Below are 446,630 nucleotides of genomic sequence, written 5' to 3'. Positions count from 1 at the left end.
TGATCGTGCCGTTCAGCGAGAGACGGGTCGAGACCGGATACTGCGAAAGCTGCGCCAGAATCTCTTTCATCGGACGGTTCAGGTCAACGCGAACCGCTTCACCCTCACCCGCTTTGCGCAGCTCTTCCGGAATGTATTTGCCCGGGTTGTTTTCCAGTTTTTCGATCCACACGCCTTCGCGGTTGATCTTGGCCTTGATGTTTCGATCCGCAGAGCAGGACACGCCCATCCCGACCGGACAGGAGGCACCGTGACGCGGCAGACGGATCACGCGCACGTCGTGGGCAAAGTATTTGCCGCCAAACTGCGCGCCGAGGCCCAGATTGCGCGCCTCTTCCAGCAGTTCCTGCTCAAGCTGCACGTCGCGGAACGCCTGGCCGTGCTCGTTACCTTCGGTAGGCAGGCCGTCGTAGTATTTGGTTGAGGCCAGCTTGACGGTTTTCAGCGTGCTTTCCGCCGACGTACCGCCAATCACAAACGCGATATGGTACGGCGGGCACGCCGCGGTGCCGAGGGTGCGCATCTTTTCAACCAGGTAATTCTTCAGCTTGCCCGGGGTGAGCAGCGCCTTGGTTTCCTGGTAGAGATAGGTTTTGTTGGCTGAACCGCCGCCTTTGGCGATGCAGAGGAATTTGTACTCGTCACCATCCACGCTGTAGAGATCGATCTGTGCTGGCAGGTTGGTGCCGGTGTTGACCTCTTTATACATATCCAGCGCCGCGTTTTGGGAATAGCGCAGGTTATCTTCGGTGTACGTGTTGTAGACGCCGTGCGCTAGGGCCGCTTCGTCACCGCCGCCGGTCCAGACGCGCTGGCCTTTTTTACCGACGATGATCGCCGTGCCGGTGTCCTGACAGGTAGGCAGAATACCTTTCGCGGCGATGTCTGAGTTACGCAGGAACTGCAGGGCAACGTATTTATCGTTTTCGCTGGCCTGCGGGTCGCTCAGGATATCGGCAACCTGCTGCTGGTGCGCAGGACGCAGCATAAACGAGGCGTCGTGGAAAGCGTGCTGCGCCAGCAGCGTTAGCGCCTGAGGATCGACCTTGAGGATCTCTTGTCCTTCAAACTCAGAGACGGAGACGTGATCGCGGGTTAACAGGTAATACTCGGTCCGATCCTTACTGAGGGGGAAAGGATCCTGATAATGGAAGGGTTTATTCGACATTGGTCTCTCACTTACTGCTTCGGTCTGTTTATTCAGGGCAGATGTTCCGCTGCCCGGCTTAAAAGCGAGTCAGCTTATCCTACACAATTTTTTAACAAAAACTGAGACTAGTACGACTTTTTACATCCACAGGTTACTTCCATGAGGTTTATTGCTTTAATACCCGGAGTTAATTCCACAATTGAATCAGGGCTTGATAATGCAAAAACTCATTAACTCAGTGCAAAACTACGCCTGGGGAAGTAAAACTGCGTTAACGGATCTCTACGGTATCGCGAACCCGAACAACCTGCCGATGGCAGAACTGTGGATGGGGGCACACCCGAAGAGCAGCTCAAAAATTGAAGACGCCAGCGGCCAGGTACGCAGCCTGCGTGACGTGATTGATGCCGATAAAGCCGCGCTGCTGGGCGACAAGGTGGCTCAGCGCTTTGGGGAACTGCCGTTCCTGTTCAAGGTGCTGTGCGCCGACCAGCCGCTCTCCATTCAGGTTCACCCGAACAAGAAAGCCTCTGAAATCGGTTTTGCGAAAGAGAACGCGGCGGGTATTCCGTTGGACGCCGCCGAGCGTAACTACAAAGATCCTAACCACAAGCCGGAGCTGGTGTTCGCGCTGACGCCGTTCCTGGCGATGAACGCGTTCCGCGAGTTTTCAGAGATCGTCTCCCTGCTGCAACCGGTCGCGGGTGCCCACAAGGCTATCGCCCACTTCCTTAAAAACCCGAACGCGGACGCGCTGAGCCAGCTGTTTGCCAGCCTGCTGAATATGCAGGGTGAAGAGAAATCTCACGCGCTGGCGGTACTGAAAGCGGCTCTGGGCAGCCAGCAGGGTGAACCGTGGGAGACTATCCGTCTGATCTCCGAATTCTACCCGGACGACAGCGGCCTGTTCTCCCCTCTGCTGCTGAACGTGGTGAAGCTGAACCCGGGCGAAGCGATGTTCCTGTTTGCCGAAACCCCGCACGCCTACCTGCAGGGCGTGGCGCTGGAGGTAATGGCCAACTCAGATAACGTGCTGCGCGCGGGCCTGACGCCGAAATACATCGATATTCCTGAGCTGGTTGCCAACGTGAAGTTTGTGGCGAAACCTGCCGCGGAGCTGCTGACTCAGCCGGTGAAAAACGGCGCAGAGCTGGACTTCCCGATTCCGGTTGAAGATTTTGCTTTCTCCCTGCACGACCTGAGCCAGGCCGAAACCGCCATCGCGCAGGAAAGCGCGGCGATTCTGTTCTGCGCCGAGGGCGAAGCGACGCTGCGCAAAGGCGAACAGCGTCTGGTGCTTAAGCCCGGTGAGTCAGCATTCGTTGCAGCCAATGAGTCTCCGGTCAGCGTAAGCGGCACCGGTCGTCTGGCGCGCGTTTTCAATAAGCTTTAAGCACTTACTGAATTTTTTAACAACTCTTGCTAAGCTAGTTGCAGGCTTAATATCTCCAGGCGGTTTTTACCGCCTGGTTTCATTTTAGGGATAGTCGCAATGAAAAAATCGGTCGTAGCGGTTGGAGTGATTGTAGCGTTAGGCGTGGTCTGGACGGGTGCCTCCTGGTTTACCGGGAAACAGCTGGAAGGCCGTCTGGCTGAGATGGTGGCGCAGGCTAACGGAGAGATTAAGCGCAGCGCGCCGGAGGCGGGCCTTGAGCTGAGCTACCAGAATTATCATCGTGGCGTGTTTACCAGCCGTATGCAGCTGGTGGTGAAGCCGATTGCCGGTGCTGAAAACGGCTGGCTGAAACCGGGCCAGAGCGTGGTGCTGGATGAGGTGGTGAGCCACGGTCCGCTGCCGCTGGCGCAGCTGAAGTCCTTTAACCTGATCCCGTCGATGGCGTCCGTTCATACCGTGCTGGTGAATAACGACGTCACCAAACCGCTGTTTGACCTGGCGAAGAATGAATCGCCTTTCGACATTAATACCCGAATTAGCTATGCCGGTGACACGAGTTCCAATATTGCCCTGAAAGCGCTGAACTACGAGAAAGAGAATGAGAAAGTCGCCTTCAGCGGCGGTCACTTCAAACTTGACGCTGACCGCGACGGAAACGTGTTCTCCCTGACGGGTGAAGCGGAAAGCGGCCTGGTCAATGCCGTGAACGAATATAACCAAAAGGTTCAGCTCACCTTCAACAACCTGAAAGCCGACGGCAACAGCCGAATGACCGATTTCCAGGAGCGTATCGGCGATCAAAAACTGTCTCTCGACAAGGTTGCCATTGCGGTTGAAGGAAAAGAGATGGCCGTGCTGGAAGGCATGGACGTCAACGGCAAATCAGACGTTTCCAAAGACGGTAAGAGCATCAACACCCAGTTGGATTACACCCTGAAGAGCCTGAAGGTGCAGAATCAGGATCTGGGCACCGGCAAACTGTCGCTGAAGATCGGCAATATCGACGGCCAGGCGTGGCACGAGTTTAGCCAGAAATACAGCAAAGAGAGCCAGGCGCTGCTGACCGATGCCGCACTCCAGCAGAACCCTGAGGTGTATCAGCAGCAGGCGATGGCGGTACTGTTCAACAACCTGCCTGTCCTGCTGAAAGGCGAGCCGGTGATCACCGTTGCGCCGCTGAGCTGGAAAAACAGCAAAGGCGAAACCAGCTTTAACCTGTCGCTGTTCCTGAAAGATCCGGCAACCGCAACGGGTGAACCGCAGACGCTGGCGCAGGAAGTGGATCGCAGCGTTAAGTCGCTCGACAGCAAGCTGACCATCCCGATGGATATGGCGACCGAGTTTATGACCCAGATTGCGAAGCTGGAAGGCTACGGCGATGAAGACGCCGGCAAGCTGGCGAGCCAGCAGGTGAAAGGTCTGGCGGCCATGGGTCAGATGTTCCGCATCACCAAAGTGGAAAACAACACGATCTCCACCAGCCTGCAGTACGGCAACGGCCAGGTAACGCTCAACGGCGACAAGATGCCGCTGGAAGAGTTCGTCGGCATGTTTGGTATGCCGACTCTGGGGATGCCGGAACCGGCTGAACCGGCAGCGCCAGCCGAACCGGCGGCACCGCAGCAGTAAACAGCAAAACCCCTCACATGAGGGGTTTTTTATTGCCCGCTAACTTTTCCATCCCGTCAGGAAATCCAGCAGAAGCGCGTTCACTTTCTCTGGCTGCTCCTCCTGCGGCAGATGGCCGCACTCATCAATCCCCTGCGCCCGCAGGTTCTCCGCCATTTCGGCCCAGACGCTTTCCATATCGAAAAGCTTGCCGACCGCATGAAAATCATTACCCCACAGCGACATTACCGGGCAGGTGATTTTCACCTCAGCGTCAGCCATATCCTGCGCCACATCCTCTGCGTTGGCGCGATAGTCAGCCATTGCGCCACGCACGGCACCCGGCGCCTGATACGCCCGAACATAGGTATCAAACGCCTCACCGCTGATGGTAGACGGATCGTAGGTCCAGTCCGAGAAAAAGTGGCGCAGCCAGATATGCTCCCGACCCGCAATCAGCGCTTCCGGCAGGTCTGGTACAAGATGAAACAGAAAGAACCAGTATGCACGCGCAATCGACGCATTCAGATCGCGCGCCACAATGCGCGTTGGCACGTTATCCATCACCACCAGTCGATCCACCAGTTCAGGGTAATCTTTTGCAAACCGCGTCGCGACGCGCGCGCCGCGATCGTGCCCCACCAGTACCACTTTCTGTAAACCCAGCACACGCATCAGCTCCCTGATGTCCCGCGCCATGTTGCGTTTATCATAGCCAGAAGCAGGTTTATCCGTTTCGCCATACCCGCGTAAATCTGGCGCAATCACGCGATAGTGCCGGGACAATACAGGTATCTGGTAGCGCCAGGCATAGTTTGTTTCAGGGAAACCATGCAGGAGAATAACCGGTGCGCCTTCACCCTCTTCGACCACATACTGACGGATACCGTTTGCCGTTACAGTGTAACTTTGCATGTTCGTGACCTCACATTATTTCAGCAGAGGCACGTTGGCCGCACGTTGATAAGGACCGTAATTTACCGGGTTCCAGCTAAAGCCCTGCTGCCCGGCGGTAATATGCCCGATACCGGGGAAAGGCAAATGCGCTGCGGCCATCCACTCACCGTCTTTCGCCAGCGCGTTAAATTCCTTCGCCCGGGATGAGATGGCTTTTTTCGGATCGACATCAAAGCGAATAGACACCTCAGGGTGCGGGAACTGGACGGCAGGCGCATGAATCAAATCCCCAATGAAGTTGATAGCCGTCCCCTGCGACGCAAAGCGATAAACGGTACTGCCAGGCGTATGACCAGTGGCATAGGTCGTCTGGACTTCCGGGATCGGCGAAGCTGGCGGGACGAAGGTTTTAAGATGCCCGGTGGCTTTATACGCAGACAGAGCATTCCTGGCGATAGCGAAATACTCCTTCGCGTTAGCCGGCGCGCTCGCTTCTTTTGCAGGGTCAAGCCAGTAGTCGGCCTCCCCCTGCGGTACGTAGACGGTGGCATTGGGGAACAGCGCCTTACCGTCTGCATCGCTCAGGCCGCACACGTGGTCAAGATGCAGGTGGGTCAGGAAAATGGTATCGACCCGATCGGGACGATACCCTGATGCGTTTATATTGCTGACCAGCTGGCCGGCCGTTTCCGACATGCAGTTGCCTCCTCCGCTGTCAATCATCACTAGGTGTTTACCGGTATTCACCAGGAAGGCGTTGAAGGCAGTAGGCATGCGTTCGGCATCAATTTTGTGTTGAGCCAGCAGTTCGCGAACCTTGTCGCCTGAGAGCCCGTGTAGCAAGGCAGGCGAAAGATCGTTATAGCCGTCGAAAAGCGCCGTCACCTCATATTCCCCGACCGCCAGACGATAATACCCCGGGACCTGCTGTTTCACCTGCGCAGGGGCATCTGCCCATGATGAGCTTGCAAAGAGCAGGCCGCTGAACGCCAGAACCGTTTTCAACTTTTTCATCTTCACTCCAGACTGATATTTTTTCAGGTTGTGAAGAGACTATGGCAGCGTAACGATTAATAATGTAGACATGTACTTTGATAGGTCAGCATAACGAAAAGCGATACAATGAAGCTGGAAGACGTTGAAGTGTTTGTCGAAGCCGTCAAGGCGGGTAGCCTGGCGGGCGCCGCGCGTCGGCTCTCTGTGAGCGCCATGGCGGCATCACGGTCTCTTAATAATCTTGAGGCGGAACTGGGGGTCAGGCTGGTGCACCGCACCACGCGTTCCCTCTCACCCACCAGCGATGGGGACGTTTTTTTACCCCATGCGCAGGCGCTGCTGGAAGATAAAAATAATGCGCTGGCCGATCTGTTTCCCGAGGGGACGCATCTTACCGGACGCCTGCGCATTACCGCCTCAGCAGGGTTTGGCCGTAAGATCGTTGCTCCTATGCTGACCCGGTTTATGCAGCAACATCCCGCCCTGCAGGTTGATTTACTCGCCACCGACGAACAGGTGGATATTGTCGGAAAAGGCATAGACGTGGCGTTACGCATTGCTCCGCTGCGAGACAACCGATTAGTTGCCCATCGCCTGTGTCACAACCCACGGGATCTCTGCGCCAGCGCGGCGTATCTTGCCGCAAATGGCTATCCAAAATCGTTTAACGATCTGGCGGCACACAGCTGTCTGACCACGTCAGATACCGTCCACTGGTCATTCGAACAGGGCGAACAGCGCTACAGGCAAAAGGTCTCGGGCCGATTCTCCGCGAACTCTGTTGAGGCCATTTTCGAAGCCTGCCTGGGAGGGTTGGGCATCGCCAATTTATCTCGCTGGTACGTAGAACCGGCCTTCAGAGAGGGTAAACTCGAGCGGATCGTCCTGGAGGATGTCCGGCCGGAATCGCTGGCCGTTTGGGCGGTTTATCCGACCTCCAGGCTGATCCCGGCAAAAGTACGAAAATTTGTGGAGGCACTGGAAGCCGAACTGTTGCTCAATCCGCTAACGCAACTCACCTGATACTATTTTACCGGCACCAGGCGCGCCGCCACAATCTGGTGCCCGGCCTGCACATCCGTATTTTCGATACGCTGCATGATTCTGTCCGCCAGGGTGTAACCCATCTCCCGCGCGGGGGTAGTGGCCCAGACGATCGGCAGATCGTCCAGCGCGTTTTCACCGACGTCGGCGAACGCCCCCAGCGCCACCTGGTGGCCGAAGAAGGTTTCCACCCCGCCCTCGCCGCTCTGACGCCCGGCGCGGATCAGGCCAAACCAGGCGCCCATGGCAATCACATCGTTGTAGCAAATCACGGCGCTGATCGTCGGACTGCTGCGCAGCAGCGCGCCTATCGCTTCCGCCGCTTTCTTCTGACTGGATTCACACTCCACGACCCATTCGCTGTGGAACGGCAGGCCGTATTTAATCAGCGTCGCGCAGTAGCCGCCGACCCGCTCGGCGCGGGTCAGGGACGAGCTTTTCCCACCGAGCCACGCAATGCGCTGGTGTCCGCGACGAATAAGATGCTCGGTCAGCATTTGCGCGGCCTGCATGTTATCCGGGCGCAGCGTATCGGCCTCGTCGAGGTAGCTGGCGCGCGAAGCAAACACCAGCGGCACGCCTTTTTCGGCGGCGCGCTCGCACAGCTCGCTGCCCACGCCCGACGCTCCGGCGACGATTACCCCGTCAACACCCTGATTCAGCAGCATATCGAGCCGGGAAAGAAGCTGATCGGCCTCGCGACCGCCGTGCAGAAGAAAGACCATCCGCCCCTGCGCTTCAAGCGCTTCGGTTAACCCGGCGGTCAGCTCCGCATAGAAAGGTGACGTCAGGTCGCGAACAATCAGGCCAATCACTCCGCTTTGCCCGCCGCGCAGCGCCGACGCCTGACGGTTACGCACAAAACCCAGCTGCTCAACCGCCTCGTTAACCCGCTGACCGGTCGCAGGAGAGATGCGCCCTTTTCCGCTTAGCACCAGAGAAACGGTGCTGACGGAAACGCCCGCCGCCAGCGCGACATCGTTGATGGTGATTTTTTTCGCTACAGCCATGTGTTGGCGTGACTCCCTGAAATGAGATCGGTAAAACGTTTTATCAATACGTTATCTTTATACTACCAGTCAAAGCCTGAGAATGTGATTTAGCGCGCACTAAACTTTGATAAAACGTTTTATCTTCTCGCAGCATTGAAGCAGGCAAACTGATTTTAACAATAAAGGAGTCGTTTTATGACGGCGAAAGCAGCACAAAAAATATCGCTGTGGGAATTTTTCCAGCAACTGGGTAAAACCTTTATGCTGCCCGTGGCACTCCTCTCGTTCTGCGGGATCATGCTCGGGATCGGCAGCTCGCTGAGCAGTAAAGACGTCATCACGCTGATCCCGTTCCTCGGTACCCCGGTGCTGCAGGCGATCTTCATCTGGATGAGTAAAGTCGGCTCCTTTGCGTTTAGCTTCCTGCCCGTGATGTTCTGTATTGCTATCCCGCTGGGCCTGGCGCGCGAAAATAAAGGCGTCGCGGCGTTTGCCGGGTTTGTGGGTTACGCCGTGATGAACCTGGCGGTTAACTTCTGGCTGACCGCGAAAGGCATTCTGCCGACCACCGACGCCGCCGTGCTGAAAGCCAACAACATTCAGAGCGTGATCGGCATCCAGTCTATTGATACCGGGATCCTCGGGGCAGTGATCGCGGGTGTGATTATCTGGATGCTGCACGAGCGCTTCCACAATATCCGGCTGCCGGATGCCCTGGCCTTCTTCGGCGGTACCCGCTTCGTGCCGATTGTTACCCTGGTGGTGATGGGCCTGTTTGGTCTGATCATTCCGCTGATCTGGCCGGTCTTCGCGATGGGCATCAACGGCATCGGCCGCATCATCAACGGCGCGGGAGATTTCGGTCCGATGATCTTCGGCACCGGCGAGCGTCTGCTCCTGCCGTTTGGCCTGCAGCATATCCTGGTGGCCCTGATTCGCTTCACCGAAGCGGGCGGTACGATGGAGGTATGCGGTCACGACGTGAGCGGCGCGCTGACCATCTTCCAGGCGCAGCTGAGCTGTCCGACCACCCACGGCTTCTCGGAAAGCGCCACCCGCTTCCTGTCTCAGGGTAAAATGCCTGCCTTCCTCGGCGGCCTGCCAGGTGCCGCGCTGGCGATGTACCACTGCGCGCGCCCGGAAAACCGTCATAAAATTAAAGGCCTGCTCATTTCCGGCGTGATCGCCTGCGTCGTGGGCGGAACCACCGAGCCAATCGAATTCCTGTTCCTGTTCGTCGCACCGGTGCTGTACCTCATCCACGCGGTGCTGACCGGTCTGGGCTTTACCGTGATGGCGGTGCTGGGCGTGACCATCGGCAACACCGACGGCAACGTGATCGACTTCGTGGTGTTCGGGATCCTGCACGGCCTGTCCACCAAGTGGTACCTGGTGTCGGTCGTGGCGGCTATCTGGTTTGCGGTTTACTACGGCATCTTCCGCTTCGCCATCACCCGCTTTAACCTGAAAACGCCTGGCCGCGATACCGATACGGCGAGCAGCGTTGAACAGGCGGTTGCCGGGACCGTGGGCAAATCCGGCTACAACACACCGGCCATTCTGGCGGCGCTGGGCGGTGCGGATAACATCACCTCGCTCGATAACTGCATCACCCGCCTGCGTCTGTCGGTGGCGGATATGTCAAAAGTGGATACCAACGCCCTGAAAGCCAACCGGGCCATCGGCGTGGTACAGTTAAATCAGCACAATTTGCAGGTGGTTATCGGCCCGCAGGTCCAGTCGGTGAAGGATGAGCTGGCAACCCTGATGCGAACAGTTGAAGCCTGATGCCTCAGCCCCCTCTCATGAGGGGGTTTTACTTTAAGGACTCACGTCATGTTTGATTTTTCTACCGTCGTGGATCGACACGGCACCTGGTGTACGCAGTGGGACTACGTCGCCGACCGCTTTGGCGCGGCCGATCTGCTGCCCTTCACCATCTCGGATATGGATTTCGCCACCGCGCCCAGCATTACCGACGCGCTGCATCAGCGCATTAATCACGGCGTGCTGGGCTACAGCCGCTGGAAGAACGAGGAGTTTCTCGCCGCCGTCGCGCACTGGTTCCAGCAGCGCTTTAACAGCACGATTGATACGGAAACCGTCGTTTATGGTCCTTCCGTTATCTACATGGTGTCAGAGCTGATTCGTCTCTGGTCACACCCAGGCGACGGCGTAGTGGTTCACACCCCGGCATACGACGCGTTTTACAAAGCTATTGAAGGGAATGCGCGTCATGTGGTGCCCGTGGAGATGGAAAAGCACGCCGCAGGCTGGCAGGGAAATATGGCTGCGCTGGAAGCGGCCCTGGCAAAACCTGAAAACAAAATTTTGCTGCTGTGCAGCCCGCAAAACCCAACCGGCAAGGTCTGGACGAGGGACGAGCTGACGCAGATGGCTGAACTGTGCGCACGCAATGACGTGGCGGTTATCAGCGATGAAATTCATATGGACATGGTGTGGGGAGAGCATCGTCACACGCCGTGGAGCGCGGTGGCGCGCGGCAAATGGGCGCTTCTCACCTCCGGCTCGAAAAGCTTTAATATTCCGGCGCTGACGGGCGCTTACGGCCTTATTGGTGATGAGGAGAGCCGTAACGGTTATCTCAGCGCACTAAAAGGCCGGGACGGGCTCTCTTCTCCTTCCGTGCTGGCGCTAACGGCGCATATCGCCGCCTATCAGCAGGGAGGGCCGTGGCTGGATGCCCTGCGGGGATATCTGGAAGAGAATCTGTTGTATATCGCGCAGGAAGTAAACCGCGCCTTTCCGAAACTGAACTGGCAGCCGCCCGAAGCGACCTACCTGGCCTGGATTGACCTGCGCCCGCTGAACATTGACGATCGGGCGCTGCAAAAAGTGCTAATCGAGCAGCAAAAAGTCGCCATCATGCCGGGATATACCTACGGCAAAGAGGGAAACGGCTTTGTTCGCCTGAACGCCGGCTGTCCACGCAGCAAGCTGGAACAAGGGGTGCAACGCCTCATTGCCGGGATTAACACGCTCCTGTAATCAATTTGCGCAACGGAATATTCCCTTGCGCAAATAGCTTTTTACCCCGTTTTGTTTTTATAATATGGCGCACTTTAACCAGAAAAGAGTGCGACCATGATTGATACACGCCTGCCTTTAACTGATATTCATCGTCACCTTGACGGTAACATTCGTGCCCAAACCATCCTCGATCTTGGCCGCCAGTTCAATTTAACGCTTCCTGCGCAGACGCTTGAGTCGCTGATCCCTCACGTACAGGTGACCTCCAATGAACCGGACCTGGTCAGCTTCCTGAGCAAACTCGACTGGGGCGTGAAGATGCTGGCCTCGCTGGATGCCTGCCGCCGCGTGGCGTTTGAAAACATTGAAGATGCGGCCCGTAACGGCCTGCATTACGTCGAGCTGCGCTTCTCGCCGGGCTATATGGCGATGACCCACAACCTGCCCGTTGCAGGCGTGGTGGAAGCCGTGATTGAAGGCGTCCGCGAAGGATGTAAAACCTTCGACGTTCAGGCCCGTCTGATTGGCATTATGAGCCGTACGTTCGGCGAAGCCGCCTGCCTGCAGGAGCTGGAAGCGCTGCTGGCCCATCGCGATGCCATCACCGCCGTCGATCTCGCCGGTGACGAGCTGGGCTTCCCGGGCAGTCTGTTCCTCTCCCACTTCAACCGCGCGCGCGATGCCGGCTGGCACATTACCGTGCATGCGGGTGAAGCGGCTGGCCCGGAAAGCATCTGGCAGGCCATCCGAGAGCTGGGCGCCGAGCGTATTGGTCACGGCGTGAAGGCGGTAGAAGATCGCGCCCTGATGGATTTCCTGGCGGAGCAGCGCATCGGGATTGAGTCATGCCTGACGTCTAACATTCAGACCAGCACCGTCGCAACGCTGGCGCATCATCCGCTGAAAACGTTCCTTGAACACGGCGTGCTGGCCTCGCTGAACACGGACGATCCGGCAGTACAGGGCGTGGATATCATCCACGAGTACAACATCGCCGCACCGCAGGCGGGGCTGAGCCGCGAGCAGATCCGTCAGGCGCAGATCAACGGGCTGGAGATCGCTTTCCTGACGCCTGAAGAGAAGCAGGCGCTTAAAGATAAAGTGGCTCGCGGTTGAGCATTTGCCGGGTGACGGCTACGCCTTACCCGGCCTACAAAAATATTTAAAATTATGCCAGACAGAGCGTGGCGCGATGTTTGGCAGATTCAATACCCAGCTCAATCAGCTCCATAATCTGAATCGCCTGGCTGGCCGGAACAGGATTTTCGCCCGTGCCGCTCAGCGCATCGCGGATGCCCGCGTAATAGGCCGGATAGTTGCCCGGGATCGTCAGCAAGGTCTCCTCTACCAGTTCCTCACCTTCCACCCGCGTTACCACGCCGTCGCGCATATCATAGCCCCAGTCTTCCTGCGGCAAACGTTCACCGCTTTTCAGCCGGTCCTCCTGCGGATCGAGGCCAAACTTCACGTAGCTCCCGCGCGTACCGTGAATAATGTAGCGGGCCGATTCCGCGGCCGCGACCATCGTGCCGTGCAGCACAACCCGCCGCTGCGGGTAGCTGAGCACCGCGTGGAAGTAATCGGTCGTCTGCGCTCCGGGCCGGAGCTGGGCCAGATCGACCGTCATGCTCACCGGCAGACCAAAAAGATTGACCGCCTGATCCAGCAGATGCGGGGCTAAATCGTACCAGATGCCGCTGCCTGGACCAGCCTGCTCGCGCCAGCGGTTTCGTACCTGCGGACGGAAGCGGTCAAAGTGCGATTCAAAGAAGAGGATCTCCCCTAGCGTGCCTTCACTGAGAAGCCTTTTTACCGTCAGAAAGTCGCTGTCCCAGCGGCGGTTATGAAACACCGACAGCAGCCTGCCGAGACTCTTTGCCAGCGCATCCAGCTCGCGAGCCTGAGACAGCGTGACGGTAAAGGGCTTATCGACCACCACGTGTTTACCGGCCTCCAGCGCGGCCTTTGCCAGCGGAAAGTGGGTGTCGTTCGGGGTGGGGATAACGATTAAATCGATATTCGGATCGTTGAAAAGGTGTTTTGGCTCAGAGACAACCGGCACGGAAGGCCAGTCGGCATGGACTTTAGCGGCATCGCTGCTGGATACCGCAGCCAGGGTCATCCCCGGCATTCCGGCTATCAGAGGCGCATGAAACGTTTTGCTTGCATACCCGTAGCCGATAAGCCCAACGCGGATATTATCACTCATAGTGCCGTCCTCTTTTATGACGTTCTTATTTCACACTGGCTAGCCTGGCATTACCACAGATTAATAATGTGCCATATGACTTAAAATAGCAGGTTGTACGGGTTGTTTTTGTTACATAGTATTAACCCACTGATTTTGTTTAAGGGAACCGTTCCCAAAGCGCTTGCCGTCGGGGAAACGTCGCTGTAACATTTGCGACCTGTATTTATGGATAAAGTACAACTACGAATCATGACGTCAATTATTAATCGAATCATTGAATTAGCGGGATGGATTGTTCTTGGGGTTTCGGTCATTTTGCTGGGTGTTGCCAGCCATATCGATAACTACCAGCCGCCGGAGCCTGTCACAGTCGCCCAACCTAAGTAACCGGTTACTGCAATAAAGAGTGACATAATATGTCAGTTACTTATTGCCAGCCCTGGTGAACACGGTTAACCTTCTCTTCCAGGCATCGTCTGATGCCTGAATTTCAGCAAAGAAAACTCCTAATTTCGTCGCGTTACCTGAGTGGGCTGTTTACGTCTTTATTAATCCGTTTATTATTCGAACGAATTACCTTAACTGGTATTACTCACTTTTATATGGAAACTTATTAATATGACAGTTCAGGACTATTTATTAAAATTTCGCAAGATCAATTCGCTTGAGAGCCTGGAAAAACTGTTTGACCATCTGAACTACACCCTGTCGGATAATCAGGACATCATTAATATGTATCGCGCCGCTGACCATCGCCGTGCGGAGCTGGTTTCCGGAGGTCGTTTGTTCAACGTGGGTGAAGTGCCTAAGTCCGTATGGCGTTACGTTTTATAAGAAAGTAGCCATCCGCGCGAAATGTTATATACTCTCCGCCCTGCAAACTGGCTGTACAACATTTCGCGCAGATTATGGGAGAGTTCATGACCGCAACGCCTGGAGAACGCATTGGAGGCTGGTTAATCGCCCCACTGGCATGGCTGCTGGTTGCCTTATTAAGCGCATCGCTTGCGCTGCTGCTGTATACCACCGCACTGATTACCCCTCACGCCATCCAGACACTGATGTCGCAAAGCGTGCTGAATATTGCGATGTGGTTTGTGTCGTTCGTTTTCGCAATTGGAATGTGGTACTACACCCTGTGGTTGACCATCGCTTTCTTTAAGCGCCGCAAAAGTGTACCTAAACACTACATTATCTGGCTGCTGATTTCGGTTCTGCTGGCGGTGAAAGCCTTTGCTTTTTCGCCCGTATCAGACGCTCTGGCCGTTCGTCAGCTGCTTTTCCCGTTACTGGCCGCCGCGCTGCTGGTCCCCTATTTCAAGCGTTCGACGCGGGTAAAAAACACCTTCGTGAACCCGTAATAACCTTACAGATAACCTGTTGTCGCCTGCGTGAGTTTGTCCGATAATAGGCGGCTTTTTTATTTCAGGCTAAATAATGACCGATTACTTACTGCTCTTTGTCGGCACCGTGCTGGTTAACAACTTCGTTCTGGTGAAGTTCCTTGGCCTGTGCCCGTTTATGGGCGTGTCCAAAAAGCTGGAAACGGCGATGGGCATGGGGCTGGCGACAACCTTCGTCATGACGATGGCGTCCATCTGCGCGTGGTTGATTGATACCTGGATCCTCATCCCGCTGGGGTTAATCTATCTTCGTACGCTGGCTTTTATTCTGGTCATTGCGGTTGTTGTGCAATTTACTGAAATGGTGGTGCGTAAAACCAGCCCGGCCCTCTATCGCCTGCTGGGTATCTTCCTGCCGCTGATCACCACCAACTGTGCCGTTCTCGGCGTTGCGCTGCTGAACATCAACCTTGGCCATAACTTCATGCAGTCGGCGCTGTACGGTTTTTCCGCCGCCGTCGGTTTCTCATTTGTTATGGTCCTCTTCGCGTCGATTCGCGAGCGTCTGGCGGCAGCGGATATCCCTGCTCCCTTCCGCGGTAACGCGATTGCGCTGGTGACCGCGGGTTTAATGTCTCTGGCCTTTATGGGCTTTAGTGGTCTGGTGAAGTTGTAATGAATGCTATCTGGATTGCCATCGCCTCTATCAGCGTCCTGGGGTTGGTGTTTGGCCTTATCCTGGGTTACGCCTCCCGCCGTTTCGCGGTAGAGGACGATCCTGTTGTTGAAAAAATTGATGAGCTTTTGCCGCAAAGCCAGTGCGGGCAGTGCGGCTACCCGGGCTGCCGTCCCTACGCTGAAGCGGTAGGCATTCAGGGTGAAAAAATTAACCGCTGCGCCCCCGGCGGCGAAGCGGTGATGCTGAAAATTGCGGCCCTGCTTAACGTCGATCCACAGCCCGTTGATGGCGATGCGGAGGTGCAGGAGCCGGTTCGCGCCCTCGCCGTGATCGACGAGGCAAACTGCATCGGCTGTACCAAATGTATTCAGGCCTGCCCGGTTGACGCCATTGTTGGCGCCACCCGCGCCATGCACACCGTCGTGGCGGATCTGTGCACCGGCTGTAACCTCTGCGTGGCCCCCTGCCCGACGCAATGTATTGAGCTGCGCCCGGTTGAAACGACTACCGAAAGCTGGAAGTGGGATCTTCAAACCATTCCGGTTCGCATCATTCCTGTGGAACAACATGCTTAAGTTATTTTCTGCTTTCAGAAAAGATAAGATTTGGGACTTTGACGGCGGTATCCATCCGCCGGAGATGAAAACCCAGTCCAACGGCACGCCGCTGCGTCAAATTCCGCTGGCGACGCGTTACGTCATGCCGCTCAAACAGCATATTGGCGCTGAGGGCGAGCTGTGCGTGAAAGAAGGCGATACGGTTCTTCGCGGTCAGCCGCTGACCTTTGGCCGTGGACGCATGCTGCCGATACACGCCCCTACCTCCGGTAAAGTGGTGGCGATTGCCCCTCATACGGTGGCTCATCCGTCCGCGCTGTCGGAGCTGAGCGTGATCATTGAAGCCGACGGCGAAGACCGCTGGATTGAACGTGACGGCTGGAGCGATTACCGCAGCCAGAGCCGCGAAGCGCTTATCGAGCGTATTCATCAGTTCGGCGTCGCCGGGCTGGGCGGCGCGGGCTTCCCGACCGGCGTCAAGCTGCGCGGCGGTGGCGATAACATCCAGACGTTGATTATCAACGCCGCCGAGTGCGAGCCCTATATCACCGCCGACGATCGTCTGATGCAGGATTGCGCCGCTCAGGTGGTGGAAGGCATCCGCATCCTGGCGCACATTCTTAAGCCGCGGGAAGTGCTGATTGGTATCGAAGACAATAAACCGCAGGCCATCTCGATGCTGCGCGCCGTGCTGGCGGGCAGTCACGATATTAGCCTGCGCGTTATCCCGACCAAGTACCCTTCTGGCGGCGCAAAACAGCTGACGCAAATTCTCACCGGCAAGCAGGTGCCGCACGGCGGACGCTCTTCGGATATCGGCGTGCTGATGCAAAACGTCGGCACCGCCTATGCGGTGAAACGCGCGGTGATTGACGGCGAGCCGTTGACCGAACGCGTGGTGACGCTGACCGGCGAGTCGGTTTCCCGTCCGGGCAACGTCTGGGCGCGTCTGGGTACGCCGGTGCGCCATCTGCTGGAACAGGCTGAATTTTGCCCGACCAGCGACCAGATGGTGATCATGGGCGGCCCGCTGATGGGCTTTACGCTGCCGTGGCTGGACGTTCCGGTAGTGAAAATCACGAACTGTCTGCTCGCCCCTTCCCCAACCGAAATGGGTGAAGAACAGGAAGAGAAAGGCTGCATCCGCTGCAGCGCCTGCGCCGATGCCTGCCCGGCGGATCTGCTCCCGCAGCAGCTGTACTGGTACAGCAAAGGCCAGCTGCACGACAAGGCAAAATCCCATAACCTGGCCGACTGCATTGAATGCGGCGCCTGCGCCTGGGTCTGCCCAAGCAACATTCCGCTGGTGCAATACTTCCGTCAGGAGAAGGCCGAGATTTATGCCATTTCCATGGAAGAAAAACGCGCCGCGGAAGCCAAGGCACGTTTCGAAGCGCGTCAGGCGCGACTGGAGCGCGAAAAAATCGCCCGTCAGGAACGCCATAAGCAGGCCGCCGTTCAGCCTGCCGGGAAAGATCAGGATGCGATTAACGCCGCACTGGCGCGCGTTCGTGAGAAAAAAGCCGATGCCGCCCAGACGGTAGTGATCCAGGCCGGGGAAAAACCGGATAACAGCGAAGCGATTGCCGCTCGCGAAGCGCGAAAGGCTGCGGCTCGCGCGCGTCAGGCGGAAAAAGCGCAAACGGTTCAGGCAGATACTGAGATCGACCCGCGTAAAGCGGCCGTTGAAGCGGCGATTGCGCGCGCCAAAGCCCGCAAATCGGGTGAGCAAAGCGTGGTCATCGAGCAGGATGCGGTCGATCCGCGCAAAGCCGCCGTTGAAGCAGCGATTGCCCGGGCCAAAGCCCGTAAGGCTGCGCAGCAGGCGCCAGAGGCAGTATCAGAAGCAGAAGCACCACCGGTCGACCCGCGTAAAGCCGCCGTAGAAGCGGCAATTGCACGGGCTAAAGCCCGTAAGGCTGCGCAGCAGGCACCAACGGTAGTATCAGAAGCAGAAGCACCACAGGTCGACCCGCGTAAAGCCGCCGTAGAAGCAGCGATTGCCCGCGCCAAAGCCCGTAAGGCAGCGCAGCAGGAAGAGCAGCCGCAGGCCGCCAACGATGACCCGCGCAAGGCCGCCGTCGCCGCCGCCATTGCGCGCGTTCAGGCGAAGAAAGCCGCACAGCAAGCCGTAAACGAGGATTAAATGGTTTTCAGAATCGCAAGTTCCCCCTACACCCACAACCAGCGTCAGACATCACGCATTATGATGCTGGTCTGCCTGGCCGCGCTGCCGGGCATTGCCGTTCAGTGCTGGTTTTTCGGCTGGGGAACCCTGTTCCAGATAGCCCTGGGCTGCGCCAGCGCCGTCGCGGCGGAAGCACTCGTCCTGAAGCTGCGTAAGATGGCGGTGTCACGCATTCTGGCTGACAACTCCGCGCTGCTGACCGGCCTGCTGCTCGCCATCAGTATTCCGCCGTTTGCCCCGTGGTGGATGGTCGTGCTCGGTACCGTGTTTGCCGTGATCATTGCCAAACAGCTGTACGGCGGGCTCGGCCATAACCCGTTTAACCCGGCGATGATTGGCTACGTGGTGCTGCTGATCTCCTTCCCGGTGCAGATGACCAGCTGGCTGCCGCCGCACGAGATTGCGGCCACGGTTCCGGGCTTTATGGATGCCCTGCACGTTATCTTTACCGGCCATACGGCGCCGGGCGCTGACATGAACGCGCTGCGCATGGGCGTGGACGGCATCAGCCAAGCGACGCCTCTCGATACCTTTAAAACGTCCCTGCATGCCGGGCACAGCGTTGAGCAGATTATGAAATCCGCGATTTACAGCGGCATGCTGGCGGGTGCAGGCTGGCAGTGGGTCAACCTGGCGTATCTGCTGGGCGGCCTGTTCCTGCTGCAGCAGAAAGCCATTCGCTGGCATATTCCGGTCAGCTTCCTCGTGACGCTGGCGGTTTGCGCCACGCTGGGATGGGTATTCTCTCCTGAATCACTCGCCAGCCCGCAGATGCACCTGCTCTCCGGGGCGACCATGCTGGGTGCCTTCTTTATCCTGACGGACCCGGTTACGGCGTCAACGACTAACCGCGGCCGCCTGATCTTCGGCGCGCTGGCAGGCCTGCTGGTATGGCTGATCCGCAGCTTTGGCGGTTACCCGGACGGCGTCGCGTTTGCCGTCCTGCTCGCCAACATTACCGTTCCGCTCATCGACTATTACACGCGTCCGCGCGTGTACGGCCATCGCTAAGGGTTTCGCCATGTTAAAAACGATGCAAAAACACGGCGTCACGCTGGCTGTCTTCGCCGCGGTCCTGACCGGGCTGACGGCCCTGGTTAACTCGTTAACCAAAACGACCATCGAAGAGCAGGCTTCAAAGCAGCAAAAGGCGCTGTTCGATCAGGTGATCCCATCAGATTTCTACGATAATGACCTGCAAAAGAGCTGCTTTGTGGTAGACGCGCCGCAGCTTGGGAAAGGCTCTCACCGCCTCTTTATTGCCCGCAAAGGGGATAAACCGGTAGGCGCGGTGATGGAAGCGACGGCGCCCGACGGCTATTCCGGCGCCATTCAACTGCTCGTCGGCAGCGATTTCTCCGGCACAATACTGGGTACCCGCGTGACGCAGCATCATGAAACGCCGGGCCTGGGCGATAAAATTGAAACCCGTCTGAGCGACTGGATTTTGCACTTCGCCAGTAAAGTTATCCATGGCGAAGGGGATACCGCGTTTGCGGTGAAGAAAGATGGCGGCGAGTTCGACCAGTTCACCGGCGCGACCATCACGCCGCGCGCCGTGGTGAACGCCGTAAAACGAGCCGGGCTGTATGCCGAAACGCTGCCCGCGCAAATCAACAATCTTCCGGCCTGTAGGGAGTAATCATGAGCCAGGTTAAAGAGGTTATTGTCCAGGGGTTGTGGAAGAACAACTCCGCGCTGGTCCAGCTTCTGGGGATGTGCCCACTGCTGGCGGTAACGTCCACCGCCACCAACGCGCTCGGTCTGGGTCTGGCAACCACGCTGGTGCTGACCCTGACCAACCTCTCCATCTCCGCCCTGCGCCGCTGGACGCCGTCGGAAATTCGTATTCCGATTTACGTCATGATCATTGCGTCTGTTGTTAGCGTCGTACAAATGCTCATCAACGCTTACGCATTCGGCCTGTACCAGTCGCTTGGGATCTTTATTCCCCTTATCGTCACCAACTGTATCGTCGTTGGCCGTGCGGAAGCGTTCGCGGTGAAAAACAGTCCCGCCATGTCGGCGCTGGATGGTTTTTCCATTGGAATGGGCGCCACCTGCGCCATGTTCGTGCTGGGCTCGCTGCGCGAGATCCTCGGTAACGGTACGCTGTTTGACGGCGCAGATGCGCTGCTGGGCGGCTGGGCCAAAGCGCTGCGCGTTGAAGTGTTCCACACCGATACGCCATTCCTGCTGGCAATGCTGCCCCCTGGCGCGTTTATTGGCCTTGGCATGATGCTGGCGATAAAATACCTGATTGATGAGAAACGTAAGCGCCGCGCGGCTGAGCGTAGCGTTCTGGAAGGGACACCCGAGAAGGCTTCATGAATAAAGAAAAGCGCATTGCGATCCTGACCCGTCTGCGGGACGAGAACCCGCATCCGACGACGGAGCTGAACTTTACCTCCCCGTTTGAGCTGCTGATCGCGGTGTTGCTCTCTGCGCAGGCGACCGATGTGAGCGTCAATAAAGCCACTGCCCTGCTTTATCCGGTCGCCAATACGCCAAAAGCCATGCTGGAGCTGGGCGTGGAAGGCGTGAAGTCCTATATCAAAACCATCGGCCTGTTTAACAGCAAAGCCGAGAACGTCATTAAGACCTGCCGGATCCTGCTGGAACAGCACGGGGGCGAAGTACCGGAAGATCGCGCCGCGCTGGAAGCCTTACCGGGCGTGGGGCGTAAGACTGCGAACGTGGTGCTCAACACCGCGTTTGGCTGGCCGACCATCGCCGTGGATACGCATATTTTCCGCGTGTCTAACCGGACTAACTTCGCGCCGGGGAAAAATGTTGAGCAGGTCGAAGAGAAGCTGTTAAAGGTGGTTCCGGCCGAATTTAAGGTTGATTGCCATCACTGGCTGATTCTGCACGGTCGCTATACCTGTATTGCCCGTAAGCCTCGCTGCGGCTCCTGCATTATTGAAGATCTCTGCGAATACAAAGAAAAAGTGTATCCCTGATCGTCACAACCCTTACCAAAAGAAGGGCTACCAGGCACCCTTCTTTTGGCCGTTATTTGTCCGTCTTTCGTTCCCCCTGACCTGTCACTTGTTCGGTTGTTTAACGCTCAAACAGGTTAATACTTTTTTCATAGCCAAAAATTTCTATACATCTGTGATCGCGATCACCCTGATAACTTCATGTTGAATTTTTGTTGTCAAAACCCGCCTAAACCCTTTGTCTGACAAGATACTCTCCTTCCATTGCCGAAGATAAGACCAGCTATTTTTCAGAATATGGGCTATATCACTGCGATAAGCGGCAAATAGCAGAACATATCGCCAAAGGCCGGTTGAAGTGGGTTATTGCCAGTCGAAAAAACTACCTTTAATCATCGTATGAAATTTAACGCTGAATAACATTTATATGAACCGACGATTATACCACTTCAGATATATGTAACAGATTATTACAAATGTATTGCCAGATGGGGCAGGATAGTGAACATTACCCGCCGTTTCTCCTCCCAATATAACTATAAGGCGTATGGACGACGGCCATCACGCTATGAACACCCCCGTTAATATGGGATGTAAAAAAAGAGGTATATGTGTCTACTGCAAACAATAAACCAACAGATGAAAGCGTAAGTCTTAACGCTTTTAAACAGCCTAAAGCGTTCTATCTCATCTTCTCTATCGAGTTATGGGAGCGTTTTGGTTATTACGGCCTGCAAGGGATCATGGCGGTTTACCTGGTAAAACAGCTGGGTATGTCCGAAGCCGATTCCATCACGCTGTTCTCTTCCTTTAGTGCTCTGGTGTACGGTCTGGTCGCAATTGGCGGCTGGCTGGGTGATAAAGTCCTCGGGACTAAACGTGTCATCATGCTGGGCGCCATTGTCCTGGCGATTGGCTATGGTCTGGTTGCATGGTCAGGGCACGATGCCGCTGTCGTGTATATGGGTATGGCGACGATTGCCGTCGGTAACGGTCTGTTCAAAGCAAACCCGTCCTCCCTGCTCTCTACCTGCTACAGCAAAGACGATCCGCGTCTGGACGGTGCATTTACCATGTACTACATGTCCATCAACATCGGTTCGTTCTTCTCGATGCTGGCAACCCCATGGCTCGCAGCTAAGTTCGGCTGGAGCGTGGCGTTCGCGCTGAGCTTCGTGGGTATGCTGATCACCGTGGTGAACTTCCTGTTCTGCCGCAGCTGGGTTAAAGACTACGGTTCAAAACCTGACTTCGAGCCTGTTCATATGGGCAAACTGCTGGCCACCATCGTGGGCGTTGTTGTCCTCGCGGCAATTGCCACCTGGCTGTTGCACAACCAGGGTATCGCCCGTGCCGTTCTGGGCGTGGTTGCGCTGGGTATCGTGGTTATCTTTGCGAAAGAAGCGTTCGCCATGCAGGGTGCTGCCCGTCGCAAGATGATTGTGGCGTTCATTCTGATGCTGGAAGCGATTATCTTCTTCGTGCTGTACAGCCAGATGCCAACCTCACTGAACTTCTTCGCCATTCGTAACGTTGAGCACTCAATTCTGGGCATCGCGTTCGAACCGGAACAGTATCAGGCGCTGAACCCGTTCTGGATCATGATTGGTAGCCCGATTCTGGCCGCTATCTATAACAAGATGGGCGACCGTCTGCCGATGCCGCACAAGTTTGCGATCGGTATGGTGCTGTGCTCCGGCGCGTTCCTGGTGCTGCCGCTGGGTACCAAATTTGCCACCGACGCGGGTATCGTGTCCGTTAACTGGCTGATCCTGAGCTACGCGCTGCAGTCTATCGGTGAGCTGATGATCTCCGGTCTGGGTCTGGCGATGGTTGCACAGCTGGTGCCGCAGCGTCTGATGGGCTTCATTATGGGTAGCTGGTTCCTGACCACTGCCGGTGCGGCAATCATTGCGGGTAAAATTGCGAACCTGATGGCTGTGCCTGAAAACGTCACTGACCCACTGGTCTCCCTTAACGTCTACGGCACCGTGTTCATGCAGATTGGTATCGCGACTGCGGTTATTGCAGTTCTGATGCTGCTGACCGCGCCGAAACTGAATCGTATGACTCAGGACGACGACAAGACGGCTGAAGCGACCAAAACCGCTACCGCGTAAGATTATTGAGAAACGACGAGCCGCTAATGCATATTAGCGGCTTTTTTTTTGTCCGTTGGCGCACTAACATAGCTGAAACCTCAGCAAAAAGGAGTTACCGATGAAACTGTTCTACAAACCGGGCGCGTGCTCTCTTGCTTCCCATATCACCCTGCGCGAGAGCGGCAAAGATTTCACGCTGGATGGCGTTGATCTGATGAAAAAGCGTCTGGAAAATGGCGATGATTTTCTTGCCATTAACCCCAAGGGACAAGTTCCGGCTCTCTTGCTGGATGACGGTACTCTGCTGACCGAAGGCGTCGCGATTATGCAGTTCCTGGCCGATAGCGTACCCGATCGTCAGCTGCTGGCACCGGTCAGTACCATTTCTCGCTATAAGACGCTGGAATGGCTGAACTACATTGCGACCGAACTGCACAAAGGATTTACGCCGTTGTTCCGCCCGGATACGCCAGAGGAGTTCAAGCCGACCCTGCGTGCGCTTCTTGAGAAAAAGCTGCAGTACGTTAACGAATCGCTGAAAGACGAACAGTGGATTTGTGGTTCGCGCTTCACGATTGCCGATGCGTATCTGTTTACTGTGCTGCGCTGGGCGCGCGCGGTTAAGTTGAACCTGGAAGGGTTAGACCATATTGCATCGTATATGAAACGCGTGGCAGAGCGTCCTGCAGTAGCTGCGGCGCTGAAAGCGGAAGGGTTGAACTAACCGAGCGGCCTGTGTTGCCGGGTGGCGCTGACGCTCACCCGGCCTACACGTTTTGGCCGGTTATAACCGGGTTGCGCTGAAATAGTGCTCCGGCTTCGCGATACGATCCTGTGCCGCAACCACCTGCAGTTCATATTCCTGCATCTCTTTCGTCGCAATCATGATTTCGTACACCGCCGCGGTAACGTGCTCCAGCGCGTCGCGCATCGTCGCCCCCTGCAGTAATTTCACCAGCAGCAGACCGCTGGTGACATCCCCGACCCCAACCGGCTGGCGCAGGCCGAAATCCACCAGCGGACGGCTGATATGCCAGGCGTCATCTTTCGTCACCAGAAGCATCTCAAAATGGTCCTGACTCAGCCCTGCGCGCGCAAGGTGTTTTACCAGCACAACTTCAGGCCCCTGAGCGATCAGCTCACGAGACGCGCTTACCGCCTCTTCAACGCTGTTAACCGGATGCTCGCAGAGAATTTCGAGTTCGACCAGGTTTGGCGCAATGATATCGCTGGCGGGCAGCGCGTGGCGGACGTGAAACTCTGCAACGCCAGGCGCCACGATGCAGCCTTTCTCCGGGTGGCCCATAACGGGGTCGCAGAAGTATTTTGCCGCCGGGTTTGCGGCTTTCACCTGGCGTACGATGCCGAGGATATGCTCCCCCTGCTCCGCTGAGCCGAGGTAGCCGCTCAGCACGGCGTCACAGCGTTTAAGCTGGTCGATATCGGCAATCCCCTGCACAACCTCGCTGAGGTGCGAAGGCGGCATTACGCAGCCGGTCCATTTGCCGTATTGCGTGTGATTAGAGAACTGTACGGTATTAAGGGGCCAGACGTTGACGCCGAGGCGACGCATCGGGAATTCCGCGGCGCTATTGCCAGCGTGTCCAAAAACAACGTGGGACTGAATGGCGAGGATGTTCTTCATTTTTTTCTTACCAAACCCTGAAAAAACAAAAGGGGCGTGGTTTCCCACGCCCCTGGAGACTGTTAATTATTTCCAGCAGACAAGGCAGTAGTTTTTCTTACCGCGACGCAGCAGCGTGTAGCGGCCATACAGACGGTCACCGTCAACGAAGGTGTATTCCGGGTCGGCCTGTTTCTCACCGTTGATGGTGATAGCGTTAGACGCGATGGTTTTACGCGCCTGACCGCGCGAAGGCTGGAGCTCAGAGTCCACCAGCGCCTGCATGAGGTCAGCCCCTTTTTCCATCTCAACCATCGGCACGCCGTCCTGCGCCAGCTGTTCGAAGTCCGCTTCGCTCAGATCGCTCAGGGTACCGTTGAACAGGCTTGCGGTAATGCGTTTTGCCGCGGCCAGACCTTCTTCACCGTGAACCAGTTTGGTCACTTCGTCCGCCAGCACGTACTGCGCGCGCGGCGCTTTACCGCTGTTCTTGTCTTCTTCTTCCAGAGCATTGATCTCTGCGATATCCATGAAGGTGAAGAACTTCAGGAAGCGATAAACATCGGCATCCGCCGTGTTGATCCAGAACTGGTAGAACTTGTACGGGCTGGTTTTCTTCGGATCGAGCCATACTGCGCCGCCCTCAGTCTTACCGAATTTGGTGCCGTCGGCTTTGGTGATCAGCGGAACGGTCAGACCGAAGACCTGGTTCTGGTGCAGACGACGGGTCAGGTCGATACCGGAGGTGATGTTACCCCACTGATCGGAACCGCCAATCTGCAGGGAAACGCCGTGCAGCTTGTTCAGGCAGGCAAAGTCATAACCCTGCAGCAGGTTGTAGGAGAACTCGGTAAAGGAGATACCCTGGTCGTCACGGTTCAGACGCTGCTTAACGGCCTCTTTGTTAATCATCTGGTTAACAGAGAAGTGCTTGCCGATGTCGCGCAGGAAGGTCAGCACGTTCATGCTGCCAAACCAGTCGTAGTTGTTCGCGGCAATGGCAGAGTTATCACCACAGTTGAAGTCGAGGAACGGTGCAACCTGTTTGCGGATCTTATCCACCCACTCCTGCACGGTATCTTCGGTGTTCAGTTTACGCTCAGCGGCTTTAAAGCTTGGGTCACCAATCAGGCCGGTCGCGCCGCCCACCAGCGCAACAGGCTTGTGGCCCGCCATCTGGAAGCGTTTCAGGCATAACAATGGAACAAGATGCCCCAAATGCAAGCTGTCAGCGGTGGGATCGAAGCCGCAATAGAGCGCGATCGGGCCTTGCGCCAGTCGCTCTGCTAACGCTTCCTCGTCCGTCACCTGGGCCACGAGACCCCGCTCTTGCAATTGTTTAATCAAGTTACTGCTTGCCATCAAATTCTCCATGTATAAACGACTGCACCTTTGCCGGTACACGACTTTTCGCCTGATGCGAAAGGACCATAGAATAAAGCGCAAGCGCGGTGTGCGCTAGCGCTTAAATCAACAAATTTCGGGGATTATGGTGCCAGTCTGTCGATTTTCCAGCCGCCATTCTCGCGCTGGTATAAAAAGCGGTCATGCAGGCGATGTTCGCCCCCCTGCCAGAACTCCATCTGCTCAATCGGGATGCGGAACCCGCCCCAGAAGCTTGGCAGAGGAATTTCCCCCTGCTGGAACTTCTGCTTCAGCTCCAGGAATTTACTTTCCAGCACGCCGCGAGCAGAAATTCGACTGGACTGTTTGGATACCCAGGCGCCAATCTGGCTGTCACGCGGGCGGCTGTGGAAATACTTCACCACTTCCAGCGTCGAGAGACGTTCCGCCTTGCCGGTGACCATTACCTGACGCTCCAGCATGTGCCAGGGGAACAGCAGGCTGATACGCGGATTGTTTTCTAAATGGTGCGCCTTGCGGCTGCCGAGGTTGGTATAGAACACCAGCCCTTTCTCGTCATAATGCTTGAGCAATACGATGCGCTGATACGGTTGACCGTTTTCATCCACCGTTGCGACGACCATGGCCGTGGGGTCGGCGAGTTTCGCTTCGCAGGCCTGTTTCAGCCAGCGTTCAAAAAGCACGAGGGGTTCAGCGGGAAGATCCTGGCGACGCAGGCCGCCTTTAGTGTATTCACGGCGCAGATGCGCAATTTGCTGCAGTTCGTCGTTATCTGACATGGCGTTAGCTGACATTGAGAGTGGGTGGCGCTATTGTGCGCCGCCCCTGTAAAAATCTCAACGCTTCGGATTTTCGAGCTGGCAATTGTTCAGCACAATGCGGTCGCGTTTGTAGACCGTGGCGCTGTCGCCTTTCGACCAGAAGACGTAGATACCGTCGGAATAACGCGCGCCGGAGGCTGACATCCCCTGCTTCAGCGTCAGCAATTTATTGTCATAAACAAAACTGGCTTCCTGGCGTGGATTGTTCAGCTTTACGGTCAGCGGTTTTTCGTCACAGCGATACTCCAGCGTATCGGTCTGCATGCGCTCAAGGAGCTGGTTGTAGACGCTGCATCCTGACAGCAACAAAGGAGCGGCAATAAGAAGAAGTTTTTTCATGGGCGTATTCCGAAGACTTTCCTGGTCCTGGAGGGCATGGCTGCCCTCCTGTTTCGTTCCATTCTAACGACGACGCGCCGCGCTGAATTTCAGTTAACTCTGATTATGACGAGGATTTGCCGGGAAAATCGCCCCGAGGACGCTCGCCTCACGCGCGCCGGTTACCGACGGCAAGTTGCCCGGCAGTCCCGCAATGGTGCGCCAGGCAAGCCAGGCGAAGGCCAGCGCCTCCATATCATCCCCGCTGATGCCGGCCTCATCGGTCGTGGTCACTTCGGTACCCGGCAGTAGCCCCGCAAGACGCGCCATCACCAGCGGGTTGCGGCTTCCTCCGCCGCACACCAGCAGGCGTTCACATCCGCCGCTGAGCAGAACCTGTTCGGAGATCGACACGGCCGTCAGCTCGGCAAGCGTCGCCTGGACATCCTGCGGCGCGAGCGCCGGGAATGGTGCCAGCTGACGCTCAAGCCAGCCCAGGTTGAAGTATTCACGCCCCGTGCTCTTAGGGGCTGGCAGGGCAAAATATGGATCGCTCAGCATCGACTGCAGCAGCGGAATAATCACTTTCCCCCCGCTCGCCCACTCAGCGTTTTTATCATACGGTTGTCCGCACTGCCGCCAGATCCAGGCATCCATTAACATATTGCCCGGGCCGGTATCATAGCCGCGTACGGGCTGCCCCGGGATGAGCATCGACAGGTTGGCAATCCCACCAATGTTGAGCACCATACGCCGTTCTGAAGGGTGCGCCAGTAACGCCTGATGGAACGCGGGTACCAGCGGCGCGCCCTGCCCGCCAAGGGCGATATCGCGACGACGGAAATCGCCAACCACCGTCACGCCCGTCTTCGCCACAATTTGGTTGTTATCGCCGATTTGCAGGGTATGCGGGGCATCTCCGCCTGGCTCATGCCAGACCGTTTGTCCGTGACACCCGATGGCCACCACGTCCTGCGGGCGAAGATGTTCTTTTTGCATCAAAGCCTGCACCGCATCCGCAAACAGCGCCCCCAGGCGAACATCAAGCTGTCCAAGCTGGGAGAGGGTAAGCTGCTGCCCCTGACAGATACTCAGAATATCCTCTTTCAGTGAAATGGGGATTGGCCAGGTCAGGCTCGCCTGCTGCGCCACCATGTTTTCGTCAATGGCGGCCAGTACGACATCTACCCCATCCAGACTGGTGCCTGACATCACACCAATGTAGCGACCCGATTTCATGCGCTTTCCTTACGTTGCGTGGGCTAAGGATACCCACTCAACCATAAACGGCGCCGCTTTGCCATCCGGCGATAATATTTTTTAACAATGTCAGACGGGTAGCACAGGCAGATCCTGTTTATGTCTCGTTAAGTCAAATTCAAGTACAATTTTCTTATTGTTAGTGCAAAGATATGAACTATGGCTCCTTATGCCATATAATTTAGCCATAACGGATGCCCCCAATTGGGCGTTTTTGGTGAACAGGAGATTCAAATGATTTTACGTGTACTGGGCGTTTCGCTGATTGGTTTAACTCTGGCTGGCTGTGTGAATGACAGTTCACTTTCTGGCGACGTTTACAGCGCTTCTGAAGCGAAACAGGTTCAGAACGTGACTTACGGTACCGTTGTTAACGCACGTCCTGTACAGATCCAGGGTGGTGATGAAAGCAACGTAATGGGTGCAATCGGCGGTGCCGTTCTGGGTGGTTTCCTCGGTAATACCGTCGGTGGCGGTACAGGTCGCTCGCTGGCAACAGCCGCAGGCGCCGTTGCGGGTGGCGTAGCCGGCCAGGGCGTTCAGGGTGCGATGAACAAAACCCAGGGCGTAGAGCTGGAAATTCGTAAAGACGACGGCAGCACGATCATGGTTGTACAGAAACAAGGCAGCACTCGCTTCTCTGCAGGCCAGCGCGTTGTTCTGGCAAGCAACGGAAGTCAGGTGACCGTTTCTCCACGTTAATTAAAAATGGATGTGGTCATTAGGCCACATCCATTTACAATATATATCACTTCCAAAAATATATTTACAAAATATATTCATCACGCCTATTATTTACCACGTCATATATTGTTTCTGCGCAAAGTATTTAGCGCGCTAATTTATTAAACTCTTCGCAATCTTCTTACCTTCATTCATTATAAAGTCGTTAAAAACGTATATGCTTGCGAATCGTCGTTCTTTAAAGAGTCGTTATATCGCGTTCTGCCTTGGTTGCATTGTTGTCATCGGGATATTACAAACTCTGTTTTTAAAACTCGTTGAATGGGTTCCCTCCTTTTCACCGCTGCTATTCCCTACGCTTACCATTTTTCTGCTGGTGTTCCACCTGTTTATTGCCTGTTTCATGGCGATGAAATACTGGTGCGACAGAAAACGGTTGTATCTGGTGGCATTCGCCTTCGCCTTTGCGGGCTCCGCACTGCTGATGGTCGGAACGCTGTCCAGCTTTCCCGCCTGGCTGGACCTCTACCAGTTTAACGTCGTGAACTACAACGATGCGATGATCTACTATATGTTCCGCCATCTAATAATGGCGGTGCTCATCATCGTTGCGGCAATACTTTATACCATGCGCAATTCTCCCCTTTCACGATTAGCACATATCGCGATTGTGAGCGGCGAATTTCTCTTTACGGTCTGTGCGGTGGGATTGGCCTGGTTCTATTCCAGTCATTCACAACTCTTATCAATTGACCTGGTTGATAATGAAACGCGTCAGTTTATGGTTCTCTGGAGCCAGTTTATTAATATTTCATTAATTGCTCTGTGGGTAGTGACATTAGCAACTCTGATGTTTATTACGCGCGTACGCAATTTATTCTGGGTGGGCGGTAATTTTTTGTGCGTCTGCTATATCGTCACGCTCTCAATGCTGTTGATGGGGGGACATGCCGAAGGTATCTCCTGGTATCGCGCCCGCTTATTTGAAACGGCCGCCACGCTGCTGATTATTTTTGTTCTGCTCTACGATGTCTTCAGGCTGTATCGCGACTCGCACGTAAAATACCAGCAGTCTTACCAGAACTCGATTCGCGACCCGCTCACGCGCCTGTATAACCGCAGTTATTTTTATGAATCATTAAAGCAGGCGCTGGATATCGCCAAACCCAGCCGTCCGGTTTCCGTCATCGTCAGCGATCTCGATCGCTTCAAGCGTATCAACGACACGTACGGACATCTTCAGGGCGACAAGGTCCTGCAGTTTGTTGCTAATCTGCTGATGGATTCCGTGCGCCCCCAGGACATCGCGGCCCGTATCGGTGGTGAGGAGTTTGTTCTGATGCTGGCCAACACCTCATCAGACGCGGCGTACCAGGTGGCGGAACGCATTCGGTTAAATCTGAGCAGCTTCGATAACGCCAGCAGCGGCGGTCAACTACCTGAGCCAATCACCATCAGCATGGGGGTGTTTACGGCGACGTCAGCCGCAGTAGCCGCAGAAACGTGCGTGGAAAATGCCGACAAAGCGATGTATGAAGCGAAGGAGACCGGCCGTAACCGCGTGGTGGTCTTTAAATAAAAAAAAGGCCTTGCTGCTGCAAGGCCTGGTTGTTTGTCAGTCGCGCGACTGCAGTTCATGGATGTTTTGCTCGAGGCGCCCAATGAGGCTGATGAGCATTTCCAGCTCCGCCGGTGAAACGCCTGACAGGATCTCACCGCGCGTCTTCGTAATCACGGCTTCCATTTCCGTGATGATAGGCGCCGCTTTCTCGGTGAGTTTAATCCGCTTGGCGCGACGATCGCTGGCGCAGGTTTGCCGCGAGATCAACCCCTTCTCTTCCAGCTGGTCAAGCGTGCGCACCAGCGACGGCTGCTCAATGCCTATCGCTTTTGCCAGTTGAATTTGCGACTGATCGGGCGGCAGCTGGTGAATGTTGTGCAGCGTGACCCAATGCGTCTGTGTGAGTTCCAGAGGTTTCAGGCGATGGTCAATCAGAGCACGCCAGACGCGTACCAACCTTGCCAGATCAGAACCTAATGGCGATTCCAATTTCATCTCCTTATAATTAGCTTGCTAAGTTATTATACTGATTTTAGAATAGTGTGCAGCATTTGTATTGCCAAAACAAATGCAATACTGCATTCATCCAACTTAAAAGTATGACTTACACTGAATTGTGATGCTTCATCATACTAAGACAAGCCGACGCGGCATTCTGTTCACTGCAAAGGATTTCTGCCCGTGACGTTTTTTCATCGCTCAGAGGGTTTACCCCTTCAGGATCTGATCTTCGGTGCGTCAGTCTATTTTCCTCCCCTGTTTAAGGCCGTTCTGGTCGGCTTTATGCTCTGGCTCATCGCGCATCGCCTGCTCCGCGACTGGATGTACTCCGGCGAAATCTGGCATCCCATGCTGATGGATCTTTCCCTGTTTGCCCTTTCCGTATGCCTGGGCCTTGCCGTTTTGACTGTGTGGTGAATATGTCCCTTAAAACGCTAAAGTACTTTTCCACCCTGCTTGTCCTTGCCCTTGCGCTGGTGGCGGGCTGGTGGATGTGGAATTTTTATATGCAATCGCCCTGGACGCGTGACGGCAAAGTTCGCGCTGAGCAGGTCAGCATTACCCCTCAGGTGTCGGGAAGTATTACGGCGCTGTTGGTTAAGGATAACCAGTTCGTCAAAAAGGGAGACATTTTATTCCGCATCGACGACACCCCGTACCACATTGCGATTCTGAACGCCCAGGCGCAGCTGGCTAAAGCCCAGTCGGATCTGGCAAAGGCTAACAACGAGGCCAACCGCCGCCGCCACCTGTCGCAAAACTACATCTCAGCGGAAGATTTAGACACCGCCAACATCACCGTAAAGGCCATGCAGGCGAGCGTCAACGTAGCCGAAGCCACGCTGAAGCAGGCCCAGTGGGAGTTGACCCAAACGGTGATTACCGCGCCGGTTGACGGGTGGGTAACCAACCTTTCCGCTCGCGTGGGGAATTATGCCACCACGGGACAACCCGTTTTTGCCCTCGTCGACAGCCACTCCTTCTACGTGGTGGGCTATTTTGAAGAGACCAAGCTTCGCCATATTCGCGAGGGATCGCCTGCCGCCATTACGCTTTACAGCGGCTCGCAGAAGTTACAGGGTCACGTATCCAGCATTGGCCGCGCCATTTACGATCAAAGCGTCGAAACGGATTCCGGTCTGGTGCCGGACATAAAGCCGAACGTCCCCTGGGTGCGTCTGGCCCAGCGCGTTCCGGTTCGCGTGGAGTTTGACCGTTTACCGCAGGACATTACCCTTGTGTCCGGCACCACCTGCACTGTCTCCATCGGCAACCGGTGATGAAGCTGCAGAGTCTCTCCTGGCAAAACACGCCGTGGATGAAAGCGACGCGTCCCCAGTGGCGCTACGCGCTGCGTAACGGCATTGCCATGTGTCTTGCGCTGACTGTGGCTTATTACCTGAACCTGGATGAACCCTACTGGGCGATGACGTCTGCGGCGGTGGTCAGTTTTCCGACGGTCGGCGGAGTGATCAGTAAAAGTCTTGGCCGCATCGCAGGCAGCCTGCTGGGCGCCACCGCGGCGCTAATTATCGCCGGCCATACGCTGAACGATCCGTGGCTGTTCCTGCTGAGCATGGCCGCATGGCTGGGGTGCTGTACCTGGGCCTGCGCCCATTTTACAAATAACGTCGCCTACGCATTCCAGCTGGCGGGCTATACCGCCGCCATCATCGCCTTTCCGGTGGTTAACGTGCTCGACACCACCGAGCTGTGGGATATTGCCCAGGCGCGCGTTTGTGAAGTGATTGTCGGGATCCTCAGCGGTGGCTTCATGATGATGATCCTCCCCAGCACATCCGACGGCACCGCGCTCATCAACGCGCTGAAAACCATGCATACCCGGTTACTGGAACACGCGAGCCTGCTGTGGCAACCGGATACCAGCGACAATATCCGCCTCGCGCATGAAAAGGTTATCGGACAGATCCTGACGATGAATCTGTTGCGCATTCAGGCGTTCTGGAGCCACTACCGCTTTCGCCGCCAGAACACACTTCTTAACTATCTGCTGCACCAGCAGCTGCGCATGACCAGCGCCATCTCCAGCCTTCGCCGGATGCTGCTCAACTGGCCAACGCCGCCTGAAAACACCCGTGCCGTGATTGAAACGCTGCTCGCGGCCCTTGCGCGCCCGGATGCGGACATTTACACCGTAGCGCGGATTATCGCTCCGCTCGCCCCGGCTGATGAGTACGACTACCGCCATCGCGCCTTCTGGCAGCGCCTGAATTACTTCTGCCGTCTGTACCTGCGCAGCAGCCGCTGGATTACGGCCATCGAAAACGCGACCCCATTGACGGAGTTCAACGTCCCCGGCAGCCCGGCACTCGCGCGCCATACCGACTATCTGGAAGCGCTGTGGAGCGGTTTTCGCACCTTCTGTGCGCTGATGCTGGTGGGGGCGTGGAGTATTACCACGCAGTGGGAGTCCGGTACGGCGGCCCTGACGCTTGCCGCCATCAGCTGCGTGCTTTACTCCGTCGCGGCCTCGCCGTTCAACTCGCTTACGCTCCTGCTGCGCACGCTGGTGCTGCTGTCGCTGTTCAGCTTTGTGGTGAAGTTTGGCCTGATGGTGCAGATAAGCGATCTGTGGCAGTTCCTGCTGTTCCTGTTTCCCCTGTTGACCACCATGCAGCTTCTGAAGCTGCAAATGCCTAAGCTGGCGGGCCTCTGGGGACAGCTGATTGTCTTTATGGGCTCGTTTATCTCCGTGACGAATCCCCCGGTTTATGATTACGCCGATTTTCTCAATGACAACCTGGCGAAGATCCTGGGTGTGGGGCTAGCGTGGCTGGCTTTTGCGGTGTTACGTCCCGGCTCCGATGCACGCAAGAGCCGCAGGCATATTCGGGAGTTACGCAGAGGTTTTGTCGACCAGCTCAGCCGTAAACCGCATCTGGGTGAAAACGAGTATGAATCGCTGGTCTATCATCACGTCAGCCAGCTGAATAACAGCCAGGACGCGCTGTCCCGACGCTGGCTGCTGCGCTGGGGCGTGGTGCTGTTGAACTGCTCGCACGTGGTCTGGCAGCTTCGCGCGTGGGAAACGCGCTCCGATCCACTGTCGCAGGTTCGTGATGTTTGCATCTCCCTGCTGCGCGATGTAATGAGCGAGCGCGGTGTCCAGCAGCGGCCACTCGAAGCCACGCTGAATGAACTGCAGCGGATCTGCGATACGCTGGCACAGCATCATCTGCCCGCAGCCCGTGATTTGGCCTCGATAATCTGGCGCCTGCACTGCTCGCTGTCGCAGCTGGAACAGGCACCGCCACCGGGAACGATTGGGGATCAGATCACGCCGCACGCATAGCGTGCCCCGCCGCCGCCAAGCGGTTTAGGCCGATCGGACATATTGTCGCCGCCGACATGGATCATCAGCGCTCTGCCTTTCACCTCATCCAGCTTTTTCAGTCGCGGTGCGACGACGGGGTCTGTGGCTTTACCGTCGTTATTCACCACCAGCACTGGCAGATCGCCTAAATGCCCCATTCCATCCGGGCCTTCATGCTTGCCGGAATGCTGAGGATCGAGGTGCCCTCCTGCCGCTTCCGCCGCAGACGGTTTACCTTCTTTTAAAGCGGGCTGACAGCTGCCTTTGGCATGAACATGGAAACCATGTTCACCGGGAGGGAGGGCTTTGAGGTTGGGGGCAAACTCCAGTCCTTTATCGGTTTCGGTGATTTTCACCGTTCCGATGGACTGACCCACACCCTGTGGGGTGACGAGATTCATTTCAACTTCGTCGCTGGCTGCCTGCGCCCCTGCGCAAACAACCAGCGTGACCAGTGCCAGAGCAAAACGCTTCATATGACCTCCGCGGGTTATTTTTTGCCCCTTAAGTGTATACCAGGGGCAAAGATTTCACCGGAAAGTCACCTTCAGGCGGTTTATGGTACGTCGTAACCCAGCGCGGCCTTACGGATGCGGAACCACTGCTGACGGGTCATCTGCAGCTCTTCAGCGGCCAGCGCAGAACGCACGCGTTCTATTTTGCCGGAGCCAATAATAGGCAGAGGTTTTGACGGTAGGCGCAGGATCCATGCGTAAACCACCTGTTCGATGCTCTCCGCGTTCAGTTCGCGGGCGATGGTTTCAAGCTCGTTGCGCAGCGGCTGGAACTCATCATCATTAAACAAACGTCCGCCCCCCAGGCAGGACCACGCCATCGGGCGAATGCGCAGCTGCTGCAGCTGATCGAGCGTGCCATCCAGCAGCAGCGGCTGGTGTACCGGGGAGATCTCAACCTGGTTGGTGGCCAGAGTAAACGGCAGACGAGACTGAAGCAGCGCAAACTGTGCTGGGGTAAAGTTAGAAACGCCGAAGTGACGCACTTTCCCACTCTGATGCAGGTTCAGGAAGGCTTCCGCTACCTCATCAGCATCCATCAGCGGGTCTGGGCGGTGGATTAACAGCAGGTCGATACGATCGGTCGCCAGATTGACCAGCGACTGCTCGGCGCTCTTGATGATATGTGCGCTGTCGGTGATGTAATGACCGAGGGCGTGTTCAGGTTTTGCCGTGGTGGCAATCCCACACTTCGTGACGATCTCCATGCGATCGCGCAGGGCTGGAACCAGCTTAAGCGCCTCGCCGAACGTGGCCTCGCACTGGTAGCCACCGTAAATATCCGCATGATCGACTGTGGTGATGCCTAAATCAAGGTGCTCTTCAATAAAGCTCGCCAGCTGGAGGGGGGACATATTCCAGTCCATCAGGCGCCAGTAGCCCATAACAAAACGGGAGAATTCTGGCCCCTGCGGGGCAAGGGTAATTCGCTGAACCATAACATTTTCCTCAAGGACGTAATGTCATGAGTATACGCAATTACCGTTTTAAAAAAGTGAAGGTTGCTGGGGTTCTTCGGTTTCACCCGCTTTGTTTGCGCGTATTTTGCGCAGAAGACGCTGTCGGCAGAGGCGTAACACCTCCTGCTTTTGCGTGTCGCTAAAGTTTTGCCAGTTAAAACGCTCATCGCGGGTACGCATGCACCCGCGGCAATATCCGCGTTCATCGACCTGACAAATACCCCGGCACGGGCTCTGGATGGGGAAAAACTCCAGCTGCTCTGCCACACTCACCTCCCGAAAGCTCCTCTCACCTACAGTGAAGACGTTAATCGCACCACGTGCAAGGCCTATATCACAGATTTGTGGCATTAAGGTTTCACTAATCTTCCCTCTCTATACTCGGCCCATCATGACAATAACGGGTTTACCGATCGATGTGGTTAATCAAAAAGTTACAATGTAACGATATTAAATTTACTCTGAGCTGTGCACTCTTTTTTACGCTAATCAACGGGCTGTTTATCCAGCGCAGCTGGGCCATTATTGCCCCTTCGCACCTGCACGACATCCTCTTTGCCGCGTCCGTACCGCTGGTGCTGTTTTGCGGCTGGGTGATTGTCTTTAGCCTGCTGAATATCCCCTATATCCGTAAGCCGCTGCTGATTGTATTGACGATCGGATGCGCTGCGGCAACCTACTTTATGTACACCTATGGCGCGGTGATCGATCAGAACATGATAGTGAACGTGTTCGAAACCAACTCTCAGGAAGCGACAGCCCTGGTGACGCCGCAGATGATTCTGTGGATTGTTATTGCTGGCCTTGTGCCTTCCGTGGTGCTGGCTCTGACCCGCATTCGTGCCGGTAAATGGTGGTACGCGCTGCTGACGCGCGTTGCCGCGATGCTCGGTGCTCTGCTGGTGATTATCCTGATTGCCGCGCTGTTTTATAAAGATTACGCATCGCTGTTCCGCAATAACAAAAGCATCGTCAAAATGGTCACCCCGGCGAACTATGTCAGCGCCGTGGTGAAGTACAGCAAGATGCGCTGGTTTGCCGGCGATCAAACGCTGGTGCGCATTGGTGAAGATGCCCATAAAGGGCCACTGATTACCGGTCAACAGAAGAAAACCGTTCTGGTGCTTGTCGTCGGCGAAGCCTCGCGCGCGGCAAACTACTCCCTGAACGGTTACGGGCGCGAAACCAACCCGGAACTGAAAAAGCAGGACGTGATTAACTTCCCGCAGGCCTCCTCGTGTGGTACCGAAACCGCGGTTTCCGTTCCCTGCATGTTCTCCGGCATGACGCGCAGCAAATACGATGCCGACCTGGCTCACCATCAGGAAGGTCTGCTCGATGTGCTGAAGCATGCGGGTATCAACCTGCTGTGGCGCGACAACGACGGCGGCTGTAAAGGTGCCTGCGATCGCGTGCCACATACCGATATGACGCAGTGGCAGCTGGATCAGTTCTGCAAAGACAAATCCTGTATTGACGATGTGAACTTCTACCGTCTGGATAACGTGCTGGATGGCGTGAAGCAAGATACGGTGCTGGTTATCCACCTGATGGGGAGCCACGGTCCGGCATACTATCGCCGTTACCCGGACAACTTCCGTAAATTCACCCCAACCTGCGACACCAATGAAATTCAGGATTGCGATCATCAGGCGCTGATCAATACCTATGACAACACCATCCTCTATACCGACAGCATGGTCAGCAAAACCATTGATGCGCTGAAAGCGCGCCAGTCTAGCATGAACAGCGCGCTGATTTATCTCTCAGATCACGGTGAATCGCTGGGCGAAAGCGGTATTTATCTGCACGGTACGCCTTATATGCTGGCGCCGGAGCAGCAAACGCATATTCCGTTTATGTTCTGGCTGTCACCGGATTACGCGAAAAACTTTGGCATCAACGAACAGTGTTTGCGTGACCATGCAGCAAAAAATGCGGTTTCCCAGGACAATTTATTCTCAACCGTATTGGGTATGATGGACGTGAAATCAACGGTTTATCAACCGCAGCTGGATATACTGAGCGCATGTCGTCAGTAAACTCGCTTGCATTAGACCGAACGGTCTATTAGAGTGCGGCCATGAGCAGAAATACTGAACACGATACCCGCGAACATTTACTGGCAACCGGCGAGCGACTTTGCATGCATCGCGGGTTTACCGGTATGGGGTTGAGCGAGCTATTAAAAACCGCTGAGGTTCCGAAGGGGTCGTTTTATCACTACTTCCGGTCCAAAGAGGCTTTTGGCGTAGCGATGCTGGAACGTCATTATGCTGGCTACCACCAGCGTCTGGCGACCCACTTTGCGTCGGGTGAAGGTAACTACCGGGATCGTGTTCTGAACTACTATCAGGAAACGCTGAACCAGTTCTGTCAGCAGGGCATTATTAGCGGATGCCTGACCGTTAAACTGTCTGCAGAAGTGTGCGATCTTTCTGAAGATATGCGCACGGCGATGGATAAAGGTGCCCGCGGCGTTATCGCCCTGCTGGCCAAGGCGCTGGAGAAAGGCCGCGATGAAAAAACGCTGGCCTTTTCCGGCGAACCGTTAACCCAGGCGCAGGTATTATATGCGCTCTGGCTAGGCGCTAACCTGCAGGCAAAAATTTCGCGCAATGCCGTGCCGCTGGAAAGCGCGCTGGCACATGTGAAAAACAGCATTACTGCGCCTGGCATTTAGCAGGCGTTTTTATTTACCCAACTACTAGTCGACTGGTCTACTCAGGAGTCTTTATGTCAGCTGAAAAATTATTTACCCCACTGAAAGTGGGTGCCGTCACTGCGCCAAACCGCGTGTTTATGGCTCCGCTTACCCGTCTGCGCAGCATTGAGCCGGGCGACATCCCAACCCCACTGATGGGTGAATACTATCGTCAGCGCGCAAGCTCTGGCCTGATCATCACGGAAGCCACGCAGATTTCCGCTCAGGCTAAAGGCTATGCGGGTGCGCCAGGTCTTCACAGCCCGGAACAGATCGCCGCATGGCAGAAAATCACCGCGGGCGTTCACGCTGAAGAGGGTCGCATTGCGGTCCAGCTGTGGCATACCGGTCGTATCTCCCACAGCAGCATTCAGCCTGGCGGCCAGGCTCCGGTCTCCGCTTCGGCCCTGAGCGCAAATACCCGTACGTCCCTGCGTGATGAAAACGGCAATGCGATCCGCGTGGATACCTCTATGCCGCGCGCGCTTGAGCTGGATGAAATTCCGGGTATCGTGAACGACTTCCGCCAGGCCGTGGCCAACGCCCGTGAAGCCGGTTTTGACCTGATTGAGCTGCACTCCGCGCATGGCTACCTGCTGCACCAGTTCCTGTCACCGTCGTCTAACCACCGCACCGACCAGTACGGCGGCAGCGTTGAAAACCGCGCTCGACTGGTGCTGGAAGTGGTTGACGCCGTATGCCAGGAGTGGAGCCCGGATCGTATCGGGATCCGCGTCTCTCCAATCGGTTCTTTCCAGAACGTCGACAACGGTCCGAACGAAGAAGCCGATGCCCTGTACCTGATCGAAGAACTGGCTAAACGCGGCATCGCCTATCTGCACATGTCCGAGCCGGACTGGGCTGGCGGTAAGCCTTACACGGACGCTTTCCGTCAGAAAGTGCGCGAGCGTTTCCACGGGGTGATCATCGGTGCGGGGGCTTATACCCCGGAGAAAGCCGAAGATCTGATCGGCAAAGGGCTGATCGATGCCGTCGCGTTTGGCCGCGACTATATCGCCAACCCGGATCTGGTTGCCCGTCTGCAGAAAAAAGCGGCCCTGAACCCGCAGCGCCCGGAAAGCTTCTACGGCGGCGGCGCGGAAGGCTACACCGACTACCCTTCTCTGTAATCTCGCCGTTGTTCATTGATAGCGGCGATACTTCGCCGCTATACTAAAACATCGTTTCTGTTCAAAAAGACAGTCTATTCCATTGGTTAATGAGGAAATTATGCGCCTACTTCACACCATGCTGCGCGTTGGCGACCTGCAACGTTCCATTGATTTCTACACTAACGTCCTGGGCATGAAGCTGCTGCGCACCAGCGAAAACCCGGAATACAAATACTCGCTGGCGTTTGTGGGTTACGGCCCGGAAACGGATGAAGCGGTGATCGAGCTGACCTACAACTGGGGCGTAGACAGCTATGAGCTGGGCACCGCCTACGGCCACATCGCGCTGGAAGTGGACAACGCGGCCGAAGCGTGTGAGCGCATTCGCAGCAACGGCGGTAACGTTACGCGCGAAGCGGGCCCGGTAAAAGGTGGCACCACCGTGATTGCGTTCGTGGAAGACCCGGACGGTTACAAAATCGAGCTGATTGAAGCCAAAGACGCGGGTCGCGGTCTGGGCAACTGATCCCTCAGGGCGCAACATGCGCCCGTAGTTTTACTGCATCACCCTGCAAAATTTGCCATAATGCGCTCTGCTTTTTTCCCCTGGTAAGAGACCCTGATGTCCGATAACGCTCAATTTAGCGGTCTGTGCGACCGTTTTCGTGGTTTTTATCCCGTTGTCATTGATGTAGAAACAGCCGGATTTAACGCTAAAACCGATGCGCTGCTCGAAATTGCCGCCATCACGCTGAAGATGGATGAACAGGGCTGGCTTACACCGGACACCACGCTGCATTTCCACGTTGAACCTTTCGAAGGGGCAAACTTACAGCCGGAAGCGCTGGCGTTTAACGGTATCGATCCGCATAACCCGCTGCGTGGTGCAGTCAGTGAATATGATGCGCTGCACGCCATTTTCAAAATGGTGCGTAAAGGCATGAAAGAGAGTAACTGCAGCCGCGCCATTATGGTGGCCCATAACGCCACCTTCGATCACAGCTTTACCATGGCCGCCGCCGAGCGCGCCGCGCTTAAACGCAACCCCTTCCATCCTTTTGTGACCTTCGACACCGCCGCGCTGAGCGGCCTGGCCCTGGGACAAACGGTGTTATCAAAAGCCTGCATCACGGCGGGTATACCTTTTGACGGTACGCAGGCGCATTCCGCTTTATACGACACGGAGCGCACCGCAGAGCTGTTCTGTGAGATCGTCAACCGCTGGAAGCGTCTGGGCGGCTGGCCGCTGCCGATGGGCGACAGCGAAGAATAAAAAAAAGCGACCTTATCAGGTCGCTTTTTTATTTGCGCAGAAAATTACTCTGCGTCCGGCTCTTCGGTTTTGTACTTCGCCGCCGTCTCTTTGATCAACTGCTGCAGTTCGCCGCGCTGATACATTTCAATCAGGATATCGCAGCCGCCAACCAGCTCACCGTCAACCCACAGCTGTGGGAAAGTCGGCCAGTTAGCGTACTTAGGCAGCTCAGCGCGGATGTCCGGATTCTGCAGGATATCAACGTAAGCAAAACGCTCACCACAGGCTGACAGCGCCTGAACCGCTTGTGCGGAGAAGCCGCAGCTTGGCAGCTTCGGAGAACCTTTCATATACAGCAGAATTGGGTTTTCAGCGATCTGGCGCTGGATTTTTTCAATAGTGGTGCTCATGTCTTGCTTCCTTTAACTTCTGTTACGGCATTCGTCTGACATTGTAGCGGTTCAGACTGGCATCGGAAAATAACATTTTTGTCACGTTTATACATTCTACCCCGAGTCACGAAAAGTTGCATTGCAAATGGTGTTTACCCCTGCGGCGGTCAGGGTTTTGCTTAGGGAGTGGGCAAATGTGCGACAGAACGATGAATTTTTTTGCACTTGCTAACGAAACACGATTGTAGATTGAAAAATGCTATTAACTTTCTGGGTTTTTATAGATTAGAATCGACGGGCTTTGTAAATCACACGCGGGTATTATTGATGACCTGCATTTATCAGGGGACTGCCCAGTGGCGCGGATAAATAAAATCTCGATCACGCTCTGTGCTTTACTGTTTACTTCACTCACTTTCACGCCAGTGGCAAACGCCTCTCAGCAGGCGCGGCATTCTGCTGTACAAAAAAACCATCTGGTGAAAGCCACAGAACGTAAGAAAAAAACCACCGCTAAGAACGACAAGAAAAAAACACCGGCTCAGACGAAACAGACCGCTTCCAGCAAGACGAAAACAAAACCTTCCCGCACTGCCCACTCCGCTAAAAGTAAAGCTTCGCAAACCGCTGCTAACCTCGTTACTGAAAAATGCATCACGCGTAAAGGCCACAAGGCGAAATGCACGAAGGTCACGAAAATAGCTGAAGTGCATAAAGTGCGTGTACAGAAAGCGCAAAAAACCGCGATGAACAAACTGATGGGCCAGATTGGCAAACCTTATCACTGGGGTGGCAGTTCGCCGCGTACCGGGTTTGACTGCAGCGGCCTCGTCTATTACGCCTATAAAGATCTTGTCAAATTCCGCATCCCTCGTACCGCCAATGAGATGTACCACCTGCGCGATGCCTCACCGGTTGACCGCGGTGAGCTGGAAAACGGCGATCTGGTGTTCTTCCGCACTCAGGGTCGCGGCACGGCTGACCACGTTGGCGTGTATGTCGGCAACGGGAAGTTCATCCAGTCTCCACGTAGCGGCCAGGATATTCAGATCACCTCTCTCAGTGAAGACTACTGGGTACGCCACTACGTCGGCGCGCGTCGCGTGATGACGCCGAAAACCATTCGCTAACCCCTGCCCTGCCACATCCGTGGCAGGGTAAGTTCCTCTTTTGCATACCCTTTCAATTTGCTATCCTGTCCATGTTGTCTGTGTGGTTATTGGCAACACAAAATACAATAAGGAGAGAAGCAATGTCGTTCGAATTACCTGCACTACCATATGCAAAAGACGCCCTGGCACCGCACATTTCTGCGGAAACCCTGGAATATCATTACGGCAAACATCACCAGACGTACGTCACCAACCTGAACAATCTGATCAAGGGCACCGATTTTGAAGGCAAAACGCTGGAAGAGATCGTCCGCAGCTCAGAGGGTGGCGTCTTTAACAACGCGGCTCAGGTGTGGAACCACACCTTCTACTGGCACTGCCTGGCGCCGAATGCCGGCGGTGAACCTGCCGGTGAACTGGCTACCGCTATCAACGCCGCATTTGGCAGCTTCGCGGATTTCAAAGCGAAATTTACCGATGCAGCCATCAAGAACTTCGGTTCTGGCTGGACGTGGCTGGTTAAAGAGGCGGATGGCAAACTGGCTATCGTGTCCACTTCAAACGCGGGTACCCCGCTGACTACCAGCGCTAAGCCGCTGATGACAGTGGACGTATGGGAACACGCTTACTACATTGACTACCGCAACGCGCGTCCGAACTACCTGGAGCACTTCTGGGCACTGGTTAACTGGGACTTTGTTGCGAAGAACTTCGCCGCGTAAGAGACACGCAGAAGGGTTCGCCCTTCTGCGTTTTTGGTTTATTCCGCAGCGCAGGCTGCTTCAGGCTGTTTACGACCCGACATCATCACCAGCAGCAGGCCGAGCGCGGCAATAATCGCCCCCATCACCGGCACAAAGCTGTATCCCAGACCACCTGAAATCACGGCCCCACCGGCCGCGGCGCCCAGGGCATTACCCAGGTTAAACGCACCGATATTCACGGAAGATGAAAGTCCCGGCGCCTCGTGCGCGACACGCATCACGCGCATCTGCAGCGGCGGCACCACGGCGAAAGTGGCGGCTCCCCAGACGACCATCGCAATCGCGGCCCCAAACTCATTGCGCGCCAGCCACGGAATGGCAACCATGATGACAATCAGCAGGGTTAAGAAGCCCTTAAGCGTCCCGCTCACGGAACGGTCGGCAAATTTCCCGCCGAGATAGTTACCGATCGAGAAGCCCACGCCAATCAGCACCAGCATCGCGGTCACAAAGAGAGGCGTTGCGTGGGTGATGTCATGCAGGACGGGAGAAATATAGGTGTAGAGGGTAAACATCGCCCCTGCCCCCAGCACGGTGGTGAGCAGCGCGGAGAGCACCTGCGGGCGCATCAGCACTGCCAGCTCTTTACGCACTTCCGGACGTTCTCCGGCGCTTCCTTTCGGCAGGGAGAAGAACAGCGCCACCATCGCAATCACGCCCAGTCCGGCCGTCGCCAGGAAGGACATTCGCCAGCCAATAACCTCGCCCAGCCAGGTTGCCGCAGGCACCCCGCCGATGTTGGCAATCGTTAGCCCCATAAACATGGTCGCCACGGCGCTCGCCTGCTTGTGTTTTGGCACCACGCTGGCTGCCACGACCGATCCCAGCCCGAAGAATGCGCCGTGATTAAGGCTGGTCAGAATACGCGATAGCATAAGGGTGGTGTAGTCCGGCGAAATGGCCGAAAGCACGTTGCCCAGGGTGAAAATCGCCATCAGGAAAATCAGCGCATTGCGGCGCGCGCGGTGCGAAAGCAGAAGCGTCATCAGCGGCGCCCCGACCATCACGCCGATAGCGTAGGCGCTAATTAACATCCCTGCCGCAGGGATAGAGACATCTACGCCCCGGGCAATAACAGGCAGTAACCCCATCGGGGAGAATTCAGTGGTGCCAATCCCAAAAGCGCCAATCGCCAGGGCCAGCAGGGGAAAATTGATTTTCATGCGTCAACTCCGGATGCCGTGTCATGTGGTGACACAGAACAAAGAAGCGGAAAGCATGACATCAATCACAAAAAATGAGAAGTTAACAAAATGGCAAAAGATTTTTGCCAGAGAAGTAACAATCCGGGGAGTCGGGAGGGAGAAGGCTCTCCCTCCGCGTAAATCAGTGCAGCGCAGCCGTCAGACCGGCCGCAACAATCAGAGCCAGCACAACAACGGTGGTGAACAGCGAAAACTTAAGATCGGAACTCATCAATTTTTCTCCTTTTAATCCCCACACGAAAAGTGAGCTTGCTCATTTTTGCACAGATTACGTCAAAAATCTTCCTGGATTTATACTGATAACCACTTTACCTCTTCCCCTTTTCATCAAGATAGGACAAAATTCCACGCTAAATTTATTAGCGTACCGGCCATTGACCCCCTCCTGACGTCCCGTGTCGTTTTCCCGGCGTGCCGCAATTCAACATTGCGAGATAAGGGTGAGAGAAGGCAAACGTTTACCTTCAAGTTTTTCAGGAGCTTAGGATATGGTCTGGAGTGACATTTAATGGCAACAATTAAAGACGTAGCAAAACGCGCAAACGTTTCCACTACAACCGTATCACATGTAATTAACAAAACCCGCTTTGTGGCGGAAGAGACGCGCAACGCCGTCTGGGCAGCGATCAAAGAGCTGCACTATTCGCCAAGTGCGGTTGCACGTAGCCTCAAGGTTAATCACACCAAGTCCATTGGATTGCTGGCAACCAGCAGTGAAGCGGCCTATTTTGCCGAGATCATTGAAGCGGTCGAAAAGAACTGCTTCCAGAAAGGCTATACCCTGATTCTGGGCAACGCGTGGAACAGCATTGAAAAACAGCGTGCCTACCTGTCGATGATGGCGCAAAAGCGCGTTGATGGCCTGCTGGTAATGTGCTCCGAGTATCCGGAGTCAGTGCTGTCGATGCTGGAAGAGTATCGCCATATTCCGATGGTGGTGATGGACTGGGGCGAAGCGCGCGCAGACTTCACCGATTCCGTTATCGATAACGCCTTTGAAGGCGGCTATATGGCCGGTCGTTATTTGATCGAACGCGGTCACCGCGAGATTGGCGTGATCCCCGGTCCGCTGGAGCGCAACACCGGCGCGGGCCGTCTGGCCGGTTTTATGAAAGCGATGGAAGAAGCGTTGATCAACGTGCCGGAAAACTGGATTGTGCAGGGCGACTTTGAGCCGGAATCGGGCTACCGCGCGATGCAGCAGATCGTCTCCCAGCCGCACCGTCCGACCGCCGTGTTCTGCGGAGGCGACATCATGGCCATGGGCGCGCTCTGCGCTGCCGACGAGCTGGGCCTGCGCGTACCGCAGGATATTTCCGTGATCGGGTATGACAACGTGCGTAACGCGCGCTTCTTCACCCCGGCGCTGACCACCATTCACCAGCCAAAAGACTCGCTGGGCGAAACGGCTTTTAACATGCTGATGGACAGAATCGTCAACAAGCGTGAAGAGTCGCAGTCCATTGAAGTTCACCCGCGTCTTATCGAACGCCGTTCCGTTGCGGATGGTCCGTTCCGCGACTACCGTCGTTAATCGCTTTACGGGGGCCAGCTACGCTGGCTCCCGTAACCATTCCCGGTTCAGCGTTTCGCTGTCTCCCAGATAATCCAGCAGCCAGGCCATCGCAGGCGAGACATCATTTTGCTGCCATGTGAGGCAGCAGGCCGCATCCGGGAACGGATTCTCCAGCGTCAGCTCAACCCACTCTCCGGTATCGATGCGCGGACGCGCGAAATGAACGGGCACCATCGCGACGCACAGCCCGGCGCTGAGGCACGTCGCCGACGATTCCCAGTCAGGGGCCACCACCCGCCGCTGGTTGTCGAGAAGCCAGGTGATACGCTTGGGCAATGAACGGGACGTATCCTCCAGCACCAGCGACGGCCAGTTGCGCAGCGTGTCATCGCTCAGCGGCCCTTCCATCGCCGCCAGCGGATGATCGCTTGCCACCACGCATTTCCAGCTCAGCATTCCCATATCGCGAAAAGCGTAACGTCCCCCGACCGGGATCGCCTGCGTGGCCCCAATCGCCATCTCTGCCCTGCCGTCCGCCAGCGCATCCCAGACGCCGTTAAACACCTCCTGCGAGACCCGCAACTCGACGTCAGAAAAATGACGGTAGAAATCGACGATCATCTGCCGGGTGCGCTCGGGTTTAACAATGTTATCCACCGCGATGGAAAGATGTCCCCGCCAGCCGTTAGCGATCTGCTGACACTGTTCGCGGGTGATCTGCATTTTTTTGATAACAGAACGCCCTTCTTTCAAAAACCACGCGCCTGCGGGCGTTAATTCCACATCACGATGCCGCCGTTCAAACAGCGGAACCGCCAGCCACTCCTCCAGCTGGCGCACCGTGTAGCTGATGGCCGAAGGGACGCGGTGCAGCTCCTGCGCCGCACCGCTAAAGCTGCCGTTACGCGCAACAGCATCGACCACTTCAAGAGAATAATCTGACCACATTTTCTGCCTGCAAAATTTTTGAATGCATCCGCCAAATATTAGCGTTTCACAAGCGGCTTTGCACTCCCTACACTCAGCGCCAATGTATACCTGCCTCCTCAGGAGAATAAAACAGTGCAACCCAGGAACGGTTTTTTAGTCTGGCTCGGCGGCTTGAGCGTGCTGGGCTTTTTGGCCACCGATATGTACCTGCCGGCGTTTGCCGCCATGCAGGAAGATTTACAAACGCCTGCTGCCGCCATCAGCGCCAGCCTGAGTTTATTCCTCGCCGGCTTTGCCTTCGCTCAGCTGCTCTGGGGACCGCTCTCGGATCGCTTTGGTCGTAAACCGGTACTGTTGCTGGGCCTGGCCATTTTTGCGGTAGGCTGCCTGGGAATGTTATGGGTACGCGATGCCACCTGGCTGCTGGTGCTGCGGTTTATTCAGGCCGTGGGCGTCTGTGCCGCGGCCGTGACCTGGCAGGCGCTGGTCACCGACTATTACCCGGCTAACCGCACAAACCGTATTTTCGCCACCATTATGCCGCTGGTGGGTCTCTCACCTGCCCTCGCTCCCCTGCTGGGCAGCTGGATCCTCGCGCATTTCGACTGGCAGGCCATTTTCGCCACGCTGTTTGCCATTACTCTGGTACTGATGCTGCCGGCGTTCGCCCTCAAGCCCGCGCATAAAAAAGAAGCGCATACTGACGCGAAGCCGATTACCTTTACTTCCCTGCTCAGCGCCAAAGCGTATCGCGGGAATGTCCTGATCTATGCCGCCTGCTCGGCAAGCTTCTTCGCGTGGCTGACCGGCTCGCCGTTTATTCTGCACGATATGGGCTATAGCCCGGCGGCCATTGGCCTGAGCTACGTTCCGCAGACCATCGCGTTCCTGGTGGGCGGGTACGGCTGTCGCGCGGCGCTGCAAAAATGGGAAGGCCAGCAGATGCTGCCGTGGCTGCTGGTGCTCTATGCGCTGAGCGTTATCGGGACCTGGGCCGTTGGCTTTATTCCGGGCGCGGGTCTGGCCGAAATATTGATTCCATTCTGCGTGATGGCCATCGCCAACGGGGCGATCTACCCTATCGTTGTAGCCCAGGCACTGCGTCCGTTCCCGCAGGCGACAGGCCGCGCGGCTGCGCTGCAGAACACCCTGCAGCTGGGGCTGTGCTTCCTGGCAAGCCTGGTGGTCTCCGCGCTGATTGCCACGCCGCTGCTGACGACAACCAGCGTGATGCTGGCTACCGTTGCGCTGGCCGTCATAGGCTATCGCATGCAGGCTTCCGCGCAGGGTGAGAGCACGCAGGTAGAAACCTCGCATGCCTAATCGCGCCAGAAACTATGTTAATTTTCAGTGATTAGGTTGCTAAGAATTTTCTGTTGAATCACCAAATTTTGAGGCCTATACTAAATTTGGTTCGATTAAATACGATAAATATTAAGTGTTAACGGGAGCCGGAGTGCTCCCGTTTTACCATGGAAGGCATTTCGGCAAGGGTTATCTCCCTTCCTCTGTTCTACGTCGGATATTAGCCTCGCGGTATTTACCGTGAGATTTCTCACAAACCAAAAAAAGCGTCTACGCTGTTTTAAGGTTCTGATCACAGTAGGGTGATGGAGAAGCTATGAGTTCATCGTGTATAGAAGAAGTCAGCGTTCCGGACGACAACTGGTCCCGGATCGTCAGTGAACTGTTAGGTCGAGCAGGCATCACTATCAATGGATCATCGCCATCCGATCCTCAGGTTAAACATCCCGACTTTTTTAAACGCGTGCTGCGAGAGGGATCGTTAGGCCTGGGAGAAAGCTATATGGACGGCTGGTGGGAGTGCGAACGTCTGGACACCTTTTTTGCCAGCGTGCTGCGTGCCGGTCTTGAAAATCAACTCCCTCGCAATCTGAAAGACACTTTGCGTGTCGCCTCAGCCCGACTGTTTAATCTGCAAAGTAAAAAACGCGCGTGGATCGTCGGCAAAGAACACTACGATCTGGGCAACGACCTGTTCAGCCGTATGCTGGACCCTTTCATGCAATACTCCTGCGCCTACTGGAAAGACGCGTCGACGCTTGAAGAGGCCCAGCAGGCCAAGCTGCGTCTGATCAGCGAAAAGCTGCAGCTACAGCCCGGCATGCGCGTGCTGGATATCGGCTGCGGCTGGGGCGGGCTGGCGTATTTTATGGCGAAACACTATGGCGTCAGCGTGGTCGGCGTGACGATCTCAGCGGAACAGCAAAAAATGGCGCGGGAGCGCTGTGAGGGTCTTGACGTGGATATCCGGCTGCAGGATTACCGTGACCTGAACGAGCAGTTTGACCGGATCGTCTCCGTCGGCATGTTCGAGCACGTAGGGCCGAAAAACTACGCTACCTATTTTGAGGTGGTGGATCGGAATCTGAAACCGGACGGCATCTTCCTGCTGCACACCATCGGCTCTAAGCGAACCGACAATAACGTCGACCCGTGGATCAACAAATACATCTTTCCGAATGGCTGTTTGCCTTCCGTCCGCCAGATTGCCAACGCCAGTGAACCCCATTTCGTGATGGAAGACTGGCATAACTTTGGCGCGGATTACGACACCACGTTGATGGCATGGCATGCGCGTTTTCAGGAGACCTGGCCTGAGATTGCGGACAACTATTCTGAACGATTCAGGCGGATGTTTAGCTATTATCTGAATGCCTGCGCGGGGGCGTTTCGCGCACGGGATATTCAGCTCTGGCAGGTGGTATTCAGCCGTGGGATTGAACACGGACTACGTGTCGCACGCTAAAAAAATAACCCCGGATGCCCGGGGTTATTTTTTATTCTTCTTCTGCGGCGGTCTTTATTATTGCCGCTTCTTTTGCTGCCAGCACGCGCTCAACCGTATCCACCACCGCCTGGGTTTGCGGATCGATTTCAATATTCACGCGGTGCCCCAGTTTTTTGGCACCCAGCGTGGTGCGCTGCAGCGTTTCAGGAATTAAATGCACGCAAAAACGCGTTGGCGTTACTTCACCCACCGTCAGGCTAATCCCATCGATGCCAATAAATCCTTTATAGAGGATGTATTTCATTAATGAAGGATCCTGCATTTTAAACCAGATTTGACGGTTATTTTCCGAGGTCACGATTTTTGCCACTTCGGCGGTGGTCATGATGTGCCCGGACATCAGGTGGCCGCCAATCTCATCGCTAAACTTCGCCGCCCGCTCAACGTTAACGGTATCACCTACCGCCAGTTCGCCCAGGTTGGTGATGCGCAGCGTCTCTTTCATTAAATCAAAGCTAATCTGGTTGCCGTTAATTTCGGTAACGGTCAGGCAGCAGCCGTTGTGAGCAATCGACGCGCCGGTTTCAATACCCTCAAGCATATATTCCGGCAGCTCAACAACATGAGTACGGAAATTAGGTTTTTCATCAATGGACACCACTTTGGCGGTGCCCTGCACAATACCAGTAAACATGCTTACAACTCCTGTTTTTTCCGGACGGTGGTGACACCGTTTAATCCCACCACAATAACAGTTGGAAAAAGAGGTTGCCAGCGGAGCGCATTTTCTGGCGATTTTTTCACTAGATAAATAGCTAAAGCCCGCTACAATAGCTGGCACCCCCCTGCATTTTCTTCTTGCTGCCCGTTTCGGCGGCTTTTTTAGTCTCTCAAATAACTACAAAATAAAGGTGTTCACGTGCAGAAGTACATGAATGAAGCGCGCCAGCTATTGGCACTGGCTATACCAGTGATCGTCGCGCAAGTGGCCCAGACCGCAATGGGATTTGTGGATACGGTAATGGCAGGTGGCTACAGCGCCACCGATATGGCGGCCGTGGCTATCGGCACGTCAATCTGGCTTCCGGCCATCCTGTTCGGCCACGGTCTGCTGCTCGCGCTCACGCCGGTTATCGCTCAGCTCAATGGCTCGGGTCGTCGCGAGCGCATTGCCCATCAGGTTCGTCAGGGTTTCTGGCTGGCAGGGTTTGTTTCCCTGCTGATCATGGTCGTGCTCTGGAACGCGGGCCACATCATTCGCGCTATGCATAACATTGACCCGGCACTGGCTGATAAAGCCGTGGGCTATCTGCGCGCCCTGCTCTGGGGTGCGCCCGGCTACCTCTTTTTCCAGGTGGCGCGTAACCAGTGTGAGGGCCTGGCGAAAACCAAGCCCGGGATGGTGATGGGCTTTATCGGCCTGCTGGTCAACATTCCGGTGAACTATGTCTTTATTTACGGTCATTTCGGGATGCCGGAGCTCGGCGGCGTCGGGTGCGGCGTGGCGACGGCAGCCGTTTACTGGGTGATGTTCTTCTCCATGATCGCCTTTGTAAAACGCGCCCGCTCCATGCGCGACATTCGTAACGAGAAAAGATTTAGCACGCCGGACTGGAACATCATGACGCGTCTGGTGCAGTTAGGGTTACCGATCGCCCTCGCCCTGTTCTTTGAGGTGACCCTGTTTGCCGTGGTTGCCCTGCTGGTCTCCCCGCTGGGCATTGTGAACGTGGCCGGGCACCAGATTGCGCTGAACTTCAGCTCCCTGATGTTCGTCCTACCGATGTCGCTGGCGGCGGCGGTGACGATTCGCGTCGGCTTCCGCCTGGGCCAGGGCTCAACGCTGGATGCGCAAACGGCCGCCCGGACCGGGCTGGGCGTCGGCGTCTGCATGGCTGTCTGTACGGCGCTCTTTACCGTTGCATTACGCGAGCAGATTGCCCTGCTCTATAACGACAACCCGGAAGTGGTCACGCTGGCATCGCACCTGATGCTGCTGGCCGCGATTTACCAGATCTCTGACTCCATCCAGGTGATTGGCAGCGGCGTGCTGCGTGGATATAAAGACACGCGCTCCATCTTCTTTATCACCTTCATCGCCTACTGGGTGCTGGGTCTGCCGTGTGGCTATATTCTGGCCCTGACGGACTTAGTGGTTGAGCGCATGGGGCCGGCAGGGTTCTGGATGGGCTTTATCATCGGCCTGACGTCGGCGGCGATTATGATGATGATGCGAATGCGCTTCCTGCAGCGCCAGCCATCAACGATCATTTTGCAACGCGCTGCCCGTTAAATACGCAGTAGCCGCCACCCGGCGGCTACTTTCTCTTCACTTTGCGCGGTAATACAGCAATCGCGTGAAATCAGAGAGAAAATTGCATTTTCCCTCTTGCCACCTCGGTGCTGTGCCGCTAATATTCGTCCCCGTTGTCACCGACAACACGTTGCGTTCATAGCTCAGTTGGTTAGAGCACCACCTTGACATGGTGGGGGTCGTTGGTTCGAGTCCAATTGAACGCACCATTCTGCGTCCGTAGCTCAGTTGGTTAGAGCACCACCTTGACATGGTGGGGGTCGGTGGTTCGAGTCCACTCGGACGCACCATTTCAGTCCTGAAATGGTGCAAATCCTCTTCTGATATCCTGAATTATCCTAATCCCTTATTTTCATCATTATTCTCCTGCTACGCTTTTCTTATGGAAAAAAACACAGGAAACGTGTTGATGAAGAAGATCGCGATTATCGGCTCCGGCCCCACAGGGATTTACACCTTTTATCACCTCCTCAAGAACAGCACGCCGCTCTCCGTTTCCGTTTTCGAACAATCCGAAGACGCTGGCGTGGGTATGCCCTATAACGACGACGATAATTCCCGGCTAATGCTGGCGAACATTGCGAGCATTGAAATCCCGCCCATTTTTATCACCTACCTCGACTGGCTCAAGGAACAGAGTGACGCCCATATTGCGCGCTTTAAGGTTGATAAAACCCGCCTGCATGACCGGCAGTTCCTGCCGCGGCTTCTGCTGGGTCAATATTTCCGCGACAGCTTTCTTTCCATCGTAAAAGAGGCAAAAAGGCTGGGATTCAACGTTGATGTCCATGAATCTGCGAAGGTCACAGACATCATTCCCGCGACAACCGGCGTTACGCTTTCCGTCAACGGCAGCGTCTTGCCTGAACAATTCGACCTTGCGGTTATCGCCACCGGCCACGTCTGGCCAGACGAGGACGAATCCACGCGCACGTTCTTCCCAAGCCCGTGGTCCGGTCTGATGGACGCCAGTATCCCTCCCTGCCGCGTCGGTATCATGGGGACATCGTTAAGCGGTCTCGACGCGGCCATGGCGGTGGTGATGCAGCACGGTGAATTTCGTGATGATAAATTCGTGCTGGATAAAGGCAGCGACGCGTTGAAGATTGTCCTGATGTCCCGAACGGGTATTCTGCCGGAAGCCGATTTTTACTGCCCTATTCCTTACGAACCGCTGTCGGTATTGACCGAAGGCGCGGCTGAAAGCGAGATTGCCCAAGGATCGGATGGCCTGCTCGACCGTATATTTACCCTGATGGTCAAAGAGCTTCAGCTGGCTGACCCGACGTGGTGTGAGAAAATATCCCTGCATAAGCAGAATGCGGACAGCATTCGTGAGGCCTGGTTTGAGGATCGTAAACGGCACGGCCCCTTTACCTGGGCAGAGGAGAATCTCAACGAGGTTGAGCGGAACAAACGCGAGCGGCGCACCGTAGCCTGGCGCTATACCGTGCTTCGGCTGCATGAGGTGGTTCAGGAGATTGTTCCCCACCTCAACGAACGGGACAGAGAGCGCTTTAAGCAAGGCCTCGCCCGCGTATTCATCGACAACTATGCGGCCATCCCTCCGCAGTCTATCCGCAGGCTGCTCGCGCTTCGCGAAGCCGGCATCATTAGCGTGGCGACGCTCGGCGACGATTACGCGCTGGATATTGGCAGCGATCGAACGGTAATCACTACACAAGAGACCGTTTACCGTTTCGACGTGTTTATTGATGCGCGCGGGCAGAAGCCGCTCAAAACGAAGGATCTGCCCTTTCCGACGCTGCGCAAACAGCTGGAAGCCACGGGCGAAGAGATACCGGACGTCGGTGAGGATTACACCTTAAATGCGCCTGACGCCGTTCGCGGGCGCATTGCCTTCGGCGCGATACCGTGGCTGATGCACGATCGTCCCTTCGTTCAGGGGCTGGCTGAGTGTGCAGAGATTGCGGAAGCAATGGCGAAGGCGGCGGAAAAACCCGCGTCTCGATCGCGGCGCAGATTACCGTATATCGAGAACTGACAGGGCTTCCATGCCCTGCTGTCGCGGATTACTCGAAGAAGACTTCCGGATTTTCAGACAGCGAAACGAAGGTTTTCGTCGCTTTATCCAGGGCAAGAATTTTGCCGCTTTCAATGTCGTACACCCAGCCGTGCAGTCGGATGGAGTTATTACGCAGGCCCACCGCGACGGACGGGTGGGTCTTAATGTTGCTCAGCTGCGCAAACACGTTCTCCTGCACCATCGCATTGACCTTATCGATCGGCTTATCCCAGGTTTTCTTCTCAACCACGGCTTTCGCCGCGTCTGAATAGCGCAGCCAGTGTGACACAGCAGGCATCGGCTCCAGGTTCGCGTTATCGGCAATCGCCTTCATCGCGCCACAGTTGGAGTGACCGCAAATCACGATATCCGTGACGCCCAGCGCCACCACGGCATATTCGATAGTGGCGGACACGCCGCCAGGCTCCGGCCCGAAAGGCGGTACGATGTTGCCAGCATTACGAATGACAAAGAGTTGTCCTGGCTCTTGCTGGGTGACCAGTTCCGGGACCAGACGGCTGTCGGAGCATGAGATGAACAGCGCTTTGGGATTCTGGCTGGACGCTAAACTGCGGAAGAGTTCTTTACGTTGCGGGAAAATCTCTTTTTGAAAGCTGAGAAAACCTTCAATGATATGTTGCATAGCAATGTCTCTTTTATCTGTTTTAGTTTAGGCATGATCGAGATCACACTCGTAAAGTTTACCCATCGTGGTTTACTTCAGACAAGCAATATATTTCTGGCCCGACCGCTGCACAATCTCGTCCGCACTGGCCTGGATGTTCTGCCCTTCAAACGCGCCGTAAAGACGTTCAAAGGTTTTGCCTTCGAGATGACTCACCACCGACGCCACGGTGCGGGCCGGCAGCGGAAGATAATTCGGATAGCTCCACATAAACGAGACGGCGTCTTTACCCGGCGTGACCTGCAGAATATCGCCCACCAGCAATACCCCGCCCCCCTCCTGCCAGTGCAGCACCGTTCCACCGGTAAAATGCCCTCCCAGACGCAGCAGGGTGACCGACGGGAAAATATCCAGCGCATCCCCCTCCCAGAAATGAATGGCCGGGCTGTCGCGCATGACCCACTCTTTGTCGCTGGCGTGCAGATACACCGGCGCATCAAACGCCGCAGCCCACTCCAGCATGGTGGTGTAATAGTGCGGATGTGAAATAGCAATCGCGCTGATGCCGCCGAGGGCGGTAACGAGCGCTTTGGTTGCGGGGTCGAGGTTGGCGATGCAGTCCCAGAGGATATTCCCGTGGGGCGTTTGCAGGAACAGCGCCCGCTGGTTTATCGCAAACGCGGGCACCGTTTTGATCCCAAACAGCCGCGGCTCCAGCTGCTGCCATTTATTGCTATGCGTGGCGGTGACGGTGTCGAGATCGGTCCATGCCTGGCCCGTGGCGGGCACGTACTGGCGTTCATCCTCGCAAATTGGGCATCTGTCCGGGCGGGCATCGTAGGCGGTTCCGCAGGTTTTACAGAGTGTAATCATGTGCTCTCCTCAGCGATAAAGCACTGAGTATGGCAGGGATTATCCTTATGTGCTGCGAGGTACATTGCTGGCTTTTTTTGCCCTATACTGTGCCAGTATCAAAAACTGAACAGAGCAGGTGCCACATGGAAATTGATCTCGATAACTTAGTCTTTAACGGTCTGGATGAAGCCGAAGAGCGTAATGCGGAACGTCTGGACGATGCAGACAAAAAAGCACAAGCGATTGTCGCCGACGACGACTGCGGCGACGCCTGCAAGATCTAATAAAAAAGCACCGGGAAGCCGGTGCTTTTTTATTTCACTCGTTACACGTCACGCACACCTCGTTCCAGTACGTTTCGCGCGTGCGGCGCAGTTCAGCGTGACGTTTTATCATGGAACCACTCCGGGTCAATGTTGGCGACGTCGACGCCATACAGGCTGGCGACAGGCAGTATTGACTCAAGAACACGTTGCGCGCTGTTCTCCGCATTCACTGGTCGGGTCGCAAAAAACCGCCGTAACGTGCTGATCCATTTTTTCATCGTCTTACCCTCTCTCGCCGTGTCTGATCTCAGTTAAGCACTCAAATGCCGCGCGGGGGAAATACCAAAATCCACTGTCGATGTGCAGGATTTGCAAATAGCCTCCCGTTCTTTTCACTCTTCATTAACACCTTGTTCACTAATGCTTTTTTGCTCATAGCAAAGAACGATTTCTTATTTGGCGATAGCTTTCGCTTATGGGAGCGTAGAGGGGTAAAACAAAAACAACGAGATGGCGAATGACTATGGCAGCAAACATGAAAGGGTTTACAAAACGGACACTGGTTCTGGGATTACTGGCGTCGGGCAGCCTGCTTTCAGCGCAGGCACAGGCCGATCAGCTGGCGGATATTAAGGCCGCAGGGGTGGTGAAAGTGGCCACGTTTGACGCCAACCCGCCGTTTGGCTCTATTGATGCCAAAACGCACGAGATCGTCGGTTATGACGTGGACTTCGCCAAAGCGCTGGCAAAATCGCTCGGCGTGAAGCTTGAACTGGTTGCCACCAATCCGGCTAACCGTATTCCGCTGCTGCAGTCCGGAAAAGCCGATCTGATCGTGGCGGATATCACTATCACCGCGGAACGCGCGCAGGTGATTGATTTCTCGACGCCTTACTTTGTCACCGGCCAGCAGTTCCTCGTGCCGGCTAAATCACCGGACAAGCTTGATGACTATAGCCGGGCGCGTATTGGCGCGGTCAAAGGAACGACGGGCGAGCAGGCGCTTCACCAGCGTTTCCCGCAGTCACGCGTGCTCTCTTATGACGATATTCCGCTGGCGCTGACGGCACTGCGCAACGGTAACGTACAGGCCATCACCCAGGACAGCACCATTCTGGCCGGTCTGCTGGCGCAGGCGCCGGATAAAGCGAACTTTAAAATCCTGCCCGACCTGCTCAGCAAAGAAGAGATTGGCGTTGGGGTGAAAAAAGGCGAAACGGCGCTGCTGAAGGCCGTTAACGACGAGCTGGTTAACCTCGAGAAGAACGGTCAGGCAGCAAAAATCTACGATGTCTGGTTTGGCCCAAACACGCCTTCCCCACAGCCTCGCGCCTTTAAAATAGAAGCCAGATAATTATGCTCTCAGGTTTATTTTCACACTCCGCGGCCGGTGCCGCGGATTTTTCACATCTGGAACAGGCCAGCGTCGAGTTTCGTCACGTGGACAAACGCTACGGTGACCATCAGGTTTTAAACGACATTAACCTCACCATCACGCCCGGTGAAGTGGTCGCCATCCTCGGCCCTTCAGGTTCCGGTAAATCCACCCTGATCCGTCTCATCAACCAGCTTGAAACCCTGAGCGGCGGAGAGATTCTGGTCGACAACAAGCCTACCGCAAAGCTCTCCGGTACCGGGCTGCGCCAGCTGCGCAGCCGCGTGGGGTTTGTGTTCCAGCAGTTCAATCTTTACGCCCACCTCACCGCCAGCCAGAACATCACCCTGGCGCTGGAGCAGGTTCACGGCTGGAAGCCGCAGCCTGCCCGGGAGCGCGCGCTGGCCCTGCTGGAGAAGGTCGGGATGCTGGAAAAAGCCCACCATTTCCCGGCAGAACTTTCCGGTGGACAGCAGCAGCGCGTCGCGATTGCCCGCGCCCTGGCCTCCTCACCGCAAATCATTCTGTTCGATGAACCCACCTCCGCGCTGGATCCGGAGATGATTGGTGAAGTGCTGTACGTGATGAAAGCCCTCGCCCACAGCGGGATCACGATGATCGTGGTGACCCACGAGATGCAGTTTGCCCGGGAAATTGCCGACCGGATTGTCTTTATCGACGGCGGGCAAATTCTGGAAACCGCGCCGCCGGCGCAGTTTTTCAGCCAGCCGTCGCATCCGCGCGCGCAGCGGTTCCTGCAGAAGGTGCTCAACCCGCTGCATCAGGAGCATCTGTAATGCCCGCGCTCGACTGGCAGGGGGTACTGACCGGACAGCCTCTGCAGTGGATACTCTCCGGATTCCTCACCACCCTGTGGATCACGCTTGCCGGGATGCTGCTGGCCAGCCTGCTCGCACTGTTTTTTATGCTCCTGCGCCTTTCCGGCGGACGCCCCGGGAACGCGGTCGTCAGCAGTTGGGTGTCGCTGTTTCGCAATACGCCGCTGCTGGTGCAACTGCTGTTCTGGTATTTTGCCGCCTGGAACGGGCTACCGCAGGCGTTCCGCGACGCGGTGAACGCGGATCACAGCTGGTCAATTCTGCCTGGTAACGTCTGGTGGTTTACGCCCGAATTTTTATGTTCTGCCTGGGGGTTGGGCGTCTTTACCTCGGCGTTTTTAATCGAAGAGGTGGAATCGGGCTTACGTTCCGTGCCTGCCGGACAGCGGGAGGCGGCGCTCGCGCAGGGATTCTCCGCGTGGCGTCTGTTTCGTTACATCCTTCTGCCGCAGGGGCTGGCCAACGCCTGGCAGCCCGTTGTGGGGCAGTATCTTAATCTGATGAAGCTCTCCTCGCTCGCCAGCGGGATTGGCTTCGCCGAGCTGACCTATCAGGTCAGGCAGATCGAGAGCTATAACGCGCACGCGCTGGAGGCGTTTACCCTCGGAACCGCGCTCTATCTGCTGACCGGCCTGGTCATGGGGATGGTGCTGGTTCGCATCGGACCTGACGCGAAACGTAAACGCCCAGGCGCCGCCGCCACTCGGAGTGAAAAACATGATTGCCGGACTTAACGTCATCACCGATAACCTCGACTATCTGCTGTGGGGACGCGCGGCAACGGGTGAACCGGGGGGAGTATTGCTGTCGTTAATGATGGCTGCCGGGGCCGCCGTTATCGCTCTGCCCGGAGGGATAGTGCTCGCATGTCTGGCCTGGCGCTTTACCGGGCTCGTGCGAAAGGTCCTCTTTTTATGGGCAGAGCTGATTCGCGGTATCCCGCTCATCTTCGTAATTTTCTGGATGTGGTATCTTCTGCCGCTTATGACCGGGGGCGATCTGCCGGGAGCGTTGACCGTCACGCTGGCCCTGGCCTGGTTTACCGCGGCAACCGTAATGCACTCGGTACTGGCCGGGCTTAACGCGCTACCGTCCGGGCAGTACGAGGCCGCACTGTCACAGGGATTCAGCACGCAGCAAACACTCCTGCGCGTGCTGCTGCCGCAGGCGCTGAGGAATATTCTGCCGTCGCTGGTGGGGATTTTTATCAGCCTGCTGAAGGATACGTCGCTGGCGTTTATCGTGAACGTACCGGAGCTGACCACGGTGGCGGGACAGGTCAACAACCGGGTGCAAATCTACCCGGCAGCCATTTTTATCTTTACGGGCGTGGTCTACTACCTGCTCTGCTGCTCGCTCGAACAGCTTGCGAAACGCTGGCGCATTACCCGGCCAGCGCTTTAACCACCGTTTCCATCGCTTCGGTTGTCAGTTCACTGCGTTTCACGCGCTGGTTCGCCAGCGCGGTACGCAGGACTCCGGCAATGACAATATGCTTTGGCTCCTGCCCTAAATCACGCATCTCAAGCACCACCTTTCCGACCACCCGGCACATCTCCTGGTACAACGCATCATCTTTGGTCACGTTACCCATCGTCATCACTCCATTGCCTGTTAAACGTTGAGCTTAAATGATTCTCCTGCCGGATACAAAAAAGAAGCCCGGCGAGAGACTCGCCGGGCTTCATCTGTAAAATCAGTAATTTAGTTGTTTACTGGGATGACCGCGCCTTTGTACCTGGTGCGGATCCAGTCCTGAATCTCTTTCGAGTGCAGCACGTTCACCAGCGCAACGATATCTTTCTTCTTCTCGTCGCCGCGATGCACGGTAATGATGTTGGCGTACGGGTTGTTTTCACCGCTCTCTACCGCAATCGGGTCGTGAACCGGATCCAGACCCGCGTCAATCGCGTAGTTGGCGTTAATCACCACCGCATCGCCTTCGTTGTTGTTGTACATCTGCGGCAGCAGAGACGCTTCCACGTTCGGCGTGAACTTCAGCTTTTTCGGGTTCTCAACGATGTCGCTGATGCGCGCGGTCACTTTATCGATGCCCGGCTTCAGCTTGATCACGCCCTCTTTCTCGAAGATGGAGAGAATACGCCCCTCTTCAGAAACCGCGTCACGCATGATGATCTTGCCACCTTCCGGCAGGTCTTTCAGCGACTTGTATTTTTTGGAGTAGATGCCGATTGGCTCAATGTGGATCGCGCCCGCACTGACAAAATCGTAGTCCTTATCGCCCGCATGATCCTTCAGCACGCTGTTCAGGTAAGGAATGTGCTGGAAATAGTTCGCGTCGATGTCATGACCCGCCAGCGCGGTGTTCGGCAGAATGTAGTCCTGGAACGGTTTGATCTCCAGGTCAATACCCTGCTTTGCCAGAATTGGCTTTGCCTGCTCCAGAATTTCGGCGTGCGGCGTGTTGGATGCGCCCACGGTCAGGGTGTCAGCCCAGGACGCGAAGCTCAGGGCGCTCAGGGTTGCGGCGGCGATCAGTGTCAGTGTTTTTTTCATGATGTGGTTCCTGTGTGTTATTAGAGATTATCTTTTATCTAACAGTGAAGTAATGACATCGCCGCAGAACTGGATAATGAAAACGATGATCAGTATGGTCACCGTTGCCACCAGCGTGACGTCACCATGGTTGCGCTGGAATCCTTCCAGATAAGCCAGATTTCCCAAACCGCCGGCGCCAATCACCCCCGCCATTGCGCTGTAGCTCACCAGCGCAATGAGCGTCACCGTAATACCCGATACCAGTGCGGGTGATGATTCCGGCAGTAAAACCCGAAACACTAACGTGCTCAGTCGTGCGCCCATCGAGCGCGTTGCTTCGATGACGCCTTTATCCACTTCACGCAGGGCGATTTCCACCAGGCGTGCGTAGAACGGTGCCGCGCCCACAATCAGCGCCGGCAGCGCCGCGTTGGCGCCAAGAATGGTGCCGACGACGGTCTTGGTGAACGGGATCAGCAGGACAATCAAAATGATGAACGGAATGGAGCGGAACACGTTCACCACAATCGAAATCACGCTGTAAACCGTGCGGTTGTGGAACAATCCGCCGCGCGCGGTTAAAAACAGCGCCAGCCCCAGCACGATGCCCAGCACAAAGGTCGCCACGCCGGACAGCGCGGTCATGTACAGCGTCTCCAGCGTCGCCGCCCAGAGCTGATCCCACTTCAGATGCGGAAAGAGATTCTCAGCCATGTTTAATCACCTCGCCTTCAATATCGCTGTGCTTCAGGTCGGCGAGGATATTGTTCAGTTGTTCATCGGATGCCACCACGTGCACCCAGAGCTGGCCAAACACGCCGTGGGCGGTTTGCGTCATTTTCCCGTGCAGGATGTTAAACGGCAGGCCGTAGCGCAGGGTCAGTTCACCCACAATCGGCTTATGGGTGCTGTGCCCGGTAAAGGTCAGCCTGATGACCGTGCCTTCCAGATCGTTTGCCAGTTCGGTATTGAAGGTTTCTTCCTCAGCGTACTGGCTTACCTGACGGACAAACTGCTGCGTAATCGGCTGCTGCGGATGGGTAAAGACGCTCAGCACGTCGCCCTCTTCCACGACTTTACCGTTCTCCATCACCGCCACGCGGTCGCAGATTTTGCGCACCACGTGCATCTCGTGGGTGATCAGCACGATGGTCAGCCTGAAGCGGCGGTTAATATCCAGCAGCAAATCGAGGATCTGGTCGGTGGTCTGCGGGTCGAGCGCGGACGTGGCTTCATCGCAGAGCAGCACGTCAGGGCTGTTAGCCAAAGCACGCGCAATGCCCACGCGCTGCTTTTGCCCGCCGCTCAGCTGGGACGGGTACGCATTCTCGCGCCCCTTCAGCCCTACCAACTCCACCAGTTCCGTGACGCGAGCGGTGACTTTTGCTTTAGGTACTCCGGCTATCTGCATGGAAAAAGCAATGTTTTCGCTTACCGTGCGCGACCACAGCAGGTTGAAGTGCTGGAACACCATGCTGATTTTCAGGCGCGCCTGGCGCAGCGCTTCGCCCTTTGCCGCAGAGATATCCTGCCCGTTAATGGTCACGCTTCCGGCGCTGGGTTTTTCCAGGCCGTTTAGCAGACGAATCAGCGTGCTTTTCCCGGCTCCGCTGTAGCCGATAATCCCGTAAATCTGTCCCTGCTCTATCGTCAAATTGACGTTATCAACGGCAGTCAGCGCGACCTTTCCGTTGTCAAAAACCTTCGAAATATTCCTGAGTACGATCATTCTTATTCTTTATCCGTTTCGCGCATGGCTGTTTAGCAGTATGGATGTCCAAACGATAGTAAACAGGCGTTATCAGCTTTTAAATGAACAAAAAAGAATGTGTTATAACTTTCGGCAATAAACAGCGGATTTACCGGGTGGGAAGCATTTAGACCAATTTCAGCAATGATTATCTGCCGGATGCATATCCGCTGGCGGACGGGCGCAAAAAACGGTCATTTTTGCAGCATTTCATCCCGATATAGCCTTCCTCACATCCAGACAACTTTACGTCTTGCTGTCCTGCCATCCAGAAATGGCATTTATATTCCTTTCTGTTCTAAACGGCAGTGAATGGTTCTTTATTGAGAAAATTTCACCGCCCTATCATCCCGTCATGACATCCAGAAAGGAAAACATCATGACGATTTATCACTCCGTCACCGAACTGATTGGTCGTACCCCGCTGATACAGCTGCATAAGCTTGATACCGGTCCCTGCTCGCTGTTCCTGAAGCTGGAAAACCAAAATCCGGGCGGGTCGATTAAGGATCGCGTTGCGCTGTCGATGATTAACGAAGCGGAGCGTACCGGCCAGCTGCAGCCGGGCGGCACGATTATTGAGGCGACGGCGGGGAATACCGGTCTCGGCCTGGCCCTGATTGCCGCCCAGAAAGGCTACTCGCTGATCCTGGTGGTGCCGGACAAAATGAGCCGCGAGAAGATTTTCCACCTGCGCGCGCTGGGTGCCCAGGTGGTGCTGACCCGCTCCGACGTCAACAAGGGCCATCCCGCCTATTACCAGGATTACGCCCAGCGCCTGGCCAACGAGCTGCCCGGCGCGTTTTACATCGACCAGTTCAATAACGAGGCCAACCCGCTGGCGCACCGCACCACCACGGCACCGGAACTGTACGAGCAGCTTGACGGCCAGATCGACGCCATCGTGGTGGGCGTCGGCTCAGGCGGTACGCTGGGCGGCCTGCAGGCGTGGTTCGCCGAGCACTCTCCGCACACGGAGTTTGTCCTGGCTGACCCGGCCGGTTCCGTTCTGGCCGACCAGGTGGAAACCGGACGCTATCACGACGCGGGCTCCTGGCTGGTTGAAGGTATTGGCGAAGACTTTATTCCGCCGCTGGCCCACATTGAAGGGGTGAATCGCGCCTGGCGCATCACCGACCGAGAGGCCTTCACCACCGCGCGCGACCTGCTGAAAACGGAAGGCATTCTGGCTGGCTCTTCCAGCGGCACGCTGCTGGCGGCCGCGCTGAAATATTGCCAGGCGCAGACCGCGCCGAAACGCGTGGTGACCTTCGCCTGCGACAGCGGCAATAAGTATCTCTCGAAGATGTTCAACGACGACTGGATGCGTCAGCAAGGGCTCATCACGCGCCCTCAGGCCGGCGATCTCTCTGACTACATCGCCCTGCGCCACGATGAAGGCGCCACCGTTACCGCCGCCCCGGACGACACGCTTTCCACCGTACTGGCACGCATGCGCCTGTATGACATCTCCCAGCTGCCGGTGCTGGAGAACGGCAAGGTGGTGGGTATTATCGACGAGTGGGATCTTCTGCGGCATATCGGCGGCGACGGCGATCGCTTCGCGCTTCCGGTGACGGCAGCCATGACGCGCCAGGTGGAGTTTCTTGATAAACACGCCCCGGAAAGCGCCCTGAACGCCATCTTCGACCGCGGTCTGGTGGCCGTGATTAATGACAACGACCGTTTTCTCGGTCTGATTACGCGCAGCGACGTTCTGACCGCCTGGCGCAACCGTCTTCAGCAATAAAGGAATCGATGATGAAAAACCTGGCTACCCTGAGCGTACACAGCGGCGAGTTCAACGACCAGCACGGCGCCGTCATGCCGCCGATTTACGCCACCTCGACGTTTGCGCAACCGTCACCCGGCGAGCATACCGGCTATGAATATTCCCGTAGCGGCAACCCTACACGCCATGCGCTGGAAACCGCCATCGCCGAACTGGAAGGCGGCACGCGCGGCTACGCCTTCGCCTCCGGTCTGGCGGCCATCTCCACGGTGCTCGAACTGCTGGACAAAGACAGCCATATTGTCGCCATTGATGACGTTTACGGCGGGACGTACCGCCTGATTGAAAACGTGCGCAAGCGCAGCACCGGCCTGCAGGTCAGCTGGGTTAAACCGGACGACTTAGCCGGTCTCGAGGCCGCCATTCGCCCGGATACCCGCATGGTGTGGGTCGAAACGCCAACCAATCCGCTGCTGAAGCTGGCGGATCTGGCGGCCATTGCGGCGATCGCCCGCCGTCATAACGTCATCAGCGTGGCGGATAATACCTTCGCGTCGCCGGTGATCCACCGTCCGCTGGAGTCGGGTTTCGATATCGTGGTGCACTCCGCCACCAAATACCTGAACGGCCACTCTGACGTGGTGGCCGGGCTGGCGATTGTCGGGGACAACAGGGAACTGGCGGATAAGCTGGGCTATCTGCAAAACGCGGTAGGCGGCGTACTGGATCCGTTCAGCAGCTTCCTGACGCTGCGCGGTATTCGCACGCTTGCGTTGAGGGTAGAAAAGCACAGCACCAACGCGCTGGCGATTGCGCAATGGCTGGATCAGCACCCTCTGGTCGAAAAAGTGTTCTATCCCGGCCTGGAATCGCATCCGCAATATCAGCTTGCCCGCACGCAGATGGCCCTGCCCGGTGGGATGATTTCCGTCGTGGTAAAAGGCGATGCGCAACGCGCCACCGAGGTGATTCGCAACCTGAAGCTGTTCACCCTCGCGGAAAGCCTCGGCGGTGTGGAAAGTCTGGTGAGCCAGCCTTATAGCATGACGCACGCCTCGATTCCGCTGGAGCAACGCCTGGCAAACGGCATTGTGCCGCAGCTTATCCGTCTGTCAGTCGGGATTGAAGATCCGAAAGACCTGATTGCCGATCTCAGCCAGGCGCTGCAAAAATAAGCAAAACGCGGCAGGTCAATCACCTGCCGTCATAAGTTGTCATCATGGCTTAACGCCTTGATAACAATATTATGTGAAACTGCACAGATTATTTCTGAAACACCGTTTCCATTTTCCTTTTATCTTAAAATCAGCGTATAATGCGCGCCTAATCCCTGGTGAATGGTTTCAGCGCTTGGAATACAAAAAACAACGTACAACTTCTCCTCTCCTTCGTTGGGCTGTCACTCAGGCACACTTTCTTCTGCACGCTCATTTGATGTCTCCTATCCTTAGTGCGTGTCATATACTCTTTTGCAACACAGGTTTGACTCCGCGGCGGTGCGCCCCCGGAGCGAGATTTCCATATCCTTCCCAACTTAAAGACTAAGACTGTCATGAAAAAGACGAAAATTGTTTGTACTATCGGCCCGAAAACCGAATCTGAAGAGATGCTGACCAAAATGCTGGACGCCGGCATGAACGTGATGCGTCTGAACTTCTCCCACGGTGATTACGCAGAACACGGTCAGCGTATCCAGAACTTGCGCAACGTGATGAGCAAGACCGGTAAAAAAGCTGCCATCCTGCTGGACACCAAAGGTCCAGAAATCCGTACCATCAAACTGGAAGGCGGTAACGACGTCTCTCTGAAAGCGGGCCAGACCTTCACCTTCACCACCGACAAATCCGTTGTCGGCAACAGCGAAATCGTTGCAGTGACCTATGAAGGCTTCACCAACGACCTGTCCGTCGGTAACACCGTGCTGGTAGACGATGGTCTGATCGGTATGGAAGTCACCGCTATCGAAGGCAACAAGGTTATCTGTAAGGTGCTGAACAACGGCGACCTGGGCGAAAACAAAGGCGTTAACCTGCCGGGCGTTTCTATCGCGCTGCCTGCGCTGGCTGAAAAAGACAAACAGGACCTGATCTTCGGTTGCGAACAAGGCGTTGACTTTGTTGCGGCCTCCTTCATCCGTAAGCGCTCAGACGTGGTTGAAATCCGCGAGCACCTGAAAGCGCACGGCGGCGAGAAGATCCAGATCATCTCCAAAATTGAAAACCAGGAAGGCCTGAACAACTTCGACGAAATCCTCGAAGCGTCTGACGGCATTATGGTTGCTCGTGGCGACCTGGGCGTTGAAATCCCGGTTGAAGAAGTGATCTTCGCGCAGAAGATGATGATCGAGAAATGTGTACGCGCGCGTAAAGTGGTTATCACCGCAACGCAGATGCTGGACTCCATGATCAAAAACCCGCGCCCAACCCGCGCTGAAGCAGGCGACGTGGCAAACGCCATCCTCGACGGTACTGATGCGGTTATGCTGTCCGGCGAATCCGCGAAGGGTAAATACCCGCTGGAAGCGGTGACCATCATGGCTACCATCTGCGAACGTACCGACCGCGTAATGAAAAGCCGTCTGGACTACAACAACGACAGCCGCAAGCTGCGCATCACCGAAGCGGTTTGCCGCGGTGCAGTAGAAACGGCTGAGAAACTGGAAGCCCCACTGATCGTGGTTGCCACCCAGGGCGGTAAATCAGCTCGCGCGGTGCGTAAATACTTCCCGGATGCAATTATCCTGGCGCTGACCACCAACGAAACCACGGCTCGTCAGCTGGTGCTGAGCAAAGGCGTGATCCCTCACCTGGTGAAAGAGATCGCGTCTACGGATGATTTCTACCGTCTGGGTAAAGAAGTAGCTCTGGAGCTGGTGGATCGCGGTCTGGCACAGAAAGGTGACGTTGTGGTCATGGTTTCTGGCGCACTGGTACCAAGCGGCACAACCAATACCGCATCTGTTCACGTGCTGTAATAATTCCTGAACCAATTAATTTGGATAAAAAGCGCCCTCCGGGCGCTTTTTTTATTCCTCGTATTAGCCAAAGTCATTCAAATTGCAAATCGGGTTTCTCTATTTAATTGCGATTTATCTAAGATGAATCCGATGATAAATGCCTTTTTTTCCTTAGATTTTTGCCCGAAAAGGGCTGATTCGATGCTTCTTTGAGCGAACGATCAAAAATAGGTGTATTCCCATCAAAAAAATATTCTCAACCCAAAAAACTTTGTGTAATACTTGTAACGCTACATGGAGATTAACTCAATCTAGAGGGTATTAATAATGAATCGTACTAAACTGGTACTGGGCGCGGTAATCCTGGGTTCTACTCTGCTGGCTGGTTGCTCCAGCAACGCTAAAATCGATCAGCTGTCTTCTGACGTTCAGACTCTGAACGCTAAAGTTGACCAGCTGAGCAACGACGTGAACGCAATGCGTTCCGACGTTCAGGCTGCTAAAGACGACGCAGCTCGCGCTAACCAGCGTCTGGACAACCAGGCTACTAAATACCGTAAGTAATAGTACCTGTTAATAAAATGGCGCACATTGTGCGCCATTTTTTTTGCCTGAGTCAAACGGCTACTGCGTCACCTTCTCCCCTTCATCTTCCGCTACCGCAGCAGACACCCGGCTGTTCTGCACCGACAATACGCTATTGCTGGCTGACGGACCGCTTCCCGACGACACGATAACCGGGATGCCCGCACGACGTGCCAGGGCTTTCTCAATCAGCGCCTTATCGCTTCCCGCCTGAGAAACAAAAGTCGCAAAGTCCGCGGAATGGGCAATTGGCGAGACCTGCGGATTTTCCCCCTCAACCTGCGCCAGCGGACGGTGGACCTCAATATAGCGTTTACCATCCGGCTCCACGGAGAACTTCACGGGTTCATTGATAATCTGTACCCGCGTGCCAACCCGCACCTGTTCGAACAGCGCTTTGATATCCGGGGCGTTCATCCGCATACAGCCGGAGCTGACCCGCAGGCCCACGCTGTCCGGCGCGCTGGTGCCGTGGATGAGATATTCCCCGTTGCCCACGCCTAAACGCAGTGCAAAGCGCCCCAGCGGGTTGTTTGGCCCGGCAGGTACCACCGGAGGCAATTTAATGCCCTGCTCCAGAGAGCGTGCTCTGATGCCCGGCGTGGGTGTCCAGGTGGGATTCGGGATCTTCTGGCTCACCCGCGTGGTCGTCACCGGCGTTTCCAGCCCCAGCTGTCCGATGCCGAGCGGGAAGACCTGAACGATATTTTCTCCCGGCGGGAAGTAGTAGAGCCGAAGCTCTGCGAGATTCACCACAATCCCCTCGCGCGGCGTGTCCGGCAGCAGCATTTGCGACGGAATGGTAATGACGGTTCCCGGCGCAGGGTTTACCGGCGCAATGGTATTGTTCGTTTCCAGAATCACCTGCGCCGCGGTATTAAACCGGCGGGCGATGGTCTGCAGCTTATTATCCCCTTCCTGTATCGTGTAGGTTTGATTTTGCACAATCAGGCGACTGCCTGCGGGCGGCAACGGATAGTCCATCGCGCGGGCCGAATTAAGTGCGCCGAGCGAACTGAGGAGTAATAGAGTTATGAGAGACGCGCGCTTCATGCTGAGATTCCTTATTCACTGGCAGGACGCCAGAAAGCTGAAAAACCGCGAGGCGGGAACCACCTCGCGAAACAGAATGAATGCTGTTCTGTAAGTCTAGCTAAGGATTGCAGCTTTGGCGCGAATCGCGCGAATCATCGCTTCCAGTCCCTGGGAGCGTGACGGGGTGAGGTGTTGGGTCAGGGCCATTTTTTCAAACCACGGGCGGACGTCAAACGCAACAATATCCTGCGCCGACATCCGGTGGTAAAGAATAAAGACGACCGCAATAAGCCCTTTTACAATGGCCGCATCGCTGTCGCCGTGCAGTGCTATCGTGCCGTCGTCAGACTGCTCCATCACAATCCACACCTGGCTCTGACAGCCCTGAATACTGTTTTCCGGGTTATGCGCCTCTTCACCGAGCGGCGGCAGACGCTGCCCCAGCTCGATGATATAAAGGTACTTCTCTTCCCAGTTTGCGCAACGCCCAAAGTTGCGCAGCAATTTGTCTCTGTCCGGCAGTTCTGCCATCTTTTGCCTCTCCGTTAGCCCAGCAGCTGGTGAATGCGCTTAAGCCCCGCCACCAGCCTGTCGACCTCTTCCGTTGTGTTGTACATCACCAGCGACGCGCGGCACATTGCCGGCACCTGGTAAAACGCCATCAGCGGCATGGCGCAGTGGTGCCCGGTACGGACCGCCACGCCGTAGTTATCGAGGAAACTGCCCACGTCATAGGCGTGATGTTTCCCGAGATTAAACGCGATCACCCCTTGCCGGTCGGCAGGCCCGTAGAGGGTCAGATCCGGCACGCTGGCAAGCTCGGCAAGCGCATAGTGCATCAGCAGCTGTTCGTACTCCTGAATGCTATCAAGGCCGATTGCGGAGACGTAGGAAACCGCCGCCCCCAGCCCGATAATCCCGCCGGTGTTGGGCGTACCCGCCTCAAAACGCCACGGCGCGCGCGCGTAGGTGGTGCCTTCCGTCAGGCTGACTGTGGCGATCATCGAGCCGCCCCCTTCCCATGGCGGCATCGCCTGCAGAATGTCTTCCTTCACGTAGAGCACGCCGATCCCGGTCGGCCCATAGAGCTTGTGGCCTGAGAAGACGTAGAAATCGCAGTCCAGCGCCTGAACGTCAACCGCGTGGTGCATTACCGCCTGGGCGCCGTCAATCAGCACCTTCGCGCCGGCCTGATGGGCTTTTTCGACAATCTCTGCCACCGGGTTTTCAGTCCCGAGCACGTTAGAGACCTGGGTGACCGCCACCAGCCGCGTTTTATCGTCTAGCAGTGCATCGAGCTGCTCGAGCTGCAGCGTCCCATCGGCGTTCAGCGGGATCACCCGCAGCTGCGCGCCAACGCGCTCGCAGAGCATCTGCCACGGCACGATATTGGCGTGGTGCTCCATCTGGGTGATGATGATGTTATCCCCCGTGTGGACCTGCGCGTTGCCCCAGCTGTTAGCGACAAGGTTGATTCCTTCGGTGGTTCCGCGCACGAAGACCAGCTCCTCGGGCGATTTTGCATTGAGGAAGGCGGCAATTTGCGTGCGCACGTTTTCCATCCGCTGGGTCGCTTCGGCGCTCAGCGTATGGATCCCCCGATGCACGGCGGCATAGCCGTGGCGATAGAACTCGGCTTCCGCGTCCACCACCTGATTCGGCTTCTGCGCGCTGGCCGCGCTGTCCAGATAGGCCAACGGAAGACCGTTCACTTCACGGGTCAGAACCGGGAAATCTGCCCGCACTTTCTCGACGGGAAAACTCATGCTTCGCCTCCAGGCAGACGCTGACCGATACGCGCCAGCACCTGCTGTTTCAACTGACCATCGTTCAGCGCTTCCGTCAGTTCGGCGGCAAACGCATAGATAATCATTTTCTGCGCCGCCTGCTGGTCGATACCGCGGGAACGCAGGTAGAACATCTGCTCGTCGTCGATCCGCCCGACCGTCGCACCGTGGCTGCACTTCACGTCGTCGGCGTAGATCTCCAGCTGCGGTTTGGTGTCCACCTCCGCCAGGCGCCCTAACAGCAGATTGTTGTTGGTCATCTGCCCGTCGGTTTTAATGGCGTGCTGCGCCACGTTAATCAGGCCGTTAAACACCGCGCGACCTCTGTCACTCACGATAGTTTTGTGCAGCTGGCGGCTGTTGCAGTAGCCCTTGTTGTGCTCCAGCCAGGTGCGCGTGTCGCACACCTCTGATTTAACCGGCATCGCCAGACTGTTGATGCGCAGCGTGGTGTTCTCACCGTTAAGCTGCGTGCTGGTGTTGTGGCGCAGCACAGACCCGCCGAGCAGGAAGCTGTGGCTGTACGCTGCGGCATCCTGACCCAGCACAATGTCGTTATGGGCAAAGTGGTGGCTCTGCGCATTCTCAAACGCCAGCTTAACGTGGTGAAGCTGGGCATTGGCCGCCACATTCATCGTCAAACGCGAGCCGGTAAAATGGCGCGTCTCGTTGAGGCTGACGTAATGTTCAATCACCGTGGCCTCAGCCCCCTCCGCCAGCTCAAGATGGTGGCGATAGTGCGCGGTGTTGATTTCGTCGCCGTCCAGCCCCTGGGTGATGTGCATCAGCAGCAGCGGCTTTGCCGGACGCTGGTTACGCTTCACGCCGATATGCGTCACGCTGCGGGCCAGGCTCTCGGTCAGGTGCAGGAAAACCTCAGGCTGAACCGGGGCGCTCAGGGGCTGGCGATCGTCGTTTATCACAATCTCAAATCCGCTCCCCTGAAGGGCGTCGCTCAGTTCCGGACGGAACTCACCGTCGACAAAAACCAGGCGCACGGCATCCACGTTTACGGCCAGCGCGTCACGCTGCGCCGGGGTGAGATCCGCCAGACGGGTCACAAACTCGGCGTTCAGCAGGCCATCAAGCGGGGTGTATTTCCAGTTCTCGTGCTTACGCGTCGGCAGGCCGAGACGCAGCATCTGCTGCAGATGCTGCTGCGCCTGCTCGGAGCGCGTGCCGCCCTGGGCTTCAAACAGCCGGTGCCACTGCTGGAGCGCATTACTGCTGTTCGGTAAGCCAGCCATAACCCTGCTCCTCCAGTTGTTTAACCAGCGTGAAATCTCCGGATTTCACAATACGCCCCTGGTAAAGCACATGGACGTAATCCGGCTTGATGTAGTCCAGAATGCGCTGGTAGTGGGTGACGATAATGAACGAACGCTTGCCGTCGCGCAGGGAGTTCACCCCGTCAGCGACAATCTTCAGGGCGTCGATGTCCAGACCAGAGTCGGTCTCATCCAGAATGCACAGTTCGGGCTCCAGAACGGCCATCTGCAGGATGTCGTTACGCTTTTTCTCGCCGCCGGAAAAACCGACGTTCACCGAGCGGGTGAGCAAATCTTCCGGCATTTTCAGCAGCTTGATTTTCTCTTCCATTAAATCCTGGAAGTCGAAGCGGTCGAGCGCCTCCAGGCCGCGATACTTGCGTACCGCATTCAGCGCCGTCTGCAGGAAGAACTGGTTGCTGACGCCCGGAATTTCGACCGGGTACTGGAAGGCCATAAAGATGCCCTCTCCCGCGCGGTCTTCCGGCGACATCTCCAGAAGATCTTTGCCGTTGAACTCGACCGAGCCGTGGGTCACCTCATAATCTTCGCGCCCCGCCAGCGTCGCGGAAAGCGTACTTTTCCCGGAACCGTTCGGCCCCATGATAGCGTGGACTTCCCCCGGCTTAACGTCAAAATTGAGGCCACGCAGGATGGCTTTGTCTTCTACGCTGACCTGTAAATCTTTAATGCTTAACATGTGCTTTCCTTTAACCGACGCTGTGTTCAAGACTAATGGCGAGGAGTTTCTGGGCTTCAACGGCAAATTCCAGCGGCAGTTCAGAGAACACGTCCTTACAGAAGCCGTTAACGATCATCGAGATGGCGTCTTCTTCGCTGATCCCCCGCTGCAGGCAGTAGAAGAGCTGATCTTCCCCAATGCGTGACGTCGTCGCCTCGTGCTCAAGCTGGGCCGTATTGTTACGGCACTCAACGTACGGGAAGGTGTGCGCCCCGCAGTCTGCGCCGATCAGCATCGAATCACACTGGGTAAAGTTTCGCGCATTGGTGGCCGTCGGCATGATTTTCACCAGCCCGCGATAGCTGTTCTGACTGTGCCCGGCGGAAATGCCTTTCGAGATAATGGTCGACCTGGTGTTTTTACCTATGTGGATCATCTTGGTGCCGGTGTCCGCCTGCTGATGGCCGCTGGTGAGCGCCACGGAGTAAAACTCACCGATGGAGTTATCCCCGCGCAGAATGCAGCTCGGGTATTTCCAGGTGATGGCCGAGCCGGTTTCAGACTGGGTCCACGACATCTTGCTGTTTTCGCCTTCGCACAGCGCGCGCTTGGTGACGAAGTTCAGGATACCGCCGGTATTGCCGTCGCCCGGGAACCAGTTTTGCACCGTGGAGTATTTCACCTCGGCGTCTTTATGAATAATGACCTCCACCACCGCCGCGTGCAGCTGGTAGCTGTCGCGAACCGGGGCGGAGCACCCTTCGATATAGCTGACGTAGCTGCCTTCATCCGCGACCAGAATCGTGCGTTCGAACTGGCCGGTTTTTTCGGCATTGATGCGGAAATAGGTGGAAAGCTCCATCGGACAGCGCACGCCTTTCGGTACATAGATAAAGGTACCGTCCGAGGCCACCGCCGCGTTAAGAGCCGCAAAGAAGTTATCGTTTGAAGGCACCACGGTCCCAATGTACTTTTTCACCAGTTCCGGATGATCGTGAATCGCTTCGCCGAAGGAGCAGAAAATGATCCCCTGCTCTGCCAGCTTCTCGCGGTAGGTGGTGGCCACCGAGACGGAGTCGAAAATGGCGTCTACCGCCACCTCTTTCCCTTCGCGAACGGGCACGCCAAGCTGGTTAAAGGCCTCTTCCACCTCTTTGCTGAGGAAGCTGTTTTCAGCGCCAGTTTGCTGCACCGCGCCGGGCTGCGAGGCGCAGGTATCGTCACAGCTGCCGCAGGAGGGCGCAGAATAGTAGCTGTAATCCTGATAGTTCAGCCTGTCGTAGTGCGCTTTCAGCCAGTGCGGCTCTTCCATCTCCAGCCAGGCGCGGAAGGCACTCAGGCGGAACTCCAGCATCCACTCGGGTTCGTTACGTTTCGCCGAGATCGCCCGCACGACATCTTCGTTAATGCCTTTCGCCAGCTCATCTGTCTGGAGCTGGGTGAAGAACCCCTCTTTATAGTTGAGGTGCCCACCGCTCCAGGTATTTACATCACTCGTTGCTTCAGTATTACGAGACATAGTACCGCCTATACCCCAAAGCTTTCGCCACAGCCGCATTCGTTCTGGGCTTTCGGGTTATGAAATTTGAATAACTGGTTTAAGCCTTCGCGGACGTAGTCCACTTCGGTGCCGTCAATAAACGGCATGGCCTGCAGCGCGACGTACAGCTTCGCGCCGTCAGTCTCGAACACCAGGTCATCTTTCTCGGGTTCGGTGACGGTGTCGAGCACGTAGCCGAAACCCGCGCAGCCGGTCTGTTTGACGCCTAAACGCACGCCGAGGATCTCGGGCTTTTTCGCCACCAGCTCGTGAATATGTGCTGCCGCCGCTGGCGTGAGCGTTAAGCCGCGCCAGGCGAAATCGGCAGGATTAAAGGTTTCTGAATGCAGTTCCATAGGTCCACCTCATCTGATAAGCCATCAGGGCATAACACCATGTTAGTGATAACGATTATCACTTCAACCCTCTGTCAGCAGGGGCATTCGGCTAAAGCGCCCTTTTTGCCTGGTTTTATTAAGCATAGACCCTGTGAGAGGATGCAGTCAGGATGGATGTATTTGTTCAATGCATTGATTAATAATGCATTTCGTCGCGGCATTCATAATGAAGAGAAGAAAAGTAAAATATGCATCGGAAATGCCTATTTTTGAGATAGATTTTGCACAGAAAATGCCAAAAACAAAAAAGGCCCTTAAGGCCTCTTAATACTCAATGATGAAATGCGACAGCAAATCCCTGTTCACGCCAGTGGTCGAGCTGTTCCTGCTGGCGAGGCGTGGGTGATTTCCCCGTCCAGACGAAGATTTTTTGCCCGGGGAACAGTTCAGGACGCGGCGAATCAATAGGTTCCGCCAGGACGTCAATGTGCCAGCCCTTCTGCGCCAGGCGCGCGGCTTCCAGCCACAGGTGGGTGCGGTCATCGCATTCCCAGCCAATCAACAGTGCGTCTTTACCGGCTTTCTTACGGGACTCCGCCAGGCTTGCAATCGCGAATTCAATCAGAACTCCATCTAACAGGCTCGCCATATGACGCACGGTATTTTGGTCCTGGTTCATGCGCTGACGGACGGGAGAAATAATATTGTCAATCAGCGCGTCTATCGCGTGATCGCGGCGGAACTCGCCAATTTTGGCACGCAGCTTTGCCGGGCTGGCGTAACGCAGAACGGTCATCATCTCTTCCTGGAATGAAACCCAGTTGCCCTGCGTCAAAACTTCTTTGTTTTCCAGCAAGGCTTTGACTTTTCCGACCGAGACGCCGCTTTTCATCAGGCGTTTGATCTCTTCGATACGCAGGATATCTTCATCGTCAAACTGACGATGGCCCCCTTCGCTGCGCTGCGGCTTCAACAATCCATAACGGCGCTGCCAGGCACGCAGCGTAACGGGGTTGATACCGCATCGTTCGGCCACTTCGCCGATACTGTAATAGGCCATTAACTCCCTCACGCTCAGAACTTCCATACCTAACTGCACCAACCTTATCAGATTGTACACACTATTTGTATAACTAAGACCGCATTTTGAACCGGTGAACGGGGTTCTTTTCCATCCACCTGTTAATACATTGTTGTATAAAATTTGCCGTTCGTACAGTTAACTCTGCCGGATTGTGTACAGCTTTATCAGAATTCGAACTTTTTCTCCGGCCACGCAATCGCGGGAATACCGCCGTGTCGCGGGCTGGCAAAAAGATGCCCCTGGAACTGGGATATTCCCGCTGACTCCAGCCACATCCACTCTTCAGCCTTCTCTACCCCCACCGCGCAGAACTGGATCTCAAGCGAGGCACAGCATTTGATAATCGCCTGGATAATGGCCTGTCGGGGACCACTTTTGTGCACGTTTGCGACCAGATCGCGATTAATCTTAATTCTGTCCGGCTGAAACTGAGCCAGCAGCTGCAACCCGGCAAATCCGGCACCAAAGTGATCGATCGTCACGCTGATGCCCGCGCTTTTTAACTGCCTGACCGAATCCGTGAATTCATCGAATCGGGAAATGGCTTCGCTCTCGGTAAACTCCACCACAATTTGCTCGGGTACAAACCCATTTGCTTCAATGGCGGTGAGCAGGAAATCCACGGCGTTGGGAATGTTGACCAGCGTCATCGGCAGCAGGTTAAGGGATAACGTCTGGTCCTGTAGCCCCAGCGCGCTGGCCATGGAGAGCGCAACCTGCTTGCTTTGTAAATCCGAGGCATACACGTCGTCACGCGGCAGACTGGCGAAGTAAACTCCCGGCGCGCCGCCGTCAGGCGTGCGGAGAAGCGCCTCCCAGGAGACGACCTGCTGCATAAACGGATCGACTATCGGCTGGAACGCGAAGCTGCAATCCGCCCCTTTCGCGACCACCTCGGGCTGTGCGGACAAGCGCGTCTCTTCGCGCACGAATTCCCAGGTATCCGCAGGGGGCAGTTCAAAATAGTTCGCTTTTTCCGTGGCCTCGACAAAGGTGCGGAAAAACTGCAGCGGGCGGTCGTTGTACGTCAGCTGATAGCGCGTCGTCCCCCTGTTGAGCACCTCTTGCAGCACCTCGTCCCTGTCGAAGTGGCGTAAATCAAAAAGCTCCATGCCCACGTTGCCAAAACGACGGACAGGTCCGTGATCGCGCATCAGCTCCACTACGTTGTGGTGGCGAGGGTCGTTGCAAATCTGCTCATAGATGGCAGAAACGTGTTCCACTGGCCCTTCAAGCAGCTGAAAAAAATGTGTGCCATTAAACAGCAGGATCCCCGTGATATTGGATTGCTGGTTTTTACTATTTGCAGCAGCAACCATGACTTCCAGCGCTTTCACTGGAACGTCCTCGCAGATATGACTGCGGTAAATGATGGTGGTGAGCATGCGATTCCTGGGGTTAGGGGTTTGGCCACAAAAGAGGTGGATAAGGTTCATTTATAGCACATTAATTGCCTGACAAATAATCTACATCTCAATCATTTACGGCAGTTAATATGGCCTTTTTTCTCAACTGTACAACTTACCAGCGGCCGCGCTTTTTGTACAATATATCCTGCATAGCTACCGCACCCCACTCAACACCTAACAAAATGAAAAATAAATAATTTATAAAATATATCGAAAAAAATTTAAAAAATTGTACATTTTCTATGTACAGATTTTGAAATTATGTATACCTTAAATGTAACGTTACTGATTACAAAATTTTACAGGAGCGAAACATGCAGCAGAAAGGTTACGTCGCAGATTCCGCAGCAGCAATCGCACAGTACTTCGATAAAGCCGTGCTTCCTACCCAGCAGGAGACGCTGGGCCAGGTGGTTGTTGAAATTCTCAGCGACGGGCGAAATCTGAATCGCAAATCGCTTTGTACCAAACTGCTCAGCCGCCTCGAAAAGGCCGATGGCCCGGAAGAGGAAGAGCATTACCACAAGCTGCTTGGTCTGCTCTTCGAACGGTAAGGATATGAAGAGCAGTAACGCAGACAAACTGATCGACACGCTTATCGGTGAAGCCGTTCTCTCTCTTTTGAAAGAGCGGGGACCGGTAACAACCGAAGGATTGCTTCAGCGTCTGCGGATCATGAAAGAACATGAAAAGGATCCCCGGCGGCGGGAGACACTTGCGGTGGTGATTGCCGAGATCGGCTCAAACAGCATCGCCTTTACACGTCGCAGAACCGCGCAAGGACGAACGAAAAGAGAGGGACCTCTCAACGATAACCGGGACAATGTTGTGCCGTTGTTTGGAAGTGGAAAACCGTCCGATCCAAAGAAAATACATTGACTGCAATTAACAGCTACGGTGAGAACAAATGAGACAAAATATTCAGCTTCAACCCGAATATCATTCTGCGTTTTTAGACAGTGCGCTGTCGGAATACTTCCGTCACGCAGGCGATCGTTTTGCTGAAGAGTCCGCTGTTTTTTCTACTGCAGTACGCTGTGTTCTGGCCTCCGAAGGTCATCTGTCCAATAAAGCGATTATCCTCTGGCTCATTCAGACGCTGGAAGCCACTCACGACGTGGTTCAGGCGGATGTGATTCGCAAGACGCTGGAAATTGTCGTGGGCTACACCATGGACGACCTGTAATTTCACGGCCATTCATCCTGCTTTCGTGTCATCGTCAAAACTGACGAATGTTCTGACGATGACACGCGCCTTCCCCGCTTAACACCCTGTTAAACCAGCAAAGCCAACCTGGCACGGTTCCTGCTTACCTCTGCTTACGGGACTGGGTTTTCCAGTCAACTTTGCTTCATTTCTTAACAGGTCTGTTATTGATGAAAAAGATCGCCAGCGTCTGCCCCTACTGCGGTGCAGGCTGTAAATTAAACCTTGTCGTTGAAAATAACCGTATCATCCGTGCCGAAGCCGCAGAAGGCGTCACAAACCAGGGCACCCTGTGTCTGAAAGGCTTTTACGGCTGGGACTTCCTCAACGATACCCGTCTGCTCACCCCGCGCCTGACCCAGCCGATGATCCGCTACCATAAAGGCGAGGCATTCACTCCCGTTACCTGGCAAGAGGCTATCCGCTACACCGCGCACAAACTCAGCAGCATTAAAGCGCAGCACGGGCCGCGGTCAATCATGACCACCGGATCCTCTCGCGGAACCGGCAATGAAACAAACTATGTGATGCAAAAATTTGCCCGCGCGGTGCTGAACACCAACAACGTGGACTGCTGTGCGCGCGTCTGTCACGGCCCTTCCGTGGCCGGTTTACAGGAGACGCTCGGCAACGGCGCGATGAGCAACTCAATCAACGATATTGAAAACTCAAAATGCCTGCTGGTGTTTGGCTATAACTGCGCGGACTCCCACCCCATCGTCGCCCGGCGCGTGCTGAAAGCGCGTGAAAACGGCGCAAAAATTATCGTCTGCGATCCGCGGCGCATTGAAACGGCGCGCATCGCCGACCAGCATCTGCAGCTGAAAAACGGCAGCAACATGGCGCTGGTAAACGCCTTTGGCTACGTGCTGCTGGAAGAGGAGCTCTACGACAAAAGCTACGTGGCGCGCTTTACCGAGGGGCTTGAGGCCTATCGCCAGACGGTGAAAGACTATGCGCCAGAGACGGTTGAGCATCTTACCGGCATTCCCGCCCGCGACGTTCGCCAGGCGATGCGCACCTTCGCGGCGGCCCCTTCCGCCACCGTGATGTGGGGGATGGGCGTGACCCAGTTTGGTCAGGCCGTGGATGTGGTCAAAGGGCTTTCCAGCCTGGCGCTGCTGACCGGCAACCTCGGCCGCCCTGCCGTCGGCGTCGGGCCGGTGCGCGGACAAAACAACGTTCAGGGCGCCTGCGATATGGGCGTTCTGCCGAATATGTTCCCGGGCTATCAGGATGTGACCGATCCGGCGGTCAGGCAGAAATTTGCCGATGCCTGGGAAATTGACGTCAATAAAATGGACGATCGGGTCGGAACGCGCATTACCGAGGTGCCCCATCTGGCGCTGGAAGGCAAGGTCAAGGCCTACTACATCATGGGGGAAGATCCGCTTCAGACCGAAGCCGATCTCGGTCTCGTTCGCAGCGGTTTTGAGGCGCTCGACTTTGTGGTGGTTCAGGACATCTTTATGACCAAAACGGCAGAAGTGGCGGACGTCCTGCTTCCTGCCACCTCCTGGGGTGAACACGGCGGCGTCTTTACCTGTGCCGATCGCGGGTTCCAGCGTTTTGGCAAAGCCATTGAGGCCAGCGGCAACGTGAAGCGCGACTGGGAAATCATCAGCCTGCTCGCCACCGAGATGGGCTACCCGATGCATTATGACGACAACCAGCAGGTCTGGGATGAAATGCGCGAGCTGTGCCCGCTCTTCTACGGCGTGACGTATGAAAAAATGGGCGAGATGGGCCACGTGCAGTGGCCGTGCCCGACGCTGGATCATCCGGGAACGCCGTACCTGTATAAAGATAATCAGTTCGACACCCCAACCGGTAAAGGGCAGCTCTTTGCCGCCCCGTGGCGCGCGCCGGCGGAAACTCCGGACGCGGATTTCCCGCTGGTGCTGTGTACGGTTCGTGAAGTGGGACACTACTCCTGCCGCTCGATGACCGGGAACTGCGCCGCGCTGCAAAGCCTGGCCGATGAGCCGGGCCGGGTGCAAATGAACCCAGCCGATGCGGAAAAGCTGGGCATCTCAGAGGGCCAGCTGGTCTGGGTGCGTTCGCGTCGCGGCAAAGTGATTACCCGCGCCAGCATTAGCGAGCGTATCAACCCCGGGGCGGTCTATATGACCTATCAATGGTGGATTGGCGCCTGCAACGAGCTGACCCAGGACAACCTCGACCCCATCTCCAAAACGCCGGAAACGAAGTACTGCGCGGTACAGCTGGAGGCGATTGAGGACCAGCGCTGGGCGGAGGATTTTGCGGCGTCGGCGTATCAGTCAATGAAGTCGCGGCTTATTAACGCGGTGAATGTCTGAAGACAATGCCGGGTGGCGTCACCGCCGCCCGATACTGAATTTCAGACACAAAAAAGGCCGCACTCGCGGCCCTTTTATTCTCATGTGCTCAATGGACGTGAACGCCCAACCGCCAGGCAAAGTAGATCTCTTCTTTCAGTTCATTCGAAGAGAGCGCCAGCAAATCTGTAAATTCCAGCTCAAGCTGTTTCAGCTTTTTCAGGTACTGCGCCGGAGACAGGTTGCTCTTATCGCGACGTAAATATTCAATTGCCAGCTGTGTTGGGGTTATTTCAGTATCCATGATGTCCTCGCTTATGTACAAAACCTGACCAGTATATCACAACGGACTGGCTAGTTTTTGACCAAAGGCAAAACATCTGAAAACTTTACACAACCGCCGTGGTCAGCCGCGACGAGCAGCACAGGCGATCCTGCTCATCGAGAATATCTATCTGCCACACCTGATGGCGGCTTCCGGCGTGCAGCGCGCGGCAAACACCGCGCACGCGCCCGCTGCGCACCGAGCGAATGTGGTTAGCATTCACCTCGAGTCCGACAACCTTCTGCTCCCCTTCGGTACAGAGATACCCCGCCACCGAGCCCAGCGTTTCGGCCAGCACGACGGAGGCCCCGCCGTGCAATAAGCCAAACGGTTGGTGGGTGCGACTATCGACCGGCATGGTGGCCTCAATCTCATCGTCGCCAATGCGGATGAACTGGATATCCAGCAGCCCCACCATATTCCCCTCGCCCATGGCGTTCAGCGCCTGCAGCGTGACGGCACGTTTCCAGATCATCCAATTATCTCCAGTAAAGCCTGCAATGGGTGACGCACACCGTTACCTTCTACCCGTTTTACCTGGCTGCGGCAGGAGTAGCCCGTCGCCAGACAGCGGTTTCGCGGCAAACGCTGCATCGCCTGATGCCAGGACAGCTCATAGATGCCGAGCGAGTTGGCGTGGTTTTTCACTTCGTGTCCGTAGGTTCCGGCCATCCCGCAGCAGCCTACGTTGACGCTCTCCAGCTTCGCACCGAAGCGGGCAAAAACGGACGCCCACTGCGCGGGGGCACCCGGCAGCGCGGTCACTTCCGTGCAGTGGCCGAACAGATACCACGGTTCACCGCTGACGTCCTGAACGGCCTTATCTGCCAGCGCCACCGGAAGCCACTCGTGCACCAGCATGACGTTAAAATCGCCGCGCTTATCGCCCAGCGTCTGCTTATATTCATCGCGATAGCAAAGCACCAGCGCCGGATCGACGCCGACCATCGGTATCCCGAGTTGCGCCACGCGGTTTAAGAAGTCAGACGTTTTCTGCGCGGTCTTCGCAAATCGCGTCAGGAAACCTTTAATGTGCTGCGCCTTGCCGTTGGGAGAGAACGGCAGAACCACCGGCTGGTAACCCACCTTCTCCGCCAGACGGACGAAATCGGCCACAACCTGCGCATCGTAGTAGCTGGTGAACGGATCCTGCACCACCAGCACCACATTCGCTTTTTGCTCCGGAGCGAGCGCCTCCAGCTGTTCGAGGGTCATGTTCGCCGAACGGTGGCCGACAAGCTGGCGCTGCAGAGACGGGACCGACAGCAGCGGGAGATCGACCATGCCGATGTGTTTTTCGGAGAGCTTGCGCACCAGCGGCTGGTTGATAAAGAAGTTGAAGGTCTTTGGCGCCCGCGCCATCAGCGGCGCGTAGCTTTCCACCGTCGCCACCAGATGGTCGCGCACCGGGCGGAGGTATCGGGTGTGGTAAAGCTGCAGGAAACGCGAGCGGAATTCCGGCACGTCGATTTTAATCGGGCACTGGGTAGAGCAGGCTTTACAGGCCAGACAGCCGGACATCGCCTCTTTCACCTCATGGGAGAAATCGTACTCGCCCTTGTTGGCATGCCAGCTGTTGCGGGTGCGCTCAATCAGCGAGCGCAGGCTGGCCCGTTTTTCCGGCAGCTCCTGCTCCAGCTTGAGCGGATCCACCCCGCGGTCGGCCAGCAGACGCAGCCACTCGCGCACCAGCGTCGCCCGCCCTTTCGGCGAGTGGATACGGTTGCTGGTGATTTTCATCGACGGGCACATCGGGCTTTTCACATCAAAGTTAAAGCACAGGCCATTGCCGTTGCACTCCATCGCGCCGCGCCAGGACGAGCGCACCGCAATCGGGATCTGCCTGTCGTAGGTGCCGCGCTTGACGGCATCCACCTGCAGCATTGGCGCGTCTACGCCTTCAGGCGGGCAGATTTTACCCGGGTTGAGGCGGTTGTGCGGGTCGAACGCCGCTTTCACCTTACGCAATTCCGCGTAGAGCTGTTCGCCAAAGAATGCCGGGCTGTATTCCGCGCGGAACCCTTTCCCGTGCTCTCCCCACAGCAGGCCGCCGTATTTGGCGGTTAAGGCCACCACGTCGTCGGAGATCTGCTTCATCAGGATCTCCTGCTGCGGGTCGCACATGTCCAGCGCCGGACGCACGTGCAGTACCCCGGCGTCGACGTGGCCGAACATGCCATAGCTCAGGCCGTGGCTGTCCAGCAGGGCGCGAAACTCCACGATGTAATCCGCCAGATGCTCGGGCGGCACGCAGGTATCTTCGGCAAAGGGAATGGGCTTCGCCGCCCCTTTCGCATTGCCGAGCAGGCCCACGGCTTTTTTACGCATCGCATAGATACGCTCGATCCCGGCCAGATCGTTACAGAGCTGCCAGCCGATGACGCCGCCTTCACCCTGCGCAATTAGCTCATCCAGCCGCTGGCAGAGCGTGGTGACCTGCCGTTCAATCAGCTCCGCGTCGTCGCCGGCAAATTCCACGATATTGAGACCGAGCATCTCTTTATCCGGCACGTCGGTAATGAGGTCGCTTACGGAGTGCCAGACAATATCTTCCCGGGCCAGATTGAGTACCTTAGAGTCGACGGTCTCCACCGACAGCGCCTGCGCTTGCACCATAAACGGCGCATTGCGCAGCGCGGAGTCGAAGGAGTCGTATTTGACGTTTACCAGGCGACGCACTTTCGGCAAGCGGGTGATATCCAGCCGCGCTTCGGTAATAAACGCCAGCGTCCCTTCGGAGCCGGTCAGCACGCGGGTTAAATCAAACTGGGTCAGGTCATCGTTAAGGACGTGACGCAGATCGTACCCGGTCAGGAAGCGGTTCAGCTTGGGGAATTTATCGAGAATAAGCTGGCGGTTGTCGCGACAGCGTTCCAGCACGGTGCGATAGATACGACCGCTGGCGGTGTTGTCTTTGCCCAGCGTTTCCGCCAGTTCAACCGGCATCGGCTGGGTATCGAGAATATCGCCGCCCAGCAGCACCGCACGCACGCCCAGCACGTGATCGGAGGTTTTACCGTAGACCAGCGAGCCCTGCCCGGAGGCATCCGTGTTAATCATCCCGCCAAGGGTCGCGCGGTTGCTGGTGGAGAGCTCAGGGGCAAAAAAGTAACCGTAAGGCTTGAGATACTGATTAAGCTGATCTTTGATGACGCCCGCTTCGACCCGCACCCACCCCTCCTCAGGGTTGATCTCAATGATGCGGTTCATATAGCGCGACATATCAACAATGATGCCCTGGTTCAGCGCCTGACCGTTGGTCCCGGTGCCGCCGCCGCGCGGCGTAAAGACCAGCGAGGCAAACCGCTCCTGCGTGGCGAGCCGGGCGATAAGCGCGACGTCGGCCGTTGAACGGGGGAAAACCACGGCATCGGGAAGAAGCTGGTAGATACTGTTATCGGTCGCCATCGTCAGCCTGTCGGCATAGTTCGTGGCGGTATCACCTGTAAAACCCTGTTGCTCCAGTGCTTGCAAAAAATTAAGCACCAGCTGAACGACGCCAGGTGCCTGAGAAATCTGTGGGATCATGACTGTCGACCCTAATTAGAGTTGTATGAAATCGTTTGCGTGTATCTTAAAAGTTTTATCACATTTTTTTCTTATAATCTCTGCTGAATTACAGGCAGAATTCGCCTGTTAAAAACCGCTGAGATCATTAATGATTAAAGAGACGCGGTTTTCCGTTCCCGCCAGTCGTACTGGCGTTCTTTTAAGGAAAGTTTCATTTATGGTCAATCTTCGCCAGCCCAGGGATGTTGCGCAAATTTTGCTGTCGGTGCTGTTTCTGGCCCTCATGATTATTGCGTGTCTGTGGATTGTTCAACCCTTTATTCTCGGCTTTGCGTGGGCCGCGACCGTAGTCGTTGCCACGTGGCCTTTGCTGCTGCGCTTGCAGAAGCTGCTGTTTGGCCGCCGCGGGCTCGCCGTACTGGTCATGACGCTCCTGCTGTTCCTGCTGTTTATTATTCCGATCGCCCTGCTGGTGAATAGCCTGGTGGATTCCAGTGGCCCGGTTATTCGCGCCATTAGCAGCGGTGACCTGACGCTGCCGGATCTCGCCTGGCTGAACAGCATTCCGGTGGTGGGCTCAAAACTCTACAGCGGCTGGCATAGCCTGCTGGAGATGGGCGGCAGCGCGCTGATGGCAAAAGTCCGCCCGTATATTGGCACCACTACCACCTGGTTTGTCGGTCAGGCGGCGCATATCGGCCGCTTTATGATGCACTGTACCCTGATGCTGCTCTTCAGCGCCCTGCTCTACTGGCGCGGCGAGCAGGTGGCTTTAGGCGTTCGTCACTTTGCCACCCGCCTGGCGGGCAAACGCGGTGACGCCGCGGTACTGCTGGCCGCACAGGCCGTGCGCGCGGTTGCGCTGGGGGTGGTGGTCACCGCGCTGGTGCAGGCGGTGCTGGGCGGGATCGGTCTGGCAATTTCCGGCGTACCGTACGCCACCGTGTTCACCGTTGTCATGCTGATGACCTGTCTTGCGCAACTGGGACCGTTGCTGGTGCTGGTCCCCAGCATTATCTGGCTCTACTGGACGGGCGATACCACGTGGGGAACGGTGCTGCTGGTCTGGAGCTGCGTGGTCGGCACCATGGATAACGTGATTCGTCCGATCCTCATCCGCATGGGCGCAGACCTGCCGCTGATCCTGATCCTCTCCGGGGTCATTGGCGGATTGATTGCCTTTGGCATGATTGGCCTGTTTATTGGCCCGGTGCTGCTCGCCGTCACCTGGCGTCTGTTCTCTGCCTGGGTGCATGAAATTCCGCCGCCGGGAACTGACCCGGACGTGATTTTGAGCGAACTGGAAGAGCTGGAAGAGAAGAACACGCATTAAGGTATGCTGCCGGGTGGCGTTAACGCCCACCCGGCCTACACTCTCCCGCATGATACTTAAACGCTGCTAAAGTATTTATTCGTTGCTCACTGGTCAGACCCGCCTTTTCAGCAGTAAGTCTACTAATAACCTCAAGAATTCTTTACGTCTCTTTAACTATTGAGACGAATCCGATCGACGCTAAATAACACAATGCCTACTATTAGCACACGGTTATAAATCAACACCTTGATTTATAAGCATGGAAATCCCCTGAGTGAAACAACGAATTGCTGTGTGTAGTCTTTGCCCATCTCCCACGATGGGCTTTTTTTTATCCTGACTACGCGCGTCTGACCTCACAGGTACTGAGCATCCGCCACTCAGCAGGCAGCACCCGCGTTTCTCCTGTCGCATTGACCGTCACCGCCTCGCGGATATCCGCCGACGATGCGCCAACCTGAAGCTCAAACTCGCCCGGCTCAACGATGCGTTTTCCGTCGCGACGGGTGAAGTTGAACATCTCAACCGGCAGCGTAAAGGTGAGCGTGGCGGTTTCGCCCGGTGAGAGCGTGACGCGCTGGAAGGCCTTCAGCTCCTGAAGCGGCCGCACCTGGGTGGCGACCTTATCCCTGACGTAAACCTGCACCACCTCGCTGCCGCTGCGCTCCCCGGTATTGGTGATATCGACACTGAGTATCACCTCTCCGTCGACCGGCACGCTGCTTTCGGCGACGCGGGCTGCACCCCAGCTAAACTGCGTCCAGCCGAGGCCGAAGCCAAACGGGTAACGCGAACCGAAATGGAACGCAAACGGCGTACCGCCGCTTTTGAGCTTGTGATTGTAGTAATACGGCATCGCGCCGGCGCTTTTCGGCACGCTCACCACCAGGCGACCCTGCGGCTCCGCACGTCCGGTTAACACGTCCGCAATCGCCCAGCCCCCTTCCTGCCCCGGCCCCCAGGCCATCATCAGCGCCGCGACCTTGTCTTCCAGACCCTGCAGGTTGTATGGACGCCCCCCGGTCATCACCACAATCACCGGTTTACCGGTGGCGACCAGCGCTTCCAGAAGCTGTTGCTGCACGCCCGGCAGGTTCAGGGAATCGGTATCGGAACCTTCCCCCACGGTACCGCTCTGGAACAGCCCGGCGAGATCGCCCACGCAGGCCACCACCACGTCACTCTCCTGCGCGGCGTTCACGGCCTCGGGGATTAGAGTGGTACTTTGCGATACCGGCGACTGCTGCATCGGTTTGCCGCCGCTGTCGCCCGGGAAGACCGGCGCGCCCGCCATCCGTTTTTCGATGATGTGGCACCCTTTGGCATAGCGGACGTTCGAAGCACCGAGATACTGCTCCAGCGCCGCGCGCGGGGTCGTGACCTGCGAGGTCTCTTCCACCATATCGCTGATGATCAAATGCACCGGGAAGCTGTAGCCGCTGAGTAACGCCAGCGGATCGTCTGCCGTCGGCCCCACTACCGCGACCCGAGGTTTGCCGCCTAGCGGTAAAATGCCGTTATTTTCCAGCAGCGTGAGCGATTTCGTCGCCACCTCCCGCGCGGCCCGGCGGGTGATAGCGTTTTGCAGGTCGATACCGTTTTCATCCGCGTACGGGTTTTCAAACAGGCCAAGGCGGAATTTTTCCGTCAGCGTACGCGCCACGACCTCATCGACCTTCGCCATAGAGATCAGCCCGCGCTCTACCGCTTCCGCCAGATGCCGCGCGCAGTCGTCTTTCGGCAGCTCAACGTCCAGCCCGGCGTTGAACGCCAGCGCGGCAGATTCGGCCGCGTCGTGGGAAATCCCGTGGTGCTGGTGCAGCAGGCTGACGCCGCCGTAATCCGCCACAATAACACCGTCGAACCCCCACTGCTCGCGCAGGACGGTGGTCAGCAGGAAGCTGTCGCTGTGCCCCGGCTGGTTATCAATATCGTGGTACGCGGGCATAACCGAACCGGCGTTTGCCAGCTTGACCGCCATTTCAAACGGCAGCAGGAAGGTGTCGTTCAGCTCGCTGAACCCCAGATGGACCGGCGCATGGTTGCGCGCTCCTTCGCTGAACGAGTGACCCACGTAATGTTTCAGGGTTGCCAGCAGGTCGCGCTTATCGCCCTGTAAACCCTTCACGTAGGCGGTCGCCATCACGCCCACCAGCCAGGGATCTTCCCCGAAGGTCTCTTCGGTTCGCCCCCAGCGCACGTCTCGGGACACGTCCAGCACCGGCGCAAGCCCCTGCTGGCAGCCTACGGAGCGCGCCTCTTTGCCGATCTGCTCTGCCGCCCTCTGCACCAGCTCCGGATCCCAGGTCGAACCGTAGTTCAATGACGACGGGAAGAGGGTGGCGTCTTTGCACAGCAGCCCCACCAGACACTCTTCATGGAACAGCGCCGGAATGCCAAGACGCGTCTCTTCCATCATCATGCGCTGCAGGCGATTCGCCGCGCGCACGCCGGTTTTCGCGTCAACGATGTGGGTGCCCAGCGGCCGCGTGATCTGCCCGACGCCCAGCTTAAGCCGTTCGCTGAGCGCAGCCTGCTCGCTCACGCCGGCGAATTCGTCACTCAGATCGCTGCGCTCGCGGTGGTTGCCGTTTTCATCGAGGATCAGCCAGTACGCGTGCATCTGGGCGAACTTCTCTTCCGGGGTCATGCGCGCCAGTAAGTCGGCGACGCGCTCGTGCACGGGACGTCCCGCGTCCTTATAGATAGTCGTCATGTTTTACTCCTGTAGTGCGGAAGGGGTTGCCGGGCTGAGCTGCCCCGCTTCGGGTCTGACTTCACGCTTGCTGGCCAACTCCCGGGCGATGGAATCCACCAGCCGGCTGTTTAGCTTGTAGATGGCAAGCAGCGCGACCATGCAGAGGAACAGCGCGCACGGGATAAGGGTGAAAAGCGCGTTGATGGTCGAGAGAACGCCTGGCGACTGGGTTGCCTGGCCCGGGGCGTAATCCACCATGCCAAGCACCCAGCCGACGACCGCCCCGCCCAGCGCCAGGCCAAACTTGATGGCAAACAGCGCGGTGGAGAAAACCAGCCCGTCCAGACGACGGCCGCTCCGGTGCTCTTCGTAGTCGACCACATCGGAGAACATGGTCCACTGCAGCGGCGTGGTAAGGTTTTGAATAAAGCTAAAGACAATGTTAAGGCCAAAGATTAGCCACACCTGTGAAGGAGGCAGGAAGAAAATCAGCGCGCCGAAGATAACGAAGGAGATAATCGTCCACTGGTAGGCGCGCACGCGGTCAAATTTCCCCAGCAGTCGTTCAGATAATAATGCGCCGCTTAAGGAGGCCACCATGCCGGAAACAATAAAGGCAAAAACCAGATCCGGACGCAGCAGCACATAGTTCACGTAATACATGGTGGCGGAACCGCGCGTCACCACCGCCGTTAACAGCAAAATATTAAACAGGAACACAATACGCCACTGGCTGTTACCGGCCAGCAGTTTTAAATCGGTGAGCATGGAGCCGGAGGTATCATTGCGCGGAGAATAACGCTCTCGGGTCATCAGGAAACAGCAGAAGAACAGCACAATGCCTAACAGCCCCATCAGGCTCATGGCATAGAAATAGCCTTTCTGCACGTTGCCCTGGCCTAACAGTGAGACCAGCGGCAGGGCAATAACCGTCACGATCAGCCCGCCGATAAACGACAGGCCAAAGCGCCACGACTGCAGAGAATGACGCTCGCGCGGATCCAGCGTCAGCGCGCCGGGCATGGCGCAGTAAGGCACGTTAATCGCGGAGTAAATCAGGCTTAAAATCGCGTAGGTCACGCAGGCATAAACGATTTTTCCCGTCGGCCCAACGTCCGGCACATAGAAGGTAATGAGGCAGCTCACCCCGAACGGAATGGCAAACCACAACAGCCAGGGACGGAAACGACCGTGGCGCGTCCGGGTGCGGTCAACCAGTGCGCCAATGCACGGATCGACAAACGCATCGACCACGCGCACCACTAAAAACATGGTGCCCATAATCGCGGCGGGTAGCCCAAATACGTCTGTATAAAAATAAGCGAGAAATAAGGTTGCCGTTTGCCAGACCAGCGCGCTGGCCATATCGCCTAAGCCATAACCTATTTTATCTTTGGTACGCAATACAGAGGAGAGTGTCATTGTTATTTGCCTTTTTATCAGGTTAAAACGTATTTCAACCAGTTGCGCATCTTCTTAAGGGAAATGCGCAGTAAGGCTCAAGTATTAGCAACGGTTTGCGCGCTAACAATTGTCTAAATTGACAGACAAATTATGATATTTGGTTTTTTACTTTATTTGTGATGGGGAGCAAATAAGAAATGAAATAAAAAAGGCGAGGAATAATATCCTCGCCTTTTCGGGTCAGCGTGGCGTTACTTGTTCAGTTCCGCCAGGCTCAGCCAGGTTTGCACCACGGTGTCCGGGTTCAGGGACAGGCTATCGATCCCCTCTTCCATCAGCCATGCGGCAAAGTCTTCATGGTCGGATGGACCCTGACCGCAGATCCCGACGTATTTACCCTGCTTCTTCGCCGCACGGATGGACATGGAGAGCAGCGCTTTCACCGCCTCGTTGCGCTCGTCGAACAGCTCGGAGACCACGCCGGAGTCGCGGTCCAGACCCAGCGTCAGCTGCGTCATGTCGTTCGAGCCGATAGAGAAGCCGTCGAAGTGCTCGAGGAACTGCTCGGCAAGCAGGGCGTTGGACGGGATTTCGCACATCATGATGATCTTCAGCCCGTTCTCGCCGCGCTTCAGACCCTGACGCGCCAGCTCGTCCACAACGGCTTTCGCCTGATCCACGGTACGCACGAACGGGATCATGATTTCGACGTTGGTCAGTCCCATGTCGTTGCGCACGCGTTTCACCGCTTCACACTCCAGCGCGAAGCAGTCGCGGAAGCTGTCGGACACGTAGCGTCCGGCCCCGCGGAAGCCCAGCATCGGGTTCTCTTCTTCCGGCTCGTAGCGCTCGCCGCCGACCAGGTTGGCGTACTCGTTAGACTTAAAGTCAGACAGACGCACGATCACGCGTTTTGGATAGAAGGCAGCGCCCAGCGTCGCGATCCCTTCTGTCAGACGGCCGACGTAGAACTCTTTCGGCGAGTCGTAGCCTTTCATCATCTCGCGGATTTCGTTCTGCAGCTTCGGATCCTGGTCGTCAAACTCCAGCAGCGCACGCGGGTGAACGCCGATCATACGGTTGATGATAAATTCCAGACGCGCCAGGCCAACGCCTTCGTTCGGCAGGCAGGCGAAGTCAAACGCGCGGTCCGGGTTGCCGACGTTCATCATGATCTTCAGCGGCAGGTCCGGCATGGTATCCACGCTTGAGCTCTTCACGCTGAAGTCGAGGATATCGGCGTAGACGTAGCCGGTATCACCTTCGGCACAGGAGACGGTCACGTTCTGCCCGTCCTTCATGCGCTCGGTGGCGTCACCGCAGCCGACAACCGCAGGAATACCCAGCTCGCGGGCAATGATCGCCGCGTGGCAGGTACGACCGCCGCGGTTGGTGACGATAGCCGCCGCTTTCTTCATGATCGGTTCCCAGTCCGGGTCGGTCATGTCGGTTACCAGCACGTCGCCGGGCTCAATACGGTTCATCTCGCTGATGTCGTGGATCACTTTGACCGGACCGGCACCGATGCGGTGACCGATGGCGCGGCCTTCCGCCACGATTTTACCCTGCGCGTGCAGCGTATAACGCTCCATCACCTGACCGCGCGAGCGGACGGTTTCCGGACGCGCCTGCACGATAAACAGCTTGCCGGTGTTACCGTCTTTCGCCCATTCGATGTCCATCGGACGACCGTAGTGTTTTTCGATCTGCACCGCCTGCTTCGCCAGTTCCTGCACTTCGGCGTCGGTCAGGGAGAAGCGGTCGCGCTGCTCCTGCGGTACATCTTCAATTTTAACCTGCTTGCCATGCTCCTGGGTCGGGGCATAGATCATGCGGATTTTTTTCGAGCCCATGGTGCGGCGCACCACCGCCGGACGGCCAGCGGCCAGCGTTGGCTTGTGGACATAGAATTCGTCAGGGTTTACCGCACCCTGCACCACCATCTCACCCAGACCCCACGCGGAGGTGATAAACACCACCTGGTCGAAGCCGGATTCGGTATCAATGGAGAACATCACGCCGGATGAGCCCACGTCCGAGCGCACCATGCGCTGCACGCCAGCGGAGAGCGCCACGCCGCGATGGTCATAGCCCTGGTGCACGCGATAGGAGATGGCGCGGTCGTTGAACAGGGAAGCAAACACGTGCTTCACCGCCACCAGCACCGCATCGTAACCCTGGACGTTCAGGAAGGTTTCCTGCTGCCCGGCAAACGAGGCGTCCGGCATATCTTCTGCGGTCGCAGAGGAACGTACGGCAAAGGAGGCCTGCGCGTCGTCAGCAGAGAGCTGGTCGTACGCGTCGTGAATGGCTTTTTCCAGTTCCGGCTGGAAAGGTGTGTCGATGATCCACTGGCGGATCTGCGCCCCGGCTTTGGCAAGCTCGGTGACGTCATCAATATCCGTTTTATCCAGCAGGTCGTAAATGCGCTGGTTAACACCGCTCTGGTCTAAAAACAGGTTAAAGGCATCGGCGGTGGTGGCAAACCCGTTCGGTACGGAGACACCCATACCTGACAGATTTGTAATCATTTCACCCAGGGAGGCATTTTTGCCCCCAACTCTGTCTACATCATTCATGCCGAGTTGGTTATACCAAAGCACCAGCGGTGACGAGCCATTGTTGGACATCGAAACAATCCTTTTGTGATATTTGATCGGAGTAAGTAACACCTGACTACGTATTTATACTGGCATATTTATTTCCGCTAAAAAAACGGTGAATCGTGTAAGCAATTTAAAATTTCAACTTTTCGGATACTTTCCCATCAACGATTAACCCGATGATTCCTCTATATTCAGCCAGAAACCCCAAAAATAAAGTCGCTATTTGAAAAATGAAATCCACTTTTCAGGAAAATCAAAAACAGCGTTTCATTCATAATTAGGATAAGTTCTTTGCTGTGTAATTTACTTTTTTAATTTATGCTTTCAGACAATTAGGTCTGATATTCAGGGTGAGTAAAATGGATAGTGCTGTCGATCGCCACGTTTTTTATATTTCTGATGGTACGGCGATCACCGCCGAGGTGCTGGGCCACGCGGTGATGTCGCAGTTTCCCGTCTCGATTAACAGCATCACGCTGCCGTTTGTTGAAAACGAGAGCCGCGCCAAAGCGGTGAAGGACCAGATTGACGCCATCTACCAGCAGACCGGCGTCCGCCCGCTGGTGTTCTACTCTATCGTGATCCCGGAGATTCGCTCCATCATTCTGCAAAGTGAAGGCTTCTGCCAGGATATCGTACAGGCGCTGGTGGCTCCGCTGCAGAGCGAGCTGAAGCTCGACCCGACCCCGATTGCCCACCGTACCCACGGGCTGAACCCCGGCAACCTGACCAAGTACGACGCGCGTATCGCCGCTATCGACTACACCCTCGCCCACGACGACGGTATTTCGCTGCGAAATCTCGACCAGGCGCAGGTGATCCTGCTTGGCGTGTCGCGCTGCGGTAAAACCCCGACCAGCCTCTATCTGGCGATGCAGTTTGGCATTCGCGCCGCAAACTACCCGTTTATCGCCGACGACATGGATAACCTGGTGCTGCCCGCCGCCCTTAAGCCGCTGCAGCACAAGCTGTTCGGCCTGACGATCAACCCGGAACGCCTTGCTGCCATCCGCGAGGAGCGCCGCGAGAACAGCCGCTACGCCTCCATGCGCCAGTGCCGGATGGAGGTCTCCGAAGTGGAAGCGCTGTACCGCAAAAACCAGATCCCGTGGCTGAACAGCACCAACTATTCGGTTGAAGAAATTGCCACCAAAATTCTCGACATCATGGGGCTTAATCGCCGCATGTACTAATATGCTAGTACATTAGCTCGGATTCAGGTATCATCATCTGCAACCACGGGGCGGTGTCGCCCCGAACTTGAAATCAGCAGGGATTGGTTTAAGGTGATGCCCATCACTTCCCGGTAGTCTGCCGATGAAGCAAAAATTTTCTGAGACATTCCATGAATAAAACCGATGAACTCCGCACTGCGCGCATTGACAGCCTGGTCACGCCGGCTGAACTGGCACAGCGGCATCCCGTTTCCGCCGCCGTCGCGGAACATGTGACGGCCTCCCGCCGCCGCATTGAAAAAATCCTGAACGGTGAAGACAAACGTCTTCTGGTAGTGATTGGGCCTTGCTCCATCCACGATCTGGATGCCGCGATGGATTATGCAAAACGACTTCAGGAACTGCGGGATAAGTACCAGCATCGCCTTGAGATCGTGATGCGCACCTACTTTGAAAAACCGCGTACCGTAGTCGGCTGGAAGGGGCTGATTTCGGATCCTGACCTGAACGGCAGCTATCGCGTGAATCACGGTATCGAGCTGGCGCGGAAGCTGCTTTTACAGGTCAACGAGCTGGGCGTTCCGACGGCGACCGAGTTTCTCGATATGGTGACCGGGCAGTTTATCGCCGATCTGATCAGCTGGGGCGCGATTGGCGCGCGCACCACCGAAAGCCAGATCCACCGTGAGATGGCCTCCGCCCTCTCATGCCCGGTCGGCTTCAAAAACGGGACCGATGGCAACACCCGTATCGCGGTTGATGCCATCCGCGCTGCCCGTGCCAGCCACATGTTCCTGTCGCCGGATAAGAGCGGTCATATGACCATCTACCAGACCAGCGGTAACCCTTACGGGCATATCATTATGCGCGGCGGAAAGAAGCCCAATTACCATGCCCAAGATATTGCGGCGGCCTGCGAAACGCTGGCCGAGTTCGACCTGCCGGAACATCTGGTGGTGGATTTCAGCCACGGCAACTGCCAGAAGCAGCATCGCCGCCAGCTGGACGTCTGCGATGAGATCTGCCAGCAGATCCGCAGCGGCTCGACCGCCGTTGCAGGGATTATGGCTGAGAGCTTTATCAAAGAAGGCACGCAGAAAATCGTTGCCGGACAGCAGATGGTTTACGGCCAGTCGATCACCGACCCGTGCCTGAGCTGGGAAGACAGCGAACTGCTGCTGGAGAAGCTGGCAGCTGCGGTAGATTCTCGCTTCTGATGTTATTGTCGGGTGGCGCTACGCTTACCCGACTTACGATTGTGCCCTTCTCCCTCTCCCTGTGGGAGAGGGTCGGGGTGAGGGCATCAGACCGCACCTCACCCCCAAATTTGATCCCCTCACCCTTTTTTCACAAAAACGCTTGCCGTCAATTTGCAGTTTATTGATAATGATTATCATTGTTACATTGATTGTTATTTATATACATTATGTCACGTACGGATAACAGCGCGGCAACGCCAGCAAAAACAGACACAGCACCAGCCCTTACCGAGCGTCGCATTGACAGCAAAACCCTCCTCGGCGATGAGGGACGGGTCATTATCGAGCATGACGGACAGCGCTATCTTCTGCGCCAGACCCATGCCGGAAAACTGATCCTCACAAAATAAACAACACCTAAAAATACGCCAGCCACCCAGGTGATACCCAGGCAGCCAGCGCTTTTCACTTCTTATGGAGAGTTGCTATGCCACACCTGCCTTCCGCATCTTTACGTCCGTCATTTCTGGCGCTGGCGATTGTTAGCGCCCTGCCGGGCATCGCGTTCGCCGCCACAGACGACATTACCGTCACCGCCACGGGCAACGCCCGCAGCGCCTTTGAAGCGCCCATGATGGTAAGCGTGATTGACGCCAGCGCGCCGGAGAAACAAACCGCCAGCTCGGCGGCCGATCTGCTGCGTAACGTCCCCGGTCTGACGCTGGACGGCACTGGGCGCACCAACGGGCAGGACGTCAACCTGCGCGGCTATGACCGCCGCGGCGTGCTGGTGCTGGTTGACGGCGTGCGCCAGGGAACCGATACCGGCCACCTGAACAGCACCTTCCTCGATCCCGCGCTAATCAAACGTATCGAGGTGGTCCGCGGCCCGTCGGCCCTGCTGTACGGCAGCGGCGCGCTGGGCGGCGTGATCTCTTATGACACCGCCGATGCCAACGATCTGCTCGAACCGGGTAAAAACAGCGGCTACCGCGTGTTTGGAACGGGCGCGACGGGCGATCGTAGCCTCGGGATGGGCGCCAGCGCCTATGGCCGCACCGATACGCTGGACGGTCTGGTCTCCTGGTCCAGCCGGGATCGCGGTGACATCCGCCAGAGCGACGGTGCTACCGCGCCTAACGACGAATCCATCAACAACATGCTGGCGAAAGGCAGCTGGAAAATCGACCCGGCCCAGACCCTGAGCGGCTCCCTGCGCTACTACAACAACGCCGCCCAGGAGCCAAAAAATCCGCAAACCACCGGGGCGGACAGCAGTAACCCGATGACCGACCGTTCCACCATCCAGCGCGATGCGCAGGTTGGCTACCACATTGCACCGGAAGGGTACGACTGGCTGGACGCCGACGCGAAGGTCTACTGGTCCGAAGCGCGCATTAATGCCCAGAACGTCGACGGCAGCGGTGAGTTTCGTAAGCAGACGACCAAAGGCGGCAAGGTGGAAAACCGCACCCGTCTGTTCAGCGACACCTTTGCAGCACACCTTCTGACCTACGGCGGGGAATACTATCGTCAGGAGCAGCATCCGGGCGGGGCAACCACCGGCTTCCCGGACGCGAAAATCGACTTCAGCTCCGGCTGGCTGCAGGATGAGATCACCCTGCGCGATCTGCCTGTTACCTTGCTGGGCGGCACGCGCTATGACAACTACCGCGGCAGCAGCGACGGCTACAACGATGTGGATGCCGACAAGTGGTCATCCCGCGCCGGGTTAACCGTCAGCCCAACCGACTGGCTGATGCTGTTTGGCTCTTACGCGCAGGCCTTCCGCGCGCCGACCATGGGCGAAATGTATAACGACGCCAAACACTTCTCCATTGGCCGCTTTTATACCAACTACTGGGTGCCAAACCCGAACCTGCGCCCGGAAACCAACGAAACGCAGGAGTTTGGTTTTGGCCTGCGCTTTGACGATCTGATGCTTGCCAACGATGCGCTGGAGTTTAAAGCCAGCTATTTCGATACCAAAGCCAAAGACTATATCTCCACCACCGTCGATTTTGCCGCCGCGACCACCATGTCGTACAACGTCCCGAATGCCAAAATCTGGGGTTGGGATATGATGGCAAAATATTCGGCCGATCTCTTCAGCCTCGATCTGGCCTATAACCGCACGCGCGGGAAAGACACTGATACGGGCGAGTACATCTCCAGCATTAATCCGGACACCGTCACCAGCAAGCTGGATATCCCGGTGGCGCAAAGCAGGTTCTCCGTCGGCTGGATCGGCACCTTTGCCGATCGCTCAACCCACGTCAGCAGCAGCTACAGCAAGCAGCCGGGCTATGCGGTCAACGACTTCTACGTCAGCTATAAAGGCCAGGAGCAGCTCAAGGGCGTGACCACCACGCTGGTGCTGGGCAACGCCTTTGACAAAGCGTACTGGTCACCTCAGGGCATTCCGCAGGACGGTCGTAACGGCAAGATTTTCGTAAGCTATCAGTGGTAATTCCCTTCGGGGCAACTATTCAGAAGGAAGAGACAATGAATCACTACACGCGCTGGCTTGAGCTAAAAGAAGCCAATCCGGGTAAGTACGCGCGCGACGTCGCGGGGTTAATGAACATCAGTGAAGCAGAGCTGACCTTTGCCCGCGTAGGTCACGACGCCTGGCGACTGCGCGGTGAAATCCGCGAGATCCTGGGCGCGCTGGAGGCGGTGGGCGAAACCAAATGTATCTGCCGCAACGAATACGCCGTACACGAGCAGGTCGGGAAATTTACCAACCAGCACCTGAACGGCCACGCCGGGCTGGTGCTGAACCCGCGCGCGCTGGATCTGCGCCTGTTCCTCAATCAGTGGGCGAGCGCGTTTCACATCAGTGAAGCCACCGCCCGCGGCGAGCGGCAGAGCATTCAGTTCTTCGACCACCAGGGCGATGCCCTGCTGAAGGTCTACGCCACGGATTATACCGACGTTTCAGCCTGGGGCGACGTGCTGACCCGCTTTATCTTTGCCGAGAATCCTCCGCTGGCGTTGAAGATGGCCGATGCCCCGGCTCATGCAGAAAACGCAAATGCTGCTCTCGTGGATAACGAGTGGCGCGCCATGACCGACGTTCATCAGTTCTTCAGCCTGCTCAAGCGCCATAACCTCAGCCGCCAGCAGGCGTTTCGCCTGGTGGGTGACGATCTGGCCTGCCGGGTAGAAAACACCGCGCTGGCGCAGCTCCTGGAGACGGCGCGTCGGGACGGTAACGAAATCATGGTCTTCGTTGGCAACCGCGGCTGCGTGCAGATCTTCACCGGCGCGGTGGAAAAGCTGGTGCCAATGAAAGGCTGGCTGAACGTCTTTAACCCAACCTTTACTCTGCATCTGCTTGAAGGATCCATTGCGGAAACGTGGGTCACGCGCAAGCCGACGGCTGACGGGCATGTCACCAGCCTGGAGCTGTTTGCCGCCGATGGAACGCAAATCGCACAGCTGTACGGCCAGCGTACGGAAGGCGAACCGGAGCAGAGCCAGTGGCGCAGCCAGATTGACGCCTTAACGGCGAAAGGGCTGGCCGCATGAAACGGTGGCTTGCCCTGCTCAGCGCCCTGCCCCTGCTGGCGTTTGCTGCGCCGCAGGAGAAAATCGTTACCCTCGGCGGCGACGTCACCGAGATTGTCTACGCCCTCGGCGCGGCGTCTTCCCTGGTGGCGCGCGACAGCACCAGCCAGTGGCCGCAGGCGGCGAATTCACTGCCTGACGTGGGCTATCTGCGCCAGCTCAATGCGGAAGGGATCTTGTCCATGCGCCCCACGCTGGTGCTGGCCAGCGCCCAGGCGCAGCCGTCTCTGGCGCTAAAGCAGGTTGAGCAAAGCCACGTCAGGGTGATCGCTGTTCCTGCCAGTAACGACCTGAACGTCATTGACGAAAAGGTGCGGATCGTCGCTGAAGCGACGCACCGCGAGGCCGAGGGGGAGGTCCTGCGCAGCACCCTGCGCCAGGCGCTGTCGGCGCTTCCCGCGTCGCCGCTCAATAAGCGGGTGCTGTTTATTCTCAACCACGGCGGGATGACCGCCATGGCCGCCGGACAACAGACCGGCGCGGATGCTGCCATTCGTGCGGCGGGACTGCAGAACGCGATGCAGGGGTTTACCCGCTATCAGCCGCTGTCTCAGGAAGGCACGATCGCCAGCCGACCCGATCTGGTGGTGATTTCTCAGGACGGTCTCAACGCCCTGGGCGGTGAAGCAAATCTGTGGACGCTGCCCGGCCTGGCGCAAACCCCGGCGGGACGGAACAAGCAGGTGCTGGCGATTGACGATATGGCGCTGCTGGGCTTCAGCGTGCGAACGCCGGAAGCCATCCAGCAGCTGCGTGCCAAAGCGGAGCAACTGCCCTGATGTCCCGGCGGATAGCCTTATCGTTATGGATGCTGACCGCGATCCTGACCGTCATGACCCTCGCAGCGACCGGGGTTGGGGCATTACGCCTGCCGATCAGCCTGCTGTGGAACGGCACCGACGAGGCGCTGCGTCAAATCTGGCTGACGATCCGCCTGCCTCGCGTGCTGCTGGCGCTGGCTATCGGCGGTTCACTGGCGCTGGCGGGCTGCGTGATGCAGGGGCTGTTTCGAAATCCGCTGGCGGACCCGGGACTGCTCGGCATCAGCAGCGGCGCGGCGCTCGCCGTTGCGCTGTGGGTGGTTCTTCCGCTCTCGCTGCCTGCACTGGTGATGCTGTATGCCCCGATGCTGGCGGCGTTTCTCGGCGCGCTGGCCGCCACCTTCGTGATTTTCCTGCTCAGCCGACAGCGTGATGCTTCCCTGTCGCGCCTGCTGCTGGTGGGAATTGCCATCAACGCCCTGTGCGGCGCGGCCGTCGGGGTGCTGTCATGGCTCAGCAATGATGCCCAGCTTCGCCAGCTTTCGCTCTGGGGAATGGGCAGCCTCGGCCAGGCGCAGTGGTCAACGCTGCTGGCCGTCGCGTCGCTGATGGTTCCCACCGCGCTCGCGATCTGGCGTCTGGCAGGCGCCCTCAACCTGCTGCAGCTGGGCGACGAAGAGGCACATTACCTCGGCGTGGAGGTTGCCGCCGTGCAGCGGATCCTGCTGTTGTGCAGCGCCCTGCTGGTGGCCGCCGCCGTTGCGGTCAGCGGCGTGATCGGCTTTGTCGGCCTGGTGGTGCCGCACCTGGTGCGCATGTGGCTGGGAGCCGACCACCGGGCCGTGCTCCCCGGCTCGGTGCTGGCCGGCGCGTTGCTTCTGCTGGTTGCCGATACGCTGGCGCGCAGCCTGGTCGCCCCGGCGGAAATGCCGGTCGGCTTACTGACCAGCCTTCTCGGCGCGCCGTGGTTTCTGTGGCTTATCTTTCGTCGCGGAGGTGCGCATGGCTGAACGCTATTGTGCTGAAAACCTTGTTTTTCGCGCCGGACAACGCACGCTGATTGACGACGTGTCGCTGACCTTATCTCAGGGCGAGCTGGTGGCGCTGATTGGCCCCAACGGCGCCGGGAAATCAACGCTGTTGCGGCTGCTGACCGGCTACCTTAAACCTGCGGGCGGACGATGCAGCCTGGCGGGCACACCGCTTGCGGCCTGGCAGCCGCACAGGCTCTCCAGCTACCGGGCGGTAATGCGCCAGAACACGCAGCTCGCATTTGACTGGCCGGTTGAGGCGGTCGTCGGTATGGGGCGAGCGCCCTGGACCCGCACGCCCGAGGCGTCGGTTATTGAGGAGGTCATGGACGTCACCGGCTGTTTACCGCTGGCGGGCAGGCAGTTTGCCGCGCTCTCCGGCGGCGAGCAGCAGCGCGTTCAGCTCGCCCGCGCGCTGGCTCAGCTCTGGTGCGACGGCGCGCCGCGCGGCTGGCTGTTTCTTGATGAACCGACGTCTGCACTCGATCTCTATCACCAGCAGCATCTGCTGCGCCTGCTGAAATCCCTGACCAGCCGGGGACATCTGCACGTGTGCGCGGTGCTGCACGACCTCAATTTAGCGGCGCTGTGGGCGGATCGCATCCTGCTGCTGCACGGCGGTAAAATCGTCTCCCAGGGGGAACCGGAAACCGTTTTGCAGGCCGATACGCTGGCGCGCTGGTACGGCGCGCAGGTTATCGTCGGCAGGCATCCGGCTCACGCCGCGCCGCAGGTGTTTCTTGCCCCCTGATTGGGCTGGTAAAAATCCTTCAGCGTTTCCAGCAGGGCATGCGCCGCTTTTGAGAGCTGCGTGTGCCCTGGATGGATCGCCCCGATGCACTTTTCAATCGGCGGGTTATCCAGCGGGATACAGACCGCGCCCAGCGCCGTCATCTGCGCCTCGCAGAGCGCCGGGACGGCACTACCGCCCAGCCCGCTCGCGACCATTCGCCCGACCGTCACCAGCTGATGACTCTCCAGCGCCACGTCCAGCTTTCTGCCGCTTCGCGCCAGCTCCTCCTCCATCATCAGACGTACCGCCGACGGGCGCTGCAGGGTGATGAAATCCAGCGTCAGCAGATCTTCCCATGACAGGCGCTTCTTGCCTGCCAGCGGGGAATCTTTCGGCACAATAGCAACAAACCTGTCGAGGCCCAGCGGGGTAAACAGCAGGTTGTGCGTTGGCGCGGGCTCAAAGGCGATGCCCATCTCGACCCGCCCTTCCCGCACCATCTCTATCACCTGCTCGTTAATGACATCATGCACGGTGACGTTGATCCCGGCGTGGCGATCGCGAAACGCTTTTAGCACCTCGGGCAGGACATTCGCGGCAAACGACGGCATGGCCGCGACCGAGATTTTACCGCGCTGCAGGGTAAAGCACTGGTGCATCGCCTCTTCGACGTTATCCCAGTCAGCAAGCAGCTGACGCGCCATCGGCAAAAACGTCTCTCCCTCCTGCGTCAGCGCGACCTTACGCGTGCTCCGCTGCAGCAGCGGCCCGCCGAGCGCATCCTCCAGCGCTTTAATCGTCAGGCTCAGGGCCGGCTGGGAAAGATTCAGCCGTTCGCTGGCGTGCGCGAAATTGAGAGTGTGAGCTACCGCTAAAAACGCGCGTAACTGTTTGACACTCATTCTCATTTTTTATCCTGTTAACTAATTGAAAAAATTTAGTTAACAGGAAATTAATAAAAAAACCAAATGAGTGGGTCACAAATTCAAAATTAACAAATGAGTCGCCGCCCCTAATGATACCGCCACGGTTAAGAGGAGGAATGAGGATGGCGGGACTGGATAAGCGCGTCGGCAGCTATGCGCAGGCGCTGGAAGGGCTGACGGACGGAATGACCTTGCTGGCGGGCGGCTTCGGCCTGTGCGGGATTCCGGAGAACCTGATTGCAGAGGTCAGACGCCGTCGGGTGAAAGATCTGACGGTGGTATCAAACAACTGCGGCGTGGACGGTTTCGGTCTCGGGATACTGCTCGAAACGCGGCAGGTTCGCAAAGTGGTGGCCTCTTACGTCGGCGAGAACGCTCTGTTCGAGCGGCAGGTGCTGAGCGGCGAACTGGAGATTGAACTCACGCCTCAGGGCACGCTGGCGGAAAAGGTGCGCGCGGGCGGCGCGGGTATTCCGGCATTTTACACGGCCACCGGCTACGGCACGCCAGTGGCTGTCGGCAAAGACGTGCGCCAGTTTGCGGGAAAGCACTACATCCTCGAGGAGGCGATTACCGGTGATTTCGCGCTCATTAAGGGCTGGAAAGCGGACTGGTACGGCAACGTTGTCTATCGCCATACCGCGCAAAATTTCAATCCGCTGATGGCAACGGCGGGCCGGATAACGGTCGTCGAGGTGGAAGAGATAGTTCCCCCGGGCGAGCTGCCCCCGTCAGCCATTCATACCCCGGGAATTTACGTCGACAGGCTGATTGTCGGCCAGTTTGAAAAACGCATTGAACAGCGCACCCTGCGCGCGGAAGGAGTCTGACGATGTTAACCCGTGAACAGATGGCCATGCGCGTCGCCCGCGAGCTGCGCGACGGGTATTACGTCAACCTGGGGATCGGCATCCCTACTCTGGTGGCGAACTACATTCCGGACGGGATGGACGTGATGCTTCAGTCCGAAAACGGGCTGCTGGGGATGGGGGCTTTTCCTGACGAGCGGAGCCTTGACGCCGACATGATCAACGCCGGTAAACAGACCGTGACCGCGCGCACCGGCGCGGCCATTTTCGACTCGGCCCAGTCGTTTGCCATGATCCGCGGGGGTCATGTGGATCTGACCGTGCTGGGCGCGTTTGAAGTGGACGTCGAGGGCAATATCGCCTCGTGGATGATCCCCGGAAAGATGGTGAAGGGCATGGGCGGCGCGATGGATCTCGTGGCCGGGGCGCAGAACATCATTGTGGTGATGACCCACGCGTCGAAAAGCGGTGAGTCAAAGCTGCTGCCGCGCTGCACGCTGCCGCTCACGGGCGCGGGCTGTATCCGTCGGGTCTTAACCGACCTCGCACTGCTGGAGATCGAGGACGGCGCGTTCATCCTGCGGGAATACGCCCCCGGCGTCAGTATCGACGAAATTGCGGCTAAGACGGCCGGGAAAATGATTGTGGCGGACGACGTTCGCGAGATGCGCTTCAACTGAGGACTCACGATGAAAAAGGTCATGATTGTCGGGGCAACGCGAACCCCCATTGGCAGTTTTCGCGGATCGCTCGCCCCCCTCTCTGCGGCTGATCTGGGTGCCGTCGCGGTACGTCGTCTGCTTGAAAAAAGCGGTCTTCCTGCTGAAGCGGTCGATGAGGTGATTTTCGGACAGGTGCTGACGGCGGGATGCGGGCAAAACCCGGCGCGCCAGACGGCCATCACCGCCGGATTACCCGTCAGCACGCCGGCGACAACGGTCAACCTGGTGTGCGGCGCGGGCCTAAAAGCGGTGCAGCTCGCCGCGCAGGCGATCCGCTGCGGCGACGCGGACGTGGCTATCGCTGGCGGTCAGGAGAGCATGAGCAACGCCCCCTATCTGCTGGACGGCGCGCGTTCAGGGCTGCGTTTTGGCCATACGGGCCTGCAGGACAGCATGATTACTGACGGCCTGTGGGACGCGTTCAACGATTACCACATGGGGATCACCGCTGAAAACGTCGCCCGGGAGAATGCCATTTCCCGCGAGCAGCAGGACGCCTTCGCCGCCCGGTCGCAGCACAAAGCGGCCTTTGCCATCGAAGCGGGTCGGTTTGACGCCGAGATAGCGCCGGTGACGGTAAAACAGGGCAAAAAACCGACGCTTATCGTCAGCCGTGACGAACAGCCCCGGCCTGGCACCACCGCTGAGCAGCTGGCGCAGCTGCGCCCCGCCTTTCTGCAGGCGGAAGGCACGGTTACGGCCGGAAATGCGTCAACACTCAACGACGGTGCCGCCGCGGTGCTGCTGATGAGCGGCGAAAAGGCGCGGGAGAGCGGTTTGCCAATCCTCGGTCGCATCGTGAGCTACGCCGTGACGGGCGTTGACCCGTCGGTGATGGGCATCGGACCGGTCAGCGCCTGCCGGACGGCGCTGGCGCGGGCGGGCTGGGCGCTCGATGACGTAGACCTTATTGAAGCCAATGAAGCCTTTGCCGCCCAGGCGCTGGCGGTGGGCAAGCAGCTCGGCTGGGATGAGCGTAGGGTGAACGTTAACGGCGGCGCTATCGCCCTGGGTCATCCGATTGGCGCCTCCGGCTGCCGCATCCTCGTGACGCTGCTGTACGAAATGCAGCGCCGTGAAGTCAAAAAAGGGCTCGTCACCCTGTGCGTGGGCGGCGGGCAAGGCATTGCTCTGACCGTCGAGCGTTAAGCATCTCGTTGATACCCGAATAATAATTAAAGTGAGGATTCGTAATGAGTGTGTTAATTGCCCTGGCGGCGCTGGCGCTGCTGATGCTGGCGGCCTATCGCGGATACAGCGTTATTTTGTTTGCGCCGATTGCGGCGCTCGGCGCCGTGCTGCTGACCGATCCGGGTGCCGTCGGCCCGACGTTTACCGGTCTGTTTATGGAAAAAATGGTCGGCTTCGTCAAGCTCTACTTCCCGGTATTCCTGCTGGGGGCCGTTTTCGGCAAGCTGATTGAGCTTTCCGGTTTCTCACGCTCCATCGTCGCCGCGGCGATTCAGATCCTCGGTCGTCGCCACGCTATTCCGGTGATCGTCCTGGTGTGCGCGCTGTTAACCTACGGCGGCGTGTCGCTGTTCGTGGTGGCGTTTGCGGTTTACCCTTTTGCCGCGGAGCTGTTCCGCCAGAGCGGCATCCCTAAGCGGCTGATCCCGGCCACCGTGGCGCTGGGGGCGTTTTCGTTTACCATGGACGCCCTGCCCGGCACGCCGCAGATCCAGAATATCATCCCCACCAGCTTCTTTGGCACGAACGCCTGGGCAGCGCCGTGGCTGGGGCTTATCGGCTCTCTGTTTATTATCATCTTTGGCCTGCTCTGGCTGGAACGCCAGCGTCGTAAGGCGTTCAATAACAACGAAGGCTACGGCACGGATCTGAAAAATGAACCCGAGACGCCGGATAACATTAACCTCCCGCATCCGCTGATTGCTATCTCCCCGCTGCTTGTCGTGGGCATACTGAACCTGCTGTTTACCCGCTGGATCCCCGGCTGGTACGGCACGACCCACGAGCTGACTCTGCCAGGCCTGGCGAAACCTATTGTGACCGAGGTGGGCAAGATCACCGCCATCTGGGCCGTCGAGGCGGCGCTGATCTCCGGTATCGTGCTGGTGCTGATTTTTGGCTTTCGCAATATCCGGGGGCGTCTGGCTGAAGGCAGCCGGACCGCGGTGAGCGGTGCCATTCTGGCGGCGATGAATACCGCCTCGGAATACGGTTTCGGCGCGGTTATCGCCGCCCTGCCCGGGTTCCTGGTGTTATCCAAAGCGCTGGCGGCCATCCCGAATCCGCTGCTGAATGAAGCCATCAGCGTGACGGTGCTTGCGGGGATCACCGGCTCGGCGTCCGGCGGGATGAGTATTGCCCTCGCCGCCATGTCCGACTCGTTTGTCGCCGCCGCCCACGCCGCCAATATCCCTCTTGAGGTGCTGCACCGCGTGGCCTCGATGGCGAGCGGCGGGATGGATACGCTGCCCCATAACGGCGCGGTGATTACCCTGCTGGCGATTACCGGCCTGAGCCATCGTCAGGCCTACGGCGGCATTTTCGCTATCACCCTCATTAAAAGTCTGGCAGTGCTTTTTGTCATTGCCGTGTTCTATCTGACCGGCATTGTGTAAGGAGAGAAAGATGAATCTGAACGGTAAGACCGCGCTGGTGACGGGCTCGACCAGCGGCATTGGACTTGGGATCGCCCGCGTGCTGGCGAAGGCCGGGGCGCAGCTGATCCTCAACGGTTTCGGCGACAGCGAATCAGCAAGAGAAGAGATTGCGCAGCTGGGCAAAAAGCCGGGCTATCACGATGCGGACCTGCGTGACGTGCTGCAAATTGAAGCCATGATGCGCTACGCCGAATCGCAGTTTGGCGGCGTGGACATTCTTGTCAACAACGCCGGGATACAGCATGTCGCCCCGGTTGATGCGTTTCCGGTGGAGAAATGGAACGACATTATCGCCATTAATCTCTCGTCGGTGTTTCACACCAGCCGGCTGGCGCTGCCCGCCATGCGCGAGAAAAACTGGGGGCGCATCATCAATATCGCCTCCGTTCACGGGCTGGTCGCGTCAAAAGAGAAGTCAGCCTACGTGGCCGCCAAGCATGGCGTAGTGGGCTTTACGAAATCGCTGGCGCTGGAAACCGCCCGCACCGGTATTACCGCCAACACCATCTGCCCCGGCTGGGTGCTGACGCCGCTGGTGCAACAGCAAATCGACCAGCGTATCGCTGAGGGCGTCCCGCCGGAGCAGGCTCGCGATAGGCTTCTGGCAGAGAAACAGCCTTCGGGCGAGTTTGTCACCCCGGAGCAGCTGGGTGAACTGGCGCTGTTTTTGTGCAGCGAGGGCGCCGTGAACGTTCGCGGCGCCGCGTGGAATATGGATGGCGGCTGGGTTGCGCAGTAATTTTTGCCGGGTAAGGCGACGCCGCCACCCGGCAAAATCTCTAACTTGAGCAGCTGACCTCCAGCCGCTTGCCCCAGTCAGGCGGGCGGCTGACGTAGTCATCATCCCGGTCGGCAAACGGCGTGCGCAGCGCCACATGCAGGCGGTGTAGCTCGTCGTATTCACCCTGCTCTGCCTGTTCAATCGCCCGCTGCGCCAGCCAGTTGCGCAACACCATCGCTGGATTCGTCGCGTTCATCTGCGTCTGGCGAGTGGCGTCATCCACCTGTTCCTGCCGCAGCCGCGCGCGGTACGATGCAAACCAGTCGTCAAACGCCTGTCTGTCAATAAACTCATCGCGCAGCGGCGAGGCGGCGCTGTGCTGCTCCGTCTGTCCTAGCATCCGGAAGGTGCGGGTATAATCGCTGCCCTCACGCGCCATGAGGGCAAACAGACCGTTGAGGATGTCGTTATCGCCCCTCTCCTGCGTCACCAGCCCCAGCTTGTTGCGCATCAGCGTGCCGTATTCTCGCTGCAATATGTCCTGATAGCTGTCGAGCGCATCATTAAGGGCATCTACGTCGATGAACGGCGACAGGGTTTGCGCAAGCCGCTGCAGGTTCCACAGGCCAACCGCGGGCTGATTGTCAAAGCTGTAGCGTCCCTGATAGTCGGAGTGGTTGCAGATATAGCCAGGCTGATAATCGTCCAGGAAACCAAACGGACCGTAATCAAAGGTCAGCCCGAGGATCGACATGTTGTCCGTATTCATGACGCCATGCGCAAAGCCCACCGTTTGCCAGCGGGCAATCAGGCTCGCGGTACGAGCAACCACATCCCTGAACCAGAGAACGTATTTATCCGCCTCGTCCTGCAAATGCGCCCAGTGGTGACGAATGGCAAAGTCAGCCAGCTGGCGCACCTTTTCCGGCTCGCGGCGATAGTAAAAGTGCTCAAAATGACCAAAGCGCAAATGGCTTTGCGCAATACGCATCAGCATCGCCCCTTTTTCCACCGTTTCGCGCGCTACCGGCGTATCGCTGGTGACAATCGACAGCGCGCGCGTAGTGGGAATCCCCAGGGCATGCATCGCTTCGGACGCCAGGCACTCGCGAATCGTTGAACGCAGTACCGCGCGTCCGTCGCCCATTCGCGACCAGGGAGTAAGGCCCGCGCCTTTCAGGTGCCAGTCAACCGTTCCCCCGTTAGGAAGCCGTTGTTCGCCGAGCAGGATCCCCCTGCCGTCGCCCAGCTGTCCCGCCCAGACGCCAAACTGATGTCCGCTATAAACCTGGGCCAGAGGCTGCATACCGGCGAGAAGCGTTTCACCGCCCCAGACGCCTGCGCCTTTTGAAGGCTGAAACAGCTCAGGCGGAATGGCCAGCTCTTCTGCCAGCAAATCGTTATGCCAGATAAGGCGTGAATTTTGTAACGGTGTTGGTTTGAGTGCGGTGTAAAAGCCAGGCAACTCGTCATGCCAGTGAGCAGTAAAAGACAGGGTCATAAGTCCTCCTGCTTTTAGTGTAGAGGGTTTACCCGGACTTAAACACGGGCGAAAGCAAGGGTTATCGCTGCTGAACCAGCGATGTAACGTGCTCCGCAGAGACGGCTGGCCAGAGTGCGCCCTGCATGGCGCCAAAATTGAAGGATAAAACGCGTTGCAACAGGCCGTGGTCGTCAATGCCCGAGACGATCACTGACTGGCAGTGCGGTGTGATTTGCCAGAGGATGGCGCGCATAAAAGGCTCAAAAGAGAGCTCCGGTGCGCGCTGCTGAATGAATCCTTTATCGAGGATAACCCGTTTAAATAATCCATCATAGACCGCTTTGAGCGAGGCGGCGCCTGCGCCAAAGTTTGCCAGCACCAACGGGAAATGGATTGCCATTCTCGCCAGCTGCAGATCGTCCTTGCCGTTATTTAAACCTGGATAATTCTCATTAACAGTAAACTCAAGAAACGGATAACGCTCAAGAATTGAAACAGCGTTTCCATTACTTAATAAAAATTCAACTATTGCAGGTGTAATATTGATCCATGCAATTAACTGATGCTGAATAAAAAACAGTTTACAGGTATCAAGCAATTGCAATTTTTCGTTAAACAGCACTAACTCTTCAGCTGCTGAAAGCCGAGGGATAACAAGCTCAGTGGGGATCCGCACATCGCTGCCGACGCCAGTAAAGTTAACCAGAACCTCTAAACCTTTAAGCTCCCCTGCGCTATTACGAGCGGGCAGAAGCAGCAGTTCAGACTGGTAAGCATTATCTAGCGTAATAATCATTGCACTCGCTCCACATTAAAGATGAGAGAGGACATCCTGGAGCAATTGCCGACACAATTCCACTGTCTTGATTTTAATAAGATTAATTTCATTAGTTCCGTATTTATTTTCAGATTTATCCCTGAATCTAAAATAATTTTATCCTGGTTGCCGAATAATAGCCAGTTTTAGATAAAACAGACACATGCAGGATTTGCTAATTTTAGATAAATTTAACTTTAAGCATCTTATTTGAGAAAAAACGGCATGATTTATTAGATACCATGCCGTCATAAGAGAAGTGTCTGACAAAGACTATATACGTCGAGCCTGCCAGAAATTTTTACGCCAGTAAACATTATCTAGAGAAGAGCGCATCACGCCGCGGCTTGTCGAGGCGTGAATGAACTGATTGTCTGTATCATATATCCCCACATGAAGACCGCTTTCACCCGATCCGGTTTTGAAGAAAACCAGGTCCCCGGGCAGAAGATCGTCTTTATCAATTTCAGTGCCAATTTCGGCCTGCTTGCGCGTTTCGCGCGGAAGCTGTAAATCAAACTTGTCGCGGAACGTCATCAGAACGAAGCCGGAGCAATCCACGCCGCCGCGGCTCATGCCGCCGTAGCGATAAGGCGTACCGCGCCAGTTGCTCAGCTGATCGTTAAGGCTGGCAATGACGGTGATCGAATCTGAAAGCCGTGGGTTAGGCGGCGGCGCACGATGGCTACTGCATCCCGCAAGAAAAAGTGTGGCCATCAGGAGAAACCAGAATCGCATTTTCAGACGAATCCTCTGCTTTTTTTGTTCTTTTCGTAATTTAGCGTGCAATTGTGCTAAGAGGCAAGAAACGGTTACTTCTGCCCGGTAGAAATCAGCATCTTATGTCCCTCAATATCCAGCCTGCGGAACGACATGTTGTACGCGCGGGCAAGATGGGGCGGCGTAAGCACCCGATCCCGCGCGCCGCTGGCGATCATCTTTCCCTGCGACAGCAGCCACACCCGGTGGGCATGACGCAGGGTGTGGTTGAGGTCATGACTGCTCATCACCACGGCGATACCTTTTCGTCTCAGGGTGCTTAACAGCGTATCCAGTGCCGCCTGCTGCGCCACGTCCAGACCGCTCATGGGTTCATCGAGAAGCAGCATTCGCCCGTGAGGATTACCTGCCGGGTGGATCTGAAGAATGACCGCCGCCAGACGTACCCGCTGCCACTCTCCGCCGGAAAGCTGGCTGGCATGCCGGGACAGTTTATCTTCCAGCCCCAGGGCCGCGGCAACGTCCGTCAGCAGTGCCGTCTGTTGTTTGTCGTGCAAATGCAGCATCAGATAGTGCCAGACCGGCATCGCAAAGGGCGGCACCTGCTGCTGCACGAGGTAACTGCGCCGATGCGCCAGCGAGACCGGTGACCAGTCGGCGAGCGTATGCTCCAGCAGCGTTATCTGCCCTTCTCCGTCGGTCATGCCTGCCATCCGTGCCAGCAGCGTGCTCTTCCCTGCTCCGTTTGGCCCGACAAGATGCAGAATTTCTCCCGCATTGATGGTACCGGTTATCGGCTCCAGACGTCCCCTCTCGGCAACGTCCGTGAGTTGCATCAGCAACGACATTATTTCGCCAGCGCCAGCTTGATCGATTCCATAACGATCGGATCCTCAGGGGTCATATCCGGCGAAAAACGCTGAACGACCTGGCCGTCGCGGCCAATCAGGAATTTTTCAAAATTCCACAGGATATCGTCCGGGTAAAGCGGCGCGCGGCCTTTGCTGGCCATGCGTTCATAAAAACCGCTTCCTTCCGGCGCAACGGCCTTCGGCGCGGCAGCGATCAGCTTCGCATACAGCGGATGGCGGTCTTCGCCGTTGACATCGATTTTGCTGAACATCGGGAACGTCACGCCATAGGTAGTGCTGCAGAAGGTTTTAATCTCCTCTTCGCTGCCCGGCTCCTGCCCCAGGAACTGATTGCACGGGAAGCCCAGCACGGTGAAACCGTCTTTCTCCCAGGCCTTCTGAATGTTTTCCAGCTGCTCGTACTGCGGCGTCAGGCCACATTTCGATGCCACGTTGACGATAAGCAGCACGTTGCCTTTGTAGCCTTCCAGCGTGGTGTTATCGCCATCAATGGTGGTCACTTCAGTATTCAGGATATCTGACTGCATAGCATTCCCTCAGGTTGTCTTACGGCTTGTTGATTTAACGTCCAGCTTTTAATAGTAGCCAGATAAACACCGGCGCGCCCAGCGTAGCGGTCACCACGCCAATCGGCAGCTCTGCGGCCGTCAGGGCAAGCCGGGCGATGATATCGGCCACCAGCAGCGTGACGGCCCCGGCAACCGCCGAGGCCGGAAGCAGGGTCCGATGGTCCGTGAGGCCACACAGGCGCAGCATGTGCGGAATAACCAGCCCGATGAAGCCGATCGCGCCCGCCAGAGCCACGCTGACGCCGACCAGCCAGCCAATGGCTATTACCAGCACATTACGCCAGAACCCAATCGGCATGCCGAGCTGGCGGGCAGAGGTTTCACCCAGCGCGAGCATATTCAGCGGCTGCGCCTGCAGGGTAGCCCACACGATAACCGGTACCAGCAGCACCATCAGCCAGCCCTGGTGCCAGTCAACGCCTCCAAAACCGCCCATCATCCAGTACATCAGCTGACGCAGGTCAAAGGATGTTGAGAAGTAGACCGCCCAGGTCATCAGCGCGCTGCAGATAATCCCCAGCGCCACGCCGGCAAGCAGCAGACGGCTGGTCGATAAGTGCCGTCTGGCGAAACGAAGAAGGATCGCGGTGATCAGCAGCGCGCCGAGGATAGCGCTCAGGCTAATACTCCATCCGGAGAGTTCACCTCCGCCGAGCATTACCGCCGCAATCAGGCCTACGCCTGCGCCGTTTGACACGCCGAGCAGCCCGGGCTCCGCCAGAGGGTTATCAAACAACGCCTGCATTATGGTACCGCACAGCGCCAGCGCGGCGCCGACCAAAACCACCGCGACGGTGCGCGGCATGCGAATTTGCCAGACGAAGAGCTGCCCGTCCGGCCCCCACCAGCTTTCAGGCCCGATCCATCTGTCGCCCGCGCAGAGGCTTACGCCTGCGGCGACAATGAGCAACAGCACCAGCAAAAACAGGCGACGCTTATCGGAACAGTGCTGGCGATGGGCATAATCAAGCATGTGTACGGTTTTAGTAGCGTGAGATGTAATTGATTTTACGGCGGGTTTGCCGGAGAGCGCAAAGAAAAAAGGCCGCGTGGGCGGCCTTTTTAGTTAGTTCATATTACTCTGCTTTGGGCGTTGCGTTTTCGACACGGCTTTTTAACTTCTGGCCGGGTCTGAAGGTCACCACGCGGCGGGCTGTAATGGGAATATCTTCCCCCGTCTTCGGGTTGCGGCCCGGACGTTGGTTTTTGTCTCGCAAATCAAAATTGCCAAAACCGGAGAGTTTTACCTGCTCACCATTTTCCAGAGCACGACGGATCTCTTCGAAAAACAGCTCTACCAGCTCTTTGGCATCCCGTTTGCTAAGCCCAAGCTTATCAAACAGATATTCTGACATTTCAGCTTTTGTAAGCGCCATAGGTTCAATCCCTCAATGATGCCTGGAATCGCTCTTTTAATGCCTCTACACATTTGGCGACGGTAGCGGCAATCTCCTCTTCTTCGAGTGTACGGCTGGTATCCTGAAGGATAAGGCTAATAGCAAGGCTCTTGAAACCTTCTGCTACGCCCTTGCCGCGGTACACGTCAAATAAGTTTACGCCAACTACCTGATTTACGCCAACTTTCTTACATTCGGCCAAAATATCTGCTGCAGGCACATTTTCCGCGACCACAACCGCGATATCACGGCGGTTTGCCGGGAAGCGGGAGACGTCCTGAGCCTGAGGAATAACGCGGTCAGCCACCGGGTTCCATTCCAGCTCGAACACGATGGTACGGCCGTTCAGGTCCAGCTTACGCTCCAGCTCAGGGTGAACAACCCCAATAAAACCAACGCGTTTGCCGTCTAAATAGATAGCTGCGCTCTGGCCAGGATGCAGGGCCGGGATAGCTTCTGCGCGGAATTCAATTTCAGATAATTTACCGGTCAGATCCAGAATCGCTTCCAGATCGCCCTTCATATCGTAGAAATCAACCGTGCCTTTTGCCAGGTCCCAGTGCTCTTCATAGCGGTTGCCGCTGATGGCGCCAGCCAGCATGAGATCCTGACGGATGCCTAAATTTGCCTGATTATCCGGTACAAAGCGCAAACCGCTTTCGAAAATTCGCACGCGGTTTTGCTGGCGATTCTGGTTATAAACGACAGTGCCCAGCAGGCCCGTCCACAGAGACAGACGCATCGCGGACATTTCGCTGGAGATTGGGCTTGGCAGGATCAGCGCCTCCTGACCCGGGTGGATCAGCTGCTGCAGCTTTGGATCAACGAAGCTGTAGGTGATCACTTCCTGGTAGCCTTTGTCGTTCAGCATGGTTTTCACACGCTTCAGAGACAGGTCGGCTTCACGGTGGGTGCCCATTACCAGACCCGCCTGGACAGGCTCGTCAGGGATGTTGTTGTAGCCGTAAACGCGGGCCACTTCTTCCACCAGATCTTCTTCAATTTCCATGTCGAAACGCCATGATGGCGCAACGGCTTTCCACTCGTCCTGCCCTTCGGTTACTTCACAGCCCAGACGTTTCAGGATGTCGGTTACCTGCGCATCGGCAACGTGGTGGCCAATCAGGCGATCCAGCTTGCTGCGGCGCAGGGTGATGGTCGCACGCTTCGGCAGCGTTGCTTCGTTGGTGACGTCGATAACCGGGCCCGCTTCACCGCCGCAGATGTCGATCAGCAGGCGGGTCGCACGTTCCATCGCTTTATACTGCAGAGCAGGGTCAACGCCGCGCTCGTAGCGGTGAGAGGCATCGGTATGCAGGCCGTGACGGCGTGCGCGACCGGTGATGGAGAGCGGGCTGAAGAACGCGCATTCCAGCAGGACGTTTTGCGTCTCGTCGTTGACGCCTGAGTGCTCGCCACCGAAGATACCGCCCATTGCCAGCGCTTTGCTGTGGTCCGCAATCACCAGGGTGTCGGCGTTCAGTTTGGCTTCGCTGCCGTCCAGCAGAACCAGGGTTTCGCCCTCTTTCGCCATGCGCACAACGATGCCGCCGTCGATACGGTCTTTATCGAACGCGTGCATTGGCTGGCCCAGCTCCAGCAGAACGTAGTTGGTCACGTCGACCACTGCGTCGATAGAGCGAATACCGCAGCGGCGCAGCTTCTCTTTCATCCACAGCGGAGTTGGCGCTTTCACGTTGATGCCTTTCACCACGCGACCGAGGTAGCGCGGGCAAGCATCCGCAGCGTCAACCTGAATAGGCAGCACGTCACTGATGGTCGCTTCAACCGGCGCGATTTCCGGCGCGTTCAGTTCGGTCTGGTTCAGCACGGCCACGTCGCGCGCCACGCCGATGATACCTAAGCAGTCGGCACGGTTTGGCGTGACGCTGATTTCAATGGTGTTGTCATCAAGCTTCAGGTATTCACGGATATCGGTGCCGATTGGCGCATCCAGCGGCAGCTCAATGATGCCGTTATGATCGTCGGAAATACCCAGCTCGGAGAAGGAGCACAGCATGCCTTCAGACGGCTCGCCGCGCAGCTTAGCCGCTTTAATTTTGAAATCGCCCGGCAGCACTGCGCCGACGGTCGCCACGGCCACCTTCAGGCCCTGACGGCAGTTTGGCGCACCGCAGACGATATCCAGCAGACGGTCACCGCCCACGTTTACTTTTGTTACGCGCAGTTTGTCAGCGTTAGGGTGCTGGCCGCACTCTACCACTTCGCCGACGACCACGCCGTTGAAGGCTCCGGAAACCGGCTCAACACCGTCCACTTCCAGACCCGCCATGGTGATCTGGTTAGAAAGCGCGTCGCTGTCCAGCGTGGTGTTCACCCACTCGCGTAACCACAGTTCACTGAATTTCATTGTTCTGTCCTGCCCTTATTTAAACTGTTTGAGGAAACGCAGATCGTTTTCGAAGAATGCACGTAAGTCGGTCACGCCGTAGCGCAGCATAGTCAGGCGCTCCATGCCCATGCCGAAGGCAAAGCCGGAGTAAACTTCCGGATCGATACCCACGTTGCGCAGCACGTTTGGATGCACCATGCCGCAGCCCAGCACTTCCAGCCATTTGCCGTTTTTACCCATCACGTCAACTTCCGCAGACGGTTCGGTAAACGGGAAGTAGGACGGGCGGAAACGAACCTGCAGATCTTCCTCAAAGAAGTTGTTCAGGAAATCGTGCAGCGTGCCCTTCAGGTTGGTGAAGCTGATGTTTTTATCAACAATCAGACCTTCCATCTGGTGGAACATTGGGGTGTGGGTCTGATCGTAGTCGTTACGATAGACGCGGCCCGGCGCGATAATACGGATTGGCGGCTCCAGCTCCTTCATGGTACGGATCTGAACGCCGGAGGTCTGAGTACGCAGCAGACGCGTAGCGTCGAACCAGAAAGTGTCGTGGTCAGCGCGTGCCGGATGATGGCCAGGAATGTTCAGGGCGTCGAAGTTATGGTAATCATCTTCGATTTCCGGGCCAGTCGCCACGGTAAAGCCGAGCTCACCGAAGAAACTTTCAATGCGATCGATGGTGCGGGTAACCGGATGCAGACCACCGTTTTCGATACGGCGACCCGGCAGAGAAACGTCGATCGTCTCTGCGGCCAGACGCGCATTCAGCACCGCGCTTTCCAGCTCGGCTTTGCGCGCGTTCAGCGCCTGCTGTACCTGCTCTTTGGCTTCGTTAATCACCGCACCCGCTGCCGGGCGTTCTTCTGCCGGCAGCTCACGCAGGGTTGTCATCTGAAGGGTCAGGTGCCCTTTCTTCCCAAGATATTCGACGCGGACATTGTCTAACGCGGCAACATCTGAGGCCTGATTAATGGCGGCTGTTGCACTGGCAACCAGCTCTGCGAGATGTGACATGATTTTCCTCATTATGTCGGTGCAGACACCGATTTGGTGGAGTTATTCTCTCAAATTCAGGCACAAAAAAAGCCTCCATCGGGAGGCTTATCTGGCGCTGTTTTTCGTTTCATCTTTCACGCGCTAGCCTCCTGAAATCAGGTGCTAAAGTAAAAGAAGAAGCGGAAAATAGCAGCATTCATGCTTGCGTTACCTTGTCTGGTAAAAACCGTTAAGACCTTATTGAAAAGCCTGGACGGATAAATGTCAATCTTCTGATGGTGTTAAATGAAAAGAGGGAGCAAAGCCCCCTCTTTCAACTGGCTTATGCCAGTGCTGCTTTCGCTTTTTCGACCAGAGCGGTGAACGCTACTTTGTCGAATACTGCGATGTCAGCCAGGATCTTACGGTCGATTTCAACAGAAGCTTTTTTCAGGCCGTTGATGAATTTGCTGTAAGAAATACCGTTCTGACGTGCTGCTGCGTTGATACGCGCAATCCACAGTTGACGGAACTGACGCTTACGCTGACGACGGTCACGGTAAGCGTACTGACCTGCTTTGATAACAGCCTGGAAGGCAACGCGGTAAACGCGTGAACGCGCACCGTAGTAGCCTTTAGCTTGTTTCAAAATTTTCTTGTGACGTGCACGTGCAATTACACCACGTTTTACGCGAGCCATATGTGCTCTCCTGTATCTATATTCTTAGTAAAAAAATTAAACGTTAACGGCTTATGCGTACGGCAGGCACGCGATAACCAGACCCAGATCGCCTTTAGAAACGAGGCCTTTTGGACGCAGGTGACGTTTACGCTTAGTAGATTTTTTGGTCAGAATATGACGCAGGTTTGCGTGCTTACGCTTAAATCCACCACCACCGGTTTTTTTGAAGCGCTTAGCAGCACCGCGTACGGTCTTAATTTTTGGCATCTTAATAACTTCCACTTCGCATTGTTAAATAAACGAAACATAGGCGAACAAAACCTATGAAACCCGAAGGCTCCACAGATTTTGCTGCTTGAAGGCCTTACTGTTTCTTCTTAGGAGCGAGCACCATGATCATCTGGCGGCCTTCGATCTTCGTAGGGAAGGATTCGACTACTGCCAGTTCACTCAGATCGTCACGGACGCGGTTAAGCACTTCCATACCAATCTGTTGGTGGGCCATCTCACGACCGCGGAAACGCAGTGTGATCTTGGCCTTATCGCCATCTTCCAGAAAGCGAATCAGGCTGCGGAGTTTTACCTGATAATCGCCATCGTCGGTACCAGGACGGAATTTGATTTCCTTAACCTGGATAACTTTTTGCTTCTTCTTCTGTTCCTTAGAAGACTTACTCTTTTCATAAAGGAACTTGCCGTAGTCCATGATACGACAAACTGGCGGTTCGGCGTTAGGGCTGATTTCAACTAAATCTACTCCAGCTTCTTCAGCTTTTTCGATCGCTTCTCTCAGACTCACAATCCCCAGTGGTTCACCTTCAAGATCTGTTAAGCGAACTTCCTGGGCGCGAATCTCGCCATTGATACGATTCGGACGTGCCGTTTGAACTCGTTTTCCGCCTTTAATACCTTATTCCTCCAGTTGTTGAAGACTGCGGCTGCGAATCTCTTGTTGCAGCTTCTCAATCACTTCACTTACGTCCAGGCTGCCCAGGTCTTTACCACGGCGGGTGCGAACGGCGACTTTGCCTGCTTCCACCTCTTTATCACCACAGACCAACATATACGGGACACGACGTAAAGTGTGCTCGCGGATTTTAAAGCCAATCTTCTCATTTCTCAAGTCTGCTTTTACGCGAATGCCCGCATTTTGTAGTTTCTGCGTCAATTCTTTAACGTAATCCGCCTGAGAATCGGTAATGTTCATCACCACGACCTGCACTGGCGCAAGCCAGGTTGGGAAGAAGCCAGCAAACTCTTCGGTCAGGATGCCGATGAAGCGCTCCAGAGAACCGAGAATTGCACGGTGAATCATTACCGGTACCTGACGCTCGTTGTCTTCGCCAACATAAGAGGCGCTTAAACGCTGCGGCAGGGAGAAGTCCAGCTGTACAGTACCGCACTGCCATGCGCGATCGAGGCAGTCATACAGGGTAAATTCAATTTTCGGACCGTAGAATGCGCCCTCGCCCAGCTGGTATTCGAACGGAATGCCGTTCTCTTCCAGCGCCACGGCGAGATCCGCTTCTGCGCGATCCCATGTCTCATCGCTACCGATACGTTTTTCCGGACGCGTTGAGAGTTTGACGACGATCTTCTCGAAGCCAAAGGTGCTGTACATATCGTAGACCATACGAATACAGGCGTTAACTTCGTCACGAACCTGATCTTCAGTACAGAAGATATGCGCATCATCCTGAGTAAAGCCACGAACACGCATCAGACCGTGCAGCGCACCTGATGGCTCGTTACGGTGGCAGCTACCGAACTCCGCCATACGCAGCGGCAGGTCACGGTAGGATTTCAGACCCTGGTTGAAGATCTGAACGTGGCCCGGGCAGTTCATTGGCTTGATGCAGTATTCACGGTTCTCAGACGAGGTGGTGAACATCGCATCTTTGTAGTTGTCCCAGTGGCCGGTTTTTTCCCACAGCACACGGTCCATCATGAACGGGCCTTTCACTTCCTGATACTGGTACTCTTTCAGCTTGGAGCGTACGAAAGTTTCCAGTTCACGGAAGATAGTCCAGCCGTCGTTATGCCAGAACACCATACCCGGCGCTTCTTCCTGCATGTGGTACAGGTCAAGCTGCTTACCGATTTTACGGTGGTCACGCTTCGCCGCCTCTTCCAGGCGCAGCAGGTATGCGTTCAGGGCTTTTTTATCAGCCCACGCGGTACCATAAATACGCTGCAACATCTTGTTGTTGCTGTCGCCACGCCAGTAGGCGCCCGCGATCTTCATCAGCTTAAAGTGATGACAGAAGCGCATGTTCGGCACGTGCGGTCCACGGCACATGTCGACGTATTCTTCGTGATGGTACAAGCCAGGCTTGTCATCATGCGAAATGTTTTCGTCAAGAATAGAGACTTTATAGCTCTCGCCGCGCTTCACGAAGGTTTCACGCGCTTCGTGCCAGCTGACTTTCTTCTTGATGACGTCATAGTTCGTTTCGGCGAGCTCGTGCATGCGTTTTTCGAGCGCGTCGATATCTTCCTGAGTCAGGGTGTGGTCAAGGTCAACGTCATAGTAGAAACCGTTGTCGATAACCGGACCGATCGCCATTTTGGTGTTTGGCCACAGCTGTTTGATGGCATGGCCTAACAGGTGCGCGCAGGAGTGACGAATGATCTCCAGACCTTCTTCGTCTTTCGCGGTGATGATTGCAAGCGTCGCATCGTTTTCGATCAGATCGGAAGCATCCACCAGCTCACCGTTAACGCGGCCAGCGATAGTCGCTTTCGCGAGACCAGGACCAATGTCCAGGGCTACATCCATTGGGCTAACAGCACGGTCGAAATGGCGTTGGCTGCCATCAGGAAGAGTAATTACAGGCATTTTATATCCTTATTTGCAGTGATGCCCCACACATAAGAGCATATACAAAGAAAATAATCGTGATTTGACAATAGATTACGACACCATCTGACCAACAATCGTCAAATTGGTTCGTCATCATTCACCAGCCGAATTCAGATTAATGTGGATTTACGGCAAGCGACGTAATGTTAACACTAACGGAAAGGAGATTGCACCCTCTGCGGCCAGATTGATGGGCTGGCGCTTTCGCACGAATTTGCAGGTTGCTTCTCCCCTGCGCTCGCATTTCGAAGATGCTGGGCTACTCTTGAACAGGTCTTTAAACCCAAAGGTGCATACCATGAACGTATCCAGCAGAACGGTTGTGATATTGAATGTCCTTTCCGCCACAGGTTTATTGTTGATTCTCGCCGAACGATTCCACTGGTTCTGAGGCGACCCCTGCGCTGGCATAACCTAATCGATCCCAAGAAGGGGCATATTTCGGCCCTGTTTGGTAGACTGTGGATATCAACAAACAAGGATTAGGTTATGCCAACAAAACGATTTGCCGTAAAACACTGGAAAATGGTGCTGGTGCTGATTGCCATCTGCGGCGCAATGCTGCTACTCCGTTGGGCGGCAATGATTTGGGGCTAGGGGCGAAGACAGGTCATCAGAAGGGACGTCAAAAAGCCACAGACAATAAACGGGCCGACCTTATCATCGGCCCGCTTTTATTACATTCTATAACCCAGTGAAACCGTGGTTCTGCGGTCGGTATGATCCGGCGCAGATTCTGGTGGTGAAGAGTTCCAGGTCACGTTGTAGGCCACTTTCAGACCAAAGTGTTCGTTAATAGCCACGTTCAGCGCCGTCTCAGAGTTAAGCGTCGTGTCGTCGGCACCAAATACAGAAACACCCTGGGTAAATTTGGTGTTGTCAGTCATCTGCCAGGCATAGGTACCGGAAGCGTAACCGAGGGGTTGGGTTTTGGTATCGCCATTGGTGTACTCGTCATAACGCACACCAGGACCGAATTCAAAACGGAGGCTGTGTACCGGACCGTTCAGGAACTGGCGACCATAACCGGCGGTGAACACATCGCGCTGGCGATAACCGTTGTAACGGTCAGTTAACCAGCTTGCCTGTCCAAACAGGTAGTCATAGTCGGTCATGTTGTAACGGCTACGTCCGCCTACCGCATATTTCTCGGAAGAACGTTCGTCATTAGCGGAAGTGTTGCTGGCATTACCCCACAGAGACCAGGCGGTGGTGTTGCCGTACCAGGTAAGCGTACTGTCCGCCGTCAGAGAAGAGCTTTTCGTGTTACCGGATTGTGCCAGGTACCCGGCGTTCAGGTTACCTTCAAACGGTTTTTTCGCGGTGGAAGGATCGTCCATGACAGTAAAAACGGTATCATCAGCGGTCGCGTTCATAGCCGCAAACACGCCACCCGCCAGCATCAGTGCAGCGGGCACTGTCTTTAAAAGCTTCATTTTATTAAGGAGTCCGTACAACAAAAAAAGAGACCACACGGTCCCGGAATCTTTCTTGAGGATCAATGACAAGGCGTCCAGAGAAAGGTAACAAATTATAAAAAGCCGCAAATAACATAGCAATGTTTTCTTATTTCATTTTTTGAATAAGAACGATCTCAAAAAGCGTTTTAGTTTATATATCCCCCGCCTCACTTTTTGTCAGTATTCATATTTAAAATCATACTGTTATTTACATTGCCTTCCTGACAAAAGGTGCCAGGCTAATAAGAGCCCATGCTAAAAGGAGGTAATGATGGTTTCTATTTATACTCTGACGCTCTCCCCTTCCCTGGATTCCGCCACCCTGACGCCGCAGATTTACCCGGAAGGTAAATTGCGCTGTAGCGCCCCGGTCTTTGAGCCCGGCGGCGGCGGGATCAACGTGGCGCGCGCCATTACACATCTCGGCGGCAAAGCCACGGCAATTTTTCCCGCAGGCGGTGCCACCGGTGAACACCTGGTCTCTCTGCTGGCTGATGAACAGGTGGCCGTTGAAACCGTTGAGGCCAAAGACTGGACGCGGCAAAACCTGCATGTCCACGTAGGATCCAGCGGCGAACAGTACCGTTTTGTCATGCCGGGCGCGAAACTCAGCGATGACGAGTTTCGTCAGCTTGAAGAGAAAGTGCTGACGATAGAGAGCGGCGCACTGCTGGTGATAAGCGGCAGCCTGCCGCCCGGCGTAAGCACGGAAAAATTAACGGCGCTGATTCAGGCCGCGCAGCATCGCGGCATCCGCTGCATTGTCGACAGCAGCGGCGAGGCCCTGCAGGCGGCGCTGGTGCCGGGCAATCTGGAGCTGGTCAAACCCAACCAGAAAGAGTTAAGCGCGCTGGTCAACCGTGAACTGACGCAGCCTGACGATGTGCGCACCGCCGCGCAGGAGCTGGTGCGCAGCGGCAAAGCGCGGCGCGTAGTCGTCTCCCTTGGCCCTCAGGGGGCGCTGGCAGTTGATGAATCATCGTCCGTTCAGGTTGTCCCACCGCCGATGAAGAGCCAGAGCACGGTTGGCGCGGGCGATAGCATGGTGGGCGCGATGACGCTAAAACTGGCGCAGGGTGCGTCTCTGCTCGAAATGACACGCTACGGCGTGGCGGCGGGTAGCGCCGCCACCATCAACCAGGGCACGCGTCTCTGTTCGCTTGCCGATACGCAAAAAATCGTCGATTACCTGTCCCGAAATTAACCCCTGTTCCCCTTCGTCTTTACGGAGGGGAATGTCCTCGCTGAGTCGCCAAACGCAAACTATCGACTATGCTAAGAAAACTTTCATGATAACAATGAGGTGAATTATGAGCAGTGGTGACATCACACGTTACGTCGTGACCATCAACCTTCATGAAGCATCGCTGACCGAGCTAAATGAGCTCAACAATGCTTTCACCCGGGCTAATTTTCTCCTCACCCTGACGGATGACGAGGGCAATATTCATGATTTAGGCACCCTGACATTTGGTCTGATCGGCGCCCTGAGCCAGGAAGAGGTTCATGCGCTGGCCGCCAGTCTGGTGGAGAGCGTGACCGATAAGCCTGCCGAGATTGACGTGGATACCTGGGAAAGCTGGCGGAAAAAAGAACAATAAGTGCGCTGTATGAATTTAAACCGCTCAGGTGTGCGTTAGTTCGTATTTTTTTACCGCAGTTATGCGCTAACTTTATGATCTGGCAGACAACATGGGAGAGACAACATGTGGCAGGCTATCAGTCATCTTTTACGTGAGCAGCTGGGTGAAGGTGAAATTGAACTGCGTAACGAACTGCCAGGCGGTGAAATCCACGCCGCGTGGCATTTACGCTACGCAGGGCGCGATCTTTTCGTTAAGTGCGATGAGCGAGAGCTGCTTCCGATATTTACCGCCGAAGCCGACCAGCTGGAGCTGTTGTCGCGCAGTAAAACGGTCACGGTCCCGCAGGTTCTGGCCGTGGGGAGCGACCGCGACTACAGCTTCCTGGTGATGGAGTATCTCCCCGCCCGGCCGCTGGATGCCCATAATGCGTTCATCCTCGGCCAACAGCTAGCGCGCCTGCATCAATGGAGCGACCAGCCGCAGTTTGGTCTCGACTTTGACAACGATCTCTCCACCACGCCACAGCCCAATGCCTGGCAGCGTCGCTGGTCGACATTTTTTGCCGAGCAGCGCATTGGCTGGCAGCTTGAGCTGGCCGCCGAAAAAGGGCTGGAATTTGGCAATATCGACGCCATCGTCGAGCACGTTCAACAGCGTCTGGCATCCCACCAGCCTCAGGCGTCGCTGCTTCACGGCGATTTGTGGTCCAATAACTGCGCGCTGGGTCCCAACGGCCCGTACATCTTTGACCCGGCCTGCTACTGGGGTGACAGAGAGTGCGATCTTGCCATGTTGCCGCTTCATCCTGAGCAGCCGCCGCAAATATACGACGGATACCAGTCTGTTTCCCCCCTGCCGCCCGGTTTCCTCGACCGCCAGCCGGTGTATCAGCTTTATACGCTGATGAACCGTGCCATTCTTTTTGGCGGAGAACACCTTGTTAACGCGCAGCGGGCACTCGAGCGTATGCTTGCCGCCTGAGAAGAGAAAGGGTGGCCTTGCCGCCACCCTTATCGCTTACAGAAAACCGAGCAGTGAGAAGAAGAAGTATCCCGCCACAATGATAATCACGGGAAGGATATAGAGCGGGAAAATTTGCAGGAAAATGGTGTGACGCGGCACAACGATGCGGGATTCAATCTGCTCACGACTCATTCCTTCCGGGCCCTTGGCCTGCTCCAGAATCAACTGATCCTCAACGCCTTCGCGTAAAAAGCGCGTCTGGCGACTCATTCTCGCACCAGAGGCCTGCAGTGCCAGCGCGACAAAGATCAGGGCATATATCACCCAAAAGCCGATATTCAGCTGTTGATGAAAATCCGGAGTGGGTGAGTTAAACCAGAAGACATTCAAAAATGGCGTATTAAAACGCATCATCTCAATCATGACATGAGCGAAATCAAGCATTACCGCATTGATACCCGGCTGTTTTTCGCTGTGATCGTACATAAATTTGAGTACAGAAATCAGCGTAGAAATGACGGCAGGAATAAAAATTACCCAGCCAGCAATACGTTTTAAGACCGCAATGCGTCCAGCTTGTTGATACGTCATCAGTTCCTCTTCATAAAGACGCGTTATTTGTGCCTAAGTCTACCTGCTGGTCATCAATTTCGCCCGCTCTTTAAAAGCAATATGCTAAATTGCAGATTGTGCTTAGCACGTATCATCTGTCGAACACCCTGGATAAGGAGACGTTGTGATGTCGACACCGCGCCAAATTCTTGCCGCAATTTTTGACATGGATGGATTACTGATCGATTCCGAACCGCTGTGGGATCGCGCCGAACTGGACGTTATGGCCAGCCTCGGCGTGGATATCAGCCGCCGTAATGAACTTCCCGATACCTTGGGCCTGCGCATCGATATGGTGGTGGATCTGTGGTTTGCCCAACAGCCGTGGGTAGGTCCCAGTCGCGATGAGGTGACCGCACGCATTATCAGCCGCGCCATTTCTCTGGTGGAAGAGAACAGGCCGCTGCTGCCCGGCGTACGTGAGGCCGTCGCGCTGTGTAAAGCCCAGGGGCTGAAGGTCGGACTGGCCTCGGCTTCACCGCTGCACATGCTGGAAAAAGTGCTCACGATGTTTGAACTGCGCGACAGTTTCGACGCGCTGGCGTCCGCTGAAAAATTGCCTTACAGCAAGCCGCACCCGCAGGTCTATCTGGACTGCGCCGCTAAGCTCGGCCTGGATCCCCTCAACTGCGTTGCGCTGGAAGATTCCGTTAACGGTATGGTGGCGTCGAAGGCTGCACGGATGCGCTCCATTGTGGTGCCCGCAGAAGAAGGCCGTCACGACCCCCGGTTTGCCCTTGCCGACGTGAAGCTTAACTCACTGGCAGAACTCAGGGCGCATCACCTGCAGGGCGGTTAACGCCCTTCTCTGGTTTGTGACAAACAGTTACACCGTCACCTCTTCCGCCTACTGTATAAAAACCCTATACTGTATGAATTGACAGTTTTGTGGGTTTTATCATGACGGCGGAAGGCCACCTGCTTTTTTCTATTGCGTGCGCGGTATTTGCCAAAAACGCTGAACTCACCCCCGTGCTGGCACAGGGGGACTGGTGGCATATTGTCCCTTCTGCCGTATTGACCTGCCTGCTGCCCGACATTGACCATCCCAAATCTTTCCTCGGACAACGCCTGAAGTGGGTATCGAAACCCATCGCCCGCGCGTTCGGCCACCGGGGTTTCACGCACAGCCTGCTGGCCGTGTTTGGCCTGCTGACGCTTTTCTATTTGAAGGTGCCCGAAAGCTGGATAGTCCCCGCCGATGCCATCCAGGGGATGGTGCTGGGCTATTTAAGCCATATTCTCGCCGATATGCTGACGCCTGCGGGCGTACCGCTGCTTTGGCCCTGCCGCTGGCGTTTCCGTTTTCCGATCCTCGCACCGCAGAAAGGCAACCAGCTTGAGCGCGTATTGTGCATGGCGCTGTTTGCTTACGCCGTCTGGATGCCGCAAACCTTGCCCGAAAACAGTGCAGTTCGCTGGTCATCCCAGATGATTAATTCGCTGCAATTTCAGTTCAATCGCTTTATTCATCACCAGATTGAACAGTAAACCGACAAAATTATCCCATTTGTCATAACCCATTCCATTTGGATATAAGCGCTACATCACACTTCTGCTAACCTTCCGCCAACAGGATCGGTAAAAACCGACCCAATAATAAATCAGGAGAACGGGGATGAATTTTCCACTCATCGCGAACGTCGTTGTGTTCGTTGTATTGCTATTGCTTCTTGCGCAGGCGCGCCACAAACAGTGGAGCCTGGCGAAAAAAGTGCTGGTTGGTCTGGCCATGGGTGTCGTATTTGGTCTGGCATTACAGGCAATTTATGGCTCCGATAATCCAGTTCTGAAAGATTCCATTCAGTGGTTCAACATCGTCGGTAACGGCTATGTTCAGCTGCTGCAGATGATCGTTATGCCGCTGGTGTTCGCCTCTATTCTGAGCGCCGTTGCTCGCCTGCATAACGCGACTCAGCTGGGAAAAATCAGCTTCCTGACCATTGGTACGCTGCTGTTCACCACGCTGATTGCCGCGCTGGTGGGTGTGCTGGTCACCAACCTGTTTGGCCTGACCGCAGAAGGCCTGGTTCAGGGTACCGCTGAAACGGCGCGTCTTACCGCGATTCAAACCAACTACGTTGGTAAAGTGGCTGACCTGACCGTGCCGCAGATGGTGCTCTCCTTCATTCCGAAGAACCCGTTTGCTGACCTGACCGGTGCGAGCCCAACCTCGATCATCAGCGTGGTTATTTTCGCCGCGTTCCTGGGCGTAGCGGCGCTGAAGCTGCTGAAAGACGACGCGCCTAAAGGCGAACGCGTGCTGACCGCGATCGACACCCTGCAAAGCTGGGTGATGAAGCTGGTGCGTCTGGTTATGCAGCTGACGCCTTACGGCGTGCTGGCACTGATGACCAAAGTGGTTGCCGGCTCTAACCTGCAGGACATCATCAAGCTGGGCAGCTTCGTTGTCGCCTCTTATCTGGGCCTGGGCATTATGTTCGTGGTGCACGGCATCCTGCTGGGCGTAAACGGCGTCAGCCCGCTGAAATACTTCCGTAAAGTCTGGCCGGTACTGACCTTTGCCTTCACCAGCCGTTCCAGCGCCGCGTCTATTCCGCTGAACGTTGAAGCGCAAACCCGTCGTCTGGGCGTGCCTGAATCCATCGCCAGCTTCTCTGCCTCCTTTGGTGCCACCATTGGTCAGAACGGCTGTGCGGGTCTGTACCCGGCGATGCTGGCGGTGATGGTTGCCCCTACCGTCGGGATTAACCCGCTGGATCCGGTCTGGATCGCCACGCTGGTCGGGATTGTTACCGTAAGCTCCGCAGGCGTTGCGGGCGTTGGCGGTGGCGCAACCTTCGCCGCGCTGATTGTGCTGCCCGCGCTGGGTCTGCCCGTGACGCTGGTCGCGCTGCTGATCTCCGTTGAGCCGCTGATCGACATGGGCCGTACCGCGCTGAACGTAAGCGGCTCCATGACCGCCGGTACGCTGACCAGCCAGTGGCTGAAGCAGACCGACAAAGCGATTCTGGAAAGTGAAGACGACGCCGAGCTGGCGCATCGTTAATCTCGGTAGAAATAAAAAAACCGCCTGATGGCGGTTTTTTTATGGCTGTTATTCTTCGACCTCTTCATCCTGGCGGATCTGCATCGCCCACCGCTGCGCTGACTCCGGCACCGTAAACGTGGGCGAGCGGCGGAAATGTTCGCCGATCAGCACGAAGGCCACGTATTTCCCCCGAAGTTGCCAGACATCGCGAAAACCCTCCACTTTCAGGGCGTGGTCTGGCGGCGCGGGCTCAACGCGGGGCACATAGCTAATAACCTGGCGGTTTTGTTGACGAAGAGGTTTCATAAGCGGCTGGTTCACTAAAGCAAATTCTTGAAGCAGGAAAATTCTATGATAGCCGATCCTGCTGCCTTCCGTCGCGCCCCAAGTGGGCCTGAAGGCTCCTTTCGTCAATGGCGGCATGTGAAAACTCTTAGTTCACGAGCCATCTCGCGACATTGTTCTATCCTTAATAGGGTTTTTAGCAATGGATAAAGGAGAAGCGTGCAATGTCGAACAAAGATAAAACACATCAATCACCGATTCATGGCACTGAAGAATCTCAACCGGGTATGGACTCTCTTGCCCCTGCTGACGGCTCTCATCGCCCCTCCCCTGGCCCCTCCGCACCGGGCGAACAGCCTACCGCACCGGGAAGCATGAAATCGCCGGACACGGGAAACGAGAAGCTGAAATCTCTTGAGCCGCACCGTAAAGGCGGCGAAGGCTTTGCGCTCACCACCAATCAGGGCGTGCGCATTGCTGACGATCAGAACTCCCTTCGCGCAGGCGCGCGCGGGCCAACCCTGCTGGAAGACTTTATCCTGCGGGAAAAAATCACCCATTTCGACCATGAGCGAATTCCGGAACGCATCGTCCACGCGCGAGGTTCCGCTGCGCACGGCTACTTCCAGCCCTACAAGAGTCTGAAAGACATCACCAAAGCGGATTTCCTCTCCGATCCGGATAAAATCACCCCGGTGTTTGTGCGCTTCTCCACCGTGCAGGGCGGCGCCGGTTCGGCAGATACGGTTCGGGATATCCGCGGCTTTGCCACCAAGTTTTATACCGAAGAGGGTATTTTCGATCTGGTGGGCAATAACACCCCGGTGTTCTTCATTCAGGACGCGCATAAATTTCCTGACTTTGTCCATGCGGTAAAACCGGAGCCCCACTGGGCCATACCGCAGGGACAAAGTGCGCACGACACCTTCTGGGACTACGTCTCACTGCAGCCTGAAACCTTACACAACGTGATGTGGGCGATGTCAGACCGCGGCATTCCGCGCAGCTATCGCACGATGGAAGGGTTTGGTATCCATACCTTCCGTCTGATCAATGCCGAGGGCAAAGCCACGTTTGTGCGCTTCCACTGGAAGCCGGTGGCGGGCAAAGCCTCGCTGGTGTGGGACGAGGCGCAGAAGCTGACCGGGCGCGACCCGGACTTCCATCGCCGCGAGCTGTGGGAGTCCATTGAAGCGGGCGATTTCCCGGAATACGAACTGGGCCTGCAGCTCATACCGGAAGAGGACGAATTTAAGTTCGATTTCGACCTGCTTGACCCGACGAAGCTGATTCCGGAAGAGCTGGTGCCGGTACAGCTGGTGGGCAAAATGGTGCTCAACCGCAACCCGGATAACTTCTTCGCCGAAAACGAGCAGGCCGCATTCCACCCCGGGCATATCGTGCCGGGGCTGGACTTCACCAACGATCCGCTCCTGCAGGGACGGTTGTTCTCGTACACCGATACGCAGATCAGCCGTCTTGGCGGGCCGAACTTCCACGAAATCCCGATTAACCGCCCAACCTGCCCGTACCACAACTTCCAGCGCGACGGGATGCACCGTCAGGATATTGATACCAACCCGGCGAACTATGAGCCGAACTCTATCAACGATAACTGGCCGCGCGAAACGCCGCCGGGGCCGAAACGCGGTGGATTCGAATCGTATCAGGAGCGTATCGACGGCAATAAAATCCGCGAGCGCAGCCCGTCGTTCGGCGAGTATTACGCCCACCCTCGCCTGTTCTGGAACAGCCAGACGCCGATTGAGCAGCAGCACATCATCGGCGGCTTCAGCTTTGAGCTGAGCAAAGTGGTGCGTACCTACATCCGCGAGCGTGTGGTCGATCAGCTGGCGCGCATTGATATTCAGCTCGCCCAGAGCGTTGCGGATAACCTGGGCATTACGCTGACCGATGAGCAGCGCAACATTGCCCCGCCGAAAGAGGTTAACGGCGTGAAGAAAGATCCGTCGCTGAGCCTGTATGCCGTGCCGGGTGGGTCAATTAAAGGCCGCGTGGTCGCCATCCTGCTGAACGACAAAACCCGCGCCAGCGACGTGCTGGGGATTATGCAGGCGCTGAAGACCCAGGGCGTGCATGCGAAACTGCTTTATTCCCGCATGGGGGAAGTGACCGCCGATGACGGCTCCGTGCTGCCGGTGGCGGCAACCTTTGCCGGGGCGCCATCGCTCACAGTCGATGCGGTAATTGTTCCGGGCGGAGATCTTGCCAGCCTGCTGACCAACGGCGACGCGGTGTATTATCTGCTCGAAGCCTATAAGCACCTGAAACCGATCGCGCTGTCCGGCGACGCGCGACGGTTTAAGGCGCAGCTGAAGGTAGCCGATCAGGGTGAGGACGGGATTGTCGAGGGCGATAACGTTGACGATGCCTTTATGACGAAGCTGTTTGATTTGCTCGCCGCGCACCGCGTCTGGTCGCGAAGCAGCAAGATTGACCAGATACCGGCGTAAAAAAAGCCGGGTGGCGCTTGCGCTTACCCGGCCTACATTCGATTGGTTTTGTAGGCCCGGTAAGGCAAAGCCGCCACCGGGCTTTATTTCAAAGATCCCCGAACGTCCCCAAACGATACCCTCGCTCGGCAATCGCGTATTTCAACGACGGCGACGTCAGGACATCCAGCTCCGCCAGGCGCGGCCAGCAGTAGGCGCTTTTATGCACGGTTTTATCGACAAAGGCAGGATGCGCCATGACCTCCAGCGACCGTTCCCCTCGCGCGGCGGAATCATCCAGCACCGTCAGGAACAGCGCGTCGCTGATCTCTTCTCCGTAAAATGCGCTGCTGAATCCCTCAGTGGTGGTGACAGCGCAGTCCGGCAATCCGCGCACCTCCCGATCCACGCGCATCGCGACGCCGTTGCGCTTTGCGAAATCAGCGACAATCGGGAAAATCGCCGGGATCATATGCACGTGGTGATGGCTATCGATGTGCGTCGGCGCCCTACCAAACACATCAACAAAGCGGTTGAACTGACTCTCCAGCTCGCGGGCAATCTCTTCGAGCGGCAGAGCACCCTGCTCCGCCAGTTCCCAAATCCATTTGCCCAGCTGGCCGTCGCGCGTCAGGCCCGGCATTGGAGAAAGCGGCATCCCGAGCGTCAATACAAAATGCATGCCGACGCCCAGCTCAGGCACCTCGCGGCTCAGCTGCGCCGCGTGTTCAACCGCCTCACCATTAACCAGCGCCGTGGTAGAGGTCACCACACCCCGGCGACAGGCTTCAATAATGCCGTAGTTCTGGCCTTTCGAGAGGCCAAAATCATCAGCATTAACGATCAGCAGGTTTTCCATTGTGCGTCCTCTTATTGCTGTTTGAACTTCAGCTTCTCGATCGTAGCGGCAAAGTTTGGCAACCATTTCTCATGCGCCAGGATCATCTCGCTGGCCAACTGTTCCGCGTCGCGGTCGGAATGCACCAGCGGGCTAAGGTTCAACGCCAGCAGCACGTCATTGAGCTCGCCGCTCAGCGCCGCGTTGCTTGCCGCCACTTCAAAGCCTTTGATGGTGTGGATCAGGCCCATGACCTTGTCATCGAAGTGGGTGATACGAGGATGCGGTTTAGCCCCCTCGCGCCCCAGGATGCAGGTCATTTCAACGGCCCAGTCAGCCGGAATATTGTCGATATGGCCATGATGCGGCACATTGACATAGTGCTCCGCCTGCTTGTCGTTGTAGATGGCGTTGATCACTTCGCACGCCGCATCGGAGTAGTAGGCCCCGCCGCGCTGCTCCAGCTCTTTCGGTTTGACGTTCAGGTTCGGATCTTTATACAAATCAAACAGCTGCTTCTCGACCTTCTGAACGATCTGCGCACGCGCGCCGCCCTTATAGTACTCTCCCATTTCGATGGCCAGCATCTCTTTCTGCTTGAAGTAGTAAAGCAAATACGAGCAAGGCAGCAGATTCAGCGAGCGGATCAACCCTTCGCTGAACGGCAGGTCAAAGATGTTTTTCACCGATGCCGCCGTCAGGCGACCGGAAGCCACGCCGTCCAGCAGTTCGGCAAACCGCGATTTACCGTTCACGATAACGTCTTTAATGAACACCATGTGATTCAGGCCGAACAGGTCGATGGAGAGGTCGTCGCTGTCGGTCAGCTCCAGCACGTCGCGGATGAACATCTTCATGCCGATCGGAATATTACAGACGCCGATAAAACGTTTGAAGTTCGTATGCCGATAGACCGCCTCGGTCACCATCCCGGCCGGGTTGGTGAAGTTAATCACCCACGCGTTCGGGCAGATCTCCTGCACGTCTTTGACGATGTCGAAAATCACCGGGATGGTACGCAGGCCTTTGAACAGACCGCCCGCGCCGTTGGTCTCCTGCCCGAGATAGCCGTGGCTCAGCGGGATACGTTCGTCCAGCTCGCGCGCCTTCAGCTGGCCCACGCGCAGCTGGGTGGTGACGAAATCCGCATCTTTCAGCGCCAGACGGCGATCGAGGGTTTTATGCACGGTCAGAGGCACGCCCGCTTTCTCCACCATGCGCTGGCACAGGTCGAAAATAATATTCAGCTTTTCCTGACCTTCCTCAACGTCAACCAGCCATAATTCGCTGACCGGTAATTCATGATAACGTTTCAGAAAACCTTCAAGTAATTCCGGGGTATAGCTGCTGCCGCCACCAATGGTTACGACTTTTAATTTCTTCTGCATAATATCTCCCTTAGCGTATCAGGTTAATCGCCTGCAAGGTATAGCGTACTCTTCCCGCTATTTGGGCAAGCCATTAAAGCAATATTTGTGGCGGGTAATCCGCCGAAAGTTAATTAATTACCGTTAAATTCTTCCGGTAACTGTTCGGTGTGAATGAAGTCAATTTTTTAAAGGTCTTAATAAACAGGCTTGGACTACTGTACCCTGACTCGTAAGCAATATCGGTAACAGAGTAGTTGGTAATTTCCAGCTGTTTCTTTGCAAAATTAATGCGGATTTCATTAATAATTTGCACGGGTGTTTTACGATAATAGCGCTGCGTCGCGCGGGTCAGATATTCCTGGGATTTCCCCGACAGTGACACCATATTTTCCAGCGCATTTTCGCTGAACTGGCCTTTATCATGCATCAGCTCAACGGTGCTGCGCAGCCACTGTGGAATATCATCCGTCACCTGCTGCTCCTCACGATGATGGCGCAGCCTGTTCATCACGTAGAAGGTCACCGTTTCAATAAACTCATCAAATTCATTGTCGCGGAAGTTAAGCGAGGCGATAACCGTTTCAATCCAGGTCATGAACTCGTTTTTGACCCGATAGACCTGGGAGGCCACAAAGCAGAACGGCACCAGCGGCAGATAGTGCTTCTCAAAGAAGCGTCTGCTGACGCCCACGTTCAGAATACGGGTGGCACCAAATTCGTAAAAGCTCTGGTGATAAGACCCCATCGGCAGGAAGACAAAATCCCCTCGCTCAAGCAGGACGCGCTTACCGTTGATCTCCTGGTAGTAGCGGCCGGTCAGAACAATCGTGAACTCGTAGTAGTCATGCTGGTGCAGACCGCTGGCGCTCTCCGTCTTGTTGTAGATAACCACGTGAAAATTTTTGCCATTAAACAGCTGCTGTTCAAGTGCGGTTTTAATTTCCATCGTGCTGACCTCCTGCTGCGAAATCCGACTCAGTGCATTTTCTCGTGAAGCTCGATGAGCTCCGCCACCAGCTCACGCGCCAGCATCGAGGTCATCAGGTGATCCTGCGCGTGGACCAGCACCAGGCTGACCTTCATCTTCCCTTCGCCCTGATCGCCTTCAATCAGCTTTGTCTGCACCAGGTGCGCTTCGTTCAGCGCCGTGCGGGACTGGTCCATCATGGTTTTCGCCGCGGCGAAATCCCCCTGCTTGGCCTGCTTCAGTGCGGCATAGGCCAGGCTGCGGGCCTGTCCGGAGTTGATGATAAGCCCCATCACCACTTCTTCGAGATCGTTCTCGACGGCTTCGTCTGCGACAATACTATCCAAATCTAACATGTTTAAGCTCCTTGTGGCTGGCGCGGGCTTCCCCGCGCCGGTCAATCTTAGAATTTCAGTGAGAGGGCAATATCCTCTTCGCTCTCTTCTTCATCAATAATGGTGGCGGCTTTGTTGGCAATCGCCACGAACGGCATGTACAGCAGGGTGGCAATCCCGAGGTTGAATATCGCCAGCAGGAAGGCTGCGACGCTGCCGTTGGTGTTGAAGAAGGCGCCCAGGCCCGCCGGCATGGTCCACGGTGCAATGTTGGTGACCGGTGGAATGATGCCCATGTAATACGCCGTCAGGGTGATCGCGGCCAGCAGCGGCTGAATCAGAATGAACGGAATGAACATTACCGGGTTCATGATGATTGGCAGACCGAACAGAATCGGTTCGTTAATCTGGAAAATGCCTGATGGCAGCGCCAGCTTCGCGACCTGACGGTAGTCAGCACGACGAGAGACAATAAAGACCGCGATGATCAGACCCAAGGTCGCCCCGGTACCGCCCAGGAAGATATAGGAGTCAAGCATCGGCTTCGCCCACACATGGAAGGTTTTACCCGCTGCCAGCGCCGCGTCAACGGAGCCGTACTGCTGGTAAAGCGCAACGTTTTCCAGTGCCCAGGGGGTCATAATCCCGCTGTCCAGCGCGGCCAGTGCCAGTGAACCATGCACGCCAAAGAACCACAGCAGAGAAGTGAAAATCACATACGCCCAACCGACCACGCCACCCATCGACGCCAGCGGCGTAGAGATAGAGTCCATGATGATCTGGTGGAAGTTAGTGCCCCAGTGGGAGAGCGCCCAGGCGATAATCCCCATGATGGAGAGAATAATGAAGCCTGGAATCAACGCGGAAAATGAACGAGAAACGGAAGCCGGTACGCTATCCGGCAGGCGGATAACCCAGTTGCGACGGATAATAAAGGTGAACATTTCTGCCACCACCAGGCCGATAACAATACCTGAGATGATGTTGGCCCCGCCCAGCCAGTTGGCGCCAACGGCATAGGCTTCACCCACGCTGTAAGGCGTTACGGTCATAAAGGCGGCGACGGATAATAACCCGGCAGCCAGCGGATCCACTTTACGCTCTTCTGCCAGTGCCATCCCAATAAAGAAAGGCGCCATCAGCGACATAATCCCTAACGTACCGTTATAGACGTTGCCGCCAATGGCTTTAAAACCATTAAGGGTTTCAATAGTGGATGCGTCTAACCGAATTCCTAATGAATAAAAGAAGGAACCTTCACCAAAGCTCAGAAAAACGTTGTTAATTAAAACGAACATGGCCCCAGCCAGCGTCAACGGCATTAATTTAATAAAGCCGTTTTTGATGGCATTAACGTGAGGCTGCTTTCCTATTTTAACAGCAAAAGGAAGGAGTACCTTTTCAAGTGAAGCGATGACTTTACTCATAGGAAAATACCCTTAAATGCCGTAACGCATGTTACGGCGTATTGTGTGTGAAATAACTCTTTGACGGGAAAAATAAAAATTAATTAGCAGCTTTTTTAATGGCTGCCACAGCAGCTTTAAGAACACCTAAACCATCAATTTTGCCGTAAAGCCCCGAATCGATCACTTCGACCGGTTTATTGGGTAACAGTCGTTGAATTTCGGGCAACATATAGGCAATTTGCGGCCCCAGTAAAACAACATCGGCTGTCTGGCCTTTTTCGCCCGCCAGCGTCTCTGGAAACGCTTCAATCACCACAGGGACTTCATACTTTTCAGCCTGCGCACGCATCTTTGACACCAGAAGCGACGTTGACATGCCCGCTGAGCAGAACAGGTAGATATGTTTCTTTTCCATCGTGATTTCCCTCTTATATAACTACCTGCCATCGCGTTATCACTCGACTCGCTGTCCCGGCAGACAGGTAGCTTGCGTACTGTTGTTTATCGTTGGAGTGAGTATACGCAATGGTACAGACAGGGGATAATTCTGGATAGACTCAAATTGTCTCTCATTGACCTGGCTTGTTGACTCCCTTCACATTTCGGGCAAATAATTCGCGCAAAGAAATAAGATTTTCTGATGCATAAAAAAACCGGCCCATGGGCCGGTTTGTTAACATCCTCAGGCAAGCAGGGTTACTGCGCCTTAGGTGCCTGCGGATCGGTGTCGTATTCAGCACAGGTCTGATAGCCGGAGTTGATCACATGACCGGTATCATCCAGGGCGACGAAGTAGGTTTCTGCCTTACCATCACGTTGACCCAGGATATAGGTCTGGCAGGTCCCTTTCGCATGAATCATGGTCACTTCAGAAGAAGGTTTACCGGCAATCGCAGCTACCTGCGAACGGGTCATGCCTTTTTTAACGTCTTTTACTACGGGCTGCGTAAACTGATCCTTGGTGCGATCGTAAGCCGTACACCCTGCCAGCATAGTCAGTACCGCCGCTGCGCTAAGAATTCCTGCTACGTTCTTGTTCATATTCCGTCCTCTTGTTTATCAGCGTGTTATCTAAGCATGGGATAAAAAGTACTATTGTTCAACTTTGTGGATTACGCCAGACGAATTTCGGAAAATTCTAATAAAACAACGATAACCTGCTAAATCGGCGCAAATTAGCGCACTCGAAACTGTGATCCTTGTCGTTTCTCGCCCAAAGGGTTAGTTTTAACAGCTAACACATTCTGTTTATGTACTGCATATGGAGGGCGTGATGGCTCTGCAACAAGAGATTATTCAGGCACTGGGCGCGAAGCCTACGGTAGATGCACATGAAGAGATCCGCCGCAGCGTGGATTTTTTAAAATCGTACTTAAAAAAGAACGCGTTCCTGAAATCCCTGGTGCTGGGCATCAGCGGCGGCCAGGACTCTACCCTGACCGGTAAACTCTGCCAGATGGCGATTTCAGAGCTTCGCGAAGAGACGGGCGATGAGAAACTGCAGTTTATCGCGGTGCGTCTTCCTTATGGCGTACAGGCGGACGAGCAGGATTGCCAGGATGCCATTGCCTTCATTCAGCCTGACCGCGTGCTGACCGTGAATATTAAGGGCTCGGTGCTGGCAAGCGAGCAGGCGCTTCGCGAAGCGGGCATTGAGCTGAGCGATTTTGTTCGCGGCAACGAGAAAGCCCGCGAGCGCATGAAAGCGCAGTACAGCATCGCCGGGATGACCAAAGGCGTTGTCGTCGGCACCGACCACGCGGCAGAAGCGATCACCGGTTTCTTCACCAAATATGGCGACGGCGGCACCGACATTAACCCTATCTTCCGTCTTAACAAGCGTCAGGGTAAGCAGCTGCTGGCCGCGCTGGGCTGTCCTGAGCATCTGTATAAGAAAGCGCCGACAGCGGACCTTGAAGACGATCGCCCTTCCCTGCCGGATGAAGCGGCCCTTGGCGTCACCTATGACAACATTGATGATTATCTGGAAGGCAAAAAGCTGGATGAAGGTACCGCGAAAATCATCGAAGGCTGGTATCTGAAAACCGAGCACAAGCGCCATACGCCAATTACGGTGTTTGACGACTTCTGGAAAAAATAAAGCAAAGCGGTAACCTGGTTACCGCTTTTAATGTTTGCGCCCTCTCCCGTGGGAGAGGGTTGGGGTGAGGGCATCAGGCCGCACGTCCTGGCCGGGTAAGGCGTAGCCGCCACCCGGCTCTTTTTTAACCACCACACTCCTGCTACACTGTATACCTGAACAGTATATGGAGCAGTATGTGAGCAGGCGTCAATCCGCCCCGCGTCTTGAGTTTGAAGCGGCGGCTATCTACGAATATCCCGAACACCTTCGCCCCTGGCTTGAGGCGCTGCCTAAACAGCCGGGCGTGTACATCTTTCACGGTGAAAGCGACACCCTGCCGCTCTATATCGGCAAGAGCGTTAACATTCGCAGCCGGGTGTTATCCCATCTGCGTACGCCGGACGAGGCCGCCATGCTGCGCCAGTCGCGACGCATTACCTGGTTCCAGACGGCGGGAGAAATGGGCGCGCTGCTGCTGGAGGCGCGGTTGATAAAAGAACAACAGCCGCTGTTCAATAAGCGCCTGCGCCGCAACCGTCAGCTCTGCTCGCTGCAGATAAACGATGGCAAGCCGCAGGTCGTCTACGCGCGCGACGTCGATTTTTCTCATGCCCCGAATCTCTATGGGCTGTTCGCCAATAAACGCGCCGCGCTCCAGGCGCTGCAGACGCTGGCGGACGATTTACAGCTTTGCTACAGCCTTTTAGGCCTGGAGGCAACTACCCGCGGACGCGCCTGTTTTCGATCCGCGCTGAAGCGCTGCGCCGGTGCCTGCTGCGGGAAAGAGAGCGTTGAGGCGCATCACGCCCGGCTTCTCACCGGTCTGGCGGCCATCAGCGTAAACTGCTGGCCCTGGGAAAGCGCCGTTGCGCTAAAAGAAGTGGGCGAGGCCATGACCCAGTATCACATCGTCAATAACTGGCTCTGGCTGGGCGCTGTCGACGACCTCAACGACGCGGCAACCCTGCTGCGCACGCCCGCCGGATTTGACCACGATGGCTACAAAATTCTCTGTAAACCGGTCCTGGCAGGAAAGTTTGAGATCATTGTGCTCAATGACCCGGCAGCCACGTGATTTCGCTGAACAATAAGGTACCCTGAGCCTCCAGCAGACGCAGCGTATGGGTACCCTCCTCCCAGCTGGCACCCTGATCGGCCGTCAGCAATTTATCGCCCAGCTGCCACGCCCCGCTTAGCACGAACACCACGCCCCCGCGTGAGCCAAAGGTGGTAAAGGTTCGGTCAGCAACGCGCACCTTCGCCCGGCAGCAGTCGCGCCGGGTCATGATATTAAAGTCCATCGCCATCCGCCCATCTGAAAGCAGCGCTTTCACCGGCAAATCGCCGGCAAAACTGTAGGGCTGATGATGCTTGAGGGTATGGGAGAACGCCTGACCCGCGTCCAGCGTCACCTCTCCCCCTTCCAGCAAGGTAATCACCCGGTCAACACCGGGAAACGAGGAGAATTCGCCGTTGCTGGCAATCGTCGCGATACTGGCGCGCCAGTGAAAATCGCGCGTTGCGGGAGGGAAGCAGCAAATCTCACGCGTTTCGCCAGCACCATTGCGCCAGAGGCTGACCGGCATCTTACGGATATCAAAGAACTCCATCACCACTCCTGAATGGCACAACCCGTGCCAGGGCAAGGATATCGCTATCGTTGCTGTCTTGTTTGTTATCGTTGGGTATTCACAGAAACAGTATCGGCAGCAGAGCGGGCAGGCCTTAGCGGAACGTTAATAAAAATTCTAACGCTATGACTCTGCAAACATTCTCTGAAGCGACTACAGGAGGATACCGCGCTGGCGGCGGCAGGCAAGAGGGCAGGAAAGAAAAACCGCCGGTCCTGTCCACAGCGGTTGCGCTTTTGTGGACAGGATCCCGGCGGTCTTAAGAGTGTGAACCGATTATTCGGTTGGTGCTGGCATTTTACCTTCCATCGCCGGACGTTCTGTCAGACGCTTCTCAAAATTCGCATTAAATTGTTTTTTCTGTTCCGGGGTCAGAATGTTGTAGATCTTGTTCTGGGTTTCCATGTGAGCCAGCATGCGGGCTTTGTGCTGCTCGGCCATTTTGTCGATCTGCGCTTCGGCTTTCGCCTTATCGAAGCTGTCGCTGGCGATGATGTCATGCATCGCACGGCGCTCTTCAAGCGGAGGACGTTTCATCTGGTCGCGTTCACCTTTTCTGATGTCGCGGATCTGCTGCTTCTGCGCATCCGTCAGGTTGAGATCCTTAAACATCATCATCTCGTTGTGCATACCCGGACCTTTATGATGCATCATCATTTTGCCTTCAGCAGGCGCGGCAGTCGTAGTGGTCGCAGTATCTGCGGCGAACGCCATGCTGGTAGCGCCCAGAGCCAGGGTAGAAGCAACAAACAGTGCAGTAAACTTACGCATAATTTATTTCCTTTCTTTCAGTTATTCTTCGGCGCTATGCCGTGTTGACGAGATTAACTTTACGGGGTTTATCGTCAATTAGTCAGAGCAACGGTAAAACAATGAAAGTGTAAAAAACAAATTTTCGCCAAATGTGGAGGAAATAAGGATAAAGCGTGGAGAGTTGCAACAAAAAATATTCAATTCGATGATTTTAAAGAGATTTAGCAAAAGTATAGCGAAGTGCAGATCAATAATAAAGCAATTCACCAGGAATATTCTGCAAAATAAGCGCAAGCGCTTTAATCGTTAAGAAAAGTTTTTTACCCCCCCTCCCGGATGATGAGAGGGGAGAGGTTCAGGATATTTTTTCCAGCATCAGCCCGGCCCGCAGGCCAAACGCGACGGTGGGGTTAGGGAACAAGACATACTCGGTGGTGTTCTGCACCTCGTAACGTTCCTCGCCATCCTCTGCCAGCAGCGCCCCTTTGCGGAACGGGGTGAAGTTCAGGGTGTGCGCGGCCATGTGGAGCTGGAAAGCATCGCTGTGGCGCGTGATCTGCTGTACGACCCGATACCGCTCAACGGGCTCATGCGCGTGCTCGGGAGCCGTTCCTCCCAGCAGCGCCCGAAGGGCGAGATGCGTAGGCGCAAAGCGGGTCAGATCGTTCTGGCCGAACGGTAGCGCTTTTCCCAGCTCCAGCGTGCAGGCCAGCGCAGCGAAACGTTCACAGGTGAAATGGGTAAAGGTTCCGCCCGGCGACTGATGAAATACCAGCGCCTCCAGCCCGGCGTCACCTAGCCAGCTCAGGAACGCTTCATCCCACGGCTGACTGCGCTGCGGCAGAACGCCGAAGCGTACGTGGTAAGACGCGCGGATTGCCGTGTGCAGATCCAGATGCCAGCGCGCCGGCCCCGCGGCGGCAAAAAACGCGGTCACGACGTTCTCCAGCCACTCTGCCCGCGCCGTTTCATCGCTCTGCGGAAACTGCGACCAGCGGCAGCCGAACATGCGGTTAATGTCGCTCACCAGATACCGTTTGTTTTGCGCCAGCGCAGGGGGATTGCCGAGCACCACCAGCACGCGGCACTTTAGTTCGATCTCATTGCGATACAGCGCACGCAGCAGCAGATCAACAATCTCAACGGGCGCGGTTTCATTCCCGTGGATACCCGTTGAAAGCAGCAGCGAGAGATCGCTTTTTACGGTCGGCGTCAGCTCAAGCACCCCGCGCCCCAGCCACCGCCAGCGAAATGAGGGGCCGTCCCCCTCTTTCTGTTCCGGCGTCTCATCGGCCAGGGTCAGCGCCAGTAAATTTTCCATATCCACTCCTTTAGCGCTGGAACGGGTAAACCGATCCCAGCTGCAGGATTGTCGATAACGCGTCCAGCGCCTCGCGTCCTTCACGCAGAAGCTGCGGGTCAACCAGATCCGCCTGCGTCAGACGATCGCGATAGTAGCGATCGACCCAGTCATTCAGCCGCGTAAAGAGCGTATCGTTCATCATGACCGCGGGGTTCACCGCCTGCATTTCGTCCTGAGTCAAGACCACGCGCAGACGTAAACAGGCTGGCCCGCCGCCGTTGGCCATGCTTTCGCGCAGGTCAAACACGCGCAGTTCGTCAATCGGGTTATCGGCCTTCACCAGCTCCGTCAGGTAGCGCCACACGCCTTTGTGATCCCGTGATTCCTGCGGCAGGACCAGCATCATGCTGCCATCGTCACGGCTCAGCAGCTGGCTGTTGAACAGATAGGTTTCTACCGCGTCCTGCACGCTCACCGCCTCCGTTGGCACCTGGATTGGCGTGAAGCCGCGCACGCGCTCATGCAGCGTGGCGAGCAGCTTCTCCTGATGGGCAAACGCCTGCTCGTGGCAGAACAGCACCTGGCGGTTAGAAACGGCAATCACGTCGTTATGGAACACGCCCTGGTCAATCACATGCGGGTTTTGCTGGGCAAAAACCACCTGGGAAGGATTGACCTGGTTCAGGCGAGCAACCGCCTGGCTGGCCGCCAGCGTCTGACGAGCAGGATAACGGGTTGGCGCGGCGTGGCCCCCCTCTTCTCGCCCGTAGATAAACAGCTGCAGGCCCGGGTCGCCATAGTCGCCTCCCAGGCGGTTATGGTTGGCCGCGCCTTCGTCGCCAAACATCGCCACCTGCGGCAGAGCCTGATGCACCTCAAAATGGGCGTCATGGTTGAAAATGGCGCGCAGCACGCGCTCGGTGGTTTCCGCTTCTGTGGCGCGGTGGAATTTATTGTTCAGGTTCGCCACCGCCAGATGAACTTTGCCATCCAGCGTGTCGGCTGACGGCGCGACGGTCGCGGCGTTTGCCACCCACATAGAGGAGGCGGAGCTTGCCGCGGAGAGCAGGTGCGGCGTCTGCGTACCCGCTTTTTCGACGACCTGCTCATCGGTACCGCTAAAGCCGAGCTGACGAAGGACAGCCACGTTCGGGCGTTCCTGCGGCGGGATCACCGCCTGCGGGAAACCGGCATCCGCCAGCGCCTTCATCTTCAGCAGCCCCTGCTTCGCCGCCAGCTTCGGGTTGGAGACCTGAAAACGGTGCTTCGTCGAGGCTTCATTACCAAAAGAGAGACCGGCATAGTGGTGCGTCAGCCCCACCAGCCCGTCAAAGTTAACCTCACGCGCTTTCATGACGATCCCCTCCGGTAAAATCCAGCCCCGGATTAAGCGTCTCCGGCAGCCTCAGCGCCGGGGTTTCCAGGCTCGCCATCGGCCACGCGCAGTAATCGGCGGCATACCACGCGCTGGCGCGATGGTTGCCCGACGCGCCTACACCACCGAACGGCGCGGTGCTCGCGGCCCCGGTAAGCGGTTTATTCCAGTTCACAATCCCGGCGCGCGCTTCCAGCAGCAGTTGTTCAAACTTCTCCCGATGCGGCGAAATCAGCCCGCTCGACAGGCCGTAGCGGGTGTTGTTCGCCATCGCAATGGCCGCATCGAAATCGTCGTAACGCCAGACGCACAGCAGCGGGCCAAAGACCTCTTCATCCGGCACGTTGCTTGCGCCGCTCATCTCTACAATGCCCGGCGTCAGCAGCGAGCTACCCGGCTGAACCTGCTTCGGCTCCAGCAGGGTTTTCGCGCCGCGCGCGACGTGGTCGTGCCAGGCCTTAAGCACGTTCAGCGCGGCCTGTTCGGAAATCAGCCCGCCGATAAACGGCTGCGGGTCGGCATCCCACGCGGCAGGCACCAGACGCGCGCTCACTTCAACCAGACGCTTCAGGAAGGCATCCCCCTGTGCGCCCCGCTTAACCAGCAGGCGGCGGGAGCAGGTACAGCGCTGTCCGGCGGTAATAAAGGCAGACTGAATCGTCAGGTGCACCGCAGCGTCGATATCATCAGGATCTTCCACAATCAGCGGGTTGTTGCCGCCCATCTCCAGCGCCAGGATTTTCTCCGGCTGCCCTGCCAGCTGGCGGTGCAGCTGATAGCCCGTACCGGCGCTGCCGGTAAACAGCAGACCGTCGATATCGCTCAGCGCGCTCAGCGCCTGACCGGTTTCCCGCCCGCCCTGAACCAGGTTCAGCACGCCCGGCGGCAGGCCGGCCTGTTCCCAGAGTTTGACCACCGCCTCGCCGGTGAATGGCGTGAGCTCGCTCGGTTTGAAGATAACGGTATTGCCCGCCAGCAGTGCAGGCACAATATGGCCATTCGGCAGGTGTCCCGGGAAGTTATACGGGCCAAACACTGCCAGCACGCCGTGCGGACGGTGACGCAGCGTGGCCGCGCCATCCGGCATGTCGGTGTGCTGTTCGCCGGTGCGGGTGTGGTACGCCTTCACCGAAATGGCGATTTTGTTGATCATCGCCGTCACTTCGGTTGTCGCTTCCCAGCGAGGTTTACTGGTTTCAGACGCGATGATGCGCGTCAGTTCGGCCTTGTTTGCCTCCAGCAGCCCGGCAAACTTTTCAACAATTTCCTGGCGCACGGCGAAAGGCTGTTTTGCCCACGCCGGAAAGGCGCGGCGCGCGGCCTGGCAGGCTTGTTCTACCTGCGCGGCGCTGGCGTCATGCCCCTTCCAGAGCACCTCTTTTCCAACCGGATTGGTCTTTACGCGCTCTTCGCCTTCGCCCGTGACCCAGTCACCGTTAATCCATAATGTCATGCTGTTTTCTCCTCAGGGCAGAGACGCACCAGGCGAACCGTATCGCCGGCGTTACATTTCAGGGCATCCAGTTCTGCAGCCGTCAGCACCAGACGTTCACATTTCGGGTTGGTACGCACCAGCATGGCGCGGAAGTTGGCGTAATTTTCATTCGACACCAGACAGGCGGGCCAGTCACCCGGCGCGGGCTGACCTTCAGAGACCTCAACCAGACGGCTCTTGCGGATCGCGCGCACGCGGTCGATATCGCACTCAAGCGTTGGGCCGCCGTCAAAGATGTCGACATAGTTCCGGTAGCGGAACCCCTCTTTCTCCAGCACCGCGCGGGCAGGCGCGGTCTGCGGATGGACTTCGCCAATCACCGCCTGCGCTTCCGGGCTGAGGAAATGGGTATAGATAGGATGCTTCGGCATCAGTTCGGCGATAAAGGCTTTCTGGCCGGTGCCGCAGAGATAGTCCGCCCGGCTGAACTCCATCGAGAAGAAGCGCTCGCCCAGGCTCTCCCAGAACGGCGAGTAGCCGGTGTCGTCGATCACGCCGCGCATCTCCGCGACCACTTTTTCGTTAAAGCGATCGCGGAAGGCGGCCATAAACATAAAGCGCGATTTGGAGAGCAGATAGCCGTTGCCCTCTTTGCGCCACGCCGGGTCGAGGAACAGCGTGCATAGCTCGCTGGCGCCCGTGTGGTCATTGCAGAGAAACAGCGTGGGCAGCGCGTTATAAACGTTCAGCTCTTTCGAGGCGTGAACCATGGTGCCGACGCGATAGTTGTACCACGGGTCGTTAAGCCCGACGGCCACTTCAATGGCGCAGATCCCGGCCACGGTCCCCGTGTCGGTGTCTTCCAGCACGAACACATACCCCTGTTCGCTTTTTGGCAACGTCCCCTGCCAGGTTTGCAGGGCGCGCTCAATGCGCGCCGACAGCGTTTTTTCATCGGCAGGAAGCGAGGTCAGCCCGCCTCCCGTCTTACCGGCAAGCTGCATGAGCCCGGCGAGATCGCCTCGCTCAACGGGACGGATGACCATCATGATGACACCCCGGATTTCACTTTTTCACACGCCAGCGCAAAACGGTCCAGACCGGTTTGCACCTCTTCCTCGCTGACGATCAGCGCGGGCGCAAAACGCACCACGTTGGCACCGGCAATCAGCACCATCACGCCCACTTTTGCCGCTTCCTGTGAAATAAGTTTAGCTTTTCCGGCAAACTCGGCGGTGAGCTCGCAGCCGATTAACAGCCCCAGACCGCGAATTTCTTTAAACAGCCCCGTTTTGCCGTTGATGGCATTCAGGCGCTCGACAAACCAGTCGTGACGCTGCTTAACGCCTTTCAGCACCTCAGGCGTGTTAATGATGTCGAGAACCTGCCCGGCAACGGCGGTGGCCAGCGGGTTGCCGCCGTAGGTGGTGCCGTGGGTGCCGACGGTCATTACGCTGGCGAATTTATCGGTGGTCAGCGTCGCGCCAATCGGGAAGCCGCCGCCCAGCGCTTTGGCGGTCGAAAGCACGTCCGGCGTCACGCCGTAGTGCATATAGGCATACAGCTCGCCGGTGCGGCCCACGCCGGTCTGCACTTCGTCGAAAATCAGGACCGCGTTGTGGCGATCGCACAGCTCGCGCAGCCCCTGCAGGAAGGCTTTTTGCGCCGGAAGCACGCCGCCCTCGCCCTGCATCGGCTCGACGATCACCGCGCAGGTGGTGTCGTTAATCAGCTCGCTGGCGGACTGCAGATCGTTATAGATACCGTGGCGAATATCCGGCGGCAGCGGGGCAAAATCCTGCGAGTAGGAAGGCTGGCCGCCCGCGCTGACGGTAAAGAGCGTGCGCCCGTGGAAGGCGTTTTTAAACGCCACGATGCCGCTCTTGTGGGTACCAAATTTATCGTGCGCATATTTGCGCGCCAGCTTCAGCGCCGCTTCGTTGGCTTCCGCCCCCGAGTTACAGAAAAAGACCTTTTCGGCAAACGTCGCGTCGATCAGTTTTTTGGCCAGGCGCAGCGCGGGCTCGTTGGTAAAGCCGTTGCCGGTATGCCAGAACTTCGCCGCCTGGTCATTCAGCGCCTGACGCAGCGCAGGGTGCGCATGCCCCAGCGCGTTGACCGCAATCCCACCTGCAAAGTCGATATACTCTTTACCCTGCTGATCCCACAGGCGCGAGCCTTCCCCACGAACCGGAATAAAAGCCGCCGGAGCGTAAACCGGCATCATCCATTCATCGAAATTTTCACGCGTAATTGACAGAGACATAGCGACCTCATCCGGTAAATAAAAAGTTATTTGAATGTTAAATAATTGAGTGTTTGCACTGTGAATGTAGATTGCAGCCTTCGTGCCAGCCAGCGATAAAATTGCATAAACGGGTTGAGGTAACACAATATCAATAAGTTACAATATGGAGTTATTCACTTTTAGTGCATAAAAAGTGAATATTTTTACGACAAGCGGCGCTTTGCCGCATGAAAATCAGAAAGAGTATGCACAGGCCAAATATAATTCTGGAATTGTGATCGCTCGCGAAATTTATCGGTCATTTACGCCCTGTTTGAGGGCGATGCGCGTCAGAATGGTGCAAATATTGCACCACCGGCATTATCTGTCGCAGTTATTGGCCGAACCCGGTAACAGTTGACGCAAATTCTGCTACCATCCATGCACTATTCACCTTGCACTGGCAGCGACTATGAAATTTGTCTCTTTTAATATCAACGGCCTGCGCGCCCGCCCTCATCAGCTTGAAGCTATCGTTGAACAACATCAGCCAGATGTGATCGGTCTGCAGGAGACCAAGGTTCACGACGACATGTTCCCCCTCGAAGAGGTGGCTAAGCTCGGCTACAACGTCTTCTATCATGGGCAGAAAGGCCATTACGGCGTTGCGCTGTTGACCAAAGAGACGCCAGTTTCAGTCCGCCGCGGGTTTCCCGGCGATGACGAAGAAGCACAGCGCCGCATCATCATGGCGGAACTGCCTTCCCCGCTGGGGAACATCACCGTGATTAATGGTTACTTTCCCCAGGGCGAGAGCCGCGACCATCCGACCAAATTCCCGGCTAAAGCCAAGTTTTATCAGGATCTGCAGGACTATCTGACCACCGAACTGAACAAAGACAATCCGGTGCTGATCATGGGTGATGTGAATATCAGCCCGACCGATCTGGATATTGGCATCGGTGAAGACAGCCGCAAACGCTGGCTGCGTACCGGCAAATGCTCCTTCCTGCCGGAAGAGCGCGAGTGGATGCAGCGCCTGCTGGACTGGGGGCTGGTGGATACCTTCCGTACCGCCAACCCGGACACGCAGGATCGCTTCTCGTGGTTTGACTACCGCTCAAAAGGCTTTGACGACAACCGCGGCCTGCGTATCGACCTGCTGCTCGCCAGTTCGCCGCTGGCAGAGCGCTGCATCGAAACCGGGATCGACTACGAGATCCGCAGCATGGAAAAACCCTCTGACCACGCGCCGGTGTGGGCTAAATTCAAGCTGTAATGACGCGTGAACATTCGAAAAATACTTTTCCTTTGCGCCCTTCTGGGCGCATTTATTCTGACGTTTGTCATACTTCCCCCAGGCACACTCTCCCTGGACGGGATTAAAACCCACCAGCAGGCACTCATCTCCCATGTTGACCACGCGCCGCTGCGAAGCGCGCTGATCTTTTTTGCCCTCTACGTGGCGGTCTCCGCCCTGTCGATCCCCGGTGCGGCTATCCTCACCCTGCTGCGCGGAGCGTTATTTCCCCTGTGGGAAGGCACCCTTCTGGTCTCGTTTGCCTCCACGCTCGGGGCGACGCTTGCGATGATCGCCAGCCGTTATCTGCTGCGCGAATGGGTCCAGCGGCGGTTTGCTCAGCAGATGAAAACGGTGAACGCCGGTATGGCGCATGACGGCGCGGGCTATCTTTTTGCCCTGCGCCTGATGCCGCTGTTCCCGTTTTTCCTGGTGAATTTGCTGATGGGGCTGACCCGCATTGGCGTATATCGCTACTGGTGGGTCAGCCAGGTCGCCATGCTGCCCGCGACGGTGGTCTTTCTGAACGCCGGACGCGAGCTGGGGAAAGTGGCGTCGCTGCGCGATATTTTGTCGCCGGGCATGCTAATCGCCTTTACACTACTGGGGTTATTGCCGCTGGCGACACGCCGGCTGTTTTCCCGTTATCTCCCGTCTGTTAAAAAGTGAGGCATTATGCGCCGTGTGCGTTTTTGCGCGTTCCTGACCGGTCTGCTGCTGGCAGCCCCCCTCTGTGCCGCCGAAAGCTGGCACGCTATCCAACAGCAGGCCAAAGGCCAGACCGTCTGGTTTAACGCCTGGGGCGGCGATCCGGCGGTCAACCGCTACCTTGAGTGGGTCAGCGGTGAGATGCAAACGCACTACGCCATTACCCTAAAAATTGTCCCGCTGGAGGACGCCGCCGATGCGGTAAAACGGATCCAGACGGAAGCCGCCGCGGGGCGTAAGGCCAACGGCTCGGTTGACCTGCTGTGGGTCAACGGCGAAAATTTCCGCACGTTAAAAGAGGCGAACCTGCTGCAAACCGGATGGGCGCAGACGTTGCCAAACTGGCGCTATGTCGATACCCGTAAACCCGTCATGGAAGATTTTGCGATTCCAACCGACGGGGCGGAATCCCCGTGGGGCGGCGCGCAGCTAACCTTTATCGCCCGCAAAGCCAGCATGCCGACGCCGCAGGTGGATCCGCAGGCGCTGCAGGCCTACGCGCAGCAGCACCCGGGTAAGATCAGCTATCCCCGCCCACCCGATTTTACCGGCACGGCATTTCTTGAGCAGCTGCTGCTGACGCTCACCGATCGCCCTGAGGCTTTACAAAAAGCGCCCGATGCAACGTTTGCTGAGGTTACGGCGCCGCTCTGGGCTTACCTCGATAAGCTGCACCCGCTGCTGTGGCGCGAAGGAAAAGATTTCCCTCCCTCGCCAGCCCGAATGGATGCCCTGCTTGCCAGCGGCAGTCTGAACCTGTCGCTGACCTTTAACCCGGCGCATGCGCAGCAGAAAGTGGCGAGCGGCGAACTGCCCGCCGACAGCTACAGCTTTGGTTTCCAGAGCGGGATGCTCGGCAACATCCATTTTGCGGCTATCCCGGCCAATGCCGGCGCGAGCGCGGGCGCAAAGGTGGTCGCTAATTTCCTGCTGTCACCGCAGGCACAAATCCGCAAGGCCGACCCTGCCATCTGGGGAGACCCGAGCGTCCTGGATGCGAAAACGCTGCCCGAAGAGGAAGCGAAACAGCTGCTGGCCCATACGCCTCAGGGGCTGCCGCAGGTGCTTGCAGAGCCGCAGTCCGCCTGGGTGAACGCGCTGGAGCAGGAATGGCTGCGTCGTTACGGCACCCGCTGAGCGGGCTTGTCTGGCTGGCGATGGCGGTGATTTATCTGCCGATCCTGCCCGCCGGCGTGATGCTGTTCGCACCGGCGCTTTCTGCGACAAACTGGCAGCGGCTGCTGAACGATCCGCAGCTACCGCAGGCGACCGTCGCCACGCTGGTCTCAACGCTCATCGCCACGCTGGGGGCGTTGCTGATTGCCCTTTTCTTCGTCTGCCTTTTGTGGCCAGGTCAACGCTGGCGGCGCCTCACGACCCGGCTGCCCTGGCTGCTGGCGATCCCCCATGTGGCGTTCGCCACCAGCGCGTTACTGCTGTTTGCCGAGGGCGGTCTGTTTTATCAGCTCTGTACCGTCTGTACGGCTCCGTTTGACCGCTACGGCGTCGGGCTGGGCCTGACGCTCGCGGTCAAAGAGAGCGCGTTCGTGCTGTGGGCCATTTACGCCGTACTGCCGGAACAACGGCTCGCGCAGCAGAAGATCGTCCTGCAGACCTTTGGCTACGGGCGTTATCAGACGCTCAGCTGGCTGATCCTCCCGGCGATCGCGCCTGTCCTCGGCGCGGTGATGCTGGCGGTGCTGGCATGGTCGCTCTCGGTCGTGGACGTGGCGATCGTTCTCGGGCCCGGCAACCCGCCCACCCTGGCCGTGCTGGCCTGGCAGTGGCTAAGCCAGGGCGACGCGCAGCAGCAGGCAAAAGGAATGCTGCTGTGCCTGTTTCTTCTTATGCTGCTGGCCGCGCTTGCCGCCCTCGGATACGGCCTCTGGAGGGTATGGCGTCGCACAATTCCGGACCTCGCGGGAACGCGCCGAAGGTCTCAGCGCGCCCTGCCTGAGCGGGCATTCAGCGGGTTACTGCCCGCGTGCGGCATCCTGTGCGCTGCGGTACTGCTGATGCTGGCGCAAGGGGGCGACGTGGGTTCCGTGGGGACCAGCCTCTCCTTCGGCCTGCTGTCGAGCCTGATCGCCCTCATCGTCATTTTTCTCTGGCTGGAATGGGGACCGCAGCGCGGCGCAGCGTGGGTGTGGTCACCGCTCGCCCTGCCGGCGCTGCCGCTCGTCACCGGGCAATACTTTATTGCATTGCGTCTGGGGCTCGACGGGCGCTATGCCGCCGTGCTCTGGAGCCATCTGCTGTGGGTGTTGCCGTGGATGCTGCTGGTTCTGCAGCCCGCCTGGCGGCGGATCGACCCCCGGCTTATCCTTACCGCCAGAACGCTCGGCTGGCGACGGGCAAAAATATTCTTACTGCTGAAATGCATCCTGCTGGTGCGCCCGGCGCTGCTGGCCTTTGCTATTGGTTTTTCCGTCAGCATGGCGCAATACATGCCGACGCTCTGGCTGGGCGCGGGGCGCTTCGCCACGCTGACCACCGAAACCGTCGCGCTCAGCAGCGGGGGCAGCATCCCTGTTCTCGCCAGCAGGGCGCTGGGATTACTGCTGGTCACGGGCACGGTGTTCGGTCTTGCCGCCCTGATATCCCGGCTCGCGGGCCGCTACCGTCAAGGATTACGTTAATGCTGAAGGTTAAAGGTCTCACCATCGAACCGCTTTTCCGCGAGGTCAATTTTTGCGTTCCTCGCGGGGAGATCGTTACCCTGATGGGGCCGTCCGGCAGCGGCAAATCGACCCTTTTTGCGTGGATGGTCGGCGCGCTGTCAGACGATTTCCAGGCGCGGGGCGAACTGTGGCTCGACGCGCGTCGCTGCGATAGCCTCCCTGTTGAAGCCCGCGGGCTGGGCATTCTCTTTCAGGATGCGCTGCTGTTTGAACAGTTCAGCGTCGGGCAAAATTTGCTGCTGGCCTTGCCTGAGCGGATCGTCGGGAGAGCGCGTCGGGAAGCGGTCGAGCAGGCGCTGGATTCCGCCGGGCTGTGCGGTCATTACGCCAGCGATCCGGCCACCCTCTCCGGCGGGGAGCGTGCCCGGGTCAGCCTGCTGCGGGCCCTGCTCGCAGAGCCGCAGGCGCTGCTGCTGGACGAACCGTTCAGCCGCCTCGATAAAACGCTGCGCACGACGTTTCGGACATGGGTTTTTGACGCCGTCCGCGCGCGCAATATCCCGGTGGTGCTGGTCACGCACGATGAGGACGATATTCCGCCCGGCGGCGAGCTGATTGAGATTTCTCGCTGGCAATAATGTGCTAACGCAATGTTTTCCGTTTCGGGAGAGACGACAATGCCCCCCTCTTTTACTGACGTCAGGTTATTCGATGAAACGTGTTTCTCAACTGACCGCGCTGGCCCTGCTCTGCGGCCTCGCATCCTTTTCCTCTCTGGCGGCTGATTTGGCCAACGCGATGACGCTCTCCCAGCTTCAGGCACAGCACGGCACGCCTGTCGACACCCGCCCCAGCGCGTTCTATAACGGCTGGCCGCAGACCCTCAGCGGCCCCTCCGGGCATGAACCCGCCGCACTCAACCTGGCTGCCGTCTGGCTGGGTGCAATGAGCGACGAACAGATTGCGAGCTGGGCAAAACAGCATCAGCTTACGCCCGCGACGGCCATCGCCCTGTACGGCGACGAGAACGATAACCTGGCGGTGAAATCGCGCCTGGAGAAAGCCGGATACCGCCACGTCTCGCTGCTCAGCGACGCTCTGAAGACGCCCGACCGCCTTCAGCGCCTGCCTCACTTTGAACAGCTGGTTTACCCGCAGTGGATCCACCGCCTCCAGCAGGGTAAACCCGTGACCGCCGCGCCGGCGGGTGACTGGAAAGTGATTGAAGCCGCCTGGGGCGCACCGAAGTTTTACCTGCTAAACCACATTCCCGGCGCGGGCTACATCGACACCAACGAGGTGGAAAGCGAGCCGCTGTGGAATAAAGTCTCCGACGACAAGCTGAAAGCGATGCTGGCGAAGCACGGGATCCGTCACGACACCACCGTCATTCTGTATGGCCGTGACGTTTACGCCGCCGCGCGCGTGGCGCAGATCATGCTGTATGCAGGCGTGAAGGATGTGCGTATTCTCGACGGCGGCTGGAAGGCGTGGTCCGATGCAGGCCTGCCGGTTGAACGCGGCACGCCCGCGAAAGTGAAGCCAGCCCTCGATTTTGGCGCGCCGATCCCCGGCCAGCCGCAGCTGATGGTTGATATGGAACAGGCGCGCGGGATGCTGCACCGTCAGGATGCCTCCCTGGTCAGCATTCGTTCCTGGCCGGAGTTCATCGGCGAAACCAGCGGCTACAGCTACATCAAGCCAAAAGGTGAAATTGCCGGTGCCCGCTGGGGTCATGCGGGCAGCGACGCGACCCATATGGAAGATTTCCATAACCCGGATGGCACCATGCGCAGCGCGGACGATATCGCCGCCCAGTGGAAGCGCTGGAATATTCTGCCGGAACAGCACGTCGCGTTTTACTGCGGCACCGGGTGGCGGGCGTCAGAAACCTTTATGTACGCCCGGGCGATGGGCTGGAAGAATGTCGCCGTCTATGACGGCGGCTGGTACGAATGGAGCAGTCATCCGCAGAACCCGGTCACCACCGGAGAGCGCGGGCCAGAGAGCGCTCTCTAAGGGCTGAGTGACTTCAGCGTCACATAGCCGCTCCAGACGCGCGTTGTGGTGGTCAGCCAGCACAGCGCGCCGAATACCCACGCGAACAGCGTAAAGTGCGCCGGGAAGAGGCAGCACAGCACGAACAGCGCGATGGTCTCCGTCCCTTCCGTTAACCCACCGATGTAATAAAACGACTTGTGCGCATAGCCGGGGTTGTCGATATCGTGCTTCGCGGCCAGCGCCGCAAACGCCAGAAAGCTGCTGCCGGTCCCGATAAACGCAAACAGCAGCCAGGCGGCCGCCAGCGCATTCTCAGCGGGTGCCGCGAGCGCAAAGCCAAACGGCACCAGGGCGTAGAACAGAAAATCGAGCGCGATGTCGAGAAATCCCCCCGCATCGGTCAGCCCTCTCCGGCGCGCCAGCGCGCCGTCCAGACCATCCAGCAGGCGGTTAAGCACGATGGCAGCCAGCGCAGCCGGATACCAGCCGAGGGCCAGAAACGGCAGCGCCAGCACGCCGATGGCAAACCCGGTCAGGGTTAATCCGTCGGGCGTGATGCCCGGCTTATCCAGCACGGAAACCAGACGATTCAGAGCGGGCTTAACCCGCGGGTGCAGGTGACGGTCAAGCATGGGGAGTCTCGCTAAACGTGGCGCACAGCCCCTGCGCCGGAATATCCAGCGCGGCATTAAAGCGGGCTGAGAGATTCTGAAACGCAATCAGCGCCGTCATCTCGGTAATGGCATCGTCCGTGAAGTGGCGTTTCAGCGCTGCTCTGACTACCTCATCCGCCTGGGGCGGCGTGGCGGTCATCGCCTCGGCGTAGGCCAGCGCCGCGCGCTCCTGCTCGGTGAACAAGGCGGAATCCTGCCAGTCGCTCACGGCCTGAACCTTATCCAGCGTGCCGCAGCGCTCGGCCAGACGCAGGCTATTGGCATCAATGCAGAAAGCGCAGTGACAGAGCTGGGATACCCGCGTCATGAGCAGCGAGCGCAGCGCGGGCGTCAGGCGCGCGCGACGACGCTCCAGAAAGCCGACAAACAGCGCCACCAGCCAGAACAGACGCGGCATTCGCCCCCACCAGCGGGTGGGATTCAGCTCCGCGCCAAAATGCTTTTTCTGCATGGCGGCTATCGGTTTTAGGCTGGCGGGAAGGGATTCGAGGGGGGCAACCCAGGCGGGGGACTCTTTCACCTGATTCTCCTGTTTACTGGACTCTGAGAAAGGGCACGATAATATGTCTTTTTTCGCTATCAATTATTGACGACCATGCTGAAAACACTCGATGTCGTTGCCGCCATCATCGAAAAAGACGGCAACATTTTACTGGCGCAGCGCCCTGTCCACGCCGACCAGCCGGGAATGTGGGAATTTGCAGGCGGTAAAGTCGAGGCCGGAGAAACCCAGCCAGAAGCGCTTATCCGCGAGCTGCGTGAAGAGTTGGGCATTGACGCCCTGCCGGGACAATACGTGGCAAGCCACCAGCGGGAAGTCTCCCAGCGGTTGATTAACCTGCATGCCTGGCACGTTCCTGCTTTCCGCGGCGATATCACGGCGCACTACCACAGCGCGCTGGCGTGGTGTACGCCGGAAGAGGCGTTTGGCTACCCCTTAGCCCCCGCGGATATTCCGCTGCTGGAAGCGTTTATTATTTTACGCGACGCCAGACCAGCGGGTTCGTGCTGATGGCGCGCTCGTCGCGCTGGCACTGCAGCAGAATGCCGTCCGCTTTCACAACGGCCCCTTCCGAGTAGTTCTGATTCTGATAGATACAGCACTGATTGCAGGGCTGCACCGTTTGATTCTGGCCGCTGGAGCTAAACACTTCCGGCGGCACATTCACTTCCACATCCGGACGAATGCGGTCAGCCTGAGCGCCAGCGGTAAACATCAAACATAACGCGGTCATCACATAACGGTTCATCGACTTGTCTTCCTGTTGTGTCCTGATATTGACTATAACGGTAAACCAGAGCCGAACCTTTAATTTATCTCTTCATCGCTTTTCGTTATGACGCCCGCCCTCTCATTAATTTCCCTTTCGTCATAAATTTCTGCTTGCCTCACAAAGCGGTACGGGTGGTATAGTCAAAAAAACAACACAAATCGCATAAGTAATACACATAAAATACGATAAGAGGTTCTTATATCTATGGATCAGACACGCTCTCTGGAAAGTTTCCTTGCCCATGTTCAGCAGCGCGACCCGCACCAAAGCGAGTTCGCTCAGGCCGTGCGTGAAGTTATGACCACCCTGTGGCCCTTCCTTGAACAAAACCCGCGTTATCGCCAGATGTCTCTGCTTGAACGCATGATCGAGCCAGAGCGCGTGATCCAGTTCCGCGTGACGTGGGTTGACGATCGCAACCAGGTACAGGTTAACCGCGCGTGGCGCGTTCAGTTTAACTCGGCGATTGGCCCGTTTAAGGGCGGCATGCGTTTTCATCCGTCCGTGAACCTGTCGATTCTGAAATTCCTCGGCTTCGAGCAGACCTTTAAAAACGCCCTCACCACGCTACCGATGGGCGGCGGGAAAGGCGGCAGCGATTTCGACCCGAAAGGCAAAAGCGAAGGGGAAGTGATGCGCTTCTGCCAGGCGCTGATGACCGAACTCTACCGCCACCTCGGCCCGGATACCGACGTTCCTGCCGGTGATATCGGCGTGGGCGGACGTGAAGTGGGCTTTATGGCCGGGATGATGAAAAAGCTCTCCAACAACAGCGCCTGCGTCTTTACCGGCAAGGGGCTGTCGTTTGGCGGGAGCCTGATCCGCCCGGAAGCGACAGGATACGGCCTGGTTTACTTCACCGAGGCGATGCTCAAGCGTCACGGTTTAGGCTTTGAAGGCATGCGCGTCGCGGTGTCCGGCTCCGGTAACGTGGCGCAGTACGCGATTGAGAAAGCGATGCAGCTTGGCGCTCGCGTGGTGACCGCCTCTGATTCCAGCGGCACGGTGGTGGATGAAGCGGGCTTCACGGCAGAGAAGCTGGCGCGCCTGTGTGAAATCAAAGCCAGCCGCGATGGCCGCGTGGCGGATTATGCCCGGGAGTTTGGCCTGACCTACCTGGAAGGGAAACAGCCGTGGGGCGTTCCGGTGGATATCGCCCTGCCGTGCGCCACGCAGAACGAGCTGGATGCGGACGCCGCGCGTACCCTGATTAGCAACGGCGTAAAAGCGGTGGCCGAAGGGGCAAATATGCCGACCACTATCGATGCGACGGACCTGTTCCTGGAAGCGGGCGTGCTGTTTGCGCCGGGCAAGGCTGCTAACGCGGGCGGCGTGGCGACCTCCGGCCTCGAGATGGCGCAAAACGCCGCACGTCTCGGCTGGAAGGCGGAGAAAGTGGATGCGCGCCTGCACCACATCATGCTGGATATTCACCATGCCTGCGTGGAGTACGGCGGCGAGGCGTCGCAAACCAACTACGTGCGCGGGGCGAATATCGCCGGGTTCGTGAAGGTGGCGGATGCGATGATTGGTCAGGGCGTGATTTAAGGTTTATCGCGTGCGGCCGGGTGCCCTCACCCCGGCCCTCTCCCACCGGGAGAGGGGAGAAAAACGTGTGTCAGGCCGCGCTCTTTTTCTTCTTGAACGGTTTCTTCGCGCCGCCACCGGGCGCAACCATGCCTCTGAACGTTTTCACCGGCGTGCTGCGCGCCTGATCGATCAGCTGATAAAGCGTCCCGACCAGCGGCTGCATAAAGTCCTGATAGCGGCACTGCTTCTCGCTGATCTGCGTCAGCACCGATTCCCAGTGCGCGGTCATGTCCGGCCTGGCGGCCAGCTCCGGCAGAGAGTGGATTAGCGCCCGGCCCGGCTCCGTTGAGTGGATATAGCGTCCCTTTTTCTCCAGGAAGCCGCGCTTAAAGAGCAGCTCGATGATCCCCGCTCGCGTCGCTTCCGTTCCCAGACCGTCGGTGGCGCGCAGGATCTTCTTCAGATCTTTATCCTGAACGAACCGGGCGATCCCGGTCATCGCCGACAGCAGCGTCGCATCGGTGAAATGGCGCGGAGGCTGGGTCTGACGTTCAACCACTTCGCCCTTCTCGCACAGCAGTTCGTCATCTTTGGCGACCACCGGCAGCGGCGTGCCGTCGTTCTCCTCATCACGCTCTTTGTTGCCGAGGAGCGTACGCCAGCCCGCTTCTGCGAGGAAACGCGCTTTGGCGACAAACTTACCTTTGGCAATCTCAAGCTCAATCACGCACTTGCGGAATACCGCGTCCGGGCAGAACTGCATCAGGTACTGACGGGCAATCAGGTGATAGACCTTCGCTTCGTTCTCGGTCAGGTTGACGATGCTGGCGCGGGCCGTCGGGATAATCGCGTGGTGGGCATCGACTTTTTTATCATCCCAGCAGCGGTTATGGGTGTCCGGGTTTACCGCAGGCTGCGGGAGCAGATCCGGCGCGTGCACGCCGATGGCGTTCATCACCGAGTGGCGACCGGCAAAGTGCTCTTCCGGCAGATAGCGGCTGTCCGAACGCGGGTAGGTGATGAGCTTATGGGTTTCGTAGAGCTTCTGGCAGATGTCCAGCACGTTCTGCGCGCTGAGGCCAAAGCGCTTCGCGGCCTCAATCTGCAGGGCCGACAGAGAGAACGGCAGCGGCGCGGGTTCTGATTCCCGTTTATCGTTATAGCTGGTGACGATAGCCGGCTGGCCGGTAATGCGGTTAACCACATGATCCGCCAGCGGACGGTGCAGCAAGCGCCCCTCTTCATCCTGGTAAGATTCGCAGGCATCGCTCGGCTGCCAGACGGCGGTAAAGCGCTCGTCCTTAGGCGTGACGATATGCGCTTTCACTTCAAAGAAATCTTTGGCGACGAAGTTCTCAATCTCTTCATCACGACGCACGACCAGCCCCAGCACCGGCGTCTGCACGCGCCCCACGGAGAGCACGCCCTGATAGCCCGCGTTGCGCCCAAGAATGGTGTAGGCGCGGGTCATGTTGATGCCGTACAGCCAGTCGGCGCGGGCGCGGGCTAATGCCGAGACGCACAGCGGAATAAACTCGCTGTTGGCGCGCAGGCGCGAAATCGCCCGCTCGACGGCCTGCGGATTGAGGTCGTTTATCAGGCAGCGCTGCACCTGCTGGCGCTTTTCCGGCGCCAGCTCAAGATAGTCCAGCACCTCATCCACCAGCAGCTGTCCTTCCCTGTCCGGGTCACCCGCGTGCACGATCTCAGCGGCGTCATGCAGGAAGCGCTTAATCACGTTGAGCTGTTTGGTGACGGAGGGACGGGGCTGCAGGCGCCATTTTTCCGGCACGATGGGCAGATCGTTTAAATTCCAGCGGGCGTAGCGGCTGTCATAGACATCCGGCTGCGCCTGCTCAAGCAGGTGACCGATACACCATGTGACCACCTGCCCGTTACCGCATTCGATAAAGCCGTCACCTTTGCGATGCGGTTTAGGCAGCACGTCGGCGATGGCGCGGGCCAGGCTCGGCTTTTCGGCAATAAACAACCGCATCGAATTAACGGATCTCAATCATCGGACGACCGCCGCGCGCGGTCACCAGCTCGCCGATTGCCGTCAGGGTGATGCCGAACTCGGCGGCCGTTGCCTGAACCTCGGCTTCCGATTCCGGCGTGACCGCCAGCAGCAGGCCGCCGGAGGTTTGCGGATCGCACAGCAGGTTGCGCCACTCCGCAGGCATTTCGCCCATCAGGTGACCGTAGCTGGCGAAGTTGCGCTGGGTACCGCCCGGCACCGCGCCCTGAGCAATATACTCCTCCACGCCCGGCAGCTTCGGCACGTCCTGATACCAGACCTGCGCCTGCACGCCCGCGCCCTGACACACTTCAGAGAGGTGCCCCAGCAGACCAAAACCGGTGACGTCGGTCATCGCCTTCACGCCGTCGATATTGGCAAACGCCGCACCGGCGAGGTTCATCTGGCACATGACTTCGGTTGCCAGACCTTTGTGCTCCGGTTTCAGCAGGGATTTTTTCTCGGCGGTGGTCAGCACGCCAATACCCAGCGGCTTGGTAAGGAACAATTTACAGCCCGCCTGCGCGGTGCTGTTGCGCTTTACGCGTTCGGTCGGCACTACGCCGGTGACGGCCAGGCCGAAGATCGGTTCGGGCGCATCAATAGAGTGACCGCCGGCCAGCGCAATCCCCGCCTGCTGGCAGGCAAAACGACCGCCATCAATCACTTCACGGGCCACTTCCGGCGGGATGGTGTTGATCGGCCAGCCCAGAATGGCAATCGCCATGATCGGCTTACCGCCCATCGCGAAGATATCGCTGATGGCGTTGGTGGCCGCAATGCGCCCGAAGTCGAACGGGTTGTCGACAATCGGCATAAAGAAGTCGGTAGTACTGATAATGCTGGTGCCGTTACCTAAGTCATAAACTGCAGCATCGTCACGCGTTTCGTTGCCGACAAGCAGGTTCGGGTCGACAAACTTCGCCTGTTCACTGTGCAGGATGGTCTCCAGCACTTTCGGCGAAATTTTACAACCGCAACCGGCTCCGTGGCTGTACTGCGTTAAACGAATGGTTTGCTCGCTCATGGACGTCTCCTGTCATCTCAATCGCGCTATGGTAGCGCTCATTCCATAAAGAGGTAAGTATGACTGTCTGAATTCTGCGGCAGATGCTCAGAATCCAGACAGTTCAGGTGCGTTATCAGAAATGGCTGACGAAAGGCGTGGTGTCCGGAATGCTGATGGTGCTGGAGGCTTTAAGCTGCGGGGTGCCGAGATAGAGGAAACCGACAATTTTGTCATGCTCACCGCAGCCAAAACCGTCACGGACCGCCGGGCTTTCGGTCAGCGCACCGGTACGCCAGATACCGTTAAAGCCCTGCGCGACGGCGGCCATTTGCATCGCCATCACCGCACAGCCTGCGGACATTTCCTGTTCCCAGATCGGCACCTTATGGTCAGCCTGGCATTTCGCCACGACGGCGATAATCATCGGGGCGCGGAACGGGGCATTGCGCGCCTTGTCGATACCTTTCTCATCCTGCCCGGCGGCAATCGCGCCCTGCTCCAGCAGCTGGCTGAAACGATCTCGGCCTTCGCCTTCAATCACAAAGAAGTGCCACGGCTGAAGCGTGCCGTGATCGGGGGCACGCATGCCGGCACGCAGAATATTCTCCAGCTGCTCGCCTGCCGGGGCAGGTTCGGCCAGACGGGAAGCGCTACGGCGGTTAACAAGCAGTTCGAGTGCGTCCATTGGTTAACTCCTTTCTTGAAATTTACTCACAAAATTAACACGACGGCAGATTTTGTTACAGCCTGGCAGGCGATTCCTGCTGACAAGTGGCGGTTGGGTCATTACGATAACCCAACATTACCGTCCAGTGGCGACGGAAACAGTCATTTTCTGGTTAGGGAGAATACATGCGAACCCTTTGGCGAATCATTGCCGGTTTCTTTAAATGGACGTGGCGACTGCTCAACTTCGTCCGCAACCTGGTGATGAACATCTTCTTCATCTTCCTGGTTCTGGTTTGCGCGGGCATCTGGATGCATATCAGCAACGCGAATCAGGCGCAGCATTCGACTCGCGGGGCCCTGTTACTCGATATCACCGGCGTTATCGTTGATAAACCGTCCGCCAGCAACCGTCTGGGGGCAATCAGCCGCCAGCTGTTTGGCGCGACGTCAGACCGTCTGCAGGAAAACTCCCTGTTCGATATCGTCGATACCATCCGCCAGGCGAAAGATGACCGCAACATTACCGGTATCGTGCTGGATCTGAAAGATTTTGCCGGAGGCGATCAGCCGTCGATGCAGTACATCGGTAAAGCGCTGCGCGAATTCCGCGACAGCGGCAAGCCGGTGATTGCCGTAGGCGACAGCTACAGCCAGGGGCAATATTATCTGGCGAGCTTCGCCAATAAGATCTGGCTCTCCCCACAGGGGACGGTGGATCTGCACGGTTTTGCCACCAACGGCCTGTACTATAAATCCCTGCTCGACAAGCTTAAGGTTACCACCCACGTCTTCCGCGTCGGCACGTACAAATCCGCCGTCGAGCCGTTTATCCGCGACGACATGTCTCCAGCCGCCCGTGAAGCGGACAGCCGCTGGATTGGCGAGCTGTGGCAGAACTATCTCGGCACCGTTGCCGCCAACCGCCAGATTACGCCTGAGCAGGCGTTCCCGGGCGCACAGGGCGTGCTGGATGGCCTGCGTAAGGTTGACGGTGATACCGCAAAATATGCGCTCGATAACAAACTGGTTGATGCCCTGGGCACCAGCGCCGAGATTGAAAAATCCCTTAGCAAACAGTTTGGCTGGAGCAAAGAGGACAAAAATTACAGCGCCATCAGCATGTATGATTACTCGACGAAAAAGCCTGATGACAGCGGTAACAGCGTCGCGGTGGTGTTTGCCAACGGCGCCATCATGGACGGCCAGGAGACTCCGGGGAACGTGGGCGGCGATACTACCGCGTCACAAATCCGCGATGCTCGCCTGGATCCGAAAGTGAAAGCGATCGTCCTGCGGGTGAACAGCCCTGGCGGCAGCGTCAGCGCCTCCGAGGTGATCCGCGCTGAACTGGCTGCGGCGCGTGCCGCCGGCAAGCCGGTCGTCGTATCCATGGGCGGAATGGCCGCCTCCGGGGGTTACTGGATCTCAACGCCAGCCAACTACATCGTGGCCAACCCAAGCACGCTGACCGGTTCGATTGGCATCTTCGGGGTGATCAACACCGTGGAAAACAGCCTGGATTCTCTGGGCGTGCATACCGATGGCGTGGCTACCTCTCCGCTGGCGGATGTGTCGGTGACCAAATCCCTGCCGCCAGAAGTCTCTGAGATGATGCAGCTCAGCATTGAGAACGGCTATAAGCGCTTTATCACCCTGGTAGCGGACTCGCGTAAAAAGACGCCTGAGCAGATCGACCAGATCGCGCAGGGCCACGTCTGGACCGGCCAGGATGCGAAGAGCAACGGTCTGGTGGACAGCCTGGGCGACTTCGATGACGCGGTGAAAAAAGCCGCCGAGCTGGCGAAGCTCAAGCAATGGCATATCGAGTATTACCAGGACGAGCCGTCGTTCTTCGATATGGTCATGGACAGCATGTCCGGGTCGGTACGTGCCATGCTGCCGGAGGCGATGCAGGCTTACCTGCCTGCGCCGGTCGCCACGGCAGCGAAAGCGATGAAGGCGGAAAGCGATAAGCTCGCGGCCTTTAACGATCCACAGAGTCGTTACGCGTTTTGCCTGACCTGCGCTAACGTCCGTTAAAAACCGTCCCCTCTTCCCGCGAAGAGGGGATTTTTTTCTTTTGAAGAACAAGAACTCACTACCATGCAGAAGAAATCGATTTATGTAGCCTACACTGGCGGTACCATCGGTATGCAGCGCTCTGAAAACGGCTATATCCCTGTCTCCGGCCACCTTCAGCGTCAGCTTGCGCTGATGCCGGAATTCCACCGTCCGGAAATGCCTGACTTCACCATCCACGAATACGAGCCGCTGATGGACTCCTCCGACATGACGCCGGAAGACTGGCAGCACATCGCGGATGACATTAAAGCCCATTACGACCAGTACGACGGCTTCGTGATCCTGCACGGCACCGACACCATGGCGTTTACCGCCTCGGCGCTCTCCTTCATGCTGGAGAACCTGAGCAAGCCGGTTATCGTCACCGGGTCGCAAATCCCCCTGGCGGAGCTGCGCTCGGACGGGCAGATCAACCTGCTGAACTCCCTGTACGTGGCGGCGAATTATCCGATCAACGAAGTGTCGCTATTCTTTAATAACCGTCTGTATCGCGGCAACCGCACCACAAAAGCCCATGCTGACGGTTTTGACGCCTTCGCCTCCCCTAACCTGCAGCCGCTGCTGGAGGCCGGAATTCATATCCGTCGTCTGGGCACGCCGCCTGCGCCGAACACCGCCGGCGAGCTGATCGTGCATCCGATCACTCCGCAACCGATTGGCGTGGTCACTATCTACCCGGGTATCTCTGCCGACGTAGTGCGTAACTTCCTCCGCCAGCCGGTGAAAGCGTTGATTCTGCGCTCCTATGGCGTAGGTAATGCCCCGCAGAACGGCGAATTCCTGAAAGAGCTCCAGGAAGCCAGCGAGCGCGGAATTGTGGTCGTGAACCTGACCCAGTGCATGTCCGGAAAGGTCAACATGGGCGGCTATGCCACCGGCAACGCGCTGGCTCATGCGGGAGTCATCAGCGGCTTCGATATGACCGTTGAGGCAACGCTGACTAAACTTCACTATTTACTGAGTCAGGATCTGGACATTCAGTCCATTCGCAGCGCGATGATGCAAAACCTGCGCGGCGAGCTGACCCCGGACGAATAAGGAGTGCTCATGAAGCAACGCGCCCTGCTACTGGTCGATTTGCAAAATGATTTCTGCGCGGGCGGTGCGCTGGCCGTCGCCGAAGGTGACAGCACCGTTGACGTGGCAAACACGCTAATTGACTGGTGCAAAGCCCGCGGCGAAGCGGTTGTCGCAAGCCAGGACTGGCACCCGGCGAACCACGGCAGCTTTGCCAGCCAGCACAACGTCGAGCCTTTCACTCAGGGTGAACTCGACGGGCTGGCGCAAACCTTCTGGCCGGATCACTGCGTACAGCAGACGGAAGGCGCGGAGCTGCATCCGCTCCTGAATCAGAAAGCCGTCGACGCGGTGTTCCATAAAGGTGAAAACCCGGCTATCGACAGCTATAGCGCGTTTTTTGATAACGGGCATCGCCAGAAAACGGCGCTGGACGCGTGGTTACGTCATCACGAAATCACGGAGCTGATCGTGCTGGGCCTGGCGACGGATTACTGTGTGAGGTTTACCGTGCTGGACGCGCTCCAGTTAGGTTATACCGTCAGCGTCATCACCGACGGCTGCCGCGGGGTAAACATTCATCCGCAGGACAGCGCTCAGGCGTTTATGGATATGGCTGCGGAAGGCGCAACGCTGTATACGCTCGAAGACTGGCTGGAAACGCAGGCGTAGTCTTTTACGCCCTCTCCCTGTGGGAGAGGGCATCAACCCGCACCGTTATTGCATTTTCATCGTCGCAATCGGCTTCGGCGTGATGCCGAAGTCTTCTTTCAGCTCGCGCTTGCTCTTCATCACCATCTGGCCTTTGGTGTCGATCGTCATGTGCTGCGCGTCGGTGTTATTGCGCGCCTGCCACAGCATCACCAGCTGTAAACTGTTCTCTTTTTGCTCCGGCGTCAGCGCGACGCCGTCGGGCCATTTTCCCAGTTCTACGGCGGTCACCAGACGCTGATAAATTTCCGGCGTCATGCCGCTAATCATGTCATCAATATTCACACTCGCGCCCTTTCAAAGGAATAATTTGCTGAATCGTTTTTTCAACCCTTAATCTGGTCACCGTTCTCATCATCGGTGAAGCTCATTGAGGCAGAGTTTACGCAGAAACGCTCGCCCGTAGGCTGTGGGCCATCCGGGAAGACGTGCCCAAGGTGCGCATCGCAGTTGCCGCAGCGAATTTCCGTGCGCACCATGCCGTGCGACGAGTCGGTCAGGTAGCGGATGGCCTCATCGCTCACCGGCTCGTAAAAACTCGGCCAGCCGCAGCCAGAATCAAATTTCGTTTGTGAATTGAACAACGGGGCATCACAGACCAGACAGTGGTAGACGCCGTCTCGCTTGTTGTGCAGTAAACGCCCGGTGAACGGCGGTTCCGTTCCGTGATTCTGCGTCACGTAAAACTGCATTTCTGTGAGGTTTTTTTTCAAATCGTCAGGGTTACGTTGGTTCGACATATGCTTACATCTCGCTGTAGAAACAGACATCTTTCAACCCGGATTCTAACAAAACATTAACACCCTTGCGTGCACTTTTGATCTAAACTTATGTGTCGCGAATAAGCGGTCAGGCAATTGTGATCATGTTCACATTTTTATCCTGCGAGGACTTTAAAATCCCGGCTCAGCCCCCATATGGGTGCAAGCTCAAAGGGAAAGTGAGGCGAGTCAGTCGCACAAACGTTAGTCACAGGATTGATTTGTCGCAATGATTGACACGATTCCGCTTGACGCTGCGTAAGGTTTTTGTAATTTTACAGGCAACCTTTTATTCACTAACAAATAGCTGGTGGAATATATGACTATCAAAGTAGGTATCAACGGTTTTGGCCGTATCGGCCGTATTGTTTTCCGTGCTGCTCAGAAACGTTCTGACATCGAAATCGTTGGTATCAACGATCTCCTGGACGCTGAATACATGGCGTACATGCTGAAGTACGACTCAACTCACGGTCGTTTCGACGGCACCGTTGAAGTGAAAGACGGCCACCTGGTTGTTAATGGCAAAACCATCCGCGTTACTGCTGAAAAAGATCCAGCTAACCTGAAATGGAACGAAATCGGTGTTGACGTTGTTGCTGAAGCAACCGGTATCTTCCTGACCGACGAAACTGCACGTAAACACATTACTGCGGGTGCGAAGAAAGTTGTTCTGACTGGTCCTTCCAAAGACAACACACCAATGTTCGTTCGTGGTGCAAACTTCGAAACTTACGCTGGCCAGGATATCGTGTCTAACGCATCCTGCACCACCAACTGCCTGGCACCGCTGGCTAAAGTTATCAACGACAACTTCGGCATCATCGAAGGTCTGATGACTACCGTTCACGCAACCACCGCTACTCAGAAAACCGTTGATGGCCCGTCTCACAAAGACTGGCGCGGCGGCCGTGGCGCGGCTCAGAACATCATCCCATCCTCTACCGGTGCTGCTAAAGCTGTAGGTAAAGTACTGCCAGAACTGAATGGCAAACTGACTGGTATGGCGTTCCGCGTTCCAACTCCTAACGTATCCGTTGTTGACCTGACCGTTCGTCTGGAAAAAGCTGCTTCTTATGAAGAAATTAAGAAAGCAATCAAAGCTGCTTCCGAAGGCGCAATGAAAGGCGTTCTGGGCTACACCGAAGACGACGTTGTTTCTACCGACTTCAACGGCGAAATCTGCACTTCCGTGTTCGATGCTAAAGCAGGTATCGCACTGAACGACAACTTCGTTAAACTGGTTTCCTGGTACGACAACGAAACTGGCTACTCTAACAAAGTACTGGACCTGATCGCTCACATCTCTAAATAAGTTGAGATGAGTGCTTGATCCAAAAAGGCGACTTCGGTCGCCTTTTTTTATTTATAAGACAGAGGATTGCTTAATGATTAATAAAATTTTTGCACTTCCGGTAGTCGAACAACTTACCCCTGTACTCTCCCGCCGTCAGATTGACGGTGCCGACGTTATCGTCGTTGACCATCCACGCGTTAAAGCGTCCGTGGCGCTGAACGGCGCGCACCTGCTCTCCTGGAAACCGGAAGGCGAAGCTGAAGGCTTATGGCTGAGCGATGCGACCTCCTTCAAAAAAGGGGCCGCAATTCGCGGCGGCGTGCCGATCTGCTGGCCGTGGTTTGGCCCGTCCGCACAGCCGGGTTTGCCGTCTCACGGTTTTGCCCGCAACCAGCAGTGGACTCTGAAAGCGCATAACGAAGATGACAACGGCGCAGCGCTGACCTTTGAGCTGCAGGCAAACGATGAAACCCGCGCCCTCTGGCCGCACGATTTCACCCTGTATGCCCGCTTCAAACTGGGTAAAATCTGTGAAATCGAACTGGAAGCTCACGGCGAGTTCGAAACCACCTCTGCCCTGCACACCTATTTCAACGTGGGTGATATCAGCGCCGTGAAGGTGAGCGGCCTTGGCGATACCTATATTGATAAAGTCGATAACGCGAAAGAAGGCAAACTGAGCGACGGCGTTCAGGCATTCCCTGACCGTACCGACCGCGTTTACCTGCACCCGGAAGCGTGCAGCGTGATCCACGACGGCGCCCTGAACCGCGGCATTGAAGTGGTTCATCATCATCACAGCGACGTGGTGGGCTGGAACCCGGGTCCGGCGCTGTCCGTCAGCATGGCCGACATGACGGATGATGGGTATAAAACGTTTGTCTGCGTGGAAACGGCTCGCGTGACCAACCCGCAGAAAGCGAGTGAAGAAAAACCGTCTCGTTTAGGGCAGACGATTCGCATTGTTAAGCGATAAATTCTCTGCACCACGCTAAAGCAAACGGGGCGCAAGCGCCCCGTTTTAATGCATCAATTGCACGATATTAGTGCGCAATCAGAACTTGTAGCTCACACCCACAGAGAAGATGCCTGCCCAGGACTTATCGACCATCGGGCTATCCTTCACTTCGTCGCTCAGACGCTCATAGCGGCCGGTACCGTACACGCTCCAGTCGCCAAGGAAGTTGTAGCTCGCGGTCAGCTCCAGATAAGGATCCCAGCCGTCATCTGCACTGTAGCTTTTCAGACCACTTCGGCGCGACTCGTTTTTAGAGACGCCGTAATAGTAGTCGTTGTAGTTCTCGCTGTTGTACTGCACACCGATACCCGGCGTCAGGGTGAGCCCGCCGTTGGTGTAGCGGTACAACCACGCCAGATCCCAGATAAAGCCGTTGCTGTTATCCAGCGTATCACCCGCCAGGGCCGTACGCAGGAAGCCATACTCGGTGTTATGTACATAGGAGAGCCCGGCCATCATGGTGCTTTTACGCTTGTCGAGCTGGCGAAGCGCATGGCTGTCGCTGTCACCCGGCTTGAAGTGCGTTGGATCGTAGTAGGCCATGATGGAGAGCTTATCGGCCTTATCGTTCCAGAGATAGTAACCGCCGCCGAGCCCGCGGAACCAGACGTTGTCGCCTTCATAGGTGATAACGGGAACAGGATAAACATCACGGTCATACTGTTTATACGGGCTGTTAATGACGCCAACACCCGCGCCAACCGTCCACTGACTTTCCGCCTGTGCGGTGTTCACTGCGGTCGCGGCAAAGATGCCTAATGCCAGAAGTTTGAGTTTGGTCACAATCCATTCTTTCCTGTAGTCAAATAATCAGCGGATGAAGTGTAACCGCCATTCCCGTACATCCCAAAATTTTTTGCCTGCTAATCAGTCTGATTAACCCGTTATTTTTAACTTTTCAGATGACAACCCGCTTTCATTTATATGACCACTGAATGAAAAACGTGCATTTGTCTTATAACGACAGTGGAAATTTTTGGATGAGTTATTGATATGTCATTGAAAGTAGATTTTCTGGGCATGCAAGTTTTGCAAATGCCATCTACGCTTTAATTTAAGAAGAGTTTTCCTGAACACCCTGCGGTTCTTAGCGTCTGACCTGGCACACAGGTTGCTGCTCTGGCAGTGAGGTGCGAGAGATTCTCTTCCGGGAGCCTCCACTACTCATACGAACGGCTCTTATCCTGTGCTAAAAAACGAAAGGACGGCATGCCATGAATATATTCGATCACTATCGCCAGCGCTATGAAGCTGCCAAGGACGAAGAGTTCACACTGCAGGAGTTTCTTACCATCTGTCGGCAAGATCGCAGTGCCTATGCCAATGCGGCAGAACGGCTATTGATGGCTATTGGTGAGCCAAACATGGTTGACACTGCCCTGGAGCCTCGGCTTTCCCGTCTTTTTTCAAATCGGGTGGTCGCCCGATACCCGGCGTTTGAAGAGTTCTATGGTATGGAAGATGCCATCGAACAGATTGTCTCCTATCTGAAGCATGCCGCTCAGGGTCTGGAAGAGAAGAAACAGATCCTCTATTTACTCGGCCCGGTGGGTGGCGGTAAATCCTCGCTGGCTGAACGCCTGAAGTCGCTGATGCAGCGCGTCCCTATCTATGTGCTGAGCGCCAACGGTGAACGCAGCCCGGTGAACGACCATCCGCTGTGCCTGTTCAATCCGCAGGAAGACGCGCAGATTCTGGATAAAGAGTATGGCATCCCGCGTCGCTATCTCGGGACCATCATGTCGCCGTGGGCGGCAAAACGCCTGCATGAGTTTGGTGGCGACATCACCAAATTCCGCGTGGTGAAGGTCTGGCCGTCTATCCTTGAGCAGATCGCCATCGCCAAAACAGAACCGGGTGATGAGAACAACCAGGATATCTCGGCTCTGGTAGGTAAAGTCGATATCCGTAAGCTGGAAAACTTCGCGCAAAACGATCCGGACGCCTACGGTTACTCAGGCGCGCTGTGCCGTGCGAACCAGGGGATTATGGAATTCGTCGAGATGTTTAAAGCACCGATTAAAGTGCTGCATCCTCTGCTGACGGCTACCCAGGAAGGCAACTACAACGGGACGGAAGGTATCTCCGCCCTGCCGTTTAACGGGATTATTCTCGCCCACTCGAACGAATCTGAATGGGTGACCTTCCGTAATAACAAAAACAATGAGGCCTTCCTTGACCGCGTGTACATCGTCAAGGTGCCTTATTGCCTGCGGATCTCCGAAGAGATCAAAATTTACGAGAAACTGCTTAACCACAGCGAGCTGGTGCACGCTCCTTGCGCACCGGGAACGCTGGAAACGCTGTCGCGCTTCTCCATCCTTTCGCGTCTGAAAGAGCCGGAAAACTCCAGCATCTATTCGAAAATGCGCGTCTATGACGGTGAAAGCCTGAAAGATACCGACCCGAAAGCGAAGTCGTATCAGGAGTACCGCGATTACGCTGGCGTCGACGAGGGGATGAACGGTCTGTCCACGCGTTTCGCGTTTAAGATCCTCTCCCGCGTCTTTAACTTCGACCATGCGGAAGTGGCGGCCAACCCGGTTCATCTGTTCTACGTGCTGGAGCAGCAAATCGAACGCGAGCAGTTCCCGCAGGAGCAGGCTGAACGCTACCTTGAGTTCCTCAAAGGTTACCTGATCCCGAAATACGCCGAGTTCATTGGCAAAGAGATCCAGACGGCCTACCTGGAATCCTATTCAGAATACGGGCAGAACATTTTCGACCGTTACGTCACCTATGCTGACTTCTGGATCCAGGATCAGGAGTACCGCGACCCGGATACCGGCCAGCTGTTTGACCGTGAATCCCTGAATGCGGAGCTGGAAAAAATCGAGAAGCCTGCCGGGATCAGCAACCCGAAAGACTTCCGTAACGAGATTGTGAACTTCGTCCTGCGCGCCAGAGCGCATAACAACGGGCGCAATCCGAACTGGACCAGCTACGAGAAGCTGCGCACGGTCATTGAGAAGAAAATGTTCTCCAATACCGAAGAGCTGCTGCCGGTGATCTCGTTTAACGCCAAAACCTCAACCGATGAGCAGAAAAAGCACGACGACTTTGTCGACCGTATGATGGAAAAAGGCTACACCCGCAAGCAGGTCCGCCTGCTCTGCGAATGGTATCTGCGCGTGCGTAAATCGTCTTAAAAACAAGTGCCCGGTGGCGGTTAGCGCTGACCGGGCCTACAAAATGCAAGTTGGCAAATGCAGTACGGGGGGTATATGACCTGGTTTATTGACCGGCGTCTTAACGGCAAAAACAAGAGCACGGTGAACCGCCAGCGCTTCTTGCGTCGTTATAAAGCGCAAATTAAACAGTCTATCTCCGAGGCCATCAACAAACGCTCGGTGACCGACGTCGACAGCGGCGAGTCTGTCTCCATCCCCACCGATGACATCAGCGAACCGATGTTTCATCAGGGGCGAGGCGGCCTGCGCCATCGCGTACACCCAGGTAATGACCACTTCGTTCAGAACGACAGAATTGAGCGTCCTCAGGGCGGCGGCGGTGGTTCAGGAAGCGGTCAGGGACAGGCCAGCCAGGACGGTGAAGGTCAGGACGAATTTGTCTTCCAGATTTCGAAAGACGAATATCTCGACCTGCTGTTTGAAGACCTGGCGCTGCCGAATCTAAAAAAGAATCAGCATCGTCAGCTTAATGAATATAAAACCCATCGCGCGGGCTATACCGCCAACGGCGTGCCCGCCAATATCAGCGTCGTGCGTTCGTTGCAGAATTCACTGGCGCGACGAACGGCCATGACGGCGGGCAAACGGCGCGAGCTGCGCGAGCTGGAGAGCAGCCTGAAGGTCGTGGAAAACACGGAACCGGCGCAACTGCTGGAAGAGGAGCGCCTGCGTAAAGAGATTGCGGAACTAAGAGCGAAGATCGAACGGGTACCGTTTATCGACACCTTCGACCTGCGCTACAAGAATTACGAAAAACGCCCCGAGCCCTCCAGCCAGGCGGTGATGTTCTGTCTAATGGACGTGTCCGGCTCGATGGACCAGGCCACGAAGGATATGGCGAAGCGTTTTTATATTCTGCTCTATCTGTTCCTGAGCAGAACCTATAAGAACGTGGAGGTGGTTTATATTCGTCACCATACTCAGGCGAAAGAAGTAGATGAACATGAGTTCTTCTACTCGCAGGAGACCGGCGGGACCATCGTATCAAGCGCTCTGAAGCTGATGGATGAAGTGGTCAAAGAGCGTTACGACCCGGCGCAGTGGAACATTTATGCCGCGCAGGCGTCCGATGGCGACAACTGGGCCGATGACTCACCGCTGTGTCACGAGATTCTGGCGAAGAAAATTCTGCCGGTGGTGCGTTACTACAGCTATATCGAAATTACCCGTCGCGCGCACCAGACCCTGTGGCGGGAGTATGAACATCTGCAAGCAATGTTCGATAATTTTGCCATGCAGCATATCCGTGACCAGGATGATATTTATCCGGTGTTCAGGGAGCTGTTCCACAAGCAATCTGCTACCAGCAACGCATAATCCAACAGCCAGCGAACGCGCTGGCTGTTTTCTTTCGACCCCGTTCATCCCGTGCTAATGTAGAACGCTGCATACTGGATTATCACCGGGAAAATCGTTATGACTGACGACGTTATTGGAACAGGCACCCACCAGCAGCTGATTACCTTACTCACCGAGCAGGGCGCGCGGTTTCGCGTCATGGAGCACGAGGCGGTCGGAAAATGTGAAGCGGTAAGTGAAATTCGCGGGACCGATCTGCGACAAGGCGCAAAGGCCCTCGTCTGCAAGGTGAAGGGAAACGGCGTAAAAAAACACGTTCTGGCTATCCTCGCCGCCGATCTGCAGGCCGACCTGAGCCAGCTTGCCCGCCATTTTGGCGGGCTGAAGGCCTCCCTCGCCAGCCCGGCTGAGGTCGATACCCTGACCGCCTGCGTTTTCGGCGCGATCCCACCCTTTAGCTTCCATCCTGATTTGGCGCTGGTTGCCGACCCGCTGCTGTTCGAGCGTTTTGACGAAATCGCCTTTAACGCCGGCCTGCTGGAGAAATCCGTGATTATGGATACCCAGGATTACCTGCGCATCGCCCGTCCTGAGCTGGTGACCTTCCACAAAGCGTAACCGTGATGGCTGACGACCTGTCAGCCTTTTCTTTCCAGAAACAGCACGGAGGCGATGAGAATAACGGCAATAGCGAAAAACGATGAGGAGATAATCAGCGTTTCCACAAACATGTGATCGTTCATGATGGCGACCCCTTTTGCGATATCTGCCTTCGTTTTAATCCGCGTAAATGACAAGGTTATGACAACGACAAAATCTTTTTAAAACTGTTCTCTGCCGCGTTTGCGCGTACAGTAAACAGCACAATTTTTCTGGCAAGGATTCCCTATGTTTGACCCTACTCTGCTCATTCTTCTGGCACTCGCCGCGCTCGGCTTTGTCAGCCATAACACCACCGTCGCCATCTCGATTCTGGTGCTGATTATTGTTCGCGTGACCCCGTTAAATACCTTCTTCCCATGGATAGAAAAACAAGGCCTCACCATCGGGATCATCATTTTAACCATCGGGGTAATGGCGCCCATCGCCAGCGGCACGCTTCCCGCCTCAACCCTGCTGCACTCGTTTGTAAACTGGAAATCGCTGGTGGCGATCGCGGTGGGGATTTTTGTTTCGTGGCTGGGCGGGCGCGGCGTTACGCTGATGAGCAGCCAGCCCTCGCTGGTGGCGGGTCTGCTGGTGGGCACCGTGCTGGGCGTGGCGCTCTTTCGCGGCGTTCCGGTGGGGCCGCTGATTGCGGCAGGCCTTGTCTCTCTGTTTATCGGGAAGTCGTAGTCAGGCTGGCCATATAACGCGCCGGCGTCTGGCCGAGTCCCTTCCTGAACATGGTGATAAACGCGGTGGTCGAGTCATAGCCGAGTGACTGTGCCACCTGCTGTACCGATTTCCCACCAATCAAATGCTGTAAGGCCACAATCAGCTGCAGCTGGTGGCGCCAGCGGCGAAAGCTTAAACCGGTCTCTTTCACCACCAGCCGCGCCAGGCTGCGTTCGCTCATGGCAAAGTGGCTCGCCCACTGCGTCAGCGTCTGCCAGGCGGCGGGCTCTTCCGCCATTTTCTCGCTCATCAGCCGAATTTTAGGATGGGGCGAGACGGGCAGCTGCAGATGCTCCTGACGCTGGAGCGGCAGCTCGTCAAACAGAACGTCCACCAGGCGCGACGTGGCCGCAAGAGAGAGCTGTTCACGCGATTTTTCCGCCAGGGATAAAATCAGTTCCCGCACCAGAGGGGGGATTTTCAGGGTGCAGCAGCGGTCGGGCAAGCTTGCCGCCCCCGGTTCAATGAACAAAAAGCAGAGCTGCGCCCCCGGGGTAGCCCTGTTGCTGTGCGGCATTTGGCCGGGGATCCAGACGGCGTACTGGGGCGGAACCATCAGCATGGCATTTTCCACTTCGCAGGTGATCGCGCCGCCGAGGGCCAGAATGAGCTGCCCCTTACGGTGATGATGTCGGGGAATATACTGTTCCTCCGCCACCACGCGGATGCGAAATGCGACGGCCGCATCGTGCTGGCTATCGGGATCATAGCCGTCCAGTCCCAGACCAATCATCAGTTTGTCCGATTTTAGCGATAAACTGTCATTTTAGCCTGATTTCAACCGCCTGGAAAATCGGTATTGTGTGCGCTCGCTTGAACGTATGAGAACATAATGACTACTGCTATTCGCACCTCAGGAAAACACGGCGCGCTGTTAATTGCAGGCATCCTGATGATTGCCACTACGCTTCGCGTCACCTTTACCGGCGCAGCCCCGCTGCTCGACACTATTCGTCTTGATTATGGCTTAAGCACGGCGCAAACCGGTCTGCTGACCACCCTGCCCCTGCTGGCTTTCGCCCTTGTCTCACCGCTTGCCGCAGGCGTTGCCCGACGTATCGGCATGGAGCGCAGCCTGTTTGTCGCCCTGCTGCTGATTTGCGCCGGAATTGCACTTCGCTCGCTGCCTTCCGCCGCGCTGCTTTTCATCGGAACGGCGGTCATCGGCTGCGGGATTGCGCTCGGTAACGTGCTGTTACCCGGATTAATTAAGCGTGACTTCCCGGGCCAGGTAGCCCGACTCACCGGAGCCTATTCCTTGACGATGGGCGTCTCGGCGGCCTTTGGCTCAGCGATGATTGTTCCCTTGGCGCAGGGTAGCGCGGGTTGGCATGGCGCGCTGCTGATGCTGATGGCGTTTCCGCTGGTCGCGCTGCTGCTATGGCTGCCGCAGTGGCGTCAGAAACACGTTGCGACGGTAACGGGCGCTGGCGCGCTGCATAACCGCGCCATCTGGCGCTCGGCCCTTGCCTGGCAGGTGACGCTCTTTTTGGGGATTAACTCGCTGATTTACTACGTCATCATCGGCTGGCTGCCGGCGATATTGCTCAGCCACGGCTACAGCGAAGCGCAGGCCGGCTCGGTGCACGGGCTGTTGCAGCTGGCCACGGCCGTGCCGGGGCTTGCCGTTCCTCTGGTACTCCACCGTCTGAAAGATCAGCGGGGGATCGCAGGTGCGGTGGCGCTGATGTGCGCGGTAAGCGCGGCGGGGCTATGGTTTATGCCTGACATGGCGGTGATGTGGACGCTTGTGTTTGGCTTTGGCTCCGGAGCAACGATGATCCTCGGCCTGACGTTCATCGGCCTGCGCGCCAGCTCTGCGCACCAGGCTGCGGCGCTGTCCGGCATGGCGCAGTCGATTGGCTATCTGCTCGCCGCCTGCGGCCCTCCGCTGATGGGGAAAATTCACGATAGCGCGGGAGACTGGCAAATCCCGCTTCTGGGCTGCGCCCTGGCCGCCGTGATAATGGCGCTCTGCGGCGTGCTTGCCGGGCGAGACCGGGAGATCGCGCCCCGTTAAACAGTGTGGCAGACCCTCGGGTCTGCCTTTTTTATCCGCGCGCCGCGCGCAGCATCGCCTGTACCAGCACGACCGGACGTCCTTCCAGCGCAGCACGCTCGTGCTGGAATAAGGTGATCACGAAGAACGGGTGCGTGACCAGTTCCGCGGCACGGATTTCACCCTGATCGTCCCAGCCCGTCACATGCATATCTCCGTTTTCGAGCGCCTGTGCAAACGCTGGAGACACGCCATAGTTACAGTGATATCCCTCTTCTATTTCCGGCTTGCCGTACGCTTTGGCAATCAATGTATTCCTGCGCAGTTCAATCGCATCGGTTTTTTCCACCAGCGAGCAGGTCAGCGGCGCAATCACCATGGTGCCTTCGGTATCCGTCTCAGCGTGTGCCGCATCAGCCCAGCCAAGCACGTTTCGGGCATACTCAATCAGCGCATGCTGGAACCCGCCGCAGGTGCCCAGGAACGGGATGCTGTTTTCACGGGCGTAGCGCGCGGCAATAAAAGCGGCCTCGGTGTTTTTGTAGGGGCTGGCAGGAACCAGCCAGATGGCATCGTAGCCCACCAGATCTTCAGAGCTTGTCAGCTCCGTGGTGGCAAGCCAGTCGTAATCGGCGGTGAGGTCAAGGACTGCGGCGGCGTCGTCAATGGCTAGCGGGATCGCCTGATGCGCAATAACACTGGGATTGTAATCGCCAACCAGCGCAATACGCAGCGTCGTTTTAACCGGGAGGTGTTCCATGAAAGGTTCCTTATGCCAGAGTATTATCAGATAACATAAGGAACCTCAGACTACCGATCTTCTGCAATTATCACAATACCTTAAATTGGGAGGGTGGAATTATGATTCAATGCAAACGCGTATACGAGCAGGCTGGCCCGGACGACGGCTATCGGGTGCTGGTGGACAAACTGTGGCCGCGCGGGGTTAAAAAAACGGACCTCGCGTATGATGAATGGTGTAAAGCACTCACGCCCTCGAATGAATTACGCAAGGCCTTTCATAGCGAAACCATTGATTTCGCCGCCTTCAGTAAGGCCTATAAGGAAGAGCTGGCGCAGCATGCTAACGAGGGAATGCGTCTGGCGACGCTGGCGAACAGGCAGACTGTCACCCTGCTCTTTGCAGCCAAAGACACGAAGCAAAATCACGCCCTGGTATTAGCCGACTGGCTGCGCCATCTCTGATCAGCCGATCGCCAGCTCGTCAAGCATTTGCGGCGCTTCATCGGGGGTGAGCGGCATCAGATGTTCGGCGCGGACAAAGGCAAAGCCGTGCTGATTGTCAAAGGCATAAACATCGCCAGTCACCAGCCAAAGCGCGCGATCGGCGGTAGCGGGTAATTGCGTCATCACGCCGTTGACCGGGTTAACGAAACGCAGGCCGGGCTGATACAGGCCAAACAGCTCAACAGATTTACCAATATTGCGACGGCCTGACGCCGTGCGGGCACCGATGATCATCGCCATGCTGCCCGGTTTTAGCTGAAACATACTTCTCTCGCGGAAACGAATGCCAGAAACTGGCTAAGATTAATCCTAAAGAAAAGTGTATCGCAGGCGGTATCCGTCTGTCACCTGGTGGATTGCGGACGATCGCGACGATAGAGCGTCCATTCATCGATCACTTCGCCGCCCGGTAATTTGCACTCGGTGCGAACGCCCTGCGGGCTTTGAACCGGGATTTGTTCCCCGCCTTTCTCCAGGCAGTAGACGGAGGCCGGGTTCGCCATACCAATAGCGTGCGGCGGTTTCGGCGCATCGGGTGGCGTGGGTTTTGCGGTGCAGGCGGCCAGGGGAAGCGCCAGCGCCAGAAGCAGAAATCTCATCTCATTGATCCTTTTGACGTCATTACACCCTAAGGGTAACGGGTCATCGCCGCGTTCTCCATGATTTCTCCATTTTAACTGCACTTTTCAGCATTATAGTGTGGCATGTTCTCGATATGACCAGAGAACATCATTCCGTAATCAAGATGTCTTTGCCCCGGTCTCAACAACGGGGCTTTTTTTCGCGCCTGCTCCCCGCTTCCTGCATATATTAAATTTTCTGTATTCATGTTTTACTATGCCTGAAGCCTAAAAACTCAGCATAACATGCAGATGCAGACGTCTTCTGCCTGGGAGTCATTCTACGTCATGTCGGATATTATCCTTGCCCGTGTTTCAGAAACCCTCGCCACTGAACAATCCCTTGAAGGTCTCGTTCGCCAGCTGCTGGAGATGCTGGAAATTGTCACCGACATGGAGTCGACCTACCTGACGAAGGTGGATATCGAGGCGCGGCTGCAGCACATCCTCTACGCCCGCAACAGCAAACAGATGACGATCCCGGAGGGGCTGAGCGTCCCATGGGATGAGACGCTGTGCAAACGCGCGCTGGATAGTGACACGATGTTCAGCAATGACGTGCCTGAACGTTGGCCCGAGTGTGAAGCCGCAAAAGCGCTCGGCATTACCACCTACATGAGTATTCCTGTCCATCTTGCCGATGGTTCACTTTACGGAACGCTCTGCGCCACCAGCACGGCCAGAAAGCCGCTGAGCGAGCGCGCTGAACAGGTGCTGAAGCTCTTCGCCGGGCTGATTGCCCAGTCCATTCAGAAAGAGTCGCTGGTGACCCAGCTTCGCGAAGCCAATGCGGCCCTCATCGCGCACTCCTATACGGATGCCCTTACCGGTTTACCTAACCGTCGCGCCATTTTTGAAGATCTGACCACGCTGTTTTCCCTGGCGCGGCACCTTAAGCGTAACACCGTCATCGCGTTCATCGATCTGGATGATTTCAAGCTGATTAACGATCGTTACGGCCACGAGGCTGGCGACCAGTTCCTGATAGAAGTGGGCAAGCGTTTGACCGAAGAGAAACAGCAGGACGATATTATCGGTCGTCTGGGCGGGGATGAATTTCTGGTGGCGTCGTTGAGCACATCCCACAGTGAAGGAGATAACGCGCAGGTCACGCTGCTTAAAACGCGCCTCAGCGCCTGTATTGCCGGTGAATACTGGCTGGGTAGCGTCAACCTCATTTACCCCGGAGCCAGCGTCGGCGTTATCGAAGTAGACCCTGGGGTAACCGATCCGGACAGCGCATTACGCGACGCGGATGTCGCGATGTATCAGGATAAGAAAGGAAAAAGCAAAACACGCTTTCTCACTATGGATTAACCCCGTACACTCTACGGCGTTACAAAAACCGAAACAGGTGATGATATGAGAATAGGGATCCTCTTCCCGGTCGTTATTTTTATAACGGCGGTGATTTTTTTAGCATGGTTTTTTGTCGGTGGTTACGCGGCGCCTGGGGCATAAATGAGAAAAACGACCCTCATTATGCTGATCGTAGCCATCGCGGCGTTTGCCGGCGCGCAGCTTGGCTGGTGGTAAACCCGCCACGTAAAAAAGGCCGCCATCTGGCAGCCTTTTTTAACGCTTTTAAGCCTTAGCTTTTGATTTTTCTGTAGATAAACAGAACAACCAGCGCACCGATGACCGCGACGGCAAAGCTGCCGAAGTTAAAGCCATCGACTTTGCCAAAACCGAACAGCGTACTGATCCAGCCGCCGACTACCGCGCCGATAATACCCAGTATTACGGTGACGATAAAACCACCGCCATCTTTGCCCGGCATAATCCACTTCGCCAGAATACCCGCAATAAGCCCAAAGATAATCCAGGATAAAATTCCCATAACTTTCCTCTCTGTATGGTTTTTGTCATTAAATCAACGACACAAAAAAGAATAGCACAGGATTTCAGAAAGGAAATTTGTGACAGGCATCACAATGAGAGAGTGCGCAATTATTCACCAACAAAAAGAGCCTGCCGCATAAACTGTGGGGTTGCATCTTTTGTTGAGAAAGATTATCTTTCTCAACACTGAATGGTTGAGCGTAACACTCAGGTATTCAGTACGACATTGCTCACATTGCTTCCAGTATTTTTTGCCCACTCCTGAGTGGGCTTTTTTTCTGTTCATACCCCAACAAACGCGTACCGGTTACGTCCTGCGCGTTTTGCCTGGTAGAGCGCCTGGTCAGCGGCAATAATGATATTCTGCTGGCTGCCCGCGATGTCGACCGCACGCGCGGTGGAAATCCCGACGCTTACCGTCACCCGTCGAAAGGGGCTAAAAGCATGCGCGATTTGCAGGGAAAACACGTTGCGAATGATCGTCTGCGCCAGTCGAAGCGCCTCCTGGATATCCGTATCAGGTAATATCATCGCAAACTCCTCTCCGCCGTAGCGCGCCACAATCTGATTATCACGGGTAAGGCTCTCCCTGAGACTGTTTCCCAGCAGCGCCAGACAACGGTCCCCTTCCGGATGGCCGTAGTTATCGTTGTATTTTTTGAAGTAGTCCACGTCCACAATCAGTATCGAAATCGCTGCGTCATGCGCGGCACACGTCGCGATTTCCGAGAGGATTTTTTCATCAAAAATGCGACGGTTGTAAAGCCCGGTTAGCGCATCCTCAGAGGCGATAATCTTCAGCGCCTTATTATCTCTGGTTTTTCTGGATAAGTCGGAATACAGGAAGTATGACGCGACAATAAGTATCGCAGTGAAAACGAAAATGAGCAGCGCCAGCTGAATAGCCTGCTTACGCCACGGAGCGAGGGCTTCATCAATGCTGACGGCCACGGTGGTGACCAGTCCGTAGCGTCTGTTTTTCTCATAAGCATAGATGCGCTCGATTTTATCAAACCGCGAGATGGAGCTGGCTATCCCCGTATTTTGTACCTTGAGATATTTCCTGAAGAGCGGTGAATCAGAAACAATCGTGCCAATATAGGTATTTTTAAAGGGATACCGGACCAGCAGCACGCCGGATTGTGTCGTTAAGCCAATGACGCCCAGGTGACCAATATTAATCTGCCCGTAAAGCGCGAGAAAATTCTCGATACCCAGCGTCACCACCACAACACCGTTAAATGTCCCGGTGTGGGTTTCAAGGCGACGACTAATGGTAATGACCCATTTGCCATTGGTTCTGCTTACCACGGGCTCACCAATAAAAATCTGCTGATTTTTATTTTCCTTGTGATAGATAAAAAATGACCTGTCCGATCCTTTGCGTGGGCCTGTAAAAGTTTCATGCAACGCGGTAAAGATATCGCCCTGAGCGTCGTAAACAACCACATTATTAATCTGGGTAAGAAGATTATCCTGATTATTTATCATCCGCTGAATATTGGTCGCCTGTTGCGGCGTCATGCCATAAATTTCGATTATGTCGGAAACGGTAGTAATTAACATTTCGCTTTGGCGCATGATCCCCTCGGTGTAGACATCAAGGGTATGGCTCAGGTTAGCAACGCTGGTATTAATTTGCTGAATTGACTGCTGTCTGGACGTGGCAATTTGGACGGCAAGCGACAGCGAGATGATCAATGAGACAATGATGACGGTAATGGTTGTTGTGTAAAAAGTATTTTTCACATGCACGAGCTTTTCCACCTTATCACGCCTGACATCCCTGGCTGACAACTCTTGTCACTGTAACAAAGCTCGGGATAAGAGGAAAATGAATTGCACTTAAGCATGCAACTGAAGCTCGTCTTTATTTCGTGTTACAAACTAACGGTCTCCCTGGGTTTAGATAAAATGACTTTAATAAAATCGATATAGGAGACGGGCTTACCAAAATAATATCCCTGTAACAGGGTTATCTCATTACGGTTGAGATACTCCAGTTGCTCTTTTGTTTCTACGCCTTCAGCAACAATGCGTAAAGAGAGTTTTTTCGCCAGGTCAATGACGCAGTCCAGCAGGATCGTTGAGTCCTTTTCCTCTGAAACCCGGTTCACAAAGCTTTTATCAATTTTAATATAATCAATGGCCAGCGCATTAAGGCATGACAGCCCGGAATAACCCGTACCAAAATCATCCAGGGCAATAACAAAGCCGGCGTTATGCAGCATGTTGAGGTTTTGCACGAGGTGGGGATTATCGATCAGCGGTTCACGCTCGGTCACCTCGAGAACCAGCTTGACCTCTTTACCCTGAAACCCCTTCCCGAAGACGCGGCAGTCACCGATAAATGAAGGCGCATTAATATGTCTGGCGCTGATGTTTACCCCGATATGAAACCCGTCCGGTAGCTTAGGCAAAAGCGGCTTAAGCTGGGCCACCACTTTTGCCATTAACCCTTTGGTCAGCGGTATAATCAACCCGCTACGTTCGGCAATCGGAATAAAAACATCCGGCGGGATAAAGCCTGACTTTGGATGCTTCCATCTTGCCAGGACCTCAACGCCATATAACCCGCCGGTATCGCCGTTCACGATCGGCTGGTAATAAGGCACGATCTCCCCCTGCAAAATGGCCTTACGTAAGTCGTCTTCAAATGAGGTACTTTTCCCCTTGTATCGGCGGATCAAAATACCCAACGCCACCGATAGCGCAAGAATAAGCAGTATCAGGCTCAATCCCTGTTGCAAAAGCCGCGTCAGGCTGAAAAAGGCAGGAGGTTGCCAGACGAGGCTGAAGGGAAATTGCGTTGATGCCGTAAGCGCCCCCGCCCAGGAGGCCACTTTCCAGCCCCTCACTGCACCGTTGCGAACAAGCATGCTTTCGCCGACAACCAGCCCCAGATCCATGCTGTTCGATGCGCTTGCAATGACGTCCTGTAAATGCGCATCACTGATGCTGACGATGACGCGCCCTCCCACGATGGGCATCTGAAAGACAAGCACCGGAATGCCGTTCACCAGTCGACTGCCCGGTAACAGCACCAATTTTTCGGCAGGTAACGTCTCAGGATGAATAATCAACACGCCATTCCCGGGAAGGGAAGTACAGATGATCTTACCCTGCTGCTCGATCATGATGGCGCGCAGATGCGGTTTTAGCGCTGCCTCTGTCCCCAGCGCCAGCTGTCCGCTACTGGTACACCCTTGGGCCGCAACGCGCTTCGCCGTGCTGGCCGCACTGACTGCTTCAGCCAGAATGTTTTCTATTTTTTGGGTGCTGGCCGTGGCGGTATGACTATTACTCAGCTTCTCCATCTGCCATAGCTGCCAGTTAATAATCAAAATGCCGCTCAGAAAAAGAAACAGAGCGCTAAGAATAGGGATCATCACGTTGCGCACGATGTTTTCCTTAATAGAAAAATCAAGCATGGGTGTTCTGGTTGAAGAGCCTGTGCTAACCCGGTATTGCTTATAACAATGAAAATAGCGTAGCTGAGAATTGTCTTAAAAAACTGATACTTTCGTATGACTTCACCTGCCGTCATTTACTCACATGACGTGACTATCAGGCTTGTTCCTTGCCCTGGCTGTGTTAAGATTTGTGAAATCAGGGAGCGGACTGGATAACTGGAAAATGAAAAAGCTCATTGCCGTTGCTATTGCTTCAACGCTTCTGGTTTTCCTGTCTCTTTATGCGGTCAATGTTGTAATCATCGGTCAGCAGAAGAGCAAACAGCGTGAAATATCCCGTACCCTTTTACATTATTCAGAAGACGTGTCCCAAAGCGTGGCGCTTGGTCTCAAAAGCATCACGACGCAGGGATGTGATAAAACCAGCCTCGATCGCTACAGACAAATTAAGCTTAATAATCTTTATTTTGCCGATATCGGCTATATTGAGAAGGGAAAAATTGTCTGTACCGCTTTTTGGGGAAAACTCGCGACGCCCGTTGCACTTCCTGCAGAACTGCATAAAACGCCGAGGGGCTTTCTCCTGGCCCAGTTTTCGAGAAAAGACTTTTTCACGGGCAATGCGGCAATTTATAATAATATTATTATCTTCACCTCCCGCTATGCTTACGATAAATTCACCCCGGTTACCGCAAGCTATTCGCTCAGTGCTACCACCAAAGACTTCGGCAGAGTCTTTTTTTCGGCCGCCACGGAGCTAAATCAGCAGAGCTGGCTGCATTCGACGTTGTTTACCCTGACTCTGACACAGTGCAGCACCTTCTGGGACCTGTGCGTCATCGTGAAGCATCACGACGCCGGGCTGGCCTCGTTGCCTCCGTTTATCTTTGCGCTTCTCGCAGTCATTCTCTGTTTTATCTGGATTGCGATAACGTTATTTATCTTCCGTATCTATGAAGACCGTTTTTCTCTGGAACGTACGCTGATAAAAGCCGTCATCACGAATACCATCAGCGTTAACTATCAGCCCATTATTCGCATTCACGATCAAAAAATCGTGGGCGTCGAAGTTCTGTCGAGATGGCGCGATCAAAAGCACGGGGACGTCTCTCCGGAGCTGTTTATCCCATTAATTAAGAAGATCGGTCTGTATAAAAAATATTACAGTAATATTATCGAAAAATCCCTTTCCGAAATTGCCCCTCTGGCGATAAAACACCAGCTGATAGTCTCAATAAACGTTGGGCACAAGGAAATTGAAGATGGACAGTTCATTACCATTTTGCGCCGTGCGTGTTTTGCCAATCACCTTCCCCTTTCCCTGATGAAGGTCGAACTCTCCGAAAAAGCCGTTTCCACGGCAGATATCCTCGAGGGATTCTGTCAGGAGCTGAAATCGCTCGGCGTAAAAATATCAATAGATGATTTTGGCGTGCAGAACTCGAACCTCGCCCGCCTTTCGCTGCTTGAATATGATGAAATCAAAATCGATAAGTCGCTGGTGGACGGCATCAGCGAGCATTATAAGCAAAACATTTTTGTAATCTTCAGCGATGCCCTTGCAAGATTGAATAAAACGCTTGTTTTCGAGGGCGTGGAAAATGAAATTCAATATCGCTTTATTGCAAGCAGATATCCCGATGCGCTGATTCAGGGATGGTATTTTTCAAAAGCACTCACCCGAAGCGAGCTGGCGAAGCGACTCACCGGGGTCGCACCGTAATCCGAAGCCTTGCGCGTCCGTTTTTTTCCAGTCGGGCATTTCTATTTTTTACGCAAAAACATATAGTCGTCACATTCAGACGGTAGATTACCCTGAAGCACACTCATATTTTGGTTAAAAACGTGAAATTATCCTTACTATTACCAGTGGTACTCTTTTGTCTGACCGTTATTTTCGCGCTGTTTATAGACGCCCCCGCGTCGCATATTCTGCGGAAAAAATGCATGTGGTCCGATAGCGTGATGCTAAGCTGTATCGCAAAGCATCAACATAACGGCTTTTGAAGCAGGCTATTCATTTCCCCACTGATTGAGGAAGTTCGCAATATCATCGATGCGACCCGCACGGATCCCGGCCTCAGCGGCCATCTCCTGCTGGGCTTCCTCGCTAATCTCCTCATTATTCGATAAACGGGTGAGCAGCAGCTGGAAATAATGTGCCAGCGCGTCGCGCTCTGAGTCAGCGACGGGCTCTGCGGCTTCCGTCGCGTACTCATCGGCAATGTCATAATATTTCAGTGGGATATCGTTGTTCATAACTGTCTCGTCGCTAATCTTTACGGGTAAAGCCATCAGTATATCGGACGCCTAATCTCAACCAAAGCATTGCTTCAGATGAGTAACGCAAGCAGCGCTGCGAGAGCGGGCGCGGCCTGGACATACAAAATTTTTCGGCTGGCGGTGGCTGCGCCAAAGAGCCCGGCGATCAATACGCAGGTCAGGAAGAAGATGGCCACCTGAATACCCTTTTCGCCGAGCCAGAGGCTCCAGAGCAGACCGGCAGCCAGAAAACCGTTATACAACCCTTGGTTTGCGGCCAGCACGCGGGTCTCGCGCGCAAAATCAGGACGCAGATTAAAGGCCTTGTGCCCTGTTTTCGTATCCCACAGGAACATTTCCAGCACAAGAATGTAGAGATGAATGAAAGCAACGACAGCGATAAGGACGGTGGCTAACATCGTGTTGTCTCCCGCAGGCAGAGGCAAAAAAAACGGGAACCCTCAGGCCCCCGCTCTTGTTTAATCCAGAATCTGGATTACATGTTCGCGATAATCGCGTCGCCAAACTCTGAACATTTCAGCAGCTTAGCGCCCTCCATCAGACGTTCGAAATCGTAAGTTACGGTTTTCGCGTTGATCGCGCCTTCCATACCTTTAACGATCAGGTCTGCGGCTTCAAACCATTCCATATGGCGCAGCATCATCTCTGCGGACAGGATGATAGAGCCTGGGTTCACTTTGTCCTGACCCGCGTATTTTGGTGCAGTACCGTGGGTCGCTTCGAACAGAGCGCACTCGTCACCGATGTTCGCGCCAGGGGCGATACCGATACCGCCAACCTGTGCTGCCAGGGCGTCAGAGATGTAGTCACCGTTCAGGTTCATACAGGCAATCACGTCGTATTCTGCAGGACGCAGCAGGATCTGCTGCAGGAACGCATCGGCGATCACATCTTTAATGATGATCTCTTTGCCGGTGTTCGGGTTCTTAATTTTCTGCCATGGGCCACCGTCGATCAGCTCACCGCCGAACTCTTCTTTCGCCAACTGGTAACCCCAGTCTTTGAACGCGCCTTCGGTGAACTTCATGATGTTGCCTTTGTGAACCAGGGTCACAGAGTCACGGTCGTTGGTGATCGCGTATTCGATAGCCGCACGCACCAGACGTTTAGTACCCTCTTCAGAGCATGGCTTGATGCCGATACCGCAATGCTCAGGGAAGCGAATTTTCTTCACGCCCATCTCTTCGCGCAGGAATTTAATCACTTTTTCTGCGTCAGCAGAGTCCGCTTTCCATTCGATACCCGCGTAGATGTCTTCTGAGTTTTCGCGGAAGATAACCATATCGGTCAGTTCAGGGTGCTTAACCGGGCTTGGGGTGCCCTGATAGTAACGAACCGGGCGCAGACACACGTACAGGTCCAGCTCCTGACGCAGTGCCACGTTCAGGGAACGGATACCGCCGCCAACTGGCGTCGTCAGTGGGCCTTTAATAGCAACGCGGTAGTCGCGGATCAGATCCAGCGTTTCTGCTGGCAGCCAGACGTCCTGGCCATAAACTTGAGTAGATTTCTCACCGGTGTAAATTTCCATCCAGGAAATTTTACGCTCGCCTTTGTAGGCTTTCTCAACAGCGGCATCAACCACTTTCAGCATCGCCGGGGTAACGTCTACACCGATACCGTCACCTTCGATGAACGGGATAATCGGATTGTGAGGAACGTTAATCTTGCCGTTTTGCAGGGTGATCTTTTTACCTTCCGCCGGAACAACTACTTTGCTTTCCATTAACCTCTCCTTCGAGCGCTTCTGGTTGTTACTGATCTTATGTTAATAAATTGTAATGAGCCCTTCGATAGTACCTGATTGTCCTGCGCCATGAAAGGTCTTCGTTATTAGGCTATAATGCGGCAATTGATAACGCCTGAAAATACCATGAAGAAAACTTCTTTTACAAAACACCGGGTTGAGCGATTCAGCTCGCGACAAGCCGCCAGAAGACCGCAGGAAACCCAGCCGAAGCGGGTTATTTTATTCAATAAACCCTACGATGTTTTGCCACAGTTTACCGATGAAGCCGGACGCAGCACGCTGAAGGATTATATCCCTGTTCAGGGCGTCTACGCGGCCGGGCGCCTGGACCGCGACAGCGAAGGCCTTCTGGTCTTAACCAACGACGGCGCGTTGCAGGCGAAGCTCACGCAGCCGGGCAAACGCACCGGCAAAATTTACTTCGTCCAGGTGGAAGGCGAGCCGGATGACGCGACGCTGGCAGCGCTACGCAGCGGCGTGACGTTGAACGACGGCCCAACCCTGCCGGCGGGTATTGAACGCGTGAATGAACCGGAGTGGCTGTGGCCGCGCAACCCGCCGATTCGCGAACGCAAATCCATTCCAACAAGCTGGCTCAAAATCACCCTTTATGAAGGCCGCAACCGCCAGGTTCGGCGCATGACCGCACACGTCGGCTTCCCTACCCTGCGTCTGATTCGCTACGCCATGGGCAGCTACACCCTGGAAACGCTGGCAAACGGCGAATGGCGCGACGTTACCCCTTAAGGAGTCACTATGTTTAAACCTCATGTCACGGTTGCCTGCGTGGTCCACGCCCGGGGTAAATTCCTTGTTGTCGAAGAGAGCATTAACGGCAAAGCGCTGTGGAACCAGCCTGCCGGACACCTTGAAGCCAATGAGACCCTGCTGCAGGCAGCGAAACGCGAGCTGTGGGAAGAGACCGGTATTCACGCTGAGCCTCAGCACCTCATCCGCATGCATCAGTGGATCGCACCTGACCACACGCCCTTCCTGCGCTTTTTATTCGCCGTTGAGCTTAGCGAAACGTGCGCCACAGAGCCGCAGGATGACGATATCGACCGCTGTCTGTGGGTCACTGCCGACGAGATCCTGAACGCGCCAAACCTGCGCTCGCCGCTGGTTGCGGAAAGCATTCGCTGCTGGCAGTCAGGCGCACGCCTGCCGCTGGATGTTATCGGCGCATTTAACTGGCCGTTTACAGAGGGTGCCAATGGTGGGGGGGCGTGATAGAATACGCCGCCTTGAAGTTCAATGTCGTGAGTATTCCATGTCAGATAACAGCCAGAAAAAAGTGATCGTCGGCATGTCCGGCGGTGTCGATTCCTCCGTTTCCGCCTACCTGTTACAGCAACAGGGCTATAAGGTGGAGGGCCTGTTCATGAAGAACTGGGAGGAAGATGATGGCGAGGAATACTGCACCGCCGCAGCGGATCTCGCCGACGCGCAGGCCGTATGCGATAAGCTCGGCATTGAGCTGCACACCGTTAACTTTGCCGCAGAATACTGGGATAACGTTTTTGAACTCTTCCTCGAAGAGTACAAAGCGGGCCGCACGCCGAACCCGGATATTCTGTGCAACAAAGAGATCAAATTTAAGGCCTTCCTGGAATTCGCCGCAGAAGATTTGGGCGCAGACTATATTGCGACCGGCCACTACGTGCGCCGTGCAGACGTGAATGGCAAAAGCCAGCTGCTGCGCGGTCTGGACGGCAACAAAGATCAAAGCTACTTCCTCTATACGCTGAGCCACGAGCAAATCGCCCAGAGCCTGTTCCCGGTCGGCGAGCTGGAAAAGCCGCAGGTGCGTAAAATCGCCGAAGAGCTGGACCTGATCACCGCAAAGAAAAAAGACTCTACCGGCATCTGCTTCATCGGCGAGCGCAAATTCCGCGATTTCCTCGGACGTTACCTGCCCGCACAGCCGGGTAAAATTGTCACCGTCGACGGGGAAGAGATTGGCCAGCACCAGGGGCTGATGTACCACACCTTAGGCCAGCGTAAAGGCCTGGGTATCGGCGGGACGAAAGAAGGTAGCGAAGATCCGTGGTACGTAGTCGACAAAGATGTCGAAAACAATATTCTGGTTGTTGCTCAGGGTCACGACCATCCGCGTCTGATGTCCGTTGGCCTGATCGCGCAACAGCTGCACTGGGTCGATCGTGAGCCGCTGAAAGGCACGCTGCGCTGCACGGTGAAAACACGCTACCGTCAGACCGATATTCCTTGCACCGTTACCGCGCTCGATGACGATCGCATTGACGTGCGCTTCGACGAGCCGGTTGCCGCCGTCACCCCAGGTCAGTCTGCTGTCTTCTACAGCGGTGAGATCTGCCTGGGCGGCGGGATCATTGAACAGCGCCTGCCGCTGCCTGCTGTTTAATACGATTGCACACATAAAGGAGACCGTGTGGCGAAGAACTATTATGACATCACCCTGGCGCTGGCGGGAATTTGCCAGTCAGCCCGTCTGGTGCAACAGCTCGCGCATCAGGGTCATTGCGACGCTGACGCCCTGCACGTTTCGCTGAACAGCGTTATCGATCTCAACCCCGGCTCGACCCTGGGCGTGTTCGGCGGCAGTGAAACCAATCTTCGTCTCGGTCTTGAAACTCTGCTGGGCGTGCTTAACGCCAGCAGCCGTCAGGGATTAAACGCGGAGCTGACCCGCTACACGTTAAGCCTGATGGTGCTGGAACGTAAGCTGAACGCCGCAAAAGGCGCAATGAATACGCTGGGCGATCGCATTGCCGGGCTGCAGCGTCAGCTCGACCATTTTGACCTGCAGTCGGAAACGCTGCTGAGCGCTATGGCCGGCATTTATGTTGACGTCATCAGCCCGCTGGGCCCGCGTATTCAGGTCACCGGATCCCCTGCCGTGCTGCAAAGTCCGCAGGTACAGGCAAAAGTGCGCGCGTCCCTGCTGGCAGGTATCCGCGCCGCCGTGCTGTGGCACCAGGTGGGCGGTGGCCGCCTGCAGTTAATGTTTTCTCGTAATCGCCTGACCACTCAGGCAAAACAAATTCTTGCTCATTGTTAACCTCCCGGAGTTGCGAATTATGGAATTATCCTCACTGACCGCCGTATCCCCTGTCGATGGACGCTACGGCGATAAAGTCAGCGCGCTGCGCGGGATCTTCAGCGAATATGGTTTGCTGAAGTTCCGTGTTCAGGTTGAAGTACGCTGGCTGCAAAAGCTGGCCGCCCAGGCAGCAATCAAGGAAGTTCCTGCTTTTGACGAAAAGGCAAACGATTACCTTGATAAAATCGTTGCTGAGTTTAGCGAACAAGACGCCGCGCGCATTAAAACCATCGAACGCACCACCAACCACGACGTGAAAGCGGTTGAGTACTTCCTGAAAGAGAAAGTGGAAAGCGTCCCTGCGCTGCACGCCGTGTCTGAGTTCATTCACTTCGCCTGTACCTCTGAAGACATCAACAACCTCTCTCACGCGCTGATGCTCTCCACCGCGCGTAAAGAGGTGGTGCTGCCTTACTGGCGTAAAATCATCGACGCGGTAAAAGCGCTGTCTGTGGAATACCGCGACATTCCGCTGCTCTCCCGTACCCACGGCCAGCCAGCCACCCCATCCACGATGGGTAAAGAGATGGCGAACGTCGCGTACCGCATGGAGCGCCAGTATCGTCAGCTGGAGCAGATTGAGATCCTCGGCAAAATCAACGGCGCGGTCGGTAACTATAACGCCCACATCGCCGCTTATCCGGAAGTGGACTGGCACCAGTTCAGCGAAGAGTTCGTGACCTCTCTGGGCATTCAGTGGAACCCGTACACCACGCAGATTGAGCCGCACGACTATATCGCCGAACTGTTTGACTGCATCGCCCGCTTCAACACCATCCTGATCGACTTCGATCGTGACGTGTGGGGCTACATCGCCCTGAACCACTTCAAGCAGAAAACCATCGCCGGTGAAATCGGCTCTTCCACCATGCCGCACAAGGTAAACCCAATCGACTTCGAAAACTCCGAAGGCAACCTGGGACTGGCGAACGCCGTGCTGCAGCATATGGCGAGCAAACTGCCGGTATCCCGCTGGCAGCGCGACCTGACCGACTCCACCGTACTGCGTAACCTGGGCGTGGGCATTGGCTACGCGCTAATCGCGTATCAGTCCACCCTGAAAGGCGTGAGCAAACTGGAAGTGAACCGTGACCGTCTGCTGGACGAGCTGGACCACAACTGGGAAGTGCTGGCGGAGCCAATCCAGACCGTGATGCGCCGTTACGGTATCGAAAAACCGTACGAGAAGCTGAAAGAGCTGACCCGCGGAAAACGCGTTGACGCCGAAGGCATGAAGCAGTTTATCGACGGTCTGGCGCTGCCGGAAGAAGAGAAAACGCGCCTGAAGGCGATGACCCCGGCGAACTACATTGGCCGCGCCATCACTATGGTCGACGAGCTGAAGTAACGCCCCTCTCCCCCTTTTCGCCCGAAAAGGGGGATGCTTTTCCCCGGTTTACTCAATGTTTATCCCCACAACAACATAATCAGCGTTAGACTGTTTGGTAGAAATTACATTCACTATGAAATCAGTAAGTTAATTATAAATCAGTGACTTACAAATGACTCTGTGTGGACTTTATCGGACAATATAGGTCGTTTTAAAGCCCCAAATCATGCCCCCGACTCTATTTTGCCCCCAAATTTGCCCCCAAAATTTACACTTTTGCGTCGCTCCTTCCAGTTTCACAATGTATCGCTTTACGCCTCTCTTACTCATCAGCATAATCGCCTCGAATCCGTTTGTAAGACTTAACCAGCGCGCGCTACTTTTTCTCCCTACCTTATACTTTCAGTCTGACATCCGACTGGAGGTTTCTATGTGTGGACGTTTTGCACAAGCCCAAACCCGTGAAGAATATCTGGCGTACCTGGCCGATGAAACCGCTCGCGACATTGCATACGACCCAGAGCCAATTGGACGTTACAATGTAGCTCCCGGAACCAAAGTCCTTCTGCTGAGCGAACGCGATGAGCAACTGCATCTCGATCCAGTTTTCTGGGGTTACGCGCCTGGGTGGTGGGATAAACCGCCACTGATTAACGCTCGAGTCGAAACGGCGGCCACAAGCCGAATGTTCAAACCACTCTGGCAGCATGGCAGGGCGATCTGTTTTGCGGATGGATGGTTCGAGTGGAAGAAAGAAGGAGACAAGAAACAGCCCTACTTCATCCATCGGGCCGATGGCCAGCCCATATTCATGGCCGCGATCGGCAGTACTCCGTTCGAACGAGGCGATGAAGCCGAAGGTTTTCTGATAGTGACGTCTGCAGCTGACAAAGGTCTGGTCGACATTCACGACCGCCGGCCACTGGTTCTGTCCCCGGAAGCGGCACGTGAATGGATGCGGCAGGATATAGGCGGGAAGGAAGCTGGAGAGATAGCAGCCGACGGTGCCGTGCTGGTCGACAAGTTTATCTGGCACGCCGTGACGCGCGCCTTGGGTAATGTGAAGAATCAGGGGCCGGAGCTAATCGAGCCAGCACGATAAAAGGTAAAAGATACCTGGCACGTCCGAAATGAGCGAGAAGCGGAAGTTCGCAGGTTATTACAACCGGATGTGTTCAGAATATGATTGGCGGTGAGCAGATCACCGCAACTACTTTTTAAAAAAATGACACCCCCCCAACAAGGCCAACAAAAAGAAGGCTGTCAGAATAATCTTTTAATTCATTAAGATATTCATCGTTGTTGCTTTTCATCTTCGCAATAGCTTCCTTGGCACTTTCAGCTTCAACCTCGAAAAAATGTTTTTTGTACCCTTTACGCTTGAGAAGATCTTTTGCTTCATCATTTACACTACTTTTGGTAAAGACTCTTGCGCCAGACTCGTTGTAATAAAAAACATATACGCTCACAGTAAACCTCCATGAATTGAACGGTTATTTTCTTTATTAACTTAGCACCGAACCCTGTATGGGTATAGTCATACAGGGTTCGGTGATTACACTGTTGCCGGCCCCTGGGCTTTTTTGACTACGGTTGTACGACACGAGCCATCAGTGCGTCAATCTGCGCCATTAACGCCCCATGGTGTAATCCTGCTGACCAGCTACACGTTGGTTAACACATTGTGATTCCAGCAATATCCGCTTGTGGCACTCAGGTGACCTAGATAATGGCGATCACTGATGCTCAACTGGACAGTAAGATGTTTTTGTCCAGTTGTACCTGCCTGTGCATTTATCTCAGTAATACCTGAATCAGCTGAACGAAGATATACACTGTTGCGGCCACTTGTATAGTCCGGAACCCCCATCTGAGATAGCGCCATTCATGACGTTCTCTGGCATCAGCTACTTCAATAGCAGGGTCAGAATATTTTCTTTTCCTAGCCCTGAATTCATCGATTACCCACAGGATGAGAATAAAGATGATGATAGTTTTCTGAAGGATAGGATTATCCACAAAGAGTGACTCCGGCCTGACCGCTGATGCAAGCAGAATAGATGAACAATCTGCACGTAGCCATCACTAAATGTAGGGGGAGTATTCGTTTTGTTCTGGTGGATTTTGCGGTGATTCTGTCCATGGCAGTTTGCTCCCCTGCTATCTGGCCGGCAGCGATGAGCGAGAAGCGGACAATGAAATTGTCCGCCAATTAATAACTTTCTGTTCATCCGGCTTATCAAAACAGCGATAGGGTCAGTGCCAGGTAATAAAAGTGGGTGTTCTGACACTTGAACTACTCAATGTCGCTATGATGATGACGTCATAACAGCGGTAATGCCATATAATCCAATACCATACGCAAGGTGAGTAATCAGGCTTAACAAACGCGCCACCCGTGGACGAGGTGTACGGGAGGCGGCGATACCAAAGCCAAGCGCGGGTTGCAAAATTAAGAACGGAGCAATCAAAGTTAACAAACCTGTCAACACCCCCGTGGAAAGAGAAGGCTCATGGAGCCAACCCCTTCCATTAAGCAAAAGCGGGATAAAAGCAAAAATTATCCCGGTCAAATAATGGAATATCCAGCCAGTAAGATTCTCCCCACGTATCTGTGACGCTGAAAGAATGGTGTGATGCCTGAATTTTCCTTGTGGAAGCCATAAAATCCAGCGGCCTACCAGCGCATAATTCAATGGTGGAATTTTTAAAATGAGCTTTTGACATAACGACCACAAATCCATGACCAGTGTTGCGCCAATACCCGTGATGACAGTTTTGAAAAAAATAATGATATCCAATACTTACTCCTTCTTTTAAATGACATAATAGTCAGTATGCAACTTAAAGTGAGGTTTAAGTCAACAATGAAAGAACTGGATATCAGGGAAATCGCTGACCTTACCGGAGTTACCCCATCAGCGTTGCGATATTACGAAAAGAAAAAACTAATCAAACCTGTTGGCCGTAATGGGCTAAGAAGGCAATACAATGAAAATGTTATCAATAAACTGCAATTAATCGCGCTTGGGCAGGCTGCGGGGTTTTCTCTTGATGAAATAGGCGCAATGTTTAGTGCAGAGAACAAACTCGCATTAGACAGCGTTCAGCTTCTTCAGCGAGCAGCGGAGATCGACGGCACTATCCGCAAACTCCAATTGTTAAGCCGGGGTCTTAAACATGTCGCATGTTGTACAAAGACTGAGCATTCCGAATGTGAAGAATTCAAAAAAATCGTATTCAGAGGGCTGCGACTCATCAGATAGATTATTTTAAAGCTCCTGGACATGTCCTACGTCCGCTTCTGGCACAAAGCGGACCAAGACATCAGGAATACTTATCGGACACTAAGCAGATCTGAATATCTCGTAGTATATCGAGGCGACAACATTTCTCGCTTCATTTGCCACTGTTGCTGAATGCCCTGCCCGGCAAAGTAGAGCGTTCCTTTCCCGTCTTTCGCGTTCAGGTGATCGAGCACTTCCATTAACCTTTCGCTATGAGCTCGCGGCGCGTTCTCATCGAACAAGTTAAGCTGGGCCACACCCTGGCTGAAAAAATCCCCCAGCATGATCCCAGCCTTTTGATAGCGATGACCATCCTTCCAGATTTTGTCCAGGCACTTTAACGCGGCGTTAATGATGTCGCGTGAATCCTGAGTGGGGGTAAGAAGCTTCATGGACGCACTGTTACCGTAATACGGCTCGTTTAGCGCAAAGGGAGAAGTTTTCACGAACGCAGAGATAAAGCGGCAGTACTGATGTTCACCCCGAAGTTTTTCAGCACCACGGGCGGCATAGCTGCAGATAGCCTGGCGCATCTGTTCGTAATCGGTAACGCGTTCACCGAACGACCTGCTGCAGACGATTTCCTGTTTCCCGGGCGCGAACTCTTCCAGATCGAGACATGGCTCGCCGCGCAGCTCCCTGACAGTTCGTTCAAGCACCACGTTGAAGTGCTTCCTGATAATCCACGTGCTCTGCTCCGAAAGGTCGAGGGCAGTTTTAATGCCCATTGCGTTCAGCTTCTTACTGATGCGCCTGCCAACGCCCCAGACATCCTCAACAGGCACGATAGCCAACAAACGACGCTGCCGATCGATATTGGACAAATCGACCACCCCTCCGGTCTGGCGCTGCCATTTCTTGGCGGCATGATTTGCCAGCTTAGCGAGTGTTTTTGTCTGTGCAATGCCAACCCCGACAGTCAGATGCGTACGCTTCAAAACTGTCGCGCGGATCTCTTTGCCGAAGTCAGTCAGGTCCCGGCAGTTCCTAACTCCCGTCAGGTCACAAAAAGCTTCATCGATACTGTAAATTTCGACGCGGGGGCTCATTTCCTCAAGCGTCGTCATTACCCGGTTCGACATATCAGCATACAGCTCATAGTTGCTGCTGAAGCAGACAACGCCAGCGCGCCGGAAAAGCTCCTTTTGCTTGAAGAACGGCTCTCCCATTGTAATTCCGGCGGCTTTGGCCTCAGCGCTGCGCGCGATTACGCAGCCATCGTTATTTGAGAGAACGACAACCGGCCGCCCTCGCAAGTCCGGCCTGAATACAGTCTCGCATGATGCGTAGAACGAATTCACATCACAGAGCGCAAACATACTCAGCTCGCCGATTTGACGATGAAAGTAACAACGCCGAAAACGTCCAGCGTATCTTCGCTGCCTACAACAATCGGACTGTAGGCGCTGTTCATAGGATTGAGCTGCACTGTCGGGCGCAGCTGCAGGCGTTTAACAGTAAATTCCCCTTCCACCGCGGCGATGACAATGTCACCGTGTTCAGCAGTCCGTGAGCTGTCCACCACCAGCAAATCACCGTCGCTGATCCCGGCTTCGATCATTGAATCACCCGCGGCTTTAACGAAGTATGTGGAACTCGGGTGAGCAACAAGTAACTCATTGAGATCAATACGCTGTTCAACGTAATCAGCCGCGGGGCTTGGGAAACCACACTGTACTAAGTCACTGAAAAGCGGAAGAGCGATAATTTCTCGCAGTTCTGTTGGCCTGATGAATTCCATTACACACACCTCAAATACTGTTTTTATATACAGTAGTTTCATTTATCAGGGTACGCAAGACGCCACTTTTCCAGCGACTGTTTAAAGCTTCACCGCTTCGCTCCTAAGCTTTTCTCACGCTTCGAATTATGGCTTTTGTAAATTTTTCGACAATGGCCCAGGATGAGCAGAATTAGGCCACCTTTTAAACAGCGTGTTCCGGCTCGTCATTAAGCGCAGTTCTGGCCGCATCAAGTTTTTTATTCCAGATGCTGTTAGCTGGCATTTCTACACGAACGCTGACGAACTGATCTGACGGGATATCAATAGGCTCTCCGTCATTGATCCCGTCACGTTCATTTCTGGCAAAAGCAGGTGCTGAAGGATGTGTGCGGTGGTAGGTTTTCACCAAGATAGAACCGTCAGCATTGACCTCATAATCCAGCCAGATTAGCGGCTGCTTGTTCCTGTCGGTAGGGATATCAAAACCGCCATCAATGCCACCCCAGGCGGCATCAGAATTCAGCCCACCACACCCTTCAATAAGATATTCCCCTGTGGTCAGACGGGTTACAGTGCAGCCCTCTGATTCGTCGTTAAGCTGGCATGAACCATCCCCGAATAACTGTACAATCGGGGAGGCGGCCTTCAACGTGCCATCAGATGCCCGAGTCGTGTTCCCTGTGTGGTAAATCTTCATCCAGCCAGTGTCGACGCCATCAGCCATTCCCATAAATTGAATGACTTTGCCGCTTAGGATTAGGGCGGCAAAGGATTGTTGCGCAGCTGGGGTGCCCCCACTCCCAATATTTCGGTCCGAGAACCTGATCCCCGAACCATAAATACCCGGTCCTCCTGACGTGGCAGGAGAGACGTTGCAGAAGCGAGTTCCCTGGCTTTTATCCCAGATGTCGCCAATTACTGGTAAATTTTTAGAACCCACACCAAATGACCCTGGTGCCAGCACATGACTATCACCCTCACCAGTATTTTTGGTTGCAGCATTTCCTAATTCCAGGTTTGTACGAGCGTCAACGGCATTCGTTGCCCCTGTCCCGCCCTGCGTAATCGGGGTCGCTCCATTGCTCCCTTTCTGAACCAGTTTACCGATGCCAGGGATTGTTATGGCGGTGCCGTTGATTGTAACGGTGATGCTCTGATTGGCTGAGGTTGTGGCGAAGGTCTCCCACGCGCCAATGTTCTCGTCATACTCTTTGATGAGCTGCGACATCGCCTGTGCCAGTCCGTCGACAGAGATATTGTCGGACACCAGGATTCCATACTTCTGACCGTTTAACGCTGGAGACGCAGCTGGTGTAACCGTCATGGATGTTGCACTGATCACGGATGAAATCTGGAACATCTGCACCGGGTTAGACATGACGATAATCGTCTGGCCGGCGCGAACCTGGCTGGCTGGTGCAGCCCAGTTCGTACCCGTCCCGGTGGCGGTGTTTCCGTTGATTGCAATGGTGCCAGTGTTATAAAGCATATTTTCTCCAGGCAATAAAAAACCCCGCCGGAGCGGGGTTGTATTCTAATGAGGTGGGTTATTTACAGGTAGTGCCAGTGAATGTATTTGCACCTACCCAGCGCCAGTTAAAGGGATAACCGGCCCGATACTGCGTCTGGTTATTTTGTTTACGAATACCGTAAATCTGAACGGTACTTTCCTGACCGCCAACGATGGCCGTGCCGCTGCAAATTGGTTCCTGTTTCTCGAGTACGCCAGCGCAGCCTGAAAGCATCACAGCGCCAGCCATACAGATAAGTTGCTTAATCATTTTGATGATATCCACAGGTATTCATGAACTTAGACAATACCAATATGAATGAGGTGGGTATAATTGATTAGATAGATCAATTATCTGTTATTGATCGCTCAAAACGATCAATCATAGGCAGCTGTATTTATCGCGGTTAATGAAATGCCAGTATTCGTTCCCCCTCCCGGGGAGCCTGTTCCGGTGGAGGTTCCCCCTGCGTTTATCCTTGTATTGGTCCCGTCAAACCTGCACGCCGAATAAGCATTGATCGTGTAGATGGTGGGAGGCTGGGTGGAGTTATTCACAACGATGGACTGCCCAAGCTGGGCAGGAGCAACAGCCCATGACCCGCTCAGCGTCTGGTCAATATTAATCCCGCCGCTTGCACCTGGCGTGCCCACTGTTTGCAGATCAGACAGCACCTTTGATTCGTTCGTCAGAACAAGCTTCCCGGAGGCATCCCAGATAGCAAATCCCCACGCAGGAAGTGTTTGCGGAAAAATTGCAAATACATATGCTGTCAGCGTAAAGCCCTGGTTATAGGGATTTACGCCACTAATGTAGACATTTCCTCCTATCCGATATGACATGACCGGAGTCGGCTGCGCAGTATCAGTCGTTTTTATGAAGACCATTGCCGGATAATCGACAGGAACCGAAAGATATTGCGCCACCTGCTGAGAACTGCCATTAGCAGAGGAATTGAAGGAGTATTTTCCGTAGAGGCAGAAAGGCGTTGATTGTGGCGTAACAAAGGGATTGCCGTTATCCATTAATATCATCGCGCCAAATTCGGCCATTATGCTTTCTCCATGAATACGACCACCTCACATTTTGAGGCCGGGTAATTACCCAGGCCTACAGAAGAGGCAGGGGTTACGGTTATTGTGCTGCCTGACGCGGTGATGCGCCTCCCTACGCTGTTACCTCCTTCATCAAGTGAGAGCACAAAGCCGACCTTCATTCCTGAGGGCACCGTAAAAGACCAGCTGCCGGAGTTTTGTCCGGCAGCAAGTTGTATACGCCCAACAACGGAAACTGGCTTTATACCGTAGTTGTTGGGTTTACCCGACGCATCCCAGGTTTGTATACCCCATGACATCAAAACACCCCTGTGAGTTTGCCAATTTGCACGCGGAGAACGCCATTCGAGTCCCTGATACTGTCAGTGACATTGGTGGATTTTCTTGCCCCCTGACCGTCGGTGCCGTAGTTTTCCCAACTTCCGCTCTTATCAAGTTTCCAGCCTGCAGAGCCCGCAACATAGTTATTTGACTGGATAAAGTTGCCAATTTTGGCATTGCTGATGGTTCCGTCGCCAATAACCGTATCCCTGATAATAGTTTGGCCATTCTGGATAACGAACGGCAGCGTAACCTCAGCACCGGCCTGGTGAGTCACCGCAAAACGGTCGGCCAGGAAGATAACCTGCGACTGCATCCCTGATGGCGTATTCTCCACCCCGATCCCCATGCCTGCGGCGTAATACTGTCCATTGCTCGTTACTCCAACCTTGATGTTGTACATCGCGCTGAGCTGGCCGTTTACGTTCGCAATAGCCTGCGCGTTCGTGGTTATCGCTGCCGTATTTCCGTTTATGGTCGCAGTGATGGCGTTAATCTGCGTTGCCGTGGCCTGCTGATAATTCGAAACCGTCTGACTCAGACTGTTGATAGACGCCGTATTGCCGTTGACGTTCGTCTGCAGGCTCAGCAATGCGCGTGCCGTTGCCTCCCTGTCTGTGACGATCACCTCATCAATGCGGTCCAGCTGCGCGCTGTTACCGGCTACCGATGCCGACAGAGTTTTACGCGTGGCCACCTGCGCAAGATTGGCCTGAATTATCGCAATTGCCGAGTTCTTCACGCCTCCCGTCATGCCGTCCATCGACACAGAAATCTCGTCTATCTTCACTTCGGCCTGCGCCAGCCCGTCAGCGTTCTCCTGGATGTTTTTAGCCTGCTGCTCCAGCTCGGAGGCATGATTTTTGATGTCATCCGTCATGCCAGCAATTTTTTCATTGCTGTCGACGGCATTCTCAACCACATCCTTCAGGAGACCTGTTTCTTCCATATCCTTGAGGATGGCATCAGTGATATCAGATACGTCCGTGCTTGACTGACCAAACACCCATTCGGTCCAATCACTCTGGTTACCTAAGCGATCAACGAGCCTTGCCCGGTACCAGAATGTTTTTCCGGCAAGCAGCCCCATTTGCTGGTAGGACGACGAGGGATAAGGCACGTCTGCCAGCAGTAACGGTGAATCGCCGTTTGCCGTGGCGCTGTAGTGGATTTCTGTCTTCTGCGTGTCCTGCGCCCCGGACGGAAATCCCCAGGAAATGCCGATCCCAAATACTAAAGGCTGCGTGGTGAGGTTCACTGGCATCGGTGGTTTTCCCACCTTGCCCGTAAGTTCTGTCTCTGCTGACGTTGCCCAGAGCGAGGCGATATCGAGCGCATTAACCGCACGGATTCGGACCACGTAGCGGCCAGCATAAATCTTGTCGACCTCAAAGCGCGTGTTGCCGGTGCGCGGAACATTAATCCAGTCGCCGTTGTTTTGACGCCACTGCGCCTCATAGGCAACGGCATTTTTGACGGTATCCCACGTAACAACCATCGTGGTGATACCTATCCCCTGTTCAACGCGGTAAACACTGGAGAGCGTGATATTTTCCGGCATTCCCTGACCGCGTGGCGGCACAACGCTGACGGGCCTGTCTTCAATCACCGCGCCGTCATCAACGCGCGGAAACTTGTTCGGATTGTAAGGCAGACCGTTAATGGTGACCGTGTTATCCGAATTAACCATAAGCCGCTTAACGCGGAACAGCTGAATAGCTAAATCAGGCTGGTCAAGCACCCAAGCTGATTCAGCATTTGGGGTAACGCTGTACGCTGTCTCAACGGTCACTGCGCGTCCGGAGACGCTTTTCACCTTCCTCCCTTCGGATTTGCCGGTGGGAAGGTTAACGATAAGTGTGTCCCCCGCTTTCGCAGTAGTAATACGGTCAAGCGTGACTTTCGTTCCGGAAGCTGCGGCTACGCGACCGCCGTTCTCGCGACCGGCCAGCGGGGCATTATTGAGGCCGATCACCTTGCCTATACGCGGGATGCGCCCTTCCATCCCTGTTTTAAACTCCACGCCATTGTCATCTCGGTTGGTTTCAATAGCGTAAAGCCCGTGCCGCTGCGCTTCCGATTCCCGCGTACACCCGATGCGGGACAGCTCTATGGTGTTAAAGCCGAACCGGTTAGAGACTTCCGGCACCCAGGCGCTGGCCTGATCGTCCTGATAGCCGTTGGCCGGATTGCTGTAGGTAACGATTGCTGACGAGTAGTTCGTCTTTTCCGATGTGCTGGAGAAGTTAAACGCGCCCACGATATTCGACTTGTTGAACACAAAATCGGGGTCCAGCTCGCGGGGCATATCGGCGTCAACGGACAGAAGATTGTTGGACCAGCTGATCATCCCCCGGAAGATGTTCGCCAAATCCATCAGCACGGTCCATGCATCGGTACGCTGGGAAATGTACAAATCGCAGAGATATCGCGCCTCTTTCCCACCTGCGCCGTCTGATACAGGCGCATCGCAATACTGTGCAATCTGGTACAAGGTCCATTTATCGACTAAATCTGCGGTGATACGTTTTCCCAGACCGTATCGTTTGTTCAGCACCAGATCGTAAAAAATCCAGGCGGGGTTGTTTGTCCAGGCCCACTTAAACGTTCCATCCCACGTTCCGCTGTAGGTGCGGGAAACAGGATCGTAGTTCGCCGGTACGCGGACGATAATCCCCTTCATTTCCACGGTGACGTTTGGTGTTCTGCCGTCAAACAGCTTCGAATCAAACTGGATGAACAGCAGCGACGTGTGCGGATAGCGCAGCTTGGCATCGACAATATCGGTCATTGATTCAATACGTGAAGTATCGGCATGCCGCCCATCATTGGTATTTTCCGTCAGGCGTCGGACGCGAATTTGCCAGCCTGATGTCGCTGCCGGCAGGTCAATTCGACAACTCCGCTCATACCCTGCATCTGCGATGCCATCCGCTGCATCCGTACCAAATTCAACGTAGGAGCCGCCATCGGTTGAAATATCGATAGCGAACTCAATCCGATAGCCATTCTTCCCGCCACTGTCGCGCAGTGCATAAACGCCGTTCGGGAATTTAAACCGCAAACGCACTGCCGACAGCTGGGTATTGTTAATGGATTTAACCCACGGCGTCCCGTATTTCAGCTCCGTTCCGACACTGATTTCATTCTCTACTGCCGGGAAGCCAGCAATATAATCCTGATCCACCGTGCCGCTGCGCCACTCCCACGTCACTCCAGGGAAGTTTTCGTTGCCAGCATCATCAAGCAGTGGCGTGCCATCGAGATAAATATCTTTTCCGGTAAAGTCTCCTGCTGCTTCCCCCTCGGTCAACGCCAGCAGAATTTTCATGTACGCTACGGAGGCGATTTCGGTACCGCGATTGCCGCCTTTATCACCGCCGCCACCGCCCCCTTTCGAACCCCTGATTACTGCCATATGCAAACTCCGGGCAAAAAAAATCCCGCCTGAGCGGGAGAATTAAACATGTTGCGAGATAAGCGTTATTGCTGTTCTTCTGCGTAGATGCCGCCGCTGATAAGAACACCGGCGACAAGACGCTTACCGTAGAGAAGATTGACGCCGTTCCCCGCTGCAGACTGGTTGATTGGGGAGCCAAACGAATAGCTTTTCCGGGTATCGCCGGAGTCCATCGTCATGCCCTGCGTACCGCTGGGCGTGAGCATCTGGACAACGCCCCCGAGCATCATCGCCGCCCCCATTTTGTAGAGAAACGGCGAGGCCACTGCGGCTGGCGTAAAGCTCAGCGCAAAGCCAACCGCTACCAGCACAGCGCCGAAGATGGTCTGGAACACCCCCGCCTTTTTACTGCCGATAATGACCGGCGCAATCCTGATGACGTCATGCACACCGCTCAGGCGCAGCTCTTCTGCAGTCACGTTGCGGGAGCCGTTAAACACGCTGTAGGTCACGCCGCGTCCTTCGCTCGTATCGAGCCAGCGCTCAAAGCCGGGGAGCATGATACAAAGCGCCCTGATAGCCTCCCGCACCGAGGAAACGGAAAGGCGGTGCTCACGTCCAAATAAAGTGCCGAGCTTGCCATAGAGCCGCACAAGCACGATTTTCTCAACTGTGTTCATCGCCATTCTGGTACCTCAGTGTCAACATTGTTCTCTCGCGCCACATGCCGCCGTAGGGAACGACTTCGCTCAGTTTTCCGTACATGTGGTGCAGCATTTTCCCGTCACCGAGATAGATGCCTGCATGGTTGATTTCTTCCGCTTTGTACTGCATCAGGATCACATCCCCCATCTGCAGCTCGTCGGCATGAGAATAAAACCCCGCTTCGGCATAGTGTTTTACATAAAGGTTTTCGCCGCGCGTCCACCAGTTGTCGTCACGGTGAAAATCAGGCAATTCGATGCCCCGTTCCTGCTGATACCAGTCCCGGATGAGCCCGTAGCAATCCCAGCTGCCGTGTATAAAAGGCCGCTTGAGGATCGGTGGTGTATCTGCCGGTGTTGTCACCGTGTACTCACCGCCTGGCCACGACATAATCACCCAGGGCAATCCGGAGTCATGGCACGACTTCAGATCGTCGGAAGAAGCGTGCGGCCCCGCATCCGGATGTGAATGAACGATGGCCAGCACCTCCCCCATATCCTCAGCATCGGCCCAGGCCTGCGCAGATATCATGAAGTGCTCAGAGGGATTTTCGTGTGAATTACTGCATGGGATGTACCGGCGCTGGCGCGTGGCGCGAATAATCAGGCCACAGCATTCATGGGGATAGGCTGTAGCAGCGTGTTTTTCAATGGCGGTAATAAGTCGCTGGCTCAGCATGGTTAAATCCTCGTAATCGCAATTGCCGGAAAACCGCCAAACGGTAGCTGCTCATCTTCCCCCCAGCGCAGCTTGCAGCCTGCGACCGTTCCGGGGCAAACATCGTCTGCTGGGTTATCAACCGGGTTGCCGAACTTGTCGAAATACTTCGTTCCGGTGTAACCGCAGTCCGCACCCCGATACTGTCCCTGCAGGCACCATGCGCAACGGCTGGTCATCTGTCTGGCCGGAACCTTCTGCCCGGTCACGTCAACAGGCGAGCTCAGCTTGAACTGGACGTCCGTTTCGTTATCTGCCGTTTTACTGTCGATGTAAAACACCTCCAGCTGCTCGGCAGTTGGATCGGCTTGTGAGTTCCCGTCTGGAAAATTACTGGCATCGAGGTAATGCGCATACGTTCGGTGGATGGTGACCTTTGCCTGCTTCATATCCTGAAAAAGGTGGCACAGCGCGGAGATCGAACCGTCCAGATTACCAACGGATAATTTTGGCGACACAGGTGTTCCGTCACCGTTGGCTTCAATATCCTCAATATGGCATGGCCAGAGATCGTATCTGATGCCCTGCCAGTAAATCGGCTTACCAGGTAGCTTCGATTCATCATCACCGGCAGCGAGAACTTCTTCTTCCGTGTACGCTACTGCGTGGTTGTGGAAATAGAGAACATCGGCACCGAAGGCGGTGCCGTCAACTTCGAACAGGGTGATCTGATTGCCGGGCTGTAGTTTTTGATCGTCAGCAGTTATGCCCATAGAAACCTCTCATACAGAAGAGTGAACCCCATAACAAAAAACCCCGCGAAGCGGGGTTAAGAGGACATAGTGAATATTACTTAACTTCGTCAGACCATTTGACTACGTCAAGTTTTACGCCATCGGTAACGTCTTTAAATTTATGGTCATAATAAACAAAATAGTACATTTGATAACCAGTGTATCCGCCATAACTATTTTTGGCGTTTATACCTACCGGCACTACAAATCCGAAATGACGTGTGCCAGCTGTATAGCCTTTCTTTGGCTCAAAGAAATGATATTTGGCTGAATCTGGATCTTTTAATCTGAGCTGAGTTATCTCTTTTATCTGATCCTGATAATCTTGTGGAAGAGGCTCATATACTGCAGCATCAACTTCTGATTTAGTCATTGGACTAACGCAGCCTGAAAGAAATACCGCGCACATTATCGCCATTATAAGTTTTATCATTGTTCCCTCATTAAATTGGCTCGGCCCTATATGCCGTCGCAAATGTGACTGTAATGGTCATACGTGCAAAATCAAGCGCTGTGACCTTCAGTTGCGATGCCCGGTAGAGCCCAAGTTCGCCCAACGGGTTGGTCCATTTAAATGCTTTGTCTTCGCCATGCTCGCGCAAAAATTTGAGCACAGGCTTCATATCCCCATTCATACCGGTGAACGTTAATGGCCATGACTGCGTCTCCGGGTTAATGCCGTCTCCGGTTACTGCCTCATAGCCATCACCGTATTGCACGCTGCTGGTTCGATACTTTATGTCTGCCGTTGGACCATTACGCGGAGACCAGGTAAACGTCTGCAATGCCATCAGGCCGTCCTCATTTTGGTGTCAATCATGCCTCCGTTGGCAAGTTCGCGATCAAGCGTTTCAATAACGAACTGCTTGAATATGGCTTTGGTTTCGCTGGTCAGAAGCTCCTGACTTTTTGAGGAAGGTTCCTGACTCGCGCCGCCCTGCTGAATGACCTGCAGCGGAATAGTTAAAGAAAAGTGGATGTTGCCCTGGCCTGCAGGCAGCTGCGAGTAGGTTTCACCGGATGGTTTCGGCATACCACCGCCGACCAGCCCCCCTTCTGCATAACCATTGCCGTATGTCAGCTGATTCAGGAAACTGAGCATACCAGGCTTCTTGACCACCGATTGCGGTACCACCCATTCGCCGCGGTGAACCACACCGGCGACGTCATGCTTTCCGCCGTCGCCGGTATAGCCCCCGTCAGCAAATCCGAACCAGCTGCTGATGCCCAGAGCTGATGCACCGGATTTGATGGCGTTCAGCATCAGCATCTTCGTGATCATCTTGCCAATATCGTCGATAACTGATACGGCCAGCGATTTGAAGTCCCCCTTTCCTTTTGACGCAACATTCCAGAGGGCAGTACCCATGCCATCCATCGCGTTTATGGCAATGTCGCGAACTTGAGCAAACTGATTTCCAGCGTCAAGGCTCCAGTCTGACAACCCCTTCTTCATGCCGTCATACCAGGAGCCCTCTACCTGTTTTTTCCGCTCCGCACCACTACGGACAATCTCTAACTGTTTCTGCTCTTCGTCCCTCAGCACCTCAGTTTGTTTCCGGTACAGTTCGGAACTGTGATCGGCAATCGTTTTATCCTGCTCTTCCCGCAGCTTTGCAAAGCGCTCCCGGACCTGCTGCTCGGCAACCATCTGGTTATACGCATCCGCGCCCATGGTCATCTGGGCGACACTGTTCGCATATTCCTGCTGCAGCTGCAGCGTTGAGCGGTAAAGCTCCTGGTTCTGCTCCTGAATCTGAAGGCCGAGTTTGCGCTGCTGGTTGGCTTTATCCAGGCTGGCGTTAATCTCCAACTGGTGACGCAGCTCCGTCTCCTGCGCCAGAATGCTGCGCTGGCCAGCCGTCAGGATGCGCTTCTCCTTGAGGTCCGCGATTTCCTGGTTGAACTGAGCCAGTTTCTTTTCCGACTGTGTCAGCGTCTCGGTTTGTTCGTTCTGCGAACGCAGCGCCGCCTCTTCCTGGCGAAGCTGATTCAGGCGCGTGGTCGCAGCATCATCGCTGTACGCCTTCTCGCGGGATTTTTTCTGCTCGGCATACATTTTGTCGATGCCGCGCATCGCCTGCGTGTATTCAGCCGTTCCTTTGGTGAAATTGGCATTAACAAGCGCAACGGCATCAGCCCGCTCTTTTTCACGCGATGTACCGGCTTTTAGCAGCCCGGAAAGCGTGTTTTCATCCTTCAACCGCTTCGAAATTTCTTCACGCTGCTTTTTCTGCGCCTGATACTGTTTTTCCGCCTCTTCACGTTGCTTGATTGCCGGGTCGGGAGTGGTATCGAGGTCAACACCTGCACCGGCAGCCATCGCCTGCGCGGTGGCTATATGCGCGTCCCCCATCGTTTTGAACGCATCTGCGACAAAATCTTTCAGCGATTTCCACGCGCTTTTCAGCCCGCCGACATTCGATTCCTGCTCCTTGAGTTTGGTATCAACGTCATTCATCGCCGCCTGCTGCAGCAGCGCCGTTGCTTCAGAGGTTTTCCCCTGGCGCTCGAGCGTGACTATCTGGTCAATCATGCTGCCGTTGAGCAAAATCCCCTGATCGGTCAGCTTTTGAAGCGCCTGCAGCGGATCGCCTTTCAGGCTCGACAGCAGTGATACGAGATCGTCGGAACTCTGCCCGATTTCCTCCATTCGCGTGCCGAGGCTGGCGACCTGCTCCAGCATATTGCCGCCGAATCCCGCCGAGACGGATGCCGTAACCGCCTTAACGGCGCGATCTGAATCACCGAGGCTGGAGGTCAGGTTCTGCAAATACATGACCGACATAACGGACTGCTGGCCGGATTTCTGTAACGCCTGCGTATACCCTTTAATGACCGCTTCGCTGTTGGAGTAGGCCGAGTAAATTGCAGTCACCGCACCGGCGACGGCAATAACGGCAAGTCCGACAGGACCGCCGACCATCGCCATTGCACCGCGCATCAGGCCCGCGCTGGCTGCAGCGGCTCGCTGGCCAAGAGATAACTCCTGGCTGGCCACGGCGAGCTGCCGCGTTGAGGTGGCCAGCTGCTGCTTCCCTGCAGACTCGGCGATATCAGCTGCCAGCACCGTTTTCGTCGCTTCTGCAAGACTGCCCTTCGCCTTCGCTTCAGCAAGATTCGCCTCCTGGATGGTTCTGGCGTTTTTAACGTGCTCGGCCTCATAGCTGACGGCCAGCCCGTACTGCTTGTTCACCTCGGCCTGTTTGGCAAAATGCTCATCGAGCGCAAAGGCGCGCTCGCGGTCGGCACGGGCGGCTTCGATGGTTTTTACCGCGATGTTCTGCTTCTCGATAGCTTCAGCACGCAACTGCCTGGCGTTCTCTATCGAGTCCTGAGCGGCGCTTATCTGCGCCTGGGTAAACTCAATCTGGGCCTGTCGCTGGGATTTCAGGCCCGTAATGCTGTTATCCAGCGCGGTGCTCATACCCTCGCTGAGGGCCGAAACCAGCGCCGTGGTGATAGAACTTCCGGCAACCGTGCTGCCAGCTGAAATGTTGGCCAGCAGACCGCGCATTTCATCCAGCCCGGTCAGCCGTTTGTCGACCGTTTTGCCAAGCTTGTTAAAGTCGGCGTCCAGCCCGGTAATCCCCTTGCCCAGCCCTTCAAACGACTGCCGGGTTTTCTGATTGTCCGTCTGGACTTTCCTGTTAAATTGCTGGGCGCTGCTGTCCGCCGTTCGCATAGCATCAGCAAACTGTGATTTAAAGCTGGCGGAGTTGAGATGCAGCGCGACAGCCAACGACGCAACGTCAGCAGCCATGTCCTAATATCCTGAAGCAGTCGGCGAACTGCTGGTCGCTTTCAGATTGCGCAGCAGTCACCGGAGGGGAGTTAACCGGCGCTGGCGTTTCGGCCTCCGTTTTCAGGAGATCGAAATAGGCCTGCCAGTGGGTCAGTATGTTCGCAGGAAGCTCAGCTATTTTGCGGGGGTCCTTCTCGCCCCATCGGTCCGCCAGCGTGAACAGCAGCCTGAGATGGGGCGAGTCGGTTAGTTTTTTGTGGCTTCCTCCAGCGTGCCGTAAGAATGGCGCTGAACGAGCGTAACCGCGTCGAGAAGATCGGCGTTCGAGTGCGCGGCCATCAGCTGGTCTGCAGTGGGCAGTTCGCTGGCTTTTGGCTTGCTGCCGTCTTCATTGACCAGCGCCGCCAGAAACAGGTTTACCCCCATCGCCGACAGCTCTCGCGACGGAAGCTTGGCCTGGCGTCCGGCTTCAACTTTGTCGTTATAGTCATCCAGCTCGGCGCTGGTCAGGCGGCGAAGATACACCTTCTGGCCGAGGAGCGTTTTTTCTACGGTGGTATTCAGTGGGTTGATAAGGGATTTGTAGTTCATGTTTTTTATCCTGTTTCATCAGTAAAAAGCCCCGCGACCGGCGCGGGGAAATAGAGGGTTACTCGCCGCCACCGGCTGGCTTCTCAACGGACCATTTAACGCTGTTCTGCTTGCCGTAGACCTCAACCTGCAGCACTTTGCCTTTCGGCGTGTCAACAGCCTGCAGGCTCCAGCCAGCCAGCACCAGTTCGACTTCTGAAATGCGCTTGTTGGGGAACTTCATGAAGAAGACCACCGTTTTTTTCGCATCTGCGTCGCTCAGCAGCGCTTCCTGCACGGTATCGGATGGATCGTCAATGAAGACTAACGTTTTATCTTCGCCCTCGCCCATGTCGGCCATGTATTTCGGCTCTGTGTCGATGAGGCGCGTCACTTCGAGGAAGGTGCCTTTTTTCCCCGTGGCCCCAATCCCCATCGCGCTCTGCAGAAGCGCGGCGGTGGTAATGGTTGCGCCCTTCTGACCGTAGCGAACCTCGGTACCCGCAGGGAGTACCGCGTACTCTGACGGGGATTTGATTTCTGGATCTGCCATTTACTCTCTCCTGATTGCTAACGCCCTTCGAGGCCCAGCCGGATTTCTGCGGCCAGCACTTTAAGGATTGTTTGAACGTTGTAGTCCATCGCCGGACGTATGAAGGGGGCGGCGACCTGTTTGACGGTACCGAACTCCTGCGCCAGCGCTTTCATGTGGTGAATTTTGCTGGGACCGACGCGCAGCGTAACGATGGTGTTATAGCGCGAGGTCTCTGCCACGTTGGTGCTGCGGATTTTGATGGAGTCGCGCATGTGCGGCCCGATGCTTTCCTCATCAAAACCGGCATGCTGCCGCATATCCTGCTCAACGACCGCAAGCGCGGCGCGTCCCGCATCGCGCAGGAGTTTCACCCCGACTTTTTTGTCGATGCTTTCCAGCAGACGGTCAAACTCCTTCCCGCTGGGGAACTTAATGTCTATCTGCATGGTGTCTACTCCAGAACGGTGAAGATGAAGTCGCGAACCAGCCGGTACTGGACGCGGTTGTTGGGAAGCGTGGTTTTCCCCTGCTGTATGCCTCCGCGCTCAACGTACTGAACGGGCTGACCTTCCAGTTGGCCATGAACAATGTCCTTCCATTCAGCCCATAGCGCCCTGTCGAACTGAAGCAGCGACGTGTACCGGTCGACAACATAAAGCGAAAGCTGTATCCGTACCTCGGACAGCCCTGTCCGCCTCAGCCCGTCACCGACCTGCGGGTCGGAAATACGCTGGAACGTCGCGCCTTCCTGCACCGTATCCGGAAGCAGCAGCGGGTAAGTATCCAGCTCGGTAATCCGCTCGACGGCGGATTTAATTGCTGACTCGATCATGGCGTGAATCCGCCTCTCCGGTGATGATTATCCGATCAGTCAGGCGCTCGACGTTGCGAACGGTATACACCCGGTCAGCCGTCGATACCTTCCAGTCCACGTCAACCTTGCGCGGGTACAGCGTGAAGAGGCACGTTTCGACGACCTGCTGCTGGTCCAGCGTCCGGACCTTCCGACCGGAGACCAGCTCCTTTTTGGACCAGGCCTTTCCGGCCATCACCTCTCGGGCCGGAAGCGTCTCGCCGAGCTCACCGCGTTCTGTTTCCACGTAGCTGAGTGTTATCCGGCAGTTCAGCTCGCCGGGGCGCAGGGGGTCGCTCATACGGTATGCTCCATTAGCGGGAACAGCAGGTACTCAACGCCCAAATCGGACGGCGAACCTTCTGCCGTGCCGGTGGGATTCAGATACCACTGCGAGACCATCATCTTCGCGGCCAGCTTGATATCTTCATCAATGATGTAACCCGTCTCACCTTCAGGCAGTGCGTCAAGCTGCGCCTGGTTCTCTACCAGCTTGCAGTAGTAGCTGCGCTCGATGCTGCGCTGAGCCGCGTCAATCAGACTGGTCAGCAGGCTGTCGTGCTCATCAAAATCCAGCTCGAGGCGTAGCTGGGTTTTGGCTTCAGCCAATGTCAGTATCATGCGCTTCATCGTCCTTATTCGGTTGAAGGGCGCGTTCTGCGTCTTTTGCCCAGACGGCGATATTTCGGTCCACCATGTCCTGAGCGACGGCGCTGTCAAAGCAGGCCACATCACCACGGCTGTAGCGGCTGAACGGACCAAGGAACGTCACCGCAACGCGCTCGTTTTGTACCGAAGCGACTTTTCCAGTCAGTTTTGACATACGTTCCTCTGGGGTTTCGTCCTGTTTCGCATCGCCTGCAGAATCGATGTTAGCGTCTGGCCCTGGCGCTGAACCGTCGCCATCTGGATCAGAATCGGTACCATCACCTTCATCACCGGCATCGCCTGCAGAACCGGTGTTAACGTCTGGTGCAGGTGCTGAAGTATCAGCTGAAGCTGCAGTCGTTACCGCTTGCTCGGCGTTGGCGTCGGTGGCGGTATCGTCTTTCTGAGTGTTTTTGGTTTTAGGAGCCATGATGTTCACCTGTAAAAAAGCCCGCACGGGGCGGGCTGTTAATCACGATTGTCGGAATATTACCAGGTAACGCCGGTACCCAGCGCCAGGCCTTCGATATGGCGGAAGCCGATATCATGCTCCATGATGACGCGGATCAGGGACTGGTTGCGCGCGAACGCGGAAACGGTGTTCCCGTCTGCATCGATGTAGGTCGCCTCGCGGGAGAAATCGACAACCATTGCGCCGTCTTCAGCAATCAGGACATCATTGAAGTCCGCAAAGTAAATCTCCGACTCCTTGCCGCCCGTACCCAGGTTCGCCGGAATAGCCGAGGTGCGCTCAATCGGATAGCCTTTCAGGTTACCCACTGCCATTTCTGGGTACACCTTGTTGCCGTTCCCGTCGCGCAGGCCAAACAGCTTCATGTAGGTACGGTTGGACATACCCCAGCCGCACTTCAGCATGTTGCTGTTACCGTCCATCGCCATGAGGATCAGCGCATCAAGGTAGGTATCGATGGTCTGCAGGTTCACTTCTTCGTCCGCTACCCATGGGAGCGTGCGGCTACCAGCTGTAGCTACCGCTTTCATCCCTTTCGGGGTGTCGTTGGTGCCGTCGTCACGGAGGAACGCCTTATCTTCTCGGGTGGAAATTCCGCTGATGATGTCGCCTAAAATCAGCTGTTCGACGTTGAAGCCGCCGCGACCAATCAGCTGGTTGGAAATCGGCACCATGGTGATCAGCGTTTTGGCGTTCAGTTTGACGTCGTCGAAGGTCGCTCCGCTCGCCTTCACATCCTTGCCTTCACCGACATAGCTTGCCGTTGAGCCGCTGGCCAGTCGCGGGATCGCCAGGTTACCGTTCGGCAGTGGAACAGTTCGCGCCCCGAGCTTACGCACAATGGTGCGGTCGCGCAGGAGCTCAATCACCTCGTTCTGCATGTTCTGCGGAACGAGCGCACCGCCTGAATTGGCTGCGGTCGTGATAGCCATCGACAGCCCCTGATCGTTCAGGTCTTCCGCAGCGAACAAAGCGGCCTGCTGCAGGTCGCCCTTACCCGCCGCGATGGCCATCACCATGCGGGTCATGCCAGCGCCTTTGTACTGAGCCGGTTCGGCTTTCACCTGCGCCGCCGGTGCGTTACGACCGTTCTGCGCAGCCTTCACCGGAATTGCCGTGGTGGCGGCGAGGCGTTCTGCCGCTTCCAGACGCTCAATGGACGCCGAAAGCTCATCAAACTGAGCCTGCAGGTCAGTGAATTGCTCCAGCTGCTCAGCGCTCAGCGTGCCGCCGTTCATTTCAATCTGTGCCAGGGCCTGAACCTGAGTGTTAATACCCGCACGCTGGCGACGCAGTTCTTCGATTTTGTTCATCGTTTTTCTCTCTTTTACGCATAAAAAAAAGCAGCCATCTGGCTGCTTACGGTGACGCTTCGCGTCGGGTTACATACGGGCCTGCTGATCCATGACAGCGGCACGTAACTGGATACTGGACTGCTGGGGCGATGGCTTGTATTTCGTGGCAATCGCGTTGATGGCTGACTGAGGATCGGACATCTCATCTGCCAGCCCTGCCGCGACGGCGTTCTGCCCGAAATACAGCGCGGCCTGGGTGCCGATAACGGCGTCAATATCCATGCCGCGATACTGCGCGACGGAGGACGTGAACGTCTGGTACGCGCCGTCGATCATCGCCTGTATCTGGGTCGTGGCCAGCTCCGTCAGCGGTTCATGCGGGGAGCCGTTGTTTTTGTTATCGCCGCGCGAGAACGTGGTAAATTTCAGCCCCACGATCTCCTCCCATTTCGACGCTTCCATATGCTCAAGGATGACCCCGATGGAGCCCACGCCGCTGGTTTCGCTGACGATGATTTTGCTGCAGGCCGACGCGATAAAGTACGCCGCAGAGAACGCGCTGAAGTTCACGATGGCCGTAATGGGTTTCACGCTGCGCGACTGGTAAATGTAGTCAGCCAGCTCCTTACAGCCCGATACCGCGCCACCGCCCGAGTTAATATCGAGCACGATTTCTTTAATGCCCGGGTCGTTCAGAAGGGAAGCCAGCTGGCCGCGAATACGCTCGTAGCTGTTCAGCTCCGTACACATATTCACGATCTGGCCACGCCGGGGGACGAGGATACCGTGGACAGGAATAACGCCCACGCCGCCGCCGCTTTGCTGCGGTTCATTCGTTTCCTGTGACTCATCCGGCCCCAGGGCCATTTCCAGCGGCGCCACATTCATGCCCTGCAGGCGGGGAACCAGGATTGACTTCACCGAGTCCATGATTTGCCGCGTGGCGTAGTGAGGCACCCCGAACACCTGGTCAGCCAGGTGCGGCAGGTTGATTAATTTCGACATTGTGTATACCTGTGAGAGCCTGATAATCAGGTTTTATGCAGTTCGCTGCAGGATTGCGCTGATTTCGCTTATCTGCGCGGGGGTGGCTTTATCCAGCCCGTGAACGGTGCTGGTATCGACCATGTTCAGCGGCGTCAGATACGTGTCGCCGCCCTCTACCGGAGCCATGTTCTCCATGCGCCGGATATCGTTTACCGACAGCCAGCCCCACTGGCGGCCCAGCGCGTAGGACTCGTAACGCGATTTCTGATCGCCGCGCAGCAGCGACGAGACGTTGAACTCGATGTAAAAGTCACGACGCTCGCTGGGTAACAACAAATCGCGCATCATCGCCGCTTCATGGCGCTTCAGCCAGGCCAGCAGCGTGTACATCACGTACTGAAGACCCTGGTGCTCGATGTTGTTGTTGGTCGATTTGTCGAGAAGCTGAATCATGTGCGGCGGGATTTTGTAAAGCCGACACACCTCGTTTACCGTCCACTGGCGCGACTGCAGCAGCTGCGCTTTTTCGTTGTCCTGCGACAGCTGCTTATAGCTCATGCCCTCCTGCAGCAGCGCCACGCTGAAGGCGTTTCGCACGCCGGAATAACGGTCTGTCCATTTGGCCAGAAGCTTGTCAATTGAAGCCTGGCTCTTGATGGCTCCCGCCTCTTTGGGACGCTCAATCACGCCGGACATCGTGGTGCCACGGGCGAACACCTGCGCGGCGTGCTGCTCAACCGCCATGCCCAGCCCGAGAACGTCCGCGTTCGTCTGAATCGGCGAGGTGCCGATGTACCCGTCTAGCGAAAAATACTTGATGTGATGCATCATGCGCATCGGCACCGTTTCACCCAGCTCGGGCAACTCGTAATACGGCATCCCGTCCGGCCCTTTCAGGACGATGACCTTTTTGGGGTTAATCGGTATCAGTTCAGCGATATCGCCGTTACCGTGCCGGTCAATCAGGGAATAGCTGTTCCCCTCAAGCCCCAGCACGCCCTGCTGCTGTTCGTAATACTCAAAGCTGGTGTCCTTTCTGTTTGGCTGCGAATGGATCACATCGTACAGAGGATGATCCGTTGCCCTGCGCCGTCCGCCTTTTTCGTCGCGCTGATAAAGCTCGCAGGGCAGCTGGGCGATGGATTCGGCAAGGAGCGTTACGCAGGCGCGTATGGCCCCAATCCCCATTGCCGTTTCCGGCGTAACCAGCATGCCCGATGAGCTCTTGCTGGCGCTGACGCTCCCGAGAACCGTTGTCCAGTTGCTCCCTCCCGGACGCGACCTGCCCCGGAAGAACTGAGGAATGAACATCAGTTACCCCCTGGAGAATCATTCGCTGGCGCAGCGGCTCTGGCTGCAAAATAGGATGCCAACAGGCAAAACACGCCTGCGGCAATAATGCCTGCAGGCGGGAACACCATCCACGCGCCAAACGAGATAAGCGCCGCGCCGAACAGGCCGATCATAAAGGTAATAATTGCCGTTAACATGCGACGTCTTCCTCATCATAAACGGATTGATTGCTGGCCCGACCGTTCAGCATTGCGCGGCCTATAGCCATAAACAGCGCTGTCGCGCCGTCGATTTTTGACTGCTTGTCGCCCTTCGTCGGTCGGACGATGTCGTCGCTTCCGGGGACATTTTTCCCGATAACGTTACTGATACACCATGACAGGACCGGGTTCCCGTCATGGTGGAAACGACCGCCAGCGAGCGCCGCTTCCAGCTCCTTCATCGGCGGCGACATGTTGGTGTAGTCCTGCCGGATAGAAATGGGCTCAAACCCGTGGTCCTGCAGCTCGTGGCTGAGTGCCGTGGCACCGCTGGGGTCGATGGGGATTTCGCTGACGCGGACCTTATCAATTTCTTGAAGGTCGATAATGCTGGCCAGGATTTCGCGATAATCCGCTTCTGCCCCATCTGTCGCTTCAAGCGCCCCCATTTCGACGAACTTCACATACCGGTCTGCAGTTTTGGCAATTTTCGGGTCCGTGCTCCGGACCGTGTCCTCCGGTACCCAGAATTTCGGCCTGATGCAGTAGTAGTGCTTCTTACCCTCAATTTCGCGGACGAAAACGCCAACACCGGCGTTAAGATCAAGACGCTGGGCAAGGTCCAGGCCGAGGTAATAATCCTCGCCTGCAAAGTCCTCGTAGCGCAGGGATTTATCGGCGGCAGCATGCCATTGCGTCATGTTGTAGAACGCGGCTTTACCGGATACCCAGATGTTCAGACGCTTCGTTTTAAAGGCGTTGACCTTGCGCGGAACCTGTTTAGCGACCTCCATCTCCGCCAGCAGATCGTCATACGATATCGACACGTCGAGGTTCGGGTTCGCTTTAATGAAGTTGATCGGGTCGGTCCAGTCATCCCCTTCATCGAGCTCATAAATCAGGCCGAACAGGCGGTCGTTAGGCACATGCCCGTTGAGCATCTCCTTGACCTGCTTATCCTTGTCGTAGCATGGGGATTCCAGCGACGTACCCGCCGTGGTAATGATGAGCGTCAGCGGCTGCGAACGTGCTCCCATGCCCAGCGTCATGGCTTCATACATGTGATCCGTGTCGTGCTCATGATATTCATCGATGATTGCGCAGTGCGGGCTGTCACCGTCGCCAGGCTTTCCGGCGATGGGCGCGAACAGCGAACCGTCCGGACGGGTCAGGCTGTCAACCCAGACCGAAATACTGAATTTTGAACGGAGCGATGGAAGGCGGTCTGCCATCTGCCTGGCCGGGGTGAAGACCTTTTTCGCCTGCGCCATCGTGGTGGCCCCACAGTAAACTTCCGCGCTGTTTTCACCGTCAGCGCAGAACATGTACGTGCCAATGCCTGCCGCGAAAAACGATTTCCCGTTTTTCCTGGCCACCCGGATATACGCTTCGCGAAATCGGCGCTTTTTGGTCTTTTTCGTGACCCAGCCGAAAATTGAGCTGAATGCAAACGCCTGCCAGGGTTCCAGCTTCAGTTTTTGACCGGCTAAGTCACCGCTGGAGTGCGGTAATAGCTGAACGAAACGGCACGCGCGTTCCGCCAGTTCACGGTCGAATCGGTAGGGGTAATCCTTATCGAGAGAAATTTTCAGATCATTAAAATGGCGCTGGCATGCCAGCTGGATGCTCTTGCAGGCGAGTATTTTCCCGTTCAGCACATCCCGCGCATACTGGTTCGCCATATTGACGCTCGGGTACGCGGCCATAATAAGTCCCTAAAAATTGGGACGATCGCCCCAATCAAAATTCGTCAAATTCGTTTTCGGCTTTACTCCCGGCGAGTGGCGGTCGTTTTACCATCCGGCTGTTTGGGTCAAGCTTCAGAACAACGCTCAGGCGGATTAACTGTGAGATATATTTGTCACGGGCCTTTACTGCCGCGCCCATTTTCTGCCCACCCGCAGCTGTCTCATCGCCGAGACCATCATTTTTGATTTCCTGGTTGGCATCGAACAGGAGCTGTACGGTGTTGCAGTACTCCATCAGCAGATAGCAGTCCTCCATTTCGAACGTGCCACGGTCGATAAGGATTCGGCATGTCCGACGCCAGGCATCGACAGCCATATCGCCGAGTAACTCATCCGGAGGGGTGACGGCACGAGTAACAGAACTAACCTGTGATCCAGTGTTTCCAGATTTCCTTCCCCCACCGGGTGATCGCATTCCTGTTCCCATACTTAACACCTGAAAAAATGCAGCAAAAAAAAGTTTTTATTTCACACGCGCAAAAAACTACCGGGAGCGGCAGTCCTTAAAAGCGAAAGGGGTTTGGGATTTTATCCCCCCCTCCCCATGCGCTGAGCGACCGAGTTTCACCTGAGACGTTCTCTTGCGGTCTTGGCTCTGTGGCATGGCCAGCATAATGCTTCCAGATTGAAATCATCATCCGTTCCGCCGTGAGCCTTAGCGAGGATATGGTCGACGGTACTCGCACGTCTTGCTATGCCAACGCGTCGGCACGCTTGGCAGATGTGTTTATCTCGCTGGAGAATACGTGCACGCCTGACTTCCCAGGGACGCCCGTATCCACGTTCGTGTCGGCTTTTGCCGTTCTGATAGTTGCGCCATCCTTCACCGGCATGCTGCTGCCGATGTTCATCGCAAAAGCCGCTTGAATCATTTGTCAGAGCAGCACAACCTTTGTGCCTGCATGGCCTTTTGATACGTGGGGGCATACCTAACGACCAACCTTATGTTTGAGTTTGTTCATATATAGCGATTCCAGAGAGACTCGCTTTCTCGTTGGTGGGGATAATTGCTGAGTTATCAGCAGTAAGGGGTAAGACATAATCACAAGTAGAAAGGAAGCAAAGGTTGCTGTCAGAACCTCATGAACAGCGAGAGCCTAGGCGGACGCCGCACCGTAGCAGGCCGAATTGCCGGAAAGGACCCAATATGATAATGAATATCATTTGCACAAAATCGAGCGCACAAGTATCCATTTGGACGTCCAAACGTTCAAGCCTCATCGATTGACTGACTAGATAGCGCCTCCCGCCCTAAATCATTTGCGGAGAGCATCGCCCTTTGCGTCATTCAGTGCCTGTTGCAGGTCAACAGTTGATGTTGCCTGAGCAGCTATCTCAGTCTGAAGGGATATGAACAGATCGCTTTCGCGTACAGGATATTTGCTTGGTTATCCTCGGTAAGGGATATTGCCATTACGATGGTCCTCACCATTGTGAGGACAATAAAAAACCGCCCGAAGGCGGCTAAATTTAAGGTTCTTCTCTTCGCTTTATGTCAGCTTCGATTTCCCTGTCGCTTCGATCTCTTTCACGCTGAGCTTCTTCAGGATCAAAATCAGGTAGCGATTCCCAACCATCATCAGAACCATCTTCATCTTCGAAGAACCAAAGTGGTATTTCAATTCGATCGCCAACTTCCCAATGCTTTTCATCCAAGACTTCTTTTGATGTCTCTTCGGGAACGTTGAAGTAGTATGAATAAACCATATCGCCAGAATTGCCAGTATCCTCTTGGATCAGATCTTCATCAATTCCCGACTCTTCCAGTTGTTCATCTGTAAGGTCCAAGAATTTAGCTAACTTAGACTGAGTCATGCGTTCTCTCCTGTGTAGTTGAGAGACTAGCTAAACACACCATAAATTACATGTAAACATCTGTTTTTACTGACCATGACGTCAATCCAACTTCAATATCTAAGCCCAAACCAAAGCTGTAGGTCTTTACGATATCGTTCATCCACGTCTTTACCTTTGTTGCGTTAAAAGCCCCGCTATTGCGAGGCTCTGGTTTCTTTCTGGCAGTTCGCCTGCCACGCTTTGTTATGCGCCAGGATGTCTTTCTTCGTCTGGCGGTCCATCACATCAAAATCGAGATCAGTCAGGTAGATTGTTTACCCTGTCACACCATCCCCTCTATCGTTACTGTACCCAGCATAACGAAACCGTTCACCAGCTCAGGTTGACGTCGTGACATCTTGCCCGTGAAGGTTTCACCTGTTTGGGTGGTTAGCGTGATTTGGTAGATGTCGGACATTGATAGCCTCTTTATCCGCTTCGCCCAATAAATTCAAAAAATTAGTCTGTTACGGTTAAATTATCTAATGATCTTGCCGATATCTCTGTTAATCCCACTTTAAAAGGAAAAACTGATGTTAGGACTTTATGGCGGAGCAACAGGTTTAGTTATCGAATTAGCAGTTAAGAAAGCTATTGAAGCCTTTAGTAAAAAATCAACTGATGTCGCGCAGACCACGGCGCAACTATCAGATGAAGCAAGAAAGGCAGAGCTTCAATCTTTAGTTTTCCAGTCTCAGGCAAAAGTCCAACAAGAGCTTGCTATCGCAAGAAGAATTCTCGCAGCTGAAGAAGTTGAAATCGAAGAGTTCTATGATGGTTCTGCCTCGGCAGAAATAGGCGCTAAAGCATCAACAGAGAAAGTTTCTTTTGGACTTAATGGCGAGGGACGGAAAATCACCAAGCGCATCATTAAATTCAAGGGCTTCAATAACCAGATTGAACACACATTACAGGAAATCGATAGTAGTACGGTTGAAATCTTGGACCCGCAGTAGCAATAAAAATTTGGTAATAATGCCCAACATTGCCATTACAATGAACATTACCAGGTAATGGCAATAAAAAACCGCCCGGAGGCGGCTATGTTCATGTTGACCAGATGACCTCAACTCCTGACTTAGCGAAAGACGCTAAATCAGCATTAACACGACACATAAATTCCTCATTATCTTTAGGCACTGATATGAATCCGCGTTGCTTGTCTGTCCACATTGTGTTGCCAATCTCCCTGACTTGAAACGTCAAGTTTCCGCTATGGTGGCAAATCATTCGCGCATAAATCTTAGTCATCAAAATCACCTCAGTATTTACCGATTTTTTTATCGACAAAAAGAAGGATAACTTTAATTTAAGCACTGCTGCCGGATGTAGTCCTGCAGGTAGTTAACCTGTTTGGTCACTGTTTCAATTCGTTCTCTGAGGGTGAAATAATCCCGTTCAGCGGAGTCAGTAAGTTGGGGGCCGGAAGCATCGCCCAGGCCGCCGGTGCTGGTCGCTCCGTTCGCGGGACAGTTTGCGTTGAGCTGCAGGCGCTTACGGCCAGCAATGACATCGCTATGCAGACGCTCAATGGTTTCTTTCGCATCGGACAATTCCTTCGTGTATTTGGCATCCAGTGCAGCGACATCACGCTGGCGGGACTGCATGTCTTTAATGGTGGCGTTCGCCAGGCTGAGCTGTTCAGTTGCTTTATCGCGCTGGTCTTTGAAGGTAATGGCGTTGTCGCGGTAGTGGTTAATCGCCAAGGCCATCGAAGCCAGAAGGCAGGTAACTACAGCGCAGATGATTGCTGTTAACCTAATCACTGGTCTATCCCCCAGCATGCTAGCGCGCTTTCCTGATCCCGTCGCTCAACCTGACCATAGCAGCCATTCTTCTGGCCTTTGGTCAGGCGGCAATCACGCCCACCGTCTTTAATCCACCAGCGGATAGATTCACAAGCCCCTTTCCGGTCACCAGCATTGATGCGCTTATAGAAAGTGGAAGGGAAACATTTTCCCGGTCCGATGTTATAGGGGCAAAAGGAAGCAATCCCAGCCTTCTGTGGAGCACTTAGGGGAACGTGAATATTACGTTCAACCCACGCAAGCGCCTTATCCCGTTCGATGGCGCTTACCTGGTCGCATTTCGCTTGAGTCAGCGTCATGCCCTGCACAACCGGTTTACCATCAACCATCGTGGCACCACGGCAAATCGTCCAGATGCCTCCACCGTCTTTGTATGCAGTGAGGCTATTCCCCTCTTTCTCATTCAGGAACTGATCGAGAATGACGGATGCCGGAGCACCAGCTAGTAACAGTCCCAGAACAGCAGCACTCAATTTTGCTCTGGTTCCCATCAGTCACCTTCCTTTTGTAATGCCTCAACGACCACGCTTGCCGCTGCGGGACGTTCGTGAAGAGATTTGTCACCAACGCCTTTCAGGTAGTCATTGACCATTTTTGTTCGCTTCTCATCCTCTTTACGCATGCGGTGTGCATCTACACGCCCGTTGATGTAGGAGGCAAGCGAGATAAGCAAACCAGCAGCACCAAAGAACATGAACACCAGATCCTGAGTGGTAAATCCAATGGCAGAAGCCAGAGCCGCCACCCACGCGAAGAACTGCGTGAAGATGTTCCCTGAATCGTTCATTTTCATCGTCTCTCACCTCGCTGTGTGCGGGTGCTGTGTGAGGGGAAATAAAAAAGGCCGCCCTAAGGCAGCCTTAAAAGACAACTCCCGCCAAATTGGCAGGGTTTCGATGATTAAGTTGTGTGACGAAGCAACTACTCTTAACAGGTTACGATAGTTTTTGCGTACGCGTTAGCTTTTTGCTATGTTTCATCCAGCCTATAGGGATAAAAATCAATAGGCAAAACTTATCAATGGGGTTGTTTTGTTAAAACAATCGTGCGGTAGCTATGCCTTAAGGAAACTGGGCGTCCATTTCGCGGACAAATGTATTTATGACTTTTAAGCTTATCAAACATACAATTAACGTTGTATGGATCTCAAATATAATTACTCCTTTATTATTTTCGCCAGAATGGTTTAAAAGGTATGAGTTATTAAGAGAAGAGGATCTTTCTAATTGTGCGACTACATTCGATGGAGATTCTATTACTACTGATTATGGTTGGGTGGAAATAAACTGCACACCTACTAAAGCAGTTTTTCAACTTACCAAGACAGGCTTAGAAAGCGCCTTAGCGGACTTAACCTCTTCTATTTTCTCTATGTTTCCACATGCAGAAACTCAAGCTGTGGGTATTAACACTCTCTTCGATTATCATTTTAGTGATGAGGAAAAATGGAATAAACTTGGAGATACATTAGTTCCTAAAACCCCTTGGATTGAAACTAACAACTCCAAAATATTACAGGAAAATCCAGAATATTATTATGGTATGAGGACTCTCATCGTAGCGATTCAAAACAAAAATAAAAGCGAAGATTCAATCTTTAATGAAACTATAAATGTCACCTACGCACCATACAGAAGCAGTAATCCTAAAACTCTAGGTTTGAACGTTCAATACAATCATGATTTGGTTGTAGAAGACCGTAAGGACGCAGTTGATTTTACTCAAACTTTGCCAGAAGCAATTCAACGGCATATCGCTGAAGCAGTTAAAAACGATATGGTAAGCCACGAACAAATGTTCAATCGGATTCTATCATGAGCACATTAACAGGTTTAAAGGATGTTCAAAACCCTAGCGATACAATTAATGTTACTAAAAAAGAAGGAAACATAGAAAAGATTGTAAAAAGCCTCAATATAAATAACGAACCTATACATAAAACTATACTTGGTAATTTTTCTCAAACGTTAGAAAAAGCTAAAATTGACAATAATTTTTCATCAAGTGGTTTTACCTACTCAACCAGCATTGCTGAAATAACAATTTCACAACCTAAATCCTCTGACAGAAAAAGAAACTCAGCGAGCAGTGATTTTTATAGAAAGTTAAAAGCCAGAGCGAAAGAAAAAATAACTTTTCTAGATAAAGCATTAGATGCTTACGGTGTAATAGACGAAATCACATCGTGTAAAAATCATAAGGAGCTTCATGCTCGAATTTACGACATTAGCTCTCATGAAATTATCGATGAAATAAGCTTTTCATCGGATGAATTTAGTAAAAGCGATCAAAAAAGATTAGTCGAGAGCGCAATTTTCTATTGGTATGTTGGGGTTGAAAGAACTTTGCTGGGTCAGGAGAAAAGAGTTTCCGAATTCAGACTTAGACGCGTCTTTGGTCATAACTCCCTGAAAAACATATAAAAAACATGGTGAATGTAGGTGTCCACGGTTCAACAGTTTGCATGTGAAACAGTTATTTTTGGAAAAGGGATAGGTGAATCTATAGCAGTTCGCCTTGGTTTAGAAGAATGGATGATAATTGACTCATGTTTGAATGATGATAATAAACCGGCCGCTCTGGATTATTTAATCTCCCGCAAGATTGATCCCAAACAAGTAAAATTAATAATTATTAGCCATTTTCACGACGATCATATAAAAGGCATCTACGATATTATCCAACAATGCCCAGAATCTAAAGTCGTTATAAGCGCAGCTTTAAATACCCAAGAGTTTCGAAGCTATATTGCGGCATTGAGTGCAAATGGCGAAGAGATGGCCAAAACAAAAGAGATAAATAAGGTAATGTCTCTTTTTCCAAATTTACATGATAATGATCGATTAGTACACGCCAAAAAGGATTGCACTCTCTACCGAAGTCGTGCCAGTGTACAAGTACACTCCCTATCACCAAGTGATGTCGATATTACCAATTCGAATCTAGATTTTGCTAACTCGACAAAAATTTCATCAAACTTTAGTGAAATTGCGACTTCCGCGAGGCTAGTTAATCCGAATCATTATTGTGTAGTAACTAGGGTTTTTTCCCCTACATCCAGCGATAATGAGATTCTATTGGGTGCTGATCTTGAAGTTAGTAAAAATTCTGGCTGGGATTCTGTTTGTAATGCAATTAGCAGACCTGAACCAAACTTAGCTGGCCTATTCAAATTACCTCATCATGGTTCTAAAACTGGTTATCACGAAGATACATGGAATAAATTAATTAAGAAAGGCCCAATCTCAGTTATGACGACCTACGATAAATCAGCACTTCCACGACAGGATATGATTGATCTCTATAAGTCTAAGTCGTCCGCATTATATTGCACATCAATGCCTAAATGTAACGATAATCAAGATAAAACATCTTCAAAAACTTCCGATGCGTTGAAAATCCTTACAAAAATGAAGAGTTCAGTATCTTTTTCCAACCGGAACAACAAATTTGGGATAGTTGCTATAAACAATTGTCTAACTCCAGCGCCAAATGTTGAAGTTAAATTTGCAGCTGTAGCTTTATAGGGGCTTACGCCCCTTTTTCATTAAGCAAACAATATACGCCTTCAATGAAGCCAAGAGCTTCTTGCAACTCCTTTCTGATGGTACCGTCAGAACATTTCCTTTTTTTCCCGAAAGTGCGAAGAGAAACGCCAAATACAAAATGAGCAATAATTAATTCGTACCTTTCCTTTTTAAAACTCTTTAAACGGCTAACACAACCATCAATCAAGATCCCTTCATCATCATCACATTGCAGGCGTGATTTCTTACCGTGCGGCAGTAGACCTTTAAAACCAGCAGCTATTGGTTGCCAGTCGACTCCACTGCTATCAGCTGCAGCCCATGCTCCCCAGCGGTCCATTACCTCGTACATATCACGCATTTTTGTCTCCAATATCCTCGATAATTATCATTCCGGTTTTGCCCCATATTTTTGATGTCCAGGCGTCCCAAATGTGGGAATCATCCTCAAACAAGGCGTCCAAAAGAGATTTTGTTAAGTTGTCCAGATCGGGCTTTTGCTGATGGGGTTGGCCGTCCATAGCTGTGCGCTTCTTCTTGCTCCAGCTCTTCGGCATTGGCAAAACGAAAGTGATATGAGCTCCATTCTCAGGCACCTGGATTCCATGAAGACGGACTTCATCGCAAAACAGGCGATAGCGCATCACCGGCGGCCGCTGTTTCCATTTATCGCGGCGAGTCATGCGGGGTTTTCCGACTGGGGTGATGATGTATTTAGGCACGCAGCGCCTCCTGTATGCGGGAGCCAATCCAGCGCATAACCGGTACCGCCATTGAATTTCCGATCGCTTTATAGCGCGGGCCATCAGCGGCCTGGCGGTAAGCCTGTTCTGCAGTTAGTTCTGGGCGGTGGTGGCGCAGGTAGGCGTATTCTTCAGCTGTGAGCTGCTTACGTTTTTGTGTGGGGATCAGGGTATGGTTATCTGGGAAGCCCTGCAGGCGTTCGCACTCGACAGGAGTCAGGCGGCGAACAGCCATATTTTGCATGATTGCAGGAGCCTGATTGCTCCCGCTATTGGCGCTGGTAAGCGTAGGTGCCTGTTCGCAGGCATAACCAATTCCATGGGCTTTTGCGCCCTGCCCGCCTTTGAATGCGTAAGTGACTGCGGGAGGAGACCCAGCATTTTGGTTTCCATGTACGCTGTTGCCGGCGCGAAGTGTTGGTGAAATTTCGCTGGAGGCATCGTGTCCACTATCCTTAGAGCTGAACGCGATAACCGCATTTTCCTGACCATGATTACGCCCCAGCGTATGGGCCATGTTTTTCAGTATGTCGGGGTCCTGAGTTCCGTGCACCGACATAACCGCCAAATCGGTTGCGTCTTTATGGTCCCGGGCTTTGCAGGTTGATCCCGTTCCATCATTCACGTATTCGCCAAACGCCCTCATGCGAAAAGCTCCTACGGGGATGTAATGTCCAGCTGCGGCCCCTTCCGGTCTCCCACCCGCGCCGCCAGTAAATGAATGAGCGGCAATAGTGCCAACTACTGCCTGAAGATGGCCGGCTTGTGCCTGATTGTCGTCTGCGCCACATGTTCCAACGCCTCGCGCAGTAAGGGCGGCAACGATTTCCGTCGTTTCTCTGCGCGGCGGAGAATTCCGGCGCAGGCCTTCGGACTCAAAAAGAATTTTTGCGGGATCGATATCCCCTCGAGCTGTTGCGACAACAAACACACGTCTGCGTCGTTGGGCCACTCCGAAAAATTGAGCGTCGAGCACTCGCCAGGCAATAGCTCTTTCTGGTCCCAGCACATAACCAGCGTTTGCCCATCGCTTCCCTGGTGATTCCAGCGCGCAGCTTTCGCCGGCAAGCCCTGCAAGAAAACATCCGAAAGCGTTATCTTTGCTGCTGAATACACCGGGGACGTTTTCCCAGACGACGATGACGGGAGGTTTTCCCTGTTCTCTGCGCTTTCCATCGATTGCATTAACCAGCTCCACAAAAGCCAAAGTTAACTGGCCGCGTTCGTCAGCCAGCCCATTACGTAAACCCGCAACGCTGAACGCCTGGCAAGGGGTTCCCCCCACCAGCAGATCGGGCGCTTCAATGTTTCCGGCACGAATTGCCGCGGCGATTTTTGTCATATCACCGAGATTGATGACGTCCTGCCAGCGGTACGCCAGAACAGCAGAGGGGAATTTTTCTATCTCAGCGAACCATGCTGGCTGCCAGCCCAGGCAGTGCCATGCGACGCTGGCGGCCTCGATGCCGCTGCACACTGAGCCATAACTGACAGGCTTATTCATCGGTAGGCTCTCCCAGCAAATAGAGAACCTGCACCAGCAGCTCAGCTTCTGTGCCGTGCTTCATTTCCCAAGCGCGGCGGCCAGCATGAATCGCAACAACATATCCGCCGTTGCGATGGTGCATATGGCACAGAGGAATTGATTTCCGATGGTCAGCGCGCTGGCTTGCGCCCTGCCCAGTTCGGATGTGGTGGATTTCCGCAGGCGTTTCGCACAGGCTCTGATTTCTGCACACGATGCAGCCCAGTGCGGCCACACACGAAAGATGGAGGCTATCTGCTTTCTTCATGCTGGACCACCAGCATAAGCAGAAACACCGCACATAGACGGGCGGTGAGAGTTGTTTAGGGTAATGCTCTGCGCCATTTTGATTCCTCAGGTTGGCGCAGTAATCAGTGGGTGTTCAGCCCGTTTGATTATTATAAATCAACACCTACTGCTTGAGAACCTTAAGTGCTTCTGGCAGGGAGTTCAAATTGATAATCCGATCTTCATCGTCCAGAATCTGGGCTGAAAGCCCGCCTCCTTCCCGGCGAATCAGTGTGCGCAATGCCTTGCTGGTAACCAGGTAGTCTGTTATTTCACCATCAGTAAGACATAAAACAAGCATTCCGTCTTTGGTGAGACCGGCAGCAAATTCATTCAATTTCATGGGCAATTCCCTAAAAATGGATTTCCCCTTGCGGGGCGGTCCTTTTCTCCCTGTGAACTGATTTCATTTAGGTTTCCGCTAACCAGATGTCTAATAGGTTAGAAAGATCAATTAACCATAATTGACCTGTCTAACCGATCTGCTTTCAAAACACAGTACTCAGGTCCGGCTTTTTAAATCACAGGCCGATCATCGGTATCTGTCACTCGATTCAGAAAGTACGTCACAACTCCCATTATGGTCGCATCATCAAGGGAATCACCCTCAATAGCCTCCCCATCCTGAGTTATTAATGCCCTCCCCTGAACTTTTGCGAAATCCAGACTACCGCAGAACGCAATTAAGATGGTGTCACCTTTCTTCGGCTCTCTGGCAATGTTTATTATCACGTATCCAGCTGATGTTTCGATGGTTCGGCAGTTGTCGTCATTACCGTAAAGGTTGGTAATAGTGAGAATCTGCTCAGCGAGGTCTAATGCTGGTGATTGATATCCCATGATAACCCCCTTAGCACTTAACTGTATATTTATACAGTATCACTAAAAAAATGAGGGTCAAGAATTTGGGTCAAAAAAACCCGCACGCGCGGGTAAGTGGTTAATAAAAAAGCACTAAACGCCATTCTCTAACTTAAGAGGAACCATACAAAATCATCTCTAACTAAAATTTTGCGTTAATGAACTACAACCAGGTGTGTTCGTGAATGTAATGCAGAAACTAGTACCGAAATGTTCTGTTATTACTACTCACATTCTTCCTTCATAGCCATCAATGTAAGCTTCAGAGATAGCGTCGCTCATGGCTTTACGCTGTTTAGCAGACCATGATTTATTATCGACATAACGAGTGCCCGCGAAAATTGTTTCACTCTGAATGGAGTTCAGAAATGACTCGCTACGAAAATTATCTGCACGCTTGTTAGCGTCCTCTACAGACATGCCTGATGAGCGGTCTTTTGCTCCCAGATCATGAAAAGTTTTAAAGAATGGCACCGCCATCTTAATACTGTCGGCTTTTATAACGCGTACATTCGGGTCAAACCCGTCATCTGCGGCATATACATACTGGCGTGCATGGCGTTCTGCACTTGTTTGAGGGGTGCATGCGCTGCTCATCAAGGATGATGTTAACAATGCACACACTAATACTCCGGTAGATTTATTCATGGAGATCTCCATTCCAGTAAAAAACATTCCCATCAGTAGCTTATCAGGATTTTTCACTCACAGTCATACCCCAAAATCTGTCATTGACACGGTCAAAACAGCGGCGTAGGATTCGAATCACTGTATATATACCCAGTTGTTTGTATGCAGTTTTATCTAACTTTTAATCGTCAAAGAGGAATTAACTATGAGTGGTAATGGTGGCGACAACGCACACAACAATGCGTTCAGTGGTGGCAAAAATCCTGGCATCGGTAACTCTGGTTCTGGCAGTAATTCCGGTACATCGGGGAATGGTGGGAATGGTGGCCGTACACAGAATATTAATGGATTTTCTGTGGATCCAAACAACAGTGCACAGGTGAATGCTGCTAACAGAGGTGATGCGGCTGGAGTATTTTCTGCCGGTGGTGCAATTGCTATCAGTTCCGGAGTAGGCAGTCATTCAGGTAATGGTTCTGGTGGTAATGGTGGTAACTCAGGTTCACAGTCTGGTAGTAATAACTCCCAGAATCAAAATGGAAATAACACTACGAGTGCTCCATCTACCTGGGATAGGACGGCAAAGTATTATGGCTCCAATGATACAGTTTCCCGAAAAGCGCTTAAGAACTTATATGAGCAAGCAGTGCGGGATGGAAGTATACCCAAAGCAGCCCGGGGTAATTTGCGCGAAAATGTCCAGAAGATGCTCGATGAAGATAATCAAATTGAAGCATTACAAAAAGCCAGCGAAATTATTGCTGACATGGGGGAAAAAGTTGGTAGTTTCTTGGGTCAAAAATACAAGGATGTGTCAAGGGAAATCGCGGGTAACATTAAAAACTTCCAAGGTAAAACAATTCGTAACTACAATGATGCAATGGCCTCTCTGAATAAGATTATTTCTAATCCGGGGATGAAAATTAATCAAGGTGATACAACTGCGATTGTTAACGCCTGGAAAAGCCTGAATGCGAGTGACATGGCAAACAAACTCGGCAATCTAAGCAAAGCATTTAAGACTGCAGATCTGGTGATCAAAGTCGAAAAAATCCGAGAGAAAAGCATCCAAGGCTATGAAACAGGAAACTGGGGTCCATTGATGCTTGAGGTTGAGTCCTGGGTTATTAGTGGTATTGCTGTCGGTGTAGCAATGGGAATCTTTGGCGCCCTGGCGTCTTTTGTTGCGATAACCGTCGGGCTACCAATTACTGCATTAACAATTGCAGGAATTATCGGTATTAGTTACCTGGCTTCATTCATTGACGATAAAATCGTTGATAAAATCAACAATGAAATAATCAGACCAGCTCATTGATCTAAAATGGGGCAGAGATGTTATCTGCCCCTTAACCATCACAGGTGCTTAATTTTTAATTTTAATACCAAGAAAACTGCATAAGCATAGCTGATGTAATAGCAGGTGAGGATATAACACAAATATAATACGCTAATGAAAAAAACAGTAAGAAGATAATCGTTCCCTGATAAAAACCTCAACAATCTTCCTGATTCAGTTAGCTCCACATTCGACACCAACAAATAACAAACAATTGCAATATAAAAAACGGTGAATAGTATAAAAGCCAAAATACCTTTTGTGAAAGAAAAATTGGTTTTTAAAGTTAATTTCCTCCGTGCAATCAAGAAAAACAAAACACCTAACAAAGGAGCGATTTTAACATAAAAACTCATAACACTACTTAATGCTGGGTTATTGGCTGAAATCAACTCAGGAACTTTACCAGATAACGCATATAAATAAGTTAGAGAATCGCTCCCTTGGTTGTTAGCATATGATAAAAAAATCACAATCAAAGGTATAACCCCGACAAGAAAAATATAATACATCCTTCTTACAGCAATATTTGTCATATTCATTGATTCATCTTGCTTCATATACATATCACCTACCCTGTGTTTGGAACTTGTCCCTCTGAGTTTAGTCAGTGGATTGAATAATGAAATAATTATATTGCAGATTTGCTTGACGATCCATTTTGTAGGTGTTGTTGACCTTTTTCATGCATAAGAGCAAATAATACAATTAGAACGTTAAGTTTTTTCCACAAGCTTACGCCAGTTATCTTCAAGCTCTCTTCGTGCCTCCCTCTCCCCTCCTGGAGGAAAAGAGAATCCAACTCGCCATTTTGAACAACCGTTAGAGCACCTAATTTCTGCGGACCCCCAATTCATTCCCCGGCTGCGAACCCTCAGTGCAGGAGACATGCCACATACAGGGCATTTTGGTAATTCAGTCATTCCCCAACCCCTGCAGCAGATGTTTGTAGCGGCGCAGCTCGCGAACGGCACCCTGAAGACGCTGCAGGTTCGCCAGCTTCGCTTTCGTGCGGCGGATTTCAGTCGAGATATAACGCGATGACGGAATAATCAGATCATCCGGACGGCTGGCGAAAGCCGGGATATCCCCAATAATTTCCTCCAGGGTTTTGCTTTCCGTAGCCGATGCGGCCTTGGCTTCCGATGCTACGGGCTCCTGCTGCTCTGACTGTATTACCGGTTCCCCCGCCAGGCTCCAGGTGATGTTTTTCCCGTCCACATGGCGCAGGACCAGACCGTCCTTGCACATGGCACCCAGCGATGCATTCAGGGCTCGCGAACCTTTACCCAGCTTTTCTGCGACCTGATTAGCGGTCATGGCTCCTTGGCCCTGCATTGCTGACAGCACCCTTTCCACCAGCGGCGATGGCTGCTTGAGTCGGATACGCTTCGGCTTATGCTCTTTCGCGGTACCCACCGACCATGATCCATCGAAGAAATCGCACAATCCCTCTTCCTTCTGCTCGCGAAGCATTTTCAGTGCCTCTACGGGCTCTATATCCAGGCGGGCTGCTACATCGAGGTAGGTTGCTTTACCCATTGCTTTCAGTGCGTCGATTACTGATTCCATAATTTTCTCCTCAAAATTTACTTAACAGGTCTCAGGTGGCTAACGTTTCCGCGATAGCTCTCCCAGTCAAAATTCACCCAAATGCCGTTATCCATGCGCAGGCGATCGATAACCCTTGCCCCCAGGGTCTCTACCAGCGCGTCGTAATTCAGGTTGGTCAGAACGCCAACCGGGCGCATTGCGGCCAGGCGGCGATCGATAATCTGGTTCAATAAAACTTTCTCGCCGCGGCTGTCGCGCTGAATGCCTACTTCGTCGAGCACCAGCAGATCCACTTTGCAGAGGTCATCCAGCAGCGCAGCTTCAGAACGCTCTTCGTCATAACAGGCCCTGGCGCGCAGGGTCAGGTCCGGCACGGTAACAATCAGAACCGTTCGCCCCTGTTTCAGCAGATAATTTCCGATCGCCGCTGAGAGGTGGTTTTTCCCCGTGCCGGGCTTTCCGGTGAAAACGAAGCTCGCAAAGCCGGTTCCAAAATTTTGCGCATAACTCTTTGCCATACTCAGGGCATGGCGCTGTCCATCGCCGTTCACCATGTAATTCGCGAAACTGCAGCTGCGGTGCAGGTTCTGGATCCCGGATCGCCCGAAAATTTTCTCTGCTCGTGCCTGCTGGTTGAGTTTGTCCACCTCAGCCGCACGTTTCTGCCCTTCCTCACGCTGCCAGGCCATCAGTTCTGCAGCGTTCTTGAATTTGGGTTCTACGCCTTGCGGAATTACGCGGCGAAGGCGATCGAGAATGGAACCTGCGTTTTGCATGCTTACCCCCTGAATCCTGGCGGAACGGTGTTATCTGGACGGGAGATCTGATTGATATCCCGTCCACCAGCCTGGTAATGCCCTGTGCCCGGTGCCGACAGGCGGATAATCAGGTCATCCCATTTTTCGCGGAGTTTGGCCGGGCATTTCACCTGGCGAACCCAAAACGTATCGCTCTGAACGCGCTTGAACATTTCACAAATTTGCTTGTGGCTACGGCCATCAAGGGTGCGCATCAGACGAACATCATTCGCCCAGACCGTCCAGTTCGGCTCTTTCGGACGAACGATCTCGCCGTCAAAGGTTGCGGCCTCCTCGTAGAGTTTCAGCACGCGTTTCCAAATCCATTGCGCACAGGTCAAATCTTCCTGGCTACCCCACTGGCGTTTAGCAGGACTACAAACCACTGCTTCTGGGTGACGATTTAAAAATTCTGCTTTTGAAATCTTCCCGTCGGACTGCGAAGCATCCGGACTAGAATTATTTTCTGGTTCTTTGACTGGTTCAGAAGAGTGACTGATTCTGGGTGAATATCCTTCACTATCCCCTGGTGAATGTTCTGCACCATCTGGTGAATTTCCTGCACCAGCCCCTGGTGAATTTGCTTCACCATCATGGTGAATCTCCTGCACTACCCTCACACTGGTATTTGCACCGCTCAGGGTTAGTCGGTAGAAATTGCTGCCATTGCCTTTCGGCCCCGATCTGGTCTCTTTTCGCATCAGTCCAGACTCGCAAAGCGCGGCAACATGATTCATGACGGAACGACGACTGATCTCACACTGATCAGCGATATGCTGATAGCTCGGCCAGCATTCGCCCTGGTCACTTGCGTTATCGGCCAGCTTAAGCAGGACCAGCTTACGAAGCGGGTTTCCTACCTTGACCTTCATCGCCTGAACCATCAGTTCCATGCTCATAGAACACCTCGATACAGCTGAACTAGACTACGTTTGAACAAGTAGAAACCAACTTCACTTTGACGCCGACCAGCTGCGCCAGCGCGTCGATTGCTTCCAGAGTCTCGCGGCGGATTACCGGTTGCGGTTTCCCAGTGAATACCGCGTTGGTGGCTTCGATACACTCTTTGTTAACCCTGGCAGCCCGGTAGAGCATGCAGTCTTTCTGCTCCAGTTCGTTATCAATGGCGGTGCGGATGGCATAGCTCAGGGCTTCGGCCTGTTTCAGGTAGTTAGGCGTATCGTTGCGGAATGCACGCTGGATAATCTGCTTGTTGTTGTGCAGTCGGCGCGCGTACTCGTCTGAGTCCGTCACGTTATCCAGTGGCTGAAGCAGATCGCCAAAGTGATGCGGGGTTATCAGCTGTGTAACCGTCTTCCAGCCCTTTTCCTGAGCCCAGGACTCCAGCTCACATGCTAGTTTTTTGATTTCCATCAGTCAGACTCCTTTGAATCTTTTGGGTTATCTTTGTGCTCATACAAAACTGAGTCGTACTTCAATGCACCACCCGTTATCTTTTCCAGTCGCGCGGCTCGTCGTTCAGGGACCAACTCCCCCCATTCACTGACAGAGGATCGAGCAATGTTGAGAGCTCTCGCCACATTGGCTTTTTTCCCAAAGTGTTTTATTACATCTTCGGTTTTCATTGGGTTCTCCTTGGTAAGTTTTCCTAACTTTATATGTTAAGGAAACGAGAGTCAATGCGCGTTAGGATTTCCGAACTATGAAAACGATCGGTCAGCGTATAAAAGAGCGACGCTCTGCCTTGAAATATACCCAGCGCAGCCTAGGTAAACAGGCTGGGGTTGCCCATGTCACAATCTCTCAGTGGGAACGTGATGAAACCTCACCGAGAGGCGATAACCTATTCAAACTAGCTGCAGCACTGAACGTAGAGCCGGGCTGGATTATTAAGGGTGATGAGGGGTATGAACCACCACCAGCCGAATCCTACAGATTGTTATCCCCACAGCAGCATCAGCTTCTAGAGCTCTTCGACAAGCTTCCTAATGCAGAGAAAGAACAACACATCATCAATTTGCGGGATAAGGTCAAGGACTATGATGAAACGTTCAATGACCTCATAAAAACCAAAAGCAAAGAAGAAATCCTGCAGATCCTCAAAAACCTCGACATCAAATAATTTTCACACTCATAGGCCGCTCCAACAGCGGCCTTTTTGCGTTTTCCGCCCCCTCCTGTTAGGTTTTGCTAAATTTATACTTGACGATTTGTTAGGTTTAAATAACAATCAGCGTTATCAAAACTTAACAGCAGTAATCAGTAAACGTTCCGCCTACCCGGCGATAAGGGTGATTAGCCAAGCAAAGCAGCAAACAGGGGTTCGAGATGGAAAAAGCATACGAAGAGTATTTCAACAGTCTGGCGGAGGGTGAAGAAGCACTGAGCTATTCCGAGTTCGTACAGGCAGTTTCTTGAATGTGGCGTAAGCCAAAGGCTTGAAGGCGGTTTTCTCAGGTTGCGCGCTAAAGCATAGCGGGGAGAACCTGGGGCGGAGAGCAAACCCCGCGATGCAGGACTTGAAATAACTGCACAGACCAATAAGCCGCATAGCAGCGTAACTGCCCTTTACATCTGCTCTGGCGAGGTGGCGCCGCCGAACCAGGGCAGATGAATCGTCCACAACATGTAAGCGCATTCCTCTTTTCACTGATGGGGATCGGTTTGTTAACTGGCGGAATGCGCTTCCAGTTGTGGGCAATCGAAATTGTAGATGGCTGTTAATAACCTTATAGGGGATTCATTATGACAGACTTTAATCGTCAACCATCGCGGCAACAGGCAGTCCGACTTAACTGGTTTGAAATAAAACTTCGAAAACTTTGTTATTTGCTTGCTCAAAAAGGCAACCCTGAACTCTGAAGGTTAATAGCGTCGATAAAACGCAATAACCTGACTGTCATTTAATTATACACGATTAAAAACCATGCCTTAAACGGCAGGGATTCTCTCAACCTAAAACAAGGTGTCTGAAATGAAATTAGAAGTAACAACCATTGAAATGGGTCTGGCAATAGTAAACAAAGAAATTGCGACATTTAATATTAACGGGATTATTTCAGGCGTGGTTCATTTGCCATCCTCTGGCCCTGTTACCGTTGTGCTTGATGGTGGCTATGTGTTGGGCGAGTTTCATTGTCCAGTATGCGCTGTTAAGCACATTAGCTTGCTGTCTGTGAAGTTCGCCGAAGCACAGAACGCCTGCGGTATGTCCTATTACGATCACAAACGCCAACTACTTAACTGATATGGATGACATCATTTGTCATTGCGCTGTTTGCTGCCGCGAATATAAAAAATCGGAAATGCACGAAAGGAAAACAAACATATATCCATTTAAGCGCACGATTTACTTATGTGAGCAATGCAATGAAAAAAGAGAGAGGCGTGACGCGTTAAAAACTGTAAAACGCGTTATTCGTAAACCATACCGCTAAACATCACCCCCCAAAAGATTTAAGAGGTAATTATGTCTATTGAATTAAAAACTTTCGGCGGTGCTTATTTCCCGAAGGATAAAGCATTAAAAAAACATTCGGATTTAAAACCGCTTGCCACAGCTGTTAATGCGGTCACAAAAACCATTGCTGAAGCCGTTATTTTCGGCAAGCTGGCAGCAGAACATCCAGAACACATTGATGATTTCTTCAAAGTAAAGATCTGGGAACACCGCGAAGGTTTACCGTGCCCTGAGCTTGATGTGTTCTCACCTGATTTTTTCGACACAGTGGCTATCTGGAATGTGAATGCAGGCGAACCAGCTGCGGCACCACAGCCTGAATCTGAAGAAAGGACGGAGTGGAAGAACAATAAGGTACAGGAAGAAATTAAAATCGTTGCGCAGCTCGACCAGGCATTCCGGGCAGCTTGTCTGGCACTGTTCGGCCCGGTCCCTGGAATCACTTCAGCGCAGTACGGCCAGATCGTCGATCTGAAGAATGATGATGAACCCAGCTTTGCCCGCGAGCTGGCCGAAGCACTATCCAAAGAAACACGATCGCTGGCCCTGGCACCGGAACGGCAGGAGCAATTACTCGCCTGGGTACGTGAGAACACAAAGGAATCTGCACAGTGGCCGGACATTAAAAAGCAGATCACTAAATGGATCGATACGCCGATTGATAAGCGACCTCAGCCTGCTAGCACTAACACCGAAGAAAACCGCACGGACACTGACTCCACTCTGGGCGGAGGAAACAAGACAGACCGTAGCCCGGATCTGGCACACAACCTGTCTACGCTGAAGATCGAGGTTGCTGTTGCGATTCTGGGCATGTACGACGAGATCGATATTTACGGGATCCCGAATAGATTATTTATTCCGGCGAAAGCCATGGCCGAAGCAGAACAGGACCCCCGCTTTACTGCATGGTGGAAAAAACTGCGCGGCACCCCCGGTATTCTGGATTATTCCCGGGCAGCCATCATCGCCTTGATTAAATCGGCTCCGGAAGAACTCTGGATAGATCCTGTCGCGCTGCGCGAGTACATCAATCGCGAGTTGGTTGAATTTGACCACGCGCACCCAGATCAGAAAACGGTTGATGCGGCTTGCCGCCCAAAATCCCGCGCCACCTCTGAGGTAAACGAAAATGATAAAGCCAAACCGCCTGTACTTGGCGAAACTCAGCCACCAGCAGTTTGCCCTGCCAAAGCTGCGCAGCTCGACAAAGAACTCAATGAGGCATTCGCTCAGAGCTCAGCGCCAGTGCAGGAGCCCACGGACCAGCCGAAAGTTGAGAACCTGGGCGGAGGCGTCTTTTCTGTCGATGCACTGATAAATACCGCCCCCTCAAATGAAGTCGAAAAACAGGAAGTGCCACCAGCGCTAAGTGTTCGCGAGATTGAAATCGCCCATGCATTACACGAGCTGATGTCCGGGCGCACAAACATCGGTGACCAGGATGATATCGAAAATCTCATCACCACCACAGGTAAAGACATCAAGCATATTTTCCCGTTGCTGATTGCAGATATCACCACGACTGAACTCTGTCTGTCGCCTGATTTCAGTGATGAAGAAGTACAGGACGTTGCTACTACGATTCTTGAGCAGTGGTCTGACGATATCAGCGTTCGTCAGAAAATAGCGCTTGATGCGATCGTGGAATACCGCCGCCCGGCACCACCAAAATCTGTCGTGCTCGATCCGCCGGCAGTTACTGCAAAGCCGGATGCCGAGCCCGAACCGGTGGCTGAAACAAACGCGCCGCTTTCATTGATTACCTACCAGCAACAGCTGACCATTGCAGCGTTGCAGGGGTTATGTTCCAACCCGGCATATTGCAATCAGTATGAGGAATTACCGGCTATGGCCGCCGGGCTTGCCCGCAGCGTGATCAACCATCAGGAAGGTCTCAGTGCGTCTGATTAACCGTAGCAAGGGAGACAGCATCGGCGGGCCAGCATGCGCCGCCGCGCTCAAATGCCATTTTGAGAAATATGGCGAGCATGGTCGCAGCGACAAACAGACGTTTTACACCATCAGGATCCAGGGGAGAAAAATTACGGTTGAGGTTGTAAACCGCCCACGTAGTTACGTGGCCACGGCAATGACCCGGGCCCGACATCTGCAATGTCTCCCAGGGCTTGGCCGGTGATTTTTGGCAATCAATATACTATCTGCCGCTACGGTATCGTGGCGGTGTCATGGAGTTAAGCATGGCGCAAATCATTTTTGATGAAGAGTGGATGGTGGCGGGAAGGCTGACTGAGAAAACGGGGCTGGATGACAGGCAAATAAAAGCTTATCGCCTCGGAAGCTGGATTGAAGGGGTTCATTTTAAGCGAGTACCCGCGGTACCCGGTGGAGAAAGCAAACGCGCTTTGGTCTGGTACAACTTTCCGCTGATTAATAGATTTATTCAGGAAGCATGATGAACTTTCCAACCGGCGTTGAACTTCATAACGGAAAAATCAGAATCACGTTTACCTATCGCGGCATTCGCTGCCGCGAAGTTCTCCGTGGCTGGGTGGTTAACAGCAGCAACATCAAGAAGGCGGGAAACCTTCGCGCCGTCATCGTGAGTGAGATCCAGTTCGGCCAGTTCGACTACGCGGCGCGGTTCCCTGAATCAAAGGCTCTTAAAAAATTCTCATCAATAAAGCGGATCACGACATTTAAAGAGCTGAGCGATTTTTTCATTGATACAAAGGCACTGGAGGTCTCGGGGGCTACGCTGCATTCACTCACATCTGCCGTTAACACACTGAAACGTGTTGTGGGAGAAAATACTCCCCTGGCTGATATTCAGCACGCCGATATTCTGAATTACCGCAAAGAGCTACTGACCGGCAGCGTATTAAACCCTTCAATGCCTAACCTGGTTAAAAAGGGACGCGCGCCCTCAACAGTCAATAAACAGATGGCGGTTTTATCAGAAATGCTGAAGCTTGCGAATCGAAGTCAGTTTATATTACACGCTCCTTATGAGGGCGTATCCCGGCTCAAGCTATCTAAGGCAGACCCCGATCCGCTTCTACTTCATGAGTACCAGGCACTGATTGCCGCCCTTCCCCGAAAACTGGCTTTGATCATCATTGTAGCCGTCCACACGGGAATGAGGCCCGGCGAGATTTGTGCCCTGGCGTGGGAGGATATCGATCTGAGAAAAGGTGAAATTCACGTATCAAGAAGCCTGACGAACAAGCGGGTGTTTGTGCCGCCGAAAACAGATGCTGGTATACGAACGATCACCCTGCTTAAGCCTGCACATGATGCGCTGCTGGAGCAGTTCGAAATCACAGGCAATAACCCAAGGCAGCAGATCATTTTCCATCACCGGGAAATCGGCAAAACAGAGCCACAAAATCTGCGGTTTGTGTTTTCCCCTGAAAAGAAATCTTCAGTGAATGAGAGCTTTTTTTCCAAAAACTCGATTTCGTATGGATGGAAACGGGGCACTAAACTTTCGGGAATACGTGAGAGAAATCCTTATCAGTCCCGACACACATACGCCTGCTGGACGCTTATGGCCGGTGCTAACCCTTCCTTTATCGCCAGCCAGATGGGCCATGAGGATGCGCGCATGGTGTATGAGGTTTATTCGAAGTGGATCGGCGATATGAACCAGGACCAGGTCAACATGCTGAACAACCAGATGCCGACAGCTGTGCCCCCAGGACGCCCCCAAGGTATTGGGAGTATTAAAAAAGTCATTTAATTTCATGACGCTGGTTTCAAACTCCATAATCAGCGTTAAACTATTCATACCAATTTTTTAGGGAGAAGAGATGATGCGCGTACTGGTTGTTGAGGATAACGCATTACTACGCCATCACCTGAAGGTTCAGCTTCAGGAGATGGGACATCAGGTGGACGATGCTGAAGATGCAAAAGAAGCCGATTATTATCTCAATGAACACCTGCCGGATATCGCCATTGTCGATTTAGGGTTGCCTGACGAAGACGGTCTGTCGCTAATTCGCCGCTGGCGCAGCCACGATGTCTCCCTGCCGGTTCTGGTTCTGACCGCCCGTGAAGGCTGGCAGGATAAGGTTGAAGTGCTCAGCGCGGGTGCAGACGATTACGTCACCAAGCCGTTTCATATTGAAGAGGTGGCGGCGCGCATGCAGGCGCTGTTACGCCGCAACAGCGGGCTGGCTTCACAGGTTATTTCCATCCCGCCTTTCCAGGTCGATCTCTCCCGCCGGGAATTAGCGATCAATGATGAAGTGATTAAGCTCACCGCCTTCGAATACACCATCATGGAAACGCTGATCCGTAACAATGGCAAAGTGGTGAGCAAAGATTCCTTAATGCTCCAGCTTTACCCTGATGCTGAACTGCGCGAGAGCCATACCATTGACGTGCTGATGGGGCGTTTGCGTAAGAAAATTCAGGCGCAGTATCCGCAGGATGTGATTACCACCGTCCGTGGCCAGGGCTACCTGTTCGAATTACGCTAAATGAGAGGGATTTTACGCCACATACTGCCCCTCTCGCTGCGGGTTCGTTTCTTACTGGCAACAGCCGCCGTCGTGCTGGTGCTGTCGCTCTCCTACGGCATGGTCGCCCTGGTGGGCTACAGCGTCAGCTTTGATAAAACCACCTTTCGGCTGCTGCGTGGCGAAAGCAATCTGTTTTATACCCTGGCGAAGTGGGAAAACAACCGAATCACCGTCGAAATGCCGGAAAACCTCAACCAGCAGAGTCCAACGCTGGCCCTGATTTATAACGAAAAGGGGAAATTACTGTGGGCGCAGCGTGATATTCCCTGGCTGGTCAAAAGCATTCGCCCGGAATGGCTCAAAACCAACGGATTTCACGAAATTGAAGCCGATCTCAACACCACCAGCTCGCTGATCCATGAAGATCGCTCCCTGCAGCAAAAGCTGAACGAGATCCGCGCCGACAACGCCGAGACGGAGATGACGCACTCCGTCGCGATCAACCTCTATCCAGCGACGCTGAATATGCCGCAGCTGACCATCGTGGTGATCGACACCATTCCGGTCGAGCTGAAGCGTTCTTATATGGTCTGGAGCTGGTTCATCTACGTTCTGGCTGCGAATCTCCTGCTGGTGATCCCACTGCTGTGGGTGGCGGCGTGGTGGAGCTTGCGCCCCATTGAATCACTGGCGAAAGAGGTTCGTGAGCTGGAAGAACATCATCGTGAGAAGCTAAACCCGGAAACCACCCGTGAGCTCACCAGCCTGGTGCGTAACCTCAACCGCCTGCTGAAAAGTGAACGTGAACGCTACGATAAATACCGTACCACCCTTACCGACCTGACCCACAGCCTGAAAACTCCGCTGGCCGTCATGCAAAGTACCCTGCGTTCAATGCGCAGTTCGAAGCTGAGCGTCGATGATGCCGAGCCGGTGATGCTGGAGCAGATCAGCCGTATTTCCCAGCAAATTGGCTATTACCTGCACCGCGCCAGCATGCGTTCCGGCAGCGCGCTTCTGAGCCGCGAGCTGCACCCGGTAGCCCCGCTTCTGGATAACCTCACGTCCGCCCTCAATAAGGTGTATCAGCGTAAAGGGGTGAACATCAGCCTCGATATCTCGCCAGAGATAAGCTTTGTGGGTGAAAAAAATGACTTCATGGAAGTGATGGGTAACCTGCTGGATAACGCCTGCAAATACTGTCTGGAGTTCGTGGAAGTGTCAGCGCGTCAGACGGAAACCGAACTGCATATTATCGTTGAGGATGATGGTCCGGGCATCCCGCGCAATAAGCGTGACGTGGTGTTCGATCGCGGTCAGCGCGCCGATACGCTACGTCCTGGCCAGGGCGTAGGATTGGCCGTCGCCCGTGAGATTGTCGACCAGTACGACGGGAAAATAGAAACCAGTGAAAGCCTGCTGGGCGGCGCCAGAATGGAGGTTATTTTTGGTCGCCAGCAGCCCACATTGAACGATAGTTAACCCGTTATGTGAAAAATGCGAGGATCTCGCAGCCGGGGGACTGAGCTTCCGTTATAATCCGAGTCAGTAAGAGCCTGCGGAATAAAAAAATTATGGATTATCACTTAACGCTTAACTGGCCCGAGTTTATTGAACGTTACTGGCAAAAACGCCCGGTGGTTCTGAAACGCGGATTCAGCAATTTTGTCGACCCTATCTCGCCTGACGAGCTGGCAGGTCTGGCCATGGAAAACGAAGTCGACAGCCGTCTGGTCAGCCACCAGGACGGGAAATGGCAGGTTAGCCACGGTCCTTTCGAAAGCTACGATCACCTCGGTGAAAACAACTGGTCGCTGCTGGTGCAGGCAGTCAACCACTGGCATGAGCCCACTGCCGCATTAATGCGTCCGTTCCGCGCCCTGCCCGACTGGCGCATGGACGATCTGATGATCTCTTTCTCCGTGCCGGGCGGCGGCGTAGGTCCACATCTTGACCAGTACGACGTGTTCATCATTCAGGGTACGGGCCGCCGCCGCTGGCGCGTGGGCGAAAAAGTGCCGATGAAGCAGCACTGCCCGCATCCTGACCTGCTTCAGGTTGACCCGTTTGAAGGAATTATCGACGAAGAGCTGGAGCCGGGCGATATTCTCTATATTCCGCCGGGATTCCCTCACGAAGGCTACTCCCTGGAAAACTCACTCAACTACTCCGTGGGGTTCCGCGCGCCGAGCGGCCGCGAGATGATCAGCGGATTTGCCGACTACGTTCTGCAGCGCGAGCTGGGCAGCTATCGTTACAGCGATCCTGATGTGCCTGCGCGCGAGCATCCGGCGGATATTCTGCCAGAAGAACTCGATAAGCTGCGCGGCATGATGCTGGATTTGATCAACGAGCCGGAACATTTCAAACAGTGGTTTGGTGAGTTTATCAGCCAGTCTCGTCATGAGCTGGACGTTGCGCCGCCGGAGCCGCCTTATCAGGCTGACGAGATTTACGATGCGCTCCAGCAGGGCGATAAGCTGGCGCGTCTGGGCGGATTGCGCGTGCTGCGCATTGGTGAGGAGGTGTTCGTCAACGGCGAGAAGCTGGACTCTCCGCACCGTCCGGCGCTGGAAGCCATTGCCAGCCATCTGGTGCTGACTGCCGACACCTTTGGCGATGCGCTGGAAGATCCTTCCTTCCTCGCGATGCTGGCCGCGCTGGTCAACAGCGGATACTGGTTCTTTGAGGACTGAGTCGTGATATTTGCCGGGTGGCGGCTTCGCCTTACCCGGCCTACATTCCTATCGTAGGCTCGGTAAGCGTAGCGCCACCGGGCTTTTTCTTACCGCTTCGCGGTCAACTCCGCTATCCGTACTATCACCTTCACCGCTTTTTCCATCCCTTCCAGCGTCACAAACTCATGCTTGCCATGGTAGTTGTAGCCACCGGTAAACAGGTTCGGGCACGGCAGCCCCATAAACGACAGCTGAGAACCGTCGGTGCCGCCGCGAATCGGCTTGAGCTGCGGTTCAATATCGCAGTCGCGCATCGCCTGCTGGGCAATATCGAGAATATGCGGATGCGCCATCACCTTCTCGCGCATGTTGTAATAGCTGTCTTCAATGATCAGCTCAATATAGCAATCTGGGTGTAATCCTTTACCGACCTTCTTCGCGATCTCCATCATCTTGCGCTTGCGCGCCTCAAAGGCTTTGCGGTCGAAATCGCGGATGATGTAGTGCATCTGCGCGCTGTCCACGGTGCCTTTGATGCTGGTCAGGTGATAGAAACCTTCATACCCTTCGGTCTGTTCAGGGCTCTCTTCCGCCGGGACTTCTGCATGAATTCTGGACGCCAGCGACAGCGCGTTCACCATAACACCTTTCGCCGAGCCAGGATGAACGTTGTTGCCGACAATTTTGATCGTGACGGACGCGGCATTGAAGTTTTCATACTCCAGTTCACCGACGCCACCGCCGTCGACGGTATAGGCCCACTGCGCGTTAAAGGCTTCCACGTCGAAATGCTTCGCGCCCTTGCCGACCTCTTCATCCGGCGTAAAGGCCACGCGGATGTCGCCGTGCGGAATATCTTTGCCCTTCAGCACCCCCAGCGCCGTCATGATTTCCGCGATCCCCGCTTTGTCATCCGCCCCCAGCAGGGTTTTCCCGTCGGTGGTGATCAGCGTCTGGCCCAGCAGCTGATGCAGCACCGGGAACATCACGGGCGAGAGCACTTCGTCGCCAATGCCCAGCGCAATGTCGCCGCCGCGGTAATTTTCCACAATCTGCGGGTTCACATTTTTACCGCTAAAATCAGGAGAGGTGTCGACATGGGAGATAAAGCCAATCGCCGGAATGTCACCCGGGACATTCGCCGGCAGCGTTCCCATCACAGTGCCTTTCTCGCTTAACGTGACGTTGACCAGCCCCATGGCGTCAAGCTGCTCTTTCAGCAGGTTTAATAACTTCCACTGACCTTCGGTGCTCGGCACCTGGCGAACACCCGGTTTAGATTGGGTATCCAGCGAAACGTACTGTAAAAAACGCTCAAGTAATTTATCCATGCAGTCACCCTCACTTTTTGTGACAACATTATCAATAAGCATCAAAACGCAAATATTGCGTCAGGTCACTTTTATCCCGCAAACGAGAATATTTTCCGTTTATATCGTTATGCGTTAGTAAATGTAGCTTATGAATCAGTGACAAGGATTGGCGATTACCGGGGATTGCCGTAGAATGTCCGCCCTCATTACGAGTCACCAAGGTGGTTACACACAAACCCCGCTTCAGTCTGCTGCCTGAGGCGTCTATATGGGACAGCGCAAAAATTGAATACACAATCCCGTTCACGTTCACCGCTGGTGCAACTGGAACGAATTCGTAAAAGTTTTGATGGTAAAGACGTTATTTCCGACCTCACTCTGACCATCAATGACGGTGAGTTTCTGACGCTGCTTGGCCCCTCGGGCTGCGGCAAAACAACCGTTCTGCGCCTTATCGCCGGGCTGGAAAGCGTCGATAACGGCCATATCCATCTTGAGAACCAGGACATCACCCGGGTTCCCGCCGAAGATCGCCACGTCAATACCGTCTTTCAGAGCTACGCCCTGTTCCCGCACATGACCGTGTTTGAAAACGTGGCGTTTGGCCTGCGGATGCAAAAAACGCCGGCGAACGAGATTGAACCGCGCGTCACCGACGCCCTGCGCATGGTGCAGCTTGAGACGTTTGCCCAGCGTAAACCCCATCAGCTTTCCGGCGGCCAGCAGCAGCGCGTGGCCATCGCCCGCGCCGTGGTCAACAAGCCGCGTCTGCTTCTGCTGGATGAATCCCTCTCCGCGCTGGATTACAAGCTACGCAAGCAGATGCAGAACGAGCTAAAAGCCCTGCAGCGCAAGCTCGGCATTACCTTTGTCTTCGTTACCCACGATCAGGAAGAGGCCCTGACCATGTCCGACCGCATCGTGGTGATGCGCGACGGCAAAATCGAGCAGGACGGCACGCCGCGCGAAATCTACGAAGAGCCGAAGAATCTGTTTGTCGCCAGCTTCATTGGCGAGATCAATATCTTCGACGCCACGGTGATTGAGCGTCTGGACGACCAGCGCGTGCGAGCCAGCGTCGAAGGGCGCGAGTGCAATATCACGGTCAATTTCCCCGTCGAAAAGGGACAAAAGCTCAACGTTCTGCTACGCCCGGAAGATCTGCGCGTCGATGAAATTCACGGCAATACCGAGGCCGAAGGGTTGATTGGCTATATCCGCGAGCGCAACTACAAAGGGATGACGCTGGAGTCCGTTGTCGAGCTTGAGAACGGCAAAATGGTGATGGTCAGCGAGTTCTTTAACGAAGACGACCCTGACTTCGACCACTCTCTCGACCAGAAAATGGTTATTAACTGGGTAGAAAGCTGGGAGGTTGTGCTGGCTGATGAAGAACACAAGTAAATTCCAGAATGTGGTGATCGCCACGATCGTCGGTTGGCTTGTGCTGTTTGTCTTTTTGCCCAACCTGATGATCGTTGCCACCAGCTTTCTGACCCGCGACGACGCTAGCTTCGTTTCGCTGGTCTTTACGCTGGACAACTACGCGCGCCTGCTCGATCCGCTCTATTTTGACGTGCTGCTGCACTCGCTCAACATGGCGCTGATTGCCACCCTTGCCTGTCTGGTGCTGGGGTATCCTTTCGCATGGTTCCTCGCGGGCCTGCCGCAAAAGGTGCGCCCCCTGCTGCTGTTTTTACTGATTGTTCCCTTCTGGACCAACTCGTTAATCCGCATCTACGGGCTGAAGATCTTCCTTAGCACTAAAGGCTATCTCAACGAGTTTCTGCTGTGGCTGGGAGTGATTGATACGCCGATCCGCATCATGTTTACCCCGAGCGCGGTGATTGTCGGCCTGGTCTATATCCTGCTGCCGTTTATGGTGATGCCGCTCTACTCCAGCATCGAGAAGCTGGATAAACCGCTGCTGGAGGCGGCAAAAGATCTGGGCGCTAATAAGATGCAGACCTTCATCCGCATTATTATCCCGCTGACCATGCCCGGCATTATCGCGGGCTGTCTGCTGGTAATGCTCCCGGCGATGGGTTTGTTCTACGTGTCGGATCTGATGGGCGGCGCGAAAAACCTGCTGATCGGTAACGTAATCAAGAGCCAGTTCCTGAACATCCGCGACTGGCCGTTCGGATCCGCGACGAGCATTACGCTGACGGTGGTCATGGGCCTGATGCTGCTGGTCTACTGGCGCGCTTCACGGCTGCTGAACAAGAAGGTGGAACTCGAATGATCGGTCGACTGCTTCGCGGCGGTTTTATGACCGCCATTTACGCTTACCTGTATATCCCGATCGTTATTTTGATCGTGAACTCGTTTAACAGCTCACGCTTCGGGATTAACTGGCAGGGCTTTACCACCAACTGGTACAGCCTGCTGATGAACAACGATAGCCTGCTGCAGGCCGCGCAGCACTCGCTGACGATGGCGATCTTCTCCGCCACCTTCGCGACGCTGATTGGCTCGCTCACCGCCGTGGCGCTCTACCGCTATCGCTTTCGCGGCAAACCGTTCGTCAGCGGCATGCTGTTTGTGGTGATGATGTCGCCGGACATCGTGATGGCCATTTCGCTGCTGGTGCTGTTTATGCTGCTGGGCGTACAGCTTGGCTTCTGGTCGCTGCTGTTCTCGCACATCACCTTCTGCCTGCCGTTTGTGGTGGTGACCGTTTTCGCGCGCCTGAAAGGGTTCGACGTGCGCATGCTGGAGGCGGCGAAAGATCTGGGTGCCAGCGAGATGATCATCCTGCGCAAAATCATCCTGCCTCTGGCGATGCCCGCCGTGGCGGCCGGATGGCTACTTAGCTTCACCCTGTCGATGGATGACGTGGTCGTGTCCTCCTTCGTCACCGGTCCGAGCTATGAAATTCTGCCGTTGAAGATCTATTCAATGGTGAAAGTCGGCGTCTCACCGGAGGTGAACGCGCTGGCGACCATTCTGCTGGTGTTTTCGCTGGTTCTGGTGATTGCCAGCCAGGTTATTGCTCGTGATAAAACAAAATCTCAGGGGACAATGAAATGAAAAAAATGCTCGCCGCTGCGGCGCTGGTGCTTGGCATGGGTGCCGCGCACGCTGATGACAGCAAAACGCTCTACTTCTACAACTGGACCGAGTACGTGCCGCCGGGCCTGCTGGAACAGTTCACAAAGGAAACGGGCATCAAGGTTATCTACTCGACCTACGAGTCGAATGAAACCATGTACGCCAAGCTGAAAACCTACAAAGACGGCGCGTACGATCTGGTCGTGCCTTCCACCTACTTTGTCGACAAAATGCGCAAAGAGGGCATGATCCAGAAGATCGACAAAACGAAGCTAACCAATTTTGCAAACCTCGATCCTGAGATGCTCAACAAGCCGTTCGACCCGAATAACGACTACTCCATTCCGTATATCTGGGGGGCAACCGCGATCGGCGTGAACAGCGAGGCCGTCGATCCAAAAACGGTGACAAGCTGGGCCGATCTCTGGAAACCAGAGTACAAGGGTAGCCTGCTGTTAACCGACGACGCGCGTGAAGTGTTCCAGGTCGCGCTGCGCAAGCTGGGCTACTCGGGCAACACGACGGATCCGAAAGAGATTGAAGCGGCGTATAACGAGCTGAAAAAGCTAATGCCTAACGTGGCGGCGTTCAACTCTGATAACCCGGCAAATCCGTATATGGAAGGCGAAGTGAACCTGGGGATGGTGTGGAACGGCTCCGCGTATGTCGCCCGCCAGGCCGGTACGCCGCTTGAGGTGGTCTGGCCGAAAGAAGGCGGGATCTTCTGGATGGACAGCCTTGCGATCCCCGCCAACGCGAAAAACGCTGAAGGGGCGCACAAGCTGATTAACTTCCTGCTGCGCCCGGACGTAGCGAAACAGGTTGCCGAGACGATTGGCTACCCGACGCCAAACCTCGCCGCACGCAAGCTGCTGAAGCCTGAGGTAGCTAACGATAAATCGCTCTATCCGGATGCCGAAACCATCAGCAAAGGTGAATGGCAGAACGATGTCGGTGACGCCAGCCGCCTCTACGAAGAGTATTACCAGAAATTAAAAGCGGGCCGGTAACGGTATCGCGTTCTTCCTCACGCCGCCCGTACGGCGTGAGGAGGATTAACTGACCGCATTCTCCCCTGCCCAGATTGTCGCCTTTCTCATCGCCTCAACCACATCCTCATCCGACAGACCCAGCGCCTGACGAACCCGGGTCGCCTCGTCCCACTGCTGCTGTTCATAGTATCGGCACAGGCTCACCATATCGGCTAACCGTCCCTCCTGGTGGCACAGGGCATTGCTCACGCTCTGCGGGACCGCAATTTGCTTCATCAACTCGGCCATCGGCAGCTCAAGGAGGGTATCGAGCAGAGAAAACAGGCCGCACATGAAGGCATTTTCAGCCAGCATCGGTTCGTTCATCGTCTCGGCGATCAGTTCGCAGAACTTGCCGCGCATCATGCTCAGCGGGTAAAGCTCGCTGACGGTGTCATTGCCCGCACTGGCGAGGACCACGACCGCAACAAACCGTCTCAGCTGGTTTTCCCCGAGGTATCTGAGGACTTCGCTCAGGGTTAACTTGCTGAAATTACAGGCACCGATATGTTTAAATGCGGTGTGCTTCATGTAGCGCATAATCTTATAGGACAGCGTGAGATCGGTTTTAATCAACGACTCGACGATCCGAAAATCGGGTTTATTGCGTCCGACCTCCATTTGCAGCCGAAAAATCGCCAGCTGATTTTGCGATAGCCGTTTATATTTAATGACCTCCGGACGGCAGAAAAAATAGCCCTGGAACAGCGAGAATCCCTCTTCCCTGTATTCGCTGAATTCCTCTTTAGTCTCAATTTTTTCAGCGAGATATTTAATATGCCCGGTTAAATGTTTACGCTCTTTCAGATACTGTTTAATTTGCGCTAAGGTATAATTCCTGACGTCAAACTTCAGTATTGAAATATAGGGTAAAAAAACATCCCATTCTGGCGCAAGCGTGAAATCATCAAGCGCAAACTGATAACCATCCGCACTCATCTCCCTGACAGCCTGCAACAGCTCCGCTCCCGGCACAGCATCTTCCAGGATCTCAATGACCACGCTTTCTTTATCCAGCGCTTCTCCACTGCGGTCTATGACCATTCGCGACGGGAAATTAATAAACGAAGTATGTGCCCCGGCGATGCGCTGGGACGGCACGCATAAAAACTGATCTGAGATCATCCTGGAGGTGGCATATTCTGCCGACACATCCGGAAAACGGTTTGTCATCCCATCTCTGAACAGCAGCTCGTAGGCCACCGTCTTCATCTCAGGGTTAAAAATGGGTTGTCGCGCAATAAATCCGTACATATCCCATCCTCCTCTACAACTTTATATTTATTAGCATCCTCTTTCTACACGACGATAACGAGCTTTATCGAGCACTATTTTGATTGAATGCACAAAATAAAAGCATCCACACTAATTAACTGGATTTACGAAACAAAATTTAAATTAAATATTCCTGACGATCTACAGAAAGAGGAGAAAATATCCGATAAGGAATATGTGCCTGCCCGACATGCACGATATTACGGGAGATGAGAATGAAAGACGCCATGGTCCGAAGAAAAAAAATAAGCGTCAAGACGTTGATGCTGTTGTCCATTTTCCTCACCGTAACGGTGGGCTTTACGGCAACGATCGGGTTTATGATGTGGCAGTGGATGGCGCAGCAGGAGGTTCTGGCCAAAAAACATATCCGCCAGATTGCCGAGGTGCAAGCGTTGCAGGTCAGCAAACAGCTGGATTCTGCCCTGACTGCCGCCCGGGACATGGGCAACAGCGCCCTGGCGCTGCGCGAGGCGGGCGTGACCGAACGCCAGAGCCTGAACCAGCTGCTCATCCACTACCTTTCGGCTCACCCACAGTTTCTCTCCATGTCGATGGCCTTTGAGTCTAACGCGTTCGACGATAAAGATGCCGTCTGGGCCGGTCAGAGCGGTGAAGATCCTGCCGGGCGCTACGCCCGCTACGTCGACCGGGACGCCACCGGCAAACCGGCATTACACCTGCTGACGGACATCGAAACGCCCGGCAGCGGCGATTATTATCTGCTGCCGAAACAACGCCATAAAGATGTGATCATCGAGCCCTATATCTATCCCTACAACGGCGTGGACGTGATGCTCACCTCGATTGCCGCCCCCATCATGCGCGACGGTCAGTTTCTGGGTTCGGTCACCTCTGACTTCTCCCTCGCCACGCTGCAATCGACGATCGGCGCGATTAAACCGTGGAACGGCACAGGCTACGCCCTGCTCCTCTCCGCAGCTAATAACGTGGTGTCCAGCCCGGACAAACGCGCGGCGGGCAAGCCTTACGCCGGTCAGATTGCCGGTCATGACGTCACCCGGGTAAACGATCCGCTGCTGAAGGAGGACGTGTTCATCACCTGGCAGGACATCGCCGTCGGTAACAGCCAGACGCCGTGGAAACTCGCCATTATCACGCCGGTCAGCGAAGTGATGGCCGAAGCGCGCGCATTTTTACTGAAAGCCATCATCATGATGGTGTTAAGCATCGTGGCGGTTAGCCTGGTCATGGCACAGATCTTCACCCGTAAAGTTGACCGTCCGGTTGGGGGCGAACCTTCGGAGGCCGCCGGGATCGCCCTGGCCGTTGCCCGGGGAGATCTGAACAACACCATCCCGGTTCGTTCCGGAGATACCCACAGCATTTTTTATGCCCTGCACACCATGCAGATGCAGCTCAAGCGCATCGTCGACAATATCAGCGAAGCCAGCCACTCCGTGCACGGCGGCACCAGCGAAATTTCGGCGGGCAACCTTGACCTCGCCTCGCGAACCGAGGAACAGGCGGCTGCGATTGTTGAAACGGCAGCCAGCATGGAAGAGATTTCGGTCACGGTGAAGAATAACGCCGACAACGCCCACAAGGCGACCACGCTGACCGATCGCGCCGCAAGCCTCGCCGGGCATGGCGAAACGCTGGTGAACGACGTGGTCGTGGTGATTGGGGAGATTGACGAGAGCGCGCGTAAGATCGGCGAGATTAACAGCATTGTCGATGGCATCGCCTTCCAGACTAATATCCTGGCGCTGAATGCTGCCGTTGAAGCGGCACGGGCTGGCGAACAGGGGCGCGGCTTCGCGGTCGTCGCAGGGGAAGTGCGCAATCTTGCCCAGCGAAGCGCTAACGCGGCAAAAGAGATCTCTCAGCTGATTGCCGAGTCCTCAGGGCGCGTGAGCAAAGGCGTTGAGCTGGTCAATGAAACGGGGGTGATGATGAAACAGGTGATTGAAGCGGTATCGCATGTGCATCTGGTCATCAACGATATCGTTCAGGCGCTGGATGAGCAAAATCGCGGGATTAGCCAGGTCAGCACCGCCGTTAACCAGATGGACAGCACGACCCAGCAGAATGCCTCTCTGGTTCAGCAGATCTCTGCGGCGGCGCTCTCGCTGGATGAGCAGGCTAAATCGCTCGAGAAGACGCTGGCGTTCTTCCATTCATAAATAAAAAGGCACCCGCTGGACGGGTGCCTTTTCACGCGATTGCCGTTACAGCCCTTTCAGCAGCTTGTCGACAAACTCCGGGACGACCGTGCTTGCCAGACCGTAGTGTTTCTCTTCAAACTCGCTGCCCACCTGGCTTGGCTCAAGATTGAGTTCTACCGTATGCGCGCCGTGCAGCCGCGCTTCGTGGACAAACCCCGCCGCCGGGTAAACATGGCCGGATGTGCCGATGGCGATAAATACGTCGGCCATCGCCAGCGCGCTGTAGATATCATCCATTCCCAGCGGCATTTCGCCGAACCAGACCACGTGCGGACGCAGGCGCGACGGGAACTGGCAGCAGTGGCACTTATCCTCAGGCAGCACGTCCTCTTGCCAGTCCAGCACCTGACCGCTCCAGGCGCAGCGAACCTTGAGCAGCTCGCCGTGCATGTGAATGATGTTCTTGTTACCGGCCCGCTCGTGCAGGTTGTCGATATTCTGCGTTACCAGCAGAAAACGATCGCCCAGCGCCTCTTCCAGCTTCGCCAGCGCCATATGCGCCGCATTCGGCGCAACGTCAGGCTGCTGAAGCTGACGTCGGCGGGCGTTGTAAAACGCCTGGACGAGATCCGGATCGCGGGCAAAGCCTTCCGGCGTGGCCACATCCTCCACGCGGTGCTCTTCCCACAGCCCGTCCGCCGCGCGGAAGGTTCGAATTCCTGACTCGGCGGAGATCCCCGCCCCGGTCAGCACCACCACTCTGGGTTTATCCATCGCTTCTGGCATCATTCTGTCTCTGAAAAAGATCCGCTGGCGCAAGCGCTCACGCAAGCGGCGTTTGTTTTTGCGAAAACGGCTGAGTCGACCCTGGCGACGCGACAGCATAGAAACCTCGTAAACTAATCGGTGAGATGAAGGAATGCGGCTCCGCGCATGCCTCCTGCATCCCCGTGTCGCGCGCGTTCGATACGCGGCACGCGGGCAACCGGCAATAAGTGTCGGGGCAAACGCCCGGACAACCGTTCCGTAATCGCGGTAAAGTTTGACAGCCCTCCCCCGATCACCAGCAGATCCGGGTCGACGATGGTGAGAATATTTCCCAGACACACCGCCAGCAGATCCAGATAGCGCTCGACGTGCTCACGCGCCTGCGCATCCCCTTGCTCCCACAGGGTAATGATTTGAGGGGCCTCAAGTTTCTGATGATAGAAGTGTTCGTAAAGCCATGCAAACCCGCGGCCGGAAAGGTAGTTCTCGATGCAGCCGTGCTGGCCGCAGCCGCAGCGGGTCAGCGGGAAATCACGCCCCACCACCTCGAGAGCATCCACCGGCAGGCGGATATGGCCAAACTCGCCGGTAATGTAGCTGCGACCGGTGATGGGCTTACCGTTGACGACGATCCCCCCGCCGACGCCGGTACCGAGGATCAGCCCCATCACCAGCGGATACTGACGGAACTCATCGTCCCAGGCTTCGGAGAGCGCAAAGCAGTTAGCATCATTGTCTAAACGCACGTCGCGTTCAAGGAGAGCAGAGAGATCGGCGCGCAGCGGTTTACCGCTGGCGGCAGGCACGTTGGCGGCATACAGCGTGCCGTCGTCGGTTTCGGGCATACCCGGAATGCCGATGCCGACGCTGCCTTTGACGCCAAAGCGTTCATCGGCCTGCGACACCAGCGCGGCAATCGCGGTTAAAAATTCGTCGTAGCTTTCGCGCGGCGTGGGAACGCGGGTTTCCCACTGCAGTTTGAGGTCTTTATCAAACGCGCCGAGCGCAATCTTGGTGCCGCCAATATCAAATCCGTAATACATAACGCATTCCTCCTTTAACCTGGCGGCCCGAAAGCCGCTAGATCATGACGTAATTACTGGCCACTTAATACCCTCGCCGGATCAATTCGGCTTGCGCGACGCGCCGGGTACCAGCTTGCCAGCAGACTCAGTAAAAGTGCTGTAACCAGCACATAAAAAACGTCCAGCCAGTGCAGTTCAGACGGCAGGAAGTCAATAAAGTAGATATCACCCGACAGGAACTGGTGGCCGATAAGCTTTTCGATCCCGTTGATAATCGGGGTCAGCTGCAGGGAAACCACCACGCCAATCACCACGCCGCACAGGCTGCCGAACAGCCCCGCCAGCAAACCGTACCAGACGAAGATGGCGCGAATAAGACCGTCTTTCGCCCCCAGCGTACGCAGCACGGCGATGTCGCCGCTCTTGTCCTTGACCGCCATCACCAGCGTCGAGACGATATTAAAGCACGCCACACCAATCACCAGCACCATCGCCAGATACATGATGGCGCGGATCATCTGGATATCACGGTACATATACCCGTAAGTGCCGATCCAGCTCTTGATGTAGACATAGTTATTGGTCACGCTGCCCGCGTCGCGTACCAGCTTATTGGCGTTAAAGACGTCGTTCACCTTAATGGCAATGCCCGTCACGCTGTCAGCCATGTCGAGATACTGGCGCGCATCCTCCATCGGCACCATCGCAAAACTATGGTCAAGCTGACCGCTCAGCTGAAGAATACCGGTGACGTGCAGGCGCACGCGCTTAGGCTGCTGCAGCTTGTGGTCGGCGCTGGCGTTCGGGATCATTATTGACACCCAGTCGCCCTGCTTCACCTTCAGGGCATCGGCCACGCCTTTACCCATGATGATCTGCTGCTCGCCAGCCTTAAAGTTGGCCCACGCGCCGTTCTGCACATAGTTTGGCAGCGCGCTGAGGCGCGCTTCCTGGACGGGGTTGACCCCTTTCACCTGTATGGCGCGCAGGTTGACCCCGCTCTCCACCAGCCCGGTAAAGTTAATATAGGGCGCGGCCGCGGCAATGCCCGGCACTTTTTCGACTTTGGCGAGCGCATCGCTCCAGTTCGTCCACGGCTGGTTAACCGGCTCGATCTCCCCGTGCGGCACCACCGCCAGAATGCGGTTATTCAGCTCGCGCTCAAAGCCGTTCATGGCGCTCAGGCCGACAATCAGCACCGCCACACCGAGCGCAATACCGATGGTCGAGATGACGGAGATCAGCGACACCATGCCGCCGCGACGGCGGCCGCGGCTAAAACGTAAACCGATGAGTAAGGATAACGGTGACGCCATTACTCTGCTCCCATCAGGGTCAGTTCCGCGTTCAGATGGCCGTCGCGCATCTCAAGCTGACGCCCCATGCGTTTTGCCAGCTGCAGATCGTGGGTTACGACCAGAAACGCGGTGCCCTGCGAGGCGTTCAGCTCGCCCAGAAGCTGGAAAATACTGTCCGCATTGCGGGCATCCAGGTTACCGGTAGGCTCATCCGCCAGCACCAGGCGCGGGTTGTTGACCAGCGCGCGGGCAATCGCCACGCGCTGGCGCTCGCCGCCGGAAAGCTCAGAGGGACGATGGTTACCGCGATGGCCCAGGCCTACCGCTTTCAGCATGTCGCTGGCGCGGGCGTTAATTTCTGCCGGTTTCTTTTTACCAATCAGCAGCGGCATCGCCACGTTTTCCAGCGCCGTGAAATCCGGCAGCAGGTGGTGGAACTGGTAGATAAAGCCCAGCTCGCGGTTGCGCAGCTCGGCCTTCGCCGCGGAGGACATTTTGCTCATCGGCTGGCCGGAGAAAATCACGTCGCCCTCGGTTGGCGTATCCAGCCCGCCCAGCAGATGCAGCAGCGTACTTTTGCCCGAGCCGGAGCTGCCAACAATCGCCATCATCTCGCCTTCGCCCACGCTAAAACTCACATTGTGCAGCACGTCGGTTTGCACAGTGCCTTCCTGATAGCGTTTGGACAGGTTGTCGCATTGCAACAGGATCTTATTCATAACGTAAAGCCTCAGCGGGTTGAGTGGCGGCAGCGCGCCAGGAAGGATAAAGCGTAGAAAGCAGCGCAATGGCCATCGCGGCCAGCGCAATACCGACCACCTGCAGCGGCTCGATAGCCACCGGCAGCGCCGCGCCGTCGAGCAGGGCGCCGATGATCGGCATTAAGTTATTAAGCTGGCTGGCAAGCAAGGCCCCCAGCACGGCGCCGAGCAGCGCGCCGATGATGCCTGCGCTGGCCCCCTGCACCATAAACACCGCCATGATCTGGCGCGGCGTGAGCCCCTGGGTTTGCAGAATGGCGACTTCGCCCTGCTTCTCCATCACCATCAGGCCCAGCGAGGTAATGATGTTAAATGCGGCCACGGCCACGATCAGGCTCAGCAGCAGCCCCATCATGTTTTTTTCCATCCGCACGGCCTGGAACAGTTCGCCTTTACGCTCGCGCCAGTCCTGCCATTTAGTGCCGTCCGGCAGTTTTTGCTGGCTGAGGGTATCGACCTTCAGCGGCGCATCGAGCCACAGGCGCCAGCCGGTAATATTCCCTGCCGGGTAGCGCATCAGGCGTGAAGCGTCCTGAATGTTCACCAGCATCTGGTAGCCATCGACTTCGCTGTTGGCGGCAAAGGTACCAATCACGTTGAACAGGCGCTGGCTTGGCAGGCGCCCCATCGGCGTAAACTGGCTGGCAGAAGGGACCATCACGCGCAGCTGATCGCCACGGTTGACGCCAAGCTGGCCGGCAAGCTGTTCACCCAGAATCACGTTGTATTTTCCGGCTTCCAGATCGGACTGCTTCACGTTAACCAGATACGGCGTCAGCGGATCGTTTTGCGCCGGGTCAATACCCAGCATCACGCCGACCGCCACGCTGCGGGCGCTTTGCAGCACCACGTCGCCGGTCGTCAACGGCGCTACGCGCGTGACGCCCTGTAACTTCGCCGCGCTTTCCGGCAGCTGTTGCGGGTTAACCGAACCGTTGGATGATGAAAGAACGGCCTGCGGCATCAGCCCCAGGATATTGTTTTGCAGCTCGCGTTCGAAGCCATTCATGACGGAAAGCACCGTCACCAGTGCCATCACGCCAAGCGTAATGCCAATAGTCGAAAGCCAGGAGACAAAGCGACCGAAGCGGTCCGCGGCGCGCCCACGCATGTAGCGTAAGCCTATGAAGAGTGCGACAGGTTGATACATGAAATCCGTCTGTTTGCTGATAGCAGACCCACGAGTATATAAGCGAATCCGTTAAGCGTAAATGACTGAAACAGTAAGCTTTGGTAATCATTTTTCCGAAAAATTCAGATAAATCAGGGTGCTATTGTATGAATACTCACCTCGCAACCTCCACCTTTTCCGAAAAACCTCCTGATACAGACTGTTACCCATTACATCCTGGTGTCGTTTTACAACAATTGCTCGTTCGTTTATGGCAATAAGGTAGTGGCGAACAATGAAGCAAAAAGCATTATGGATTAACCAGATAAAAGGGCTGTGTATCTGCCTGGTGGTTATCTATCATTCGGTTATCACGTTTTATCCGCATCTGATCGGGCTACAACACCCGCTCTCCGGCCTTCTCGCCAAATGCTGGGTCTATTTTAACCTCTATCTCGCACCGTTTCGTATGCCGGTCTTCTTCTTTATCTCCGGCTACCTGATCCGTCGTTATATTGACGAAGTGGACTGGCGAACCAGTCTCGATAAACGGATCTGGAGCATTGTCTGGGTCCTGGCGCTGTGGGGCGTCCTGCAATGGCAGGCGTTGACCCACCTGAACGCCTGGCTGGCGCCCGAGCGTGAGCTTGCCACCTCGTCGAACGCGGCCTACGCCGACTCGTTCTCAGGCTTTGTGCTGGGGATGATCACCGCCAGCACCAGTTTGTGGTATCTGTATGCTCTGGTGGTCTACTTCACGCTGTGTAAACTGCTGAGCCGCTGGAAGCTGTCGGTACTGGGACTGCTGGCGCTGGCAAGCATCGCGATTAACTTCCTGCCGCTGCCGTGGTGGGGAATGAACAGCGTGGTACGCAACATGATCTACTACAGCCTCGGGGCGTGGTATGGCGCAGAGCTGATGGCGTGGATGAAAAGCGTCAACCTGCGCCGCATCTGGCTGGCAACCGGGGCTTTCGCCGCCGTCTCCGTGGTGCTGTGGTTTGCTAACGTTCCGCTGCTGCTCTCATTGCTGTCGATTGTGCTGATCATGAAGCTGTTCTACAGCCTTGAGCAGCGCTATGCCGTTCACCCGAACAATCTGCTGAACGTGATTGGCTCAAATACCATTGCGATTTATACCACCCACCGCATCCTGATTGAGGCCTTTAGCCTGTTCCTGATTGGCGAAATGAATGCTGCCTCGTGGCCGGTCTGGGCAGAGCTCACCCTGGTGCTGGTCTATCCGTTTGCCAGCCTGTTTATCTGTACCCTTGCCGGGCTCGGGGTGCGTAAGATCTCCACCGCGCTTTTTGGGGACGTTTTCTTCTCTCCTCCGTCTACGCTGACCCTGTCACCTTCAACGCGTTAATGCCCTCTCCGCCCCCGTTTTGGGGGCGTTTAGCCCTGCCGTGCGGTTACGATTTGCTTATGTAAAACGATCGAGGATAATAAAGACATTGCGTATCAGTGATATGCCCCAATACTGTTGGTATATCCATAAGAGACTCTGACATAGCCATGCCTGAACACTATCGTTATTCCTTGCCTGTCAAAGCGGGCGACCAGCGCCAGCTGGGTGAACTCACGGGCGCGGCGTGCGCCACGCTGGTGGCGGAAATCGCCGAGCGTCATCCAGGCCCGGTGATTCTGGTTGCCCCGGATATGCAAAACGCCCTGCGCCTGCACGATGAAATTCGCCAGTTCACCGATAGCCTGGTGTTCAGCCTGGCCGACTGGGAGACGCTGCCGTATGACAGCTTCTCTCCGCATCAGGAGATCATCTCCTCGCGCCTGTCGACGCTCTATCAGCTGCCGACCATGCAGCGCGGCGTGCTGATTGTGCCGGTGAACACCCTGATGCAGCGCGTCTGTCCGCACAGCTATCTGCACGGTCACGCGCTGGTGATGAAAAAAGGCCAGCGCCTGTCCCGTGACGCCCTGCGCGCGCAGCTTGACGGTGCCGGCTATCGCCACGTCGACCAGGTGATGGAGCACGGGGAATACGCCACCCGCGGCGCGCTGCTCGACCTTTACCCGATGGGCAGCGACCAGCCGTATCGTCTGGATTTTTTTGATGATGAAATCGACAGCCTGCGCGTATTCGACGCCGACACGCAGCGCACGCTGGAAGAGGTGGAGTCCATCAATTTACTGCCCGCGCATGAGTTCCCCACGGACAAAACCGCTATTGAACTGTTCCGCAGCCAGTGGCGCGATAAGTTCGAGGTGAAGCGCGACGCGGAACATATTTATCAGCAGGTCAGTAAAGGCACGCTTCCTGCCGGGATCGAATACTGGCAGCCGCTGTTCTTCAACGAGCCGCTGCCTGCCCTGTTCAGCTACTTCCCGGCGAATACGCTGATTGTCAACACCGGGGATATCGACGCCAGCGCCAGCCGCTTTGAGAGCGAAACCCGCGCCCGCTTTGAAAACCGTGGCGTTGACCCAATGCGTCCACTGCTGCCGCCGGAAGCGCTGTGGCTGCGCACTGACGAGCTCAACGCCGAGCTGAAGCGCTGGCCGCGCATGCAGCTGAAAACCGATTCGCTTGCCGATAAGGCCGCCAATACCAACCTCGCCTTCCGGACGCTGCCGGACCTGGCCGTTCAGGCGCAGCAGAAATCCCCGCTGGATAATCTGCGCAAGTTCCTGGAGTCCTTCACCGGCCCGGTGGTGTTCTCCGTTGAGAGTGAAGGCCGCCGTGAAGCGTTAGGTGAACTGCTGGGACGCATTAAGGTGGCGCCGAAGCGCATCCTGCGCCTGAGCGAAGCGACCGGAAACGGTCGTTATCTGATGATTGGCGCCGCCGAGCACGGGTTCATCGACACGCTCAACAACCTGGCGCTGATTTGCGAAAGCGACCTGCTGGGTGAGCGCGTCGCGCGCCGCCGTCAGGACAGCCGTCGGACCATCAACCCGGACACGCTGATCCGTAACCTGGCCGAGCTGCACCCGGGCCAGCCGATTGTTCACCTGGAACACGGCGTTGGGCGCTATCAGGGGATGACCACGCTGGAAGCGGGCGGCATAAAAGGGGAATACCTGATGCTCACCTATGCTAACGACGCCAAACTGTATGTCCCGGTCTCCTCCCTGCATCTGATCAGCCGCTACGCGGGCGGCGCCGAAGAGAATGCGCCGCTGCACAAGCTGGGCGGCGACGCCTGGGCGCGCGCGCGCCAGAAGGCGGCGGAAAAAGTGCGCGACGTGGCGGCCGAGCTGCTGGATATCTACGCCCAGCGCGCGGCTAAACAGGGCTTCGCCTTTAAGCATGATAAAGAACAGTACCAGCTGTTCTGCGACAGCTTCCCGTTTGAAACCACGCCGGATCAGGCCCAGGCCATCAACGCCGTGCTGAGCGACATGTGCCACCCGCTGGCTATGGACCGCTTAGTCTGCGGCGACGTCGGCTTCGGTAAAACCGAAGTGGCGATGCGCGCCGCCTTCCTTGCGGTGGAAAACAACAAGCAGGTGGCGGTGCTGGTGCCGACCACCCTGCTCGCTCAGCAGCACTTCGACAACTTCCGCGACCGTTTCGCCAACTGGCCGGTACGTATCGAGATGCTCTCGCGTTTTCGCAGTACCAAAGAACAGACGCAGATCCTCGAACAGGCAAGCGAAGGCAAAATCGATATTCTGATCGGCACCCACAAGCTGCTGCAAAGCGATGTGAAGTGGAAAGATCTGGGGCTACTGATCGTCGACGAAGAGCACCGCTTCGGGGTGCGTCATAAAGAGCGCATCAAAGCGATGCGCGCCGACGTCGATATCCTGACCCTGACCGCAACGCCAATCCCGCGAACACTCAACATGGCGATGAGCGGCATGCGCGATCTGTCGATTATCGCCACGCCGCCGGCGCGCCGTCTGGCGGTGAAAACCTTCGTTCGCGAGTACGATAATCTGGTGGTACGGGAGGCTATTCTGCGTGAGGTGCTGCGTGGAGGTCAGGTCTACTATCTCTATAATGACGTGGAAAACATCCAGAAAGCGGCGGACAGGCTGGCGGAGCTGGTGCCGGAAGCGCGCATCGCTATCGGTCACGGGCAGATGCGCGAGCGCGAACTGGAACGGGTAATGAACGACTTCCACCACCAGCGCTTTAACGTGCTGGTGTGTACCACCATCATTGAAACCGGGATCGACATTCCGACGGCAAACACCATCATCATTGAGCGTGCGGATCACTTTGGCCTGGCGCAGCTTCACCAGCTGCGCGGCCGCGTCGGGCGTTCGCACCATCAGGCCTACGCCTGGCTGCTGACGCCGCATCCGAAAGCGATGACCACCGACGCGCAAAAGCGTCTGGAAGCCATCGCCTCGCTGGAAGACCTCGGCGCAGGCTTTGCGCTGGCCACGCACGACCTCGAGATCCGCGGTGCCGGCGAGCTGCTGGGTGAAGACCAGAGCGGCTCCATGGAAACCATCGGCTTCTCGCTCTATATGGAGCTGCTGGAAAACGCGGTTGATGCCCTGAAGGCCGGACGCGAGCCGTCGCTGGAAGATCTCACCAGCCAGCAGACCGAGGTCGAGCTGCGTATGCCTTCCCTGCTGCCGGACGATTTTATTCCGGACGTGAATACCCGACTGTCGTTCTACAAGCGCATAGCCAGCGCGAAGAAGGAGAACGAGCTGGAAGAGATTAAGGTGGAGCTGATTGACCGCTTTGGCCTGCTGCCCGATCCGGCGAGAAATTTGCTGGATATCGCGAGGCTGCGCCAGCAGGCGCAAAAGCTGGGGATCCGCAAGCTCGAAGGCAATGAAAAAGGCGGCGTGATTGAATTCGCCGAGAAGAATCACGTCAACCCGATGTGGCTGATCGGCCTGCTGCAAAAACAGCCGCAGCATTTCCGTCTGGATGGTCCAACCCGTCTGAAATTTACCCAGGAACTGACGGAGCGCAAAACCCGTATGGACTGGGTGCGTAACTTTATGCGCCAGCTGGAAGAGAACGCGATCGCCTGACCTCCATTCCCCTCTTAACTGAGGAATTTCATGTAGTTTATTAACCAGAAGCGATAAAAGTTGCTTCCGGAAAATGAATAGCTTACAGCGACACCCTGGTCCGGCTGTAAATCGCTGAGGCGTTTCCTGCAGGCCGGGGCGAGGCGCAGGGATGCGCCGAGAGGGCGGGCTTTACAGGGATGTTACCTCCGCCCGTCCCCGAAAAGCCGGAAGGAATAAGCCGAAGGTACCGCGTAGCGGCGATTTACCGCCGGGAGCCCGGGTCGCCAGGGTGGTGGCGACTGAGCCACCCTGGCACGTTCACAGGTCATGTCGTTACAGAGTACTAAGGAACATAAAGTGAACGGAATGACCACCAGAGTCGTATGTTCCCCCACACCCCAGCCCTCTCCCTCAAGGGAGAGGGGGTCGTCCGTGCAGGCATTATTTTATGGGGATCCCTTCCCCTGTTAGCCCGGCGCTACGGGGGGACAATTTACAAACTCTTTGCACTTCACCCGATCTTCCCGACACACCCATTCGCCATAATTATCATTAACGCTTTATAAAACAATAACCTTATCATTTGTATGGACTATGGTAATGATGACCTCTTCGCGTTTTACTCGCTGGATGACCCTGTTTGCGCTGGCAGCCACCGTCGCGGTTGCGCTTCCCGCTCGGGCAAACACCTGGCCCCTTCCCCCTCCCGGCAGCAATGTCGTGGGCGAAAACCGCTTTCATGTGGTTGAAAACAATGGTGGTTCGCTGGAAGCGATTGCCAAAAAATATAACGTCGGTTTTCTGGCCCTGCTGCAGGCGAACCCCGGCGTCGATCCGTACGTCCCGCGCGCGGGCAGCGTACTGACCATCCCGTTACAGACTATCCTGCCGGACGCCCCGCGCGAGGGGATGGTGATAAACCTGGCCGAACTGCGTCTGTACTATTATCCGCCGGGTAAAAATGAAGTCACCGTCTACCCTATCGGTATTGGTCAGCTGGGCGGCGACACCCTGACGCCGACGATGGTCACCACCGTCTCGGATAAACGCGCGAATCCAACCTGGACCCCGACGGCCAACATTCGTGCCCGCTATAAGGCCCAGGGGATCGATCTTCCTGCCGTGGTGCCGGCTGGTCCGGATAACCCGATGGGGCATCACGCGATACGCCTCGCGGCATACGGCGGCGTCTACCTGCTGCACGGAACGAATGCAGACTTTGGCATCGGCATGCGCGTCAGCTCCGGCTGTATTCGTCTGCGCGATGACGATATCAAAACGCTGTTTAACGTCGTTACGCCTGGAACCAAAGTGAATATTATCAATACGCCGATTAAGGTTTCAGAGGAGCCCGGCGGCGTGCGGCTGGTTGAGATTCATCAGCCGTTATCGAAAAACATTGGCGACGATCCGCAGACGCTGCCCATTAACCTGAATGCCGCGATGGTAAGCTTTAAAACGAATGCGAATACCAACAGCGTGGTGATGGAGCGAGCGATGGAAGCCCGGTCAGGCATGCCGACCGATGTCACCCGGCATCACGACGTCGACCAGCAGTCGATGTAAATCAGAAATAAAAAAACGCCCTGCTGAGCAGGGCGTTTTTTATTGCAGTGGCATAAATGAGGGTTTATGCCCGGCTTATTTGTAGATGACCGCAGTGCCGTGCAGGGTGTTAGGACCGGTCACAGAGGTGATGCGGTAAGATTTAGCACCCATCTCTTGCGCTTTTTGTGCCAGCTGATCTTCCAGTGAACCCAGGTTAGTACCGGCAGACGCGGAGATTGTCCCGACTTTATGCTGGTCAGCAGGGGTGGATTGCACTTGTACAGCAGCAAAGCTTGCGAAAGAGAGTGAACTCAGAACAGCAGCAGCGATGAGGGTTTTTACGTTTTTCATGATGTTTACCTTTAGCAGATGAATTTGGAGGTCGTTAATCATTTAGTTAACGATCGATAGGTAAATCATAAACGTGATCCAGGTCACGCGTCAACATAATTTTATAACGACCATTAACTTAATTTTAAAATTGTTATTTTTCATACATATATGATTAATTTATTTTTAAGCATTCTGCACTGGTGGTGGGTTGCGTTTATTTTTATAATGGTCATTCACCAAACCAACAGAGGACCAACGGCAAATGACAACCGATGTCACGAGTTGTGCGAAGAAAAGCCGTGGCCGACCAAAAGTGTTTGACAGGGATGCAGCGCTTGATAAGGCCATGACTCTCTTCTGGCAACATGGGTATGAAGCAACCTCGCTTTCCGATCTGGTAGAAGCCACCGGAGCCAAAGCGCCGACGCTGTATGCCGAATTTACCAATAAAGAGGGACTGTTCAGGGCGGTGCTGGACAGATACATTTCGCGTTTTGCGGCGAAACATGAAGCCCAGCTGTTCTGCGAAGAGAAAAGCGTTGAACAGGCGCTTCGCGACTATTTCACCGCCGTCGCGACCTGCTTTACCAGTAAAGAGACGCCTGCGGGCTGCTTTATGATTAACACTTCTGCCACCCTTGCGGCGTCCTCCAAAGAGATTGCCAATACGGTGAAATCGCGGCATGCGATGCAGGAGGAGACCCTCAGCGCCTTTCTGGCTCAGCGCCAGCAGCGCGGTGAACTCCCCGCGCAATGCAACCCTCAGCTGCTGGCACAATACCTGAGCTGTATTTTGCAGGGGATGTCGATCAGCGCCCGTGAAGGGGCCACGCTGGAAAAACTGCAGAATATTAGCGAAACCACGCTGCGGCTGTGGCCTGAGCTACTCAAAATCTAAAGCAAAAAAAAGCTCCTCAGCCTGAGCGCATGAGGAGCTAAATTCAGAGAACATCTTTTTTACACTTTGTTATTCAGAACCAGCTGGCCGTTTCCATCCAGTGGAATTTGCGTGCCCGGGTCTCTATCCATGCGGATTTTGCCCTGCTGATCGCCAATTTTGTACGTCACGTCATAGCCCAGCATTTTTTCCGACTTATCATAGACGGTTTTGCAGCGTTGCTGAGTCGTGGTGTAGGTATCATTATCCTGCATCGCGCCCTGCACCTGGTTACCGGCATAACCGCCACCCAGCGCGCCGACCACGGTCGCTACGTCTTTACCCCGGCCGCCGCCGAACTGGTGACCAATTACGCCACCCGCTACCGCACCCAGAACAGAACCGGCAATGCGGTTTTCATCCTGCACCGGACGACGGTGCGTCACGGAAACGTTGCGGCACTCCTGACGAGGGGTTTTTACGGTTTCTTTAATCGGTGTAGCAGAAACCACCTGTGCATACTGCGGGCCGCGATCTAATACGTTGAGACTGGCAACGGCAGCCACACCTAACGCAGCCGCGACGCCAATCCCTATACCCGCCAACATTGATTTATTCACGGGACTTCCTCCTTTGTTGCTATTGGTAACAATTTTGCAATGGAGGCACGGCTTCGCCAATAAGATAAAGGATCAAAAAAGGAGCGTTAAGAGGAGATATATTGTATTTAGGAGAACTCTTAAGCAGTCAAACTGTGATCTACAGCATGAAATGCTAAAAACTCCCTCCGGAGGGCCCGGAGGGAGTGAAAGATTAGTGCAGCTTCAGACGCGGACGGATCACGCGGTTGATTCTGCCCACCAGCATCATCAGCCCGGTTTTGAAGTAGCCGTGCAGCGCAATCTGGTGCATGCGGTACAGGGAGATATACACGAAGCGGGCAATGCGCCCTTCTACCATCATTGAGCCGCGCATCAGGTTGCCCATCAGGCTGCCGACGGTAGAGAAGTTTGACAGCGACACCAGTGAACCGTGGTCTTTGTAGACATAGGCTTTCATTGGCTTGCCTTTGTACTGCGCCAGAATGTTGTGCAGCACCAGGCTTGCCATCTGGTGAGCGGCCTGCGCGCGCGGCGGCACGAATCCGCCTTCAGGACGCGCACAGGAGGCGCAGTCACCGATAGCAAAGATTTCAGGGTCACGCGTGGTTTGCAGCGTTGGCTCGGTTACCAGCTGGTTAATGCGGTTGGTTTCCAGACCGCCGATCTCTTTCATAAAGTCAGGCGCTTTGATACCTGCCGCCCAGACCATCAGATCCGCTTTGATATACTCGCCGTCTTTGGTATGCAGGCCGCCTTCGTCGGCGCTGGTCACCATGGTCTGCGTCAGCACCCGCACGCCCAATTTGGTGAGCTCATTGTGCGCCGCACCGGAAATACGCGGAGGCAGCGCAGGCAGGATGCGTTCACCGGCTTCAACCAGCGTGACGTTCAGCGCTTCGTTAGTTAACCCTTTATAACCGTAGCTGTGCAGCTGTTTCACCGCATTGTGCAGCTCCGCTGACAGCTCAACGCCCGTCGCGCCGCCGCCGACAATAGCGATATTCACCTTACCGTTCGCACCCATATTGCTGGTGTACTTCAGGAACAGGTTCAGCATTTCCTGATGGAAACGACGCGCCTGGTGCGGGTTATCGAGGAAGATACAGTGCTCTTTCACCCCCGGCGTGTTGAAGTCGTTGGAGGTACTGCCCAGCGCCATGACCAGCGTGTCGTACGCCAGTTTACGCTCGGGAACCAGCAGATCCCCTTTATCATCGCGCAGCTCTGCCAGGGTGATGGTTTTGCTTTCACGGTTGATGTCCACCACCGAGCCCAGCTGGAACTGGAAATGATGGTTGCGCGCGTGCGCCAGATAGCTGAGCGCGTCCACGCCCTCATCCAGAGAACCGGTCGCCACTTCGTGCAGCAGCGGTTTCCACAGGTGGCTGTGGTTACGATCGACCAGCGTAATTTTGGCTTTTTTACCGCGACCCAGCTTCTTGCCCAGCTGTGTAGCCAGCTCCAGCCCGCCAGCACCACCGCCTACAATCACTATCTTTTTCAATGGCGTAGTCAACGTGACCCCCTCAAATTATTAACCAATTGTTAATTAAAAGTTATAAAAATAACCCTTAGTTAACAACAGGTTACAGCACTGAAACCATTCAGGTGCATTGAGAATACCACGTCAGGCGCATTGGTCATACCAAAATTGATATGCATCAAGTTTTGATGGCTTAAAAGTAGACAATTCTGGTCAAAAAGAAAGCCCGGTACGCTTTCGCGGCCGGGCTTTGATGCATGCGGGTAATTGATTAACCCAGCGTTTTAAACGCTTTGATACGCTGCAGATGCGGAGAGATGTTTTTGAACTTGTGGGTCTGTTCTTCGTCCCAGACGATCTCATAGTAATGATGCAGGAGCTCTGCTGCACGATGGCTGTTGAGCGCTTCATCATTACGCGAAAGGATCACCAGGCAGCGGTCGCGGTTTTTCTCACGGAAGTTGCTCACGCACTTGGTCGCAATATCGACATACTCTTCCGGGCGGTCAATTTTGCCTTCCATGTTCTCGTTCGGGAACAGATTAGGATTGAACACCACCTGGCGAATGTCGCACAGGAAGCCAATCCGCTCCGCCCAGTAGCCGCCCAGCCCCACGCCGCAAATCAACGGCCGATCGTCGACGTTGAGCTGCAACATCTTGTCCACCTCTTTGAGCAGATGCTGCATATCATGCTTCGGATGGCGCGTGCTGTAGCTGATCAACCGTACATCCGGATCGATAAACTGCAGCTGCAGCACCTTCTCATGATTACCAGGACTGTTTGAGTCAAAACCGTGTAAATAGATGATCATCGTCTTCTCACCACGCTACGCCTTCCGGGAGGGTTTACAGGCTGGCTTTATGTGCCTGCCAGCGCTCATTCAGGTCTTCAAGCCGGGCGTTGACCGTCTTCCAGCGCGCCGAATCCATCAGCTCCTGACGGCTAAATGAACCTTTATGATACAATTGTGTAACACGCTCTGCATTGATCGGCGACAGGTTATCCAGCACGCTAACGGCACCTTTACGATTATTGCAGACCAGGATCATATCGCAACCTGCATCCAGAGATGCCTGACCGCGTTCAGCGTAGCTGCCCATGATCGCGGCCCCTTCCATCGACAAATCGTCAGAGAAAATCACGCCGTTGAAGCCCAGTTCCTGGCGCAGAACGGTTTTCAGCCAGTGCGGAGAACCGCTGGCAGGACGCGGGTCGACGTCGCTGTAAATCACGTGCGCGGGCATAATGGCATCCAGCTTGTTATCGGTGATAAGCGACTGGAAAACCGACATATCTTTGGCGCGAATCTCCGCTTCCGGGCGAGGATCGCGCGGGGTCTCTTTGTGAGAATCCGCCGTCACCGCCCCGTGACCCGGGAAGTGTTTCCCGGTGGTTTTCATCCCGGCATCGTGCATGCCGTCGATGAACCGGGTCGCCATTGCCAGCGCAATACGCGGGTCTTCATGGTATGAGCGCTCGCCAATGGCAGCGCTGATATGCCCTACATCCAGCACCGGGGCAAAGCTGATGTCGATATCCATGGCAATCATTTCGCTGGCCATCAGCCAGCCGGCCTCCTGCGCCAGTTTTCCACCCTCTTCTGTGCCGAGCAGCGCGGCAAATGACTGGGCTGCCGGGAGACGGGTAAAACCGTCGCGAAAACGCTGCACGCGTCCGCCTTCCTGATCGACGGCCACCACCAGATGATTGCGCGATGCGGCGCGGATCTGACGCACCAGCTCACGCAGCTGCGCCGGATCGTGATAGTTGCGGGTAAACAGGATCAGTCCACCCACCAGCGGATGCGCCAGAATTTCACGCTCCTCCGCATCCAGCTCAAACCCTTCTACATCCAACATGACTGGACCCACATCCACCTCTCTTATCCTTTAGTTTGTAACTGACGCCAGGCATCGTCTGCCAGCGCAATAAATTGTTTCTCTCTGGACTGCCGATAGCGCATTTCAAACCAGCCAGCCATTAACATGACGACCCAGGGCCGCCAGCGTTTGACCTGACGCCTCAGCGCGTCGGGGTCAATATGTGCCATCCGGGCGTAGCCCCTGATGAGCATCTGCCGCGCGGCTTCACTCTCTGTCCAGACTGCCGCCAGCTCCAGCGCCACATCGCCATCTCCCGCATACTCCCAGTCGATAAGCCTGATGCCCGCTGGCGTATGAACAATATTCCCGGCATGAACATCCATATGCAACGGCGCGAGCCGAATCGGCTGCGGCTCGCCCGTTTTACGCAGCCGCTTGAGATGTGCCAGCCACACTGGAGTACGTCTGTCTGGCAGGGCTTGCTGCCAGTAATGTTCCAGTAGAGGGAATAACGTCGTTCGCCACCCCAGGCGTGGCTGCCGGTGCAGATGATACAGCATCGCCGCAAGCTCCGGCGTGTCCGGCAGCGCGCTTTTAACTTCACCTTCCAGATAGTCCACGGCGATCCAGCCCTGTCTGAAAAAACGAGGGGCAGGTACGAGATCCGCCGGAAGACGTCTCAGGGCACGAAACTGACGACGAAAATGAGAGGCAGGAGCAGAGGGGGCGTGATTTTGCCGCAAGACCAGACGTCGTTCGCCCTGCTCTATAATGCAACTCGCGCCGCCAAGCCCGGAATGGGCCTGCGGCGCGATAAGGCGGTACTGAGGAAAATAGCGCGTCAGAATCTCTTCACGCGTGCTGTCATTGTTGCGTAACCGCACCTTTACCTGACCAGATAATTTCGCCTGTCTGAACCAGCATCAGCTGCATCTGCAGGGCTGGGGTGTTCACGTTACCGGTGGCGTTAGAGTACAGCACATACTGTGCACCAACGTTACGGGCAATGCCGATCGCCTTGCTGCGGGTGCCGAGGCTATCCTGCGGCGACAGGCCCAGCTGCTGTTTGGCTACCGCGAGCTGCTGAGCCGAGACCAGCGTAAACTTACCGTTGTTAGCCAGAGCATTGCGCAGGGTTTCCGTCGCCTCACCCGCGTTCAGCGAACCGTTGGTACGGTTGTTGACGCTGTCGACCAGCAACACGCTGCCCGCCGTCACGCCCTGCGCCTGCAGCATTTTGCCTACCATCGGCTGCATTGCCCCGTTCCAGTCGTAATGGCGCACGCGCGGCGTGGGCTGTGACGTCTGGTCCGGATGCTCAATCGGGCCTGGCTGCGCCGGAATAGACGGTACAGACGGCACGGTTGGCTGCTGCTGCGTTGGCGGCGTCGGCTGTTCAGTACCCGGTTTAGCCTCTTCCACAGGCGCAGGCTGTTCAGTTCGGGTCACACACCCTGCGAGAAACAGAGCGAAAGCTGTCACGAGCGCATAGCGGCTCAAATTTTTAATCAAGGTTCACCCCTCAGAGATAAAGATAAAGTCTCACCTTATGCGCACCCAGATAGTTGGCGCTGCCATAGAGCGTTACCGACGACCTGGCCGGAATGGTGACGCTGCGCGGCGCCTCCAGCGGATGCATTTCAAGACCTCTTACGTCATACCAGAAAAAACGGTAGTGGACCGTCACTGGTTCATGTCTTTCATTAAAGAGCGTAGAGGAGGCAGATGAGTTGATTTCACTGATAGTCAACGCGGGCTGTTGCGCCGTGATGCCCGCAGCAAGCACGGAAGATTCCATGACCAGCGTCTGTTCATCATTCACGGGGATCGCCGGACGCGAGCTGCACCCCACAATCATCATCGCCATTACCAGCGCTGCAATACGCCCTTTCAGCATGTCAAAGACCTTTATGTGCCAGCATCGGCCCCAGAGGACGTCCACCCAGCAGATGCATGTGAATATGATAAACTTCCTGGCCACCATGGCGGTTGCAGTTCATGATCAGACGGTAACCGTCTTCTGCAATCCCTTCCTGTTCAGCGATTTTGGCAGCCACCGTCAGCATACGACCTAACGCCACTTCATGCTCGGTTTTTACGTCGTTTACAGTCGGAATCAGAATATTGGGAATGATAAGGATGTGCGTCGGAGCCTGAGGGGAAATGTCCCGGAAAGCCGTCACCAGTTCATCCTGATAGACGATATCTGACGGAATTTCGCGGCGGATAATTTTACTGAAAATCGTTTCTTCAGCCATGACCTTTTCCTTTTTTGTTTAATCTGGCGCAATGCGTCCGCTGTAAACACACTCCCGGAATCGGTGTGTGACACAATCCAAGAGTATGAGCGAGTTTCTCCTGTCCTTTCAACCTCCTCCCTCGATTTCTTTCCTGAATGTTCATCAGCTGACTGAAGAGTGACCGCTCTCGCGTCTCAGTGGCGTTTTTTAAGACACAAATAAAAAAGGCAGCCATTCGGCTGCCTTAGTCTCCCCAGGTCACAACTTAGTTGCTGCGGATGTACTCATCCATTTCGGTTTTCAGGTTATCGGATTTGGTACCGAAGATTGCCTGTACACCAGAACCTGCAACAACTACGCCCGCTGCGCCCAGTTTTTTCAGACCCGGCTGGTCTACTTTCGCGACGTCGGCAACGCTCACACGCAGACGAGTGATGCACGCGTCCAGGTTAGTGATGTTCTCTTTACCGCCGAACGCTGCGACCAGTGCCGGAGCCATTTCGCTGGTAGCGCCAGCTTTGCTGTCTTCTGTCGCATCTTCACGACCCGGAGTTTTCAGGTCTAGTGCTTTAATCAGCACGCGGAAGATAGTGTAGTAAACAACGGCATAGCACGCACCCACGATTGGGAACAGCCACAGTTTGCTGCTGTTGCCGGACAGAACGATGAAGTCGATCAGACCGTGAGAGAAGGACGTACCGTCACGCATACCCAGCAGGATACAGATTGGGAACGCCAGGCCCGCCAGAATCGCGTGGATAACGTACAGGATCGGCGCAACGAACATGAAGGAGAACTCGATCGGCTCGGTGATACCGGTCAGGAACGAGGTCAGCGCTGCGGAGATCATGATACCGCCCACTTTTGCACGGTTCTCTGGCTTAGCAGAGTGCCAGATAGCAATCGCCGCGGCTGGCAGACCGTACATTTTGAACAGGAAGCCACCAGACAGTTTACCTGCAGTTGGGTCGCCCGCCATATAACGTGGGATATCGCCGTGGAATACCTGGCCTGCTGCGTTGGTGAATTCACCAATCTGCATCTGGAATGGAACGTTCCAGATGTGGTGCAGACCGAATGGCACCAGGCAACGCTCGATGAAGCCGTAGATACCAAACGCCACAACCGGGTTCTGGTAAGCAGCCCACTGAGAGAAGGTCTGGATAGCAGAGCCGATTGGTGGCCAGATGAAGGACAGGATCACGCCAGTGAAAATCGCTGCCAGACCAGAGATGATCGGAACGAAACGCTTGCCCGCGAAGAAGCCCAGATACTCAGGCAGCTTGATGCGATAGAAGCGGTTAAACATATACGCTGCAATCGCACCGGAGATGATACCGCCCAGAACACCGGTGTCCGCCAGGTGTTTCGCGGCGATCTCTTCTGCCGGTAAATGCAGAACCAGCGGCGCAACCACAGCCATGGTTTTCACCATGATGCCGTAGGCAACCACTGCAGCCAGCGCAGAAACGCCGTCGTTATTGGTGAAGCCCAGAGCCACACCGATCGCGAAGATCAGTGGCATGTTAGCAAAGACAGAACCGCCTGCTTCGGCCATCACGTGGGACACTACGGCTGGCAGCCAGCTGAAGTTAGCAGAACCGACACCCAGCAGGATACCTGCGATAGGCAGTACGGATACTGGCAGCATCAGCGATTTACCGACCTTTTGCAGGTTAGCAAATGCATTCTTAAACATAATTGAGAGTGCTCCTGAGTATTTGTGCTTTTTTTACGCTTTCACGCATTGGCCCGGGGGGAGTACCGTGCCGTGGACAGGACATCTAAGCGCCCTTTATTTATTACACAGAGTAAAATAATTCCCTCTGAGTTTGTTTGACGGCTATCACGTTTCAGCTTAAGGCGGTCGAAAAACTTTCAGTTATTTACAAAAAGCATGTCCGGATGTGTCTAAATACACACTCACCGCCCCAAATGAGGCGGTGAACTTTACTCGTTTTACTTATTAATTACGAGCCTAAAAAAAACAGGTGTATCAGACAGATTGCAGGCGGGCGGGGTCGATATGGAACAGCGTGGAGAAGTTTTCCGTCGTCACGCGGGCCAGCTCATCGATGCTGACGCCCTTCAGTACGGCCATGTACTCAGCCACATCTCTCGTCATAGCGGGCTGGTTCTCTTTACCGCGATGCGGTACCGGTGCCAGGTACGGAGAATCCGTCTCCACCAGAATACGATCGAGCGGAACATAACGTGCAGCATCACGCAGCTGCTCAGCGTTACGGAACGTCACGATCCCCGAAAACGAGATATAAAACCCCAAATCAAGCAGCTTCCCCGCCGTTTCTCTGTCTTCTGTGAAACAGTGTAGTACGCCACCGCAATCCGTCACCTTTTCTTCCCGGAGGATAGCCAGGGTATCCGCGCGCGCATCGCGGGTGTGGACGATAACCGGCTTGTTCAGTTCCCGGCCAATGCGAATATGGTTGCGGAAGGACTCCTGCTGGCGCGGTTTGGTTTCCGGCGTGTAAAAATAGTCCAGCCCGGTCTCGCCCATCGCCACCACGCCCTCTTCGGCTGCCAGTCGGCGCAGATCCTCAACGTCGTACGCCTCGTCCTGATTCAACGGATGCACGCCGCAGGAGAACACCACGTTATCGCGAACGCCCACCAGCTCACGCATGGAGCAGTAGCCCGGCAGCGTGGTCGCCACCGCAAGACAGAATTTCACATCGCGGGCAGCGGCTTTTGCCAGCACGTCATCCACGTTTTTATGCAGGGATTGATAATCCAGGCCATCAAGATGGCAGTGTGAGTCGACTAAAAACATAATGTCTCTCTCAGAGATGGGAAACAGGCGGTGTGACGCCGGGTTGCAGGTAATGTTCGATACGCAGTAACTGGTCGGTCAGTAAAAGCTCGCGATTAAGACCCGTCACGGTTAAAAGCTGTTCACGGCTCTGGCAGATGTCATGGAGCATCGCGTGAAGAATCTTCACTGAGAGGCGGTTCGCCAGTGTATTCACCAGCGGCAACGCGTCCGGGTTGGTCAGAAGCGTAGCCCCCTGCTGGATTTTGAGCGCATCCAACAGCAAGGAGGCCAGCCAGTGCAGACGCTCAACGGCCCGATCGCTGTTAAGCGCAGGCAGTAAACTTAGCCAGTCCTGACTGTTCAGTGAGGCATCCAGGGCCCGGCAGAGCGTTTCTCGCTCTGACCAGACGTCAGGCTGCAGTAGTGCCAGCGCCGCTGCGGGCGCGCCGCTGCTCAGGCGCAAGGCGGACAGCGCACCCTCTGGTGACGTTGTCACCTCTCGTTCAAGCCAGCTCAGCGCCCACGATTCCTGAGGTACCGCCAGGTGATGAAGACGACAACGGCTGCGCAACGTCGCCAGTAATCGTCCCGGGTCACGGCATGAGAGGAAAAACCACGTTTTAACCGGCGGCTCTTCCAGGGTTTTAAGCAGGGCGTTAGCCGCCGCCTCGGTAAGCAAGGTGGCGTCTTTAAGCCAGACCACTTTAGCGCCGCCCAGTCGCGCGTGCTCATACAATTTTTCACTGACTTCACGCACGGCATCAATACCGAGCGCGCTTTTGCCCTTCTCAGGCTCAAGGGTGTAGTAGTCTGGATGCGTCCCCGCCTGCATGAGCTGGCAGCCACGGCATTTACCACAGCTCTTGTGCCCTTCCGGCTGCTGACACATCAGAAAACGGGTGATGGCATAAATCAGCGCATCATCACCCATCCCTGGCAATGCCTGAATCAGTAACGCATGATGCCCCCGACCCGCCTGATAGCTGCCGATCAGCTGTTCAAAGTGTGGGCGCAACCATGGATACCATTTCATGCCTGCTGCTCCTGCACCCACTGCGTAATGGTGTGTTGAATGTCGCTCGTGACGTCGTCCAGGGACTGCGTCGCATCAATGGTACAAATTGAGCTGTCCTGTGCGGCCAGCTCAAGATAGCGCGCGCGGGTGCGGTTAAAGAAATCAAACGACTCTTGTTCAATGCGGTCCAGCTCGCCGCGCGCGCGGGCACGCTTGAGGCCCACTTCCGGGGTCACATCCAGATAGAGCGTCAGGTCGGGGCGAAAATCACCCAATACGGCATTACGCAGCGTTGCGAGCATTGTCTGCTCGATGCCGCGTCCTCCGCCCTGATACGCCTGAGTCGACAGATCGTGACGGTCGCCGATCACCCACTTGCCCTCGGCCAGGGCGGGTTTGATCACCGTCTCAACCAGCTGAACGCGCGCCGCGTAGAACATCAGCACTTCGGCCTTGTCAGTGATAACTTCGTCGCCGACGGATTTGATATCCAGTACCAGGCTGCGCAGCTTTTCAGCCAGCTGCGTGCCGCCCGGCTCGCGGGTAAATACCATGTCCGCCACGCCAAGCGCTTTGAGCGTATCCACCACCACGTTGCGGGCAGTGGTTTTACCCGCCCCTTCGAGTCCCTCAATGACAATGTATTTACTGCGCATTTTTTTCCTTAAGTGCCTTCAGATAGTCCTGAACAGAGCGATTGTGGCTGGCAAGGTTGGTGTTAAAGGTATGCCCCCCTTTTCCATCAGCCACAAAATAGAGATACGGTGTTTTAGCCGGATGCGCGGCGGCTTTCAGCGACGCTTCGCTCGGCGTGGCAATCGGGCCTGGCGGCAAACCGCTTATCACGTAGGTATTATACGCCGTTGGCGTCTCCAGATCTTTTCTGGAAATCTTGCCCATATAGCTCTCTCCCATGCCGTAGATAACGGTAGGATCGGTTTGCAGGCGCATGCCGATGCGCAGACGGTTGATAAATACCGACGCCACCCGATCGCGCTCAGCAGCGACGGCAGTCTCTTTCTCGACGATCGAGGCCATGGTCACGAACTGGTTCGGATCGCTGTAAGGCAATCCTTCCATCCGCCCTTCCCAGGCGGCATCTACGGCGGCAACCATTTTTTTGTGCGCCCGCTTTAGGATAGCCACATCGGTCGTGCCTGCCGTGTACATCCAGGTGTCTGGCCAGAACCAGCCTTCCACCCATTCCGGATGTTCAAGCTTCAGCGCTTCTGCCACCGTCTGATAGCTATCGTCTTTTAAGGTATGTTTGATATACGGCGCGTCACGCAGCTGTTTGAGGTAATCGCTCAGGCGCATCCCTTCCACAAACCGCAGTGGGAACTGGGCTTCTTTACCGCTTTCCAGCAGCTGCAGCATCTCTCTGACGGTCATTCCCGGCGTAAAGCGATAGGTACCAGCTTTGAAATGTGACAGCTCAGGCTCCACGCGCAATAGCCACTGGAATACCCGTGGACGATTGATAATCTTGTCGCCATAGAGCTGTTCCCCAAGCGCCTGACGGCCGGTTCCCGCTTTCAGGGTAAAGATCGTTTCGTCTTTAACCAGGATCTTGCTGTTCGCCAGCTGGCGAACTTTCCATACGCCCGCTCCGCCGGCGACGCCCAGCGCAACGATGAGAATAAGGACAAAGCGCAACATTTTTTTCATGACTATCTGGTTTGCTCACATATCGGGGCTAAAAACTGAAACAGCTCGCGCGAAGACCAGCGTTGTTGACCATACGCACGGACGGGTACAACAGGCATCAGCGCATTGCAGATGATGACTTCATCGGCGGTCCGTAGCGCCGCTTCTCCTGCGCTAACTTCGACAACGCGAAAGCCAGAGCGTGCCAGCTGTTGCAGACAAAACTGACGCATTAACCCATTTACGCCAGCGTATTCCAGCGACGGAGTGAACACCTTTTCCCCCTGCCGCCAGAGTAAATTAGCCGCACAGCATTCCGTAATGAACCCTTCGCTGTCAAGAACCAGCGCCTCATCGGCGTCCGTCTGTTCAAGATGAGTACGAATGAGCACCTGCTCGAGGCGGTTGAGATGCTTAAGCCCGGCCAGCATCGGGTTTCGTCCCATTCGTACAGGGCTCAGCGTCAGCGTGACGCCGTCTTCTCGCCAGCGAGAATAATGCGCGGGATAAGCAGAAACGGAGAGGATACGCGTTGGGTTGAGGCACGATGCAGCGCTGTAACCCCGGCCACCACTGCCGCGGCTGATGATGACTTTGAGTACGCCGCTGTCCTTCCCGGTTCCCAGCTCGCACATTTCCTGACGCAGCGTGTCCCAGTGCGTAAAGGGGATCATGAGCTTTTCACAGCCATGCTGCAGGCGTCGAATGTGCGCCTCCAGCAAGCAGACATCGCCGTCCAGAATGCGCGCCGTCGTAAAGCAACCATCACCGAACTGTATCGCCCTGTCGCTGGCAGGCAGCGTGTCCTGCTCAAGGCCATTGATTAAAAACATGGTGGCTCCTTATGCGTGGGCAATTAGTCTGGCAGGATGTCATGCAGCCGACAAGAAGATTAGGCTTAATAAAAAAGGCCCGGCAAGCGGACCTTTTTAAATGCGACAGGGACGTCAGGATCAGATCTTTTTGAAGATCAGAGAACCGTTGGTACCACCGAAGCCGAAGGAGTTACACAGGGTGTACTCCATACCGCTAACCTGACGCGCTTCGTGAGGAACGAAGTCCAGATCGCAACCTTCATCCGGGTTATCCAGGTTGATGGTTGGCGGAACAGCCTGATCGCGCAGCGCAAGGATGGAGTAGATTGACTCTACCGCACCCGCCGCACCCAGCAGGTGACCGGTCATGGACTTGGTTGAGCTCACCATTACGCGGCTGGCAGATTCGCCGAAGATAGACTTAACCGCCTGAGCTTCAGCTTTATCGCCTGCAGGTGTAGAAGTACCGTGCGCGTTCACGTAGCCAATTTGTGCTGGGGTAATACCCGCATCACGAATCGCGTTTTCCATCGCCAGCGCAGCACCCGCGCCGTTCTCAGGAGGAGACGTCATGTGGTAAGCATCGCTGCTCATGCCGAAACCAACGATTTCAGCATAAATTTTCGCGCCGCGTTTTTTCGCGTGTTCGTATTCTTCCAGTACGATCATGCCCGCCCCGTCGCCCAGCACGAAGCCGTCACGATCTTTATCCCACGGACGGCTCGCCGCCTGCGGATTATCATTACGGGTAGACAGCGCACGCGCCGCACCGAAACCGCCGACACCCAGTGGGGTACTGGCTTTTTCAGCACCGCCCGCAACCATAGCATCTGCATCGCCGTACGCAATAATGCGCGCGGCCTGGCCGATGTTATGTACGCCAGACGTACAGGCAGTCGCGATTGAAATGCTTGGCCCACGCAGGCCGAACATGATGGTCAGGTGACCCGCCACCATGTTAACAATCGTGGACGGAACGAAGAACGGGCTGATCTTACGCGGGCCGCCATTCATCAGAGATGTATGGTTTTCCTCGATCAGACCAAGACCGCCAATCCCGGAGCCGATAGCGGCGCCGATACGGGTTGCGTTCTCTTCCGTAATTTCAAGACCAGAATCCTGCATGGCCTGAACGCCAGCGACAATTCCATATTGAATGAAGGCATCCATCTTGCGCTGTTCTTTGCGCGAGATGATATCTTCACAGTTAAAATCCTTTACTAAGCCAGCAAATTTTGTTGCATAGGCGCTAGTATCGAAATGGTCGATTAGGCTGATGCCGCTCTGACCGGCAAGGAGAGCTTTCCAGGTAGACTCTACGGTATTGCCGACAGGAGACAACATGCCAAGTCCGGTCACAACTACACGACGCTTAGACACGTTTGTCCTCCAGGGAGGGATAAAAAAAAGAGATTCGTGGGACTAAATAAAGATAAAACTCAGGCGGTCGAATGACCGCCTGGAGATGTTCACTTACGCCTGGTGACCGTTGATGTAATCAATGGCAGCCTGAACGGTGGTGATCTTCTCAGCTTCCTCGTCCGGAATCTCAGTATCAAACTCTTCTTCCAGAGCCATTACCAGCTCAACGGTGTCAAGAGAATCTGCGCCCAGGTCTTCAACGAAGGAAGCGGAGTTCACAACTTCTTCCTGCTTAACGCCCAGCTGTTCGCCGATAATTTTCTTAACGCGTTCTTCGATAGTGCTCATACTCTTAAATTTCCTATCAAAACTCGCTTTCGCGATGGTTTTCGTAGTGTATAAAATGTTGAAAAATTTGCAACTAAATCCCGGCAGTTCGTACCACGATTTTACGTTATTTTGAGGCCATTCGCCCTAATAACGCAAATATTTTTCATCGTGGTTAAACCATATACATCCCGCCGTTGACGTGGAGGGTCTCACCAGTGATGTAACCCGCTTCGTCAGAGGCTAAAAATGCAACCGCACTGGCGATTTCTTTAGGGTCGCCAAGACGACCCGCCGGAACTGCCGCCAGCGTACCCGCACGCTGCTCATCAGTCAGCGCACGCGTCATGTCCGTTTCAATAAAGCCCGGAGCAACAACGTTTACCGTAATACCGCGGGACGCAACTTCACGCGCCAGCGACTTACTGAAACCAATCAGACCTGCTTTCGCCGCAGCGTAGTTAGCCTGACCAGCATTTCCCATGGTACCAACCACAGAACCGACAGTGATAATACGACCATGACGCTTTTTCATCATAGCGCGCATTACCGCTTTTGACAGACGGAATACAGATGACAGGTTGGTTTCGATGATATCGTTCCACTCGTCGTCTTTCATTCGCATTAACAGGTTATCGCGAGTGATCCCGGCATTGTTTACCAGAATATCCACTTCACCAAACTCTGCGCGAATATTTTCCAGAACAGATTCAATAGATGCAGGTTCAGTCACATTCAGTACCAGACCTTTACCGTTTGCACCCAGATACTCGCTGATGGCCTGAGCGCCATTCTCGCTGGTTGCTGTACCAATCACCTTCGCGCCGCGCGCAACCAGTGTTTCAGCAATTGCACGCCCGATACCGCGGCTTGCGCCAGTGACCAGGGCGATTTTTCCTTCAAAACTCATGGTATTCCTCTTTTATTGCGAGAGTGCCGCTGACATCGCTTCCGGCTCGTTAATCGCCGAGGCTGTCAGGGTGTCAACAATACGTTTTGTCAGACCGGTGAGGACTTTACCTGGGCCGACTTCATACAGGTGCCCAACGCCCTGAGAGGCCATAAACTCAACGGTTTTGGTCCACTGTACCGGGCTGTAGAGCTGGCGAACCAGCGCGTCGCGGATAGCTTCCGGTGCGGTTTCGCATTTCACATCGACGTTGTTCACAACGGAAATCGTCGGTGTGTTAAACGTTATTTTTTCCAGCTCAACCGCCAGCTTCTCGGCGGCAGGCTTCATCAGAGCACAGTGAGACGGCACGCTGACCGGCAGTGGCAGCGCACGCTTAGCACCCGCTGCTTTACAGGCCGCACCCGCGCGTTCAACCGCTTCTTTATGACCGGCAATAACCACCTGGCCCGGCGAGTTGAAGTTTACCGGAGAGACAACCTGGCCTTCAGCAGATTCTTCACACGCTTTTGCAATTGCAGCATCATCCAGACCGATGATGGCAGACATGCCGCCCGTACCTTCCGGCACCGCTTCCTGCATGAATTTACCGCGCAGTTCCACCAGACGTACCGCGTCAGCAAACGCGATCACGCCGGCACACACTAGCGCAGAGTATTCACCCAGGCTATGACCCGCGAGCAGCGCTGGCGCTTTACCGCACTGCTGCTGCCAGACGCGCCACAGCGCAACGGACGCGGTCAGCAGCGCTGGCTGAGTCTGCCAGGTTTTGTTCAGTTCTTCGGCCGGACCCTGCTGGGTCAGCGCCCATAAATCATAACCCAGTGCATCAGAAGCTTCACGGAAAGTCTCTTCAATTACCGGATAGTGTGCTGCCATTTCAGACAACATCCCAACGGTTTGAGAGCCCTGGCCCGGGAACACAAAAGCAAATTGCGTCATTTTTTATTCCTTATACTAGAAACGAACCAGCGCGGAACCCCAGGTGAACCCGCCACCGAAGGCTTCAAGCAAGACCAGCTGGCCCCGTTTGATTCGTCCATCGCGTACCGCTTCATCAAATGCGCACGGTACCGACGCCGCAGAGGTGTTGCCGTGACGATCCAGCGTCACGACAACGTTATCCATCGACATGCCCAGCTTTTTCGCGGTCGCGCTGATGATACGCAGGTTCGCCTGATGCGGCACCAGCCAGTCGAGCGCGGTACGCTCAAGGTTATTCGCTTCCAGCGTTTCATCAACGATATGTGCAAGCTCGGTTACCGCCACCTTGAACACCTCGTTCCCTGCCATAGTCAGGTAAATCGAGTTGTCCGGATTAACGCGATCGGCGTTAGGCAGGGTCAACAGTTCGCCGTAGCTGCCATCAGCATGCAGATGCGTAGAGATGATACCCGGCTCTTCGGACTGCCCCAGCAGCACCGCGCCCGCACCATCACCAAAAATAATGATCGTTCCACGATCGGTTGGATCGCAGGTACGCGCCAGCACGTCAGCACCGATCACCAGCGCATATTTAACGGCACCGGATTTCACGTACTGATCGGCGACGCTCAGCGCATAGGTGAAGCCTGCGCACGCGGCAGCGACGTCAAACGCCGGACAGCCTTTAATACCGAGCATGTTCTGCACCTGGCATGCCGCGCTTGGGAAAGCATGTGTGGCAGACGTCGTGGCGACCACGATCAAACCAATCTGTTCTTTATCAATGCCCGCCATTTCGATAGCACGCTGTGCGGCTTCGTAACCCATGGTCGACACGGTTTCGTCTGGCGCGGCAATACGACGTTCACGGATACCTGTGCGCGTGACAATCCACTCGTCAGACGTATCTACCATTTTTTCCAGATCGGCGTTAGTACGCACTTGTTTTGGCAGGTAGCTGCCGGTACCTAAAATCTTCGTATACATGTACGCTCAGTCACTTTTAGCTAATACAGATTCCAGGCGAGCGGCAATCCGCTGAGGGACTTGTCGCTGCACCGCCTGCACTGCCTGTTCAATCGCGACAGCAAATGCTCGCTGATTGGCGGCGCCATGACTCTTAATCACGATGCCGCGCAATCCTAACAGACAGGCGCCATTATACTGGTCGGGGTTGAGGTGACTGAATCGCCGCGTCAGGCTCTTTTGTAACCAACGCTTCAATAAAATCAGCCACCAGGCGCTTTTTTTACCTTCTCCCTGAGATTTCAGCAGAGAAAGAAACATGCGTACGACCCCTTCCATGGTCTTCAACGTGACGTTCCCGGTGAAGCCATCGCACACCAGAACATCCGTTTTACCCGTCAACAACTCATTGGCTTCGAGATAACCAATATAGTTGATGGAGGGAACCTGTTTGAGCAATTCAGCCGCTTCGCGAATGCTGTCCAGGCCTTTGGTCTCTTCTTCACCAATGTTCAGTAACGCAACACGGGGAGTGTTGATTCCGACAACTTCTTCTGCCAGCACCGATCCCATCACGGCAAACTGAGCCAGCATAGTACTATCACAGTCGACGTTAGCGCCCAAATCGAGCACTACCGTCTTGCCCTTCTGCTGATGCGGTAACACCGTTACCAGCGCCGGACGCTCAATACCTTCAATAGGTTTGAGCAGCAATTTCGAGAGGCCCATCAGCGCGCCGGTATTCCCCGCGCTGACGCAAGCCTGAGCTCGCCCTTCTTTCACCAGCTCCAGCGCTATCCGCATAGAGCTGCCACGACTATTGCGAATGGCCTGCGAGGGTCGGGCATCACTGGCAATAACTGACTGCGCAGGGATAATCTGCAGACGCGAACGTTGTTCAAAGTCAGCTTTTGCGAGTAATGGCGTGATTGTGTCGGGATTGCCGACTAAAAGGAGTGTGAGTTGCGAATTAGAATTCAGTGCCTGCAATGCTGCAGGCACTGTCACGGAAGGGCCAAAATCCCCCCCCATGACATCTAACGCCAGGGTTAGACGTGTCAAGGTATCGTCGCAGCCTGGTTCGGTAAATTCCCCGTTTGCACGGGGAAATCCTCACTAAGCCTAATCACGCTTGCGCGTGATTACTTAGTGATAACCTTGCGGCCGCGGTAGAAACCGTCAGCGGTGATGTGGTGACGCAGGTGTTTCTCACCAGAAGTCTTGTCTACAGACAGGCTGGTAACTGCAGTCAGCGCGTCATGGGAACGACGCATGCCACGTTTGGAACGGGTTGGTTTATTCTGTTGTACGGCCATGGACCTTACTCCTCAATTACTTACGCTTTAAGCTGGCTAATACGGCAAATGGGTTTGGTTTTTGCGCTTCATCAGGCAGTTCCCCAAAGACCATGTCCGCCTCGGACACTTCACAGTGTTCAGAATCATGCACCGGAACCACTGGCAAGGTGAGGATGATTTCATCTTCAACCAGAGCCAGAAGATCGATTTCACCGAATTCGTTAACCTCAATCGGCTCATACGCTTCCGGGAGTGCTTCAGCCTGTTCGTCAGAACGAACCGGACTGAAACAATACGTTGTGTGAACATGCTGTACAAACGGTTTCCCGCAACGCTGACACTCGAGCGTTACCGTCACCTTTGCATCACCGGTTAAAACGGCGAGACGCTGGTTGTCGATAGCGAACGACATGGAGCATTCTACATCACTGTCCACACTGACTACGGATTCGGCAATACGCTCAGCCTGATCGGAAGTATAGATACCTTCGTAATCGAGGCGTTTTTGAGCCGTACGAACCGGATCAAGAGTCAGGGGTAATTTTACCTTTTGCATAGGGCGCGCATATTAACTTTGTAACGTCATAGAGTCAAAGAAAAAGGCAACCAGAGCTGCCTTTTGCCAATTATTCGCACACATTGCGGCCTGTAGTTTAAAATGGCTGGCATCGATACGCTATATCTGGTGATAAAAATATGCCAAATCTCGTCCTTGCTTCCACATCTCCCTACCGCCGAACGCTGCTGGAAAAGCTCGGGATCCCGTTTGAATGCGCCGCGCCAGAGGTGGATGAGACGCCACAGCCGGGCGAATCACCGCGTCATCTGGTGATGCGTCTTGCTAAAGAGAAAGCGCAGTCGCTGGCCGCACGTTACCCCGCACATTTGATTATAGGCTCAGACCAGGTTTGCGTGCTGGACGGCGAAATCACCGGCAAGCCCCATACGGAGGAGAACGCCTGTCAGCAGCTTCTGCGTGCGCGAGGCACTATCGTGACCTTTTATACCGGCCTGGCGCTCTATAACTCCGCCACCGGTCATCTGCAAACCGAATGCGAGCCGTTCGACGTACACTTCCGCCATCTCAGCGAGCAAGAGATCGTGGATTATGTGCGCCGGGAACGTCCGCTGAACTGTGCGGGAAGCTTTAAAAGTGAAGGATTGGGGATTGCGCTGTTCGACAAGCTGGACGGACGCGATCCCAACACGCTGGTGGGGTTACCGCTGATTGCCCTGTGTCAGATGTTAAGACGAGAAGAGTGTAATCCGCTGACCATATGACTGGAAGGTTGCGGCCTGATGCCCTCACCCCAGCCCTCTCCCACAGGGAGAGGGGGGAAGCAAAATCAGCCGCGCAGAACCTTAAGACAGCGTTTCAACTGCTCGTCCAGCGGCGCTTCAATACGGATGACTTCCCCCGTATTTGGATGGGTAAACTTCAGCGCTGCCGCATGCAGGAACAGACGCGACAGCCCCGTCCCCGCCAGCTGCTTATCAAACTCGCGGTCGCCATAGCGGTCATCAAAGGCAATTGGGTGCCCTGCAAACTGCGTATGCACGCGGATCTGATGGGTACGACCTGTCACCGGACTGCAGCGCACCAGCGTGGCAAACTCATAGCGCTCTTCAACTTTAAAGCGTGTCTCAGACGGTTTCCCTTCCTGGCTTACGCGGACAATACGTTCGCCGCTTTGCAGAATATTCTTCAGCAGCGGCGCCTGCACTACTTTTACATGGGACTGCCACTGACCGCGCACCAGCGCCAGGTAGTCTTTCTGCATCCCTTTTTCACGCAGCTGTTCATGCAGCGAACGCAGCGCAGAACGCTTTTTCGCCACCAGCAGTACGCCAGAGGTATCACGGTCAAGACGGTGCACCAGTTCAAGGAAGCGTGCTTCCGGGCGCAGGGCTCGCAGCCCTTCAATCACGCCGAAGCTCAGGCCGCTACCGCCATGAACAGCTGTTCCTGACGGTTTATTGAGCACCAGAATGTGGTCATCTTCGTACAGGATCACATCGCTCAGGGCCGCCACTTTCTGTAGCTTCGGTGAAACGGTCTCTTCTTCACGTTCCGCAACGCGCACCGGCGGAATACGCACTTCATCGCCCGCCTCGAGTTTGTACTCGGGCTTCACGCGTTTTTTGTTCACCCGCACTTCGCCCTTACGCAGGATGCGGTAAATCATGCTCTTTGGCACACCTTTCAACTGGGTGCGCAAAAAGTTATCGATACGTTGCCCCGCGTCATCTTCGGCGATGGCAACCATTTTTACGGCTGGAGTCTCTGTTTTCATGGTTGGCGATTCTAAATATCGTCAGCCATTAGCGCCACTCATTTTTCTATGCTTATATTTACTTTTATCCGGCCAGCTCCCCGTTTCGCGCAACCGATTTGGTGGTTATTAAACCAATCGCCATTCTGAAGTGAAGAAACTGTGAGTAACCGGGTGATAATTGGTAAAAGTCATCTTGCTATAACCCGGCGAGCAGTGGAATAATGAGGCTGTTTTCCGTGTTAAATCCTGGTTAAGTAAGGATGTTGACGGAATGACCAATTTTGTCTGACCGATCATCCACGCAGCAATGGCGTAAGACGTATTGATCTTTCAGGCAGTTAGCGGGCTGCGGGTTGCAGTACTTCCCGGTATAAGGATTGTTCTCTGGAGAGTTCTACCCAGGCAATTCCCCTGATAATTGCGCTGTGTTTCCGTATGAAATACAGGCAACCGACACTCTGCGCCTCTTAAGCGAGCGACAACCGTGAGGTTGGCGACGTGAACAGACACGAGGCCATCGGTTCATACCCCGGAAAGCGTCACCTTGCCCGCAGCTTTGTCGTCAATGTAAGAATAACGAGTAAGTTACGATGAAAAGAATGTTAATCAACGCAACTCAGCAAGAAGAGTTGCGTGTCGCCCTTGTGGATGGGCAGCGCCTGTACGATCTGGATATCGAAAGTCCTGGACACGAACAGAAAAAAGCGAACATTTACAAAGGTAAAATCACCCGCATTGAACCAAGCCTTGAAGCTGCATTTGTCGATTACGGTGCTGAGCGTCATGGTTTCCTCCCTCTGAAAGAAATCGCCCGCGAATATTTCCCCGCAAACTACAACGCCCATGGCCGCCCAAACATCAAAGATGTTCTGCGTGAAGGTCAGGAAGTTATCGTTCAGATTGATAAAGAAGAGCGTGGCAACAAAGGTGCCGCGCTGACCACCTTTATCAGCCTCGCAGGGAGCTATCTGGTTCTGATGCCTAACAACCCGCGTGCGGGTGGCATCTCTCGCCGTATCGAAGGTGATGACCGTACCGAGCTGAAAGAAGCGCTGGCAAGCCTCGAACTGCCTGACGGCATGGGGCTTATCGTGCGTACCGCAGGCGTTGGCAAATCAGCCGAAGCGCTGCAGTGGGACCTGAGCTTCCGTCTGAAGCACTGGGAAGCCATTCAGAAAGCAGCCGAAAGCCGCCCTGCTCCGTTCCTGATCCACCAGGAAAGCAACGTTATTGTGCGTGCCTTCCGTGATTACCTGCGTCAGGACATCGGTGAGATTCTGATCGATAATCCGAAAGTGCTTGAGCTGGCGCGCCAGCACATCGCCGCGCTGGGTCGTCCGGATTTCACCAGCAAAATTAAACTGTACACCGGCGAGATCCCGCTGTTCAGCCACTATCAGATCGAATCCCAGATTGAGTCCGCTTTCCAGCGTGAAGTGCGTCTGCCATCCGGCGGTTCTATCGTTATCGATACCACTGAAGCGCTGACCGCTATCGACATCAACTCCGCGCGTGCAACGCGCGGTGGCGATATCGAAGAGACCGCTTACAACACTAACCTCGAAGCCGCTGATGAAATCGCCCGCCAGCTCCGCCTGCGCGACCTGGGTGGTCTGATTGTTATCGACTTCATCGACATGACCCCTGTTCGCCACCAGCGTGCGGTTGAAAACCGTCTGCGCGAAGCGGTGCGTCAGGACAGGGCGCGTATCCAGATTAGCCATATCTCACGCTTTGGCCTGCTGGAGATGTCCCGTCAGCGTCTGAGCCCGTCTCTCGGCGAGTCCAGCCATCACGTTTGTCCGCGCTGCTCCGGCACCGGTACCGTGCGTGATAACGAATCGCTGTCCCTCTCCATTCTGCGTCTGATTGAAGAAGAAGCGCTAAAAGAGAACACCAAAGAGGTTCACGCCATTGTGCCGGTGCCAGTTGCCTCTTACCTGCTTAACGAAAAACGTGCAGCGGTAAGTGCGATTGAAGCGCGTCAGGGTGGCGTTCGCTGCATCATCGTGCCAAACGACCAGATGCAGACCCCACACTATCACGTGCTGCGCGTGCGTAAGGGCGAAGAGACGACCACCCTCAGCTACCTGCTGCCGAAGCTGCATGAAGAAGAGATGTCCCTGCCTTCCGATGAAGAGCCAGCCGAGCGCAAACTGCCAGAGCAGCCTGCGTTAGCGACCTTCATCATGCCTGAAGCACCACCGGAAGCAGCTCTGGAAAAACCTGCTGCCAAACCTGCAGCGCAGAAACCAGAAGCAGCGGTAGCGAAAGCCCAGCCGGCACAGCCGGGTCTGCTGAGCCGCTTCTTCGGCGCGCTGAAGAAGATGTTTGCTGAAGAAGAAGTTCAGCCAGAGCAGCCGAAAGAAGAGCCAAAAGCAGCCAAGCCAGAGCGTCAGCAGGACCGTCGCAAGCGTCAGAACAACCGCCGCGATCGTAACGACCGCAGCGATCGCAATGACCGCAGCGAGCGTCGTGACAACCGTGACAACCGCTCTGAGAATAACGAAGGCCGTGAGCAACGCGAAGACAACCGTCGCAACCGTCGCGAGAAACAGCAGCAGAATGTTGAAGATCGTGAAATTCGCCAGCAGGCGGGCGATGAGTCTGAGAAGAGCAAACAGCGTGACGACCAGCAGCCGCGCCGTGAACGCAACCGTCGCCGTAACGACGAGAAGCGTCAGGCACAGCAGGAAGTCAAAAACCTGAACCGCGAAGAGCCTGTTGAACAGCAGGACGGCGAGCAGGAAGAACGTACTCAGGTAATGCCACGTCGTAAGCAGCGCCAGCTTTCTCAGAAAGTTCGCTTCGCCTCTGAAGCAACCGAAGAGTCTGGCGCTATCGCGGTTGAAACCAGCGAGAGCACAACCAGCACGCAGCTGGCGAAAGTTGACCTGCCAGCGGTCGTTGAAAACAACGTTGAGCAGGATGATAACGGTGAAAACCGCGATAACGCCGGTATGCCGCGCCGTTCACGCCGTTCTCCACGTCATCTGCGCGTCAGCGGCCAGCGCCGTCGTCGCTATCGTGACGAGCGTTACCCGACTCAGTCGCCAATGCCGCTGACTATTGCCTGTGCTTCGCCAGAAATGGCGTCCGGCAAAGTCTGGATCCGTTACCCGGTTGCTCGTCCGGAGCAGGTTGTTGAAGAACAGCCTGTAACCGAAGAGGTAATTGCACCAGCAGCCGCGGTAGAAGCTGTCGTGACTGAAGCGGCAACCGTGGTTGAACCTGAGGTTGTTGAACCTGAGCTTGTTGAAGCTGAAGCCCCTCACGCAGTGGAAGTAGAAACCACCCATCCAGAAGTGATTGCCGCGCCGGTTGATGCCGCACCGCAGCTTATCGCCGAAGAAGATGCCGTGGTGGCTGAGGAAGTCGCTGAAGAGGCTGAACCTGTAGCCGCAGTGGAAAACACCGCCGAAACCCTGATTGAAACCACCGCTGAAGAAGTTGTTCAGGACGTTGAGATTCAGGTTGAACCGGTTGTCGAAGAAGCGAAAGCGCCTGAGGTGAAACCTGAGCCGGTTGTTTCTGCACCAGCCGCAGCCCACGTGGCGACAGCACCAATGACGCGCGCCCCGGCACCGGATTACGTGCCTGAAGCCCCGCGTCACAGTGACTGGGTACGCCCGGCATTCAGCTTCGACGGTAAAGGCGCTGCAGGCGGCCACAGTGCAACGCATCAGGCGACTGCACCGGCGACGCGTCCGCAGTCTGTCGAATAACGACGCTGAAAGTAAAAAGCCGACCTTCGGGTCGGCTTTTTTTATGGCTGCTGTACGGGCTTTCTCATTCCGGTCACCTCAGGCATGACCTGCCGCATCAACTCCAGAAAACGCCGCAAGCGTGCCGGATAATAGCGGGACCAGGGGTAAACAAGATGCACCGGTAACGCCGCTGGCTGCCAGTCTGGCAGCAAATGCACCAGCCGCCCTTCCCGAATATCATCCTGTACCGTCCAGCTGGATACCACCGCCACGCCAAGGCCGGTGAGCGCCGTATTGCGTGCGACATACAGACTATCGGTGCTGAGGCGCGGGGTAATCGCCACTCGCGCGGTGGCGGGTGATGCATCGTGAAAAAGCTCCACATGGCGCTGGTAGAAAGAGCTGATCGCTATCCAGGGAAACTGCTGCAAATCCTCCGGCGTGTTGACCGTCGGAAAACGGGCCAGCAGCGCCGGTGAAGCCACCACCGAGCGCGGCACTTCGGCCAGCAGCACGGACACGGTCGCCGGATCGACTTCCACGCCCACCCGAATCGCACAGTCCAGGTTGTCGCCGAGGAAGTCCGCCGACCGATCGTTGAGCATCCACTCAATCGAAAGCTGCGGATAGCGTTGCAAAAACTCGGTTACGGGTTTCAGAAGCTGGTCCTGACCAAACGCGTGGGGAGCGCGCACCCGCAGCACGCCTACCGGCTCATCTTCCGTCTGCCCCACCTCATCTTCCAGCGCCAGCCAGCTGTCAATCACCCGACGGGCGTGCTGATAGCAGCGCTCGCCGTCATCCGTCAGCCGCGTCGTGTGGGTGGTGCGCAAAATCAGGCGCACGCCCAGCATGGTCTCAAGCGACTGTAACCGTCTGCTTACCGTGGCCTGGGTAGTGGCCAGCTGCCGCGCCGCCGCTGAGAGGGAGCCCGCCTCAACGATACGAACAAACGTCCGCATTAACTCCACCCTGTCTATACGCTCAGCTCTTTTCATCGCATTTTCACTTATACGTTCAGCGTATAAGCGTTTTACCACCGGGCCCGCTACCGTCGCAAGGCGTACTGATAAAAAATAGCCTCACACGACGAATGAGGAACATCTTATGAACACAACAACCGCCGCCCATGCCGTGAGCCGCTGGGTAATCTTAATGCTGGCGATCGGTGCAGGTTTCAGCGTGGCATCTATCTATTATGCCCAGCCTCTGCTGCCGCTGATGGGCGCAGACCTTCATCTGAGTATCGAAGGAATGGGCCTGGTCCCGACGCTCACCCAGGCGGGATATGCCCTGGGGATCCTGTTCCTGCTGCCGCTAGGCGATCGCCACGACCGCAGGACGTTAATCCTGATAAAGAGTGCGGCGCTGGCGCTGTTTCTTCTCGGCTGTAGCCTGACCGGGCAGATCCACTCTCTGCTGCTGGTAAGCCTGCTCATCGGCATGGCCGCCACCATGGCACAGGATATCGTCCCTGCCGCAGCCATCCTTGCGCCGGAAGGTAAACAGGGGAAAACCGTGGGCACGGTAATGACCGGGCTGCTGATGGGTATCTTATTATCCAGAACCGTGAGCGGCGTGGTGGGCGAAGCGTTTGGCTGGCGCGTCATGTACCAGCTGGCGGCGGCGAGCATTGCGTTCATCGGGGTGATGATGTGGTTTGTGCTTCCCCGTTTTGCCATTCACTCCACGCTGAGCTACCCCGCGCTGATGCGCTCAATGGAACATCTCTGGCGTCGCTATCCGGCGCTGCGCCGTGCGGCGCTGGCTCAGGGTTTTCTGTCGATTGCCTTTAGCGCCTTCTGGTCTACGCTTGCGGTCATGCTGCTGGAACGCTATCACCTGGGGAGTGCCGTAGCGGGTGGTTTTGGTATTGCAGGTGCCGCCGGTGCGTTAGCTGCCCCGCTGGCAGGGGGTCTGGCAGATAAACTGGGCGCAGGAAAAGTCACGCAGCTTGGTGCCGTTCTTGTGACCGTATCATTCGCCCTGATGTTCCTGATGCCCGCGCTGGGCGTTCAAGGACAGCTGATTCTGATCGCCATCTCCGCCGTTGGGTTCGACCTGGGTCTGCAGTCCAGCCTGGTCGCTCACCAGAACCTGGTATATAGCCTTGAACCGCAGGCGCGGGGCCGTCTCAACGCCCTGCTCTTTACGGTGGTCTTTATCGGGATGGCGCTGGGTTCCGCGTTAGGCAGCAATATTTACTCGCTGGCCGGCTGGACGGGCGTGGTCGCGCTGGCGACGGTCTGTGGCGTCATTGCGCTGGCAATCCGTCTGATAGAAAGCGCACGAGTCACCTCCGCATCAGCAGAAGTTGCATAAAAAAAATGCCCAATCCAGACGGATTGGGCAGTAAAACATGCCCAGTTTCAAGACATGTTCCAAGAGGTCAAGATGTTATTTGTTCAGCTGGAACAGAGACATGCCCTGCATATCGCTAAACGCTTTATAAGACGCCTGCAGGGCCGCCTGCTGCATGGTGTAAGAGGAAATCGCTTCGTTCCAGTCAACATCAACCAGGTCACTCATCTGCTTGGTCTGACCCAGCGCGCGGTCATCGCCCAGCGTATCGAGTTTTTCCAGCTCGTTCATCTTGGTTCCCACATCCGCAACGACCGTCAGGATATTGTTCTGGGAGTTTTTGATGCCGATTTGCGCATTGGCAATCACCTGGCTTTGCGCCGTTGCGGCAGCCGGATCGTTCTCAATCGGTATCTTCAGCGAGGCAATAGCAGAGTCCAGAATTTTGAACATGTTGGTCTGGCCATATCCACCGCCCGGCAGCTGTTCCGCATTACTGGTAATGCTTTCGAAAATTTGCTGGCCGGTATGGCTAATGGTCATATTTCGCGCCGTATCAACCTGCTGCGAGATGGCCTCTGCGCCGCCGTTATAATCCCCGGTCACGGCATCAAACGGTGCGCTCTCGGTTTTGTATCCCGCGAAGATAAAGCGACCATTGCCATCCGTCGTGTTGGCCAGGTTCATCAGCTGATCGCGGATCCCCTGGATATCGGTCGCCAGAGAAAGACGGTCGTCATCGCTTAATGTGCCGTTCGACGCGTAAACTAACTTCTCGCGCACGCTTGAGATTGCGGTGTTGACCTGGGTTAACACGTTATCTTCCAGCGAGACCTTCTGCGTTGCAAAGGTACGCGCGAGCGCGAACTGGCTGTTTTGCGACTGAGACTGTGACAGCACGATGGCCTGCGACGCGGCGATAGGATCGTCCGAAGGACGATTGACGCGCTTGCCGGTGGACATCTGCTCACCGTAGCTCAGCCATCTGCTCTGGGAATCGGTGATCCCACGCATGTTCTGCTCGTACATCATCTGGGTGCTAATACGCATTGTTCACCTCAACCTTAACGAATGTTGATAATTGCATCGAAGAGCGTACTGGCAGTTTGTAGAACCTGGGCATTGGCCAGGTAATACTGCTGATAACGCTGCAAATTGCCATACTCTTCGTCGAGGTTTACCCCAGAGATGGTCTGCTGCTGCTTGATTAACTGCGTCTCCACGTTGGCTTTCGTCTGGCTGCTCACCTTCAGTGACGCCGTTGAGCTACCGACGGTACTGACCAGAGAGGCATACGCATCGTTGAAGGTTTTGTTTCCACCCACCACTTTGCCGTTTTGCAGATCGAGCAGTTTTTGGCCATTACGGTTATCACTCTCGCCGCCGTTCTGCACCGATGCCATCGCCAGCTTGGACTCGTCGCCGATCGCGAGTTCCATGTTCATGATGACGTTGGAAACAGGCTTCACGGTAAAGCTGTCTTTGGTGTTTGCCGTACCGCTCACGTTGACGTTAAGGCCATCAAAAGACAGATTGCCGCTGGCATCCGGGCTCATCGTAAAGCTGGTTTTGTCTGACGAGCGGGTGACCGTCCAGTCAGTGCCGTTAAACTGCAGCTTATAGTCTGTCGCCTGGACCTGTTTGCTGTCCGCCACAGACGCCGTAACAACGGCCGAACCGCCGTTCTTGCTGTTGGACAGAACCGCCGGAGAACCAAAGTTGAACAGCTTACCGCCCGCATCACCGTTCGCATCAAAACCGGCTTCATGCTGCGTGTTCATCGCGTCGGCAAAGGCCAGCGCCATCTGGTTCAGGCTGTTACGGGCTTTATCCAAATCTTCCGTGCGGAAGGTCAGTAAACCGCCTAAAGAACCGGTGGTGATAAATTTCTCCGGGATCTCAATATTGCCCGCCACGTCATCGACGTAGGCGATAGTGGTACGAGCCGGATCGGCGCTGGACTTCACGGCCGCCAGCTGGCTGGCTTTGCTGCCCTGTACCAGGCTGTAACCGTTACCGAGAGAGATATTAAACGTGCCGCTATCCTGCACGGAGACTTCCACGCCCACGATTTTGTTCAGTTCAGTCACGAGCTGATCGCGCTGGTCCAGAAGATCGTTAGGTGACGCGCCCGCGCCAACGCCGGTCAGACGGGAGATCTGATCGTTCAGATTCGCAATCTGTGCCGCGTAGTTGTTGATCTGAGACACGCTGCTTGAGATGGCGGTATTAACCTGCGCGTCCTGGTCACGGAGATACTGATCGTTGGTTTTAAACTGATTGACCAGACCACTCGCTTTACCCAGCACCGTCTGACGTGCAGCCGGGTCTTCCGCGTTGCTCACCAGGGTTTGCAGGCTTTTGAAGAAATCCTGCAGGGTGGTGGAGAGCGAGTTGGTGGTATCGGAGAGCACATCGTCAATTTTTGACATCTGCTGATAGCGCGTCGTCAGACCGCTGCTCTGCGTCTGCGCGGCGCGCAGCTGGTTGGTGATGAAGGCGTCATACTCACGCTGGACACCGGAGACATAAACCCCGTTACCCACCCAGCCACCGCCGGTCAGCGTGCTGTTAGATGCGCCCAGCACCGTGGTCTGGCGGGTGTAACCTGCCACGTTATAGCTTGAAATATTATTACTGACGGTATTGAGTGCCGACTGCGCGGCACTGAGGCCACTCATGGCGCTGTTAATCAAACTGGACATGGGGGTTCCTTTTATACGTTCAGACACGAGTCCTGATGAAGGTTATCGGCAACCTCCACCGGGACTTGAGAACTTTCAGAACAGATTTTCAATATCTGTGCTATAGGCTTTGCTGACCTTCTCGCCCATGGATTTCAGCTGCTGGATCATGCTGGTGAGCTTGCGTGCATAGTTCGGGTCAGTCGCGTAGCCCGCGTTTTGTAAGGCCTGAGCGCCCTGCTCCGCCGTCGCCGCCTGCGTAACGGCGGTATAACGCGGATTTCGGCTCAGCAGGCCAACGTAGTCGGACAATGCTTCCAGATAGGAGCTGTAGACGCGGAATTTTGCTTTGACCTTCACCGCCGCACCGTTCTCGTATTCGGTGGTCGTGATCTCCGTTGTTGGCCCCTTCCAGCTGGAGGTGGCCTTTACGCCGAAGATGTTGAAGCTCGGATCGCCGTTTTCCTTGCGGATCTGACGCTGACCCCAGCCCGACTCCAGCGCGGCCTGCGCCAGAATCAGGTGATGCGGCACGCCGCTCTGTTCGCTGGCGAGACGCGCGGGCAGAGAAAGCTGCGCCAGGAAGTCTTTGCTGTCACCGGAGAGCGGCTCATCGCCGCTGCCAGTGGCTTTTGGCATCGCTTTACGCACCATTTGCGTCAGAGCCTGGTTCTGATAACTGGTCACCGTTTCCAGGTCGAACTTCATCGGCACCTGCTGCGTCTGTTCCTGAGGCTGAATGCCCTGCGCGGCTTCGGTCTGTTTCACAATCATGTCAGCCAGACCGAGGCCTTTACCGGCGGTCATCTGCTGCGCAATCTGCTGGTCATACATGCTGGTGTAGAGACGCGTTGAATCACTGCTGAACATCCCGTCTTTCGGCAGGGTTTCGCGCATGCTTTTCAGCATCATCTGTACAAACATCCCTTCCACCTGGCGGGCGACCGGGCGGATGTTCGCCGCCGGGTCTTTGCCTGCTTTGGTTTTCAGTTCGTTGAGCGACTGGGCGTCCCAGGCTGCACTGGTCAACAGTTTGCTATCGGTCAGCATTAGATGATTTCCAGTTTGGCGCGCAGGCAGCCCGCGCTTTGCATGGATTGCAGGATGGACATCAGATCCATCGGCGTTGCGCCCAGGGCATTCAGGGCACGCACCACGCTATTCAGGTTGGCGCTGGAGCGAACGCTCTGCAGCGACCCGCCGCTCTGGCGCATATCAATCTGCGTTTGCGGTGTTACCACCGTCTGACCGCCGCCAAATGGCGTGTTCGGCTGGCTCACGTTCGCGGAGCGGTTAACCGTCACGGAGAGGTTACCCTGCGCCACGGCACAGCTGTCCAGCGACACTTCCCGGTTCATCACCACCGAGCCGGTACGGGAGTTGATGATCACTTTCGCATCCTGGACCGGAACGTTAACTTCCATATTCTGAATATCAGCCAGCATGCGCACCTGGTTGCTGCTGCCGGTGGAGGTGCGGATCTGCACGGTGCGCGCATCGAGTGCCGTTGCGTTACCGTAGCCGCGGCTGCGGTTGATGGTATCGGCAATTTGCTGCGCCATCGTGAAGTCTTCATTATTAAGCTGCAGGTTGATGGTGTTGCCCGCGCCAAACTGGGTCGGCAGTTCGCGCTCAATGATTGCACCGTTGGTGATACGTCCACCGTTCAGCTGGTTCACCTGCACGCTGCTTCCGCCTGCGGATGCCCCCGCACCGCCAACCAGGATGTTCCCCTGCGCCAGCGCATACACCTGGCTATCAACACCTTTCAGCGGGGTCATCAGCAGCGTACCGCCGCGCAGGCTTTTGGCGTTACCCATTGAGGAGACCACCACATCAATGGTCTGCCCCTGACGCGCAAACGCCGGGTAGGACGCGGTGACCATTACCGCGGCCACGTTTTTCAGCTGCATGTTGGTTCCCGCCGGCACGGTAATACCGAGTTGGGAAAGCATGTTGTTCAGGCTTTGGGTGGTGAACGGCGTCTGGGTCGTCTGGTCACCGGTACCATCCAGACCAACCACCAGGCCGTAGCCAATCAGGGAGTTTTCACGCACACCCTGAACGCTGGTGAGATCGCGAATACGGTCAGCCTGGGCAAATGTTGTCACCAGCGCGAGCGCCACGGCGAAGATCGATTTAAACATGGGTCACCTCGCTTACATCGGCGATAAATTAAGGAAGAAGCGCTGCAGCCAACCCATATTTTGGGCTTCATTGATATAGCCGTTACCGACGTACTCAATGCGCGCATCCGCCACCTGGGTAGACGGAACGGTGTTGGTGCCGCTGATGGTGCGAGGGTTAACCACGCCCGAGAAGCGAATGAATTCAGTGCCCTGGTTGATGGCGATCTGTTTTTCACCCACAACGTGCAAGTTGCCGTTAACCAGAACCTGGTCAACCGTGACCGTCAGCGTACCGCTGAAGGTGTTGCTGGCGTTCGCGCCACCTTTACCGTTAAAGGTATTGCCGCCAGAGGCCTCGACATCTGCTCGCGCGTTGCCGAACAGTCCCTGCAGGTAGCGCGGGACGGTATCGAAGCCAAAATTCGTTTTGCCATCGCGGCTGGCGTTCGCCGACGAGCTCTTGCTCGCGCTGACGTTTTCCTGCAGCACAATGGTCAATGTATCGCCGACGTTACGCGGGCGGCGATCTTCAAACAGCGGCTGATAGCCGTAATTAATCGGCTGCGCGGTCTGGAAAATGGAGCCGTTGACCACTGGCGCAGGGCCGGGAACGGGTTGGGCAGTCGTCGCACCCTGGACCAATGGTTTAGACGGGATCAAAGCACACCCGCTGAGGGTGACAGCCAGAACAGTCAGTATCGGATAACGAAACGCCGCGTTTTTTTGCATTGCCTTCATCTTCGAAAACAGGGAGCCGGTGCGGCGTTTACCGCACCGGGCTACACCTTAGAGTTGCGTCAGTTTCTGCAGCATCTGGTCGGTCGTCGACACTGCTTTACTGTTAATTTCATACGCGCGCTGGACCTGGATCATATTCACCAGCTCTTCCGCCACGTTCACGTTGGACGTTTCAACATACCCCTGGTACAGCAGACCCGCACCGTTCAGGCCCGGAGTGCTCTCATTCGGCGTACCGGAGGATTGCGTTTCGGTGTAGAGGTTCTCACCAATGCTTTCCAGACCGGTATCGTTCATGAAGGTGGTCAGGTTGAGCTGCCCAACCTGAACCGGCGCGGCCTGTCCCTGCTGGGTCACGCTGACCACACCGTCGCGTCCGATGGTGATGCTCAGGGCGTTCGCCGGGATGGTAATCGCAGGCTGAACCTGGAAACCGCCCGCCGTCACCAGCTGGCCGTTCTGATCGACCTGGAACGAACCGTCGCGGGTATAGGCAGAGGTCCCGTCAGGCAGCTGCACCTGGAAGAAGCCCTGGCCTTTGATTGCCACGTCCTTGCTGTTGTTGGTCTGAGACAGGTTGCCCTGGCTGTGCAGACGCTCGGTAGCCACCGGGCGAACGCCGGTACCAATCTGCAGGCCCGACGGCAGCGTCGTCTGTTCAGAAGACTGCGCGCCCGGCTGACGGATGGTTTGATAAAGCAAATCTTCGAAAACGGCACGCTGACGCTTGAAACCATTGGTGCTCACGTTTGCCAGGTTGTTGGCAATCACGTCCATATTGGTTTGCTGGGCGTCCAGGCCAGTTTTCGCGATCCATAAAGAACTGATCATAAGGAGTCCTGTTAACTCATAGCCAGAAGTTGGTTAGCTTTGCCCGCGTTTTCATCCACGCTGCTGATGATCTTCATCTGCATTTCGAAACGACGGGCGCTGGCAATCATGTCGCTCATGGCGGCTACCGGCTTGACGTTACTGCCTTCCAGAACGCCGGACATCACGCGGATGCTCGGATCGGCCTGTAATGTGGCACCACGCGTCGCCTGCGCCGCCTGGGTCAGACGAAACATGCCGTCGTCGCCGCGCTGCACCTCTTTGCCTTCCGCTTTAACCAGCTTCAGACGTCCGACGGGTGCAACGGTGTTGGCCGGATCGCCCGGGTTCAGCGCCGAAATGGTGCCGTCCGCGGCGATAGTCAGCTCAGAGCCTTCCGGCACGGTCAGCGGACCCGCTTCCCCCATCACCGGATGACCCTGAATCGTCAGCTGGCCCGTCGCGCTCACCTGGATATTGCCGTTACGGGTATAGCCTTCGCTGCCGTCGGCCGTTTGCACCGCCAGCCAGCCGTCCTGCTGCAGGGCAACGTCCAGCGGGCGCGAGGTGTAGTCCATCTGCCCTGGCGTCATATCGGCGCCAGGGGTTGATGCCGTCACCAGCGTACGGGTCGGCAGGGAAAGCCCTTCTACCGGTACCGCGCGCAGCGCATTAAGCTGAGCGCGAAAGCCCGGCGTAGAGGCGTTTGCCAGGTTGCTGGCGGTAACGGCCTGCTGATTGAGCGTCTGACTTGCCGCGCCCATCGCGGTATATATTGCGTGATCCATTGCGCTTTCCTGTTAGCCGCTTAACGCAGGTTAACCAGCGTGTTGAGGATCTGGTCCTGGGTTTTGATGGTCTGCGCGTTCGACTGATAGTTACGCTGCGCGACGATCATGTTCACCAGTTCTTTACTCATATCCACGTTGGAAGCCTCCAGCGCGCCGTTGGTCAGCTTGCCGAAGTTACCGGTGCCTGCGGTACCCAGCAGCGCCACGCCGGAGGACTGTGTGGCAGACCAGACGTTGTCGCCTTCCGATTTCAGGCCTTCGTTGTTGGCGAAGTTTGCCAGCACGATCTGCCCCAGAACCTGAGACTGTTCGTTAGAGTAGCTTCCCACCACGGTGCCATCGTCGTTGATCTGGTAGCTCACCAGGTCGCCAGGCTTGTAGCCGTTCTGATTGGTTGCCACAACGCTGTTTGCACCGGTGTTCTGCTGCATGGAGTTCTGGAAGCTCAGGGAGAAGGTCGCCGCCGTCGCACCGCTGACAGAACCCGTGGTGATGTTAATGGCCGGCGTGGCGTTTGGCGTTGCGCTCAGTACACCCGCAGCGTCGTAGTTGTAGACACCCGCCAGGTTACCGTTCGCATCAAAGTTCATCTGCGCCGCTTTTGCCGCTGTTGAACCCGCAACGCTGCCGTCCTGAGTGTAAAGATCCCATTTATTGTTGGCCGTCTTCACGTAGTAGACGTACATGTTGTGGGCGTTACCCTGGCTGTCGAATACGGTCACGGTCCCTTTTTTGTTGTAGGTGTCCGGGTTGGTCGCATCGAACGGGGCAGTTTGAACAGGATCGGTTGAGTTCAGGTTGATCTGCTGCGTCGCGGTGGTGGTTGATTTCGCCGCCATCAGGGTGTTCGGGATAGTAATCGCCTGAGGGTTCGCACCGGTCTGAACGGTTGGAGGCGTTCCGGCTGCCGGGTAGCCCGTCAGCTGCATGCCCTGCATGTTAACCAGCGTACGGTTTTCGTCCAGCTTGAACTGGCCGTTACGGCTGTAGAACACAGAACCGTTGGAATCGACCATACGGAAGAAGCCGTTCTGGCTGATCGCAACGTCCAGACCACGACCGGTGTTGGTGGTGGTGCCGTCGGTAAAGTCCTGAGTGATGCCCGCAACTTTCACGCCCAGGCCGACTTTGGAACCGGCAAACATGTCCGCAAATGAAGCAGAACCGGATTTAAAACCATAGGTCGCGGAGTTGGCGATGTTGTTGCCAATGACGTCCAGGTTGGTGGCCGCAGCATTCAGGCCGCTGACCGCTTGAGAAAAGGCCATGACTTACTCCTGATAAGTGTTAAGGCTTAGATAATCTGCCGAACTTCGTCGAGTGTGGTGGAACCAGAGGTTCCCAAATCCAGTTTGTTGCCGTCGCTTCCTTTAATCACGCCCTGGACCAGCGCGAACTGCAGCGGCTGCGCCACCAGCTGGGTTGTCCCGTTGCTGGCGCTGATCGCTACTTTGTAAGAACCGTTTGGTGCTTTAGTGCCGTCGGTCAGGCTGCCATCCCACGTAAAGGTGTGAACGCCCGCCTTCAGCTCGCCGATATCAATAGTGCGCACGACCGTGCCGTTGCTGTCGGTAATGGTGGCGGTAACTTTCTCCGCCGCCTGCTGCAACTCAACGCCAAACGGCGTGGTGGTCGTTGTGGTGTTGCCTTCGGTGGTGCTGGTGCCCGCCAGAATCGTGGTTCCAGGGATCATCACCCCGTGGCCAATCAGGCTTGCCGCCTGCAGAGACTGGGCGCTGTTAATCTGCCCGGAGACGGAGCCGAGGGTGGTGTTGAGTTTCTCAATGCCGCTAACGGTGCTGATCTGCGCAAGCTGCGTGGTCAGTTCGTTGTTCTGCATTGGGTTGGTGGGATCCTGGTTCTTAAGCTGCGCCACCAGCAGTGTCAGAAAGCTGCCCTGAAGATCGGAGGCATTGCTCCCGGTGAGGGAGTTAGAACCCGTCGTACTCTTCGTGTTATTAACACCCGAGTTCGTAGGATCATTCACATTTACGGCGATGGACATGCATGTCTCCTTTACTGGCCGAGAGTGAGCGTTTTGAGCATCATGCTCTTCACGGTATTAAGCACTTCAACGTTGGCCTGGTAGCTGCGAGAAGCCGACATGGAGTTCACCATCTCACCCACCACATCCACGTTTGGCATTTTCACGTATCCGCTGGCATCCGCGAGCGGGTTACCCGGCTCATACACCAGCCTGTCCGGCGCCTGGCTCTCTACCACATCAGACACCTTCACGCCGCCCGTCGCCGCGCCCGGCGCAGCATCGACCTGAAAGACAACCTGTTTGGCACGATAAGGCTGGCCGTCTGGTCCGGTTACGCTGTCGGCGTTCGCCAGGTTACTGGCAGCCACGTTCAGGCGTTTGGACTGCGCGGTTAACGCCGAACCGGCAATATCAAAAATATTCAACAAGGCCATCTATCAGTTCCCCCCCTGCAGGACGTTCATCATGCCTTTGATTTGTCCGCCGAGTACGGTTAAGCCCGTCTGGTATTTCAGACTGTTATCGGCAAACTGCGTACGCTCCCGGTCCATATCCACGGTGTTACCGTCGAGTGAGGGCTGATCGGGAATGCGGTAAAGTAAATCGGTCGCTGGCGCGGTCATCGCCTGAGCAGGAATATGGCGAGAGGATGTCATGGCAAGTGCAACACCCGTTCCTTCGGCACGTCCACGCTCCATCACCTTTTTGAGTTCACTGGAAAAATCAATATCGCGCGCCTGAAACCCTGGGGTATCGGCGTTAGCAATGTTGGCGGCTAAAATCTCCTGCCGCTGGGCGCGTAAATTGAGCGCTTCCTGCTGAAAACGTAACGCGGCGTCGAGTTTATCGAGCATGTCTCCTCCGCTGATGGCAAAATTTCAGTTCACAGCTTAAATCTCACCCGGTCTCTCCTATCGACGGAATAAGCGCAAAATGCGTCGCTATTTATTGCGTTGATGCAAAACCACTGCAGGTAGAATTCATTCAACTCTGGAAACGGTGGAACTTGCGATGCAAACGTTAAAACGTGGCCTGGTGGCAACTTTCTTGCTGTTTAGCCCTCTGGTGCAGGCTGAAGGCTTACAGGATCGGCTGACGGCTTTTTTTGCTGAAAAGCTGGCGGGCTTTAGCGATGAGGTTAACGTTACCGTGCGCACCCCACCGAATCTGTACCCGACCTGTGACCAACCGTCATTCAGCGTGACGGGAACCACCCGGCTGTGGGGAAATGTGAACGTGCTGGCACGCTGCGCGAACGAAAAACGCTATTTACAGGTTGCAGTTCAGGCGACGGGCAATTATGTTGTCGCCGCCGTACCCATTGCGCGCGGCAGCGTGCTGCAGACGAACAGCGTGACGTTAAAGCGCGGCCGTCTGGATCAGCTGCCTCCACGTACCATGCTGGAAATGAACCAGGCACAGGACGCCGTCAGCCTGCGTGATGTCGCCCCTGGCCAGCCGATACAGCTCTCCATGCTGCGTCAGTCGTGGCGGGTAAAAGCGGGTCAACAGGTGATGGTGGTGGCCAACGGAGATGGCTTTAGCATCAACAGTGAAGGGAAAGCGTTAAACAATGCCGCGGTGGCGCAAAACGCCCGCGTCAGAATGTCCTCAGGCCAGGTGGTGAGCGGAACCGTCGATTCTGATGGGAATATTCTGATTAACCTATAATCTTTTTAAAGATTTCGCGGCGCGTGCCGATAAATATTCCACTAATGATGATGTCAGGCGCAAACGCCGCGAACCCTCGATGAGGACAACACTATGAGCATTGATCGTACATCAGCCCTGAAGCCGGTAAGCGCTGTACAACCTCGCGAAACGAATGACGCTCCTGCGCAGAAAACGCGTCTGGAAAAACCGTCAACATCCAACAGCACCAGCGTGACCCTGAGCGACGCGCAGGCAAAACTGATGCAGCCAGGCAGCAACGATATCAATATGGAACGTGTTGAAGCGCTGAAAACGGCTATTCGTAACGGTGAGCTGAAAATGGACACCAGCAAGATTGCTGATGCCCTGATTCAGGAAGCACAGAGTTTCTTACAGAGTAACTAACCGTATGAGTCGACTGTCAGAAATACTGGATCAAATGACGGTTGTTCTTAACGACCTGAAAACGGTAATGGACGCTGAACAGCAGCATCTCTCTTCCGGTCACATCAACGGCAGCGCGCTGCAGCGTATTACTGAAGATAAGAGTTCGCTACTGGCGACGCTGGATTATCTGGAGCAGCAGCGCCGCGCTGAGCAGGATCCTAAGCGTAGCGCCAATGACGATATTATTGAGCGCTGGCAAACCATTACCGAAAAAACCCAGCACCTGCGCGACCTTAACCAGCACAACGGCTGGCTACTGGAAGGTCAGATTGAGCGTAATCAGCAGGCGCTTGAGGTATTGAAACCGCATAAAGAAACCGGACTGTACGGTGCGGATGGTCAAACAGCGACTGCGCGTATTGCGGGAGTTAAAAAGATTTCGATTTGACGCCTGGGCGACAAATCATGCAGCGGGGAGCACCATAAGGTGAACTCCCCTTTTGGCGTTTATGCCGTACGGCGGGCAAACTCTTTCACTTTGAACCCCAGCACCGCGAGCGTGGCAAAGTAAGCCACGACCCCGACGCCTACCACGGCCATCAGCCGCATCAGACGATAAGGCATAGTGCCGAGGGACCACTCCGGCATCACGTACATCATGCCGAGAAGCGCCGCCGACATCACCAGTACCGCAACGATCAGACGTACCAGGAAACTTCCCCACCCCGGCTGCGGCGTAAAGATATCCTGCTTGCGCAGCTGCCAGTACAGCAGCCCGGCATTCAGACAGGCCGCCAGACCAATAGACAGCGACAGGCCAGCATGCTTCAGCGGACCAATAAACGCCAGGTTCATCAGCTGGGTCATAATCAGCGTCACGATGGCAATTTTCACCGGCGTTTTGATGTCCTGACGCGAGTAGAACCCGGGCGCCAGCACCTTGACGACGATCAGCCCCATCAAGCCGACCGAGTAGGCAATCAGCGCGCGCTGGGTCATGGCGGCATCAAAGGCGGTGAATTTCCCGTACTGGAAGAGCGACACCGTCAGCGGTTTGGCCAGAATGCCCAGCGCCACCGCGCTTGGCAGGGCCAGCAGGAAGCAGAGACGTAAACCCCAGTCCATCAGGCGGCAATATTCATCATGGTTGCCGCTGGCAAAACTTTTCGACAGCGACGGCAGCAGGATGGTCCCCAGCGCCACGCCCAGCACCCCGGACGGGAACTCCATCAGACGGTCAGCGTAGTACATCCAGGAAACCGAGCCGGACACGAGGAAAGAGGCAAAAATGGTGTTGATGATAAGCGAGATCTGGCTGACGGAGACGCCGAGAATGGCGGGCCCCATCTGCCTGATCACGCGCATCGCCCCGGCATCTTTGAGATTGATGCGCGGCAGCACCAGCATGCCGATTTTTTTCAGATGCGGCAGCTGGTACGCCAGCTGCAGCACGCCGCCGACGGTAACCGCCCAGGCCAGCGCCAGCACCGGCGGGTTAAAGTGCGGCGCGGCGAACAGGGCAAAACCGATCATGCTGACGTTGAGAAACGTTGGCGCAAACGCCGGAACAGAGAAGCGGTTCCAGGTGTTCAGGATCGCCCCCACCAGCGAGGCCAGCGAGATGAGCAGAATATAGGGGAAAGTAATGCGCAGCAGCTGCGAGGTCAGCGCAAATTTGTCAGCCGTATCGGCAAAACCGGGCGCGGTCACCATAATCACCCAGGGCGCGGCCAGCATCCCGAGTACGGTCACCACAGCTAAAGCCAGCGTCAGCAATCCGGAGACATAAGAAACAAAGACGCGCGTCGCGTCTTCACCCTGCTTGCTTTTATATTCCGCCAGAATGGGCACGAATGCCTGGGAAAACGCCCCTTCAGCAAAAATACGACGCAGCAGGTTCGGCAATTTGAAGGCGACGAAAAAGGCGTCCGTGGCCATCCCTGCACCAAATACCCTTGCCACAATGGCGTCGCGTGCAAAACCCAGCACGCGGGAAAACATGGTCATCGAGCTGACGGCCGCCAGCGATTTTAATAAGTTCATTAACGTGAATTTCCAGAACCATACGGATTTCCAGGACGGGCAAGCGTAAGCGCCACCCGGCAAAGCCTACAAGCGGCGCTTAGTCTACCCGGATTTCAACGAATTACTATCCGCAGATGTTACAGCGAGTTATTCGCTCATGGCATCGCGCCAGAGCCTTTCCACAATGCGCTGCGCCAGAATGGCCTGCTCGCCGGACGTTTCAGGAACCGTCTGATTTTGCACGCAGGTGATAAAGTGACGGGCGCATCCTGCGAAACCGCGCTGCTCGAGGGTGCTCTGCCAGCCTGGCGCCGGGAGCGTCACCACGCCATTGCCCTTCTCTTCCCGCCACTCGCGCATGTCCGTAATGTCGTACAGCGCGCCGTCGGTCACCGCCTGCACGGATTCACGCTGGCTACCCGCCCGACGGTGCATGCTGGTGGTAATCTGAAGATGCTCAACGGAAAAGTGGTGTTCAGCGTAGACCATTTGCCCCTGATCGTTTGTCACGAGGGTGCCGCTTTTCAGCAGCGCTTCGCCGTTGCTCAGCCACAGCGCCGTATCCACAACGTGCAGATAATCATCCAGAAGGGTGAACCGCAGATCGTTTGGCCCAATGCTGTCGGTGCGGTGCTTATCCATTCGCAGCGAGGCAAGCGTGCCCGACTGCGCCTTAAGCTGCTGGTAAAGCGGCGCGAAGCGGCGGTTGAAGCCCACCATCAGCGTCAGTTTTTTGCGCGCCGCCAGTTCGATCAGACGTTCCGCGTCCGGAACATTTTCCGCCAGCGGTTTATCCACGCAGACGTGAACCCCCGCATTGAGCAGCTCGCTCACCACCTGATAGTGAGTTGCCGTTGAGGTATGCACAAAAACCGCATTACACTCGCGGGCCAGATCCTGCAGGGAGGCAGCGTACGGAATGCGCCAGGTTTCGCAGATACGTTCTGCCTTTTCTCGCGTGGGTGACCATGCCCCTTGCAGGGTCCAGTCCGTCGCCGCACCTAAAACAGGCAGCCAGGCTTTTTGCGCAATGCCGCCCAGCCCCACCACGCCTACGCGTAATTTTTTCACCGTCAGTCTCCCAGATGTGCCAGCAAGGCATCCAGACGCTGTTTCAGCCCGGCGACCTCTTCTTCCAGCGCTTCTACGCGCGCGACAAGAGTGTCAGTGCCTGCTGAGGATACCGCGTCGCTCTCCGCGGTAACGGTAGCGACATCGACGTCGCCGCTGAACAGGTGCATATAGCGGCTTTCACGTTTACCCGGCTCGCGCGCCAGACGCACCACGTATGGGCCGTCTTCGCGAGAAGCCAGCCCTTCCAGGGTCTGCTCAACTTCCTGCATATCGCTGAACTCATGCATGCGGGAAGCGCGCGTGCGCAGTTCCCCCGGCGTCTGCGCTCCGCGCAGCAACAGCGTGGTGATGACCGCCACTTCCGCACTGCTCAGCTTCAGGTCGCCAAATTCGGAGTTACAGAAGCGCTGTTCGTATTTGGTCACGCGGTTGCCGAAGCCGCTGACGGTGCGCAAATAGTGGCGTTTTACCAGCGCATCCAGCACGTCCTGAACCTCATGCTCGCTGAGGTTCATCACCGGCTCGCGGTTGGTTTTCTGGTTGCAGGCCATGGTCACGGCGTTGACGGAGAGCGGATACTGCTCCGGCGTGGTGACCTGTTTTTCGAGTAAGCACCCAATCACGCGCGCTTCTGTACCGTTTAGCTGATACTTCATCTTTTCTCCTTAACGACCTGCGGTCCAGTCCCGAGTGGTTAACGCCGTCAGAACGTGGTCGCGCCACTCTCCGTCTATCAGCAGATAGTCTTTGGCGTAACCCTCTTTCTCGAACCCTAAGCGCGCCAGCAAATTGCCGCTGCGCTGATTATGCGGCATATAGTTCGCCATGATGCGATGGATATGCTGCGTGCGTTGCATATAGCGGATCGCCACCGTTAACGCCTCGTACATCAGCCCCTGCCCCTGCCATTTCTGGCCGATGGAGTAGCCAAGGTAGCAGGCGTGAAACGACCCGCGCACCACGTTTGAAAAATTGGCGATCCCGATAATCTCTTTCTCTTCGGGATCCAGCAGCGCGAAATAAAACGCGCTGCCCTGCTTGTGAAATTCCGTAATCATGCTGAGGCGCGCCTGCCAGCCGGAAGGGTAACAATGGCTCTCATCCCGAACGGGTTCCCAGGGTTTTAAAAACTGGCGATTCTCGGCGTAATAATCCGCCAGACGCCAGGCATCACGCTCATGCACCAGACGAACGACCAGCCTGTCCGTTGTCAGACGCACTTTTGGCACATTACTGCGATAGCCAAACATCGATACCACTCCTTCCCGTCACTTCTGCTGACCCATTAGCTTTACTATACCTGCGCCTGCGCCGTCTGTGAAAACAGTGACATACCATTTTGCCCTCTTTTCATTATTTTCGATGAGAACTCTCTATCAAAGCACCCTTTTGATAAAAAAATATTGTCACGCCCAGGGGTGGGAAAAAACGCGGCGACACCGCAGAATGTTAGCGTGCTCACCTTCTTATTTTCCCTGGAGGGAAAATGTCCCGCGTATCACAGGCCAGGAGCCTGGGTAAATATTTCCTGCTCGTCGATAACATGCTGGTTGTGCTCGGCTTTTTTGTCGTTTTTCCGCTGATATCGATCCGCTTTGTCGATCAGATGGGCTGGGCGGCATTAATGGTTGGCATTGCCCTGGGGTTACGCCAGTTTGTCCAGCAGGGCCTGGGCGTCTTTGGCGGGGCCATTGCCGACCGCTTTGGCGCTAAACCGATGATCGTTACCGGTATGCTGCTGCGCGCGGCAGGTTTTGCCACGATGGCGGTCGCCCAGGAGCCCTGGCTGCTCTGGTTCTCCTGTTTCCTCTCCGGTATCGGCGGCACGCTGTTCGATCCGCCGCGCACCGCCCTGGTGGTGAAGCTTATTCGCCCTCAGCACCGCGGCCGTTTCTTCTCGATTCTGATGATGCAGGACAGTGCCGGGGCGGTTATCGGCGCCCTGCTGGGAAGCTGGCTGCTGCAGTATGATTTCCGACTGGTCTGCGCGGCTGGGGCGGTGCTCTTTATTCTGTGCGCGCTGTTTAATGGCCTGTTCCTGCCCGCCTGGAAACTGTCGACGGTCAAAGCGCCGGTCCGGGAAGGGCTTGGCCGCGTCCTGCGCGACAGGCGTTTTGTCACCTATGTGTTGACCCTGACGGGCTACTACATGCTGGCTGTGCAGGTCATGCTGATGCTGCCGATCATGGTTAACGACATTGCGGGCACGCCTGCTGCCGTTAAATGGATGTACGCCATCGAAGCCTGCCTGTCGTTAACGCTGCTTTATCCGATTGCCCGCTGGAGCGAACGGCATTTTCGTCTGGAGCATCGCCTGATGGCCGGGCTGCTCCTGATGACGCTGAGCATGATGCCGATCGGTCTGGTGAACTCTCTCCAGCAGCTGTTTACGCTGATTTGCACGTTCTATATTGGCTCAATCATCGCCGAGCCTGCCCGTGAAACGCTGAGCGCCTCGCTTGCGGATGCGCGTGCGCGCGGCAGCTATATGGGTTTCAGCCGGCTGGGGCTGGCGCTTGGCGGCGCATTAGGTTACGCCGGTGGCGGCTGGTTGTTTGATGCCGGCAAAGCGTTTAACCAGCCCGAACTTCCGTGGATGATGCTCGGCGCGGTGGGCTTTATGACGCTCCTTGCCCTGTGGTGGCAGTTCAGCCAGAAACGCAGCGCGAGCGGGATGCTCGAGCCTGGCGCGTAGCCTTTCCCTCGGGCGGGAGCTACTCCCGCCCCACTTCTCAGTTTTTTCTGCTGGTTTCTGCCAATTCACACTGACATACTGGCGCAACAGGACAGAAGCGCCGATTTTTCGTTGAGGAACACTATGAAGAAAATTGTCTTTGCCGCGGCATTAGTTGTCAGCGGCCTGCTGGTTGGCTGTAACCAGCTCACGCAATATACCGTCAGTGAACAGGAAATTAATCAGGCGCTGGAAAAACATAACAATTTCTCTAAAGACATTGGCGTGCCGGGTCTGGCAGACGCCCATATCGTCCTCACAAACCTGACCAGCCAGATCGGTCGTGAAGAGCCAAACAAAGTCACCCTTGCCGGTGATGCGGATCTCGATATGTCCTCCCTCTTTGGCAATCAGAAAGCCAACATCAAGCTCAAGCTGAAGGCACTCCCTGTTTTCAATAAAGAGAAAGGGGCAATTTTCCTGCAGGAGATGGAAGTCGTCGATGCGCAGGTGTCGCCGGACAAGATGGCACCGGTTCTGCAAACCCTGATGCCCTATCTCAACCAGTCGCTGCGAAATTACTTTAACCAGCAGCCCGCGTACGTCTTAAGCGAAGACAAAAGCAAGGGTGAAGCTCTGGCGAAAAAATATGCAAAAGGTATAGAGGTGAAACCGGGAGAAATTATCATTCCTTTCACCGATTAACCTGAAGGGCGCTGTGGCGCCCTTTTTTTTACGGAAAAGTGTGCAAACGAAAACGTTTCCGCTTATGATTTGTGTCCGGCAAAAACAGCCATCCTTATGACTGATTCCTGACAAGCCGGAGCTTCCATGACTGCACAACCCCAGGTTCTTAAAATCCGCCGCCCTGACGACTGGCATATCCATCTGCGTGATGGCGATATGCTGAAAACCGTCGTGCCTTATACCAGCGAAATTTATGGCCGCGCGATTGTCATGCCTAACCTGGTTCCACCAGTCACCACCGTCGATGCCGCGATTGCCTATCGCCAGCGCATCCTGGATGCCGTTCCTGCGGGACACGATTTTACCCCGCTGATGACCTGCTATCTTACCGACTCGCTGGATCCGAACGAAGTGGAGCGCGGGTTTAACGAAGGCGTATTTACGGCGGCGAAACTCTACCCGGCAAATGCCACCACCAACTCCAGCCACGGCGTCACCAGCATTGATGCCATCATGCCGGTTCTGGAACGTATGCAGAAACTGGGCATGCCGCTGCTGGTCCATGGTGAAGTCACGCATGCCGAGATTGACATCTTCGACCGTGAAGCCCGCTTTATCGAGACCGTGATGGAGCCTCTGCGCCAGCGCCTGCCCGCGCTTAAAGTGGTCTTTGAGCATATCACCACCAAAGACGCGGCAGAGTATGTGCGCGACGGCAACGATCTTATCGCCGCCACCATTACGCCACAGCACCTGATGTTTAACCGTAACCACATGCTGGTGGGCGGGGTGCGTCCTCACCTGTACTGTCTGCCTATTCTCAAGCGCAACATCCACCAGCAGGCGCTGCGCGAGCTGGTTGCCAGCGGGTTCTCCCGCGCGTTCCTCGGCACCGATTCCGCACCTCACGCCCGCCACCGCAAAGAGGCGAGCTGCGGCTGTGCAGGCTGCTTCAACGCCCCAACGGCACTGGCCAGCTACGCGACCGTCTTTGAAGAGATGAACGCGCTCGAACATTTTGAAGCGTTCTGCTCCCTTAACGGCCCGCGCTTCTACGGCCTGCCGGTCAACGACACCTTCATCGAACTGGAGCGTAAAGCGAGCCACGTTGAGGAGTCCATTGCGCTGACGGATGACACGCTGATCCCATTCCTGGCGGGCGAAACCGTTAACTGGACGGTAAAACGTTAAAAAATCAATGCCCCTTGTTGTCAAACCGATAATATACCTGTATAAATAAACAGTATATTACACAGGGGGCATTTATGCGTATTGAAGTCACCATAGCCAAAACAACTGTTCTACCTGCCGGCGCGCTTGATGCACTGGCAGGCGAATTATCCCGCCGTATTAACAACACCTTTCCCGACAACGCGGGTGCCGTAACGGTGCGTTACGCCGCGGCGAACAACCTCTCCGTCATTGGTGCTGCGAAAGAAGATAAAGATCGCATCAGCGAAATCCTGCAGGAAACGTGGGAAAGCGCAGACGACTGGTTTACCGCAGATTAACACTGCTCCCTCATTGTGTTTTTTTGCCGGGTCGCCCCGGCTTTTTTTTGTCTAAAAATCCTGCAAGTTCAAATTAATTCGGCATCTTCTTTAAAAATCGTGAACGAGATGGTGTTTTATTGTTCGAACAATCCTAAAAAGCAGAAAAATGTGTTGCCACCTGTTTATTTTTCCCGTTGGAACCCTTATTACTTGGTATACTGAAGATGCTTTCAGAAAAACATGCATTGAACCTCAAAGCCGTTGTCTTCTAACACGCATTAAGGGGGTTATAATGGAAAAGAATAGTGAAGTGATCCAGACCCATCCACTGGTTGGCTGGGATATCAGTACCGTAGATAGCTACGATGCGCTGATGCTGCGTTTGCACTACCAGACCCCGAATCAACTCAACCGTGAAGAAGCGGAAGTTGGACAGACGTTGTGGCTAACAACAGACGTCGCCCGTCAGTTTATTTCTATTTTAGAGGCAGGTATTGCAAAAATAGAATCTGGCGACTATCAGGAAAATGAGTATAAACGGCACTAAGCTTATGCCCACTTTTCTCTCTACAGGCACCCTCGCGGTGCCTTATTTATTTCTCCCTTGTCTAACCCCGCGTTGTTAATTACTCTGCTAACAAAACATCAGGTTACGAGATGCATATGAGATACGACTTAATCATTATTGGTAGCGGCTCCGTGGGTTCCGCTGCCGGTTATTACGCAACACAGGCAGGTCTGAAGGTCCTGATGATCGATGCCCACCTCCCTCCTCATTCGGAGGGTAGCCATCATGGCGATACCCGCCTCATCCGCCATGCGTATGGCGAAGGCGAGCGCTATGTCCCGCTGGTGCTTCGCGCCCAGACGCTGTGGGATGAACTGGCGAAACAGACCGAAGATCGCATTTTCGAACGTACCGGCGTCGTCAACCTGGGCCCGGCCCAGTCTGAATTTCTCGCAGGCGTCGAGCGCAGCGCGAAAGCCTTTAATCTGGACATTGAGAAGCTGGACGCGACGGGCATTACCGCACGCTGGCCTGAAATTACCGTCCCGGACGATTACATCGGCCTCTTTGAAGCCCACTCCGGCGTGCTGCATTGTGAAACGGCGATCAAAACCTGGATCGATCTTGCCGCGAAGGCCAGCTGTGCGCAGCTGTTTAATTGTCCAGTGGAGGCCATCACGCATGACGCTGATGGCGTCACGGTAACGACTCTTGACGGCGACTATTCAGCGTCCCGCCTGCTCGTCAGCGCAGGAACCTGGGTCACGCGCCTGCTGCCGGAACTGCCGATCCAGCCGGTGCGCAAGGTCTTCTCCTGGTTCCAGTCGGATGGCCGCTACAGCGCGCAGAATAAATTCCCGGCCTTCACCGGCGAATTGCCGAATGGCGATCAGTTCTACGGTTTCCCTTCCGAGAAAGACGCGCTGAAAATCGGTAAACACAACGGTGGCCAGGCTATCTCCACCCCTGAAGGGCGTAAGCCTTTCGGCGCCTTTCCGCAGGATGGTTCAGAAGCCTTCACGTTCCTGCGTACTATTCTTCCGGGCGTCGGCGGCTTGCTGTATGGCGCGGCCTGTACCTACGACAACACCCCGGATGAAGACTTTATCATTGATACGCTGCCGGGGCATGACAACGTCCTGCTGATTACCGGGCTGAGCGGCCACGGCTTTAAGTTTGCTTCCGTGCTGGGCGAGATCGCCGCACAGTTTGCCCAGGGCATCGCGCCGCAGTTTGATCTGACGCCCTTCTCACTCTCGCGTTTTAACGGATAATCCGCCACGAGCTCCGGAGGTTTCGGGGCTCGTTTCATTCACACTGCATTACGGGGCGTTATGCGCAGGATCGTTAACTTTCTGATGAATAATATTCGCGAGCATTTCATGCTCTACATCTTATTGTGGGCGCTGCTGGCCATTATTGACTTTGTTTACATTGTATTTTACTGAAAAGCCTTACTGACAATAATTGACGTTAATTTATCTTTATTGAAGCTCACCATTTCGCTTGCACGAAGAGATTGAATTAGCTTTAGCGATCATTTTCAAAATTGCTGAAATAAATAAAATAAAAATTAATAGACAATTATTTCAGTTGCAATATCCCGCCTTCCCGTTCATTTTTACTTTCCGGTTAATTTGAAAATGGACATTCTGATGCAATTGCGTAACTCCTCCCGGCGCTACGGAATAATATCCATAGGTTTGCACTGGATATTTGCTCTTGCCGTCTACGGTATGTTTGGACTTGGACTCTGGATGGTCACGCTCAGCTATTATGACGGCTGGTATCACCAGGCACCGGAGTTGCATAAAAGCATTGGCGTTCTCCTGATGATGGGGCTGGTTTTTCGCGTAATCTGGCGACATATTTCCCCGCCGCCCGCCGCGCCAAAAACTCACAGCAAATTTACCCGCGTCAGTGCAGTCGCCGCGCATATCGCGCTCTATGCGCTGCTCTTCGCCATTCTGATTAGCGGCTACCTTATCTCGACGGCGGACGGTAAGCCGATTAGCGTTTTTGGCCTGTTCGAGGTTCCGGCAACGCTTAGCGATGCTGGGACGCAGGCCGACACGGCGGGGGTTGTTCACCTCTGGCTTGCCTGGAGCGTGGTGATCCTCTCCGTGCTGCACGGGTTTGCCGCCCTCAAACACCATTTCATTGATAAAGACGATACGCTAAAGCGCATGCTTGGCCGCTCGTCAGTTGACTCTGGAGCATAAAATGAAAAAACACCTGCTGGGTATCGCCCTGGGTTCTCTGTTATTCACCGCCGGTTCCGCCGTGGCGGCGGATTATAAGATTGATAAAGAGGGCCAGCACGCTTTCGTCAATTTCCGTATTCAGCACCTGGGCTACAGCTGGCTGTACGGCACCTTTAAGGATTTTGACGGCACGTTCACTTTTGACGAGAAAAATCCCGCGGCCGATAAAGTCAATGTGACGATTAATACGAACAGCGTCGACACGAACCACGCAGAGCGCGATAAACACCTGCGCAGTGGGGAGTTCCTTAACGTCGCGAAATTCCCGCAGGCGACCTTCACTTCTACTGAGGTGAAGAAAGACGGTGATAAACTGAATATTACCGGCAACCTGACGCTTAACGGCGTAACAAAACCGGTCACGCTTGATGCTAAATTACTGGGTCAGGGTGACGATCCGTGGGGCGGTAAACGCGCAGGTTTTGAAGCGGCGGGTAAAATTCACCTGAAAGATTTTAATATCACAACGGATTTAGGTCCGGCGTCTCAGGACGTTGAGCTGATTATTTCCGTTGAAGGTGTACAGCAGAAATCATAATAGATTCGCCCGGCAGGCTTTCGCCGTGCCGGGCGTTATTATCATTCCGGGTCAGGGATACCCAGTTTGGTATTCAGACGGCCGCGTGATTTATTGAAAATCTTGTTGCCGTTTTCACGTCCTGCGCGACGGCGACGCTGCTCTTCTTCCGGCAGGATGCTCTCTTCGCTGCACAATTCGCTACAGCAGCCGTTAAACTTCTCGGCACAGGCCGGGCACTGAATAAACAGCAGATGGCACCCGTCGTTTTTGCAGTTGGTATGAGTATCGCACGGCGCGCCGCACTGGTGGCACTGGGAAATAACGTCTTCCGAGATACGCTCACCCATACGCTCGTCAAAAACAAAGTTTTTCCCGATAAAGCGCACCGGTAAACCCTGCTCGCGGGCGCGGCGGGCGTACTCGATAATGCCGCCTTCAATATGCCAGACCTTATTAAAGCCGTTGTGCTTCATCCACGCGCTGGCTTTCTCACAGCGGATACCGCCGGTGCAGTACATAACGATCTTTTTATCTTTATGTTCCTGCATCATCTCAACCGCTTTGGGCAGCTGCTCGCGGAAGGTGTCGGCCGGGATTTCCATCGCGTTCTCGAAATGTCCCACTTCGTACTCATAGTGGTTACGCATATCAATGAACACGGCATCCGGATCGTCCAGCATCGCATTCACTTCCGCGGCCTTCAGATATTCACCGACATCCGCCGGGTTAAACTCGGGATCGTCGATACCGTCCGCCACGATGCGCTCACGCACCTTCATGCGCAGCACCCAGAAGGATTTCCCGTCATCGTCCAGAGCAATGTTCAGGCGCAAGCCGTCGAGGGCCGGATCGAACTGATAAAGCACGTCGCGGAAGGCGCTGACTCTGCTTTCCGGTACGCTAATTTGCGCGTTAATGCCTTCACGGGCAAGGTAGACGCGGCCGAAGACGTTCAGGGCCGTGAACGCCTGATAAAGCGCATCGCGGGTCGCCTGCGGATCGTCGATCGTGAAGTATTTATAGAAAGAGATGGTTGTGCGCGGTTCGGTTTCAGCCAACATACGCGCTTTCAACATCTCATTCGACACGCGGTTGTGTAACACTGGCATGGTGTACAGTCCTGGAATCGTTAGAGAGAATTAAAAATCGGTCGGCATCATATAGCAAACAAAACCAATTTACATCCACACAATTTACGCTACATTTCACACACCCTGATTAATCAGGCTTAACAATTGCTGTATTCGTGCACGCTTCGAAAGCAGATATTTTGGCTATGTCTCAAAAAATGAGACACTAGCAAAACAGGACGTTTGAACACAGGAAAGACATGACCCAGTTACCAAAATTTACTGCCGCCCTTTTGCATCCCCGCTATTGGTTGACCTGGCTTGGCATCGGCTTTTTATGGCTTCTGGTACAGCTTCCCTACCCTGTTATTTTTCGGTTGGGTAAATTTCTGGGCCGTTTCGCACAGCTGTTTATGAAGCGTCGCGCCAGAATTGCGTACCGCAATCTTGAGCTCTGTTTTCCGCAGATGAGCGAGCCAGAGCGTCACGATATGGTCGCGAAGAATTTCGAATCCGTCGGGATGGGGCTTATGGAGACCGGCATGGCGTGGTTCTGGCCGGACAAACGCATGGCCCGCTGGAGCGAGGTGACGGGAACCGGCATAGAGCCTGTGCATACGCTTCAGGCCAACCAGACGGGCGTTTTGCTGATCGGCGTCCATTTCCTGACGCTGGAAATCGGGGCGCGCATGTTTGGCATGCAGGCGCCGGGCATTGGCGTTTATCGTCCTAACGATAACCCGGTCATCGATTTAATCCAGACCAACGGCCGCATGCGCTCCAACAAAAGCATGATCGACCGTAAGGATCTGAAGGGGATGATCCGCGCGCTGAAATCCGGCGAAGTGGTCTGGTATGCCCCCGACCACGATTATGGTCCACAGGCCAGCGTATTTGTTCCCTTCTTCGCCGTTGAAGAGGCCGCCACAACGACCGGTACCTGGATGCTGGCGCGGATGTCTAAAGCTGCCATCGTGCCTTTCGTCCCTCGCCGTAAGCCGGATGGTTCAGGCTACGAGCTGATGATGCTGGAGCCGGAGCTTGCGCCGCCGCTCGACGATGCGGAAACCACCGCACGCTGGATGAACAGCGTTGTGGAGAAGTGCATCATGCTGGCGCCCGAGCAGTACATGTGGCTGCACCGCCGCTTTAAAACGCGGCCACAAGGCACGCCGTCCCGCTATTAATCCTCATGCGGTCCTCAGGGCCGCATGCCGTTTTAGCTTTAAAAGCTCCTCGTCATTGCGGCAATCATAACCCCGGCGCATAATTAGCAGGCTTATTACTTTATGCTTCAGGTGCTCTGCACCTCATTATGCGGATAGTTATGTCACCCTCAGATGCCCCCATAAACTGGAAGCGTAACCTCGCGGTTGCGTGGCTTGGCTGTTTTCTTACCGGCGCGGCCTTTAGCCTGGTTATGCCCTTCCTGCCGCTCTACGTCGAACAGCTAGGCGTGACGGGCCACAGCGCGCTCAATATGTGGTCCGGTCTGGTATTCAGCATCACGTTTCTCTTTTCCGCGATGGCCTCGCCCTTCTGGGGCGGCCTTGCCGATCGCAAGGGGCGGAAAATTATGCTGCTGCGTTCGGCGCTGGGGATGGCCATTATCATGGCGCTGATGGGCGTGGCGCAGAACGTCTGGCAGTTTCTGATCCTGCGCGCGCTGCTGGGCCTGTTGGGTGGATTTATTCCCAACGCGAATGCCCTGATTGCCACGCAAATTCCCCGCCATAAAAGCGGCTGGGCGCTGGGCACGCTCTCAACCGGTGGCGTGAGCGGTGCTCTGCTTGGACCGCTGGCCGGGGGATTACTGGCGGATAACTACGGCCTGCGCCCGGTCTTCTTTATCACCGCCAGCGTGTTGTTCCTGTGCTTTATCGTCACCCTGCTCTGTATCCGGGAAAACTTCACGCCTGTCGCCAAAAAAGAGATTCTCCACGCCAGAGAGGTGCTGACCTCGCTCAAAAATCCCAGACTGGTGCTGAGCCTGTTCGTGACGACAATGATTATCCAGGTGGCTACCGGGTCGATTGCCCCTATTCTGACGCTGTACGTTCGCGACCTGGCGGGTAACGTCAGCAATATTGCGTTCATCAGCGGACTGATTGCCTCCGTACCCGGCGTGGCGGCGCTGCTGAGCGCCCCGAGACTGGGTAAACTGGGAGACCGGGTGGGTCCGGAGAAAATCCTGATCTCCGCGCTGGTGATCTCCGTCCTGCTGCTTATCCCGATGTCGATGGTGCAGGCTCCGTGGCAGCTGGGCTTACTTCGCTTTTTGCTGGGAGCCGCCGACGGCGCGTTGCTTCCCGCCGTACAGACCCTGCTGATTTACAACTCAACGAACCAGATTGCCGGGCGTATTTTCAGCTATAACCAGTCATTCCGCGATATCGGTAACGTCACCGGACCGCTGCTCGGAGCCGGGATCTCAGCCAGCTTCGGTTTTCGCGCCGTCTTTATCGTGACGGCGGGCGTCGTGTTGTTCAATGCCATTTATTCATGGTTCAGTTTATCCCGCGCGCTGCGGCCCGTGACGGAATAAGACGAACGCCTGACAGCTTATTTTCGCATTCATACTTGCAGAATCTTATATTCAGCTATTCTTTCCCTGAAACCTTCTGGAAAACAGGGAGACACCAATGACCATGTACGCCACGCTGGAAGAAGCTATTGATGCCGCTCGTGAAGAGTTCCTCGCCGACAACCCCGGCGTTGAAGAAGAAGATGCTGACGTGCAACAGCTTAATATCCAAAAATACGTTCTGCAGGATGGAGATATTATGTGGCAGGCCGAATTCTTTGCCGATGAAGGTGAAGAAGGGGAATGTTTGCCGATATTAAGTGGTGAAGGTGCGCAGGCCGTCTTTGATGGCGACTATGACGAAATCGAACTTCGGCAGGAATGGCTGGAAGAGAACACCCTGCACGAGTGGGATGAGGGTGAGTTTCAGCTTGAGCCGCCGCTGGATACGGAAGAAGGTCAAACCGCAGCCGATGAGTGGGACGAGCGTTAATTTACGCTATTCGTAAGGGCCGTGGCTGGCGTCGATCGGCAGCAACAGCGTGTCGAAAATCAGCGAGAACGGCAGATCGAGCACGGTCAGGTAGCGCCATGCGGAATCACGAAGATCCCATTTCACGCCCGGGTAATACTGATTTCCGTGGCCTTGCCCTGGAATGGTGCGACTGATGATACTGCCGCAGCCGCTGAGCAGGCATGCCACCATAACGACGATGATTATTCTCATCTTTAACCTCTAAAAAAATACCGGCGATTAAGCCGGTATTTTATCTGGCGGGTGGCGATTCGCTTACCCGTCCCTTCTTAACAACTTACTTCGCCTTCAGCGCGAGCGGGTTCAGCTTCACGTCCTTATAGTAATTCACCCACGAAGAGTATTTCTCCGGAGCGGACCACACGCGGTAGTGAAGACGCGCCATTGTCACCGGGTCGCTCAACAGCACCAGACGACGGTCGCGGTTGAGTTTTTCCGGGGTCTCGTTAAGCGCCTGCTCAACGTGACGATCGCGGGCAATCTCAAGCACCTGGCTGGCGCGGTGACGCGCCGTCGCCATTGCCGTTGCCAGGGCGTTGAATGACGGGTTAAACACGGCGTGCATGAAGCCGTCATCCAGCGAGCGACTGCGGTTCTGTTCCAGGTAACGATCGGTATCCACCAGCACCTGCGGCGGGGAATATTCTTCCGGGATCAGGAAGAGTTTCCAGCGTTTGGTTCGCAGCCCCACCGTTGAACGGCTGGAAATCACGGACACAAACGGCGACAGGATCAGCGAGAAGACAATCGGTGCCAGCCAGAACAGGAAGCGCAGATCCAGCCAGGCCATCCCGGCCGCCCACACCAGACCCAGCAGCAGCTGAGAGCCGTGTCGCATAAAGGCTTCTCCCCACGGCGTGGAGTCATCGTCACGCTGCGGCGAGTTCCAGACCACTTCCCAGCCCAGGAACGCACTGACCACAAACACGGTGTGGAACAGCATACGTACCGGCGCCAGCAGGACGGAGAACAGCACTTCCAGCAGCAGTGAAAGGGTTACGCGGAAGAAACCGCCGTACTCTTTCGAGCCTTTGCACCAGATCAGAATGATACTGAGCAGCTTAGGCAGGAACAGCAGCACCATGGTGGAAGCAAACAGCGCAATCGCCAGCTCCGGACGCCACTGCGGCCACACCGGGAACAGCTGCCGCGGTTGCAGGAAGTATTGCGGCTCCGTCAGGGCATGAACCACCTGTAAGGCAGTCGACAGCGCCAGGAACATAAACCACAGCGGTGCAGAGAGATAGGACATCACGCCGGTCAGGAATACCGCACGGTGAACCGGGTGCATCCCTTTTACCAGGAACAGGCGGAAGTTCATCAGGTTACCATGACACCAGCGGCGGTCACGCTTGAGCTCGTCCAGAAGGTTCGGCGGCAGCTCTTCGTACGATCCCGGCAGGTCGTAGGCAATCCAGACGCCCCAGCCAGCACGACGCATCAGCGCCGCTTCTACGAAGTCGTGCGACAGAATAGAACCGGCAAACGAACCCTCACCCGGCAGCGGCGCCAGCGCACAGTGCTCAATGAACGGCTTCACGCGGATAATGGCGTTGTGGCCCCAGTAGTGCGATTCACCCAACTGCCAGAAGTGCAGACCCGCCGTAAACAGCGGCCCGTAAACACGGGTGGCGAACTGCTGGCAGCGCGCATACAGCGTGTCCATACCGGACGCTTTTGGCGAAGACTGAATGATACCCGCGTTAGGGTTGGCTTCCATCAGGCGCACCAGACCGCTCAGGCAGTCTCCGCTCATGACGGAGTCAGCATCCAGCACCACCATGTAGCTGTACTGGTTACCCCAGCGACGGCAGAAGTCATCGATGTTACCGCTTTTACGCTTCACGCGACGACGGCGGCGGCGGTAGAAGATCTGGCCTTTGCCCTGCACTTCTGCAATCAGCTCCATCCACGCTTTTTGTTCCGCAACGCAGATATCCGGGTTGTAGCTGTCGCTCAGGATGTAAACGTCGAAATGCTCCGCGTTGCCGGTCGCCTTCACGGACTCCCAGGTCGCACGCAGGCCCGCAAATACGCGGTCAACGTCTTCGTTACAGATAGGCATAATCAGCGCGGTACGGTGCTCGGGATTGAGGGGTTCATCCCCGACCGTTGACGCTGAAATGCTGTATTTGTCACGCCCCATGAGCAGCTGCAGGAAGCCCATCAGCGCGGTCCAGAAACCGGCCGAGACCCAGCAGAAGAGGACCGCGAACAGCAGGAGAATGCCACTCTGCAGGATATACGGCAGCAGCTGCATGAAGGAGACCCAGAGATCCTGGCCCATCATGTCCGTCGGATTGATAAACGCCCAGCCCTGGTAAGGCAGGATAGTTTTCATGTACCAGGTTGCGACGACCGTCTGCGCAAGCGTCAGAAGCAGCAGGATATAGCGACGGATTGTCCCGACGGTACGCCATTTCTGTTCGGACGCCTGCTCTTCTTTCGTCAGGCGCGACAGATAGCGCGGCGTCACATCACGCCCGCGCAGGCGATCCCAGAAGCGACCCACCGGGTTGGTGCGCCATGGATCGGGGAACATAGAGGAACGCGTAGCCTTCGGCATCGCCTGAAGCTGATCGCGTCCTTCATCGTCTTTAATCAACTGCCCTTCCGCCAGCGAGTCCGGCCAGGCCTGCTCCAGACGCGCCTTGACTGACCCAAGCGGCGTATCATCATCACGGGAAAACGTATGATGTTCACCATCCAGCGCGGTGTGAACCGCGCGGATGTCGCTCTTTGGCAGTGCCGCTTTTTCGATATCCGTCAGCGGCATGGCATCAATATATTCAGATGTATTATTCATTGGCAGGTAGCTGATAGCTCCAGGTTTCACTCAGCGGCTGATCGTTACTGACCAGCGCAGCACGCATTTCAGTGGTCTGTTTCGGATCTTTCACTTTCACGCGCAGGGTCAGACGCCAGCCTTTGGTTACCGGGTTGTAACGCACGGTATTCTCAACGATTTCACCGTTATCACCGATGCTGGCCTGAGCGGCAACGGCGGTGTCCGGTGACAGTTTCTTCATATCCTGGCCTGTGAAGTCCACGACAAACGCCACGGTACCGTCAGGCTGACGGATAAGATTAGACTGCTTCACATCACCCGTTGAGCGGCGAGTCTGCATTACATACGCGTTATCCGGCGCATGCAGCTTATCTTCGTCGCGGCTGAAGGTAATGGTGTACTTGAAGTTCATCTCTTTACCGGCTTCCGGCAGCTGATCCGGCGTCCAGTAAGCGACGATGTTATCGTTGGTTTCGTCGTTGGTTGGAATTTCTACCAGCTCGACCTTACCTTTACCCCAGTCACCGTTTGGCGTGACCCAGGCGCTTGGACGCTGGTCATAGCGATCGTCCAAATCTTCAAAGCGGGAGAACTGACGACCACGCTGCAGCAGGCCAAAACCTTGCGGGTTTTCCATTGCGAAGCTGCTAACCGCCAGATGTTTCGGGTTATTCAGCGGACGCCAGATCCACTCACCGTTACCGGCATGAATAGACAGACCGTTGGAGTCATGCAGTTCCGGGCGGAAGTTGGTTGCCGGTGACGGCTGGTTCGGCCCGAACAGGAACATACTGGTCAACGGCGCAACGCCCAGCTTGCCCACTTTATCACGCAGGTAAACCTTGGACTGCACGTCAACTACCGTGTCACGACCCGGCATAATCACAAAGCGATAGGCACCGGTTGCACGCGGGGAATCCAGGAGTGCATAAATGGTCAGACGCTTATCCGTTGGTTTTGGACGTTCAATCCAGAACTCACGGAAACGTGGGAACTCTTCACCTGATGGCAGCGCGGTATCAATAGCCAGACCGCGCGCAGAAAGCCCGTACACCTGCCCCGCGCCAATGACGCGGAAATAGCTGGCTCCAAGCATGCTGACGATTTCGTCGTTTTTATCTTTGCTGTTGATTGGGTAAAGCACCTTAAAGCCTGCAAAGCCCAGGTCTTTCACCGTATCTTTGTCGTGTTGCACATTGCCAAAATTGAAGTAATCCGGGCTGTACTTGATCTTACGTACCGCGGTTGCCGTCACTTCATTGATGGCAACAGGCGTGTCGAAGTACATACCCTGATGATAAAATTCAAGCTTGAACGGGGTTTTAATATTGCTCCAGTACGCTTTGTCGTGATTGAACTGGATCTGCTGATAGTCCGCATACTTCATGTCGCGGAAAACGGAGGGCAAGTTACTTTTCGGCGCTTCGTAGCTCTTGCCTGCCATCGATTTTGCCTGTTTTGCGACATCGTCGATGTTAAAGGCCAGTGCCGATGAGGTATACAGTGATAACACCACTGCAGCACCCAACCAACGCATTTTCATCATCTGTGGTTTATGTTTCATAATAAGTAAGCACTTCCCCCTTTGTGTGCTTATATCGATCCGATCCATTTTAATGGAAACTCAGGCAATCCGACAACATTATCACTGCTTTGTTCAGCTGCTGGCTCAGGGAATAAGCAAATGAAAGAACCCGCTATTCACTTTGCGTGCTTATCCTGGAGACAGGGTGTCGGTCTTGGTGTAGGGTTGGCTTCGAATGTAACCATTATGAGTCTTAGGGATAAGACGAAAAGTCTGAGAATGCACAACGTTATATGAGCACAACACCAACAGAACGTGAATATTTCCTCGACTCGATCAGGGCCTGGCTGATGCTATTGGGGATCCCCTTTCACATTTCACTGATTTACTCCAGCCACACCTGGCATGTGAATAGCCAGATGCCCTCCTGGTGGCTGACGCTGTTTAATGACTTTATTCACGCCTTCCGTATGCAGGTGTTCTTCGTCATATCCGGCTATTTTTCTTACATGCTGTTTCTACGATACCCGCTCAAGCGCTGGTGGAAAGTGCGCGTAGAGCGCGTGGGGATCCCCATGCTGACCGCAATTCCACTGCTGACGCTGCCTCAGTTCATTATGTTGCAATACGTCAAAGGCAAAGCGGAGAACTGGCCGAACCTTACGCTGTATGAAAAGTACAATACGCTGGTCTGGGAGCTGGTGTCTCACCTGTGGTTCCTGCTGGTCCTGGTGGTGCTCACAACGGTGAGCCTGTTGATTTTCAGCCGCCTGCGCCACCGTCTGAGTACAAAAGCCGACACCTTCTTCGCCAACGTTACGATGGGCAAATTGTCAGTGCTCTTCTTGCTGTTGGGGATTGCCTATGCGGCCGTGCGCCGAACGCTGCTTATCGTCTACCCGCCGATTTTGAGCGACGGGTTATTTAATTTTGTGGTGATGCAGTCCCTGTTCTACATTCCGTTCTTTTTAATCGGCGCGCTGGCCTTTATTCATCCGAAGCTTAAATCGCTGTTTGTCACCCCGTCACCGTGGTGCGCGCTGGGGGCAAGCCTCGCGTTCGCGGCCTATCTGCTGAATCAGCGCTACGGCAGCGGCGATGCCTGGATGTATGAAACGGAAAGCGTGATCACTATGCTGCTTGGGCTGTGGATGGTGAACGTGGTATTCGCGCTGGGCCACCGCTTGCTGAACTTTAAGTCCAGTCGCGTGACCTACTTCGTTAATGCGTCACTGTTTATCTATCTGGTGCATCATCCGTTGACGCTTTTCTTCGGGGCTTACATCACACCGCACATCGCCTCCAACACGCTGGGTTTTTTTACCGGGCTGGTGTTTGTTGTAGGGGTAGCAATCGTACTCTACGAAATCCATCTGCGGATCCCGCTCCTGCGCTTCCTCTTTTCAGGAAAACCACAGGCAAAAGCCTCATAAATCACGCGGCGCATCCGATGCGCCGCGTTTGCATCAGCTCTCCAGTTCTTGTCTGCGCTGAGTCAGAAGCCGCTGATAAAGATGCGTGGTGTCGTCGTCGAAACAGACAAAAATCACCTTCTCTGGCAGCGGTTTTAACGACAAATAGCGGTAAACCGTTTCTACGGCAATCGTTGCGGCAGCGGCCTTAGGGTAACCATACACGCCTGTGCTGATGGCCGGAAACGCCATCGTTTTATAACCATTGTCGGCAGCCAGTCGCAGACAGTTCCGGTAAGCCTCTTCCAGAATACTCGCTTCGTGCTGATCCCCGCCATGCCAGACAGGCCCTACGGCGTGAATTACCGCTCTCGCAGGCAGATTGCCCGCCAGCGTAATCACCGCGTGACCGGGAGGACATTCGCCCTGCTGTTGGCGCACGGTTTTACAGGCTTCCAGCAGCTGCGGTCCGGCAGCCCGGTGGATAGCCCCGTCCACGCCGCCCCCTCCCATCAGGGATGGATTGGCCGCATTGACGATGACGTCGACGTGCACTGTCGTAATATCGCCATGAATAATTTCAATTTGCGGTTTCATAAAGCCCCTCTGCAACCCGCCATTTTCTTAAGTGTATCGCAGAGGAGACCGGGAGAAAAAACTATCAGAAAAAATCCTCTTTCACCGCAGGGCGCGAGAACGCGCACTAGCGATACTGGATTTCGACAACCGCGAGCGTTTTTTCAGGATTAAGGTATTTCATATTGAGCGTTGCCAGGTTTGAGTCGCTCACTTTCCCGTTAAGCGCCTCTGTATAGCTGACCATACGCGTTTGCATACGGTTATTATTTGGACATGACATTGCAATCTGTTGCTTCTGGGGGGCGACTTCACAGGGGTCTGCAACAATAGCACCGCGGAAATGAATGACGCCACCGTCAACAACCGTGGCCGAATAAGCCGGGATACTCAAAGCAGAAACGACCAGACCCAGACCTGCCACGAGTCGAGCAAAATAGTTGTTCATTATAGGTACTCCTCAAAGATAATCGTCCATGAGGGGTAAACGCGCTTCATTTATTAGGGCAAACGAAGTTTCACGTTACGGAACATAACGACCAGGTCCGTGATATCAGCATAGCTCAACGGTACAGACCCGCCATATTCTCAACATATTGATTTCATGAATGTTTAGAGCGAGCGTTCCGTTGGCGACCACTGTTGTGATAAATGTAGCGATTTACCGTCTGAAACGGTGACAACGATTTTCACCGTGTCTCCCGCGCTAATATTTAAACTCAGGCGCATTAAATCAATCGTCTGATTAGCGGGTATAAAAAGTGTGTTTTGCTGCCGGGAAGAACTTTGCCCCCCCTGCCCTTCTCGTAAAGAAACAATCTGAACCTGACAATCACACGACTGCGCCAGAGTGACCTGAGGAATAATGGTGGTCATATTTTCCTGCTGTGACGTTTTGAAGGTGATCTGGCTGGAAAGCGCGGCAAGGAGAATTAAAGTATTCATGATGAACTCCCGAAAAAAAACAGGGCATCAGCCCTGTTTTTTTGTAGCACAGATTTCAGTATCAGTACTGATGAGCTGTCGCGTGGTTACCAAAACCGATCTGGGTCACGTTGACAGTCGAGTTGGAAGCAGTCTGGTCTACGAGTGCACCGTTAAAGCCGCCGGACTGGCTAACGTTCATAACGGATTTTTTACTGTTCCACTGATCAAGTGTCGCACTGTTGCCAAAACCTTTCTGGGACAGGTTGATTTTACTATCATCAGAACCCTGACCAACGTCAGCGCCGTTACCGCCACCTTTCTGGCTAATATTCAGGACAGAATTTCTGGCGTCTGTCTGCAGAGCTACCGCTGAGTTACCGCCACCGTCCTGATAAATATTCAGGGTGGAATTTGGGCCACTGTATCCGCCATGACCATGTCCATGACCCCAGCCGCCCTGATTAATAGAACCCGCCATAGCACTACCAGAAACTACGATTGCTGCAAGCGCTGCCACTTTGAGAAATTTCATGGTAAACCCCCATCGGATTGATTAAAGTCGTCGCCAACGCGCTAATGTTGAATAACGTTAATCGCCATTTGCGACTGTTTCTGCACTACAACTGCGGTTTTCTGCGTACCGTACTGCGTAATATTTGCTCTATTACCCGACCCTTTCTGGATAATTTTCGCGCTATTACCGTATCCATCTTGCGTAATACCTGCATCATTCGCGTTACCGCTCTGATCGATCCAGGCAATATTGTAACCCCCTGATTGATCAACTCTCGCTCTGTTACCTACCCCATCCTGGGATACAATGGATAAGAGTCTTGAACCGTCCTGGCTAACCTCAGCGTTATTGAAAACGCCCCGTTGACCAATAATGGCTGCCTGATTTAGTGATGAAAGACTTAATTCGTTAACCGCAAAGTTATATTCAGAATTTGCCAAATCTGAATTCGCTGCGGTTACAAATCCAGGCGCACCCAGTAATGTAAACATCATAATTAACGATGCGTTTTTCATGTTGTCACCCTGGACCTGGCTATTTAATCGTGCCATAACCCTTTAACAATGTTACTTGTTAAAACGACTCGTATTGTGTTAACGCGTCGTTACGGTGAAGAGTATGTCCGCTGAAACATTTTAAATATCTCACCCACGCGGCTTATTTTTATTTATCGGCTCACCACAAAGTCGTAATTTACGTCAAAAATGACTTTAATCAGGCCAGCTTATATTTTTTATTAAAGGTGTATTACGAAAGGGTTGTACAACGACACGAAGGCTGTCCACGCGTCCTCCCGGGTTGTTTAAACGTAACGGCAGGAGAACATTTTTCTCAACGCGTGACACGAAGCCTCTTTTCTTAAGCCAGTCATTCACTCATTCGTAGGCTTAGAAATCATCTGAAACTCATACTTAATTATCGCTTTACAAAAATAAAAAATGATATTAAAAATCAATCCATTAGAAATATTTGTATGATTTTTAAAATCTGTGCACCTCTATTTATGTGTACAACTTTCTCATCAATTATTGCCATTCCAAACAACCGATTTTCACAAATTAATATTGATTTTTACATCTTGTTACATGTTTAACACTTGCTTTAAACTTCGTAAAAGCTAGATTGAAATTAGATGTAAGAAATTGGTTTATATTTACCTCCCTGTGGAGGTTATGGTCTGATTCTACACACAGCAGTGCAACATCTGTCAGTACTTCTGGTGTCCTCTTTTAAACAGGAGGACAGCTGCCAGGTGCCAAAAAAAAGTGGGGTTTCATCATGTATAATGAAGTCCATAGTTTACATGGTCATACATTACTGTTGATCACAAAACCTTCTTTGCAAGCGACAGCTTTATTACAACATTTAAAGCAATCATTATCACTGAACGGGAAATTGCATAATATTCAACGTTCTTTTGATGATATTGCACCTGGCAGCATCATTCTTTTCGATATGATGGAAGCTGATAAAAAGCTTATCCATTACTGGCAAGATATTTTAAGCAGGAAAAACAATAATATCCGCGTGCTATTGTTGAATACGCCTGATGAATATCCTTTCAGAGATATTGAAAGCTGGCCGCATATCAATGGCGTGTTCTACGTCACGGAAGAAGAAGACCGGGTGGTAGAGGGGCTGCAAGGTATATTGCGCGGAGAGTGTTATTTTTCGCAAAAGCTTGCCAGCTATCTCATCACGCATTCCGGAAATTATCGCTATAACAGCTCAGAGTCAGCCCTGCTCACGCACCGTGAGAAAGAGATCCTGAACAAGTTACGCATTGGTGCTTCAAATATTGAAATCGCCCGTTCGTTATTTATCAGCGAAAATACGGTAAAGACGCACCTTTATAATCTTTTCAAGAAGATAGCTGTGAAAAACCGAACTCAGGCTGTTTCGTGGGCAAACGATAACCTCAGGCGTTAATCACATGAAGCGCACGTTGAGTTGGATCGCCGCAGCGAGTTACCTGCTCGCTGCCGGGAATCTGAAGGCCGTCGAGGTCGAAGTTCCCGGATTGTTAACAGACCACACTGTCTCATCGGTCGGGCACACTTTTTACCGTGCCTTCAGTGACAAATGGGACAGTACTTACACGGGTAATATAACAATCAACGAGCGGCCCAGTGCACGATGGGGAAGTTGGATAACAATAACGGCTAATCAGAACGTTATTTATCAAACGTTTTTATTCCCGACCAAAATAGACTTCGATAAAAACGTCGTCTTAGCACTGGAACAATCAGAAGACGCTATTAATCGCCTGCAAATAGATAAAGCCCTATTAAGCACCAGCGATTTAGCAAAAGACGAGTTCTAGCGAACCGATATGCGGAGGCTGTCATGCGTATTGCATATGCAGTTGTTTCGATAATGCTGATAACACCCATCAGCTGGGCCGGAAACATGACGTTTCAGTTCCGTAACCCTAACTTTGGCGGTAACCCTAATAACGGCGCGTTCCTGCTGAACGAAGCCCAGGCGCAAAACTCCTATAAGGATCCGAGCTTAAAGGATTTTAGCATTGATACCCCGTCCGCACTGGACAACTTCACTCAGGCTATCCAGTCGCAGATTTTAGGTGGGTTACTGACCAACATTAATACCGGTAAACCCGGCCGGATGGTGACCAACGACTTTATCGTTGATATCGCCAACACGGACGGACAGCTTCAGTTGAACGTAACCGATCGAAAAACCGGAAGAATCTCCACCATTCAGGTTTCCGGTCTACAAAGTAATTCAACTGACTTTTAAACAATAGCTAAATAAGGACAACGATCATGCAGCGCTTCCTGATATTTGTTGCAGTGTGCTTATTGAGCGGTTGTTTAACTGCTCCACCTAAAGAAGCTGCAAAACCTACATTAATGCCTCGGGCCCAGAGTTATCGTGATTTAACGCATTTACCTGCTCCAACGGGGAAAATATTTGTCTCCGTATACAACATTCAGGATGAAACCGGGCAATTTAAACCTTACCCGGCAAGTAACTTCTCCACGGCCGTGCCGCAAAGCGCCACCGCGATGCTGGTTACCGCGCTCAAGGATTCGCACTGGTTTATTCCGCTGGAACGTCAGGGTCTCCAGAACCTGTTGAATGAACGGAAAATCATTCGCGCCGCACAGGAAAATGGTACCGTCGCGGCCAATAACCGAACGCCTCTGGAATCTCTGGCAGCAGCGAACGTGATGATTGAAGGATCGATTATTGGCTACGAAAGTAACGTTAAATCAGGTGGTGCGGGAGCACGTTACTTCGGTATCGGTGCGGATACCCAGTATCAGCTCGACCAAATCGCCGTTAACCTGCGTGTGGTTAACGTCAGTACAGGCGAAGTGCTCTCTTCAGTGAACACCAGCAAAACCATTCTGTCTTATGAAGTTCAGGCTGGGGTATTCCGCTTCATCGATTACCAGCGTTTGCTGGAAGGTGAAATCGGCTACACCTCTAACGAACCGGTCATGATGTGTCTGATGTCAGCCATTGAAACCGGCGTGATCTACTTAATTAACGACGGTATAGACCGCGGGCTGTGGGATCTGCAAAACAAAGCAGACGTGCAGAACCCGATTCTGGTGAAATACCGCGATATGTCAGTCCCTCCGGAATCCTGACAGGAAGCGCATAAAAAAGGCGAGATGATTATCTCGCCTTTTTTTTATTCGCTCACCGCCGTGATGTTTTGCGCTTTTTCCCGCCGCGACGCCAGCCATAGACCGCTGTTTTTCATGGCATAGCCAAACAGCAATCCCAGCGCCAGGGAGGGAACCACCAGCTTCCAGTCCCCCTGCCCTGCAAAGGTCGCACATGCCCCCATAAAGGTTCCCGGCACAAATGAAAGCAGCAGATGCCTGGCCTGGATGCACATTAAAAAGGCGACGACACCCGTCATGACGTATCCCAGGATTTCCAGATGCGGTGCCAGCGCGCTGCCCTTCACGATCACCAGCGCCCAGATAACACCGCTCATCAGCGTGCAGCCAGAGATAAAGAGCCCTTTGACGCCCCCCTGCGGACAGGCGAAATAGGCGGTACAGCCGAGGAACCCGGCCCAGCTGAGCAATCCGAGAGACACGGCAACCCATCCCCAGAGTCCGGAGAGAATACCTGTCGTTATTGCGATACAAAGTAATATGTTCATGGCGCGCATCTTAACAGAAGCGCACCATAGAAATGAGATCAGCAGCACATTACGTGCAAGTTGGAATGTTGAGTTGCAGAATTTATGTGATATGTATCACTCTTCGTTTTCTTCTTCCAGCTCATCCCACATTGCCGCGATAGCGTCGCGGGTCAGCGGGGCCAGCGTTCTCCAGAATGGCGAAGCGGCATGCGCTTCGACTTTACCCAGGAATGTCCCGACCCACGGCAGCAGGTACGTTTCGAACAAGGTTTCAATGGCGTCGTTCTCATCATCACCAGCGTTGTCTTCGATCCAGGACGCCGCCAGCAGCAGCGTACCGATATGATCGGCCGGCGTATCGCTCAGCGGCATACCGCGCGTGGAGAGGAACGCGCGGACTTCCGCTTCCGTTGCCCCTTCCTGCCAGGCTGAACGGTATGGCGAAACGCGGCACTCATCGCCGACGAACAGCGCATTGTAGTCCGTCGCAATCTGCTGCATGTCGCAGCTTTTTTGCAGACGTTCCAGTAAATCATCCTGTTCCAGCGGCCAGTTCTGCGCCAGTTTGCCTTCACGAATTAACGTAAAGAGCGGAACCAACAGCGGGTCTTGCGGCTGGCGATAATAGAGCGTACCCAGCACGCGGCAGAGGATGGAAAACTCGTTCATTTTTATGATTCCATTACACAATTAAAGATCGGCAAATTCGGCAATCGGCTCCATTCCGCGCGACTCGAGGAAATTGAGCATGCGGCGTGGGGTCACGTTCAGGATTTGCGCTTCCGGGAAGTTAACATCATTCAGCACTTTCAGGCACTCGCTGAAATCACCCAGCGTAAACGCGGTATGAGAATCTGATCCCAGCGCCACCATGCCACCCGCGTCACGCACGGCGGCCGCCACGTCGCGACAGTTGGCTTCGCTGCCCTTACGCGAGTGAATAAAGGAGGAGTTATTAATCTCCAGCGCCACGCGGTGCTTCGCTGCCGCCTGCGCGACAGCCTGAATATCAATCGGATACTTCGGGTTACCGGGATGGCTGATAATGTGCACATTGCCGCTGGCAATGGTGGCAATCATCGCCGCGGTGTTGGTGTCTTTATCCTGGGGAGGGAAAACCGGCTCATGGAAACCGGCGAGGATAAGGTCAAGAGACGTCAGCATCGGGCCGGTGCAGTCGATCTCACCGTCGGTATTTTTGATGTTCGCCTCAATGCCGCGCAGTATCCCAATACCGTCCACCAGGCGTGGCCAGATCCGCATATTCACAAAATGCCAGTAGTGCGGCGCATCCGCCATGTCCGGGCCATGATCGGTAATCGCGAACAGCTTGATGCCTTTAAGCTTCGCCTGGGCGATATAATCATGGAGGTTGCTATACGCGTGAGTGCTGGCGACGGTGTGCATATGCAGGTCAACGGGATACATCTCTCTCTCCTCTGCGGTTTTTCCAAAGGATAGCAGGTATCAGCGGCGAATATTAGCAAAAACCCGGCGAACGCCGGGTTTCTCTCAGTAGCCGCGCTGTCTGTCGACCTGTCCGGTGACCGCGTTACCCTTTTCCATTTCGCTGATGGTATGGGATATATACGCCACCGCTTCTGCCGGACGCGTCACGGCAGCCACGTGCGGGGTCATCGCGACGCGTGGATGCGACCACAGCGGACTTTCCGCGGGCAGCGGCTCACGGCTAAAGACATCCAGCATGGCGCCTTTGAGCTTTCCGCTTTCCAGCGCCTTCAGCAGATCGCCTTCCACGACATGGACCCCGCGCGCGAGGTTCATTAAATAGCTCTGCTCGGCTAACTGGTTCAGGAGAGTACTATTGATAATGCCCACCGTTTCGGCGGTATTCGGCAGCAGGTTAATAAGCACACGCGTGCCTTTCAGAAAGGCCGGAAGCTCATCCGTTCCGGCAAAACTCTCAACGCCCGGATAGTCCTTACGGCTGCGGCTCCAGCAACGTAGCGGGAAGCCCCACGAAGCGAGTGCTTCTGCCACTTTTGAGCCGAGCACACCCGCGCCGAGGATCCCAACGGTAAAATCTTCATGTCGATAATCCGGCAGCGGCTCCCAGTGGGATTGCTGTTTAAAGGCCTGATAATCGTCGAAGCGGCGGAACCAGTGCAGCACCTGGCTCACGGCATACTCCTGCATCTGCTGGCCCATTCCCGTATCTTCGAGACGGAACAACGGAATATTTTCAGGCAGCATTTCTGGGTGCGCTTTCAGTTTACTGAGGATCGAATCAACGCCCGCCCCGAGCGCGAAAACCGCCTTCAGTTTACGCCCCTGTAGCATCTCAACCGGCGGGTGCCAGACCAGCGCATAATCAGCATGTTCATTATCGCCACGCTTCCACTCGCGAACGCGTGCGCCGGGCAGCGCCGCCGAAAGTGCATCAATCCAGTAAGCGGTATCAAATGTAGGGTGATAGAAGAGAATATCCATGGTTATTCCTGCCTTTTATTGCGCTGTTTTGTTTTCATTTTCAAGTGGATTGCCAGCATAACAAATTTATCAGGAAACCGCGTTGCTGATAAAAGAGGCGCTTTGTGCACATTTAGGAGTCAGGTTGCTTGAAGTTTGTCTAAACGCGCTAAATTACTGAAAAAGTGAGTTGACGGCAGTTCGGCTTTTCCTTACATTAGCGCCCGTCCCGGCAACAACGGGATGACAATATGGTGAGGTGTCCGAGTGGCTGAAGGAGCACGCCTGGAAAGTGTGTATACGGCAACGTATCGGGGGTTCGAATCCCCCCCTCACCGCCATATTTAAGATGAGAGCTCGTACGAAAGTACGGGCTTTTTTCTTTTATATTCTCCAGAAAGGGGGGATGAGAACCCCCGACCGGGGTTCGACAACTGGCGACAGCCAGTTGGACAGACTGAGAGCGAAGCGAACAGGCTGCCCGTAGGGCTAGCGAAGCGAGTCAATCCCCCCCTCACCCTTCCCCTCTCCCCAGGGGAGAGGGAAGTATTACTCTTCCACCATCCGCGCATACTCTCCGGTCAGAAAATCCACCAGCGTCCTGACCGACGGCAGCAGGCCGCGCCGCGAAGGATAAACCGCGTGAATCACTTCCCGTCGGGGTTCCCACGCGTTGAGCACCCGTACCAGTTCCCCTGACGCCAGCTGGTCCTTGACCATCAAAATCGGCAGTTGCACCACGCCGATGCCGGCCATGGCAGCTTCACGTAGCGCCAGCATATCGGTGGTAATCAATCGGGGGTGATAATGGATCTCCGCTTTGGCACCTCCGGGACCTGACAGCGCCCATTTATGAATATGTTTCCCCTCGTTCATGCTTAACCCGGGCCAGGCGCTGAGTTCAGATGGCACAACGGGTTCGCCCAGGCGTTGAATTAAGGCCGGACCGGCGACCAGACAATGACCCCTGTCAGCCAGCACCCTTAATACCAGGTCGCTGTCATCAAACGGACGCGGGCGTACGCGGATAGCGATATCAACCCCCTCACCCACCAGGTCTACCCGCCGGTTGGTCGCCTCAAGCTGAAGACTGATCCCGGGGTAGCGCGCCATAAATCTGGCCAGCATCGGACCCACGTGGACATGCAACAGAGTTATCGGGCACGTAATTCTGACAACACCGCGCGGTTCAGCCTGCAGTGCCGCAACGGCTTCCTCCGCGGCCTCGGCCTCCACCATCATCGCTTTACAGTGCTGGTAGAAGGTCTGCCCGACCTCGGTCACCGTAAACTGTCGGGTTGTTCGGTGGATAAGCCGCACGCCAAGGCGTTCTTCCAGGTGCGCTATCCGGCGGCTTAGCCTGGACTTTGGCAGATCAAGCGCCCTTCCCGCCGCGGCAAAGCCACCGTAGTCCACCACCTTCACAAACCAGACGAAGTCATTGAGATCCTGCATAAATCCTCATCGTTCCATTTTCAGAACAGTGAATGCCATTTTCACTATCTACCGGGATATTAACTCTGAATATAAGCTAATTACATCAACAGAACATCAGGAGTTAATCATGAAAAACGTAACAGGCGTTTATACCGCTCCCCGCCAGCACTGGGTTGGCGATGGTTTCCCGGTCCGTTCAATGTTCTCTTATCAGACGCACGGCGAGCCGCTGAGCCCATTCCTGCTGCTGGACTACGCGGGCCCGTACACCTTTCCGGCAGATGGGGCGAAACGCGGCGTAGGCCAACACCCTCACCGGGGTTTTGAAACGGTCACCATCGTCTATTCCGGTGAAGTGGAGCATCGCGATTCTACGGGCAAAGGCGGCGTCATTGGCCCCGGCGACGTGCAGTGGATGACGGCAGGTGCAGGCATTTTGCACGAGGAGTTCCACTCCAGCGCGTTCTCGCAGAAAGGCGGAGAACTGAAAATGATGCAGCTTTGGGTCAACCTGCCGGCCAAAGACAAGATGGCGGCTCCGGGCTACCAGAGCATTACGAAGGATGCGATCCCGACCGTGACGCTACCGGACAACAGCGGTTCGCTGCGGGTCATTGCCGGTCGCTACGAGGCTGTAACCGGCCCGGCGCACACCTTCTCACCGCTCAACGTCTGGGACATTGCGCTGAACCAGGGAAGCCACCTGACGCTCAATCAGCCCGAAGGCTGGAGCACCGCGCTGGTCGTGCTTGAAGGCAACATCACGGTGAACGGCACAACGCAGGCGGGTGAAGCTCAGCTGGTCGTATTGAGCCAGGAAGGCGACAAACTGCACCTGGAGGCGAACAGCGATGCCAAAGTGCTGCTGATGGCCGGCGAGCCGCTGAATGAACCCATCGTGGGCTATGGCCCGTTTGTGATGAACAGTAAAAGCGAAATCAACGAAGCCATTCGTGATTTTAACTCCGGCCGCTTCGGCCGGATCTGAACGTAATAAAGGAAAAGATAATGTCTACACCTGCGAATTTTAATGGCACACGTCCGGTTATTGATGTGAACGATGCGGTGATGTTGCTTATCGATCACCAGAGCGGTCTGTTCCAGACCGTTGGGGATATGCCAATGCCGGAACTGCGCGCCCGTGCGGCTGCGCTGGCAAAAATCGCTACCCTGGCGAAGATCCCGGTGATCACCACCGCGTCCGTCCCACAGGGACCGAACGGACCGCTTATCCCGGAGATCCACGCCAACGCGCCGCATGCGCAGTATGTTGCCCGTAAAGGCGAGATCAACGCCTGGGATAACCCGGAGTTTGTGGCGGCGGTGAAAGCGACAGGGCGTAAGTCGTTGATTATCGCGGGCACAATCACCAGCGTCTGCATGGCTTTCCCGTCAATCAGCGCGGTGGCGGACGGCTATAAAGTGTTTGCGGTGATTGATGCCTCCGGTACCTACAGCAAAATGGCGCAGGAGATCACCCTGGCGCGCGTGGTGCAGGCCGGCGTGGTTCCGATGGATACGGCGGCGGTGGCCTCCGAGATCCAGCGAACCTGGAACCGTGAGGACGCGGCTGAGTGGGCTGAGGTGTATACCCACATCTTCCCGGCTTACCGGCTGTTGATCGAAAGCTACGGTAAAGCACAGGAAGTGGTTAAAAACAGCGAAGTGCTCGATTCACAGCGTTAATCCTCTGCTCCACGACGTAAAAACCGTGGAGCTGATTAATGCTTAACCGAACAGGCACTAAAGCTGAAAATCTGCTTGACCGTGTTAGCGCAACTCCCTATAGTAGCGCCCCGTTGCCCCCCAAGCGGTCAGGCAGCAAAACAATATGGTGAGGTGTCCGAGTGGCTGAAGGAGCACGCCTGGAAAGTGTGTATACGGCAACGTATCGGGGGTTCGAATCCCCCCCTCACCGCCATATTTAAGATGAGAGCTCGTACGAAAGTACGGGCTTTTTTCTTTTATATTCTCCGAAAAGGGGGGATGAGAACCCCCGACCGGGGTTCGACAACTGGCGGTAGCCAGTTGGACAGACTGAGAGCGCAGCGAACAGGCTGCCCGTAGGGCGAGCGAAGCGAGTCAATCCCCCCCGGTACGGACTCAGCCGCCTTAGCGACAAAAAAAGCCCGCACTAAAGTACGGGCCCGTCTCAAACCGCTACTCAGCTATTCAACTTTGCTGCCGGCTGCTTTCTTTCAAGCGATGAAACCTGTTCAGGCTGAACACCATCCTCATCCTTACGCCCATCAAGCCAGTAATCCGCATTTTTAATTCCCAGCCGAACCGGGTCAAACTGTGGATCCAGCCCCTGCGCATTCTGGATTTCATAATCCTTAAGGCTGGCAAACGCTTTTTTATGCAACAGAACAATGGCAATAATGTTGAGCCACGCCATCAGCCCTACCCCGATATCCCCCAGTCCCCATGCCAGATCCGCGGTGCGAACCGTGCCATATACCGTGGAGGCCATCAGACATAGCTTGAGCAGGAATGTCAGCCATGGACGGTGAATTTTACGGTTAATGAAGGCGATATTAGTTTCGGCAATATAGTAGTAGGCAATAATCGTCGTGAAGGCAAAGAAGAACAGCGCAATGGCAACAAAGTAATTACCAAAACCTGGCATCATACTTTCCATCGCCGTCTGCACATAGCCAGGACCCGCGGCCACGCCAGCAATCCCGGTATAAAGCGCTGCACCGTCGACGCCCTGGACGTTATACAGCCCGGTGATCAGCAGCATAAACCCGGTCGCGGAGCAGACAAACAGCGTGTCGATGTAGACCGAGAACGCCTGAACCAGCCCCTGCTTCACCGGATGGCTTACTGCCGCCGCAGAGGATGCATGCGGCCCGGTCCCCTGCGCGGCCTCGTTGGAATAGACGCCGCGCTTAACGCCCCACATGATGGCCTGACCCAGGATGGCACCGAAACCTGCTTCAAGGCCGAACGCACTTTTCCAGATCAGCAGAATAACCGAAGGGAGCTGGTTAATATTAATAGCGATAATCACGCAGGCGACAATAATATACCCCAGCGCCATAAATGGAACGACCATGCTGCTAAAGCTGGCGATCCTTTTCACACCGCCGAATATAATAAAACTTAACAGCACCGCAAGTAATGCCGCCGTAACGTTCGGACTCAGACCAAAAGCAATATCCAGGCTCGCTCCTATCGAGTTTGCCTGCACGCCCGGAAGTAATAATCCGCAGGAGAAAATAGTCACAATAGCAAATAACCATGCGTACCACTTAACGCCTAAACCTTTTTCAATATAAAAGGCAGGGCCGCCGCGATATTCACCGTTAATTTTTTCTTTATAAACTTGTCCCAGGGTGGATTCGACAAATGCGGAGCTGGCACCTAAAAAAGCGACTATCCACATCCAGAAAAGCGCGCCCGGACCGCCAAAGGTAATTGCCGTGGCCACACCGGCGATATTCCCTGTCCCCACGCGGCCTGCCAGCGTCATCGTCAGCGCCTGAAACGACGATACGCCTGCATCGGTAGGACGCCCCTGGAACATCAGGGTAATCATATGTTTGATATGCCGTAATTGCAGGAAGCGACTACGCAGCGAGAAATAGAGGCCGACACCCAGACATAAAAATATTAACGCAGGGCTCCAGATTACACCATTAATAGCACCAACCAGTTCGTTCATGTATGACCCTCAGCGTGATGTTTCAGGGAAAAAGCTCCCCTGTTGTGTTTCTTCTTAGAATTTTGTTCGAACAAGTACGAAACATAGATAACTCACCTGAAGACACCAACTTAATTTTTACTTCGTAGTAATGTTCTGTGACCACATTCACGTTTAATTTTTAACTAACAATTAGCGCGCTCATTATATTCACAGGTATTTTGTGGGTATTATCACTTCATATCACACTTCTGTAAAAAAGAATAAGAACACCCACCCACTTAATAATCGAAATTATTAATTCAGCAACCTGGTGTTTAAATAAGGAGAATTTCTGTGGAGTATAAACGACACTTCCCGGCATTACGCCGGGAAGACATTACAGGAAAGAGGCAAAGCGATAATGCTTTACCTTTAGTCGGAATAGACCTGCAGCGTGCGCTGACAGAGCGCTGAACGCACGCAGTCCTCTTTGGTGAAGCGTACCACCCCAATCATCTCATCTTCCTCAAAACGTGACATGGCGTCGCTCAGCCCGGATTTCACGCCGGATGGCAGGTCACACTGGGTAATATCGCCGTTAACGATAACCGTCACGTTCTCCCCGAGGCGCGTTAAAAACATCTTCATTTGCGCAGCGGTCACGTTCTGAGCCTCGTCAAGAATGACGACCGCATTTTCAAATGTACGTCCGCGCATATAGGCGAACGGCGCGATTTCCACCTTGCCAATCTCTGGTCGCAGGCAGTACTGCATAAAGGATGCACCCAGTCGCTTCACCAGCACGTCATAGACGGGCCTGAAGTACGGAGCAAACTTCTCCGAAATATCTCCGGGCAGGAAGCCGAGATCTTCATCAGCCTGCAGTACAGGACGGGTAACAATAATGCGCTCCACGTCCTTATGAATCAGCGCCTCCGCCGCTTTGGCTGCACTAATCCAGGTTTTCCCGCATCCGGCTTCACCGGTTGCAAAGATGAGCTGTTTACTCTCGATAGCATTCAGGTAGTGCGCCTGAGCCTCATTGCGCGCCACAATTGGAGAATTATCACGGCTGTCTCGGGCCATGCCAATTGCTTCTACGCCACTCATCTGCACAAGCGAGGTGACCGATTCTTCTTCACGCTGTTTATGGCTACGTGAATCCCGTCTCAGCACACGTTTTGCTTCGCGACGAGCTTTGATCACTGCTTTTTGTCTTCCCATGGATAGCACCTTGAGTTGTTGGTATTCATCACACGCGCCAGCTTCGGCACGATTATGCGCACGAACATCAGAGGGTTGGCTTCCTTGTAAGCCATTGCTTGCTTTATCGGATAACGATACGGAACAGCTACGCGCACCGTTCTGCACGTCGGTCGAATCAGATTCTTGAGGAAGGGGGGAGAATTTAGTGGTGAGGAAATCGCTGCCGGAGTCTGAGCCTCCGCGCCGGGTGCTGCGGTTGTTATGTTTACCTTGTCCAGTACAGGACGCAACCATTCGCGATCTCCATAGTGATTCAGCATCACTGCCGGGAACTACCGCTGTCTTATCTTAATTACATCAGGAGTTATCATAAATGCAACATTTATTTTACCTGAGTGCAACTTTTAAGACTGTCCCTACAGGTGAAATCAGTCTCATATAGAAATATTACAGAAATATAACAGGAGGATAGTCATATGAAAAAATAATGTCCCCGCGAACGGTTGCGGGGACAATTATCAGTCTTCAATAAGACCTTGAGCGAGGTACGCGTTCCGATCGCGCACGCCCGGCAGGGCAAAGAAATAGCCGCCGCCGATAGGCTTAATGTACTCTTCCAGCGCTTCGCCGTTGAGCCGCTTCTGCACGGTCAGGAAGCCTTTTTCCAGATCGTGCTGATAGCAGACGAACAGCAGGCCCATATCAAGCTGGCCGGAATTGGTCACGCCGAGCGAATAGCTGTATCCTCGACGCATCATCAGGCTGGACTGCGTCTCTTTGGTGCGCGGATTAGCCAGACGAATGTGGCTGTCCAGCGCGATGGTATCGCCATTGGGATCGCTGGCGTAGTCGGGCACGTCATGCTCGTTCTTCATGCCGAGCGGCGCGCCGCTTTGCTTATCGCGACCAAAGATCGTCTGCTGTTCTTTCAGCGGCGTGCGGTCCCAGAACTCCACGTGGAACTGGATAATCCGTACCGCCTGATAGCTGCCGCCCACCGCCCACGCCGGTTCGCCCTGATCCGCCGTCACCCATACCACGTCTTTCATCAACGCCGCATCGCTGCTGTCCGGGTTGGCCGTACCATCCTTAAAGCCCAGCAGGTTCACCGGCGTCTCTTTCCCTTTACTGCGGGCGGCGTGGTCCGAGATAAAACCTTCCCGCTTCCAGCGCACGCTCAGCAGATCCGGCGTGTGCTTGATGATATCGCGCAGGGCGTGGATCACCGTGTCCTGGGTATTGGCACAAATTTGCAGGAGCAGGTCGCCATGACACAGCGCCGCGTCCAGGGAGTCGTTCGGGAAACGCGTCATTTTCTGCAGCGCTTTCGGCTTCTGTTTTGCCAGCCCATAGCGGGCATCAAACAGCGACTCGCCGAGCGAAACGGTAATGGTCAGGTTATCCGGGGCGATAAACGGCCCCAGAATGCCGGAGTCCATTGGCGGCAGACGCGGGTTCGGCGTATCGGGTGCCGGTCCGCCCGCGGTGAGAAACGCGATGCGCGTCGTCAGCAGGCGGAACAGGCGCTCCAGATCGGCTTTATCGCTGGCCAGCGAATCAAAGGCCACCAGCATCATGGACGCCTGCTGCGGCGTCAGGATGCCCGACTGATGCTCGCCATAAAATGGCTGCGTCTCCATGCGGGCATTGGGTGACAGCGTGCCGGGCGCGCTTTGCGGTTTCGCCGCATGTGCAACAGGGCAGCCACCGGCCAGAGCAAGAGCGCCCCCCAGCGCCCCTACTCCTTTCAATAATCGACGACGTGAAGGCTCAACCACATCGTTCTCGCTATGCTTATTCATCGTGCTTAGTCCAGACCCAGTACGCCGCGCAGCAGAGAGAGATCTTCCGCCAGAGCGGTAATCGGGCCTTTCAGCGCGTTACGGTCGGCATCGGTCAGCTTGTCGTAGGTTACAAACCCGTCTTTAGTCCGGTACTTCGCCAGAATGGTGTCGACTTTTTTGAAGTTGGCATCCACTTTGGCCAGCAGTTCGCCGTTCTCTTTCTGCAGCTGAGGACGCAGCAGGTTAACAATTTTCTGCGCGCCGTCGACGTTGGCCTGGAAGTCCCACAGATCGGTATGGCTGTAGCGATCTTCTTCGCCGCTGATTTTGCTCGCGGCCACTTCTTCAATCAGGCCGGCCGCGCCGCCCACCACTTTTGACGGCGGGAAGGCCAGCTCGCTGATGCGCTTTTGCAGCTCCAGCACGTCGCCATTCAGCTGCTCGGCGTATTTTTCCATCCCTTTGGTAGAGTTGTCGCCAAACAGGGCTTTTTCCAGACGGTGGAAACCGGTGAATTTCGGATCGGCGGCTTTCTGCTCATAATCATCTTCGCGGGCATCAATGCTGCCATCAAGGTCAGAGAACAGTTCGGCAATCGGCTCGATGCGCTCGTAGTGCTGACGGGTTGGCGCATAGAGGGATTTCGCTTTTTCGATGTCACCGGCCTTCACCGCATCGGTAAAGGCTTTGGTTGCCGCCGCCAGGTCCGCCGTCTCTTTCGTGACATAGGCTTTATACGCCGTAATCGCGTCGCCCAGGCTCAGCACCGCAGCGCCTTTCGCCGCATCGGCCGTCGCTTCACCTTTGACGATCAGCTTCCCTTTAGGGTTGGTCAGCAGACCGCAGGTCATCTCATACTCGCCCGGCTGCAGGTTGGCGGTCATCTTCTGGCTGAAGCCAGGGGCGATGTTTTCGCGCTCCTCCACTACCAGAACGCCTTTCAGGATCTCCCACTCCAGCGCCTTCTGGCTGTGGTTCTGAATAATGAACTGGGTTTTGCCGCTGTTCACCGTGAGGGTCATCGGCTCACACTGCTTATCATTGACGGTGACTTTAACCTGAGGAACATCCGCGCCCCAGGCGGAGAATGCAGAAGCGAACAGCGCGGCAATGCCTGCGCATAACGCACTACGACGGAACTGAATTGCCATGACTCTTCCCTTTATAAGTATGTTGTAACTAAATCAAAGATTACGGCGCAACGCGCGACGCCTGCGTGCCGGTACGCGGCGGCATTGCGAACAGCACCAGCGCCGGAACCAGATAGATAAAGTACATCGCCACTTCGCTGACGCTCGGCGTTTCCTGATAGCCGAAGATACCTTCGAGCAGGGTGCCGGTCAGAGAATGGGTGGAGAGAACGTTGCTGAGGTCAAACGCCACGTCCTGGAAGTGGTTCCACAGGCCCGCTTCATGGAAGGCGCGAATCGCCCCTGCCGCCAGCCCTGCCGCCACCAGCAGAATAAACAGGCTGGTCCACTTGAAGAAGGCGCCCAGGTTCAGGCGGATACCGCCCCAGTAGAGCAGGAACCCGAGCACCACGGCCGTGGCGAGGCCCATCACGGCACCCAGCGGCGGCCAGATCCCCACATCCTGCTGAAACGCCGCCAGCAGGAAGAAAACAGACTCCAGGCCTTCACGCGCGACGGCGAAAAAGACCATCATAATGAGCGCCCAGCCGTGGTTATTGCCCTTTTGCAGCGCGTTATCCACCGCCTGCTCCAGCTGCACCTTCACGTTGCGCGAGACTTTACGCATCCAGAACACCATCCAGGTAAGGATCACCACCGCAATTACGGCGACGATCCCCTCAAACAGCTCCTGCTCTTTCTGCGGGAACTCCCCGGTGGTTTCGTTGATGAGGATACCGAGGCCCAGACAGAGCGCCGCGGCAAGGAATACCCCGACCCACATGACGCCAATCCAGCGTCCGCGCTGGGTTCGCTTCAGATAACTGGCGATGAGGCTCACGATGAGGGCAGCTTCGAGCCCTTCACGTAACATAATGAGAAATGGAACAAACATGCCGACACCTTAAATGTTTATCGCGGTCAACTGATGCAAAGAAAGGTAAATTCTTGTGATAGTGATTATCATTACGGCGAAAAGAAACACAAGCGAAATGTGTGGTGTTTTGATGACGAGTTGTAAACGCAAAGCCTGTTAATAGTTGCCGACGTTACCGTTAAGTTTATAAGTTATAATAAAATTGCCCATTTACGGTTAACCAGCGCTGTGGCTAAATATCCTTCTCAAAAACCAACTGAAAATAAACCATGTTTAAGATTGTCCATTTCCTGCTGGCGCTGGTGATTATTCTTGCGCTCGCCTGGCTGGTGAGTTTCGACCGCCGAAAAATTCGCATTCGTTATGTTTTACAGCTTATTGTCATTGAGATTGCCCTGGCGTTCTTTTTCCTGCACGCCGAAAGCGGGTTATTCCTGATTAAATACGTCTCGGGATTTTTTGAGTCACTGCTTAAATTTGCCGGTGAAGGGACCAATTTCGTCTTTGGCGGAATGGGGGAAAAAGGGCTGGCGTTCATTTTCCTCGGCGTGCTTTGCCCAATTATTTTTATTTCCGCGCTGATTGGTATTCTTCAGCACTGGCGGATCCTGCCGATTTTTATTCGGGTCATCGGCACGCTGCTGTCAAAACTGAACGGTATGGGCAAGCTGGAATCCTTTAACGCGGTGAGTTCGCTGATCCTCGGCCAGTCGGAAAACTTCATTGCCTACAAAGGCGTGCTGGGCGATCTCTCCTCTCGCCGTCTCTTCACCATGGCGGCCACGGCAATGTCGACGGTCTCCCTGTCGATTGTCGGCGCCTATATGACCATGCTCGACGCCAAATTTGTCGTCGCGGCGCTGATTCTGAACATGTTCAGCACCTTTATTATTCTCTCCGTTATCAACCCGGCGCGCCCGGAAGCGGAGCCGGATATCAAGCTGGAAAAACTGCATGAATCGCAGAGCTTCTTCGAAATGCTCGGCGAGTATATTCTGGCCGGTTTTAAGGTGGCGATGATTATTCTGGCCATGCTGATTGGCTTTATCGCGCTTATTAGCGCCGTTAACGCCCTCTTCTCCAGCGTATTTGGCATGAGCTTCCAGCAGATTTTGGGCTATGTGTTTTATCCGCTGGCATGGCTTATTGGTATTCCGCTGAGTGACGCCCTGAACGCGGGCAGTATTATGGCGACCAAGCTGGTGGCGAATGAATTTGTGGCGATGATTGAGCTGCAAAAAATCGCGCATCAGATGTCTCCTCGCGGGCTGGGCATCTTATCCGTCTTCCTGGTGTCCTTCGCGAACTTCGCGTCCATCGGCATTGTGGCGGGGGCGATTAAGGGCCTGAACGAGCAGCAGGGGAACGTGGTGTCGCGGTTTGGTCTGCGTCTGGTGTACGGCGCGACGCTGGTGAGCCTGCTGTCGGCGAGCTTTGCGGGGTTGGTGTTGTAAGTGTTTTTGCCCGGCGGCGCTTCGCTTGCACGGGCCTACGATACAGCAACGGCGGGATTTCCCGCCGTTTTTATTAGAACTGCACGCACACCGGCTGGTCGACGCGCATCACCGACTCCTGCGCGAAGCGTGATTTATAAATCCCGCGCAACGCTTCGATGTTCTTCTCGCTCAGCGCATCTTTACCGTGGATCAGCATTAATGCTTTGCTGGGTTCGCGCGCCACTTTCCCGTCGTTCCCCAGCCACTGCCCGCGCGCGTCAAACACCGTTAAGCCATCGCGGAAACGCGGCGTCACGTCCTGGTCAACAAACTGCTGCCACTCGTTGCTGGTGATCTGCGCCCCGGCAGGACGATTTAAGCCGAAATAGAGCGTGGTTTGCTGCATCTGGTTATCCGCTTTGCAGGTCTCTACCGCCGCCTGCTGCGATGGCGTCGTGCAGCCAGCGAGCATCAATAATGCTGCTGCCATTACCCCTGTTTTGATTGTCATGCTTCGCTATCCTCATTGTTATAAGCACATGGATATCACAGGAAATGACGGATTTTGGCAAGAAAAAAGCCGGGTGCGCTTGCGCTCACCCGGCCTGCATTGTGCAGCGAGAATAATTATTCCGCCTGGAGCTTAGACGGCGGCGCAGTGTGGTAATGCGCGTCGGCTTCAGCAAAGCGTTTCTGCATGGAGGCAGACGGGGCTTTACCCAGCAGGCTGAACACCACGATGCCGATGCTGCCGAAGATGAAGCCCGGAATGATTTCGTACAGGCCCAGCCATGCGAACTGTTTCCAGACGATAACGGTCACCGCACCAATGATCATCCCCGCCAGCGCGCCGTTACGGGTCATACGTGACCACATGACGGAGAACAGCACTACCGGACCAAACGCCGCACCGAAGCCCGCCCACGCGTAGCTCACGAGGCCCAGCACGCGGTTTTCCGGGTTGGCCGCCAGCGCGATGGCAATCAGCGCCACCAGCAGCACCATAAAGCGCCCTACCCACACCAGCTCTTTCTGGCTCGCGTTTTTACGCAGAAAGGCTTTGTAAAGGTCTTCGGTGATCGCACTGGAGCAGACCAGCAGCTGGCAGCTCAGGGTAGACATCACCGCCGCCAGGATTGCGGAGAGCAGAATACCGGCAATCCACGGGTTAAACAGAATTTGCGCCAGTTCAATGAACACGCGCTCGGCGTTCTGGTTGACCGCGCCCGCCTGCGCCGGGTTGTTGTTGAAGTACGCGATGCCGAAGAAGCCGACCGCACACGCGCCTGCCAGACACAGGATCATCCACGTCATACTGATGCGACGGGCATGAACGATGGTGTGGTGAGAATCCGCCGCCATAAAGCGCGCCAGGATATGCGGCTGACCGAAGTAGCCCAGGCCCCAGCCCATCAGGGAGACGATGGCTACGAAGTTCAGCCCTTTCAGCATGTCGACATTTTCGATGCTCTTCTGCTTGATCACTTCCAGCGATTCGCCAAAGCCGCCAACGGTGAAAATCACAATCACCGGGGTCAGGATCAGGGCGAAGATCATCAGGCTCGCCTGCACGGTGTCGGTCCAGCTTACCGCCAGGAACCCGCCCACGAAGGTATAGAGGATGGTCGCCGCCGCACCGGCCCACAGGGCGGTTTCGTAGCTCATGCCGAAGGTGCTTTCGAACAGACGCGCGCCGGCCACGATGCCGGAGGCGCAGTAGATGGTGAAGAACAGCAGGATAACTACCGCAGAGATAATGCGCAGGATGCGGCTGTTATCTTCAAAACGTCCGGTGAAGTAATCCGGCAGCGTCAGGGCGTTGTTGTTGGCCTCGGTATGCACGCGCAGACGGCCTGCCACCAGCTTCCAGTTGATCCACGCGCCGACGGTCAGGCCGATGGCGATCCAGCTTTCAGAGATACCGGAGATGAAAATCGCGCCGGGCAGCCCCATCAGCAGCCAGCCGCTCATGTCGGAGGCGCCCGCAGAGAGTGCGGTCACCATCGGGCCTAAACTGCGTCCGCCCAGAATGTAGTCGTCAAAGTTCTTTGTAGAACGCCACGCCAAAAACCCTATCAGGATCATGCCAAAAATATAAACGAGAAATGTCACCAGCATCGGTGTGCTAATAGCCATTCAAATTCTCCAAAATGTCGAGCGACAACCATCCGGGCTGCCTTGTTATATGATCACCGGAACGAGGTGAATGTATCTTGTGTTTCGGTTGGGCGCGCTATCCTGCCGTATGCGCCTTCCGCTGACAAACGATTTAACACTGCATTTACATCAATTTCATCCCCGGTTTGATACGAGTTTCCTATAGGTTGCACTCGCTCACGCTTTTACGGGTTGCACCTTTGAAAAGTGTTAACTACCGCATAAAACCAGGCTTCCCGCACAAAAGCCAGCGCGTTTTCCCAGCTAACCATTCGTTAACAATCCATTCATTTTCCGGGTTGCAAACCAGGTCACATTTAACACGGTTGCACAAAGTTGCAACATAGGGGATATTTCACGCTATCTACAGAACGCTATTACAGAACAACAGGAGCTTTGGCATGGGTATGACCACCATGGGGGTTAAGCTGGATGACGCAACCCGCGAACGGATTAAGACCGCAGCAACCCGCATTGACCGCACGCCGCACTGGTTAATCAAGCAGGCGATTTTTAACTATCTCGAAAGACTCGAGAGCGATGAGGGCCTGCCGGAACTGCCTGCCCTGCTGGCCGGCGCGGCGAATGAAAGCGAAGAAGCCCCGGCCGCTGGCGACGAGAACCATCAGCCGTTCCTTGAATTTGCCGAGCAGATCCTGCCGCAGTCCGTCAGCCGTGCCGCCATTACCGGCGCCTACCGCCGTGCCGAAACCGACGCCGTGCCGATGCTGCTGGAGCAGGCCCGCCTGCCGGAAGCCATTGCCGCACAGGCACACAGCCTGGCGTATCAGTTAGCCGACAAGCTGCGCAACCAGAAAACCGCCACCGGCCGCGCCGGGATGGTTCAGGGTCTGCTGCAGGAGTTTTCCCTCTCCTCTCAGGAAGGCGTGGCGCTGATGTGCCTCGCGGAAGCGCTGCTGCGTATTCCGGATAAAGCCACCCGCGACGCGCTGATCCGCGACAAGATCAGCAACGGCAACTGGCATTCCCACATTGGCCGTAGCCCGTCGCTGTTCGTCAACGCCGCCACCTGGGGCCTGCTGTTTACCGGCAAACTGGTTTCCACCCATAACGAAGCCAACCTCTCCCGCTCCCTGAACCGCATCATCGGCAAGAGCGGCGAGCCGCTGATCCGTAAAGGCGTGGACATGGCAATGCGCCTGATGGGCGAACAGTTCGTCACCGGGGAAACCATTGCCGAAGCGCTGGCGAACGCACGCAAGCTGGAAGATAAAGGTTTCCGCTACTCGTACGACATGCTGGGCGAAGCGGCCCTGACCGCCGCCGACGCGCAGGCCTATATGGTCTCTTACCAGCAGGCGATCCACGCCATCGGTAAAGCGTCCAACGGTCGCGGCATTTATGAAGGCCCGGGCATCTCTATCAAGCTTTCTGCCCTGCACCCGCGCTACAGCCGCGCGCAGTACGACCGTGTGATGGAAGAACTCTACCCGCGCCTGAAGTCCCTGACCCTGCTGGCGCGCCAGTATGATATCGGCATTAACATTGACGCCGAAGAGGCCGACCGTCTGGAGATCTCCCTCGATCTGCTGGAAAAACTGTGCTTCGAGCCGGAGCTGGCAGGCTGGAACGGCATCGGCTTCGTTATCCAGGCCTACCAGAAGCGCTGCCCGTTCGTCATTGATTACCTGATTGACCTGGCCAGCCGCAGCCGCCGTCGCCTGATGATCCGTCTGGTGAAAGGCGCCTACTGGGACAGCGAAATCAAACGCGCCCAGATGGAAGGGCTGGAAGGCTATCCGGTCTATACCCGCAAGGTATACACCGACGTCTCTTACCTCGCCTGTGCGAAAAAGCTGCTCGGCGTGCCGAACCTGATCTATCCGCAGTTCGCTACCCACAACGCCCACACCCTGGCGACGATCTACAGCCTGGCAGGGCAAAACTACTATCCAGGCCAGTACGAGTTCCAGTGCCTGCACGGCATGGGTGAACCGCTGTACGAGCAGGTCACCGGTAAAGTGGCGGACGGCAAGCTGAACCGCCCATGCCGAATCTATGCTCCGGTGGGAACGCACGAAACCCTGCTGGCGTACCTGGTGCGTCGTCTGCTGGAAAACGGCGCGAACACCTCCTTCGTTAACCGCATCGCCGACACCACGCTGCCGCTGGACGAGCTGGTGGCCGATCCGGTGCAGGCCGTTGAGAAGATGGCGGCGCAGGAAGGCCAGGTTGGCCTGCCGCATCCGAAGATTGCCCTGCCGCGCGAGCTGTACGGCAAAGGCCGCGTCAACTCGGCGGGTCTGGATCTCGCCAACGAACACCGTCTGGCGTCCCTCTCCTCTGCCCTGCTCAACAGCGCGCTGCAGAAGTGGCAGGCCAAACCGATGCTGGAGCAGCCCGTTGCAGACGGCGAAATGCAGCCGGTGATCAACCCGGCCGAGCCGAAGGATATCGTCGGCTACGCGCGTGAAGCGACCGAAGCGGAAGTGGATCAGGCGCTGGACAGCGCCGTTAACAACGCCCCTATCTGGTTTGCCACGCCGCCGCAGGAGCGCGCCGCGATTCTGGAGCGTGCGGCGGTGTTGATGGAAGATCAGATGCAGTCGCTCATCGGCATTCTGGTGCGCGAGGCGGGTAAAACCTTCAGCAACGCGATTGCCGAAGTGCGCGAGGCCGTCGACTTCCTGCACTACTACGCCGGTCAGGTGCGCGATGATTTCGATAACGAAACCCACCGTCCGCTCGGCCCGGTAGTCTGTATCAGCCCGTGGAACTTCCCGCTGGCGATCTTCACCGGCCAGATTGCCGCCGCCCTGGCCGCTGGCAACAGCGTGCTGGCAAAACCGGCAGAGCAGACCCCGCTGATTGCCGCGCAGGGCATTAACATTCTTCTGGAAGCCGGCGTGCCGGCGGGCGTGGTCCAGCTGCTGCCGGGCCGCGGTGAAACGGTCGGTGCCAAACTGACCTCCGACAACCGCGTGCGCGGCGTGATGTTTACCGGTTCGACCGAAGTGGCGTCGCTGCTGCAGCGCAATATTGCCACCCGTCTGGATGCGCAGGGCCGTCCTACGCCGCTCATCGCGGAAACCGGCGGGATGAATGCCATGATCGTTGACTCCTCCGCGCTCACCGAGCAGGTGGTGGTCGACGTGCTGGCCTCCGCGTTCGACAGCGCCGGTCAGCGCTGCTCCGCCCTGCGCGTGCTGTGCCTGCAGGACGACGTGGCGGACCACACGCTGAAGATGCTGCGCGGTGCGATGGCGGAATGCCGCATGGGCAACCCGGGCCGTCTCACCACCGACATCGGACCGGTGATCGACGCGGAAGCCAAAGCCAACATCGAAAACCACATTCAGACCATGCGCGCGAAAGGCCGTCCGGTATTCCAGGCGGTGCGCGAGAACAGCGAAGATGCCCGCGAATGGCGGACCGGCACCTTTGTGCCGCCAACGCTGATTGAGCTGGCAAGCTTCGACGAGCTGAAAAAAGAGGTCTTCGGCCCGGTGCTGCACGTGGTGCGCTACAACCGTAACAACCTGAACGAGCTGGTTGAGCAGATCAACGCCTCCGGCTATGGCCTGACGCTCGGCGTGCATACCCGTATCGACGAGACTATCGCGCAGGTCACCGGCAGCGCCAAAGTGGGCAACCTGTACGTCAACCGCAACATGGTCGGAGCGGTCGTGGGCGTGCAGCCGTTCGGCGGCGAAGGCCTTTCCGGCACCGGTCCGAAAGCGGGCGGTCCGCTCTACCTGTACCGTCTGCTGGCTAACCGTCCGGAGAACGCTCTGGGCGTCACCCTGGCACGCCAGGATGCGGAGTATCCGGTGGATGCGCAGCTGAAAACCGTACTGACCCAGCCGCTGGAGGCGCTGATCGCCTGGGCGGAAAAACGCCCTGAACTGCGTGCCGTTGCCCAGCAGTACGGCGAGCTGGCGCAGGCGGGCACGCAGCGTCTGCTGCCGGGTCCAACCGGCGAGCGCAACACCTGGACGCTGATGCCGCGCGAGCGCGTGCTGTGCGTGGCCGATAACGAGCAGGACGCGCTGGTGCAGCTGGCCGCCGCCATGGCAACCGGCTGTGAAGTGCTGTGGCCGGAAGATGCCCTGCATCGCGATCTCGCCAAACAGCTGCCGAAAGCGGTCTCGGCCCGCATTCGCTTCGCGAAAGCCGATAACCTGCTGACCCAGCCGTTTGATGCGGTGATTTATCACGGTGATTCCGACCAGCTGCGCGAACTGTGCGAGCAGATTGCGGCCCGCAGCGGCGCCATCGTTTCCGTGCAGGGCTTTGCGCGCGGGGAAACCAACCTGCTGCTGGAGCGTCTGTACGTTGAGCGCTCGCTCAGCGTCAACACCGCGGCAGCAGGCGGTAACGCCAGCCTGATGACAATAGGCTAACGCTGTGCTAATAAGGCTCCGGAGACGGAGCCTTATTTTATTGGGGAGTATATGAAACGATATCTTATCGCCAGTGCGGCACTGCTGCTGAGCGCCAGCGCGCTGGCCGACGAGTGCGACAAAGCGACCACCCAGCTTGAACTGAATACCTGTAGCGCGCAGCAGTACCAGGCTGCCGATAAAAAACTCAACCAGACCTATCAGGCCGCCGTTAAGCGTGCGGCAGCGCCCCAGCGAGACCTGCTGAAAAAAGCGCAGCAGGCGTGGATTACCCTGCGCGATGCGGACTGCGCTTTTATCGGTTCGGGGACAGAAGGCGGGAGCGTCCAGCCAATGATTGTTAACCAGTGCCTGGCGGAAAAAACCGTGGAGCGCGAAGCGTTTCTGGCCTCGCTGATGCAGTGTGAAGAGGGCGACTTAAGCTGCCCTCTCCCGCCGGGAAACTAGCGCAGGCGGATCCCTTCGATAATCATCCGCTGCACGTTTTCCAGGGTGCTGTGGAAAAACGCCTCGTCCTGGAGCGTTTTACCGGTCACCGCCTCAACCTGGGCCGCAAAGTCAGCGTAATGCTGGGTGGAGGCCCAAATCATAAAGATCAGATGATGCGGGTCGACCGGGGCCAGCTTTCCGCTGGCGACCCATCCGGCAATAATGGCCGACTTATCGTCCACCAGCTGTTTTAAATCTCCGGTTAACTCCGCCTGCAGCAGCGGCGCGCCCTGCAGCATCTCAAGACAAAACAGTCGCGACGCCTGCGGGTAATCGCGCGACACCTCCAGCTTCAGGCGAATATACTCTTTGATCGCCACCAGCGGGGCCAGCTCTGCGCGGAACGCTTTGAGAGGCGCCAGCCAGATATCGAGGATCTGCTGCATCACCGCCACATAGAGCGCCTCTTTCGACGGGTAATAGTAAAGCAGATTGGTTTTGGATACGCCGGACTGCTCCGCCACCTGCTCCAGGCGCGTGCCGTGAATACCAAACTGCGAAAAAGTCTCCAGCGCCGCGCTGAGGATCGCCTGCTTCTTGGCGCTCACCGCCTGCGAACGTTTACCTGGTGTTTTCACTGCGCCTTGTGTCATTCCCGCTCTCCTTATTCTGCGTTGCCCTCAGCATAGCAAAACCCCCGTCTCCCCACGACACCCTGCACTCCGATCGCGCATGAATGCCTGTTTTCTGTGCAATGTTTTTGACCAGTTAGTCCACATTTGGCCGCATCAATCCACCAACTTCTAATTAACACATTAATAACACAGCCATTTTCAAAACTGGCACTGCCTTTGCAAAAACACCGTTACACCTGCGACGTAATGAAGAGAGGTTCGTGATGAAAATTGGCGTATTTGTACCCATCGGCAACAACGGCTGGCTTATCTCGACCACTGCACCGCAATACATGCCGACCTTTGAGCTCAATAAAGCCATCGTGCAGAAAGCGGAACACTACCATTTCGACTTTGCGCTTTCGATGATCAAGCTGCGCGGCTTTGGCGGCAAAACCGAATTCTGGGACCACAACCTGGAGTCCTTTACCCTGATGGCCGGGCTGGCCGCGGTCACTTCGCGGATCCAAATCTACGCCACCGCCGCCACCCTCACCCTGCCCCCGGCAATCGTCGCGCGCATGGCCTCCACCATCGACTCGATCTCCGGCGGGCGCTTTGGCGTCAACCTGGTCACCGGCTGGCAAAAACCGGAGTACGAGCAGATGGGGCTCTGGCCGGGTGACGACTACTTCTCGCGTCGCTACGACTACCTGACCGAATACGTGCAGGTGCTGCGCGACCTGTGGGGGACCGGCAAAAGCGATTTCAAGGGCGATTTCTTCACCATGAACGACTGCCGCGTCAGCCCGCAGCCGTCGGTGCCGATGAAGGTGATTTGCGCCGGACAAAGCGACGCGGGGATGGAATTTTCCGCCAAATACGCCGACTTCAACTTCTGCTTCGGTAAAGGGGTGAATACGCCTGCCGCCTTCGCCCCGACCGCCGCGCGGATGAAAGAGGCCGCCGATAAAACCGGGCGCGACGTGGGCTCCTACGTGCTGTTTATGGTGATTGCCGACGAAACCGACGACGCCGCGCGCGCCAAATGGGAGCGCTATAAGGATGGTGCCGACGAGGAGGCCCTGAGCTGGCTGACCGAGCAGAGCCAGAAGGATACCCGCTCCGGGGCAGATACCAACGTTCGCCAGATGGCCGATCCGACCTCCGCCGTCAATATCAACATGGGCACCCTGGTCGGCTCGTACGCCAGCGTCGCCAGAATGCTGGACGAAGTGGCGGCCGTGCCCGGTGCGGAAGGCGTTCTGCTGACCTTCGACGATTTCCTCACCGGCGTGGAGACCTTCGGCGAGCGCATCCAGCCGCTGATGCAGTGCCGCGCCCACATCCCCGCCGTCACGAAGGAGGTGGCGTAATGACGACCCTTAACGCACGCCCGGAAGCTATTACCTTCGCGCCCCAGCAGAGCGCGCTGATCGTGGTGGACATGCAAAACGCCTACGCCAGCCAGGGCGGCTATCTGGATCTGGCGGGGTTCGACGTCTCCGCCACCCGGCCGGTGATTGAGAACATTAAAACCGCCGTCGCCGCCGCGCGCGCCGCGGGCATGCTCATCATCTGGTTCCAGAACGGCTGGGATGACCAGTACGTCGAGGCCGGCGGCCCCGGCTCGCCCAACTTCCACAAGTCGAACGCTCTGAAAACCATGCGTAAACGGCCCGAACTGCAGGGCAAGCTGCTGGCGAAAGGCGGCTGGGACTATCAGCTGGTGGATGAACTGGTACCGCAGGCGGGCGATATTGTCCTGCCCAAACCGCGCTACAGCGGCTTTTTCAACACGCCGCTCGATAGCCTGCTGCGCAGCCGGGGCATTCGCCATCTGATATTCACCGGGATCGCCACCAACGTCTGCGTGGAGTCGACCCTGCGCGACGGCTTTTTCCTCGAGTATTTTGGCGTGGTGCTGGAAGACGCGACCCACCAGGCCGGGCCGGAATTCGCCCAGAAGGCGGCCCTGTTCAATATCGAAACCTTTTTTGGCTGGGTCAGTAACGTCAATGATTTCTGCGACGCCCTGAATCCCCCGCTTGCCCGTATCGCCTGAGGAGACACCTGATGCCAAAATCCGTGATTATTCCGCCGGGCACCAGCACGCCGATTGCCCCTTTTGTCCCCGGCACACTCGCCGACGGCGTGGTGTATGTCTCCGGCACGCTGCCGTTTGATAAAGACAACAACGTGGTGTTTATCAACGACCCAAAGGCGCAAACCCGCCACGTGCTGGAGACGATCAAAACCGTGATCGAAACGGCGGGTGGCACGATGGAGGATGTGACCTTCAACAGCATCTTTATCACCGACTGGAAAAACTACGCCGCGATTAACGAGATTTACGCCGAGTTCTTCCCCGGCGATAAACCGGCGCGGTTCTGCATTCAGTGTGGGCTGGTGAAGCCAGAGGCGCTGGTTGAAATCGCCACCGTTGCGCACATCGCGAAGTGAGGCAGGTATGAAACTTTCCGTCTCGCCGCCCCCGTATGAAGGCGCGCCCGTGGTGGTCTTAATTTCCGGTCTCGGCGGCAGCGGCAGCTACTGGCTGCCCCAGCTGGCCGCGCTGGAGCCGGAGTATCAGGTGGTGTGCTATGACCAGCTCGGAACGGGCAATAACCCCGCCACCCTGCCGGAGGACTACAGCCTTGCGCAGATGGCGGACGAGCTGGCCCGGGCGCTGGCGGATGCCGGGATTGAACGCTACAGCGTCGTGGGGCACGCGCTGGGGGCGCTGGTTGGCCTGCAGCTGGCCCTCGACGGGCCCGACGCCCTCACCGCGCTGGTGTGCGTCAACGGCTGGTTGACCCTCAACGCCCACACCCGGCGCTGCTTTCAGGTCCGCGAGCGCCTGCTGCATTACGGCGGCGCACAGGCGTGGGTCGAGGCGCAGCCGCTGTTTCTCTATCCGGCGGACTGGATGGCCGCCCGCGCCCCCCGTCTTGAGGCCGAAGAAGCGCTGGCGCTGGCCCATTTCCAGGGCAAAACTAACCTGCTGCACAGGCTTAGCGCCCTGAAAAAGGCCGACTTCAGCCGCCATGCGGCGCGCATTCGCTGCCCGGTCCAGATCATCTGCTCCGCCGACGACATGCTGGTGCCCGCGGTCTGCTCGTCTGAACTGCAGGCGGCGATCCCGCACAGCCACGTCGCGGTGATGCGCCAGGGCGGGCATGCCTGCAACGTCACCGAGCCGGATACCTTCAACACCCTGCTGCTGAACGGGCTTGCCAGCCTGCTGCACAGCCCGGAACCCGCTTTATAAGGAGCTTTAATGAGCGAAGCCATTACCCCCGCCGCGCTGGAAACGCTGTTCACCGGCGCCCGCACCCATAACGGCTGGCAGAATATGCCCGTCAGCGACGAAACGCTGCGCGAAATCTACAACCTGATGAAATGGGGGCCAACGTCCGCCAACTGCTCCCCGGCGCGCATTGTGTTTGTGCGAAGCGCGGAGGGAAAAGAGAAGCTGCGTCCGGCGCTCTCCAGCGGCAACCTTGAGAAAACGCTCACGGCTCCGGTCACGGCAATTGTCGCCTGGGACGGTGAATTCTACGAGCGCCTGCCCGAGCTGTTCCCGCACGGCGATGCAAAGAGCTGGTTTACCGCAAGCCCCGCGCTGGCGGAAGAGACCGCCTTTCGCAACAGCTCGCTGCAGGCTGCCTACCTGATCTTCGCCTGTCGCGCGCTGGGGCTGGACACCGGCCCGATGTCGGGCTTTGACCGTCAAAAGGTCGACGAGGCCTTTTTCACCGGCACGACGCTTAAAAGCAATCTGCTGATCAACATTGGCTACGGCGACCCGGGCAAACTTTACGGGCGCCTGCCGCGCCTGGACTTCGACGATGCCTGCGGGCTGGCGTAAGGAGCGATGATGACAACACCGGATAAACAAACCTTTCGCGACGCCATGGCCTGCGTTGGCGCGGCGGTCAACATCATCACCACCGACGGCCCGGCGGGGATGGCAGGCTTCACCGCCAGCGCGGTGTGCAGCGTAACGGATTCACCGCCCACCCTGCTGGTGTGCCTGAACCGCGGCGCGTCCGTCTGGCCAACGTTTAGCGAAAACCGCACCCTTTGCGTGAATACCCTGAGCGCCGGACAGGAGCCTTTATCTAACCTGTTTGGCGGAAAAACGCCGATGGAGGAACGCTTTGCCGCCGCACGCTGGCAGACGGGCGACACGGGCTGTCCGCGCCTGGAAGATGCGCTGGCCTCGTTTGACTGCCGCATCAGCCAGGTAGTGAGCGTCGGCACCCACGACATTCTGTTTTGCGACATTATTTCGATTATTCGCCACCCCGCGCCGCAAGGGCTGGTGTGGTTTGACCGCGGCTATCACGCGCTTATGCGACCCGCCTGTTAACCCGCCTTAAGGAGACAGACCATGTTCGGATTTCCCCACTGGCAGTTGAAATCGACCTCCACAGAAGCAGGCGTGGTCGCGCCGGATGAACGTCTCCCGCTCGGGCAGACGATGGTGATGGGCGTCCAGCACGCGGTCGCCATGTTTGGCGCCACGGTGCTGATGCCGATGCTGATGGGACTCGATCCCAACCTGTCTATTCTGATGTCGGGTATCGGTACCCTGCTGTTCTTTTTCGTCACCGGCGGGCGCGTGCCCAGCTATCTCGGCTCCAGCGCCGCCTTTGTCGGAGTGGTCATCGCCACCACCGGGTTTAACGGCCAGGGGATCAACCCTAACCTGAGCGTGGCCCTCGGCGGCATCATCGCCTGTGGTCTGGTCTACACCCTGATTGGTCTGGTGGTGATGAAAATCGGCACGCGCTGGATCGAGCGAATGATGCCTCCCGTCGTGACGGGCGCCGTGGTGATGGCGATAGGCCTCAACCTCGCGCCAATTGCGGTCAGGAGCGTCTCCGCCTCGCCGTTTGAAAGCTGGATGGCGGTGATCACGGTTCTGTGCATCGGCCTGGTGGCGGTGTTCACGCGCGGCATGATTCAGCGGCTGCTGATTCTGGTCGGACTCATCGTGGCTTGCCTGGTCTACGCCCTGCTGGCCAACGTTTTCGGTCTGGGCAAGCCGGTTGACTTTACGCTGCTCCACCAGGCCGCCTGGTTCGGCCTGCCGAAGGTGACCTCGCCCACCTTTAACACCCAGGCGATGATGCTTATCGCACCGGTGGCGGTGATCCTGGTGGCGGAGAACTTAGGCCACCTGAAAGCGGTTGCGGGGATGACCGGGCGCAGCATGGATCCGTACATGGGCCGCGCGTTCGTCGGTGACGGTCTGGCGACCATGCTCTCCGGTTCCGTAGGCGGCAGCGGCGTCACCACCTATGCTGAAAACATCGGCGTGATGGCGGTGACCAAGGTCTACTCGACGCTGGTCTTCGTGGCGGCGGCGGTGATGGCGATGCTGCTCGGATTTTCGCCGAAATTCGGCGCGCTGATCCACACTATTCCGTCACCGGTCATCGGCGGAGCCTCAATCGTGGTGTTTGGGCTGATCGCCGTAGCCGGCGCGCGTATCTGGGTGCAGCATCGGGTCGATCTCAGCCAGAACGGCAACCTGATTATGGTGGCGGTCACGCTGGTGCTGGGCGCGGGCGATTTTGCCCTGACGCTGGGCGGGTTCACGATTGGTGGGATTGGCACGGCGACCTTCGGCGCGATCCTGCTTAACGCCCTGCTGAGCCGCCGGATGGCCGCCGCGCCGCAGGGCGCCGTCGTGCATCAGGATTCGTGAAATCACCATGTCGGGTGACGGCCAGGCCTTACCCGACATGTACATTCCTTCAGAACAACAGGTAGTAAAGCAATCACTCTTGCTCAAACAGCCGTTCGATAGATTTTGTAGGGAAGAACAAAGAATGGCTGTTTTCACCTGTCAGCGGGATAAAGCCCTGCTTCAGATAAAATCGTTTTGCCCGCTCGTTAAGGGCATCAACAAATATTCCGTGTACCCCCACAGCCTGTGAAGCCAGGTAGACAACGCGCATAGCATGCGCAACGAGCGTTGTTCCCCACTCGTTTCCCTGTAGTGTTTTATCTACAGCCAGACGTCCCAGCGTCACGCTGGGTACGTTGATATAAGGGATCCGGCGCTGCTGAGTCTTAGAAGGAAGCATCGCTCTTTCAAAACAGCTTCCCGATAACGTGTAATAACCCAGGACACGCGGACGATCGCGCTCTTTAAGCAGGTAGGCTCGTAAAATACGCCCATTGTGCTGACGCACCAGATGTTCAGCAAGGAAGGCATTTAGCGAGGGTTCGCCACAATCAAAATCCTCGAAGTCATAATCGGTTCCCTCTGATAACATTTCGATCGTGAGATTCTCCACGGCGCTTCACTCCATGTTTCGAAGCCGTTTTGCTGCTCGTTTCAGGCGTTCATTTGGCTCAGGCGGATTGTCGATGGCATCCATCACCGCATTCCATGATGCTTCGTTTAACACGAGACGACGGTGCTGCTCAATGACCTCTGCAGCACGCTCTGACGCACTGTTCACCATAAACTGGGTGATCGTTTGGTTCGTCATCGCCGCCGCTTCTTCAATCATTGTTTTGTCTTCGTCCGTTAAGCGAAGATCGATACGCTGTTTTTTAAGTGCTGGCATGGTTTACATCACCGTGTACGGTATTTATCCGTACACATCGTAAATAAGCCTGTCCATTTTTTCAATCTAAACCTTCTTTTGCAGTCAAATCCCTGACCTCACCCCGACGCTTTCTGACCTTTAACTCGCTTACCAGCACCCCGGCGACAATAAATGCCGCGCCCACCAGCGCCAGCAGCGGCAAACGCTCGCCGGCGAGTCGCCCGAAAATGCCTGCCCAGACCGGCTCACCGGTGTAGATCACCGTTGCCCGCGTCGGCGACACGCTGCGCTGCGCCCAGTTCATAGTGACCTGAATAATGGCGCTGAAGATACCCAGCCCCAGTGCGACCACCACCAGGCCGGTGGACATCGGCGGCACGGATTCCCCTGCCGGAACCATTGTCGCAAACGCCACCAGCGACGCCGTGGCGAGCTGCACCACCGTCACCCGTTTGACGTCGACCTTGCCCGCCCAGGCGCTAATCAGAATAATTTCCGCCGCAATGGCAATAGCCCCAATCAGGGTGATGATTTCGCCCGGCCCCAGCGCAAGCAGGTTGTTTTCCGGCCCGGCCAGTAAGATCAGGCCGATAAACGCCAGCACGATGCCAATACAGGACATTAGCCCCGGCAGCCGCCCCAGGCACAGCCACTGCAGTAGCGGCACCAGCGGCACATACATGGCGGTGATAAACGCGGATTTACTGCTGGAGATGGTCTGCAATCCCCACGTCTGCAGGCTGTAGCCCATCGCTATCGCCACCCCGATCGCCACGCCGGCCTTAAGTTCTTTCAGCGTCAGTCCCCGCAGCGTTTTAAGCGAAATTAGCCCCACGGCAAGTGCCGCCGTCGCAAAGCGCAGGCCAACAAAAAAGAACGGATCGCTGAGGGTCACCGCGTACTGAACGGCCAGAAACGTCCCGCCCCAGAACATGGTGATGAGAATGAGGATGGCTTCCTGCGGTTTAACGGAGAATTTGAAGCGTGAGACAGACATGCGGCACTCGCGGTTAAGATCAATTCTCTAGTGTGCGTTGCCTTTGGTTACAGTTCAATGTTGCAGAAATAAAAAAACCGCCGGGAGATCCCGGCGGCAGGGGTTCAACCCGGCGTGTTACTTACTGCTGCCGTGGCTGTTTTTACCTCCTTTCTTGCCAGCTTCAGATGCGCGTTGCGGGTCATTCTTGAAGTTGCCCCCGCTATGCTGGCCACCTTTACGGCCTGCTTCTGATGCTCTTTCACGGTCTTCTGCGAAATTACCTGAACCACCACGATGGTTTGCCATCTCTAACCTCCAGAATGTGAAACATTAGACATCATATCGCATTCAGTAAAAGAGGATTCTTTCACCTCGCGACACAAGGACAGAGCCTTTATCTGTGCCGCGTGAAACTAAGCTTAGTGGAATGCCGCTATCCGGCAAGCCGCAGGTAATATTCTGCAACATGAACTCAGCCTTTCGAGTGAGATGACGCGACGGCGATTCATAAACCTTTCTTATCATTTCAAAAATCCGCCGCCAAAAAGTTGTTTCATTTTGCTACAAAGACTTTTTGTAACCATATTGTTATAAATCAAAGAAATGGCGTTCATTTTTGCAGTCTGGCCGTGATGACATATCTTTAAATGAGCGCAGCGATCCGCTGTCAGAAAAAACAAACGAGGAGTGATGCAAAATGGCAAAAGTTCTGGTGCTCTATTATTCCATGTATGGACACATTGAAACCATGGCTCACGCGGTAGCAGAAGGTGCGAACAGGGTTGATGGCGTTGAGGTTGTGGTGAAACGCGTACCGGAAACCATGCAGGCGGAAGCCTTCCTGAAAGCCGGGGGGAAAACGCAAAACGCCCCGGTCGCCACCCCGCAGGAGCTGGCGGACTATGATGCCATTATCTTCGGCACACCGACCCGCTTCGGCAATATGTCAGGCCAGATGCGCACCTTCCTCGATCAAACCGGCGGACTTTGGGCATCCGGCGCGCTCTACGGGAAACTCGCAAGCGTATTCAGCTCAACCGGCACCGGCGGCGGTCAGGAGCAGACGATTACCTCAACCTGGACTACCCTTGCTCATCACGGGATGGTGATTGTGCCGATTGGCTACGGCGCCCAGGAGCTGTTTGACATTTCCCAGGTGCGTGGCGGTACGCCGTACGGCGCAACCACCATTGCCGGTGGGGATGGCTCACGTCAGCCAAGCAATGAAGAACTGTCTATCGCCCGCTATCAGGGTGAATACGTCGCGGGTCTGGCCAAAAAACTGAACGGCTAACACCCAACAGGAGGACAAGCATGCCAACTCAAGAATCCAAAGCTCACCACGTGGGCGAATGGGCAAGTTTACGCAACACCTCTCCGGAGATTGCCGAAGCTATCTTTGAAGTCGCGAAATACGATGAAAAGCTGGCCGAGCAGATTTGGGAGGAAGGTAACGATGAGGTGCTGGTGCGCGCCTTCGAAAAAACGGATAAAGACTCGCTCTTCTGGGGCGAGCAAACCATCGAACGTAAAAACGTCTAAGCGTTCCCCCCCGCCGCAGCGGGGGGTTCTCCTTTACTTCGCCGCGTTATTCATCACCGCATTGAATTTATCGACAGGACAGAAGCCGTTCGCATCCACCGGGCAGCCTTTCAGCTCCAGCGTCACGCGCTGCGCGGGGGACTTCAGCGATAGCACGCTGGCGTTACGCAGCTGCTCTGAACTCTGGTAGACATACTCAATTTTCATCAGCTCCTGATTGGCGTTTTTGTCATGCCAGCGCTGGAAGACAATCTTGCCGCCGATCGGGGTACGTTCCTGCTGGTCGTGCAGCTGATAGGGTTTGAAATCCAGGGCGGTGAGCAGGGAAGCAATGTTCGAATCATGCCCCACCAGCAGGGTGATCTTAGGCGCTTTCGCCTGCTCGGTGACCAGGGTTTTATCAATGTACTTCACCAGCGGCTTCGCCACGTTTTGCGCCACCTCGGTGGAGGTAAACAGCGAGTCCTGATAGCCGTTCTTCAGCTTAGACAGCACGCGCCACTGCTGGTCGGTTTTGATTTCGCCCCAGGCCACCTGGTCGGCCGGGAAGCCTTCGTAATACTGCAGCGTGAACGCATCCACCAGCGAGTTGCCCACCTTCAGCGGCCCGGATACGCCAGGCTCTTTTTCATAGTCGGCGCTAAAGGTATCTTTCGCGTCCGCCAGCGAGCAGACCTTTTTCTCTTTGCAGGACGGAGAATCGGCGTAGTTCGTCATTTGCTCCAGCAGCTTATAGCTTTCGGTAAGCTGCATTTTCTGCCGCTCGGACTCCATCGCCTTGAGCGCTTTTTCGCGGAATTCCGGCGAGTTATCGGTAATCACCGGATTAAAGGTCGGATCCATGGTGCCCATTTTTTCCTGATGGTGCACGGGAACGTCGCAGCCCGGGAACGCGCCGGTGATGAAGAACTGCGCGGTGGCGACGGTACGCTGCAGGCTGTTGGCGTAAGCATAAACGCTATCCGCCGCCGGGCATTCTCCCGTCTTCACCATCCCCTGCTGCGCCAGCCACTCGCGCATGTAATGGCCCATATAGACTTCCAGCACGCCGCCCTTGGTGGTGAGCTGACCGCCCGGCACCTCCCACTCCGGCCACTGCTTCGGCGTGGACTGCTCCAGCACGCTGCCGTTATTGGCGAGCGGCGCGCGCAGGTTGTGACGACTCATGATTAAAACTTGCTCCAGCTGATACCCTTCCGGCGTCTCTTGCGCCTGCACGCCAAACGTTGCTGAAATGGAACCGGCGACTGCCAGCGCGAGTAGTGCTTTTCTCATCCCTAATTCCTCACTCGTTTTAAAATGTCGCCTTCAGTGTGACAGATTGGTGACAATTTTCCGGGAAGCATTTCTCAAACTGATGATTAACGTGCTTACTGTGTGCACCAATAAGTTTTATAATAAAACCACACCCCACCGGAGAATTGACCGTGAAACGTACCCGCCTCGAAGAAAGCACCTGCCCCGTCGCCCGTTCGCTGGATATCATCGGCGACTGGTGGTCGCTGCTGATCGTGCGCGACGCGCTGCGCGGAATTAAACGCTTCGGCGAGTTCCAGAAAAGCCTTGGTATCGCCAAAAACATGCTGACCACGCGGCTAAAACTGCTGGTCGACGAAGGCATCCTCCGGCTTCAGCCCGCGTCCGACGGCAGCGCCTGGCAGGAGTATGTCCTGACCGAGAAGGGGCGCGCCCTGCAAACGGTGCTGGTTGCCCTCTCCCAGTGGGGGAATGAATTTTTGTTTGCTGAAAACGAATGCGGCACCGTTCTGGTCGATACCGAACAGCGCAAACCCCTGCGTAAACTGGCGCTTATCGCCGACGATGGCCGCGAACTGACGCCTGAAGAGATCGTGGCGAAACTCCCCTCCTGATAGTTCCCGACGGCAAAAGCACAAAATGCTCGCAAATATGGTTGCATTATAAAACCAAATAGCAGAGAGTTTATTCAGTTTCATCTTGAAACCAAATAACCCACTTTGCCTTGAGGTAACACACGATGACTACGCAAATCACCACCGCCCTGATTACGGGCGCCTCTTCCGGAATTGGTGCCGTTTATGCCGATCGCCTTGCCGCGCGCGGCGCTAACCTGGTGCTGGTCGCCCGTCGCGAAGATCTCCTGAAGACCCTTGCCGCCGACCTTCGCGCGCGCTACGGCGTGGCCGTCGATATTCTGGTGGCCGATCTTACCGATGAACAGGGGATCCGCGCCGTGGAAGAGGAGCTGCGCAGCAACACAGCCATTGATACGCTCATTAACAACGCGGGTACCGCCCAGATGGCGCCGTTCCTCGCAGGCGATGTGGCGCAGCATCAGGCCATTAACACCCTGAACACCACGGCGCTGATGCGTCTGACCTACGCCATCCTGCCGCGCCTGGCGCAGAACAATCGCGGCACGCTGATCAATATCGCCTCGGTGTTAGCGCTGCACGTCCGTGCCGGTAGCGCGCTCTACAGCGCCACCAAGGCGTGGGTTCTGAGCTTTACCCGTGGGTTACAGGAAGAATTTGCCGACAGCAGCGTGCGCATTCAGGCCGTGCTGCCCGCCGCCACGGCGACGGAAATCTGGAGCCATTCGGGCGTCACGGTGAACGATCTGCCGGAAGGATCGGTGATGACCACCGACGATATGGTGGATGCATCGCTGGCGGGTCTGGATCAGGGTGAACCGATCACCATCCCGCCGATGCATGACGCTGGCCTGTGGGATCGCTACGAAGCGGCGCGTCTTGAGCTGTTCAACAGCGCGCGCACCGGCATTCCGGCACCGCGCTACGCAAAACAGTAGCCTAACGCTCAAGCTGGTCGCCGTACTCGCTCATCCAGGCGGCCAGCGGGGAGAGTGCGTCCTGCAGGGTTAACCCCAGCGCGGTGATTTGATACTCCACACGCGGGGGGATCTCCGGGTAGACCGTCCGCGTCACCAGCCCGCGCTGCTCAAACAGGCGCAGCTGCTTCGTCAGCTCTTTCTGCGTGATGGGGGCAGCGGCCCGCAGCAGATCGCCAAAGCGTACGGGCGTGTTAAAGACAATCAGGCGGTAGAGAATAGGGATCGCCCATTTACCGGAAATCAGGTTAACAAACTGCGTCATCGGGCAGGTATACGCCTCAGATTTTTTTTCACAGCACACCTCCAGCATTTCTGCCATAGCACACCTCTTGCCTCTTTAGTATCCATTTGGTACCTGGTTTCCTTTCGATACTAACGTTTCTATAGTGCTTTCTCCAGAGACATTTCAGGAGAAGAACATGGGTCGTTTAACAGATAAATATACGCTGATTACCGGCGGCACCAGCGGCATCGGTCTTGCCACCGCGCAGGCGTTTATCGCCGAAGGCGCGCGCGTCGCCGTGACCGGACGCAACCCGGACACCCTCGCCGAAGCAGAACGTATTCTTGGCGATAAGGCCTGGGTGATCCCGACCGATGCGGGAGATATCGCCTCACAAAAAGCGCTGGCGGAAACCCTCGCCGCCCGCTGGCCACGCCTGGACGCGGTGTTTCTCAACGCCGGCGACGTAACGCACGCGCCGCTGGAAGCCTGGCAGGAGGAGGCGTGGGACCGCCTGATGGGCATCAACCTGAAGGGGCCGTTCTTTTTAATTCAGGCGCTGCTGCCGCTGCTGAATAACCCGTCGTCGGTGATCCTCTGCGGCTCGGTGAGCGCGCGTATCGGCCTGCCCACCAGCAGCGTGTATGCCGCGAGCAAGGCTGCCCTGCTGTCGCTGGCGCGCACGCTGTCGGCGGAGCTGCTGCCGCGCGGGATCCGCGTCAACGGCCTGAGCCCCGGTCCGGTGGAAACCCCGGCGTTTACCAAAACGGGCTTAAGCGAGGAGGCGCTTAACGCGATGATGGCGGAGATCATCAAGCTGGTGCCGCTCGGCAGAATGGGCTCGACGACGGAGCTGGCAAAAGCCGCGCTCTATCTGGCGTCCGACGAGTCGAGCTACACGGTGGGAACGGAGCTGCTGGTGGACGGCGGAATGGGGAGTTTGTAACTCAAAAGGCGCTGATGCCGGTGATAATGCCGACATACAGCGCCGCCCATGCGCAGGCGGAAAGCAGGCTGACGGCGTAGACCTTGACTGCATTCAGCCTGAGCATGCCCGCCGCCAGCGGCACGATGTAGCGCAACACCGCCAGAAAACGCGACGTAAACAGCACGATGACACCGTTCTTTTGCAACTGATGCTGTACCCGCAAGAACTTATCGGCATGCTTTGAGGTGAAACGCGTGACCAGCCGGGTGTGCCCCATCAGCTGGCCGATATGGTAGTTCAGCACCGAACCCGCCGTTGCCCCCAAAACTATGGCCAGCCACGCCAGTGCAGAATGCATGCTCGTCTGGCTAACGGTAATGCCCGCCAGCAGCATCACCGAGGCGGGCGGCAGCACGGAGGAGATCAGCACCGTCGATTTACTCAGCGCCATCACAAATAACAGCGCGAAAAGATGTGCCGGATACAGCGCAAAATGATTCAGCAGATTATCAAACCACGCCATTACCCTCTCCTTCGTTGATTATTTAATCCTCCATTAGAAATGAATTAACCTAAATAAACCCTCAACATTTTATTAATAAAAATCGTCTAAACCGTTCTTAAACATTATTTAATTTTCTGAGCGGTAAATTTAAATAAGCGTATTATTCCTATCGTTTTACAACGATCTCGTTATGGCGAGGCTCCTGTACAAATACACGTTATCGCTCTGGTAGGTTCGAGAGAACCGACACAGGGTAAAACAGGCACTGTCGAATCAAGGCTTTGTCAGTATAACTTCCCTCGCGGGATACGGTGTACAGTGCTGAACCCAGGACGTGGGGATCTCCTCTTCGACATGCCCTGTCTTGCTCGCCCCTGAGAGATGTTATTATTCAAAGGGAATTCACTATGTCTTACGCTATTCACAACCAGAATCTGGCATTCAATGACAGCGCCATTGCGCAATATATGAATACCGATTTTATTGTCCTCGATATTTCATTATGCGTGGCGCTGGCGCGCGAGCAATTCTTCGAAAAATTAAAAGACGACGATATTCCGTCTCATATTTTTATTGAAGACAATGGCCGCCTGGCGGGCATGATTGCCGTGCGTAAATTGCTGCAAACCGCCGATACGGTACAGCCGGTGAAATCGCTGATGATTTCGCAGTTTTTGCAGGTCAAACCGGAGGATGAACGTGCCGACGTTGCCGGACTGCTGGCACACGGCGGCGCGGATGTGGTGCCCGTGGTCACCCACGGCAAGCTCGTCGGCTGCCTGACCGAGCGCGAAATCGCCCATCTGCTGGAAGATGACGTCACCGAAGACGCCCAGCTTCAGGGGGCGACGCTGCCGCTGGAGAAGCCCTATCTGGACACCAGCCCGTATAGCCTGTGGAAGAAACGTTCCGTCTGGCTGCTGCTGCTGTTTGTCGCGGAGGCCTACACCAGCTCGGTGATCCAGCATTTTGAAGAGGCGCTGGAGTCCGCCATCGCGCTGGCGTTCTTTATTCCGCTGCTGATCGGCACGGGCGGCAACAGCGGGACGCAGATCACCTCCACCCTGGTGCGCGCCATGGCGCTGGGGGAAGTCCGCCTGCGCGACGTTGGCCGCGTGCTGCGTAAAGAGATGACCACCTCGCTGATGATTGCCGCCACGCTCGGTGTCGCCGGGTGCATTCGCGCCTGGATGATGGGGATTGGGCTGGAAATTACGCTTATCGTCAGCCTGACGCTGGTGTGCATTACGCTCTGGAGTGCGATTGTGTCGTCCGTGATCCCGATGGTGCTCAAGCGCTGCGGCATTGACCCGGCGGTCGTCTCCGCGCCGTTTATCGCGACGCTTATCGACGGCACCGGGCTGATTATCTACTTTAAGATCGCGCAATATACGCTGGGGCTGGAGTAACGCGGTCCGCCAGCTGGATCACCGCTCGCGAAAACACCTCAATCGCCAGGGCGACATCTTCAGCCATCACCGATTCCGCCGGATGGTGGCTGACGCCCCCTTTGCAGCGCACAAACAGCATGCCGACCGGCCAGCGTTCCGCGATGGCAATCGCATCGTGGCCCGCACCGCTGGGGAGCGATAGCGAGCGCCCCTGTACCGCTGTGACGGCCTCCTCCAGCACGTTTTGCAGGTGGATATCGCACGGCGTGGCGGCAATGCGGTAAAACTCCTCGGCGCTGAAGTCCAGACCGCGGCGCGATGCGATCGCCTGGGCATGTTCCAGCAGGTCGTTAAGCAACCGATCAAGCGGCGCATCCTGCGGACCGCGAATATCCAGCGAGAGCTGAACCTCGCCGGGGATTACGTTCACCGCCCCCGGCAGACAGCGCAGCTCGCCAACCGTCGCTACCAGGTTGCCGCCCTGCTGTCGGGTAGCGTTTTCAATGATAACCATCCACTCGGCGGCGGCGGCCAGCGCGTCCCTGCGGTGGAGCATCGGTACGGTTCCCGCGTGCCCGGCCTCGCCGGTAAAGCGGCAGTTCAGACGGCGCGCGCCGTTAATGGCTTCCACCACGCCAAGGGCGAGCGCCTCCTGCTCAAGGCATGGCCCCTGCTCAATATGCAGCTCCAGATAGGCGCTGAAATCCTCCTGACGGCGCGCGGCATGCAGCACGCGGGCAGGATCGAGCCCCACCAGGGTCATAGCCTGCGCCACGCTGATTCCGCTGGCGTCGGCTTTCTCCAGCCAGCCCTGCGGCCAGGTGCCGGTAATGCCCCGGCTGCCTAACAGCGTAATGCCGAAGCGGGTTCCCTCTTCGTCGCAAAAGCCGACAATCTCGATGGCCTGCGCCAGATGCACACCCTGCTGGTGCAGGCTGTCCACTACCTCAATGGCGGTGAGCACCCCAAGCATGCCGTCGTAGCGCCCGGCATTGCGCACGGTATCGAGATGCGAGCCGAGCAGCACCGCCTGCGTCCCTTCCTGCGCGCCCTCATAGCGTCCACAGATGTTGCCCACGCTGTCCTGCCAGACGGTCATTCCCGCCTGGCTCATCCACTGCCCCACCAGCTGGTTGGCCTGCAGATGCTGGGTGGAGAGATAGACCCTCGTCAGCGCATCCGGGGTTTCGCTGATGGCGGCCAGCGCGTCGGCGCGGGCCATCACCCGTTCTGCCGCCGGGCTCATTGCGGCGTCTCGCGGTGATAGTGGTCCCACGCGGCCTGCATGGCGGCCCCCTGCGTGGTGGAGAATTTCAGGTAGTTCAGCACCGACTCCAGCGCGCTCAGGGTGGTCATCACGCAGTCTTTGCGCGCGTTGTAGCCCATGGTGCCGATGCGCCACACTTTGCCGTGCAGCGGGCCAAACGAGGTGCCGATTTCAATCCCGAAATCCTCCAGCATCAGCTTACGCACCTGGTCGCCGTTGACGCCCTGCGGGATAACCACGCCCAGCACGTTGTTCATCTTGTGCTTCAGGTCGCCGAAGGTCTCCAGCCCCATCGCCTGAATGCCCTTCAGGAGCGCATCGCCGTGCAGCCTGTGGCGAGCGATGCCGTTATCCAGCCCTTCCTGCAGGATAAGACGCGCGCACTCGCGGGCGCCAAACAGCGCGGTGGTGGCTTCGGTGTGGTGGTTAAGACGTTCCGGCCCCCAGTAGTCCATTACCATGCCGAGATCGAAGTAGTTGGAGTAGATCATCTCCTCGTCGCCGTCGCGGTGGGCGTCGGTGCGTATGCCTTCCTCAACGCATTTGCGGCGGCGGATCGCCTCCTCCATGCGCGCGCTCAGGGTGATCGGCGAGGTGCCCGACGGGCCGCCGAGGCACTTCTGCATCCCGGCCGAGACGGCATCCAGCCCCCAGGCGTCGGTCTCCAGCGCGTTACCGCCGAGCGACGCGGTGGCGTCCGTGTAAAACAGCACGTCGTAGCGGCGGCAGATCGCACCCAGCTCCGCGAGCGGCTGCAGCATGGTGGTGGAGGTATCGCCCTGCACGGTCAGCAGCAGGCGCGGACGAATACGCTTAATCGCATCCTCGACCTGGTCCGGGGTAAACACCTCGCCCCACGGCACCTCGATGGTATGCACCTCCGCGCGGCAGCGGCGGGCAATTTCGCACAGCAGATGACCAAAGCGGCCAAAGACCGGCACCAGCACCTTATCTCCCGGGCGGATGGCGGAGACCAGAATGGCTTCAATTCCCGCGCGGGAGGTGCCGTCCACCAGCATCGTCCAGCGGTTCTCGGTGCGGAACACCCCGCGATAGAGCGCCATCACCTCGTTCATGTAGTGGGTCATGGCAGGATCGTACTGGCCGATCAGCTGGCTCGACATGGCGCGCAGCACGCGCGGGTCGGCGTTGATCGGGCCCGGCCCCATCAGCAGGCGCTGGGGCGGGTTGATTTGCGGAAAGCGTGCGATATCCATTTGTCAGTCCTTATCAGTTGAGGCCGCGCACGGAGGAGATGAACTGCTTCAGTTCCGTGGTCTGCGGGTTGGCGAACAGCGTTTTGCTGTCGCCCTGCTCCCAGACTTTCCCCTGGTGCATAAACACCACGCGGTCGCCCACTTCGCGGGCAAAATTCATTTCATGGGTAACCAGTATGAGCGTCATCCCCTCGGCCGCCAGCTGCTCCAGCACCTTGAGCACTTCGCCCACCAGCTCCGGGTCGAGCGCGGAGGTGATCTCGTCGCAGAGTAAAACTTTAGGCGACATCGCCAGCGCGCGGGCAATCGCCACGCGCTGCTGCTGGCCGCCGGAGAGGCTCGACGGGTAGTAATCCAGACGATCGCCTAAGCCCACTTTCTCCAGCATGCGCTGCGCCAGCTCGCGGCATTCGGCGGCGCTTTTCTTCAGCACCCGACGCGGGGCGAGCATCACGTTTTCCAGCGCCGTCATGTGTGGGAACAGGTTGAAGCTCTGAAACACCATCCCGACCGAGCGGCTGATTTCGCGCGCCTGAGAATCCCGGTCGGTAATGGTCATGCCGCCCAGCTTGATGCTGCCGTCCTGATAGCCTTCCAGGCCGTTGATGCAGCGCAGCAGCGTGCTTTTGCCCGATCCGCTGCGCCCGATAATGGAGATCACCTGGCCCATGTCGATATCCAGATCGACGCCCTTGAGCACGTGGTTATCGCCGTAGTACTTCTGCACCTGATTAATGGTGATGAGAGGCATTGAATTTCGTCTCCAGATAGCGGCTGTAGCGCGACAGCGGATAACACAGAATAAAGTAGCCGAGCGCCACCAGCGCAAAGACCTTAAACGGCTGATACGTCACGTTGGTCAGCATGGTCCCGGCCTTGGTCAGCTCAATAAAGCCGATGATCGACGCCAGCGCGGTGCCTTTGATCACCTGAACGGCAAAGCCGACCGTCGGGGCGATGCCGATGCGCAGCGCCTGCGGGGCGACAACGCGAAACAGGGTCTGGCCGAAGGTCAGCCCCAGACAGCGCGACGCTTCCCACTGCCCTTTCGGCAGGGCGCGAATGCTGCCGTTCCAGATATCGAGCAGAAACGCGCTGGTGTAGAAGGTGAGCGCCAGCGAGGCGGCGGTCCAAGGCGAAACGTCGATGCCGAACAGCGCCACGCCGAAGAAGGCCAGGAACAGCTGCATCAGCAGCGGCGTGCCCTGAAACAGCTCAATATAGCCGCGGATGATGCGCCTGACAGTGCGCCCGCCCGTGAGGCGCAGCAGCAGGAGCGGCAGCGTCACCGCCGCCCCGCCGACAAACGCCACCAGCGACAGCAGCACCGTCCAGCGTCCGGCCAGTAGCAGGTTGCGAATAATGTCCCAGTCGGTAAAGGTGGTCATCATGCCTGCACCCCCAGCCATTTGCGTCCCGCCGCCATCATCAGCTGGCGCAGGGTAATCGACAGCGCTAAGTAAATCCCGGTTGTCACCAGATAAACCTCAAAGCTCAGAAACGTTCTGGACTGGATCAGGTTGGCGGCGAAGGTCAGCTCTTCATACGAGACCTGCGACACCACCGACGAGCCGAGCATCACGATGATGCACTGGCTCACCAGCGCCGGGTAAATGCGCTGCAGCGCGGGCGGCAGCACCACGCGGATAAAGGTCTGCAGGCGGGTCAGCCCCAGCACGCGTCCGGCCTCCCACTGCCCTTTCGGCGTGACCTGAATGCCCGCGCGGATAATCTCTGTGCTGTAGGCGCCCAGGTTCACCACCATGGCCAGCAGCGCCGCTTCCCCGGCCGTCATATTCAGCCCGAGATTCGGCAGGCCGAAGACGATGAAAAACAGCTGCACCACAAACGGCGTGTTGCGGATAATTTCCACGTAGCCGCCCCAGATCCGGCTGAACCAGGTTTTGCGTCCGCTGCGGATCGCCGCCCCGAAAATCCCTATCGCCAGCCCGCCTACGGTGGCCATCACCGTCAGCTGAACGGTGACCCACAGCCCCGCCAGCAGCTCCGGCCAGTGCGGCCAGAGCGCGGAGAAATGAAGTTGCTCAGTCATCGGCTCAGGCGCCAAGGTTTGCCGGCAGCGGGGCCTTCAGCCATTGCTCGGACAGGCCGTTCAGCGTGCCGTCCTTGATGCCCTGCTCAATCAGCGCATCCACCTTTGCCTTCAGGGCCGGTTCGTTTTTCTTCAGGCCAATAAAGCACGGCGAATCTTTCAGCATAAAGCTCGGCACCGGGGCTTTATCCGCGTTCTGGCGCGAAATGGCCGCCACCACGAGGTTGCCAGTTGCCACGTACTGCACCTGTCCGGAGAGGTAGGCGGAGAGCGTGGTGTTGTTATCCTCGTAGCGCTTCACGTCCGCGTCTTTCGGCGCCAGGCCGGTCAGCACCATGTCCTCCACCGCCCCGCGCGTCACGCCGATGGTTTTTCCGCTCAGCGCGGCGGCATCTTTCAGCTCGGCGCCTTTCGGACCAAACACGCCGAGGAAGAACGGCGCGTAGGCGCGGCTAAAGTCGATCACCTTCTCGCGCTCCGGGTTTTTACCGAGGCTTGAAATGACCAGATCCACCTTATCGGTTTGCAGATACGGCACGCGGTTGGCGCTGGTCACCGGCACCAGCTGCAGCTTGAGCTTCATCTGTTTGGCCAGATAGCGCGCCATGTCGATGTCATAGCCCTGCGGCTGCAGGTCGGTCCCCACCGAGCCAAACGGCGGGAAGTCCTGCGGAACGGCAATGCGGATGGTGCCGCGCTTCTCGATATCCTGAAGCTGGTCAGCCTTTGCCGGCAGCTGTGTGAAGAGACATGCGGCCCCGGCCAGTGCAATCAACAATTTTTTCATGGTGCTTCCCCGTAACGTTAACATGAAACAAAAGATTCTTTGAATGTGATTTTGCAACTAATGTGCCAGATAGGGCGAAGCGGGAAATATTCTTGTAAAGCCTGATAAAACGGGGAAGGGTCGAAAAAACGAGCGTTTTCCCGACCCGCCACATGCACCATTTTAATGCAAAGCACCACCCTGATGCCCCATTATCGCTGTTCGAGTTCGTCCAGCTGCTGGTAGAGGGAGGCAATCTCGTGAATGCGCGGACGGCCTTTATCGAGAATCTCATGCAGGAAGGCGTTTGCCAGCAGGTTGATCAGGCTGTTGACCGAGGAGTAGCTGTCATAGGCCGAGACGCTGTCCAGCGGGGCGCAGAGCTGCCAGCTCGCCAGCGGAAACAGGCTGTGCGCCTGCGGCTCGCACATCAGCAGCACCGGAATACCGCTGCTCTGAAGCTGCTGCATCAGCGGGCGGATGATGCGCGGGCGGCGGCGAAAGGCCATCATGACCACCAGATCGTCCGGCGTTAAATCCACCAGCTCCTCGCCCAGGCTCTGCCCCGGCTGCGGCAGAACCAGCACCTGACCGCGCGCCTGCAGCAGCTGCTGGCGCAGGTGCAGCGCCGCCGGATAGGCGTTACGCATGCCGATAATGACGATGCGCCGCGCCTTCACCATGCAGGCCATGGCGTCGGCAAACTGCTGCGCGTCGAGGGCATTGACCCACTGGGTCAGGTTCGCCATCTCCTGCTTATAGTGGCGCGCCAGCAGCGTATTGCCCTGCACCGCGTCGCGGTTATCGGTGAGCGGCATCCCGCTCTGGCGCAGGGTGCGCAGCTCGTCGCGCATGTCCTTATATTTCTCATAGCCCAGACGCTTAAACAGACGGCTGACCGTGGCTTTCGACACCCCGCTCAGCTGCGCCAGCTCGGCACTGTTGTAGCTAATCAGGTCGTCAAAATGGTCGAAAATAAAGTCCGCCACCCGCTGCTCCTGCGGCGACAGCGACGGGTACTGTGCTTTCAGACGTTCATCCAGTTGTTCCATAGCGCCTCTGTAACTTTTGTTTCATCACATTGTACCTTTTATTATGCGTATTCATTATACGTGCCAGTTTACTGAAACTTTTCTTTCAGATCTGGAACAGCTTTTGCAGCACCTTGTGACTTTCAGGGTTACGAGGACGCTTTATGCAAAGTAATGTCTCCACGCACGGCATGGCCGTTGCGCCCCACCATCTTGCCAGCCAGAGCGCGCTGGCGGTACTGCGCGAAGGCGGCAGCGCGATAGAGGCGATGGTCGCCGCGGCGGCCACCGTTGCCGTGGTTTACCCGCACATGAACGGGCTGGGCGGCGATGGCTTCTGGCTTATCGTGCCGCCGGAAGGCGAACCTGTCGCCATTGATGCCAGCGGCGCGGCGGGATCGCGTGCAACGCTCGCCGCCTACGACGGGCTGGCGCATATTCCCCACCGCGGCCCCCGCGCGGCGCTGACCGTCGCCGGCACGGTGAGCGGCTGGGACGAGGCGCTGAAGGTCTCGCGCGAGATGACCGGCAAGGCGCTGCCGCTGGCCCGCCTGCTGGCCGACGCCATTGACTATGCGAAGAACGGCACGCCGGTCACGGCCTCGCAGGCCCATGCCACGGCCAGCAAATTCGACGAGCTGAAGCACATCCCCGGCTTCGCGGAAACCTGGCTGGTGGACGGCAAGCCGCCAGAGGTCGGGAGCCGCTTTTACCAGCCCGCCATGGCCACGACGTTGACGCGCCTGGCGGAGGACGGTCTGGACAGCTTTTACCGCGGCCCGCTGGCGGACGTGCTGGCGCAAGGCATGGAGACGCTGGGCCTGCCCGTGACGCTGGCCGATTTGCGCACGCACGTCGCCCGGCGCACCGCGCCGCTGAGGCTGCAGCATCAGCAGGGGGAGATTTTTAACCACGCCCCGCCGACGCAGGGGCTGGTCTCGCTGGCGATACTCGGCATCATCGACCGCCTGAATATGGCGGAGGCCGACGACGCCGACACCATTCACCGCATCGTTGAAGCCACCAAGCTGGCCTTTGGCCTGCGCGATGCCCACATCACCGACCCGCGCGAGCTGAAAACCGATATTCAGGGTCTGCTGGATCCCGCCGCCCTGCAGGCGTTTGCCGACAGGGTTGACGACGGACGCGCCGCGCCGTGGGGCACCGGAAAAGGCCCCGGCGATACGGTGTGGATGGGAGTGATGGACAGCAGCGGGCTTGCCGTGTCGTTTATCCAGAGTATCTATCACGAGTTCGGCAGCGGCGTGGTGCTGCCCGACACCGGCATCGTCTGGCAGAACCGGGGGGCATCGTTCAGCCTCGATCCCGATAGTCTTCTGGCCCTCGCGCCGGGCAAGCAGCCCTTCCATACCCTGAACCCGGCGGCGGCGCGTCTTAAGGACGGGCGCGTGATGGTCTACGGATCGATGGGCGGCGACGGCCAGCCGCAAACCCAGGCCGCGCTCTTTACCCGCTACGCGATTCAGGGCGTGCCACTGCAGGAGAGCATTTCCCGCCCGCGCTGGCTGCTGGGGCGCACCTGGGGACAAACCTCGGACACGTTAAAGCTGGAAGGACGCTTTACCGCTGAGACGGTCTCACGGCTTCAGGCGCTCGGACACGAGGTGGAAATCTTCCCTGACTTCAGCGAAGCGATGGGCCACGCGGGCGCGATTGTCCGCCACCCCAACGGGCTGTTCGAAGGGGCATTTGACCCGCGCAGCAACGGCGCGGCCGCCGGATTCTGAGGAGAAAACAATGACGACACAACAACCCGACTGGCAGGCGTATCTGGCGCAAATGGAGTCCGTGCTCGGCGTGACGCTGGACGATGCCCGCCGCGCCGAGCTGCAGGTGCAGTTCAGCCGCATTGCAAGCATGGCCGCCCCGCTGATGGCGCTGCCGCTCGACGACCGTCTGGAGATCGCTGGAGTGTACAAAGCATGAGGCTACACGAGATGAGTATCAGCGCGATCCAGCATGCGCTGGGCGCGGGCGAGCTGAGCGCTCGCGAGATTGCCCGCCAGACGCTGGAGGCGATTGCGCGCGTTAACCCGCAGATCGGCGCCTGGACCGCCGTGACGGAAGCACGCATGCTCGCCGAGGCCGAGAGCATCGATACCCTGCGCCGCGAAAAGCGCCCCCTGCCGCCGCTGGCGGGCGTACCCTACGCGGTAAAAAACCTGTTCGACGTTGCCGGCCACACCACCCTTGCCGGGGCAGAGCTGTTCAGCCAGCGCCCCGCCGCGGCCGCTGACAGCTTCGCGGTGCGCCAGCTGCGCAGCGCGGGCGGGCTGCTGACCGGGATGGTGAACATGGACGCCTACGCCTACGGCTTCACGACCGAAAACAGCCACTACGGCACGACGCGTAACCCGCACGATCTGGCGCGCATTGCGGGCGGCTCGTCCGGCGGCTCGGCCGCCGCCGTGGCCGCCGGGCTGGTGCATTTTTCGCTCGGCACCGACACCAACGGCTCGATTCGCGTTCCGGCCTCCCTGTGCGGCATCTACGGCCTGAAGCCCACGTTTGGCCGCCTGTCACGATCCGGCAGCCATCCGTTTGTCGCGAGCCTCGATCATATCGGCCCCTTTGCCCGCCGCGTGTGCGATCTGGCGTCCGTATACGATGCGCTGCAGGGCCGGGACAGCAGCGACGCTTTTCAGGCAGAGAGCTCGCGCGAGCAGACGCGCCCCCTGCTCGACCTCGGGCTCGACGGCCTGCGCTGCGCGGTGCTCGGCGGCTACTTCACCACCTGGTGCGACGCGGATGCCAGAGACGCCGTGGCGCGGGTGGCGAAGGCGCTCGACGTGCAGGATGAGCTGCAGTTCCCTGATGCCGAACTGGCGCGTTCCGCGGCGTTTATCATCAGCGCCTCCGAAGGGGGAAATCAGTACCTGCCTGCGCTTCGCCGCGAGCCCGATCGGTTTGAGCCGCACTCCCGGGAACGCCTGCTGGCAGGCGCAATGATCCCCTCCGCCTGGTACATTCAGGCCCAGCGGTTTCGCGCGCACGCCCGGCAGGCGTTTAAAACCCTGTTCGCGCAGGCCGATGTGCTGATCGCTCCGGCAACGCCGCGCAGCGCCACGCTCGCGGGTGAGCAGACCATGGAGATTAACGGTCAGCCGCTCCCCATTCGCGCCAGCATGGGGATGCTGACCCAGCCGATTTCATTTCTGGGCCTACCTGTGACCACCGTTCCGCTGCGCACCGCCCAGGGTGCGCCGATTGGCCTGCAGCTGATTGCCGCGCCGTTTAACGAGCAGGCCTGCCTGCGCGTAGCGCGCGTGCTGGAAGAGAGTGGGATCGCCGACGCGCGTCCGGCGGAGGTGGCCGCATGATGAATCACGATGACATTAACCTGCCGTGGGTGGTTGCCGAGGTGACCGCCGCGTTTTACCGCTATGAAGACGCGCTGGTGAGCAACAACGTTGCGGTGCTGGACGAGCTGTTCTGGCACGACAAAAACACGGTGCGTCTGGGGGCGGGTGAAAACCTGTATGGGATTGATGAAATCCGCGCATTTCGCGCGGCGCGCCCCGCCGCCGGGCTGCAGCGGACGCTGCGTCACACCGTGATTACCACCTTCGGGGAGGATTATGCCGTGTGCAGCACCGAGTTTACCCGCGAGGGCACGGATCGCATTGGCCGCCAGCAGCAGACGTGGGTGCGGTTTGCCTACGGGTGGCGGATCGTGGCGGCGCAGGTGAGTTTGATGGTGTAACGCTGAAAAACCCGCCCGGTGGCGCTGCGCTTACCGGGCCTGCGATGTCCCGTATGCCCTGTGGGTCCTGTAGGCCGGGTAAGGCGCAGCCGCCACCCGGCTAAACACGGCTCAGTTATTTCTGAAACGGATGCACATCCCGCCAGTGGTCGGCAATCTGCTGGCGGGTACAGACCCACACCCGCTCGTGCTGCTGCACGTAATCCAGGAAACGCTGCAGCGCGCGAAAACGCCCCGGCCGCCCCAGCAGGCGGCAGTGCATGCCGATGGACATCATCTTCGGCGCGCTTTCCCCTTCTTCGTACAGCACGTCAAAACTGTCCTTCAGGTAGGTATAGAACTGCTCGGCGGTGTTAAACCCCTGCGCGGTGGCGAAGCGCATGTCGTTCGCATCCAGCGTATAGGGCACGATCAGGTGCGGTTTACGGGAGCCGTCGCCGCAGGCCACTTCCGTCCAGAAGGGCAGATCGTCGCCGTAGTAGTCGCTGTCATAGTCGAAGCCGCCGTGCTCCACCACCAGCTGGCGGGTGTTGGGGCTGTCGCGCCCGGTGTACCAGCCCGTCGGCGGCTTGCCGAAAAGGTCGGTCAACACGTGCACCGCCTTGTGAAGGTGTTCGCGCTCCTGGCTGATATCCATGCTCTGGTAGTGGATCCAGCGCCAGCCGTGGCTCACCACGTCGTAATCCGCTGCCTTGATTGCCTCGACGATCTCAGGATGACGCGCCAGCGCCATCGCCACGCCGAAGACCGTCAGCGGCAGGCCGCGCTTTTGAAATTCACCGTGGATCCGCCAGAATCCGGCGCGGCTGCCGTATTCGTAGAGGGAGTCCATCGACATGTGTTTATCCGGGTAGCTGGCCGCGCCGATAATGTCCGACAGGAACTGCTCGGATCCGGCATCGCCGTGCAGAACGTGGTTCTCCGCCCCTTCCTCATAATTGAGCACAAACTGCACGGCGATGCGCGCCTGATTCGGCCACCGCGCGTGCGGCGGGTTGCCCGCGTAGCCGCGCAGATCCCGCGGGTAATTCTGTTCAAAAAGCCCCATTGCCACCCCCAAAAATTAAAATGGATTCAGTGCCTGAAACTGTCCGCTTAACGCTTTTTTCTCCGGGAAGGCCAGATCCCCGTGCTTGCTGGTCGACAGCCCCAGCGCCACAAGCGACTCCACCATCTTCACCGCCGCGCTGACGCCGTCGATGACCGGCACGCTCAGCTCGCGCGTCAGCTCCTGCGCCAGCTGAGCCATGCCGCCGCAGCCCAGCACGATGGCGCCGCAGCCGTCCTCTTTCAGCGCCTGTATACAGCGCGCACGCACTTTTTCCTGCGCCAGACCGCTGCCGTCTTCCAGCGCCAGCACCGGGAGATCGATAGCGTGCAGCGCCGCGCAGCGATCGTGAAAGCCATACTGGTGCAGCAGATGGCGGGCAATAATCAACGTGCGCGGCAGCGTGGTGACCACCGAAAAGCGCGTCGCCACCAGCGTCGCCATATGCATGGCGGCTTCCGCAATGCCTATAACCGGCCCCTGTGCCAGCTCGCGCGCCGCCAGCAGGCCCGGATCGCCAAAGCAGGCGATGACGTGACCGTCCACGCCCTGCTCTCTGCCGAGCTTAACCTGTTCGAGAACCCCCACGGCGGCGATGGCCTCATCAAAGTGGCCTTCTATAGACGGCACGCCCGCGCTCGGGCAGACCGCGAGGATCTCCGTTCCCGGCGCCGCCACCGCGCAGGCCGCCGCGCAGATGGTTTCCGTCATCGCGAGGCTGGTGTTGGGGTTGATCACTTGTATACAGACAGAGGACATTACGACTCCTTGTGGCCGGCAAACAGCCGGGCAAAATCAGGCAGACACTCGCCCGCCCGCTCGAAGCAGAGGCTGGCGACGATATGTTCAAAATGGTGCATTAAGGCATCGCTGAGCGGCTGGAGCGCCTTCTGGCGCAGCAGATCCACAAGCTGTTCGTGATCGTTGCAGCGGCACCCCTGACGCCACGGCGCGCCCCAGGTGGCAATCACCAATGACGAGCGCTGGCTCAGGCCGGTCACCATCTCCGTCAGCACCTGGTTGCCGGAGATGGCCTGCAGCTGAATGTGGAAATTGGCGGAGTGGCGAATTGCCGCCGGGCCGTCGTACGCCTCGTGCGCCTGCTGCTCCTGGCGAATGATGGCCTCCAGCGCGGCAAGGTGCGGCGGCTGGCAGCGGGCCAGCACGTCCGGCAGGTTAGCGACCTCCAGCAGGGCGCGGGTGCGGAAGATGTGTTGCGCCTCTTCCACCGTCGGGCTGGCGACGTGTGCACCACGCTTGGGCGTTAAGGTGACCATTTGCACAGCGGCGAGTCGTTGAAGCACCTTGCGGATGCCCGTGCGGCTTACGCCAAACACCTCGGCCAGCGCCTCTTCCGGCAGTTTGCTCCCCGGCAGAAGCTGATGTTCGACTATCGCGGTCATCAGCGCCTGAAAGATCGATTCATCTTTGTCATGCAGGTCTGGCGCGGTCTGCAGGGCGTTTATGTTATTCATTCACCACTCCGTCTTTTACTCTTCGTTATCGAATCGTATACATAAAAATAAAATATTGCATACAAGATTTATTATTTTGGCCTGGATCCTGCAACACCGTCTGCACTCCCGCTTAACGGGTTTTCATTCACAGGAGCAGGTTTCATGCCAAACAGTCAAAACGCGCAGCAGGGTACGGCCGCTGATTCCGGTGCGGTTTACAGCCCACGTCTTTGCAATGAGGATCTGGCACCGACGCGTGACCAGAACTGGAGCTGGTACAACATTTTTTCGTTCTGGATGTCGGACGTTCACAGCATGGGGGGTTATGTTGTCGCCGCGAGCTTCTTTACGCTCGGGCTGGCAAGCTGGCAGGTGCTGCTTTGCCTGCTGGTGGGGATTTGCATCGTGCAGCTGTGCGCCAACCTGGTGGCCAAACCGAGCCAGATGGCGGGCGTGCCCTATGCGGTGATCAGCCGTCAGGCGTTTGGCGTCTTCGGAGCCAATATTCCGGCGGTGATCCGCGGGCTGATTGCCTTCGCGTGGTACGGAATTCAGACCTATCTGGCCGCCAACGCCCTGATGCTGGTGGCGCTGAAGTTCTGGCCGTCGCTCTCTTCGCTTACCACAGGCGCGTTCCTGGGCCTGTCGCATCTCGGCTGGATCTGCTTTGCCATTATGTGGGTACTTCAGGCGATGGTTTTCTGGCACGGCATGAGCGCCATCAAGCGCTTTATTGATATCGCCGGTCCGGCGGTCTACGTGGTGATGCTGGCCCTCGCCGGATGGATTGTATACAAGACCGGTTTTGACGGGATCTCCTTCACCCTCGCCAGCAAATCCCTGAGCGCGGGCGAGCAGACCTGGCAGATGATCACCGCGACCGCGCTGGTGGTGTCTTACTTCTCCGGCCCGCTGCTCAACTTCGGCGACTTCTCCCGCTACGGCAAAAGCATGGGCGAGATCCGCCGCGGCAACCGCTGGGGGCTACCGTTTAACTTCCTGCTGTTCTCCATCGTCACCGTAGTCATTGTCTCCGGCACCCAGTCGCTGTTTGGCCGCATGATCACCGACCCGATCGAAACCGTCAGCCGCGTGGGCAACGATCTGGCCGTGGCGATTGGCCTGCTGACGATGATCACCGCTACCATCGGGATCAACATCGTCGCGAACTTCGTCTCCCCGGCGTTTGATTTCTCTAACTGCTCGCCGCAGAAGATCAGCTTCCGCACCGGGGGCATGATTGCCGCCGTCGGCTCGATCCTGCTTACCCCGTGGAACCTGTTCAACTCGCCGGAGCTTATCCACTACACCCTGGACGTGCTCGGGGCGTTTATCGGCCCGCTGTTCGGCATTTTGATTGCCGACTTCTACCTGATTAAGCGCGGCAAGGTGTCGGTTGACGATCTGTTCGACGACACTCCAAAGGGCAAATACTGGTACCGCAACGGTTTCAACCCGAAAGCGATTGGCGCGCTGATCCCGTCCGTTGCCGTGGGCCTGGTGATTAGCTTCATCCCGGCCCTGCATGAGGTGGCAAACTTCAGCTGGTTTATCGGCGTCTTCCTCGGCGGCGTCACCTACCGCTGGCTGGCGCGGGAAGAGCGCGAGACGGCGGGCGCGACGTCGTTCAGCTCCCGCGTGGCAACGCAAAAAGAGTAATCCCCTCCTCGGGCCGCAGCTTATCTGCTGCCCGTTCATTCTGGCACCGTTCTTGCTGCGCCTTATCACCCCGCTACGCATGCACTAAGGCAGGAACCATGATGGATTATCAGACAGCTATCCGCGGCGCTTTTTTTGATATTGCCCGGGTCTGCGACAGCGCAGACGCGATTGCCCAACACGCGCGCTATCTTGAGGACGGGGTGCTGTTTATACAGAACGGAAAAATTCTGGCGCAGATGCCGTGGCAGGAGGGCGAGCAGTATCTCGACCCCCACAAGGGCTACACCGACCTGCGCGGCAGGCTGCTGCTGCCCGGTTTTGTCGATACCCACGTCCATTATCCGCAAACGGAGATGATCGGGGCTTTTGGCGAGCAGCTGCTGGAGTGGCTGACCACCTACACCTTCCCGGTGGAGAGCCAGTTTTCCGATGAAACCTACGCGAAAGAGATCGCCGAATTTTTCATTAGCCAGCTGGTGAGCAACGGCACCACCACCGCGCTGGTGTTTTGTACGCTGCATCCGGAATCGGTCGAGGCGCTGTTTACCGAAGCCCTGCGCCTGAACATGCGCCTTATCGCCGGAAAGGTGATGATGGACAGACACACGCCGGACTACCTGAGCGAAGACGCGAAGCAGAGCTACCGGCAGACGCGGGCGCTGATCCAGCGCTGGCACCACCGGGGACGGCTGGGCTACGCTATTACCCCGCGCTTTGCGCCGACCTCATCCCCCGAGCTGCTCGCCGCGGTCAGCCTGCTCAGAGAGGAGTTCCCGGATACCTGGATGCAGACCCACCTGAGCGAAAACCCCAACGAAGTAGCCTGGGTGAGCGATCTCTGGCCGGAGCACGAGCGCTATCTGGACGTGTATCACCACTACGGCCTGACCGGCGAGCGCAGCGTGTTTGCCCACGCGATCCATCTGCACCACAGCGAGTGGCAGTGCCTGCACGACACCGGTTCGGCGGTGGCGTTCTGCCCCACCTCTAACCTGTTTCTCGGCAGCGGGCTGTTTCGCCTGCCCGCCTGCTGGCAGCACAGGGTGCGGATGGGCATCGGCACCGACGTCGGGGCGGGCACCACCTTCAGCATGCTGCGCACCCTGGGTGAGGCCTACAAGGTGGGCCAGCTCCAGAGCTACCGCCTTCGCGCCAGCGAGGCGTTTTATCACGCCACGCTGGGCGGCGCGCACGCCCTCCGGCTGGACGATAAGATTGGCAACTTCACGCCCGGCAAAGAGGCGGATTTCGTGGTGATCGACCCCGACGTGACGCCGCTGCAGCGCCTGCGCAATCGCCGCTGCCAGGATATCTACGAGCAGCTTTTTGTGCTGATGACCCTCGGCGACGAGCGCAACATCAGCGAGACCTGGGTCAACGGCGAGCGGGTGTGGTCAACTGCCCCGGTAGGTTGACCACCCGCCGGGCGCAATCACAAACGGCAGGTGGAAATGTTCGTCTGCCGTTTCTCCCGTCACAAAATCAATTTGCGCGCAGGGCCAGATCGTGTCGCGACCGGTTTCGCTAAACCACGCGCCGATCTCCGCCACCAGCCGATAGCGGCCCGCGGGCAGAGAGGGAACGAACGCGGCGATGCGCCCCTGGGCGTTGGTCACGCCCGTGGCCAGCGTGTTCCCTTCCTGTTGTAGATGAACCGTCACGCCCTCTGCGGGTTTGCCCGTTGAGATATCCAGAATATGGGTGCTAAGTGTGCTCATTCGCTAATGACTCCTTCCAGCCGTAGCAGCGTAATTTCCCGCAGCTGTTCCAGCGCGGCACGGACTTCCTGCGCGTCGTTGTTCTCCAGCCGCGCGTGCAGCGCCTGTAAAATCTCCTCGCCGCTGCGGCCCTTCGCGCGGATCAGAAAGACGCGTCCGAAGCGGGCCTCGTAGCGGGCATTGCCCTCGCGCAGCGCCCGGGCAAGGTCAGCATCGCGATCGTTCACCTCGCCCTGCTCCTGGCGCGACAGCGCCGCCTCCGCCTGTGAACCAGCGGGCTTTTCCCCGATGCGCGGATGGGCGTTCAGGGCTTGCGCCAGCGCCGCTTCATCCCAGTTTTGCGTCAGCGCGTTTGCCGTACTGAACAATTCGTCCCGGCTGGCGTAGGGTCGCCTCAGAGCCAGCGCATCGGCCCACTCGGGGAGCGCCACGCAGGGATGAATCAGCGCTAACGCCTTTTCGTGGGGAAGATGATTGAAGTCGTGCAGTGCGATCATAGTGTCTCCTTTATTGTCTTTCTCCGGGTTATTGCACAAACCACGCCACTCTGAACGCGGGCGTGAAACAGTCGATTCCGTATAGCTCAACTGGAAATTTTTGATTCAAAAAAAGGCACGTTCACCGTGTTTGCGCACCTTAGCAGTGCAAACGTCCCCCTCACAACGCCGTTTTCGCCTCTCTGCAGCCTGGTACGCAAATTGCTGAATGTCTTTACACCCTGCAAAAGGAGAGAAGCATGAGAGCAATCGTCATTGGTGCGGGTATTGGCGGCCTGAGCGCCGCCGTCGCGCTGAAGAAAGCGGGTATCGACTGTACCGTGTTTGAAGCCGTCAAAGAGATCAGGCCCGTCGGGGCGGCCATCTCCATCTGGCCGAACGGCGTGAAATGCATGCAGCACCTCGGCATGGGCGACATCATCGAGACGTACGGCGGTCCGATGCGTTTTATGGCCTACAAGGATTACCGGCGCGGCGACACCCTGACCCGCTTCAGCCTTGCCCCGCTGGTTGAGCGTACCGGCGGGCGTCCCTGCCCCGTCTCGCGCGCCGAGCTTCAGCGCGAAATGCTGGACTTCTGGGGGCGCGACAAGGTGCAGTTCGGCAAGCGCGTCGAACGCGTCCATGAAGACGACGCGGGCGTGAACGTGACCTTCACCGACGGCACCACGGCAGCCGGCGATTTTCTGATTGCCGCCGACGGCAGCCACTCCGCCGTGCGCCCGTACGTGCTGGGGTATACCCCGGAGCGCCGCTACGCCGGGTACGTGAACTGGAACGGGCTGGTGAAGATTGACGAAGAAATCGCCCCGGCGCACCAGTGGACAACCTTCGTTGGCGAAGGCAAACGCGTGTCGCTGATGCCCGTTTCCGGCGGACGCTTCTACTTCTTTTTTGACGTGCCGCTGCCCGCGGGCCTGGCGGAGGATCGCACCACCCTGCGCGCCGACCTTACGGGCTACTTCCGCGGCTGGGCGCCGCCGGTGCAGAAGCTTATCGCGGCGCTGGATCCTGAAACGACCAACCGCATTGAAATCCACGACATTGAGCCGTTCGACAGCCTGGTGCGCGGCAACGTCGCGCTGCTCGGCGATGCCGGACACAGCACCACGCCGGATATCGGCCAGGGCGGCTGTGCGGCGATGGAAGATGCCGTGGTGCTGGGAGAATGCCTGCGAGAAAACCACAACATCACGCTGGCGCTGCGGCAGTACGAGGCGCTGCGCTGCGACCGGGTGCGCGACCTGGTCCTGAAGGCCCGTAAGCGCTGCGACGTCACCCACGGGAAAGACATGGCGTTGACGCAGGCCTGGTATCAGGAGCTCAAAGAAGAGACCGGCGAGCGCATCATCAACGGTCTGTGCGAGACCATTCAGGGCGGCCCGTTGGGCTGAACGTAAGAGGGACAACGATGAAAAGAGAACCGACTCCACCCGCCCACTGCACGTTTGAGCCAGAGGACTGGCTGCGCCTCGCGAAATGCTGGCATCCGGTTGCGCGCGCCTGCGACGTTGGCCCGGCACCGGTTAAGGCGACCCTGCTGGATGAACAGCTGGTGATTTACCGGATTAACGACCAGGTCGTGGTCGCCCGTGACGTCTGCCCGCACCGCGGCGTGCCGCTGACGCTCGGCTTTCACGATGAGCATGGGATTATCTGCCCCTACCACGGCCTCCGCTTTGGGGAGGACGGGCGCTGCAACCGTATTCCGTCCAGCCCCGACCAGCCCGTTCCGGCGAAGCTGAACCTGATAAACTACGCCGTGGAAGAGCGCTTCGGCCTGATCTGGACCTGCCTGGCGTTTGACCCGGACAATCCTGTACCCCTGCCCACCATGCCGCACTGGGATGACGACGGATTTCAGCAGATCAACTGCCCGGCGTTTGAGGTGAACGGCTTTGCCGGGCGACAGGTGGAGGGGTTTCTGGACGTGGCGCACTTTGCCTGGATCCACACCGATACCTTTGCCGATCCCAGTAATCAGCTGGTTCCCACCTATCAGCCGCAGGAGACGCCGTTCGGTTTTGTTGCCGATTACTGGAGCTCCGTGAGCAACTATCCCGCCAGTTCACCCGTGCAGGCGCCAGAAGGGTTCCAGTGGCTGCGCCATTTTGAAATGCATCTGCCGTTTACCGCCACCCTGACGATTCATTTTCCGGGAGAATCGAGACTGGTCATTATGAACGCCGCATCGCCCGTCTCGTCACGTGTAACCCGCATGTTCGCGCCGATCGCGCGTAACTTTGACCTGCATATCCCGGTGGAAGATGTGCATGCCTTCAATCTGCGGATTTTTGAAGAGGATCGCCTGATGGTCGAAACCCAGCGCCCGGAAAGTCTGCCGCTGGATCTGACGCTGGAAGCCCATATTCCCGCCGATAAAAGCTCAATTGCCTACCGTCGGGGACTGAAGAAGATGGGCTTTGGCGAATTTTTCCTCGTATGACGGAGGCCGATATGCTGAGCGTAATTGTTGACGGGCTGTGGCGCGAGGGCGACAAAAGCCTCGCCGTCAGGCTGGTAGCTGAAGACGGTAACGCGCTGCCGGCGTGGCAGCCCGGCGCGCACATTGATGTGCACCTGCCCTGCGGCGCGGTGCGCCAGTATTCCCTGACCGGGGCATGCGGAGACGAGAGCTATCTTATCTGCGTGGGACGGGAAACCGCCTCGCGCGGCGGATCTCGCTACGTTCACGAGACGCTGCGACCCGGGCAGAAATTAGCGATTTCTGCTCCGCGCAATCTGTTTCCGCTGCATCAGGCTGATCGGGTGTTGCTGCTGGCGGCAGGCATTGGCATTACGCCGCTGTATGCAATGGCCCTGCAGCTGAAGGCGGCCGGAACGCCGTTTGAGCTGCACTATTACGTCAAACGCCGCGAAAGCGCGGCGTTTGCGCGCGAACTCTTCCGGTTCGGTGAGTGCCAGATTCATACCGCCAGCCCGCGTACGGCGCTGGCAGAACATCTTCCGGTGGCTGAGGCGGGGCTTCACGCCTGGATCTGCGGTCCGGCAGGGTTTATGGAAAAAGTGCGAGACGTGGCGACGGCCAGGGGATGGGATGATGGTCATCTTCACAGCGAGGCGTTTCAGCCCGCGGCCCCTGCCGCACGCGGTGACGCAGGCGAGATCTTTACGGTCAAACTCGCCTCGACCGGGGAGCGCTGGCCGGTGCCCGCGGATAAGACCATCGCTCAGGTATTACAGGAAAATGGCGTGGACGTGCCGCTTTCATGCGAAATGGGGATCTGCGGGGCGTGCCTGACGCCGGTGATTGACGGCGTGGTGGATCATCGGGATAGCGTGCAGTCGGAGGCGGAAAAAGGCGCGCCAAACCAGCAGGTGGCGCTGTGCTGTTCTCGAAGCCATTCCGGGGAACTGGTGATTGCGCTGTAAAACGAAAAAACCCTGCGATATTGCTATCGCAGGGTTTCGAATTTGGCGGAAGCGTAGAGATTCGAACTCTAGAACCCTTTCGGGTCGCCGGTTTTCAAGACCGGTGCCTTCAACCGCTCGGCCACGCTTCCAAAGTGAGGCGCACTATAAACATCTATTAGCGCCTTGTAAAGCAGGAATTTTTCTATTTTTACCCACCGGCGTTTGACTGCGCAAAAATCACCCATACGCTGCTCTCACGTCACTCACCTCGACCTTGTACATACCGTAACATAGCAACGCTCATCCTTTTAAATCGCTCTGGTATAGAATGCCTCAAAAATAGAAGGTCATTTGTTGTGTAATTGTTATAAATCTGAATTCCCGCAGATTTTAGACATTACTGCCATGCAGTGTTACGGGTTGATGATGAAAATCAAAAATACGCTTTGCTTACATATCCTGATGGCGACCCTGGCCATTTTGTTCCTTTGTGTTCACCCGCTGGTGACGAGCTTCAATCCGCCCCTCACCTTCCAGCCGCTGATAAAATCAATGGCGGGCACGCCTAAAGAACAAGCGGAAAAAATTGCAACTATTTCCCATGCCTTAGAAGGGAATGCTATTTTCTTCATTGGCGCGTCTGAGGTTGCCACCTCAGAAGATGAACATTACGCCGTATATAATTACTTTAATAAGCAATTGCACAAACCCGTCGTGGCGTATGGCGATGCGTTCGTCGATGATGAAACGCAATTTTTACTGTTCTCTCGTTTTAAAAATAGCCTTAACGCAAACAGTAAAGTTGTTTTGCTTCTGGCACCTGACAGCTTTTACTCAAAAGGGCTGCCACCGGCTATCTATGCCGATAATTTTCCCGGCTCTATTTTTAATCCGCTGATGAAGGATCCGCAGGCGCGCCCGCTGCTGGTTAATTATTTAAAGCATATTGATAGTAAAGAAATAAGCCATTTAACCTTTGGCCAAATGCGGGTCTTTGGCTGGCACCCCGATCTGATATGGGACGAACTGAGCTTCCAGTTTGCCAACGTCTGTACCATGATAAAAAACGACTGGCTGGCGCTGCTCAACGTCACACCCCAGGCGGTACAGCCGTGGCCTCCGCAGACAGCCGCCCACATTGCTCCCGACTGGGATAAAGAGCTGGCGAATGCGCGCGAGTTAAATAAAAAACGCCAGCAGAGCGCGGCCACGCTGTGGATGGACAAAACGATTTACGAGGAGGACGGTACGCGGCAACAGTGGGATGACACGCCCGTCGTGCCTGCGCAAATCGCCGCGTTCAGTAAAACCGTCCAGCTGTTGAAAGAACGTCACGTGCAGGTGATTGCTATCGTCGACCCGGTTAACCCCTGGGCGCTTTACAATACCGATACCTTCCGTCCGGTTGATAAGCAAATTAAAACCATTCTGGAAAAGAACCAGATCCCTTATTTAGATATGTACGCCATGCCTTATCAAAATGGCTGGAACTGGGATCGTTTGCACCCTTCCGAACTGGCCTGGGTTCCTATGATTCGCTTTATTGCACAGAGTTTTAAATAATGAAAATCGCGATCCGTCTTTTTTTCCTTTATCTCCTGCTGGCGATTACCATCGTCGCGTGGACCTCTGTCGATGACAGCATGAGTATGCAGCTGCATTTTGAATATCAAAAGTTCTGAGGCCGAATGATGTACAGCTCAGGAATGTTTTTTGTTTATTTATTTTCATCCGCGCTGGCGTTTGCGCTGGTCAATCGCGTATTACGCCATCGTCTGACCTGGTTATCTGCGCTATCGGTGCTGACGGCGCTGGGATGGGGATATATATTTCAGGGTGATTATATTGTCCCCGCCGCCGTTTTTTTCAGCTTTTATGTTTTTGCCACGCTAAAAGAGAAGGGATGGTTAAAAACGTGGCAGGCAATCGTTCTGACATTATTGCCGTTGCTGCTGGTGAAATTACACTTAAATAACCACTGGGGCATGATCGGTCTCTCTTTTATGACGTTCCGCGCGGTGGACGTGCTGCTCTATCGCAGTAAAAAAGAAGGGCAGAATTTCCTGCACTATTTCTGCTATCTGTTTATGCCCTTTATTATCCTTGCCGGCCCAATGTACCGCTGGCGGACATGGATGATTGACGTCAGCAAGCCCGTATTCACCCTTACCCGTGAACAGTTTTTAGTGGCGTTAGAGCAAATCATTACCGGCATTGTCCAGAAGTTCCTGTTTGCCATGCTGATTGATTCGCTTGTCGTGCAGCCATGGAGCCATAAGCCGTTTACGCTGACCGTGGGCGTGGTGATGTCGATTGCCTATAGCGCCTACCTGTACTTTGATTTTGCGGGCTACAGCAATATGGCCATCGGCGCAGGCCGCCTGTTTGGGCTCAACATCCCGGCAAACTTCAATATGCCGATTCTAGCAAAGAACCCGCAGGATTTCTGGCGCCGCTTCCACATCAGCCTGTCTGAATGGCTGCGCGATGTGGTCTTTATGCCTGTTTATATGAACCTGATGAAGTTTAATTTTTTCCGTCAGAACAAAACGCTGGCGCAAAATATCGGTATTTTTTGCACCCTGTTCTGCATGGGGGCATGGAATGGCCTGGAGCGCCATTACGTCATCAGCGGCGCGCTGTTTGGCGCGATTTCCGTCGCTCACAACATGCTGCTGTGGTCAGCCAAACGCAGCCCGGTGTTACATCGCGGCTTGCAGAATCCGGCCGTTGCGTTTTTAGGGCGAATTCTGACGCTGGCAAGCGCCGCGGGATCCCTTTACATCTTTAGTGGAATGTCACCTCTATGAAAAATCACTCCGACCTTCAGGAACTGCAGGATTTCTTACGTGCGGCATTATGCGATCCCGCCTCCCCGCAGCAGCTGGCCATCAGCGGCAGCGACGAAGCCTTAAGCTGGCTACAGCTTTCCGCTGCCGTGACGGACTGGGCGCAGCGCTATCAGCGCTGCCAGCCTGTTGCCGGTACGCCGGTCGTATTGTACGGACACCAGCAGGCCGAGTTCGCCGTGGCGATTTATAGCTGTTTGCTGCACAACATTCCGTACATCCCGGTGGACTGCATCTATCCGCAGGAGCGCCTTCGGGAGATCTGCCATCTGGCCAGCGCCCCTTACTATTACGACGTGGCGACCCGGCAGTTCATCACCACCGGGGAACCGGGCAAGGTACTGGAGGAGCAGGATCTGGCCTACATCATGTTTACTTCAGGCAGCACAGGTAAACCTAAAGGCGTGCAGATTGGGCGTGAAAGCGTATGGCACTTCATGAAATGGGTCAGCCAGGACTTTTCGCTGCCGGCAAAACCGGTCCTGATGAACCACGCGGTATTCAGCTTTGACCTCTCCCTGATACCGTTGCTGGCCAATCTGGCGATGGGCGGACATATCGTGCTGAACGCCAAAGAGGACATTCAGAAAGAGAACTGGCTGGAACGACTGAAAAGCAGCGCGGTCTCCGCCTGGGTTTCGACCCCCTCTTTTGCATACCAGCAGCTGCTTTCCCCGCAGTTCAACAGCGAGTATTTGCCAGCGCTGAGCGTCTTTATCTTCATTGGTGAAGTGTTAAATAAGGCGCTGGTTAAACAGCTCCGCCGCCGTTTCCCGCAGGCCAAAATCATTAACTCCTATGGCCCTACGGAAGCGACCATCGCGACGACCGTGGTTGAAATCACGGATGCGATCCTGAACAGCGACAGCGCCGTGCTGCCGGTGGGCGTCATGATGCCTGAGAGCAAAATGGAAATTTCCGCCGACGGCGAGCTGATTATCTGGGGTAAAAACGTCATGCGCGGCTATCTCGGCCTGCCGCAGGAGAACGCGGCGAAATTACTCCGTCGGGAAGATGAAGCGTTTCGCGGCTACCGGACCGGCGATCTTGGCTATGAAGCGGGGCTTATTTACTGCCAGGGCCGCAACGACAGCCAGGTCAAACTGAACGGTTACCGTATCGAAATCAACGAGATCGAGAACCGCCTGCTGGCCATGTCCGGCATCAACGAAGCGGTGGTCCTGCCGCTGATGAAATCCTGCGGCAGCGTGCTACGCATTGCCGCGTTCTGCGTGACGGATATGGCGCCGGACACCATCAAAACGTCGCTGTCGAAGGTGGTTCCGCACTATATGGTGCCTTCACAAATTATCGTAAAAGACGCTTTGCCGCTGAATCCTAACGGCAAAATTGACCGCAAGCTGCTGGACGCTTACGCCCGCACAAATTAATGACTCCAGGAAAAATTATGGAACAAGAAATTCTCGCCCTGTTCGAAAAAGTGTTATCCCGTAAGGTGGGCTTTCACGATGAACTGATTGAATCCGACATTCTCGACTCCATCCTGGCGGTCGATATGGTGCTGGAAGTGCAGGACGTTTACGGCTGCATGATCCCGCCGACAGACGTGGCGACGGTGCTGAAAACCCCGGCGGACCTGGCCCGCTATATTGAAGAAAACCGCTAAACGCCTCTGCTGTTAATCCTGTCCTGAAGGCTCTGGCGCATCGCGCCAGAGCCCAGACGCAAAATGAATATCCTTCACCGGAATTAAACCAACCGCTTTTGTGATTTCTCCTACACTTTAGGGGTCGTGTTGTTCTTAACAGAGGAGTCTGCGGTATGGCATTCGTAACCACGAAAGACGGCGTCAATATTTACTACAAAGACTGGGGCCCAAAAGAGGCTCAGCCTATTGTTTTCCACCACGGCTGGCCGCTAAGTGCCGATGACTGGGATAACCAGATGCTCTTCTTCCTCGCTGAAGGCTATCGCGTTATCGCTATCGATCGTCGCGGTCACGGGCGTTCGGACCAGGTGAGTGAAGGCCACGATATGGATCATTATGCGGCCGACGCGTCAGCCGTGGTTGAAAGCCTGGATCTGCGCAATGCCGTGCACGTTGGTCACTCCACCGGCGGCGGACAGGTCGCCCGCTATGTTGCGCAGTATGGGCAACCGCAGGGGCGCGTCGCCAAAGCGGTGCTCGTCAGCGCCGTGCCGCCGCTGATGGTCAAAACGGACGGTAACCCCGGCGGGACGCCCATCGAGGTTTTCGACGGCTTCCGCAAAGCGCTGGCGGCTAACCGCGCCCAGTTTTACCTCGACGTCGCCAGCGGTCCGTTCTACGGCTTTAATCGGGATGGCGCGGACGTTTCACAGGGGACGATCCAGAACTGGTGGCGTCAGGGAATGATCGGTAGCGCCAAGGCCCACTACGAGGGGATCAAGGCGTTTTCAGAGACCGACCAGACGGAAGATTTAAAGACCATCACGGTTCCCGTTCTGGTGATGCAGGGCGACGACGATCAGGTCGTGCCGTATAAGAATGCTGCCCTGCTGCAGGACAAGCTGCTGGCGAACAGCGTACTGAAAATTTACCCGGGCTTCCCGCACGGGATGCATACCACGCACGCGGAAACTATCAACGCGGACATTCTGGCCTTTATCCGCTCTTAAACGTCGCCTTTATTGCCGGGTGGCGCTGCGCTTACCCGGCCTACATTCCTGCATCCGCAACGATATCCCTAAATTGCACCGTTCAATGCATGAACGCCACCCGCGGGTGGCGTTGTTTATTCCGCTTAGCGATTATCCAGCTGGGCGCGAACGTTGTTCAGCCCGGTGGTGTTGATGCGGTATGGCTGCCCGTTCACGGATCGGATCAGCTTTTTGGTGCGGAGTTTTTTAAAGACGCTAAGCGTGCAGTCGCTCAGCACCAGCCCTTCACGGGTGTAGCACTCAACGGAAGTGACGCGGCCAGAGCTGTCGCGGACGTGGACAATTCGTCCACCTTTGGCGAGAACGTGTAAGGTACGTTGTTCCTGACGGGATAAATTCATACTGGAAAACCTGTGTAATCATCATGCGTAAAAACGAGCCCACACCCGCAGGTGCGCGCGTAAGGTTTAAGCGCAGCGATAACCAGTCCGTCCTGAAAAGGGCGGGAAACTGATTATCTGATGAAAACATTCTCCAGCATCAAAGCCTCGGTAAGAGATAGCAATATATTTACAGGGTGAATGATAACGCCTGTTTTTTACAGGGAAATGGCAGGGACTTAAAAGTGTGAGGCGGATCGGCAAATCCAAAAGGAAAACCCCAGGTTAACGAGTAACCTGGGGTTTATATCTGGCGGAAGCGCAGAGATTCGAACTCTGGAACCCTTTCGGGTCGCCGGTTTTCAAGACCGGTGCCTTCAACCGCTCGGCCACACTTCCTAAGTGAGGCGAACTATAAACACCTCACCGCGAGCTGTAAAGAGTGGCTGCACTCGTTCGCTGTAAAAATAGTCAAAACGTGTTTAATCGGTTGAACTGACGACACATCGACGATTTTATCAGCACAGACCTAGTGTTTTTTGATGTACATGTCTTTCGTGAAATAGTACCCCAGCTTATCCGGCGTAAATCCGCCTACCCACGGTTTTACCAGGTGCGTACGAACGTAGTGATAAACCGGAATGGCGGGTACATCACGCCCCAGCAGATCTTCCGCCTGCTGGTAGTACTTACCCCGCTCTTCCGCTGATTTGGCTTTCGCAGCATCGATCAGCGCCCGATCGTAGTCCGGATTGCTGTACTGGCTGGTGTTTTCACTGTCGCCGGTGCGGAAGTTGTTCAGGAAGGTCGCCGCATCGTCGTAATCGGCAATCCACGCGTACCGCACCGCGTCAAAGTTGTGGGTATGCATAGTATCCAGCATGGTTTTCCACTCCTGGTTTTGCAGCTTTGCATCCACGCCAAGGTTTTTCTTCCACATGGAGCTGGCCGCAATCGCGATGCGCTGGTGCGATTCAGAGGTGTTATAGAGCAGGTTGAAACTCAGAGGATGGCTGGCGTTATATCCGGCCTCGTTCAGCAGCTTTTTCGCCTCGGCGATGCGCTTGTCCAGAGGCCAGCTGGCGTAATCCGGGTTCTGCAGCTTAACGCCGCCGATATCCGGCTGGCTGATGAGCCACGCCGGGCGCTGCCCCTGCCCTAATACTTTCCCGGCAATGATGTCTTTATCCAGCGCCATGTTGAGCGCCTTACGCACGCGCGCATCGTTGAACGGCGGCCGGGTGGTATTGAATTCGTAGTAATAGGTCGCCAGCTGCGGAGAGACGTCCAGCTCGCTGCCCAGGGTTTTCTTGAGCTGGGCAAACTGGTTAATCGGCACCGTATACACGATATCAATTTCGCCCGCCTTATAGCGGTTCACGTCCGAGGCCTCGGACGTGATGGGCAGGTAGGTGACTTTGTTAATCACGGTATGCGCGTTATCCCAGTAGCGCGGGTTGCGCTCCGCCACGATGCGTTCGTTGACCACCCACTGCGACAGCTTATACGCCCCGCTGCTGACGAAATGCTCCGGTTTGGTCCACTTATCGCCGAATCGGCCAATCAGCACTTTATCCACCGGCACCAGCGACGGGTGCGCCAGCATCGCGAGGAAGGCCGCGTTTGGCTGCGTGAGCGTCACTTCCAGCGTGGTGTCGTTAATCGCTTTTACGCCCAGCGTATCGGGCGCTTTTTTCCCCTGAGCGATATCCGCACCATTTACGATGTGCATGTTGCCTGGATAGCTGGCATATGGTGAAGCGGTTTTAGGATCAACCAGACGCTGCCAGCTCCAGACCACATCTTCCGCGGTGATGGCAGTACCGTCGCTCCAGGTGATGCCCGGGCGCAGATGGAACGTCCAGACGGTGTTGTCCTTGTTCTCCCATTTTTCCGCCAGTCGGGGCTGAACTTCACCCGACGGGGAAACGCTGACCAGCCCGTCGAATAAATCACTGATAATATTGAATTCGACGTCGCTTTCGACTTTATGCGGGTCGAGCGAAGCGGGCTCATTACCGTTGTTCCTGACCAGTTCCTGCTTATCGGCCAGCTGCGTTCCTGCCGGCACGTTAGCCGCCCAGGTAGCCGTGCTGGCGCACAGGATCCCTGCGGTAAGTAAAGAGAGCGTAAAGCGCGTGCGTGTTTGTGGTTTCATTTCCTTCGCCTTATTGTCTGTTTTTGTGACGATCCGGAAATAACTCTTAGCGGCCTTATGGTAATAACGCAATAATTTTCAGTAACCTATAAGAGGTTGATCTGATTAATCGCGCCAAACCGCTGTTCATACTGGTGAAATGTATTTATGCAGAAGAAACAACCAGCTCCAGCGCTAACCTGCTGAGTAAAGATGGGTAAAACCACTTTGAGACTGGCGCCCCGTTTTCTATTCTTTCCGTTAATTACATCTGTCATAAGAGAGTGACTCATGGATCGTATAATTACTTCCTCACGCGACCGCACATCGCTACTCAGCACCCACAAGGTGCTGCGCAATACCTATTTCATGCTCAGCCTGACGCTGGCGTTTTCGGCGATCACCGCCACCGCCAGCACCCTGCTGATGCTGCCGTCTCCGGGGCTCATTCTGACGCTGGTGGGTATGTACGGTCTGATGTTCCTGACCTACAAAACCGCTGACAAACCGGTCGGTATTCTGTCGGCCTTTGCCTTCACCGGCTTCCTGGGCTACATCCTGGGACCGATGCTGAACGCGTATCTGTCTGCCGGTATGGGCGACCTTATCGGCATGGCGCTGGGCGGTACCGCGCTGGTATTCTTCTGCTGCTCGGCCTACGTGCTGACCACCCGTAAGGACATGTCCTTCCTCGGCGGTATGCTGATGGCGGGTATTGTTGTGGTGCTGGTGGGCATGGTGGCTAACATCTTCCTGCAGCTGCCTGCCCTGCACCTGGCGATCAGCGCCGTGTTTATTCTGATTTCTTCCGGCGCGATCCTGTTTGAAACCAGCAACATCATTCGCGGCGGTGAGACGAACTATATCCGCGCCACCGTGAGCCTGTACGTGTCGCTGTACAACATCTTCGTCAGCCTGTTGAGCATCCTGGGCTTCGCCAGCCGCGATTAAGTTACGGCGCTGTGAACCTGGCCCCGCTTATGCGGGGCTTTGTTTTTTGGTACACTGCCGCGGTTTTTGACTAACGCGTGAATGACTATGTTGAGTTTTGAAGGCAAAGAGATCGAGACCGATAACGAAGGTTATCTGAAAGAAAGTGCCCAGTGGAGCGAAGCGCTGGCGGAAGTGATTGCTGAAAAAGAGGCGATTACCCTCTCCCCCGAACACTGGGAAGTGGTGCGTTTTGTCCGCGAATTTTATCTGGAATTCAACACCTCTCCGGCGATCCGCATGCTGGTTAAAGCCATGGCCAATAAGTTCGGCGAAGAGAAAGGCAACAGCCGCTATCTGTATCGTCTGTTCCCGAAAGGCCCGGCAAAACAGGCCACCAAAATTGCCGGCCTGCCTAAGCCGGTGAAGTGTATTTAATAGCGAATACCGAAGTTTACGTATTCTCGCCCGGGTTGATGCGGTTCCGTTAAGACCTTATCAACCCGCGCGCTGCGCGGCCCGCCCGCTTTCAGCCACGCCACCAGCTTGTCGACCTGCTCCGCTTCGCCGCAGGCGACCACCTCAACGCTGCCGTCGTCCATATTTCGCGCGTATCCCGTTAGCCCAAGCTCAACCGCTTCGCGCTGGGTGCTGTAGCGGAACCCCACGCCCTGAACAACGCCGTGAACCCAGGCAATGGTGCAGACTTTTGACATTTTTCTTCTCCTTAACGTAGCGTTTTCGGCAAACAGCCATAGTGCTGCCGGAAACGGGCGGTGAAACGAGAGCTGGAAAGATACCCACATTGTAATGCGATTTCGCCAATTGGTAATCGGGTTGACTGGAGCTGTGACAAAGCAACGGCCATCCTCACCTCCTCCACGATCTGGCGAAAACTCTGCGACTCTTTACGTAAGCGTCTGCGCAGCGTCGGCACGCTTAAGGCCAGACGGCTGGCAACGTCCTGCGCGGTCCAGTCTCTGGCGGGCGACAGCATAATGAACTGCCGCACCTGCTCGGTCAGGTTACTGTTTCGCTCAACAAGCAGCGGACCCGCCACGCCATCGTGCAGCAGGGCCAGCAAAAGACCGAAAGCCTGATGCTTTTGTAGCGCCTCCGGTAAATCCTGACGCACGGCGTGCAGCAGGTTGCCCCACATAAACGCCAGCCCCTCGCTCAGCGGGGCGCAGAGCGAATGCAGCGTCGTGCGCGGCCAGGACTTCAGGTAATGCGCTTTAAACTCGGCGACAATCTCCGGGGACAACATCAGCAAATCCGAGTGAAACAGACCGTTTACAGGCTGATTGATTATCTCCATCGCCGTATTGGCCGGGATAATGATGAGCTCATCCCGTGTCGCTTCCAGACGGTTATCATCCTGAACTATCACCTTAGTGCCGTGAGTGATATGACAAATAGCCGGAAAAAAGAGCTTAACCTGGTGCAGGCGATGCATTTTGCTGGCAGTCACTTCACCCGCGGTAAGATGGTTATGTCGAAAATGAAACTCCTGCACTCTGCCATCCTTATCTGCTGTAGGTTGCTGTTAACTGAGCCTTTGCCAGAACGTGACTATTGAGCATAAAACCGACCAGCGCACCGCTGGCATTGTTGTCGACGGGCAGTTTATCCACGTTCAGGGCCCAGACGGTAATCTGATAGCGATGAGGCTTGTCCCCTTCGGGTGGACATGCGCCGCCGAATCCAGAATAGCCGAAATCATTACGCCCCTGCACAACGCCGGCAGGTAATTTCTCGCCGTTCGGGTTACCGGCATCCGCGGGCAGCGTCATTGTCTTCGCCGGGATATTGGCTACGGTCCAGTGCCACCAGCCGCTGCCGGTGGGCGCATCCGGGTCATATACCGTAACGGCAAAACTTTTCGTACCGGCGGGCGGTTTTTTCCACGCCAGCTGTGGAGAAATATTCCCACCGTGGCAGCCAAATCCTTCAAATACCTGCTGTTGCGCCAGCCGCTTTTCGCCGGAAATATCCCGGCTGGTGACGCCGAAAGGCGTTGTTGCTAAAACCTGAAAACTCATCGCCGCCAGAGCGGTTATTGCTATCACACTGCGCTTTTTCATGGGTGCTCCCTCTGCTGTACCGGAAGCCCCACTCTAAACCCAGCGGCAATATCGTAATGTGCCTAAGCGATTTGATTTTGTGCCGAAACGCTCAACGGCATCCGCAGATGATTGCGCCTTGCTGAATGTGGTAATCTACGCGCCATTTCCTGAAATCGACAGAACAGCAAATTATGAGTGTACGTTTAGTGTTAGCCAAAGGGCGCGAGAAATCATTACTGCGCCATCATCCCTGGGTCTTTTCCGGCGCGGTTGCCCGTATGGAAGGCAAAGCCAGCCTCGGTGAAACCATTGATATCGTTGACCATCAGGGGAAATGGTTAGCGCGCGGCGCCTACTCGCCAGCGTCCCAGATCCGTGCTCGCGTCTGGACGTTTGATAAAGATGAAACCATCGACATCGACTTCTTCGTTCGCCGCCTGCAGCAGGCGCAGCAGTGGCGCGACTGGCTGGCAAAACGTGACGGGCTGGACAGCTACCGCCTGATCGCCGGTGAGTCCGACGGCCTGCCGGGCGTGACCATCGATCGCTTCGGTGACTTCCTGGTACTGCAGCTCCTGAGCGCCGGAGCGGAATACCAGCGTGCCGCGCTGATCGGCGCGCTACAAACGCTGTTCCCGCAGTGTGCCATTTATGACCGCAGCGATGTGGCGGTGCGCAAAAAAGAAGGCATGGAGCTGACTCAGGGGCCCGTAACGGGCGAACTGCCACCGGCCCTGCTGCCGATTGAAGAGCACGGCATGAAGCTGCTGGTGGATATTCAGGGCGGGCACAAAACGGGTTACTACCTCGACCAGCGCGACAGCCGTCTGGCTACGCGTCAGTATGTTGCCGACAAACGCGTGCTGAACTGCTTCTCCTATACCGGCGGTTTTGCCGTTTCGGCGCTGATGGGCGGCTGTGCTCAGGTGGTCAGCGTGGACACCTCGCAGGAAGCGCTGGACGTGGCAAAACAGAACGTCGAGCTCAACAAGCTGGATTTGAGCAAAGCGGAGTTTGTCCGCGATGACGTCTTCAAGCTGCTGCGTAAATATCGCGATCAGGGCGAGAAGTTCGACGTCATCGTGATGGATCCGCCAAAGTTTGTGGAAAACAAAAGCCAGCTGATGGGCGCGTGCCGTGGGTATAAAGATATCAACATGCTGGCTATCCAGCTTCTGAACCCGGGTGGGGTTCTGCTCACCTTCTCCTGCTCCGGCCTGATGACCACAGATTTATTTCAGAAAATCATCGCCGATGCCGCAATAGATGCTGGCCGTGATGTACAATTTATAGAGCAGTTCCGTCAGGCAGCCGATCACCCCGTGATTGCTACCTACCCGGAAGGACTGTATCTGAAAGGGTTTGCCTGTCGCGTCATGTAACTTGAAAAGAGAAATATTGCCCGCACATAACGTGTAAGTCGTATTTCCCGGGAGGTGACTATGATTGCCAGCAAATTCGGTATCGGCCAGCAGGTCCGCCACACTTTGCTAGGGTATTTGGGTGTGGTCGTGGATATCGACCCGGAGTATTCCCTTGATGAACCGTCAGCAGACGAGCTGGCGGTGAACGCAGAGCTTCGCGCCGCGCCCTGGTACCACGTGGTAATGGAAGGTGATGATGGACAACCCGTTCACACCTATCTGGCCGAAGCGCAGCTGAGTAGCGAGCTGCAGGAAGAGCATCCGGAGCAACCCACAATGGATGAACTTGCTCAGACTATCCGCAAACAGTTACAGGCCCCGCGCCTGCGGAACTAAGCGTGTAAAAAAAGCCCGATACGGGCTTTTTTTTATTACTTCGCCAGCCCCAGACGGGGGATGTCAATCGCGGGACAGCGGTCCATGACAACCTTCAACCCCGCATCCCGCGCCAGCACGGCGGCCTGCTCGTTAATCACACCAAGCTGCATCCACAGCGTTTTTGCCCCTACGGCGATAGCGTCCTGCGCCACTTCCCACGCCGCCTCGGAATTACGGAAGACATCGACCATATCAATTTTTTCCGGCACCTCAGCGAGCGTGGCATAACCCTGCTGGCCCAATAAGGTTTTCCCCGCCACTTTTGGCGAGACCGGGATAACGTGATAGCCCTGATCGAGAAGGTATTTCATCACCCGATAGCTTGGGCGATCGGGTTTATCGCTCGCGCCCACCAGCGCAATGGTACGCGTGGATGTCAGAATCTCGGCAATATCGTTCTCTTTCATGGTTTTTCTCCTGGCTTTTTTGAAAGTGTACGCCAAACCGCACATCTCAACCATCCATCCCATACAGATGCATGAGGGCAAAACGGTGAAATATGTCTATATGTTAGTAAACGTGATTATCGAAAAATTTAGATACATTAATGCGGCGACAGGATTTCTGACGGGAGCCTTCTATGAAAACCGGTATTGCCACTGCTCTGATTGCGTTAGTGATGCCGGTCTGCGTTTTTGCTACCACGCTCCGGCTCTCTACCGACATTGATCTCCTTGTACTGGACGGAAAAAAGGTCTCCAGCTCGTTATTGCGCGGTGCGGACAGTATCGAGTTAGATAACGGGCCGCATCAGCTGGTCTTCCGGGTAGAAAAGCCGATCGGTCTGGCTAATCACGAGCAACGGATGTACATCTCCCCGCCGCTGATCGTCAGCTTTAATACCCGGCAAATCAGTCAGGTGAATATCACCCTGCCTCGCCTTGAAACGGAGAAGGAATCTGCGGCCTTCGACGCGTCACCCCGCGTTGAACTGCTGGACGGGGATGCGATGCCGATTCCGGTGAAGCTGGATATTCTGGCGTTAACCACCTCACCGAAAGGCCCGGATTACGAGGCCGCGACCCAGACCTATAATAAAGCGGGGAAACGCGCCTCGCTTCCGCAGTTTGCCACCATGATGGCGGACGACAGTACGCTTTTATCCGGCGTCTCTGAACTGGACGTTATTCCTCCCCAGTCCCAGACCCTGACGGAACAGCGCCTTAAATTCTGGTTCCAGCAGGCCGATCCCGACACGCGGGCCCGATTTTTACAGTGGGCAAAACAACAACCTTCATCATAAGCCACATTTTTTACGCCTTTCTCTTGCAGCGTCAGACGGTTCCCGTCATCGTGTAGTCAGTTAACCTGATGGATATGATTATGGAATTGACAACACGCACGCTGCCTGAGCGCAAACACATTGCTCTTGTGGCGCACGATCACTGTAAACAAATGCTGCTTAACTGGGTTCGCCGCCATCAGTCTTCGCTGGAAAAGCACGCCCTGTCGGCGACCGGCACCACCGGTAACCTGATCCAGCGCGAAACGGGTCTGCAGGTGAATGCCATGCTGAGCGGTCCGATGGGCGGCGATCAGCAGGTCGGCGCGCAGATTTCCGAAGGGAAAATTGATGTGCTGATCTTCTTCTGGGACCCGCTGAACGCGGTTCCGCACGATCCGGATGTTAAAGCGCTGCTGCGCCTGGCGACGGTGTGGAATATTCCGGTGGCGACGAACCTGTCGACGGCGGATTTCATCATCGAATCACCGCAGTTTAACTCGCCGGTTGATATCCTTATTCCGGACTATCAGCGTTATCTTTCCGATAGACTGAAGTAGCTTTTTTGCCGGGTAGCGGCTACGCCTTACCCGGCCTGGAAAATCTTGCCTGACATCGTTATGGCTTACGCGCTACCGGCACATCAATACTCTTCAGGATATCGACAAACACGGATGGCTCCTCTTTATTGAACAGCAGCCACACGCGATGCCGCGCGCGGGTGATGGCCACATACAGCAAACGCCGCTCTTCGGCATCCGGGAAATCTTCCGGCACCGGCAGCAGGGCCTCTTCCATCACCGACTCGCGGGCCGGAGCCGGGAAACCGTCGCTCCCCTCTTTCAGCCCCACCACAATCACATAGTCAGCCTGCTGCCCTTTGCTGGCGTGAATGGTCATAAATTCAAGCTGCAGTTTCGGCCAGCGGGTGGCGGCTTTTTCCAGCGCCGCGGGCTTAAGGTGATGGTAGCGCGCCAGTACCAGAATACGTTCATCGGGCTTCGCGTAGCCGCTGAGCTTGTCCAGCAGCGGCTCCAGCTGGTCATCCGCCAGCAGGGTGACCGCTTTTTTATCCCCTGGGCGCAGGCTATTGAGCGGCTTGGCCAGCTGATGCGGGTTTTGCTGGATAAAGCGGTTGGCGATCTCACCAATGCGTGAATTGAAGCGGTAAGTGGTGTCCAGATCGCTACGATCCCCTTCGCCAAAATAGTGGTGGAACGCGGTCGTCAGGGAGAGCTGCGCCCCGCTGAAGCGATAGATGGCCTGCCAGTCGTCACCCACCGCAAACAGCGACGTATGTTTATTTTGCGCCCTTAGCGCCGAGAGCAGTGCAGCACGCTGCGGAGAGATGTCCTGGAACTCATCCACCAGAATGTGTTTCCACGGGCTGACAAAACGTCCCTTTTCAAGAATGATGATGGCCTGATGGATTAAACCGGAGAAATCGACGGCATTTTCCTCTTTCAGCGCGGTTTTCCAGGCTTTCAGCAGCGGAGCCATCAGCTTGACCCGTTTCGAAAACAGATCGCGGATCGCCTCCGGCGCGCTTTCAATCATCTCTGCCTGCGTTCCACCGTGCATTCGCATCAGGCTGACCCAGCGGTCAAGTCGCGAACCCAGACGACGCGCCAGTTGGTCATCCTGCCAGAAACTGCCCTCTGGCACCTCCCAGCCGAGCTCCTCCTCCAGCCACTGACGCCACCCTTTCGCCTGCGCTTTTTTCTCACTGCACTGCTGGCGCCACGTTTTGATGAACAGCGCCTGACGCGCCTGCGCGTCGTTTTCCAGCTTACTGATGGAAGGCACTTTTTTACTGCCCTGCTGAATAATATGCAGCGCAAGGGCATGGAAGGTTCTGGCCGTGATATCCCGGGTGTGCAGGCGCTCCTGGATACGTTCGTCCATCTCCCGGGCAGCCTTGCGGCCAAAGGCCAGAAGCAGTATTTGATCGGCTACCGCTTCTCCGGTCGTCAGCAGCCAGCCGGCACGCGCCACCAGCACCGACGTTTTACCGCTACCGGCCCCCGCCAGCACCAGCAGCGACTGCTCGCCGTTGACCACCGCGCGCGCCTGGGCCGGATTGAGCGGTGAAGATTCCACCGTACTGAAAAAGTCGGCGTATTGGGTGAGCATGGCGTCCGTCCACGCCTGATTATGAGCGAGACGGCTTTTACCCTTATCGTTCAGCCAGGCCTGACACTGGCGCCAGGCGTCGCGACAGTTGTCAAACTCGTCGAGACGCGTCACGGAGAGCGGCAGCGCCGAGAGTGCGTGTCGGATCTTTTGCTGCAGCCCGGCGGTCTGCTGACGGGTCAGCCACGCGTGTTGTGCGTTGCTCTGCGCGATATCGTCCAGCACCTGCTGCAGCACCTGGGCGGCAATTACGCTCATATCCTGGCTCCACTGCTGCCACAGCGCATTCAGGTGATGATGGAAACGCTGGGTTTCCGCCCACTCGGTGCCGTGAAGACGCACGACTTTATCGTCAGGCAGAACGAACTCCAGCTCGCCCCACACCAGCCCGCGTTTACAGTGGATAGCCAGAAGCTGGTTAAACGGAATAAGGTATTCGTGGCGTTCCCCGGAGACTTTCACCCCGGCATTAAGGAGAACCACCCTGTCGTAAGGGTGTTGCGCCAGGCGTTTGCCTAACGAGGTTGCTTTCAGTTCCATGTTCCGCCAAGTCCACGAAGAGATAATTTACCTGACAGTTTAACTGCCAGTTTTAAGGTGCTCCAGCCTAAAAAAACGTTACAATCATTGGGCGTTAATTTTATCGAAAGGAAGTGAGGGTTTATGCGTACCGTTCTGAATGTGTTGAATTTTGTGCTGGGCGGTTTTGCCACCACCCTTTCCTGGCTTTTTGCCACGCTGGTGAGCATCGTCCTGATTTTCACGCTTCCCCTGACCCGTTCCTGCTGGGAAATCACTAAACTCTCCTTAATCCCCTACGGGAATGAAGCCATCCACGTTGACGAGCTGAATCCGGAGAGCAAAAACGCCCTGATGAATACGGGCGGAACCCTGCTGAACATTCTGTGGCTGATTTTCTTCGGCTGGTGGCTGTGCATCATGCATATTTTTGCCGGTATTGCACAGTGCATCACGATTATTGGCATTCCGGTGGGGATCGCAAACTTTAAGATCGCCGCCATCGCCCTTTGGCCCGTCGGTCGCAGGGTTGTTCCGGTAGAAGTGGCCCAGGCGGCGCGTGAAGCAAACGCGCGTCGTCGTTTTCAGTAAATAAGGACCGGCCGCGTTTATGCTAAGCCCACTGCTTCGCCGTTATACCTGGAACAGCACCTGGCTCTACAACGTCAGGATATTTATCGCGCTTTGCGGCACGGCTGCCCTGCCCTGGTGGCTGAATGATGTCAAACTCACCATTCCGCTCACGCTGGGGGTGGTGGCCGGGGCGCTGGCGGACCTGGACGATCGTCTGGCCGGGCGTTTACGTAACCTGGTCATTACGCTCGTCTGCTTTTTCATTGCTTCAGCGTCCGTTGAGCTGCTTTTCCCGTGGCCCTGGCTGTTTGCCCTGGGCCTTACGCTCTCAACCAGCGGGTTTATTTTGCTGGGCGGCCTCGGGCAACGCTATGCCACCATCGCGTTTGGTGCATTGCTGATCGCCATCTACACCATGCTGGGCGTTTCCCTGTATGACCAGTGGTACCAGCAGCCGGTTCTCCTGATGCTGGGCGCCATCTGGTATAATCTGCTGACGCTAACCGGTCATCTGATCTTCCCGGTTCGCCCGCTGCAGGATAACCTTGCCCGCAGCTTTGAGCAGTTAGCCCACTATCTGGAACTGAAATCCCGGCTGTTCGACCCGGATATCGAGGAAGAAAGCCAGGCTCCGCTCTACGATCTGGCGCTGGCAAACGGCCAGCTGGTCGCCACCCTTAACCAGACAAAAGCCTCTCTGCTTACCCGTCTGCGCGGCGATCGCGGCCAGCGCGGAACCCGAAGGACCTTACACTACTATTTTGCCGCCCAGGATATTCATGAACGCGCCAGCTCCTCGCACGTTCAGTATGCTGCCCTGCGCGAGAAGTTCCGCTACAGCGACGTGATGTTCCGCTTCCAGCGCCTGCTGTCCATGCAGTCCCAGGCGTGTCAGCAGCTCTCGCGGTCTATTCTGCTGCGCACGCCCTATCAGCATGACCCCCGCTTTGAACGCGTATTCAGCCATCTTGATGCGGCGCTCGACCGCGTTCAGGCCAGCGGAACGTCACAGGAGCACATCAAAGCGCTGGGCTTTCTGCTTAACAACCTGCGGGCGATTGATGCTCAGCTGGCAACCATTGAGTCCGAACAGGCGATGGCGCTGCCGGGCAGTGAGGTGGAAAATCAGCTTGCTGATGACAGCGTGCACAGCGTTAGCGATATGTGGCTGCGGCTGAGCCGCAACTTTACGCCTGAGTCGGCACTCTTTCGCCACGCGGTAAGAATGTCGCTGGTGCTGTGCGTTGGGTATGCCTTTATCCAGATAACCGGGCTGCACCACGGCTACTGGATCCTGCTGACCAGCCTGTTCGTCTGCCAGCCGAACTATAACGCCACCCGACACCGTCTTGCGCTGCGTATTATCGGCACGCTGGTCGGCGTCGCGATTGGCCTTCCGGTGCTCTATTTTGTGCCCTCCGTTGAAGGTCAACTGATCCTGATTGTGATCACCGGCGTGCTGTTCTTCGCGTTTCGCAACGTGCAGTACGCCCACGCCACCATGTTCATTACGCTGCTGGTGCTGCTCTGCTTTAACCTGCTGGGTGAAGGGTTTGAAGTTGCCCTGCCCCGCGTGATCGATACCCTGATTGGCTGTGCGATTGCCTGGGCCGCGGTCAGCTTTATCTGGCCGGACTGGCGTTTCCGCAATTTGCCGCGCGTAGTGGACAGGGCGATGAACGCCAACTGTCGATACCTTGACGCAATCCTGGAGCAGTACCACCAGGGGCGTGATAACCGCCTGGCTTATCGGATAGCCCGTCGCGACGCGCATAACAGTGACGCAGAACTGGCCTCCGTTGTCTCTAACATGTCAACGGAGCCTCGGGCCACGGCGGAGATCCGTGAGACTGCGTTCCGCCTGCTCTGCCTGAACCATACGTTCACCAGCTATATTTCGACGCTCGGTGCCCACCGTGAGAAACTCACCAACCCGGGCATTCTCAACCTGCTCGATGATGCCGTCTGTTATGTCGATGACGCACTTCATCACCGACCGGCCGATGAGCCGCGCGTTCAACAGGCGCTGGATGAACTGGCTCAACGCATTGCGCATCTTGACCCTGGAAACGACAGCAAAGCGCCGCTGGTACTTCAGCAGATAGGCCTGCTTATCGCTCTGCTGCCTGAAATTTGCCGGCTGCAACAGCAAATCGCTACCTGGAGGAGTGATTCTCCTGTGGCTCAGGCAGCGCATTAAACCACTCCGTTAGCTCCCGGCGAATGCCTGCCGGGAGTGCCGCCTCATGCAGCCCCTCGATAGCCCCTTCCAGCGCGAAGAGAACTTTAATACTGAGCGCTTTGTTTTTTGCCCGCATCTTTAGCCAGCTCGCTCTTGCACCCAGCGCCCGCAGCGTTTCCTCATTGGTGATGCCAGCTTCAAAGAGCAAGACTTCAAGCTGAAAGGTCAGGTTTGGCAGATCCTTAAGTCGGTTTCGTTGATGGCGCTGATAGCGTTCTTTTCTTGCCGCACTGAGCGCAAACGAGGAGAGCTGAAGCAACCGCTCCCTGTCCTGCCATAATCCATCATCCACACGATAATAGTTGAGCAGCACCGGGCGGCCTCGCTTCATCAACGTTAAAAAAGAGGAGGCATTTTTTACACAGTATTTCGCACTCTCCTCACAGGCGCGAAGATAAAGCTCTCCGTCTGACACCATGGCAAAAACCGCATCATCCACCGCCAGGGTATAGCCTCCAAACAGCGCGCGATGATGAATCTCGCCCAACGGGGAGAGGTATTCCTGGGATTTATAAATCCGTTCATAAGATATCTTTTTCATGATATTTCCCTTCAAAATCATAAAGTAACAACGAAATTTCCTACTAGCGGATCCGTTAGCAGGAAAATAGGCAACTTATCGCCGATGAGCAAGATGATTTTTCGAGGGACATCAACATTGAATGAATTTTGCGAGTCGCTTTCCGAAAATGAGGTTGATCTTTATGCATACAGGGGTTACTGTATATCCATACAGTAACTACAGGGCTGGAATGAATATGCACACTTCAGGCTATGCGAATCGCTCAACCTCTCTCTCTTCTACCGCAGGCAATGTCGCGCAGAATTCCGTCGAGCGTGTTTCCACGGGGCTTATCAGTGAAGTGGTTTATCGTGAAGACCAGCCCCTGTTGACGCAACTTCTGTTGTTGCCGTTATTACAACAGCTTGGTCAGCAATCGCGCTGGCAGCTTTGGCTCACGCCTCAGCAAAAACTGAGCCGTGAGTGGGTTCAGTCCGCAGGCCTTCCGCTTACCAAGGTCATGCAGATTAATCAGCTCCCGCCGTGCGATACCGTAGAATCGATGATCCGCGCCTTACGCACCGGAAATTACAGCGTGGTGATTGGATGGTTACCGGAAGAACTGACGGAAGAGGAGCATTACCGTCTGACTGAAGCAGCCGAAGAAGGGAATGCGATCGGGTTCATTATGCGTCCGGTTCGATCGGATTCTTACCGCAGAGGACAACTTTCTGGGCTAAAAATTCACTCAAATTTGTATCATTGAGTGAAATTAAGATTTTTCCTGGAATTTTTTTTGACCTCAAGATGGCATTAAAGTTCCCGGTCACAAAATTGCGGCAAGGCTTGTCTGGTGCGGTTCTCCTTAATTTTATTGCACAAAATTCGTTCGAAAAATGTTAAATAATCGGTATACGGAACTTTTTTTTTCATATGCCTGACGGACTTCACACTTGTAAGTTTTCAGCTACGTTGTAGACTTTACATCGCCAGGGGTGCTCGGCCTAAGCCGAAGATATCGGTAGATTTATATTTGACCACGCCCCCCGGTGAAGGATTTAACCGTGATTCTCTCCTGAGACTTTCATGGCGAATTTTGGATGATAACGAGGCGCAAAAAATGAAAAAGACAGCTATCGCGATTGCAGTGGCACTGGCTGGCTTCGCTACCGTAGCGCAGGCCGCTCCGAAAGATAATACCTGGTATGCAGGTGGTAAACTGGGCTGGTCTCAGTTCCATGACACCGGCTGGTACAACAGCAGCCTGAACAATGATGGCCCAACTCACGAGAGCCAGCTTGGTGCAGGTGCGTTCGGTGGCTATCAGGTTAACCCGTATGTTGGTTTTGAAATGGGTTACGACTGGTTAGGTCGTATGCCATACAAAGGCGACACCATCAACGGCGCTTTCAAAGCACAGGGCGTTCAGCTGACCGCTAAACTGGGCTACCCAATCACTGACGATCTGGACGTGTACACCCGTCTGGGCGGCATGGTATGGCGCGCAGATTCCAGCAACAACATCTCTGGTGACAACCATGACACCGGTGTTTCCCCAGTATTCGCTGGTGGCGTTGAGTGGGCTATGACCCGTGACATCGCTACCCGTCTGGAATACCAGTGGGTTAACAACATCGGCGACGGCAACACCGTTGGTGTTCGTCCAGACAACGGCATGCTGAGCGTAGGTGTTTCCTACCGTTTCGGTCAGCAGGAAGAAGCAGCACCAGTTGTTGCTCCAGCGCCGGCTCCAGCTCCAGAAGTACAGACCAAGCACTTCACTCTGAAGTCTGACGTTCTGTTCAACTTCAACAAAGCGACTCTGAAACCAGAAGGCCAGCAGGCACTGGATCAGCTGTACACCCAGCTGAGCAACCTGGATCCTAAAGACGGTTCCGTAGTGGTTCTGGGCTTCACCGACCGTATCGGTTCTGACGCTTACAACCAGAAACTGTCTGAGAAACGTGCTCAGTCTGTTGTTGATTACCTGATCTCTAAAGGTATCCCAGCTAACAAGATCTCCCCACGTGGTATGGGCGAATCTAACCCAGTTACTGGCAACACCTGTGACAACGTGAAAGCTCGCGCTGCACTGATCGACTGCCTGGCTCCAGATCGTCGCGTAGAGATCGAAGTTAAAGGCATCAAAGACGTTGTAACTCAGCCAGCGGCATAAGTTATCGTCTTATAAAAAAACCCCGCCATGCGGGGTTTTTTATTGTCTGAAGAAAAGAAAAATCTATTTTTTACCCAACAGAGCCTGAAGGTCGTTCTTCAGCGTCGACATCTGGTTGGCGTACTTCTCTTTATGTTCGGCATCCTCAATCAGCTGCACGATGGTTTCCGAAAGCGTTTTGCCCCGTCGTTGTGCCAGCCCAGCCAGGCGTTGCCAGACAACGAACTCCAGATCGATTGATTTTTTGCGAGTGTGCTGATGCTCAGCATTAAAATGCCGTTTGCGTCGGGCACGGATAGTTTGCTTCATCCGGTTCAACAGCGCAGGATTGATGTGTTTCTCAATCCAGCCGTTAACCTGTACCGGTTCATTTTCGAGGGTCAGCAAAATATCCACGGCTTCTTGCGCAGCGCTGGCTTCGATGTAGCAGGTGATCAGCTCCCCTTCACGGTGCTTTTTGACCAGGTACTTCCATTTCCAGCCGCTTTCGAGATTTTCCAGTTGTTGATATTTCATTGCGATCTCAGTGTTACCACGTAACTCTGTTCAGAATATCAGTTTTTTAGCAATCTGCTGAAAAGAAATCATATCCTGTGAGTGAATGCAGCCAATCGCCCTGTCGAAATCCCCAATCCTGCTTGGGTACAGCCCCCCGCTTACGGTATACTCCACGCTTTTACATCTGACTAAAAAACATCAACTTTGACCATTACGAAACTTGCATGGCGTGACCTTGTTCCGGATACCGAAAGTTACCAGGAACTGTTTGCACAGCCCGAACTCGCAAAAGAACACGAATTCATCCTTAGCGATACGCAGCCTCGTTTGCATTATGCGCTGGAGCAGGTGTTAAGCCCATGGGCAACAGCGCCCTTCATGCTGCTCAAGGCCCCGGAAGAAGCGGAATACCTGACGCTGCTCGGAGATGCCGTGCGCCAGTTGAAGCCGGAAGCGAACGCAGTTTTTGGCGGCCAGTATCGTATTGCGGGACATGATGTCACTTTCGAACCGGCGGCGCAGGCCGATGGCCGTTTTGCCGCTAAGGGCGAAGTGATTACCGCTAACTGGGTCGAGGCGGAACAACTCTTTGGTTGTCTGCGCCAGTTTAATGGCGAACTTTCGCTGCAGCCGGGGCTGGTACATCGCGCAAATGGCGGTGTTCTCATCATCTCACTGCGTACCCTGCTCTCGCAGCCGCTGCTGTGGATGCGTCTGAAAACTATCGTGCACCAGCATCGTTTCGACTGGGCCGGCTACGATGAGTCTCGTCCTTTGCCTGTCTCTGTTCCGTCTATGCCGCTGTCGCTGACCGTCGTGCTGACGGGCGACCGTGAATCGCTGGCGGACTTCCAGGAAATGGAGCCAGAACTCGCTGAGCAGGCGGTGTATAGCGAATACGAAGACAACACCCAGATTGCTGACGCCGACGATATGGCGCAGTGGTGCCAGTGGGTGATGGCCGTTGCTGAACGTTTTGCGCTGCCAACCCCTGCGGCTGACGCGTGGCCGGGCTTAATCCGCGAAGCGGTACGCTACACCGGTGACCAGGAAACGCTGCCGCTTTGCCCGCTCTGGATCGGCAAACAGCTGCGTGAAGTGGGTGTGATCAGCGGTAACGGGGCGTTCACCGGCGAACAGCTCACTCAGATGCTGGCTCAGCGTGAGTGGCGAGAAGGCTATCTTGCCGACCGTATGCAGGATGAAATTCTGCTGGAACAAATTCTGGTGGAAACCGAAGGCGAACGCGTCGGGCAGATCAACGCCCTGTCGGTGATTGAATTTCCCGGTCATCCGCGCGCATTCGGGGAACCGTCCCGTATCAGCTGCGTTGTGCACATTGGCGATGGCGAGTTCACCGATATCGAACGGAAAGCCGAGCTGGGCGGCAACATTCACGCGAAAGGCATGATGATCATGCAGGCGTTTTTGATGTCAGAGCTGCAGCTTGAGCAACAGATCCCCTTCTCCGCCTCGCTGACGTTTGAGCAGTCCTACAGCGAAGTGGATGGCGATAGCGCCTCTATGGCCGAGCTGTGCGCCTTAATCAGCGCCCTGGCGGAAGTGCCCATCAATCAGAACATCGCGATCACCGGTTCGGTGGATCAGTTCGGTCGTGCACAGCCAGTGGGAGGCCTCAACGAAAAAATTGAAGGCTTCTTCTCTATCTGTCAGCAGCGCGGTTTAAACGGCAAACAGGGTGTGATTATTCCTGCTCCCAACGCACGCCATTTGAGCCTCAGTCAGGATATTCTGGATGCGGTTGAGCAAGAGCAATTCGCCATCTGGGCCATCGAAGGGATTGAGGATGCTCTACCCTTACTGACAAATCTGGTTTGGGATGGCGAAGGGCAAACCACCCTGATGCAGACTATCCAGGAGCGCATAGCTCAGGCGACACAGCAGGATGCTCGTCATCGTTATCCATGGCCGTTACGCTGGCTGGGCTGGTTTAGTTCGAACTGATCGGACTTGTTCAGCGTACACGTGTTAGCTATCCTGCGTCCTTCACTAAAATAAGGCTTACTGAGAACATGGTAGATAAACGCGAATCCTATACAAAAGAAGATCTTCTTGCCTCTGGTCGCGGTGAACTGTTTGGCGCTAAAGGCCCACAGTTACCGGCCCCGAACATGCTGATGATGGACCGTGTCGTGAAAATGACCGAAACCGGCGGCAACTTCGATAAGGGTTACGTAGAAGCAGAACTCGATATCAACCCGGACCTGTGGTTCTTCGGTTGCCACTTTATTGGCGATCCGGTAATGCCTGGCTGTCTGGGCCTGGATGCCATGTGGCAGCTGGTTGGCTTCTATCTGGGCTGGCTGGGCGGCGAAGGTAAAGGCCGCGCGCTGGGCGTGGGCGAAGTAAAATTCACTGGCCAGGTTCTGCCTACGGCGAAGAAAGTGACCTATCGCATTCACTTCAAGCGCATCGTTAACCGCCGCCTGATTATGGGCCTGGCAGATGGCGAAGTGCTGGTCGACGGTCGTCTGATCTATAGCGCAAGCGACCTGAAAGTTGGCCTGTTCCAGGATACTTCAGCTTTCTGATCGTGCTTTTGGCACCCCCAGAAAGGCGAAACCTCCGCATTGCGGAGGTTTCTTTTTTGAAAGAGACGTTATCAGGCTATGAGTGCCCTGTCGCCGATGGCTTCTCGCCAGCCTCCAAGCCATTGTGACCTTTGATTTATCGTCTGATAAGGACACATTTCTTTAGAACGTCCAGCGATGCCGGCCTGATAACCACGTTGATGAGCCCGTTCCAGGCGATCTCGTTTCTGTCTCTTCATGCCTCGTTTCCCTCATTCTTTTGTCTGGTGGAAAGAAAACAGTGTCTGCACTAAATGCACAGGCACAGATAACGAATACCCCGAATTAGTCGCATCGTCAATGTTCAAAATTCATACGGGTGTCATATTTGTGAGCTAGCTGGAAGTTCATTTGTACAAAAATTGTGACGTGGCACAAGTAACAAACTGAACTGAAAACGAAAAAAAAACCGCAATCAGCGACAGGCCAACTGCGGTTTTTAATGATGAATTTTACTTATGGCAGCCGGGAAATTTCTCTCGCGATGCTGGCCGACTCCTGTGCCCAACCCTGAGCCAGGACTTTCACCATTTCGTCATAGCCATCTTTCTGCTGCTTCAGCTCCAGATGGAAAGGACGCTTAATCAGCTGCCCCTGATGGTTCAGCAACCACTCCCCGCTAATCACCACCGCACCGTCATAACGGCCGTGGAAGCCCGTTACCGTGACGTTAAGCGTATCCTGGTCGTTACCCAGCGGCTGCGACGCGACAACCCAGCCCGGAAGCTGACTGCCCAGATTGGCCACCAGCGTGTTGCGCAGCTGCTGATCCAGCGGACTGGCCCACAGGTTATTCGTCGCAATCACGTATTTAACGTCGCTGGTCTGATAGACCACCCCGTTTCCTGCCAGATAATCCGGCACGGCAACCTGCTCAACCCACAGCTGGCGGCTTCCCTGGCTGGCCGTGCTTTGCCCACCGCTGTGGGTAGCCACAGGCAGCTGATAGTAGCTTTTATTATCTACCCCTGAACTGCACGCCGTTAACAGCAGAGCACCAACCATCAATAGCCACTTTTTCATTCTTTTGCCCTCATCGGCTCAGGATCCTTTTTATCTTTCGCTTCGAACACCAGCGCGTTGCTCTTCTCGTTGAGCGTTTTCAGCACCGGCTGCAGTTCACGTAAGACCTGATCAAGACGCTGCATATCTGCCACCATCTTGTTGTAGGCCGCTGAACCCGGCTGGAAGCCCTGCATACTGCGGTTAAGCTCACGCAGCGTTTTCTGCATATCCTGCGGCAGCTGCTGCATGCTCTGGCTCGCCGTGATCTTGTTGATGTTATCCAGCGTGGTTTGCAGACGACGCATCGTTGCCTGGCTTTCGCTCAGTGAGTTCGTCGCCGCTTCAATCATCGGATTCAGCGGCAGATTGTTGATCTTATCCAGCGTCTCCATCAGGCGCTGTTGGATCTGAGCCAGACCGCTGCTCACCGTTGGGATGATCTTGTAGCCACCGAATTCACGAATACCGGTAATCGGCGGTGCTTTCGGGTAGAAGTCCATATCCACATACAGCGCGCCCGTCACCAGGTTACCCGTTTTCAGCGACCCGCGCAGACCACGGTTCATCAATTCGTTAATATGCGCCGCGATATCCTGGTTCTCGCCAATCTGGTTCAGCAGACGCTCCGGCTCGATACGGATCAGCACCGGAATACGATAATCATCGTCCAGCATCTGGCTCAGGCCCGGGACAAAGAACGGAACTTGTCCAACCGTACCAAGACGAATACCGCGAAACTCAACGGGTGCGCCCGGCTGCAGACCGCGGACGGAGTCTTTAAAGAACATCAGGAAGTCGATGTGATCGGTATAAAGCGCGTCCTGAATGCTTCGCTGATCGTCAAAGAGTCTGAACGCCGTTTTCTCGGCAACCGGCTGCCCGAGGTCCTGCCCTTCCGGAACATCAAAGCTCACCCCGCCGCCAAACAGCGTGGTTAATGATCCCATTTCTACGCGCATCCCCGCCGACGTAAGATCGACCGCGATCCCGCTGTCCTTCCAGAAACGAACGTTGCTGGTCACCAGACGATCGTTTGGCGCATTGATGAAAAGCTGATAGCTAATGGTACGCTTTTGCGCATCGAAGGTGCTGGTTTCAACGGAACCGACGCGGTAGCCGCGGAACAGTACCGGGTCACCCGCCGTGAGCTGACCCGCTTTTTTGCTGTCGAGGATCACGCGGATACCCTTGGCATCAGGCGGCGCAAGCGGCGGTGAATCCAGAAGCTGGTATTTTCCCGGCTGGCTACCCTTCGTGCCGGGCTGCAGTTCAATATAGGCCCCGGAGAGCAGCGTCCCTAAGCCGCTGATCCCTTCACGTCCCACCTGCGGTTTAACGACCCAGAAAACGGAATCGCCATGCAGCAGTTTTTCCATGCCGGCATTAAGGCGCGCCTTAATTTCCACATGGGTTAAATCGTCGGTCAGGGTTGCGCTTTCGACCACGCCCACGTCCACGCTACGGCTTTTGATGGTCGTTTTACCGCCCTCAATCCCCTCGGCATTGGTGGTTATCAGCGTGACTTCCGGTCCCTGATGGCTGTAATGATAAAACAGGATCCATGCACCGATCAGCGCGGTCACGATGGGAAAAATCCACACCGGCGACCAGTTTTTGACCTTCTGCACTTTCGCCTCTCCACTCTTATTTTCCATGCTCTTACTCTTCCTCATGGCTTGATTCAGGCTCACGATCCCACGATAAACGAGGGTCGAAGGTCATGGCCGCAAACATGGTCATAATCACGACCAGTGCAAACATTAAAGCCCCCATCGCGGGATAAATACTCATCAAACCGCCCATCCGCACCAGTGCAGAGAGAACGGCGATGACAAACACGTCAATCATTGACCAGCGTCCGACAAACTCGACCACTTCATAAATCAGGTGCATGCGTTCGCTGTCGCGTTTTCCATGCCCCTTCGCATCCCAGCAGAGCCAGGCGATGGCGATCATTTTTAAGGTTGGCACCATAATACTGGCGATAAAGATCACGCCGGCGACAGGATAGGAACCTTCTCCCCACAGCAGGATCACCCCGGCCAGGATCGTCGAGGGCATTTTGTCGCCGAGCAAATCGGTGATCATGATCGGTAGAATATTGGCAGGCAGATACAGCATGACGGAGGTGACCAGCAGCGCCATCGTCCACTGCAGGCTATTTTTACGGCGTACGTGACCTTTCGTTTCGCAGCGCGGACAAACGTCGAGATCGGCGGGCAGCACGGCGGTGCAGCATGGGCAGGAACGCAGCCCCTGGCGAATGCCGGGCACGCCGACTTTTACCGTCTGCGCAAGCGTCGGTGCCGGGGCGATATCATCCCACGCCCAGCGCCTGTCCACGCACTGGAAGGCGCGCAGCTGCAGGACACAGTACAGGCACCACGGAATAAAGCTGCTGCCGATCCCCACATCACCGTACGCCATGAGCTTCACGAAACTGACCAGAATGCCCGCCAGAAAGATCTCGGCCATACCCCAGCTTTTGAGCTGAAATAGGATACGCGCGAGCCGGATTTTCAGTGATGAGGGCATCCTGACGCGGTTGACCAGCAAAAGGATAACGACCAGGCAAAAAGCCGGGACTATCTGGACAAACAGGAGAAAAAAGGTGCCGAGGCTGGCGTAATCTTCCGAGAACATCACGCCCGGGATTTCAAGCAGATCCACCTGGCTGGTTATCCCTCCCACCTTCATATAGATGAAGGGGAAGAGATTAGAGAGCAGCAGCATGAACAATGCTGCCAGAGCGTAAGCAGTGGGACGCTGCCGCGGCGCGTCCCACTCGGTTGTCAACGTTGCGCCGCAACGTGGACACAGGGCTTTATGTCCGTGACCAAGCTCTGGCAACGCCACGAGCATATCGCATTGCGAGCATAAAATATGCCTGTCGGCATGGTGCTGGTCACACATATGTTATCCCTGTTTATGCGCCGTTTTTCAGAGACTCAAGGTACTCCCAGCGCTCAAATGCTTCTTCCAGGGCTTTTTCAGCCGCGGACAGTTCTGACAGTACTTTCTGAGTATAGTCGTGCGGCTGCGTAAAGAATGACGCATCAGCGACCTGCATCTGCAACGTTTCCAGAGCTGCCTCCAGCTCTTCAAGACGCTGAGGCAGCCCCTCAAGTTCGCGCTGCAGGTTATAACTCATTTTAGCAGGAGATTTTTTAACAGTTTCTGCTTTTGTTACAGCAGGTTCCGGTACATTTCTGGATTTAGCCTGTTTCTGCGCCAGAGACTGCGATTGCTGCCCTTTTGCATCGTGATAACCGCCTACGTATTGTCCAATTCGCCCTTCACCTTCGAAGATCCAGCACTCGGTTACGGTGTTATCCACGAACTGACGATCGTGGCTGACCAGCATTACGGTCCCCTGATAACCGTCAATCAGTTCTTCGAGTAATTCCAGCGTTTCGACATCAAGGTCGTTCGTTGGTTCATCGAGAATCAACAGGTTACTTGGTTTCAGGAACAGACGTGCCAGCAGCAGACGATTACGCTCTCCGCCAGATAACGCACGGACTGGGGTCATCGCACGTTTCGGATGGAACAGGAAGTCCTGCAGATAGCCCAGCACGTGGCGCGGCTTGCCGTTTACCATTACCTCTTGCTTGCCTTCGGCGAGGTTATCCATCACCGTGCGGTCCGGATCCAGCTCCGCGCGGTGCTGGTCGAAGTAGGCCACTTCCAGCTTAGTCCCACAGTGAATGCGGCCGCTGTTGGCCTGCAGCTGGCCCAGCATCAGCTTCAGCAGCGTGGTTTTACCGCAGCCGTTCGGGCCGATAAGCGCAATTTTGTCACCGCGCTGAACCTGGGCGGAGAAATCTTTCACCAGCACTTTGCCATCAACCTGATAGTTGACGTTTTCCATTTCGAAGACAATTTTGCCGGAACGGGACGCTTCTTCCACCTGCATTTTGGCGCTGCCCATCACTTCACGGCGTTCGCTGCGCTCACGGCGCATTGCCTTCAGAGCGCGCACGCGGCCTTCGTTACGGGTACGGCGGGCCTTGATGCCCTGGCGGATCCACACCTCTTCCTGCGCCAGCTTGCGGTCGAACTCCGCATTCTGCAGCTCTTCCACGCGCAGGTTTTCTTCTTTCTCAAGCAGATAGGTGTCGTAATCACCAGGATAGGTGACCAGCTTGCCGCGGTCGAGATCGACAATACGCGTTGCCATGTTGCGAATAAACGAACGGTCGTGCGAGATAAAGATGATGGTGCCGCTGAAGGTTTTCAGGAAGCCTTCCAGCCAGTCAATCGCTTCGATATCCAGGTGGTTCGTCGGTTCGTCCAGCAGCAGCACCTTCGGCCCGCTGACCAGCGCGCGGCCCAGGGCCGCTTTACGCAGCCAGCCGCCGGAGAGCGCCGACAGCTCCATGTCCGCTTCCAGACCAAGCTGGGCCAGAACCTCGTTAATGCGGTTTTCAAGCTGCCACAGACCGTGATGATCGAGCATCTCCTGCACTTTCGCCAGTTCGTTGAGGTTCTTGTCGCTCGGATCGGTCATCACCAGATGCGAAATCTCGTGATAGCGCTTCAGGTATTCGGCCTGCTCAGAGATCCCTTCCGCCACGAAATCGTAAACGCTGCCGGTCACGTGACGCGGCGGGTCCTGCTGGAGGCGGGAGACGATCAGATCCTGCTCGTAAACGATGCGGCCGTCATCCAACCCCTGTTCGCGATTGAGAATTTTCATCAGCGTGGATTTACCCGCGCCGTTACGGCCCACCAGACAGACGCGCTCGTTATCTTCGATATGCAGCTCTGCATTATCGAGAAGCGGCGAGTCGCTGAAAGAGAGCCACGCGCCGTGCATACTAATTAAAGACATTTATTTTTCCTTTCAGACCGCGGTAATCAACCAGCAGTTATGAATTTGACGGTTACGGGCAAAGTCCTGAGACAGCGTTTTTTGGCTGATTTCTTGTGCTTTCAGTCCCAGGGCTGCTAAGCCGTCATGATCCATACGGAAGCCGCGTTTGTTGTTCGAGAACATAATGGTGCCGCCCTTACGCAGCAGGCGCTTCAGGTCGGTCATCAGGCGCAGGTGATCGCGTTGAACGTCAAAGCTATCCTCCATGCGCTTGGAGTTGGAGAAGGTCGGCGGATCGATAAAGATCAGGTCGAACTGCTCGTCGGTATCACGCAGCCAGCCCAGCACGTCGGCCTGCATCAGTCGGTGCTGACGTCCGGTCAGCCCGTTAAGACGCAGGTTGCGCTCCGCCCACTCCAGATAGGTACGGGACATATCCACCGTGGTGGTGCTCCGCGCGCCGCCCAGACCCGCATGCACGCTCGCGCTGCCAGTATAGGAGAACAGGTTGAGGAAATCTTTGCCCTTGCTCATCTGACCCAGCATGCGACGGGCGATACGGTGGTCGAGGAACAGGCCGGTATCCAGATAGTCGGTCAGGTTCACCCACAGGCGAGCGTTGTATTCGCCCACTTCGATGAAGTCGCCCTTCTCGCCCATCTTCTGATACTGATTTTTTCCTTTCTGACGCTCGCGGGTTTTCAGCACCAGCTTGTTTGGCGCAATGCCGAGCACGGCGATGGTGGCCGCAATCACATCCAGCATGCGCTGACGCGCTTTTTGCGCATCAATGGTTTTCGGTGGAGCATATTCCTGAATCACCACCCAGTCCGCGTAGCGGTCAACCGCCACGTTGTACTCCGGCAGATCGGCATCGTACAGGCGATAGCATTCAATGCCCTCCTGCTTCGCCCACTTCTCAAATTTCTTCAGGTTCTTGCGCAGGCGGTTGGCGTAATCTTCCGCCACGCCGGATGGCTTACTGTCCGCCGCTTTCTCCGCCAGATGGTAGTTTTTTTGCACGCAGTCCAGCGGGCCGTTTTTCGCTTTAAACTGGCGATCGGCACGCAGCTGCAGGCAGCTCAGCAGCTCCGGCGAGGCGCTAAACAGCGACAGGTTCCAGCCGCCGAAGTAGTCCTTCATATTGCGCCCCAGCAGGCTGTGTAGGGCAATCAGCGCCGGTTCGCTGTCCAGACGCTCGCCGTAAGGCGGGTTGCTGATCACGGTACCGTACGGACCTTTTGGCAGCGGGTTGGTCAGATTCGCCACGTCTTTCACCTCAAAGGTGACCAGCTCGCCGATACCGGCACGACGGGCGTTGCTGCGCGCGCGTTCAATTACCCGCGGGTCGCTGTCCGAACCGTAGAAGTGGGAGGTGTACTCCGCCAGACCTTTACGCGCGCGGGTCTGCGCGTCGTCTTTGACCTCTTTCCAGAGCGCTTCGTCGTGCTGCGCCCAGCCTTTAAAGCCCCAGTGACCGCGATGCAGGCCCGGCGCGCGGTCGGTTGCCAGCATGGCCGCTTCAATCAGCAACGTACCGGAACCACACATCGGATCGAGCAGCGGCGTGCCCGGCTGCCAGCCGGAGCGCATTACAATGGCGGCGGCCAGCGTTTCTTTAATTGGCGCCATACCGGTACGATCGCGGTAGCCGCGCAGGTGCAGGCCTGCGCCGCTCAGATCGAGAGAAATACTCGCCGTGTCACCGTTGAGCCAGACGTTAATACGCAGATCCGGATTTTCGCGATCGACGTTTGGACGTTCCTTATTTTTACGCGTGAAGCAGTCCACAATGGCGTCTTTTACACGCAGGGCACCGTACTGGCTGTTGCGGATCTCGTCGTTCACGCCGTTGAAATGCACCGCAAAGGTGGCATTGGGCGTGAAGATCTCTGTCCAGTCGATCATCTGTACGCCGGTATAGAGGTCCAGGTCGCTATAGACCTTACACTCCTTCATCGGCAGCATGATGCGCGACGCCAGACGGCTCCACATCAGGCTCTGGTAAATAAGCCGCGTGTCGCCCTCAAAATGGACACCACCCTGAACCACCTGGCACTCTTGCGCGCCCAGGCTTTCCAGTTCAGTTTTTAACAGCTCTTCCAGCCCACGGGCCGTACTGGCAAACAGAGAATTCATATCGTCACTTTTACTCTTAGAAAATTGTCGCGCATTATAGCTAATATGGCGTGTATGTCATAAAGTTGAAGGCTTATTTTCATTTGTGGGAGTGTGCAGTGGCGACGTTATCCAGGCTTTTTATTCATCCGGTGAAATCCATGCGCGGCATCGGCGTCTCTCACGCGCTGGCCGACATGAGCGGATTCGCCTTCGATCGTATTTTTATGGTCACCGAGCCTGACGGCACATTCATTACCGCACGCCAGTTCCCGCAGATGGTTCGCTTTACCCCTTCCCCGCTTCATGACGGTTTACACCTTACCGCGCCGGACGGTTCCAGCGCGGTAATTCGCTTTGCTGATTTTGCGCCTGTCGATGCGCCAACGGAAGTGTGGGGCAATCATTTTACCGCGCGCATCGCCCCGGATGAGATTAACCGCTGGCTGAGCGGTTTCTTCTCTCGTGACGTGCAGCTGCGCTGGGTAGGTCCTGAACTGACGCGTCGCGTGAAGCGCCATGACGCCGTTCCCCTCTCCTTCGCCGATGGTTTCCCGTTCCTGCTGACTAACGAAGCCTCGCTGCGTGATTTACAAGGCCGCTGCAAGGCTAGCGTTCAGATGGAACAGTTCCGTCCGAACCTGGTGGTCACGGGCGCCGACGCCTGGGAAGAAGACACCTGGAAAGTGATCCGCATCGGTAGCGTCATCTTTGATGTCGTAAAACCCTGCAGTCGCTGCATTTTCACCACGGTGAGCCCTGAGAAAGGTCAGAAACACCCTTCCGGCGAACCGCTGAAGACGCTGCAGTCGTTCCGCACCGCGCAGGACAACGGCGATGTGGATTTCGGCCAGAACCTGATCCCGCGCTCCAGCGGCGCAATCCGCGTCGGTGATGAGGTAGAAATTCTTGCCCGAGGGCCTGCAAAAGCATACGGCTCAGGTCAGGAAGAAGAAATGGTCGACGTTGTGACGAATGTCGCCTCTGCGGTAGATATTCACTGGCAGGGCAACGTCATCCGTGGCAACAACCAGCAGGTATTACTGGAGCAACTGGAGCAGGCAGGTATTCGCGTACCCTATTCCTGTCGCGCAGGCATTTGCGGATGCTGCCGCATCAGGCTGGTGGATGGAGAGGTCAGTGCGCTGAAAAAATCGGCAATTGGAAATGACGGCACAATTCTGTGCTGTAGCTGCATACCGAAAACGTCCGTACAGCTGGAAGCTTAAACCGCCTGTTCAAGGCTGAAGGAATCTACGCGCAGCTGTGGCTTCAGCCTGTCGTTCATCACTTTAATGGCATCGCCAAGCTGCATCGTCCGCCCGGCAATGGTTACGCCGGGCTGTGCCAGCAGGCAGAGCGCAGCATTTTCGCCTGGCTCAACCACCAGAAGGCTCACCTCTTCTGCGGTATCGCTCAGATTGACGCTGGCCGCGTCACCCGTTGCCGGAGTCCAGCTCATACCATGCGCAAGAAAATGCCAGCTTTTTGGCATTTGCGGTTTCAGGAAGCGGATAGCCACCAGCGCGTTTAATACCAGCTCGGCACGCTGCTCTTTAGAGAGCACCAGATCGCGACATTTTTCTTCAAAGGAGAAATAAAGCGCCGCATCGTCAACGCAAAAGCCCGACGGGGAAAATGCATCCGGGGTTAACATTCGGCGGGCAAAACGAGAACGAAACAACATGCCATTGGCTAAATCGAGCATCATTCGGTCATGCTCGTCGCAAAAATACCAGCGCCAGTTATCGTCAGGTTTAATTCGCATGTGTCTCTCCCGTCCCCAAACGTCCTGTACTAAAAATGTCCTGTTTGCCGCCTCGTTTATAACACCATTAATAAAAGACTATAATGACTAAATAAGCAACAGTGACGGAATATAAAACAACCAGGGCTGGAAATAAAGCCCTGGTTGTCTGATTAAGAGAAAAGATTAGATATGAGTAACGATTTCTTTAATCAGCGGCGGTCCTTTAAAAATAAAGCCGGAATAGATTTGCACCAGTGACGCACCTGCCGCCATCTTCTCGCGCGCAGCAATCACTGAGTCAATGCCGCCGACGCCAATAATCGGCAGACGTCCTTTTAATTCCGCAGACAGGGCGCGAATAATTTCGGTGCTTTTTAATTGCACCGGACGTCCACTTAACCCACCCGCTTCGTCACAGTTTTTCATTCCCTGCACGAGGGAACGATCGAGAGTGGTATTGGTCGCAATAACACCATCAATATTATGGCGAACCAAACTGTCGGCAACCTGGATCAATTCTTCAGGAGAAAGATCCGGGGCGATCTTAACCGCGACCGGAACATATTTATGGTGGATCGTCTGGAGTTCATTTTGTTTATTTTTAATGGCACTCAGAAGATCGTCCAGCGCTTCGCCATATTGTAAGGAACGCAGACCCGGAGTATTGGGTGAAGAAATATTCACCGCGATATAACCGGCATAGGCGTAGACTTTTTCCATACAAATCAGATAGTCATCTTTACCCTGCTCAACCGGCGTGTCTTTATTTTTGCCGATATTGATGCCTAATATCCCGTCAAAATGGGCTTTTTTTACGTTCTCAACCAGGTGATCAACACCGAGGTTATTAAAGCCCATGCGGTTGATCAGCCCTTCGGCTTCAACCAGGCGGAACAGGCGCGGCTTGTCATTTCCCGGCTGCGGGCGCGGCGTGACGGTGCCGATTTCAATGGAGCCAAAGCCCATCGCGCCCAGGGCATCAATGCACTCGCCATTTTTGTCCAGACCGGCCGCCAGACCCAGCGGATTTTTAAAGGTCAGACCCATGCACTGCACAGGTTTTTCCGGCACATTCTGACGCACCAGAGCGGCCAGCGGCGTTCCGGTAATACGACGTAATTGCTGGAATGTAAATTCATGAGCGCGCTCAGGGTCGAGCTGGAAAAGGGCTTTACGAACGAAGGGGTAGTACATGAACTCTCCTGGATTCCCGGTGTGCAAACCGGGAGGGGATTATGGGCGATCCACGCGCGAAAGGGAATTGACCTGCGGCAAAAAATCAGCGCAAAACGCAATCGTTTACCTTCCCGTCTATTTCTTATGCACTTTTTCGCATTTTAATTGCAGATAAATCATTTAGTGGAATAACCGCGCGGTGTCACACTCCTGAAAATTGTTATGAATGTTAGATAAAAGCAAACAATTGGTTATAAGGAGGAAGTATGCGCGTCATTACCCTGGCCGGAAGTCCACGATTCCCTTCGCGCTCTAGCGCCCTGCTGGAATATGCCCGCGAAAAACTCAATGCCCTGGATGTGGAAGTGTGCCACTGGAACCTGCATAACTTCGAACCTGAAGATCTGCTCTATGCCCGTTTCGACAGCCCTGCGCTTAAAACGCTGATCGAGCAGCTTAACGGCGCTGATGGCTTAATTGTGGCAACGCCTATTTATAAAGCCTCCTTTTCCGGGGCGCTGAAAACCTTGCTCGATCTGCTTCCGGAGCGCGCGCTGGACGGCAAAGTCGTGCTGCCGCTGGCAACGGGCGGTACGGTTGCCCATTTATTGGCCGTGGATTATGCCCTGAAGCCGGTGCTGAACGCGCTGAAAGCGCAGGAGATCCTCCACGGCGTTTTCGCAGATGACTCCCAGATTATTGATTATCAACATAAACCTCATTTTACGCCCAACCTGCAAACCCGCCTCGATAACGCTCTGGAAACCTTCTGGCACGCTCTGCACCGCAGGGATATCCAGGCCCCGGCGTTTGGTCAGCCTCAAGGAGTCGCACATGTTTAAAACGTTAACCCGCATCGGCCTGGCAGGTCTGATGGCGCTTACCTCGCTGGCCCATGCCGCAGAAGCGGCTCCGGAAAGTTTGCGCATTGGCTATCAGAAAGGCAGCGTCAGCATGGTGCTGGCGAAAAGCCACCAGCTGCTGGAAAAACGCTTCCCGAACACCAAATTCTCCTGGGTGGAGTTCCCTGCTGGCCCGCAGATGCTGGAGGCCCTGAACGTCGGCAGTATCGATCTCGGCAGCACGGGCGATATTCCGCCGATATTTGCCCAGGCGGCGGGAGCGGACCTCGTCTATGTTGGCGTTGAGCCGCCCAAACCGAAGGCCGAAGTGATTCTGGTGCCTGAAAACAGCGACATTAAAAGCGTCGCCGACCTCAAAGGGCACAAAGTGGCTTTCCAGAAAGGTTCCAGCTCACACAACCTGCTGTTGCATGCCCTGCAGGAAGCCGGGCTGAAGTTCACTGACATTCAGCCTGTTTACCTGACGCCTGCCGACGCCCGCGCCGCGTTCCAGCAGAAGGACGTTGATGCCTGGGCCATCTGGGATCCGTACTACTCCGCCGCATTGCTGCAGGGCGGCGTTCGCGTGCTGAAAGACGGTACCACGCTGAAGCAGACCGGCTCGTTCTATCTGGCCGCGCGTCCTTATGCGGAAAAGAACGGCGCATTTATTCAGGGCGTACTGGATACCTTTACCCAGGCCGATGCGCTGACCCAGACCCAGCGTCAGGAGAGCATTGCCCTGCTGGCGAAAACCATGGGCTTACCTGAGCCGGTGATCGCGAGCTATCTCAACCACCGTCCGCCGACCACCATTACGCCCGTGGACGCGCACGTCGCCGCGCTTCAGCAACAAACGGCTGACCTTTTCTATCAAAACCACCTGGTGCCAAAACAGGTCACTATCCGCGAACGCATCTGGCAGCCCGCAGGCAAAGAAGGAGCTAAATCATGAGTCTGAATCTTTTCTGGTTTTTACCCACCCATGGTGATGGACACTATCTTGGTACAGAAGAGGGCTCGCGCCCGGTTGACCACGGCTACCTGCAGCAGATTGCGCAGGCGGCGGACCGAATCGGTTTCACCGGGGTGCTGATCCCGACCGGACGTTCATGTGAAGATGCCTGGCTGGTGGCCGCATCGATGATCCCGGTCACCCAGCGTCTGAAGTTCCTGGTTGCCTTACGCCCGAGCGTAGTCTCCCCTACCGTGGCGGCGCGTCAGGCGGCAACGCTGGACAGGCTATCCAACGGTCGCGCCCTGTTTAACCTGGTGACGGGCAGCGACCCGCAGGAGCTGGCGGGCGATGGGGTGTTCCTCGACCATACCGAGCGCTATGAAGCCTCCGCCGAGTTCACCCGCGTCTGGCGACGTCTGCTGGAAGGTGAAACCGTCACCTTTGAAGGCAAGCATATTCACGTTCGCGACGCGAAGCTCTACTTCCCGCCGGTGCAGCAGCTGCGCCCGCCGCTCTATTTTGGCGGATCGTCGGATGTGGCCCAGGATCTGGCGGCAGAGCAGGTCGATCTCTATCTTACCTGGGGCGAACCGCCTGAGCTGGTGAAAGAAAAAATTGCCCAGGTACGCGCGAAGGCGGCCGCCCATGGCCGCAAGGTGCGCTTCGGTATTCGCCTGCACGTAATCGTGCGCGAAACCAATGAAGAAGCCTGGCAGGCCGCCGACCGTCTGATTTCCCATCTGGACGATGAGACCATCGCCAGGGCGCAGGCCGCGTTTGCCAAAACCGACTCCGTCGGACAGCACCGAATGGCGTCCCTGCACAACGGCAAGCGCGAGAATCTGGAGATCAGCCCGAACCTGTGGGCGGGCGTCGGCCTGGTGCGCGGCGGTGCGGGCACGGCGCTGGTCGGCGACGGTCCGACCGTAGCCGCCCGGATTAATGAATACGCTGACCTGGGTATCGACAGCTTTATTCTCTCCGGTTACCCGCATCTTGAAGAGGCGTACAAGGTGGGCGAGCTGTTATTCCCGCTTCTGGATGTTGCCATTCCGGAAATTCCGCAGCCGCAGCGGCTTCAGCTTCAGGGCGAAGCCGTGGCGAACGAGTTTATTCCACGCAAAGCCGCACAGAGCTAAGGAGTGACCATGTCTGCCACCTCACAAAAATGGCTGCTGCGCGCCGCGCCGTGGTTTTTACCCGTCGGCATTGTGGCTCTCTGGCAGCTCGCGTCATCCACCGGCTGGCTGTCGAGCCGCATTCTGCCCTCTCCGGAGGGCGTCGTAGAAGCGTTCTGGTCGCTGAGCGTGAGCGGTGAGCTGTGGCAGCATCTGGCGATCAGCTCCTGGCGCGCCGTGATTGGGTTTTCCATCGGCGGCAGCATCGGTCTGGTTCTGGGCTTGATCAGCGGCCTTTCCCGCTGGGGCGAGCGGCTGCTGGATACCTCCATTCAGATGCTGCGCAACGTGCCGCATCTGGCGCTGATCCCGCTGGTTATCCTGTGGTTTGGGATTGATGAGAGCGCCAAGATCTTCCTCGTGGCGCTGGGCACACTGTTCCCGATCTACATCAACACCTGGCACGGCATCCGCAACATCGATCGCGGTCTGGTGGAGATGGCGCGCAGCTACGGCTTATCGGGTTTTTCTCTCTTTATACACGTGATCTTGCCGGGTGCCCTGCCCTCCATTATGGTCGGGGTGCGTTTTGCGCTCGGCCTGATGTGGCTGACGCTGATTGTGGCAGAGACCATCTCGGCCAACTCAGGCATAGGCTACCTGGCAATGAACGCCCGCGAGTTCCTGCAAACGGACGTGGTGGTGGTTGCCATCATTCTGTATGCCCTGCTCGGCAAGCTCGCCGACGTCAGCGCCCAGTGGCTGGAGCGCAGCTGGCTGCGCTGGAACCCGGCCTATACCCTTCAGGAGGCGAAAGCATGAACACTGCACGACTGAATCAGGGAACGCCGTTACTGCTGAACGGCGTGACCAAACGCTACGGCGAAAACACCATTCTTAACGGGCTGGATCTGCACATTCCCGCCGGACAATTTGTGGCCGTTGTTGGTCGCAGCGGCGGCGGCAAGAGTACCCTGCTACGGCTTCTGGCCGGGCTGGAAGCCCCCAACGGCGGTGACATTCTGGCAGGAACGACGCCGCTTTCGAATATTCAGGACGATACCCGCATGATGTTTCAGGATGCACGCCTGCTGCCGTGGAAAACGGTTATCGACAACGTCGGGCTCGGTCTTAAGGGCAGCTGGCGGGATGAAGCCCGCCAGGCGCTGGCCGCCGTTGGGCTGGAAAATCGTGCGGGCGAATGGCCGGCAGCCCTCTCGGGTGGGCAGAAGCAGCGCGTGGCGCTGGCGCGTGCGTTGATTCACCGTCCGGGCCTGCTGTTGCTTGATGAACCGCTCGGCGCGCTCGACGCCCTGACGCGGATCGAAATGCAGGATTTGATTGGATCCTTGTGGCAGGCGCACGGCTTTACGGTACTGCTGGTGACGCATGACGTGAGCGAAGCCGTCGCGATGGCTGACCGGGTGCTTTTAATTGAGGACGGGAAAATAGGCCTGGATCTGACGGTGGATCTTCCGCGCCCTCGCCGCGTGGGCTCTGCAAGGCTGGCGGAGCTGGAAGCTGAGGTATTGGATCGGGTGATGAAGCGCGGGGGGACGGAGTTAGAGCGAGTTAAGGCTAATGCCTGATGCCCTCACCCCGGCCCTCTCCCGCGGGGAGAAAACACAAAAAACGGCAACCGAGGTTGCCGTTTTGCGTTTACCTGCCCACCGGCATTTTTTACATCAGGCGAGCGCCTTAGCAATCTTCTCGTACAGATCGCCAGACAGGTTCTCCAGCCCTTTCAGCTGCTCAAGCGCGGCACGCATCTTCGCCTGACGCTTCGCGTCGTAGCGTTTCAAACGGATCAGCGGCTCAATCAGACGCGACGCCACCTGCGGGTTACGGCTGTTCAGCTCGGTCAGCATTTCCACCATGAACTGATAACCGCTGCCGTCTTCGGCGTGGAACGCCGCCGGGTTACTGCTGGCAAATGCGCCAATCAGAGAACGCACGCGGTTTGGGTTGCTCAGGGTAAAGGAGCGATGCTTCAGCAGGCTGCGCACGTTGCTGAGCGCATCAGCCGCCGGGCTGGTCGCCTGCAGGATGAACCACTTGTCCATCACCAGGCCATCCTGATGCCACTTGTCGTCGTACTCCTGCATTAGCGCATCGCGGCACGGCAGTTCGGCGGCAACGCTTGCGCCCAGCGCGGCCAGCGCGTCGGTCATGTTATCCGCTTCGTGATACTGCTTGCTCACCAAAGTGTTCGCCAGCTCGGTTTCGCCAAACGCCAGATAGCGCAGGCAGGTATTGCGCAGAGAACGTTTACCAATGTCCGCGTGCTCAACGCGATAAGCGTCAAGCTTGTTGGCGTTATAAATGGCGAGGAACTCATCGGCCAGCTCAGCAGCCAGCGTACGGGTCAACGCTTCACGCACCGCCACGATGGCAATCGGGTCGATGATGTCAAACAGCTCGGCGATTTCAGTCGCTGACGGCAGGGTCAGAATTTCAGCGGCCAGGGCCGGGTCAATCTTCTCATCCAGCAGGATCGCGCGGAACGCGTCAGCCACATGGACAGGCAGCGACAGCGGCTGCCCCTGCTGATGGCGGTTTACGTTGAGCTTGATGTAGGTCGCCAGCAGGCTTTGCGCCGCATCCCAGCGGGAGAAGTCGTTACGCGCGTGACGCATCAGGAACGTCAGCTGCTGATCGCTCCACTTGTATTCCAGCTTCACCGGCGCGGAGAATTCACACAGCAGCGCAGGCACCGGCTGGAAGTAGACGTTATCGAAGATAAAGGTCTGCTCGGCCTGAGTCACGTTCAGCACGTGGTGTACCGGGTGGCCTCCCTTCTGGAGCGGGATGACTTTGCCTTCGTTATCGTACAGCTCAATGCTGAACGGAATATGCAGCGGATATTTCTCTTCCTGCTCCGCCGTCGGCGGCGTGCGCTGGCTGATGGTCAGGGTGTACTGCTCGGTTTCCGGATTGTAATCGTCTTTGACGGTGACAACCGGCGTCCCGGCCTGGCTGTACCAGCGGCGGAAGTGAGAGAGATCGACATTAGAGGCATCTTCCATAGCCTGCACAAAATCGTCGCAGGTGGCCGCGCTGCCGTCGTGCCGCTCAAAGTAGAGCTGCATCCCTTTCTGGAAATTCTCCTCGCCCAGCAGGGTGTGGATCATGCGGATAATTTCAGCGCCCTTCTCGTACACCGTCAGAGTGTAGAAGTTGTTCATTTCGATAACTTTATCCGGGCGGATCGGGTGCGCCATTGGGCTGGCATCTTCCGCAAACTGCAGACCACGCATGGTACGCACGTTGTTGATGCGGTTCACCGCGCGTGAACCCAGATCGGAGCTGAACTCCTGATCGCGGAAGACGGTCAGGCCCTCTTTCAGGCTCAGCTGGAACCAGTCGCGGCAGGTGACGCGGTTACCGGTCCAGTTGTGGAAATATTCGTGGCCGATAACGCGTTCGATATCAAGGTAGTCTTTGTCCGTTGCGGTATCGGTACGCGCCAGCACGTATTTGGAGTTAAAGACGTTAAGGCCTTTGTTCTCCATTGCGCCCATGTTGAAGAAATCGACGGCGACGATCATATAGATGTCGAGGTCATATTCGAGGCCGAAGCGCTCCTCGTCCCACTTCATGGAGTTGATGAGAGAGGTCATCGCCCACGGCGCGCGGTCAAGGTTGCCGCGGTCAACAAACAGCTCCAGCGCCACCTCGCGGCCTGAGCGCGTTTTGAAGGTGTCGCGCAGCACGTCGAAGTCCCCCGCCACCAGCGCAAACAGGTAGCACGGTTTCGGGAAGGGATCCTGCCACTGCACCCAGTGACGGCCATTCTCCAGCTCGCCTTCGCCTACGCGGTTACCGTTGGAGAGCAGGAAGGGATACAGGGTTTTATCGGCGATGATTTTGGTGGTGAAGCGCGCCAGGACGTCCGGGCGGTCGAGATACCAGGTAATGTGGCGGAACCCTTCCGCTTCACACTGGGTACACAGCGCCACGCCCGACTGGTAAAGCCCTTCCAGCGCGGTGTTAGCGGCCGGGCTGATTTCATTCACGATGCGCAGCGTAAACTGTTCCGGCAGGTTGTCGATGACCAGCTGGTTGTTTTCTTCTTTATAGTCCGACCAGGCTTCATCATTAATATGCAGGGAGACCAGCGTCAGGTCTTCACCATCCAGACGCAGCGGCACAGCAGTTGAGCTATGGCGCGTCACCTGGCTCACCGCCGTGACAACGGTTTTTGTGGCATCCAGGTCAAAAGTCAGATCGATTTCGCTAATCAGGTAATCCGGCGCACGGTAGTCGTGGCGGTATTTGGCTTGTGGCTGTTGTGTCATAGAAAACCTTATGCATCGTTTGTCGAGTAACGTTTCAATATATTCCTGTTGCGCAAATCGCGCTATGCAGAATGTTCATCTTTTCAGGGTCAAAACCCTTTTTTGCTACATTTGTATAACACGGGGCACAAAATGCCCTCGACCATAAAACGCGCTTATGTTGTGATCGGGGTTCAATAAATCACTAAACAAGGTATACTCCGGAGTTGTTTATTGTACTAAACGCTCCTGTGAGAGGATGCTACTGCGCACCTATGACTCAATTCGCTTCTCCAGTTCTGCATACGTTGCTGGATACCGACGCGTATAAACTGCATATGCAGCAAGCCGTTTTCCACCACTACTATGACGTTCACGTCGCGGCGGAATTCCGCTGTCGCGGCGACGACTTGCTCGGTATCTACGCAGACGCCATTCGTGAACAGGTCGATGCTATGCAGCATCTGACGCTGCAGGACGAGGAATATCAGTGGCTTTCTGGCCTGCCTTTCTTCAAAGCCGATTACCTGAACTGGCTGCGCGATTTCCGCTATAAGCCGGAGCAGGTCACCGTGCTTAACGATAACGGCAAACTGGATATTCGCCTTGAAGGCCCGTGGCGGGAAGTGATCATGTGGGAAGTGCCGCTTCTGGCGGTGATCAGTGAACTGGCTCACCGCTACCGTTCGCCGGAAAAAGGCGTCGAGCAGGCGGTCGCCGCGCTGGAAAATAAACTCGCAGCCTTCTCCACGCTGACCGAAGGGCTGGACATGTCCCGCTTCCGCCTGATGGACTTTGGCACGCGTCGCCGTTTCTCGCGTGACGTTCAGGAGGCCATCGTTAAACGTCTGCAGCAGGAGCCGTGGTTCGTTGGCACCAGCAACTACGATCTGGCACGCCGCCTCAGCCTGACGCCAATGGGCACCCAGGCACACGAGTGGTTCCAGGCGCATCAGCAGATCAGCCCCGATCTGGCTAACAGCCAGCGCGCGGCACTGGCCGCATGGCTTGAGGAGTACCCGAATCAGCTCGGGATTGCCCTCACCGACTGTATTACGATGGATGCCTTCCTGCGCGACTTTGGTCCCGAGTTCGCTGAACGTTACCAGGGATTACGCCACGACTCCGGGGATCCGGTTGAATGGGGCGAGAAAGCCATTGCCCATTACGAAAAACTCGGCATTGATCCGATGAGCAAGGTGCTGGTCTTCTCGGATAATCTCGACCTGGCGAAAGCGGTCGACCTCTATCGCCATTTCAATACCCGTGTGAACCTGAGCTTCGGGATTGGTACCCGTCTGACCTGCGATATTCCTCAGGTAAAACCTCTGAATATCGTCATCAAACTGGTGGAATGTAACGGCAAGCCGGTGGCAAAACTCTCCGACAGCCCGGGTAAAACCATCTGCCATGACAAAGCGTTTGTCCGCGCATTGCGCAAAGCGTTCGATCTCCCCTTGATCAAAAAAGCCAGTTAAGCGCTTACGGGAGCCTTTATGGCTCCCTTCTCCTTATTTATTTCTCAATTCTTCTCTTTTGACTGCGAAATTTACTTGTCTGATAGCGGATGGCAGGTAACATAGATATCCCCCCATAAGGGTGGACAAGTGTTTATTTTTTCCGACTATTAACAGAGAGAATATTATGAGCGTTGTGCCTGTAGCCGACGTACTCCAGGGCCGTGTCGCCGTTGACCAGGAAGTCACCGTGCGCGGATGGGTGCGTACCCGCCGAGATTCTAAAGCTGGCATCTCCTTCCTTGCCGTCTATGACGGTTCCTGCTTTGATCCTGTACAGGCCGTCATTAATAATTCTCTGCCCAATTACAATGATGACGTTCTGCACCTGACGACGGGCTGTTCCGTTATTGTCACCGGCGTGGTCGTGGCATCCCCGGGTCAGGGTCAGAGCTTCGAAATTCAGGCTTCTGCCATTGAAGTCACCGGCTGGGTTGAAGATCCGGATACCTACCCGATGGCGGCAAAACGCCACAGCATCGAATATCTGCGTGAAGTCGCCCACCTGCGTCCGCGTACCAACCTGATTGGTGCGGTGGCGCGCGTGCGTCATACGCTGGCGCAGGCGCTGCATCGTTTCTTCGATGAGCAGGGTTACTTCTGGGTGTCTACCCCGCTGATCACCGCGTCCGATACGGAAGGTGCCGGTGAGATGTTCCGCGTCTCGACGCTGGACATGGAAAACCTGCCGCGTACGCCTGAAGGTAAAGTGGACTATGACAAAGACTTCTTTGGTAAAGAAGCCTTCCTGACGGTATCTGGTCAGCTCAACGGCGAAACGTACGCCTGTGCGCTGTCTAAGATCTACACCTTTGGCCCAACCTTCCGCGCCGAAAACTCCAACACCAGTCGTCACCTGGCGGAATTCTGGATGCTGGAGCCTGAAGTGGCCTTCGCCGACTTGGACGATGTTGCGGGTCTGGCGGAAGCGATGCTGAAGTATGTGTTCAAAGCGGTGCTGGAAGAGCGTCCTGACGACATGAAATTCTTCGCAGAACGCGTAGACAGCGATGCTGTGGCGCGTCTGGAGCGTTTCGTCTCTGCCGACTTTGCGCAGGTGGACTATACCGACGCGGTGGCGATCCTCGAGAAATGCGGTGAGACGTTCGAGAACCCGGTTTACTGGGGCGTTGACCTGGCGTCTGAACACGAACGCTATCTGGCCGAGAAGCATTTCAAAGCGCCGGTTGTCGTTAAAAACTACCCGAAAGATATTAAGGCCTTCTATATGCGCCTTAACGAAGACGGTAAAACCGTGGCAGCGATGGACGTTCTGGCGCCGGGCATTGGTGAAATCATCGGTGGCTCTCAGCGTGAAGAACGTCTTGACGTGCTGGACGCGCGTATGGAAGAGATGGGGCTCAACCCAGCTGACTACAGCTGGTACCGCGATCTGCGTCGTTACGGTACCGTACCGCACGCCGGTTTTGGTCTGGGCTTCGAGCGTCTGATTGCCTACGTTACTGGTGTTCAGAACGTACGTGACGTGATTCCTTTCCCACGTACTCCACGTAACGCCAGCTTCTAATCGATACAATACTAAAATGGCCAGCTTATGCTGGCCATTATTTTATTCTGTATTGTCAGTTTTCGTCAGCGTAAAGTCAGCATCTTTAAACCTTCACCCCGTCACAACCACTACCTGTTACGTTTTGTTACCGCGAAATATCCAGCCACAAAAAATAAACCCCATTCTTATTGCGATTATTACATCCTCAAGCGATAGCACAAATTTCAACCACCTTTACAGCCGTCCGGAAGGCTTTTTGGAGTCATAAGAAAAAACGAGCCGTTTAGCGTCTGTTTATATGAATCGCCTTTATCTCAATTAATCATAAGGAATTCATATATATAGGATAGTGCTTGTTGTTTAATTCGCCAGGGCGTTCTGAAGTTTGAGGTGGTTCACAAAGTTCCCAAAAATACATATTTAGTTACACATAATTTCTTTTGGTTACTTAATCTTGAGAATTGTAGCACTTTCAGGCTAGCGAAACGCTTCGCCGAATGGAAAGATGCCTGTCAGATACATAAAGACACCAAACTCTCATCAATAGTTCCGGAAATATTTATTGACAGAATTTATTGACGGCAGTGGCGAGTGTCATAAAAAAACCAATGAGGGTAATAAATAATGATGAAGCGCAATATTCTGGCAGTGGTAATCCCTGCCCTGCTGGTAGCCGGTGCAGCTAACGCTGCAGAAATCTATAACAAGAACGGCAACAAGCTGGACTTCTACGGTAAAGTTAACGCCGAGCACGATTTCGTGACTTCCGGTGATAACACCAACAATAACGACGCTACCTACGCGCAGATCGGTTTCAAAGGCGAAACTCAGATCAACGACCAGCTGACCGGTTACGGCCAGTGGGAATACCGTTTCCTGGCCAACCAGGCTGAAAATGGTGCTCAGACTAACAAAAACCGTCTGGCATTCGCTGGCCTGAAAGCGGGCGATGCTGGCAGCATCGACTATGGTCGTAACTACGGTATCGTTTACGACGTAGAATCATACACCGATATGGCGCCGTCCTTCTCTGGTATGACCTGGGGCGGTAACTATGTTGATAACTTTATGACCAGCCGCAGTACCGGTCTGCTGACCTACCGTAACAGCAACTTCTTCGGTCTGGTTGACGGTCTGAGCCTCGGCGTTCAGTACCAGGGCAAAAACGACCGTGCTGACGTTAAAACCTCTAACGGTGACGGCGTAGGCTACTCCCTGGGCTACGATTTCGGCGAAGGCTTCGGTGCAATCGCATCTTACAGCAACGCTAACCGTACTCTGAATCAAAAAGCTGATGGTGAAGGCGACAAAGCTGAAGCATGGGGTGTTGGTCTGAAATACGACGCTAACAACATCTACCTGGCAACCACCTATGCAGAAACCCGTAACACCACTCGTACCGGTTCTAACGGTGACGCTGGCTTCGCTAACAAAACGCAGAACTTCGAAGTGGTTGCACAGTACCAGTTCGACTTCGGCCTGCGCCCAGCAATCTCCTACGTGCAGACCAAAGGTAAAGACCTGGCTGCGGTCAACGGCTTCAGCGGTGGCGATGCAGACCTGGCTAAATTCATCCAGGTTGGTACCACTTACTACTTCAACAAGAACTTCAACGTGTGGGCTGACTACTATATCAACCTGCTGGACAAAGACTCCGACTACGCGAAAGCTGTTGGCGGTCTGAACGGCAACGACGATATGGCTGCTGTGGGCGTAACCTACCAGTTCTAATCAGAACACCACTTTGTTATATGCTTAATGAACAGGGCTTCGGCCCTGTTTTTTTATGCCTGACAGAAAATAATGGCGACTTTTGAAAAGCCGCACGCTTTTCGTCGCAAACGGTTGGCATTTTGTAAATCTACCGTTAACCTGATAGCGGATTTCACTTCTGTAATCACAATGGAACTTCGTCATGTTTGAGAACATTACCGCCGCTCCTGCCGACCCTATTCTGGGCCTGGCCGATCTGTTTCGTGCCGACGACCGCCCTGGAAAAATCAACCTGGGTATTGGTGTATATAAAGATGAAACCGGCAAAACTCCGGTACTGACCAGCGTTAAGAAAGCTGAGCAGTATCTGCTGGAAAACGAAACCACCAAAAACTACCTCGGTATTGATGGTATCCCTGAATTTGGTCGCTGCACCCAGGAGCTGCTGTTCGGTAAAGGCAGCGCAATTGTGAGTGACAAACGTGCCCGTACGGCACAGACTCCTGGCGGTACCGGTGCGCTGCGCGTGGCGGCGGATTTCCTTGCGAAAAACACCTCTGTTAAGCGCGTATGGGTGAGCAACCCAAGCTGGCCAAACCACAAGAGCGTGTTTAACTCTGCGGGTCTGGAAGTACGTGAATATGCCTACTACGACGCGGCAAACCACGCTCTCGACTTTGACGGCCTGCTGGCGAGCCTGAGCGAAGCGCAGGCGGGTGACGTGGTGCTGTTCCACGGCTGCTGCCACAACCCAACCGGTATCGATCCGACGCTTGAGCAGTGGCAACACCTGGCGAAGCTGTCCGTTGAAAAAGGCTGGCTGCCGCTGTTTGACTTTGCCTACCAGGGCTTCGCCCGTGGTCTGGAAGAAGATGCCGAAGGCCTGCGCGCGTTCGCAGCCGTGCATCAGGAGCTGATTGTCGCAAGCTCTTACTCCAAGAACTTCGGTCTGTACAATGAGCGTGTGGGTGCCTGTACGCTGGTTGCCGCTAACGAAGAGACCGTCGATCGCGCGTTCAGCCAGATGAAATCGGTTATCCGCGCTAACTACTCTAACCCACCGGCACACGGTGCGTCTGTTGTTGCCACTATCCTGAGCAACGATGCGCTGCGCGCTATCTGGGAACAAGAGCTGAACGATATGCGCCAGCGCATTCAGCGCATGCGCCTGCTGTTTGTTAATACCCTGGCTGAGAAAGGCGCGGACCGCGACTTCAGCTTTATCATCAAACAGAACGGCATGTTCTCGTTCAGCGGCCTGACCAAAGAGCAGGTTCTGCGTCTGCGTGAAGAGTTTGGCGTGTACGCCGTGGCCTCTGGCCGCGTGAACGTTGCTGGTATGACGCCTGACAACATGGCGCCACTGTGCGAAGCGATTGTCGCCGTACTGTAATTTGCGCCCATAAAAAAGCCTGCGTTATGCAGGCTTTTTTTATTCTTGTTACCAGACAGGCATCTCATCCTGAAGGAACGGATTATGGAGCCGTTCATAGCCCAGCGTCGACATCGGACCGTGTCCTGGGATAAACGTAACGTCATCACCCAGCGGCAATAACTTTTGTTTAATCGACTGGATCAGCTGCCCATGATCGCCGCGCGGAAAATCGCTGCGTCCTACGCCACCTTTGAAGATCACATCGCCGGAAATCAGCAGACGAGACTGGTCATCAAAGAAGACGATATGGCCTGGCGTATGCCCAGGACAATGCAACACCTGTAAAGTCACATTCCCTACGTTAACGCGCTCTCCTTCGTTCAGCCAGCGATCGGGCGTCAGGGGCTGACACTCATCAAGGCCAAACATGCGGCTTTGGGCGGGTAACCCCTGCAGCCAGAACTCATCTTCTTTTTCCGGGCCGATCACCGGCACACCATAGTGTTCAGCCAGTTCAGCCGCAGCACCTACATGGTCAAGATGACCATGAGTGAGCAAAATCTGCATCAGCGTGACGCCGCTTGCTGCGACTTCCTGCTTGATTTTCTCAGCGTCACCGCCGGGATCGACAAGCGCGGCCAGTTTAGTCTGTTCGCACCAGATCAATGAACAATTCTGGGAGAACGCGGTAACCGGAATAATACGATAGTTCATACTGCTCCTGTGTTTCGTTATTACCAGTGCCGAACCGGACCGGTATCAATATGCACAAAGTTGCTGCTGGGGTAATATCCTACACCACCTGCGCGCATAGATAACGCGGCTTTGCGAATATTGGCTAACGAAACGCCTTCAATATGGAAATCCATTGCCTGTCCCTTCGTGTGATAGCTTTTTTTGGCTACCCCGCGACTGTGGGCGCGCAGTTCATTATTGGTATCAATCGAGCGATAGCCAGAAATGAGCTGCACCGGCCTGCTGGTGCCCAGCAGGCCCTGAAGGCGGAAAAGCTGATCAAACAGTCCTGGATCGATGGCTTTTATTTTATTCGCGCGGAAATCACGGAAAAAATGGTTAAGTCTTGCTAATTCATCCTGAATATAGCCTCTGCCATCGAAGAATTCCGCTTTTAGCGACTCACCGGTATGGAGATTGTTGAGCGTTAAAACTCGCGGACGAGGTGTCGAGAGGGTGGCAAATGCTGGCGTCGGCAAGATGGCCGCTGCGCCAAGCGCAACACCACCTAACGCCAGCAGTTTGCGGCGATTAGCGTCAAATTTGTCCATGATAATCAGGTCTACAGGTAAAAGAAATCGTAATATGCTTAGCGCACGAAGGGCACCTTAACTGGCAAAACCGGGTACGTCAAGGCGCCCAACCCCAGTGAATACGCGGCTTGCAGCGATATAGCCCCTTATTCACCCTAACTTACGACAATCATTTTTCCCGAACTGCTTCATTTACCTGATTAATTGTTCCGCTTTTGGCAAAATTTGTGCGCCGGATCGCGCGGTGAGATCATAATTGTAAATATCTGTACGGTACTGAGTACGCCCGTCTTCGCCCACAAACGCAGTCAGATAGTAAAGATTGACCGGAATATTGTGCCGAATATTCACGTAACGCGTATCCCCCTGCTTCAGGGCATCCGAAATGCGCGTATCGTTCCAGCCCGCATCCTGCAGCAGCATATTGGCCAGCTCCGAGGCTTTGTTCACGCGCACGCAGCCAGAACTCAGCGCGCGCGTATCTTTCTGGAACAGATTGTGGTTCGGCGTATCGTGCAGATAGATAGCGTCAGAACTCGGCATGTTGAATTTGTAACGCCCTAAAGAGTTATGCGCCCCCGGTGCCTGCTGGAAACGGAACGGCAGGTTTGACGCCGTGATTGTCGACCAGTCGACCATATAAGGATCGATAGCCTCTTTACTGTTCCATCCACGCATCACCGTATAGCCATGACGTTCCAGATAACCCGGATCGTTCCAGACCTTCGGCAGAATGTCTTTTCGCGCCAGGGTCGGCGGCACGTTCCACGGCGGGTTAACCACCACGTTATTCAGCGCGCTGCTCATCATCGGTGTTTTACGATCCGGACGCCCGACAATCACGCGCGACGCCAGTTTTTCGCTACCATCCTGATAATAGACCAGGGAATACGCCGGGATGTTTACCATAATCCCGGTAGAGAGCGTTCCCGGCAGCAGGCGCAAACGCTGGATATTGAGCGCCAGCACCCCTGCCCGCTGCGCAGGCGATACGTTCAGCCAGTCGCGCGTCGTCTGGCCAATGACGCCATCGGCCCCCAGCCCCTGAGCGGCCTGGAACTGTTTAACGGCCGCAACCAGCTCGCGATCGTAAGCCGCGGGTTTGTTGCTCAGAACAACGGCTTTCTTCTCTTTTACTGGCGCTGATGGGCTGACGGCGACGTTTTGTGGATCGTCACCCGGAAGTGCAATCTTTGGCCCGCCGTCAAGAAGACCGGAACGCGTCAGGATCTCGCGCAGGGCAGGAACATCGCTGCTCCACTGCCCTGGACGCAGCGTCGCGGTACCGCGCATTTGCGGCCATGGACGCGTGTCCCCCACCAGCGCGAGGAGCGACTGGTGCAGAGTGGCATAGTGTGGATGCGCCGGTGCGAGGCTGGCGATAAAGCGCGGCAGTTCGCCATTGTCCAGCGCGAGCTGCCACTGGTTAATCACCGACAGCGCCGGCGTCGCCAGCTTGTACGGTTTATCGCTGTACAGCCAGCGGTTGCCATTGACCGGAATACCCGCCACGAACTGCAGGTAGCCCATGATGGCATCGGAAAGCACCACATCACGCGCCTGCCCGGTGACGGCAGGATCGGTTAACAGCTCAACCCACTTTGTAAACTGCGGCTGAAACCCTGCAATCGCGACTTCCGCCAGCTGCTGCTGGAAGGCGCGCACGGCATCGCGGTTTTCCCACATCGGTTTCATATCGCGGGCGGCATAGAGGAGCGTGAGCTGATTGATATAGACAGGCGTGTAGCCTGATGGCAGCCCCGACTGCAGCTGCTGACTGAGCGATTCCGCGTCGATGCCTTCCGGCAGCGGTTTAATTCCGGCCATGATAGCCGTCGCCGGAGACTGCTCCAGCGGCTGGGACAACGACGTTGGCTGAGCGCCTGTCGTTGCCGAGCTGTCAGTCGGCACAATTTCAGGCTCGTCGGCCTGGGCGGTTAACAGCGGAGCAAACATCACTGCCAGGCATAAACTCAGCGCAGACAGCTGACGACCACATTCTTTCTTTAGCAACATCCCTTGCCCCCTGTTTTCACGACATGCCCATCACGCTGGGGCTTTCTTTCATTATAGGTAGACGGCTAAGCTGTTGCCTTACCTTATGTAAAGAAGTTTAAAGATAACGCAGCCCCAAGCACAAGTTAAGTTTAAAAAAAAGCGGCGCCAGTGCGCCGCTTCGGGACAGAACATGCTTCAGGAAGCGTCCGCCGTGGTTTCCGGCAATGACTCCGGCGGCTGCGGCGCAAAGCCACGCAGACCGACAACGTGAACGTGTTCGCTGTTCTGGAACACCTTACGCACCAGTTTGTAGGTGGTGCCCTTCTCGGGGCTGATGTTCTCCGGCGCCGCGATAATGAGCTGCATATCGAGACGTTCGCAAAGCTCGAACAGCGTGGCAATTGAGCGGGCATCAAGTCGCGCCGCCTCATCCAGGAACAGCAGTCGGCATGGCGAGATATCTTTGCCGCGCAGGCGGCGCGCTTCATCTTCCCAGCTCTGTACCACCATCACCAGAATTGACATCCCGGTACCGATCGCTTCACCGGTAGAGAGCGCCCCGGATTCCGCACGCAGCCAGCCGTCTGAGCCACGGTTTACCTCAACTTCCATTTCCAGGTAGTTACGGTAGTCCAGCAGCTCTTCACCGATGGTTTGCGGCGTACGTTGCCCCATATCAATCTGCGGGTTCAGGCGCTGATACAGCTTCGCCAGCGCTTCGGAGAAGGTCAGACGGTTGCTGTTGAACAGATCCTGATGCTGCTCGTGCTGCTCTGAGAGCACTTCCAGCAGCATCGCGTGGGCCTCACGCACGTTGACGTTGAGGCGCACGCTGTTCACCTGGCCAAACGACACGCTCTGCAGACCCTGGTTCAGCTGGCGGATACGGTTCTGCTCGCGCTGAATAGTTTTACGAATGATGTTCGCCACGCTGCGGGAGCTGATCGCCAGCTTCTGCTCGCGGGAGGTCAACTCCTCCGTCAGGCGGCCCAGCTCGATTTCCATCTGTTCGATGGCTTCGACCGGATCGTCGGTACGGATAATGTCCTGACGAATACGCTCGCGCAGGTGCTGGTAAACCGCCACGAAGAACTGAATTTTACGTTCCGGACGTTTCGGATCCTCCGACATACGCAGCACGTCGCGCAGGTGTTCGTTATCCGCCACCGCCAGACGCAGCGCACCCAACGCCTTATCCGACATGGAACGCAGCTCATCGGCAGAGAGATACGCCAGCTCGCGACGGTGCAGGCGACGCTCAACGTTATTGTCTTTCACCATGCGCATCACCGCGCACCAGCCCGCCTTGGCGGTCACGACCTGCTCGCGCATTTCGTGATAGTCGCGTTCCAGCTTGCGCAGGCGACGGGTCAGGTTATCCATTTCGGCTTCGCAGAAGGTCAGCGCTTTTTCCAGCTGATTGCGACGCGCGCGGTTATTGCTGAGCTGAGAATGCAGCTCGTCACGACGAATACGCGCACGCTCTTCCGCCCCGCTGTCGGCACGAACGCCAATGTCCTGAAGCTCTTTCTGCAGATCGTTTAACAGCTCTTTCTTGGTATCGAAGGAGCTTTTCAGCGAGGCCAGCACCTGATTGTACTGGTTCAGCTGAGCGGAGTGGCTGCGCATCGCTTCGCGGGCGCGAGTACGTTCCGCCTCCGCCTGCTCAAGGCGCTGACGCAGTTTTTCGTTCAGATCGCTGTTACCGCTCAGCATTTCAGCCGAATCGGAGTAGCCAAAGTGCGCGCGACGCTGCACCACTTCCGTCAGAGCAAACGCCTGCTGACGCGCTTCGCGCTGCACCTGCTGCGACCAGGCATAATCTTCTTTTAACTGCTCGAACTGTTCCGGGTCGCTCTGCAGGACAGACACGACGGGCTCCAGCTTCGCCAGCTGATTGCCGTGCTGCTGAACGAAACGCGCGGCTTCCTGCGCTTCATCCAGACGCTCCTGGATCTCATCCACGCGGTCAGCCAGCGTGTCATCCGCCAGCAGATTCAGGCGCGGCAGAATGCGGTTAAGGGCAGCGACGCCCTCTTTCGCCTGTTCAAACTGAACGCGACTTTGCTGGTTATCACTTTCATGGCTTGCAATCGCACGTTCCAGCTCGCTACGGCGGGTGTTCAGCTTGCGGATTTCGGCTTCCGGATCTGCGTCAAACGCTACGGCGAGATGGCTGCCGATAAAGCGGCTGAACGACTGATGCAGACGCTGGGTTTTCTGCACGTCAAACGACAGGGTCGCAAAACGTTCAGACAGTGTTTCACGCTCGGCGTGCAGGCTCTCGATGCGGCTTTCGCGCGCGGCGCGGCCAAACAGCGGCAGCTCAGGGAAGCGGGAGTAACGCCACTGACGGTCGGCAATTTTCACCACCACCGCTTTTTCCAGCTCGTCGACGCTGAACACGCTGTCATCGAACGACTGCGGATCCCCTTCGATCAGGTAGAGATCTTCCGGGCAATCTTCCAGGCCGGCAAGCTGCTCAGAAATCAGCGACAGATCCGGGACCACAATCGCGTTGCGGGATGGACCGTACAGCGCGGAGAAGTACGGAGCATCGTCCAGGCCAACGTCGTCATAAATTTCGGACAGCAGCACGCCGCCAAAACGCTCGGCTAATGCATTCAGGCGCGGATCTTCTGACCCGCCCGGCTGGCTTAAGCGCTCAATTTCTTCATCGACGTCGCGCTTGCGGGCGCCCACTTCGTCACGCTCAACGATGGCTTCGCGCTCGCGCTCCAGCAGCTGCTGCAGGTATTCGGTCACTTCCTGGCTGGATTCGAACTGTTCGCCGCACTGCTCGCTGAGCTGGTTCAGGCTGCTCTGGGCCGCCAGCCAGACCGGCGCACGCTCCAGGAGCGTCTTCGAACGGGACTGAATCTGCTCCAGCTCCTGACGCAGGGTCATACGCTGTTCGCTGGCGTTTGATACGGTATCGGATAGGGCCGCAATACGCGCTTCCAGCTCCTGATGCAGGGCCTCAAGCTCGTCGAAATCGTAATTTTTTCCCTGACGCTTGCAGAATTCCGCCAGCAGACGCTCGGCTTCCTGCTGCTCGCGCAGGCGCTGCTCCAGCTCGTTCAGACGCATACGCAGCGGCTGAACCTGCTCGGCCAGATGGCGCTGGTTCACACCGTCGCGCAGCAGTTCGCGGGCAACGTCCCAGGCTTCGTTACGCGCCAGCGGGCCGTTAATCGCGACTACCAGCTGATAAGCCTGTTCAAACTGGCTGTGCGCCGTTTGCGCAACGCTCATTTTCTGTTCGAGGGAGAGCAGTTTCTCGGTGGCTTCCTGCTCTTTTGCCTGGAAGGTATCCAGCCACTCGTCGGCGCTGTCCGGCGTCAGGTCAGGCAGATGGCACAGCTCTTTTGCACGCTGTAATGCCTGCAATGCCTGGGTGTACTGAATCGCTCGCGTCTGCTGCACGTCAAGCGCCTGCTGGTAATCGGCAAGCTGGCTTTTCAGCTCATCCACTTCCAGCTCGGCCGCTTCGGCGCGGGCTTCGTTCTCTTCCTGCATGTCGGCGGCTTCAGCCACCACTTCATTTTGCTCTTCGAGACGGATCTGCAGCTCATCGAGGTCCGCTTCATAGCGCTCGATTTTTTCCTGCTGACGCAGCGCGGTCTGCACCAGGTTCAGGTGATCGCTGGCAGCCTGATAATCGGCTTCCAGGTCGCCTTCAGCACCGTTGTGCTCGCCCAGCTCGCGCGCCATTTCAACGTGCTTGTACTGCTCCGCTACCAGCTGTTTACGGGAGGTAAACAGCTCGCGACGGTATTCTAATGCCTGATCGAGATGCACGCGGCGCTCGTTGGCGTGGCGCATGTAGTCCGCCGCCACGTAGTTGGTGGCTTCGCTGATCAGGTGTTTAAACAGGTCGCGGTCAGACTGGGTAACGCGAATAGCTTCCAGCGTCATGCGGTTTTCGCGCAGCGCCGCTTCCATATCCTGGAAGGCCTTACGCACGCCGCTGTTTTCCGGCAGCAGGTAGTCGCGCAGGGAGCGGGTAATCGCGCTGGAGATACCGCCGTACAGCGACGCTTCAATCAGGCGGTAGTATTTGCTACGGTCTGATGCCGTGCGCAGACGACGCGCCACCACGCCCAGATCGAACATCAGCGAGTGGTAGTCGGTAATCGAGTTGAACTGCTTGAACTGCACGCCTTCGATGGCCTCAAGCTTGTCTTTCAGCTCCTGCAGCGTCAACACGCGCGCCTGGCGTTCGTTCAGGGTTTCCGTGAGCAGCGCCGTCGGCTGCACGGAGGTTGGCAGCCCCTGGATTGCAAACGGTTTGATATCCACTTTACGGTCGCGACCGGCGACCTGCTGCAGGCGCACGCCCACCACCACACGCTGATGACGGGAGTTAATAACGTCCAGAACCGAATAACAGACGCCGGCCTTCAGCTTACCGTGCAGACCTTTATCACGTGAGCCGCTTGTGGCCCCCGCTTCGGTGGTGTTACGGAAGTGAAGCAGCGTCAGGTCAGGGATCAGCGCCGTAACAAAGGCCGCCATGGTGGTGGATTTACCCGCACCGTTACCGCCGGAGAGCGTCGTGACCAGCTCATCCAGATCGAACGTTCGGGCAAAGAAGCCGTTCCAGTTAATCAGCGTCAGTGAGCGAAATTTACCGCGTTCAATCATTACTCTTCCTCCCCGCTATCCGGCAGATTCTCTTCATGCTCGTCATTGAGCTGCAAATGGTTTTCAACCGGCATCGCTTCACCGTCGCGGATCATGCGAAGCTGCGCTTCACGCGCGTCATCGCCCGCACGCACGTCTGCGCCGAAACGGAAGACAGATTCCGTAATGCGGAATTTGCTGCTGTCGTGGCCCATAAACCAGACCATCCCCAGACGACGCAGACGGTTCAGGGAAGAGCGAACCTTTTCCTGTAATTTCTGACGGTCAAGATCCGACCCCGTGGAGCGGTTGTTCACCAGCTTGAGCAGCTTGCTCTCATCCGCCAGCGTCAACAGCTCGTCGTAAAGTTCCTGCTGGGTGAAGATCCCTTCATTCGCCAGACGTTCCGGGCTGAGGTAGAGGTAGCAGAGAATTTTACCGACCATCATATCCAGCTCGGAGAGCACGGAACGCGGGATCAGCGTCGTGGAGCGCGGGCGCAGGTAGAAAAACCCTTCCGGCGCGCGGATAAGCTCCACGTTGTAGCGCGCGTAAAACTCTTCCAGGTACTCCTGGAAGTCCATCAAAAAGGCGTGATTATCCAGCTCGTCTAAGCCAATGTGACGACCGGCACGCAGCTGGCTGTCCAGCGCCGGAAATAACGGATTCGCCAGCGCCTGTGCCAGCTTAACGGGCATCACTTGTTCAATATTTGTCAATGACATGCGCCTGTACCTTGGCTCCGTAATCGTTAATTGGCTGCCACTTCGGCGGCAGTCCGGTGAAATCTGCTTGCGCGACGCCCAGGCGCACCGCCTGGTCTACCACAATGCGGGCAATGTCGAAGTGGCGCGCGCGAGGATATTGCGCCAGATAGTCGCGCACTACGAGACCAAGATCCAGCGGCACTTGTCTGGTTTTGTAGACAGCGAGCTGTTCTTCGATCATCGCCGCAAGCTGCTCGCGAATTTCGTTAAATTCTTCGTATTCCAGATCCGGCGGCAGTTCACCGGTCACCTCTTCATCGCGCAGCGCCATCTCTTCGTCGCGCATATCCAGCAGACGATCGGCATTAGCGTAGGTCAGCGCCCACGGCGCATCGAAATAGGTCTGCACCGACTGACGCAGACGCTGAGCAAAGACGCGGTTTTTATCCATATCAATCGCGGTACGGATAAATTTATGCACGTGTCGGTCGTAGCCGATCCACAGATCGATTGACTGCTGGCCCCAGCTGATAATGCGGTCGAGTTTGCTCTGCAGATCGAAGACCAGACGATCGATAAAGTGCAGATCGTCGTGCGCCAGCGTCGCGTCCTGGATGCGCAGCAGATTCGCCTGCAGCTTGTCCCCTGCGGCTTCCAGCGTATCCTGGAGTTCGCGCAGCGTGCCGGAGGTTTCTGACAGCAGAAGTTCACAGCTGGAGATGGCCGCTCGCCAGTCTTTATTCAGCAGCTGGGCAATATCGTCTTTCACCTGCTGCTGCTGTTCGTCCATCAAACGCTGGGTCAGATCGATACTGTCGAAAATCTCGGCCACCGAATATTTCAGCGGCGCGTAGACGTTACGGTGCCAGTGGAATTCGTCACCGTTTTCATCCGCGGCATCGGCGGCACGCTTAAGCTCACCCGCCACGATCGAGAGCTGCATGGAAAGACGCAGCGTGGAAAATTCACGCTGGCGAATATAGTAATCGGTGATGCCGATGCCCAGCGGCGTCAGGCGATAGATGGCGTTTCCTTCCGCCTGTTCGCTGGTAAAGCGGTTCAGCAGACGTTGACGCACCATATCGTTGATCGCGTTGTTGGCACGCACGCTAATGGTTTCGCTGGTTTGCTCAAACGCATCACTGACATGGCGGAACGCATCCACCAGTTCACCCTCGCTCATTTCACCGTCCAGCCGTTCGCCGTTCAGCGTGGCAACCGCCAGCAGGAAAGAGAGTCTGTCTACCGGCAGCGAGATGGAGAAATCGTTTTTCCTGGCCCAGGCAACCAGTTCGGGGACTGTCTGGGAAAATTCACTCATAGGTTATCCTTGCATCTGCGGCTTGTGCGCGGTGACGTGAATATAGCGGCCAAGGCTGATAAAAGGCTCCTGACGGCAATACCGCGTTTCTAATTCTGTTAAGGTGTCAAAACAGTCACGCTGTTTGTGTTTTTCACGCAGATAATCATGAAACACCCTAACGCCCGTCTTCCCGACGATCTGCCAGCCAATCGCTTCCAGCCAGCCATAAACCTGCTGTGGATCGCGCGGATAGTCCGGGGAAAGCGTGCGCTTTTTCTTTTTGGGCATCCCGACCTGCACATAGTCGAAGTTGCCTGCAACCATGTTGTGCATCAGGAAGCCGTTAGCATTGTAGAACATCAGCGACAGCGTGCCGCCCGGGCGCAACATCGACCACAGGGTTTGTAACACGCTTTGCGGATCGGCAACCCACTCCAGCACCGCATGAAACAATATCAGATCAACCTGGGTTTCCAAATGCTGCGCGATGTCCTGAGCGGCGCATTGTATAAAATGCATGTTGTCGCTCACACCTTTCTCTTCTGCAGCACGCGTCGCGCGGGCGACCATTTCAGCAGAAAGATCGCAAAGCGTGACGTGATGACCGCGCTCGGCCATTTTTATCGCCGTCTGCCCTTCACCGCCACCGGCGTCCAGCACGCGCAACGTTTGCCCACCAAAGGTAGCCAGAATGGTGTCCAGATCCTGCCAGAGGATCGTCTGACGGAGCTGCCCTTTCGTGGTGCCATAAATGTTGCGCGAAAACTTTTCCGCGATGTCATCAAAATTGCGATCCCGCATTGGGAGAGTTCCACTCGCTAACTGCAAAACCGCTATTTTGTCACACCCGCGCGGAGAATGAACCTCTCTGGTGTAATATCACGGGTAATCACCTGCTATATGGTCAAAAAAGGAACCAAAAAGGATGCTTTTTACCCTTAAGAAATACATTGGAGGGATGATGCTTCCCCTTCCGCTGCTGCTCATCATCATCGCGCTGGGGCTGGCGCTGGTGTGGTTCAGTCGCTTTCAGAAGAGTGGCAAAACGCTTATTACGCTCGGCTGGTTTGTCCTGCTGCTGTTGAGCCTGCAGCCGGTCGCGGATGGTCTGTTACGCCCCATGGAAAATAAGTACCCAACATGGCAGGGAAATCAGAAAGTGGCGTATATCGTGGTGCTGGGCGGCGGATATACCTGGGATCCTGACTGGGCCCCCAGTTCAAACCTGATCAACAACAGCCTGCCACGGCTAAACGAAGGCATTCGCCTCTGGCTGGCAAATCCGGGATCAAAAATGATCTTCACCGGCGCGGCAGCCAAAACGAACCCGGTGAGTACGGCTGAGGCAGGTGCCAGAGTAGCGGAATCACTCGGCGTGCCGCGTTCCTCAATTATCACTCTCGACAGCCCAAAAGATACCGAAGAAGAGGCTGCAGCAGTGAAGCAGGCAATAGGCGATGTCCCGTTCTTACTGGTGACCTCCGCCTCACACCTGCCGCGCGCGATGATTTTCTTTGAGAAGCAAGGCCTGCACCCGCTTCCCGCACCGGCAAACCAGATGGCCATCGACGCGCCGCTCAACCCGTGGGAACGGGCGATCCCCTCCCCGGCCTGGCTGATGCATAGCGATCGCGTCGGTTATGAGACGCTCGGACGCCTCTGGCAGTGGCTGAAGGGATCGTCAGGCGAGCCAGGGCAAGAGTGATTTTGTTGCCAGATCGAAATTTGCGCGATTAAAACGTCCGGTATTCACCAGCTGCGCGACTTCGTCCCAGAGCAGGTAAAGCCAGCGCCGCCAGAGAAACGCCTCTGCAACGGGCGCGCGTTGAAGGTAGTGCCACAGTAAACCTTCCGCCGCCCCGCTGTCGCTGAGCCTGAACAGCTCGTATTCGCGCGGAGCCCAGAGCATGATCCCCGGCCCCAACATCGCCAGAAGCTGATCGCTACGGGAGTCTTTGAGCATGCTGCGCAGGGTGAAATTACCGTGGATCAGCACGCAGTTGTCATTAAAACCGTCGAACAGCGCCGGTAAGCACTCGCGGGTGCGAAACAGAATACGTTTGTCCTGCATGGTTAAACCGGTATTGTTGAACTGGTTAAGCGTTCCCCACAGCACTTCCACCCGCTGGCGATACCACAGCGGCCACAGGTTTTCCTGAGTGCTGTCGACCGGACCGACAAGCCCGCGGCTATCCTGACGATGCCAGGCCAGCAGCGCCTCGACAATCTGGTCTTTTAACTGCTCCCAGCGTTCCGGCGTGCGCGCGGGCGCTTCAACGGGCACGCCGCGTAAACGCTCAATCAGCAGCATGTCCGGGCCGGGGTGTTCCTCGTGGGTCATCACGCCGTACACCGTCGGCATACGGACGGTTCCCTCCCGCGCCAGCATCGACATTTTCCATGCCAGCTGCCTGGCAACGCCCGGCGAGGTGAAACTTCTGGCCATCAGCGGCATTGGGTTGCCCTGACTGTCATACAACGACCAAAGCGCGGTATCGGCCTTTTCACTCACGCATTCGACCCGGCTTAATTTCTCACCCAGCAGATGGCTAAGTTCGGCACGCAGCTGTTCCATATGAGATTACCCCCATTAAGACTACTGCTTTTATAATGAGCGTCCAGAAGGAAGATGTCACTCGGAAGAGATCAATTAGGGAAAAGAAAGGGGAATTAACGGGGAGAGGACATCCCCCCGGCAGGAGGGATGCAGACGATATTAGCGCAGCTCGGCGCGAACGCGCTCAAGATCTTCCGGCGTATCAACGCCCGTTCCAGGCACTTCGCTGGCAACGGCAACGTGAATTTTTTCGCCATACCAGAGCACGCGAAGCTGCTCCAGCATTTCGATATGCTCCAGCGGACTCGGCGCCCAGGTAACATATCGACGAATAAAACCGGCCCGATAGCCGTAGATCCCAATATGGCGCAGGAAAGTATCGCCGATGGTCTCTTTAGAGAGCGCAAAGCGATCGCGATCCCACGGAATGGTGGCGCGCGAGAAATAGAGCGCATAGCCTTCGGCATCCATCACCACCTTCACGGCATTCGGATTGAATGCCTCTTCGGCGTGGTGAATAGGCACCGCGAGCGTCGCCATACCAACCTGACGCTGAGCCAGGTTTTCTGCAACCTGACGGATAATCACCGCCGGGATCATTGGCTCGTCACCCTGCACGTTAACGATGACCGTATCATCACTGAAACCACATTTCTCAACCACTTCCGCCAGACGCTCGGTGCCGGACTGGTGATCGGCGCGGGTCATGCATACCTCACCGCCTGCTGCCTCAACCGCTCGGGCGACGTCAGGATGATCGGTAGCAACAATCACGCGATCGGCACCGGATTCACGCGCACGCTCAAGAACATGCACAATCATCGGCTTGCCGTTGATATCCACCAGCGGTTTACCAGGCAGACGCGTTGAGGCATAACGCGCAGGAATAATGACAACAAAACTCATGGTTTGCTCTCTTCTGCCACCAGGGAACGAGCTTCATTTTCCAGCAGTACCGGAATGCCATCGCGCAGCGGGAAAGCCAGGCTGTCCAGCTTGCAAATCAGCTCCTGTTTGTCCTGGCTGTAGTAGAGTTTGCCGTTGCATACCGGGCAGGCAATAATTTCAAGTAAACGGTGATCCATAGTTCCTCCGTATGGGTAATCGCTAAAGCTTAACACATTCCCTTTTCAGGGAGTGCCTGTTTCCCAGCCACTTCGACAGGATGTAAACAGCCCGTCGGGTACCCGACCCAGCGTCACGTCGCGGGCGCCCTGCCAGCGCGCGAATTCGCTAATGGCGGACGTTAACCCTTTTTCCAGGCTCGCCGTCACCCTGACGCCCTCTTCCAGATAAAGCGCAATGATTTCAAGCGTGCCGGTCTTGCGGTACATTTTGGCGTCCATGCGCCCGACCAGTTGCCCCTTATGCAGCAGCGGGAGTACAAAGTAACCATACTGGCGCTTTGGCGCCGGGGTATAACATTCCAGCCGGTAGCTAAAGTCGAACAGCTGCTCGGCGCGTTTTCTGTCCCAGACGACCGGGTCGAAAGGCGACAACACCGCACTGTGGGTTGCCTGAAGTTTCCCCTCCTGGGCCAGAGGCAGTAGCGGGAGGAGATCCGCATGCAGCCACATTTCGCCCAGCGT

General features: G+C 55.7%; 460 protein-coding genes, 6 tRNA genes, 1 other RNA gene, 2 pseudogenes, 1 riboswitch and 1 other annotated feature (2 of these 471 only partly in view). Of the genes and pseudogenes, 209 read left to right on the top strand and 260 right to left on the bottom strand.

The features are described from left to right. Positions 1-1,168 carry the 5' portion of a class I fumarate hydratase FumA gene (gene fumA / locus ACOTZC_RS03370; protein ID WP_023311463.1) on the bottom strand. Its footprint begins 479 nt before the window's first position, so only the first 1,168 of its 1,647 coding nucleotides appear in the window; it begins with the start codon at positions 1,166-1,168; its stop codon lies beyond the left edge, outside the window. Positions 1,169-1,367: 199 nt separating this feature from the next. Here fumA and manA point away from each other — a divergent pair, with 199 nt between their 5' ends. Together manA and ACOTZC_RS03360 are read left to right on the top strand one after the other, a co-directional pair. Next, complete coding sequence (manA, locus tag ACOTZC_RS03365) at positions 1,368-2,543, top strand: mannose-6-phosphate isomerase (protein ID WP_248169087.1); 1,176 nt, start codon at positions 1,368-1,370, stop codon at positions 2,541-2,543. Positions 2,544-2,642: 99 nt separating this feature from the next. Next, positions 2,643-4,175 (top strand): YdgA family protein, encoded by a 1,533-nt coding sequence (locus tag ACOTZC_RS03360; protein WP_421635584.1) that lies wholly within the window; start codon positions 2,643-2,645, stop codon positions 4,173-4,175. Positions 4,176-4,214: 39 nt separating this feature from the next. Here ACOTZC_RS03360 and ACOTZC_RS03355 read toward each other — a convergent pair whose 3' ends face one another. Beyond that, on the bottom strand, positions 4,215-5,069 hold the full coding sequence (locus tag ACOTZC_RS03355; protein WP_421635583.1) for an alpha/beta fold hydrolase: 855 nt from the start codon (positions 5,067-5,069) through the stop codon (positions 4,215-4,217). 15 nt (positions 5,070-5,084) lie between these two features. Then, complete coding sequence (locus ACOTZC_RS03350; RefSeq protein ID WP_163353726.1) at positions 5,085-6,065, bottom strand: MBL fold metallo-hydrolase; 981 nt, start codon at positions 6,063-6,065, stop codon at positions 5,085-5,087. A 108-nt stretch (positions 6,066-6,173) separates the two neighbouring features. Between ACOTZC_RS03350 and ACOTZC_RS03345 the strand changes: the two genes are divergently transcribed. Further along, on the top strand, positions 6,174-7,070 hold the full coding sequence (locus ACOTZC_RS03345) for a LysR family transcriptional regulator (RefSeq protein ID WP_163353725.1): 897 nt from the start codon (positions 6,174-6,176) through the stop codon (positions 7,068-7,070). Between the two features lie 2 nt (positions 7,071-7,072). Here the strand turns inward: ACOTZC_RS03345 and ACOTZC_RS03340 are convergent, their stop codons facing one another. Further along, positions 7,073-8,101, bottom strand: a complete 1,029-nt coding sequence (locus ACOTZC_RS03340) for a Mal regulon transcriptional regulator MalI (RefSeq protein ID WP_163353724.1) — start codon at positions 8,099-8,101, stop codon at positions 7,073-7,075. 177 nt (positions 8,102-8,278) lie between these two features. Here ACOTZC_RS03340 and malX point away from each other — a divergent pair, with 177 nt between their 5' ends. From malX to add, 3 genes are all read left to right on the top strand, one after another. Beyond that, on the top strand, positions 8,279-9,871 hold the full coding sequence (gene malX / locus ACOTZC_RS03335) for a maltose/glucose-specific PTS transporter subunit IIBC (protein ID WP_421635582.1): 1,593 nt from the start codon (positions 8,279-8,281) through the stop codon (positions 9,869-9,871). Positions 9,872-9,919: 48 nt separating this feature from the next. After that, complete coding sequence (locus ACOTZC_RS03330; protein ID WP_421635581.1) at positions 9,920-11,092, top strand: MalY/PatB family protein; 1,173 nt, start codon at positions 9,920-9,922, stop codon at positions 11,090-11,092. A gap of 96 nt (positions 11,093-11,188) precedes the next feature. Beyond that, positions 11,189-12,190 (top strand): adenosine deaminase, encoded by a 1,002-nt coding sequence (add, locus tag ACOTZC_RS03325; protein ID WP_045353860.1) that lies wholly within the window; start codon positions 11,189-11,191, stop codon positions 12,188-12,190. A gap of 52 nt (positions 12,191-12,242) precedes the next feature. Here add and ACOTZC_RS03320 read toward each other — a convergent pair whose 3' ends face one another. Continuing rightward, on the bottom strand, positions 12,243-13,283 hold the full coding sequence (locus ACOTZC_RS03320) for an oxidoreductase (RefSeq protein WP_045401352.1): 1,041 nt from the start codon (positions 13,281-13,283) through the stop codon (positions 12,243-12,245). A 243-nt stretch (positions 13,284-13,526) separates the two neighbouring features. Here ACOTZC_RS03320 and blr point away from each other — a divergent pair, with 243 nt between their 5' ends. The 12 genes from blr (at position 13,527) to gstA (ending at position 23,800) form a co-directional block, all read left to right on the top strand. Next, positions 13,527-13,652, top strand: coding sequence for a division septum protein Blr (gene blr / locus ACOTZC_RS03315; RefSeq protein ID WP_168112406.1), 126 nt, complete (start codon positions 13,527-13,529; stop codon positions 13,650-13,652). A 231-nt stretch (positions 13,653-13,883) separates the two neighbouring features. Continuing rightward, positions 13,884-14,099 carry a transcription modulator YdgT gene (gene ydgT / locus ACOTZC_RS03310; RefSeq protein WP_013096896.1) on the top strand — a complete coding sequence of 72 codons (216 nt, stop codon included), beginning with the start codon at positions 13,884-13,886 and terminating at the stop codon, positions 14,097-14,099. 86 nt (positions 14,100-14,185) lie between these two features. Continuing rightward, positions 14,186-14,626, top strand: a complete 441-nt coding sequence (locus tag ACOTZC_RS03305; protein WP_023311379.1) for a DUF2569 domain-containing protein — start codon at positions 14,186-14,188, stop codon at positions 14,624-14,626. A 76-nt stretch (positions 14,627-14,702) separates the two neighbouring features. Beyond that, positions 14,703-15,284, top strand: coding sequence for an electron transport complex subunit RsxA (rsxA, locus tag ACOTZC_RS03300; RefSeq protein WP_014883581.1), 582 nt, complete (start codon positions 14,703-14,705; stop codon positions 15,282-15,284). Continuing rightward, complete coding sequence (gene rsxB / locus ACOTZC_RS03295; protein WP_023311378.1) at positions 15,284-15,862, top strand: electron transport complex subunit RsxB; 579 nt, start codon at positions 15,284-15,286, stop codon at positions 15,860-15,862. Before rsxA ends, rsxB begins: the two co-directional genes overlap by 1 nt. Next, a complete protein-coding gene (rsxC, locus tag ACOTZC_RS03290) occupies positions 15,855-17,990 on the top strand; it encodes an electron transport complex subunit RsxC (protein ID WP_163353721.1) in 2,136 nt (711 codons plus the stop codon). The genes rsxB and rsxC overlap by 8 nt, the downstream gene beginning before the upstream one ends. Then, a complete protein-coding gene (gene rsxD, locus ACOTZC_RS03285; RefSeq protein WP_421635580.1) occupies positions 17,991-19,043 on the top strand; it encodes an electron transport complex subunit RsxD in 1,053 nt (350 codons plus the stop codon). It abuts the gene before it with no gap. Between the two features lie 10 nt (positions 19,044-19,053). After that, on the top strand, positions 19,054-19,674 hold the full coding sequence (rsxG, locus tag ACOTZC_RS03280) for an electron transport complex subunit RsxG (RefSeq protein WP_045401359.1): 621 nt from the start codon (positions 19,054-19,056) through the stop codon (positions 19,672-19,674). Between the two features lie 2 nt (positions 19,675-19,676). Continuing rightward, positions 19,677-20,363: an electron transport complex subunit E gene (locus ACOTZC_RS03275; RefSeq protein WP_023311374.1), complete on the top strand. Its 687-nt coding sequence runs from the start codon at positions 19,677-19,679 to the stop codon at positions 20,361-20,363. Beyond that, positions 20,360-20,995: an endonuclease III gene (gene nth / locus ACOTZC_RS03270; RefSeq protein WP_008500570.1), complete on the top strand. Its 636-nt coding sequence runs from the start codon at positions 20,360-20,362 to the stop codon at positions 20,993-20,995. Before ACOTZC_RS03275 ends, nth begins: the two co-directional genes overlap by 4 nt. A 590-nt stretch (positions 20,996-21,585) precedes the next feature. Beyond that, positions 21,586-23,094, top strand: coding sequence for a dipeptide/tripeptide permease DtpA (gene dtpA, locus ACOTZC_RS03265; protein ID WP_023311373.1), 1,509 nt, complete (start codon positions 21,586-21,588; stop codon positions 23,092-23,094). A gap of 100 nt (positions 23,095-23,194) precedes the next feature. Further along, the gene (gene gstA, locus ACOTZC_RS03260) at positions 23,195-23,800 is read left to right on the top strand and encodes a glutathione transferase GstA (RefSeq protein WP_048977464.1); all 606 of its coding nucleotides are present in this window, start codon (positions 23,195-23,197) and stop codon (positions 23,798-23,800) included. A 60-nt stretch (positions 23,801-23,860) separates the two neighbouring features. Here gstA and pdxY read toward each other — a convergent pair whose 3' ends face one another. The 5 genes from pdxY to anmK form a co-directional block, all read right to left on the bottom strand. Beyond that, on the bottom strand, positions 23,861-24,721 hold the full coding sequence (gene pdxY, locus ACOTZC_RS03255; protein ID WP_045401365.1) for a pyridoxal kinase PdxY: 861 nt from the start codon (positions 24,719-24,721) through the stop codon (positions 23,861-23,863). Positions 24,722-24,787: 66 nt separating this feature from the next. Next, positions 24,788-26,062, bottom strand: coding sequence for a tyrosine--tRNA ligase (tyrS, locus tag ACOTZC_RS03250; protein ID WP_023311370.1), 1,275 nt, complete (start codon positions 26,060-26,062; stop codon positions 24,788-24,790). Between the two features lie 125 nt (positions 26,063-26,187). Continuing rightward, a complete protein-coding gene (gene pdxH / locus ACOTZC_RS03245) occupies positions 26,188-26,844 on the bottom strand; it encodes a pyridoxamine 5'-phosphate oxidase (RefSeq protein ID WP_024909355.1) in 657 nt (218 codons plus the stop codon). Positions 26,845-26,901: 57 nt separating this feature from the next. Further along, positions 26,902-27,225 carry a C-type lysozyme inhibitor gene (mliC, locus tag ACOTZC_RS03240; RefSeq protein ID WP_023311369.1) on the bottom strand — a complete coding sequence of 108 codons (324 nt, stop codon included), beginning with the start codon at positions 27,223-27,225 and terminating at the stop codon, positions 26,902-26,904. A 93-nt stretch (positions 27,226-27,318) separates the two neighbouring features. Next, positions 27,319-28,443, bottom strand: a complete 1,125-nt coding sequence (gene anmK / locus ACOTZC_RS03235) for an anhydro-N-acetylmuramic acid kinase (protein ID WP_045401368.1) — start codon at positions 28,441-28,443, stop codon at positions 27,319-27,321. Between the two features lie 255 nt (positions 28,444-28,698). Between anmK and slyB the strand changes: the two genes are divergently transcribed. Both slyB and ACOTZC_RS03225 read left to right on the top strand, forming a co-directional pair. After that, entirely contained in the window at positions 28,699-29,166 is a 468-nt protein-coding gene (gene slyB, locus ACOTZC_RS03230) for an outer membrane lipoprotein SlyB (protein ID WP_023311367.1), read from the top strand. Positions 29,167-29,365: 199 nt separating this feature from the next. Then, positions 29,366-30,727 (top strand): sensor domain-containing diguanylate cyclase, encoded by a 1,362-nt coding sequence (locus ACOTZC_RS03225; RefSeq protein ID WP_047174414.1) that lies wholly within the window; start codon positions 29,366-29,368, stop codon positions 30,725-30,727. A gap of 36 nt (positions 30,728-30,763) precedes the next feature. Here the strand turns inward: ACOTZC_RS03225 and slyA are convergent, their stop codons facing one another. Beyond that, positions 30,764-31,204 carry a transcriptional regulator SlyA gene (gene slyA, locus ACOTZC_RS03220; protein WP_024909359.1) on the bottom strand — a complete coding sequence of 147 codons (441 nt, stop codon included), beginning with the start codon at positions 31,202-31,204 and terminating at the stop codon, positions 30,764-30,766. A gap of 186 nt (positions 31,205-31,390) precedes the next feature. On the opposite strand from slyA, the gene ACOTZC_RS03215 reads away from it, so the two are divergent. From ACOTZC_RS03215 to ACOTZC_RS03205, 3 genes are read left to right on the top strand one after another with little or no spacing between them, the layout of a single operon-like run. After that, a complete protein-coding gene (locus tag ACOTZC_RS03215; RefSeq protein WP_023311364.1) occupies positions 31,391-31,627 on the top strand; it encodes a DUF1656 domain-containing protein in 237 nt (78 codons plus the stop codon). 2 nt (positions 31,628-31,629) lie between these two features. Continuing rightward, a complete protein-coding gene (locus tag ACOTZC_RS03210) occupies positions 31,630-32,490 on the top strand; it encodes an HlyD family secretion protein (protein ID WP_023311363.1) in 861 nt (286 codons plus the stop codon). Next, a complete protein-coding gene (locus ACOTZC_RS03205; protein ID WP_421635579.1) occupies positions 32,490-34,523 on the top strand; it encodes an FUSC family protein in 2,034 nt (677 codons plus the stop codon). Before ACOTZC_RS03210 ends, ACOTZC_RS03205 begins: the two co-directional genes overlap by 1 nt. Here ACOTZC_RS03205 and sodC read toward each other — a convergent pair. The 3 genes from sodC to ACOTZC_RS03190 all read right to left on the bottom strand — a co-directional run bounded on the left by sodC (position 34,502) and on the right by ACOTZC_RS03190 (position 36,285). Beyond that, positions 34,502-35,020 (bottom strand): superoxide dismutase [Cu-Zn] SodC, encoded by a 519-nt coding sequence (gene sodC / locus ACOTZC_RS03200; protein ID WP_047174417.1) that lies wholly within the window; start codon positions 35,018-35,020, stop codon positions 34,502-34,504. The two genes, ACOTZC_RS03205 and sodC, sit on opposite strands and share 22 nt — an antisense overlap. An 80-nt stretch (positions 35,021-35,100) precedes the next feature. Next, positions 35,101-35,997 (bottom strand): aldo/keto reductase, encoded by an 897-nt coding sequence (locus ACOTZC_RS03195; RefSeq protein WP_047174418.1) that lies wholly within the window; start codon positions 35,995-35,997, stop codon positions 35,101-35,103. Between the two features lie 48 nt (positions 35,998-36,045). Next, complete coding sequence (locus ACOTZC_RS03190) at positions 36,046-36,285, bottom strand: DUF1289 domain-containing protein (RefSeq protein ID WP_008500587.1); 240 nt, start codon at positions 36,283-36,285, stop codon at positions 36,046-36,048. Positions 36,286-36,434: 149 nt separating this feature from the next. On the opposite strand from ACOTZC_RS03190, the gene eptA reads away from it, so the two are divergent. The 5 genes from eptA to rnt all read left to right on the top strand — a co-directional run bounded on the left by eptA (position 36,435) and on the right by rnt (position 41,107). Further along, complete coding sequence (gene eptA, locus ACOTZC_RS03185) at positions 36,435-38,060, top strand: phosphoethanolamine transferase EptA (RefSeq protein ID WP_064791039.1); 1,626 nt, start codon at positions 36,435-36,437, stop codon at positions 38,058-38,060. Positions 38,061-38,101: 41 nt separating this feature from the next. Further along, positions 38,102-38,701, top strand: coding sequence for a TetR/AcrR family transcriptional regulator (locus tag ACOTZC_RS03180; protein WP_047174419.1), 600 nt, complete (start codon positions 38,102-38,104; stop codon positions 38,699-38,701). 53 nt (positions 38,702-38,754) lie between these two features. Continuing rightward, positions 38,755-39,852, top strand: a complete 1,098-nt coding sequence (locus tag ACOTZC_RS03175) for an alkene reductase (protein WP_023311356.1) — start codon at positions 38,755-38,757, stop codon at positions 39,850-39,852. 100 nt (positions 39,853-39,952) lie between these two features. Further along, positions 39,953-40,360: a lactoylglutathione lyase gene (gloA, locus tag ACOTZC_RS03170; protein ID WP_013096923.1), complete on the top strand. Its 408-nt coding sequence runs from the start codon at positions 39,953-39,955 to the stop codon at positions 40,358-40,360. Between the two features lie 96 nt (positions 40,361-40,456). Continuing rightward, positions 40,457-41,107 carry a ribonuclease T gene (gene rnt, locus ACOTZC_RS03165; RefSeq protein WP_023311355.1) on the top strand — a complete coding sequence of 217 codons (651 nt, stop codon included), beginning with the start codon at positions 40,457-40,459 and terminating at the stop codon, positions 41,105-41,107. Between the two features lie 44 nt (positions 41,108-41,151). Here the strand turns inward: rnt and grxD are convergent, their stop codons facing one another. Beyond that, the gene (grxD, locus tag ACOTZC_RS03160) at positions 41,152-41,499 is read right to left on the bottom strand and encodes a monothiol glutaredoxin 4 (protein WP_003832760.1); all 348 of its coding nucleotides are present in this window, start codon (positions 41,497-41,499) and stop codon (positions 41,152-41,154) included. A gap of 338 nt (positions 41,500-41,837) precedes the next feature. On the opposite strand from grxD, the gene ACOTZC_RS03155 reads away from it, so the two are divergent. Both ACOTZC_RS03155 and sodB read left to right on the top strand, forming a co-directional pair. Beyond that, positions 41,838-42,611 carry a C40 family peptidase gene (locus ACOTZC_RS03155; protein ID WP_023311354.1) on the top strand — a complete coding sequence of 258 codons (774 nt, stop codon included), beginning with the start codon at positions 41,838-41,840 and terminating at the stop codon, positions 42,609-42,611. A 122-nt stretch (positions 42,612-42,733) separates the two neighbouring features. Next, positions 42,734-43,315, top strand: coding sequence for a superoxide dismutase [Fe] (sodB, locus tag ACOTZC_RS03150; protein ID WP_023311353.1), 582 nt, complete (start codon positions 42,734-42,736; stop codon positions 43,313-43,315). Between the two features lie 38 nt (positions 43,316-43,353). Here the strand turns inward: sodB and ACOTZC_RS03145 are convergent, their stop codons facing one another. Then, the gene (locus ACOTZC_RS03145; RefSeq protein WP_023311352.1) at positions 43,354-44,520 is read right to left on the bottom strand and encodes an MFS transporter; all 1,167 of its coding nucleotides are present in this window, start codon (positions 44,518-44,520) and stop codon (positions 43,354-43,356) included. Positions 44,521-44,683: 163 nt separating this feature from the next. Continuing rightward, positions 44,684-44,773 carry a YnhF family membrane protein gene (locus tag ACOTZC_RS03140; protein WP_008500596.1) on the bottom strand — a complete coding sequence of 30 codons (90 nt, stop codon included), beginning with the start codon at positions 44,771-44,773 and terminating at the stop codon, positions 44,684-44,686. A 297-nt stretch (positions 44,774-45,070) separates the two neighbouring features. Between ACOTZC_RS03140 and purR the strand changes: the two genes are divergently transcribed. Then, positions 45,071-46,096 carry an HTH-type transcriptional repressor PurR gene (purR, locus tag ACOTZC_RS03135; RefSeq protein WP_023335431.1) on the top strand — a complete coding sequence of 342 codons (1,026 nt, stop codon included), beginning with the start codon at positions 45,071-45,073 and terminating at the stop codon, positions 46,094-46,096. A gap of 18 nt (positions 46,097-46,114) precedes the next feature. On the opposite strand, the gene punR is transcribed toward purR, so the two are convergent. Further along, the gene (punR, locus tag ACOTZC_RS03130) at positions 46,115-47,026 is read right to left on the bottom strand and encodes a DNA-binding transcriptional activator PunR (protein ID WP_023311350.1); all 912 of its coding nucleotides are present in this window, start codon (positions 47,024-47,026) and stop codon (positions 46,115-46,117) included. Positions 47,027-47,140: 114 nt separating this feature from the next. Here punR and punC point away from each other — a divergent pair, with 114 nt between their 5' ends. After that, positions 47,141-48,331, top strand: coding sequence for a purine nucleoside transporter PunC (gene punC, locus ACOTZC_RS03125; protein WP_045401390.1), 1,191 nt, complete (start codon positions 47,141-47,143; stop codon positions 48,329-48,331). Between the two features lie 298 nt (positions 48,332-48,629). Beyond that, positions 48,630-49,778 (top strand): cyclopropane fatty acyl phospholipid synthase, encoded by a 1,149-nt coding sequence (gene cfa, locus ACOTZC_RS03120; RefSeq protein ID WP_045353815.1) that lies wholly within the window; start codon positions 48,630-48,632, stop codon positions 49,776-49,778. A 31-nt stretch (positions 49,779-49,809) separates the two neighbouring features. Here the strand turns inward: cfa and ACOTZC_RS03115 are convergent, their stop codons facing one another. Beyond that, positions 49,810-50,454, bottom strand: a complete 645-nt coding sequence (locus ACOTZC_RS03115) for a riboflavin synthase (protein ID WP_023311347.1) — start codon at positions 50,452-50,454, stop codon at positions 49,810-49,812. A gap of 225 nt (positions 50,455-50,679) precedes the next feature. Between ACOTZC_RS03115 and mdtK the strand changes: the two genes are divergently transcribed. From mdtK to ACOTZC_RS03095, 4 genes are all read left to right on the top strand, one after another. Then, entirely contained in the window at positions 50,680-52,053 is a 1,374-nt protein-coding gene (gene mdtK / locus ACOTZC_RS03110) for an MdtK family multidrug efflux MATE transporter (RefSeq protein ID WP_045401396.1), read from the top strand. 153 nt (positions 52,054-52,206) lie between these two features. Next, positions 52,207-52,283: transfer RNA gene (locus ACOTZC_RS03105), tRNA-Val, on the top strand. Between the two features lie 4 nt (positions 52,284-52,287). Further along, positions 52,288-52,364: transfer RNA gene (locus ACOTZC_RS03100), tRNA-Val, on the top strand. A gap of 119 nt (positions 52,365-52,483) precedes the next feature. Beyond that, positions 52,484-54,079: an FAD-NAD(P)-binding protein gene (locus tag ACOTZC_RS03095; RefSeq protein ID WP_047174421.1), complete on the top strand. Its 1,596-nt coding sequence runs from the start codon at positions 52,484-52,486 to the stop codon at positions 54,077-54,079. Between the two features lie 28 nt (positions 54,080-54,107). Here the strand turns inward: ACOTZC_RS03095 and ACOTZC_RS03090 are convergent, their stop codons facing one another. Both ACOTZC_RS03090 and ACOTZC_RS03085 read right to left on the bottom strand, forming a co-directional pair. After that, positions 54,108-54,743, bottom strand: a complete 636-nt coding sequence (locus tag ACOTZC_RS03090) for a carbonic anhydrase (protein ID WP_023311344.1) — start codon at positions 54,741-54,743, stop codon at positions 54,108-54,110. Positions 54,744-54,815: 72 nt separating this feature from the next. Continuing rightward, positions 54,816-55,598 carry an MBL fold metallo-hydrolase gene (locus ACOTZC_RS03085; protein WP_045401400.1) on the bottom strand — a complete coding sequence of 261 codons (783 nt, stop codon included), beginning with the start codon at positions 55,596-55,598 and terminating at the stop codon, positions 54,816-54,818. A 125-nt stretch (positions 55,599-55,723) separates the two neighbouring features. Between ACOTZC_RS03085 and ACOTZC_RS03080 the strand changes: the two genes are divergently transcribed. Beyond that, positions 55,724-55,864: a hypothetical protein gene (locus tag ACOTZC_RS03080; RefSeq protein ID WP_003857665.1), complete on the top strand. Its 141-nt coding sequence runs from the start codon at positions 55,724-55,726 to the stop codon at positions 55,862-55,864. A 92-nt stretch (positions 55,865-55,956) separates the two neighbouring features. Here the strand turns inward: ACOTZC_RS03080 and ACOTZC_RS03075 are convergent, their stop codons facing one another. After that, positions 55,957-56,124: a hypothetical protein gene (locus ACOTZC_RS03075; RefSeq protein ID WP_014831607.1), complete on the bottom strand. Its 168-nt coding sequence runs from the start codon at positions 56,122-56,124 to the stop codon at positions 55,957-55,959. Between the two features lie 245 nt (positions 56,125-56,369). Between ACOTZC_RS03075 and ACOTZC_RS03070 the strand changes: the two genes are divergently transcribed. From ACOTZC_RS03070 to ACOTZC_RS03055, 4 genes are read left to right on the top strand one after another with little or no spacing between them, the layout of a single operon-like run. Then, complete coding sequence (locus tag ACOTZC_RS03070; protein ID WP_163354096.1) at positions 56,370-57,200, top strand: ABC transporter substrate-binding protein; 831 nt, start codon at positions 56,370-56,372, stop codon at positions 57,198-57,200. 2 nt (positions 57,201-57,202) lie between these two features. After that, positions 57,203-58,018, top strand: coding sequence for an amino acid ABC transporter ATP-binding protein (locus tag ACOTZC_RS03065; protein ID WP_045401402.1), 816 nt, complete (start codon positions 57,203-57,205; stop codon positions 58,016-58,018). Next, positions 58,018-58,794, top strand: coding sequence for an amino acid ABC transporter permease (locus ACOTZC_RS03060; protein ID WP_047174424.1), 777 nt, complete (start codon positions 58,018-58,020; stop codon positions 58,792-58,794). Before ACOTZC_RS03065 ends, ACOTZC_RS03060 begins: the two co-directional genes overlap by 1 nt. Further along, positions 58,778-59,464, top strand: coding sequence for an amino acid ABC transporter permease (locus ACOTZC_RS03055; protein WP_045401407.1), 687 nt, complete (start codon positions 58,778-58,780; stop codon positions 59,462-59,464). The genes ACOTZC_RS03060 and ACOTZC_RS03055 overlap by 17 nt, the downstream gene beginning before the upstream one ends. On the opposite strand, the gene fumD is transcribed toward ACOTZC_RS03055, so the two are convergent. The 4 genes from fumD to ACOTZC_RS03035 form a co-directional block, all read right to left on the bottom strand. Then, positions 59,445-59,654: a fumarate hydratase FumD gene (fumD, locus tag ACOTZC_RS03050; RefSeq protein ID WP_045401410.1), complete on the bottom strand. Its 210-nt coding sequence runs from the start codon at positions 59,652-59,654 to the stop codon at positions 59,445-59,447. The two genes, ACOTZC_RS03055 and fumD, sit on opposite strands and share 20 nt — an antisense overlap. A gap of 110 nt (positions 59,655-59,764) precedes the next feature. Then, complete coding sequence (locus ACOTZC_RS03045) at positions 59,765-60,577, bottom strand: MetQ/NlpA family ABC transporter substrate-binding protein (protein WP_045401416.1); 813 nt, start codon at positions 60,575-60,577, stop codon at positions 59,765-59,767. Between the two features lie 27 nt (positions 60,578-60,604). Continuing rightward, positions 60,605-61,273, bottom strand: coding sequence for a methionine ABC transporter permease (locus ACOTZC_RS03040; RefSeq protein ID WP_008500617.1), 669 nt, complete (start codon positions 61,271-61,273; stop codon positions 60,605-60,607). Then, positions 61,266-62,288: a methionine ABC transporter ATP-binding protein gene (locus ACOTZC_RS03035; RefSeq protein WP_248195681.1), complete on the bottom strand. Its 1,023-nt coding sequence runs from the start codon at positions 62,286-62,288 to the stop codon at positions 61,266-61,268. The genes ACOTZC_RS03040 and ACOTZC_RS03035 overlap by 8 nt, the downstream gene beginning before the upstream one ends. A 400-nt stretch (positions 62,289-62,688) precedes the next feature. Here ACOTZC_RS03035 and ACOTZC_RS03030 point away from each other — a divergent pair, with 400 nt between their 5' ends. The 5 genes from ACOTZC_RS03030 (at position 62,689) to lpp (ending at position 67,561) form a co-directional block, all read left to right on the top strand. Continuing rightward, positions 62,689-64,059 (top strand): pyridoxal-phosphate dependent enzyme, encoded by a 1,371-nt coding sequence (locus ACOTZC_RS03030; RefSeq protein WP_064791043.1) that lies wholly within the window; start codon positions 62,689-62,691, stop codon positions 64,057-64,059. Positions 64,060-64,070: 11 nt separating this feature from the next. After that, positions 64,071-65,216, top strand: a complete 1,146-nt coding sequence (locus ACOTZC_RS03025; RefSeq protein WP_045401427.1) for a trans-sulfuration enzyme family protein — start codon at positions 64,071-64,073, stop codon at positions 65,214-65,216. Between the two features lie 73 nt (positions 65,217-65,289). Further along, a complete protein-coding gene (locus tag ACOTZC_RS03020) occupies positions 65,290-65,586 on the top strand; it encodes a hypothetical protein (RefSeq protein ID WP_418921897.1) in 297 nt (98 codons plus the stop codon). Positions 65,587-65,593: 7 nt separating this feature from the next. Continuing rightward, positions 65,594-67,015 (top strand): pyruvate kinase PykF, encoded by a 1,422-nt coding sequence (gene pykF, locus ACOTZC_RS03015; RefSeq protein WP_322407992.1) that lies wholly within the window; start codon positions 65,594-65,596, stop codon positions 67,013-67,015. A 309-nt stretch (positions 67,016-67,324) separates the two neighbouring features. Beyond that, positions 67,325-67,561 (top strand): murein lipoprotein Lpp, encoded by a 237-nt coding sequence (gene lpp, locus ACOTZC_RS03010; RefSeq protein WP_001082307.1) that lies wholly within the window; start codon positions 67,325-67,327, stop codon positions 67,559-67,561. A 60-nt stretch (positions 67,562-67,621) separates the two neighbouring features. On the opposite strand, the gene ldtE is transcribed toward lpp, so the two are convergent. The 9 genes from ldtE to ACOTZC_RS02965 form a co-directional block, all read right to left on the bottom strand. Next, the gene (gene ldtE, locus ACOTZC_RS03005; RefSeq protein ID WP_421635578.1) at positions 67,622-68,635 is read right to left on the bottom strand and encodes a L,D-transpeptidase LdtE; all 1,014 of its coding nucleotides are present in this window, start codon (positions 68,633-68,635) and stop codon (positions 67,622-67,624) included. 96 nt (positions 68,636-68,731) lie between these two features. Further along, positions 68,732-69,148: a cysteine desulfuration protein SufE gene (gene sufE, locus ACOTZC_RS03000; RefSeq protein WP_023311331.1), complete on the bottom strand. Its 417-nt coding sequence runs from the start codon at positions 69,146-69,148 to the stop codon at positions 68,732-68,734. A gap of 14 nt (positions 69,149-69,162) precedes the next feature. Next, the gene (gene sufS, locus ACOTZC_RS02995; RefSeq protein ID WP_248190720.1) at positions 69,163-70,383 is read right to left on the bottom strand and encodes a cysteine desulfurase SufS; all 1,221 of its coding nucleotides are present in this window, start codon (positions 70,381-70,383) and stop codon (positions 69,163-69,165) included. Further along, on the bottom strand, positions 70,380-71,651 hold the full coding sequence (gene sufD / locus ACOTZC_RS02990) for a Fe-S cluster assembly protein SufD (RefSeq protein ID WP_248190718.1): 1,272 nt from the start codon (positions 71,649-71,651) through the stop codon (positions 70,380-70,382). Before sufD ends, sufS begins: the two co-directional genes overlap by 4 nt. Continuing rightward, positions 71,626-72,372 carry a Fe-S cluster assembly ATPase SufC gene (gene sufC / locus ACOTZC_RS02985; protein WP_014831592.1) on the bottom strand — a complete coding sequence of 249 codons (747 nt, stop codon included), beginning with the start codon at positions 72,370-72,372 and terminating at the stop codon, positions 71,626-71,628. Before sufC ends, sufD begins: the two co-directional genes overlap by 26 nt. Before the next feature lie 10 nt (positions 72,373-72,382). Continuing rightward, the gene (gene sufB, locus ACOTZC_RS02980; RefSeq protein WP_126303184.1) at positions 72,383-73,873 is read right to left on the bottom strand and encodes a Fe-S cluster assembly protein SufB; all 1,491 of its coding nucleotides are present in this window, start codon (positions 73,871-73,873) and stop codon (positions 72,383-72,385) included. Between the two features lie 8 nt (positions 73,874-73,881). After that, on the bottom strand, positions 73,882-74,250 hold the full coding sequence (gene sufA, locus ACOTZC_RS02975) for a Fe-S cluster assembly scaffold SufA (protein ID WP_008500631.1): 369 nt from the start codon (positions 74,248-74,250) through the stop codon (positions 73,882-73,884). 313 nt (positions 74,251-74,563) lie between these two features. Continuing rightward, positions 74,564-75,292 (bottom strand): MerR family transcriptional regulator, encoded by a 729-nt coding sequence (locus ACOTZC_RS02970; protein ID WP_023311326.1) that lies wholly within the window; start codon positions 75,290-75,292, stop codon positions 74,564-74,566. 188 nt (positions 75,293-75,480) lie between these two features. Further along, entirely contained in the window at positions 75,481-76,701 is a 1,221-nt protein-coding gene (locus ACOTZC_RS02965; protein ID WP_047174434.1) for a diguanylate phosphodiesterase, read from the bottom strand. A 338-nt stretch (positions 76,702-77,039) separates the two neighbouring features. On the opposite strand from ACOTZC_RS02965, the gene ycgZ reads away from it, so the two are divergent. From ycgZ to fdhF, 4 genes are all read left to right on the top strand, one after another. Beyond that, complete coding sequence (gene ycgZ / locus ACOTZC_RS02960) at positions 77,040-77,279, top strand: regulatory protein YcgZ (protein WP_045401442.1); 240 nt, start codon at positions 77,040-77,042, stop codon at positions 77,277-77,279. A 4-nt stretch (positions 77,280-77,283) separates the two neighbouring features. Beyond that, entirely contained in the window at positions 77,284-77,604 is a 321-nt protein-coding gene (locus ACOTZC_RS02955) for a hypothetical protein (protein ID WP_045401446.1), read from the top strand. A 28-nt stretch (positions 77,605-77,632) separates the two neighbouring features. Beyond that, positions 77,633-77,911, top strand: a complete 279-nt coding sequence (locus ACOTZC_RS02950) for a biofilm/acid-resistance regulator YmgB/AriR (protein WP_023311323.1) — start codon at positions 77,633-77,635, stop codon at positions 77,909-77,911. A gap of 191 nt (positions 77,912-78,102) precedes the next feature. Continuing rightward, positions 78,103-80,253 (top strand): formate dehydrogenase subunit alpha, encoded by a 2,151-nt coding sequence (gene fdhF, locus ACOTZC_RS02945; RefSeq protein ID WP_126303183.1) that lies wholly within the window; start codon positions 78,103-78,105, stop codon positions 80,251-80,253. Between the two features lie 88 nt (positions 80,254-80,341). On the opposite strand, the gene ACOTZC_RS02940 is transcribed toward fdhF, so the two are convergent. From ACOTZC_RS02940 to ydiJ, 3 genes are all read right to left on the bottom strand, one after another. After that, the gene (locus ACOTZC_RS02940) at positions 80,342-80,536 is read right to left on the bottom strand and encodes a YdiH family protein (RefSeq protein WP_003857766.1); all 195 of its coding nucleotides are present in this window, start codon (positions 80,534-80,536) and stop codon (positions 80,342-80,344) included. 85 nt (positions 80,537-80,621) lie between these two features. Then, the gene (gene menI / locus ACOTZC_RS02935) at positions 80,622-81,032 is read right to left on the bottom strand and encodes a 1,4-dihydroxy-2-naphthoyl-CoA hydrolase (protein WP_023311321.1); all 411 of its coding nucleotides are present in this window, start codon (positions 81,030-81,032) and stop codon (positions 80,622-80,624) included. Then, entirely contained in the window at positions 81,029-84,085 is a 3,057-nt protein-coding gene (gene ydiJ, locus ACOTZC_RS02930; RefSeq protein ID WP_064791050.1) for a D-2-hydroxyglutarate dehydrogenase YdiJ, read from the bottom strand. The genes menI and ydiJ overlap by 4 nt, the downstream gene beginning before the upstream one ends. Before the next feature lie 199 nt (positions 84,086-84,284). Here ydiJ and ydiK point away from each other — a divergent pair, with 199 nt between their 5' ends. Next, a complete protein-coding gene (gene ydiK, locus ACOTZC_RS02925; RefSeq protein WP_023311319.1) occupies positions 84,285-85,400 on the top strand; it encodes an AI-2E family transporter YdiK in 1,116 nt (371 codons plus the stop codon). A gap of 209 nt (positions 85,401-85,609) precedes the next feature. Further along, an RNA gene (rprA, locus tag ACOTZC_RS02920) (antisense sRNA RprA) lies at positions 85,610-85,717 on the top strand. Between the two features lie 5 nt (positions 85,718-85,722). Here rprA and ACOTZC_RS02915 read toward each other — a convergent pair. The 3 genes from ACOTZC_RS02915 to ppsA all read right to left on the bottom strand — a co-directional run bounded on the left by ACOTZC_RS02915 (position 85,723) and on the right by ppsA (position 92,114). Next, entirely contained in the window at positions 85,723-88,098 is a 2,376-nt protein-coding gene (locus tag ACOTZC_RS02915) for a glycoside hydrolase family 3 N-terminal domain-containing protein (RefSeq protein WP_126303182.1), read from the bottom strand. Between the two features lie 3 nt (positions 88,099-88,101). Continuing rightward, positions 88,102-89,502 (bottom strand): MFS transporter, encoded by a 1,401-nt coding sequence (locus ACOTZC_RS02910; protein WP_045401459.1) that lies wholly within the window; start codon positions 89,500-89,502, stop codon positions 88,102-88,104. 233 nt (positions 89,503-89,735) lie between these two features. Next, a complete protein-coding gene (ppsA, locus tag ACOTZC_RS02905; RefSeq protein WP_047174067.1) occupies positions 89,736-92,114 on the bottom strand; it encodes a phosphoenolpyruvate synthase in 2,379 nt (792 codons plus the stop codon). Between the two features lie 335 nt (positions 92,115-92,449). Between ppsA and ppsR the strand changes: the two genes are divergently transcribed. From ppsR to ACOTZC_RS02865, 8 genes are all read left to right on the top strand, one after another. Then, complete coding sequence (gene ppsR, locus ACOTZC_RS02900) at positions 92,450-93,283, top strand: posphoenolpyruvate synthetase regulatory kinase/phosphorylase PpsR (protein ID WP_023311315.1); 834 nt, start codon at positions 92,450-92,452, stop codon at positions 93,281-93,283. 152 nt (positions 93,284-93,435) lie between these two features. After that, positions 93,436-94,482, top strand: a complete 1,047-nt coding sequence (gene aroH, locus ACOTZC_RS02895) for a 3-deoxy-7-phosphoheptulonate synthase AroH (RefSeq protein ID WP_126303179.1) — start codon at positions 93,436-93,438, stop codon at positions 94,480-94,482. 209 nt (positions 94,483-94,691) lie between these two features. Continuing rightward, complete coding sequence (gene hemP / locus ACOTZC_RS02890) at positions 94,692-94,874, top strand: hemin uptake protein HemP (protein WP_032668210.1); 183 nt, start codon at positions 94,692-94,694, stop codon at positions 94,872-94,874. 77 nt (positions 94,875-94,951) lie between these two features. After that, complete coding sequence (locus ACOTZC_RS02885; protein ID WP_333032113.1) at positions 94,952-96,934, top strand: TonB-dependent hemoglobin/transferrin/lactoferrin family receptor; 1,983 nt, start codon at positions 94,952-94,954, stop codon at positions 96,932-96,934. Positions 96,935-96,969: 35 nt separating this feature from the next. Then, positions 96,970-97,998, top strand: a complete 1,029-nt coding sequence (gene chuS, locus ACOTZC_RS02880; protein ID WP_045401466.1) for a hematinate-forming heme oxygenase ChuS — start codon at positions 96,970-96,972, stop codon at positions 97,996-97,998. Next, positions 97,995-98,816 carry a heme/hemin ABC transporter substrate-binding protein gene (locus ACOTZC_RS02875; RefSeq protein WP_045401468.1) on the top strand — a complete coding sequence of 274 codons (822 nt, stop codon included), beginning with the start codon at positions 97,995-97,997 and terminating at the stop codon, positions 98,814-98,816. Before chuS ends, ACOTZC_RS02875 begins: the two co-directional genes overlap by 4 nt. Then, positions 98,816-99,808: a FecCD family ABC transporter permease gene (locus ACOTZC_RS02870; protein WP_045353752.1), complete on the top strand. Its 993-nt coding sequence runs from the start codon at positions 98,816-98,818 to the stop codon at positions 99,806-99,808. Before ACOTZC_RS02875 ends, ACOTZC_RS02870 begins: the two co-directional genes overlap by 1 nt. Beyond that, complete coding sequence (locus ACOTZC_RS02865; protein ID WP_163353710.1) at positions 99,801-100,580, top strand: heme ABC transporter ATP-binding protein; 780 nt, start codon at positions 99,801-99,803, stop codon at positions 100,578-100,580. The genes ACOTZC_RS02870 and ACOTZC_RS02865 overlap by 8 nt, the downstream gene beginning before the upstream one ends. On the opposite strand, the gene ACOTZC_RS02860 is transcribed toward ACOTZC_RS02865, so the two are convergent. After that, entirely contained in the window at positions 100,547-101,470 is a 924-nt protein-coding gene (locus tag ACOTZC_RS02860) for a LysR family transcriptional regulator (RefSeq protein ID WP_063409537.1), read from the bottom strand. The two genes, ACOTZC_RS02865 and ACOTZC_RS02860, sit on opposite strands and share 34 nt — an antisense overlap. A 140-nt stretch (positions 101,471-101,610) precedes the next feature. Between ACOTZC_RS02860 and ACOTZC_RS02855 the strand changes: the two genes are divergently transcribed. The 5 genes from ACOTZC_RS02855 to ACOTZC_RS02835 are packed head-to-tail and all read left to right on the top strand — an operon-like array spanning position 101,611 to position 106,385. Further along, the gene (locus tag ACOTZC_RS02855; RefSeq protein WP_045401475.1) at positions 101,611-102,318 is read left to right on the top strand and encodes a CoA transferase subunit A; all 708 of its coding nucleotides are present in this window, start codon (positions 101,611-101,613) and stop codon (positions 102,316-102,318) included. 2 nt (positions 102,319-102,320) lie between these two features. Continuing rightward, positions 102,321-102,977: a CoA transferase subunit B gene (locus ACOTZC_RS02850; RefSeq protein WP_023311306.1), complete on the top strand. Its 657-nt coding sequence runs from the start codon at positions 102,321-102,323 to the stop codon at positions 102,975-102,977. A 9-nt stretch (positions 102,978-102,986) separates the two neighbouring features. Then, positions 102,987-104,168, top strand: coding sequence for an acetyl-CoA C-acetyltransferase (locus tag ACOTZC_RS02845; RefSeq protein WP_163353707.1), 1,182 nt, complete (start codon positions 102,987-102,989; stop codon positions 104,166-104,168). Positions 104,169-104,212: 44 nt separating this feature from the next. After that, complete coding sequence (locus ACOTZC_RS02840; protein WP_023311304.1) at positions 104,213-105,604, top strand: GntP family permease; 1,392 nt, start codon at positions 104,213-104,215, stop codon at positions 105,602-105,604. Between the two features lie 10 nt (positions 105,605-105,614). Beyond that, positions 105,615-106,385 (top strand): 3-hydroxybutyrate dehydrogenase, encoded by a 771-nt coding sequence (locus tag ACOTZC_RS02835; RefSeq protein WP_039262084.1) that lies wholly within the window; start codon positions 105,615-105,617, stop codon positions 106,383-106,385. Positions 106,386-106,425: 40 nt separating this feature from the next. Here the strand turns inward: ACOTZC_RS02835 and selO are convergent, their stop codons facing one another. The 14 genes from selO to thrS all read right to left on the bottom strand — a co-directional run bounded on the left by selO (position 106,426) and on the right by thrS (position 119,077). Beyond that, positions 106,426-107,868, bottom strand: coding sequence for a protein adenylyltransferase SelO (selO, locus tag ACOTZC_RS02830; RefSeq protein WP_421635577.1), 1,443 nt, complete (start codon positions 107,866-107,868; stop codon positions 106,426-106,428). Between the two features lie 61 nt (positions 107,869-107,929). Beyond that, on the bottom strand, positions 107,930-108,646 hold the full coding sequence (locus ACOTZC_RS02825; RefSeq protein ID WP_032657851.1) for an EAL domain-containing protein: 717 nt from the start codon (positions 108,644-108,646) through the stop codon (positions 107,930-107,932). Between the two features lie 294 nt (positions 108,647-108,940). Next, positions 108,941-109,405 (bottom strand): C40 family peptidase, encoded by a 465-nt coding sequence (locus ACOTZC_RS02820; protein ID WP_023335377.1) that lies wholly within the window; start codon positions 109,403-109,405, stop codon positions 108,941-108,943. 74 nt (positions 109,406-109,479) lie between these two features. Beyond that, positions 109,480-110,235, bottom strand: coding sequence for a vitamin B12 ABC transporter ATP-binding protein BtuD (btuD, locus tag ACOTZC_RS02815; RefSeq protein WP_163353704.1), 756 nt, complete (start codon positions 110,233-110,235; stop codon positions 109,480-109,482). Further along, complete coding sequence (locus tag ACOTZC_RS02810) at positions 110,235-110,786, bottom strand: glutathione peroxidase (RefSeq protein WP_023311298.1); 552 nt, start codon at positions 110,784-110,786, stop codon at positions 110,235-110,237. Before ACOTZC_RS02810 ends, btuD begins: the two co-directional genes overlap by 1 nt. A gap of 34 nt (positions 110,787-110,820) precedes the next feature. Then, complete coding sequence (gene btuC, locus ACOTZC_RS02805) at positions 110,821-111,801, bottom strand: vitamin B12 ABC transporter permease BtuC (RefSeq protein WP_047174058.1); 981 nt, start codon at positions 111,799-111,801, stop codon at positions 110,821-110,823. 103 nt (positions 111,802-111,904) lie between these two features. Beyond that, on the bottom strand, positions 111,905-112,204 hold the full coding sequence (gene ihfA, locus ACOTZC_RS02800) for an integration host factor subunit alpha (RefSeq protein ID WP_003857805.1): 300 nt from the start codon (positions 112,202-112,204) through the stop codon (positions 111,905-111,907). Positions 112,205-112,208: 4 nt separating this feature from the next. Beyond that, the gene (gene pheT, locus ACOTZC_RS02795; RefSeq protein WP_045353729.1) at positions 112,209-114,596 is read right to left on the bottom strand and encodes a phenylalanine--tRNA ligase subunit beta; all 2,388 of its coding nucleotides are present in this window, start codon (positions 114,594-114,596) and stop codon (positions 112,209-112,211) included. Positions 114,597-114,611: 15 nt separating this feature from the next. Continuing rightward, positions 114,612-115,595, bottom strand: a complete 984-nt coding sequence (gene pheS / locus ACOTZC_RS02790) for a phenylalanine--tRNA ligase subunit alpha (protein ID WP_252019388.1) — start codon at positions 115,593-115,595, stop codon at positions 114,612-114,614. Between the two features lie 62 nt (positions 115,596-115,657). Then, positions 115,658-115,782 (bottom strand) — a sequence feature (Phe leader region). After that, entirely contained in the window at positions 115,733-115,777 is a 45-nt protein-coding gene (pheM, locus tag ACOTZC_RS02785; protein WP_001386830.1) for a pheST operon leader peptide PheM, read from the bottom strand. (Overlaps the previous feature by 45 nt.) 117 nt (positions 115,783-115,899) lie before the next feature. Beyond that, on the bottom strand, positions 115,900-116,256 hold the full coding sequence (rplT, locus tag ACOTZC_RS02780; RefSeq protein ID WP_000124850.1) for a 50S ribosomal protein L20: 357 nt from the start codon (positions 116,254-116,256) through the stop codon (positions 115,900-115,902). 51 nt (positions 116,257-116,307) lie between these two features. Next, the gene (rpmI, locus tag ACOTZC_RS02775; protein ID WP_003030583.1) at positions 116,308-116,505 is read right to left on the bottom strand and encodes a 50S ribosomal protein L35; all 198 of its coding nucleotides are present in this window, start codon (positions 116,503-116,505) and stop codon (positions 116,308-116,310) included. Between the two features lie 97 nt (positions 116,506-116,602). Continuing rightward, positions 116,603-117,145, bottom strand: a complete 543-nt coding sequence (gene infC, locus ACOTZC_RS02770) for a translation initiation factor IF-3 (RefSeq protein ID WP_014069901.1) — start codon at positions 117,143-117,145, stop codon at positions 116,603-116,605. 3 nt (positions 117,146-117,148) lie between these two features. Further along, a complete protein-coding gene (gene thrS, locus ACOTZC_RS02765; RefSeq protein WP_008500657.1) occupies positions 117,149-119,077 on the bottom strand; it encodes a threonine--tRNA ligase in 1,929 nt (642 codons plus the stop codon). A 142-nt stretch (positions 119,078-119,219) separates the two neighbouring features. On the opposite strand from thrS, the gene yncL reads away from it, so the two are divergent. Both yncL and yniD read left to right on the top strand, forming a co-directional pair. Continuing rightward, complete coding sequence (gene yncL / locus ACOTZC_RS02760; protein WP_080298627.1) at positions 119,220-119,492, top strand: stress response membrane protein YncL; 273 nt, start codon at positions 119,220-119,222, stop codon at positions 119,490-119,492. A 98-nt stretch (positions 119,493-119,590) separates the two neighbouring features. After that, the gene (gene yniD / locus ACOTZC_RS02755; protein WP_008500658.1) at positions 119,591-119,698 is read left to right on the top strand and encodes a small membrane protein YniD; all 108 of its coding nucleotides are present in this window, start codon (positions 119,591-119,593) and stop codon (positions 119,696-119,698) included. Between the two features lie 80 nt (positions 119,699-119,778). Here yniD and ACOTZC_RS02750 read toward each other — a convergent pair whose 3' ends face one another. Continuing rightward, entirely contained in the window at positions 119,779-120,537 is a 759-nt protein-coding gene (locus ACOTZC_RS02750) for a DUF481 domain-containing protein (protein ID WP_029740435.1), read from the bottom strand. Positions 120,538-120,832: 295 nt separating this feature from the next. On the opposite strand from ACOTZC_RS02750, the gene pfkB reads away from it, so the two are divergent. The 3 genes from pfkB (at position 120,833) to ACOTZC_RS02735 (ending at position 123,128) form a co-directional block, all read left to right on the top strand. Then, the gene (pfkB, locus tag ACOTZC_RS02745) at positions 120,833-121,765 is read left to right on the top strand and encodes a 6-phosphofructokinase II (RefSeq protein ID WP_023311294.1); all 933 of its coding nucleotides are present in this window, start codon (positions 120,833-120,835) and stop codon (positions 121,763-121,765) included. A 106-nt stretch (positions 121,766-121,871) separates the two neighbouring features. Further along, on the top strand, positions 121,872-122,162 hold the full coding sequence (gene ghoS, locus ACOTZC_RS02740) for a type V toxin-antitoxin system endoribonuclease antitoxin GhoS (protein WP_033145271.1): 291 nt from the start codon (positions 121,872-121,874) through the stop codon (positions 122,160-122,162). Between the two features lie 105 nt (positions 122,163-122,267). Then, positions 122,268-123,128, top strand: a complete 861-nt coding sequence (locus ACOTZC_RS02735) for a fructosamine kinase family protein (protein WP_029740438.1) — start codon at positions 122,268-122,270, stop codon at positions 123,126-123,128. A 36-nt stretch (positions 123,129-123,164) separates the two neighbouring features. Here ACOTZC_RS02735 and ACOTZC_RS02730 read toward each other — a convergent pair whose 3' ends face one another. Next, a complete protein-coding gene (locus tag ACOTZC_RS02730) occupies positions 123,165-123,701 on the bottom strand; it encodes a YniB family protein (protein ID WP_023311291.1) in 537 nt (178 codons plus the stop codon). A gap of 148 nt (positions 123,702-123,849) precedes the next feature. On the opposite strand from ACOTZC_RS02730, the gene hxpB reads away from it, so the two are divergent. The 3 genes from hxpB (at position 123,850) to tcyP (ending at position 126,732) form a co-directional block, all read left to right on the top strand. Continuing rightward, on the top strand, positions 123,850-124,521 hold the full coding sequence (gene hxpB, locus ACOTZC_RS02725) for a hexitol phosphatase HxpB (protein WP_174259722.1): 672 nt from the start codon (positions 123,850-123,852) through the stop codon (positions 124,519-124,521). A 101-nt stretch (positions 124,522-124,622) separates the two neighbouring features. Further along, entirely contained in the window at positions 124,623-125,213 is a 591-nt protein-coding gene (locus tag ACOTZC_RS02720) for a metal-dependent hydrolase (protein WP_014883483.1), read from the top strand. Positions 125,214-125,340: 127 nt separating this feature from the next. Further along, positions 125,341-126,732 carry a cystine/sulfocysteine:cation symporter gene (tcyP, locus tag ACOTZC_RS02715; protein WP_008500667.1) on the top strand — a complete coding sequence of 464 codons (1,392 nt, stop codon included), beginning with the start codon at positions 125,341-125,343 and terminating at the stop codon, positions 126,730-126,732. Positions 126,733-126,780: 48 nt separating this feature from the next. Here tcyP and cedA read toward each other — a convergent pair whose 3' ends face one another. Next, positions 126,781-127,035, bottom strand: coding sequence for a cell division activator CedA (gene cedA / locus ACOTZC_RS02710; RefSeq protein WP_071845469.1), 255 nt, complete (start codon positions 127,033-127,035; stop codon positions 126,781-126,783). Positions 127,036-127,223: 188 nt separating this feature from the next. Between cedA and katE the strand changes: the two genes are divergently transcribed. Then, positions 127,224-129,473, top strand: coding sequence for a catalase HPII (katE, locus tag ACOTZC_RS02705; protein ID WP_163353701.1), 2,250 nt, complete (start codon positions 127,224-127,226; stop codon positions 129,471-129,473). Positions 129,474-129,561: 88 nt separating this feature from the next. Here the strand turns inward: katE and chbG are convergent, their stop codons facing one another. The 7 genes from chbG to osmE all read right to left on the bottom strand — a co-directional run bounded on the left by chbG (position 129,562) and on the right by osmE (position 135,412). Continuing rightward, positions 129,562-130,311 (bottom strand): chitin disaccharide deacetylase, encoded by a 750-nt coding sequence (gene chbG, locus ACOTZC_RS02700; protein WP_126303168.1) that lies wholly within the window; start codon positions 130,309-130,311, stop codon positions 129,562-129,564. Positions 130,312-130,322: 11 nt separating this feature from the next. Continuing rightward, entirely contained in the window at positions 130,323-131,678 is a 1,356-nt protein-coding gene (locus ACOTZC_RS02695) for a 6-phospho-beta-glucosidase (RefSeq protein WP_163353700.1), read from the bottom strand. A 109-nt stretch (positions 131,679-131,787) separates the two neighbouring features. Then, positions 131,788-132,630, bottom strand: coding sequence for a transcriptional regulator ChbR (gene chbR / locus ACOTZC_RS02690; protein WP_071789366.1), 843 nt, complete (start codon positions 132,628-132,630; stop codon positions 131,788-131,790). A 5-nt stretch (positions 132,631-132,635) separates the two neighbouring features. Then, positions 132,636-132,983: a PTS N,N'-diacetylchitobiose transporter subunit IIA gene (gene chbA, locus ACOTZC_RS02685; protein WP_023311284.1), complete on the bottom strand. Its 348-nt coding sequence runs from the start codon at positions 132,981-132,983 to the stop codon at positions 132,636-132,638. 47 nt (positions 132,984-133,030) lie between these two features. After that, a complete protein-coding gene (chbC, locus tag ACOTZC_RS02680) occupies positions 133,031-134,389 on the bottom strand; it encodes a PTS N,N'-diacetylchitobiose transporter subunit IIC (RefSeq protein ID WP_023311283.1) in 1,359 nt (452 codons plus the stop codon). A gap of 79 nt (positions 134,390-134,468) precedes the next feature. Continuing rightward, positions 134,469-134,786 (bottom strand): PTS N,N'-diacetylchitobiose transporter subunit IIB, encoded by a 318-nt coding sequence (gene chbB, locus ACOTZC_RS02675; protein WP_008500676.1) that lies wholly within the window; start codon positions 134,784-134,786, stop codon positions 134,469-134,471. A 281-nt stretch (positions 134,787-135,067) separates the two neighbouring features. After that, positions 135,068-135,412 (bottom strand): osmotically-inducible lipoprotein OsmE, encoded by a 345-nt coding sequence (osmE, locus tag ACOTZC_RS02670; RefSeq protein ID WP_010430142.1) that lies wholly within the window; start codon positions 135,410-135,412, stop codon positions 135,068-135,070. A gap of 232 nt (positions 135,413-135,644) precedes the next feature. Between osmE and nadE the strand changes: the two genes are divergently transcribed. After that, the gene (nadE, locus tag ACOTZC_RS02665) at positions 135,645-136,472 is read left to right on the top strand and encodes an ammonia-dependent NAD(+) synthetase (protein WP_023311282.1); all 828 of its coding nucleotides are present in this window, start codon (positions 135,645-135,647) and stop codon (positions 136,470-136,472) included. A gap of 178 nt (positions 136,473-136,650) precedes the next feature. Then, positions 136,651-137,529, top strand: coding sequence for an excinuclease Cho (gene cho, locus ACOTZC_RS02660; RefSeq protein ID WP_023311281.1), 879 nt, complete (start codon positions 136,651-136,653; stop codon positions 137,527-137,529). Here cho and ves read toward each other — a convergent pair. The 7 genes from ves to astC all read right to left on the bottom strand — a co-directional run bounded on the left by ves (position 137,507) and on the right by astC (position 145,217). After that, entirely contained in the window at positions 137,507-138,064 is a 558-nt protein-coding gene (gene ves, locus ACOTZC_RS02655) for an environmental stress-induced protein Ves (protein ID WP_023311280.1), read from the bottom strand. The genes cho and ves overlap by 23 nt on opposite strands. Positions 138,065-138,361: 297 nt before the next feature. Continuing rightward, complete coding sequence (spy, locus tag ACOTZC_RS02650; protein WP_023311279.1) at positions 138,362-138,856, bottom strand: ATP-independent periplasmic protein-refolding chaperone Spy; 495 nt, start codon at positions 138,854-138,856, stop codon at positions 138,362-138,364. A 337-nt stretch (positions 138,857-139,193) separates the two neighbouring features. Then, positions 139,194-140,159 carry a succinylglutamate desuccinylase gene (gene astE / locus ACOTZC_RS02645; RefSeq protein ID WP_163353699.1) on the bottom strand — a complete coding sequence of 322 codons (966 nt, stop codon included), beginning with the start codon at positions 140,157-140,159 and terminating at the stop codon, positions 139,194-139,196. A 10-nt stretch (positions 140,160-140,169) separates the two neighbouring features. After that, on the bottom strand, positions 140,170-141,495 hold the full coding sequence (gene astB / locus ACOTZC_RS02640; protein ID WP_045353676.1) for an N-succinylarginine dihydrolase: 1,326 nt from the start codon (positions 141,493-141,495) through the stop codon (positions 140,170-140,172). Further along, entirely contained in the window at positions 141,482-142,969 is a 1,488-nt protein-coding gene (astD, locus tag ACOTZC_RS02635; RefSeq protein ID WP_045401515.1) for a succinylglutamate-semialdehyde dehydrogenase, read from the bottom strand. The genes astB and astD overlap by 14 nt, the downstream gene beginning before the upstream one ends. Further along, positions 142,966-144,000: an arginine N-succinyltransferase gene (gene astA, locus ACOTZC_RS02630; protein WP_023311275.1), complete on the bottom strand. Its 1,035-nt coding sequence runs from the start codon at positions 143,998-144,000 to the stop codon at positions 142,966-142,968. Before astA ends, astD begins: the two co-directional genes overlap by 4 nt. Continuing rightward, complete coding sequence (gene astC, locus ACOTZC_RS02625) at positions 143,997-145,217, bottom strand: succinylornithine/acetylornithine transaminase (protein ID WP_029742016.1); 1,221 nt, start codon at positions 145,215-145,217, stop codon at positions 143,997-143,999. The genes astA and astC overlap by 4 nt, the downstream gene beginning before the upstream one ends. A gap of 433 nt (positions 145,218-145,650) precedes the next feature. Between astC and xthA the strand changes: the two genes are divergently transcribed. The 6 genes from xthA to ACOTZC_RS02595 all read left to right on the top strand — a co-directional run bounded on the left by xthA (position 145,651) and on the right by ACOTZC_RS02595 (position 151,826). Next, positions 145,651-146,457: an exodeoxyribonuclease III gene (gene xthA, locus ACOTZC_RS02620; protein ID WP_045401521.1), complete on the top strand. Its 807-nt coding sequence runs from the start codon at positions 145,651-145,653 to the stop codon at positions 146,455-146,457. Positions 146,458-146,463: 6 nt separating this feature from the next. Further along, a complete protein-coding gene (locus ACOTZC_RS02615; RefSeq protein ID WP_421635576.1) occupies positions 146,464-147,147 on the top strand; it encodes a TVP38/TMEM64 family protein in 684 nt (227 codons plus the stop codon). Positions 147,148-147,162: 15 nt separating this feature from the next. Beyond that, on the top strand, positions 147,163-148,323 hold the full coding sequence (locus ACOTZC_RS02610) for an ABC transporter substrate-binding protein (RefSeq protein ID WP_421635674.1): 1,161 nt from the start codon (positions 147,163-147,165) through the stop codon (positions 148,321-148,323). Next, the gene (locus tag ACOTZC_RS02605) at positions 148,296-149,825 is read left to right on the top strand and encodes a thiamine ABC transporter permease (RefSeq protein WP_421635575.1); all 1,530 of its coding nucleotides are present in this window, start codon (positions 148,296-148,298) and stop codon (positions 149,823-149,825) included. The genes ACOTZC_RS02610 and ACOTZC_RS02605 overlap by 28 nt, the downstream gene beginning before the upstream one ends. Beyond that, positions 149,825-150,445, top strand: coding sequence for an ATP-binding cassette domain-containing protein (locus tag ACOTZC_RS02600; protein ID WP_421635574.1), 621 nt, complete (start codon positions 149,825-149,827; stop codon positions 150,443-150,445). The genes ACOTZC_RS02605 and ACOTZC_RS02600 overlap by 1 nt, the downstream gene beginning before the upstream one ends. 73 nt (positions 150,446-150,518) lie before the next feature. Further along, positions 150,519-151,826, top strand: coding sequence for a sulfurtransferase (locus tag ACOTZC_RS02595; RefSeq protein ID WP_421635573.1), 1,308 nt, complete (start codon positions 150,519-150,521; stop codon positions 151,824-151,826). Here the strand turns inward: ACOTZC_RS02595 and ACOTZC_RS02590 are convergent. Together ACOTZC_RS02590 and ACOTZC_RS02585 are read right to left on the bottom strand one after the other, a co-directional pair. Further along, the gene (locus tag ACOTZC_RS02590) at positions 151,823-152,440 is read right to left on the bottom strand and encodes a CDP-alcohol phosphatidyltransferase family protein (protein WP_045353669.1); all 618 of its coding nucleotides are present in this window, start codon (positions 152,438-152,440) and stop codon (positions 151,823-151,825) included. The genes ACOTZC_RS02595 and ACOTZC_RS02590 overlap by 4 nt on opposite strands. Further along, on the bottom strand, positions 152,433-153,002 hold the full coding sequence (locus tag ACOTZC_RS02585; RefSeq protein ID WP_248193409.1) for a carboxymuconolactone decarboxylase family protein: 570 nt from the start codon (positions 153,000-153,002) through the stop codon (positions 152,433-152,435). Before ACOTZC_RS02585 ends, ACOTZC_RS02590 begins: the two co-directional genes overlap by 8 nt. A gap of 75 nt (positions 153,003-153,077) precedes the next feature. On the opposite strand from ACOTZC_RS02585, the gene ACOTZC_RS02580 reads away from it, so the two are divergent. Further along, positions 153,078-153,494 (top strand): pyrimidine (deoxy)nucleoside triphosphate diphosphatase, encoded by a 417-nt coding sequence (locus ACOTZC_RS02580; RefSeq protein ID WP_045353667.1) that lies wholly within the window; start codon positions 153,078-153,080, stop codon positions 153,492-153,494. On the opposite strand, the gene ACOTZC_RS02575 is transcribed toward ACOTZC_RS02580, so the two are convergent. Beyond that, positions 153,457-153,732 (bottom strand): DUF1496 domain-containing protein, encoded by a 276-nt coding sequence (locus tag ACOTZC_RS02575; RefSeq protein WP_023311264.1) that lies wholly within the window; start codon positions 153,730-153,732, stop codon positions 153,457-153,459. The two genes, ACOTZC_RS02580 and ACOTZC_RS02575, sit on opposite strands and share 38 nt — an antisense overlap. A gap of 228 nt (positions 153,733-153,960) precedes the next feature. On the opposite strand from ACOTZC_RS02575, the gene gdhA reads away from it, so the two are divergent. Then, entirely contained in the window at positions 153,961-155,304 is a 1,344-nt protein-coding gene (gdhA, locus tag ACOTZC_RS02570) for an NADP-specific glutamate dehydrogenase (protein ID WP_126303159.1), read from the top strand. Positions 155,305-155,374: 70 nt separating this feature from the next. Here the strand turns inward: gdhA and ACOTZC_RS02565 are convergent, their stop codons facing one another. The 3 genes from ACOTZC_RS02565 to ACOTZC_RS02555 form a co-directional block, all read right to left on the bottom strand. Continuing rightward, the gene (locus ACOTZC_RS02565; RefSeq protein WP_045401540.1) at positions 155,375-157,282 is read right to left on the bottom strand and encodes a DNA topoisomerase III; all 1,908 of its coding nucleotides are present in this window, start codon (positions 157,280-157,282) and stop codon (positions 155,375-155,377) included. 4 nt (positions 157,283-157,286) lie between these two features. Then, entirely contained in the window at positions 157,287-158,330 is a 1,044-nt protein-coding gene (gene selD / locus ACOTZC_RS02560) for a selenide, water dikinase SelD (protein ID WP_047174036.1), read from the bottom strand. Between the two features lie 115 nt (positions 158,331-158,445). After that, a complete protein-coding gene (locus tag ACOTZC_RS02555) occupies positions 158,446-158,997 on the bottom strand; it encodes an NAD(P)H nitroreductase (RefSeq protein ID WP_045353658.1) in 552 nt (183 codons plus the stop codon). Positions 158,998-159,164: 167 nt separating this feature from the next. Between ACOTZC_RS02555 and sppA the strand changes: the two genes are divergently transcribed. From sppA to pncA, 3 genes are all read left to right on the top strand, one after another. Further along, on the top strand, positions 159,165-161,021 hold the full coding sequence (gene sppA, locus ACOTZC_RS02550) for a signal peptide peptidase SppA (RefSeq protein ID WP_045353656.1): 1,857 nt from the start codon (positions 159,165-159,167) through the stop codon (positions 161,019-161,021). A 63-nt stretch (positions 161,022-161,084) separates the two neighbouring features. Then, positions 161,085-162,101, top strand: a complete 1,017-nt coding sequence (gene ansA, locus ACOTZC_RS02545) for an asparaginase (protein ID WP_008500705.1) — start codon at positions 161,085-161,087, stop codon at positions 162,099-162,101. Between the two features lie 9 nt (positions 162,102-162,110). Next, on the top strand, positions 162,111-162,752 hold the full coding sequence (gene pncA / locus ACOTZC_RS02540; protein WP_421635572.1) for a bifunctional nicotinamidase/pyrazinamidase: 642 nt from the start codon (positions 162,111-162,113) through the stop codon (positions 162,750-162,752). Positions 162,753-162,797: 45 nt separating this feature from the next. Here the strand turns inward: pncA and ACOTZC_RS02535 are convergent, their stop codons facing one another. Continuing rightward, positions 162,798-163,061, bottom strand: a complete 264-nt coding sequence (locus ACOTZC_RS02535; protein WP_196238666.1) for a YeaC family protein — start codon at positions 163,059-163,061, stop codon at positions 162,798-162,800. A 56-nt stretch (positions 163,062-163,117) separates the two neighbouring features. Continuing rightward, complete coding sequence (gene msrB, locus ACOTZC_RS02530; RefSeq protein WP_008500710.1) at positions 163,118-163,531, bottom strand: peptide-methionine (R)-S-oxide reductase MsrB; 414 nt, start codon at positions 163,529-163,531, stop codon at positions 163,118-163,120. 340 nt (positions 163,532-163,871) lie between these two features. Between msrB and gapA the strand changes: the two genes are divergently transcribed. Both gapA and ACOTZC_RS02520 read left to right on the top strand, forming a co-directional pair. Next, the gene (gapA, locus tag ACOTZC_RS02525; protein ID WP_023311257.1) at positions 163,872-164,867 is read left to right on the top strand and encodes a glyceraldehyde-3-phosphate dehydrogenase; all 996 of its coding nucleotides are present in this window, start codon (positions 163,872-163,874) and stop codon (positions 164,865-164,867) included. A 73-nt stretch (positions 164,868-164,940) separates the two neighbouring features. After that, positions 164,941-165,825, top strand: coding sequence for a D-hexose-6-phosphate mutarotase (locus ACOTZC_RS02520; protein ID WP_421635571.1), 885 nt, complete (start codon positions 164,941-164,943; stop codon positions 165,823-165,825). A 78-nt stretch (positions 165,826-165,903) separates the two neighbouring features. On the opposite strand, the gene ACOTZC_RS02515 is transcribed toward ACOTZC_RS02520, so the two are convergent. Further along, positions 165,904-166,650 carry a MipA/OmpV family protein gene (locus ACOTZC_RS02515; protein WP_023311255.1) on the bottom strand — a complete coding sequence of 249 codons (747 nt, stop codon included), beginning with the start codon at positions 166,648-166,650 and terminating at the stop codon, positions 165,904-165,906. 431 nt (positions 166,651-167,081) lie between these two features. Between ACOTZC_RS02515 and yeaG the strand changes: the two genes are divergently transcribed. From yeaG to ACOTZC_RS02500, 3 genes are all read left to right on the top strand, one after another. Further along, positions 167,082-169,016, top strand: coding sequence for a protein kinase YeaG (yeaG, locus tag ACOTZC_RS02510; RefSeq protein WP_008500713.1), 1,935 nt, complete (start codon positions 167,082-167,084; stop codon positions 169,014-169,016). Positions 169,017-169,091: 75 nt separating this feature from the next. After that, complete coding sequence (locus tag ACOTZC_RS02505) at positions 169,092-170,375, top strand: YeaH/YhbH family protein (RefSeq protein ID WP_032651499.1); 1,284 nt, start codon at positions 169,092-169,094, stop codon at positions 170,373-170,375. 99 nt (positions 170,376-170,474) lie between these two features. Further along, on the top strand, positions 170,475-170,975 hold the full coding sequence (locus ACOTZC_RS02500) for a YbaK/prolyl-tRNA synthetase associated domain-containing protein (RefSeq protein ID WP_023311253.1): 501 nt from the start codon (positions 170,475-170,477) through the stop codon (positions 170,973-170,975). Positions 170,976-170,995: 20 nt separating this feature from the next. On the opposite strand, the gene yoaI is transcribed toward ACOTZC_RS02500, so the two are convergent. Then, entirely contained in the window at positions 170,996-171,100 is a 105-nt protein-coding gene (gene yoaI, locus ACOTZC_RS02495) for a small membrane protein YoaI (RefSeq protein WP_088544756.1), read from the bottom strand. Between the two features lie 145 nt (positions 171,101-171,245). Here yoaI and ACOTZC_RS02490 point away from each other — a divergent pair, with 145 nt between their 5' ends. After that, positions 171,246-171,692 (top strand): DUF441 domain-containing protein, encoded by a 447-nt coding sequence (locus ACOTZC_RS02490; RefSeq protein WP_024908579.1) that lies wholly within the window; start codon positions 171,246-171,248, stop codon positions 171,690-171,692. Here the strand turns inward: ACOTZC_RS02490 and ACOTZC_RS02485 are convergent. Further along, complete coding sequence (locus ACOTZC_RS02485) at positions 171,676-172,467, bottom strand: AraC family transcriptional regulator (protein WP_421635570.1); 792 nt, start codon at positions 172,465-172,467, stop codon at positions 171,676-171,678. The two genes, ACOTZC_RS02490 and ACOTZC_RS02485, sit on opposite strands and share 17 nt — an antisense overlap. A gap of 99 nt (positions 172,468-172,566) precedes the next feature. Between ACOTZC_RS02485 and ACOTZC_RS02480 the strand changes: the two genes are divergently transcribed. Next, positions 172,567-173,754 carry a CynX/NimT family MFS transporter gene (locus tag ACOTZC_RS02480; RefSeq protein WP_109844440.1) on the top strand — a complete coding sequence of 396 codons (1,188 nt, stop codon included), beginning with the start codon at positions 172,567-172,569 and terminating at the stop codon, positions 173,752-173,754. A 31-nt stretch (positions 173,755-173,785) separates the two neighbouring features. Here ACOTZC_RS02480 and ACOTZC_RS02475 read toward each other — a convergent pair whose 3' ends face one another. Continuing rightward, positions 173,786-174,493 (bottom strand): CTP synthase C-terminal region-related (seleno)protein, encoded by a 708-nt coding sequence (locus tag ACOTZC_RS02475; RefSeq protein ID WP_325794356.1) that lies wholly within the window; start codon positions 174,491-174,493, stop codon positions 173,786-173,788. 101 nt (positions 174,494-174,594) lie between these two features. On the opposite strand from ACOTZC_RS02475, the gene ACOTZC_RS02470 reads away from it, so the two are divergent. Further along, positions 174,595-174,939 carry a DUF488 domain-containing protein gene (locus ACOTZC_RS02470; RefSeq protein ID WP_325794355.1) on the top strand — a complete coding sequence of 115 codons (345 nt, stop codon included), beginning with the start codon at positions 174,595-174,597 and terminating at the stop codon, positions 174,937-174,939. On the opposite strand, the gene ACOTZC_RS02465 is transcribed toward ACOTZC_RS02470, so the two are convergent. Further along, positions 174,940-175,245, bottom strand: a complete 306-nt coding sequence (locus tag ACOTZC_RS02465) for a hypothetical protein (RefSeq protein WP_325794354.1) — start codon at positions 175,243-175,245, stop codon at positions 174,940-174,942. Positions 175,246-175,325: 80 nt separating this feature from the next. Further along, entirely contained in the window at positions 175,326-175,580 is a 255-nt protein-coding gene (locus ACOTZC_RS02460) for a DUF333 domain-containing protein (protein ID WP_325794353.1), read from the bottom strand. A 309-nt stretch (positions 175,581-175,889) separates the two neighbouring features. On the opposite strand from ACOTZC_RS02460, the gene ACOTZC_RS02455 reads away from it, so the two are divergent. Both ACOTZC_RS02455 and ACOTZC_RS02450 read left to right on the top strand, forming a co-directional pair. Then, positions 175,890-176,918 carry a sensor domain-containing diguanylate cyclase gene (locus tag ACOTZC_RS02455; RefSeq protein WP_045401618.1) on the top strand — a complete coding sequence of 343 codons (1,029 nt, stop codon included), beginning with the start codon at positions 175,890-175,892 and terminating at the stop codon, positions 176,916-176,918. Positions 176,919-176,963: 45 nt separating this feature from the next. Next, a complete protein-coding gene (locus ACOTZC_RS02450) occupies positions 176,964-177,062 on the top strand; it encodes a YoaK family small membrane protein (protein WP_029739841.1) in 99 nt (32 codons plus the stop codon). Between the two features lie 130 nt (positions 177,063-177,192). On the opposite strand, the gene ACOTZC_RS02445 is transcribed toward ACOTZC_RS02450, so the two are convergent. The 3 genes from ACOTZC_RS02445 to ACOTZC_RS02435 form a co-directional block, all read right to left on the bottom strand. Continuing rightward, a complete protein-coding gene (locus ACOTZC_RS02445) occupies positions 177,193-177,441 on the bottom strand; it encodes a GlsB/YeaQ/YmgE family stress response membrane protein (protein ID WP_006174788.1) in 249 nt (82 codons plus the stop codon). A gap of 284 nt (positions 177,442-177,725) precedes the next feature. Next, the gene (locus ACOTZC_RS02440; protein WP_372587057.1) at positions 177,726-179,210 is read right to left on the bottom strand and encodes a sensor domain-containing diguanylate cyclase; all 1,485 of its coding nucleotides are present in this window, start codon (positions 179,208-179,210) and stop codon (positions 177,726-177,728) included. Between the two features lie 113 nt (positions 179,211-179,323). Continuing rightward, a complete protein-coding gene (locus ACOTZC_RS02435; protein WP_421635569.1) occupies positions 179,324-180,874 on the bottom strand; it encodes an EAL domain-containing protein in 1,551 nt (516 codons plus the stop codon). Between the two features lie 205 nt (positions 180,875-181,079). Between ACOTZC_RS02435 and ACOTZC_RS02430 the strand changes: the two genes are divergently transcribed. Continuing rightward, on the top strand, positions 181,080-182,579 hold the full coding sequence (locus tag ACOTZC_RS02430; RefSeq protein ID WP_045401569.1) for an EAL domain-containing protein: 1,500 nt from the start codon (positions 181,080-181,082) through the stop codon (positions 182,577-182,579). A gap of 290 nt (positions 182,580-182,869) precedes the next feature. Here the strand turns inward: ACOTZC_RS02430 and ACOTZC_RS02425 are convergent, their stop codons facing one another. The 3 genes from ACOTZC_RS02425 to icd form a co-directional block, all read right to left on the bottom strand. Beyond that, the gene (locus ACOTZC_RS02425) at positions 182,870-183,115 is read right to left on the bottom strand and encodes a YmjA family protein (RefSeq protein ID WP_045401572.1); all 246 of its coding nucleotides are present in this window, start codon (positions 183,113-183,115) and stop codon (positions 182,870-182,872) included. A 74-nt stretch (positions 183,116-183,189) separates the two neighbouring features. Then, positions 183,190-183,537 (bottom strand): DUF1304 domain-containing protein, encoded by a 348-nt coding sequence (locus ACOTZC_RS02420; protein WP_109844447.1) that lies wholly within the window; start codon positions 183,535-183,537, stop codon positions 183,190-183,192. Between the two features lie 77 nt (positions 183,538-183,614). Continuing rightward, positions 183,615-184,865 carry an NADP-dependent isocitrate dehydrogenase gene (gene icd / locus ACOTZC_RS02415; protein ID WP_008500752.1) on the bottom strand — a complete coding sequence of 417 codons (1,251 nt, stop codon included), beginning with the start codon at positions 184,863-184,865 and terminating at the stop codon, positions 183,615-183,617. Positions 184,866-184,982: 117 nt separating this feature from the next. Between icd and rluE the strand changes: the two genes are divergently transcribed. The 6 genes from rluE to ACOTZC_RS02385 all read left to right on the top strand — a co-directional run bounded on the left by rluE (position 184,983) and on the right by ACOTZC_RS02385 (position 190,403). After that, positions 184,983-185,636 carry a 23S rRNA pseudouridine(2457) synthase RluE gene (rluE, locus tag ACOTZC_RS02410; protein WP_023311239.1) on the top strand — a complete coding sequence of 218 codons (654 nt, stop codon included), beginning with the start codon at positions 184,983-184,985 and terminating at the stop codon, positions 185,634-185,636. Positions 185,637-185,645: 9 nt separating this feature from the next. After that, positions 185,646-186,119: an NUDIX hydrolase gene (locus ACOTZC_RS02405; RefSeq protein WP_045358066.1), complete on the top strand. Its 474-nt coding sequence runs from the start codon at positions 185,646-185,648 to the stop codon at positions 186,117-186,119. A 40-nt stretch (positions 186,120-186,159) separates the two neighbouring features. Continuing rightward, the gene (mnmA, locus tag ACOTZC_RS02400) at positions 186,160-187,272 is read left to right on the top strand and encodes a tRNA 2-thiouridine(34) synthase MnmA (protein ID WP_021241033.1); all 1,113 of its coding nucleotides are present in this window, start codon (positions 186,160-186,162) and stop codon (positions 187,270-187,272) included. Between the two features lie 27 nt (positions 187,273-187,299). Next, positions 187,300-187,929, top strand: a complete 630-nt coding sequence (gene hflD / locus ACOTZC_RS02395; protein ID WP_023311236.1) for a high frequency lysogenization protein HflD — start codon at positions 187,300-187,302, stop codon at positions 187,927-187,929. Positions 187,930-187,948: 19 nt separating this feature from the next. Beyond that, the gene (gene purB, locus ACOTZC_RS02390; protein ID WP_044596802.1) at positions 187,949-189,319 is read left to right on the top strand and encodes an adenylosuccinate lyase; all 1,371 of its coding nucleotides are present in this window, start codon (positions 187,949-187,951) and stop codon (positions 189,317-189,319) included. A gap of 412 nt (positions 189,320-189,731) precedes the next feature. Then, entirely contained in the window at positions 189,732-190,403 is a 672-nt protein-coding gene (locus tag ACOTZC_RS02385; protein WP_126304608.1) for an SOS response-associated peptidase, read from the top strand. Between the two features lie 115 nt (positions 190,404-190,518). Here the strand turns inward: ACOTZC_RS02385 and ACOTZC_RS02380 are convergent, their stop codons facing one another. From ACOTZC_RS02380 to ACOTZC_RS02370, 3 genes are all read right to left on the bottom strand, one after another. Next, positions 190,519-190,770 (bottom strand): hypothetical protein, encoded by a 252-nt coding sequence (locus tag ACOTZC_RS02380; protein WP_174259585.1) that lies wholly within the window; start codon positions 190,768-190,770, stop codon positions 190,519-190,521. A gap of 325 nt (positions 190,771-191,095) precedes the next feature. Continuing rightward, entirely contained in the window at positions 191,096-191,320 is a 225-nt protein-coding gene (locus ACOTZC_RS02375) for a hypothetical protein (RefSeq protein WP_126304613.1), read from the bottom strand. A gap of 290 nt (positions 191,321-191,610) precedes the next feature. Then, positions 191,611-192,102 (bottom strand): DUF2938 domain-containing protein, encoded by a 492-nt coding sequence (locus ACOTZC_RS02370; protein WP_126304615.1) that lies wholly within the window; start codon positions 192,100-192,102, stop codon positions 191,611-191,613. Between the two features lie 66 nt (positions 192,103-192,168). On the opposite strand from ACOTZC_RS02370, the gene ACOTZC_RS02365 reads away from it, so the two are divergent. Beyond that, entirely contained in the window at positions 192,169-192,567 is a 399-nt protein-coding gene (locus ACOTZC_RS02365; protein ID WP_126304617.1) for a helix-turn-helix domain-containing protein, read from the top strand. 71 nt (positions 192,568-192,638) lie between these two features. On the opposite strand, the gene ACOTZC_RS02360 is transcribed toward ACOTZC_RS02365, so the two are convergent. The 29 genes from ACOTZC_RS02360 to ACOTZC_RS02220 all read right to left on the bottom strand — a co-directional run bounded on the left by ACOTZC_RS02360 (position 192,639) and on the right by ACOTZC_RS02220 (position 217,354). Next, positions 192,639-193,907 (bottom strand): Y-family DNA polymerase, encoded by a 1,269-nt coding sequence (locus ACOTZC_RS02360; protein ID WP_252040484.1) that lies wholly within the window; start codon positions 193,905-193,907, stop codon positions 192,639-192,641. 2 nt (positions 193,908-193,909) lie between these two features. Further along, positions 193,910-194,329 (bottom strand): translesion error-prone DNA polymerase V autoproteolytic subunit, encoded by a 420-nt coding sequence (locus ACOTZC_RS02355; protein WP_020884462.1) that lies wholly within the window; start codon positions 194,327-194,329, stop codon positions 193,910-193,912. A 184-nt stretch (positions 194,330-194,513) separates the two neighbouring features. Then, entirely contained in the window at positions 194,514-195,800 is a 1,287-nt protein-coding gene (locus ACOTZC_RS02350; RefSeq protein WP_252040486.1) for a phage tail protein, read from the bottom strand. Between the two features lie 58 nt (positions 195,801-195,858). Next, positions 195,859-196,092: a phage exclusion lipoprotein Cor gene (gene cor / locus ACOTZC_RS02345; protein ID WP_248193689.1), complete on the bottom strand. Its 234-nt coding sequence runs from the start codon at positions 196,090-196,092 to the stop codon at positions 195,859-195,861. Positions 196,093-196,199: 107 nt separating this feature from the next. Further along, positions 196,200-196,874 (bottom strand): hypothetical protein, encoded by a 675-nt coding sequence (locus ACOTZC_RS02340; protein WP_248193389.1) that lies wholly within the window; start codon positions 196,872-196,874, stop codon positions 196,200-196,202. Beyond that, on the bottom strand, positions 196,874-197,176 hold the full coding sequence (locus tag ACOTZC_RS02335; protein WP_126304332.1) for a hypothetical protein: 303 nt from the start codon (positions 197,174-197,176) through the stop codon (positions 196,874-196,876). The genes ACOTZC_RS02340 and ACOTZC_RS02335 overlap by 1 nt, the downstream gene beginning before the upstream one ends. Continuing rightward, on the bottom strand, positions 197,176-200,616 hold the full coding sequence (locus tag ACOTZC_RS02330) for a host specificity protein J (protein ID WP_252040489.1): 3,441 nt from the start codon (positions 200,614-200,616) through the stop codon (positions 197,176-197,178). The genes ACOTZC_RS02335 and ACOTZC_RS02330 overlap by 1 nt, the downstream gene beginning before the upstream one ends. A 65-nt stretch (positions 200,617-200,681) precedes the next feature. Next, positions 200,682-201,284 (bottom strand): tail assembly protein, encoded by a 603-nt coding sequence (locus ACOTZC_RS02325; RefSeq protein ID WP_252040491.1) that lies wholly within the window; start codon positions 201,282-201,284, stop codon positions 200,682-200,684. After that, positions 201,265-201,981 (bottom strand): C40 family peptidase, encoded by a 717-nt coding sequence (locus ACOTZC_RS02320; RefSeq protein WP_248190666.1) that lies wholly within the window; start codon positions 201,979-201,981, stop codon positions 201,265-201,267. Before ACOTZC_RS02320 ends, ACOTZC_RS02325 begins: the two co-directional genes overlap by 20 nt. A 2-nt stretch (positions 201,982-201,983) precedes the next feature. Further along, on the bottom strand, positions 201,984-202,733 hold the full coding sequence (locus ACOTZC_RS02315) for a phage minor tail protein L (RefSeq protein ID WP_248190663.1): 750 nt from the start codon (positions 202,731-202,733) through the stop codon (positions 201,984-201,986). Positions 202,734-202,809: 76 nt separating this feature from the next. Continuing rightward, positions 202,810-203,127 carry a hypothetical protein gene (locus tag ACOTZC_RS02310; protein WP_248190661.1) on the bottom strand — a complete coding sequence of 106 codons (318 nt, stop codon included), beginning with the start codon at positions 203,125-203,127 and terminating at the stop codon, positions 202,810-202,812. A gap of 70 nt (positions 203,128-203,197) precedes the next feature. Further along, positions 203,198-203,545 carry a phage tail protein gene (locus tag ACOTZC_RS02305; RefSeq protein WP_252040492.1) on the bottom strand — a complete coding sequence of 116 codons (348 nt, stop codon included), beginning with the start codon at positions 203,543-203,545 and terminating at the stop codon, positions 203,198-203,200. After that, on the bottom strand, positions 203,545-206,517 hold the full coding sequence (locus tag ACOTZC_RS02300) for a phage tail tape measure protein (protein WP_252040494.1): 2,973 nt from the start codon (positions 206,515-206,517) through the stop codon (positions 203,545-203,547). Before ACOTZC_RS02300 ends, ACOTZC_RS02305 begins: the two co-directional genes overlap by 1 nt. A 228-nt stretch (positions 206,518-206,745) precedes the next feature. Beyond that, positions 206,746-207,090, bottom strand: a complete 345-nt coding sequence (locus ACOTZC_RS02295; RefSeq protein ID WP_045357506.1) for a hypothetical protein — start codon at positions 207,088-207,090, stop codon at positions 206,746-206,748. A gap of 58 nt (positions 207,091-207,148) precedes the next feature. Continuing rightward, entirely contained in the window at positions 207,149-207,622 is a 474-nt protein-coding gene (locus ACOTZC_RS02290; RefSeq protein ID WP_042889852.1) for a hypothetical protein, read from the bottom strand. A 17-nt stretch (positions 207,623-207,639) separates the two neighbouring features. Continuing rightward, positions 207,640-208,050, bottom strand: a complete 411-nt coding sequence (locus ACOTZC_RS02285; RefSeq protein WP_252040495.1) for an HK97-gp10 family putative phage morphogenesis protein — start codon at positions 208,048-208,050, stop codon at positions 207,640-207,642. Positions 208,051-208,055: 5 nt separating this feature from the next. Beyond that, on the bottom strand, positions 208,056-208,436 hold the full coding sequence (locus tag ACOTZC_RS02280; RefSeq protein WP_421635568.1) for a hypothetical protein: 381 nt from the start codon (positions 208,434-208,436) through the stop codon (positions 208,056-208,058). Continuing rightward, complete coding sequence (locus ACOTZC_RS02275; protein ID WP_252040499.1) at positions 208,417-208,758, bottom strand: phage head completion protein; 342 nt, start codon at positions 208,756-208,758, stop codon at positions 208,417-208,419. The genes ACOTZC_RS02280 and ACOTZC_RS02275 overlap by 20 nt, the downstream gene beginning before the upstream one ends. Further along, positions 208,755-209,078 carry a head-tail connector protein gene (locus ACOTZC_RS02270; RefSeq protein ID WP_252040501.1) on the bottom strand — a complete coding sequence of 108 codons (324 nt, stop codon included), beginning with the start codon at positions 209,076-209,078 and terminating at the stop codon, positions 208,755-208,757. Before ACOTZC_RS02270 ends, ACOTZC_RS02275 begins: the two co-directional genes overlap by 4 nt. After that, a complete protein-coding gene (locus tag ACOTZC_RS02265; RefSeq protein WP_252040502.1) occupies positions 209,059-209,535 on the bottom strand; it encodes a hypothetical protein in 477 nt (158 codons plus the stop codon). Before ACOTZC_RS02265 ends, ACOTZC_RS02270 begins: the two co-directional genes overlap by 20 nt. A 59-nt stretch (positions 209,536-209,594) precedes the next feature. Continuing rightward, positions 209,595-210,890 carry a phage major capsid protein gene (locus ACOTZC_RS02260; protein ID WP_252040504.1) on the bottom strand — a complete coding sequence of 432 codons (1,296 nt, stop codon included), beginning with the start codon at positions 210,888-210,890 and terminating at the stop codon, positions 209,595-209,597. 69 nt (positions 210,891-210,959) lie between these two features. Next, a complete protein-coding gene (locus ACOTZC_RS02255; protein ID WP_252040506.1) occupies positions 210,960-211,877 on the bottom strand; it encodes a S49 family peptidase in 918 nt (305 codons plus the stop codon). 33 nt (positions 211,878-211,910) lie between these two features. Then, a complete protein-coding gene (locus tag ACOTZC_RS02250) occupies positions 211,911-213,170 on the bottom strand; it encodes a phage portal protein (RefSeq protein ID WP_029485140.1) in 1,260 nt (419 codons plus the stop codon). After that, a complete protein-coding gene (locus ACOTZC_RS02245) occupies positions 213,170-213,349 on the bottom strand; it encodes a hypothetical protein (protein ID WP_045351071.1) in 180 nt (59 codons plus the stop codon). The genes ACOTZC_RS02250 and ACOTZC_RS02245 overlap by 1 nt, the downstream gene beginning before the upstream one ends. Beyond that, entirely contained in the window at positions 213,343-215,058 is a 1,716-nt protein-coding gene (locus tag ACOTZC_RS02240; protein ID WP_252040508.1) for a terminase large subunit, read from the bottom strand. Before ACOTZC_RS02240 ends, ACOTZC_RS02245 begins: the two co-directional genes overlap by 7 nt. Positions 215,059-215,092: 34 nt before the next feature. Further along, on the bottom strand, positions 215,093-215,527 hold the full coding sequence (locus ACOTZC_RS02235; protein ID WP_042889871.1) for a P27 family phage terminase small subunit: 435 nt from the start codon (positions 215,525-215,527) through the stop codon (positions 215,093-215,095). A gap of 137 nt (positions 215,528-215,664) precedes the next feature. Beyond that, entirely contained in the window at positions 215,665-216,027 is a 363-nt protein-coding gene (locus ACOTZC_RS02230; protein WP_252040510.1) for an HNH endonuclease, read from the bottom strand. Between the two features lie 543 nt (positions 216,028-216,570). After that, the gene (locus ACOTZC_RS02225) at positions 216,571-216,915 is read right to left on the bottom strand and encodes a hypothetical protein (protein ID WP_252040512.1); all 345 of its coding nucleotides are present in this window, start codon (positions 216,913-216,915) and stop codon (positions 216,571-216,573) included. 304 nt (positions 216,916-217,219) lie between these two features. After that, a complete protein-coding gene (locus tag ACOTZC_RS02220; protein WP_286087426.1) occupies positions 217,220-217,354 on the bottom strand; it encodes a hypothetical protein in 135 nt (44 codons plus the stop codon). A 115-nt stretch (positions 217,355-217,469) separates the two neighbouring features. Here ACOTZC_RS02220 and ACOTZC_RS02215 point away from each other — a divergent pair, with 115 nt between their 5' ends. Then, positions 217,470-217,892 (top strand): hypothetical protein, encoded by a 423-nt coding sequence (locus tag ACOTZC_RS02215; RefSeq protein ID WP_252040514.1) that lies wholly within the window; start codon positions 217,470-217,472, stop codon positions 217,890-217,892. 348 nt (positions 217,893-218,240) lie between these two features. Here the strand turns inward: ACOTZC_RS02215 and ACOTZC_RS02210 are convergent, their stop codons facing one another. The 3 genes from ACOTZC_RS02210 to ACOTZC_RS02200 are packed head-to-tail and all read right to left on the bottom strand — an operon-like array spanning position 218,241 to position 219,537. Then, positions 218,241-218,648: a lysis protein gene (locus ACOTZC_RS02210; protein WP_421635567.1), complete on the bottom strand. Its 408-nt coding sequence runs from the start codon at positions 218,646-218,648 to the stop codon at positions 218,241-218,243. Positions 218,649-218,698: 50 nt separating this feature from the next. After that, positions 218,699-219,235: a lysozyme gene (locus ACOTZC_RS02205; RefSeq protein ID WP_252040518.1), complete on the bottom strand. Its 537-nt coding sequence runs from the start codon at positions 219,233-219,235 to the stop codon at positions 218,699-218,701. Continuing rightward, positions 219,235-219,537, bottom strand: coding sequence for a hypothetical protein (locus ACOTZC_RS02200; protein ID WP_146826719.1), 303 nt, complete (start codon positions 219,535-219,537; stop codon positions 219,235-219,237). Before ACOTZC_RS02200 ends, ACOTZC_RS02205 begins: the two co-directional genes overlap by 1 nt. Positions 219,538-219,845: 308 nt before the next feature. On the opposite strand from ACOTZC_RS02200, the gene ACOTZC_RS02195 reads away from it, so the two are divergent. The 3 genes from ACOTZC_RS02195 to ACOTZC_RS02185 are packed head-to-tail and all read left to right on the top strand — an operon-like array spanning position 219,846 to position 222,271. Continuing rightward, complete coding sequence (locus tag ACOTZC_RS02195) at positions 219,846-220,562, top strand: hypothetical protein (protein WP_252040520.1); 717 nt, start codon at positions 219,846-219,848, stop codon at positions 220,560-220,562. Next, entirely contained in the window at positions 220,559-221,167 is a 609-nt protein-coding gene (locus tag ACOTZC_RS02190; protein ID WP_252040521.1) for a hypothetical protein, read from the top strand. Before ACOTZC_RS02195 ends, ACOTZC_RS02190 begins: the two co-directional genes overlap by 4 nt. 18 nt (positions 221,168-221,185) lie before the next feature. Beyond that, the gene (locus tag ACOTZC_RS02185) at positions 221,186-222,271 is read left to right on the top strand and encodes an MBL fold metallo-hydrolase (protein WP_252040523.1); all 1,086 of its coding nucleotides are present in this window, start codon (positions 221,186-221,188) and stop codon (positions 222,269-222,271) included. 4 nt (positions 222,272-222,275) lie between these two features. On the opposite strand, the gene ACOTZC_RS02180 is transcribed toward ACOTZC_RS02185, so the two are convergent. The 7 genes and pseudogenes from ACOTZC_RS02180 to ACOTZC_RS02150 form a co-directional block, all read right to left on the bottom strand. Further along, positions 222,276-222,632, bottom strand: coding sequence for an antiterminator Q family protein (locus ACOTZC_RS02180; RefSeq protein WP_252040525.1), 357 nt, complete (start codon positions 222,630-222,632; stop codon positions 222,276-222,278). Beyond that, a complete protein-coding gene (locus tag ACOTZC_RS02175; RefSeq protein ID WP_252040527.1) occupies positions 222,625-222,993 on the bottom strand; it encodes a RusA family crossover junction endodeoxyribonuclease in 369 nt (122 codons plus the stop codon). Before ACOTZC_RS02175 ends, ACOTZC_RS02180 begins: the two co-directional genes overlap by 8 nt. A 1-nt stretch (position 222,994) precedes the next feature. Continuing rightward, positions 222,995-224,518 (bottom strand): annotated as a pseudogene (gene dcm, locus ACOTZC_RS02170) (DNA (cytosine-5-)-methyltransferase); the annotation flags it as partial. Next, the gene (locus ACOTZC_RS02165) at positions 224,511-224,807 is read right to left on the bottom strand and encodes a Ref family recombination enhancement nuclease (protein WP_252040531.1); all 297 of its coding nucleotides are present in this window, start codon (positions 224,805-224,807) and stop codon (positions 224,511-224,513) included. The gene ACOTZC_RS02165 and the pseudogene dcm, both read right to left, overlap by 8 nt. Positions 224,808-224,951: 144 nt before the next feature. Further along, on the bottom strand, positions 224,952-225,170 hold the full coding sequence (locus ACOTZC_RS02160; protein WP_149366350.1) for a hypothetical protein: 219 nt from the start codon (positions 225,168-225,170) through the stop codon (positions 224,952-224,954). Positions 225,171-225,343: 173 nt separating this feature from the next. Beyond that, positions 225,344-225,667, bottom strand: a complete 324-nt coding sequence (locus ACOTZC_RS02155) for a hypothetical protein (RefSeq protein ID WP_248188485.1) — start codon at positions 225,665-225,667, stop codon at positions 225,344-225,346. Between the two features lie 249 nt (positions 225,668-225,916). Next, complete coding sequence (locus ACOTZC_RS02150; protein WP_252040533.1) at positions 225,917-226,336, bottom strand: Exc2 family lipoprotein; 420 nt, start codon at positions 226,334-226,336, stop codon at positions 225,917-225,919. Positions 226,337-226,523: 187 nt separating this feature from the next. Between ACOTZC_RS02150 and ACOTZC_RS02145 the strand changes: the two genes are divergently transcribed. Continuing rightward, positions 226,524-227,636 (top strand): colicin-like pore-forming protein, encoded by a 1,113-nt coding sequence (locus ACOTZC_RS02145; protein WP_252040535.1) that lies wholly within the window; start codon positions 226,524-226,526, stop codon positions 227,634-227,636. A 38-nt stretch (positions 227,637-227,674) separates the two neighbouring features. Here the strand turns inward: ACOTZC_RS02145 and cui are convergent, their stop codons facing one another. From cui to ACOTZC_RS02115, 6 genes are all read right to left on the bottom strand, one after another. After that, positions 227,675-228,217 carry a colicin immunity protein Cui gene (cui, locus tag ACOTZC_RS02140; RefSeq protein WP_174259733.1) on the bottom strand — a complete coding sequence of 181 codons (543 nt, stop codon included), beginning with the start codon at positions 228,215-228,217 and terminating at the stop codon, positions 227,675-227,677. A 355-nt stretch (positions 228,218-228,572) separates the two neighbouring features. Continuing rightward, positions 228,573-229,229, bottom strand: a complete 657-nt coding sequence (locus tag ACOTZC_RS02135; RefSeq protein ID WP_174259734.1) for a DUF1627 domain-containing protein — start codon at positions 229,227-229,229, stop codon at positions 228,573-228,575. A gap of 17 nt (positions 229,230-229,246) precedes the next feature. Further along, on the bottom strand, positions 229,247-229,987 hold the full coding sequence (locus tag ACOTZC_RS02130; protein ID WP_248188483.1) for an ATP-binding protein: 741 nt from the start codon (positions 229,985-229,987) through the stop codon (positions 229,247-229,249). Between the two features lie 2 nt (positions 229,988-229,989). After that, complete coding sequence (locus tag ACOTZC_RS02125) at positions 229,990-230,907, bottom strand: helix-turn-helix domain-containing protein (RefSeq protein WP_252040537.1); 918 nt, start codon at positions 230,905-230,907, stop codon at positions 229,990-229,992. A gap of 22 nt (positions 230,908-230,929) precedes the next feature. Further along, positions 230,930-231,382: a hypothetical protein gene (locus tag ACOTZC_RS02120; protein WP_248188480.1), complete on the bottom strand. Its 453-nt coding sequence runs from the start codon at positions 231,380-231,382 to the stop codon at positions 230,930-230,932. Then, positions 231,382-231,594 (bottom strand): Cro/CI family transcriptional regulator, encoded by a 213-nt coding sequence (locus ACOTZC_RS02115; RefSeq protein ID WP_047749228.1) that lies wholly within the window; start codon positions 231,592-231,594, stop codon positions 231,382-231,384. The genes ACOTZC_RS02120 and ACOTZC_RS02115 overlap by 1 nt, the downstream gene beginning before the upstream one ends. Positions 231,595-231,671: 77 nt before the next feature. Between ACOTZC_RS02115 and ACOTZC_RS02110 the strand changes: the two genes are divergently transcribed. From ACOTZC_RS02110 to ACOTZC_RS02070, 9 genes are all read left to right on the top strand, one after another. After that, complete coding sequence (locus ACOTZC_RS02110; protein ID WP_047749229.1) at positions 231,672-232,091, top strand: helix-turn-helix domain-containing protein; 420 nt, start codon at positions 231,672-231,674, stop codon at positions 232,089-232,091. Positions 232,092-232,943: 852 nt separating this feature from the next. Further along, positions 232,944-233,216 (top strand): hypothetical protein, encoded by a 273-nt coding sequence (locus ACOTZC_RS02105; RefSeq protein ID WP_063430333.1) that lies wholly within the window; start codon positions 232,944-232,946, stop codon positions 233,214-233,216. A gap of 222 nt (positions 233,217-233,438) precedes the next feature. Further along, complete coding sequence (locus ACOTZC_RS02100) at positions 233,439-235,343, top strand: exodeoxyribonuclease VIII (RefSeq protein WP_252040539.1); 1,905 nt, start codon at positions 233,439-233,441, stop codon at positions 235,341-235,343. Next, positions 235,330-235,569 carry a DUF4060 family protein gene (locus tag ACOTZC_RS02095; RefSeq protein WP_059364144.1) on the top strand — a complete coding sequence of 80 codons (240 nt, stop codon included), beginning with the start codon at positions 235,330-235,332 and terminating at the stop codon, positions 235,567-235,569. The genes ACOTZC_RS02100 and ACOTZC_RS02095 overlap by 14 nt, the downstream gene beginning before the upstream one ends. Before the next feature lie 61 nt (positions 235,570-235,630). After that, a complete protein-coding gene (gene xisR / locus ACOTZC_RS02090; RefSeq protein WP_023343778.1) occupies positions 235,631-235,846 on the top strand; it encodes an excisionase family protein in 216 nt (71 codons plus the stop codon). Further along, on the top strand, positions 235,846-237,132 hold the full coding sequence (locus ACOTZC_RS02085) for a site-specific integrase (RefSeq protein ID WP_219324261.1): 1,287 nt from the start codon (positions 235,846-235,848) through the stop codon (positions 237,130-237,132). The genes xisR and ACOTZC_RS02085 overlap by 1 nt, the downstream gene beginning before the upstream one ends. Before the next feature lie 73 nt (positions 237,133-237,205). After that, positions 237,206-237,877 carry a two-component system response regulator PhoP gene (phoP, locus tag ACOTZC_RS02080; protein ID WP_028019015.1) on the top strand — a complete coding sequence of 224 codons (672 nt, stop codon included), beginning with the start codon at positions 237,206-237,208 and terminating at the stop codon, positions 237,875-237,877. Further along, entirely contained in the window at positions 237,878-239,341 is a 1,464-nt protein-coding gene (gene phoQ / locus ACOTZC_RS02075) for a two-component system sensor histidine kinase PhoQ (protein ID WP_045401583.1), read from the top strand. Between the two features lie 92 nt (positions 239,342-239,433). Then, a complete protein-coding gene (locus ACOTZC_RS02070; RefSeq protein ID WP_032638582.1) occupies positions 239,434-240,555 on the top strand; it encodes a cupin domain-containing protein in 1,122 nt (373 codons plus the stop codon). An 89-nt stretch (positions 240,556-240,644) separates the two neighbouring features. On the opposite strand, the gene pepT is transcribed toward ACOTZC_RS02070, so the two are convergent. Further along, a complete protein-coding gene (gene pepT / locus ACOTZC_RS02065; RefSeq protein WP_421635566.1) occupies positions 240,645-241,868 on the bottom strand; it encodes a peptidase T in 1,224 nt (407 codons plus the stop codon). Between the two features lie 237 nt (positions 241,869-242,105). Here pepT and potA point away from each other — a divergent pair, with 237 nt between their 5' ends. Genes potA through potD form a run of 4 tightly spaced genes read left to right on the top strand, consistent with a single transcriptional unit; the run spans position 242,106 to position 245,914 of the window. After that, the gene (gene potA / locus ACOTZC_RS02060; protein ID WP_174259824.1) at positions 242,106-243,254 is read left to right on the top strand and encodes a spermidine/putrescine ABC transporter ATP-binding protein PotA; all 1,149 of its coding nucleotides are present in this window, start codon (positions 242,106-242,108) and stop codon (positions 243,252-243,254) included. After that, positions 243,238-244,095 carry a spermidine/putrescine ABC transporter permease PotB gene (gene potB / locus ACOTZC_RS02055; RefSeq protein ID WP_163353688.1) on the top strand — a complete coding sequence of 286 codons (858 nt, stop codon included), beginning with the start codon at positions 243,238-243,240 and terminating at the stop codon, positions 244,093-244,095. Before potA ends, potB begins: the two co-directional genes overlap by 17 nt. Beyond that, on the top strand, positions 244,092-244,883 hold the full coding sequence (gene potC / locus ACOTZC_RS02050; protein ID WP_023311176.1) for a spermidine/putrescine ABC transporter permease PotC: 792 nt from the start codon (positions 244,092-244,094) through the stop codon (positions 244,881-244,883). Before potB ends, potC begins: the two co-directional genes overlap by 4 nt. After that, positions 244,880-245,914 (top strand): spermidine/putrescine ABC transporter substrate-binding protein PotD, encoded by a 1,035-nt coding sequence (gene potD, locus ACOTZC_RS02045; protein WP_023311175.1) that lies wholly within the window; start codon positions 244,880-244,882, stop codon positions 245,912-245,914. Before potC ends, potD begins: the two co-directional genes overlap by 4 nt. A gap of 45 nt (positions 245,915-245,959) precedes the next feature. On the opposite strand, the gene ACOTZC_RS02040 is transcribed toward potD, so the two are convergent. Next, positions 245,960-247,189, bottom strand: coding sequence for an EAL and HDOD domain-containing protein (locus tag ACOTZC_RS02040; RefSeq protein WP_047174453.1), 1,230 nt, complete (start codon positions 247,187-247,189; stop codon positions 245,960-245,962). 236 nt (positions 247,190-247,425) lie between these two features. On the opposite strand from ACOTZC_RS02040, the gene ACOTZC_RS02035 reads away from it, so the two are divergent. Further along, positions 247,426-249,357: a methyl-accepting chemotaxis protein gene (locus ACOTZC_RS02035; RefSeq protein WP_163353687.1), complete on the top strand. Its 1,932-nt coding sequence runs from the start codon at positions 247,426-247,428 to the stop codon at positions 249,355-249,357. 45 nt (positions 249,358-249,402) lie between these two features. Here ACOTZC_RS02035 and cobB read toward each other — a convergent pair whose 3' ends face one another. From cobB to lolC, 5 genes are read right to left on the bottom strand one after another with little or no spacing between them, the layout of a single operon-like run. Next, positions 249,403-250,224 carry a Sir2 family NAD+-dependent deacetylase gene (gene cobB, locus ACOTZC_RS02030; protein ID WP_047174451.1) on the bottom strand — a complete coding sequence of 274 codons (822 nt, stop codon included), beginning with the start codon at positions 250,222-250,224 and terminating at the stop codon, positions 249,403-249,405. A gap of 14 nt (positions 250,225-250,238) precedes the next feature. After that, entirely contained in the window at positions 250,239-251,150 is a 912-nt protein-coding gene (gene nagK, locus ACOTZC_RS02025; RefSeq protein WP_047174450.1) for an N-acetylglucosamine kinase, read from the bottom strand. A 53-nt stretch (positions 251,151-251,203) separates the two neighbouring features. Then, the gene (lolE, locus tag ACOTZC_RS02020; RefSeq protein WP_045401911.1) at positions 251,204-252,448 is read right to left on the bottom strand and encodes a lipoprotein-releasing ABC transporter permease subunit LolE; all 1,245 of its coding nucleotides are present in this window, start codon (positions 252,446-252,448) and stop codon (positions 251,204-251,206) included. Further along, on the bottom strand, positions 252,448-253,149 hold the full coding sequence (gene lolD / locus ACOTZC_RS02015) for a lipoprotein-releasing ABC transporter ATP-binding protein LolD (protein WP_010429765.1): 702 nt from the start codon (positions 253,147-253,149) through the stop codon (positions 252,448-252,450). The genes lolE and lolD overlap by 1 nt, the downstream gene beginning before the upstream one ends. Continuing rightward, positions 253,142-254,341, bottom strand: a complete 1,200-nt coding sequence (gene lolC, locus ACOTZC_RS02010) for a lipoprotein-releasing ABC transporter permease subunit LolC (RefSeq protein ID WP_032657987.1) — start codon at positions 254,339-254,341, stop codon at positions 253,142-253,144. Before lolC ends, lolD begins: the two co-directional genes overlap by 8 nt. Before the next feature lie 256 nt (positions 254,342-254,597). Between lolC and ACOTZC_RS02005 the strand changes: the two genes are divergently transcribed. The 3 genes from ACOTZC_RS02005 (at position 254,598) to ldtC (ending at position 260,815) form a co-directional block, all read left to right on the top strand. Continuing rightward, positions 254,598-255,671, top strand: coding sequence for an acyltransferase family protein (locus tag ACOTZC_RS02005; RefSeq protein ID WP_045401905.1), 1,074 nt, complete (start codon positions 254,598-254,600; stop codon positions 255,669-255,671). Positions 255,672-255,820: 149 nt separating this feature from the next. After that, positions 255,821-259,267, top strand: a complete 3,447-nt coding sequence (gene mfd / locus ACOTZC_RS02000) for a transcription-repair coupling factor (protein ID WP_163353685.1) — start codon at positions 255,821-255,823, stop codon at positions 259,265-259,267. Positions 259,268-259,849: 582 nt separating this feature from the next. Continuing rightward, the gene (ldtC, locus tag ACOTZC_RS01995) at positions 259,850-260,815 is read left to right on the top strand and encodes a L,D-transpeptidase LdtC (RefSeq protein ID WP_045401899.1); all 966 of its coding nucleotides are present in this window, start codon (positions 259,850-259,852) and stop codon (positions 260,813-260,815) included. A gap of 75 nt (positions 260,816-260,890) precedes the next feature. Here the strand turns inward: ldtC and bhsA are convergent, their stop codons facing one another. Then, the gene (gene bhsA, locus ACOTZC_RS01990; protein ID WP_023616599.1) at positions 260,891-261,148 is read right to left on the bottom strand and encodes a multiple stress resistance protein BhsA; all 258 of its coding nucleotides are present in this window, start codon (positions 261,146-261,148) and stop codon (positions 260,891-260,893) included. 244 nt (positions 261,149-261,392) lie between these two features. On the opposite strand from bhsA, the gene ACOTZC_RS01985 reads away from it, so the two are divergent. Beyond that, positions 261,393-262,028, top strand: coding sequence for a TetR/AcrR family transcriptional regulator (locus tag ACOTZC_RS01985; RefSeq protein WP_023311164.1), 636 nt, complete (start codon positions 261,393-261,395; stop codon positions 262,026-262,028). Between the two features lie 59 nt (positions 262,029-262,087). Here ACOTZC_RS01985 and ACOTZC_RS01980 read toward each other — a convergent pair whose 3' ends face one another. From ACOTZC_RS01980 to yceD, 22 genes are all read right to left on the bottom strand, one after another. Then, positions 262,088-262,627: a glycine zipper 2TM domain-containing protein gene (locus tag ACOTZC_RS01980; protein ID WP_045401896.1), complete on the bottom strand. Its 540-nt coding sequence runs from the start codon at positions 262,625-262,627 to the stop codon at positions 262,088-262,090. Between the two features lie 193 nt (positions 262,628-262,820). After that, on the bottom strand, positions 262,821-264,125 hold the full coding sequence (locus tag ACOTZC_RS01975; RefSeq protein ID WP_023311163.1) for an NAD(P)/FAD-dependent oxidoreductase: 1,305 nt from the start codon (positions 264,123-264,125) through the stop codon (positions 262,821-262,823). A 238-nt stretch (positions 264,126-264,363) separates the two neighbouring features. After that, the gene (ycfP, locus tag ACOTZC_RS01970) at positions 264,364-264,906 is read right to left on the bottom strand and encodes an alpha/beta hydrolase YcfP (RefSeq protein ID WP_008500781.1); all 543 of its coding nucleotides are present in this window, start codon (positions 264,904-264,906) and stop codon (positions 264,364-264,366) included. Between the two features lie 34 nt (positions 264,907-264,940). Next, complete coding sequence (gene nagZ / locus ACOTZC_RS01965) at positions 264,941-265,966, bottom strand: beta-N-acetylhexosaminidase (RefSeq protein ID WP_023311162.1); 1,026 nt, start codon at positions 265,964-265,966, stop codon at positions 264,941-264,943. 11 nt (positions 265,967-265,977) lie between these two features. Further along, the gene (thiK, locus tag ACOTZC_RS01960) at positions 265,978-266,802 is read right to left on the bottom strand and encodes a thiamine kinase (RefSeq protein WP_421635565.1); all 825 of its coding nucleotides are present in this window, start codon (positions 266,800-266,802) and stop codon (positions 265,978-265,980) included. Beyond that, positions 266,783-267,430 (bottom strand): penicillin-binding protein activator LpoB, encoded by a 648-nt coding sequence (gene lpoB, locus ACOTZC_RS01955; RefSeq protein WP_023311160.1) that lies wholly within the window; start codon positions 267,428-267,430, stop codon positions 266,783-266,785. Before lpoB ends, thiK begins: the two co-directional genes overlap by 20 nt. A gap of 10 nt (positions 267,431-267,440) precedes the next feature. Beyond that, complete coding sequence (locus ACOTZC_RS01950) at positions 267,441-267,815, bottom strand: YcfL family protein (protein WP_023311159.1); 375 nt, start codon at positions 267,813-267,815, stop codon at positions 267,441-267,443. Between the two features lies 1 nt (position 267,816). Beyond that, positions 267,817-268,176 (bottom strand): purine nucleoside phosphoramidase, encoded by a 360-nt coding sequence (gene hinT / locus ACOTZC_RS01945; protein WP_006809243.1) that lies wholly within the window; start codon positions 268,174-268,176, stop codon positions 267,817-267,819. Between the two features lie 247 nt (positions 268,177-268,423). Further along, positions 268,424-269,857, bottom strand: a complete 1,434-nt coding sequence (gene ptsG / locus ACOTZC_RS01940; RefSeq protein ID WP_023311158.1) for a PTS glucose transporter subunit IIBC — start codon at positions 269,855-269,857, stop codon at positions 268,424-268,426. A 297-nt stretch (positions 269,858-270,154) separates the two neighbouring features. Beyond that, on the bottom strand, positions 270,155-270,949 hold the full coding sequence (locus ACOTZC_RS01935; protein ID WP_126304398.1) for a metal-dependent hydrolase: 795 nt from the start codon (positions 270,947-270,949) through the stop codon (positions 270,155-270,157). A 10-nt stretch (positions 270,950-270,959) separates the two neighbouring features. Continuing rightward, on the bottom strand, positions 270,960-271,964 hold the full coding sequence (gene holB / locus ACOTZC_RS01930; RefSeq protein WP_023311156.1) for a DNA polymerase III subunit delta': 1,005 nt from the start codon (positions 271,962-271,964) through the stop codon (positions 270,960-270,962). Continuing rightward, positions 271,961-272,602, bottom strand: coding sequence for a dTMP kinase (gene tmk, locus ACOTZC_RS01925; RefSeq protein WP_421635564.1), 642 nt, complete (start codon positions 272,600-272,602; stop codon positions 271,961-271,963). Before tmk ends, holB begins: the two co-directional genes overlap by 4 nt. Further along, positions 272,592-273,614 (bottom strand): cell division protein YceG, encoded by a 1,023-nt coding sequence (gene yceG / locus ACOTZC_RS01920; RefSeq protein WP_023311154.1) that lies wholly within the window; start codon positions 273,612-273,614, stop codon positions 272,592-272,594. The genes tmk and yceG overlap by 11 nt, the downstream gene beginning before the upstream one ends. 2 nt (positions 273,615-273,616) lie before the next feature. Next, positions 273,617-274,426: an aminodeoxychorismate lyase gene (gene pabC, locus ACOTZC_RS01915; RefSeq protein ID WP_248161222.1), complete on the bottom strand. Its 810-nt coding sequence runs from the start codon at positions 274,424-274,426 to the stop codon at positions 273,617-273,619. Between the two features lie 120 nt (positions 274,427-274,546). Then, positions 274,547-275,788 carry a beta-ketoacyl-ACP synthase II gene (gene fabF / locus ACOTZC_RS01910; protein WP_023311152.1) on the bottom strand — a complete coding sequence of 414 codons (1,242 nt, stop codon included), beginning with the start codon at positions 275,786-275,788 and terminating at the stop codon, positions 274,547-274,549. 93 nt (positions 275,789-275,881) lie between these two features. Continuing rightward, positions 275,882-276,118, bottom strand: a complete 237-nt coding sequence (gene acpP, locus ACOTZC_RS01905) for an acyl carrier protein (RefSeq protein ID WP_003857954.1) — start codon at positions 276,116-276,118, stop codon at positions 275,882-275,884. A gap of 154 nt (positions 276,119-276,272) precedes the next feature. Then, the gene (fabG, locus tag ACOTZC_RS01900; RefSeq protein WP_008500795.1) at positions 276,273-277,007 is read right to left on the bottom strand and encodes a 3-oxoacyl-ACP reductase FabG; all 735 of its coding nucleotides are present in this window, start codon (positions 277,005-277,007) and stop codon (positions 276,273-276,275) included. A gap of 12 nt (positions 277,008-277,019) precedes the next feature. Then, positions 277,020-277,949 carry an ACP S-malonyltransferase gene (gene fabD / locus ACOTZC_RS01895; RefSeq protein WP_421635563.1) on the bottom strand — a complete coding sequence of 310 codons (930 nt, stop codon included), beginning with the start codon at positions 277,947-277,949 and terminating at the stop codon, positions 277,020-277,022. 15 nt (positions 277,950-277,964) lie between these two features. Next, a complete protein-coding gene (locus ACOTZC_RS01890; RefSeq protein WP_023311150.1) occupies positions 277,965-278,918 on the bottom strand; it encodes a beta-ketoacyl-ACP synthase III in 954 nt (317 codons plus the stop codon). A 6-nt stretch (positions 278,919-278,924) separates the two neighbouring features. Then, positions 278,925-279,959 carry a phosphate acyltransferase PlsX gene (gene plsX / locus ACOTZC_RS01885; protein ID WP_059290957.1) on the bottom strand — a complete coding sequence of 345 codons (1,035 nt, stop codon included), beginning with the start codon at positions 279,957-279,959 and terminating at the stop codon, positions 278,925-278,927. Positions 279,960-280,039: 80 nt separating this feature from the next. Beyond that, positions 280,040-280,213, bottom strand: coding sequence for a 50S ribosomal protein L32 (gene rpmF / locus ACOTZC_RS01880; RefSeq protein ID WP_003857964.1), 174 nt, complete (start codon positions 280,211-280,213; stop codon positions 280,040-280,042). A gap of 16 nt (positions 280,214-280,229) precedes the next feature. Then, on the bottom strand, positions 280,230-280,751 hold the full coding sequence (yceD, locus tag ACOTZC_RS01875; RefSeq protein WP_014883375.1) for a 23S rRNA accumulation protein YceD: 522 nt from the start codon (positions 280,749-280,751) through the stop codon (positions 280,230-280,232). 140 nt (positions 280,752-280,891) lie between these two features. Between yceD and ACOTZC_RS01870 the strand changes: the two genes are divergently transcribed. Continuing rightward, a complete protein-coding gene (locus ACOTZC_RS01870) occupies positions 280,892-281,476 on the top strand; it encodes a Maf family protein (protein ID WP_045620260.1) in 585 nt (194 codons plus the stop codon). Between the two features lie 65 nt (positions 281,477-281,541). Here ACOTZC_RS01870 and rluC read toward each other — a convergent pair whose 3' ends face one another. Then, the gene (gene rluC, locus ACOTZC_RS01865; protein WP_024909023.1) at positions 281,542-282,489 is read right to left on the bottom strand and encodes a 23S rRNA pseudouridine(955/2504/2580) synthase RluC; all 948 of its coding nucleotides are present in this window, start codon (positions 282,487-282,489) and stop codon (positions 281,542-281,544) included. Positions 282,490-283,061: 572 nt separating this feature from the next. On the opposite strand from rluC, the gene rne reads away from it, so the two are divergent. Continuing rightward, positions 283,062-286,196 (top strand): ribonuclease E, encoded by a 3,135-nt coding sequence (gene rne, locus ACOTZC_RS01860; RefSeq protein WP_248161224.1) that lies wholly within the window; start codon positions 283,062-283,064, stop codon positions 286,194-286,196. 41 nt (positions 286,197-286,237) lie between these two features. Here the strand turns inward: rne and ACOTZC_RS01855 are convergent, their stop codons facing one another. Further along, positions 286,238-287,140 (bottom strand): LysR family transcriptional regulator, encoded by a 903-nt coding sequence (locus ACOTZC_RS01855; protein ID WP_023311145.1) that lies wholly within the window; start codon positions 287,138-287,140, stop codon positions 286,238-286,240. 145 nt (positions 287,141-287,285) lie between these two features. Between ACOTZC_RS01855 and ACOTZC_RS01850 the strand changes: the two genes are divergently transcribed. Continuing rightward, positions 287,286-288,500 (top strand): MFS transporter, encoded by a 1,215-nt coding sequence (locus ACOTZC_RS01850; RefSeq protein WP_045620258.1) that lies wholly within the window; start codon positions 287,286-287,288, stop codon positions 288,498-288,500. 75 nt (positions 288,501-288,575) lie between these two features. Here ACOTZC_RS01850 and flgL read toward each other — a convergent pair whose 3' ends face one another. From flgL to flgB, 11 genes are all read right to left on the bottom strand, one after another. Continuing rightward, positions 288,576-289,529, bottom strand: coding sequence for a flagellar hook-associated protein FlgL (gene flgL / locus ACOTZC_RS01845; protein ID WP_045401873.1), 954 nt, complete (start codon positions 289,527-289,529; stop codon positions 288,576-288,578). Between the two features lie 14 nt (positions 289,530-289,543). Continuing rightward, entirely contained in the window at positions 289,544-291,184 is a 1,641-nt protein-coding gene (flgK, locus tag ACOTZC_RS01840; protein WP_047174444.1) for a flagellar hook-associated protein FlgK, read from the bottom strand. 75 nt (positions 291,185-291,259) lie between these two features. Then, positions 291,260-292,213 carry a flagellar assembly peptidoglycan hydrolase FlgJ gene (flgJ, locus tag ACOTZC_RS01835; protein ID WP_023311141.1) on the bottom strand — a complete coding sequence of 318 codons (954 nt, stop codon included), beginning with the start codon at positions 292,211-292,213 and terminating at the stop codon, positions 291,260-291,262. Then, positions 292,213-293,310: a flagellar basal body P-ring protein FlgI gene (locus tag ACOTZC_RS01830; protein WP_023311140.1), complete on the bottom strand. Its 1,098-nt coding sequence runs from the start codon at positions 293,308-293,310 to the stop codon at positions 292,213-292,215. Before ACOTZC_RS01830 ends, flgJ begins: the two co-directional genes overlap by 1 nt. A gap of 12 nt (positions 293,311-293,322) precedes the next feature. Continuing rightward, positions 293,323-294,021, bottom strand: a complete 699-nt coding sequence (gene flgH, locus ACOTZC_RS01825) for a flagellar basal body L-ring protein FlgH (RefSeq protein ID WP_023311139.1) — start codon at positions 294,019-294,021, stop codon at positions 293,323-293,325. Positions 294,022-294,078: 57 nt separating this feature from the next. Beyond that, positions 294,079-294,861 carry a flagellar basal-body rod protein FlgG gene (gene flgG, locus ACOTZC_RS01820; RefSeq protein WP_008500810.1) on the bottom strand — a complete coding sequence of 261 codons (783 nt, stop codon included), beginning with the start codon at positions 294,859-294,861 and terminating at the stop codon, positions 294,079-294,081. Positions 294,862-294,872: 11 nt separating this feature from the next. Next, entirely contained in the window at positions 294,873-295,628 is a 756-nt protein-coding gene (locus tag ACOTZC_RS01815) for a flagellar basal body rod protein FlgF (RefSeq protein WP_023311138.1), read from the bottom strand. A gap of 20 nt (positions 295,629-295,648) precedes the next feature. Then, positions 295,649-296,899, bottom strand: coding sequence for a flagellar hook protein FlgE (gene flgE / locus ACOTZC_RS01810; protein WP_023311137.1), 1,251 nt, complete (start codon positions 296,897-296,899; stop codon positions 295,649-295,651). Positions 296,900-296,925: 26 nt separating this feature from the next. Beyond that, entirely contained in the window at positions 296,926-297,636 is a 711-nt protein-coding gene (gene flgD, locus ACOTZC_RS01805; protein WP_045401867.1) for a flagellar hook assembly protein FlgD, read from the bottom strand. 11 nt (positions 297,637-297,647) lie between these two features. Beyond that, a complete protein-coding gene (flgC, locus tag ACOTZC_RS01800) occupies positions 297,648-298,052 on the bottom strand; it encodes a flagellar basal body rod protein FlgC (protein WP_008500814.1) in 405 nt (134 codons plus the stop codon). A gap of 3 nt (positions 298,053-298,055) precedes the next feature. After that, entirely contained in the window at positions 298,056-298,472 is a 417-nt protein-coding gene (gene flgB / locus ACOTZC_RS01795; protein WP_023311135.1) for a flagellar basal body rod protein FlgB, read from the bottom strand. A gap of 157 nt (positions 298,473-298,629) precedes the next feature. Between flgB and flgA the strand changes: the two genes are divergently transcribed. The 3 genes from flgA to flgN all read left to right on the top strand — a co-directional run bounded on the left by flgA (position 298,630) and on the right by flgN (position 300,106). Next, positions 298,630-299,289: a flagellar basal body P-ring formation chaperone FlgA gene (gene flgA, locus ACOTZC_RS01790; RefSeq protein ID WP_023311134.1), complete on the top strand. Its 660-nt coding sequence runs from the start codon at positions 298,630-298,632 to the stop codon at positions 299,287-299,289. Between the two features lie 93 nt (positions 299,290-299,382). Further along, positions 299,383-299,676: a flagellar biosynthesis anti-sigma factor FlgM gene (gene flgM / locus ACOTZC_RS01785; protein ID WP_023311133.1), complete on the top strand. Its 294-nt coding sequence runs from the start codon at positions 299,383-299,385 to the stop codon at positions 299,674-299,676. A gap of 4 nt (positions 299,677-299,680) precedes the next feature. After that, on the top strand, positions 299,681-300,106 hold the full coding sequence (gene flgN / locus ACOTZC_RS01780) for a flagella biosynthesis chaperone FlgN (protein WP_008500818.1): 426 nt from the start codon (positions 299,681-299,683) through the stop codon (positions 300,104-300,106). Positions 300,107-300,165: 59 nt separating this feature from the next. Here the strand turns inward: flgN and murJ are convergent, their stop codons facing one another. The 4 genes from murJ to rimJ form a co-directional block, all read right to left on the bottom strand. Then, positions 300,166-301,701, bottom strand: coding sequence for a murein biosynthesis integral membrane protein MurJ (gene murJ, locus ACOTZC_RS01775; protein ID WP_045357088.1), 1,536 nt, complete (start codon positions 301,699-301,701; stop codon positions 300,166-300,168). 129 nt (positions 301,702-301,830) lie between these two features. Continuing rightward, positions 301,831-302,754, bottom strand: coding sequence for a Gfo/Idh/MocA family protein (locus ACOTZC_RS01770; RefSeq protein ID WP_045401862.1), 924 nt, complete (start codon positions 302,752-302,754; stop codon positions 301,831-301,833). 2 nt (positions 302,755-302,756) lie between these two features. Continuing rightward, positions 302,757-303,413, bottom strand: a complete 657-nt coding sequence (locus tag ACOTZC_RS01765) for a YceH family protein (RefSeq protein WP_047174442.1) — start codon at positions 303,411-303,413, stop codon at positions 302,757-302,759. Between the two features lie 9 nt (positions 303,414-303,422). Continuing rightward, positions 303,423-304,007 carry a ribosomal protein S5-alanine N-acetyltransferase gene (gene rimJ / locus ACOTZC_RS01760; protein ID WP_008500822.1) on the bottom strand — a complete coding sequence of 195 codons (585 nt, stop codon included), beginning with the start codon at positions 304,005-304,007 and terminating at the stop codon, positions 303,423-303,425. A gap of 236 nt (positions 304,008-304,243) precedes the next feature. Here rimJ and mdtH point away from each other — a divergent pair, with 236 nt between their 5' ends. From mdtH to ACOTZC_RS01715, 9 genes are all read left to right on the top strand, one after another. Next, positions 304,244-305,452, top strand: a complete 1,209-nt coding sequence (gene mdtH, locus ACOTZC_RS01755) for a multidrug efflux MFS transporter MdtH (RefSeq protein WP_163353679.1) — start codon at positions 304,244-304,246, stop codon at positions 305,450-305,452. Positions 305,453-305,575: 123 nt separating this feature from the next. Further along, a complete protein-coding gene (locus tag ACOTZC_RS01750; RefSeq protein ID WP_023311126.1) occupies positions 305,576-306,136 on the top strand; it encodes a lipoprotein in 561 nt (186 codons plus the stop codon). A gap of 126 nt (positions 306,137-306,262) precedes the next feature. Then, positions 306,263-307,309 (top strand): dihydroorotase, encoded by a 1,047-nt coding sequence (gene pyrC / locus ACOTZC_RS01745; RefSeq protein WP_023311125.1) that lies wholly within the window; start codon positions 306,263-306,265, stop codon positions 307,307-307,309. 74 nt (positions 307,310-307,383) lie between these two features. Continuing rightward, positions 307,384-307,629, top strand: coding sequence for a DNA damage-inducible protein I (dinI, locus tag ACOTZC_RS01740; RefSeq protein ID WP_421635562.1), 246 nt, complete (start codon positions 307,384-307,386; stop codon positions 307,627-307,629). A gap of 274 nt (positions 307,630-307,903) precedes the next feature. Beyond that, entirely contained in the window at positions 307,904-308,158 is a 255-nt protein-coding gene (bssS, locus tag ACOTZC_RS01735; RefSeq protein ID WP_008500827.1) for a biofilm formation regulator BssS, read from the top strand. 116 nt (positions 308,159-308,274) lie between these two features. After that, positions 308,275-309,393, top strand: a complete 1,119-nt coding sequence (solA, locus tag ACOTZC_RS01730; RefSeq protein WP_421635561.1) for an N-methyl-L-tryptophan oxidase — start codon at positions 308,275-308,277, stop codon at positions 309,391-309,393. A 60-nt stretch (positions 309,394-309,453) separates the two neighbouring features. Beyond that, entirely contained in the window at positions 309,454-309,567 is a 114-nt protein-coding gene (locus ACOTZC_RS01725; RefSeq protein WP_032639612.1) for a YceO family protein, read from the top strand. 207 nt (positions 309,568-309,774) lie between these two features. After that, on the top strand, positions 309,775-310,341 hold the full coding sequence (locus ACOTZC_RS01720) for a cytochrome b (protein WP_239632258.1): 567 nt from the start codon (positions 309,775-309,777) through the stop codon (positions 310,339-310,341). 1 nt (position 310,342) lies between these two features. Beyond that, on the top strand, positions 310,343-310,921 hold the full coding sequence (locus ACOTZC_RS01715; protein WP_045401851.1) for a YceI family protein: 579 nt from the start codon (positions 310,343-310,345) through the stop codon (positions 310,919-310,921). A 41-nt stretch (positions 310,922-310,962) separates the two neighbouring features. Here ACOTZC_RS01715 and ACOTZC_RS01710 read toward each other — a convergent pair whose 3' ends face one another. Beyond that, positions 310,963-312,012 carry a rhodanese-related sulfurtransferase gene (locus tag ACOTZC_RS01710; protein WP_163353678.1) on the bottom strand — a complete coding sequence of 350 codons (1,050 nt, stop codon included), beginning with the start codon at positions 312,010-312,012 and terminating at the stop codon, positions 310,963-310,965. Between the two features lie 221 nt (positions 312,013-312,233). On the opposite strand from ACOTZC_RS01710, the gene ACOTZC_RS01705 reads away from it, so the two are divergent. The 3 genes from ACOTZC_RS01705 to ACOTZC_RS01695 all read left to right on the top strand — a co-directional run bounded on the left by ACOTZC_RS01705 (position 312,234) and on the right by ACOTZC_RS01695 (position 314,990). After that, positions 312,234-313,160 (top strand): Kdo(2)-lipid IV(A) acyltransferase, encoded by a 927-nt coding sequence (locus ACOTZC_RS01705; RefSeq protein ID WP_421635560.1) that lies wholly within the window; start codon positions 312,234-312,236, stop codon positions 313,158-313,160. Between the two features lie 140 nt (positions 313,161-313,300). Further along, a complete protein-coding gene (mdtG, locus tag ACOTZC_RS01700) occupies positions 313,301-314,518 on the top strand; it encodes a multidrug efflux MFS transporter MdtG (RefSeq protein ID WP_045401848.1) in 1,218 nt (405 codons plus the stop codon). 97 nt (positions 314,519-314,615) lie between these two features. Further along, entirely contained in the window at positions 314,616-314,990 is a 375-nt protein-coding gene (locus ACOTZC_RS01695) for a MysB family protein (protein WP_023311118.1), read from the top strand. A 6-nt stretch (positions 314,991-314,996) separates the two neighbouring features. Here the strand turns inward: ACOTZC_RS01695 and ACOTZC_RS01690 are convergent, their stop codons facing one another. The 3 genes from ACOTZC_RS01690 to mdoG form a co-directional block, all read right to left on the bottom strand. Then, positions 314,997-315,224, bottom strand: a complete 228-nt coding sequence (locus ACOTZC_RS01690) for a YceK/YidQ family lipoprotein (protein WP_033145189.1) — start codon at positions 315,222-315,224, stop codon at positions 314,997-314,999. A gap of 85 nt (positions 315,225-315,309) precedes the next feature. Continuing rightward, positions 315,310-317,838, bottom strand: a complete 2,529-nt coding sequence (mdoH, locus tag ACOTZC_RS01685; protein WP_163353677.1) for a glucans biosynthesis glucosyltransferase MdoH — start codon at positions 317,836-317,838, stop codon at positions 315,310-315,312. Further along, positions 317,831-319,384 carry a glucans biosynthesis protein MdoG gene (gene mdoG, locus ACOTZC_RS01680; protein ID WP_021240787.1) on the bottom strand — a complete coding sequence of 518 codons (1,554 nt, stop codon included), beginning with the start codon at positions 319,382-319,384 and terminating at the stop codon, positions 317,831-317,833. Before mdoG ends, mdoH begins: the two co-directional genes overlap by 8 nt. A gap of 254 nt (positions 319,385-319,638) precedes the next feature. Between mdoG and mdoC the strand changes: the two genes are divergently transcribed. Further along, a complete protein-coding gene (mdoC, locus tag ACOTZC_RS01675; protein WP_039261736.1) occupies positions 319,639-320,778 on the top strand; it encodes a glucans biosynthesis protein MdoC in 1,140 nt (379 codons plus the stop codon). Between the two features lie 33 nt (positions 320,779-320,811). Here the strand turns inward: mdoC and ymdB are convergent, their stop codons facing one another. From ymdB to csgB, 5 genes are all read right to left on the bottom strand, one after another. Further along, positions 320,812-321,354 carry an O-acetyl-ADP-ribose deacetylase gene (gene ymdB, locus ACOTZC_RS01670; RefSeq protein ID WP_023311113.1) on the bottom strand — a complete coding sequence of 181 codons (543 nt, stop codon included), beginning with the start codon at positions 321,352-321,354 and terminating at the stop codon, positions 320,812-320,814. A 106-nt stretch (positions 321,355-321,460) separates the two neighbouring features. After that, on the bottom strand, positions 321,461-321,781 hold the full coding sequence (locus ACOTZC_RS01665; RefSeq protein WP_023311112.1) for a hypothetical protein: 321 nt from the start codon (positions 321,779-321,781) through the stop codon (positions 321,461-321,463). A gap of 164 nt (positions 321,782-321,945) precedes the next feature. Further along, positions 321,946-322,278 (bottom strand): curli assembly chaperone CsgC, encoded by a 333-nt coding sequence (gene csgC, locus ACOTZC_RS01660; RefSeq protein WP_023311111.1) that lies wholly within the window; start codon positions 322,276-322,278, stop codon positions 321,946-321,948. A 61-nt stretch (positions 322,279-322,339) separates the two neighbouring features. After that, complete coding sequence (gene csgA / locus ACOTZC_RS01655; protein ID WP_023311110.1) at positions 322,340-322,792, bottom strand: curli major subunit CsgA; 453 nt, start codon at positions 322,790-322,792, stop codon at positions 322,340-322,342. Positions 322,793-322,833: 41 nt separating this feature from the next. After that, positions 322,834-323,289, bottom strand: coding sequence for a curli minor subunit CsgB (gene csgB, locus ACOTZC_RS01650; protein ID WP_029739999.1), 456 nt, complete (start codon positions 323,287-323,289; stop codon positions 322,834-322,836). Positions 323,290-324,052: 763 nt separating this feature from the next. On the opposite strand from csgB, the gene csgD reads away from it, so the two are divergent. From csgD to csgG, 4 genes are read left to right on the top strand one after another with little or no spacing between them, the layout of a single operon-like run. After that, entirely contained in the window at positions 324,053-324,703 is a 651-nt protein-coding gene (gene csgD, locus ACOTZC_RS01645; RefSeq protein ID WP_021240790.1) for a biofilm master transcriptional regulator CsgD, read from the top strand. 4 nt (positions 324,704-324,707) lie between these two features. Continuing rightward, positions 324,708-325,097: a curli production assembly/transport protein CsgE gene (gene csgE / locus ACOTZC_RS01640; protein WP_047174860.1), complete on the top strand. Its 390-nt coding sequence runs from the start codon at positions 324,708-324,710 to the stop codon at positions 325,095-325,097. 23 nt (positions 325,098-325,120) lie between these two features. Further along, the gene (csgF, locus tag ACOTZC_RS01635) at positions 325,121-325,534 is read left to right on the top strand and encodes a curli production assembly/transport protein CsgF (protein WP_023311106.1); all 414 of its coding nucleotides are present in this window, start codon (positions 325,121-325,123) and stop codon (positions 325,532-325,534) included. A 26-nt stretch (positions 325,535-325,560) separates the two neighbouring features. Continuing rightward, complete coding sequence (gene csgG / locus ACOTZC_RS01630; protein WP_024908984.1) at positions 325,561-326,394, top strand: curli production assembly/transport protein CsgG; 834 nt, start codon at positions 325,561-325,563, stop codon at positions 326,392-326,394. Between the two features lie 44 nt (positions 326,395-326,438). Here csgG and ACOTZC_RS01625 read toward each other — a convergent pair whose 3' ends face one another. The 4 genes from ACOTZC_RS01625 to ghrA form a co-directional block, all read right to left on the bottom strand. Beyond that, positions 326,439-326,921, bottom strand: a complete 483-nt coding sequence (locus ACOTZC_RS01625) for a DUF1097 domain-containing protein (protein WP_072162394.1) — start codon at positions 326,919-326,921, stop codon at positions 326,439-326,441. A 96-nt stretch (positions 326,922-327,017) separates the two neighbouring features. Beyond that, positions 327,018-327,572 carry a TorD/DmsD family molecular chaperone gene (locus tag ACOTZC_RS01620; RefSeq protein WP_047174858.1) on the bottom strand — a complete coding sequence of 185 codons (555 nt, stop codon included), beginning with the start codon at positions 327,570-327,572 and terminating at the stop codon, positions 327,018-327,020. 21 nt (positions 327,573-327,593) lie between these two features. Then, a complete protein-coding gene (locus tag ACOTZC_RS01615) occupies positions 327,594-328,331 on the bottom strand; it encodes a phosphatase (RefSeq protein WP_248193309.1) in 738 nt (245 codons plus the stop codon). A gap of 84 nt (positions 328,332-328,415) precedes the next feature. Then, complete coding sequence (gene ghrA / locus ACOTZC_RS01610; RefSeq protein ID WP_248193306.1) at positions 328,416-329,354, bottom strand: glyoxylate/hydroxypyruvate reductase GhrA; 939 nt, start codon at positions 329,352-329,354, stop codon at positions 328,416-328,418. 232 nt (positions 329,355-329,586) lie between these two features. Between ghrA and ACOTZC_RS01605 the strand changes: the two genes are divergently transcribed. Further along, positions 329,587-329,674: transfer RNA gene (locus ACOTZC_RS01605), tRNA-Ser, on the top strand. Between the two features lie 208 nt (positions 329,675-329,882). On the opposite strand, the gene ACOTZC_RS01600 is transcribed toward ACOTZC_RS01605, so the two are convergent. Next, positions 329,883-330,788 (bottom strand): LysR family transcriptional regulator, encoded by a 906-nt coding sequence (locus ACOTZC_RS01600; RefSeq protein WP_163353676.1) that lies wholly within the window; start codon positions 330,786-330,788, stop codon positions 329,883-329,885. A gap of 109 nt (positions 330,789-330,897) precedes the next feature. Between ACOTZC_RS01600 and ACOTZC_RS01595 the strand changes: the two genes are divergently transcribed. The 3 genes from ACOTZC_RS01595 to ACOTZC_RS01585 all read left to right on the top strand — a co-directional run bounded on the left by ACOTZC_RS01595 (position 330,898) and on the right by ACOTZC_RS01585 (position 332,691). Beyond that, the gene (locus tag ACOTZC_RS01595) at positions 330,898-331,758 is read left to right on the top strand and encodes a pirin family protein (protein WP_045401823.1); all 861 of its coding nucleotides are present in this window, start codon (positions 330,898-330,900) and stop codon (positions 331,756-331,758) included. Between the two features lie 20 nt (positions 331,759-331,778). Next, positions 331,779-332,456 (top strand): isochorismatase family protein, encoded by a 678-nt coding sequence (locus ACOTZC_RS01590; RefSeq protein WP_174259743.1) that lies wholly within the window; start codon positions 331,779-331,781, stop codon positions 332,454-332,456. Positions 332,457-332,603: 147 nt separating this feature from the next. After that, positions 332,604-332,691: transfer RNA gene (locus ACOTZC_RS01585), tRNA-Ser, on the top strand. A 243-nt stretch (positions 332,692-332,934) separates the two neighbouring features. On the opposite strand, the gene ACOTZC_RS01580 is transcribed toward ACOTZC_RS01585, so the two are convergent. From ACOTZC_RS01580 to efeU, 5 genes are all read right to left on the bottom strand, one after another. Next, positions 332,935-334,440, bottom strand: coding sequence for an alanine/glycine:cation symporter family protein (locus tag ACOTZC_RS01580; RefSeq protein ID WP_045354582.1), 1,506 nt, complete (start codon positions 334,438-334,440; stop codon positions 332,935-332,937). Positions 334,441-334,833: 393 nt separating this feature from the next. Beyond that, complete coding sequence (phoH, locus tag ACOTZC_RS01575) at positions 334,834-335,625, bottom strand: phosphate starvation-inducible protein PhoH (protein WP_029740192.1); 792 nt, start codon at positions 335,623-335,625, stop codon at positions 334,834-334,836. 500 nt (positions 335,626-336,125) lie between these two features. Continuing rightward, on the bottom strand, positions 336,126-337,409 hold the full coding sequence (efeB, locus tag ACOTZC_RS01570) for an iron uptake transporter deferrochelatase/peroxidase subunit (RefSeq protein ID WP_126302764.1): 1,284 nt from the start codon (positions 337,407-337,409) through the stop codon (positions 336,126-336,128). A 5-nt stretch (positions 337,410-337,414) separates the two neighbouring features. Beyond that, positions 337,415-338,542, bottom strand: coding sequence for an iron uptake system protein EfeO (gene efeO / locus ACOTZC_RS01565; RefSeq protein ID WP_421635559.1), 1,128 nt, complete (start codon positions 338,540-338,542; stop codon positions 337,415-337,417). Between the two features lie 40 nt (positions 338,543-338,582). Further along, on the bottom strand, positions 338,583-339,416 hold the full coding sequence (efeU, locus tag ACOTZC_RS01560; RefSeq protein ID WP_045401808.1) for an iron uptake transporter permease EfeU: 834 nt from the start codon (positions 339,414-339,416) through the stop codon (positions 338,583-338,585). Positions 339,417-339,667: 251 nt separating this feature from the next. On the opposite strand from efeU, the gene ACOTZC_RS01555 reads away from it, so the two are divergent. Continuing rightward, entirely contained in the window at positions 339,668-340,852 is a 1,185-nt protein-coding gene (locus ACOTZC_RS01555; protein ID WP_045354577.1) for a NupC/NupG family nucleoside CNT transporter, read from the top strand. Between the two features lie 73 nt (positions 340,853-340,925). On the opposite strand, the gene ACOTZC_RS01550 is transcribed toward ACOTZC_RS01555, so the two are convergent. Continuing rightward, the gene (locus ACOTZC_RS01550) at positions 340,926-341,345 is read right to left on the bottom strand and encodes a DUF3574 domain-containing protein (protein WP_047742239.1); all 420 of its coding nucleotides are present in this window, start codon (positions 341,343-341,345) and stop codon (positions 340,926-340,928) included. Positions 341,346-341,461: 116 nt separating this feature from the next. Beyond that, the gene (putP, locus tag ACOTZC_RS01545; protein WP_023311090.1) at positions 341,462-342,970 is read right to left on the bottom strand and encodes a sodium/proline symporter PutP; all 1,509 of its coding nucleotides are present in this window, start codon (positions 342,968-342,970) and stop codon (positions 341,462-341,464) included. A gap of 422 nt (positions 342,971-343,392) precedes the next feature. Between putP and putA the strand changes: the two genes are divergently transcribed. Together putA and ACOTZC_RS01535 are read left to right on the top strand one after the other, a co-directional pair. Then, positions 343,393-347,355 (top strand): trifunctional transcriptional regulator/proline dehydrogenase/L-glutamate gamma-semialdehyde dehydrogenase, encoded by a 3,963-nt coding sequence (putA, locus tag ACOTZC_RS01540; RefSeq protein ID WP_421635558.1) that lies wholly within the window; start codon positions 343,393-343,395, stop codon positions 347,353-347,355. A gap of 51 nt (positions 347,356-347,406) precedes the next feature. Beyond that, positions 347,407-347,802, top strand: coding sequence for a lysozyme inhibitor LprI family protein (locus ACOTZC_RS01535; RefSeq protein ID WP_163353671.1), 396 nt, complete (start codon positions 347,407-347,409; stop codon positions 347,800-347,802). Here ACOTZC_RS01535 and rutR read toward each other — a convergent pair. Beyond that, complete coding sequence (gene rutR, locus ACOTZC_RS01530; RefSeq protein ID WP_023311087.1) at positions 347,799-348,437, bottom strand: HTH-type transcriptional regulator RutR; 639 nt, start codon at positions 348,435-348,437, stop codon at positions 347,799-347,801. The genes ACOTZC_RS01535 and rutR overlap by 4 nt on opposite strands. A gap of 245 nt (positions 348,438-348,682) precedes the next feature. On the opposite strand from rutR, the gene rutA reads away from it, so the two are divergent. The 7 genes from rutA to rutG are packed head-to-tail and all read left to right on the top strand — an operon-like array spanning position 348,683 to position 354,117. Further along, positions 348,683-349,774: a pyrimidine utilization protein A gene (gene rutA, locus ACOTZC_RS01525; RefSeq protein ID WP_023617762.1), complete on the top strand. Its 1,092-nt coding sequence runs from the start codon at positions 348,683-348,685 to the stop codon at positions 349,772-349,774. Next, positions 349,774-350,463, top strand: a complete 690-nt coding sequence (rutB, locus tag ACOTZC_RS01520; protein WP_045401795.1) for a pyrimidine utilization protein B — start codon at positions 349,774-349,776, stop codon at positions 350,461-350,463. The genes rutA and rutB overlap by 1 nt, the downstream gene beginning before the upstream one ends. Before the next feature lie 11 nt (positions 350,464-350,474). After that, a complete protein-coding gene (gene rutC / locus ACOTZC_RS01515) occupies positions 350,475-350,861 on the top strand; it encodes a pyrimidine utilization protein C (RefSeq protein WP_010429508.1) in 387 nt (128 codons plus the stop codon). A gap of 7 nt (positions 350,862-350,868) precedes the next feature. Then, positions 350,869-351,669, top strand: coding sequence for a pyrimidine utilization protein D (gene rutD, locus ACOTZC_RS01510; RefSeq protein ID WP_047173173.1), 801 nt, complete (start codon positions 350,869-350,871; stop codon positions 351,667-351,669). A gap of 9 nt (positions 351,670-351,678) precedes the next feature. Next, entirely contained in the window at positions 351,679-352,269 is a 591-nt protein-coding gene (locus tag ACOTZC_RS01505) for a malonic semialdehyde reductase (protein WP_045354561.1), read from the top strand. 9 nt (positions 352,270-352,278) lie between these two features. Then, positions 352,279-352,773, top strand: a complete 495-nt coding sequence (gene rutF / locus ACOTZC_RS01500) for an NADH-dependent FMN reductase RutF (protein WP_047173172.1) — start codon at positions 352,279-352,281, stop codon at positions 352,771-352,773. Between the two features lie 21 nt (positions 352,774-352,794). After that, complete coding sequence (rutG, locus tag ACOTZC_RS01495; protein WP_023311081.1) at positions 352,795-354,117, top strand: pyrimidine utilization transport protein G; 1,323 nt, start codon at positions 352,795-352,797, stop codon at positions 354,115-354,117. A gap of 73 nt (positions 354,118-354,190) precedes the next feature. On the opposite strand, the gene ACOTZC_RS01490 is transcribed toward rutG, so the two are convergent. The 4 genes from ACOTZC_RS01490 to ACOTZC_RS01475 all read right to left on the bottom strand — a co-directional run bounded on the left by ACOTZC_RS01490 (position 354,191) and on the right by ACOTZC_RS01475 (position 356,255). Next, on the bottom strand, positions 354,191-354,691 hold the full coding sequence (locus tag ACOTZC_RS01490; RefSeq protein ID WP_173654903.1) for a GNAT family N-acetyltransferase: 501 nt from the start codon (positions 354,689-354,691) through the stop codon (positions 354,191-354,193). 27 nt (positions 354,692-354,718) lie between these two features. Continuing rightward, positions 354,719-354,988, bottom strand: a complete 270-nt coding sequence (locus ACOTZC_RS01485; RefSeq protein WP_008499829.1) for a DUF1778 domain-containing protein — start codon at positions 354,986-354,988, stop codon at positions 354,719-354,721. Positions 354,989-355,049: 61 nt separating this feature from the next. After that, positions 355,050-355,967, bottom strand: coding sequence for a DMT family transporter (locus ACOTZC_RS01480; protein ID WP_421635557.1), 918 nt, complete (start codon positions 355,965-355,967; stop codon positions 355,050-355,052). A gap of 117 nt (positions 355,968-356,084) precedes the next feature. Next, positions 356,085-356,255 carry a general stress protein gene (locus tag ACOTZC_RS01475; RefSeq protein ID WP_023311077.1) on the bottom strand — a complete coding sequence of 57 codons (171 nt, stop codon included), beginning with the start codon at positions 356,253-356,255 and terminating at the stop codon, positions 356,085-356,087. A gap of 391 nt (positions 356,256-356,646) precedes the next feature. Here ACOTZC_RS01475 and wrbA point away from each other — a divergent pair, with 391 nt between their 5' ends. Continuing rightward, entirely contained in the window at positions 356,647-357,243 is a 597-nt protein-coding gene (wrbA, locus tag ACOTZC_RS01470; protein WP_023311076.1) for an NAD(P)H:quinone oxidoreductase, read from the top strand. Between the two features lie 20 nt (positions 357,244-357,263). After that, complete coding sequence (locus ACOTZC_RS01465) at positions 357,264-357,491, top strand: YccJ family protein (RefSeq protein WP_008499832.1); 228 nt, start codon at positions 357,264-357,266, stop codon at positions 357,489-357,491. 33 nt (positions 357,492-357,524) lie between these two features. Here the strand turns inward: ACOTZC_RS01465 and agp are convergent, their stop codons facing one another. After that, positions 357,525-358,766 carry a bifunctional glucose-1-phosphatase/inositol phosphatase gene (gene agp, locus ACOTZC_RS01460; RefSeq protein WP_023311075.1) on the bottom strand — a complete coding sequence of 414 codons (1,242 nt, stop codon included), beginning with the start codon at positions 358,764-358,766 and terminating at the stop codon, positions 357,525-357,527. Between the two features lie 152 nt (positions 358,767-358,918). On the opposite strand from agp, the gene ACOTZC_RS01455 reads away from it, so the two are divergent. After that, complete coding sequence (locus ACOTZC_RS01455) at positions 358,919-359,362, top strand: winged helix-turn-helix transcriptional regulator (protein WP_047173168.1); 444 nt, start codon at positions 358,919-358,921, stop codon at positions 359,360-359,362. Between the two features lie 125 nt (positions 359,363-359,487). After that, positions 359,488-360,282 (top strand): SDR family NAD(P)-dependent oxidoreductase, encoded by a 795-nt coding sequence (locus ACOTZC_RS01450; protein ID WP_163353668.1) that lies wholly within the window; start codon positions 359,488-359,490, stop codon positions 360,280-360,282. Position 360,283: 1 nt separating this feature from the next. On the opposite strand, the gene ACOTZC_RS01445 is transcribed toward ACOTZC_RS01450, so the two are convergent. Then, positions 360,284-360,643: a winged helix-turn-helix transcriptional regulator gene (locus ACOTZC_RS01445; RefSeq protein ID WP_023311072.1), complete on the bottom strand. Its 360-nt coding sequence runs from the start codon at positions 360,641-360,643 to the stop codon at positions 360,284-360,286. Between the two features lie 100 nt (positions 360,644-360,743). Between ACOTZC_RS01445 and ACOTZC_RS01440 the strand changes: the two genes are divergently transcribed. After that, positions 360,744-361,493, top strand: a complete 750-nt coding sequence (locus ACOTZC_RS01440; RefSeq protein ID WP_047173167.1) for an SDR family oxidoreductase — start codon at positions 360,744-360,746, stop codon at positions 361,491-361,493. 1 nt (position 361,494) lies between these two features. On the opposite strand, the gene ACOTZC_RS01435 is transcribed toward ACOTZC_RS01440, so the two are convergent. Continuing rightward, entirely contained in the window at positions 361,495-361,998 is a 504-nt protein-coding gene (locus tag ACOTZC_RS01435; protein ID WP_045401766.1) for a DedA family protein, read from the bottom strand. A gap of 159 nt (positions 361,999-362,157) precedes the next feature. Beyond that, a riboswitch (M-box (ykoK) riboswitch) is annotated at positions 362,158-362,327 on the top strand. A gap of 60 nt (positions 362,328-362,387) precedes the next feature. On the opposite strand from ACOTZC_RS01435, the gene ACOTZC_RS01430 reads away from it, so the two are divergent. Next, positions 362,388-363,389, top strand: a complete 1,002-nt coding sequence (locus ACOTZC_RS01430; RefSeq protein ID WP_023311069.1) for a magnesium transporter — start codon at positions 362,388-362,390, stop codon at positions 363,387-363,389. Here ACOTZC_RS01430 and hpxK read toward each other — a convergent pair. The 7 genes from hpxK to hpxU form a co-directional block, all read right to left on the bottom strand. Continuing rightward, positions 363,355-364,617: an allantoate amidohydrolase gene (gene hpxK / locus ACOTZC_RS01425; protein WP_248182616.1), complete on the bottom strand. Its 1,263-nt coding sequence runs from the start codon at positions 364,615-364,617 to the stop codon at positions 363,355-363,357. The two genes, ACOTZC_RS01430 and hpxK, sit on opposite strands and share 35 nt — an antisense overlap. After that, entirely contained in the window at positions 364,614-365,855 is a 1,242-nt protein-coding gene (locus ACOTZC_RS01420) for a pyridoxal-phosphate-dependent aminotransferase family protein (protein ID WP_248161251.1), read from the bottom strand. The genes hpxK and ACOTZC_RS01420 overlap by 4 nt, the downstream gene beginning before the upstream one ends. A gap of 13 nt (positions 365,856-365,868) precedes the next feature. Then, positions 365,869-366,606, bottom strand: a complete 738-nt coding sequence (locus ACOTZC_RS01415) for an amino acid ABC transporter ATP-binding protein (RefSeq protein ID WP_008499843.1) — start codon at positions 366,604-366,606, stop codon at positions 365,869-365,871. Further along, entirely contained in the window at positions 366,587-367,243 is a 657-nt protein-coding gene (locus ACOTZC_RS01410) for an amino acid ABC transporter permease (RefSeq protein ID WP_064791110.1), read from the bottom strand. Before ACOTZC_RS01410 ends, ACOTZC_RS01415 begins: the two co-directional genes overlap by 20 nt. Continuing rightward, positions 367,243-367,908 carry an amino acid ABC transporter permease gene (locus ACOTZC_RS01405; protein WP_421635556.1) on the bottom strand — a complete coding sequence of 222 codons (666 nt, stop codon included), beginning with the start codon at positions 367,906-367,908 and terminating at the stop codon, positions 367,243-367,245. The genes ACOTZC_RS01410 and ACOTZC_RS01405 overlap by 1 nt, the downstream gene beginning before the upstream one ends. Positions 367,909-367,912: 4 nt before the next feature. Then, positions 367,913-368,695 carry a transporter substrate-binding domain-containing protein gene (locus ACOTZC_RS01400; RefSeq protein ID WP_023311064.1) on the bottom strand — a complete coding sequence of 261 codons (783 nt, stop codon included), beginning with the start codon at positions 368,693-368,695 and terminating at the stop codon, positions 367,913-367,915. A gap of 191 nt (positions 368,696-368,886) precedes the next feature. After that, on the bottom strand, positions 368,887-369,726 hold the full coding sequence (gene hpxU / locus ACOTZC_RS01395) for a MurR/RpiR family transcriptional regulator HpxU (protein WP_023311063.1): 840 nt from the start codon (positions 369,724-369,726) through the stop codon (positions 368,887-368,889). A gap of 143 nt (positions 369,727-369,869) precedes the next feature. Here hpxU and hpxW point away from each other — a divergent pair, with 143 nt between their 5' ends. The 4 genes from hpxW to hpxZ are packed head-to-tail and all read left to right on the top strand — an operon-like array spanning position 369,870 to position 373,429. Then, a complete protein-coding gene (gene hpxW, locus ACOTZC_RS01390; RefSeq protein WP_421635555.1) occupies positions 369,870-371,453 on the top strand; it encodes an oxamate amidohydrolase in 1,584 nt (527 codons plus the stop codon). A gap of 10 nt (positions 371,454-371,463) precedes the next feature. Continuing rightward, positions 371,464-371,652, top strand: a complete 189-nt coding sequence (gene hpxX / locus ACOTZC_RS01385; protein WP_047174808.1) for an oxalurate catabolism protein HpxX — start codon at positions 371,464-371,466, stop codon at positions 371,650-371,652. Next, a complete protein-coding gene (locus tag ACOTZC_RS01380) occupies positions 371,649-373,046 on the top strand; it encodes an AtzE family amidohydrolase (RefSeq protein ID WP_248168983.1) in 1,398 nt (465 codons plus the stop codon). The genes hpxX and ACOTZC_RS01380 overlap by 4 nt, the downstream gene beginning before the upstream one ends. Beyond that, positions 373,043-373,429 (top strand): oxalurate catabolism protein HpxZ, encoded by a 387-nt coding sequence (hpxZ, locus tag ACOTZC_RS01375; RefSeq protein WP_045401744.1) that lies wholly within the window; start codon positions 373,043-373,045, stop codon positions 373,427-373,429. Before ACOTZC_RS01380 ends, hpxZ begins: the two co-directional genes overlap by 4 nt. A 115-nt stretch (positions 373,430-373,544) precedes the next feature. Here the strand turns inward: hpxZ and puuE are convergent, their stop codons facing one another. The 3 genes and pseudogenes from puuE to ACOTZC_RS01360 form a co-directional block, all read right to left on the bottom strand. Further along, the gene (gene puuE, locus ACOTZC_RS01370; RefSeq protein WP_240337784.1) at positions 373,545-374,444 is read right to left on the bottom strand and encodes an allantoinase PuuE; all 900 of its coding nucleotides are present in this window, start codon (positions 374,442-374,444) and stop codon (positions 373,545-373,547) included. After that, a pseudogene (gene hpxA, locus ACOTZC_RS01365) lies at positions 374,362-375,236 on the bottom strand (allantoin racemase). The gene puuE and the pseudogene hpxA overlap by 83 nt, the downstream one beginning before the upstream one ends. Then, a complete protein-coding gene (locus tag ACOTZC_RS01360; RefSeq protein WP_010429412.1) occupies positions 375,236-375,952 on the bottom strand; it encodes a GntR family transcriptional regulator in 717 nt (238 codons plus the stop codon). Before ACOTZC_RS01360 ends, hpxA begins: the two are co-directional and overlap by 1 nt. Before the next feature lie 144 nt (positions 375,953-376,096). On the opposite strand from ACOTZC_RS01360, the gene ACOTZC_RS01355 reads away from it, so the two are divergent. Both ACOTZC_RS01355 and guaD read left to right on the top strand, forming a co-directional pair. Then, entirely contained in the window at positions 376,097-377,593 is a 1,497-nt protein-coding gene (locus ACOTZC_RS01355; protein ID WP_032649014.1) for an NCS1 family nucleobase:cation symporter-1, read from the top strand. A gap of 98 nt (positions 377,594-377,691) precedes the next feature. Then, positions 377,692-379,011 (top strand): guanine deaminase, encoded by a 1,320-nt coding sequence (guaD, locus tag ACOTZC_RS01350; RefSeq protein ID WP_047174520.1) that lies wholly within the window; start codon positions 377,692-377,694, stop codon positions 379,009-379,011. On the opposite strand, the gene uraH is transcribed toward guaD, so the two are convergent. Both uraH and uraD read right to left on the bottom strand, forming a co-directional pair. Then, on the bottom strand, positions 378,991-379,314 hold the full coding sequence (gene uraH, locus ACOTZC_RS01345) for a hydroxyisourate hydrolase (protein ID WP_248168981.1): 324 nt from the start codon (positions 379,312-379,314) through the stop codon (positions 378,991-378,993). The two genes, guaD and uraH, sit on opposite strands and share 21 nt — an antisense overlap. Beyond that, on the bottom strand, positions 379,311-379,811 hold the full coding sequence (gene uraD / locus ACOTZC_RS01340) for a 2-oxo-4-hydroxy-4-carboxy-5-ureidoimidazoline decarboxylase (RefSeq protein ID WP_047174518.1): 501 nt from the start codon (positions 379,809-379,811) through the stop codon (positions 379,311-379,313). The genes uraH and uraD overlap by 4 nt, the downstream gene beginning before the upstream one ends. Positions 379,812-380,050: 239 nt before the next feature. Here uraD and hpxO point away from each other — a divergent pair, with 239 nt between their 5' ends. From hpxO to ACOTZC_RS01325, 3 genes are read left to right on the top strand one after another with little or no spacing between them, the layout of a single operon-like run. Next, the gene (gene hpxO / locus ACOTZC_RS01335; RefSeq protein ID WP_023311051.1) at positions 380,051-381,205 is read left to right on the top strand and encodes an FAD-dependent urate hydroxylase HpxO; all 1,155 of its coding nucleotides are present in this window, start codon (positions 380,051-380,053) and stop codon (positions 381,203-381,205) included. A gap of 17 nt (positions 381,206-381,222) precedes the next feature. After that, positions 381,223-382,257, top strand: coding sequence for a molybdenum cofactor-independent xanthine hydroxylase subunit HpxD (gene hpxD / locus ACOTZC_RS01330; protein WP_045401711.1), 1,035 nt, complete (start codon positions 381,223-381,225; stop codon positions 382,255-382,257). 11 nt (positions 382,258-382,268) lie between these two features. Further along, on the top strand, positions 382,269-383,204 hold the full coding sequence (locus ACOTZC_RS01325; RefSeq protein ID WP_126302776.1) for a PDR/VanB family oxidoreductase: 936 nt from the start codon (positions 382,269-382,271) through the stop codon (positions 383,202-383,204). A gap of 43 nt (positions 383,205-383,247) precedes the next feature. Here ACOTZC_RS01325 and ACOTZC_RS01320 read toward each other — a convergent pair. After that, positions 383,248-383,335 (bottom strand) — tRNA-Ser (locus tag ACOTZC_RS01320). A gap of 277 nt (positions 383,336-383,612) precedes the next feature. On the opposite strand from ACOTZC_RS01320, the gene ACOTZC_RS01315 reads away from it, so the two are divergent. From ACOTZC_RS01315 to ACOTZC_RS01295, 5 genes are all read left to right on the top strand, one after another. Next, on the top strand, positions 383,613-384,749 hold the full coding sequence (locus tag ACOTZC_RS01315; protein ID WP_126302983.1) for a D-alanyl-lipoteichoic acid biosynthesis protein DltD: 1,137 nt from the start codon (positions 383,613-383,615) through the stop codon (positions 384,747-384,749). Between the two features lie 128 nt (positions 384,750-384,877). Then, on the top strand, positions 384,878-385,996 hold the full coding sequence (locus ACOTZC_RS01310) for an MBOAT family O-acyltransferase (protein ID WP_126302777.1): 1,119 nt from the start codon (positions 384,878-384,880) through the stop codon (positions 385,994-385,996). Then, a complete protein-coding gene (locus ACOTZC_RS01305; protein ID WP_239632220.1) occupies positions 385,993-387,426 on the top strand; it encodes an AMP-binding protein in 1,434 nt (477 codons plus the stop codon). The genes ACOTZC_RS01310 and ACOTZC_RS01305 overlap by 4 nt, the downstream gene beginning before the upstream one ends. Positions 387,427-387,443: 17 nt before the next feature. Then, on the top strand, positions 387,444-387,662 hold the full coding sequence (locus tag ACOTZC_RS01300; RefSeq protein WP_008499867.1) for an acyl carrier protein: 219 nt from the start codon (positions 387,444-387,446) through the stop codon (positions 387,660-387,662). A 155-nt stretch (positions 387,663-387,817) separates the two neighbouring features. Beyond that, a complete protein-coding gene (locus tag ACOTZC_RS01295; RefSeq protein ID WP_126302779.1) occupies positions 387,818-388,654 on the top strand; it encodes an alpha/beta fold hydrolase in 837 nt (278 codons plus the stop codon). A 125-nt stretch (positions 388,655-388,779) separates the two neighbouring features. Here the strand turns inward: ACOTZC_RS01295 and ACOTZC_RS01290 are convergent, their stop codons facing one another. The 3 genes from ACOTZC_RS01290 to ACOTZC_RS01280 form a co-directional block, all read right to left on the bottom strand. Further along, the gene (locus ACOTZC_RS01290) at positions 388,780-389,037 is read right to left on the bottom strand and encodes a YjhX family toxin (RefSeq protein WP_021240841.1); all 258 of its coding nucleotides are present in this window, start codon (positions 389,035-389,037) and stop codon (positions 388,780-388,782) included. 290 nt (positions 389,038-389,327) lie between these two features. Further along, a tRNA-Ser gene (locus ACOTZC_RS01285) sits at positions 389,328-389,415 on the bottom strand. A 130-nt stretch (positions 389,416-389,545) separates the two neighbouring features. Beyond that, complete coding sequence (locus ACOTZC_RS01280) at positions 389,546-391,174, bottom strand: ABC transporter substrate-binding protein (protein WP_248161277.1); 1,629 nt, start codon at positions 391,172-391,174, stop codon at positions 389,546-389,548. Between the two features lie 270 nt (positions 391,175-391,444). Between ACOTZC_RS01280 and yccA the strand changes: the two genes are divergently transcribed. Next, the gene (yccA, locus tag ACOTZC_RS01275) at positions 391,445-392,104 is read left to right on the top strand and encodes an FtsH protease modulator YccA (RefSeq protein WP_045401684.1); all 660 of its coding nucleotides are present in this window, start codon (positions 391,445-391,447) and stop codon (positions 392,102-392,104) included. An 87-nt stretch (positions 392,105-392,191) separates the two neighbouring features. Then, entirely contained in the window at positions 392,192-392,521 is a 330-nt protein-coding gene (gene tusE / locus ACOTZC_RS01270; RefSeq protein ID WP_045401679.1) for a sulfurtransferase TusE, read from the top strand. Here tusE and yccX read toward each other — a convergent pair. From yccX to ACOTZC_RS01255, 3 genes are read right to left on the bottom strand one after another with little or no spacing between them, the layout of a single operon-like run. Continuing rightward, positions 392,518-392,799, bottom strand: coding sequence for an acylphosphatase (yccX, locus tag ACOTZC_RS01265; protein ID WP_029739909.1), 282 nt, complete (start codon positions 392,797-392,799; stop codon positions 392,518-392,520). The genes tusE and yccX overlap by 4 nt on opposite strands. 11 nt (positions 392,800-392,810) lie before the next feature. Then, the gene (locus tag ACOTZC_RS01260) at positions 392,811-393,599 is read right to left on the bottom strand and encodes an AraC family transcriptional regulator (RefSeq protein WP_163353658.1); all 789 of its coding nucleotides are present in this window, start codon (positions 393,597-393,599) and stop codon (positions 392,811-392,813) included. A 10-nt stretch (positions 393,600-393,609) separates the two neighbouring features. Beyond that, entirely contained in the window at positions 393,610-394,167 is a 558-nt protein-coding gene (locus ACOTZC_RS01255) for a kinase inhibitor (RefSeq protein WP_163353657.1), read from the bottom strand. 173 nt (positions 394,168-394,340) lie between these two features. Here ACOTZC_RS01255 and rlmI point away from each other — a divergent pair, with 173 nt between their 5' ends. Both rlmI and hspQ read left to right on the top strand, forming a co-directional pair. Continuing rightward, a complete protein-coding gene (gene rlmI / locus ACOTZC_RS01250) occupies positions 394,341-395,531 on the top strand; it encodes a 23S rRNA (cytosine(1962)-C(5))-methyltransferase RlmI (RefSeq protein WP_163353656.1) in 1,191 nt (396 codons plus the stop codon). Positions 395,532-395,591: 60 nt separating this feature from the next. Continuing rightward, complete coding sequence (gene hspQ, locus ACOTZC_RS01245; RefSeq protein WP_008499919.1) at positions 395,592-395,909, top strand: heat shock protein HspQ; 318 nt, start codon at positions 395,592-395,594, stop codon at positions 395,907-395,909. Positions 395,910-395,944: 35 nt separating this feature from the next. Here the strand turns inward: hspQ and ACOTZC_RS01240 are convergent, their stop codons facing one another. Beyond that, positions 395,945-396,358: a CoA-binding protein gene (locus tag ACOTZC_RS01240; protein WP_023311036.1), complete on the bottom strand. Its 414-nt coding sequence runs from the start codon at positions 396,356-396,358 to the stop codon at positions 395,945-395,947. 173 nt (positions 396,359-396,531) lie between these two features. On the opposite strand from ACOTZC_RS01240, the gene csgI reads away from it, so the two are divergent. Continuing rightward, entirely contained in the window at positions 396,532-397,194 is a 663-nt protein-coding gene (gene csgI, locus ACOTZC_RS01235; RefSeq protein WP_023311035.1) for a curli synthesis inhibitor, read from the top strand. A gap of 80 nt (positions 397,195-397,274) precedes the next feature. Continuing rightward, a complete protein-coding gene (gene mgsA / locus ACOTZC_RS01230; protein ID WP_023311034.1) occupies positions 397,275-397,733 on the top strand; it encodes a methylglyoxal synthase in 459 nt (152 codons plus the stop codon). A 58-nt stretch (positions 397,734-397,791) separates the two neighbouring features. On the opposite strand, the gene helD is transcribed toward mgsA, so the two are convergent. Next, complete coding sequence (gene helD, locus ACOTZC_RS01225) at positions 397,792-399,846, bottom strand: DNA helicase IV (protein ID WP_045401671.1); 2,055 nt, start codon at positions 399,844-399,846, stop codon at positions 397,792-397,794. Positions 399,847-399,969: 123 nt separating this feature from the next. Between helD and ACOTZC_RS01220 the strand changes: the two genes are divergently transcribed. Both ACOTZC_RS01220 and yccS read left to right on the top strand, forming a co-directional pair. After that, positions 399,970-400,416 carry a YccF domain-containing protein gene (locus ACOTZC_RS01220; RefSeq protein WP_023311032.1) on the top strand — a complete coding sequence of 149 codons (447 nt, stop codon included), beginning with the start codon at positions 399,970-399,972 and terminating at the stop codon, positions 400,414-400,416. 19 nt (positions 400,417-400,435) lie between these two features. Next, complete coding sequence (gene yccS, locus ACOTZC_RS01215; RefSeq protein WP_023311031.1) at positions 400,436-402,598, top strand: YccS family putative transporter; 2,163 nt, start codon at positions 400,436-400,438, stop codon at positions 402,596-402,598. On the opposite strand, the gene ACOTZC_RS01210 is transcribed toward yccS, so the two are convergent. Then, entirely contained in the window at positions 402,555-403,181 is a 627-nt protein-coding gene (locus ACOTZC_RS01210) for a TfoX/Sxy family DNA transformation protein (protein ID WP_023311030.1), read from the bottom strand. The genes yccS and ACOTZC_RS01210 overlap by 44 nt on opposite strands. Before the next feature lie 217 nt (positions 403,182-403,398). Here ACOTZC_RS01210 and sulA point away from each other — a divergent pair, with 217 nt between their 5' ends. Then, the gene (sulA, locus tag ACOTZC_RS01205) at positions 403,399-403,908 is read left to right on the top strand and encodes an SOS-induced cell division inhibitor SulA (RefSeq protein WP_032668147.1); all 510 of its coding nucleotides are present in this window, start codon (positions 403,399-403,401) and stop codon (positions 403,906-403,908) included. Positions 403,909-404,262: 354 nt separating this feature from the next. After that, a complete protein-coding gene (gene ompA / locus ACOTZC_RS01200) occupies positions 404,263-405,318 on the top strand; it encodes a porin OmpA (RefSeq protein ID WP_023311028.1) in 1,056 nt (351 codons plus the stop codon). Positions 405,319-405,381: 63 nt separating this feature from the next. On the opposite strand, the gene matP is transcribed toward ompA, so the two are convergent. Then, complete coding sequence (matP, locus tag ACOTZC_RS01195; RefSeq protein ID WP_008499929.1) at positions 405,382-405,834, bottom strand: macrodomain Ter protein MatP; 453 nt, start codon at positions 405,832-405,834, stop codon at positions 405,382-405,384. 186 nt (positions 405,835-406,020) lie between these two features. On the opposite strand from matP, the gene ACOTZC_RS01190 reads away from it, so the two are divergent. Both ACOTZC_RS01190 and fabA read left to right on the top strand, forming a co-directional pair. Further along, positions 406,021-407,781 (top strand): AAA family ATPase, encoded by a 1,761-nt coding sequence (locus ACOTZC_RS01190; protein ID WP_421635554.1) that lies wholly within the window; start codon positions 406,021-406,023, stop codon positions 407,779-407,781. Between the two features lie 68 nt (positions 407,782-407,849). Then, on the top strand, positions 407,850-408,368 hold the full coding sequence (gene fabA, locus ACOTZC_RS01185; RefSeq protein ID WP_008499931.1) for a 3-hydroxyacyl-[acyl-carrier-protein] dehydratase FabA: 519 nt from the start codon (positions 407,850-407,852) through the stop codon (positions 408,366-408,368). 71 nt (positions 408,369-408,439) lie between these two features. On the opposite strand, the gene rmf is transcribed toward fabA, so the two are convergent. The 6 genes from rmf to rlmKL form a co-directional block, all read right to left on the bottom strand. Continuing rightward, on the bottom strand, positions 408,440-408,607 hold the full coding sequence (rmf, locus tag ACOTZC_RS01180) for a ribosome modulation factor (RefSeq protein WP_013097261.1): 168 nt from the start codon (positions 408,605-408,607) through the stop codon (positions 408,440-408,442). Between the two features lie 256 nt (positions 408,608-408,863). Continuing rightward, positions 408,864-409,430: a membrane integrity-associated transporter subunit PqiC gene (pqiC, locus tag ACOTZC_RS01175; RefSeq protein ID WP_023311026.1), complete on the bottom strand. Its 567-nt coding sequence runs from the start codon at positions 409,428-409,430 to the stop codon at positions 408,864-408,866. Then, entirely contained in the window at positions 409,427-411,067 is a 1,641-nt protein-coding gene (gene pqiB / locus ACOTZC_RS01170; RefSeq protein ID WP_421635553.1) for an intermembrane transport protein PqiB, read from the bottom strand. Before pqiB ends, pqiC begins: the two co-directional genes overlap by 4 nt. A gap of 4 nt (positions 411,068-411,071) precedes the next feature. Then, positions 411,072-412,325, bottom strand: coding sequence for a membrane integrity-associated transporter subunit PqiA (pqiA, locus tag ACOTZC_RS01165; RefSeq protein WP_047174505.1), 1,254 nt, complete (start codon positions 412,323-412,325; stop codon positions 411,072-411,074). 13 nt (positions 412,326-412,338) lie between these two features. Next, a complete protein-coding gene (locus tag ACOTZC_RS01160) occupies positions 412,339-414,246 on the bottom strand; it encodes an ABC transporter ATP-binding protein (protein WP_045401660.1) in 1,908 nt (635 codons plus the stop codon). A 12-nt stretch (positions 414,247-414,258) separates the two neighbouring features. Next, a complete protein-coding gene (gene rlmKL, locus ACOTZC_RS01155) occupies positions 414,259-416,367 on the bottom strand; it encodes a bifunctional 23S rRNA (guanine(2069)-N(7))-methyltransferase RlmK/23S rRNA (guanine(2445)-N(2))-methyltransferase RlmL (RefSeq protein WP_023311022.1) in 2,109 nt (702 codons plus the stop codon). Positions 416,368-416,465: 98 nt separating this feature from the next. Between rlmKL and ACOTZC_RS01150 the strand changes: the two genes are divergently transcribed. Further along, positions 416,466-417,575: a YcbX family protein gene (locus tag ACOTZC_RS01150; RefSeq protein ID WP_045354500.1), complete on the top strand. Its 1,110-nt coding sequence runs from the start codon at positions 416,466-416,468 to the stop codon at positions 417,573-417,575. On the opposite strand, the gene zapC is transcribed toward ACOTZC_RS01150, so the two are convergent. Beyond that, entirely contained in the window at positions 417,572-418,114 is a 543-nt protein-coding gene (gene zapC, locus ACOTZC_RS01145; protein ID WP_023311020.1) for a cell division protein ZapC, read from the bottom strand. The two genes, ACOTZC_RS01150 and zapC, sit on opposite strands and share 4 nt — an antisense overlap. Before the next feature lie 165 nt (positions 418,115-418,279). After that, positions 418,280-419,290 carry a quinone-dependent dihydroorotate dehydrogenase gene (gene pyrD, locus ACOTZC_RS01140; RefSeq protein ID WP_023311019.1) on the bottom strand — a complete coding sequence of 337 codons (1,011 nt, stop codon included), beginning with the start codon at positions 419,288-419,290 and terminating at the stop codon, positions 418,280-418,282. A 248-nt stretch (positions 419,291-419,538) separates the two neighbouring features. On the opposite strand from pyrD, the gene ssuE reads away from it, so the two are divergent. Genes ssuE through ssuB form a run of 5 tightly spaced genes read left to right on the top strand, consistent with a single transcriptional unit; the run spans position 419,539 to position 423,779 of the window. Then, a complete protein-coding gene (gene ssuE, locus ACOTZC_RS01135) occupies positions 419,539-420,114 on the top strand; it encodes an NADPH-dependent FMN reductase (protein WP_047174502.1) in 576 nt (191 codons plus the stop codon). Beyond that, a complete protein-coding gene (locus ACOTZC_RS01130; RefSeq protein WP_421635552.1) occupies positions 420,107-421,069 on the top strand; it encodes a sulfonate ABC transporter substrate-binding protein in 963 nt (320 codons plus the stop codon). The genes ssuE and ACOTZC_RS01130 overlap by 8 nt, the downstream gene beginning before the upstream one ends. Then, a complete protein-coding gene (gene ssuD, locus ACOTZC_RS01125) occupies positions 421,066-422,211 on the top strand; it encodes an FMNH2-dependent alkanesulfonate monooxygenase (protein ID WP_248161282.1) in 1,146 nt (381 codons plus the stop codon). The genes ACOTZC_RS01130 and ssuD overlap by 4 nt, the downstream gene beginning before the upstream one ends. 9 nt (positions 422,212-422,220) lie before the next feature. After that, positions 422,221-423,012, top strand: coding sequence for an aliphatic sulfonate ABC transporter permease SsuC (gene ssuC / locus ACOTZC_RS01120; protein WP_023311016.1), 792 nt, complete (start codon positions 422,221-422,223; stop codon positions 423,010-423,012). Beyond that, complete coding sequence (gene ssuB, locus ACOTZC_RS01115) at positions 423,009-423,779, top strand: aliphatic sulfonates ABC transporter ATP-binding protein (RefSeq protein WP_214576339.1); 771 nt, start codon at positions 423,009-423,011, stop codon at positions 423,777-423,779. The genes ssuC and ssuB overlap by 4 nt, the downstream gene beginning before the upstream one ends. 96 nt (positions 423,780-423,875) lie before the next feature. On the opposite strand, the gene pepN is transcribed toward ssuB, so the two are convergent. Further along, complete coding sequence (pepN, locus tag ACOTZC_RS01110; protein ID WP_047174499.1) at positions 423,876-426,488, bottom strand: aminopeptidase N; 2,613 nt, start codon at positions 426,486-426,488, stop codon at positions 423,876-423,878. A gap of 254 nt (positions 426,489-426,742) precedes the next feature. Between pepN and pncB the strand changes: the two genes are divergently transcribed. The 4 genes from pncB (at position 426,743) to aspC (ending at position 432,600) form a co-directional block, all read left to right on the top strand. Beyond that, on the top strand, positions 426,743-427,945 hold the full coding sequence (gene pncB, locus ACOTZC_RS01105) for a nicotinate phosphoribosyltransferase (protein WP_047174498.1): 1,203 nt from the start codon (positions 426,743-426,745) through the stop codon (positions 427,943-427,945). 166 nt (positions 427,946-428,111) lie between these two features. Next, positions 428,112-429,512 (top strand): asparagine--tRNA ligase, encoded by a 1,401-nt coding sequence (gene asnS / locus ACOTZC_RS01100; protein ID WP_126302791.1) that lies wholly within the window; start codon positions 428,112-428,114, stop codon positions 429,510-429,512. A 606-nt stretch (positions 429,513-430,118) separates the two neighbouring features. Continuing rightward, positions 430,119-431,225 carry a porin gene (locus ACOTZC_RS01095; RefSeq protein ID WP_023311011.1) on the top strand — a complete coding sequence of 369 codons (1,107 nt, stop codon included), beginning with the start codon at positions 430,119-430,121 and terminating at the stop codon, positions 431,223-431,225. A 184-nt stretch (positions 431,226-431,409) separates the two neighbouring features. Further along, positions 431,410-432,600 carry an aspartate transaminase gene (aspC, locus tag ACOTZC_RS01090; RefSeq protein WP_163353653.1) on the top strand — a complete coding sequence of 397 codons (1,191 nt, stop codon included), beginning with the start codon at positions 431,410-431,412 and terminating at the stop codon, positions 432,598-432,600. Between the two features lie 48 nt (positions 432,601-432,648). On the opposite strand, the gene ACOTZC_RS01085 is transcribed toward aspC, so the two are convergent. The 7 genes from ACOTZC_RS01085 to cmoM form a co-directional block, all read right to left on the bottom strand. After that, positions 432,649-433,296, bottom strand: a complete 648-nt coding sequence (locus ACOTZC_RS01085; protein WP_023311009.1) for an MBL fold metallo-hydrolase — start codon at positions 433,294-433,296, stop codon at positions 432,649-432,651. 20 nt (positions 433,297-433,316) lie between these two features. Next, complete coding sequence (locus ACOTZC_RS01080) at positions 433,317-433,868, bottom strand: YcbK family protein (RefSeq protein WP_023311008.1); 552 nt, start codon at positions 433,866-433,868, stop codon at positions 433,317-433,319. 174 nt (positions 433,869-434,042) lie between these two features. Then, positions 434,043-435,866, bottom strand: a complete 1,824-nt coding sequence (gene ldtD / locus ACOTZC_RS01075) for a L,D-transpeptidase (RefSeq protein ID WP_047173352.1) — start codon at positions 435,864-435,866, stop codon at positions 434,043-434,045. Between the two features lie 177 nt (positions 435,867-436,043). After that, positions 436,044-440,495, bottom strand: coding sequence for a chromosome partition protein MukB (gene mukB / locus ACOTZC_RS01070; RefSeq protein ID WP_045404138.1), 4,452 nt, complete (start codon positions 440,493-440,495; stop codon positions 436,044-436,046). Beyond that, positions 440,495-441,199, bottom strand: a complete 705-nt coding sequence (mukE, locus tag ACOTZC_RS01065) for a chromosome partition protein MukE (protein ID WP_008499954.1) — start codon at positions 441,197-441,199, stop codon at positions 440,495-440,497. Before mukE ends, mukB begins: the two co-directional genes overlap by 1 nt. Then, entirely contained in the window at positions 441,180-442,502 is a 1,323-nt protein-coding gene (gene mukF / locus ACOTZC_RS01060; protein ID WP_023311005.1) for a chromosome partition protein MukF, read from the bottom strand. Before mukF ends, mukE begins: the two co-directional genes overlap by 20 nt. Before the next feature lie 3 nt (positions 442,503-442,505). Next, a complete protein-coding gene (gene cmoM / locus ACOTZC_RS01055; RefSeq protein ID WP_023311004.1) occupies positions 442,506-443,285 on the bottom strand; it encodes a tRNA uridine 5-oxyacetic acid(34) methyltransferase CmoM in 780 nt (259 codons plus the stop codon). 124 nt (positions 443,286-443,409) lie between these two features. Here cmoM and elyC point away from each other — a divergent pair, with 124 nt between their 5' ends. After that, complete coding sequence (gene elyC, locus ACOTZC_RS01050) at positions 443,410-444,189, top strand: envelope biogenesis factor ElyC (protein ID WP_248168971.1); 780 nt, start codon at positions 443,410-443,412, stop codon at positions 444,187-444,189. Here the strand turns inward: elyC and ACOTZC_RS01045 are convergent. From ACOTZC_RS01045 to ACOTZC_RS01030, 4 genes are all read right to left on the bottom strand, one after another. After that, entirely contained in the window at positions 444,166-445,059 is an 894-nt protein-coding gene (locus ACOTZC_RS01045) for a YcbJ family phosphotransferase (RefSeq protein ID WP_421635551.1), read from the bottom strand. The genes elyC and ACOTZC_RS01045 overlap by 24 nt on opposite strands. 141 nt (positions 445,060-445,200) lie before the next feature. After that, positions 445,201-445,947, bottom strand: a complete 747-nt coding sequence (kdsB, locus tag ACOTZC_RS01040; RefSeq protein ID WP_023311001.1) for a 3-deoxy-manno-octulosonate cytidylyltransferase — start codon at positions 445,945-445,947, stop codon at positions 445,201-445,203. Further along, positions 445,944-446,126, bottom strand: coding sequence for a protein YcaR (gene ycaR / locus ACOTZC_RS01035; RefSeq protein WP_006174474.1), 183 nt, complete (start codon positions 446,124-446,126; stop codon positions 445,944-445,946). Before ycaR ends, kdsB begins: the two co-directional genes overlap by 4 nt. A gap of 45 nt (positions 446,127-446,171) precedes the next feature. Beyond that, positions 446,172-446,630, bottom strand: partial view of a winged helix-turn-helix domain-containing protein gene (locus tag ACOTZC_RS01030; RefSeq protein ID WP_421635550.1) — the end only. The gene runs 771 nt beyond the window's last position; only the last 459 of its 1,230 coding nucleotides appear in the window; its start codon lies off the right edge, out of view — the gene reads right to left on this strand; the stop codon is at positions 446,172-446,174.

The sequence above is a fragment of the Enterobacter cloacae complex sp. SHL009 genome, from assembly GCF_049237205.1.
Lineage (GTDB): Bacteria > Pseudomonadota > Gammaproteobacteria > Enterobacterales > Enterobacteriaceae > Enterobacter > Enterobacter cloacae_M.
The sequence above is the reverse complement of the archived record's forward strand: the minus strand, read 5'-3'. Positions and strand labels throughout refer to the sequence as shown.

Excerpts from the sequence above, each read along its gene's own strand:
- manA (WP_248169087.1), top strand. The coding sequence starts at position 1,368 with ATGCAAAAACTCATTAACTCAGTGCAAAACTACGCCTGGGGAAGTAAA.
- ACOTZC_RS03360 (WP_421635584.1), top strand. The coding sequence starts at position 2,643 with ATGAAAAAATCGGTCGTAGCGGTTGGAGTGATTGTAGCGTTAGGCGTG.
- ACOTZC_RS03355 (WP_421635583.1), bottom strand. The coding sequence starts at position 5,069 with ATGCAAAGTTACACTGTAACGGCAAACGGTATCCGTCAGTATGTGGTC.
- ACOTZC_RS03350 (WP_163353726.1), bottom strand. The coding sequence starts at position 6,065 with ATGAAAAAGTTGAAAACGGTTCTGGCGTTCAGCGGCCTGCTCTTTGCA.
- ACOTZC_RS03345 (WP_163353725.1), top strand. The coding sequence starts at position 6,174 with ATGAAGCTGGAAGACGTTGAAGTGTTTGTCGAAGCCGTCAAGGCGGGT.
- ACOTZC_RS03340 (WP_163353724.1), bottom strand. The coding sequence starts at position 8,101 with ATGGCTGTAGCGAAAAAAATCACCATCAACGATGTCGCGCTGGCGGCG.
- malX (WP_421635582.1), top strand. The coding sequence starts at position 8,279 with ATGACGGCGAAAGCAGCACAAAAAATATCGCTGTGGGAATTTTTCCAG.
- ACOTZC_RS03330 (WP_421635581.1), top strand. The coding sequence starts at position 9,920 with ATGTTTGATTTTTCTACCGTCGTGGATCGACACGGCACCTGGTGTACG.
- add (WP_045353860.1), top strand. The coding sequence starts at position 11,189 with ATGATTGATACACGCCTGCCTTTAACTGATATTCATCGTCACCTTGAC.
- ACOTZC_RS03320 (WP_045401352.1), bottom strand. The coding sequence starts at position 13,283 with ATGAGTGATAATATCCGCGTTGGGCTTATCGGCTACGGGTATGCAAGC.
- ydgT (WP_013096896.1), top strand. The coding sequence starts at position 13,884 with ATGACAGTTCAGGACTATTTATTAAAATTTCGCAAGATCAATTCGCTT.
- ACOTZC_RS03305 (WP_023311379.1), top strand. The coding sequence starts at position 14,186 with ATGACCGCAACGCCTGGAGAACGCATTGGAGGCTGGTTAATCGCCCCA.
- rsxA (WP_014883581.1), top strand. The coding sequence starts at position 14,703 with ATGACCGATTACTTACTGCTCTTTGTCGGCACCGTGCTGGTTAACAAC.
- rsxB (WP_023311378.1), top strand. The coding sequence starts at position 15,284 with ATGAATGCTATCTGGATTGCCATCGCCTCTATCAGCGTCCTGGGGTTG.
- rsxC (WP_163353721.1), top strand. The coding sequence starts at position 15,855 with ATGCTTAAGTTATTTTCTGCTTTCAGAAAAGATAAGATTTGGGACTTT.
- rsxD (WP_421635580.1), top strand. The coding sequence starts at position 17,991 with ATGGTTTTCAGAATCGCAAGTTCCCCCTACACCCACAACCAGCGTCAG.
- rsxG (WP_045401359.1), top strand. The coding sequence starts at position 19,054 with ATGTTAAAAACGATGCAAAAACACGGCGTCACGCTGGCTGTCTTCGCC.
- ACOTZC_RS03275 (WP_023311374.1), top strand. The coding sequence starts at position 19,677 with ATGAGCCAGGTTAAAGAGGTTATTGTCCAGGGGTTGTGGAAGAACAAC.
- nth (WP_008500570.1), top strand. The coding sequence starts at position 20,360 with ATGAATAAAGAAAAGCGCATTGCGATCCTGACCCGTCTGCGGGACGAG.
- gstA (WP_048977464.1), top strand. The coding sequence starts at position 23,195 with ATGAAACTGTTCTACAAACCGGGCGCGTGCTCTCTTGCTTCCCATATC.
- pdxY (WP_045401365.1), bottom strand. The coding sequence starts at position 24,721 with ATGAAGAACATCCTCGCCATTCAGTCCCACGTTGTTTTTGGACACGCT.
- tyrS (WP_023311370.1), bottom strand. The coding sequence starts at position 26,062 with ATGGCAAGCAGTAACTTGATTAAACAATTGCAAGAGCGGGGTCTCGTG.
- pdxH (WP_024909355.1), bottom strand. The coding sequence starts at position 26,844 with ATGTCAGATAACGACGAACTGCAGCAAATTGCGCATCTGCGCCGTGAA.
- mliC (WP_023311369.1), bottom strand. The coding sequence starts at position 27,225 with ATGAAAAAACTTCTTCTTATTGCCGCTCCTTTGTTGCTGTCAGGATGC.
- anmK (WP_045401368.1), bottom strand. The coding sequence starts at position 28,443 with ATGAAATCGGGTCGCTACATTGGTGTGATGTCAGGCACCAGTCTGGAT.
- slyB (WP_023311367.1), top strand. The coding sequence starts at position 28,699 with ATGATTTTACGTGTACTGGGCGTTTCGCTGATTGGTTTAACTCTGGCT.
- ACOTZC_RS03225 (WP_047174414.1), top strand. The coding sequence starts at position 29,366 with ATGCTTGCGAATCGTCGTTCTTTAAAGAGTCGTTATATCGCGTTCTGC.
- slyA (WP_024909359.1), bottom strand. The coding sequence starts at position 31,204 with ATGAAATTGGAATCGCCATTAGGTTCTGATCTGGCAAGGTTGGTACGC.
- ACOTZC_RS03210 (WP_023311363.1), top strand. The coding sequence starts at position 31,630 with ATGTCCCTTAAAACGCTAAAGTACTTTTCCACCCTGCTTGTCCTTGCC.
- ACOTZC_RS03205 (WP_421635579.1), top strand. The coding sequence starts at position 32,490 with ATGAAGCTGCAGAGTCTCTCCTGGCAAAACACGCCGTGGATGAAAGCG.
- sodC (WP_047174417.1), bottom strand. The coding sequence starts at position 35,020 with ATGAAGCGTTTTGCTCTGGCACTGGTCACGCTGGTTGTTTGCGCAGGG.
- ACOTZC_RS03195 (WP_047174418.1), bottom strand. The coding sequence starts at position 35,997 with ATGGTTCAGCGAATTACCCTTGCCCCGCAGGGGCCAGAATTCTCCCGT.
- eptA (WP_064791039.1), top strand. The coding sequence starts at position 36,435 with ATGTGGTTAATCAAAAAGTTACAATGTAACGATATTAAATTTACTCTG.
- ACOTZC_RS03180 (WP_047174419.1), top strand. The coding sequence starts at position 38,102 with ATGAGCAGAAATACTGAACACGATACCCGCGAACATTTACTGGCAACC.
- ACOTZC_RS03175 (WP_023311356.1), top strand. The coding sequence starts at position 38,755 with ATGTCAGCTGAAAAATTATTTACCCCACTGAAAGTGGGTGCCGTCACT.
- gloA (WP_013096923.1), top strand. The coding sequence starts at position 39,953 with ATGCGCCTACTTCACACCATGCTGCGCGTTGGCGACCTGCAACGTTCC.
- rnt (WP_023311355.1), top strand. The coding sequence starts at position 40,457 with ATGTCCGATAACGCTCAATTTAGCGGTCTGTGCGACCGTTTTCGTGGT.
- grxD (WP_003832760.1), bottom strand. The coding sequence starts at position 41,499 with ATGAGCACCACTATTGAAAAAATCCAGCGCCAGATCGCTGAAAACCCA.
- sodB (WP_023311353.1), top strand. The coding sequence starts at position 42,734 with ATGTCGTTCGAATTACCTGCACTACCATATGCAAAAGACGCCCTGGCA.
- ACOTZC_RS03145 (WP_023311352.1), bottom strand. The coding sequence starts at position 44,520 with ATGAAAATCAATTTTCCCCTGCTGGCCCTGGCGATTGGCGCTTTTGGG.
- ACOTZC_RS03140 (WP_008500596.1), bottom strand. The coding sequence starts at position 44,773 with ATGAGTTCCGATCTTAAGTTTTCGCTGTTCACCACCGTTGTTGTGCTG.
- purR (WP_023335431.1), top strand. The coding sequence starts at position 45,071 with ATGGCAACAATTAAAGACGTAGCAAAACGCGCAAACGTTTCCACTACA.
- punR (WP_023311350.1), bottom strand. The coding sequence starts at position 47,026 with ATGTGGTCAGATTATTCTCTTGAAGTGGTCGATGCTGTTGCGCGTAAC.
- cfa (WP_045353815.1), top strand. The coding sequence starts at position 48,630 with ATGAGTTCATCGTGTATAGAAGAAGTCAGCGTTCCGGACGACAACTGG.
- ACOTZC_RS03115 (WP_023311347.1), bottom strand. The coding sequence starts at position 50,454 with ATGTTTACTGGTATTGTGCAGGGCACCGCCAAAGTGGTGTCCATTGAT.
- ACOTZC_RS03095 (WP_047174421.1), top strand. The coding sequence starts at position 52,484 with ATGAAGAAGATCGCGATTATCGGCTCCGGCCCCACAGGGATTTACACC.
- ACOTZC_RS03090 (WP_023311344.1), bottom strand. The coding sequence starts at position 54,743 with ATGCAACATATCATTGAAGGTTTTCTCAGCTTTCAAAAAGAGATTTTC.
- ACOTZC_RS03085 (WP_045401400.1), bottom strand. The coding sequence starts at position 55,598 with ATGATTACACTCTGTAAAACCTGCGGAACCGCCTACGATGCCCGCCCG.
- ACOTZC_RS03080 (WP_003857665.1), top strand. The coding sequence starts at position 55,724 with ATGGAAATTGATCTCGATAACTTAGTCTTTAACGGTCTGGATGAAGCC.
- ACOTZC_RS03075 (WP_014831607.1), bottom strand. The coding sequence starts at position 56,124 with ATGAAAAAATGGATCAGCACGTTACGGCGGTTTTTTGCGACCCGACCA.
- ACOTZC_RS03070 (WP_163354096.1), top strand. The coding sequence starts at position 56,370 with ATGGCAGCAAACATGAAAGGGTTTACAAAACGGACACTGGTTCTGGGA.
- ACOTZC_RS03065 (WP_045401402.1), top strand. The coding sequence starts at position 57,203 with ATGCTCTCAGGTTTATTTTCACACTCCGCGGCCGGTGCCGCGGATTTT.
- ACOTZC_RS03060 (WP_047174424.1), top strand. The coding sequence starts at position 58,018 with ATGCCCGCGCTCGACTGGCAGGGGGTACTGACCGGACAGCCTCTGCAG.
- ACOTZC_RS03055 (WP_045401407.1), top strand. The coding sequence starts at position 58,778 with ATGATTGCCGGACTTAACGTCATCACCGATAACCTCGACTATCTGCTG.
- fumD (WP_045401410.1), bottom strand. The coding sequence starts at position 59,654 with ATGGGTAACGTGACCAAAGATGATGCGTTGTACCAGGAGATGTGCCGG.
- ACOTZC_RS03045 (WP_045401416.1), bottom strand. The coding sequence starts at position 60,577 with ATGAAAAAAACACTGACACTGATCGCCGCCGCAACCCTGAGCGCCCTG.
- ACOTZC_RS03040 (WP_008500617.1), bottom strand. The coding sequence starts at position 61,273 with ATGGCTGAGAATCTCTTTCCGCATCTGAAGTGGGATCAGCTCTGGGCG.
- ACOTZC_RS03035 (WP_248195681.1), bottom strand. The coding sequence starts at position 62,288 with ATGATCGTACTCAGGAATATTTCGAAGGTTTTTGACAACGGAAAGGTC.
- ACOTZC_RS03030 (WP_064791043.1), top strand. The coding sequence starts at position 62,689 with ATGACGATTTATCACTCCGTCACCGAACTGATTGGTCGTACCCCGCTG.
- ACOTZC_RS03025 (WP_045401427.1), top strand. The coding sequence starts at position 64,071 with ATGAAAAACCTGGCTACCCTGAGCGTACACAGCGGCGAGTTCAACGAC.
- pykF (WP_322407992.1), top strand. The coding sequence starts at position 65,594 with ATGAAAAAGACGAAAATTGTTTGTACTATCGGCCCGAAAACCGAATCT.
- lpp (WP_001082307.1), top strand. The coding sequence starts at position 67,325 with ATGAATCGTACTAAACTGGTACTGGGCGCGGTAATCCTGGGTTCTACT.
- ldtE (WP_421635578.1), bottom strand. The coding sequence starts at position 68,635 with ATGAAGCGCGCGTCTCTCATAACTCTATTACTCCTCAGTTCGCTCGGC.
- sufE (WP_023311331.1), bottom strand. The coding sequence starts at position 69,148 with ATGGCAGAACTGCCGGACAGAGACAAATTGCTGCGCAACTTTGGGCGT.
- sufS (WP_248190720.1), bottom strand. The coding sequence starts at position 70,383 with ATGAGTTTTCCCGTCGAGAAAGTGCGGGCAGATTTCCCGGTTCTGACC.
- sufD (WP_248190718.1), bottom strand. The coding sequence starts at position 71,651 with ATGGCTGGCTTACCGAACAGCAGTAATGCGCTCCAGCAGTGGCACCGG.
- sufC (WP_014831592.1), bottom strand. The coding sequence starts at position 72,372 with ATGTTAAGCATTAAAGATTTACAGGTCAGCGTAGAAGACAAAGCCATC.
- sufB (WP_126303184.1), bottom strand. The coding sequence starts at position 73,873 with ATGTCTCGTAATACTGAAGCAACGAGTGATGTAAATACCTGGAGCGGT.
- sufA (WP_008500631.1), bottom strand. The coding sequence starts at position 74,250 with ATGGAACTGCATTCAGAAACCTTTAATCCTGCCGATTTCGCCTGGCGC.
- ACOTZC_RS02970 (WP_023311326.1), bottom strand. The coding sequence starts at position 75,292 with ATGGCCTATTACAGTATCGGCGAAGTGGCCGAACGATGCGGTATCAAC.
- ACOTZC_RS02965 (WP_047174434.1), bottom strand. The coding sequence starts at position 76,701 with ATGCTCACCACCATCATTTACCGCAGTCATATCTGCGAGGACGTTCCA.
- ycgZ (WP_045401442.1), top strand. The coding sequence starts at position 77,040 with ATGCAGCAGAAAGGTTACGTCGCAGATTCCGCAGCAGCAATCGCACAG.
- ACOTZC_RS02955 (WP_045401446.1), top strand. The coding sequence starts at position 77,284 with ATGAAGAGCAGTAACGCAGACAAACTGATCGACACGCTTATCGGTGAA.
- ACOTZC_RS02950 (WP_023311323.1), top strand. The coding sequence starts at position 77,633 with ATGAGACAAAATATTCAGCTTCAACCCGAATATCATTCTGCGTTTTTA.
- fdhF (WP_126303183.1), top strand. The coding sequence starts at position 78,103 with ATGAAAAAGATCGCCAGCGTCTGCCCCTACTGCGGTGCAGGCTGTAAA.
- ACOTZC_RS02940 (WP_003857766.1), bottom strand. The coding sequence starts at position 80,536 with ATGGATACTGAAATAACCCCAACACAGCTGGCAATTGAATATTTACGT.
- menI (WP_023311321.1), bottom strand. The coding sequence starts at position 81,032 with ATGATCTGGAAACGTGCCGTCACGCTGCAGGCGCTGAACGCCATGGGC.
- ydiJ (WP_064791050.1), bottom strand. The coding sequence starts at position 84,085 with ATGATCCCACAGATTTCTCAGGCACCTGGCGTCGTTCAGCTGGTGCTT.
- ydiK (WP_023311319.1), top strand. The coding sequence starts at position 84,285 with ATGGTCAATCTTCGCCAGCCCAGGGATGTTGCGCAAATTTTGCTGTCG.
- ACOTZC_RS02915 (WP_126303182.1), bottom strand. The coding sequence starts at position 88,098 with ATGACGACTATCTATAAGGACGCGGGACGTCCCGTGCACGAGCGCGTC.
- ACOTZC_RS02910 (WP_045401459.1), bottom strand. The coding sequence starts at position 89,502 with ATGACACTCTCCTCTGTATTGCGTACCAAAGATAAAATAGGTTATGGC.
- ppsA (WP_047174067.1), bottom strand. The coding sequence starts at position 92,114 with ATGTCCAACAATGGCTCGTCACCGCTGGTGCTTTGGTATAACCAACTC.
- ppsR (WP_023311315.1), top strand. The coding sequence starts at position 92,450 with ATGGATAGTGCTGTCGATCGCCACGTTTTTTATATTTCTGATGGTACG.
- aroH (WP_126303179.1), top strand. The coding sequence starts at position 93,436 with ATGAATAAAACCGATGAACTCCGCACTGCGCGCATTGACAGCCTGGTC.
- hemP (WP_032668210.1), top strand. The coding sequence starts at position 94,692 with ATGTCACGTACGGATAACAGCGCGGCAACGCCAGCAAAAACAGACACA.
- ACOTZC_RS02885 (WP_333032113.1), top strand. The coding sequence starts at position 94,952 with ATGCCACACCTGCCTTCCGCATCTTTACGTCCGTCATTTCTGGCGCTG.
- chuS (WP_045401466.1), top strand. The coding sequence starts at position 96,970 with ATGAATCACTACACGCGCTGGCTTGAGCTAAAAGAAGCCAATCCGGGT.
- ACOTZC_RS02875 (WP_045401468.1), top strand. The coding sequence starts at position 97,995 with ATGAAACGGTGGCTTGCCCTGCTCAGCGCCCTGCCCCTGCTGGCGTTT.
- ACOTZC_RS02870 (WP_045353752.1), top strand. The coding sequence starts at position 98,816 with ATGTCCCGGCGGATAGCCTTATCGTTATGGATGCTGACCGCGATCCTG.
- ACOTZC_RS02865 (WP_163353710.1), top strand. The coding sequence starts at position 99,801 with ATGGCTGAACGCTATTGTGCTGAAAACCTTGTTTTTCGCGCCGGACAA.
- ACOTZC_RS02860 (WP_063409537.1), bottom strand. The coding sequence starts at position 101,470 with ATGAGAATGAGTGTCAAACAGTTACGCGCGTTTTTAGCGGTAGCTCAC.
- ACOTZC_RS02855 (WP_045401475.1), top strand. The coding sequence starts at position 101,611 with ATGGCGGGACTGGATAAGCGCGTCGGCAGCTATGCGCAGGCGCTGGAA.
- ACOTZC_RS02850 (WP_023311306.1), top strand. The coding sequence starts at position 102,321 with ATGTTAACCCGTGAACAGATGGCCATGCGCGTCGCCCGCGAGCTGCGC.
- ACOTZC_RS02845 (WP_163353707.1), top strand. The coding sequence starts at position 102,987 with ATGAAAAAGGTCATGATTGTCGGGGCAACGCGAACCCCCATTGGCAGT.
- ACOTZC_RS02840 (WP_023311304.1), top strand. The coding sequence starts at position 104,213 with ATGAGTGTGTTAATTGCCCTGGCGGCGCTGGCGCTGCTGATGCTGGCG.
- ACOTZC_RS02835 (WP_039262084.1), top strand. The coding sequence starts at position 105,615 with ATGAATCTGAACGGTAAGACCGCGCTGGTGACGGGCTCGACCAGCGGC.
- selO (WP_421635577.1), bottom strand. The coding sequence starts at position 107,868 with ATGACCCTGTCTTTTACTGCTCACTGGCATGACGAGTTGCCTGGCTTT.
- ACOTZC_RS02825 (WP_032657851.1), bottom strand. The coding sequence starts at position 108,646 with ATGATTATTACGCTAGATAATGCTTACCAGTCTGAACTGCTGCTTCTG.
- ACOTZC_RS02820 (WP_023335377.1), bottom strand. The coding sequence starts at position 109,405 with ATGCGATTCTGGTTTCTCCTGATGGCCACACTTTTTCTTGCGGGATGC.
- btuD (WP_163353704.1), bottom strand. The coding sequence starts at position 110,235 with ATGTCGTTGCTGATGCAACTCACGGACGTTGCCGAGAGGGGACGTCTG.
- ACOTZC_RS02810 (WP_023311298.1), bottom strand. The coding sequence starts at position 110,786 with ATGCAGTCAGATATCCTGAATACTGAAGTGACCACCATTGATGGCGAT.
- btuC (WP_047174058.1), bottom strand. The coding sequence starts at position 111,801 with ATGCTTGATTATGCCCATCGCCAGCACTGTTCCGATAAGCGTCGCCTG.
- ihfA (WP_003857805.1), bottom strand. The coding sequence starts at position 112,204 with ATGGCGCTTACAAAAGCTGAAATGTCAGAATATCTGTTTGATAAGCTT.
- pheT (WP_045353729.1), bottom strand. The coding sequence starts at position 114,596 with ATGAAATTCAGTGAACTGTGGTTACGCGAGTGGGTGAACACCACGCTG.
- pheS (WP_252019388.1), bottom strand. The coding sequence starts at position 115,595 with ATGTCACATCTCGCAGAGCTGGTTGCCAGTGCAACAGCCGCCATTAAT.
- rplT (WP_000124850.1), bottom strand. The coding sequence starts at position 116,256 with ATGGCTCGCGTAAAACGTGGTGTAATTGCACGTGCACGTCACAAGAAA.
- rpmI (WP_003030583.1), bottom strand. The coding sequence starts at position 116,505 with ATGCCAAAAATTAAGACCGTACGCGGTGCTGCTAAGCGCTTCAAAAAA.
- thrS (WP_008500657.1), bottom strand. The coding sequence starts at position 119,077 with ATGCCTGTAATTACTCTTCCTGATGGCAGCCAACGCCATTTCGACCGT.
- yncL (WP_080298627.1), top strand. The coding sequence starts at position 119,220 with ATGTGGATTTACGGCAAGCGACGTAATGTTAACACTAACGGAAAGGAG.
- yniD (WP_008500658.1), top strand. The coding sequence starts at position 119,591 with ATGCCAACAAAACGATTTGCCGTAAAACACTGGAAAATGGTGCTGGTG.
- ACOTZC_RS02750 (WP_029740435.1), bottom strand. The coding sequence starts at position 120,537 with ATGAAGCTTTTAAAGACAGTGCCCGCTGCACTGATGCTGGCGGGTGGC.
- pfkB (WP_023311294.1), top strand. The coding sequence starts at position 120,833 with ATGGTTTCTATTTATACTCTGACGCTCTCCCCTTCCCTGGATTCCGCC.
- ghoS (WP_033145271.1), top strand. The coding sequence starts at position 121,872 with ATGAGCAGTGGTGACATCACACGTTACGTCGTGACCATCAACCTTCAT.
- ACOTZC_RS02735 (WP_029740438.1), top strand. The coding sequence starts at position 122,268 with ATGTGGCAGGCTATCAGTCATCTTTTACGTGAGCAGCTGGGTGAAGGT.
- ACOTZC_RS02730 (WP_023311291.1), bottom strand. The coding sequence starts at position 123,701 with ATGACGTATCAACAAGCTGGACGCATTGCGGTCTTAAAACGTATTGCT.
- hxpB (WP_174259722.1), top strand. The coding sequence starts at position 123,850 with ATGTCGACACCGCGCCAAATTCTTGCCGCAATTTTTGACATGGATGGA.
- ACOTZC_RS02720 (WP_014883483.1), top strand. The coding sequence starts at position 124,623 with ATGACGGCGGAAGGCCACCTGCTTTTTTCTATTGCGTGCGCGGTATTT.
- tcyP (WP_008500667.1), top strand. The coding sequence starts at position 125,341 with ATGAATTTTCCACTCATCGCGAACGTCGTTGTGTTCGTTGTATTGCTA.
- katE (WP_163353701.1), top strand. The coding sequence starts at position 127,224 with ATGTCGAACAAAGATAAAACACATCAATCACCGATTCATGGCACTGAA.
- chbG (WP_126303168.1), bottom strand. The coding sequence starts at position 130,311 with ATGGAAAACCTGCTGATCGTTAATGCTGATGATTTTGGCCTCTCGAAA.
- ACOTZC_RS02695 (WP_163353700.1), bottom strand. The coding sequence starts at position 131,678 with ATGCAGAAGAAATTAAAAGTCGTAACCATTGGTGGCGGCAGCAGCTAT.
- chbA (WP_023311284.1), bottom strand. The coding sequence starts at position 132,983 with ATGTTAGATTTGGATAGTATTGTCGCAGACGAAGCCGTCGAGAACGAT.
- chbC (WP_023311283.1), bottom strand. The coding sequence starts at position 134,389 with ATGAGTAAAGTCATCGCTTCACTTGAAAAGGTACTCCTTCCTTTTGCT.
- chbB (WP_008500676.1), bottom strand. The coding sequence starts at position 134,786 with ATGGAAAAGAAACATATCTACCTGTTCTGCTCAGCGGGCATGTCAACG.
- osmE (WP_010430142.1), bottom strand. The coding sequence starts at position 135,412 with ATGAACAAGAACGTAGCAGGAATTCTTAGCGCAGCGGCGGTACTGACT.
- nadE (WP_023311282.1), top strand. The coding sequence starts at position 135,645 with ATGGCTCTGCAACAAGAGATTATTCAGGCACTGGGCGCGAAGCCTACG.
- ves (WP_023311280.1), bottom strand. The coding sequence starts at position 138,064 with ATGGAGTTCTTTGATATCCGTAAGATGCCGGTCAGCCTCTGGCGCAAT.
- spy (WP_023311279.1), bottom strand. The coding sequence starts at position 138,856 with ATGCGTAAGTTTACTGCACTGTTTGTTGCTTCTACCCTGGCTCTGGGC.
- astE (WP_163353699.1), bottom strand. The coding sequence starts at position 140,159 with ATGGAAAATTTACTGGCGCTGACCCTGGCCGATGAGACGCCGGAACAG.
- astB (WP_045353676.1), bottom strand. The coding sequence starts at position 141,495 with ATGAAAGCGCGTGAGGTTAACTTTGACGGGCTGGTGGGGCTGACGCAC.
- astD (WP_045401515.1), bottom strand. The coding sequence starts at position 142,969 with ATGACATTATGGATTAACGGTGACTGGGTCACGGGCGAAGGCGAAGAG.
- astA (WP_023311275.1), bottom strand. The coding sequence starts at position 144,000 with ATGATGGTCATCCGTCCCGTTGAGCGAGGCGATCTCGCCGGGCTCATG.
- astC (WP_029742016.1), bottom strand. The coding sequence starts at position 145,217 with ATGTCTCTGTCAATTACGCGTGAAAATTTCGATGAATGGATGATGCCG.
- xthA (WP_045401521.1), top strand. The coding sequence starts at position 145,651 with ATGAAATTTGTCTCTTTTAATATCAACGGCCTGCGCGCCCGCCCTCAT.
- ACOTZC_RS02605 (WP_421635575.1), top strand. The coding sequence starts at position 148,296 with ATGGCTGCGTCGTTACGGCACCCGCTGAGCGGGCTTGTCTGGCTGGCG.
- ACOTZC_RS02600 (WP_421635574.1), top strand. The coding sequence starts at position 149,825 with ATGCTGAAGGTTAAAGGTCTCACCATCGAACCGCTTTTCCGCGAGGTC.
- ACOTZC_RS02595 (WP_421635573.1), top strand. The coding sequence starts at position 150,519 with ATGAAACGTGTTTCTCAACTGACCGCGCTGGCCCTGCTCTGCGGCCTC.
- ACOTZC_RS02590 (WP_045353669.1), bottom strand. The coding sequence starts at position 152,440 with ATGCTTGACCGTCACCTGCACCCGCGGGTTAAGCCCGCTCTGAATCGT.
- ACOTZC_RS02580 (WP_045353667.1), top strand. The coding sequence starts at position 153,078 with ATGCTGAAAACACTCGATGTCGTTGCCGCCATCATCGAAAAAGACGGC.
- ACOTZC_RS02575 (WP_023311264.1), bottom strand. The coding sequence starts at position 153,732 with ATGAACCGTTATGTGATGACCGCGTTATGTTTGATGTTTACCGCTGGC.
- gdhA (WP_126303159.1), top strand. The coding sequence starts at position 153,961 with ATGGATCAGACACGCTCTCTGGAAAGTTTCCTTGCCCATGTTCAGCAG.
- ACOTZC_RS02565 (WP_045401540.1), bottom strand. The coding sequence starts at position 157,282 with ATGCGGTTGTTTATTGCCGAAAAGCCGAGCCTGGCCCGCGCCATCGCC.
- selD (WP_047174036.1), bottom strand. The coding sequence starts at position 158,330 with ATGAGCGAGCAAACCATTCGTTTAACGCAGTACAGCCACGGAGCCGGT.
- ACOTZC_RS02555 (WP_045353658.1), bottom strand. The coding sequence starts at position 158,997 with ATGGACGCACTCGAACTGCTTGTTAACCGCCGTAGCGCTTCCCGTCTG.
- sppA (WP_045353656.1), top strand. The coding sequence starts at position 159,165 with ATGCGAACCCTTTGGCGAATCATTGCCGGTTTCTTTAAATGGACGTGG.
- ansA (WP_008500705.1), top strand. The coding sequence starts at position 161,085 with ATGCAGAAGAAATCGATTTATGTAGCCTACACTGGCGGTACCATCGGT.
- pncA (WP_421635572.1), top strand. The coding sequence starts at position 162,111 with ATGAAGCAACGCGCCCTGCTACTGGTCGATTTGCAAAATGATTTCTGC.
- ACOTZC_RS02535 (WP_196238666.1), bottom strand. The coding sequence starts at position 163,061 with ATGATTAGCGGCATGACGCCGGAAATTTATCAGCGTCTGGTGACCGCC.
- msrB (WP_008500710.1), bottom strand. The coding sequence starts at position 163,531 with ATGTCGAACCAACGTAACCCTGACGATTTGAAAAAAAACCTCACAGAA.
- gapA (WP_023311257.1), top strand. The coding sequence starts at position 163,872 with ATGACTATCAAAGTAGGTATCAACGGTTTTGGCCGTATCGGCCGTATT.
- ACOTZC_RS02520 (WP_421635571.1), top strand. The coding sequence starts at position 164,941 with ATGATTAATAAAATTTTTGCACTTCCGGTAGTCGAACAACTTACCCCT.
- yeaG (WP_008500713.1), top strand. The coding sequence starts at position 167,082 with ATGAATATATTCGATCACTATCGCCAGCGCTATGAAGCTGCCAAGGAC.
- ACOTZC_RS02505 (WP_032651499.1), top strand. The coding sequence starts at position 169,092 with ATGACCTGGTTTATTGACCGGCGTCTTAACGGCAAAAACAAGAGCACG.
- ACOTZC_RS02500 (WP_023311253.1), top strand. The coding sequence starts at position 170,475 with ATGACTGACGACGTTATTGGAACAGGCACCCACCAGCAGCTGATTACC.
- yoaI (WP_088544756.1), bottom strand. The coding sequence starts at position 171,100 with ATGAACGATCACATGTTTGTGGAAACGCTGATTATCTCCTCATCGTTT.
- ACOTZC_RS02490 (WP_024908579.1), top strand. The coding sequence starts at position 171,246 with ATGTTTGACCCTACTCTGCTCATTCTTCTGGCACTCGCCGCGCTCGGC.
- ACOTZC_RS02485 (WP_421635570.1), bottom strand. The coding sequence starts at position 172,467 with ATGATTGGTCTGGGACTGGACGGCTATGATCCCGATAGCCAGCACGAT.
- ACOTZC_RS02480 (WP_109844440.1), top strand. The coding sequence starts at position 172,567 with ATGACTACTGCTATTCGCACCTCAGGAAAACACGGCGCGCTGTTAATT.
- ACOTZC_RS02475 (WP_325794356.1), bottom strand. The coding sequence starts at position 174,493 with ATGGAACACCTCCCGGTTAAAACGACGCTGCGTATTGCGCTGGTTGGC.
- ACOTZC_RS02470 (WP_325794355.1), top strand. The coding sequence starts at position 174,595 with ATGATTCAATGCAAACGCGTATACGAGCAGGCTGGCCCGGACGACGGC.
- ACOTZC_RS02465 (WP_325794354.1), bottom strand. The coding sequence starts at position 175,245 with ATGTTTCAGCTAAAACCGGGCAGCATGGCGATGATCATCGGTGCCCGC.
- ACOTZC_RS02460 (WP_325794353.1), bottom strand. The coding sequence starts at position 175,580 with ATGAGATTTCTGCTTCTGGCGCTGGCGCTTCCCCTGGCCGCCTGCACC.
- ACOTZC_RS02455 (WP_045401618.1), top strand. The coding sequence starts at position 175,890 with ATGTCGGATATTATCCTTGCCCGTGTTTCAGAAACCCTCGCCACTGAA.
- ACOTZC_RS02450 (WP_029739841.1), top strand. The coding sequence starts at position 176,964 with ATGAGAATAGGGATCCTCTTCCCGGTCGTTATTTTTATAACGGCGGTG.
- ACOTZC_RS02445 (WP_006174788.1), bottom strand. The coding sequence starts at position 177,441 with ATGGGAATTTTATCCTGGATTATCTTTGGGCTTATTGCGGGTATTCTG.
- ACOTZC_RS02435 (WP_421635569.1), bottom strand. The coding sequence starts at position 180,874 with ATGCTTGATTTTTCTATTAAGGAAAACATCGTGCGCAACGTGATGATC.
- ACOTZC_RS02430 (WP_045401569.1), top strand. The coding sequence starts at position 181,080 with ATGAAAAAGCTCATTGCCGTTGCTATTGCTTCAACGCTTCTGGTTTTC.
- ACOTZC_RS02425 (WP_045401572.1), bottom strand. The coding sequence starts at position 183,115 with ATGAACAACGATATCCCACTGAAATATTATGACATTGCCGATGAGTAC.
- ACOTZC_RS02420 (WP_109844447.1), bottom strand. The coding sequence starts at position 183,537 with ATGTTAGCCACCGTCCTTATCGCTGTCGTTGCTTTCATTCATCTCTAC.
- icd (WP_008500752.1), bottom strand. The coding sequence starts at position 184,865 with ATGGAAAGCAAAGTAGTTGTTCCGGCGGAAGGTAAAAAGATCACCCTG.
- rluE (WP_023311239.1), top strand. The coding sequence starts at position 184,983 with ATGCGGCAATTGATAACGCCTGAAAATACCATGAAGAAAACTTCTTTT.
- ACOTZC_RS02405 (WP_045358066.1), top strand. The coding sequence starts at position 185,646 with ATGTTTAAACCTCATGTCACGGTTGCCTGCGTGGTCCACGCCCGGGGT.
- mnmA (WP_021241033.1), top strand. The coding sequence starts at position 186,160 with ATGTCAGATAACAGCCAGAAAAAAGTGATCGTCGGCATGTCCGGCGGT.
- purB (WP_044596802.1), top strand. The coding sequence starts at position 187,949 with ATGGAATTATCCTCACTGACCGCCGTATCCCCTGTCGATGGACGCTAC.
- ACOTZC_RS02385 (WP_126304608.1), top strand. The coding sequence starts at position 189,732 with ATGTGTGGACGTTTTGCACAAGCCCAAACCCGTGAAGAATATCTGGCG.
- ACOTZC_RS02365 (WP_126304617.1), top strand. The coding sequence starts at position 192,169 with ATGAAAGAACTGGATATCAGGGAAATCGCTGACCTTACCGGAGTTACC.
- ACOTZC_RS02360 (WP_252040484.1), bottom strand. The coding sequence starts at position 193,907 with ATGTTTGCGCTCTGTGATGTGAATTCGTTCTACGCATCATGCGAGACT.
- ACOTZC_RS02355 (WP_020884462.1), bottom strand. The coding sequence starts at position 194,329 with ATGGAATTCATCAGGCCAACAGAACTGCGAGAAATTATCGCTCTTCCG.
- ACOTZC_RS02350 (WP_252040486.1), bottom strand. The coding sequence starts at position 195,800 with ATGCTTTATAACACTGGCACCATTGCAATCAACGGAAACACCGCCACC.
- cor (WP_248193689.1), bottom strand. The coding sequence starts at position 196,092 with ATGATTAAGCAACTTATCTGTATGGCTGGCGCTGTGATGCTTTCAGGC.
- ACOTZC_RS02340 (WP_248193389.1), bottom strand. The coding sequence starts at position 196,874 with ATGGCCGAATTTGGCGCGATGATATTAATGGATAACGGCAATCCCTTT.
- ACOTZC_RS02335 (WP_126304332.1), bottom strand. The coding sequence starts at position 197,176 with ATGTCATGGGGTATACAAACCTGGGATGCGTCGGGTAAACCCAACAAC.
- ACOTZC_RS02330 (WP_252040489.1), bottom strand. The coding sequence starts at position 200,616 with ATGGCAGTAATCAGGGGTTCGAAAGGGGGCGGTGGCGGCGGTGATAAA.
- ACOTZC_RS02325 (WP_252040491.1), bottom strand. The coding sequence starts at position 201,284 with ATGGCGATGAACACAGTTGAGAAAATCGTGCTTGTGCGGCTCTATGGC.
- ACOTZC_RS02320 (WP_248190666.1), bottom strand. The coding sequence starts at position 201,981 with ATGCTGAGCCAGCGACTTATTACCGCCATTGAAAAACACGCTGCTACA.
- ACOTZC_RS02315 (WP_248190663.1), bottom strand. The coding sequence starts at position 202,733 with ATGGGCATAACTGCTGACGATCAAAAACTACAGCCCGGCAATCAGATC.
- ACOTZC_RS02310 (WP_248190661.1), bottom strand. The coding sequence starts at position 203,127 with ATGACTAAATCAGAAGTTGATGCTGCAGTATATGAGCCTCTTCCACAA.
- ACOTZC_RS02305 (WP_252040492.1), bottom strand. The coding sequence starts at position 203,545 with ATGGCATTGCAGACGTTTACCTGGTCTCCGCGTAATGGTCCAACGGCA.
- ACOTZC_RS02300 (WP_252040494.1), bottom strand. The coding sequence starts at position 206,517 with ATGGCTGCTGACGTTGCGTCGTTGGCTGTCGCGCTGCATCTCAACTCC.
- ACOTZC_RS02295 (WP_045357506.1), bottom strand. The coding sequence starts at position 207,090 with ATGAACTACAAATCCCTTATCAACCCACTGAATACCACCGTAGAAAAA.
- ACOTZC_RS02290 (WP_042889852.1), bottom strand. The coding sequence starts at position 207,622 with ATGGCAGATCCAGAAATCAAATCCCCGTCAGAGTACGCGGTACTCCCT.
- ACOTZC_RS02285 (WP_252040495.1), bottom strand. The coding sequence starts at position 208,050 with ATGCAGATAGACATTAAGTTCCCCAGCGGGAAGGAGTTTGACCGTCTG.
- ACOTZC_RS02280 (WP_421635568.1), bottom strand. The coding sequence starts at position 208,436 with ATGATCGAGTCAGCAATTAAATCCGCCGTCGAGCGGATTACCGAGCTG.
- ACOTZC_RS02275 (WP_252040499.1), bottom strand. The coding sequence starts at position 208,758 with ATGAGCGACCCCCTGCGCCCCGGCGAGCTGAACTGCCGGATAACACTC.
- ACOTZC_RS02270 (WP_252040501.1), bottom strand. The coding sequence starts at position 209,078 with ATGATACTGACATTGGCTGAAGCCAAAACCCAGCTACGCCTCGAGCTG.
- ACOTZC_RS02265 (WP_252040502.1), bottom strand. The coding sequence starts at position 209,535 with ATGGCTCCTAAAACCAAAAACACTCAGAAAGACGATACCGCCACCGAC.
- ACOTZC_RS02260 (WP_252040504.1), bottom strand. The coding sequence starts at position 210,890 with ATGAACAAAATCGAAGAACTGCGTCGCCAGCGTGCGGGTATTAACACT.
- ACOTZC_RS02255 (WP_252040506.1), bottom strand. The coding sequence starts at position 211,877 with ATGTCGAAATTAATCAACCTGCCGCACCTGGCTGACCAGGTGTTCGGG.
- ACOTZC_RS02250 (WP_029485140.1), bottom strand. The coding sequence starts at position 213,170 with ATGTTCATTCCTCAGTTCTTCCGGGGCAGGTCGCGTCCGGGAGGGAGC.
- ACOTZC_RS02245 (WP_045351071.1), bottom strand. The coding sequence starts at position 213,349 with ATGTTAACGGCAATTATTACCTTTATGATCGGCCTGTTCGGCGCGGCG.
- ACOTZC_RS02240 (WP_252040508.1), bottom strand. The coding sequence starts at position 215,058 with ATGGCCGCGTACCCGAGCGTCAATATGGCGAACCAGTATGCGCGGGAT.
- ACOTZC_RS02235 (WP_042889871.1), bottom strand. The coding sequence starts at position 215,527 with ATGGGAACAGGAATGCGATCACCCGGTGGGGGAAGGAAATCTGGAAAC.
- ACOTZC_RS02230 (WP_252040510.1), bottom strand. The coding sequence starts at position 216,027 with ATGCCCCCACGTATCAAAAGGCCATGCAGGCACAAAGGTTGTGCTGCT.
- ACOTZC_RS02225 (WP_252040512.1), bottom strand. The coding sequence starts at position 216,915 with ATGACTCAGTCTAAGTTAGCTAAATTCTTGGACCTTACAGATGAACAA.
- ACOTZC_RS02220 (WP_286087426.1), bottom strand. The coding sequence starts at position 217,354 with ATGTCCGACATCTACCAAATCACGCTAACCACCCAAACAGGTGAAACC.
- ACOTZC_RS02215 (WP_252040514.1), top strand. The coding sequence starts at position 217,470 with ATGTTAGGACTTTATGGCGGAGCAACAGGTTTAGTTATCGAATTAGCA.
- ACOTZC_RS02210 (WP_421635567.1), bottom strand. The coding sequence starts at position 218,648 with ATGGCCTTGGCGATTAACCACTACCGCGACAACGCCATTACCTTCAAA.
- ACOTZC_RS02205 (WP_252040518.1), bottom strand. The coding sequence starts at position 219,235 with ATGGGAACCAGAGCAAAATTGAGTGCTGCTGTTCTGGGACTGTTACTA.
- ACOTZC_RS02200 (WP_146826719.1), bottom strand. The coding sequence starts at position 219,537 with ATGAAAATGAACGATTCAGGGAACATCTTCACGCAGTTCTTCGCGTGG.
- ACOTZC_RS02195 (WP_252040520.1), top strand. The coding sequence starts at position 219,846 with ATGACTTTTAAGCTTATCAAACATACAATTAACGTTGTATGGATCTCA.
- ACOTZC_RS02190 (WP_252040521.1), top strand. The coding sequence starts at position 220,559 with ATGAGCACATTAACAGGTTTAAAGGATGTTCAAAACCCTAGCGATACA.
- ACOTZC_RS02180 (WP_252040525.1), bottom strand. The coding sequence starts at position 222,632 with ATGCGTGATATGTACGAGGTAATGGACCGCTGGGGAGCATGGGCTGCA.
- ACOTZC_RS02165 (WP_252040531.1), bottom strand. The coding sequence starts at position 224,807 with ATGAAGAAAGCAGATAGCCTCCATCTTTCGTGTGTGGCCGCACTGGGC.
- ACOTZC_RS02160 (WP_149366350.1), bottom strand. The coding sequence starts at position 225,170 with ATGAAATTGAATGAATTTGCTGCCGGTCTCACCAAAGACGGAATGCTT.
- ACOTZC_RS02155 (WP_248188485.1), bottom strand. The coding sequence starts at position 225,667 with ATGGGATATCAATCACCAGCATTAGACCTCGCTGAGCAGATTCTCACT.
- ACOTZC_RS02150 (WP_252040533.1), bottom strand. The coding sequence starts at position 226,336 with ATGAATAAATCTACCGGAGTATTAGTGTGTGCATTGTTAACATCATCC.
- ACOTZC_RS02145 (WP_252040535.1), top strand. The coding sequence starts at position 226,524 with ATGAGTGGTAATGGTGGCGACAACGCACACAACAATGCGTTCAGTGGT.
- cui (WP_174259733.1), bottom strand. The coding sequence starts at position 228,217 with ATGAAGCAAGATGAATCAATGAATATGACAAATATTGCTGTAAGAAGG.
- ACOTZC_RS02135 (WP_174259734.1), bottom strand. The coding sequence starts at position 229,229 with ATGGAATCAGTAATCGACGCACTGAAAGCAATGGGTAAAGCAACCTAC.
- ACOTZC_RS02130 (WP_248188483.1), bottom strand. The coding sequence starts at position 229,987 with ATGCAAAACGCAGGTTCCATTCTCGATCGCCTTCGCCGCGTAATTCCG.
- ACOTZC_RS02125 (WP_252040537.1), bottom strand. The coding sequence starts at position 230,907 with ATGAGCATGGAACTGATGGTTCAGGCGATGAAGGTCAAGGTAGGAAAC.
- ACOTZC_RS02120 (WP_248188480.1), bottom strand. The coding sequence starts at position 231,382 with ATGGAAATCAAAAAACTAGCATGTGAGCTGGAGTCCTGGGCTCAGGAA.
- ACOTZC_RS02115 (WP_047749228.1), bottom strand. The coding sequence starts at position 231,594 with ATGAAAACCGAAGATGTAATAAAACACTTTGGGAAAAAAGCCAATGTG.
- ACOTZC_RS02110 (WP_047749229.1), top strand. The coding sequence starts at position 231,672 with ATGAAAACGATCGGTCAGCGTATAAAAGAGCGACGCTCTGCCTTGAAA.
- ACOTZC_RS02105 (WP_063430333.1), top strand. The coding sequence starts at position 232,944 with ATGAAATTAGAAGTAACAACCATTGAAATGGGTCTGGCAATAGTAAAC.
- ACOTZC_RS02100 (WP_252040539.1), top strand. The coding sequence starts at position 233,439 with ATGTCTATTGAATTAAAAACTTTCGGCGGTGCTTATTTCCCGAAGGAT.
- xisR (WP_023343778.1), top strand. The coding sequence starts at position 235,631 with ATGGCGCAAATCATTTTTGATGAAGAGTGGATGGTGGCGGGAAGGCTG.
- ACOTZC_RS02085 (WP_219324261.1), top strand. The coding sequence starts at position 235,846 with ATGAACTTTCCAACCGGCGTTGAACTTCATAACGGAAAAATCAGAATC.
- phoP (WP_028019015.1), top strand. The coding sequence starts at position 237,206 with ATGCGCGTACTGGTTGTTGAGGATAACGCATTACTACGCCATCACCTG.
- phoQ (WP_045401583.1), top strand. The coding sequence starts at position 237,878 with ATGAGAGGGATTTTACGCCACATACTGCCCCTCTCGCTGCGGGTTCGT.
- ACOTZC_RS02070 (WP_032638582.1), top strand. The coding sequence starts at position 239,434 with ATGGATTATCACTTAACGCTTAACTGGCCCGAGTTTATTGAACGTTAC.
- pepT (WP_421635566.1), bottom strand. The coding sequence starts at position 241,868 with ATGGATAAATTACTTGAGCGTTTTTTACAGTACGTTTCGCTGGATACC.
- potB (WP_163353688.1), top strand. The coding sequence starts at position 243,238 with ATGAAGAACACAAGTAAATTCCAGAATGTGGTGATCGCCACGATCGTC.
- potC (WP_023311176.1), top strand. The coding sequence starts at position 244,092 with ATGATCGGTCGACTGCTTCGCGGCGGTTTTATGACCGCCATTTACGCT.
- potD (WP_023311175.1), top strand. The coding sequence starts at position 244,880 with ATGAAAAAAATGCTCGCCGCTGCGGCGCTGGTGCTTGGCATGGGTGCC.
- ACOTZC_RS02040 (WP_047174453.1), bottom strand. The coding sequence starts at position 247,189 with ATGTACGGATTTATTGCGCGACAACCCATTTTTAACCCTGAGATGAAG.
- ACOTZC_RS02035 (WP_163353687.1), top strand. The coding sequence starts at position 247,426 with ATGAAAGACGCCATGGTCCGAAGAAAAAAAATAAGCGTCAAGACGTTG.
- cobB (WP_047174451.1), bottom strand. The coding sequence starts at position 250,224 with ATGCTGTCGCGTCGCCAGGGTCGACTCAGCCGTTTTCGCAAAAACAAA.
- nagK (WP_047174450.1), bottom strand. The coding sequence starts at position 251,150 with ATGTATTACGGATTTGATATTGGCGGCACCAAGATTGCGCTCGGCGCG.
- lolE (WP_045401911.1), bottom strand. The coding sequence starts at position 252,448 with ATGGCGTCACCGTTATCCTTACTCATCGGTTTACGTTTTAGCCGCGGC.
- lolD (WP_010429765.1), bottom strand. The coding sequence starts at position 253,149 with ATGAATAAGATCCTGTTGCAATGCGACAACCTGTCCAAACGCTATCAG.
- lolC (WP_032657987.1), bottom strand. The coding sequence starts at position 254,341 with ATGTATCAACCTGTCGCACTCTTCATAGGCTTACGCTACATGCGTGGG.
- ACOTZC_RS02005 (WP_045401905.1), top strand. The coding sequence starts at position 254,598 with ATGAAGCAAAAAGCATTATGGATTAACCAGATAAAAGGGCTGTGTATC.
- mfd (WP_163353685.1), top strand. The coding sequence starts at position 255,821 with ATGCCTGAACACTATCGTTATTCCTTGCCTGTCAAAGCGGGCGACCAG.
- ldtC (WP_045401899.1), top strand. The coding sequence starts at position 259,850 with ATGATGACCTCTTCGCGTTTTACTCGCTGGATGACCCTGTTTGCGCTG.
- bhsA (WP_023616599.1), bottom strand. The coding sequence starts at position 261,148 with ATGAAAAACGTAAAAACCCTCATCGCTGCTGCTGTTCTGAGTTCACTC.
- ACOTZC_RS01985 (WP_023311164.1), top strand. The coding sequence starts at position 261,393 with ATGACAACCGATGTCACGAGTTGTGCGAAGAAAAGCCGTGGCCGACCA.
- ycfP (WP_008500781.1), bottom strand. The coding sequence starts at position 264,906 with ATGATCATCTATTTACACGGTTTTGACTCAAACAGTCCTGGTAATCAT.
- ACOTZC_RS01950 (WP_023311159.1), bottom strand. The coding sequence starts at position 267,815 with ATGCTGAAAGGGCGTATTGCAGCGCTGGTAATGGCGATGATGATTGTG.
- hinT (WP_006809243.1), bottom strand. The coding sequence starts at position 268,176 with ATGGCTGAAGAAACGATTTTCAGTAAAATTATCCGCCGCGAAATTCCG.
- ptsG (WP_023311158.1), bottom strand. The coding sequence starts at position 269,857 with ATGTTTAAGAATGCATTTGCTAACCTGCAAAAGGTCGGTAAATCGCTG.
- ACOTZC_RS01935 (WP_126304398.1), bottom strand. The coding sequence starts at position 270,949 with ATGTTTTTAGTCGACTCACACTGCCATCTTGATGGCCTGGATTATCAA.
- holB (WP_023311156.1), bottom strand. The coding sequence starts at position 271,964 with ATGAAATGGTATCCATGGTTGCGCCCACACTTTGAACAGCTGATCGGC.
- tmk (WP_421635564.1), bottom strand. The coding sequence starts at position 272,602 with ATGCGCAGTAAATACATTGTCATTGAGGGACTCGAAGGGGCGGGTAAA.
- yceG (WP_023311154.1), bottom strand. The coding sequence starts at position 273,614 with ATGAAAAAAATGTTGCGCTTTGTCCTTATTCTCATCGTTGCGCTGGGC.
- pabC (WP_248161222.1), bottom strand. The coding sequence starts at position 274,426 with ATGTTTTTAATCAATGGCCTTGAGCAGGACACGCTGCCTGCCAGCGAC.
- acpP (WP_003857954.1), bottom strand. The coding sequence starts at position 276,118 with ATGAGCACTATCGAAGAACGCGTTAAGAAAATTATCGGCGAACAGCTG.
- fabG (WP_008500795.1), bottom strand. The coding sequence starts at position 277,007 with ATGAGTTTTGAAGGAAAAATCGCCCTGGTCACTGGCGCAAGCCGCGGT.
- fabD (WP_421635563.1), bottom strand. The coding sequence starts at position 277,949 with ATGACGCAATTTGCTTTTGTGTTCCCGGGCCAGGGCTCTCAAACCGTT.
- ACOTZC_RS01890 (WP_023311150.1), bottom strand. The coding sequence starts at position 278,918 with ATGTATACGAAGATTTTAGGTACCGGCAGCTACCTGCCAAAACAAGTG.
- rpmF (WP_003857964.1), bottom strand. The coding sequence starts at position 280,213 with ATGGCCGTACAACAGAATAAACCAACCCGTTCCAAACGTGGCATGCGT.
- yceD (WP_014883375.1), bottom strand. The coding sequence starts at position 280,751 with ATGCAAAAGGTAAAATTACCCCTGACTCTTGATCCGGTTCGTACGGCT.
- ACOTZC_RS01870 (WP_045620260.1), top strand. The coding sequence starts at position 280,892 with ATGCCAAATCTCGTCCTTGCTTCCACATCTCCCTACCGCCGAACGCTG.
- rluC (WP_024909023.1), bottom strand. The coding sequence starts at position 282,489 with ATGAAAACAGAGACTCCAGCCGTAAAAATGGTTGCCATCGCCGAAGAT.
- rne (WP_248161224.1), top strand. The coding sequence starts at position 283,062 with ATGAAAAGAATGTTAATCAACGCAACTCAGCAAGAAGAGTTGCGTGTC.
- ACOTZC_RS01855 (WP_023311145.1), bottom strand. The coding sequence starts at position 287,140 with ATGCGGACGTTTGTTCGTATCGTTGAGGCGGGCTCCCTCTCAGCGGCG.
- ACOTZC_RS01850 (WP_045620258.1), top strand. The coding sequence starts at position 287,286 with ATGAACACAACAACCGCCGCCCATGCCGTGAGCCGCTGGGTAATCTTA.
- flgL (WP_045401873.1), bottom strand. The coding sequence starts at position 289,529 with ATGCGTATTAGCACCCAGATGATGTACGAGCAGAACATGCGTGGGATC.
- flgK (WP_047174444.1), bottom strand. The coding sequence starts at position 291,184 with ATGTCCAGTTTGATTAACAGCGCCATGAGTGGCCTCAGTGCCGCGCAG.
- flgJ (WP_023311141.1), bottom strand. The coding sequence starts at position 292,213 with ATGCTGACCGATAGCAAACTGTTGACCAGTGCAGCCTGGGACGCCCAG.
- ACOTZC_RS01830 (WP_023311140.1), bottom strand. The coding sequence starts at position 293,310 with ATGTTTAAATCGATCTTCGCCGTGGCGCTCGCGCTGGTGACAACATTT.
- flgH (WP_023311139.1), bottom strand. The coding sequence starts at position 294,021 with ATGCAAAAAAACGCGGCGTTTCGTTATCCGATACTGACTGTTCTGGCT.
- flgG (WP_008500810.1), bottom strand. The coding sequence starts at position 294,861 with ATGATCAGTTCTTTATGGATCGCGAAAACTGGCCTGGACGCCCAGCAA.
- ACOTZC_RS01815 (WP_023311138.1), bottom strand. The coding sequence starts at position 295,628 with ATGGATCACGCAATATATACCGCGATGGGCGCGGCAAGTCAGACGCTC.
- flgE (WP_023311137.1), bottom strand. The coding sequence starts at position 296,899 with ATGGCCTTTTCTCAAGCGGTCAGCGGCCTGAATGCTGCGGCCACCAAC.
- flgD (WP_045401867.1), bottom strand. The coding sequence starts at position 297,636 with ATGTCCATCGCCGTAAATGTGAATGATCCTACGAACTCGGGTGTTAAT.
- flgC (WP_008500814.1), bottom strand. The coding sequence starts at position 298,052 with ATGGCCTTGTTGAATATTTTTGATATTGCCGGTTCGGCGTTAACCGCG.
- flgB (WP_023311135.1), bottom strand. The coding sequence starts at position 298,472 with ATGCTCGATAAACTCGACGCCGCGTTACGTTTTCAGCAGGAAGCGCTC.
- flgA (WP_023311134.1), top strand. The coding sequence starts at position 298,630 with ATGCAAACGTTAAAACGTGGCCTGGTGGCAACTTTCTTGCTGTTTAGC.
- flgM (WP_023311133.1), top strand. The coding sequence starts at position 299,383 with ATGAGCATTGATCGTACATCAGCCCTGAAGCCGGTAAGCGCTGTACAA.
- flgN (WP_008500818.1), top strand. The coding sequence starts at position 299,681 with ATGAGTCGACTGTCAGAAATACTGGATCAAATGACGGTTGTTCTTAAC.
- murJ (WP_045357088.1), bottom strand. The coding sequence starts at position 301,701 with ATGAACTTATTAAAATCGCTGGCGGCCGTCAGCTCGATGACCATGTTT.
- ACOTZC_RS01765 (WP_047174442.1), bottom strand. The coding sequence starts at position 303,413 with ATGAAGTATCAGCTAAACGGTACAGAAGCGCGCGTGATTGGGTGCTTA.
- rimJ (WP_008500822.1), bottom strand. The coding sequence starts at position 304,007 with ATGTTTGGCTATCGCAGTAATGTGCCAAAAGTGCGTCTGACAACGGAC.
- mdtH (WP_163353679.1), top strand. The coding sequence starts at position 304,244 with ATGTCCCGCGTATCACAGGCCAGGAGCCTGGGTAAATATTTCCTGCTC.
- ACOTZC_RS01750 (WP_023311126.1), top strand. The coding sequence starts at position 305,576 with ATGAAGAAAATTGTCTTTGCCGCGGCATTAGTTGTCAGCGGCCTGCTG.
- pyrC (WP_023311125.1), top strand. The coding sequence starts at position 306,263 with ATGACTGCACAACCCCAGGTTCTTAAAATCCGCCGCCCTGACGACTGG.
- dinI (WP_421635562.1), top strand. The coding sequence starts at position 307,384 with ATGCGTATTGAAGTCACCATAGCCAAAACAACTGTTCTACCTGCCGGC.
- bssS (WP_008500827.1), top strand. The coding sequence starts at position 307,904 with ATGGAAAAGAATAGTGAAGTGATCCAGACCCATCCACTGGTTGGCTGG.
- solA (WP_421635561.1), top strand. The coding sequence starts at position 308,275 with ATGAGATACGACTTAATCATTATTGGTAGCGGCTCCGTGGGTTCCGCT.
- ACOTZC_RS01725 (WP_032639612.1), top strand. The coding sequence starts at position 309,454 with ATGCGCAGGATCGTTAACTTTCTGATGAATAATATTCGCGAGCATTTC.
- ACOTZC_RS01720 (WP_239632258.1), top strand. The coding sequence starts at position 309,775 with ATGCAATTGCGTAACTCCTCCCGGCGCTACGGAATAATATCCATAGGT.
- ACOTZC_RS01715 (WP_045401851.1), top strand. The coding sequence starts at position 310,343 with ATGAAAAAACACCTGCTGGGTATCGCCCTGGGTTCTCTGTTATTCACC.
- ACOTZC_RS01710 (WP_163353678.1), bottom strand. The coding sequence starts at position 312,012 with ATGCCAGTGTTACACAACCGCGTGTCGAATGAGATGTTGAAAGCGCGT.
- ACOTZC_RS01705 (WP_421635560.1), top strand. The coding sequence starts at position 312,234 with ATGACCCAGTTACCAAAATTTACTGCCGCCCTTTTGCATCCCCGCTAT.
- mdtG (WP_045401848.1), top strand. The coding sequence starts at position 313,301 with ATGTCACCCTCAGATGCCCCCATAAACTGGAAGCGTAACCTCGCGGTT.
- ACOTZC_RS01695 (WP_023311118.1), top strand. The coding sequence starts at position 314,616 with ATGACCATGTACGCCACGCTGGAAGAAGCTATTGATGCCGCTCGTGAA.
- ACOTZC_RS01690 (WP_033145189.1), bottom strand. The coding sequence starts at position 315,224 with ATGAGAATAATCATCGTCGTTATGGTGGCATGCCTGCTCAGCGGCTGC.
- mdoH (WP_163353677.1), bottom strand. The coding sequence starts at position 317,838 with ATGAATAATACATCTGAATATATTGATGCCATGCCGCTGACGGATATC.
- mdoG (WP_021240787.1), bottom strand. The coding sequence starts at position 319,384 with ATGAAACATAAACCACAGATGATGAAAATGCGTTGGTTGGGTGCTGCA.
- mdoC (WP_039261736.1), top strand. The coding sequence starts at position 319,639 with ATGAGCACAACACCAACAGAACGTGAATATTTCCTCGACTCGATCAGG.
- ymdB (WP_023311113.1), bottom strand. The coding sequence starts at position 321,354 with ATGAAACCGCAAATTGAAATTATTCATGGCGATATTACGACAGTGCAC.
- ACOTZC_RS01665 (WP_023311112.1), bottom strand. The coding sequence starts at position 321,781 with ATGAACAACTATTTTGCTCGACTCGTGGCAGGTCTGGGTCTGGTCGTT.
- csgC (WP_023311111.1), bottom strand. The coding sequence starts at position 322,278 with ATGAATACTTTAATTCTCCTTGCCGCGCTTTCCAGCCAGATCACCTTC.
- csgA (WP_023311110.1), bottom strand. The coding sequence starts at position 322,792 with ATGAAATTTCTCAAAGTGGCAGCGCTTGCAGCAATCGTAGTTTCTGGT.
- csgB (WP_029739999.1), bottom strand. The coding sequence starts at position 323,289 with ATGAAAAACGCATCGTTAATTATGATGTTTACATTACTGGGTGCGCCT.
- csgD (WP_021240790.1), top strand. The coding sequence starts at position 324,053 with ATGTATAATGAAGTCCATAGTTTACATGGTCATACATTACTGTTGATC.
- csgE (WP_047174860.1), top strand. The coding sequence starts at position 324,708 with ATGAAGCGCACGTTGAGTTGGATCGCCGCAGCGAGTTACCTGCTCGCT.
- csgF (WP_023311106.1), top strand. The coding sequence starts at position 325,121 with ATGCGTATTGCATATGCAGTTGTTTCGATAATGCTGATAACACCCATC.
- csgG (WP_024908984.1), top strand. The coding sequence starts at position 325,561 with ATGCAGCGCTTCCTGATATTTGTTGCAGTGTGCTTATTGAGCGGTTGT.
- ACOTZC_RS01625 (WP_072162394.1), bottom strand. The coding sequence starts at position 326,921 with ATGAACATATTACTTTGTATCGCAATAACGACAGGTATTCTCTCCGGA.
- ACOTZC_RS01620 (WP_047174858.1), bottom strand. The coding sequence starts at position 327,572 with ATGAACGAGTTTTCCATCCTCTGCCGCGTGCTGGGTACGCTCTATTAT.
- ACOTZC_RS01615 (WP_248193309.1), bottom strand. The coding sequence starts at position 328,331 with ATGTATCCCGTTGACCTGCATATGCACACCGTCGCCAGCACTCACGCG.
- ghrA (WP_248193306.1), bottom strand. The coding sequence starts at position 329,354 with ATGGATATTCTCTTCTATCACCCTACATTTGATACCGCTTACTGGATT.
- ACOTZC_RS01600 (WP_163353676.1), bottom strand. The coding sequence starts at position 330,788 with ATGCAGGATCTCAATGACTTCGTCTGGTTTGTGAAGGTGGTGGACTAC.
- ACOTZC_RS01595 (WP_045401823.1), top strand. The coding sequence starts at position 330,898 with ATGAAAAACGTAACAGGCGTTTATACCGCTCCCCGCCAGCACTGGGTT.
- ACOTZC_RS01590 (WP_174259743.1), top strand. The coding sequence starts at position 331,779 with ATGTCTACACCTGCGAATTTTAATGGCACACGTCCGGTTATTGATGTG.
- ACOTZC_RS01580 (WP_045354582.1), bottom strand. The coding sequence starts at position 334,440 with ATGAACGAACTGGTTGGTGCTATTAATGGTGTAATCTGGAGCCCTGCG.
- phoH (WP_029740192.1), bottom strand. The coding sequence starts at position 335,625 with ATGGGAAGACAAAAAGCAGTGATCAAAGCTCGTCGCGAAGCAAAACGT.
- efeB (WP_126302764.1), bottom strand. The coding sequence starts at position 337,409 with ATGAATAAGCATAGCGAGAACGATGTGGTTGAGCCTTCACGTCGTCGA.
- efeO (WP_421635559.1), bottom strand. The coding sequence starts at position 338,542 with ATGGCAATTCAGTTCCGTCGTAGTGCGTTATGCGCAGGCATTGCCGCG.
- efeU (WP_045401808.1), bottom strand. The coding sequence starts at position 339,416 with ATGTTTGTTCCATTTCTCATTATGTTACGTGAAGGGCTCGAAGCTGCC.
- ACOTZC_RS01555 (WP_045354577.1), top strand. The coding sequence starts at position 339,668 with ATGTTTAAGATTGTCCATTTCCTGCTGGCGCTGGTGATTATTCTTGCG.
- ACOTZC_RS01550 (WP_047742239.1), bottom strand. The coding sequence starts at position 341,345 with ATGACAATCAAAACAGGGGTAATGGCAGCAGCATTATTGATGCTCGCT.
- putP (WP_023311090.1), bottom strand. The coding sequence starts at position 342,970 with ATGGCTATTAGCACACCGATGCTGGTGACATTTCTCGTTTATATTTTT.
- putA (WP_421635558.1), top strand. The coding sequence starts at position 343,393 with ATGGGTATGACCACCATGGGGGTTAAGCTGGATGACGCAACCCGCGAA.
- ACOTZC_RS01535 (WP_163353671.1), top strand. The coding sequence starts at position 347,407 with ATGAAACGATATCTTATCGCCAGTGCGGCACTGCTGCTGAGCGCCAGC.
- rutR (WP_023311087.1), bottom strand. The coding sequence starts at position 348,437 with ATGACACAAGGCGCAGTGAAAACACCAGGTAAACGTTCGCAGGCGGTG.
- rutA (WP_023617762.1), top strand. The coding sequence starts at position 348,683 with ATGAAAATTGGCGTATTTGTACCCATCGGCAACAACGGCTGGCTTATC.
- rutB (WP_045401795.1), top strand. The coding sequence starts at position 349,774 with ATGACGACCCTTAACGCACGCCCGGAAGCTATTACCTTCGCGCCCCAG.
- rutC (WP_010429508.1), top strand. The coding sequence starts at position 350,475 with ATGCCAAAATCCGTGATTATTCCGCCGGGCACCAGCACGCCGATTGCC.
- rutD (WP_047173173.1), top strand. The coding sequence starts at position 350,869 with ATGAAACTTTCCGTCTCGCCGCCCCCGTATGAAGGCGCGCCCGTGGTG.
- ACOTZC_RS01505 (WP_045354561.1), top strand. The coding sequence starts at position 351,679 with ATGAGCGAAGCCATTACCCCCGCCGCGCTGGAAACGCTGTTCACCGGC.
- rutF (WP_047173172.1), top strand. The coding sequence starts at position 352,279 with ATGACAACACCGGATAAACAAACCTTTCGCGACGCCATGGCCTGCGTT.
- rutG (WP_023311081.1), top strand. The coding sequence starts at position 352,795 with ATGTTCGGATTTCCCCACTGGCAGTTGAAATCGACCTCCACAGAAGCA.
- ACOTZC_RS01490 (WP_173654903.1), bottom strand. The coding sequence starts at position 354,691 with ATGTTATCAGAGGGAACCGATTATGACTTCGAGGATTTTGATTGTGGC.
- ACOTZC_RS01485 (WP_008499829.1), bottom strand. The coding sequence starts at position 354,988 with ATGCCAGCACTTAAAAAACAGCGTATCGATCTTCGCTTAACGGACGAA.
- ACOTZC_RS01480 (WP_421635557.1), bottom strand. The coding sequence starts at position 355,967 with ATGTCTGTCTCACGCTTCAAATTCTCCGTTAAACCGCAGGAAGCCATC.
- ACOTZC_RS01475 (WP_023311077.1), bottom strand. The coding sequence starts at position 356,255 with ATGGCAAACCATCGTGGTGGTTCAGGTAATTTCGCAGAAGACCGTGAA.
- wrbA (WP_023311076.1), top strand. The coding sequence starts at position 356,647 with ATGGCAAAAGTTCTGGTGCTCTATTATTCCATGTATGGACACATTGAA.
- ACOTZC_RS01465 (WP_008499832.1), top strand. The coding sequence starts at position 357,264 with ATGCCAACTCAAGAATCCAAAGCTCACCACGTGGGCGAATGGGCAAGT.
- agp (WP_023311075.1), bottom strand. The coding sequence starts at position 358,766 with ATGAGAAAAGCACTACTCGCGCTGGCAGTCGCCGGTTCCATTTCAGCA.
- ACOTZC_RS01450 (WP_163353668.1), top strand. The coding sequence starts at position 359,488 with ATGACTACGCAAATCACCACCGCCCTGATTACGGGCGCCTCTTCCGGA.
- ACOTZC_RS01445 (WP_023311072.1), bottom strand. The coding sequence starts at position 360,643 with ATGGCAGAAATGCTGGAGGTGTGCTGTGAAAAAAAATCTGAGGCGTAT.
- ACOTZC_RS01440 (WP_047173167.1), top strand. The coding sequence starts at position 360,744 with ATGGGTCGTTTAACAGATAAATATACGCTGATTACCGGCGGCACCAGC.
- ACOTZC_RS01435 (WP_045401766.1), bottom strand. The coding sequence starts at position 361,998 with ATGGCGTGGTTTGATAATCTGCTGAATCATTTTGCGCTGTATCCGGCA.
- ACOTZC_RS01430 (WP_023311069.1), top strand. The coding sequence starts at position 362,388 with ATGTCTTACGCTATTCACAACCAGAATCTGGCATTCAATGACAGCGCC.
- hpxK (WP_248182616.1), bottom strand. The coding sequence starts at position 364,617 with ATGAGCCCGGCGGCAGAACGGGTGATGGCCCGCGCCGACGCGCTGGCC.
- ACOTZC_RS01420 (WP_248161251.1), bottom strand. The coding sequence starts at position 365,855 with ATGGATATCGCACGCTTTCCGCAAATCAACCCGCCCCAGCGCCTGCTG.
- ACOTZC_RS01415 (WP_008499843.1), bottom strand. The coding sequence starts at position 366,606 with ATGCCTCTCATCACCATTAATCAGGTGCAGAAGTACTACGGCGATAAC.
- ACOTZC_RS01410 (WP_064791110.1), bottom strand. The coding sequence starts at position 367,243 with ATGACCACCTTTACCGACTGGGACATTATTCGCAACCTGCTACTGGCC.
- ACOTZC_RS01405 (WP_421635556.1), bottom strand. The coding sequence starts at position 367,908 with ATGACTGAGCAACTTCATTTCTCCGCGCTCTGGCCGCACTGGCCGGAG.
- ACOTZC_RS01400 (WP_023311064.1), bottom strand. The coding sequence starts at position 368,695 with ATGAAAAAATTGTTGATTGCACTGGCCGGGGCCGCATGTCTCTTCACA.
- hpxU (WP_023311063.1), bottom strand. The coding sequence starts at position 369,726 with ATGGAACAACTGGATGAACGTCTGAAAGCACAGTACCCGTCGCTGTCG.
- hpxW (WP_421635555.1), top strand. The coding sequence starts at position 369,870 with ATGCAAAGTAATGTCTCCACGCACGGCATGGCCGTTGCGCCCCACCAT.
- hpxX (WP_047174808.1), top strand. The coding sequence starts at position 371,464 with ATGACGACACAACAACCCGACTGGCAGGCGTATCTGGCGCAAATGGAG.
- ACOTZC_RS01380 (WP_248168983.1), top strand. The coding sequence starts at position 371,649 with ATGAGGCTACACGAGATGAGTATCAGCGCGATCCAGCATGCGCTGGGC.
- hpxZ (WP_045401744.1), top strand. The coding sequence starts at position 373,043 with ATGATGAATCACGATGACATTAACCTGCCGTGGGTGGTTGCCGAGGTG.
- ACOTZC_RS01360 (WP_010429412.1), bottom strand. The coding sequence starts at position 375,952 with ATGAATAACATAAACGCCCTGCAGACCGCGCCAGACCTGCATGACAAA.
- ACOTZC_RS01355 (WP_032649014.1), top strand. The coding sequence starts at position 376,097 with ATGCCAAACAGTCAAAACGCGCAGCAGGGTACGGCCGCTGATTCCGGT.
- guaD (WP_047174520.1), top strand. The coding sequence starts at position 377,692 with ATGATGGATTATCAGACAGCTATCCGCGGCGCTTTTTTTGATATTGCC.
- uraH (WP_248168981.1), bottom strand. The coding sequence starts at position 379,314 with ATGAGCACACTTAGCACCCATATTCTGGATATCTCAACGGGCAAACCC.
- uraD (WP_047174518.1), bottom strand. The coding sequence starts at position 379,811 with ATGATCGCACTGCACGACTTCAATCATCTTCCCCACGAAAAGGCGTTA.
- hpxO (WP_023311051.1), top strand. The coding sequence starts at position 380,051 with ATGAGAGCAATCGTCATTGGTGCGGGTATTGGCGGCCTGAGCGCCGCC.
- hpxD (WP_045401711.1), top strand. The coding sequence starts at position 381,223 with ATGAAAAGAGAACCGACTCCACCCGCCCACTGCACGTTTGAGCCAGAG.
- ACOTZC_RS01325 (WP_126302776.1), top strand. The coding sequence starts at position 382,269 with ATGCTGAGCGTAATTGTTGACGGGCTGTGGCGCGAGGGCGACAAAAGC.
- ACOTZC_RS01315 (WP_126302983.1), top strand. The coding sequence starts at position 383,613 with ATGAAAATCAAAAATACGCTTTGCTTACATATCCTGATGGCGACCCTG.
- ACOTZC_RS01310 (WP_126302777.1), top strand. The coding sequence starts at position 384,878 with ATGTACAGCTCAGGAATGTTTTTTGTTTATTTATTTTCATCCGCGCTG.
- ACOTZC_RS01305 (WP_239632220.1), top strand. The coding sequence starts at position 385,993 with ATGAAAAATCACTCCGACCTTCAGGAACTGCAGGATTTCTTACGTGCG.
- ACOTZC_RS01300 (WP_008499867.1), top strand. The coding sequence starts at position 387,444 with ATGGAACAAGAAATTCTCGCCCTGTTCGAAAAAGTGTTATCCCGTAAG.
- ACOTZC_RS01295 (WP_126302779.1), top strand. The coding sequence starts at position 387,818 with ATGGCATTCGTAACCACGAAAGACGGCGTCAATATTTACTACAAAGAC.
- ACOTZC_RS01290 (WP_021240841.1), bottom strand. The coding sequence starts at position 389,037 with ATGAATTTATCCCGTCAGGAACAACGTACCTTACACGTTCTCGCCAAA.
- ACOTZC_RS01280 (WP_248161277.1), bottom strand. The coding sequence starts at position 391,174 with ATGAAACCACAAACACGCACGCGCTTTACGCTCTCTTTACTTACCGCA.
- yccA (WP_045401684.1), top strand. The coding sequence starts at position 391,445 with ATGGATCGTATAATTACTTCCTCACGCGACCGCACATCGCTACTCAGC.
- tusE (WP_045401679.1), top strand. The coding sequence starts at position 392,192 with ATGTTGAGTTTTGAAGGCAAAGAGATCGAGACCGATAACGAAGGTTAT.
- yccX (WP_029739909.1), bottom strand. The coding sequence starts at position 392,799 with ATGTCAAAAGTCTGCACCATTGCCTGGGTTCACGGCGTTGTTCAGGGC.
- ACOTZC_RS01255 (WP_163353657.1), bottom strand. The coding sequence starts at position 394,167 with ATGAAAAAGCGCAGTGTGATAGCAATAACCGCTCTGGCGGCGATGAGT.
- rlmI (WP_163353656.1), top strand. The coding sequence starts at position 394,341 with ATGAGTGTACGTTTAGTGTTAGCCAAAGGGCGCGAGAAATCATTACTG.
- hspQ (WP_008499919.1), top strand. The coding sequence starts at position 395,592 with ATGATTGCCAGCAAATTCGGTATCGGCCAGCAGGTCCGCCACACTTTG.
- ACOTZC_RS01240 (WP_023311036.1), bottom strand. The coding sequence starts at position 396,358 with ATGAAAGAGAACGATATTGCCGAGATTCTGACATCCACGCGTACCATT.
- csgI (WP_023311035.1), top strand. The coding sequence starts at position 396,532 with ATGAAAACCGGTATTGCCACTGCTCTGATTGCGTTAGTGATGCCGGTC.
- mgsA (WP_023311034.1), top strand. The coding sequence starts at position 397,275 with ATGGAATTGACAACACGCACGCTGCCTGAGCGCAAACACATTGCTCTT.
- helD (WP_045401671.1), bottom strand. The coding sequence starts at position 399,846 with ATGGAACTGAAAGCAACCTCGTTAGGCAAACGCCTGGCGCAACACCCT.
- ACOTZC_RS01220 (WP_023311032.1), top strand. The coding sequence starts at position 399,970 with ATGCGTACCGTTCTGAATGTGTTGAATTTTGTGCTGGGCGGTTTTGCC.
- yccS (WP_023311031.1), top strand. The coding sequence starts at position 400,436 with ATGCTAAGCCCACTGCTTCGCCGTTATACCTGGAACAGCACCTGGCTC.
- ACOTZC_RS01210 (WP_023311030.1), bottom strand. The coding sequence starts at position 403,181 with ATGAAAAAGATATCTTATGAACGGATTTATAAATCCCAGGAATACCTC.
- sulA (WP_032668147.1), top strand. The coding sequence starts at position 403,399 with ATGCACACTTCAGGCTATGCGAATCGCTCAACCTCTCTCTCTTCTACC.
- ompA (WP_023311028.1), top strand. The coding sequence starts at position 404,263 with ATGAAAAAGACAGCTATCGCGATTGCAGTGGCACTGGCTGGCTTCGCT.
- matP (WP_008499929.1), bottom strand. The coding sequence starts at position 405,834 with ATGAAATATCAACAACTGGAAAATCTCGAAAGCGGCTGGAAATGGAAG.
- fabA (WP_008499931.1), top strand. The coding sequence starts at position 407,850 with ATGGTAGATAAACGCGAATCCTATACAAAAGAAGATCTTCTTGCCTCT.
- rmf (WP_013097261.1), bottom strand. The coding sequence starts at position 408,607 with ATGAAGAGACAGAAACGAGATCGCCTGGAACGGGCTCATCAACGTGGT.
- pqiC (WP_023311026.1), bottom strand. The coding sequence starts at position 409,430 with ATGAAAAAGTGGCTATTGATGGTTGGTGCTCTGCTGTTAACGGCGTGC.
- pqiB (WP_421635553.1), bottom strand. The coding sequence starts at position 411,067 with ATGGAAAATAAGAGTGGAGAGGCGAAAGTGCAGAAGGTCAAAAACTGG.
- pqiA (WP_047174505.1), bottom strand. The coding sequence starts at position 412,325 with ATGTGTGACCAGCACCATGCCGACAGGCATATTTTATGCTCGCAATGC.
- ACOTZC_RS01160 (WP_045401660.1), bottom strand. The coding sequence starts at position 414,246 with ATGTCTTTAATTAGTATGCACGGCGCGTGGCTCTCTTTCAGCGACTCG.
- rlmKL (WP_023311022.1), bottom strand. The coding sequence starts at position 416,367 with ATGAATTCTCTGTTTGCCAGTACGGCCCGTGGGCTGGAAGAGCTGTTA.
- zapC (WP_023311020.1), bottom strand. The coding sequence starts at position 418,114 with ATGCGAATTAAACCTGACGATAACTGGCGCTGGTATTTTTGCGACGAG.
- pyrD (WP_023311019.1), bottom strand. The coding sequence starts at position 419,290 with ATGTACTACCCCTTCGTTCGTAAAGCCCTTTTCCAGCTCGACCCTGAG.
- ssuE (WP_047174502.1), top strand. The coding sequence starts at position 419,539 with ATGCGCGTCATTACCCTGGCCGGAAGTCCACGATTCCCTTCGCGCTCT.
- ACOTZC_RS01130 (WP_421635552.1), top strand. The coding sequence starts at position 420,107 with ATGTTTAAAACGTTAACCCGCATCGGCCTGGCAGGTCTGATGGCGCTT.
- ssuD (WP_248161282.1), top strand. The coding sequence starts at position 421,066 with ATGAGTCTGAATCTTTTCTGGTTTTTACCCACCCATGGTGATGGACAC.
- ssuC (WP_023311016.1), top strand. The coding sequence starts at position 422,221 with ATGTCTGCCACCTCACAAAAATGGCTGCTGCGCGCCGCGCCGTGGTTT.
- ssuB (WP_214576339.1), top strand. The coding sequence starts at position 423,009 with ATGAACACTGCACGACTGAATCAGGGAACGCCGTTACTGCTGAACGGC.
- pepN (WP_047174499.1), bottom strand. The coding sequence starts at position 426,488 with ATGACACAACAGCCACAAGCCAAATACCGCCACGACTACCGTGCGCCG.
- pncB (WP_047174498.1), top strand. The coding sequence starts at position 426,743 with ATGACTCAATTCGCTTCTCCAGTTCTGCATACGTTGCTGGATACCGAC.
- asnS (WP_126302791.1), top strand. The coding sequence starts at position 428,112 with ATGAGCGTTGTGCCTGTAGCCGACGTACTCCAGGGCCGTGTCGCCGTT.
- ACOTZC_RS01095 (WP_023311011.1), top strand. The coding sequence starts at position 430,119 with ATGATGAAGCGCAATATTCTGGCAGTGGTAATCCCTGCCCTGCTGGTA.
- aspC (WP_163353653.1), top strand. The coding sequence starts at position 431,410 with ATGTTTGAGAACATTACCGCCGCTCCTGCCGACCCTATTCTGGGCCTG.
- ACOTZC_RS01085 (WP_023311009.1), bottom strand. The coding sequence starts at position 433,296 with ATGAACTATCGTATTATTCCGGTTACCGCGTTCTCCCAGAATTGTTCA.
- ACOTZC_RS01080 (WP_023311008.1), bottom strand. The coding sequence starts at position 433,868 with ATGGACAAATTTGACGCTAATCGCCGCAAACTGCTGGCGTTAGGTGGT.
- ldtD (WP_047173352.1), bottom strand. The coding sequence starts at position 435,866 with ATGTTGCTAAAGAAAGAATGTGGTCGTCAGCTGTCTGCGCTGAGTTTA.
- mukB (WP_045404138.1), bottom strand. The coding sequence starts at position 440,495 with ATGATTGAACGCGGTAAATTTCGCTCACTGACGCTGATTAACTGGAAC.
- mukE (WP_008499954.1), bottom strand. The coding sequence starts at position 441,199 with ATGTCATTGACAAATATTGAACAAGTGATGCCCGTTAAGCTGGCACAG.
- mukF (WP_023311005.1), bottom strand. The coding sequence starts at position 442,502 with ATGAGTGAATTTTCCCAGACAGTCCCCGAACTGGTTGCCTGGGCCAGG.
- cmoM (WP_023311004.1), bottom strand. The coding sequence starts at position 443,285 with ATGCGGGATCGCAATTTTGATGACATCGCGGAAAAGTTTTCGCGCAAC.
- elyC (WP_248168971.1), top strand. The coding sequence starts at position 443,410 with ATGCTTTTTACCCTTAAGAAATACATTGGAGGGATGATGCTTCCCCTT.
- ACOTZC_RS01045 (WP_421635551.1), bottom strand. The coding sequence starts at position 445,059 with ATGGAACAGCTGCGTGCCGAACTTAGCCATCTGCTGGGTGAGAAATTA.
- kdsB (WP_023311001.1), bottom strand. The coding sequence starts at position 445,947 with ATGAGTTTTGTTGTCATTATTCCTGCGCGTTATGCCTCAACGCGTCTG.
- ycaR (WP_006174474.1), bottom strand. The coding sequence starts at position 446,126 with ATGGATCACCGTTTACTTGAAATTATTGCCTGCCCGGTATGCAACGGC.